Source organism: Planococcus sp. PAMC 21323, assembly GCF_000785555.1.
Lineage (GTDB): Bacteria > Bacillota > Bacilli > Bacillales_A > Planococcaceae > Planococcus.
The window spans coordinates 634,387-1,095,759 of sequence record NZ_CP009129.1; the positions used below are offsets into that span (position 1 = coordinate 634,387).

430 protein-coding genes, 40 tRNA genes, 9 rRNA genes, 1 other RNA gene, 1 pseudogene, 8 riboswitches and 2 other annotated features (2 of these 491 cut by a window edge) are annotated in these 461,373 nt (G+C 39.7%); of the genes and pseudogenes, 353 read left to right on the plus strand and 128 right to left on the minus strand.

The features are described from left to right. The 3 genes from efeB to PLANO_RS03235 form a co-directional block, all read left to right on the plus strand. Positions 1 to 698, plus strand: partial view of an iron uptake transporter deferrochelatase/peroxidase subunit gene (gene efeB, locus PLANO_RS03225; protein WP_038702952.1) — the 3' portion only. Its footprint begins 577 nt before the window's first position; the window shows 698 of its 1,275 coding nt (coding positions 578–1,275); the start codon falls outside the window, past its left edge; the stop codon is at positions 696 to 698. Further along, positions 673 to 2,427, plus strand: a complete 1,755-nt coding sequence (locus tag PLANO_RS03230; protein ID WP_038702954.1) for an FTR1 family iron permease — start codon at positions 673 to 675, stop codon at positions 2,425 to 2,427. The genes efeB and PLANO_RS03230 overlap by 26 nt, the downstream gene beginning before the upstream one ends. A 130-nt stretch (positions 2,428 to 2,557) precedes the next feature. Continuing rightward, complete coding sequence (locus PLANO_RS03235) at positions 2,558 to 2,977, plus strand: YybH family protein (RefSeq protein ID WP_038702956.1); 420 nt, start codon at positions 2,558 to 2,560, stop codon at positions 2,975 to 2,977. A 56-nt stretch (positions 2,978 to 3,033) separates the two neighbouring features. Here the strand turns inward: PLANO_RS03235 and PLANO_RS03240 are convergent, their stop codons facing one another. From PLANO_RS03240 to PLANO_RS03265, 6 genes are all read right to left on the minus strand, one after another. Next, positions 3,034 to 3,423, minus strand: a complete 390-nt coding sequence (locus tag PLANO_RS03240; RefSeq protein WP_038702958.1) for a hypothetical protein — start codon at positions 3,421 to 3,423, stop codon at positions 3,034 to 3,036. Between the two features lie 129 nt (positions 3,424 to 3,552). Beyond that, positions 3,553 to 4,701: a DUF4878 domain-containing protein gene (locus tag PLANO_RS15665; protein ID WP_052124278.1), complete on the minus strand. Its 1,149-nt coding sequence runs from the start codon at positions 4,699 to 4,701 to the stop codon at positions 3,553 to 3,555. A gap of 173 nt (positions 4,702 to 4,874) precedes the next feature. After that, on the minus strand, positions 4,875 to 5,585 hold the full coding sequence (locus PLANO_RS03250) for a hypothetical protein (protein ID WP_038702960.1): 711 nt from the start codon (positions 5,583 to 5,585) through the stop codon (positions 4,875 to 4,877). A gap of 1 nt (position 5,586) precedes the next feature. Then, entirely contained in the window at positions 5,587 to 6,459 is an 873-nt protein-coding gene (locus PLANO_RS03255; protein WP_038702962.1) for an ATP-binding cassette domain-containing protein, read from the minus strand. Next, the gene (locus tag PLANO_RS03260; protein ID WP_038702964.1) at positions 6,459 to 6,833 is read right to left on the minus strand and encodes a GntR family transcriptional regulator; all 375 of its coding nucleotides are present in this window, start codon (positions 6,831 to 6,833) and stop codon (positions 6,459 to 6,461) included. The genes PLANO_RS03255 and PLANO_RS03260 overlap by 1 nt, the downstream gene beginning before the upstream one ends. Before the next feature lie 188 nt (positions 6,834 to 7,021). Beyond that, a complete protein-coding gene (locus tag PLANO_RS03265) occupies positions 7,022 to 8,515 on the minus strand; it encodes an MDR family MFS transporter (RefSeq protein ID WP_038702966.1) in 1,494 nt (497 codons plus the stop codon). Positions 8,516 to 8,996: 481 nt separating this feature from the next. On the opposite strand from PLANO_RS03265, the gene PLANO_RS03270 reads away from it, so the two are divergent. From PLANO_RS03270 to PLANO_RS03290, 5 genes are all read left to right on the plus strand, one after another. Beyond that, positions 8,997 to 10,205 (plus strand): acyl-CoA dehydrogenase family protein, encoded by a 1,209-nt coding sequence (locus tag PLANO_RS03270; RefSeq protein WP_038702968.1) that lies wholly within the window; start codon positions 8,997 to 8,999, stop codon positions 10,203 to 10,205. 214 nt (positions 10,206 to 10,419) lie between these two features. Next, positions 10,420 to 11,136 (plus strand): PspA/IM30 family protein, encoded by a 717-nt coding sequence (locus PLANO_RS03275; protein ID WP_038702970.1) that lies wholly within the window; start codon positions 10,420 to 10,422, stop codon positions 11,134 to 11,136. Between the two features lie 47 nt (positions 11,137 to 11,183). Beyond that, entirely contained in the window at positions 11,184 to 12,212 is a 1,029-nt protein-coding gene (locus tag PLANO_RS03280; RefSeq protein WP_038702972.1) for a TFIIB-type zinc ribbon-containing protein, read from the plus strand. Then, positions 12,209 to 12,988, plus strand: coding sequence for a TPM domain-containing protein (locus tag PLANO_RS03285; RefSeq protein ID WP_038702974.1), 780 nt, complete (start codon positions 12,209 to 12,211; stop codon positions 12,986 to 12,988). The genes PLANO_RS03280 and PLANO_RS03285 overlap by 4 nt, the downstream gene beginning before the upstream one ends. 33 nt (positions 12,989 to 13,021) lie before the next feature. Beyond that, on the plus strand, positions 13,022 to 14,017 hold the full coding sequence (locus tag PLANO_RS03290) for an SPFH domain-containing protein (RefSeq protein ID WP_038705359.1): 996 nt from the start codon (positions 13,022 to 13,024) through the stop codon (positions 14,015 to 14,017). Positions 14,018 to 14,104: 87 nt separating this feature from the next. On the opposite strand, the gene PLANO_RS03295 is transcribed toward PLANO_RS03290, so the two are convergent. The 5 genes from PLANO_RS03295 to PLANO_RS15670 form a co-directional block, all read right to left on the minus strand. After that, positions 14,105 to 15,283 carry a DUF2812 domain-containing protein gene (locus tag PLANO_RS03295; protein ID WP_038702976.1) on the minus strand — a complete coding sequence of 393 codons (1,179 nt, stop codon included), beginning with the start codon at positions 15,281 to 15,283 and terminating at the stop codon, positions 14,105 to 14,107. Next, positions 15,280 to 15,609 carry a PadR family transcriptional regulator gene (locus PLANO_RS03300; protein ID WP_038702978.1) on the minus strand — a complete coding sequence of 110 codons (330 nt, stop codon included), beginning with the start codon at positions 15,607 to 15,609 and terminating at the stop codon, positions 15,280 to 15,282. The genes PLANO_RS03295 and PLANO_RS03300 overlap by 4 nt, the downstream gene beginning before the upstream one ends. Before the next feature lie 355 nt (positions 15,610 to 15,964). Next, a complete protein-coding gene (locus PLANO_RS03305; protein WP_052124279.1) occupies positions 15,965 to 17,329 on the minus strand; it encodes a YjiH family protein in 1,365 nt (454 codons plus the stop codon). Beyond that, complete coding sequence (locus tag PLANO_RS03310; protein WP_038702980.1) at positions 17,326 to 18,657, minus strand: sigma 54-interacting transcriptional regulator; 1,332 nt, start codon at positions 18,655 to 18,657, stop codon at positions 17,326 to 17,328. Before PLANO_RS03310 ends, PLANO_RS03305 begins: the two co-directional genes overlap by 4 nt. Before the next feature lie 359 nt (positions 18,658 to 19,016). Further along, the gene (locus tag PLANO_RS15670; protein WP_052124280.1) at positions 19,017 to 20,096 is read right to left on the minus strand and encodes an S-layer homology domain-containing protein; all 1,080 of its coding nucleotides are present in this window, start codon (positions 20,094 to 20,096) and stop codon (positions 19,017 to 19,019) included. A 396-nt stretch (positions 20,097 to 20,492) separates the two neighbouring features. On the opposite strand from PLANO_RS15670, the gene gdhA reads away from it, so the two are divergent. The 3 genes from gdhA (at position 20,493) to PLANO_RS03330 (ending at position 23,499) form a co-directional block, all read left to right on the plus strand. Next, positions 20,493 to 21,848 carry an NADP-specific glutamate dehydrogenase gene (gene gdhA / locus PLANO_RS03320; protein WP_038705362.1) on the plus strand — a complete coding sequence of 452 codons (1,356 nt, stop codon included), beginning with the start codon at positions 20,493 to 20,495 and terminating at the stop codon, positions 21,846 to 21,848. A 118-nt stretch (positions 21,849 to 21,966) separates the two neighbouring features. After that, positions 21,967 to 22,926, plus strand: coding sequence for an Abi family protein (locus tag PLANO_RS03325; protein WP_038702982.1), 960 nt, complete (start codon positions 21,967 to 21,969; stop codon positions 22,924 to 22,926). A gap of 33 nt (positions 22,927 to 22,959) precedes the next feature. Next, on the plus strand, positions 22,960 to 23,499 hold the full coding sequence (locus tag PLANO_RS03330; protein WP_038702984.1) for a DUF1697 domain-containing protein: 540 nt from the start codon (positions 22,960 to 22,962) through the stop codon (positions 23,497 to 23,499). Between the two features lie 36 nt (positions 23,500 to 23,535). Here PLANO_RS03330 and mug read toward each other — a convergent pair whose 3' ends face one another. Continuing rightward, a complete protein-coding gene (gene mug, locus PLANO_RS03335; RefSeq protein WP_038702986.1) occupies positions 23,536 to 24,042 on the minus strand; it encodes a G/U mismatch-specific DNA glycosylase in 507 nt (168 codons plus the stop codon). A gap of 15 nt (positions 24,043 to 24,057) precedes the next feature. After that, complete coding sequence (locus PLANO_RS03340) at positions 24,058 to 24,264, minus strand: TM2 domain-containing protein (RefSeq protein ID WP_038702988.1); 207 nt, start codon at positions 24,262 to 24,264, stop codon at positions 24,058 to 24,060. Positions 24,265 to 24,758: 494 nt separating this feature from the next. Between PLANO_RS03340 and PLANO_RS03345 the strand changes: the two genes are divergently transcribed. Continuing rightward, positions 24,759 to 26,372 (plus strand): glycoside hydrolase family 13 protein, encoded by a 1,614-nt coding sequence (locus PLANO_RS03345; RefSeq protein ID WP_038702990.1) that lies wholly within the window; start codon positions 24,759 to 24,761, stop codon positions 26,370 to 26,372. Positions 26,373 to 27,256: 884 nt separating this feature from the next. After that, positions 27,257 to 27,359: riboswitch (purine riboswitch) on the plus strand. Between the two features lie 146 nt (positions 27,360 to 27,505). After that, on the plus strand, positions 27,506 to 28,384 hold the full coding sequence (locus tag PLANO_RS03350) for a 5'-methylthioadenosine/S-adenosylhomocysteine nucleosidase (protein ID WP_442956648.1): 879 nt from the start codon (positions 27,506 to 27,508) through the stop codon (positions 28,382 to 28,384). A 58-nt stretch (positions 28,385 to 28,442) separates the two neighbouring features. On the opposite strand, the gene PLANO_RS03355 is transcribed toward PLANO_RS03350, so the two are convergent. Next, positions 28,443 to 28,928 (minus strand): BsuPI-related putative proteinase inhibitor, encoded by a 486-nt coding sequence (locus PLANO_RS03355; RefSeq protein ID WP_038702992.1) that lies wholly within the window; start codon positions 28,926 to 28,928, stop codon positions 28,443 to 28,445. Between the two features lie 200 nt (positions 28,929 to 29,128). On the opposite strand from PLANO_RS03355, the gene PLANO_RS03360 reads away from it, so the two are divergent. Further along, a complete protein-coding gene (locus PLANO_RS03360) occupies positions 29,129 to 30,343 on the plus strand; it encodes an aminotransferase-like domain-containing protein (protein ID WP_038702994.1) in 1,215 nt (404 codons plus the stop codon). A 252-nt stretch (positions 30,344 to 30,595) separates the two neighbouring features. Then, entirely contained in the window at positions 30,596 to 32,152 is a 1,557-nt protein-coding gene (locus PLANO_RS03365; RefSeq protein WP_038702996.1) for a class I adenylate-forming enzyme family protein, read from the plus strand. Between the two features lie 61 nt (positions 32,153 to 32,213). On the opposite strand, the gene PLANO_RS03370 is transcribed toward PLANO_RS03365, so the two are convergent. Beyond that, positions 32,214 to 33,101 (minus strand): fructose bisphosphate aldolase, encoded by an 888-nt coding sequence (locus tag PLANO_RS03370; RefSeq protein WP_038702998.1) that lies wholly within the window; start codon positions 33,099 to 33,101, stop codon positions 32,214 to 32,216. A 174-nt stretch (positions 33,102 to 33,275) separates the two neighbouring features. After that, positions 33,276 to 34,748 carry a protein adenylyltransferase SelO gene (locus tag PLANO_RS03375; protein WP_038703000.1) on the minus strand — a complete coding sequence of 491 codons (1,473 nt, stop codon included), beginning with the start codon at positions 34,746 to 34,748 and terminating at the stop codon, positions 33,276 to 33,278. 198 nt (positions 34,749 to 34,946) lie between these two features. Here PLANO_RS03375 and PLANO_RS03380 point away from each other — a divergent pair, with 198 nt between their 5' ends. Further along, positions 34,947 to 36,068 (plus strand): NADH-dependent flavin oxidoreductase, encoded by a 1,122-nt coding sequence (locus PLANO_RS03380; protein WP_038703002.1) that lies wholly within the window; start codon positions 34,947 to 34,949, stop codon positions 36,066 to 36,068. A 52-nt stretch (positions 36,069 to 36,120) separates the two neighbouring features. On the opposite strand, the gene PLANO_RS03385 is transcribed toward PLANO_RS03380, so the two are convergent. Beyond that, positions 36,121 to 37,014 (minus strand): oxidoreductase, encoded by an 894-nt coding sequence (locus tag PLANO_RS03385; RefSeq protein ID WP_038703004.1) that lies wholly within the window; start codon positions 37,012 to 37,014, stop codon positions 36,121 to 36,123. Positions 37,015 to 37,216: 202 nt separating this feature from the next. Between PLANO_RS03385 and PLANO_RS03390 the strand changes: the two genes are divergently transcribed. Further along, entirely contained in the window at positions 37,217 to 37,693 is a 477-nt protein-coding gene (locus PLANO_RS03390) for an NUDIX hydrolase (protein WP_038703006.1), read from the plus strand. A gap of 74 nt (positions 37,694 to 37,767) precedes the next feature. Here PLANO_RS03390 and PLANO_RS03395 read toward each other — a convergent pair whose 3' ends face one another. Then, a complete protein-coding gene (locus PLANO_RS03395; RefSeq protein WP_038703008.1) occupies positions 37,768 to 38,658 on the minus strand; it encodes an oxidoreductase in 891 nt (296 codons plus the stop codon). Positions 38,659 to 38,809: 151 nt separating this feature from the next. On the opposite strand from PLANO_RS03395, the gene PLANO_RS03400 reads away from it, so the two are divergent. Next, a complete protein-coding gene (locus tag PLANO_RS03400; RefSeq protein WP_038703010.1) occupies positions 38,810 to 39,559 on the plus strand; it encodes a phosphatase PAP2 family protein in 750 nt (249 codons plus the stop codon). Positions 39,560 to 39,631: 72 nt separating this feature from the next. On the opposite strand, the gene PLANO_RS03405 is transcribed toward PLANO_RS03400, so the two are convergent. Both PLANO_RS03405 and PLANO_RS03410 read right to left on the minus strand, forming a co-directional pair. Continuing rightward, positions 39,632 to 40,135, minus strand: coding sequence for a TlpA family protein disulfide reductase (locus PLANO_RS03405; RefSeq protein WP_038703012.1), 504 nt, complete (start codon positions 40,133 to 40,135; stop codon positions 39,632 to 39,634). A gap of 524 nt (positions 40,136 to 40,659) precedes the next feature. Beyond that, positions 40,660 to 42,156 (minus strand): annotated as a pseudogene (locus PLANO_RS03410) (LTA synthase family protein); the annotation flags it as partial. Positions 42,157 to 42,366: 210 nt separating this feature from the next. Here PLANO_RS03410 and PLANO_RS03415 point away from each other — a divergent pair. Both PLANO_RS03415 and nhaC read left to right on the plus strand, forming a co-directional pair. Continuing rightward, on the plus strand, positions 42,367 to 42,639 hold the full coding sequence (locus PLANO_RS03415; RefSeq protein WP_038703016.1) for a hypothetical protein: 273 nt from the start codon (positions 42,367 to 42,369) through the stop codon (positions 42,637 to 42,639). 171 nt (positions 42,640 to 42,810) lie between these two features. Further along, positions 42,811 to 44,268, plus strand: coding sequence for a Na+/H+ antiporter NhaC (gene nhaC, locus PLANO_RS03420; RefSeq protein ID WP_038703018.1), 1,458 nt, complete (start codon positions 42,811 to 42,813; stop codon positions 44,266 to 44,268). Positions 44,269 to 44,353: 85 nt separating this feature from the next. On the opposite strand, the gene PLANO_RS03425 is transcribed toward nhaC, so the two are convergent. After that, positions 44,354 to 45,217, minus strand: a complete 864-nt coding sequence (locus PLANO_RS03425; RefSeq protein WP_038703020.1) for an N-acetyltransferase — start codon at positions 45,215 to 45,217, stop codon at positions 44,354 to 44,356. Between the two features lie 197 nt (positions 45,218 to 45,414). Between PLANO_RS03425 and PLANO_RS03430 the strand changes: the two genes are divergently transcribed. From PLANO_RS03430 to PLANO_RS03445, 4 genes are all read left to right on the plus strand, one after another. Continuing rightward, positions 45,415 to 45,966: an MEDS domain-containing protein gene (locus PLANO_RS03430; RefSeq protein ID WP_038703022.1), complete on the plus strand. Its 552-nt coding sequence runs from the start codon at positions 45,415 to 45,417 to the stop codon at positions 45,964 to 45,966. Between the two features lie 200 nt (positions 45,967 to 46,166). Next, positions 46,167 to 47,498 (plus strand): aldehyde dehydrogenase family protein, encoded by a 1,332-nt coding sequence (locus tag PLANO_RS03435; protein ID WP_038703024.1) that lies wholly within the window; start codon positions 46,167 to 46,169, stop codon positions 47,496 to 47,498. 46 nt (positions 47,499 to 47,544) lie between these two features. Then, positions 47,545 to 47,985, plus strand: a complete 441-nt coding sequence (locus PLANO_RS03440; RefSeq protein ID WP_038703026.1) for a VOC family protein — start codon at positions 47,545 to 47,547, stop codon at positions 47,983 to 47,985. 288 nt (positions 47,986 to 48,273) lie between these two features. Next, positions 48,274 to 49,137 (plus strand): YitT family protein, encoded by an 864-nt coding sequence (locus PLANO_RS03445; RefSeq protein WP_038703028.1) that lies wholly within the window; start codon positions 48,274 to 48,276, stop codon positions 49,135 to 49,137. 33 nt (positions 49,138 to 49,170) lie between these two features. Here PLANO_RS03445 and PLANO_RS03450 read toward each other — a convergent pair whose 3' ends face one another. Then, positions 49,171 to 50,388, minus strand: a complete 1,218-nt coding sequence (locus PLANO_RS03450; RefSeq protein ID WP_038703030.1) for an EAL domain-containing protein — start codon at positions 50,386 to 50,388, stop codon at positions 49,171 to 49,173. A gap of 45 nt (positions 50,389 to 50,433) precedes the next feature. Beyond that, a complete protein-coding gene (locus PLANO_RS03455; RefSeq protein ID WP_038703032.1) occupies positions 50,434 to 50,811 on the minus strand; it encodes a YidH family protein in 378 nt (125 codons plus the stop codon). 306 nt (positions 50,812 to 51,117) lie between these two features. Between PLANO_RS03455 and PLANO_RS03460 the strand changes: the two genes are divergently transcribed. Then, positions 51,118 to 51,960, plus strand: a complete 843-nt coding sequence (locus tag PLANO_RS03460; RefSeq protein ID WP_052124359.1) for a glycerophosphodiester phosphodiesterase — start codon at positions 51,118 to 51,120, stop codon at positions 51,958 to 51,960. Between the two features lie 139 nt (positions 51,961 to 52,099). Here the strand turns inward: PLANO_RS03460 and PLANO_RS03465 are convergent, their stop codons facing one another. The 5 genes from PLANO_RS03465 to PLANO_RS03485 form a co-directional block, all read right to left on the minus strand. Beyond that, positions 52,100 to 53,239 carry a CapA family protein gene (locus PLANO_RS03465; protein WP_038703036.1) on the minus strand — a complete coding sequence of 380 codons (1,140 nt, stop codon included), beginning with the start codon at positions 53,237 to 53,239 and terminating at the stop codon, positions 52,100 to 52,102. A gap of 245 nt (positions 53,240 to 53,484) precedes the next feature. After that, complete coding sequence (locus PLANO_RS03470; protein ID WP_038703038.1) at positions 53,485 to 53,940, minus strand: GtrA family protein; 456 nt, start codon at positions 53,938 to 53,940, stop codon at positions 53,485 to 53,487. 33 nt (positions 53,941 to 53,973) lie between these two features. Next, entirely contained in the window at positions 53,974 to 55,113 is a 1,140-nt protein-coding gene (locus PLANO_RS03475) for a glycosyltransferase family 4 protein (protein ID WP_038703040.1), read from the minus strand. A 32-nt stretch (positions 55,114 to 55,145) separates the two neighbouring features. Then, positions 55,146 to 56,294, minus strand: a complete 1,149-nt coding sequence (locus PLANO_RS03480; protein WP_038703042.1) for an NAD-dependent epimerase/dehydratase family protein — start codon at positions 56,292 to 56,294, stop codon at positions 55,146 to 55,148. 106 nt (positions 56,295 to 56,400) lie between these two features. Continuing rightward, positions 56,401 to 57,138 (minus strand): hypothetical protein, encoded by a 738-nt coding sequence (locus tag PLANO_RS03485; protein WP_038703044.1) that lies wholly within the window; start codon positions 57,136 to 57,138, stop codon positions 56,401 to 56,403. A 160-nt stretch (positions 57,139 to 57,298) separates the two neighbouring features. On the opposite strand from PLANO_RS03485, the gene PLANO_RS03490 reads away from it, so the two are divergent. Further along, positions 57,299 to 59,332, plus strand: coding sequence for a Na+/H+ antiporter (locus PLANO_RS03490; protein WP_038703046.1), 2,034 nt, complete (start codon positions 57,299 to 57,301; stop codon positions 59,330 to 59,332). An 80-nt stretch (positions 59,333 to 59,412) separates the two neighbouring features. Here the strand turns inward: PLANO_RS03490 and PLANO_RS03495 are convergent, their stop codons facing one another. Next, positions 59,413 to 59,940, minus strand: a complete 528-nt coding sequence (locus PLANO_RS03495; protein ID WP_231554753.1) for a hypothetical protein — start codon at positions 59,938 to 59,940, stop codon at positions 59,413 to 59,415. A 214-nt stretch (positions 59,941 to 60,154) separates the two neighbouring features. Here PLANO_RS03495 and PLANO_RS03500 point away from each other — a divergent pair, with 214 nt between their 5' ends. Next, a complete protein-coding gene (locus tag PLANO_RS03500) occupies positions 60,155 to 61,411 on the plus strand; it encodes an MFS transporter (RefSeq protein WP_038705365.1) in 1,257 nt (418 codons plus the stop codon). A 56-nt stretch (positions 61,412 to 61,467) separates the two neighbouring features. Here the strand turns inward: PLANO_RS03500 and PLANO_RS03505 are convergent, their stop codons facing one another. Continuing rightward, positions 61,468 to 62,184 (minus strand): 3-ketoacyl-ACP reductase, encoded by a 717-nt coding sequence (locus PLANO_RS03505; protein ID WP_038703048.1) that lies wholly within the window; start codon positions 62,182 to 62,184, stop codon positions 61,468 to 61,470. A gap of 140 nt (positions 62,185 to 62,324) precedes the next feature. Beyond that, positions 62,325 to 63,245, minus strand: a complete 921-nt coding sequence (cysK, locus tag PLANO_RS03510) for a cysteine synthase A (RefSeq protein ID WP_038703050.1) — start codon at positions 63,243 to 63,245, stop codon at positions 62,325 to 62,327. A gap of 179 nt (positions 63,246 to 63,424) precedes the next feature. Here cysK and PLANO_RS03515 point away from each other — a divergent pair, with 179 nt between their 5' ends. Beyond that, positions 63,425 to 64,318: a sulfurtransferase gene (locus PLANO_RS03515; protein WP_038703052.1), complete on the plus strand. Its 894-nt coding sequence runs from the start codon at positions 63,425 to 63,427 to the stop codon at positions 64,316 to 64,318. 36 nt (positions 64,319 to 64,354) lie between these two features. Here the strand turns inward: PLANO_RS03515 and ade are convergent, their stop codons facing one another. Together ade and PLANO_RS03525 are read right to left on the minus strand one after the other, a co-directional pair. Next, positions 64,355 to 66,082: an adenine deaminase gene (ade, locus tag PLANO_RS03520; protein WP_038703054.1), complete on the minus strand. Its 1,728-nt coding sequence runs from the start codon at positions 66,080 to 66,082 to the stop codon at positions 64,355 to 64,357. 246 nt (positions 66,083 to 66,328) lie between these two features. Next, on the minus strand, positions 66,329 to 67,249 hold the full coding sequence (locus PLANO_RS03525) for a PhzF family phenazine biosynthesis protein (RefSeq protein WP_038703056.1): 921 nt from the start codon (positions 67,247 to 67,249) through the stop codon (positions 66,329 to 66,331). A gap of 144 nt (positions 67,250 to 67,393) precedes the next feature. Here PLANO_RS03525 and PLANO_RS03530 point away from each other — a divergent pair, with 144 nt between their 5' ends. From PLANO_RS03530 to PLANO_RS03540, 3 genes are all read left to right on the plus strand, one after another. Beyond that, positions 67,394 to 68,050 carry a potassium channel family protein gene (locus PLANO_RS03530; RefSeq protein WP_038703058.1) on the plus strand — a complete coding sequence of 219 codons (657 nt, stop codon included), beginning with the start codon at positions 67,394 to 67,396 and terminating at the stop codon, positions 68,048 to 68,050. Positions 68,051 to 68,174: 124 nt separating this feature from the next. After that, on the plus strand, positions 68,175 to 68,837 hold the full coding sequence (locus PLANO_RS03535; RefSeq protein ID WP_038703060.1) for a reverse transcriptase-like protein: 663 nt from the start codon (positions 68,175 to 68,177) through the stop codon (positions 68,835 to 68,837). A gap of 183 nt (positions 68,838 to 69,020) precedes the next feature. Then, on the plus strand, positions 69,021 to 69,848 hold the full coding sequence (locus PLANO_RS03540; RefSeq protein WP_038703062.1) for an undecaprenyl-diphosphate phosphatase: 828 nt from the start codon (positions 69,021 to 69,023) through the stop codon (positions 69,846 to 69,848). 78 nt (positions 69,849 to 69,926) lie between these two features. Here PLANO_RS03540 and PLANO_RS03545 read toward each other — a convergent pair whose 3' ends face one another. After that, positions 69,927 to 70,808 carry a LysR family transcriptional regulator gene (locus PLANO_RS03545; RefSeq protein WP_038703064.1) on the minus strand — a complete coding sequence of 294 codons (882 nt, stop codon included), beginning with the start codon at positions 70,806 to 70,808 and terminating at the stop codon, positions 69,927 to 69,929. Positions 70,809 to 70,998: 190 nt separating this feature from the next. Here PLANO_RS03545 and PLANO_RS03550 point away from each other — a divergent pair, with 190 nt between their 5' ends. After that, positions 70,999 to 72,318 (plus strand): GntP family permease, encoded by a 1,320-nt coding sequence (locus tag PLANO_RS03550; RefSeq protein ID WP_038703066.1) that lies wholly within the window; start codon positions 70,999 to 71,001, stop codon positions 72,316 to 72,318. Positions 72,319 to 72,340: 22 nt separating this feature from the next. Further along, entirely contained in the window at positions 72,341 to 73,117 is a 777-nt protein-coding gene (locus PLANO_RS03555; RefSeq protein ID WP_038703067.1) for a 3-hydroxybutyrate dehydrogenase, read from the plus strand. A 56-nt stretch (positions 73,118 to 73,173) separates the two neighbouring features. Here PLANO_RS03555 and PLANO_RS03560 read toward each other — a convergent pair whose 3' ends face one another. Together PLANO_RS03560 and PLANO_RS03565 are read right to left on the minus strand one after the other, a co-directional pair. Next, entirely contained in the window at positions 73,174 to 73,947 is a 774-nt protein-coding gene (locus tag PLANO_RS03560; protein ID WP_038703069.1) for an alpha/beta fold hydrolase, read from the minus strand. A gap of 113 nt (positions 73,948 to 74,060) precedes the next feature. Further along, positions 74,061 to 74,612 carry a TVP38/TMEM64 family protein gene (locus PLANO_RS03565; RefSeq protein WP_038703071.1) on the minus strand — a complete coding sequence of 184 codons (552 nt, stop codon included), beginning with the start codon at positions 74,610 to 74,612 and terminating at the stop codon, positions 74,061 to 74,063. 200 nt (positions 74,613 to 74,812) lie between these two features. Between PLANO_RS03565 and PLANO_RS03570 the strand changes: the two genes are divergently transcribed. From PLANO_RS03570 to PLANO_RS03585, 4 genes are all read left to right on the plus strand, one after another. Continuing rightward, positions 74,813 to 75,748, plus strand: coding sequence for a ketopantoate reductase family protein (locus PLANO_RS03570; protein ID WP_038703073.1), 936 nt, complete (start codon positions 74,813 to 74,815; stop codon positions 75,746 to 75,748). A gap of 68 nt (positions 75,749 to 75,816) precedes the next feature. Next, the gene (locus tag PLANO_RS03575; RefSeq protein WP_038703074.1) at positions 75,817 to 76,779 is read left to right on the plus strand and encodes a TRM11 family SAM-dependent methyltransferase; all 963 of its coding nucleotides are present in this window, start codon (positions 75,817 to 75,819) and stop codon (positions 76,777 to 76,779) included. Between the two features lie 198 nt (positions 76,780 to 76,977). Beyond that, positions 76,978 to 78,225: a cysteine desulfurase-like protein gene (locus PLANO_RS03580; RefSeq protein ID WP_038703076.1), complete on the plus strand. Its 1,248-nt coding sequence runs from the start codon at positions 76,978 to 76,980 to the stop codon at positions 78,223 to 78,225. Positions 78,226 to 78,342: 117 nt separating this feature from the next. After that, positions 78,343 to 78,816 (plus strand): HEAT repeat domain-containing protein, encoded by a 474-nt coding sequence (locus PLANO_RS03585; protein WP_038703078.1) that lies wholly within the window; start codon positions 78,343 to 78,345, stop codon positions 78,814 to 78,816. A gap of 41 nt (positions 78,817 to 78,857) precedes the next feature. Here PLANO_RS03585 and PLANO_RS03590 read toward each other — a convergent pair whose 3' ends face one another. Together PLANO_RS03590 and PLANO_RS03595 are read right to left on the minus strand one after the other, a co-directional pair. Further along, positions 78,858 to 79,439: a biotin transporter BioY gene (locus PLANO_RS03590; RefSeq protein ID WP_038703080.1), complete on the minus strand. Its 582-nt coding sequence runs from the start codon at positions 79,437 to 79,439 to the stop codon at positions 78,858 to 78,860. A gap of 153 nt (positions 79,440 to 79,592) precedes the next feature. Beyond that, the gene (locus PLANO_RS03595) at positions 79,593 to 80,870 is read right to left on the minus strand and encodes a glucose-6-phosphate isomerase (protein WP_038705366.1); all 1,278 of its coding nucleotides are present in this window, start codon (positions 80,868 to 80,870) and stop codon (positions 79,593 to 79,595) included. 222 nt (positions 80,871 to 81,092) lie between these two features. Here PLANO_RS03595 and PLANO_RS03600 point away from each other — a divergent pair, with 222 nt between their 5' ends. The 5 genes from PLANO_RS03600 to PLANO_RS03620 all read left to right on the plus strand — a co-directional run bounded on the left by PLANO_RS03600 (position 81,093) and on the right by PLANO_RS03620 (position 88,599). Then, positions 81,093 to 83,114, plus strand: coding sequence for a penicillin-binding transpeptidase domain-containing protein (locus PLANO_RS03600; protein WP_038703082.1), 2,022 nt, complete (start codon positions 81,093 to 81,095; stop codon positions 83,112 to 83,114). Between the two features lie 139 nt (positions 83,115 to 83,253). Continuing rightward, on the plus strand, positions 83,254 to 84,891 hold the full coding sequence (locus PLANO_RS03605) for a glycoside hydrolase family 13 protein (RefSeq protein WP_038703084.1): 1,638 nt from the start codon (positions 83,254 to 83,256) through the stop codon (positions 84,889 to 84,891). 268 nt (positions 84,892 to 85,159) lie between these two features. After that, complete coding sequence (locus PLANO_RS03610; protein ID WP_038703086.1) at positions 85,160 to 86,419, plus strand: S8 family peptidase; 1,260 nt, start codon at positions 85,160 to 85,162, stop codon at positions 86,417 to 86,419. 61 nt (positions 86,420 to 86,480) lie between these two features. Then, positions 86,481 to 87,758 (plus strand): helix-turn-helix domain-containing protein, encoded by a 1,278-nt coding sequence (locus PLANO_RS03615; protein WP_038703088.1) that lies wholly within the window; start codon positions 86,481 to 86,483, stop codon positions 87,756 to 87,758. A 172-nt stretch (positions 87,759 to 87,930) separates the two neighbouring features. After that, positions 87,931 to 88,599 carry a GNAT family N-acetyltransferase gene (locus PLANO_RS03620; RefSeq protein ID WP_038703090.1) on the plus strand — a complete coding sequence of 223 codons (669 nt, stop codon included), beginning with the start codon at positions 87,931 to 87,933 and terminating at the stop codon, positions 88,597 to 88,599. 51 nt (positions 88,600 to 88,650) lie between these two features. Here PLANO_RS03620 and PLANO_RS03625 read toward each other — a convergent pair whose 3' ends face one another. Continuing rightward, the gene (locus PLANO_RS03625) at positions 88,651 to 89,148 is read right to left on the minus strand and encodes a GNAT family N-acetyltransferase (RefSeq protein WP_038703092.1); all 498 of its coding nucleotides are present in this window, start codon (positions 89,146 to 89,148) and stop codon (positions 88,651 to 88,653) included. A 218-nt stretch (positions 89,149 to 89,366) separates the two neighbouring features. Here PLANO_RS03625 and ilvD point away from each other — a divergent pair, with 218 nt between their 5' ends. The 44 genes from ilvD (at position 89,367) to PLANO_RS03845 (ending at position 143,949) form a co-directional block, all read left to right on the plus strand. Next, the gene (ilvD, locus tag PLANO_RS03630; protein ID WP_038703094.1) at positions 89,367 to 91,055 is read left to right on the plus strand and encodes a dihydroxy-acid dehydratase; all 1,689 of its coding nucleotides are present in this window, start codon (positions 89,367 to 89,369) and stop codon (positions 91,053 to 91,055) included. A gap of 130 nt (positions 91,056 to 91,185) precedes the next feature. Further along, complete coding sequence (locus PLANO_RS03635; RefSeq protein WP_038705367.1) at positions 91,186 to 92,163, plus strand: TRAP transporter substrate-binding protein; 978 nt, start codon at positions 91,186 to 91,188, stop codon at positions 92,161 to 92,163. 63 nt (positions 92,164 to 92,226) lie between these two features. Continuing rightward, complete coding sequence (locus PLANO_RS03640; protein WP_038703096.1) at positions 92,227 to 92,697, plus strand: TRAP transporter small permease; 471 nt, start codon at positions 92,227 to 92,229, stop codon at positions 92,695 to 92,697. A gap of 2 nt (positions 92,698 to 92,699) precedes the next feature. Continuing rightward, complete coding sequence (locus tag PLANO_RS03645) at positions 92,700 to 93,968, plus strand: TRAP transporter large permease (protein WP_038703098.1); 1,269 nt, start codon at positions 92,700 to 92,702, stop codon at positions 93,966 to 93,968. A gap of 18 nt (positions 93,969 to 93,986) precedes the next feature. After that, a complete protein-coding gene (locus tag PLANO_RS03650; RefSeq protein ID WP_038703100.1) occupies positions 93,987 to 95,060 on the plus strand; it encodes a tartrate dehydrogenase in 1,074 nt (357 codons plus the stop codon). A gap of 11 nt (positions 95,061 to 95,071) precedes the next feature. Further along, a complete protein-coding gene (locus tag PLANO_RS03655) occupies positions 95,072 to 95,827 on the plus strand; it encodes an SDR family NAD(P)-dependent oxidoreductase (protein WP_038703102.1) in 756 nt (251 codons plus the stop codon). A 20-nt stretch (positions 95,828 to 95,847) separates the two neighbouring features. Continuing rightward, positions 95,848 to 97,290, plus strand: a complete 1,443-nt coding sequence (locus PLANO_RS03660; RefSeq protein WP_038703104.1) for an aldehyde dehydrogenase family protein — start codon at positions 95,848 to 95,850, stop codon at positions 97,288 to 97,290. 480 nt (positions 97,291 to 97,770) lie between these two features. Continuing rightward, entirely contained in the window at positions 97,771 to 99,240 is a 1,470-nt protein-coding gene (locus PLANO_RS03665) for a nicotinate phosphoribosyltransferase (protein WP_038703106.1), read from the plus strand. Between the two features lie 11 nt (positions 99,241 to 99,251). After that, on the plus strand, positions 99,252 to 100,079 hold the full coding sequence (gene nadE / locus PLANO_RS03670; protein WP_038703108.1) for an ammonia-dependent NAD(+) synthetase: 828 nt from the start codon (positions 99,252 to 99,254) through the stop codon (positions 100,077 to 100,079). A 165-nt stretch (positions 100,080 to 100,244) separates the two neighbouring features. Continuing rightward, positions 100,245 to 101,195, plus strand: a complete 951-nt coding sequence (locus PLANO_RS03675; RefSeq protein WP_038703110.1) for an AAA family ATPase — start codon at positions 100,245 to 100,247, stop codon at positions 101,193 to 101,195. Beyond that, a complete protein-coding gene (locus PLANO_RS03680; protein ID WP_038703112.1) occupies positions 101,192 to 102,406 on the plus strand; it encodes a DUF58 domain-containing protein in 1,215 nt (404 codons plus the stop codon). The genes PLANO_RS03675 and PLANO_RS03680 overlap by 4 nt, the downstream gene beginning before the upstream one ends. After that, on the plus strand, positions 102,403 to 104,583 hold the full coding sequence (locus PLANO_RS03685) for a DUF4129 domain-containing transglutaminase family protein (RefSeq protein WP_038703114.1): 2,181 nt from the start codon (positions 102,403 to 102,405) through the stop codon (positions 104,581 to 104,583). The genes PLANO_RS03680 and PLANO_RS03685 overlap by 4 nt, the downstream gene beginning before the upstream one ends. A 32-nt stretch (positions 104,584 to 104,615) precedes the next feature. Continuing rightward, positions 104,616 to 104,717, plus strand: a riboswitch (purine riboswitch). A 125-nt stretch (positions 104,718 to 104,842) separates the two neighbouring features. Further along, on the plus strand, positions 104,843 to 106,381 hold the full coding sequence (guaA, locus tag PLANO_RS03690; protein ID WP_038705368.1) for a glutamine-hydrolyzing GMP synthase: 1,539 nt from the start codon (positions 104,843 to 104,845) through the stop codon (positions 106,379 to 106,381). A 117-nt stretch (positions 106,382 to 106,498) separates the two neighbouring features. Beyond that, positions 106,499 to 106,600, plus strand: a riboswitch (purine riboswitch). Between the two features lie 114 nt (positions 106,601 to 106,714). Further along, positions 106,715 to 108,052 carry an NCS2 family permease gene (locus PLANO_RS03695; RefSeq protein WP_038703116.1) on the plus strand — a complete coding sequence of 446 codons (1,338 nt, stop codon included), beginning with the start codon at positions 106,715 to 106,717 and terminating at the stop codon, positions 108,050 to 108,052. Positions 108,053 to 108,599: 547 nt separating this feature from the next. Then, positions 108,600 to 110,149: ribosomal RNA gene (locus PLANO_RS03700) — 16S ribosomal RNA — on the plus strand. A 196-nt stretch (positions 110,150 to 110,345) separates the two neighbouring features. Then, positions 110,346 to 113,279: ribosomal RNA gene (locus tag PLANO_RS03705) — 23S ribosomal RNA — on the plus strand. 81 nt (positions 113,280 to 113,360) lie between these two features. Continuing rightward, a 5S ribosomal RNA gene (gene rrf, locus PLANO_RS03710) occupies positions 113,361 to 113,476 on the plus strand. Together the 16S, 23S and 5S rRNA genes form the textbook arrangement of a ribosomal RNA operon. Before the next feature lie 1,253 nt (positions 113,477 to 114,729). Next, the gene (locus PLANO_RS03715; RefSeq protein ID WP_038705369.1) at positions 114,730 to 115,251 is read left to right on the plus strand and encodes a DUF2179 domain-containing protein; all 522 of its coding nucleotides are present in this window, start codon (positions 114,730 to 114,732) and stop codon (positions 115,249 to 115,251) included. Then, entirely contained in the window at positions 115,248 to 115,436 is a 189-nt protein-coding gene (locus tag PLANO_RS03720; RefSeq protein ID WP_008432199.1) for an NETI motif-containing protein, read from the plus strand. Before PLANO_RS03715 ends, PLANO_RS03720 begins: the two co-directional genes overlap by 4 nt. Before the next feature lie 85 nt (positions 115,437 to 115,521). Continuing rightward, positions 115,522 to 115,622: riboswitch (purine riboswitch) on the plus strand. Between the two features lie 137 nt (positions 115,623 to 115,759). Continuing rightward, positions 115,760 to 116,248 carry a 5-(carboxyamino)imidazole ribonucleotide mutase gene (gene purE, locus PLANO_RS03725; protein ID WP_038703118.1) on the plus strand — a complete coding sequence of 163 codons (489 nt, stop codon included), beginning with the start codon at positions 115,760 to 115,762 and terminating at the stop codon, positions 116,246 to 116,248. After that, positions 116,245 to 117,369, plus strand: a complete 1,125-nt coding sequence (gene purK, locus PLANO_RS03730) for a 5-(carboxyamino)imidazole ribonucleotide synthase (RefSeq protein WP_038703120.1) — start codon at positions 116,245 to 116,247, stop codon at positions 117,367 to 117,369. The genes purE and purK overlap by 4 nt, the downstream gene beginning before the upstream one ends. 16 nt (positions 117,370 to 117,385) lie before the next feature. After that, positions 117,386 to 118,681 carry an adenylosuccinate lyase gene (gene purB, locus PLANO_RS03735; RefSeq protein WP_038703122.1) on the plus strand — a complete coding sequence of 432 codons (1,296 nt, stop codon included), beginning with the start codon at positions 117,386 to 117,388 and terminating at the stop codon, positions 118,679 to 118,681. 16 nt (positions 118,682 to 118,697) lie between these two features. Then, complete coding sequence (gene purC / locus PLANO_RS03740) at positions 118,698 to 119,414, plus strand: phosphoribosylaminoimidazolesuccinocarboxamide synthase (RefSeq protein WP_038703124.1); 717 nt, start codon at positions 118,698 to 118,700, stop codon at positions 119,412 to 119,414. After that, the gene (gene purS, locus PLANO_RS03745; RefSeq protein WP_008432191.1) at positions 119,411 to 119,665 is read left to right on the plus strand and encodes a phosphoribosylformylglycinamidine synthase subunit PurS; all 255 of its coding nucleotides are present in this window, start codon (positions 119,411 to 119,413) and stop codon (positions 119,663 to 119,665) included. Before purC ends, purS begins: the two co-directional genes overlap by 4 nt. After that, the gene (purQ, locus tag PLANO_RS03750) at positions 119,662 to 120,345 is read left to right on the plus strand and encodes a phosphoribosylformylglycinamidine synthase subunit PurQ (RefSeq protein ID WP_038703126.1); all 684 of its coding nucleotides are present in this window, start codon (positions 119,662 to 119,664) and stop codon (positions 120,343 to 120,345) included. The genes purS and purQ overlap by 4 nt, the downstream gene beginning before the upstream one ends. Beyond that, on the plus strand, positions 120,329 to 122,554 hold the full coding sequence (purL, locus tag PLANO_RS03755; protein WP_038703127.1) for a phosphoribosylformylglycinamidine synthase subunit PurL: 2,226 nt from the start codon (positions 120,329 to 120,331) through the stop codon (positions 122,552 to 122,554). Before purQ ends, purL begins: the two co-directional genes overlap by 17 nt. Beyond that, complete coding sequence (gene purF, locus PLANO_RS03760; protein WP_038705370.1) at positions 122,530 to 123,951, plus strand: amidophosphoribosyltransferase; 1,422 nt, start codon at positions 122,530 to 122,532, stop codon at positions 123,949 to 123,951. The genes purL and purF overlap by 25 nt, the downstream gene beginning before the upstream one ends. Before the next feature lie 12 nt (positions 123,952 to 123,963). Beyond that, positions 123,964 to 125,025: a phosphoribosylformylglycinamidine cyclo-ligase gene (gene purM / locus PLANO_RS03765; RefSeq protein ID WP_038703129.1), complete on the plus strand. Its 1,062-nt coding sequence runs from the start codon at positions 123,964 to 123,966 to the stop codon at positions 125,023 to 125,025. Beyond that, positions 125,015 to 125,587: a phosphoribosylglycinamide formyltransferase gene (purN, locus tag PLANO_RS03770; protein ID WP_038703131.1), complete on the plus strand. Its 573-nt coding sequence runs from the start codon at positions 125,015 to 125,017 to the stop codon at positions 125,585 to 125,587. The genes purM and purN overlap by 11 nt, the downstream gene beginning before the upstream one ends. 32 nt (positions 125,588 to 125,619) lie before the next feature. Further along, entirely contained in the window at positions 125,620 to 127,155 is a 1,536-nt protein-coding gene (purH, locus tag PLANO_RS03775; protein WP_038703133.1) for a bifunctional phosphoribosylaminoimidazolecarboxamide formyltransferase/IMP cyclohydrolase, read from the plus strand. A gap of 16 nt (positions 127,156 to 127,171) precedes the next feature. Then, positions 127,172 to 128,422 carry a phosphoribosylamine--glycine ligase gene (gene purD / locus PLANO_RS03780; protein WP_038703135.1) on the plus strand — a complete coding sequence of 417 codons (1,251 nt, stop codon included), beginning with the start codon at positions 127,172 to 127,174 and terminating at the stop codon, positions 128,420 to 128,422. 194 nt (positions 128,423 to 128,616) lie between these two features. Further along, complete coding sequence (locus tag PLANO_RS03785) at positions 128,617 to 129,210, plus strand: GNAT family N-acetyltransferase (RefSeq protein WP_038703137.1); 594 nt, start codon at positions 128,617 to 128,619, stop codon at positions 129,208 to 129,210. Between the two features lie 143 nt (positions 129,211 to 129,353). Continuing rightward, on the plus strand, positions 129,354 to 131,084 hold the full coding sequence (locus tag PLANO_RS03790; RefSeq protein ID WP_038703139.1) for an adenine deaminase C-terminal domain-containing protein: 1,731 nt from the start codon (positions 129,354 to 129,356) through the stop codon (positions 131,082 to 131,084). 5 nt (positions 131,085 to 131,089) lie between these two features. Continuing rightward, the gene (locus PLANO_RS03795; protein ID WP_038703141.1) at positions 131,090 to 132,121 is read left to right on the plus strand and encodes a DUF3048 domain-containing protein; all 1,032 of its coding nucleotides are present in this window, start codon (positions 131,090 to 131,092) and stop codon (positions 132,119 to 132,121) included. A gap of 32 nt (positions 132,122 to 132,153) precedes the next feature. Continuing rightward, entirely contained in the window at positions 132,154 to 132,474 is a 321-nt protein-coding gene (locus PLANO_RS03800; RefSeq protein ID WP_038703143.1) for a YerC/YecD family TrpR-related protein, read from the plus strand. A 76-nt stretch (positions 132,475 to 132,550) separates the two neighbouring features. Then, positions 132,551 to 133,243, plus strand: coding sequence for a heptaprenylglyceryl phosphate synthase (locus tag PLANO_RS03805; protein ID WP_038703145.1), 693 nt, complete (start codon positions 132,551 to 132,553; stop codon positions 133,241 to 133,243). A gap of 40 nt (positions 133,244 to 133,283) precedes the next feature. Continuing rightward, the gene (gene pcrA, locus PLANO_RS03810; protein WP_038703147.1) at positions 133,284 to 135,497 is read left to right on the plus strand and encodes a DNA helicase PcrA; all 2,214 of its coding nucleotides are present in this window, start codon (positions 133,284 to 133,286) and stop codon (positions 135,495 to 135,497) included. Positions 135,498 to 135,512: 15 nt separating this feature from the next. Next, on the plus strand, positions 135,513 to 137,519 hold the full coding sequence (gene ligA / locus PLANO_RS03815; RefSeq protein ID WP_038703149.1) for an NAD-dependent DNA ligase LigA: 2,007 nt from the start codon (positions 135,513 to 135,515) through the stop codon (positions 137,517 to 137,519). A 12-nt stretch (positions 137,520 to 137,531) separates the two neighbouring features. After that, positions 137,532 to 138,662: a CamS family sex pheromone protein gene (locus PLANO_RS03820; RefSeq protein ID WP_038703151.1), complete on the plus strand. Its 1,131-nt coding sequence runs from the start codon at positions 137,532 to 137,534 to the stop codon at positions 138,660 to 138,662. Positions 138,663 to 138,764: 102 nt separating this feature from the next. Further along, a complete protein-coding gene (gatC, locus tag PLANO_RS03825) occupies positions 138,765 to 139,055 on the plus strand; it encodes an Asp-tRNA(Asn)/Glu-tRNA(Gln) amidotransferase subunit GatC (RefSeq protein WP_038703153.1) in 291 nt (96 codons plus the stop codon). Positions 139,056 to 139,073: 18 nt separating this feature from the next. Beyond that, positions 139,074 to 140,543, plus strand: a complete 1,470-nt coding sequence (gene gatA / locus PLANO_RS03830; RefSeq protein ID WP_038703155.1) for an Asp-tRNA(Asn)/Glu-tRNA(Gln) amidotransferase subunit GatA — start codon at positions 139,074 to 139,076, stop codon at positions 140,541 to 140,543. After that, positions 140,540 to 141,970, plus strand: a complete 1,431-nt coding sequence (gatB, locus tag PLANO_RS03835; protein ID WP_038703157.1) for an Asp-tRNA(Asn)/Glu-tRNA(Gln) amidotransferase subunit GatB — start codon at positions 140,540 to 140,542, stop codon at positions 141,968 to 141,970. The genes gatA and gatB overlap by 4 nt, the downstream gene beginning before the upstream one ends. Positions 141,971 to 142,379: 409 nt before the next feature. Then, positions 142,380 to 142,949 (plus strand): thioredoxin family protein, encoded by a 570-nt coding sequence (locus PLANO_RS03840; RefSeq protein WP_038703159.1) that lies wholly within the window; start codon positions 142,380 to 142,382, stop codon positions 142,947 to 142,949. Between the two features lie 85 nt (positions 142,950 to 143,034). Then, entirely contained in the window at positions 143,035 to 143,949 is a 915-nt protein-coding gene (locus tag PLANO_RS03845; RefSeq protein ID WP_038703161.1) for a diacylglycerol kinase, read from the plus strand. Between the two features lie 47 nt (positions 143,950 to 143,996). Here the strand turns inward: PLANO_RS03845 and PLANO_RS03850 are convergent, their stop codons facing one another. Next, positions 143,997 to 144,425, minus strand: coding sequence for an NUDIX hydrolase (locus PLANO_RS03850; protein ID WP_038703162.1), 429 nt, complete (start codon positions 144,423 to 144,425; stop codon positions 143,997 to 143,999). Between the two features lie 201 nt (positions 144,426 to 144,626). On the opposite strand from PLANO_RS03850, the gene PLANO_RS03855 reads away from it, so the two are divergent. The 6 genes from PLANO_RS03855 (at position 144,627) to PLANO_RS03875 (ending at position 151,397) form a co-directional block, all read left to right on the plus strand. Further along, positions 144,627 to 145,973 carry a cytochrome ubiquinol oxidase subunit I gene (locus PLANO_RS03855; RefSeq protein WP_038703163.1) on the plus strand — a complete coding sequence of 449 codons (1,347 nt, stop codon included), beginning with the start codon at positions 144,627 to 144,629 and terminating at the stop codon, positions 145,971 to 145,973. After that, positions 145,970 to 146,998, plus strand: coding sequence for a cytochrome d ubiquinol oxidase subunit II (locus PLANO_RS03860; RefSeq protein ID WP_038703165.1), 1,029 nt, complete (start codon positions 145,970 to 145,972; stop codon positions 146,996 to 146,998). Before PLANO_RS03855 ends, PLANO_RS03860 begins: the two co-directional genes overlap by 4 nt. Positions 146,999 to 147,012: 14 nt before the next feature. Then, positions 147,013 to 147,123, plus strand: coding sequence for a cytochrome bd oxidase small subunit CydS family protein (cydS, locus tag PLANO_RS16270; RefSeq protein ID WP_442956642.1), 111 nt, complete (start codon positions 147,013 to 147,015; stop codon positions 147,121 to 147,123). Between the two features lie 72 nt (positions 147,124 to 147,195). Beyond that, the gene (gene rlmD, locus PLANO_RS03865) at positions 147,196 to 148,557 is read left to right on the plus strand and encodes a 23S rRNA (uracil(1939)-C(5))-methyltransferase RlmD (protein WP_038703167.1); all 1,362 of its coding nucleotides are present in this window, start codon (positions 147,196 to 147,198) and stop codon (positions 148,555 to 148,557) included. Positions 148,558 to 148,896: 339 nt separating this feature from the next. Then, entirely contained in the window at positions 148,897 to 150,069 is a 1,173-nt protein-coding gene (locus PLANO_RS03870; protein WP_038703169.1) for an amino acid deaminase/aldolase, read from the plus strand. After that, on the plus strand, positions 150,069 to 151,397 hold the full coding sequence (locus tag PLANO_RS03875; protein WP_442956649.1) for a D-arabinono-1,4-lactone oxidase: 1,329 nt from the start codon (positions 150,069 to 150,071) through the stop codon (positions 151,395 to 151,397). Before PLANO_RS03870 ends, PLANO_RS03875 begins: the two co-directional genes overlap by 1 nt. A 123-nt stretch (positions 151,398 to 151,520) precedes the next feature. On the opposite strand, the gene PLANO_RS03880 is transcribed toward PLANO_RS03875, so the two are convergent. After that, on the minus strand, positions 151,521 to 151,973 hold the full coding sequence (locus PLANO_RS03880) for an SRPBCC family protein (RefSeq protein ID WP_038703173.1): 453 nt from the start codon (positions 151,971 to 151,973) through the stop codon (positions 151,521 to 151,523). A 176-nt stretch (positions 151,974 to 152,149) separates the two neighbouring features. Here PLANO_RS03880 and PLANO_RS15790 point away from each other — a divergent pair, with 176 nt between their 5' ends. Beyond that, complete coding sequence (locus tag PLANO_RS15790; protein ID WP_081976624.1) at positions 152,150 to 152,314, plus strand: Fur-regulated basic protein FbpA; 165 nt, start codon at positions 152,150 to 152,152, stop codon at positions 152,312 to 152,314. Positions 152,315 to 152,566: 252 nt separating this feature from the next. Here PLANO_RS15790 and PLANO_RS03885 read toward each other — a convergent pair whose 3' ends face one another. Further along, positions 152,567 to 153,427 (minus strand): TetR/AcrR family transcriptional regulator, encoded by an 861-nt coding sequence (locus tag PLANO_RS03885; protein ID WP_038703175.1) that lies wholly within the window; start codon positions 153,425 to 153,427, stop codon positions 152,567 to 152,569. Between the two features lie 167 nt (positions 153,428 to 153,594). On the opposite strand from PLANO_RS03885, the gene PLANO_RS03890 reads away from it, so the two are divergent. From PLANO_RS03890 to PLANO_RS03905, 4 genes are all read left to right on the plus strand, one after another. Then, the gene (locus PLANO_RS03890) at positions 153,595 to 155,064 is read left to right on the plus strand and encodes an MDR family MFS transporter (RefSeq protein WP_038703177.1); all 1,470 of its coding nucleotides are present in this window, start codon (positions 153,595 to 153,597) and stop codon (positions 155,062 to 155,064) included. A gap of 106 nt (positions 155,065 to 155,170) precedes the next feature. Next, positions 155,171 to 156,331: a DEAD/DEAH box helicase gene (locus PLANO_RS03895; RefSeq protein ID WP_038703178.1), complete on the plus strand. Its 1,161-nt coding sequence runs from the start codon at positions 155,171 to 155,173 to the stop codon at positions 156,329 to 156,331. Further along, complete coding sequence (locus tag PLANO_RS03900) at positions 156,328 to 157,557, plus strand: aminopeptidase (protein WP_038703180.1); 1,230 nt, start codon at positions 156,328 to 156,330, stop codon at positions 157,555 to 157,557. The genes PLANO_RS03895 and PLANO_RS03900 overlap by 4 nt, the downstream gene beginning before the upstream one ends. A 12-nt stretch (positions 157,558 to 157,569) precedes the next feature. Continuing rightward, positions 157,570 to 158,481, plus strand: a complete 912-nt coding sequence (locus PLANO_RS03905) for an SGNH/GDSL hydrolase family protein (RefSeq protein ID WP_038703182.1) — start codon at positions 157,570 to 157,572, stop codon at positions 158,479 to 158,481. A gap of 63 nt (positions 158,482 to 158,544) precedes the next feature. Here the strand turns inward: PLANO_RS03905 and PLANO_RS16055 are convergent, their stop codons facing one another. Together PLANO_RS16055 and PLANO_RS03910 are read right to left on the minus strand one after the other, a co-directional pair. Beyond that, positions 158,545 to 158,691 (minus strand): hypothetical protein, encoded by a 147-nt coding sequence (locus PLANO_RS16055; protein WP_197053106.1) that lies wholly within the window; start codon positions 158,689 to 158,691, stop codon positions 158,545 to 158,547. A 61-nt stretch (positions 158,692 to 158,752) separates the two neighbouring features. Beyond that, on the minus strand, positions 158,753 to 159,829 hold the full coding sequence (locus PLANO_RS03910; protein WP_038703184.1) for a M20 family metallopeptidase: 1,077 nt from the start codon (positions 159,827 to 159,829) through the stop codon (positions 158,753 to 158,755). Between the two features lie 149 nt (positions 159,830 to 159,978). Next, positions 159,979 to 160,076, plus strand: a riboswitch (TPP riboswitch). Between the two features lie 96 nt (positions 160,077 to 160,172). On the opposite strand from PLANO_RS03910, the gene thiT reads away from it, so the two are divergent. Together thiT and map are read left to right on the plus strand one after the other, a co-directional pair. Beyond that, a complete protein-coding gene (gene thiT / locus PLANO_RS03915) occupies positions 160,173 to 160,748 on the plus strand; it encodes an energy-coupled thiamine transporter ThiT (RefSeq protein ID WP_038703186.1) in 576 nt (191 codons plus the stop codon). 129 nt (positions 160,749 to 160,877) lie between these two features. Continuing rightward, on the plus strand, positions 160,878 to 161,630 hold the full coding sequence (gene map, locus PLANO_RS03920; RefSeq protein ID WP_038703188.1) for a type I methionyl aminopeptidase: 753 nt from the start codon (positions 160,878 to 160,880) through the stop codon (positions 161,628 to 161,630). A gap of 66 nt (positions 161,631 to 161,696) precedes the next feature. On the opposite strand, the gene PLANO_RS03925 is transcribed toward map, so the two are convergent. Continuing rightward, positions 161,697 to 162,425, minus strand: a complete 729-nt coding sequence (locus PLANO_RS03925; RefSeq protein WP_038703190.1) for a V-type ATP synthase subunit I domain-containing protein — start codon at positions 162,423 to 162,425, stop codon at positions 161,697 to 161,699. Between the two features lie 193 nt (positions 162,426 to 162,618). Between PLANO_RS03925 and PLANO_RS03930 the strand changes: the two genes are divergently transcribed. The 3 genes from PLANO_RS03930 to PLANO_RS03940 all read left to right on the plus strand — a co-directional run bounded on the left by PLANO_RS03930 (position 162,619) and on the right by PLANO_RS03940 (position 165,538). Beyond that, a complete protein-coding gene (locus tag PLANO_RS03930; protein WP_038703192.1) occupies positions 162,619 to 164,418 on the plus strand; it encodes a M3 family oligoendopeptidase in 1,800 nt (599 codons plus the stop codon). 1 nt (position 164,419) lies between these two features. Continuing rightward, positions 164,420 to 164,968, plus strand: coding sequence for a GNAT family N-acetyltransferase (locus tag PLANO_RS03935; protein ID WP_038703194.1), 549 nt, complete (start codon positions 164,420 to 164,422; stop codon positions 164,966 to 164,968). 87 nt (positions 164,969 to 165,055) lie between these two features. After that, on the plus strand, positions 165,056 to 165,538 hold the full coding sequence (locus PLANO_RS03940; protein WP_038703196.1) for a DinB family protein: 483 nt from the start codon (positions 165,056 to 165,058) through the stop codon (positions 165,536 to 165,538). Positions 165,539 to 165,545: 7 nt separating this feature from the next. Here the strand turns inward: PLANO_RS03940 and PLANO_RS03945 are convergent, their stop codons facing one another. The 4 genes from PLANO_RS03945 to PLANO_RS03955 form a co-directional block, all read right to left on the minus strand. Continuing rightward, positions 165,546 to 166,112, minus strand: coding sequence for a beta-class carbonic anhydrase (locus tag PLANO_RS03945; protein ID WP_038703198.1), 567 nt, complete (start codon positions 166,110 to 166,112; stop codon positions 165,546 to 165,548). A gap of 218 nt (positions 166,113 to 166,330) precedes the next feature. Beyond that, positions 166,331 to 167,338, minus strand: coding sequence for a rod-share determining protein MreBH (gene mreBH / locus PLANO_RS03950; protein WP_038703200.1), 1,008 nt, complete (start codon positions 167,336 to 167,338; stop codon positions 166,331 to 166,333). Between the two features lie 167 nt (positions 167,339 to 167,505). After that, positions 167,506 to 167,646, minus strand: coding sequence for a hypothetical protein (locus PLANO_RS16060; protein ID WP_197053107.1), 141 nt, complete (start codon positions 167,644 to 167,646; stop codon positions 167,506 to 167,508). Positions 167,647 to 167,731: 85 nt separating this feature from the next. Next, the gene (locus tag PLANO_RS03955) at positions 167,732 to 168,964 is read right to left on the minus strand and encodes an aminopeptidase (RefSeq protein ID WP_038703202.1); all 1,233 of its coding nucleotides are present in this window, start codon (positions 168,962 to 168,964) and stop codon (positions 167,732 to 167,734) included. Between the two features lie 149 nt (positions 168,965 to 169,113). Here PLANO_RS03955 and PLANO_RS03960 point away from each other — a divergent pair, with 149 nt between their 5' ends. The 3 genes from PLANO_RS03960 (at position 169,114) to PLANO_RS03970 (ending at position 172,587) form a co-directional block, all read left to right on the plus strand. After that, positions 169,114 to 170,208: a carbohydrate kinase gene (locus PLANO_RS03960; RefSeq protein WP_038703211.1), complete on the plus strand. Its 1,095-nt coding sequence runs from the start codon at positions 169,114 to 169,116 to the stop codon at positions 170,206 to 170,208. Then, on the plus strand, positions 170,205 to 171,116 hold the full coding sequence (locus tag PLANO_RS03965; protein ID WP_038703221.1) for a pseudouridine-5'-phosphate glycosidase: 912 nt from the start codon (positions 170,205 to 170,207) through the stop codon (positions 171,114 to 171,116). The genes PLANO_RS03960 and PLANO_RS03965 overlap by 4 nt, the downstream gene beginning before the upstream one ends. A gap of 484 nt (positions 171,117 to 171,600) precedes the next feature. Continuing rightward, positions 171,601 to 172,587: a class I SAM-dependent methyltransferase gene (locus tag PLANO_RS03970; protein ID WP_038703229.1), complete on the plus strand. Its 987-nt coding sequence runs from the start codon at positions 171,601 to 171,603 to the stop codon at positions 172,585 to 172,587. An 85-nt stretch (positions 172,588 to 172,672) separates the two neighbouring features. On the opposite strand, the gene PLANO_RS03975 is transcribed toward PLANO_RS03970, so the two are convergent. Together PLANO_RS03975 and PLANO_RS03980 are read right to left on the minus strand one after the other, a co-directional pair. After that, a complete protein-coding gene (locus PLANO_RS03975) occupies positions 172,673 to 172,894 on the minus strand; it encodes a DUF1128 domain-containing protein (protein ID WP_038703230.1) in 222 nt (73 codons plus the stop codon). A 58-nt stretch (positions 172,895 to 172,952) separates the two neighbouring features. Then, entirely contained in the window at positions 172,953 to 174,314 is a 1,362-nt protein-coding gene (locus PLANO_RS03980) for an alanine/glycine:cation symporter family protein (protein ID WP_038703231.1), read from the minus strand. Positions 174,315 to 174,491: 177 nt separating this feature from the next. Between PLANO_RS03980 and PLANO_RS03985 the strand changes: the two genes are divergently transcribed. Then, a complete protein-coding gene (locus tag PLANO_RS03985) occupies positions 174,492 to 174,953 on the plus strand; it encodes a YtxH domain-containing protein (protein WP_038703232.1) in 462 nt (153 codons plus the stop codon). A 13-nt stretch (positions 174,954 to 174,966) separates the two neighbouring features. Next, on the plus strand, positions 174,967 to 175,866 hold the full coding sequence (locus PLANO_RS03990) for a YihY/virulence factor BrkB family protein (RefSeq protein ID WP_038703233.1): 900 nt from the start codon (positions 174,967 to 174,969) through the stop codon (positions 175,864 to 175,866). 27 nt (positions 175,867 to 175,893) lie between these two features. Here the strand turns inward: PLANO_RS03990 and PLANO_RS03995 are convergent, their stop codons facing one another. From PLANO_RS03995 to PLANO_RS04005, 3 genes are all read right to left on the minus strand, one after another. After that, positions 175,894 to 177,762, minus strand: coding sequence for a heavy metal translocating P-type ATPase (locus tag PLANO_RS03995; RefSeq protein ID WP_038703234.1), 1,869 nt, complete (start codon positions 177,760 to 177,762; stop codon positions 175,894 to 175,896). Between the two features lie 188 nt (positions 177,763 to 177,950). Then, a complete protein-coding gene (locus tag PLANO_RS04000) occupies positions 177,951 to 178,145 on the minus strand; it encodes an SE1561 family protein (protein WP_038703235.1) in 195 nt (64 codons plus the stop codon). Positions 178,146 to 178,478: 333 nt separating this feature from the next. Then, the gene (locus PLANO_RS04005; protein ID WP_038703236.1) at positions 178,479 to 178,859 is read right to left on the minus strand and encodes an OsmC family protein; all 381 of its coding nucleotides are present in this window, start codon (positions 178,857 to 178,859) and stop codon (positions 178,479 to 178,481) included. 77 nt (positions 178,860 to 178,936) lie between these two features. Here PLANO_RS04005 and PLANO_RS04010 point away from each other — a divergent pair, with 77 nt between their 5' ends. Beyond that, positions 178,937 to 180,112 (plus strand): MFS transporter, encoded by a 1,176-nt coding sequence (locus PLANO_RS04010; protein ID WP_038703237.1) that lies wholly within the window; start codon positions 178,937 to 178,939, stop codon positions 180,110 to 180,112. A gap of 46 nt (positions 180,113 to 180,158) precedes the next feature. Here PLANO_RS04010 and rlmD (PLANO_RS04015) read toward each other — a convergent pair whose 3' ends face one another. Next, positions 180,159 to 181,523, minus strand: a complete 1,365-nt coding sequence (gene rlmD / locus PLANO_RS04015) for a 23S rRNA (uracil(1939)-C(5))-methyltransferase RlmD (protein WP_038703238.1) — start codon at positions 181,521 to 181,523, stop codon at positions 180,159 to 180,161. Positions 181,524 to 181,564: 41 nt separating this feature from the next. Then, a complete protein-coding gene (locus tag PLANO_RS04020; protein WP_038703239.1) occupies positions 181,565 to 182,467 on the minus strand; it encodes a TIGR01777 family oxidoreductase in 903 nt (300 codons plus the stop codon). 108 nt (positions 182,468 to 182,575) lie between these two features. Here PLANO_RS04020 and recX point away from each other — a divergent pair, with 108 nt between their 5' ends. Genes recX through PLANO_RS04035 form a run of 3 tightly spaced genes read left to right on the plus strand, consistent with a single transcriptional unit; the run spans position 182,576 to position 183,963 of the window. After that, complete coding sequence (gene recX, locus PLANO_RS04025; RefSeq protein WP_038703240.1) at positions 182,576 to 183,382, plus strand: recombination regulator RecX; 807 nt, start codon at positions 182,576 to 182,578, stop codon at positions 183,380 to 183,382. Beyond that, entirely contained in the window at positions 183,375 to 183,707 is a 333-nt protein-coding gene (locus PLANO_RS04030) for a YfhH family protein (protein WP_038703241.1), read from the plus strand. The genes recX and PLANO_RS04030 overlap by 8 nt, the downstream gene beginning before the upstream one ends. Before the next feature lie 4 nt (positions 183,708 to 183,711). Further along, on the plus strand, positions 183,712 to 183,963 hold the full coding sequence (locus PLANO_RS04035; protein ID WP_038703242.1) for a YfhJ family protein: 252 nt from the start codon (positions 183,712 to 183,714) through the stop codon (positions 183,961 to 183,963). 46 nt (positions 183,964 to 184,009) lie between these two features. Here PLANO_RS04035 and PLANO_RS04040 read toward each other — a convergent pair whose 3' ends face one another. Next, positions 184,010 to 184,990 carry a metal-dependent hydrolase gene (locus tag PLANO_RS04040; RefSeq protein ID WP_038703243.1) on the minus strand — a complete coding sequence of 327 codons (981 nt, stop codon included), beginning with the start codon at positions 184,988 to 184,990 and terminating at the stop codon, positions 184,010 to 184,012. Between the two features lie 129 nt (positions 184,991 to 185,119). Here PLANO_RS04040 and mutY point away from each other — a divergent pair, with 129 nt between their 5' ends. The 9 genes from mutY (at position 185,120) to nikC (ending at position 195,156) form a co-directional block, all read left to right on the plus strand. Further along, positions 185,120 to 186,184 carry an A/G-specific adenine glycosylase gene (gene mutY, locus PLANO_RS04045; protein WP_269429599.1) on the plus strand — a complete coding sequence of 355 codons (1,065 nt, stop codon included), beginning with the start codon at positions 185,120 to 185,122 and terminating at the stop codon, positions 186,182 to 186,184. A 2-nt stretch (positions 186,185 to 186,186) separates the two neighbouring features. After that, positions 186,187 to 186,933, plus strand: coding sequence for an enoyl-[acyl-carrier-protein] reductase FabL (gene fabL / locus PLANO_RS04050; RefSeq protein ID WP_038705371.1), 747 nt, complete (start codon positions 186,187 to 186,189; stop codon positions 186,931 to 186,933). A 102-nt stretch (positions 186,934 to 187,035) separates the two neighbouring features. Further along, on the plus strand, positions 187,036 to 187,563 hold the full coding sequence (ntdP, locus tag PLANO_RS04055) for a nucleoside tri-diphosphate phosphatase (RefSeq protein ID WP_038703245.1): 528 nt from the start codon (positions 187,036 to 187,038) through the stop codon (positions 187,561 to 187,563). A 77-nt stretch (positions 187,564 to 187,640) separates the two neighbouring features. Further along, positions 187,641 to 189,386 carry an ABC transporter ATP-binding protein gene (locus PLANO_RS04060; protein ID WP_038703246.1) on the plus strand — a complete coding sequence of 582 codons (1,746 nt, stop codon included), beginning with the start codon at positions 187,641 to 187,643 and terminating at the stop codon, positions 189,384 to 189,386. Positions 189,387 to 189,540: 154 nt separating this feature from the next. Further along, a complete protein-coding gene (locus PLANO_RS04065) occupies positions 189,541 to 190,560 on the plus strand; it encodes an ABC transporter ATP-binding protein (protein ID WP_038703247.1) in 1,020 nt (339 codons plus the stop codon). Continuing rightward, positions 190,535 to 191,518: an ABC transporter ATP-binding protein gene (locus tag PLANO_RS04070; RefSeq protein WP_038703248.1), complete on the plus strand. Its 984-nt coding sequence runs from the start codon at positions 190,535 to 190,537 to the stop codon at positions 191,516 to 191,518. Before PLANO_RS04065 ends, PLANO_RS04070 begins: the two co-directional genes overlap by 26 nt. A 29-nt stretch (positions 191,519 to 191,547) precedes the next feature. After that, on the plus strand, positions 191,548 to 193,161 hold the full coding sequence (locus PLANO_RS04075; protein WP_038703249.1) for an ABC transporter substrate-binding protein: 1,614 nt from the start codon (positions 191,548 to 191,550) through the stop codon (positions 193,159 to 193,161). Positions 193,162 to 193,246: 85 nt separating this feature from the next. Then, positions 193,247 to 194,251 (plus strand): ABC transporter permease, encoded by a 1,005-nt coding sequence (locus PLANO_RS04080; protein WP_038703250.1) that lies wholly within the window; start codon positions 193,247 to 193,249, stop codon positions 194,249 to 194,251. A 17-nt stretch (positions 194,252 to 194,268) separates the two neighbouring features. Further along, the gene (gene nikC / locus PLANO_RS04085) at positions 194,269 to 195,156 is read left to right on the plus strand and encodes a nickel transporter permease (protein WP_038703251.1); all 888 of its coding nucleotides are present in this window, start codon (positions 194,269 to 194,271) and stop codon (positions 195,154 to 195,156) included. A gap of 31 nt (positions 195,157 to 195,187) precedes the next feature. Here nikC and PLANO_RS04090 read toward each other — a convergent pair whose 3' ends face one another. Next, the gene (locus PLANO_RS04090) at positions 195,188 to 196,273 is read right to left on the minus strand and encodes an FUSC family protein (protein WP_038703252.1); all 1,086 of its coding nucleotides are present in this window, start codon (positions 196,271 to 196,273) and stop codon (positions 195,188 to 195,190) included. 39 nt (positions 196,274 to 196,312) lie between these two features. Next, on the minus strand, positions 196,313 to 197,599 hold the full coding sequence (locus PLANO_RS04095) for a glutamate-1-semialdehyde 2,1-aminomutase (protein ID WP_038703253.1): 1,287 nt from the start codon (positions 197,597 to 197,599) through the stop codon (positions 196,313 to 196,315). Positions 197,600 to 197,723: 124 nt separating this feature from the next. Here PLANO_RS04095 and bcp point away from each other — a divergent pair, with 124 nt between their 5' ends. The 4 genes from bcp (at position 197,724) to perR (ending at position 200,273) form a co-directional block, all read left to right on the plus strand. After that, a complete protein-coding gene (bcp, locus tag PLANO_RS04100; protein WP_038703254.1) occupies positions 197,724 to 198,200 on the plus strand; it encodes a thioredoxin-dependent thiol peroxidase in 477 nt (158 codons plus the stop codon). Between the two features lie 13 nt (positions 198,201 to 198,213). Further along, positions 198,214 to 199,155 carry a D-2-hydroxyacid dehydrogenase gene (locus tag PLANO_RS04105; RefSeq protein WP_038703255.1) on the plus strand — a complete coding sequence of 314 codons (942 nt, stop codon included), beginning with the start codon at positions 198,214 to 198,216 and terminating at the stop codon, positions 199,153 to 199,155. A gap of 2 nt (positions 199,156 to 199,157) precedes the next feature. Then, on the plus strand, positions 199,158 to 199,709 hold the full coding sequence (locus PLANO_RS04110) for a cob(I)yrinic acid a,c-diamide adenosyltransferase (RefSeq protein ID WP_038703256.1): 552 nt from the start codon (positions 199,158 to 199,160) through the stop codon (positions 199,707 to 199,709). Between the two features lie 120 nt (positions 199,710 to 199,829). Continuing rightward, complete coding sequence (gene perR / locus PLANO_RS04115) at positions 199,830 to 200,273, plus strand: peroxide-responsive transcriptional repressor PerR (RefSeq protein ID WP_038703257.1); 444 nt, start codon at positions 199,830 to 199,832, stop codon at positions 200,271 to 200,273. Positions 200,274 to 200,324: 51 nt separating this feature from the next. On the opposite strand, the gene PLANO_RS04120 is transcribed toward perR, so the two are convergent. Continuing rightward, entirely contained in the window at positions 200,325 to 200,675 is a 351-nt protein-coding gene (locus PLANO_RS04120; RefSeq protein ID WP_038703258.1) for a YgzB family protein, read from the minus strand. Positions 200,676 to 200,937: 262 nt separating this feature from the next. On the opposite strand from PLANO_RS04120, the gene PLANO_RS04125 reads away from it, so the two are divergent. The 22 genes from PLANO_RS04125 to PLANO_RS04230 all read left to right on the plus strand — a co-directional run bounded on the left by PLANO_RS04125 (position 200,938) and on the right by PLANO_RS04230 (position 210,593). Then, a complete protein-coding gene (locus PLANO_RS04125) occupies positions 200,938 to 201,804 on the plus strand; it encodes a nucleotidyltransferase-like protein (RefSeq protein WP_038703259.1) in 867 nt (288 codons plus the stop codon). 526 nt (positions 201,805 to 202,330) lie between these two features. After that, positions 202,331 to 203,880 (plus strand): 16S ribosomal RNA (locus PLANO_RS04130). 196 nt (positions 203,881 to 204,076) lie between these two features. Further along, a 23S ribosomal RNA gene (locus PLANO_RS04135) occupies positions 204,077 to 207,010 on the plus strand. A gap of 137 nt (positions 207,011 to 207,147) precedes the next feature. Beyond that, positions 207,148 to 207,263 (plus strand): 5S ribosomal RNA (gene rrf / locus PLANO_RS04140). A gap of 11 nt (positions 207,264 to 207,274) precedes the next feature. After that, positions 207,275 to 207,349: transfer RNA gene (locus tag PLANO_RS04145), tRNA-Asn, on the plus strand. A 5-nt stretch (positions 207,350 to 207,354) separates the two neighbouring features. Next, positions 207,355 to 207,444 (plus strand) — tRNA-Ser (locus PLANO_RS04150). A 27-nt stretch (positions 207,445 to 207,471) separates the two neighbouring features. Further along, positions 207,472 to 207,546: transfer RNA gene (locus PLANO_RS04155), tRNA-Glu, on the plus strand. Between the two features lie 7 nt (positions 207,547 to 207,553). Next, a tRNA-Val gene (locus tag PLANO_RS04160) sits at positions 207,554 to 207,629 on the plus strand. Positions 207,630 to 207,674: 45 nt separating this feature from the next. Next, positions 207,675 to 207,751, plus strand: a tRNA-Met gene (locus tag PLANO_RS04165). A gap of 3 nt (positions 207,752 to 207,754) precedes the next feature. After that, positions 207,755 to 207,830, plus strand: a tRNA-Asp gene (locus PLANO_RS04170). A 17-nt stretch (positions 207,831 to 207,847) separates the two neighbouring features. Continuing rightward, a tRNA-Phe gene (locus PLANO_RS04175) sits at positions 207,848 to 207,923 on the plus strand. A 17-nt stretch (positions 207,924 to 207,940) separates the two neighbouring features. Further along, positions 207,941 to 208,016, plus strand: a tRNA-Thr gene (locus PLANO_RS04180). A gap of 3 nt (positions 208,017 to 208,019) precedes the next feature. After that, positions 208,020 to 208,103, plus strand: a tRNA-Tyr gene (locus PLANO_RS04185). Between the two features lie 6 nt (positions 208,104 to 208,109). Continuing rightward, positions 208,110 to 208,183, plus strand: a tRNA-Trp gene (locus tag PLANO_RS04190). 20 nt (positions 208,184 to 208,203) lie between these two features. Further along, positions 208,204 to 208,279, plus strand: a tRNA-His gene (locus tag PLANO_RS04195). A gap of 41 nt (positions 208,280 to 208,320) precedes the next feature. Beyond that, positions 208,321 to 208,396: transfer RNA gene (locus PLANO_RS04200), tRNA-His, on the plus strand. A gap of 11 nt (positions 208,397 to 208,407) precedes the next feature. Further along, positions 208,408 to 208,479: transfer RNA gene (locus tag PLANO_RS04205), tRNA-Gln, on the plus strand. A 7-nt stretch (positions 208,480 to 208,486) separates the two neighbouring features. Continuing rightward, positions 208,487 to 208,561, plus strand: a tRNA-Gly gene (locus tag PLANO_RS04210). A 6-nt stretch (positions 208,562 to 208,567) separates the two neighbouring features. Beyond that, positions 208,568 to 208,641: transfer RNA gene (locus PLANO_RS04215), tRNA-Cys, on the plus strand. 9 nt (positions 208,642 to 208,650) lie between these two features. Continuing rightward, positions 208,651 to 208,734, plus strand: a tRNA-Leu gene (locus tag PLANO_RS04220). A gap of 370 nt (positions 208,735 to 209,104) precedes the next feature. Beyond that, positions 209,105 to 209,188 (plus strand) — tRNA-Leu (locus PLANO_RS04225). Between the two features lie 352 nt (positions 209,189 to 209,540). Continuing rightward, the gene (locus PLANO_RS04230) at positions 209,541 to 210,593 is read left to right on the plus strand and encodes a C45 family autoproteolytic acyltransferase/hydrolase (RefSeq protein WP_038703260.1); all 1,053 of its coding nucleotides are present in this window, start codon (positions 209,541 to 209,543) and stop codon (positions 210,591 to 210,593) included. A gap of 39 nt (positions 210,594 to 210,632) precedes the next feature. On the opposite strand, the gene PLANO_RS04235 is transcribed toward PLANO_RS04230, so the two are convergent. Beyond that, on the minus strand, positions 210,633 to 211,676 hold the full coding sequence (locus PLANO_RS04235) for a C45 family autoproteolytic acyltransferase/hydrolase (protein WP_038703261.1): 1,044 nt from the start codon (positions 211,674 to 211,676) through the stop codon (positions 210,633 to 210,635). Positions 211,677 to 211,850: 174 nt separating this feature from the next. Then, the gene (locus tag PLANO_RS04240) at positions 211,851 to 212,513 is read right to left on the minus strand and encodes a B3/B4 domain-containing protein (protein WP_038703262.1); all 663 of its coding nucleotides are present in this window, start codon (positions 212,511 to 212,513) and stop codon (positions 211,851 to 211,853) included. Positions 212,514 to 212,577: 64 nt separating this feature from the next. Between PLANO_RS04240 and queG the strand changes: the two genes are divergently transcribed. From queG to PLANO_RS04255, 3 genes are all read left to right on the plus strand, one after another. Beyond that, entirely contained in the window at positions 212,578 to 213,723 is a 1,146-nt protein-coding gene (queG, locus tag PLANO_RS04245) for a tRNA epoxyqueuosine(34) reductase QueG (protein ID WP_038703263.1), read from the plus strand. Between the two features lie 9 nt (positions 213,724 to 213,732). Further along, positions 213,733 to 214,206, plus strand: coding sequence for a tRNA (uridine(34)/cytosine(34)/5-carboxymethylaminomethyluridine(34)-2'-O)-methyltransferase TrmL (gene trmL, locus PLANO_RS04250; protein WP_038705372.1), 474 nt, complete (start codon positions 213,733 to 213,735; stop codon positions 214,204 to 214,206). A gap of 310 nt (positions 214,207 to 214,516) precedes the next feature. After that, positions 214,517 to 214,819 carry a hypothetical protein gene (locus PLANO_RS04255; RefSeq protein ID WP_081976626.1) on the plus strand — a complete coding sequence of 101 codons (303 nt, stop codon included), beginning with the start codon at positions 214,517 to 214,519 and terminating at the stop codon, positions 214,817 to 214,819. Positions 214,820 to 214,860: 41 nt separating this feature from the next. Here PLANO_RS04255 and PLANO_RS04260 read toward each other — a convergent pair whose 3' ends face one another. Beyond that, positions 214,861 to 216,162, minus strand: coding sequence for an NCS2 family permease (locus tag PLANO_RS04260; protein WP_038703264.1), 1,302 nt, complete (start codon positions 216,160 to 216,162; stop codon positions 214,861 to 214,863). A 151-nt stretch (positions 216,163 to 216,313) separates the two neighbouring features. On the opposite strand from PLANO_RS04260, the gene PLANO_RS04265 reads away from it, so the two are divergent. Next, the gene (locus PLANO_RS04265) at positions 216,314 to 217,144 is read left to right on the plus strand and encodes an aldo/keto reductase (RefSeq protein WP_038703265.1); all 831 of its coding nucleotides are present in this window, start codon (positions 216,314 to 216,316) and stop codon (positions 217,142 to 217,144) included. 71 nt (positions 217,145 to 217,215) lie between these two features. On the opposite strand, the gene PLANO_RS04270 is transcribed toward PLANO_RS04265, so the two are convergent. Genes PLANO_RS04270 through PLANO_RS04280 form a run of 3 tightly spaced genes read right to left on the minus strand, consistent with a single transcriptional unit; the run spans position 217,216 to position 219,014 of the window. Next, positions 217,216 to 218,061, minus strand: a complete 846-nt coding sequence (locus PLANO_RS04270) for an RluA family pseudouridine synthase (protein WP_038703266.1) — start codon at positions 218,059 to 218,061, stop codon at positions 217,216 to 217,218. A gap of 54 nt (positions 218,062 to 218,115) precedes the next feature. Continuing rightward, positions 218,116 to 218,586 carry a thioredoxin family protein gene (locus PLANO_RS04275; protein ID WP_038703267.1) on the minus strand — a complete coding sequence of 157 codons (471 nt, stop codon included), beginning with the start codon at positions 218,584 to 218,586 and terminating at the stop codon, positions 218,116 to 218,118. 2 nt (positions 218,587 to 218,588) lie between these two features. Beyond that, positions 218,589 to 219,014: a disulfide oxidoreductase gene (locus PLANO_RS04280; protein WP_038703268.1), complete on the minus strand. Its 426-nt coding sequence runs from the start codon at positions 219,012 to 219,014 to the stop codon at positions 218,589 to 218,591. 132 nt (positions 219,015 to 219,146) lie between these two features. On the opposite strand from PLANO_RS04280, the gene PLANO_RS04285 reads away from it, so the two are divergent. From PLANO_RS04285 to PLANO_RS04300, 4 genes are all read left to right on the plus strand, one after another. After that, entirely contained in the window at positions 219,147 to 220,691 is a 1,545-nt protein-coding gene (locus PLANO_RS04285) for a carbon-nitrogen hydrolase family protein (RefSeq protein ID WP_008495983.1), read from the plus strand. Between the two features lie 200 nt (positions 220,692 to 220,891). Next, a complete protein-coding gene (locus tag PLANO_RS04290) occupies positions 220,892 to 222,592 on the plus strand; it encodes a phospho-sugar mutase (protein ID WP_038703269.1) in 1,701 nt (566 codons plus the stop codon). Positions 222,593 to 223,070: 478 nt separating this feature from the next. After that, on the plus strand, positions 223,071 to 224,120 hold the full coding sequence (locus tag PLANO_RS04295; RefSeq protein WP_231554773.1) for a GAF domain-containing sensor histidine kinase: 1,050 nt from the start codon (positions 223,071 to 223,073) through the stop codon (positions 224,118 to 224,120). A gap of 16 nt (positions 224,121 to 224,136) precedes the next feature. After that, complete coding sequence (locus tag PLANO_RS04300) at positions 224,137 to 224,778, plus strand: response regulator (protein ID WP_038703271.1); 642 nt, start codon at positions 224,137 to 224,139, stop codon at positions 224,776 to 224,778. Positions 224,779 to 224,813: 35 nt separating this feature from the next. On the opposite strand, the gene rsgA is transcribed toward PLANO_RS04300, so the two are convergent. After that, on the minus strand, positions 224,814 to 225,869 hold the full coding sequence (rsgA, locus tag PLANO_RS04305) for a ribosome small subunit-dependent GTPase A (protein ID WP_038703272.1): 1,056 nt from the start codon (positions 225,867 to 225,869) through the stop codon (positions 224,814 to 224,816). A gap of 344 nt (positions 225,870 to 226,213) precedes the next feature. Between rsgA and PLANO_RS04310 the strand changes: the two genes are divergently transcribed. From PLANO_RS04310 to PLANO_RS04320, 3 genes are all read left to right on the plus strand, one after another. Next, positions 226,214 to 227,281, plus strand: a complete 1,068-nt coding sequence (locus PLANO_RS04310) for a phosphotransferase family protein (RefSeq protein WP_038703273.1) — start codon at positions 226,214 to 226,216, stop codon at positions 227,279 to 227,281. Between the two features lie 194 nt (positions 227,282 to 227,475). Next, on the plus strand, positions 227,476 to 228,774 hold the full coding sequence (locus tag PLANO_RS04315; protein ID WP_038703274.1) for a DUF2254 domain-containing protein: 1,299 nt from the start codon (positions 227,476 to 227,478) through the stop codon (positions 228,772 to 228,774). Positions 228,775 to 228,809: 35 nt separating this feature from the next. Beyond that, positions 228,810 to 229,862 carry a mechanosensitive ion channel family protein gene (locus PLANO_RS04320; protein WP_038703275.1) on the plus strand — a complete coding sequence of 351 codons (1,053 nt, stop codon included), beginning with the start codon at positions 228,810 to 228,812 and terminating at the stop codon, positions 229,860 to 229,862. Positions 229,863 to 229,906: 44 nt separating this feature from the next. Here PLANO_RS04320 and PLANO_RS04325 read toward each other — a convergent pair whose 3' ends face one another. Then, a complete protein-coding gene (locus PLANO_RS04325; protein ID WP_038703276.1) occupies positions 229,907 to 230,794 on the minus strand; it encodes a cation diffusion facilitator family transporter in 888 nt (295 codons plus the stop codon). A 333-nt stretch (positions 230,795 to 231,127) separates the two neighbouring features. On the opposite strand from PLANO_RS04325, the gene chrA reads away from it, so the two are divergent. From chrA to kynB, 3 genes are read left to right on the plus strand one after another with little or no spacing between them, the layout of a single operon-like run. Then, positions 231,128 to 232,300 carry a chromate efflux transporter gene (gene chrA / locus PLANO_RS04330; protein WP_038703277.1) on the plus strand — a complete coding sequence of 391 codons (1,173 nt, stop codon included), beginning with the start codon at positions 231,128 to 231,130 and terminating at the stop codon, positions 232,298 to 232,300. An 18-nt stretch (positions 232,301 to 232,318) separates the two neighbouring features. Next, on the plus strand, positions 232,319 to 233,569 hold the full coding sequence (gene kynU / locus PLANO_RS04335) for a kynureninase (RefSeq protein WP_038703278.1): 1,251 nt from the start codon (positions 232,319 to 232,321) through the stop codon (positions 233,567 to 233,569). Further along, positions 233,570 to 234,193: an arylformamidase gene (kynB, locus tag PLANO_RS04340; RefSeq protein WP_231554754.1), complete on the plus strand. Its 624-nt coding sequence runs from the start codon at positions 233,570 to 233,572 to the stop codon at positions 234,191 to 234,193. It abuts the gene before it with no gap. A gap of 67 nt (positions 234,194 to 234,260) precedes the next feature. On the opposite strand, the gene PLANO_RS04345 is transcribed toward kynB, so the two are convergent. Both PLANO_RS04345 and PLANO_RS04350 read right to left on the minus strand, forming a co-directional pair. After that, entirely contained in the window at positions 234,261 to 234,704 is a 444-nt protein-coding gene (locus PLANO_RS04345) for an arsenate-mycothiol transferase ArsC (RefSeq protein ID WP_038703279.1), read from the minus strand. A 167-nt stretch (positions 234,705 to 234,871) separates the two neighbouring features. Continuing rightward, positions 234,872 to 235,390 (minus strand): universal stress protein, encoded by a 519-nt coding sequence (locus PLANO_RS04350; RefSeq protein WP_038703280.1) that lies wholly within the window; start codon positions 235,388 to 235,390, stop codon positions 234,872 to 234,874. Positions 235,391 to 235,800: 410 nt separating this feature from the next. Between PLANO_RS04350 and PLANO_RS04355 the strand changes: the two genes are divergently transcribed. Both PLANO_RS04355 and PLANO_RS04360 read left to right on the plus strand, forming a co-directional pair. Then, positions 235,801 to 237,537 carry an ABC transporter ATP-binding protein gene (locus PLANO_RS04355; RefSeq protein ID WP_038703281.1) on the plus strand — a complete coding sequence of 579 codons (1,737 nt, stop codon included), beginning with the start codon at positions 235,801 to 235,803 and terminating at the stop codon, positions 237,535 to 237,537. A 2-nt stretch (positions 237,538 to 237,539) separates the two neighbouring features. After that, on the plus strand, positions 237,540 to 239,294 hold the full coding sequence (locus PLANO_RS04360; protein WP_038703282.1) for an ABC transporter ATP-binding protein: 1,755 nt from the start codon (positions 237,540 to 237,542) through the stop codon (positions 239,292 to 239,294). 106 nt (positions 239,295 to 239,400) lie between these two features. Here the strand turns inward: PLANO_RS04360 and PLANO_RS04365 are convergent, their stop codons facing one another. Next, on the minus strand, positions 239,401 to 239,604 hold the full coding sequence (locus PLANO_RS04365; RefSeq protein WP_038703283.1) for a YheE family protein: 204 nt from the start codon (positions 239,602 to 239,604) through the stop codon (positions 239,401 to 239,403). 81 nt (positions 239,605 to 239,685) lie between these two features. On the opposite strand from PLANO_RS04365, the gene PLANO_RS04370 reads away from it, so the two are divergent. From PLANO_RS04370 to PLANO_RS04380, 3 genes are all read left to right on the plus strand, one after another. Then, positions 239,686 to 240,828: a DUF445 domain-containing protein gene (locus PLANO_RS04370; protein WP_052124282.1), complete on the plus strand. Its 1,143-nt coding sequence runs from the start codon at positions 239,686 to 239,688 to the stop codon at positions 240,826 to 240,828. A 21-nt stretch (positions 240,829 to 240,849) separates the two neighbouring features. Next, a complete protein-coding gene (locus PLANO_RS04375) occupies positions 240,850 to 241,197 on the plus strand; it encodes a YlbF family regulator (protein WP_038703284.1) in 348 nt (115 codons plus the stop codon). An 89-nt stretch (positions 241,198 to 241,286) separates the two neighbouring features. Further along, complete coding sequence (locus tag PLANO_RS04380) at positions 241,287 to 242,066, plus strand: enoyl-CoA hydratase (protein ID WP_038703285.1); 780 nt, start codon at positions 241,287 to 241,289, stop codon at positions 242,064 to 242,066. Between the two features lie 38 nt (positions 242,067 to 242,104). Here the strand turns inward: PLANO_RS04380 and PLANO_RS04385 are convergent, their stop codons facing one another. Beyond that, a complete protein-coding gene (locus PLANO_RS04385; protein ID WP_038703286.1) occupies positions 242,105 to 242,290 on the minus strand; it encodes a YhzD family protein in 186 nt (61 codons plus the stop codon). A 124-nt stretch (positions 242,291 to 242,414) separates the two neighbouring features. On the opposite strand from PLANO_RS04385, the gene PLANO_RS04390 reads away from it, so the two are divergent. From PLANO_RS04390 to yhaM, 5 genes are all read left to right on the plus strand, one after another. After that, a complete protein-coding gene (locus tag PLANO_RS04390; protein WP_038703287.1) occupies positions 242,415 to 243,314 on the plus strand; it encodes an ABC transporter ATP-binding protein in 900 nt (299 codons plus the stop codon). Beyond that, on the plus strand, positions 243,307 to 244,557 hold the full coding sequence (locus PLANO_RS04395; RefSeq protein WP_038703288.1) for an ABC transporter permease: 1,251 nt from the start codon (positions 243,307 to 243,309) through the stop codon (positions 244,555 to 244,557). The genes PLANO_RS04390 and PLANO_RS04395 overlap by 8 nt, the downstream gene beginning before the upstream one ends. Before the next feature lie 116 nt (positions 244,558 to 244,673). Next, the gene (locus tag PLANO_RS04400; protein ID WP_038703289.1) at positions 244,674 to 245,891 is read left to right on the plus strand and encodes a metallophosphoesterase family protein; all 1,218 of its coding nucleotides are present in this window, start codon (positions 244,674 to 244,676) and stop codon (positions 245,889 to 245,891) included. A 4-nt stretch (positions 245,892 to 245,895) separates the two neighbouring features. Next, positions 245,896 to 248,736 (plus strand): ATP-binding protein, encoded by a 2,841-nt coding sequence (locus tag PLANO_RS04405; protein WP_038703290.1) that lies wholly within the window; start codon positions 245,896 to 245,898, stop codon positions 248,734 to 248,736. Next, on the plus strand, positions 248,733 to 249,671 hold the full coding sequence (yhaM, locus tag PLANO_RS04410; RefSeq protein ID WP_038703291.1) for a 3'-5' exoribonuclease YhaM: 939 nt from the start codon (positions 248,733 to 248,735) through the stop codon (positions 249,669 to 249,671). The genes PLANO_RS04405 and yhaM overlap by 4 nt, the downstream gene beginning before the upstream one ends. Positions 249,672 to 249,780: 109 nt before the next feature. Here the strand turns inward: yhaM and PLANO_RS04415 are convergent, their stop codons facing one another. The 7 genes from PLANO_RS04415 to PLANO_RS04445 all read right to left on the minus strand — a co-directional run bounded on the left by PLANO_RS04415 (position 249,781) and on the right by PLANO_RS04445 (position 254,054). Beyond that, entirely contained in the window at positions 249,781 to 250,671 is an 891-nt protein-coding gene (locus PLANO_RS04415; protein ID WP_038703292.1) for a peptidylprolyl isomerase, read from the minus strand. Positions 250,672 to 250,777: 106 nt separating this feature from the next. After that, positions 250,778 to 250,963 carry a hypothetical protein gene (locus PLANO_RS04420; protein WP_006828367.1) on the minus strand — a complete coding sequence of 62 codons (186 nt, stop codon included), beginning with the start codon at positions 250,961 to 250,963 and terminating at the stop codon, positions 250,778 to 250,780. Between the two features lie 61 nt (positions 250,964 to 251,024). Continuing rightward, positions 251,025 to 251,570, minus strand: coding sequence for a DUF3267 domain-containing protein (locus PLANO_RS04425; protein ID WP_038703293.1), 546 nt, complete (start codon positions 251,568 to 251,570; stop codon positions 251,025 to 251,027). 100 nt (positions 251,571 to 251,670) lie between these two features. After that, positions 251,671 to 252,234 carry an HTH-type transcriptional regulator Hpr gene (locus PLANO_RS04430; RefSeq protein ID WP_081976627.1) on the minus strand — a complete coding sequence of 188 codons (564 nt, stop codon included), beginning with the start codon at positions 252,232 to 252,234 and terminating at the stop codon, positions 251,671 to 251,673. Between the two features lie 207 nt (positions 252,235 to 252,441). Continuing rightward, the gene (locus PLANO_RS04435; RefSeq protein ID WP_038703294.1) at positions 252,442 to 252,861 is read right to left on the minus strand and encodes a YtxH domain-containing protein; all 420 of its coding nucleotides are present in this window, start codon (positions 252,859 to 252,861) and stop codon (positions 252,442 to 252,444) included. A 125-nt stretch (positions 252,862 to 252,986) separates the two neighbouring features. Beyond that, complete coding sequence (locus PLANO_RS04440) at positions 252,987 to 253,517, minus strand: tryptophan transporter (protein ID WP_038703295.1); 531 nt, start codon at positions 253,515 to 253,517, stop codon at positions 252,987 to 252,989. 105 nt (positions 253,518 to 253,622) lie between these two features. Continuing rightward, positions 253,623 to 254,054, minus strand: a complete 432-nt coding sequence (locus PLANO_RS04445; protein WP_038703296.1) for an HIT family protein — start codon at positions 254,052 to 254,054, stop codon at positions 253,623 to 253,625. Positions 254,055 to 254,163: 109 nt separating this feature from the next. On the opposite strand from PLANO_RS04445, the gene PLANO_RS04450 reads away from it, so the two are divergent. Together PLANO_RS04450 and PLANO_RS04455 are read left to right on the plus strand one after the other, a co-directional pair. Next, positions 254,164 to 254,913: an ABC transporter ATP-binding protein gene (locus tag PLANO_RS04450; protein WP_038703297.1), complete on the plus strand. Its 750-nt coding sequence runs from the start codon at positions 254,164 to 254,166 to the stop codon at positions 254,911 to 254,913. After that, positions 254,897 to 256,099 (plus strand): ABC transporter permease, encoded by a 1,203-nt coding sequence (locus tag PLANO_RS04455; protein WP_038703298.1) that lies wholly within the window; start codon positions 254,897 to 254,899, stop codon positions 256,097 to 256,099. The genes PLANO_RS04450 and PLANO_RS04455 overlap by 17 nt, the downstream gene beginning before the upstream one ends. 39 nt (positions 256,100 to 256,138) lie before the next feature. Here PLANO_RS04455 and PLANO_RS04460 read toward each other — a convergent pair whose 3' ends face one another. The 3 genes from PLANO_RS04460 to PLANO_RS04470 form a co-directional block, all read right to left on the minus strand. Further along, complete coding sequence (locus tag PLANO_RS04460; RefSeq protein ID WP_038703299.1) at positions 256,139 to 257,311, minus strand: M20 metallopeptidase family protein; 1,173 nt, start codon at positions 257,309 to 257,311, stop codon at positions 256,139 to 256,141. Between the two features lie 149 nt (positions 257,312 to 257,460). After that, the gene (locus tag PLANO_RS04465) at positions 257,461 to 258,456 is read right to left on the minus strand and encodes a sodium:calcium antiporter (protein WP_038703300.1); all 996 of its coding nucleotides are present in this window, start codon (positions 258,454 to 258,456) and stop codon (positions 257,461 to 257,463) included. 53 nt (positions 258,457 to 258,509) lie between these two features. Further along, on the minus strand, positions 258,510 to 259,022 hold the full coding sequence (locus PLANO_RS04470; RefSeq protein ID WP_038703301.1) for an antibiotic biosynthesis monooxygenase family protein: 513 nt from the start codon (positions 259,020 to 259,022) through the stop codon (positions 258,510 to 258,512). A gap of 210 nt (positions 259,023 to 259,232) precedes the next feature. Here PLANO_RS04470 and hemE point away from each other — a divergent pair, with 210 nt between their 5' ends. The 3 genes from hemE to PLANO_RS04485 are packed head-to-tail and all read left to right on the plus strand — an operon-like array spanning position 259,233 to position 261,749. Beyond that, positions 259,233 to 260,279 carry a uroporphyrinogen decarboxylase gene (gene hemE, locus PLANO_RS04475; RefSeq protein ID WP_038703302.1) on the plus strand — a complete coding sequence of 349 codons (1,047 nt, stop codon included), beginning with the start codon at positions 259,233 to 259,235 and terminating at the stop codon, positions 260,277 to 260,279. A gap of 40 nt (positions 260,280 to 260,319) precedes the next feature. Further along, positions 260,320 to 261,234 carry a ferrochelatase gene (hemH, locus tag PLANO_RS04480; protein ID WP_038705377.1) on the plus strand — a complete coding sequence of 305 codons (915 nt, stop codon included), beginning with the start codon at positions 260,320 to 260,322 and terminating at the stop codon, positions 261,232 to 261,234. Positions 261,235 to 261,278: 44 nt separating this feature from the next. Beyond that, positions 261,279 to 261,749 carry a FixH family protein gene (locus PLANO_RS04485; RefSeq protein ID WP_038703303.1) on the plus strand — a complete coding sequence of 157 codons (471 nt, stop codon included), beginning with the start codon at positions 261,279 to 261,281 and terminating at the stop codon, positions 261,747 to 261,749. 191 nt (positions 261,750 to 261,940) lie between these two features. Here PLANO_RS04485 and yhfH read toward each other — a convergent pair whose 3' ends face one another. After that, positions 261,941 to 262,066, minus strand: coding sequence for a protein YhfH (yhfH, locus tag PLANO_RS15800; protein WP_008430608.1), 126 nt, complete (start codon positions 262,064 to 262,066; stop codon positions 261,941 to 261,943). 143 nt (positions 262,067 to 262,209) lie between these two features. Between yhfH and PLANO_RS04490 the strand changes: the two genes are divergently transcribed. From PLANO_RS04490 to PLANO_RS04520, 7 genes are all read left to right on the plus strand, one after another. Continuing rightward, the gene (locus PLANO_RS04490; protein ID WP_038703304.1) at positions 262,210 to 263,202 is read left to right on the plus strand and encodes a lipoate--protein ligase; all 993 of its coding nucleotides are present in this window, start codon (positions 262,210 to 262,212) and stop codon (positions 263,200 to 263,202) included. A gap of 43 nt (positions 263,203 to 263,245) precedes the next feature. Continuing rightward, entirely contained in the window at positions 263,246 to 263,980 is a 735-nt protein-coding gene (locus PLANO_RS04495) for a response regulator transcription factor (RefSeq protein WP_197053108.1), read from the plus strand. Further along, entirely contained in the window at positions 263,980 to 265,008 is a 1,029-nt protein-coding gene (locus PLANO_RS04500) for a sensor histidine kinase (RefSeq protein WP_038703306.1), read from the plus strand. Before PLANO_RS04495 ends, PLANO_RS04500 begins: the two co-directional genes overlap by 1 nt. Next, positions 264,986 to 265,759, plus strand: coding sequence for an ABC transporter ATP-binding protein (locus tag PLANO_RS04505; protein WP_038703307.1), 774 nt, complete (start codon positions 264,986 to 264,988; stop codon positions 265,757 to 265,759). The genes PLANO_RS04500 and PLANO_RS04505 overlap by 23 nt, the downstream gene beginning before the upstream one ends. Beyond that, positions 265,731 to 267,668 carry an ABC transporter permease gene (locus PLANO_RS04510; RefSeq protein ID WP_038703308.1) on the plus strand — a complete coding sequence of 646 codons (1,938 nt, stop codon included), beginning with the start codon at positions 265,731 to 265,733 and terminating at the stop codon, positions 267,666 to 267,668. The genes PLANO_RS04505 and PLANO_RS04510 overlap by 29 nt, the downstream gene beginning before the upstream one ends. Before the next feature lie 97 nt (positions 267,669 to 267,765). Further along, on the plus strand, positions 267,766 to 269,319 hold the full coding sequence (locus tag PLANO_RS04515; RefSeq protein ID WP_038703309.1) for a fatty acid--CoA ligase family protein: 1,554 nt from the start codon (positions 267,766 to 267,768) through the stop codon (positions 269,317 to 269,319). A 257-nt stretch (positions 269,320 to 269,576) separates the two neighbouring features. Continuing rightward, positions 269,577 to 271,247, plus strand: coding sequence for a S9 family peptidase (locus PLANO_RS04520; protein ID WP_231554755.1), 1,671 nt, complete (start codon positions 269,577 to 269,579; stop codon positions 271,245 to 271,247). A 33-nt stretch (positions 271,248 to 271,280) separates the two neighbouring features. Here the strand turns inward: PLANO_RS04520 and PLANO_RS04525 are convergent, their stop codons facing one another. After that, positions 271,281 to 272,057, minus strand: a complete 777-nt coding sequence (locus PLANO_RS04525; RefSeq protein WP_038703310.1) for an enoyl-CoA hydratase-related protein — start codon at positions 272,055 to 272,057, stop codon at positions 271,281 to 271,283. 101 nt (positions 272,058 to 272,158) lie between these two features. Here PLANO_RS04525 and PLANO_RS04530 point away from each other — a divergent pair, with 101 nt between their 5' ends. Then, on the plus strand, positions 272,159 to 273,775 hold the full coding sequence (locus PLANO_RS04530) for an ABC1 kinase family protein (RefSeq protein ID WP_038703311.1): 1,617 nt from the start codon (positions 272,159 to 272,161) through the stop codon (positions 273,773 to 273,775). Between the two features lie 154 nt (positions 273,776 to 273,929). Here PLANO_RS04530 and PLANO_RS04535 read toward each other — a convergent pair whose 3' ends face one another. Next, entirely contained in the window at positions 273,930 to 274,484 is a 555-nt protein-coding gene (locus tag PLANO_RS04535; protein ID WP_038703312.1) for a competence protein ComK, read from the minus strand. Between the two features lie 177 nt (positions 274,485 to 274,661). Between PLANO_RS04535 and PLANO_RS04540 the strand changes: the two genes are divergently transcribed. The 4 genes from PLANO_RS04540 to PLANO_RS04555 all read left to right on the plus strand — a co-directional run bounded on the left by PLANO_RS04540 (position 274,662) and on the right by PLANO_RS04555 (position 281,274). Continuing rightward, the gene (locus PLANO_RS04540; RefSeq protein WP_038703313.1) at positions 274,662 to 274,904 is read left to right on the plus strand and encodes an IDEAL domain-containing protein; all 243 of its coding nucleotides are present in this window, start codon (positions 274,662 to 274,664) and stop codon (positions 274,902 to 274,904) included. 225 nt (positions 274,905 to 275,129) lie between these two features. Further along, positions 275,130 to 277,112 (plus strand): excinuclease ABC subunit UvrB, encoded by a 1,983-nt coding sequence (gene uvrB / locus PLANO_RS04545; protein WP_038703315.1) that lies wholly within the window; start codon positions 275,130 to 275,132, stop codon positions 277,110 to 277,112. A gap of 6 nt (positions 277,113 to 277,118) precedes the next feature. Next, on the plus strand, positions 277,119 to 280,001 hold the full coding sequence (gene uvrA, locus PLANO_RS04550; protein ID WP_038703316.1) for an excinuclease ABC subunit UvrA: 2,883 nt from the start codon (positions 277,119 to 277,121) through the stop codon (positions 279,999 to 280,001). A 100-nt stretch (positions 280,002 to 280,101) separates the two neighbouring features. After that, the gene (locus PLANO_RS04555; RefSeq protein ID WP_038703317.1) at positions 280,102 to 281,274 is read left to right on the plus strand and encodes a DUF4097 family beta strand repeat-containing protein; all 1,173 of its coding nucleotides are present in this window, start codon (positions 280,102 to 280,104) and stop codon (positions 281,272 to 281,274) included. Between the two features lie 61 nt (positions 281,275 to 281,335). On the opposite strand, the gene PLANO_RS04560 is transcribed toward PLANO_RS04555, so the two are convergent. From PLANO_RS04560 to PLANO_RS04570, 3 genes are all read right to left on the minus strand, one after another. Then, complete coding sequence (locus PLANO_RS04560; protein ID WP_038703318.1) at positions 281,336 to 281,761, minus strand: DUF1801 domain-containing protein; 426 nt, start codon at positions 281,759 to 281,761, stop codon at positions 281,336 to 281,338. 31 nt (positions 281,762 to 281,792) lie between these two features. Beyond that, complete coding sequence (locus PLANO_RS04565; RefSeq protein WP_038703319.1) at positions 281,793 to 283,739, minus strand: elongation factor G; 1,947 nt, start codon at positions 283,737 to 283,739, stop codon at positions 281,793 to 281,795. Between the two features lie 98 nt (positions 283,740 to 283,837). Then, entirely contained in the window at positions 283,838 to 284,386 is a 549-nt protein-coding gene (locus tag PLANO_RS04570) for an N-acetylmuramoyl-L-alanine amidase family protein (RefSeq protein WP_038703320.1), read from the minus strand. A gap of 167 nt (positions 284,387 to 284,553) precedes the next feature. Between PLANO_RS04570 and hprK the strand changes: the two genes are divergently transcribed. From hprK to PLANO_RS04670, 20 genes are all read left to right on the plus strand, one after another. Then, entirely contained in the window at positions 284,554 to 285,480 is a 927-nt protein-coding gene (gene hprK / locus PLANO_RS04575; protein WP_038703321.1) for an HPr(Ser) kinase/phosphatase, read from the plus strand. A 21-nt stretch (positions 285,481 to 285,501) separates the two neighbouring features. Next, complete coding sequence (gene lgt, locus PLANO_RS04580; RefSeq protein ID WP_038703322.1) at positions 285,502 to 286,314, plus strand: prolipoprotein diacylglyceryl transferase; 813 nt, start codon at positions 285,502 to 285,504, stop codon at positions 286,312 to 286,314. 19 nt (positions 286,315 to 286,333) lie between these two features. Continuing rightward, a complete protein-coding gene (locus PLANO_RS04585; protein WP_038703323.1) occupies positions 286,334 to 287,269 on the plus strand; it encodes a nucleoside recognition domain-containing protein in 936 nt (311 codons plus the stop codon). Further along, complete coding sequence (gene ppaX, locus PLANO_RS04590; RefSeq protein ID WP_038703324.1) at positions 287,266 to 287,922, plus strand: pyrophosphatase PpaX; 657 nt, start codon at positions 287,266 to 287,268, stop codon at positions 287,920 to 287,922. Before PLANO_RS04585 ends, ppaX begins: the two co-directional genes overlap by 4 nt. After that, positions 287,919 to 288,431 (plus strand): acyltransferase, encoded by a 513-nt coding sequence (locus PLANO_RS04595; RefSeq protein WP_038703325.1) that lies wholly within the window; start codon positions 287,919 to 287,921, stop codon positions 288,429 to 288,431. The genes ppaX and PLANO_RS04595 overlap by 4 nt, the downstream gene beginning before the upstream one ends. Before the next feature lie 130 nt (positions 288,432 to 288,561). Beyond that, positions 288,562 to 289,719 carry an ATP phosphoribosyltransferase regulatory subunit gene (gene hisZ, locus PLANO_RS04600; RefSeq protein WP_038703326.1) on the plus strand — a complete coding sequence of 386 codons (1,158 nt, stop codon included), beginning with the start codon at positions 288,562 to 288,564 and terminating at the stop codon, positions 289,717 to 289,719. Beyond that, positions 289,719 to 290,345 carry an ATP phosphoribosyltransferase gene (gene hisG / locus PLANO_RS04605; RefSeq protein ID WP_038703327.1) on the plus strand — a complete coding sequence of 209 codons (627 nt, stop codon included), beginning with the start codon at positions 289,719 to 289,721 and terminating at the stop codon, positions 290,343 to 290,345. Before hisZ ends, hisG begins: the two co-directional genes overlap by 1 nt. Further along, on the plus strand, positions 290,342 to 291,625 hold the full coding sequence (hisD, locus tag PLANO_RS04610; RefSeq protein ID WP_038703329.1) for a histidinol dehydrogenase: 1,284 nt from the start codon (positions 290,342 to 290,344) through the stop codon (positions 291,623 to 291,625). The genes hisG and hisD overlap by 4 nt, the downstream gene beginning before the upstream one ends. After that, on the plus strand, positions 291,622 to 292,209 hold the full coding sequence (hisB, locus tag PLANO_RS04615) for an imidazoleglycerol-phosphate dehydratase HisB (protein ID WP_038703330.1): 588 nt from the start codon (positions 291,622 to 291,624) through the stop codon (positions 292,207 to 292,209). Before hisD ends, hisB begins: the two co-directional genes overlap by 4 nt. Next, positions 292,206 to 292,835, plus strand: a complete 630-nt coding sequence (gene hisH / locus PLANO_RS04620; protein ID WP_038703331.1) for an imidazole glycerol phosphate synthase subunit HisH — start codon at positions 292,206 to 292,208, stop codon at positions 292,833 to 292,835. Before hisB ends, hisH begins: the two co-directional genes overlap by 4 nt. Continuing rightward, a complete protein-coding gene (gene hisA, locus PLANO_RS04625; protein WP_038703332.1) occupies positions 292,828 to 293,556 on the plus strand; it encodes a 1-(5-phosphoribosyl)-5-[(5-phosphoribosylamino)methylideneamino]imidazole-4-carboxamide isomerase in 729 nt (242 codons plus the stop codon). The genes hisH and hisA overlap by 8 nt, the downstream gene beginning before the upstream one ends. After that, positions 293,550 to 294,302: an imidazole glycerol phosphate synthase subunit HisF gene (hisF, locus tag PLANO_RS04630; RefSeq protein ID WP_038703333.1), complete on the plus strand. Its 753-nt coding sequence runs from the start codon at positions 293,550 to 293,552 to the stop codon at positions 294,300 to 294,302. Before hisA ends, hisF begins: the two co-directional genes overlap by 7 nt. After that, positions 294,299 to 294,922 carry a bifunctional phosphoribosyl-AMP cyclohydrolase/phosphoribosyl-ATP diphosphatase HisIE gene (gene hisIE / locus PLANO_RS04635; RefSeq protein ID WP_038703334.1) on the plus strand — a complete coding sequence of 208 codons (624 nt, stop codon included), beginning with the start codon at positions 294,299 to 294,301 and terminating at the stop codon, positions 294,920 to 294,922. The genes hisF and hisIE overlap by 4 nt, the downstream gene beginning before the upstream one ends. An 85-nt stretch (positions 294,923 to 295,007) precedes the next feature. After that, entirely contained in the window at positions 295,008 to 296,531 is a 1,524-nt protein-coding gene (locus PLANO_RS04640) for a tetratricopeptide repeat protein (protein WP_038703335.1), read from the plus strand. Between the two features lie 70 nt (positions 296,532 to 296,601). Further along, positions 296,602 to 297,564, plus strand: coding sequence for a thioredoxin-disulfide reductase (gene trxB / locus PLANO_RS04645; protein ID WP_038703336.1), 963 nt, complete (start codon positions 296,602 to 296,604; stop codon positions 297,562 to 297,564). 202 nt (positions 297,565 to 297,766) lie between these two features. Beyond that, a complete protein-coding gene (locus PLANO_RS04650) occupies positions 297,767 to 298,252 on the plus strand; it encodes an 8-oxo-dGTP diphosphatase (RefSeq protein WP_038703337.1) in 486 nt (161 codons plus the stop codon). Continuing rightward, complete coding sequence (gene rapZ / locus PLANO_RS04655) at positions 298,245 to 299,126, plus strand: RNase adapter RapZ (protein WP_038703338.1); 882 nt, start codon at positions 298,245 to 298,247, stop codon at positions 299,124 to 299,126. The genes PLANO_RS04650 and rapZ overlap by 8 nt, the downstream gene beginning before the upstream one ends. 4 nt (positions 299,127 to 299,130) lie before the next feature. Beyond that, a complete protein-coding gene (locus tag PLANO_RS04660) occupies positions 299,131 to 300,126 on the plus strand; it encodes a gluconeogenesis factor YvcK family protein (protein WP_038703339.1) in 996 nt (331 codons plus the stop codon). A 23-nt stretch (positions 300,127 to 300,149) separates the two neighbouring features. Next, positions 300,150 to 301,100: a DNA-binding protein WhiA gene (gene whiA / locus PLANO_RS04665; protein ID WP_038703340.1), complete on the plus strand. Its 951-nt coding sequence runs from the start codon at positions 300,150 to 300,152 to the stop codon at positions 301,098 to 301,100. Between the two features lie 53 nt (positions 301,101 to 301,153). Next, positions 301,154 to 301,411, plus strand: coding sequence for an HPr family phosphocarrier protein (locus tag PLANO_RS04670; RefSeq protein WP_038703341.1), 258 nt, complete (start codon positions 301,154 to 301,156; stop codon positions 301,409 to 301,411). A gap of 70 nt (positions 301,412 to 301,481) precedes the next feature. Here PLANO_RS04670 and clpP read toward each other — a convergent pair whose 3' ends face one another. Then, entirely contained in the window at positions 301,482 to 302,093 is a 612-nt protein-coding gene (gene clpP / locus PLANO_RS04675; RefSeq protein ID WP_008429555.1) for an ATP-dependent Clp endopeptidase proteolytic subunit ClpP, read from the minus strand. A 172-nt stretch (positions 302,094 to 302,265) separates the two neighbouring features. On the opposite strand from clpP, the gene PLANO_RS04680 reads away from it, so the two are divergent. The 18 genes from PLANO_RS04680 to PLANO_RS04760 all read left to right on the plus strand — a co-directional run bounded on the left by PLANO_RS04680 (position 302,266) and on the right by PLANO_RS04760 (position 319,210). Then, positions 302,266 to 302,337: transfer RNA gene (locus PLANO_RS04680), tRNA-Arg, on the plus strand. Positions 302,338 to 302,480: 143 nt separating this feature from the next. Next, positions 302,481 to 302,711: a glutaredoxin family protein gene (locus PLANO_RS04685; protein WP_038703342.1), complete on the plus strand. Its 231-nt coding sequence runs from the start codon at positions 302,481 to 302,483 to the stop codon at positions 302,709 to 302,711. Between the two features lie 107 nt (positions 302,712 to 302,818). Then, entirely contained in the window at positions 302,819 to 303,862 is a 1,044-nt protein-coding gene (locus PLANO_RS04690; protein WP_038703343.1) for a sugar-binding transcriptional regulator, read from the plus strand. Continuing rightward, on the plus strand, positions 303,863 to 304,870 hold the full coding sequence (gene gap / locus PLANO_RS04695) for a type I glyceraldehyde-3-phosphate dehydrogenase (protein ID WP_038703344.1): 1,008 nt from the start codon (positions 303,863 to 303,865) through the stop codon (positions 304,868 to 304,870). A gap of 111 nt (positions 304,871 to 304,981) precedes the next feature. Then, the gene (locus tag PLANO_RS04700; protein ID WP_038703345.1) at positions 304,982 to 306,166 is read left to right on the plus strand and encodes a phosphoglycerate kinase; all 1,185 of its coding nucleotides are present in this window, start codon (positions 304,982 to 304,984) and stop codon (positions 306,164 to 306,166) included. A 24-nt stretch (positions 306,167 to 306,190) separates the two neighbouring features. Further along, positions 306,191 to 306,952: a triose-phosphate isomerase gene (tpiA, locus tag PLANO_RS04705; RefSeq protein ID WP_038703346.1), complete on the plus strand. Its 762-nt coding sequence runs from the start codon at positions 306,191 to 306,193 to the stop codon at positions 306,950 to 306,952. Continuing rightward, positions 306,945 to 308,480 (plus strand): 2,3-bisphosphoglycerate-independent phosphoglycerate mutase, encoded by a 1,536-nt coding sequence (gene gpmI / locus PLANO_RS04710; protein WP_038703347.1) that lies wholly within the window; start codon positions 306,945 to 306,947, stop codon positions 308,478 to 308,480. Before tpiA ends, gpmI begins: the two co-directional genes overlap by 8 nt. 15 nt (positions 308,481 to 308,495) lie before the next feature. Then, positions 308,496 to 309,791 carry a phosphopyruvate hydratase gene (eno, locus tag PLANO_RS04715; RefSeq protein WP_038703348.1) on the plus strand — a complete coding sequence of 432 codons (1,296 nt, stop codon included), beginning with the start codon at positions 308,496 to 308,498 and terminating at the stop codon, positions 309,789 to 309,791. Between the two features lie 192 nt (positions 309,792 to 309,983). Beyond that, positions 309,984 to 310,211: a preprotein translocase subunit SecG gene (secG, locus tag PLANO_RS04720; protein ID WP_008429540.1), complete on the plus strand. Its 228-nt coding sequence runs from the start codon at positions 309,984 to 309,986 to the stop codon at positions 310,209 to 310,211. Between the two features lie 71 nt (positions 310,212 to 310,282). After that, positions 310,283 to 311,029: an alpha/beta hydrolase gene (locus PLANO_RS04725; RefSeq protein ID WP_038703349.1), complete on the plus strand. Its 747-nt coding sequence runs from the start codon at positions 310,283 to 310,285 to the stop codon at positions 311,027 to 311,029. A gap of 24 nt (positions 311,030 to 311,053) precedes the next feature. Further along, positions 311,054 to 313,378, plus strand: coding sequence for a ribonuclease R (rnr, locus tag PLANO_RS04730; RefSeq protein ID WP_038703350.1), 2,325 nt, complete (start codon positions 311,054 to 311,056; stop codon positions 313,376 to 313,378). Between the two features lie 48 nt (positions 313,379 to 313,426). Further along, a complete protein-coding gene (gene smpB, locus PLANO_RS04735; protein ID WP_008429534.1) occupies positions 313,427 to 313,891 on the plus strand; it encodes an SsrA-binding protein SmpB in 465 nt (154 codons plus the stop codon). An 84-nt stretch (positions 313,892 to 313,975) separates the two neighbouring features. Then, positions 313,976 to 314,329: a transfer-messenger RNA gene (gene ssrA, locus PLANO_RS15805) on the plus strand. 149 nt (positions 314,330 to 314,478) lie between these two features. Next, positions 314,479 to 314,604: a hypothetical protein gene (locus tag PLANO_RS16230; RefSeq protein WP_269429589.1), complete on the plus strand. Its 126-nt coding sequence runs from the start codon at positions 314,479 to 314,481 to the stop codon at positions 314,602 to 314,604. A gap of 81 nt (positions 314,605 to 314,685) precedes the next feature. Further along, positions 314,686 to 314,835 carry a hypothetical protein gene (locus PLANO_RS16065; RefSeq protein WP_038703351.1) on the plus strand — a complete coding sequence of 50 codons (150 nt, stop codon included), beginning with the start codon at positions 314,686 to 314,688 and terminating at the stop codon, positions 314,833 to 314,835. Positions 314,836 to 315,652: 817 nt separating this feature from the next. Beyond that, positions 315,653 to 316,414, plus strand: coding sequence for a SurA N-terminal domain-containing protein (locus PLANO_RS04750; RefSeq protein ID WP_038703353.1), 762 nt, complete (start codon positions 315,653 to 315,655; stop codon positions 316,412 to 316,414). A gap of 320 nt (positions 316,415 to 316,734) precedes the next feature. Beyond that, positions 316,735 to 318,231, plus strand: coding sequence for a glycine betaine uptake BCCT transporter (locus PLANO_RS04755; protein ID WP_038703354.1), 1,497 nt, complete (start codon positions 316,735 to 316,737; stop codon positions 318,229 to 318,231). Positions 318,232 to 318,310: 79 nt separating this feature from the next. Further along, entirely contained in the window at positions 318,311 to 319,210 is a 900-nt protein-coding gene (locus PLANO_RS04760) for a 5'-3' exonuclease (RefSeq protein ID WP_038703355.1), read from the plus strand. Here PLANO_RS04760 and PLANO_RS04765 read toward each other — a convergent pair. The 3 genes from PLANO_RS04765 to PLANO_RS04775 form a co-directional block, all read right to left on the minus strand. Further along, positions 319,188 to 319,703 (minus strand): cysteine peptidase family C39 domain-containing protein, encoded by a 516-nt coding sequence (locus tag PLANO_RS04765; RefSeq protein WP_038703356.1) that lies wholly within the window; start codon positions 319,701 to 319,703, stop codon positions 319,188 to 319,190. The two genes, PLANO_RS04760 and PLANO_RS04765, sit on opposite strands and share 23 nt — an antisense overlap. Before the next feature lie 32 nt (positions 319,704 to 319,735). Next, on the minus strand, positions 319,736 to 320,200 hold the full coding sequence (locus PLANO_RS04770) for an STAS domain-containing protein (protein WP_038703357.1): 465 nt from the start codon (positions 320,198 to 320,200) through the stop codon (positions 319,736 to 319,738). A 115-nt stretch (positions 320,201 to 320,315) separates the two neighbouring features. Further along, positions 320,316 to 320,636, minus strand: a complete 321-nt coding sequence (locus tag PLANO_RS04775) for a thioredoxin family protein (RefSeq protein WP_038703358.1) — start codon at positions 320,634 to 320,636, stop codon at positions 320,316 to 320,318. Between the two features lie 211 nt (positions 320,637 to 320,847). Here PLANO_RS04775 and PLANO_RS04780 point away from each other — a divergent pair, with 211 nt between their 5' ends. The 29 genes from PLANO_RS04780 (at position 320,848) to PLANO_RS04910 (ending at position 349,229) form a co-directional block, all read left to right on the plus strand. After that, positions 320,848 to 323,232, plus strand: coding sequence for a 3-hydroxyacyl-CoA dehydrogenase/enoyl-CoA hydratase family protein (locus PLANO_RS04780; RefSeq protein ID WP_038703359.1), 2,385 nt, complete (start codon positions 320,848 to 320,850; stop codon positions 323,230 to 323,232). Between the two features lie 27 nt (positions 323,233 to 323,259). Next, positions 323,260 to 324,435, plus strand: a complete 1,176-nt coding sequence (locus PLANO_RS04785) for an acetyl-CoA C-acetyltransferase (RefSeq protein ID WP_038703360.1) — start codon at positions 323,260 to 323,262, stop codon at positions 324,433 to 324,435. Positions 324,436 to 324,806: 371 nt separating this feature from the next. Beyond that, positions 324,807 to 326,588, plus strand: a complete 1,782-nt coding sequence (locus PLANO_RS04790) for an acyl-CoA dehydrogenase family protein (RefSeq protein ID WP_038703361.1) — start codon at positions 324,807 to 324,809, stop codon at positions 326,586 to 326,588. A 106-nt stretch (positions 326,589 to 326,694) separates the two neighbouring features. Next, the gene (locus tag PLANO_RS04795; RefSeq protein ID WP_038703362.1) at positions 326,695 to 327,048 is read left to right on the plus strand and encodes an arsenate reductase family protein; all 354 of its coding nucleotides are present in this window, start codon (positions 326,695 to 326,697) and stop codon (positions 327,046 to 327,048) included. An 80-nt stretch (positions 327,049 to 327,128) separates the two neighbouring features. Next, positions 327,129 to 327,509: a glycine cleavage system protein GcvH gene (gene gcvH, locus PLANO_RS04800; protein WP_038703363.1), complete on the plus strand. Its 381-nt coding sequence runs from the start codon at positions 327,129 to 327,131 to the stop codon at positions 327,507 to 327,509. A gap of 196 nt (positions 327,510 to 327,705) precedes the next feature. After that, positions 327,706 to 328,041, plus strand: a complete 336-nt coding sequence (locus PLANO_RS04805) for a toprim domain-containing protein (protein ID WP_038703364.1) — start codon at positions 327,706 to 327,708, stop codon at positions 328,039 to 328,041. 5 nt (positions 328,042 to 328,046) lie between these two features. Beyond that, complete coding sequence (locus tag PLANO_RS04810) at positions 328,047 to 328,373, plus strand: thioredoxin family protein (RefSeq protein WP_038703365.1); 327 nt, start codon at positions 328,047 to 328,049, stop codon at positions 328,371 to 328,373. Between the two features lie 69 nt (positions 328,374 to 328,442). Next, positions 328,443 to 328,547, plus strand: a riboswitch (SAM riboswitch). An 87-nt stretch (positions 328,548 to 328,634) separates the two neighbouring features. After that, positions 328,635 to 329,660 (plus strand): methionine ABC transporter ATP-binding protein, encoded by a 1,026-nt coding sequence (locus PLANO_RS04815; protein ID WP_038703366.1) that lies wholly within the window; start codon positions 328,635 to 328,637, stop codon positions 329,658 to 329,660. Further along, positions 329,653 to 330,321, plus strand: a complete 669-nt coding sequence (locus PLANO_RS04820) for a methionine ABC transporter permease (RefSeq protein WP_038703367.1) — start codon at positions 329,653 to 329,655, stop codon at positions 330,319 to 330,321. The genes PLANO_RS04815 and PLANO_RS04820 overlap by 8 nt, the downstream gene beginning before the upstream one ends. Positions 330,322 to 330,369: 48 nt before the next feature. Beyond that, positions 330,370 to 331,182, plus strand: coding sequence for a MetQ/NlpA family ABC transporter substrate-binding protein (locus PLANO_RS04825; RefSeq protein ID WP_038703368.1), 813 nt, complete (start codon positions 330,370 to 330,372; stop codon positions 331,180 to 331,182). A gap of 154 nt (positions 331,183 to 331,336) precedes the next feature. Continuing rightward, the gene (locus PLANO_RS04830) at positions 331,337 to 332,509 is read left to right on the plus strand and encodes a dicarboxylate/amino acid:cation symporter (protein ID WP_038703369.1); all 1,173 of its coding nucleotides are present in this window, start codon (positions 331,337 to 331,339) and stop codon (positions 332,507 to 332,509) included. 98 nt (positions 332,510 to 332,607) lie between these two features. Further along, positions 332,608 to 333,132 (plus strand): hypothetical protein, encoded by a 525-nt coding sequence (locus PLANO_RS04835; protein ID WP_038703370.1) that lies wholly within the window; start codon positions 332,608 to 332,610, stop codon positions 333,130 to 333,132. Between the two features lie 203 nt (positions 333,133 to 333,335). After that, positions 333,336 to 333,491: a YuzK family famiily protein gene (locus PLANO_RS16070; protein ID WP_197053110.1), complete on the plus strand. Its 156-nt coding sequence runs from the start codon at positions 333,336 to 333,338 to the stop codon at positions 333,489 to 333,491. 272 nt (positions 333,492 to 333,763) lie between these two features. After that, positions 333,764 to 334,546, plus strand: a complete 783-nt coding sequence (sufC, locus tag PLANO_RS04840) for a Fe-S cluster assembly ATPase SufC (RefSeq protein ID WP_331429111.1) — start codon at positions 333,764 to 333,766, stop codon at positions 334,544 to 334,546. A gap of 18 nt (positions 334,547 to 334,564) precedes the next feature. Beyond that, positions 334,565 to 335,869 carry a Fe-S cluster assembly protein SufD gene (sufD, locus tag PLANO_RS04845; RefSeq protein ID WP_038703371.1) on the plus strand — a complete coding sequence of 435 codons (1,305 nt, stop codon included), beginning with the start codon at positions 334,565 to 334,567 and terminating at the stop codon, positions 335,867 to 335,869. Then, positions 335,869 to 337,098 carry a cysteine desulfurase gene (locus tag PLANO_RS04850; protein ID WP_008497707.1) on the plus strand — a complete coding sequence of 410 codons (1,230 nt, stop codon included), beginning with the start codon at positions 335,869 to 335,871 and terminating at the stop codon, positions 337,096 to 337,098. Before sufD ends, PLANO_RS04850 begins: the two co-directional genes overlap by 1 nt. Then, entirely contained in the window at positions 337,088 to 337,528 is a 441-nt protein-coding gene (sufU, locus tag PLANO_RS04855; protein ID WP_038703372.1) for a Fe-S cluster assembly sulfur transfer protein SufU, read from the plus strand. Before PLANO_RS04850 ends, sufU begins: the two co-directional genes overlap by 11 nt. A gap of 20 nt (positions 337,529 to 337,548) precedes the next feature. Beyond that, entirely contained in the window at positions 337,549 to 338,946 is a 1,398-nt protein-coding gene (gene sufB / locus PLANO_RS04860; protein ID WP_038703373.1) for a Fe-S cluster assembly protein SufB, read from the plus strand. Between the two features lie 156 nt (positions 338,947 to 339,102). Next, the gene (locus PLANO_RS04865) at positions 339,103 to 339,288 is read left to right on the plus strand and encodes a hypothetical protein (protein ID WP_038703374.1); all 186 of its coding nucleotides are present in this window, start codon (positions 339,103 to 339,105) and stop codon (positions 339,286 to 339,288) included. A gap of 354 nt (positions 339,289 to 339,642) precedes the next feature. Continuing rightward, positions 339,643 to 340,503: a DUF72 domain-containing protein gene (locus PLANO_RS04870; RefSeq protein WP_038703375.1), complete on the plus strand. Its 861-nt coding sequence runs from the start codon at positions 339,643 to 339,645 to the stop codon at positions 340,501 to 340,503. Continuing rightward, positions 340,503 to 341,330 carry a sulfite exporter TauE/SafE family protein gene (locus PLANO_RS04875; protein WP_038703376.1) on the plus strand — a complete coding sequence of 276 codons (828 nt, stop codon included), beginning with the start codon at positions 340,503 to 340,505 and terminating at the stop codon, positions 341,328 to 341,330. Before PLANO_RS04870 ends, PLANO_RS04875 begins: the two co-directional genes overlap by 1 nt. A 12-nt stretch (positions 341,331 to 341,342) precedes the next feature. Next, on the plus strand, positions 341,343 to 342,686 hold the full coding sequence (locus PLANO_RS04880) for a bifunctional metallophosphatase/5'-nucleotidase (RefSeq protein ID WP_038703377.1): 1,344 nt from the start codon (positions 341,343 to 341,345) through the stop codon (positions 342,684 to 342,686). A 71-nt stretch (positions 342,687 to 342,757) separates the two neighbouring features. Beyond that, positions 342,758 to 342,939: riboswitch (Lysine riboswitch) on the plus strand. Between the two features lie 107 nt (positions 342,940 to 343,046). Further along, on the plus strand, positions 343,047 to 344,624 hold the full coding sequence (locus PLANO_RS04885; RefSeq protein WP_038703378.1) for a Na+/H+ antiporter NhaC family protein: 1,578 nt from the start codon (positions 343,047 to 343,049) through the stop codon (positions 344,622 to 344,624). Positions 344,625 to 344,815: 191 nt separating this feature from the next. After that, positions 344,816 to 346,336 carry a sodium-dependent transporter gene (locus PLANO_RS04890; protein ID WP_038703379.1) on the plus strand — a complete coding sequence of 507 codons (1,521 nt, stop codon included), beginning with the start codon at positions 344,816 to 344,818 and terminating at the stop codon, positions 346,334 to 346,336. A 15-nt stretch (positions 346,337 to 346,351) separates the two neighbouring features. Beyond that, positions 346,352 to 346,483, plus strand: coding sequence for a methionine/alanine import family NSS transporter small subunit (locus PLANO_RS15945; RefSeq protein WP_156108885.1), 132 nt, complete (start codon positions 346,352 to 346,354; stop codon positions 346,481 to 346,483). A 142-nt stretch (positions 346,484 to 346,625) separates the two neighbouring features. After that, positions 346,626 to 347,549, plus strand: coding sequence for a lipoyl synthase (gene lipA / locus PLANO_RS04895; RefSeq protein ID WP_038703380.1), 924 nt, complete (start codon positions 346,626 to 346,628; stop codon positions 347,547 to 347,549). A gap of 14 nt (positions 347,550 to 347,563) precedes the next feature. Further along, complete coding sequence (locus PLANO_RS04900) at positions 347,564 to 347,926, plus strand: YutD family protein (protein WP_038703382.1); 363 nt, start codon at positions 347,564 to 347,566, stop codon at positions 347,924 to 347,926. A gap of 84 nt (positions 347,927 to 348,010) precedes the next feature. Then, the gene (locus tag PLANO_RS04905; protein WP_038703383.1) at positions 348,011 to 348,466 is read left to right on the plus strand and encodes a DUF86 domain-containing protein; all 456 of its coding nucleotides are present in this window, start codon (positions 348,011 to 348,013) and stop codon (positions 348,464 to 348,466) included. Beyond that, a complete protein-coding gene (locus tag PLANO_RS04910) occupies positions 348,456 to 349,229 on the plus strand; it encodes a TIGR01457 family HAD-type hydrolase (protein ID WP_038703384.1) in 774 nt (257 codons plus the stop codon). Before PLANO_RS04905 ends, PLANO_RS04910 begins: the two co-directional genes overlap by 11 nt. 109 nt (positions 349,230 to 349,338) lie before the next feature. On the opposite strand, the gene PLANO_RS04915 is transcribed toward PLANO_RS04910, so the two are convergent. Next, positions 349,339 to 349,575: a YuzB family protein gene (locus PLANO_RS04915; protein ID WP_038703385.1), complete on the minus strand. Its 237-nt coding sequence runs from the start codon at positions 349,573 to 349,575 to the stop codon at positions 349,339 to 349,341. Positions 349,576 to 349,727: 152 nt separating this feature from the next. Between PLANO_RS04915 and PLANO_RS04920 the strand changes: the two genes are divergently transcribed. Next, a complete protein-coding gene (locus PLANO_RS04920) occupies positions 349,728 to 350,795 on the plus strand; it encodes an NAD(P)/FAD-dependent oxidoreductase (RefSeq protein ID WP_038703386.1) in 1,068 nt (355 codons plus the stop codon). Between the two features lie 125 nt (positions 350,796 to 350,920). Here the strand turns inward: PLANO_RS04920 and PLANO_RS04925 are convergent, their stop codons facing one another. After that, positions 350,921 to 351,247: a YuzD family protein gene (locus PLANO_RS04925; protein ID WP_038703387.1), complete on the minus strand. Its 327-nt coding sequence runs from the start codon at positions 351,245 to 351,247 to the stop codon at positions 350,921 to 350,923. A gap of 82 nt (positions 351,248 to 351,329) precedes the next feature. Here PLANO_RS04925 and PLANO_RS04930 point away from each other — a divergent pair, with 82 nt between their 5' ends. From PLANO_RS04930 to PLANO_RS04950, 6 genes are all read left to right on the plus strand, one after another. Further along, complete coding sequence (locus PLANO_RS04930) at positions 351,330 to 351,566, plus strand: NifU family protein (RefSeq protein ID WP_008429467.1); 237 nt, start codon at positions 351,330 to 351,332, stop codon at positions 351,564 to 351,566. Positions 351,567 to 351,711: 145 nt separating this feature from the next. Beyond that, positions 351,712 to 352,074, plus strand: a complete 363-nt coding sequence (locus PLANO_RS04935) for a HesB/IscA family protein (protein WP_038703388.1) — start codon at positions 351,712 to 351,714, stop codon at positions 352,072 to 352,074. 176 nt (positions 352,075 to 352,250) lie between these two features. Beyond that, positions 352,251 to 353,465 (plus strand): NAD(P)/FAD-dependent oxidoreductase, encoded by a 1,215-nt coding sequence (locus PLANO_RS04940; protein WP_038705379.1) that lies wholly within the window; start codon positions 352,251 to 352,253, stop codon positions 353,463 to 353,465. Positions 353,466 to 353,557: 92 nt separating this feature from the next. Next, a complete protein-coding gene (locus PLANO_RS04945; RefSeq protein ID WP_038703389.1) occupies positions 353,558 to 354,055 on the plus strand; it encodes an NUDIX domain-containing protein in 498 nt (165 codons plus the stop codon). 141 nt (positions 354,056 to 354,196) lie between these two features. Beyond that, complete coding sequence (locus PLANO_RS16075) at positions 354,197 to 354,322, plus strand: YuiA family protein (protein WP_197053111.1); 126 nt, start codon at positions 354,197 to 354,199, stop codon at positions 354,320 to 354,322. Positions 354,323 to 354,505: 183 nt separating this feature from the next. Continuing rightward, entirely contained in the window at positions 354,506 to 354,835 is a 330-nt protein-coding gene (locus PLANO_RS04950; protein WP_008429461.1) for a YuiB family protein, read from the plus strand. A gap of 54 nt (positions 354,836 to 354,889) precedes the next feature. Here the strand turns inward: PLANO_RS04950 and PLANO_RS04955 are convergent, their stop codons facing one another. Beyond that, entirely contained in the window at positions 354,890 to 355,366 is a 477-nt protein-coding gene (locus tag PLANO_RS04955; protein ID WP_038703390.1) for a divergent PAP2 family protein, read from the minus strand. A gap of 150 nt (positions 355,367 to 355,516) precedes the next feature. Between PLANO_RS04955 and PLANO_RS04960 the strand changes: the two genes are divergently transcribed. Beyond that, on the plus strand, positions 355,517 to 357,010 hold the full coding sequence (locus PLANO_RS04960) for a leucyl aminopeptidase (RefSeq protein WP_038703391.1): 1,494 nt from the start codon (positions 355,517 to 355,519) through the stop codon (positions 357,008 to 357,010). Between the two features lie 54 nt (positions 357,011 to 357,064). Here the strand turns inward: PLANO_RS04960 and mnhG are convergent, their stop codons facing one another. The 8 genes from mnhG to PLANO_RS05000 all read right to left on the minus strand — a co-directional run bounded on the left by mnhG (position 357,065) and on the right by PLANO_RS05000 (position 364,310). Then, entirely contained in the window at positions 357,065 to 357,412 is a 348-nt protein-coding gene (mnhG, locus tag PLANO_RS04965) for a monovalent cation/H(+) antiporter subunit G (RefSeq protein ID WP_038703392.1), read from the minus strand. 19 nt (positions 357,413 to 357,431) lie between these two features. After that, complete coding sequence (locus PLANO_RS04970) at positions 357,432 to 357,713, minus strand: Na(+)/H(+) antiporter subunit F1 (RefSeq protein WP_038703393.1); 282 nt, start codon at positions 357,711 to 357,713, stop codon at positions 357,432 to 357,434. Continuing rightward, a complete protein-coding gene (locus PLANO_RS04975; protein WP_038703394.1) occupies positions 357,710 to 358,189 on the minus strand; it encodes a Na+/H+ antiporter subunit E in 480 nt (159 codons plus the stop codon). Before PLANO_RS04975 ends, PLANO_RS04970 begins: the two co-directional genes overlap by 4 nt. Positions 358,190 to 358,196: 7 nt before the next feature. Further along, on the minus strand, positions 358,197 to 359,678 hold the full coding sequence (locus PLANO_RS04980) for a Na+/H+ antiporter subunit D (RefSeq protein WP_038703395.1): 1,482 nt from the start codon (positions 359,676 to 359,678) through the stop codon (positions 358,197 to 358,199). Then, the gene (locus tag PLANO_RS04985; RefSeq protein WP_038703397.1) at positions 359,671 to 360,018 is read right to left on the minus strand and encodes a Na(+)/H(+) antiporter subunit C; all 348 of its coding nucleotides are present in this window, start codon (positions 360,016 to 360,018) and stop codon (positions 359,671 to 359,673) included. The genes PLANO_RS04980 and PLANO_RS04985 overlap by 8 nt, the downstream gene beginning before the upstream one ends. Beyond that, positions 360,018 to 360,440 (minus strand): Na(+)/H(+) antiporter subunit B, encoded by a 423-nt coding sequence (locus PLANO_RS04990; RefSeq protein ID WP_038703398.1) that lies wholly within the window; start codon positions 360,438 to 360,440, stop codon positions 360,018 to 360,020. Before PLANO_RS04990 ends, PLANO_RS04985 begins: the two co-directional genes overlap by 1 nt. Further along, on the minus strand, positions 360,427 to 362,841 hold the full coding sequence (locus PLANO_RS04995) for a Na+/H+ antiporter subunit A (RefSeq protein ID WP_038703399.1): 2,415 nt from the start codon (positions 362,839 to 362,841) through the stop codon (positions 360,427 to 360,429). Before PLANO_RS04995 ends, PLANO_RS04990 begins: the two co-directional genes overlap by 14 nt. 236 nt (positions 362,842 to 363,077) lie before the next feature. Then, positions 363,078 to 364,310 (minus strand): MFS transporter, encoded by a 1,233-nt coding sequence (locus PLANO_RS05000; RefSeq protein WP_038703400.1) that lies wholly within the window; start codon positions 364,308 to 364,310, stop codon positions 363,078 to 363,080. A 172-nt stretch (positions 364,311 to 364,482) separates the two neighbouring features. On the opposite strand from PLANO_RS05000, the gene PLANO_RS05005 reads away from it, so the two are divergent. Next, positions 364,483 to 365,181: a peptidylprolyl isomerase gene (locus tag PLANO_RS05005; RefSeq protein ID WP_038703401.1), complete on the plus strand. Its 699-nt coding sequence runs from the start codon at positions 364,483 to 364,485 to the stop codon at positions 365,179 to 365,181. 91 nt (positions 365,182 to 365,272) lie between these two features. Beyond that, positions 365,273 to 365,533 carry a DUF1871 family protein gene (locus PLANO_RS05010; protein ID WP_038703402.1) on the plus strand — a complete coding sequence of 87 codons (261 nt, stop codon included), beginning with the start codon at positions 365,273 to 365,275 and terminating at the stop codon, positions 365,531 to 365,533. A gap of 56 nt (positions 365,534 to 365,589) precedes the next feature. On the opposite strand, the gene PLANO_RS05015 is transcribed toward PLANO_RS05010, so the two are convergent. After that, positions 365,590 to 365,793, minus strand: coding sequence for a helix-turn-helix domain-containing protein (locus PLANO_RS05015; RefSeq protein WP_008497679.1), 204 nt, complete (start codon positions 365,791 to 365,793; stop codon positions 365,590 to 365,592). Between the two features lie 106 nt (positions 365,794 to 365,899). Next, positions 365,900 to 367,234: a sodium-dependent transporter gene (locus tag PLANO_RS05020; protein ID WP_038703403.1), complete on the minus strand. Its 1,335-nt coding sequence runs from the start codon at positions 367,232 to 367,234 to the stop codon at positions 365,900 to 365,902. A gap of 120 nt (positions 367,235 to 367,354) precedes the next feature. Between PLANO_RS05020 and PLANO_RS05025 the strand changes: the two genes are divergently transcribed. Together PLANO_RS05025 and yugI are read left to right on the plus strand one after the other, a co-directional pair. Next, positions 367,355 to 369,988 (plus strand): hypothetical protein, encoded by a 2,634-nt coding sequence (locus PLANO_RS05025; protein ID WP_231554774.1) that lies wholly within the window; start codon positions 367,355 to 367,357, stop codon positions 369,986 to 369,988. 86 nt (positions 369,989 to 370,074) lie between these two features. After that, positions 370,075 to 370,449: a S1 domain-containing post-transcriptional regulator GSP13 gene (yugI, locus tag PLANO_RS05030; protein ID WP_038703405.1), complete on the plus strand. Its 375-nt coding sequence runs from the start codon at positions 370,075 to 370,077 to the stop codon at positions 370,447 to 370,449. 25 nt (positions 370,450 to 370,474) lie between these two features. Here the strand turns inward: yugI and PLANO_RS05035 are convergent, their stop codons facing one another. Next, on the minus strand, positions 370,475 to 371,788 hold the full coding sequence (locus PLANO_RS05035; RefSeq protein WP_038703406.1) for a sigma-54-dependent Fis family transcriptional regulator: 1,314 nt from the start codon (positions 371,786 to 371,788) through the stop codon (positions 370,475 to 370,477). A gap of 139 nt (positions 371,789 to 371,927) precedes the next feature. Between PLANO_RS05035 and pruA the strand changes: the two genes are divergently transcribed. The 4 genes from pruA (at position 371,928) to PLANO_RS05055 (ending at position 377,341) form a co-directional block, all read left to right on the plus strand. After that, positions 371,928 to 373,472 carry an L-glutamate gamma-semialdehyde dehydrogenase gene (gene pruA, locus PLANO_RS05040; protein WP_038703407.1) on the plus strand — a complete coding sequence of 515 codons (1,545 nt, stop codon included), beginning with the start codon at positions 371,928 to 371,930 and terminating at the stop codon, positions 373,470 to 373,472. 76 nt (positions 373,473 to 373,548) lie between these two features. Continuing rightward, positions 373,549 to 374,742, plus strand: a complete 1,194-nt coding sequence (locus tag PLANO_RS05045; RefSeq protein ID WP_038703408.1) for an ornithine--oxo-acid transaminase — start codon at positions 373,549 to 373,551, stop codon at positions 374,740 to 374,742. Positions 374,743 to 374,823: 81 nt separating this feature from the next. Beyond that, positions 374,824 to 376,068 (plus strand): Glu/Leu/Phe/Val family dehydrogenase, encoded by a 1,245-nt coding sequence (locus PLANO_RS05050; RefSeq protein ID WP_038703409.1) that lies wholly within the window; start codon positions 374,824 to 374,826, stop codon positions 376,066 to 376,068. A 109-nt stretch (positions 376,069 to 376,177) separates the two neighbouring features. Further along, entirely contained in the window at positions 376,178 to 377,341 is a 1,164-nt protein-coding gene (locus PLANO_RS05055; protein ID WP_038703410.1) for an iron-containing alcohol dehydrogenase, read from the plus strand. A gap of 37 nt (positions 377,342 to 377,378) precedes the next feature. Here PLANO_RS05055 and PLANO_RS05060 read toward each other — a convergent pair whose 3' ends face one another. Both PLANO_RS05060 and PLANO_RS05065 read right to left on the minus strand, forming a co-directional pair. Beyond that, positions 377,379 to 378,365 carry a cation diffusion facilitator family transporter gene (locus PLANO_RS05060; protein WP_038703411.1) on the minus strand — a complete coding sequence of 329 codons (987 nt, stop codon included), beginning with the start codon at positions 378,363 to 378,365 and terminating at the stop codon, positions 377,379 to 377,381. Between the two features lie 15 nt (positions 378,366 to 378,380). After that, positions 378,381 to 379,109 carry an MgtC/SapB family protein gene (locus PLANO_RS05065; RefSeq protein ID WP_038703412.1) on the minus strand — a complete coding sequence of 243 codons (729 nt, stop codon included), beginning with the start codon at positions 379,107 to 379,109 and terminating at the stop codon, positions 378,381 to 378,383. Positions 379,110 to 379,215: 106 nt separating this feature from the next. On the opposite strand from PLANO_RS05065, the gene PLANO_RS05070 reads away from it, so the two are divergent. The 26 genes from PLANO_RS05070 to PLANO_RS05195 all read left to right on the plus strand — a co-directional run bounded on the left by PLANO_RS05070 (position 379,216) and on the right by PLANO_RS05195 (position 387,412). Beyond that, on the plus strand, positions 379,216 to 380,118 hold the full coding sequence (locus PLANO_RS05070; protein WP_038703413.1) for a DMT family transporter: 903 nt from the start codon (positions 379,216 to 379,218) through the stop codon (positions 380,116 to 380,118). A gap of 288 nt (positions 380,119 to 380,406) precedes the next feature. Continuing rightward, positions 380,407 to 381,956, plus strand: a 16S ribosomal RNA gene (locus PLANO_RS05075). A 122-nt stretch (positions 381,957 to 382,078) separates the two neighbouring features. Further along, a tRNA-Ile gene (locus tag PLANO_RS05080) sits at positions 382,079 to 382,155 on the plus strand. 8 nt (positions 382,156 to 382,163) lie between these two features. Next, a tRNA-Ala gene (locus tag PLANO_RS05085) sits at positions 382,164 to 382,239 on the plus strand. 120 nt (positions 382,240 to 382,359) lie between these two features. Then, positions 382,360 to 385,293 (plus strand): 23S ribosomal RNA (locus tag PLANO_RS05090). Positions 385,294 to 385,431: 138 nt separating this feature from the next. Then, positions 385,432 to 385,547 (plus strand): 5S ribosomal RNA (gene rrf, locus PLANO_RS05095). Positions 385,548 to 385,557: 10 nt separating this feature from the next. Further along, positions 385,558 to 385,633: transfer RNA gene (locus PLANO_RS05100), tRNA-Val, on the plus strand. A gap of 7 nt (positions 385,634 to 385,640) precedes the next feature. Further along, positions 385,641 to 385,716: transfer RNA gene (locus PLANO_RS05105), tRNA-Thr, on the plus strand. A gap of 7 nt (positions 385,717 to 385,723) precedes the next feature. Beyond that, a tRNA-Lys gene (locus PLANO_RS05110) sits at positions 385,724 to 385,799 on the plus strand. A 26-nt stretch (positions 385,800 to 385,825) separates the two neighbouring features. Further along, positions 385,826 to 385,910 (plus strand) — tRNA-Leu (locus tag PLANO_RS05115). A gap of 6 nt (positions 385,911 to 385,916) precedes the next feature. Continuing rightward, a tRNA-Gly gene (locus PLANO_RS05120) sits at positions 385,917 to 385,991 on the plus strand. Between the two features lie 27 nt (positions 385,992 to 386,018). Beyond that, positions 386,019 to 386,107 (plus strand) — tRNA-Leu (locus PLANO_RS05125). Positions 386,108 to 386,126: 19 nt separating this feature from the next. Beyond that, positions 386,127 to 386,203: transfer RNA gene (locus PLANO_RS05130), tRNA-Arg, on the plus strand. Positions 386,204 to 386,232: 29 nt separating this feature from the next. Continuing rightward, positions 386,233 to 386,309: transfer RNA gene (locus tag PLANO_RS05135), tRNA-Pro, on the plus strand. A 6-nt stretch (positions 386,310 to 386,315) separates the two neighbouring features. Further along, positions 386,316 to 386,391: transfer RNA gene (locus tag PLANO_RS05140), tRNA-Ala, on the plus strand. A gap of 21 nt (positions 386,392 to 386,412) precedes the next feature. Then, positions 386,413 to 386,486: transfer RNA gene (locus tag PLANO_RS05145), tRNA-Met, on the plus strand. An 8-nt stretch (positions 386,487 to 386,494) separates the two neighbouring features. Continuing rightward, positions 386,495 to 386,571: transfer RNA gene (locus tag PLANO_RS05150), tRNA-Ile, on the plus strand. Positions 386,572 to 386,586: 15 nt separating this feature from the next. Continuing rightward, a tRNA-Ser gene (locus PLANO_RS05155) sits at positions 386,587 to 386,679 on the plus strand. Between the two features lie 64 nt (positions 386,680 to 386,743). After that, positions 386,744 to 386,820 (plus strand) — tRNA-Met (locus PLANO_RS05160). A gap of 3 nt (positions 386,821 to 386,823) precedes the next feature. After that, positions 386,824 to 386,899 (plus strand) — tRNA-Asp (locus tag PLANO_RS05165). A 17-nt stretch (positions 386,900 to 386,916) separates the two neighbouring features. Next, a tRNA-Phe gene (locus PLANO_RS05170) sits at positions 386,917 to 386,992 on the plus strand. Between the two features lie 6 nt (positions 386,993 to 386,998). Beyond that, positions 386,999 to 387,072 (plus strand) — tRNA-Gly (locus PLANO_RS05175). 14 nt (positions 387,073 to 387,086) lie between these two features. Next, positions 387,087 to 387,163 (plus strand) — tRNA-Ile (locus PLANO_RS05180). Position 387,164: 1 nt separating this feature from the next. Next, positions 387,165 to 387,239: transfer RNA gene (locus PLANO_RS05185), tRNA-Asn, on the plus strand. A gap of 4 nt (positions 387,240 to 387,243) precedes the next feature. Beyond that, a tRNA-Ser gene (locus tag PLANO_RS05190) sits at positions 387,244 to 387,334 on the plus strand. 6 nt (positions 387,335 to 387,340) lie between these two features. After that, positions 387,341 to 387,412 (plus strand) — tRNA-Glu (locus PLANO_RS05195). A gap of 13 nt (positions 387,413 to 387,425) precedes the next feature. On the opposite strand, the gene PLANO_RS05200 is transcribed toward PLANO_RS05195, so the two are convergent. Both PLANO_RS05200 and PLANO_RS05205 read right to left on the minus strand, forming a co-directional pair. Then, entirely contained in the window at positions 387,426 to 388,391 is a 966-nt protein-coding gene (locus PLANO_RS05200; protein ID WP_038703414.1) for a DMT family transporter, read from the minus strand. A gap of 125 nt (positions 388,392 to 388,516) precedes the next feature. After that, positions 388,517 to 389,428 carry a 1,4-dihydroxy-2-naphthoate polyprenyltransferase gene (locus PLANO_RS05205; RefSeq protein ID WP_038703415.1) on the minus strand — a complete coding sequence of 304 codons (912 nt, stop codon included), beginning with the start codon at positions 389,426 to 389,428 and terminating at the stop codon, positions 388,517 to 388,519. Positions 389,429 to 389,599: 171 nt separating this feature from the next. On the opposite strand from PLANO_RS05205, the gene PLANO_RS05210 reads away from it, so the two are divergent. From PLANO_RS05210 to PLANO_RS05240, 7 genes are all read left to right on the plus strand, one after another. Beyond that, positions 389,600 to 390,991, plus strand: a complete 1,392-nt coding sequence (locus PLANO_RS05210; RefSeq protein ID WP_038703416.1) for an isochorismate synthase — start codon at positions 389,600 to 389,602, stop codon at positions 390,989 to 390,991. Next, positions 390,978 to 392,678, plus strand: a complete 1,701-nt coding sequence (gene menD / locus PLANO_RS05215; protein ID WP_038703417.1) for a 2-succinyl-5-enolpyruvyl-6-hydroxy-3-cyclohexene-1-carboxylic-acid synthase — start codon at positions 390,978 to 390,980, stop codon at positions 392,676 to 392,678. The genes PLANO_RS05210 and menD overlap by 14 nt, the downstream gene beginning before the upstream one ends. Continuing rightward, positions 392,675 to 393,502: a 2-succinyl-6-hydroxy-2,4-cyclohexadiene-1-carboxylate synthase gene (gene menH / locus PLANO_RS05220; protein WP_038703418.1), complete on the plus strand. Its 828-nt coding sequence runs from the start codon at positions 392,675 to 392,677 to the stop codon at positions 393,500 to 393,502. The genes menD and menH overlap by 4 nt, the downstream gene beginning before the upstream one ends. Beyond that, positions 393,499 to 394,317, plus strand: a complete 819-nt coding sequence (menB, locus tag PLANO_RS05225; protein WP_038703419.1) for a 1,4-dihydroxy-2-naphthoyl-CoA synthase — start codon at positions 393,499 to 393,501, stop codon at positions 394,315 to 394,317. The genes menH and menB overlap by 4 nt, the downstream gene beginning before the upstream one ends. 62 nt (positions 394,318 to 394,379) lie before the next feature. After that, the gene (locus tag PLANO_RS05230) at positions 394,380 to 395,804 is read left to right on the plus strand and encodes an o-succinylbenzoate--CoA ligase (protein WP_038703420.1); all 1,425 of its coding nucleotides are present in this window, start codon (positions 394,380 to 394,382) and stop codon (positions 395,802 to 395,804) included. After that, positions 395,795 to 396,865 carry an o-succinylbenzoate synthase gene (gene menC, locus PLANO_RS05235; protein WP_038703421.1) on the plus strand — a complete coding sequence of 357 codons (1,071 nt, stop codon included), beginning with the start codon at positions 395,795 to 395,797 and terminating at the stop codon, positions 396,863 to 396,865. Before PLANO_RS05230 ends, menC begins: the two co-directional genes overlap by 10 nt. A gap of 92 nt (positions 396,866 to 396,957) precedes the next feature. Next, positions 396,958 to 397,626, plus strand: a complete 669-nt coding sequence (locus PLANO_RS05240) for an MOSC domain-containing protein (RefSeq protein WP_038703422.1) — start codon at positions 396,958 to 396,960, stop codon at positions 397,624 to 397,626. 103 nt (positions 397,627 to 397,729) lie between these two features. Here PLANO_RS05240 and PLANO_RS05245 read toward each other — a convergent pair whose 3' ends face one another. After that, on the minus strand, positions 397,730 to 398,719 hold the full coding sequence (locus PLANO_RS05245; protein ID WP_038703423.1) for a metal ABC transporter solute-binding protein, Zn/Mn family: 990 nt from the start codon (positions 398,717 to 398,719) through the stop codon (positions 397,730 to 397,732). Between the two features lie 86 nt (positions 398,720 to 398,805). Then, the gene (gene yidD, locus PLANO_RS05250; RefSeq protein WP_038703424.1) at positions 398,806 to 399,036 is read right to left on the minus strand and encodes a membrane protein insertion efficiency factor YidD; all 231 of its coding nucleotides are present in this window, start codon (positions 399,034 to 399,036) and stop codon (positions 398,806 to 398,808) included. Positions 399,037 to 399,143: 107 nt separating this feature from the next. Here yidD and PLANO_RS05255 point away from each other — a divergent pair, with 107 nt between their 5' ends. The 3 genes from PLANO_RS05255 to PLANO_RS05265 all read left to right on the plus strand — a co-directional run bounded on the left by PLANO_RS05255 (position 399,144) and on the right by PLANO_RS05265 (position 400,875). Further along, the gene (locus tag PLANO_RS05255; protein ID WP_038703425.1) at positions 399,144 to 399,590 is read left to right on the plus strand and encodes a Dps family protein; all 447 of its coding nucleotides are present in this window, start codon (positions 399,144 to 399,146) and stop codon (positions 399,588 to 399,590) included. A 66-nt stretch (positions 399,591 to 399,656) separates the two neighbouring features. Continuing rightward, positions 399,657 to 400,115: an RNA deprotection pyrophosphohydrolase gene (gene ytkD, locus PLANO_RS05260; protein ID WP_038703426.1), complete on the plus strand. Its 459-nt coding sequence runs from the start codon at positions 399,657 to 399,659 to the stop codon at positions 400,113 to 400,115. Further along, on the plus strand, positions 400,096 to 400,875 hold the full coding sequence (locus PLANO_RS05265; protein WP_038703427.1) for an alpha/beta hydrolase family protein: 780 nt from the start codon (positions 400,096 to 400,098) through the stop codon (positions 400,873 to 400,875). The genes ytkD and PLANO_RS05265 overlap by 20 nt, the downstream gene beginning before the upstream one ends. 52 nt (positions 400,876 to 400,927) lie before the next feature. Here PLANO_RS05265 and pckA read toward each other — a convergent pair whose 3' ends face one another. After that, entirely contained in the window at positions 400,928 to 402,517 is a 1,590-nt protein-coding gene (pckA, locus tag PLANO_RS05270; protein ID WP_038703428.1) for a phosphoenolpyruvate carboxykinase (ATP), read from the minus strand. A 272-nt stretch (positions 402,518 to 402,789) separates the two neighbouring features. Continuing rightward, positions 402,790 to 402,901, plus strand: a riboswitch (SAM riboswitch). Positions 402,902 to 403,103: 202 nt separating this feature from the next. On the opposite strand from pckA, the gene metK reads away from it, so the two are divergent. Beyond that, complete coding sequence (gene metK, locus PLANO_RS05275; RefSeq protein ID WP_038703429.1) at positions 403,104 to 404,300, plus strand: methionine adenosyltransferase; 1,197 nt, start codon at positions 403,104 to 403,106, stop codon at positions 404,298 to 404,300. Between the two features lie 55 nt (positions 404,301 to 404,355). Here metK and PLANO_RS05280 read toward each other — a convergent pair whose 3' ends face one another. Then, entirely contained in the window at positions 404,356 to 404,874 is a 519-nt protein-coding gene (locus PLANO_RS05280) for a gamma carbonic anhydrase (protein ID WP_038703430.1), read from the minus strand. A 113-nt stretch (positions 404,875 to 404,987) separates the two neighbouring features. Between PLANO_RS05280 and PLANO_RS05285 the strand changes: the two genes are divergently transcribed. From PLANO_RS05285 to PLANO_RS05345, 10 genes are all read left to right on the plus strand, one after another. Continuing rightward, a complete protein-coding gene (locus PLANO_RS05285; RefSeq protein WP_038703431.1) occupies positions 404,988 to 405,794 on the plus strand; it encodes an alpha/beta hydrolase in 807 nt (268 codons plus the stop codon). A gap of 32 nt (positions 405,795 to 405,826) precedes the next feature. Next, positions 405,827 to 406,834, plus strand: a complete 1,008-nt coding sequence (locus PLANO_RS05290) for an LLM class flavin-dependent oxidoreductase (protein ID WP_038703432.1) — start codon at positions 405,827 to 405,829, stop codon at positions 406,832 to 406,834. A 321-nt stretch (positions 406,835 to 407,155) separates the two neighbouring features. Further along, positions 407,156 to 408,196, plus strand: a complete 1,041-nt coding sequence (locus PLANO_RS05295; protein ID WP_038705380.1) for a M14 family zinc carboxypeptidase — start codon at positions 407,156 to 407,158, stop codon at positions 408,194 to 408,196. 1,309 nt (positions 408,197 to 409,505) lie between these two features. Continuing rightward, a complete protein-coding gene (locus PLANO_RS05310) occupies positions 409,506 to 410,012 on the plus strand; it encodes a DUF3916 domain-containing protein (RefSeq protein ID WP_038703434.1) in 507 nt (168 codons plus the stop codon). A 491-nt stretch (positions 410,013 to 410,503) separates the two neighbouring features. Then, a complete protein-coding gene (locus tag PLANO_RS05315; RefSeq protein ID WP_038703435.1) occupies positions 410,504 to 411,073 on the plus strand; it encodes a helix-turn-helix transcriptional regulator in 570 nt (189 codons plus the stop codon). Between the two features lie 765 nt (positions 411,074 to 411,838). Continuing rightward, on the plus strand, positions 411,839 to 412,057 hold the full coding sequence (locus PLANO_RS05325) for a hypothetical protein (RefSeq protein ID WP_038703437.1): 219 nt from the start codon (positions 411,839 to 411,841) through the stop codon (positions 412,055 to 412,057). 77 nt (positions 412,058 to 412,134) lie between these two features. Beyond that, the gene (locus PLANO_RS05330) at positions 412,135 to 412,599 is read left to right on the plus strand and encodes a hypothetical protein (RefSeq protein WP_038703438.1); all 465 of its coding nucleotides are present in this window, start codon (positions 412,135 to 412,137) and stop codon (positions 412,597 to 412,599) included. A 333-nt stretch (positions 412,600 to 412,932) separates the two neighbouring features. Then, a complete protein-coding gene (locus tag PLANO_RS05335; protein WP_038703439.1) occupies positions 412,933 to 413,391 on the plus strand; it encodes a hypothetical protein in 459 nt (152 codons plus the stop codon). Between the two features lie 271 nt (positions 413,392 to 413,662). Further along, positions 413,663 to 413,881, plus strand: a binding site (T-box leader). A 53-nt stretch (positions 413,882 to 413,934) separates the two neighbouring features. After that, positions 413,935 to 414,393, plus strand: a complete 459-nt coding sequence (locus PLANO_RS05340) for an HIT family protein (protein WP_081976629.1) — start codon at positions 413,935 to 413,937, stop codon at positions 414,391 to 414,393. Next, positions 414,386 to 415,201: a PP2C family serine/threonine-protein phosphatase gene (locus PLANO_RS05345; protein ID WP_038703440.1), complete on the plus strand. Its 816-nt coding sequence runs from the start codon at positions 414,386 to 414,388 to the stop codon at positions 415,199 to 415,201. The genes PLANO_RS05340 and PLANO_RS05345 overlap by 8 nt, the downstream gene beginning before the upstream one ends. Before the next feature lie 161 nt (positions 415,202 to 415,362). Here PLANO_RS05345 and PLANO_RS05350 read toward each other — a convergent pair whose 3' ends face one another. Then, positions 415,363 to 415,848: a hypothetical protein gene (locus PLANO_RS05350; RefSeq protein WP_038703441.1), complete on the minus strand. Its 486-nt coding sequence runs from the start codon at positions 415,846 to 415,848 to the stop codon at positions 415,363 to 415,365. Between the two features lie 550 nt (positions 415,849 to 416,398). Between PLANO_RS05350 and PLANO_RS05355 the strand changes: the two genes are divergently transcribed. Both PLANO_RS05355 and PLANO_RS05360 read left to right on the plus strand, forming a co-directional pair. Continuing rightward, positions 416,399 to 417,313: an ABC transporter ATP-binding protein gene (locus tag PLANO_RS05355; RefSeq protein WP_038703442.1), complete on the plus strand. Its 915-nt coding sequence runs from the start codon at positions 416,399 to 416,401 to the stop codon at positions 417,311 to 417,313. A 12-nt stretch (positions 417,314 to 417,325) separates the two neighbouring features. Then, positions 417,326 to 418,096 carry an ABC transporter permease gene (locus tag PLANO_RS05360; protein ID WP_038703443.1) on the plus strand — a complete coding sequence of 257 codons (771 nt, stop codon included), beginning with the start codon at positions 417,326 to 417,328 and terminating at the stop codon, positions 418,094 to 418,096. Positions 418,097 to 418,433: 337 nt separating this feature from the next. Here the strand turns inward: PLANO_RS05360 and PLANO_RS05365 are convergent, their stop codons facing one another. The 3 genes from PLANO_RS05365 to PLANO_RS05375 form a co-directional block, all read right to left on the minus strand. Further along, entirely contained in the window at positions 418,434 to 418,631 is a 198-nt protein-coding gene (locus PLANO_RS05365; RefSeq protein WP_038703444.1) for a hypothetical protein, read from the minus strand. A 498-nt stretch (positions 418,632 to 419,129) separates the two neighbouring features. Then, positions 419,130 to 419,930 (minus strand): GNAT family N-acetyltransferase, encoded by an 801-nt coding sequence (locus PLANO_RS05370; RefSeq protein ID WP_038703445.1) that lies wholly within the window; start codon positions 419,928 to 419,930, stop codon positions 419,130 to 419,132. Between the two features lie 121 nt (positions 419,931 to 420,051). Continuing rightward, positions 420,052 to 420,489 (minus strand): plastocyanin/azurin family copper-binding protein, encoded by a 438-nt coding sequence (locus PLANO_RS05375; RefSeq protein WP_038703446.1) that lies wholly within the window; start codon positions 420,487 to 420,489, stop codon positions 420,052 to 420,054. Positions 420,490 to 420,764: 275 nt separating this feature from the next. Between PLANO_RS05375 and PLANO_RS05380 the strand changes: the two genes are divergently transcribed. From PLANO_RS05380 to PLANO_RS05390, 3 genes are all read left to right on the plus strand, one after another. Further along, a complete protein-coding gene (locus PLANO_RS05380) occupies positions 420,765 to 422,126 on the plus strand; it encodes a hypothetical protein (RefSeq protein ID WP_038703447.1) in 1,362 nt (453 codons plus the stop codon). A 169-nt stretch (positions 422,127 to 422,295) separates the two neighbouring features. Continuing rightward, entirely contained in the window at positions 422,296 to 422,517 is a 222-nt protein-coding gene (locus PLANO_RS05385) for a hypothetical protein (RefSeq protein WP_038703448.1), read from the plus strand. A gap of 241 nt (positions 422,518 to 422,758) precedes the next feature. Then, complete coding sequence (locus tag PLANO_RS05390; RefSeq protein ID WP_038703449.1) at positions 422,759 to 422,965, plus strand: hypothetical protein; 207 nt, start codon at positions 422,759 to 422,761, stop codon at positions 422,963 to 422,965. An 854-nt stretch (positions 422,966 to 423,819) separates the two neighbouring features. On the opposite strand, the gene PLANO_RS05395 is transcribed toward PLANO_RS05390, so the two are convergent. Together PLANO_RS05395 and PLANO_RS05400 are read right to left on the minus strand one after the other, a co-directional pair. Further along, positions 423,820 to 424,248, minus strand: a complete 429-nt coding sequence (locus PLANO_RS05395) for a DUF4181 domain-containing protein (protein ID WP_038703450.1) — start codon at positions 424,246 to 424,248, stop codon at positions 423,820 to 423,822. Between the two features lie 153 nt (positions 424,249 to 424,401). Continuing rightward, a complete protein-coding gene (locus PLANO_RS05400; protein ID WP_081976630.1) occupies positions 424,402 to 424,668 on the minus strand; it encodes a SunI/YnzG family protein in 267 nt (88 codons plus the stop codon). A 532-nt stretch (positions 424,669 to 425,200) separates the two neighbouring features. Here PLANO_RS05400 and PLANO_RS05405 point away from each other — a divergent pair. From PLANO_RS05405 to PLANO_RS05435, 7 genes are all read left to right on the plus strand, one after another. Beyond that, the gene (locus PLANO_RS05405; RefSeq protein WP_038703452.1) at positions 425,201 to 425,671 is read left to right on the plus strand and encodes a peptide-methionine (S)-S-oxide reductase; all 471 of its coding nucleotides are present in this window, start codon (positions 425,201 to 425,203) and stop codon (positions 425,669 to 425,671) included. Between the two features lie 155 nt (positions 425,672 to 425,826). Further along, positions 425,827 to 426,030: a helix-turn-helix transcriptional regulator gene (locus tag PLANO_RS05410; RefSeq protein ID WP_038703453.1), complete on the plus strand. Its 204-nt coding sequence runs from the start codon at positions 425,827 to 425,829 to the stop codon at positions 426,028 to 426,030. Positions 426,031 to 426,032: 2 nt separating this feature from the next. Beyond that, entirely contained in the window at positions 426,033 to 426,335 is a 303-nt protein-coding gene (locus PLANO_RS05415) for a hypothetical protein (protein ID WP_038703454.1), read from the plus strand. A gap of 361 nt (positions 426,336 to 426,696) precedes the next feature. Further along, complete coding sequence (locus tag PLANO_RS05420) at positions 426,697 to 428,136, plus strand: murein hydrolase activator EnvC family protein (RefSeq protein WP_038703455.1); 1,440 nt, start codon at positions 426,697 to 426,699, stop codon at positions 428,134 to 428,136. Positions 428,137 to 428,349: 213 nt separating this feature from the next. After that, a complete protein-coding gene (locus PLANO_RS05425; protein WP_038703456.1) occupies positions 428,350 to 429,015 on the plus strand; it encodes a haloacid dehalogenase type II in 666 nt (221 codons plus the stop codon). A 41-nt stretch (positions 429,016 to 429,056) separates the two neighbouring features. Beyond that, on the plus strand, positions 429,057 to 429,560 hold the full coding sequence (locus PLANO_RS05430; RefSeq protein WP_038703457.1) for a peroxiredoxin family protein: 504 nt from the start codon (positions 429,057 to 429,059) through the stop codon (positions 429,558 to 429,560). A 180-nt stretch (positions 429,561 to 429,740) separates the two neighbouring features. Further along, a complete protein-coding gene (locus tag PLANO_RS05435) occupies positions 429,741 to 431,015 on the plus strand; it encodes an MFS transporter (RefSeq protein ID WP_038703458.1) in 1,275 nt (424 codons plus the stop codon). Positions 431,016 to 431,057: 42 nt separating this feature from the next. Here PLANO_RS05435 and PLANO_RS05440 read toward each other — a convergent pair whose 3' ends face one another. Both PLANO_RS05440 and PLANO_RS05445 read right to left on the minus strand, forming a co-directional pair. After that, a complete protein-coding gene (locus PLANO_RS05440; RefSeq protein WP_038703460.1) occupies positions 431,058 to 431,621 on the minus strand; it encodes a tRNA 5-(aminomethyl)-2-thiouridylate-methyltransferase MnmM in 564 nt (187 codons plus the stop codon). After that, positions 431,618 to 432,571 carry a tRNA modification radical SAM protein MnmL/YtqA gene (locus PLANO_RS05445; RefSeq protein ID WP_038703461.1) on the minus strand — a complete coding sequence of 318 codons (954 nt, stop codon included), beginning with the start codon at positions 432,569 to 432,571 and terminating at the stop codon, positions 431,618 to 431,620. The genes PLANO_RS05440 and PLANO_RS05445 overlap by 4 nt, the downstream gene beginning before the upstream one ends. A gap of 174 nt (positions 432,572 to 432,745) precedes the next feature. On the opposite strand from PLANO_RS05445, the gene PLANO_RS05450 reads away from it, so the two are divergent. The 3 genes from PLANO_RS05450 to leuS all read left to right on the plus strand — a co-directional run bounded on the left by PLANO_RS05450 (position 432,746) and on the right by leuS (position 436,815). Beyond that, positions 432,746 to 433,438 (plus strand): CoA transferase subunit A, encoded by a 693-nt coding sequence (locus PLANO_RS05450; protein WP_038703462.1) that lies wholly within the window; start codon positions 432,746 to 432,748, stop codon positions 433,436 to 433,438. An 18-nt stretch (positions 433,439 to 433,456) separates the two neighbouring features. Continuing rightward, entirely contained in the window at positions 433,457 to 434,110 is a 654-nt protein-coding gene (locus PLANO_RS05455; RefSeq protein ID WP_038703463.1) for a 3-oxoacid CoA-transferase subunit B, read from the plus strand. A 44-nt stretch (positions 434,111 to 434,154) separates the two neighbouring features. Next, positions 434,155 to 434,360, plus strand: a binding site (T-box leader). 43 nt (positions 434,361 to 434,403) lie between these two features. Beyond that, the gene (leuS, locus tag PLANO_RS05460) at positions 434,404 to 436,815 is read left to right on the plus strand and encodes a leucine--tRNA ligase (protein WP_038703464.1); all 2,412 of its coding nucleotides are present in this window, start codon (positions 434,404 to 434,406) and stop codon (positions 436,813 to 436,815) included. Between the two features lie 141 nt (positions 436,816 to 436,956). Here the strand turns inward: leuS and PLANO_RS05465 are convergent, their stop codons facing one another. Beyond that, positions 436,957 to 438,240 carry a BaiN/RdsA family NAD(P)/FAD-dependent oxidoreductase gene (locus tag PLANO_RS05465; protein WP_038703465.1) on the minus strand — a complete coding sequence of 428 codons (1,284 nt, stop codon included), beginning with the start codon at positions 438,238 to 438,240 and terminating at the stop codon, positions 436,957 to 436,959. A gap of 129 nt (positions 438,241 to 438,369) precedes the next feature. Between PLANO_RS05465 and PLANO_RS05470 the strand changes: the two genes are divergently transcribed. Together PLANO_RS05470 and PLANO_RS05475 are read left to right on the plus strand one after the other, a co-directional pair. Beyond that, a complete protein-coding gene (locus tag PLANO_RS05470) occupies positions 438,370 to 439,974 on the plus strand; it encodes a putative polysaccharide biosynthesis protein (RefSeq protein WP_038703466.1) in 1,605 nt (534 codons plus the stop codon). Between the two features lie 10 nt (positions 439,975 to 439,984). Next, the gene (locus PLANO_RS05475) at positions 439,985 to 440,698 is read left to right on the plus strand and encodes a pseudouridine synthase (protein ID WP_038703467.1); all 714 of its coding nucleotides are present in this window, start codon (positions 439,985 to 439,987) and stop codon (positions 440,696 to 440,698) included. A 39-nt stretch (positions 440,699 to 440,737) separates the two neighbouring features. Here the strand turns inward: PLANO_RS05475 and PLANO_RS05480 are convergent, their stop codons facing one another. Beyond that, on the minus strand, positions 440,738 to 440,959 hold the full coding sequence (locus PLANO_RS05480; RefSeq protein ID WP_008497225.1) for a DeoR family transcriptional regulator: 222 nt from the start codon (positions 440,957 to 440,959) through the stop codon (positions 440,738 to 440,740). Between the two features lie 295 nt (positions 440,960 to 441,254). Here PLANO_RS05480 and pepV point away from each other — a divergent pair, with 295 nt between their 5' ends. The 6 genes from pepV (at position 441,255) to PLANO_RS05510 (ending at position 446,599) form a co-directional block, all read left to right on the plus strand. Further along, positions 441,255 to 442,628 carry a dipeptidase PepV gene (gene pepV, locus PLANO_RS05485; RefSeq protein WP_038703468.1) on the plus strand — a complete coding sequence of 458 codons (1,374 nt, stop codon included), beginning with the start codon at positions 441,255 to 441,257 and terminating at the stop codon, positions 442,626 to 442,628. A 17-nt stretch (positions 442,629 to 442,645) separates the two neighbouring features. Further along, the gene (gene dat / locus PLANO_RS05490) at positions 442,646 to 443,494 is read left to right on the plus strand and encodes a D-amino-acid transaminase (protein WP_038705383.1); all 849 of its coding nucleotides are present in this window, start codon (positions 442,646 to 442,648) and stop codon (positions 443,492 to 443,494) included. A gap of 84 nt (positions 443,495 to 443,578) precedes the next feature. Beyond that, complete coding sequence (gene thpR, locus PLANO_RS05495; RefSeq protein WP_038703469.1) at positions 443,579 to 444,142, plus strand: RNA 2',3'-cyclic phosphodiesterase; 564 nt, start codon at positions 443,579 to 443,581, stop codon at positions 444,140 to 444,142. After that, positions 444,139 to 445,047, plus strand: a complete 909-nt coding sequence (locus tag PLANO_RS05500) for a diacylglycerol/lipid kinase family protein (RefSeq protein ID WP_038703470.1) — start codon at positions 444,139 to 444,141, stop codon at positions 445,045 to 445,047. The genes thpR and PLANO_RS05500 overlap by 4 nt, the downstream gene beginning before the upstream one ends. Positions 445,048 to 445,071: 24 nt before the next feature. After that, positions 445,072 to 445,713 (plus strand): tRNA (guanosine(46)-N7)-methyltransferase TrmB, encoded by a 642-nt coding sequence (gene trmB, locus PLANO_RS05505; RefSeq protein ID WP_038703471.1) that lies wholly within the window; start codon positions 445,072 to 445,074, stop codon positions 445,711 to 445,713. 31 nt (positions 445,714 to 445,744) lie between these two features. Then, on the plus strand, positions 445,745 to 446,599 hold the full coding sequence (locus PLANO_RS05510) for a YtnP family quorum-quenching lactonase (RefSeq protein WP_038703472.1): 855 nt from the start codon (positions 445,745 to 445,747) through the stop codon (positions 446,597 to 446,599). 25 nt (positions 446,600 to 446,624) lie between these two features. Here the strand turns inward: PLANO_RS05510 and PLANO_RS05515 are convergent, their stop codons facing one another. Continuing rightward, positions 446,625 to 446,939 carry a PepSY domain-containing protein gene (locus PLANO_RS05515; RefSeq protein WP_038703473.1) on the minus strand — a complete coding sequence of 105 codons (315 nt, stop codon included), beginning with the start codon at positions 446,937 to 446,939 and terminating at the stop codon, positions 446,625 to 446,627. Positions 446,940 to 447,105: 166 nt separating this feature from the next. Here PLANO_RS05515 and PLANO_RS05520 point away from each other — a divergent pair, with 166 nt between their 5' ends. From PLANO_RS05520 to ccpA, 13 genes are all read left to right on the plus strand, one after another. Then, a complete protein-coding gene (locus PLANO_RS05520; RefSeq protein WP_038703474.1) occupies positions 447,106 to 448,179 on the plus strand; it encodes a M42 family metallopeptidase in 1,074 nt (357 codons plus the stop codon). Between the two features lie 42 nt (positions 448,180 to 448,221). Then, the gene (locus PLANO_RS05525; protein ID WP_038703475.1) at positions 448,222 to 448,740 is read left to right on the plus strand and encodes a DUF84 family protein; all 519 of its coding nucleotides are present in this window, start codon (positions 448,222 to 448,224) and stop codon (positions 448,738 to 448,740) included. Between the two features lie 59 nt (positions 448,741 to 448,799). Further along, a complete protein-coding gene (locus PLANO_RS05530) occupies positions 448,800 to 449,315 on the plus strand; it encodes a hypothetical protein (RefSeq protein WP_038703476.1) in 516 nt (171 codons plus the stop codon). A gap of 12 nt (positions 449,316 to 449,327) precedes the next feature. Then, positions 449,328 to 449,645 carry a thioredoxin family protein gene (locus PLANO_RS05535; protein WP_038703477.1) on the plus strand — a complete coding sequence of 106 codons (318 nt, stop codon included), beginning with the start codon at positions 449,328 to 449,330 and terminating at the stop codon, positions 449,643 to 449,645. A gap of 64 nt (positions 449,646 to 449,709) precedes the next feature. Further along, the gene (locus PLANO_RS05540) at positions 449,710 to 450,525 is read left to right on the plus strand and encodes a DUF1444 family protein (RefSeq protein WP_038703478.1); all 816 of its coding nucleotides are present in this window, start codon (positions 449,710 to 449,712) and stop codon (positions 450,523 to 450,525) included. After that, a complete protein-coding gene (gene ytpR, locus PLANO_RS05545) occupies positions 450,522 to 451,133 on the plus strand; it encodes a YtpR family tRNA-binding protein (protein WP_038703479.1) in 612 nt (203 codons plus the stop codon). The genes PLANO_RS05540 and ytpR overlap by 4 nt, the downstream gene beginning before the upstream one ends. Positions 451,134 to 451,139: 6 nt before the next feature. Continuing rightward, positions 451,140 to 453,773 (plus strand): DNA translocase FtsK, encoded by a 2,634-nt coding sequence (locus PLANO_RS05550; RefSeq protein ID WP_052124284.1) that lies wholly within the window; start codon positions 451,140 to 451,142, stop codon positions 453,771 to 453,773. 220 nt (positions 453,774 to 453,993) lie between these two features. Next, positions 453,994 to 455,307 carry a UDP-N-acetylmuramate--L-alanine ligase gene (gene murC / locus PLANO_RS05555; protein ID WP_038703480.1) on the plus strand — a complete coding sequence of 438 codons (1,314 nt, stop codon included), beginning with the start codon at positions 453,994 to 453,996 and terminating at the stop codon, positions 455,305 to 455,307. Positions 455,308 to 455,446: 139 nt separating this feature from the next. Continuing rightward, the gene (locus PLANO_RS05560) at positions 455,447 to 455,938 is read left to right on the plus strand and encodes a DUF948 domain-containing protein (protein ID WP_038703481.1); all 492 of its coding nucleotides are present in this window, start codon (positions 455,447 to 455,449) and stop codon (positions 455,936 to 455,938) included. Positions 455,939 to 455,972: 34 nt separating this feature from the next. Beyond that, on the plus strand, positions 455,973 to 456,707 hold the full coding sequence (locus PLANO_RS05565) for a YtxH domain-containing protein (RefSeq protein ID WP_038703482.1): 735 nt from the start codon (positions 455,973 to 455,975) through the stop codon (positions 456,705 to 456,707). 16 nt (positions 456,708 to 456,723) lie between these two features. After that, positions 456,724 to 457,053 (plus strand): bacillithiol system redox-active protein YtxJ, encoded by a 330-nt coding sequence (gene ytxJ, locus PLANO_RS05570; protein ID WP_038703483.1) that lies wholly within the window; start codon positions 456,724 to 456,726, stop codon positions 457,051 to 457,053. Positions 457,054 to 457,223: 170 nt separating this feature from the next. Then, the gene (locus PLANO_RS05575; protein ID WP_038703484.1) at positions 457,224 to 458,309 is read left to right on the plus strand and encodes a bifunctional 3-deoxy-7-phosphoheptulonate synthase/chorismate mutase; all 1,086 of its coding nucleotides are present in this window, start codon (positions 457,224 to 457,226) and stop codon (positions 458,307 to 458,309) included. 100 nt (positions 458,310 to 458,409) lie between these two features. Then, positions 458,410 to 459,408, plus strand: coding sequence for a catabolite control protein A (gene ccpA, locus PLANO_RS05580; RefSeq protein WP_038703485.1), 999 nt, complete (start codon positions 458,410 to 458,412; stop codon positions 459,406 to 459,408). Positions 459,409 to 459,512: 104 nt separating this feature from the next. On the opposite strand, the gene PLANO_RS05585 is transcribed toward ccpA, so the two are convergent. The 3 genes in view from PLANO_RS05585 to PLANO_RS05595 are tightly spaced (at most 23 nt apart) and all read right to left on the minus strand, a layout consistent with a single transcriptional unit that may run on beyond the window. Then, positions 459,513 to 460,664: an acetoin utilization protein AcuC gene (locus PLANO_RS05585; protein ID WP_038703486.1), complete on the minus strand. Its 1,152-nt coding sequence runs from the start codon at positions 460,662 to 460,664 to the stop codon at positions 459,513 to 459,515. Continuing rightward, positions 460,661 to 461,305: an acetoin utilization AcuB family protein gene (locus tag PLANO_RS05590; RefSeq protein WP_038703487.1), complete on the minus strand. Its 645-nt coding sequence runs from the start codon at positions 461,303 to 461,305 to the stop codon at positions 460,661 to 460,663. Before PLANO_RS05590 ends, PLANO_RS05585 begins: the two co-directional genes overlap by 4 nt. Before the next feature lie 23 nt (positions 461,306 to 461,328). Beyond that, positions 461,329 to 461,373, minus strand: the end of a protein-coding gene (locus tag PLANO_RS05595; protein ID WP_038703488.1) for a GNAT family N-acetyltransferase. Its footprint extends 588 nt past the window's final position; only the last 45 of its 633 coding nucleotides appear in the window; its start codon lies off the right edge, out of view — the gene reads right to left on this strand; the stop codon is at positions 461,329 to 461,331.

Below are 461,373 nucleotides of genomic sequence, written 5' to 3' on the forward strand. Positions count from 1 at the left end.
TTGCTTTTCATGCGGTGCGCAATTTAGTACGTGCAGCATCAGGGAAAGTGTCATTAAAGTGGACACAAACAGGATTTACATCGACGCCTAAAGTAAAAGATAAAAAAGAAACACCTCGAAATTTATTTGCTTTTAAAGACGGAACAGTTAATCCAGACACAAAAAGTGCTTCAGACATGAAAGAAGTTGTTTGGGTGCAACCAGATGAGTCGAAAAGCTGGATGACCAATGGAACGTATTTAGTTGTCCGTAAAATTCAAATGCACTTAGAAACATGGGATCGCACTTCACTACAAGGACAAGAAGCAACTTTTGGTAGACATCGTGACAGCGGCGCACCAATCGGCAAGAAAAATGAATTTGATGAGGTAGATTTGGAGTCGAGAGATGCGACGGGTAATCCTCACATTCCAGTTGATTCACATATTGCCTTAGCACGAAAAGTAAAAGATCAGATTATGAGAAGAGGATTTTCTTATTCAAGCGGCTTGGTCGATGAAACAGGTTCATATGATGCCGGTTTATTATTTATTTCGTTCCAAAAAGATCCACAGCAATTTATCAATATCCAAAATGCAATGGGCCGTGTTGATAAGCTAAACGAATACATTACCCACCGAGGTAGCGGCGTTTTTGCTTGCTTCCCAGGGGTTCAAAAAGGGAGCTATATAGGTGAGAAACTTTTTAACACATATTAAAATTTTACTTCTTGTGCTCAGCTTATTAGTAGTACCTGCTCATACCTTCGCTTCTACTGAACAATCTTTTGGCTCTTTCTATGTATCAATTACAGATGCTATTATGAGCACACAAAATGGTAATGACTCTAATGCCGTAGATGCGATTGAAGAGTTTCAAACAGAATGGCAACAACTCAATGTTACGGAAGGGACAGAATCAGAAGCAGTTACAGAAGCTCTAAAAAATGCTTCTGACGCACCGTCTAGTAATGAGCGTTTAGCTGCTTTAACCGTATTATCAAAAGCACTGACTGCTTATGAAAAAGCCGAGAACCCTGTGGATGAAGAAGCAGGGCGTAAAGAATTTTTGCAAGCGATGGAACCTTTTGTTGCTGATTTGAAAGAGGCAGTTGAGACTGGCGATCAACAGGAAATTCAAGAAGCCTATTCTATTTTCCTTGCAGGTTGGGGGAAAAACGAGCGCGTTGTCCAAGCACAAAGTATCGCAGCGTATGGTCAAATCGAAACGCAAATGTCGTTTATGCGAATCGCTTTAGCAAATGACGATTTTGACGTTACCGCATTTAGTGAACAAACTACAGCAGTCGAACAAACCATTCAAGACTTTGGTTCAGGAAATATAAAAGAAGCTAAAACAACAAACGACTACTCGCTTGCGACCTTAGTAGGTTTGTTGGATGACAGCGAAAATGCAATTCAAAAAGAAAAATACACACAAGCCGGGGACACGTTGAAAAAGTTCATCACCATTTGGCCATCAGTTGAGGGAGATGTGCGAACAAAAAATGCGAGCTTGTACAGCGAAATTGAAGCAGAGTTACCGCTTCTTGTAAGTGAGTTAACACGTGAAAATGTCAAAGCAGATGCTGTTAGCGAAAAACTAGAATCATTCAAACAACAAATTAATTTTATTCAACAAGATACTGAATATAGCTTTTGGGACTCTGCGTTGATTTTACTGCGTGAAGGATTGGAAGCCTTGCTGATTATTTCAGCATTAGTTGCATTTTTGAAAAAAGCTGGGCAACAACATATGCAGCATTATATTTACGGAGGCGCAGCAGCAGGAATTGGCGTTAGCATCATCGCTGCGATTTTAATGTCGACATGGTTTCAATCGGGAACGATTGATGCGAGTCGTGAAGTGTTGGAAGGTTACGTAGGTCTTCTAGCTGCAGCCATGATGCTTGGAGTCGGTGTATGGCTACATAGTAAATCAACCGTCACCGCATGGAATCAATACATTTCAAAACAAATGAACCAGGCGTTATCCAATCAAAGTGTATGGGCAATGGCGTTACTTAGCTTCTTAACAGTATTTAGAGAAGGCGCAGAAACTGTTGTTTTCTATATGGGAATTGCACCAAAAATGTCGACAGCCGATTTTAGTTTAGGAATCGCTTTAGCTTTACTAATTCTCGTCGTAGCGGCCTTCTTTTTTGCTAAAGTGAGCAAAAAACTGCCTATGCATTACTTCTTTGGTGTCGCAACGGTATTTATCTATTTGCTAGCGTTTAAAATCATCGGGGCAAGTATTCACACTTTGCAATTAACCAATGTGTTGCCAACGCATATTATTGCGGATTTACCGGTCATTAACGTTATTGGGTTTTACCCATCAGTGGAAACTTTAAGTGCGCAATTCTTCTTATTAGTTCTTATAGCGGCCACGATCATTTATAAAAAGAAGCAATCTAGTACTAGTCATGTGGTAGTAGAAGGTTAAATACAAATGGAATTCCTTTGGGGATTCCATTTTTTATATTCTTTCACGTTTTTAGCTGGATTAAATTGGGTACTAATTTGTAATGAGTAAATCGATGTATGGAAGAGAATTAAACAAGAGGAGGAGTCTTATGTTCAGGTCTGCTCAAGATGTGCTTACAAATTACCAGAAAGCTGTTTATGAAAAAGATGTAGATAAATTTCTTTTGAGCTATGCAGAAGAGATTCATATCTTTGATTGCTGGGGAAAATGGGAATATAACGGAATAGCTGCATGGAAAAAAGTCGTAGTTGAATGGTTTAGTGGATTAGAAGAAGAAATGCTGCTGAAAGTCGAATTTTATGATGATTTTGTAGAAGAAAGCGGAGATCTAGCGTTTGCGCACAGTGCGGTTAGCTACACTGCCGTAGATATGACGGGGAAAGAGGTAAGAAGTATGAAAAATCGTTTCACGTTTGTTATGAAAAAAAAACAAGACTCATGGAAAATTATTCATGAACATTCATCACTACCTATAAATCCGGAAAATGAACAAGCGATTTTCGGTTGATTTTCAAGAAGAAAACCCACTAAAGAAAAAGCTATTCTTCAGTGGGTTTTTGCTTGTTATTCTTTTTCAGTTAAGAACGTAATAATCAAGAACATCAGGAACGCCAGCAATAGTATGCTGCCGCCTACGATGAAAAAGACTGTTACAAAAGTTTCATTCCAATTGAATGGATTTAAGTTATATATCCACATGCCACTAGTTAAAGTAAGAGCACCTACCATCGCAAGTATACTATGTATAGCGACTAGCTTTTTGAAGCGGATTGTATAAACACGGTAGAATATGCCCCAGGCAAACACCGAAAGCCAGCCTACAAGCAAAATATGTGCGTGCACTGGGCGTAACCCATAATCCATTTCGCCAGCCATTTTAGAACCTAGAAACGTACCAAACAATCCAAAAACGGCTGAAAACTGTATTAAACGAAGACTCCATTTTTTCTCCATAGTAAAACCTCCAACTTATATTTTCGGGTCGTGACAATACGAGAAAGCTTTTATTGTAGCTACCTACAATTATATCATTGATCATTGCTCTAGTTTTATGAACAATTGACAAATTAATGGTTTTTTTACTTACTTTGTAACATCGAATTCAATAATTTGTTCATCTGAGAGTGTTTCATAACTATTAATATCTCTAGACTCACTTAATACAACTCGGATTTTCTCTACTTTAGAAGGATCGGTTTTAATTACAACGCCAACCTCACCATCTTTGCTAACAGGACCATAGTAATCACTATCTTGAGCTTCATCGTAATCTATAAAATCTTTCCAATCATAGGCGATGTCAAACTTCTCTTGTTTACCTTCTGCGAATAAAACAACTTCATTTATGCCAGTAAAAGCAACATCTTGTTCGATCGTATTTTCTGCGGTAAACTTAATGTAAAAATAATAAAACTCATCATCTATTGGTTCGTCTGTATACATATTGTTAATATCGAATTGTTGATCTTCTGATACATTTATTGCCTTTTTAAACGACAATTCTTCCAATGTTATATTTATTGGATTTGCATCATACGTTTTATTCTCGGCGATAATTGAAACGACTTCAAAAGTTTGTTCCGGTTGTTCTACTGACGTTTCCTCGTTTGTAACCTCGGTATCTTCTTCACCAAACAAATCTTCTAATTGTGAGATGTTAGCGAAAAGTGCTTCTTCTAAATTTTCGTCGTTAACTATTTTAAATAGGCCATCTTCATCTTTTTCTAAGTTGAACTCAACTGTTCTAGTGACAAGGTCAGCGTCTTCAGCTGTAATATACTTTAGCATAATTTTTTCAGCCATTTCTTCAAGTGCTTTCTCAGTTTCAGGAGTTTCTTCTTCAAATGCATTCGCAAATGCTAGTGGCATAATTTCAGCCATAGTACTCGTCATTACAAGCCCCATATCAAGTGACGTGATTTCAGCTTTTACTACAGCTTTGTCTTCATCAACAGAAACTTCTTCGGGTTTCTTAAATTCATATTTCTTAGAAATGCTTTTAATCATCTTTATTGCAAGTTCTTCTTCTTTTTCGCTAATGTCTTCTTGAACGGTGCTTAGGCTATCGGTTCCACCTTGAACAAACTCTCCTGCTTTTTCGAAGTTATTGTTTTGTATTGCCGATAAAAAATCATCAACTGTCGAGCTTGGATTTTCAGCTCCACAGGCAGATAAAAAGGCCAAAATTATTGCACTGAACAATAACGGGGCTAATATATTTTTGTTAGTCATATGTATTACTTCCTCTCAGCGTAATTAATTGCAAATACAATAAATGTTATCACTTACTGGCTTATATTGTAAGAGTCAATAAAAAGAAAGTTAGTTAATGTAAATTTTATTGAAAGAAAGAAAAAAAAAGACTCTCCCAAGTCCAATTGGACAATAGAAAAGTCATAATGGATTTACAATTTTATCGTAATTCTTTTCGTTAATAATCTTATCAGCAGCAGCAACAAAGCGATCAATACTAATGATCCACCAACTGCTTGAACAATGCTAGAACCAATAGAGTTATGGAGAATCCACGGCACGACAGAACTGTTTATCCAGAAAAAGCTATTCAGACTTAACGCAGCAATTGCTATTGCGACAAAACCAAATCCAATCACCCAACCAAAGCGGTAATAACCAACGCCGATTAACCAACCAACTAAATAATAAGTGGTAACGTTCAAGAAAAACGTAAATGTGGCTAACAACCATCCAGATGATAAATCGAATACAGTGTCTGTGTTGGTATTGATAGGCAAGGCCGCAAAACTAGAAATCACGTGTTCAATACCAGTAATCGCTAGGGAAATGAGGGTGACCGCCAGAGCTAACGCAAAGACTGATAAAACTGTTCCGATATAAAGGTCTTTGCGAGTAATGCCTTGTTGAACAAACTGACCCATAAACCCATAGGCTGAAATAATTCCACAAACTAACAAGAAAATAGCGACAGAATAACTGGAGAAAACGAAGAATTGTTGAATGCGTGAATCGTTTATTGACACAATTACCAATCCTATTATATGAGCAATTGTAACAAAAGAGAAAAACCACAAACTCCATTTTAACTGTTCCGTAAAGAGGTCGACTGCTACTTTTGGGTAAAGTTTAACTGGTTTCATGTTAATGCGCCCCCTCTGTTAAGTGAATAAACAGATCTTGCAACGATACGGTGCCAACTTCTAAACCTTGTGCTAGTGCTGAAAGTCGATCTTCTTCACTTAAAGTACCGTAAGTCATTACCGATTTAGTACCACCAAGTTTTTGCTCATTTAAGAGTTTCATCCCGGATACAAAAAGATCGACTTGGTCTGCCGCACCTGTGATTGAAACACCTTGAGCAGAAATACTTTCGTAATCATTATCCAATAGCAAACGACCTTCATGGATAATGACGACATTGTCAAAAAGATAATCCATTTCTGAAACGAGATGAGTCGAAAGAATAAAAGTACGAGGGTGCACTGCTTGATCTGCTAAAAGTTCTTCGTAAAAAATGACGCGTGTTGGGGCATCCATGCCAAGGTAAACTTCATCGAAAATGGTAAGGGGGGTGCGACTTGCCAGTCCAATAACAACGTTTAATGCGGCTTGCATACCTTTAGACAACTTATTTATTGGCTTATCTAATGGTAGCTTAAAGCGGTTTAGTAAACGATAGGCATAGTCCTTGTCAAAATTCGGGCGATAGCGCTCTGAAAACTTCAACATCACTGGGATATTTTCGTATTCTTCTTCATAGTTTTTCGTATAGATAAAAGAAACTTGTTGCATTTTATCTGCGTTTTCGAAGACAGCTTCGCCGTCGACTTCTACTTGTCCATGTGTCGGTTCACGGAATGCTGCTAGTAAGGATAGAAGGACTGTTTTGCCGGCTCCATTGCGTCCAATAAGCCCGTATATTTTACCAGTTTCAAATGTTAGCGAAATATCTTTTAACGCTTCTGATTTTCGGAACTTTACTGTGACATTTCTCAATTTACCTTCGGCAGCCATCAAACTTCACGTCCTTTCGTGTTTTTTATCAGTCTAATGATTTCAGTTTGTGTAATACCAAGCTTAATTGCTTCTTGAACAAGAGCTTTAACGTAATTATCAACAAATGCCTCTTTCCGTAGGACCATTAAAGTTTGTTTAGCACCTTGTGCGACAAACATGCCAATGCCTCTTTTCTTAAACAAAATACCTTCATCTACCAACTGGTTAATCCCTTTGGAAACGGTAGCATGATTGATTTTATAAAAGCTGACAAGTTGATTGGTGGAGGGGGCTTGATCGCCTTCTTTTAATTGATCATTGACAATTTGATCTTCAATTAATTCGCGAACTTGTAAAAAAATCGGCTTACTTGAGTCAAATGCATTACTCACTAAAAACACCTCCTTACATTATAAAAGCGGTATGGTTATATACTATTGTATATAACCATACCGCTCTAAAGGTCTATTGTCAAATTATTATTATAATTTTCAGAAAAATAACAGATCTCATAAAATGAATGATTAACTTCATGAGGTTAGAAAAGAAAAAAATTAATGACAAGAAAAAAAGAAATATACTATTCAATCTTATCCGCAAGCTTTTCTTTGCTCATCCAAAATGCCGTTAAAAGTGCAAAAAAAGCAGGAATGATAGCCCAAAAGAAAGTGCTTGATATTGAAGAAGATAAAGCAGCTATCAATTGATCTGTAATTTCGGTAGGAATGTTTGCACGTCCTTCAGGAGAAAGTAGCGCGCGCGAGTCTCCTGAGAACTGAGATGCCTCAGCACCAAAGCTTTCCGTTAACTTACGCGTGAACAACTGACTTTGAATAATTCCAAAAACCGTAATGCCGATTGTCATACCAAAAGTACGCAAGAAGCTGACTGTAGAAGTTGCTGCTCCACGCTTTCGAATAGAAAATGGATGTATTGCGGCTGAAGGGATGACCGAGAACGATGCACCAATACCGAGTCCGACGAGAATCATAAATACGATAACCATAAATTTAGACGTATCAACAGACAATGTTGCGAGTAAAATCATTCCAACTGTTAATAAAGCGAGAGTTGGAATCAGGAACGATCGATAGTTAAACTTAGTCATTAAAGCGCCACCGATTGAAGCACTGACAACTGACCCAACCATCATTGGAAGTAGAACAAATCCGGCATTCGTCGCGTTGCCACCTTGAACACCTTGAATATAGAAAGGAATATAAACAGAAGCCGTAATAAATGCGGCTCCGCTAAAAATCGAAATGAGTCCGCTTGTTGCAAATAGCCGTTCTTTAAACATACTAAAGTCGATGACAGGCTCTGCCGCACGACGCTCAGCAATGATAAAGACGATTGTAAGCACTGCAAAGCTAGCGAATAAGCTAAAGCTTTGAGGAGATACCCAAGCAAACTCTTTGCCACCGAGTTCAACTGCGAACATCAGAGAGACTACCGCACCAACTAAAGTAAACGCACCAAGCCAGTCGATTTTTTGCTTAGTATGTTCGAGAGATTCTTTGTAGAAAAATGCAACCATGATAAAAGCAATTAGACCGAGTGGGATATTAATATAAAAAACCCAATTCCAATTAATATATTCTGTAATATATGCGCCAAGTAATGGTCCAAAGACACTCGAAATCCCAAATACCGCACCAAACATGCCACTCATTTTACCTCGGTGCTTTAAGGGCACAACATCAAACATGATAGTAAAAGCAATTGGCATTAACGCACCGCCACCGATGCCTTGAATGGCGCGGTAAAGGATTAGTTCATTGATCGTGTCGGCAGTACCACAGAGAACCGAACCAAACATGAAAACGATCAAACCAAAAATGAAAAACCGCTTACGTCCGTACATATCAGACAGTTTACCAAAAATTGGCATCCCTGCCATTTGCGCTACTAAATAAGCAGAGGTTACCCAGACAAATTTATCTACTCCTCCAAGCTCTCCAACAATTGATGGAAGAGCTGTCGTGACAATTGTATTGTCCATTGCCGCTACTAAAATTGCCAGTAGCAATCCGCCAATGACTACTTTCATATTGCTTTCTCTTTTGTTATACATCATATTTCGCCCCTCGCTCTTTTAAACTGATGAAAAGATATACATAGCATAATCCTTTCTGTATTCGAAACACAAATTCGAATAGCAAAAAAGTGAAAAGCAAAGTTTCGATGAAAATGTCGATGAATTAGAGGTAACGTAAAATCATTGATAGCATTTATCGAGGAATAATGAATGATTCAATAAAAAAACTATTCAGACTAGTTCGTTATTTTCGTTTACAAATACTGTTTTCTGTATTACAGTGACAATAAGAAGGGACCAGAAGTGAAGACTTTTATTCCACACGACTAGTTCTAAATGTTGGATAGCTATGCTGCCTAGTCTGGCAAAGTTTTCTTTTTGAATTTTTGCCGTAGATAAAAGCCAGTTCACCCAGACAAGCAGTTTTGCTGTTGTCTGTTTGAACTGGCTTTTTTGCACGATGTTTGTATGAATCGGGAAAAACTAACTAGTAATCATAAAAAAGGGGCGATGGATCATGGATTTTTCATTTACCGAAGAGCAAGAGATGTTGCGGCATACAACACGTGGATTTGTGGACAAAGAAATACTACCGTTTATCGAAGAATGGGATCGTACCGGTAAATCAGATCCTGCTATTTACAAGAAACTCGCAGACTTAGGTTTGATGGGTGTTTGCATACCTGAAGAATATGGTGGCGGTGGCATGGATTATAATTCGCTGGCAATTGTTTGTGAAGAACTTGAACGCGGGGACACAGCATTTCGCACAGCGGTTTCAGTTCATACGGGCTTGAACAGCTTGACCATTCTGCAATGGGGGACAGAAGAACAAAAGCAGCGATATTTAATCCCACAAGCAAAAGGAGAGAAAGTCGGAGCTTTTGGGTTGACCGAACCAAGCGCTGGGTCAGATGTAGTAGCGATGAAATCGACGGCTTTAAAACAAGGCGATCATTATTTACTAAACGGACAGAAGACGTGGATTTCACTATGTGATGTGGCAGATCATTTTATCGTATTTGCTTATACTGGAGACCAAGCAGAAAAGCACAAGGCGATTTCTGCATTTATTGTCGAGCGTACATGGAATGGATTTTCTTCTAAAGCGATTAAAGGCAAACACGGAATTCGTGCAGGCAATACCGGTGAACTATTTTTTGAAGATGTCAAAATACCGAAAGAAAACTTGTTAGGAAAAGAAGGCGAAGGATTTAAAATTGCGATGGCTGCTCTTGATAATGGACGATTTACCGTGGCAGCTGGGGCGGTAGGGCAAATCATGGCATGCTTAGAAGCGAGTGTCAGTTACTGCCGACAACGCCAAACATTCGGCCAAGAGATTGGGCGTCATCAATTGGTACAACAAATGATTGCCAACATGGAAGCTGGCTTTCAAATGAGTCGCCTACTTGTTTATCGTGCAGGAGAGCTAAAGAATAAAGGAAAGCGCAATACACGAGAAACTTCTTTGGCGAAATGGCAAGCTTGTGATTTTGCTTATAAAGCTGCAGATGATGCTTTCCAAATTCACGGAGCCTATGGCTATTCAGACGAATATCCAGTAAGCCGCTACTTACGTAACTCGAAAGCTCCGGTGATTTATGAAGGCACGCGTGAAATTCATACGATTATGCAAGCAGAATATGTTTTAGGATATAAAGAAGATAAAGCTTTATCACACACATTGCCAGCTTGGGAACAGCAAAGCGGTATAAGTGAATAATTCAATTTAAAATTACCCGAATCTTCTATTTTTATAGAGTACTATAGAAACAATGGTTTATACTAAAAGAGAGAGATTTTTTTATATTGCAAATGCAACAGCGAACAATGTGAACGGATTGAGAGATTAGTTTTTATAGGTAAAGGGTAATCTTTCAGTAGGTAAGAGAAACTGCTTAGTTGTAACAAAAAACCACAAAAAGAGGAGAATGAAGATGGAAATTTTAAAACGATTTAAAGATATTATGACGAGCAATATTCATGCGCTATTAGACAAAGCTGAAGATCCGGAAAAAATGATCGATCAATATTTGCGTGATTTGAATAGCGACTTAGGCAAGGTGAAATCAGAAACAGCTGCGATTATGGCGGCTGAAAAACGAGAACGCCGTGAACTGAGTGAAGTTGAAAAAGAAATTGACGACATGCAGCGCTATGCTGTAAAAGCATTAGAAGCAGGAAATGAAGAAGATGCTCGTAAGTTTTTGCAACGTAAAGCGGAGCTTTCTGAAAAATTAACAGATAAAAAGACGGCTGTAGAACTAGCAGCTGCCAATACGCAACAAATGCGCCAAATGCATGACAAGCTAGAATCGGATATCGGCGAACTAGAATCTCGTCGCTCTGAACTAAAAGGTAAAGCTGCTGTAGCAAAAACACAAAAACGAATGAACGATTTTGCTTCGTCAGTCGATGGAGCAGGTGAGCGAATTTCTGCTTTTGACAAAATGGAACAAAAAATCAACCAAGAGCTTGATAGAGCAAATGCAATGTCGGAACTAAATAAAAGTTCAGGAACTGATATTAAAGATTTGGCATCAAAATATGATGGTGACGCATCTGTTGATAATGAGCTAGAGTCGCTAAAAGCTGGCATCAATGTAGACGATGAATTAGCAGCATTAAAAACTCAATTAGGCAAAGACAAATGAGAATAGGTAGACAATATATTCTTGTGAGCTAAAGGGGGACGGATAGAATGGTCACTCAATATAAATGTCCAAACTGTGGCTCGGATATGGCATACGATAGCGAATCAGGCCATCTTTCCTGTCCGAACTGTGGCAGACAAGATGACATCGAAACATTTCCGGAAACGAATATTATTCGGAAGTTCGACCCAGGTGAAGCAAAAGAATACCATTGTGAAAACTGCGGAGCGGTTATTTTAACAGAAGCAGAAACCACAGCCACCCATTGCAGTTTTTGTGGTGCACCGGTGTTATTAGCAGATCGATTAACAGGAGACTTAGCTCCTGCTAAAGTGATTCCTTTTACCGTCAGTAAAGAAGAAGCTGTTGCTGCTTTTAAAAAGTGGACGAAAAATGGCAGATTAACGCCAAGAGGATTTACAAGTGGCGACCGCATAAAAAAAATGACGGGGATGTATGTGCCATTTTGGTTATATGATATTGAAGGAAAAGCTGATGTCGCAGCACTTGCAACGAGAGTACGTAGTTATACGACAGGCGATACGATTTACACAGAGACCGATTTTTATGATGTGCGCCGGGAGTTAGATCTCAGTTATTTAAAAGTGCCAGCTGATGCATCGGAAAAAATGGACGATGACTTAATGGATAAACTCGAGCCTTATAATTACGAGGAACTTAAAGATTTTAAAATGCCTTATTTAGCAGGGTATCTTGCGGAAAAATATGATTATGATGACGAACAAATATTTTCACGAGTCGAATCAAAAATCGTTCCTTATATCGATTCGTATATAGGCAGTACCATTTCAGGCTATTCAACTGTTAGCTATACCAACAAACAAATTCATACCAATAAAAAAAATGTCTACTATACGTTATTTCCTGTATGGATGGTTTATTACGACTTTGACAATAAAGAACATACTTTTGCGATGAATGGTCAAACGGGTAAAGTGGTAGGCAAGCCACCGATTAGCGCGTTTAAAGTGGCTGCCTGGTTTACCGGAATTGCAGCTTCCACATTTGCAGTAGTAAAAGCCATTTCGTTTGCTGTGGGAGGTGTTTTTTGGTGAGCACGTTTAAAGCAAAAGGATTGCAGATAATTTGTTTATTGCTTTTATTTATTGGAATAAGTGGCATGACTGTATTTGCTGCAGCCGATCAGCACATATACGATGATGCCAATTTATTGAGCAAAGCAGAAATAGTTGAATTAGAAGCGGTCGCGACAGAATATAGTCAGAAACAAGATGTAGATTTTTTGTTTTTAACTTCTGCTGATGAACAGTCAACAGACATCATTACATACATGAGTGATTTTTTTGATGACTGGGCAGTCGAAAACAACCAAGAAAATGCGGTTTTGCTGACGATGAATATTGCTACGCGCGATGTTTACTTAGCTGGTTTTGGAACAGCGGAAACAACACTAGATAACAAACGTGTCGATTTGGTACTCGATCGAATTATTTCGGAAATGCAAAATGGTGATTATGCAGATGCTTTCCGTGAAACGGTAACGACATCAAGCCGTTATATGGAGTTTAAGCCAGGTGTTAATCCGGAAAACATCTTTTTAAAAACATGGTTTCAAGTAGGAATTGCGTTACTACTAGGGGGAGCCGTTGTCAGTTTCATGCTCTACAATTCAGCTGGACGTGTCACGACAACAGCTAGCACTTATTTTGATGGCAATAATACGAGAGTGACAGAAACAAGAGACCAATTCCGGAATAAAACCGTCTCACGTCGTAAAGTTCCTAAAAGCAATAGTGGAGGTGGCGGCTTTGGTGGTGGTGGAAGTACCGGAGGCGGGCGATCATTTAGTGGCGGTGGACGCAAGTTTTAAGTGTGGATTGAACTAGAGGAAGGAATGAACAAAATGGGCTTTTTCGGCAATCAATTTTCAGATGTAGTGGAATGGGAAGAATTCAGAGAAGATATGATTTTCTGGAAATGGACCAATAACGAAGTGAAAAAAGGCAGTAAGCTTATTATTCGTCCAGGACAAGATGCTATCTTTATTAATAATGGTAAAGTTGAAGGGATTTTTGAAGATGAAGGTGAGTACGATATTGAATCAGAAATCGTGCCATTCCTATCGACGTTAAAAGGTTTCCGTTTTGGCTTTAATAGTGGCATGCGTGTTGAGGTTTTGTTTGTGAATACCAAAGAATTTACTGTCAGATGGGGGACGCAAAATCCAATCAATATCCCATCACCACAGCTTCCAGGGGGCATGCCAATTCGTGCAAACGGTACATTCCAATTTAAAGTTAGCGATTATATTGGGTTGATCGATAAAATTGCGGGCGTCCGAAGTAGTTATTTAGTGGAAGATGTGAAAATCCGGATTACGGCAATTTTGGATCAACTGTTAATGAGATGGATTAGTAAAGAAGGCAAGGACATGTTCAATTTGCAAGCGAATGCACGAGAAATTGGACAAGGCATTCAAGATGATTTAAATATGCAGTTAATGGACGATGGCATGAAAGTAACAGGCTTCCAAGTGATGAGTTTTAACTATCCGAAGGAAATTCAAGACATGATCAACAAAAGTGCGTCACACGGAATGGTTGGTGACGTTTCGAAATACCAACAAATTTCTGTGGCAGATGCTATGGGCAAGTCATCTGGGTCGAATACGGCATCTGATATGGCGGGTATGATGATGGGCATGAACATCGCGAAAGAAATGATGGACGACAAAAAAGAATCAGGTCCCAACAAACAGCAAAGCACAGCTACGAACACAAATGATTCCAACACTGGTTCAACAAGTGGTGATCAAACGGTACCGAAATTCTGTCCAAACTGCGGGCAAAAAAATGAAGGTTCGAAATTCTGTCCGAATTGTGGGCAGAAATTAGCATAACTAGAAAACAAAACCGCTAGAGGATGGAAATCCTGTAGCGGTTTTTCTATCTAGACTAGTTTAAGTGATAAGAAATTTGCCATTTTTTTATACAGAAACTTGTTTTTTCAAACGCATATAATACGTCCATAGTTTGACTAATAAGGACCCATAAATAGTGATGCAGAGTATAAATGCAAAAGTTCCCCATGATAGCCATTGAGACAACTCTGTTTTTTGATTAAAGCTATTAAATAGGAAATAAAGGTACAAAAGTGTAAAAGGTAAAAAGAAGGTAGTATACGTAAGGACCATCTTTTTAGCCTGGTTGATTCGAGTGGAATTATCGCTATATAATTGCGGTCGCCCTTGATCTTGTGTATATTCTTGACTCCAAATGGTCCACTTTTCTAAGTTCGAAATGGAGTTAAAGCAATTAGACCAGCCAGCTTCTTGATGAATGTTAAAATAACTTGCAGGTGGTTGGCGTTGGTAATCGACTTTATAAGCTATGCGACGCGGCTTGCCTTTAGAAAAGTGAAAAATCATGCCGATTGGATTGACACGCACTAAGTTGAATCCACGTTGTTCCATAGACTCAAGCCAGGTTTCCAATTTATCAGGAGAATACATCCAAGCGAATCGAATTTTAGTTACTCGGCGACCTGAATGTTTCAGTTCTCGTTTTCTTTGTTTTTCGACACTCGTGTTCGTTTGAATAGGCTCTACAACTAGTGGTTCACTCATTTTTTTATTTGTTTTTGTAATTTTGATAATAGAGTAAATGCCTAGTATAACCAATCCAATGACTATTGCAAAAAATAAATACGTCAAAATCCAATATGGGCTTTCTTCTACAACAACAGCTTCACCCATGAATAGATAGGAAAAAGCTAAAGAAATGGGAGCTGCGAGTACAGCCAATAAATAAAATAAAAGTCCATAGAAAAGATACGTAATCCTTTGGTTGTGTTTAATAACTCCATCTCTAGTGGGGAATTTTTTTATGGACTCTATAGATTGACTGTTTGTCGAAACTTGCCATTTTCCAGCTAGTGCAGCCATTTCCCAACCGTCGTTTAGCAAAGTTGAAGAAAGTGTAGGTGATTTAAATTTGTCATAAGCAATTTGATAAAAACGCAATTCCGCATCACCTTCATTAAAATAAAAGCAGCGCGTCCATCGATCTAATTTCTCAAAGATATGGCCATCTTTTGCCATTTGTGAGAGCCACGTTTCAGTTTTTTCAACGTCATAGCTCCAGAAAGGTCTATATATTTTAATCATTGGAAATCCTCCTCAAAAGCTAAAGCGTTTTGATGTAACTCTTTAAGTCTTTGAATTTCTCGATTCATTAATTGTTTGCCAGTATCGGTGATTTCGTAAACCGTTTTTCGATATTCGTCCGCGAATACCACAATGACACCATCTTTTTGCATTTTTGTTAAAGTGCCATAAACAGTACCTGATCCAAGAACAAGTCGTCCTGCTGTAAGGTCTTCAACATGTTTAATAATCCCATAGCCATGACGCGGTGTTGTTAAAGATAACAAGATATAAAAAGCGGTCTCTGTCATAGGCACATATTTTTTTAGCATTTTTTGAATATCCATTTATAGAGCCTCTCTTCTATATGTCACACCTCGACTATATCACATCGTGACATATTGTGTATAGTTTAACTTTTTCTAAAGTAGACGGAATATTCAAATTTATATTTTGACATTCTATTAAAAGAGAGTATGATGAAGATAAAAGAAGGAGGAATTACTATGGAAGCCACCTTTGGTTTTGTGCCTATGCTTGTCATCTCGGCCATCATGATTGTGCTCATCATGTCCTATTTCTTCTTCCACCACTGGGCAAAATGAGTACAAAAAAGTAAATCCGCATGTCGACATGCGGATTTTTTTATGCGCTAAAATACAAAAAATCCACCTCCATTACGTGGGAGGTGGATTTTCTCGTTTATACAAATAGATGAGCAAACAATACAAGAATTGGTAAGGTGATGATTGTACGTAAAACGAAGATTACTGCAAGTTCCCAGAACTTCACAGGAATGTTTGAACGCAAGATTAAAATGCCGATTTCAGACATATAAATAATTTGCGTCAATGACACTCCAGCTAGAACAAAGCGAGTTAATTCACTTTCAATTCCACCACCAAGTACTGCTGGTAAGAACATATCTGCAAAACCAACTAAGAAAGTAGGTGCCGCCTCAGCTGCTTCAGGCAATCCGAACATTGTCAGTGCCGGAATTAATGGATAAGAAATAATTTTGAAAAGTGGAGTGTATTCAGCCACGATCAAAGCGATTGTACCTAGAGCAAAAACAAGCGGGATTAACGCTAGCCAAATATCGAGTACTGTTTCGACTCCCATTTTAGCAAGCTTTTTCGGGCTTGCCGCACTGCTTGCTTTGCGACGAGCTTCATCAAATCCCCATTGAAATAGAGAAGCACCTTCAGGAATAGTGTCATCGACTTGCTTTCCAACTGGAGCGTAGTAGTCATCTTTCTTCCGAGATAGCGGGGGAATGCGTGGCATAATAATCGCTGCCACTAAACAAGCGACGGATACGGCTAAGTAAAACGGGAAGAACAAATGACCAATGCCGACAACATTTGCAACGACTAAACTAAACGCAACAGAGGCAATCGAGAACGTCGTTGCAATAACAGAAGCTTCACGTCCAGAATAGTTACCTTCATCGTATTGTTTCATCGTTACCAAAACTCCAACGGGCGCTGCGCCCATCCAAGAAGCCATCGCATCGATCGAAGAACGTCCAGGTAAAGTAAAGACAGGACGCATGAATTTGTTTAATAAAGTTCCGACAAATTCCATTAAGCCAAATTCTACGAGTAATGGCAGTAGAATCCCAGCAAATAAGAACCAAGTTAACAATACAGGTGCTAAGTCATACAGCACAACCCCACCTGTGGCTCTTGACGAAATGATTTCAGGACCCATTTCGTAATACGCCATAAATCCAAAAGTAAATGCCAATACACGAACAACTAGACCTAAAGGTCCGTTAATAAAAGTACTGCTTAAGAAGGGAGAGTTTTGAACAAACTCAGGCTTTGTGATTGTAGCCAGTACGCTAGCCAGTGCTGAAAAGCCGAGTAAGATAACAATAAATCCAGGAATAACATCACCAAATGTAGATAATAAGAAGGAGGCCAAAATGCCGACACCAATTGTTATTTGCCCATCATAAGAAATCGGACATAAGAAAAGTAATGCGCCGATAATGGAAGGAATTAAAAACTTCCACGTATCGATGGATTCAATCGTCTTTTTTTCGCTTTGTAACATGGTCATATAATTTCCCCCCCAATAGGTGTGTTTGTATATTTCTTTAGTTTGCGGACAACGGATGGTTGGCTAATCCCTAGAATATGCGCCATTTCAGTTGTTGTTCGGTAGCGCTTTTGTGCATTCAGCACTACTTTCTTCTCAACCGATTCCAAAATATGAGGAAGTGTTTGACCTTGAAGTTCAAAGCCGATGCGTTCATCTGAATCAGGTTGGTAAGTGATGGGAAGGTCATCGAGTGTGATGAGTACTGACTCATTTTCGATATAGCTACGTTCTAATACATTACGTAATTCACGAAAATTACCTTTCCAAGGCAACTGCAATAAGTGGAAATACAAATCATCGGTAATTGATTTTTGTTGGGTATATTTTTGATTTAGCTCTTCTATTACACGACTGATCGTTTGGTCTAAATCTTCGGGTCGTTCTCTTAACGGGAATAATTCTATAGAAGCCAAATGTAAAAAATAAAACAAATCTTCACGAAATTTACCGGCAGTAACAGCTTCTTCAATTGAGGTCGTACTAATAGCAAGTACACGCGCAGTATGTGGTTGTTGCAAAATCTTATACAGTATTGCTTGTGAAGCAAGTGACAATTGTTCAATTTCATTAAGTACCAGTGTTCCTCCTGCGGCTAAGTTTATATAACCTTCATCACCAAGCCCTGTAAAGCTGATTTCAAACACCGATTCAGGAATTGCGCTGCAATTGACTTCGATAAAAGCAGCATTTTTCCGACTGCTCTGTGAGTGAATAAATTTAGCTAACGCCGTTTTTCCGGTACCAGGTTCTCCACAGATTACAACAGGAACTTCGAGCTGCGACATCTTACTAGCTATTTGAAGTGCACGGCTTGATGAAGGACTTTCCATAACACATCCCTCAACATGAAGTTGCTGATTGCGGAGGTGAGCAAGCTCTCCTTTTACTTTAGACATTTCTGCTTCTAGATTTACTAGGTACTCTTTCATGACCATCAACTGAGACATGTCGTAAGAATAACTAACAACAAAGTCCACTTCACCGCTATCGTTGAAAAGAGGAATCCCTGTAATCAATGCTTTTTTTCCAGAAGGCGTATTTTGTCTAATGACCACTTTTTTCTTTTGTTTTAATACGAGAGGCGTGATAGCAGGAGAAAAGATTCCTGCCGCTTCTAAATCGTAAACAGATTTTCCAAGTAATTCTTCAGCCGTTACACCGTATGCATCGCCACTGCATTTAGAGGCTTTGATGATGCGACCTTCTCGTGTAGTCACGATAATGTCTTCATCATACGTTTCGATAATTTCTTCGTTGGTATTGGGAAGCAGAAATAAATTGTTCATTACTGTCCTCCTTTATTCATTATTGTATAGACTATACATTATTGAATAATCGAATTACAAGAGTTTTTTTTATTAATTTTGAATAACTTCATGTAATAATAGGCTTTTTTAGGAATCCTTGAATATCCAAACGAGTTTTAATTAATTCTATAATTTAATTCTTATAAGTGAATAAGTATTTTTATAAACTATATATAATAAGAGCTGCATGATAAAGTGATTAATAGAAGTAATTTTCTGAAAACTAAAATATGACATGATACATAATTGGTGTATATAATTACAAAACAATAAATAAGCTGTCACCTAAAGATCAGAGAACCTGACTTTAGGTGACAGCTTGTTTTTTATAAACAATTTTATTCGACAGCGACCAATTCTTTTGTAACGGTACCATCTAAGTTTACTGATTTTACTTCCCCATAACCTTCTACCATATAATAAACATGACCTTTTTCAGAAAATTGGGGGTTGGCGGCAACTGTAACTTCTACGGCATTAGTAAATGTCTTAAACGGTGTGTGTACCGTTACGTTCGTTTTCGTGATGACACGAGGAGCTGAATACTCAGTATCCGTATACCAGGCTTGTCCAATTTTAATTGGATAAATTAATTCTGTGTACGCCTCTGAATAGGGCATACCAAATATATAGCTTTCATGTGTTTCGAATTCTAATGTATCAGTTAATAAAGATCTATCTTCTTTATAGATGCTCCAAACAAAGCCCATCTCTAACCCGTAGCGCGATGGTACGTAATTATAGACATGCCGCTCTGCTCCATATTCCGTATCATAACTATAAGATTTTGTTTTGTCTCTTAAATAAGAGTTTGAAATGGTTGCTCGGTTTTTAAACTTAGCTTCAAGACCGCGTGCTAGAAATGCAGAAAACTGCCCCCGCGTTACCTTTACATTTGGACGAAACGTTTTATTTGGATAACCGATGGTAATATTAGCCGCTAGTATTTGTTGGATGGGCTCGAAAACGGCCATGTCAGGTGAGATATCTGTAAAGCTGACATCTGCACGGAAGGGGACAACGAACAAACGAGACAAAATAAACGCCATTTCAGCTCTAGTGATTGTGTTGTTTGGGCGATAAGTGCCGTCCGGATAGCCATTGATTAACTTGGCTTTTGCTGCGGCTGCAATATACCCGCTTGCTTTGTGAGAAGAAGGTACATCTGAAAAAATGGTATTCTGTTGCTTGCCATCAAATCCTTTTAGACGACCGATCATCATAACTACTTCGGCGCGTGTTACTCCTGAGTCTGGATGCATCGTGCCATCGGGATAGCCATTTAATACATTACGTTCGATGAGATAATTGATTTCGTCGTAAAACATATGAGACTTTGGTAAATCAGAAGCTGCGGCAACAGGAAATGCTAATGACAAAGTTAACAAGAAACAAAGTAGAACAATAAGCTTTCTCACTGTGTTCACTCCTCAAATTCGATTTCACCGTCTTTAGCAACGAAGGTTTTCTTAATTTGAGTGACAATAGCGATTTGCTTTACTGCACATATACCCAAAATGTAAAAAAAGTAACAATAAAAGTTTCATGAAATTTCCAGAAACATTACCTTACTTTACAAATAAATATTCACAACAAAAAGTAGCGTAATATTGTTTTACTGACGATGATAACGTTTTCTTCTAGCAAAAAGTAGATTGAAGTTAAATGATAAAACATAGTTATGTTGAAAATTGATTTGCGCTAATGAAAAACTCTTTGTATAATAAAATCTAATTATTAATTTTAATGAATAAATATTCATTTTTATAAGAGAGGATTGAATGTTTTTGACATTTACACAGCAGACTAATCCAATGAAAAAGCAATCGTCTTATGAATACATACATGACATACATAAAAAAGTTAGAAATCGAAATCCAGGAGAAGCAGAGTTCTTGCAAGCAACTTGGGAAGTGTTTGATTCGTTACAACCGGTATTTGAACAACACCCAGAGTATGTAGAACAAGGAATACTCGAACGTATTTCTGAACCAGAGCGATTTATTGAATTTCGCGTAACGTGGGAAGATGATGCTGGGAATGTCCATGTTAATCGCGGATACCGTGTACAGTTTAATAGTACACTTGGACCGTTTAAAGGTGGGTTAAGGTTTCATCCTAGCTTGACTGCGAGTGTTGTGAAGTTTCTTGGCTTTGAACAAATCTTCAAGAATGCTTTAACCGGCTTGCCAATTGGTGGGGGAAAAGGTGGATCTGACTTTGACCCTAAAGGAAAGTCAGACCGTGAAATTATGCGTTTTTGCCAAAGTTTTATGACAGAACTTAGCCGTCATATTGGTCCGGATATAGACGTTCCAGCAGGAGATATAGGAGTCGGTAAACGAGAAATCGGCTATATGTTTGGCCAATATAAACGTCTTAGGAATGCATCAGAAGCTGGCGTTTTTACAGGGAAAAATCCAGAGAATGGTGGTAGCCTCATTCGTAAGGAAGCCACAGGATACGGCACCGTCTATTTTGTTGAAGAAATGCTGAAAGATCGAGGACATTCCTTTACAGACAGTAAAGTTATTGTTTCTGGATCTGGAAATGTGTCGATTTACGCAATGGAAAAAGCGATTGAGTTTGGTACAACAGTTGTTGCGTGTAGCGACTCGGAAGGATTTATTTACGACCCAGGTGGTATTGATGTGGAAACCGTCAAACAATTAAAAGAAGTAGAAAGAAAACGGATTTACCATTATCTTGAACATCACCCAAATGCTCAATACGGTAATGATAAATCAGAAATCTGGACGATTCCGTGTGACATTGCTTTGCCATGTGCAACACAGAATGAAATTAATAGAGAAAGAGCAGAAGCTATGGTGGAAAACTCAGTTAAAGCTGTTGGGGAAGGCGCAAATATGCCGTGCACTGAAGAAGCGGTACGCGTATTAACGAATAATGGCGTTTTGTTTGCTCCAGCGAAAGCGGCAAATGCAGGCGGTGTAGCTGTTTCGGCGATGGAGATGTCTCAAAACAGCATGCGGTACTCCTGGTCAGCTGAAGAAGTAGATGAAAAATTATTGCAGGTTATGAAAAACATTTACAAAACATGTACAGAAACTGCCGCGCAATATGGTTCTCCAGGCAATCTTGTAATTGGAGCTAATATTGCAGGGTTTAAAAAAGTGGCAGATGCAATGATGAGTCACGGACTAAACTAATTGATGGCTAGCAAAACCATTCCCTTTTTAATAAGTGGGAATGGTTTTTTTATGCCTGTAGGTATTTATTTAAAGTGCTCATTGACTTACAGTTAGTAATAAGAAGAATGAGCAAAGGATGAGAGACGTGAAAGATTTTGCTACTCACGATGAGCAACTAGAAATACTCGAAAAGCGTGGACTAATAGTGGCAGACAAAGCTGCTGCAAGACGGATTTTATCGCGTGAGAATTATTATGCTTTGATCGATGGTTACAAAGAGCCTTTTCTTGAGCATGATGTAAAACTTAATCCGTACGGGTTAGAACGCTATCAAGAAGGAACAGATTTTAGTCATATTTGTGCATTGCATCGTTTTGATCGGGATTTAAGGATGTTATTACTGAACGAACTGCTAAAGTTTGAAAAAAATATGAAATCAAAATTAGCTTATCGATTTTCTGAAAAGTTTAAAAGAGCAGGGAGCTTTCTAGAGACAAACAATTTCAGTGTGGACAGCCAACATCATCATGAGCGAGATCGTATTATTTCAACGCTCGCCAACTTAATCAAAAGTCATAAAAAGCGCGATAAAGTAAGGTACCCGGCCATTCGTGAATTTTATGATAAACATAAAGATGTCCCGCTTTGGGTACTGGTCAATTTTTTATCGCTTGGGCAAATCACTCATTTTTATACAGTTATCGACGAAGGACTACGTGATCAAATCGCTCGTGATTTTGCTGAAGAATATAGCGAGCAATATGGGTTGATGACTTTAAAGGCGAGTGAGTTAGACGCTATTTTGCGCATTGTTTTCCCGTATCGCAATAAATCGGCGCATGAAGAAGTGCTATACCGTTATCACCTGACGCACCCAGTCGAGTTAGAAACATTAGAAGAGCGATTAGAGATGAACAAAGGAAGCTTGAGTGAAGCGACTGTTTTTTCATTACTATCTCTAGTAAAACTAACTTTAACAAAAGCTGACTATGATCAATTTTCATTAACATTAATGCAGCTAATTAAGAGGTTAGAAATGTCCATTCAAAAAAGAGCATTTACGAAAATTATGAAAGATGCCGGATTTAGTAGCTGACAAGAAATCCTACTTAACAGGAAGGTGATGTTAATGAAGTATGTAGCATTGTTGCGTGGTATTAATGTAGGCGGGAAAAATAAAGTTGAAATGAAAAAATTGACACTAGCATTCGAAGAGGCGGGCATGACGAGTGTCACGACGTACATCAATTCAGGAAATGTCGTTTTTGTCTCAACAAATGATTATAAAGAAACGATAGCAGCGACTTTAGAACGAGTGATTTTCAGCCATTTCGATTTGCAGATCCATGTATTAGTTTATAGTTCGGACGAGTTTTTAAAGATTGCACAATCAGTGCCGGAAAGTTGGTCAAATGATCAAGCCATGAAAAGCGATGTCTTGTTTTTATGGCAAGATGTTGACGATGAAACGATAGTAAATCGCCTGCCTATCAAACTCGATATTGACCGCGTAATATACGTACCTGGTGCAATTCTTTGGTCGGTTGATAAAGACATGGTTGTAAAGAGCGGGATAGGGAAACTCGTAGGAACTGCTCTTTATCGGCGGATGACAGTTCGTAATGTAAATACAGTTAGAAAAATCTCGGCGCTATTGAAAAGTCTATAAAAAATCCCGGTCTCTTTTCAACAGAGATCGGGATTTTTAACGATAATTAACCAAGCCACTATAAATTTCGACAATGTCATGTAATTTCATGCGCACTAAACCACTCGACGAGGGTGCGACATATTCAATGACACCTGGGACAACCGATTCTTTTTGAACACCCCATGAAACAGTTTTTCTTTTACTGAATTGCTGATAAACTCCTTTGCCAACAAAACAAACAGTTTTTGGATGAAACTGCATGATTTTTTCTTTTAGCAATTCGGCACCTTCAGCATATTCGTCTGTGGAAATTTCCGCCGCTTCTTTAGTTGGTCTGGCAACGATATTCGTTAAACCAAATCCTAGCTTCAGTAGTTCGCTGTTTTCTTCAGGGCGGTATTTCCGTGAAGTCAATCCAGCTTCATAGAGAATTTTCCAAAATCGGTTGTTTGGATTAGCATAATGAAAGCCGGTTTCAGAAGACCGGATGCTCGGATTAAATCCGACAAATAAGATGTTTAAATTTTTTTGCAGATGATCAGGAATCGGTTCTAGCTGCAATATAGAAAGCCTCCTTTAGCGTCTGCCGTGCTTTTGTTGAAAGTCTTTATCAGATTGCAGAAGGTACAAAATCCCTTCGATTAATCCAATAACTGCGGGAATCCCTGTCCAAAAGAACAGTAAGTAAAGAATGCCCATTCCCGGTTTACCTAAATAAAATTTATGTGCACCAAAGTCACCAAGAAAAATACCGAGTAACCCAGCTGCTAATTTGCTTTTCACTGTTCATCATCCTTTCGTTTCTATAATAGTCTATTCCCTATTTAACAAATTATAATGATGCAAGTAAAGATTATTTTCTCCCTACCAGGATACCCATTATTATACAAGTATCACTAAAATTTAACAATGTAAAATTATGGATAGGGTATTTTGTCATAGATATTCACATAATAGGAATGAAAACCTTATTATAAATAAACTTAAATTTTTTTTATATTTTTGGTTTTATTGTTGATCTAGCGGTTATACTGAAAGATATTTAAACGGAAGTAGGTGACCACCCCATCTAAAATCCATACAATTTTCGATTTTTTGACTTGGTATTTTTTTGCGAATTCTGCTACACTATCAACTTGAAATTAATTTTCTGAAAAAATGATGCTGGATGATGGAATAGATAAAAGTTGAAATAGACACTCGAAGTTTTTCAGATTTAATTTGCTGAGATGCGGTTGGATTTGAAGGGGATATGAGGTCTTTGTGAGGGATGAGTTATGAGTAAGAAATGGTGGAAAGAAGCAGTTGCCTACCAAGTGTATCCGAGAAGCTTTAAGGATTCGAATAATGATGGTGTGGGCGATATAAATGGCGTAACAAGCAAACTGGATTATTTAAAAGATCTAGGAATTGACGTAATTTGGATTTGTCCAATGTATAAATCGCCTAATGATGATAACGGATACGACATAAGCGATTATCAAGACATCATGGATGAATTCGGCACAATGGAAGATTTTGATCGTTTGCTAGAAGAAGTTCATGCTCGGGGGATGAAGCTGATTATCGATTTGGTAATCAATCATACGAGTGATGAGCACCCGTGGTTCATGGAGTCACGCGCTTCAAAAGATAATGACAAACGCGATTGGTATATATGGAGTGATGAGCCGACTAACTGGGAAAGTATTTTTGGTGGTCCGGCATGGGAATACGATCAAGCAACAAGGCAGTATTACTTGCATTTATTTTCTAAAAAACAGCCAGACTTGAATTGGGAAAACCCAGAAGTGAGGCAAGCATTATACGATATGGTCAATTGGTGGTTAGACAAAGGTATCGATGGATTCCGCGTTGATGCCATTAGCCACATAAAAAAAGAGTTGAGTGATGTGGAAGATCCTGAGCAAAATTTATATGTTCCAGCTTGGGAGAAGATGATGAATGTTAAAGGGATTCAGCCGTTGCTTGCGGAACTGCGTGATGAAACGTTTGCAAAACACGATATCATGACAGTAGGCGAGGCAAATGGTGTTCAAGCACATGATATCAAAGATTGGATTTCAGAAGATGATGGGAAATTCGATATGGTGTTTCAGTTTGAAAGCATGGGGCTATGGGATACAGATTCGACAACTGGAATCGATGTTCCAAAGTTAAAAGAAGTATTGACCAAATGGCAAAAAGCTGTCGAAGGTCATGGCTGGAATGCGCTATTCATCGAAAATCACGACAAACCACGAATTGTGTCTTCGTGGGGAAATGATCAACAATATTGGCGAGAAAGCGCGACTGCAATCGCCTGTATGTACTTTTTCATGCAAGGTACACCGTTTATTTATCAAGGTCAGGAAATCGGGATGACCAACGCGCCGTTTGATGAATTGACGCATTACAAAGATATTCAAACGCATAATCTCTACCATTACAACCGTTCCGAAGGGATGGAACATGACGCCGTGATGACCATCATCAAAGCACAGAGTCGTGACCATTCACGAACGCCGATGCAATGGGACGCCAGCCCGAACGCAGGGTTCTCGGATGCGGATCCGTGGCTACGCACTAACCCGAATTACGAAGAAATTAATGTAGCAGCGCAGCTTCGCGATCCGCATTCGATTCTCTGGTTTTATCGGAAGATGATTTGGCTCCGCAAACAGCATGATGTTCTCGTCTACGGGAACTATGAGCTGCAAGACGTGGATCACGAATCAATTTATGCTTATACTCGTACGAATGAAGAAAAAACAATTTTGGTTATTACCAATTTGACAGAGTACGCATGTTACTGGGATGAACCGGAATCTGCAAACTGTTTGTTGCATAATTATCAGCAACTTGATCCAAAACAATTACTTCCATTTGAAGCACGCGTATATGAATTGTGAATTTGAAAAACCCCTTGTGCTCTTGAGCGCAAGGGGTTTTTTTGTGCGAGTGAGCTTTATTTTGTAATTTGCAAACAAACGAGCGGATTGCGCAAACAAACTCTCGGGTTCCGCAAACAAAGCCTCGCATCCCGCAAACAAACGTCACGATGCTGCAAACAAACTCTTTTATCCCGCAAACAAAATCTAATTTGCTGAATAAATCCTTATGTAACTTAAAAAGAAGCGCTCAAAACTATGTCTTCCAGCTTAAAGAACATGAATAATGAAATTGAAATCTCCTTGAGCTCGAGAGCGCAAGGAGATTCCCGTACGTAAAGAGCTTAATTTTACGTTTTGCAAACAAATATCGCTATCGCGCAAACAAACTACTGGATCCTGCAAATAAACCCAGTTATCGCGCAAACAACCGTCTTGATTCCGCAAACAAACTCCATCATCCCGCAATCAAACTAGAAATCCAAATGTTGAATCCTTATGTAGTGCAAAAAAACTGATTTAAAGAGCATTCTCCACTTCAAAACATCAAAAAAACCCATCTTGCCCGAAGGCAAGATGGGTTTCGATAGTTTGCGGCGTTCCAAGCCACGTTCCACAACGTGTTCCTAAAAGGAGTGCTTGTCCGTCTTACGCAAACGAGCTCATCGCGTAGTTAACAATAAAGTATTTGTTGGGATAAGTCAACTTGTGGAATTCGAGATACTCCCACGTGGAAATTCTGAATCAAGGAATCAAATAAGAAAAATCACAAATAGAATGAATTCCGTTAGTAAAACACTGGTAAATACCAATAAAAACCTTTAAAGACGAACTATTATTTGGAAAATATTATTTAATGTTCGTAAAAATGTTGACCGACATTCTTCTATTTGTTATAGTTACCAAGTGATAAACATTATATCGCTCGTATAAATTCGGTAATATGGTCCGAATGTTTCTACCAGGTTCCCTTTAAAGAACCGGACTACGAGCTAGAGTTTTGATTGCTTGGCGTGTGTAGACTCTCCGACTCAATTTATGCTTTGGCTCCAAAGGTCCGACCGGTAGAAGCCGATCCTGGATCTTTTTTTGATCCAATTACCGAATAGAGCATACACCTAGGAGGAATTCACATGACAAAAATGAAAACAGCTATTAGCAAACAAATGCTAGTATCCATCATGGCGATGGTTTTATTGGTCGTATTGGCAGGATGCAGTTCTACAACTGAGTCAAGCGAAACAAACAAAGAAAAAGAAGAAACGAAACGTCCTATTCTCATTCAAGGTCCAATGCCGATCGAAGCTGAGAAATTCGCAGAGCGTTTGGAGAATGTTGAAATCGAAGAATCAGGATCTACATATGAATTTTATATCGGTACAGTAAATGATTATCCTGTTATTGTTTCAAAAACAGGTAAAGGTATGGAAAACACAGCAGCTGCAACAGCGATTGCGATTGAAAAATACAATCCGGCTGCCATCATCAACCAAGGTACATCAGGTGGACATGATCCAGAGTTGAATGTTTTTGATATCGTCATTGGTGAACGCACAGTTAATATCGGTTCGATGAAGACAGGCGACCGTGCAAAAGGAGAAGGCATTGAAGCAACAGAATGGAAGCCGATGGACGTTATGGCTTCTGAAGGAAGTGCCGGAGAAGATCCAAATGCTGAGAAGGCGCGTTACTATGATGCAGATCCAGATCTTTTAGCTGCAGCTATTAATGTGAAAGATAGCTACACACAAGGTAAAGTGGTTGAAGGTACCATTGGATCCGCAGACGTATGGAATAATGAAGTCGACCGCATCAATTGGTTCCATGAAAACTTCGAAACTTCTGTTGAAGAAATGGAATCAGCATCATCTGCAATGATTTCAAAAGCATACGATGTACCGTTCTTAGCAATCCGTATTTTATCAAACAATAAAACAAACGACGGCAAATATAACCCAGACACAGCCGCTGCAAATCAAGAATACGTTTACGAAGTCGTACAAGAATACATTAGGTTTTTAGAAAGTAAATAAAAATAGTGTCCAAATGAAAAAGCATTCTCACTCTGATTAGTAGAGAGAATGCTTTTTCCTATTTCACAATATGATCAATTGTCACTTTATCCATCTTGCCTTGTCTTGGTGTTAACCAAGCAGCAAGTTCATAAGTGGCAGGTTCGAGGTCAAGTGGTGGAATTTCCAAGTCGTAACTTAGTTTATCTCCGCTATCAATAGTTTCTTCACCTAAAGCTTGTGCAAATACACTGACAGACGAAAAAAGGAAAACTACTTCGCCGCTGTCATTTGTTAATGAAAAGTCGAAGCGTTGGCTACTCGTAAATTCGAAAGTTTGCGTTTCACCGGTTTCATTTACTAAACTATAGCGATAAGTATTGTCGTTAATTTGTTCGATTGCCGGTTTCATCTCTGCAACTTCCTCACCATTTGTTTCGGTTTCTTCAATTGTGGGTTTTTCAGAATCGTTATCGGTTTCGTCACTTTTCTCGGTTCCACAAGCTGCTAAAAATAAGACAGCAAATAAAATCAAAAATGCTCCGAGCCAGTTAAATCTTTTCATGATGCTTCCTCCTAATCGATTTAGAAACAAGAAACTTGCTTTCTCATAAGAACGTTGAGGTACCTGAAAAGTTACACGACTAATTAAGAATCGACTGAATATTTTAATGGCCGCCTACACATTAAGACGCTCACACTGTAGAATAGGGATTATGAGATTTCGCATTATTCTATTAGCTGGATGAAAGGGGAACGAAATACATGAAAACAGACTTCCATTTTTCTAAAGAAATTGAAAGAGCTTTTAAAAACGACCCACCTGGTCAGTGGATGTCTCCAATGCCAGCAGGATGCTTGCGTCTTAGTTCGGGATATCCAGCGCCATCGCTTGTTCCTTCTGAAGAAATTAAACAAGCGGTTGCTCGCTTACTAGATGAGGAGCGAGACTTACCACTACATTACATAGGTAGTCCGAGAGTTCCGCAATTAAAAGAGTTTCTTCAAAATCGAATGGCGCAACGCGATGTAGAAACGGCAAACGATGAATTGCTTGTCACGTCTGGTGCTTGTCAGGCAATTGATTTGATTGCGCGTATTCTTCTAGACGATAAAGCAGTTGTTGCTGTCGAATCACCGACTTATATGGAAGCATTGGAAATTTTCCAAAACTATACAGAGCATTACATTACCATTCCAATCGATGAAAACGGATTGCAAACTGAAGTATTAGCAGAAATGTTAGCCGAGCGTAAAGATAAAGGCTTACCCATTCCGCGATTGCTTTATACCATTCCGACCTACCAAAATCCGACAGGTACAACTTTGTCACTCGCACGCAGACAGCATGTGATGGAACTAGCAGAGCAATATGACTTTCTTGTTTTAGAAGATGACGCTTATGGAGAGTTAGGTTTTGGTGAAAGGCCACGACTATTAAAAGCGATGGACACTCAAAACCGTGTAATTTATGTAGGTTCATTATCGAAAGTTGTAGCGCCAGGCATGCGCATCGGTTGGGTAGTAGCGGACAAACGATTAATTGCGCCGTTAAGTTGGTTTAAAAAAGATTTAGATCATCCGTTTGACCAAGCGACGATGGCTTCATTTCTTGAAGCAACTGATTTTGACGAGCATTTGGAAAAGTTAACAACTGTATATGAGTCTAAATGTGCCACAATGTTATCGGCTTTAGAAGAATTTTTGCCACCTTCTGTTTCGTGGTTTGTGCCAAAAGGCGGTTACTTTGTGTGGGTTCAAATTCCGGATGTTGATACTTCAAAAATGCTGCAGGAGGCATTTGCTGCAGGTGTAGCTTTTGTTCCAGGAAAATACTTTTTCTTAAATCAGCAAGAAGGTCTACAGTATTTAAGATTGTCATTTAGTTATGCAAGTCATGAAGAAATTGTTAAAGGTGTGGAGTTGTTAGGAAGAGTAGTAGGGACACATATCGTATCAACAGCTAAAAATGTAGAGTAATATACTAGCTATTCTAAAGCACGTTAAAACAACCAAACTCGTCAATCTATTGATGAATTTGGTTGTTTTTTATTTTTTCAATATAAGAATAAAAGAATATAAGAATTGACTATATTTTCAGAATACTGTAAAGTTAATACTACTATTTGAGAAAATCCGGAGATTTCTAACGGGCGCTCAAGAGCTAGAAGTTTCCAAGACAGGAGGAACTGCTATAGGAAGAACGAGACATTTAGAGAAGGAGGAATTTAAATGAATATAACAGCAGCACTCAGACAAAATGCTAAACGCTTTCCAGACAAGGTGGCCATTTCTTGTGATGGAAGAACTTACTCATACCAAATACTAAACGAAGAAATCAATCGAATGGCGAATGGACTAGTAGAAACTGGCTTACAAAAAGGTGATAAGGTTTCGCTATTTATGAAAAACTCGGATTATAATGTTCTAGCATTTTTTGCGGTTTTAAAAGCTGGCGGTGTTGCCGTGCCTGTTAATTACCGGTTAAATGCAGAGGAAAGTGGATACATTTTCGGACAATCCGAAAGTAGATTTATTTTTTGTGATGCCGAATTTGAGGGTATAATTATAGAAGGAAAGGGACGAGCAACCTCACTTCAACAAGTAATTGTCCATCCTACTCCTGTAAATAACGATTATCTGAGTTGGGAAAGTGTATTAAGCGACAGTGCATTAGAACCGTCGGTCGAAGTATTAAATACCGATAATGCTGAAATTCTTTATACATCTGGCACTACTGGAAAACCAAAAGGTGCGTTGTTTGATCATCAGCGTCTTGCAAATGTCAGTGCGTCGTTTGTTTTTGGTGTCGGACTAGATGCTGAGGACCGTATTCTTCATGCAGTGCCACTGTTTCACTCGGTTCAATTAAACCTTTATTTATTCACTGGTATTTTGCTTGGAACGTCCAACATCATCTTATCTGAATTTGATCCTGAACATGTAATCCAGGCAATTGAAGAATTCCAAGTATCTGTGTTCTTTGGCTTACCAGATATGTACGAAGCTTTATTGCTTGCACCTAATGCAGAAACAGCTAACTTGTCTTCTGTCACCAAATGTATGTATGGGGCAGATCCCATCGATCCGGAACTTGTCAAAAAAGCAATGGATTTTTTCGGTCACCAGCAATTTTATAATTTATGTTTGCTAACTGAAGGTGGACCAGGAGGAGTCTTTTTACTACCAGAACAGCATGAAGCTAAATTGGGATCAGGTGGAAAGCCGATGTATTTCATGGAAGTGCGGGTAGTGGATGATGACTTTAAAGATGTTCAACCCGGTTTGATTGGTGAATTTGTTATAAAAGGCAATACCGTGATGAAGGAATATTACAACAAACCGCAGGAAACAGAAGAAGCTTTCCATGACGGATGGTTATTGACTGGAGATTTAGCGACAATTGACGAAGATGGGTTTATCTCGCTCGTTGATCGTAAAGCAGACCGCATCATTTCAGCTGGAGAAAATATTTTTTCGATTGAAGTAGAACAGGTCACGGCAAATCATCCTCAAGTGGCAGAAGCAGCAACTGTTGGTTTACCAGAAGAAGAGTGGGGAGAGATTGTGGGTGTCATCATTGTGCCTGAAGAGGGAGAAACGATCGAAGAAGATCAATTAATGGATTACTACTTGGAGCATCTTCCTGGATATAAAATTCCTAAGAAATATAAGATTGTTGAGTTGTTACCGAAAAATGCTTCAGGAAAGATTATGAAATACAAACTACGGGAGCTGCATATTAGTGAATTTGAATGGTTCCGAAAAGTTCCGGAGAGCCGATATTAACTTTACAGCTCTATTAAAATGCCCCGCAGCCAATAAAAGGCTACGGGGCATTTTTGTGTGTTTAAGTTATTGAAGCTTCGTAGATGTCTTTAATAGAGTTTTCTAGCATTGCGTTAAATTCTTCGTCTGTTTGATTGGCATTAACGCCTTCAGATAGAGCACGCGAGAAGCTAGCGATTAGCCCATTATTAGCTGCTAATTTTTGATTGGCGTCATCACGTTTGTAACCACCAGACAAGGCAACTACGCGAACAACGCGTGGATGATCAATCATTTCTTTGTAGTAATTATCTTCTGTCGGAATCGTAATTTTGATCATTACGTTTTGATCTTCGTTTAATGAGTCCAAATGCTTGAGCATTTCCTCTTTAAGAATTTTTTCGGACTGTTCTTTGTCTTTACTGTTAATATCCACTTCGGGTTCTAGAATTGGCACTAAACCAGCAGCAAGAATTTGTTTGCCAACTTCAAATTGTTGCTCTACTACTTTTTTAATCCCATCAGCATTTGCTTCTTTAATAACAGAACGCATTTTTGTGCCGAAAATATTGCGTTCGTTGGCACGTTTTAATAAGTCGTCTAAGTTAGGCATTGGTTTCATCACTTGAACACCATTTTCTTCATCTGCAAGTCCTTTGTCGACTTTCAAGAATGGTGCAACGCCTTTTTTCTCCCATAAATAATCAGGTGTATACTGACCTTCTACTTTACGGTCCATTGTTTGTTCAAAAAGAATTGCGCCAACAATTGAATCGGAATTGAAAGAAGGAGCAGTCATAACACGTGTCCGCATTTCGTGGATTAAGTCATACATTTCTTCTTCTGAAGAATATTGATTTTCTGATACGCCATAAAGTGCTAAAGCTTTTGGTGTACTTCCGCCACTTTGGTCAAGTGCCGCAATAAAACCTTTTCCATTTTTCACAAAGTCCATTTGTTCCTGATTCATCATCCCAACTCCTTAAATAAATTTTGTAAGTCAATTGGTCTATTAAAAATTTACTGTAAAGAAACTCTTTCACTGAATATTGTAACAATAATTAGAAGAAACTACAAAAAATTATTAATCCAACCTTACTTCAGGTTTTCCCTGAATAAAAACGACTAAACGTATTTACTCCAATCAAGTCCCGCAGAATGTTTGATAAGGACCGCTCGTTGGCTCTGGAGGTGATGTGTAAGCTTCTTGTTCTGGTAAATGAGCATACGGATTAGCTAATGCTTCCAACAGCTTGTGCAACGGTCTGTAATCTCCTTTGAATTCTGCTGCTTCTAATGCTCTTTCAACTCGGTGATTGCGAGGGATAATTGCTGGGTTATTATCACGCATTAGTTGCTGACTTTGGTTTATGTTCTCCTCTTGTCGTTCGAGACGTGTTTGCCATGAGCTATGCCAAGCTTTGAAATCCTCTGTGTTGAATAGTTTGTTGCCTTCAAGCTTATCGAAAGTTAATGCACGGAATGTATTGGTATAGTCGGCATTATTGCTATGCATTAGGTTTAGCAATTCTTCTACTAATGCTAAATCTTTTTCTTCTGTATTAAAAATACCTAGTTTTTTGCGCATGCCAGACAGCCAATTGCTTTCAAATAGCGCAATGTATTTACTTAGCTCAGCTTGTGCGATACTAACAGCTTCTTCAGGTGTGTCGTGCAGTAGTGGCAAGAGACTTTCACCAAAACGAGCCAAGTTCCAACCGGCAATCATCGGTTGATTGCCATAAGCATAACGACCTTGTGCATCGATTGAACTGAAAACAGTTTTCGGATCGAAATTGTCCATAAATGCACAAGGGCCGTAATCAATGGTTTCACCGCTTATGGCCATGTTGTCAGTATTCATCACGCCGTGAACAAAGCCAACCAATTGCCATTTAGCTATCAATGCCGCCTGACGCTGAATGACTTCTTGGAACAATTTTAAATAGCGATTGTCACCTTCTTGAATATGTGGGAAATGTCGTTGTACTGTATAATCCGCAAGAGCTTTTAAATCTTCTTTTTCACCAAAGCGTGCGGCGTATTGAAACGTGCCAACACGGATATGGCTGTCAGCAATGCGTGTCATGATGGCTCCAGGAAGAGGAGTTTCACGCCGAACCATTTCACCGGTTTCCACAACTGCTAAACTACGAGTAGTTGGAATGCCAAGTCCGTGCATGGCTTCGCTAATCAAATATTCGCGTAGCATCGGTCTCAGTGCTGCACGACCATCGCCGCCTCTCGAATAAGGCGTCCGACCAGAACCTTTCAACTGAATGTCTACACGATTACCAGCAGGTGTTCGTTGTTCACCAATTAATAAAGCGCGTCCATCACCAAGCATGGTGAAATTGCCAAATTGATGACCGGCATAAGCTTGAGCAAGGGGAATGCTTCCTTCTGGAACTTCATTTCCAGCAAGAATCGCTACACCTTTTTTGCTCGTTAACTCATCTGGATCTAAACCAATTTTAGTTGCCAGTACTTTATTGAAAATAACCAGTTTGGGTGCCGGTACAGGATTGACCGAAAACCTGCTATAAAAAATTTCAGGCAGAAGTGAATAACTATCCTCGAGCTGCCATCCAATACGAGTTTGTTCTTTTTTATTCATGATAAATTCTCCTTTACCAATAGGATATGTATTCATTATACCTTCTTAAATCTGCAAACATGCATCTGCTGTTTGAGTGGTGTGTATAGAGTCGTAACCGAAAGCCTTTATATTTTTAGCCAAAACTAGAATTTCTCTAAAAGATAAGCATGCTCATAGCTTTAGATGGGTAAAGAACTAGATAAGGGGGGAATCGAAATGACAATTACAACACAATATATATTTGAACCATTTACTTTTACCTCGGGATTAACTGTGAAAAACCGAGTTTTGATGGCGCCTATGACGACCTCATCTTCTGATTCTAATGGGGACGTCTCGGATGCTGAGTTATTATACTATAAGCGACGCGCCGAGAGCGGCCTAGGGGCAGTTATCACAGCGTGTGCACATGTCGAACCACTCGGAATTGGTTTTCCAGGACCTTTTGGTGCAGACAGTGATGAGCGTATCGACAGTCTGAATCGTTTGGCGACAACTATTCAAGAAGGCGGTGCTAAAGCAATTTTACAGCTTTACCATGCTGGTCGTATGTCGAATGAAAAATTATTAAAAGGTGAACAGCCAGTTTCTGCAAGCTCAGTTCCCGCGTTGCGACCTGATGCAGAAACACCACGTGAAATGAAACAAGAAGAAATCGAAGCAACAATAAAAGCGTTCGGGGAAGCAACAAGGCGTGCAATTCAGGCTGGATTTGATGGAGTGGAAATTCACGGTGCCAATACCTACTTGATTCAGCAGTTTTTCTCCCCGCACTCCAATACGCGTACCGATCAATGGGGAGGCGATGTTGATGGGCGAATGGCATTTCCACTCGCTGTCATCGAGTCGATCCAAGAAGCTGTGACAAAGCATGCTGATAAACCTTTTGTGGTAGGTTATCGTATTAGCCCAGAAGAGCGAGAAGTGCCAGGAATTACGATGGACGACACGTTGAATTTCTTAACTGCCATCGCTGACCAAGGCATCGATTATGTTCATGTTTCTGTCGGACGGTTTTTTGGTGGATCTATCCGTGAAGAAGACAGTCGGTCCCGTGTAGAAATCATTCAACAACATATTGGTAATCGTGTCCCAGTCATCGGTGTGGGTGGATTGCAAACCTTAAGTGACGTTAAAGAAGCGTTAGCCGTCACGCCGTTAGTATCACTTGGCCACGCATTAATTATGGATCCAGACTGGCTTTCAAAAGTTCAAAAAAGCCGTGATAAAGAAATTTACCAAGCTATCTATATAAGCAAAAGAGACCAATTAGAGATTCCGGAAAAACTTTGGAATATGGTTACTAATGCACCCGGGTGGTTCCGAGTAGAAGAATAAACTAAAAAAAGCGATTTTTGGTTTATTTCCAAAAATCGCTTTTTAATGTTACTCAATGCTCGCTATTAAAGGGAAACGAAATGCCAGTTAATTGTTCGGATACAGTCCAAAGTTTACGAGAAATTTCAGAATCGGTTGCTTTACTATGTGGCGTTCCTAATGCAGGATATCCTTTTCGTTGAAATTGACCAAGTGGTCCAATGTATTCCCCACCTGTTAAACCAGGTTCAGTTGCAGCGTAAATACTCGACAAGGCACCCATATGAGGTGGTTGAAGAAACAAATTAGCGAGACTTTTTAGAACAGCTGGAATTTCTCGATTGCCAAGCTTTAAGATATTTGTAGCAGAAACGCCTGGGTGGCATGCAACACTTATTGTTTGGAACCCATGTTTTTTAAAACGTTTGTCTAGTTCTAATGCAAAATACAAATTAGCTAATTTACTTTGATTATAGAATTTTTTGGCTTGATAGCCTGTAGCTCCGTCAAGATTACTGAAATCAATTGAACCACGGCTATGGGCACGGCTACTAACGGTCACAATTCGTGAGTCAGGAGTTTTTTCAAGCAATGGCAGAAGTAGAGCAGTCAATGCAAAATGGCCAAGATGATTGCTGCCAAATTGCAATTCAAAGCCATCTACAGTTTTTCCAAAAGGTGGTGCCATAATCCCTGCATTATTGATCAACAAGTCGAGTGTATCGAACGATTTTCTAAACTGTTCCACAAACGACCGAATGCTATCTAAACTGGCAAGGTCGAGCGACATCACAATGATTTCGGCCGACCCATGTAGTTTCAGTAACTCTTTACGCGCTATGTGTCCCTTTTCGGTATTACGAACAGCAAGGATGACTCTTGTCTCCATTCCTATAAGACCTTTCGCCGTTTCAAATCCGAGCCCGCTATTACTACCCGTAATAACAGCAGTTTTTCCTGTAAGCATCTAATCACGTCCTTTACTTCTATTTTCCGATTTCCGATTACCGGGCATGACTGTCTTTCATTTTATCGGGTCTTTGAGTGTTTTGGAAATCATAATTTGGCAATCGATTAGAACGGGCGTTAAAATAGAGGAGAGAAATACATATAAAGAAAAAAGAGCACACTGGCGATTATCAAAGCTATTCAAAAAAGGGGCGTTGGGTATGGGCTATGTAGAAGAGTTACGAAAAGTTGTTGGGCACAGCCCGTTAATATTAGTAGGTGCAGTGGTAGTTCTAGTTGACCCAGATGGACGATTGTTACTAGAGGAACGAAAATTTCCAGAAGGTTTATGGGGGCTTCCTGGTGGGTTAATGGAACTGGGAGAATCAACTGAAGATACAGCTAAAAGGGAAGTATTAGAAGAGACAGGACTTACCGTGAGTGAACTAAGACTGATCAATGTATATTCAGGACCCAACCATTTCGTGGTGGCTAAAAACGGAGACGAATATTATGTCGTGACAACTGCTTACTATTCAGACGTCTACAGCGGCGAGTTAACTGTCGATCATGAAGAATCTTTGAGCTTTAAATTTTTTTCTCCAGAAAGGTTACCTGCCAAATTAGTCGGCAGTCATTGTACTGTGATTAAAGAATTTCTAGAGCTTCAGTGTTCTGCAGAAGTATCTAGCAAGTAATAGGCGTTTTAAATTCAAGACAAAAAGACACGATCATCTTAATAAATGATCGTGTCTTTTTGTTTGTAGAACTATTAAGCAAAATCGAATTTTACGCCGGTAAGCTTTTCAGAAACGTCCCAAAGCTTTTCAGATACTTCTTGATCCCGAGCAGATGCATGAGGGGTATCGAGTGCAGGATAGCCTTTTCTTCGTCCTTTGCCGTCTGGCCCGATGTATTCGCCACCTTTAAGTTGCAAATCTGTCGCTGCATAAACCGTCGACAAAGCACCCAGTGCGGGCGGTTGTAAAATCGAATGCATGAACGATTTCAAAAATTGCGGTGCGTCTCGCTTTCCAATTTTAAAAATATTGGTCGCAGAAATCCCTGGATGACAAGCAACGCTCAAGATTGGGATGTCGTGTTCTTTAAAGCGTTTATCCAATTCTTGTGCAAATAATAAATTGGCAAGCTTGCTTTGACCATAAAATTTCATCGCTTTATAGCCTTTAGAACCGTCCAGATTGTCAAAATCTATACGTGCGCCTCTATGGGCTAGACTGCTAAGAGAAACTACACGAGAATGCGGTGTTTTTTTCAGCATGGGCAGCAATAGCCCAGTCAAGGCGAAATGACCAAGGTGATTACTCCCAAATTGCAGTTCAAATCCATCCTCTGTTTTCGAATAAGGAGGACCCAAGACACCTGCATTATTAATCAATAAGCTGAGTGAATCATATTGGTTTTGAAAATTTTGCGCGAATAGGCGAACACTTGCAAGGTTTGCTAAATCTAGCTCCATCACAGACACTTGTGCTTCTGAATCGCTTTCGAGAATTACGTCACGAGCGGATTGACCTTTTTCAATATTGCGTACAGCCATCACGATATGTGTACCGAGACTAGCAAGGACTTTTGCAGCTTCTAGGCCGATGCCGCTATTCGCCCCTGTAATAATAGCTATCTTTCCATTTAGATGTTCCAACCTATCAGCTCCTGAATAATCGACTTAATACTTACTTAAAAGTACCATGCCTTTCGCTAGGTAACAAATAGGAGAGTTAGAAAAATTTCCTTTACATATTTTTATCGATTAAGGGTAAAGGTAATTATCAATTAGAATCGGGAGCGATAAGATGGAAAAAAATGAAAAATTAGCAGGCTTGGCCTTTTTGCTATTACTTGGCGGACTCGGCCTTGCTTCGCTATTTATTGTGTTATTTGCAGAATTGGCTGAGGAAGTTATGGAAAAAGAAGTAGAGTTTTTTGATGACTTTGTCATCAACTTTGTTCAAGCAAGTTCGAGTTCGACGATGGATACAATCATGTTCTTTTTAACTGAAATGGGATCTGTATGGTTTTTAACCTTATCGTCCATTATTGTTTTACTGGTATTAGGAGTAAAAATGAAAGATAAATGGGGCGTATTATTTTTTATTATTGCCATAGGTGGGGGTTCTCTTTTAACCTTGTTGCTGAAGCATTTATACCTCCGAGATCGTCCAAGCATTAACGAGGCAATCGATGCAGTCGGCTACAGTTTTCCGAGCGGTCATTCAATGGGCTCGTTAATTTTTTATGGCTTTGTGATTTATCTTGTTATTCGAACACGTCAGCGACCTTGGATTCAAATGACCGCGGTTAGTGTATTGAGTTTGCTTATTATTGCAATTGGTACAAGTCGGATTTACTTGGGAGCACATTTTCCAAGTGATGTGTTGGCAGGCTATATCGCAGGTCTTATCTGGTTGATGCTTAGCTTAATTGCATTAGAATGGATTCAGTGGCACAGCAAAAGTCCAGTGCCACCTGTTCAAGCACTACGTCATTTACTTGGGCCCTTATACAAATCCGTCCTTACAAAGATCCCTTTTTTCTCAAAATAAAATAGTGGAGTTATCTAAAGAAACCGCATGTATTAGCTAAGAGGCTAGCTACATGCGGTTTTTACTGTTTAGTTATTGAATTGTTTCAAAGGTATTTTTGATTTCTTCGTTACCAAAGTGACCCGTCTGATTCTTTACAAGCGTGCCATCTGATGCGATATAAACGGATGTTGGATAGCCGATGACACCGTATTCATCAAAAAATGTACCGCCTTCATCTAATAAGACTGTAATATTTTCAGCATTGGGAAAACCTTTAAACCATTTAGTAAAGGCATCGCTACTTTTTTCTGCATTAGAGCTAGGCGATACAATCGTTAACACTGTGAAGTCATTTTCTTCACCGGCTAATGTATTCAATTCTTTCATGCCACTCAAACAAATTGAGCACCAAGAAGCCCAAAATTTCACATATACTTTTTGTCCTGCATAATCCGTAAGATTTTGCTGATTTCCTTCTAAATCTACCAATTCAAAAGGTGGCGCTACATTTTTTACGTTTTCTTCAGAGTGGGCGCATCCGCCTAATACAAAAAGGAAAGTCATTAGTATACTAATTTTTACCCACGCTTTCATCGCAATCATCCTTTACTGTGAGCGAGCTTAGTAAATCTTTGTAGCTCTATCATATAGTGAAAATTCAATAAAAGACATTCGATTAACTCCACAAAAACCCTCTTCTGATGAAGAGGGTTCACTTAATAGACATAAGTATACTAAATCATAAGCTTCTAGCTCACAATAACTAGAATAGCTACAATTCTTCAAACCTACTTGCTCGCGTTGATTTTTTTCCAAGCATTTTTTCGTATGATTAGATCCGATATATAAAGTTGTTCAGTAGCCGTATCAATAAATCTGTCGCATTGTTCAATCGCAAGCTTTTGCCCAGAATCAATCTCAAAACAACTGCCGTTTCCAGCGGGTTGAGTTAAATCAGGCTCGAAATACATCTCTTCGTATCTAAACGTACCATCGCGAAATACAGTCAAATTGCTGTCTTCGTTTAGTAAAGAATTTCCCAGCATATGAGAAGGGGTAATGCCAACAATATCGAGAATTGTAGGTGCGATATCAATTTGTCCACCTACGCTATTGACTGTTTCTCCTTCTTTTAGATTAGGTGGTTTGATAAAGAGGGGCACTTGACGATCGAGTTCAAATAATTCCATTTCAGTTTCTGCCCCTAAATACTGAGCCATTTCACTATCAGCTTGAGTTAGTCCACTATCGTGATCGCCATAAAAAATAATTAACGAATCATCCCACATCTCTTTTTGTTTTAATTGTTCAATCATAGTCCCAACTGCGCCATCCACATAATGAACAGTTTCGTAATAACCCTTTAATAACGGATCTTCATAGCCGCTCAAATCCAGCTCCTCAAATTTATCAGGAATGGTATAAGGCGTGTGGCTCGATAAGGCTACCATAAATGCAAAATAAGGCTCTTTTAATTGCTCGGTAAGTTCAACAGATGTCGTTAGGAAATCTTCGTCGTTTACAGCCATACCAATCTCTGGTCCCTCAGGAAAGTCTGGTCGACTAAAAAAATGATTAAAGCCGATATTTTCGTAAACTGCGTCACGATTCCAAAAGTCCTTTTTGAATGCGTGCATAGCAGCAGTATCGTAACCAGCATTTTTCAATAGTTCTGGTAAAGCATTAAATTCATTTTCTGCGGCGTATCGTGTATAAACAGATCCTGACTTTAGTGGGTAAAGTGATGTCAGTGTAATAAATTCTGCGTCAGAAGTGCGACCTTCATGTGTTTGATGATAAAACGAAGGGAAAAATTGCGCTTCTTTTTTCAACGCATTTAAATGAGGTGTCAATTCTTGCCCATTTACTTGGTGATCGATTACAGAGGTTTGGAACGACTCCAATTGGACCACAATAATATTCGGTTTTTTTGAATCGGACACGGTGGATGGTGTGTCTGGTACCACTTTCCGGATTTGTGCCTCTTCTTCTTTAGTTAAATCACTTTCTTTGAAAAAAGAACCAATACCCTGAGCAAAATCTAATCCATGATAGCCCCAAAATCCAAGCTGATAATATTCTCGCATATTTGAAATTGGCTCACCAATAAGCCATTCTTCATCGTTGCTGTAACTAATAGCTAGCGGAATGACAACAAATGCAAGCCCTAATACAAAGCCAGCACCTGCAAAAACACGTTTGTTTTTTTGCGTAATGGTATCTTCTTTATGGCGAGCAGAAAAAAGCAACAATGAGAAGAAAAGCAAATCGGCAAAAAAGAGGAAGTCTTTCGCTTCAATTAAGGTTAGAAATCCACCACCAACATCACTCATTTGCGTAATATCGGAAATGAGTACGATAGATAGTAAATCAGTAAAATAGCGATAATACCATAGGTCCGAGACCAATAAGGTGCTATGCAAAAATAACAATGCAAGCAAGATCCAATTCCGCTTTTTTCTATTCAATAATAAAGTCCAACTAGATAAGACCACAATAGAAGCGAGATTTAGAACGAAAAAGCTAAAAGAGAAATGGGTTCCAGCATATATGCTGAATAATAATATTTTTGATATGGATAGGATTAGATAAATCCAATACTCCAGAAACTTCATTAGACACCTCCAAATAATATTTTCCGCGTTATATATAACTTAAGGTTAGATAAAACAGAGTCATACTTTTTAATACCACTCGGAAGAAGACTAGAAACATTGTTAAGTAGAGAAGCTCATAATATTTGCCGTTTAAATATGTGATGGCTTAGGGTACTTATTAATTAGAGAGAAGTTAGAAGTAAGATTCTTTAAGAGGGAGTGTTAGTTATGGAAATATCTAAAAAAACCTCAAGTAATAACACATCAGAAAATAAGGCATGCAAACACCCAATCTTATCTATTGGTCAAAATTTCACAATAGATTTTGGGAAACAACAATCACTTTATGGGAATTGGCAAGTAGTGGAAAATGACAAAGCTCCGTTTTATACGTGTTACCGGGTATTAGAGAATGGTCAATTATCTAGAAGAAGATCGGCCGACAATCGTCGCCAGTTTTTTGAAGCTGAAATTTATTATGCTATGACTAAAAAAGAGTAAACCGAAGAAGGAAATAAAGTAAAACAGCCGCTCAGTTAAACTGGGCGGTTGTTTTTGATAAGAAAAAACTAGTTGTATTAAAAATAGATAAACCACCAAAAAATAGATAGATAATTTCAAATCTTGCTGTAATATAAAAGTATTACAAAAGAAGGTTAGGTGATACATAGCATGAAAGAAAAAAAGCAAGATATCGAAATACCGTTTGGTTTAGCACTCCTTCCATTAGTTGTTATGATCGCCGTTATGGCACTCACAATTATTGTGTTTGAAGGAAGCCCTCACGTACCGTTAGCGATCGGAGCAATTGTTGCTGGAATTATTGCTTGGCGCATGGGGTATAAATGGGAAACTATAGAAGAAGGTGCTTACAAAGGAATTCGTCTAGCGCTTCCCGCGATTCTCATTATAATTGTAGTTGGGATGATAATTGCTTCATGGATTGGCGGCGGTATCATTGCAACAATGATTTATTACGGCCTACAAATTATTACGCCTTCTTTATTTTTAATGACCATTTGTATTATTTGTGGAATTGTTGCACTTGCAATCGGTAGCTCATGGTCTACGATGGGCACAATTGGTGTTGCAGGTATGGGGATTGGGATTAGTATGGGGATTCCGGCTGCAATGGTTGCAGGAGCGGTTATCTCTGGATCGTATTTTGGCGACAAAATGTCACCTCTATCAGATACAACTAATTTAGCTGCAGGTATTACGAGTACGAACTTATTCGAACATATTAAACATATGCTATACACGACAGTACCAGGATTAATGATTGCATTAGTGGTTTACTTTTTCCTAGGTCGTCAATTTGCTGGATCGGCGATTGATAAAGGAAATATTGAAGGAATCCTATCATCACTCGACAGTAACTTTTTAATTTCTCCTTGGTTATTATTAGTACCCGCAATCATTATCGTATTAGTAGCATTTAAAGTACCAGCGTTACCAGCTTTGTTGATCGGTGTTTTCCTTGGGTTTATGTGCCAAATATTCGTTCAAGGAGGTAATGTTGGAGCAGCAGTTAACACGCTTCACGATGGCTTTGCTATTACTTCTGGTAATGATATGGTTGACGATTTATTCAATCGTGGTGGCATCGCTTCTATGATGTTTACAGTTTCCTTAACAATTTTCGCAATGGTTCTTGGTGGAATATTAGAACATACAGGAATGTTGAGAGCGATTGTTAACCAGATTTTGAAAGTAGCGAAATCGGCAGGTAGTTTAATCGCAGCGACAATTGTATCTGCTTTTTTCACAAATGCAACCGCTTCCGAACAGTATATTTCGATCCTGATTCCAGGCAGAATGTATGCAAGAGCTTATCAAGACAAAGGACTGCATTCGAAAAATCTTTCACGTGCACTTGAAGATGGAGGAACGTTAACGTCTCCATTCGTACCATGGAATACATGTGGTGTGTTTATTTTTGCAACTTTAGCCGTACATCCATTTGCATATGCGCCCTATGCGGTATTAAATTATGCTGTCCCGGTTATCGGCATTGTGATGGGGTTAGTTGGCTATAAAGTTCAATTTTTAACAAAAGATGAAGTTGAAGAATTAAAAGTAAAAGAGCAAAGAATGAACAGTGAAAACGGATTGACTGAGGGCGTTTAAATTTTCTTCATTCGATGGTTACAAACAAAGCGAGCCGTCTCTTTGAAATACAAAAGAGAGGGCTCGCTTTATTGTGTAAACTATATTATTCTATCGGCTGTCCCGTGCCGTATAAAAGCCACGGTGAAGGCAACTCAAAAGGATGGTTGTTTGGTAATGAATGCACTTGCGAAGGGCTCAAGTCTATCCAAATAAAAGGGGGCGTATTTACTTTTATGCTTAACTCCTGCTGTGCCATTGAAATTGTTTCCCACAATCCAGCCTGTTTTAATAGATCATCCCATGGATATACCACATGTAAGTAATATTCACGCTTATAATCTTGTTTTGTAATTAGTATACGATCTTGCTGGGGATTCTCAAAAATAGACCATTGAACAAGCTTTTCTTCAGGAAATAATTTTTCAGAAGCAGGAAACGCGTAATAGCATTCATAAGGAAAAACAGCACCTGTTTGGATATATAGTTTCTTTATCCACGCTTTCTTTTTTGATAAATCGTTTACTTTTCTCCATAGCTTTCCGTCACTCTCCAGTATAGAAGTATCGCTTGAAATTGCACTATATAGTGTGGAGATAGCTGTGAGTCCAAGTTTATCCATAACGCGCCGCGCCGATATGTTGTTTTGTTGCGTGTTTGCACCGATCCACTGAATAGTAGAAAGTGTTGAAATTTGCTTCATAATATACCTCATTAGTTGTGTTGAAAGGTTGTTACCACGATAACGCAAGTCACTACGCATTCTTCCGAGCATGACGTATTGTTCTGCAAAAATCGTGTAGCCTCCAATGCTTGCAAGGTGCTCGTCAATAAATAAACCATACATGCGGCTAGAGCCACTTGATATTCGATCATATACTCGAAGAATATAGTCATTCTCGATCCCGGTGTGCATTTTTTCTAAATATTGAAGATCATTAGATCGTAATTGACGTATCGAAACCTCCATAAAAACACTCCTTATTTCGGATGAATTAGCTATTTATATTATATACAAGAATATTGTATTCGGTATGCTAAGTGTTGTCATGTATAATGAAGGAAGGGTTTCCATTATCTTTTACTACAAAATGTGTGTATAGTAGATAGAGTGAAAAAGACGTTATTTACGGTAATTAACGCGTTAGTTTAAAGGGGATAAATAATTTGGAAAAACATATTATGGGTATTCGTGATAAACTATCTAAGGGTGACCACGTATTTTATTATGCAGAAGACAATGATCGCTATATTGCTAATGCTGTTTCATATATTAAGGATGGTATAGAGCAGGGTGATCAAGTACTATTCGTGGAAAATGAACGATCTTATCCTAAAATAGTGGAACAACTTGAAATGCTTTTTACTAAAGAACAGTTAAAGAACTTTCATTATATAAATAATTTTACGTTTTACTGGCGGAATGGAAATTTTCATCCACCGACCATTTTAGAGTATTTCTCTACATTGATTGATCCATTTTTAGAGGAAGAAATGAGCTTCCGAACTTGGGGGCATATAGAATGGCGAGGCGATGTCGAAATCTCCAAGAGTATTGAGGAGTACGAATCTGCTGTGGAACAATTAGTTCCCGAAATGAATGTGATTTCAGTATGCGCTTATGATGCGGCTCGATTATCAAATCCACTTAAAGAATTATTATTAAACTGCCATAGTTTGTTCATGACGGACGATACAATCACACCACTTGTGAAATAACTTGATATCATTAGACAAAAACTACCCATAAAAAATTATGGGTAGTTTTTTTGTGTCGAATGTTCAAGTTGAAATAAGTTTGTTATTTTGTCAGAATATTGACAATTGTTTTGTTTGGGGATTATATTTAATGATAAGATTAGTTGAATTTAAGAATTGAATAGAAAAAAGTTGCTGTTTCAAAAGGGGGAAAGACCGAAATGTCCCAACTTAGAAACTATCATTTCGGCTCGATCATTGAAGGCAAAGAACTAGATAAACAAGAGCATAAAGAAATCGCAATCCACAATCCATACAATGCTGAAGTGATTGGGAAAATTTTATACGCTAACTCTCAAGATGTAGAAAGCGCAGTTACGAGTGCACATCGCGTTTATACGAAAACGATGAAGAAAATGCCGATACAAAGGCGGACTGAAATTCTACGGAAAACGGCGGACTTACTCGAAAGTGAAACAGAACAATTTGCACGTCTGTTAACTTTAGAAGGAGGCAGGCCTATTAAAGTTAGTCGGCTAGATGTAGCCCATGCTGCTCAAGTGCTACGCTTTGCATCACTCGCAACAAAATCAATTTATGGAGAGCGAAGTTCAATAAACCAAGTGGCTGGAAAAAATCACTTCGGTATAGTAAAACGGGTATCACTGGGTGTAATAGCTATCAGTGTACCTGTTAACTATCCACTAGCATTATTTCTATATAAACTAGCGCCGGCAATTGCAGCAGGTAACACGATTGTCTTGAATCCAACTGAGTCAACGGCCTTTTCAACAGGGTTACTTTATCGCCTGTTTGAAAAAGCAGGTATGCCAAAAGGAGTTATTAACATAGTCATAGGTCCCCATCAAAGTTTACTAGGAAATTTAATAAACCATCCAAAAGTAAAACTTTTGATAGCTACTAAAAGTTGGGGGAGAAAGAAACATCATCAAACCGAGAAAAAATTATTAGAGTTCAAAACGAAGAATCCTACAATTATCTTTAATGAAGCTGATTTGGAGTTTGCGATTACCACAATTGTGAATGAGGGGTTACTTCATACAGACCTCTCGATTATGTCTGCTCAGCATGTTTTCGTGCAAAAAGGAGTTTATGAAAAGTTTTTGGGAGAGCTCATAAAAAAAGTACAAGCACTTAAAGTCGGAGATCCATTAGATGACACTATAGATATTGGACCAATGAGAACGATAGCAGCTGCAGAAAAAGCAAATGCGTGGGTAGAAAATATGATTGATAATGGAGCTAATGTATTGATTGGCGGTGGCCATCACCATTCAATGATGGAACCGACGATAATTATTGATGTAGAAGCAGACAAGACAGAAAATCATGTCATTTCACTTGCCCCAATTATTCATATTATACCTTTTCAAACAAAACAAGACGTACTTTCTTATATGAATGAGCCCGAATCTCTTTTGCATGCAGGTGTTTTTACAAGAAATAGCAAAAGAACGACACGTAAAGAAGAAGTCAATTTAGCCATCAAAGAAATGACCGCAGTAAAAATGATTGGCAATAATCTCTTATAAAGGATTAACTCGACGCTTGAAAATCTATTTTTAAAGGAGAATGATCATGATTAAAAAGTTATTTCCTTATTTAAACTTTGAAGGAACTGGCAGAGAAGCGGCCCATTTTTATACGGAAGTGTTAAGTGGAAAGTTAGTAGGCATGATGACGTTCGGTGATGCAAATGATGGGGATATGGAAGGCATGCCAGATAGCGCAAAAGATTTGGTCATGAATGCTCAAATTGATTTAAAAAATGGAGACATGTTGATGATTTCGGATGTCGTACCCGGTCTTGGTATGCCAGAATTTAAACAAGGAAACAATATAACCGTTACCTTGTTTTTTGATAATGTTGAAGAAGGACGAACTGTTTTCAATAAATTGGCTGAAGAGGGTAACATCGTAATGGAGTTACAGGAAACTTTTTGGACACCATTATATGGAAGCCTAACCGATAAATTTGGCATCGACTGGCAAATTTCAGTCGAAGTTGAACAAAACTAAAACGAAACATCAAATCTTAACCCTAGTAATAAAAGTACTTTTAAACTGAATTTCAAACAGTCTATGAACAAAAGAAGAAAGGCTTGCATTCTACGACTGAAAGCCACTATAATATAAAACATTGATTCACTATAAAAAGAACAATTTATTTGAGGTTTCGTAGTTTTTGTTGAAGAGAAAATTACAGCATAATAAATAGTCTTAAGGTGACGTGCAAATGCACGCCCTTTTTTTGTGGGATGAACAAAATAGCTTGGCTGAGGATTGTCTCAGGATTGGAGTTTAGTTATGAATAAATGGATGAGATTAGTAATTATTTTTATTTCCTCAATCGTTCTTGGGGTTGCGTTTAATATGTTCTTGCTACCGCATGAAATATTGGCAGGCGGTGTAACTGGTATTGCGATGATGCTCGGTTTAGTAACACCTTTAAATGCAGGGGTGTGGATGATTGTTTTAAATATCCCGATTCTCGTTGTGGGATGGATGAAACTCGGAAAGAATTTTATAGCGAATAGCTTGTTTTCGGTCGTTGTTACATCGATTTCAATGTTGTATATTCCTGTAGTGAAAATAACAGAGGATGCACTACTCTCTACTGTATTTGGTGGTGTTATTGCCGGAGCAGCCATGGGCGTTATTATTCGCTATTATAGTTCAACAGGTGGGTTTGATGTTATAGGATTATTGTTATCAATGAAACGTGATATCCCATTGGGTGCGCTTGTCTTTATTCTGAATAGTGCAGTCGTTTTTGTTTCTGGTTTCGTTTTCTCATGGGAACTGGCTATGTATACGATGGCTTCAATTTACATTTCAGGGCTCGTTATTGATCGTGTGCATACACGTCATATTAAGCTAAGCTTGATGGTTGTTACAACGCAAGGCGATGCTGTTAAAAAAGAGTTGCTTGATAATTTATACCGAGGCATTACTGTAGTTGATGGTGAAGGTGCTTATTCAGCGACCAAAGTAAAAGTATTATATAGCGTAATTGGTCGTCACGAGTTGGCATTTGTTCGCCCGCTCATCAAAAATATTGATCCAAACGCATTTGTTAGCATTAGTGAGACGATGGAAGTTATGGGGAATTTCCGGAAAGACGATAACTTCATGAAAAATCCAATGTTAAAAAACTCTTCAGTTTCCTAAACTGAAGAGTTTTTTTGCACCTATAGGAACTGATTATTGAAACAATAAGTAATCAGCTTCTGAAATAAAATCGTTGCTAATATCGATAAACAAATAAAATTCATCGGACAATGGGAAACTAAAAGTACGAATCATTTTAGTCGTTTCAATATCAGAGTATACATCTGATAAAATTCCTTTATGCCATGTTTTCATTTGCATGACGTTTTCCAAAAAGTACGGTCGGAACGCCCAGTAGGAGCCAATATGATCTGATTCCAAAACCCAATGGTCTTGCCGCTTTTGGTAATTTGAAGACACTTGCTGTCCATCGCTATTGCAAACGTATAACCGGAAGCTTTCTTTATCAAATGGTTCAGCTAAGGACTCAATGAATTGGTCAGCAGTATCAGCCCCTTGCCATTTAGAAAGGCGCTTTTTCACTTTTTCTTCTAAGCTGACTGTGAAGGCGTATCGTTGTTGGATCATAGACTTCTCACGCTGAACAAAAGCCGTGATTTTTTCTCTAACAGCTAACGGATTGAAACTTTCGGCTGGAAGTTCAAAAGCTGGTTTTGCTAAATAAAAGCCTTGGTAATAATGACCGCCATTTTTCCATGCGAAATACAATTGATAGCTATCTTCAATATTTTCATAAGAAAGTTTTGCACCAATCCGTCGTGCTAATACGGTTAAGGTTTGAACAACGTCTTGGAATGCCTCAGGTTTGGCATTTCGAACGAGACTTGTATCCACTTTTAATATATGAGGACGAAGTTGGCGGATACGGTCAATGTTAGAGCTCTTTGCTCCGACATGGTCAACAGCAATCTGAATTCCATAGGTTTTGTAGTACATTAATAAATGATGGAGCCTATCAAAATCTTCATCGAAATCGTGTTCGGTGATTTCTAAAACAATCCGATTCATAGAAAACCCTTTTTTTTCGTATTTCTGTAATGTTTCTAAAAAATCTTCACCACTATTAATCAATAATTGTTTAGCGTTTCGGTTGATAAATAACAGCCTATCATTACCAGAATCGAGCAATTGACAAATAGCGAGCTCTAAAAGATGCTGATCGACAACCACTTTGTATTCATCAGGTACGTCGCTGTCATGAAAAAAATTACCCAAACTAATCCATTCATTTTGAAAATGGAAGCGTCCCAAAACTTCGTAGCCAATTACGGTATGTTTGACTGCGCTAACAATAGGTTGAAAAGCCGGCTTAACATCAGATAAATTTTCAAGAATATCTAGTGGATCCATAATGATTGCTCCTTTGCTGCAAATCTATCGAATCTGCGAAAAAGATTACATGATCATAAAAAAGTAAATGACGACCATCATAATCATGATAGCCAACATAGAGGAAATTAAGGTGATATGCATATTCGATGGAGTAAATGTTTCGTTTATAAGTTGCTGCCGTTTCTTTTTATAGTTTTGTGTCGCTGAAAAAATAACAATGAGACCGAAAATACAGGCGAATATACCGAGGGCAATGGTGAACGTATCCACAAACGTATTGCGCGTAACACCCATAGTGAAATGCAAACTAGTTGCGAGAAAGCCAACGCCGACGATCGAAATGACGGTGCGAATCCATGCCAAATATGTGCGTTCATTGGCAAGATGTTGTTGAGTATAGGTTAATTGGTTTTTTTCTTTTTTATAGGATTGGCGTGACATTCCAGTTTCTCCTCCAATAAGTATAAGCTTTTTAATTTTAACGCGTTGGATTTGAGAAAAATGATATATTTCTAGTATAAATGAAGCAATAATAAAAAGGAATTTAGAATAAGCTAGAAGTCTATTAGCTTATCAGATAGAGCTTTATAATCGAACCTAATAAAGTCACTATAAAAGTACTATTATGTTGATATGAAATCTACCAGCTGTTTTGTTTAAGTGGACATAATTTATGAAGAAGATAAATTAAATGGGTAAAAGGGGATGAAGTAGTTGAAGAAAATTACGTTAAGTTTACTGGTTTTTATGATGTTCAGTTTAGTTGTCTTGGGGAACTCAAAAGTGGTGCGTGGGAAATTGAAAGATAGGGATAGTAAATCTAATCGTTTGTGGAATATTGCACATCGTGGAGCATCTGGACATGCACCTGAACATACAATGCCGGCTTATCGATTAGGTAAAGAAATGAATGGCGATTTTATAGAAATTGATTTGCAAATGACAAAAGACGGAGTTTTAATCGTAATGCACGACGAAAAAATAGATCGAACTACTAACGGCTCAGGTTACGTGAAAGATCTGACACTCGCGGAGATCAAAAAATTAGATGCCGGCTCTTGGTTTAACCGAGCGTATCCTGAAAAAGCACAATCACTGTATGAAGGGTTGCAGGTACTAACTCTCGAAGAAGTGATTGAAACATTTGGCCAAGGTTCCCACTATTACATTGAAACCAAAGCGCCGGAAATTTATCCAGGTATGGAGAAGGAACTCGTAAGGTTATTGAAAAAGCATAAGTTGACTAATCAAAATGCTAAAGTGGTCATACAGTCTTTTAGTCAAGACAGCTTACTAAAAATGAACAAACTAGCCCCAGAAATCCCATTAGTTCAACTGATTTCTTATTCAAAACCAGCAGTAATAACGCATGATGAACTAGATAAGATTAAAGATTATGCTATTGGTGTAGGAATAAACTATAGGAAAATAGACAGGAATTTCGTCGAGCAAGTGCAAAGTCATGGACTATTAATCCATCTTTACACTGTCAATAAACGTGCGGATATGGAACGCTTAATCGAGTGGGGCGTCAATGGGATGTTCACCAATTATCCGGATGTTTTGGAAATGGTCTTAAAAAATCAGTAATAATAGAGATGAATAAGTTATCTGTATAGTAAATTTGTATATCAATATCAGCTGTTTAATGGGAGTATCAATTACCAAAATTACTCGAATCAATAATCTTGGACAAGTAAAACGCACAGAGCGAATAGCTCTGTGCGCTTTATTCGATAAACTCTAGGTCTTTAATCCATGTAGATAAGTGGGCTTTTGTGGCAGAATTTAAATTTTTATCGATATTTTTCAACAAGTCCATGTCGTAGTTTTTGTCATTAGAGCTTTTGACAAAAGTTGTTGTAAAGGCGGGATTTCGCAAAGTAATGTTGCTAGAGTCAGCTGTCACACTTTTCACAATATCAAGATGCAAAATGGCACCAATTTGTCGGTCTAATCCGTCTTGGCCCGATAAAAAGTTACCAAGCGAATATACTGCAAAAACTTTTCTTCCGTCTGTAGTTTCAATCCATTCAGGTGGCTGCAAAACGTGAGGATGGTGCCCTAAAATAATATCAGCACCATTTTCAGCAGAAAAATGAGCCAATTCCATTTGTTCAGCATTCGGCATGTGTTCATATTCTTGACCAAAATGCAGACTTAAAACGACCACATCAGATACTTCTCTCGCACGTTTTAAATCTTGTTGGATAATTAAAGGATCGATACGGTTCACCAAGTAATCCATTCCGACAGGCGTTGGAATTCCATTTGTACCGTACGTATAAGATAGAAAAGAAAACGTAATATTGTTACGTGTTACTAATGTAACTTCTGCTCGATCATCGCTCGATAACGCTGCGCCGGTATGCACCATGCCAATTTGATGCCAGTACTGAATCGCATTTTCGATAGCCAGTATTCCTCGATCTAGCGTGTGGTTATTTGCCAGTGTGACAACATCTACACCAGAATTTTTTAACGCAGCGCCTATTTCGTACGGACTGTTAAAGGCAGGATAAGTAGAAAGTCCGATTTCACTTCCCCCAACCACACTCTCAGAATTGGCGATGGTTAAATCAGCCTGTTCGAGAAAAGGCGTAACTTTCTCGAGCATAGGATTGAAGTCATAGCTATTTTCTTTTTTAGCATCTAAGTAAACACGTTCATGAATTAGAATATCTCCAACAGCAGATAGCGAAGCGGTATATTCTAATTTCAGCTTTGCAGGACTAGGGGAGATTGGAGAATTTCGGTCTTCAAAAACTATTGGCGAATTTTCGTCGGCGTTAGTAGCAATTGAGCATCCAACAAGAGGAAGGGTTGCAGCAACTAATAATAGAAAATGACCTAATTTGTTAAAGTTCACTTGTCTCACTCCAAAAATTTAGTAAGATCTTGAACACTTCCTATATGTAAAAGTCGCTTTAGTTTTGTTCATCTATTTGAACGGAGTTTCTATCTTTGCGGCAATTGAAATAAGAGTTGGGTTTCTCATGGATCTTCATCTATAGATTACTACTTTTGAAGTCGTTAATCTATAGAGTAAGCGTTAATTTCAATCGTTCCTCAACTTAAAAAACTCATCGGCTAAGCTGGATGAGTTTTTTTGTACTAAAAGTTAGTATTCCGAGAGTTTCTTTCTTTAAAAACAAAGTATTTAATCATGAAAAAGCTAGCGATAAAAGAGGCAAACATCGCCAGAGTTTTTGCAAGATTAAGGCGAGACCAATTAGACATATCGATAAATTGTAACAACAAGTTGGAACTTAAAAATACGCCATTATTAATTAGTAAGCTAAATAGACCTTGCAGGACAAAAAAGAGTATTTCTTTTCGACTGCCTTTAGCAGAACGGCGAAAGGTAATTCTAGAATTCCAGTAATAACTATTGCTAATCGCCAAGCAATAGGCAATCGTATTAATCAGCGCTAAAGTTCCGCTCTGGTTAGTCGGGTATAAAAGTAACAATAAATTGAGCGAACCGATATCTACTGCCGCATTGGAAATTCCGATTATGGTAAATTGAAGTGGCTGAATAGCTGCTTTTCGTTTTGGGCTATTCTCCATCACAACACTCTATTCTCCGGCATTTCGGTTTTTTTAATCGATAGTTTGAAAAGAATCCATTGTATTGGTTTCGGTAACTTGTTCATACACATCGCGAATTTGTTCTGCTACAGCAGCCCAACCGAGATCTGCAATATCTAATAAAGCTTGTTGAGCTAGTTGTTGACGAAAATCAATATCTTCTAGTTGTAGAATAGTTTGCTTAAAGCTTTCTGGATCTTTTGAGTCGTATAAAAGACCATTTTTGCGATCTATCACTTGTTCTTTTGTAGGACCACTTTCAGCTGCAACTACAGGTAATCCAGAAGCCATTGCTTCCATAATTACTAACCCTAATGTTTCTGTAGTTGAAGGGAAGACAAAGACATCTGCAGAGGCAAAAGCTGAAGCCAATTCATCATCATGAATAAATCCAGTGAACACGGTTTGTGTTTTATTGAAATAAGTTTCAAGTTCTTTCCGGTGGGGACCATCACCGATAATAGCCAAGCAAAACTGATTTGAAGTTAGTAAGACATCACGAATTTTTTCGATTTCTTTTTCTGCAGCTAAACGTCCAACGTAGAGTAACAGAATTTTGTTGTTTTCCCCATTAGTTAGGCGAGAGCGCATGTCCGCTCTAGCATGTTTAGGGTGGAATTTTTCAGTATCAACACCACGTTTCCAAACATGCAATCGCTCAAACCCTTTTTCTTTTAATTCTCTTAATACAGTTTGAGATGTGCATAGATTAAGGTCTGCTGAATTATGCATTTTTTTTATAAACCACCACATAATCCAATCTAATTTACCAAGTTTGTAATATGCCATGTATTGTGGAATATTGGTGTGGTAAGAAGCCACCATAGGAATTGCTAGTTTTTTGGCATAAGAGATACCAGAATAGCCAACAACAGCGGGATTAACTATATGGACGACATCGGGATTAAAATCGATCATATATTTTTTAACGAGTCGATTTGGAAAAGCAAATTTTTTAGATCGATAAAAAGGAAAAGCGAATGCAGGAATCCCTTTGACAAGGGCGCCATCAAAAATTTTGACACCCAAATCGGGCGCAATGATTTGAATTTCATGACCGTCTCTATGCAACCACTGAATGCAAGCTGTTAATCTCGTCACAATCCCGTCAGTTGAAGGCAGAAAAGTTTCAGTGACAATTAGAATTTTCATTGAAACTGCTCCTTCCTGCGAAAGTAGATCTTCTACTTCCACTTAACAGTAGGTAAAACATTTTCTTTAATCACACGATTTTTGTGGACGAGGGCGAGTTTTAATACTTCACGTATAACATCGTCCGTTAGTAAATGAGGTTCTAACCCCAAATCTAATAAATTAGTATTCACCGCTTCATAAAAATGCTCTTCTACTTCTACTCGAGGATTTTCCAAATGACTAATGCCGACAGTGAGACCTTCTCTAGCCGCTACTTTTTGTACCATTTGTGCCAATTCGAGTACTGAGAAATCCTCAGTAAATTGGTTAAATACACGAAACTCACCTGGTTCGGCTGGGTTTTCAGCAGCAATCTCAATGCACCTCACCGTATCTTCTATATTTAAAAATCCACGAGTTTGTCCACCTTTTCCATAAACCGTTAAATCATGCTCGATAGCTGCTTGTATAATAAAACGATTCAAAGCTGTTCCAAAAATTGAGTCATAATCAAGTCGATTTGCCAACATGGGATCTAATTGAGTTTCTTTTGTTGAAAGTCCATAAACGATTCCTTGATTTAAATCTGTTGCACGAATTCCCCAAATTCTACAGGCGAACATAATATTATGGCTGTCATGCACTTTAGAAAGGTGGTAGTAAGAACCCGGTTGTTTAGGGAAAGGTAAACGATCTTTGCGACCTTTGTGTTCGATTTCGATATAACCTTCTTCTATCGGAATGTTCGGTGTACCATATTCACCCATTGTTCCAAGCTTGATCAAATGACAGTCGGGGACGATATCTTTTATGCCATACAACACGTTGAGCGTGCCGACCACATTATTAACTTGCGTGAAAACAGCGTGATCCCGATCAATCATAGAGTAGGGCGCAGATCGTTGTTCGGCAAAATGAACAAAGGCTTCAGGTTGTTCTAGTTCAAGAACCTTTTTTAAAAACTTGAAGTCTTGTAAATCACCCTCATATGTACGTAGTTCTTTTCCGGTCAGTTCTCTCCATTTAGCTACGCGTTCTTCAAGAGAAGCAATTGGCGTGAGTGAATTTGAAGTGAGTTCTTTATCCATCTCTCTTCTAATCATATTGTCAATAATGGTAACATCATGTCCTTTTTGGGATAAATGCAAAGCAGTTGGCCAACCACAAAACCCGTCTCCTCCAGCAATAATAATCCTCATAAAAAATCCCCCCATCCTAGATTTTTTCTGAATATTGAATATATATCTTTTGTACCACTTTATCGTACAAAATAAACCTTGAGCAACTACCAGCTAATCGCCGAGCTCAAAGAATAAATTGAAGTAGTATGGTGATAAAGATTAGTCCGGCAATAAAAGAGGGATAGCTACTATTTTTTTCAGATGGCAATTCATCATTTAAAATATTTAAGATAATGCCTCCTGTAAGAAAAGCAGAGAAAAAGGCAATATTCAAATCAGTAGTGTCTGTTAAATGATAAAGTAACCAACCAATTAATACAGAAATCGCTAATACCCAGCGGCCAATACTGGTATACAGGTCTTCGTGTGTTAAATGCAATACGCGATTATTGGCAATAAAGTGAAATGAAAAGACCACAAAATAAATAATGTAATCAGGGATTTTTTCACCACTCAAATCAACGAGCAAATAGCCAATCAATATGTTATATAAAGCAAATCCGAAAATTTCAAGAGCAAAGACAGATTTACTTGGTTGGGAAATGTTATCTTCTTTTTCATTTTTAGCTTTTGACTTTTCGTTTAGTTGATTAATACCATAAAAAAATGCGATACCGGCAAGCGTTAACAAATAAGTAGAATAATCTAAGTGTTCAATCCATGTTGGCAATTGGGCTTTTTCAGTTACTTCTTGGTAATGCGTCAGTTCCGGAACTAGATGCAGAAAGACATATGCGATTGACCCACCAGAGACAAACGACATTAATCGATCTTTTGGCTTTCGATCTAAAAATTTTATGTAGTTGGTAGCAATATGAACAAGCATGAATGCAATAACTATTACTAAGCCTAAGTAAAACATGACATCCCCCCTTTAACGACTTAAAAATGTATACCCGAATCTTCTAAGTCCATTCAGAGCATAAAAAACTTTTAAATATTAAGTAGATAAATAGCGTAGCCTGTATTGTGATTTGGGTATACATAACTAATTCATCTTTAAAGCAGAATGGAGATCCGCTATGGACTTATTGCTTACAATTTTTTTATTGTTGATTTGTTTGTTGATATCAAACGTTGTCAGTCACTATACGCCTTTTATTCCAACTGCTTTAATCCAAGTAGCTCTTGGAGTGATTTTGGTGCTCATGTACGAAGACTTTTCATTTGATATTGAAACGGAATGGTTTTTACTGCTGTTTATTGCGCCGTTATTGTTCAATGACGGCAGTCGTTTTCCAAGAGAAGAACTGTGGAGGATGAAAGGACCGATTTTGGGCAATGCAATCATACTCGTATTGCTGACTACAGTCGTTGGAGGCTATTATATTCATTGGCTGATAGAAGAAATACCACTTGCGGCAGCATTTGCGTTAGCAGCTATTCTGTCACCAACAGACCCAGTAGCAGTTAATGGCATTGCACAGCGAATTCGTATTCCACAAAAAGTATTGAGTCTTGTTAGAGGTGAGTCGCTGATTAATGATGCATCAGGACTTGTTGCATTTAATTATGCAGTGGCTGCTGTTGTCACAGGCTATTTTTCATTATCGGAAGCTATATTCGATTTTTCCTATAAATTTTTGATTGGTGGAATTTTGGGTCTTACGCTTGGATTATTAATCATTAGCATTCGTTTAGTTTTACGGAAGCAAGGAATTAATGACGTTACATTTCATACATTACTGCAAATTATGACTCCATTTTTAATTTTTATCGTAACTGAAGAGCTTCTTCACGCATCAGGGGTAATCGCGGTAGTTGTGGCAGGGATTGTACATTCATTAGTAAGAGAACAAACAGAAACGTTAATCGCGGAAGAACAAGTGTTAACTGAAAATATCTGGACGATTATTCTCTTTATCCTAAATGGAGTAGTCTTTTTACTATTGGGATTAAGCATACCGACTTCGATGAGCGGTGTGCTCGAAAATTTGGAGATTAACTTATGGTTGCTGTTGCTTTACGTTTTAGCAGTTGGCCTGATGATTCTTGGCATTCGCTTTATCTGGGCTTATTTATTTTCTCTGTATGAATATCATTATGGAAAAATGAAAAGTGCAGCCAAGCCAAGTTTGAAATTGACTTTGTATATCAGCTTAACGGGGGTACGAGGGACCGTTACAATGGTTGGGGTATTATCTTTGCCATTTTTATTGGAAAACGGAGAGGCATTTCCAAACCGTGCACTTCTCTTATTCTTGGCAGCTGGGACGATTCTTTTTACGTTAATAGTTGCAACTATTTTCTTGCCTTTACTTAGTAAAGGTCAAATGGCAGGTAGTGAGACTACTGAAAAAATGGATCTGAACGAAGCCCAGCGGCGTATTTTGTTGGCGTCAATACGAAAGATAAAAGCTGAAATCACAGAAGAAAACGAAGCTGTCGCCTACGAGTTAATCGAAGAATACGAATTGCATTTTCGTTATATTCAAACAGAAGAAGTTACAAAAGCTCAAGCGAATAAAAAATATCAACGCAAAATACGAGAACTTCGCTTGAAAGCCTTAAAGCTTGAACGTAAGTATGTGCAAAAACAATACCGCAATAAAAAAATGAAAGAAGAAGTATATGATGCATTTGAAAAGTCATTAAACCGTCGGGAAGAAGTGGTCGCTGATAATGCACGTTCGACTATGTTGTATTTACAAGGTAAACTTATTCGAGCGTGGAGGCGTTTTAGAGGTCAAAATTCTCGCGAAGAAGAGACGCGTTTGGTCGAATTTCAAGAAGGGTTACAACTTCAATTAGAAGCGTTACAAGAAGCGCTTTCTGGATTGGAAGCACATGCTAAAAAGTATGAACCGAAAGAAATCATAGACGCAGTCATCTCAGATTACAAACAAATGACCAGTCGTTTAAAGAAACCAGAAGCATTGTACGATGAAAAATACGAATTGCAAAAAGAAGAGTTGCGGGTAGTTGTTATGGATATGGGGCGCTCTGTCATTTATAAAATGTATGTAGCAGGAGAAATTACGAGAGAGCAGGCAAAAGAACTGAGACGCTATATTCATAATGTTGAAAGTGTCACGCTTTACGAAACTAATGAGTAAGAAAATAAAAGAGGTATTGGTATCATTAAAAAAACAGCGCAAGTACTTAGCGCTGTTTTTTGTCATGAACTTCGTAATCGTCACTCACTTAAAACGGGATGTTCTTCATAATCATAAACAAGATCAGGTAAAACAGAAGGTTCGATATTTTTCCAAATCAATTGATCACGCGTGGCATTATCTATTGTGAAAGACATGACGCTTTTATCTTCTACATCTTTTTTGGTATTTAAAACTGGATAAATCCAAGATAACGAGATGTCATCGAGTTGGTTGATTTCTGAGGTGGCTGCCAGAATATGGATGGAATCTTGCCACATCGTTTGCTTTGTAGAAATCATGGTGAATTTTTTATCCGCATTTAAAGAAATTTCCACATCCCACCCTGATGAATCTTGAGAAAGAACGACATCAGATACACGAGCTTTACGGTTGATATTACTAGTTGCGCCAGCTTGCTCGTTGATGATTGTGGTGATTTCATCTTTTAAGTTTATTGCTTCTGGCGATTCAGGCTTTATTAGCGAACCACCAATTATGATGAGAATAACGGCTATTATAAGAGATAAGAAAACAAAATGTCTCCATTTGGTTGCTTTAGCTATCATTTGTAACACTCCGTTTCCATTGTTGTGATTTTTAGTATAAAGGAAAAGAAAGTCATTTTGAAAAAACTCATCCAATTTTGATGAACTTATTTGATAATACGAACATGAAAATTTTCTGAAACACACTATCTAAGATGTGCAAAAACGGTATACTGAAAAAAAGAGTCGGAGTAGTCCATCGAAAATAGGGGGGAATTCATTGAAACAAGAGAAAATGATGAAAAGCTATATCGACTCGCCTGACAAATTAAAAAAACTGTATCGTCGAACTTTATGGGTTGTTGCACTTGCTCAAATCTTCGCTGGGGTTGGGCTAACAGCTGGAGTAACAGTCGCTGCTCTTCTTGCTTCAGACATGCTTGGAACAGACCGATACGCGGGTGTACCAGTGGTTTTTTTCACGATAGGCTCGGCAGGGGCAGCACTTATCATTGGCAGACTTTCTCAACGGTTTAGTCGACGGATAGGTTTAGCATCAGGATTTCTAACGGGTGCATTTGGTGCGTTAGGAGTTGTTGTTGCTGCGTTATCGAATAATATCTTTTTACTGTTTATATCTTTAGTGATTTATGGTGCAGGGATGGCCACAAATTTACAAGCGCGCTATGCAGGGACAGACTTAGCTACAGTTAAGCAACGTGGTACTGCGATTAGCGTAGCATTGGTATCATTAACCTTAGGTGCGTTTGCCGGACCGAATTTAGTTGGGGTTATGGGCAGCTTTGCAGAATCTATTAATATTCCGTCTTTGGCCGGTCCTTTTATTTTGGCTGCGGCAGCATTTAGTCTAGCAGGATTCGTTATTTTAATTTTATTAAGACCAGATCCACTTCAAGTTTCCAAAGCTTTAGCAGCACATTTACAAACGCTTGAAGAAAGTTCGGAAGTGGTGGAAAAAGACGATTCTGCTATCGATAGAAAGGGTGTTATCCTTGGCGCAACCGTAATGGTATTAACACAGTTAATCATGGTAGCGATTATGACGATGACGCCAATTCATATGGGGCATTATGGTCACGACCTTGGAGACATTGGATTAGTCATCAGCATACATGTAGTTGCCATGTACTTGCCCTCAATTGTCACAGGAATACTTGTGGATAAGCTGGGTCGAATTTTTATGACAGCCGCCGCCGGGGTCACATTTATGGCAGCAGGTTTAGTTGCGGCATTGGGACCAAGTGAATCGATAATAGGTTTAATGTTCGCACTAGGTTTACTAGGGCTTGGGTGGAATTTTGGATTTATTAGCGGTACGACATTGGTGGTGGATTCAACCGATCCAACTACGCGCGCAAAAACGCAAGGAACAGTCGATGTATTAATCGCTTTAGCTGGTGCTACAGGCGGGGGACTTTCCGGCATGATTATGGCACAGTCTAGTTTTGCTGCCATGTCTTTAGGTGGTGGATTTCTTGCACTTGCATTAATTCCTGTTGTCCTCTGGTCGACTAAAAAGACGATAGTTTAGTCAAATAAAAAAGTGCGCAGTTCATTTTGAACTACGCACTTTTTCTGTATCGGATATTACGGGTTTGTAGACCAAAGCCCAGCTGATTTCAATAACACACGAGGGTGAAGTTTTAATTGAGCCACCATCATTTCAGCTAAATCTTCTGGCTGCATTACTTTATCAGGATTGCCATCAGTTAAGTTTTCGCCTATCGCTAAGTCAGTTGCAACTGTACTTGGTGTTAAAGCACTAACACGGATATTGTGTTTTCTCACTTCTAGCATTAACGATTCTGTTAATCCCATAAGACCAAATTTCGAAGCGCTATAAGCGCTTGTTACGGGTGCACCTTTTTGTCCAGCAGTTGATGAAATATTGATAATATCACCTGATTGACGCTCGATCATTTGCGGCAATACAGCGCGTGTTACATAATACACACCCATCAAGTTAGTATCGATAATTGCTTTGAATTCTTCAGGTGATAAATCAAGGAAGTTACCGAATTTCCCAATGCCTGCATTATTGATCAAAATATCAATCGATCCAAGTTCAGTCAAAACGTGTTCAACTGCAGCATTTACTGAATCTTGATCGGCAACATCAGCCACTGCAAAAACAGTTTTCACGCTGTATTGCGCGAGTTCTGCTGCAACTTTCTCTAGGTTTTCAGCAGTGCGTCCTACAAGTCCAACGTTTATACCTTCTGCTGCAAAAGCAATAGCTGTAGCGCGGCCAATCCCTCGTCCTGCTCCTGTAATTAACGCATTTTTACCTGTTAAGTTTTGCATATAGATAGCTCCTTTTTATATGAAATCAATTTCCTATACTAGTGTAGCAAAGTCTAGTTGGAAATCCTAAATAGAGAACTCAGGAATAAATTTGAAACAAGAAAACAGCAGGAGAGACGCCTGCTGTTCGTGATTATCTTTTATTCGTCAAATAAATTCATACTTAAGTAACGTTCTCCAGTATCAGGTGCGATGCATAATACTTTTTTGCCACTACCAAGGCGTTTTGCTATTTCGATCGCTGCGTAAATGGTTGCGCCTGCAGATGGACCGACAAAAATACCTTCTTCGCGAGCAACGCGTTTAAAAATATCAATCGCATCTTCATCTTGGATAGCCATAATTTCATCGTATATTTTAGTATTTAAGATGCTCGGAATAAATCCAGGGCTTGTTCCCACTAATTTATGTTTACCCGGTTTACCGCCAGACAAGACAGGTGATCCTTTAGGTTCCACAACTGCGATATAAAGTTCCGGCAAATGCTCTTTTAATGTTTCACCGGTACCTGTAATGGTACCGCCAGTTCCAGCTGATGCCACAAATGCATCTAATTTACCGTTCATTTGCTCTAAAATTTCGAGCGCAGTTGTCGTCCGGTGAATATCTGGATTGGCTTTGTTCTCGAATTGTTGAGGGATAAAGCTGTTTGGGATTTCCTTCTGCAACTCAAGCGCTTTACTAATAGCACCAGGCATTTTAGCATCACTCGGTGTTAACACAACTTCAGAACCAAATGCTTTTAATAAGTTAATACGTTCTTTTGTTGCGTTATCTGGCAACACGAGGATTGAGCGATAACCTTTTGCTGCCGCGACCATGGCGAGACCAATCCCGGTATTGCCACTCGTCGGTTCAATAATGGTTGCACCTGGTTGAAGCAAGCCATCTTCTTCAGCCATCTTGATCATATTAAAAGCAGCGCGGTCTTTAACACTTTTAGATGGATTGAACATTTCGAGCTTGACATACACATCAGCTGCGCCTTCTGGTACAATGCGTTGCAATTTTACAACCGGTGTATCGCCAATCAATTCAATAATATTATTATATGGTTTCATGTAGAAAACAACCTTTCTTAACTTAGGGAATTTGTCATTTACTTATCTTGATTTTATTGAAAACATTCTACTAGCTAAAGTTTTCAATTGACGAGATGAACCTCAAACTTTATTGTACTAGTATAACGCATATTTGTTAATCATATTGGTTTTGTCGGCTTAAAAAAGGAGGGTGCCAGTTGGAACAAATTCCATTAATCGTCACCACGCAGTGGCTTGAACAACGATTAGGTGATCCGAAGTTATGCATTATTGATGCTACTGTATTTATGGAGCTATCCGAAAAAGGAGGACCACCTGCAGTTTGGTCAGGAAAAGCTTCATATGAAGAAGGACATATAGCAGGTGCGATCCACATCGATGTGTTAAAGGATTTATCAGATCCACAATCTGCGCTGCCTTTTACAGTACCATCGCGTGATTATTTTATTCACAAAATGACTCTACTTGGTATAGGTGACGATATGCATATCGTTATATACGACCAAGGAGCTTTAGTAGGGAATCCAGTGACAGCATCTTATTGGGCATCGCGATTAGCCTGGCAAATGCACTACGAAGGTTTTGAAAACATTGCAATTCTAGAAGGTGGTTTACCAAAATGGAAAAAAGAAAATCGTCCGTTGTCCATTGTGCCGGGAAGTTATGCACAAACGAGCTTTACAGGTCAACGCCGTTCAGAATTGCTTGCTACTAAAGAAGACGTGAAGCGAGCAATGGATGATGACAACACCATTCTTATAAATAGCTTATCGTCAGAAGATTATCGAGGCGAAAGTGGAGCATATGTGAGAAAAGGACATATTCCGAGCAGTCACAATGTGTTTTTCGGTATTCATGCAGATCAGCAGTCAAACGAAGTACACGACGATGATGTATTACGCCAGCAGTTTGAAAAAGTAGATGCTTTAAATCCAACTAAAAAAGTGATCACGTATTGCGGTGGTGGACTTGCTGCAACGTGGACCGCTTTAATGTTAAATAAGCTTGGTCAAAAAAATGTGGCCGTATATGATGGTTCGTTGAACGAATGGGTGAGTGATCCGACTTGTCCACTTGTGACCGAAAGCTAAAAACCGCAATGCCTCAAAAGGCATTGCGGTTTTTCATTACTCTTTATCGACAGCAATTTTGATATGCTGGAAAGTTGCTACATCAAACAATCCACAGTCGGTTAATTTTAAATGAGGGATTACGGGTAAAGACAAAAAAGACAGTGTTAAAAAGGCATTAAAATGAGTAGGTGCTCCAATTCGCAAAAGACTTTCATCAACTTTTTTTAACTGACGATAAACATCTTCGAAGGACTCTTCGGACATTAATCCGGCAATGGCTAAAGAAAGAGTTGTTAAAACTTTTCCATTTTGTACAACTACTAGTCCACCATTAATTTGCTGAACTGCTTCAACTGCCATTTTAATATCTTTATCGGTTGTGCCAACAGCAATAATATTATGCGAATCATGTGCAACTGTAGTAGCAATCGCTCCATTTTTCAACCCAAGACCTTGAACAATGCCTAAACCAATATTGCCAGTAGCCCGGTGTCGTTCAATCACAGCAATTTTTAAAAAATCTTTTTCTATATTGGAAACAAACGCGCCGTCAGCTTGGGGAACTTCTAAAATCAAATGCTCCGTAATGAGATTATTAGGATTGATGCCGATCACATGGGCTTTTCTGCTATTACCCATCGGAATCTGAAAACTAGTAGGAGTTAATTTTGCGATACGAACCGTATCTTGGACGGCTAATGAATCACTCTTTCCTTGAATAGAGCCGACGTATTTGCCGTTTTCAGCTACTAACTGGCCGCTTTTATAAACGGATGAAATGATAAAATCCTCGAGACTATCCAGCATTAAAAAATCGGCATCGTAGCCGGGAGCAATAGCCCCTTTTTGTCGCAAGCCAAAGCATTGTGCCGCATTGAGACTAGCCATAGAAATAGCGGTAATCGGAGAAATACCTTGTTTAATAGCAGTGCGAACATTAAAGTCTATGCTACCTTCTTCAATTAAATCATCTAAGTGTTTGTCGTCGGTACAAAACAAACAGCGATGAGCATTTTGTTCTGTTACTCCTTCTAGCAAAGTTTCCAAATTTTTAGCAACAGAACCTTCACGAAGCATGACATACATACCGCGCTCGAGGCGTATCATCATTTCTTCTTTCGTCACGCATTCGTGGTCGGTTAAGATTCCGGCAGTGCCGTAAACATTAATATCAAGTTCGGTAAGCCCCGCAGCATGTCCGTCAATTTGTTGACTCAACATCAACTTATCGAGCATTGTTTCATCTGCTCGCATAACGGCTGGAAAATCCATAACTTCTGCTAATCCAAGAACATTTTTGTGTTGTAAAAAAGGCTCTAAATCTTTAGCTGAAAGTTTTGCCCCTGCATTTTCAAATGAAGTAGAGGGAACACAAGACGGCAACATAAATTTGATGTCGAGTAAGGTTGATTCAGCATCTTCTAACATAAATTCGAGCCCTATTGTTCCGCTGACATTTGCAATTTCATGTGGGTCTGTGATGACAGTCGTGACGCCATGTGGCAGGACAACTTTTGAAAACTGTTGAGGGGTGACCATGGAAGATTCGATGTGAACATGTGCATCAATCAAGCCTGGAGAAATATATTTTCCAGTTGCATCAATTTCTTGAACCCCTTTGTAATTACCAATACCGACGATGGTACCATCGCTTACTGCCACATCTCCTGTAGTTAGCGTCTTTGTAAACACATTGATAATCGTGGCATTGCGAATTACCAAATCGACTTTTCTTTTTTGATTGGCAGCATCGATTCGATTTTTTAGCTGAGTTTTATTCACAGTTTTCATAGCTCCTTTAAATAAATTTAAGGCGATTTGTTTAGAAAAACTGAATCCAAATAGTTATATAATTGTCGAACTAAGTATGGATTTCATTCTACAGGAGATAGGTGCCTAGCTCTAGCATTATGATGGGGTGTACTAAGAAAGAAGTTATTCAAGGGGGAGTCTATTGAAACATGAAAAACCACTAGCAGCTTTAGAGTATAAACGTGAAGATGCTAGTAGTAACTTATTCTATATAATTTATGGAACATAAAGCTCTCCTTGACCTACAACTATAGCGTTGCCACCGATTTTAACTTCTTCGTATTGTTGGTTGTTCTTATCGATCATAATTTCGATAAAACTTGGCCTTCCCATTTCAAAACCTTGTTCGCTACGGATAATATAATGACCATCTATTTTTTTAGCAATAGCCCCATGTTCGACTAAAAATGCACCTAGAGGGCCGCCAGCAGCACCGGTCGCTGGATCTTCAGAAATGCCCATAGCGGGGGCGAACATTCGACAGTGAACAGTTGAGTCGTCATGTTCGGTTTCTGTTGAAAATGCGAATATATGCTGGCGGTCTGGATCGTGACTAAAGTGACGTTCCCAGACATCTGTGCGGAAATTGATTTCTCGCATAGCGGCAATTGAGCGGAGAGGAACAAATAAAAATGGCAAACCAGAAGAAACGGTCTGAATCGGAAATCTTGAATCTAATTCACTTTTTGGTAACGATAGCAAATCTGCCACTAGCGCTTGACGAGTCATTATTTCGCCGAACACAGGAAGAGGTTGAATCATTTTAACTTTGGTGATTTTTTCTTTGTTTAGATGCACCGCTACAGAAATATCCCCGTACTCTTCTTCAAAGGTCCATTCATTTACTCCATCTGAGGTAGGGAACATTCTTAGATGAGCCATGACAAAGGCTGTTCCAATTGTCGGATGACCCGCAATCGGTAATTCTACTTGAGGCGTGAAAATCCGGAGGTTGATTTGATTTTGTGGCTTATTAGGCGAGCAGATAAATGCAGTCTCTGATAAATTCAGTTCATTGGCGATCTGTTGCATGGTTCTTGTGGTCAATCCTGTTCCATCATGAAAAACCGCTAACTGATTGCCGCCAAAAGATTGAGTGGTAAAAACATCAACTAAAGTGTATTTTAAAGTTTTCATCATTACCCTCCTTTATCTGAAAAATTAGTTTACTTAGCTTCTTTGTAACAGTTAGACGGCCAAAAGTCCACTAGCTTTAATTGCAATCAATCCATTTTGAGAATAAAGTAGGGGTATGAAACTAAACAGAAAAGAGGAAAGCATGTGAAAAAACAAATTGTGGTCATTGGGTTAGGCCGTTTTGGCAGCAGTGTTTGTAAGGAACTGCATAGCCTCGGTCACGAAATTATGGCCATCGATACCAATCCAGATAAAGTGGACGCCTTAAGAAAATATGCTGCTCATACAGTCATTGCAGATGCAACAGATGAAAATCAGCTGAAATCCTTGGGTGTCCGAAATTTCGAACATGCAATTGTAGCTATTGGAGATAATCTGCAAGCGAGTGTTTTGTGTACATTAATGTTAAAAGAGCTTGGTTTGCCAAAAGTCTGGGTAAAAGCGCGGGATCTTCAACATGAAAAAATCCTTCATAAAGTTGGAGCGGACCGTGTGATTCAACCGGAAAAAGAAATGGGCATTCGCATTGCCCATCATGTTGATTCTGATAAGATTGTCGATTATATTGATCTTTCTCATGATTACAGTATTATCGAGTTAGTTGCTTCTGGCAAAATGGCAAATAAAACATTGATAGATATGAATATTCGAAAAAACTTTAATTGTATAGTCTTAGCTATTAAAAAGCAGGAAGAAGTCAACATTGCACCTGCCATTGATGACATGGTCGCACAGGATGACGTGCTAATTATAATGGGCCATAAAGATGACTTGAAGCGCTTAGAAGAAAAAAACTTGTAAAAAAGGTCTGCTAACTCTAGAGTTAGCAGACCTTTTAGGTGCGACTGTCGTTTAGTAAAAAAACTAAGCGGGAATAATAGAAATAAGAAATAAAGAGCGTTTATAAAAGATAGGGGGACGATAGATGAAGTTCCGAATCGAATGGATGTATGGAGTTCCTAAAGGAATAGAAACCGTTTTTTTATCAGAAGAAATGACAGCAGAAGAAGTTGTTCAAATAGCAGAAGATTTAGAGCGAACAGGGAGAGTTAAAAAGATTCAATTTGAAGATCAATTTGATAGCAGTTGGACTTTAAAAGAAGTAAAAGCTTATTTAAAGGAAATCGAAACAGAACCTCATAATATAAAAGTTTATTTTGATGGAGGCTACGAACTTTCCTCAGGAAATGCAGGTCTAGGCTGTGTAATTTATTATAAACAAAACGGTAAATCGTATAGACGCAGAACAAATGCAAAGCTGGATGAGTTAAGTTCAAATAATGAAGCAGAATATGCTGCTCTTTATTTTTGTCTTCAAGAGTTAGAGGAGCTTGAAGTAAGGCGACAGTTAATTTCTTTTGTTGGGGACTCGCGAATTGTCATCAATAGGATGGAAGGCGAGTGGCCAGTTATCGAGGATAAGTTAGGACCATGGATACAGCGAATAAAAGAAAAGGTAAAAGAGCTGGGCCTTCAAGAGGCGTATCAATTAACTCCACGTAAAGAAAATGCAGAAGCTGATAAATTAGCTACACAAGCATTAAAAGGCATATCAATTGCGTCAACAACTGAATTATTAAAAGAATAATCAAAGTAACGCTGCATTGTCCTGGGGTTGATACATTGCAGCGTTTTGCTGTAATAATGGCACGAAACCTTTCTATAGCCAAAACGTTCTATAGTAGTTGAACATAAGCAGAGTGATTATAAAAGAGCGTAGAGGGAGAGTCATAGAGAACTTATTTTATTATAGAAAGCAGGAGTAAGATTCATGGAATGGTTTGATTTATTTAAAGCATTAATATTAGGATTTGTAGAAGGCATGACGGAATTTGCACCTGTTTCTTCCACAGGTCATTTAATCATTGTGGATGATATGTGGTTGAAATCGCAGGAGTTTTTAGGGAAATACCCTGCAAATACATTTAAAATCGTAATTCAGCTCGGTTCAATACTAGCGGTTGTCGTCGTATTTTGGAAACGGCTATTTAGTTTAGTTGGCCTTTATAAAATGGAGGGGCAACAAGAAAGTACACGATTTAATTTATTGCATGTGATTATTGGTATGTTGCCTGCGGTCGTTTTAGGATTTACTTTTAAAGATTTGATCGACAACCATTTGTTTGGTGTAGAAACAGTAATTTATGCATTGGTTGCAGGTGCAATTTTAATGATTGTTGCCGACAAGTTTGGGCCAAAAAAGCCGACTGTAAATTCATTAGATGACATTACTTATTTTCAAGCATTGAAAATAGGATTCGTGCAATGTCTTTCGCTATGGCCAGGTTTTTCTCGTTCTGGTGCCACCATTTCAGGAGGCGTATTGTTTGGGTTAAACCATAGGGTAGCTGCCGACTTTACATTTATTATGGCCGTCCCGATTATGTTTGGCGCGAGCTTAGTATCGGTATTGAAGAATTGGGATACTTTATCGATGGACTATTTATCCTTTTATATCGTCGGCTTTTTATCGGCTTTTGTTTTTGCGCTAATATCTATCCGTTTCTTCTTGAAATTGATTGGACGTATTAAACTAATGCCATTTGCAATTTACCGACTTGTGTTAGCGGCTATTTTAGCTATCATTGTTTTTCGGTAACTATAATTTAAACTTAGAACTGCATAGTTGGACTTTATCCACAGCTTGAGAGCTTCCTTATGGGAGCTCTTTTTTATGTCATACTTTAGGCAATTTTTCCACTAAGGAAATAAATTCGCGCGAAACGTATGGTACATAACGATTTTTCGCCATAATAATCCCCAGTCTCCAAGGAAACGTATGGCTCAAGGAAATCATTTTAAAAGGACCATCTTTTACGCGGTCGCAAATCAATTTTGGCATTAATGTAACGCCTAAGTTTTTTTCGACCATGCCGACGATGAAATCCCATTGCGAACTTTCATACGCAATTTTTGGCGTGAACCCTTCACTTACACAAAACTCGATTGTTCGGCTGTTTAACGTAAATTCTTTACTGAGCAGTAAAAATGGATCATCTTTAAATTCAATCAAATCAATTGTGTCATGATGGGAAAGTGGATGGGATTCGTGTACTAATAATTTTATTTCTTGATCAACGAATGGGACTACATCGAATTTCTCTTTATCCACAGGAAGCATTACAAATCCTAAATCAACATCTCCTTCAGCTACTTTTCGTTCGACAGTTTTGGCACCATCTTCTGCCAAGATGATGGAGACTTCTGGATAAGCACGTTGAAATTCGGCGATGATGGTCGGAAAGAATAAGGTGCTAATGACCGGAGGCAGCCCAATCTTTATTTTCCCCTTATTTAAATTCATTACATCGTAAAGAGACGTCGATAAGTCATCAATACTATGAATGATTTTTTGCGCTTGTTCATACACGACTGCACCAGCATCAGTTAATCCAATTTGACGTGAAGAACGATCAAACAAGACAACTTCCATTTCATCTTCTAAATTTCGTACCATCTTGCTTAAAGTGGGTTGTGTCACGTGAAGTGCAAGAGAAGCTTTTGTAAAACTTTTGTGTTTAGCAACTGCTACAAAGTAAGTTAGTTGTCGAATGTCCATTGTGAACCTCTTTCTTTCTATAACTATTTGTTATAGAACTTATAGTTATTATTCATTTTACCTATTCTTTTTGTGGTTGTACAATAATGAAAGCAAACAGGACTAAATATTTAGAAAATTTGGCGGCTTTTCTAAAAGAAGAAGTAAGCGTTTTCAAATTTGCCGTTAAAGAAAAAAAGGGGGATTTTAAATGTTGAGTATGATTGGAATGGTTGGGGGACTTGTTCTTTTAATCGTCTTTACGATGAGAGGCATGAACTTATTAATTGCGGGTCCGATATCTGCATTATTTGTAGCACTTTTTAGTGGTTTGCCATTATTTCCACAATTGGTTGGAGAAGGCGAAGCGAACTTATTAACAAATTATATGACAAGTTTTTCTGGATTTATAACTGCTTGGTTCCCGATGTTCTTACTAGGAGCAATTTTTGGGAAAGTAATGGAAGACAGTGGGGCAGCGGATAGCGTCTCAAGATGGCTAGTTGGGAAATTTGGTTTATCAAAAGCTGTACTTGCAATTGTTATCGCCTGTGCTGTTTTAACGTACGGCGGAGTTAGCTTATTCGTTGTCGCATTCTCGGTTTTCCCAATGGCACTTAGCTTGTTCAAACAAGCAGATTTGCCGCGTCGTTTTATCCCAGCAGCTTTAGCTCTTGGGTCGGTAACATTCACAATGACGTCTGCTGGTTCACCTGAAATCCAAAACTGGATTCCAATTGAATACTTAAAAACTAGCCCGTATGCAGGCTGGGAAGTCAGCATTTTAGTAGCTGTCTTTATGGCTGTATTTGGTTACTGGTGGCTGAAACGAATGATTCAAAAAGCAGTTAACAAAGGAGAACGTTTTGAAGCTCGTTCAACAGATCCTGTAATAGAAGATCGTAAGCTTCCAAACCCAATCATGGGCTTGATCCCGTTAGTAGTTGTCCTTGGAATTTCGTTTGTTTTCCACGATTCGTTGAAAACATCTGCATTGATCATCGCCTTATTAGGTGGAGTTCTAACAACATACTTTTTGAACCGCCAATATTTCACGAACTTAGGAAAAGCTTTATCTGATGGAACAATTGGTGCTTTGATCGCTATCGGTAACACGGCTGCTGTCGTTGGCTTTGGTGGCGTTGCGAAATCTGTACCAGCTTTCCAAGTAGCAGTAGATGCGATGACTAGCATTCCGGGTAGTCCTTTAATTGGTGGCGCTATTGCTGTCAGCGTTATTGCCGGATTAACTGGATCGGCTTCAGGAGGACAAGTTATTGCCTTGCCACTTCTTGCACCGCACTATATCGATATGGGTGTAAACACAGAAGCGCTTCACCGTACAATTGCTATTTCGTCTGGGGCACTAGATTCATTGCCGCATAATGGTTATGTCGTAACAACAATTCGTGGGATTTGTGGAGAAACGCATAAAGCTGCCTATGGTGCTGTCGGTGCTGTAACCGTCATTGTGCCATTACTTGGACTAGCAATTGCCATTATCCTGTTTTCATTAGGACTTGGAATTTAACAAAAGCTTTGGAGGGAATAAAATGGTAGACAATAAAGTCGTTTTAATAACAGGAGCTGCTAGCGGAATTGGTTATGAAATTAGTAGTGATTTTGCAAAAGCTGGAGCGAAAATTGTGTTATCAGATATTGATGAAGAAGCTGTCGTAAAAGCAGCTGAGACATTAACATCACAAGGATTAGATTGCATCGGCATCAAATGTGATGTGACAAAAGAGGAAGATATTAAAAATGTTATTGAACAAACAGTTGCTCATTATGGATCACTGGATGTTCTTATCAATAATGCAGGCATGCAATACATCTCACCGCTTGAAGAATTTCCAACAGAGAAGTATGAGTTGTTAATTCGCATTATGTTAATTGCACCGTTTATCGCGAGCAAGCATGCATTTCCAATCATGAAAAAGCAAGGGTCAGGCCGAATTATCAATATGGCGTCGATCAATGGTCTTGTTGGATTTGCTGGGAAAGCCGCATACAACAGTGCAAAACATGGGGTAATCGGTTTAACAAAAGTAGCAGCACTTGAAGGCGCAGAACACGGCATTACCGTTAATGCGATGTGTCCAGGTTATGTAGACACGCCACTTGTTCAAAATCAGATGAATGATTTGGCGAAGACACGCAATGTACCGATTGAAAAAGTTTTTGAAGAAGTGTTATACCCATTAATTCCTCAAAAACGCTTGTTGGCTGTAAAAGAAATCTCGGATTACACAATGTTCTTAGCAAGTGACAAAGCATCAGGAGTCACAGGACAAGCTGTCGTTCTAGATGGTGGCTATACAGCTCAATAAAAATAAACCCGTCCAGCGTTTGTGCTGGACGGGTTTTTCGTTATCACTTTACAAAACTAGTCAAGAAAGTTTTCAGTAACTCCGAGAAATAAACGATCTTGTTCTACATTAGGAGCATGACCAGAACGTTTAAATTCCATGAAAGTCGCGTCTGGAATAGCCACTGCTGTTTCGCGCCCTTTTTCAGAAGGGTTCAAACCGTCATGCTTTCCGCTAACGACTAATGTTTCTGCTGTAATAGTAGAAAGTTGTGAGCGAAAGTCGAATATCTCTATAGCGTCTCCAGCGATTCCTTGCTCTTTTATAGTTAATAAACGACTGTTTTCTGCTGTTTTTTTATTCCATTCACGAATCTTATTTTGGTTATGGTATATATAGCGAGTAGAAGCATTCATTTTTTCGGAAATGCTCAAGCCATCAAATTTTTCAGGATATCGATCAAAAAGTTCGGCTAATGACGCCTTTTCACTATAAGATTTGGTAGCAACTAATACGAGCTTGTTTACTTTCGTAGCAGCTTGTATGGCCACTCCCTGTGCGATATAACTGCCCATAGAAACACCAAGAATATCCACAGTATCTAAAGTTAAATGGGAAATCAGCGCTAGTGCGTCTTCTATATGATCTTGTAACGTATATTGAGCTGGGCGGCTAGAATTTCCATGACCTCTAGAGTCTATCGCGATGACACGGCGAGTTTTTTTAAAAAATTCCATTTCGCGATAAAACATGGCAGAATTACTCGTCAATCCGTGAAGCAATAGAAGAGGCTGTCCTTCTCCACTATCTTCGTAATATAAATCGATCTCATTGCGTGTGAATACCGGCATGGTCATCCTCCTTTATAAATAAACTCTTGTAATGGGTATACCCTAAGCATAAATAAAAATGACTGGTTAGCAAAATTAAAAGCACAACAGCAAGTTGTGCTTACTAACTCATATTAATTGGAATCTGGTCGAGAGTTCTGGAATTTTTCAATAAAGCTAAAAACAACTGCCAACAATAAAAACATGCTCAGAGTGAGGTACCACGGTAATTCTGAAATTGCCCGTCCAAAAGCAGTGTAGAGAACTGCTGGAGCAATTAATCCCAATGCAGAAATAACCATATATTCTTTAAGTGATTTTGTCATTTCCATTAAATACAAAGACAATAAATGAAAATGTACAAAAGGCATGATACGTAAAATCATCACTTGGGCAACTGATAAGGTGCGATCTGGAAAGATTTTGTCTTTTAGTCGTGACATTTTCGCTTGAAACTTCGGGAATTTATTGACCAATATGTATGATACCCAACTCATCAAGGTCAAACCAATAAATGATAAAAACGCGCCTTCAAAAAATCCGAAAAGATACCCGCCAGCAATACAAACAGCAATAACTGGCAAGAACAACAAAGGACGCAACAAATGCAATAATATAAATAAAAATGGTGCTAACCAGCCGACGTTGTCCATGAATACTTCGAGGGATTGATCGAATTGATCCATACGATCCCGACCTCTCTATAGTTACTTTCTAATTAGGAAGGATAAGCTAAAATATGGGGAAAAGCAAGAAGTTTTTCAGTATGGTATATTCAGGAAAGAAGTAGTGGGTAAGTGACATTCACCTCAAACAAGGATTTCTATTGTGCTATATTCAGTGTGAAATTAGGAAGTAAAGAATATTAATGGAGAAGAGGGATTTGATGAAAATATTAATTATCGGAGCAGGCGCAATGGGCAGTTTGTTTGCTGGGCGTCTAAAAGCGCAAACGCCTGAAGTCTTTCAATATAACAGGAATAATCCACACGTTGATCAAATCAACCAAAGCGGATTAACGATCATTGAACGTGACAACACAAAAACAATCGTTCCCTTAAAAGTGATCCAACAGGTTTCAGACACCTCTTATGATGTCGTGTTAGTTATGTTAAAGACTCATGCGACCCACAAAGTATTAATGCAACTAAAAGACTCATTTTCTCCGCAAACGCTGTTCGTGACAATGCAAAACGGTCTTGGAAATTTGGAGACGATTGCAGATGTTTTCCCAAATAACTCAATTGTTGCTGGAACACTAGGCTGTGGCGCCAGCGTAGAAGCCGCTGGACAAATTCTTCACCGCGGCTTTGGCACAAACTTTATCGGTCAGTCTACTGACAAAGTGACGCAGGAAAAGTTAATCAAATTTGTTGAATTACTAAATCAATCCGGATTGGAAACAGAAGTAGCCGAAGATGTTCAAACGATTATTTGGAATAAATTATTCGTCAATGTTGCTTATAATTCGTTAACGGCACTGACACGTTTGCGAAATGGCGATATTTTAAATACAAAAGATGGTCAAAGTTTATTGAGAAATATTGTAACTGAGGCGATCGCAATCGCTAAAGCAGAAGGAGTTATCGTCGATTCAGAAAAAATGATCGCAACATGCACCCAAATGGGGCAAGAACAGTTTCCTACCAATAAATCTTCGATGTTAATGGATGTTTTACATAAACGAAAAACAGAAATCGACACAATTAATGGCGCAGTAGCAAAGCTTGGGGAAAAACATAACATCCCAACGCCTTATAATGACTTGATTACTGGAATCATAAAAGTCATCGAAGCAAACTATGATATGCAAGTCGAGTAGCAAAGCGTTAAATCTGCTATACTTATGGGATATTGTCCTGATAGATGGGCAGATAAGGACGGGATGAATTGAATCGATTAACTGCAACAGGTGACTATATTTATACATACGCCTATACAAACGACGAAAAAGCGTTATGCCAAATGGAAATGCGCGCATTTTTTGGCAACGACACCAATGAGAAAATTATCAAGAGTAAAGTGGAGATAGACCCAAGCCGTAGTCCATTTATAAAAGAGCAGATTAAAGTGCTTTTTGAAGGCGATACATTACAAGAAATACTTGAGCAATCTGCGAAAGTAGATATGGCAAAAGACACGTTCAAAGTCATTTTTTTGAAAATCAATGGTTTGTCTGAACAAGATCAAGTTGATTATTCTGGAAAGCGTGATGTCGAACGGCAAATTGGATCAGCGATTACTGGCGAAGCAGACGTTCATCAACCGGATGTGACGTTTGGATTGATTCCTTTTGAAGGTCGCTGGTATTTCGGGCGCTATTCACAAAATGAACCCATATGGTTTCAACATATGAAAAAACCGAGAGAATATTCAACCGCTCTTAGCACGCGTGTAGCTCGTGCAGTTGCCAATATTGCGGTGCCAAATCCGCAAGGGATTAAAGTGATTGATCCGTGTTGTGGTATTGGTACTGTGTTAGTCGAAGCCTTATCTATGGGCATAGATATTGTCGGTCGCGACATCAATCCACTCGTTGTCGAAGGTTCGCGTGAAAATATTGCGCATTTTGGATTGACTGGCACGGTTGAAGTGGGGCCGATTGCTGAAGTGCAATCGACTTACGATGTCGCCATTATTGACATGCCTTATAATTTATACACACATGCTACTCCAGCAGACCAATTGGGTATTTTAAAAGCTGCTTATCCAGTTACAGAAAAATTAGTGGTCGTTACAATCGAAACGATGGACCAGATGATTGAAGAAGCTGGATTTGTTATTATAGATCGCAGCATCGCTAAAAAAGGAATGTTTTTGCGTGAAATTGTGTTGTGTCAAAAAGCTGTTTAAACGTCGCGATGAGCGGCGTTTTTTGTTTGAAATCGGGTTTGGCAAGTATTTGTCATGAATCGGACAGTATTTTAAGTGAAACGGACAGTATTTCAGCCAAGTCGGACAGTATCCCACAAAATCATTAAACAATAAAGGAGATTCTATCAAAAAATTGAATACGATAATAGTACCCTACCCAAAAAGGAGCTGCACATGATGAAGTCTACTGAAACTACTTTTCCAATTACCCAAGTTCGAGATCAATTTCCAGCTTTAACTAGAACCTATAAAGATAAAACGGTCGCTTATTTTGATGGTCCAGGAGGATCACAAGTTGTAGGTACCGCAATAGAAGCCATTGCTGACTATATGAAAAAAGGTGGCGCCAATCTTCACGGGGCATTCCCGTCTAGTTGGGAAACGGAGAAAGTCATTTCAGAAGCTAGATCCGCAGTCGCTGACTTTTTAAACGTCCAAGCAAACGAAGTCGCGTTTGGTGCCAATATGACCACATTGACGATTGCCATCGCCAATGCACTCGGAAAAACTTTCAATCCGGGTGACGAAATTGTCGTTACTGAAATGGACCACCGTGCTAATGTTGATCCGTGGATCATGATGGCAGAAGACCGTGGATTAACCGTTCGCTGGGTTAAAGTTGATACTGAGACAAAAACATTAGATTTAACAGAACTAGACCAACTCATCAATGACAAAACGAAAGTTGTAGCAATTGGCATGGCCTCTAACGCCATTGGGACCATCGTCGATCTCAAACCATTCGCAGAACGAGCAAAAAAAGTAGGCGCGCTACTCGTAGCGGATGCAGTTCATGCTGCACCGCATTTACCAATGGATCGCGATCAAATGCAGATTGATATTTTATTGTGCTCAGCATACAAGTTCTTTGGACCGCATATCGGCATTGCCGCAATTAAAGAAGAAATCTTTAAGGATCTGGAGCCTTATAAGCTGACCACTTCGCCAAGCTATTATCCTGATAAGCTAGAGACTGGCACGCAAAATCACGAAGGCATTGCCGGTATTCTTCCAGCTATTGAATTTTTTGCACAGTTTGGCGAAGGGGAAACAAGAAGAGCGCGCATTGTAAGTGGCATCAAAGAAATTGAAAGTCATGAAAACTATTTGGCCAATCGACTTCGTGAAGGGTTGTCAGCAATTGAAAGTGTTCATGTCACGCAGGCTGCAGCCGATGTTCCGAAAACACCAACTATTGCTTTCCAGGTAACTGGCATTACTCCTGCAGAAATTTGTAGAAGATTAGCTGAAGAACAAAGTATATTTGTTGCAGCAGGGCATTTCTACGCATCAACACTAGGGGATGTGCTAGGTGTGAACGGTAATGGCGGCTGGGTTCGTGCAGGTCTTGCGCCGTATAGTACAAAAGAGGAAGTCGATCGCTTAATCAACGCAATAAAATCACTTGCTGAAACTGTAGTATGAATAATCGACTTTTTTCCTTTTGCGCGAGTTGGTGTTATACTGAAAGGAACTTGTTCCGCCAACGGAGAGCATTACGTTATTTCCCATAAAGGGACATAAACAAAGGAGAATGAAATTTTGACACAAACGAACAGTAACTCTGATAACACACCGACAAACTTACCACCGAATTACGACGAATTGAAAAAAGCTGCAAACCGACAGGCTAATTGGAAAGAACGTTTGGCTGCGGTTGAAGAACTTGGCAACTGGAAAAGCGAGCCAACAATCGATTTGTTGACACACCGCATGAACCACGATTCGGTTTATCAAGTGCAAGAAGCTGCCTACGAGAAACTAAAAGACTTTGGCGAAAACGTTCATATGCCAGAACGTAAAAAATTCGATTTGATCAAAGATACTTCTAAAGTACTTGTGCGCATCAAAAAAAGTTTGCCAGTAGGGCACACTTACGAAGAATTCAAAGAAAAATTGCAGAAAATGCGTAGCGATATTTACGATACGTACAAAGGCGACAAAGGCGAAGATTTCGAGAGATGGTTAGAAGAGCAATGGAAAGCAGCTCCTTTTAAACAACCACGCCGTAGATAATAAATTCAAAACCCGGATGCCATTATGGCATCCGGGTTTTTTTAGAGATATTTTTGAATAATAGGTTTTAAACGGAAACCGAACAATCCAGCAAGTACGGCTAGGATCAAATCTTTTGGAAGTGGTACAGCCATCCACGCCCAAGCCATTTTGTACGTAAAGCCTTCAGGTGCAGCAAACCACAATTTGTAGGCTGCATACATCCAGTTGGTACCAAACAGGTAATTGACGGCCATTCCGATTAATGCTGCAATAACAAATCCTTTTTTAGAAGGCAATTTTTCTACAATTAGTCCAACTACATAAGCGACTAGAATAAAGGATAAGATAAATCCGAAAGTCGGACTAATTATTGTATCCATACCACCAGAAAATTTTGCGAAAACAGGAACGCCAGCAAGTCCAATTAATGCATAGACAATCATGGAAATGGCACCTTTGCGACTGCCGAGAAGGATGCCTGCTAAAATAGCAAAGAACGTTTGAAGTGTGATCGGTACACCACCAATTATTAAATACGAAGCAATGTTTGCACCAATTGCCATTAAAGCGGCAAACAAGGCAATATGTACTAATTGCAAGGTGCGAGAATGATTTGTGGATCTAACGGTAGTCGTGGTCATGCTGTTTTATTCCCCCTACTTTTCTGAATAAATTAAGTATAATGAGAGAATAAATTTAAGTCAACTTATATTTAATTTAGGTTAACACAACCAAAAGAGAACACTAAAAATAAGAAAAGCTGACCTTTCGAGAAGGTCAGCTTTTCTTTAAAGTTAAAATCCAGGTTTGTTTAACAATTTGAAGACATTGTTTTTATAATCTTCAACCCCTGGTTGGTCAAATGGGTTGATGTCCAGCAGATAAGCACTATACGCACATGAAATCATGTAGAAATACAATAAGTGACCCAATTGGAATTCACCAAGTTTTGGAATTGTCAAACTTAGTTGAGGAACGCCACCATCCAAGTGCGCACTTGAAGTTCCTTTATGAGCGACATGGTTGAATTCTTGTAAAGAAAGTCCAGCCAGATAGTTTAGTTCATCGCCATCATTTTCAGCTTCGAAAACGGTTAAGTCTTCGTTTGCTTCTTGGACTAAAAGGAAAGTTTCAAACAAATTGCGTTTGCCATCTTGAATATACTGTCCCATCGAATGCAAATCGGTTGTGAAAGAAACAGATGCAGGGAAAATACCTTTACCTTCTTTACCTTCACTTTCGCCGAACAATTGCTTCCACCATTCTTGAACAAATGATAGCTTTGGTTCGAATGTCGCCATTACTTCAGTTGTGAAACCTTCAACATATAGTTGATGGCGTATAGCAGCGTATTGAACAGCCACGTTTTCATCAAAGTTCGTATTATTATAAAGCTTTTCAGCATCTAGAGCACCAGCAAGCAAATCTTTTATCGAATAGCCTGCTGCTGCAATCGGCACCAGTCCAACTGCTGTGAATACCGAGTAGCGTCCACCAACGTCTGCGGGAACAACAAAACGCTCATAACCATTTTCTTCAGCTAATGTCAGTAAGGCACCTTTTTCAGCATCTGTTGTGACGATAATTCGTTCTGTCGCTTCTTGACCATAGCGTTTTTCCATATAGTCTTTTAAGAAACGGAAAGCGAGAGCAGGTTCAGTCGTTTTGCCTGATTTTGAAATAACGTTTACCATTACACGTTTGCCTTCTAGATGGGCAAGCAATTGTTTTAAATATTCGCCACTAACTTGGTGACCAGCGAAAACGACTTCTAACCCAGATTCTTTTTTAAAGTAAGGATCAAGTGATGACAAAACAGCTTTAGCGCCTAAATAAGATCCGCCAATTCCAATAACAACCAAGACATCTGCTTTTTCGCGAATTTGAGTTGCAGTTTTTTCAACTTTTTCGACAAATAATTGATCAAGCGTACTTGGCCAATCCAACCATCCAAGAAAGTCTGAGCCTTTTCCTTGTTTGTTGTAAAGGTTTTCGTGAATTTGTTTTAATTGTGTTCTTTTTTCAAGTGTTAAAACGGAACCGATTGATTGTGAATATGTAATTTCAATCATAATTAGCCTCCTGTCATTTATTATTCAGTTTACCATATAAAAACTGGAAGTTGCGTAATTATCAAAAGCAAAACTAGGCAAATTGTAATTGATCATGATAAATTGAAGTATCGGTTAAACTCACTTTGCGGCTTAACAAATCAATTTTTATCGTAAAGTGCTTACTCTTTCAACTTATAGCTATTTATTGGTAAAATAAAGAAAACAATTGGGGGTTATGTTGTGGGTAAAAAAATAACAATTATTCTAGCAATGGCTTTCCTGATCTTATTGGCAGGCTGTCAACCAAGTCCAACGCCTGAAGATCGGCTTAAAGCATACATAGAACATTGGAACAATGAAGAATTCACGGAAATGTATAGCGCTTATTTAAATAAAGGAACGAAAGGTGCATATGCAACAGAGGATTTTGTCGAACGGCAACAAAAGTATTACGAAGACTTAGCGATTAAAAACGTTGAAGTGAGTTATACAAAGCCGTCTGAAGAAACAGAGTGGGATCCTGAAAAGCCAGCCGATTTCCCTGTTCAAATTAAAATGGATACACTTGCAGGACCAGTTGCGTTTGAGAAAACGATGACTTTGTTGTTTGAATCACAAGATGAAACGGAAGACTGGTTTGTTGAATGGGATCCTTCATATATATTTGAACAATTAGAAAAAGACGATGAAGTTAGAGTTTCGACAACAACTGCAGAACGTGGGGAAATTTTTGATCGAAACCAAAAACCTATAGCTATAAACGGTACAGGTTACAACATTGGTGTAGTTCCTGAAAGTTTTACTGATGAGACTAATAAAGAAGAACTGGCAGAAGTTCTCGGAATTACTGTTGAATTTATTGACGAAAAAATGAACCAAAGCTGGGTTCAAGAGGATCAATTTGTTCCAATTTCCAAAGCTGCTAAAAATGATAAGGAATTGCTAGATAAAGTAAAAACTATACCTGGTGCAACTTATCAAGAAACGGCTATGCGCGAATATCCTTACGAAGAAGCTCTTGGTCATTTGAGCGGTTATATTGGCCCGATTACTGCTGAGAAGTTAGAAGAACTTAAAGACCAAGGATATAAGTCGACGGATTTTATCGGACGAAGAGGACTTGAGTTAACGTTAGAAGAACGTCTACATGGCAAGAATGGCATAAAGCTATTTATCCAAAAGCAAGGTGACAATGGAGAACAAATAACAATTACTGAAACGCCTGCTGAAAATGGAGAAACTGTTGTTTTAACAATCGATGCAGAATTGCAAAAATCTGCGTATGAAGCGATGCAAGGCGAAGCAGGAACAAGTGCTGCAGTTGATCCAGAAACAGGGGAAACGTTAGTTTTAGTTAGTTCGCCAGCCTATAATCCAAACGAATACATGTTGGGAATTAGCGGAGATCGCTTTAAAGAATTAAACGAAGATCCATTAAATCCGCTATTTAATCGTTTCGGTGCAGCTTATGCTCCAGGTTCAACAATTAAGCCCATAACTGCAGCAATTGGATTAGAAGCGGACACATTGAATCCAACAGAAGGCCTCCAAATTGACGGGGCTACATGGCAAAAAGATAGTTCTTGGGGAGATTATCGTGTTAGTCGTTTACACCCCGAAGCGCCAAACCCAATCGATTTGAATAAAGCATTGGTTTATTCGGACAATATATATTTTGCACAACAAGCGCTCAAAATGGGGAATGAGACATTTGTTTCGGGATTGAAAAACTTTGGATTTGGAGAAGACATTCCATTTGCATTAGCACTGCAATCATCTCAAATTTCCAATGAAGGAACAATCGGCTCAGAAGGGCAATTGGCCGACTCTTCATTTGGTCAAGGACAGATGCTAACAAATATTCTGCATCTGGCTACGATGTATGAGCCGTTCTTAACAGATGGCACGATGTACAAGCCATTATTGTTTATCGATGAAGAAAAAAGCCAAGTTTGGAAAGACGGATTACTAAGTGCAGAAAATGCCAAAGTTCTCCGTGACGGAATGCGTAATGTCGTTGTAGATGGTTATGCACAATCCGCTAACAGTAAAACAGTAAAAATTGCAGGGAAAACAGGTACAGCTGAACTAAAAGGGAAAATAGGTGAAGAAGGACAAGAAAATGGTTTCTTTGTAGCCTATGACTCAGAAAGTCCAGATTTTATTCTAGCAATGATGATCGAGTCGATTGAAGATAATGGCGGCAGTGATTACGTCGCTGGATTTGCAGCAAAAGTGTTTGAAGAATATAAAGCTAGATAAAAATCTAAAGAGCCACTCGCAACTATTAGTTGTGGGTGGCTTTTATGTTGCAGGAATTTCCCTGAAAATATTGAATAGAAAGAATAACAGATAGAAAATATGTTCGTCACTAGTTAATTTCATTGAATGGAAGAGGGAGATAAATTTGAAGGAAACCTGGTGGAAAGAAGCAGTAGTTTATCAAATTTACCCGAGAAGTTTTAATGATTCAAACGATGATGGCATTGGCGACTTAAATGGCATAACGGAGAAACTAGATTATTTGAATGAACTAGGCATTACCATCGTATGGGTTTGTCCAATGTATAAATCGCCAAATGTCGACAATGGTTACGATGTCAGTGATTACCAAGAAATAATGGAAGAAATGGGATCGATGGTAGACTTCGATAGACTTTTAGAAGAGCTACATATAAGAGGCATGAGACTCATTATTGATCTCGTTTTAAATCACACGAGTGATCAACATCCGTGGTTTTTAGAATCCAAGTCTTCTAAAGACAACCCAAAGCGTGACTGGTATGTTTGGCGTGATGAACAAACGAATTGGGAAAGTATTTTCGGTGGACCGGCATGGACATTTGATCCAAAAACCGAACAATATTATTTGCATATCTACACCAAAAACCAAGTCGATTTAAATTGGGAAAACGAAGACATGCGAGAATCGATCTATAAAATGATTCGGTGGTGGATAGCTAAAGGAGTTGACGGTTTCCGAGTAGATGCCATCAATCACTTAAAAAAAGATTATCGCAATATGCCAAATCCGCAAAATTTACCTTATGTACCTGCGTGGGAAAAGTTTACAGAAGTAGATGGTCTACAGGACATGCTAACAGAGTTAAGGGATAAAGCATTTAAAGATAATAATATTGTCACAATCGGTGAAGCCAATAGTGTGAAATCATACAATATGGAAAAGTGGATTAGTGAACATGATGGTAAATTTAATATGATATTCCATTTAGAAGCACATAAGCCTGTAGATAGGAACGGAGTAGACAATGATTTGGATGTCGAGGGGTTAAAAGAAGTTCTAAATCGCTGGCAACAAGCGACGCACGGCATTGCATGGAATTCTCTTTATATTGAAAACCATGACCGGCCAAGGACAGTATCCATTTGGGGGAATGACCAAAAATATTGGTATGAAAGTGCCACGGCATTAGGGTGTATGTATTTCTTTATGCAAGGTACTCCGTTTATTTATCAAGGCCAAGAAATCGGAATGACCAATGCTCCTTTTGACGACATTGACATGTACCACGATATCGAAACAAAAAACATTTATCGCTATAAGCAAAATGAAGGTGTACCGCACGAAGAAGTTATGCATGTGATCAAAAAAATAAGCCGTGACCATGCTCGTACACCCATGCAATGGAGCAACCAGGACTTCGCCGGATTTTCTAAAGCTACACCATGGCTTGGAGTAAATCCAAACTATCAATGGCTAAATGTGGAGGCTCAGAAAGAAGATCCGAACTCTATTTGGTCGTTTTATAAAAAGATGATTCACTTGCGCCAAAACTGGAAAGTGCTAGTTTATGGTACTACCGAACTGGCAGACTCAGGGTGCCCTTATGTATATGCCTATGTGCGTGAAGATCAATATACAAAAATGCTCGTTGCTTCGAATTTAAGTGAAAAAGCGTGTGCCTGGAATAGCCCGTATGATGCCGAACTTTTGTTAAGTAATTACGAAGAGCGAGCGAAAGGCATATTGCAACCGTATGAAGCTTGCGTATATTTCTTGAAAAAAGAGATTTACTAACCTTATAAGTCGTTATTCCAATTATATAAATGGAATGACGGCTTTTTTATATGAAGAAAACTCCAGTTTTAGGTATAAGTAATTAGTCCAAAAGTCTCTCTATACATATTCATGCTTAAGGCACGAGAAAATTTCCCAATTACGAAAAACTGAAACTTCTGCTAACTTTAGATGTGTGGCAGAGTCCTAAGTCGGACAAATGCGAAAGCACGGGACGCCGTAGCTTGAGCCAGTTGCCATAAAACATATTGGAAAAGGGGATTGAACGATGAAAAAATCGGCAAAATTCATTACAGCGGCAATGTTGACAGCTACTATGCTTATACCGGCAATGGGCGTCAGCGCAAACGGGGATTCCGTTGAAAAAGCGAATGGCAATGAGAAGTTTCGTGTATTGGTTGACTCAGCAAATCAAAAAGAATTGAAAAATGCTAAAAACCAATATGGTGTTCATTGGGATTTTGAAAACGAAGGGTTCACCACCAATATGAATAAAAAGCAATTTGAAGCACTACAGAAAAATAAAAATATAACGGTTGAAAAAGTTCCGGAATATAGCATCGATGAAACTTCGGCAGAACCACTAGCTCAATACTCAACTATGGCAGCTTCTCAATCTACGCCATGGGGGATCAAAGCCATCTATAATAATTCAAATCTTACACAAACATCTGGTGGAGCGGGTATTAACATTGCTGTACTTGATACAGGAGTTAATGTAAATCATGCAGATTTAGCAAATAACGTTGAACAATGTAAAGACTTTACATTAACTAGTAGTATCACGAATGGTACATGTACCGATCGTCAAGGTCACGGTACGCATGTTGCAGGATCTGCACTAGCGAATGGTAACGGCGGTTTATACGGCGTAGCGCCACAGTCAGACTTGTGGGCTTATAAAGTATTAGGAGACGACGGCTCTGGGTCTTCTGATGATATTGCAACAGCTATCCGTCACGTTGCAGATCAAGCAAGTGCATTAAATACAAAAGTAGTCATCAATATGTCGCTAGGATCTTCTACAGAAAGTAGCTTGATCACCAGTGCGGTTGACTACGCGTATAACAAGGGCGTATTAGTAATTGCAGCAGCAGGTAACTCAGGTCCTTATCAAGGTTCTATTGGTTTCCCAGGAGCTTTAAAAAATGCAGTGGCAGTCGCAGCACTTGAAAATGTTATTCAAAATGGCACATATCGCGTAGCTGATTTTTCTTCACGCGGTTATAGCTTTTATGATGGGGATTATTCTATTGGTAAATACGATGTTGAAATTTCAGCGCCAGGTGCAGCCGTTTACTCTGCATGGTATACAGGGGGGTATGCGACACTAAGTGGAACATCAATGGCTTCACCGCATGCAGCAGGTCTCGCAGCTAAAGTTTGGGCAGCAAATCCAAATGCAACAAACGTACAAGTAAGAGCTGATTTACAGAATCGTGCAAAGTCATACGATATTCTTTCAGGTTATGGAGCAGGATATGGTGATGATTATGCATCAGGTTTCGGTTTTTCACGTGTTCAATAAAGAGAGACTTTATCATTAGTAAGTGCAGCAACCCTGTCAAAAATGTCAGGGTTGTTTTTTTATGATATATTTTATTTATTCTGTTAAAAAGGGTGAAATTATGAATGTCGGCTCGATTATCAAATATTACCGGACAAAAAATGGGCTAACGCAGTCGCAATTGGCGGAAGGCATTTGTTCAATTTCACATTTAAGCAAAACCGAATCAAATGCTTATAGTCCCCATGAGTCCACCATTGAAGCACTTTTGTTAAAAATGGGTGTTCAATTGAACAAAGAGGTGGAAAAACATAAACAGCTCGAACGAACAATTGGGAAATTTATCGATTGTTCTCTTCATTATGATTTAGAAACGATGAGAAAAATTTATAAACAGTTGGAAAATGAAAACGATTATATTCAATCTACCGACTTGGTCAACCAATACGAGCTTTATAAATATCGCTATTATATTTACGATAATAATTTGACCAAAGCAGAGCAACAGAAAAAGTTATTAGAGCGGATGAAAGCATCATTTTTAGCCCCAGAGCATTGGGTACATCAATTTTTTCAAGCCCTTTATTACGTTATGGCGGGAGACAATACAAAAGCTTTTGAAATACTGAACAAAATGGATATAGGAATTCAAAGTATTCCACAAAAGTTTGAAGGGGAATTTTATTATCAAAAGGCTCGAATATTGGTACTTGCGGATCGTTATGAACTATCTGCACATTTTGCTGAATTGGCGGTTCAATCTTTCCAACTACACCATAACTACATCCGGTTACTCCACGCACAAATGCTTTTAGCAATTAGTTATACACGTAGAAATTTACTTGTCCAGGCTGAAAGCCTCTATGAAGTGCTGATTCGCAATACTCATCTAACCAATCAAACAGCGTTACACAAACAAACACTGTACAATTACACAGAACTATTAAGAATAAAAAATGCACATGGTGAAGCTTTAGAAATTCTTCAATCTTTAAGAGAAAATATCGAGCAGAATACGTATTTTTATAAAGCTGTTTTAACGAGTTTATTAGAATCCATGATGGAAACAGGTCAAGATCCTACTGTTTACATAAAAGAGTTAAAAGTGATTAGCAACAAACCAGAAGATAAATTTTTTCATATTTATGCCAATTACTTTGAAAAAAGGAATTTTTCCCAACCAGACCTTATGGCCTATTGTGAAGATATAATGTTCCAATTTTTCAGAAAAAATGGTTATATTAAAGAAACAAGAAATGTTGCAGCTGAACTTGCGCGTCATTACAGCAAACAGCAGCAGTGGGAAAAAGCTTATTATTATCAATCTTTCTGGAATGAGAATGGTGGTGAGTTGAATTGATGAACAAAAAGTTTCTATTCTTATCTATTATGTACACAGGATTATTGTCTGCAGTTGTACTAAGCGGGCCAAATGTTTTACCACCACTATAGATAAATCGAAAGCTGCTTATTAGTAAGCAGCTTTTTTCATTGTCTCCAATCACGTATGATAAAGAAAAAGGGGGAGACCTATGTATAAGAAAAAACAATATGTGTTTAATGACAACAAATCGGTGTTAGTGGAGATCCGTCAGTACACAAAATCCGATTTTCCAGCATTGATGGCCATTCAAAAAGAAAGCTTTCCTCCCCCATTTCCTGTGGAGCTTTTATGGAATTCAGAACAGCTGACAAACCATACAGAGTTGTTTCCTAAAGGTGCGATATGTATCGAGGTCGAAGGAGAGATGGCAGGATCCATTACAACTTTGTTAACAGACTTCGATCCGGAGCAACCAAAACATACATGGGAAGATGTAACGGACAATGGTTATATTCGAAACCACAACCCAGAGGGAAAAACATTGTATATTGTCGACATCTGCATTCGCCCTAAATACCGTTCGTTAAAACTTGGACAGCTATTAATGCAGGCGATGTATGAGCGTGTAGTACATGATAAATTAGACCGGGTACTCGGTGGTGGAAGAATGCCGAGGTTTCATGAGTTTTCTAATCGACTCACCGCAGAACAATACGCAGAACAAGTGGTAAAAGGCGAAATAAAAGACCCAGTCATTTCTTTTCTACTACGCTGTGGCAGAACACCCGTATGCGTAGTGGAAAATTATTTAGAGGATATCGAGTCTGAAGGGCACGCATTGTTAATGGAGTGGAAAAATCCTTTTCAAAATACGTAATGGTTTAAATAAAAAAACAAGTCGCAATTGCTGCGGCTTGTTTTTTTCTATTTATATATCAAAACGAAAAGCTTTAACAGTAAATTCATCATTTAACGGTTTAAAGTCGAGTGAAGTAATGCGCTGAAACCCCATTTTTTCATAAAGTTCGATCGCGTGTTGCATAAAACACCCTGTATATAAGCCAATTGATTTTTGTTTGCGAATTTTGGAGAGGTCGATGCAATGTTCAACAAGCGCTTTACCAACTCCGCGGGATCGATACTCAGGTGTAACTGCTAATAAACGAATTTCAGGAAATTTAGTGGTCGCTTTATCATCGGCATATGAACGCGAATTAGCAGGGAATAACATAACGCTCCCAACGATTTCCCAACCAATTTCAGCAACAAACACTTCTACGGCAGGTTGCAGATTATTAGCAGCCAAATTGGATTTTAGTTGTCCCCAATTTTTCGGAGACAGCTCTTCTTGAAAAGCTTGGTAAGCGGCAAGTCGTTGCTCTTTCAATAAATGAACTTCGTCTCTCTTAGCTTCCCGAATCAACAAAACCTCATCTCCTTAAACTCGAAATGTTATTCTAAACAAACTAATTATAAAGAAATATATTGCATATAACAAGGAAGAAAATGGTGGATATTATATGTAAGCGTATACATATGTAAATTATTTGACGATTAAAAAAATAATAAAATATTATTCTTTTATTCATTGAATTCTGATAAATGTGCTCTATAATAAATAGAAAAGAAAGGATAGGATTAATTATGAAAAAAGATTTGCGCATCAACAGTAAAGTTTTTAGTGAAGGACCCATGAGAGCGCCTAACCGGGCAATGCTTCGTTCAGTAGGAGTGACAGACGAAGACTTTAAAAAACCAATGATTGGTGTTGCTAGCACATGGAGTGAAGTAACACCTTGTAATATACATATTGATGACTTAGCAATCAGTGCAAAAAAAGGTGCTAGAGAAGCTGGGGGCGTCCCGTTTATTTTTAATACAATTACTGTTTCTGATGGAATTTCAATGGGCACAGAAGGCATGAAGTATTCACTTTCAAGCCGAGATGTAATCGCAGACTCAATTGAAACAGTTGTAGGAGCAGAAAGTTTGGACGGGTTAGTTGCAATTGGAGGGTGTGATAAAAATATCCCAGGTTGTTTAATTGCTATTGCAAACTCTGAAGTTCCAGCTGTCTTTGTTTACGGAGGAACAATCGCTCCAGGTCGCCACAATAATAAAGATATTGATATTGTTTCTGTATTTGAAGGTGTTGGCCAACATAATAATGGCGATATCGATGATAGTACGCTACGCAATATCGAGTGTGGCGCATGTCCAGGAGCTGGTTCATGTGGCGGAATGTATACAGCCAACACAATGGCTTCAGCTGCAGAAGCGATGGGAATGAGTTTGCCGGGAAGTTCTTCTAACCCTGCGGTATCAGCCGAGAAACTAGCAGATTGTGAAAAAGCGGGAGCAGCTGTACATAATTTACTTGAATTAGATATTTATCCAAAAGACATTATGACAAAAGAAGCGTTTGAAAATGCGATTACGGTAGTCATGGCGCTAGGTGGATCGACGAATGCAATTCTTCACTTATTAGCGATTGCTCACGCTGCAGAAGTAGATTTAACAATCGATGACTTTAATCGCTTGCAAAAAACAGTGCCGCATTTAGCTGATTTAAAACCAAGTGGTAAATATGTTATGCAAGATCTGCACCGAGTTGGTGGGGTTCAAGCTGTTATGAAAATGTTGCTAGAAGCAGGTTATTTGCATGGAGACTGTATGACGGTTACTGGGAAAACAGTGGCGGAAAATCTGAACGAAGCTCCAGCATTGCAAGAAGGTCAACAAGTGATCATGCCTTTCGATAATCCGAAACGTAAAGATGGGCCACTTATTGTCTTAAAAGGAAACCTATCACCAAGCGGCGCTGTCGCTAAAGTGTCTGGTGTGAAAGTAAAACGTCATACAGGTCCGGCTCGTGTTTATAACAATGAAAAAGAAGCAACAGATGCTGTAATGGCCAACGAAATTAATGAAGGTGATGTATTAGTTATTCGTTATGTAGGACCAAAAGGCGGTCCGGGAATGCCGGAAATGTTGTCGGTATCTGCGATTTTAGTCGGTAAAGGTATGGATGCATCGGTTGCATTATTAACAGATGGACGTTTTTCTGGCGGAACTCATGGCTTAGTTGTTGGCCATATCGCACCAGAAGCACAAGTGGGCGGACCGATTGCCTTGCTTGAAGAAGGAGATATCGTGACGATCGATTCCGAGTTACAAGAAATTTCTATGGATGTATCTGAAGTTGAGTTAGAAGAACGCCGCAAACGTTGGGTTGCCCCACCGCTTCACAAAAAGGGGGTGCTCGGGAAATATGCGCATAATGTTTCTTGTTCATCAAAAGGAGCCGTTACTGATTATTTAAACCGTTCATAAAAAGAGAGAAACGAAAACTGACTCTGATGGTCAGTTGACTTTCATTAAACCGAAAGTCAACTGAGATGTTGGAGCATGATAAAAGGGGGAAATAACATTGGTAAATAAAAAATTTGGATTTGTTTCAATAATGATGGCAAGTGCACTAGCGCTAACGGCATGTGGCAGTTCGGATAGTGAATCGTCAGGTGGAGATTCGGACGAAAAATTTGTGCTACAAGCAGGACATTCATTGCCTGATGACCATCCCTACCATATAGCCTTACAAGAAATGGCAGATGCTGTTGAGGAACGGACAGATGGACAGGTCACAATTGAAATTTTTGCAAATAGTGAAATTGGTGCCGAGCGCGAATTAACTGAAGGCATGGGACTTGGAACAGTCGATTTAGTCGTCTCATCAACTGCTCCAGTTACGAACTTTGTACCAGAATTAGGTGTTCTTGATGTTCCATTCTTATTCCAAGACCGCGAATCAGCAGTAGAAGTTTTAGAGGGTGATATTGGTGATGATTTATTCGCTAAAATGGAAGAAAACGGGATCATCGGTTTGTCTTGGGGAGAAAATGGATACCGCCATATTACCAATGCAATCCGTCCAATCGAAACACCTGAAGATTTAAAAGGCTTGAAAATTAGAACGCAAGAAAATGAAATTCATTTAGCTGCTTTTGAAGCATTAGGAGCACAACCAACTCCAATGGCTTGGACTGAAGCAATTACTGCTTTGCAACAAGGTGTAGTTGATGCACAGGAAAATCCAGCAATCGTTGCTGACCAATTTAGTCTATATGACGCAAACCAAAAATACATGAGTTTAACAGGACACGTTTATTCTGTAGCCATTTATATGCTTAGCCAAAAAACATATGATGAATTGCCAGAAGAACTGCGCGATATCGTTGTAGAAGAAGGACAAAAAGCAGGCGCAAAAGAACGTGAATTGATCGTTGAAATGGAGAAAGAATCACTTCAAACATTAAAAGATCAAGGGATGGAAATTATCGAAGATATCGATACAGCTCCTTTCCAGGAAGCGGTTCTACCTGTTTATGACACAATCGAGTACCAAGATCTATTAAACGAAATTTTAGACGCACAGAAATAAAATAATACGTTAATTCAAAAAAGAGAGAATCTATTCTCTCTTTTTTATATCGGGGGCAAGAACATGAATAAATGGATCGGCTATATGAACTTCGGTATTAAGCATGTATTAAATCTTATTATGGCATTGCTTGTGACTGTGGTTTTTCTTCAAGTGATTTTCCGCTTCGTTTTGAATTCACCTTTAGCCTGGACGGAAGAGTTGGCGCGGTATAGTTTGATTTGGCTGACGTTTTTAGGAGCTGCTTATGCAATGTCTTCAAAAGCGCATATCGGGATGGAGTTTTTTGTGAAATTGTTTGCGGTTCCTGTACGCAAGGCACTCTATAGCGTTGCGACATTTGCAAGTCTTCTTTTTTTCTTGTTGATGGTGATCGAAGGCTATGATCTTGCGATGCAAGGAATGGCTCAAACTTCTCCAGTTTTACGGATTCCGATGGGCGTCATTTATATGGTAATTCCCGTGAGCGGAGTAATTTTAATTATCAATATGGCCTCGCAATTTTCCAAAGACTTTAAAAGCGGGGGTGTCTAAACATGGCATTGGTATTGTTTCTTCTATTGATGGCTTTATTCTTGATTAATGTACCGATTGCTGTCGGACTTGGGCTTGCTTCAACGCTCGTTTTCTTTATCGATGGCAATGTTTCATTAATTGTTATTATTCAACGAATGTTTAACTCAGTAGATTCATTTCCACTTATGGCGATTCCTTTTTTTATCTTGGCAGGCAAGCTGATGGAAAGTGGTGGGATTTCCCGCCGACTCATTCACTTGGCAAATGTCATTTTCGGTCGTGTTAAAGGCGGACTTGGAATTGTATCAATCGTCGCTTGTGCTTTTTTTGCAGCGATTTCGGGTTCAGCAGCTGCAACAACTGCTGCTGTAGGGGCTTTAATGATTCCAGCTATGGTGAATAAAGGCTACGATAAAAGCTTTGCGACAGCTATTCAAGCGGCTGGTGGTACTATCGGAATTATGATTCCACCGAGTGTTCCGTTAGTCCTTTATGGAGTAGCGGCAGGAGTTTCTGTTAGTGATTTGTTTATCGCAGGAATTGTGCCTGGGTTGTTTGTTATGGTATCGCTTATTTTACTGGTTTATCTGATTTCCTTGAAAGAAGGCTATGGTGGTGGCGAGAAATTTGGCATGAAAGATTTCTTAAAAGCCTTTCTTGATTCGTTTTTAGCATTGATGATGCCAGTAATTATATTGGGTGGAATTTATGGAGGTATTTTCACTCCAACTGAAGCCGCGGTTGTCGCAGTCGTGTATGGATTGTTTGTCGGTATTTTCATTTACCGTGAGATCAAACTAGCAGACTTAGCAAAAATTTTCTCTTCTTCTGTTGTCGTCACTTCAGTGATTATGTTCATTATTGCTGGTGCATCTGTATTTGGATATTACTTAACACGTCAACGAATTCCAGCAGAATTGACTGAATTGATGCTTAGTGTGACGGATAATTGGATTATAGCGTTGTTAATTCTCAATTTATTATTGTTAATTTGTGGCGTATTCCTTGAGACTTCAGCAGCGATCATTATTTTGACGCCGATTCTCGTGCCAATTGCTAATGCTCTTGGAATAGATTTAGTGCATTTCGGCATTATTATGATTGTTAACTTGGGGATCGGGTTTATCACACCTCCAGTTGGAGTCAATTTATTTGTGGCTGCAAATATTGCGGGAACTAAATTTGAAAGTCTATTAAAAGCGATCATTCCATTTGTTTTGATCATGATTGTCGATGTGTTGATTATTTCGTTTATTCCAGCCATTTCACTATTCTTAATTGGCGATTAGTTTATTGGAGGAGAGTTTATGACAGCTTATAAAATAGCGGTCCTACCCGGAGATGGGATAGGACCCGATGTGACGAACGAAGCAGTAAAAGTTTTGGAAGCAATAAAGAAGCAAGACCCGACATTCGACATAGAGTTTCAACAATTTGAATGGGGCAGTGAATACTATTTAACTCACGGCCAAATAATGCCTGATGATGGCTTAGATCAATTAAAGAACTTTGACGCTATTTTATTTGGAGCAGTAGGTGACAAACGTGTACCAGATGAAGTAACAATTTGGGAACTGATAATGCCGATCCGCAAAAACTTCCAACAATACGTTAATATGCGGCCGATTAAGCGATTGGCGGGTATAGAGTCTCCGTTGAAAAACGAGCAACCTATCGATTTCATGGTATTCCGTGAAAATGCTGAAGGCGAGTATTCGAATATAGGTGGTCGTTTGTATCAGCAACATTCGCAAGAAATGGCGATTCAAAATACCGTTATTACAAAGCAAGGCGTTGAGCGAATTGCTAAATATGCGTTCGAATACGCGAAGAAAAATAACAAATCAAAAGTAACAAGTGCGACAAAATCCAATGCGATTATTCATTCGATGAAGTTGTGGGACGAAGTCGTAGAGTTGGTCGCGAAAGATTATGGGGATATTAGACTTGAAAGTAATTTCATCGATGCTTTGGCTGCCTATTTTGTGTTACGTCCTGAATCGTTCGAAGTCGTGATTGCTTCTAATTTGTTTGGCGATATTTTAACAGACCTTGGAGCTGCTTTAGTTGGGGGGCTGGGCGTTTCACCATCAGGAAATATTAACCCTGAAGGCGATTTCCCTTCTATGTTTGAAGCAATTCATGGATCAGCCCCAGATATTGCAGGGAAAGGAATCGCGAATCCAATTGCTCAAATTTGGTCAGCTGCCTTAATGCTAAGTCATTTAGGTCGTGAAGATCTTTCAAATGCTATTGTTGAAGCAATTGAACAAGTGATCCAAGAAGGAAAAGTGTTAACACCAGACCTAGGTGGCACTTCAACTACAGAGGAAGTAGGAACGGCTATTGCTGAAAAAGTTTTGAATTTGGTGAAAAACTAGGAGGAGAATAGATGGAGTACGGACAAAAAGTTGCAATTGTGACAGGTGCAAGCGGGGGAATGGGTAAAGAGGTTGTTGAGCAATTTTTGAAACAAGGATCGAAAGTAGGCGCAATCGATCTTCATATCGATAATCTACATGACTTACAAAGGCAATATCCAGACCAGCTATTAGTTCTTAAAGGTAATTTGACTGAGGAACAAAGTGTAGAAGATGCGATTAAAAAAACGGCAGACAAGTTTGGTCGCATTGATGTATTAGCAAATGTCGCTGGAATTGCCCAAGCGGCAACAGATATTGAAAACGTATCACTAAAAGATTGGGAGCGTATTATGGCCATCAATTCTACAGCGGTATTTTTAACATCACGCGCAGCTGTACCTTATATGAAACTACAAAATAGTGGATCGATAATCAATATAGCTTCTGTTTCTGTTGATCGTCCGCGCCCGGGTTTGAATGCATATGTCGCTTCAAAAGGAGCGACGATTTCATTGACAAAAGCCTTGGCTATTGAATTGGCTCCTTATAATATACGAGTAAATGCGATTAATCCAGGCCCTGCAGATACGAAAATGTTGGGTGAATTCACAGCCTCAGGAGGCAACGAAGGCGAAACGAAAGAACAGGTATTCCGAAAAAGCGTACCTTTAGGCGAATTGATCACACCAGAAGCTATTGCCAATTGTATTTTGTACCTCAGCTCAGATTTAGCGGAAATGATGACTGGAAGCGTAGTGAATGTTGACGGAGGACGCGGAATTTAATGGGGGAGTGAAATAGACCAGTGAAAAAACAACAAATGTATGTAAATGGAAAATGGCTGGATAGTGTTGAAAGAGAACGACTGGATACCAAAAATCCTGCAACTGGAGAAGTGTTGGCAGAAGTTCCAAGAGGAAAAAAAGAAGATGTAGATGCGGCTGTAAAATCGGCTCGTTTAACATTTGAGTCAGAAGAATGGCAGTCGTTCCCTCCAATTGAACGAGGAAGGATTTTACATAAAGTAGCTACAGCATTACGCGCTGATTCTGAAGAAATCGCGTTGTTAGAAACGCTTGATACAGGGAAACCGTTGACGCAAGCCCGCAAAGATGTCGAGGCATCTGCCTTGTATTTTGAATATTATGCAGGCATGGCCGATAAAATATTCGGTGAAACAATACCTGTGCAACCGGGGATTCTGGATTACACTTTACGTGAACCAGTTGGTGTAACGGCCCACATTGTGCCGTGGAATTATCCATTACAAATCATTTCACGTTCAACAGCAGCTGCAATTGCGACGGGCAACACAGTAGTTGCAAAACCAGCAGAAGACACGCCACTTACAGCGATTAAGTTGGCGGAAATTTTTGATGCGACTCATTTGCCAAAAGGTGTTTTTAATTTGGTAACGGGCTATGGTTTTGAAGCAGGTGCTGCTCTATCTGAACACCCAGATGTTGACCATATTACGTTCACGGGCTCGGTTCAAACTGGCTCTGCTGTCATGATGGGTGCTGCGAAAAACGTTAAGCCAGTAACATTAGAGCTTGGCGGGAAATCGCCAAATATTGTCTTTGAAGATTGCGACCAAGAAGAAGCGGCTGATTGGGTTGTCCGTTCGATTATTCAAAACGCTGGACAAACTTGTTCAGCGGGATCTCGCCTATTGGTTCAGCAGTCTATAAAAGAAGAGTTTTTGAAAAAAGTAGTCGCGAAAATGGAAGAGGTTCGAATTGGAAAAGGTGTAGACGATTTGGATTTAGGTCCAATCTTAAATGAAAAACAATTTGCACGCATTCTCGAATTCATGGATGTGGCACGAAATGAAGGTGCAAAGTTTTTAACAGGTGGTGTGCGCCAAGAAACGGCGGGACTCGAAAATGGTTATTTTTTCAAACCAACCGTTATTGATGGACTTGCACCAAGCAGTTACGTAGCGCAAGAGGAAATTTTTGCGCCAGTCGTTGCAGCTTTTGTGTTTGAAACCGAGCAACAAGCGATTGAATTGGCTAACGGAACAGAGTATGGACTGGTAGCAGGTATTTGGACAAAAGACGGGGCACGTGCACACCGAGTGGCTAGTAAAATTCGTGCCGGTCAAATTTTCATCAATAATTATGGTGCCGGTGGTGGCGTGCAAATGCCGTTCGGAGGATTTAAGAAAAGTGGATTTGGACGTGAAAAAGGTCTTGAAGCATTGCGCAACTACACTGCTTTAAAGAACGTCGCATTAAAATATTAACGAATTGGAAAAGGGATGCCCTCGATTTGAGGACATCCCTTTGTTTGTTTAAGGTAACTATAATTTGTTTTGACTCAATTTTTCAACCCATATTACTGGGGAATCATTTCCATTGAAAGTATTACTTTCAGTACCGCGGTCATTGTTCCACTGGGTGCTTTCTAACCTAAGCAACGTAAACCCTACCTTCTTTTACGTCCTTGCGATCCTCAAATCGCTCCAGTGTGAATAAGTATTCTCAAAAACATTATCGTAGAATGCCAGATTATCAAAATTTACCAGTTACCTTTGTGTTAACTAAGCTATCATCTCACATCTTCTCGCCACTGTCAACAGATTTAATCATTAAATAAAATAGTGTGAAAGATTCTATTCAAATATAAAAAAAAGTCTTCATTATAAAATTGTCTTTTATTTTGGTCTTACTAATATTGGTGTATAATTGGAGCCATTACTGATAGTGGAAGAAGGAGACTTTTTATGGATAAGCATTATGCGGATGACAGTTTGGCACTACATACCGATTTATATCAAATCAATATGTCGGAGGCTTATTGGGCAGATGGGATGCACGAACGGAAAGCAGTTTTTGAATTGTTTTTCCGTAAATTACCTTTCGGCAATGGCTATGCTTTGTTTGCAGGATTGGAACGTATTTTGGACTACTTGAAAAACTTTAAATTTACGGAGAGTGATTTAGCTTATCTTCAAGAAGAGCTTGGTTATAAGCAAGATTTCATCGATTATTTGCGAACTGTCCGATTTACGGGAGATGTTTATTCAGTTGTAGAAGGTGAGCTTGTTTTTCAAAATGAAGCGTTAATTCGTGTAGAAGCCCCGCTCGTGGAAGCTCAATTGATTGAAACTGCACTATTGAACATCGTTAATTACCAAACCTTGATCGCGACGAAAGCTAGTCGAATTAAGCAAATTGTTAAAGATGAGCGAGTTATGGAATTTGGAACACGACGTGCTCAAGAAATGGACGCAGCCATTTGGGGCTCACGCGCTGCTTATATAGGTGGACTAGAAGCAACGAGTAATGCGCGTGCCGGTAAAAAATTCGGCATTCCTGTAGCTGGCACGCATGCCCATTCAATGGTGCAAGCTTATAAAAATGAATATGACGCATTTCACGCCTATGCAAAACGCCATAAAAACTGTGTCTTTTTAGTAGATACATACGATACATTAAAATCCGGAGTGCCGATTGCAATCCAAGTGGCGCAAGAATTAGGCGACAAAATCAATTTCCAAGGAATTCGACTGGATAGTGGAGATATTGCCTTCTTATCAAAAGAAGCGCGAAAAATGTTGGATGCTGCAGGCTTCACAGATGTAGAAATAGTGGTTTCTAATGATTTAGATGAATACACGATTTTAAACTTAAAAGCGCAAGGTGCACGAGTCGATGCGTGGGGCATTGGTACAAAGCTCATTACAGCTTACGATCAACCTGCATTAGGCGCAGTATATAAATTAGTAGCAATTGAAAACGACAAAGGTGAACTAGAAGATACCATTAAAATTTCGGGGAATGCGGAAAAAGTCACGACACCAGGACTGAAAAATGTTTACCGAATTATCGATAAGGAAAATGGTAAATCAGAAGGTGATTATATTGCCATGCATGATGAAGAGCCTGCTTCGCAAGAACGTTTGAAAATGTTCCACCCAGTCCATACCTTTGTATCGAAATTTGTTACAAATTTTGAAGCGATTAATATCCATCAGAAAGTTGTTGATAAAGGCCAAGTTATTTATGAAAACCCAAGTGTTCAGGAAATGCAAAGTTATGCAATTCAAAACATGGGCTTATTATGGGAGGAATACAAACGCTCTATGAATCCAGAAGAATACCCAGTCGATTTGAGTCAAAAATGTTGGGATAACAAAATGCGCAATATCCAAGAAGTGCGCGACGCCATTCACGAGTTTACTGGAGAATAAGGAGGGATTTAATGTCTACTCTGCAACAGCAAGTTATTGAAGAGTTGAAAGTACAACCTACAATTGATCCTAAAGAAGAAATTGAACGGACAATCCAATTTTTAAAAGAGTATTTAAAACATCACTCTTTCTTAAAAGGATATGTTCTAGGAATCTCAGGTGGTCAAGATTCCACTTTGCTTGGTAAATTAACACAAATGGCAATCGATCAATTAAATGAAGAGTCGGGAAATAATGATTACGGATTTTATGCAGTGCGTTTACCATATGGTGTTCAATTTGATGAGCATGATGCTAAAGATGCTTTGGAATTTATCCAACCAACTAAGCTATACACAATTAACATAAAAGAAGCAGTTGATGCGAGCAAGCGTGCGCTAAAAGAAGCGGGCATCGAATTAACTGATTTTGCAAAAGGGAACGAAAAAGCACGTGAACGAATGAAGGCTCAATATTCAGTTGCAGCAATGCATAGTGCAGCTGTTCTCGGTACTGATCACGCGGCAGAAGCAATCACTGGTTTTTATACAAAATTCGGTGACGGTGCAGCTGACTTAACCCCATTATTCCGGTTAAATAAGCGCCAAGGAAGAGCGATGTTAAAAGAACTTGGCAGCCCGGAACATCTTTATTTGAAAATACCTACAGCAGATTTAGAGGAAGAAAAGCCTGCACTTCCGGATGAAGTAGCGTTGGGTGTCACTTATGATGTGATCGATGATTATTTAGAAGGTAAGAAAATTCCAGCAGACGCAAAGGAAAAGTTAGAAGGGCATTATTTAAGAACGCAGCATAAGCGTCATTTACCTATTACGGTGTTTGATGATTTTTGGAAATAAAACTACTAAAAGCAGGGAACCTTAAAGGATTCCTGCTTTTTTATTTTAAAAGGCTATTGGAAAAATCTTCTTGTGTAGTTGAGTTATGTCCGGCTTTTCGTTATGATTACGATAAGATTGTGATAATTCAAAACACTTCTTGCTTTATATTGGAGGAACTTATAAATGAATGCAAAAGAGCAGTTGGAAAAAATTATAGATAATATTGAAAAAGTTATTATAGGAAAACGTGATATTGCAGAGTTGAGTATTGTTGCCATGCTGTCTCATGGTCATGTTTTATTGGAAGATGTTCCGGGTGTGGGTAAAACAATGCTCGTCCGCGCTTTAGCTAAATCTGTGGGAGCTGATTTTAAACGGATCCAATTTACACCTGACTTATTGCCGTCAGATGTTATCGGTGTGTCTATATACAACCCGAAGGACATGGAATTTCATTTTCGACCGGGTCCAATTATGGGCAATATTATTTTAGCAGATGAAATAAACCGGACCTCACCGAAAACACAATCATCTCTATTAGAAGCAATGGAAGAAGCTTCTGTCACAATTGACGGCGTAACCATGCAAATTCCGAAACCATTCTTTGTTATGGCCACACAAAACCCAATTGAATACGAAGGTACTTATCCTTTACCAGAAGCCCAACTTGACCGTTTTTTATTGAAGATTAAAATGGGCTATCCGACATCAAAAGAAGAAATGGAAGTATTAAGCCGTGCGCAAGTCGCTGCTCCGATTGAAGACTTAACTCCAGTCATATCTCTTGAAGAGCTTTTAAACTTACAAAATCAAGTTAGAACAATTAAAGTCGACGAAACTATCCGCAGTTATATCGTCGATTTGTCTCGTCAAACTCGTCAAGATGCCTATGTATACCTGGGAGTAAGTCCCCGTGGTTCGATTGCATTGATGAAAGCATCGCAAGCGTATGCTTTATTAAAAGGTCGAGATTATGTAACACCGGACGATGTTCAATATTTGGCGAAATTTGTATTTGGACACCGGATTATGTTGCGGTCAGAGGCGAGGTATGATGGCATCACGGCAGAAGAAATTACAGAACGCATATTAGCGAAAACACATGTACCTGTAAAAAGGCTTGTTGGTAAATGAACCGGTTTAAAAAAAACACAGCGTTATGGGGGCGTCTCGCATTTGTGCTTTTCCTTCTTTTTTTAACTTTTTCATTTGCCATGTTCCAAGGAGGGTTTGTTAGCTGGTTTATTTTTTATATGTCTTTACCATTTATCTTGTATTCTGTCCTATTGGCATTTTATCCTTTGCGAAAAATCGAGGTCTCTCGAGAAATTCATACGGCGCAAGTGCGAAAAGGCGGGAGTTATTCAGCGACCATTACGATTTGCCGGAAAAATTTTTTCCCGCTCCTCTATACCGTTATAAGAGAACAAACCCATTCTCCAGCGTTAAACAAAATCTTAGCAACCCAACGTCCGAAAATGATTGTACCAGGATTTCGGAAATCTTATTCTTGGACTTATAGCATTGAAGATATGCCAAGAGGGGAGCATGTGTTAGAAGGTGTCTTTTTAGAACTGTCAGATTTTTTTGGGTGGGTTAAAAAAAGTAGGCTCATGCCAGTATCTCAAACGATTTTAGTTTATCCAAATACAGTGGAAATGGCGTATCGACCAATCGAGTCGCGTTACGATCATGGATCGATGGCAGCTCCTTTTACATTAGTGAAAGACACGACTATGGCGAGTGGGATTCGTGATTATCAGCCAGGAGACCGAGTTTCATGGATTCATTGGAAGTCTTATGCTAGAACGCAAACCTTGCGAACAAAAGAGTTTGAAGATCGCCAGTCGCAAGATCTTTTTTTACTAGACGATCGAAATGCTTCGGCAAAATTCGAATTGCAGGTTGAATTAGTCGCTTCTATATTGCAATCGATTGTTCGTGCAAATTCTAGTCTAGCTTATTTATCCGTTGGTCAAAGTCGTAATTATTTTCCGGTTATCCAAACGGAAGAGCATTTACAACGAGTCATGTATCATTTAGCAAAAGTGCAAGGAGATTTGGAAAAGCCAGTTGACCAAGCAGTAGGACGCGAGCTTCAACGAGTAAATGCGTCAACTTTATTGTATGTAACGAGTCAACTTTCTTTAGAGATGGTGCAGTCCATTCAGAAAAATGCTAAAAATTTAAGTAGTTGCCTATGTTTAGTTGTTATGAGAAAAGACGAAAGCTTACGTGACGAAGACGAAAAAGTGCATCAGTTTGCACGCTCAAAAGGGTTTATCGTTAACTGTGTAAATCCTGAGAGCTTTGCAACAGTGTTTACAGAGGTGATCCGGCAATGACTTCCATTAGAAAGAATAAGTTTTTCATGGCGATTTTGTATGTTTTAGTTTTCTTCATGTTAGCCGAATGGTTAACGCCAGTTATTGTTTTGACTGAAACTGGTCATCAAGCCTGGTTTTTAATTTTTATTGCGGTTGGATTATTGATGACTTTTCTCAAAGTGCCTTGGTGGTTTTCGGGGCCGATAAAAATTTTATACATGTTATGGTTTGTGGTTTATGTATATACCGGTAGTGTTTTTTTTACTGGAGAAGCCATTTCGTTTCTCCAAGCTGATTTTAGTGCAAACTTCTCAGCGTTAATTAGCCAAAATTGGGAACAAACCACCGATGCTTTTCGCACAATCTTATTTTTCATACTATTGTGGATGGCCATTTACTTGATCCATTACTGGGTTAGTTTCCGCTCGAGTATTTTCTTGTTTTATGTTTTAACTGTTGTTTTTATCGCAGTATTAGATACATTTAGTCCGTATTCAGGAGAAGCTGCTATCATCCGAATAATGATTATCGGTCTTTTGCTCGCAGGTCTATTGTATTTGGTCCGGTGGATGGAAGGGCATCAAATTTCAGAGAACGCGGATAAAATAGCTTTGTTTACGGTGCCTCTTATTTTAGGGATTGCTGTTTCAACGGCGTTCGCGTTGTATTTACCGAAGTCAGAGCCGATTTGGCCAGATCCCGTGCCATTCATCACTTCTTTCTCGGGGCAAGGTGGGTCTGGGAGTGGTGGAAATGTAGGAAGAATAGGTTATGGAGTCGACGATTCACGCCTAGGAGGTTCATTTATTGGTGACGACACGCGGGTCTTTCGCGCGGAAATATCTGATGGCCAATACTGGAAGGTTGAATCAAAAGATACTTACACGACAAAAGGCTGGGAACTGACTGAGGATATAGTTGAGTCAGCTATTTACAGCAACGATGAAACTGTGGACACGGAGTTTATTCCAGGAGAAGAAGTGGAAACGACGTTCGTGTCGATGGAACAACAATTTCCTTTTGTTTTATATCCATATGGAACAGAATCTTTCTCGATGGAAGAATCTCCAGATTATCAATACAGTTCAGCAGATCAACGTTTTGAAACTTACCAAAATGGAGAGAAACTCGAAGCCGAAGAGTATGGAGTAACTTTCGCAGAACCTAGTTTCAGTTTGAAAAAGTTGCGTGAAACAAGCAAAGAAGATTTAGCGGAACTACCTACTGAGTTTGATCGCTATGTACAATTGCCGGACGAACTCCCCCAAAGAGTTCGCGACTTAGCTATAGAAATAACCGCAAATAGTGAGACAGTTTATGATCAAACATTGGCGATTGAGAGGTATTTCAATACTTCTGGATTTACCTATAGTCAGACGGATATTCCAGTTCCAAAAGAAGGAGAAGATTACGTAGATCAGTTTTTATTTGATACGAAAAGAGGGTATTGTGATAATTTTTCGACTTCAATGGTTGTGTTGTTACGCTCTCTAGATATCCCGGCTCGTTGGGTTAAGGGGTTTGCCGAAGGAGAACTAATCGACACCAATGGAGAAACTGATATATACGAAGTAACAAATAACAATGCGCATTCGTGGGTTGAAGCTTATATGCCAGGCGTAGGTTGGATGTTGTTTGAACCGACAATTGGTTTTACAGGTTCATCAGCTATTGATTTTGATTTGGAACTAGATCCCGCGGATCCTGAACAACCCGATCCTGAAGCACTTCCAGAGACTCAAGAGCCTGAAAGTGTAGATGAAGAAGAGGTTGTGATGCCTTCACAATCTGATTTTTGGAACAGATTGACTGATTTTGTTTCTATCAACCGGTGGAAGTTCATATGGGGAATTGTCGTTATAGCTATTGTTTCAGCTATTCTGTTCAAAATTCGATATAGATGGATGCCAAAATTACTTATTTCTTATTATCGATTACGTGGTCATGAATCGGTTCAGTTTGAAAAAGCCTATTTGCAGTTATTGAAGCAACTAGAATTATACGGTATCAATCGTAAGCCTGGTCAAACGCTGAAATCATACGCAGTATACATCGATTCATTTTTTGGAACACAAGAAATGTCTGAGTTGACACGTGCATATGAACAAATGATTTATGGTGGAGATGCAGAATCCGTTGGTTGGCATGAGTTGAAGGAAAGTTGGGAAAACTTAATCAATAGGACAAGTGGTTGATTTTGCGGCTTCTAAAATGTACAATTGATTAAATTATAAATTACAGTTGCCCTCATATATGTCCGGTAATATGGATCGGATGTCTCTACCAAGTCCCCGGAAATGACTTGACTATGAAGGTGGATGACGCACGCTTTTTGACGTGTGCATTCGCCTTTTTGATGTAGAGCAAAAGAACGCGAGGTCCATTTTTCGCGTTCTTTTATTATTTTGAGGCCTGAATCGAATAGAAGAGGTGAAGGTTTTGCCAGTTAGTCCAATGTTAAAAGAGCAGAAAAAAATCGTCGTTCTGGATTTCGGAAGTCAATACAATCAGTTGATCACGCGTCGCATTCGCGAAATCGGTGTATACAGTGAGCTTCACCCGCACACAATCACTGCTGAAGAAATCAAAGAAATGAACGCTACAGGAATTATCTTTTCTGGAGGTCCTAACTCTGTTTACGATGAAAATGCATTTTCAATCGATGATGCTATTTTCGAAATGGGCTTACCGATTTTAGGGATTTGCTATGGCATGCAGTTAATGGCATTGCACTTAAAAGGGAAAGTAGAAAAAGCACAAAACCGTGAGTACGGTAAAGCGGAATTGAAGCTAACGAAAGAAAGCAAAATCTTTAAAGACCTTCCGGAAGAGCAAATCGTTTGGATGAGTCATGGAGATTTAGTTACAGCTGCGCCTCCAGGGTTCGATGTAATCGGAACAAGCGCAAGCTGCCCGATTGCTTCGATGTCAGATGAAAGTCGTGGATTTTATGGCGTTCAATTCCACCCGGAAGTACGTCACTCGATTTATGGAAATGATTTGTTGCGCAAATTCGTTTACGATGTTTGTGGCATGCAAGATGACTGGTCAATGGAAAACTACATTGAATTAGAAATTGAAAAAATTCGTGAAGAAGTTGGCGATAAAAAAGTACTTTGCGCACTTAGTGGTGGGGTAGATTCTTCAGTTGTTGCTGTATTGATTCATAAAGCAATCGGCGATCAATTGACTTGTATGTTTGTTGACCACGGTCTTCTTCGTAAAGGAGAAGCAGAAAGCGTGATGAAGACTTTTGCTGACGGATTCAATATGAACGTTATCAAAATCGATGCACGCGAACGTTTCATGAGCAAACTTGAGGGTGTTACAGATCCGGAGAAAAAACGCAAAATCATTGGTAACGAATTTATTTACGTATTCGATGACGAAGCTTCGAAATTAGAAGGTATGGACTTCCTTGCACAAGGAACACTTTACACAGATATTATCGAAAGCGGAACAACGACAGCTCAAACGATTAAATCTCACCACAATGTAGGTGGATTACCGGATGACATGCAGTTTAAGTTGATCGAACCGTTAAATACATTATTTAAAGATGAAGTACGCGTTCTTGGAACGGAACTTGGCATGCCAGAAGAAATTGTTTGGCGTCAACCGTTCCCAGGTCCAGGTCTTGGTATCCGTATCATGGGAGCTGTAACTGAAGAGAAATTGGAAATTGTCCGTGAATCTGATTGGATCCTGCGTGATGAGATCAAAAAAGCAGGTCTCGATCGTGACATTTGGCAATACTTCACGGTGTTACCGGATGTACGCAGTGTAGGCGTAATGGGCGATGCTCGTACGTACGACTATGCGATCGGTATTCGTGCTGTAACGTCAATTGATGGCATGACATCTGACTGGGCACGTATCCCTTGGGATGTTCTAGAAAAAATCAGCGTACGTTTAGTTAATGAAGTTGATCATATTAACCGTGTTCTGTATGATATTACGAGCAAGCCACCAGCAACGATTGAGTGGGAATAATTGTGAAATGCCGACTAAACTAGTCGGCATTTTCCTTTTTCACGAACTTTTTTCATTTTTATATAATAAATGTTCGTGTTTGGTATTGTTATATCTCAGAAATCATGATATATTACGATAGAAATTAAATAAGCTTGTCGTATAATGTCGGGGATATGGCCCGAAAGTTTCTACCGAGTTACCGTAAATAACTCGACTACGATTTTAATCCGCTCCTAATGGAGTAGGGTGCCTTTCAGTTTAAGTGAAGGGATAAATCGAACGCATACGGCAAACTGCTGTGTGCGTTTTTCTTTTGTAGAAATTATACGCAGGCAATTCGGAGGAATCAGCATGAAAAAGTATTTTCAGTTTGAAGAACTAGGAACCAATTATCGCCGCGAATTTATTGGTGGATTAACAACGTTTCTTGCGATGGCATATATTCTTGTCGTCAACCCGTTAACATTAACGCTACAATCAGTACCGGATCTTCCGGATTCCATGCGCATGGATTATGGCGCTGTCTTTATGGCTACAGCATTAGCAGCTGCAATCGGGTGTTTAGTGATGGGGATTCTCGCGAAGTATCCAATTGCTCTTGCTCCTGGTATGGGCTTAAACGCATTCTTCGCGTATACGGTCATTCTGACTTACGGAATTCCTTGGCAAACTGCATTAACAGGCGTTTTATTTTCAGGACTTATTTTTATTCTTCTTACTTTAACTGGTCTTCGTGAACTAATTATCAATGCCATTCCTGCTGAATTAAAATACGCAGTTGGAGCAGGGATTGGTCTATTCATTACGTTTATCGGATTGCAAAATGCGAATATTATTGTCGACAATCCAGCTACTTTAGTTGGATTGGGAGATCTTTCGAATAGCTCAGCGTTGTTGGCGATCTTTGGATTAATTATCACTGTAATCTTTATGGCCCGTGGTATCCAAGGAGGAATATTCTTTGGGATCTTAATCGCGGCAGTAGTCGGAATGCTTTTCGGTGTTGTGAACTTGCCAAGTGCAATTATTGACTTAAACGTTCCGAGTATGGCGCCAACTTTTGGTGTAGCACTTGAACCAATCTTCAATGATTTTGGATCATTGATAAATATTCAGTTTCTCGTTGTCGTTTTAACATTTTTATTTGTGGATTTCTTCGATACAGCTGGAACATTAGTAGCTGTTGCAAACCAAGCAGGATTGATGAAAGACAATAAACTACCAAGAGCAAGCAAAGCGTTGCTAGCCGATTCGATTGCGACAGTCAGCGGAGCGATCTTCGGAACGTCAACGACGACTTCGTATATTGAATCTACTGCAGGAGTTGCAGCGGGAGCGCGTTCAGGATTCGCAGCCGTAGTAACGGGAATACTATTTCTTCTATCTATATTCTTTTACCCGCTGCTTGAAGTCATTACAAGTGCAGTAACTGCTCCGGCATTGATTATCGTAGGTGTCTTAATGGTCTCGGCGTTAGGGAAAATAGACTGGACGAAATTTGAAGTCGCAGTTCCTGCATTCCTAACAATGATTGCTATGCCTCTCGGTTATAGTATCGCAACAGGAATTGCGATTGGATTTATCTTCTATCCAATCACGATGCTCGTATCAGGGAAAGGAAAACAGATTCATCCGATCATGTATGGCTTGTTTGTAATTTTTGTTCTGTATTTCTTTTTCTTAGTGTGAGTGAACGAGTCCGCCAATTTATTTGGCGGATTTTTTCTTTGGAGAAAAGTAAAAAAAGAAAACTGTATCTTATAGAAGAAACTTGAATTTACTAAAAGAGTAAGTTAGAAAAGAAAATGAATTTGAGTTTAAGAGATAGGGTAGGGAGAATAGAGCTAAGACTTTGTCATTGAGGAATTTCAAACACTGACCAACAAAGGAAGGGTTATAAAGTAAAGGAGAACTCTTCAATGTAAAGAGTAGATTTCCTTTCTAATTTGTAACGCAAATGTAATCTAAATAATTAGAATAATCTGTTATAATGATGTTATCAAAAATACTTTATTAAAGTGTTGACTCTCTATATAAGAGCGTGGTATATTAATTGAGTCGCCAATGAGTGCGACAAAATGAACCTTGAAAACTGAACAGCAAAACGTCAACAAATAGCAACGGCCGCGCAAAACGGCCCGCGCAAAACTTACTGATCAGCATTACGCAGATCAAAGCGAATCGTGCGTCTTCGGACGGCGATACGCCAGCAGTATTGAGCAATCAACACTACTCTATAATGGAGAGTTTGATCCTGGCTCAGGACGAACGCTGGCGGCGTGCCTAATACATGCAAGTCGAGCGGAACATTGGGAGCTTGCTCCCATTGTTTAGCGGCGGACGGGTGAGTAACACGTGGGCAACCTGCCCTGCAGATCGGGATAACTCCGGGAAACCGGTGCTAATACCGAATAGTTTGCGGCCTCTCCTGAGGCTGCACGGAAAGACGGTTTCGGCTGTCACTGCAGGATGGGCCCGCGGCGCATTAGCTAGTTGGTGGGGTAATGGCCTACCAAGGCGACGATGCGTAGCCGACCTGAGAGGGTGATCGGCCACACTGGGACTGAGACACGGCCCAGACTCCTACGGGAGGCAGCAGTAGGGAATCTTCCGCAATGGACGAAAGTCTGACGGAGCAACGCCGCGTGAGTGACGAAGGTTTTCGGATCGTAAAACTCTGTTGTGAGGGAAGAACAAGTACCAACTAACTACTGGTACCTTGACGGTACCTCACCAGAAAGCCACGGCTAACTACGTGCCAGCAGCCGCGGTAATACGTAGGTGGCAAGCGTTGTCCGGAATTATTGGGCGTAAAGCGCGCGCAGGCGGTTCTTTAAGTCTGATGTGAAAGCCCACGGCTCAACCGTGGAGGGTCATTGGAAACTGGAGAACTTGAGTGCAGAAGAGGAAAGTGGAATTCCATGTGTAGCGGTGAAATGCGTAGAGATGTGGAGGAACACCAGTGGCGAAGGCGACTTTCTGGTCTGTAACTGACGCTGAGGCGCGAAAGCGTGGGGAGCAAACAGGATTAGATACCCTGGTAGTCCACGCCGTAAACGATGAGTGCTAAGTGTTAGGGGGTTTCCGCCCCTTAGTGCTGCAGCTAACGCATTAAGCACTCCGCCTGGGGAGTACGGCCGCAAGGCTGAAACTCAAAGGAATTGACGGGGGCCCGCACAAGCGGTGGAGCATGTGGTTTAATTCGAAGCAACGCGAAGAACCTTACCAGGTCTTGACATCCCACTGCCCGGTGTAGAGATACACTTTTCCCTTCGGGGACAGTGGTGACAGGTGGTGCATGGTTGTCGTCAGCTCGTGTCGTGAGATGTTGGGTTAAGTCCCGCAACGAGCGCAACCCTTGATCTTAGTTGCCAGCATTTAGTTGGGCACTCTAAGGTGACTGCCGGTGACAAACCGGAGGAAGGTGGGGATGACGTCAAATCATCATGCCCCTTATGACCTGGGCTACACACGTGCTACAATGGACGGTACAAAGGGTTGCCAACCCGCGAGGGGGAGCCAATCCCATAAAACCGTTCTCAGTTCGGATTGTAGGCTGCAACTCGCCTGCATGAAGCCGGAATCGCTAGTAATCGTGGATCAGCATGCCACGGTGAATACGTTCCCGGGCCTTGTACACACCGCCCGTCACACCACGAGAGTTTGTAACACCCGAAGTCGGTGAGGTAACCCTTGTGGAGCCAGCCGCCGAAGGTGGGACAGATGATTGGGGTGAAGTCGTAACAAGGTAGCCGTATCGGAAGGTGCGGCTGGATCACCTCCTTTCTAAGGATAAATTCGGAACCGAGTTTTCTCGGGGTTGACGTTTTGCGTTCAGTTTTGAAGGTTCACCTTCAGGCGGCAACGCCTTTTTTTGTGACTTTCAACCTTGTTCTTTGAAAACTGGATAAAACGACATTGAAACAAATGCAAGAAATTCAAGTACGCGTGACCATTGGTCACAACTTTTTAATTAACCATTGGTTAAGTTAGAAAGGGCGCACGGTGGATGCCTTGGCACTAGGAGCCGAAGAAGGACGGCACTAACACCGATATGCTTCGGGGAGCTGTAAGTGAGCGATGATCCGGAGATTTCCGAATGGGGGAACCCACTACCTTTAATCGGGTAGTATCCATGTGTGAATCTATAGCACATGAGAAGGCAGACCCAGGGAACTGAAACATCTAAGTACCTGGAGGAAGAGAAAGCAAATGCGATTCCCTGAGTAGCGGCGAGCGAAACGGGATCAGCCCAAACCAAGAGGCTTGCCTCTTGGGGTTGTAGGACACTCTATACGGAGTTACAAAAGGTAGGATTAGGCGAAGCGACCTGGAACGGTCCGCCACAGCGGGTAACAGCCCCGTAGCCGAAAACCCTACCCCTCCAGAGTGGATCCTGAGTACGGCGGAACACGTGAAATTCCGTCGGAATCTGGGAGGACCATCTCCCAAGGCTAAATACTTCCTAGTGACCGATAGTGAACCAGTACCGTGAGGGAAAGGTGAAAAGCACCCCGGAAGGGGAGTGAAATAGATCCTGAAACCGTGTGCCTACAAGTAGTCAAAGCCCGTTAATGGGTGATGGCGTGCCTTTTGTAGAATGAACCGGCGAGTTACGATTACATGCAAGGTTAAGCTGAGAAGGCGGAGCCGCAGCGAAAGCGAGTCTGAATAGGGCGCCAGAGTATGTAGTTGTAGACCCGAAACCAGGTGATCTACCCATGTCCAGGGTGAAGGTAAGGTAACACTTACTGGAGGCCCGAACCCACGCACGTTGAAAAGTGCGGGGATGAGGTGTGGGTAGCGGAGAAATTCCAATCGAACCTGGAGATAGCTGGTTCTCTCCGAAATAGCTTTAGGGCTAGCCTCAAGATAGAGAATCCTGGAGGTAGAGCACTGTTTGGACTAGGGGCCCATCCCGGGTTACCGAATTCAGACAAACTCCGAATGCCAGTGATTTATGCTTGGGAGTCAGACTGCGAGTGATAAGATCCGTAGTCAAGAGGGAAACAGCCCAGACCACCAGCTAAGGTCCCCAAATATCCGTTAAGTGGAAAAGGATGTGGCGTTGCTTAGACAACCAGGATGTTGGCTTAGAAGCAGCCATCATTTAAAGAGTGCGTAATAGCTCACTGGTCGAGTGACACTGCGCCGAAAATGTACCGGGGCTAAACGGATTACCGAAGCTGTGGATGGATCTCGTAAGAGATCCGTGGTAGGAGAGCGTTCTAAGGGCGTAGAAGTCAGACCGGAAGGACTGGTGGAGCGCTTAGAAGTGAGAATGCCGGTATGAGTAACGAAAGACGGGTGAGAATCCCGTCCACCGAATGCCTAAGGTTTCCTGAGGAAGGCTCGTCCGCTCAGGGTTAGTCGGGACCTAAGTCGAGGCCGATAGGCGTAGACGATGGACAACAGGTTGATATTCCTGTACCACCTCCCCGCCGTTTGAGCAATGGGGGGACGCAGAAGGATAAGGAGAGCGTGCCGTTGGTTGTGCACGTCCAAGCAGTGAGGCGTGGAATGAGGCAAATCCCATTCCTGATACGTTGAGCTGTGATGGCAAGAGGGTTTACCCTTAGAGTCCCTGATTTCACACTGCCAAGAAAAGCCTCTAGCGAGGCGGGAGGTGCCCGTACCGCAAACCGACACAGGTAGGCGAGAAGAGAATTCTAAGGTGAGCGAGTGAACTCTCGTTAAGGAACTCGGCAAAATGACCCCGTAACTTCGGGAGAAGGGGTGCTCTGGTAGGGTGAATAGCCCGAGAGAGCCGCAGTGAATAGGCCCAGGCGACTGTTTAGCAAAAACACAGGTCTCTGCAAAACCGTAAGGTGACGTATAGGGGCTGACGCCTGCCCGGTGCTGGAAGGTTAAGAGGAGTGCTTAGCGCAAGCGAAGGTGCGAATTGAAGCCCCAGTAAACGGCGGCCGTAACTATAACGGTCCTAAGGTAGCGAAATTCCTTGTCGGGTAAGTTCCGACCCGCACGAAAGGCGTAACGATCTGGGCACTGTCTCAACGAGAGACTCGGTGAAATTATAGTACCTGTGAAGATGCAGGTTACCCGCGACAGGACGGAAAGACCCCGTGGAGCTTTACTGTAGCCTGATATTGAATTTTGGTGCAACTTGTACAGGATAGGTAGGAGCCTGAGATTCCGGAGCGCCAGCTTCGGAGGAGGCGTCAGTGGGATACTACCCTGGTTGTATTGAAATTCTAACCCACAAGCCTGATCGGCTTGGGAGACAGTGTCAGGCGGGCAGTTTGACTGGGGCGGTCGCCTCCTAAAGAGTAACGGAGGCGCCCAAAGGTTCCCTCAGAATGGTTGGAAATCATTCGTAGAGTGTAAAGGCAGAAGGGAGCTTGACTGCGAGACGTACATGTCGAGCAGGGTCGAAAGACGGGCTTAGTGATCCGGTGGTTCCGCATGGAAGGGCCATCGCTCAACGGATAAAAGCTACCCCGGGGATAACAGGCTTATCTCCCCCAAGAGTCCACATCGACGGGGAGGTTTGGCACCTCGATGTCGGCTCATCGCATCCTGGGGCTGTAGTCGGTCCCAAGGGTTGGGCTGTTCGCCCATTAAAGCGGTACGCGAGCTGGGTTCAGAACGTCGTGAGACAGTTCGGTCCCTATCCGTCGCGGGCGCAGGAAATTTGAGAGGAGCTGTCCTTAGTACGAGAGGACCGGGATGGACACACCGCTGGTGTACCAGTTGTTCTGCCAAGGGCATCGCTGGGTAGCTATGTGTGGCCGGGATAAGTGCTGAAAGCATCTAAGCACGAAGCCCCCCTCAAGATGAGATTTCCCATTGCGCAAGCAAGTAAGATCCCTCAAAGACGATGAGGTAGATAGGTTCGAGGTGGAAGCGTGGCGACACGTGCAGCTGACGAATACTAATCGATCGAGGACTTAACCAACAAATTGTAGGCGAAGCTTTTGCGTCACTGTTTCCAATGTCGTTTATCCAGTTTTGAGTGAACAAGCACTCAACCAAATAGTCCAGTGATGATGGCAAAGAGGCCACACCCGTTTCCATCCCGAACACGGCAGTTAAGCTCTTTTGCGCTGATGGTAGTTGGGGGTTTCCCCCTGTGAGAGTAAGACGTCGCTGGGCAATTCAAGAAAGTCGTTACCGATTCCGGTAACGGCTTTTTTTGTATTTTTGCTTGTCAATACAGGCTAGACAAGTCGACTCTATCCAGGGGAACTAAAAAAGGCTCAATAGGTATAAGGTAATTCAGCAACTTCCGAGGGATATGATTTCGTTTGTCAGCCACCGTGTAAATAAATGTTTGATCTACTTGGTTGAAATCCAGACTCTTTACCAAGCCGTCTTTTCGAAGAAGCCCTTTAAAATTTGCATTCAAGGCGCATTGAGAAGGTGTTCCAGGATCCCCAAAGTAAATTGAGCCGTCGTGCTAGTTGCACTGCGGCTTTCAGATGAGGAGTTCCTTCTTACAATCAAACATGATAGATCTCTTAAGACGCCTTAAAACCACTTGTTCAGGGTAGCTTCAATATCGCTGACCCTGCACCTTTAGGTTTCAAAGCGATGATCGCCTTTCTTAACTTTTCGACCAGCCGGATTACAATACTTTTCTTAAGAGCTTCCAAAATGATCTCGCCATTGACATGGCTAAACTCTTTTCAGAAAAGGATGCTCGGGTACCCTCTCGACGATATGTCGTTTTAACATCGGCTTTCTGTGTCGTTCTTATTGGCCATTGGTTTTTCATAAGAAGGTTGGCTGTATCAAAGGCCCACCTTGTAAACATGCGATAGAGAGTATTGTTGGAACAAGTGGTAGGTGTCTCTTCGTGGACGGTCATGACTTCAATTGTAAAGCCCTCATCACCTTGTCTTAAATACAGGTCATTTGTTTCTGAGGCAAGCTGATTGTTTGGCGCTCATAACGCTTCTTATTTATTGTATTGCATGCAAAAGTAGAAGGCAGCACCCATACAGAAAGTAGGTGCGATTACAAATTGGCTGTCGTAAACGCTTCGGACGTTCCGCGATTCTAGTCAGGAATTTATTTTGAAGGAGTAGATTTCTGACGTGACCAGTTCACGCACATTATGATAAGAGGTAATCTTTCGTGATCAATCTTCTGTTTTCTTGAATCGAAAATACATGTGTGTGTACTATAAATGCCTTTTTAGCTTAATTTAAAAATCGGCGAACGTGATTATCTATAACCAAAATTCCATGAAATTTCAGAAATTCATAGAATGCATAAACTTCCTATATTTGATAAGCTTTATCAAACTTTTCTCTCTTGCTTTATCAAGGTTTTTACCCTAGTATGAAAATTAATTCCTATTAGACGTTAAAGAGGTGTAAAAGTTGGATGTAAACCCGTGGGTTATGGTGTTAATAATTTTTTCGATCAATATCGTATATGTAACTTTTTTTACAATACGGATGATCATGACCTTAAAAGGGTATCGCTATTTAGCAGCTGGTGTCAGCATGATCGAAGTAGTTATTTATATAGTAGGACTTGGATTAGTTCTTGATAACTTGGATCAGCTGCAAAATCTTATTGCCTATGCTTTAGGTTATGGTTCGGGTGTTGTTATTGGTTCGAAAATTGAAGAAAAAATGGCACTTGGCTACATTACAGTTAATGTTATTACAAGTGAAGCGGGAGAATACCTTCCGAACATGCTTCGGGAAAAAGGATATGGTGTCACGGATTGGAAAGCAAATGGTCGCGATGGTGGTCGTCAGTCGATGCAAATTTTAACACCGCGAAAAATGGAGTTAAAACTGTATAAAGCCATCCAAGAAATTGATCCGAAAGCATTTATCATTGCCTATGAAGCCAAAACGATTCATGGTGGATTCTGGGTAAAAACAGTAAAAAGGGGCAATTTATATAAATGAGTAAAAACACAGTTTGGTTTGAAGTTGAAGAACATGAAACAATTTCAGAATGCCTAGATAGAATGAAAGCTGAAGGATATGCAGTAGTAGGTCGAAGAGAAGAGCCGTTGTTTAAAGAAGTGGATGGTCAACCTGTACCTATAAGGCAAATCGTCCAGTTTAAAGGAGATAAACTAAAGGAATAACAATATATCCCTTTTAAAAGCGAACGATTAAATAATTGTATAACTTAATGTTCGACTTTATCATTGACGTAGTTTAATCGTCTTGTTATGATAAGTGAGGATACCCCATATATGCAGAGGAATTGGCTTCTGCGTTTCTACCAGGACACCGTAAATGTCCGGACTATGCGGGAAAGCAACTTATTGGTCGTAAAGCGAAGGATGTGCTTTTTATGCCATCATTTAAAAATTCGTATCATTTACAGTCCTTAAGTAAACTGCTTTTCACGTAAAGTGAGCAGTTTATTTAAGGGCTTTTTATTTTTTAAAAGGAGAGTGTATCGATGAATCCGCGAATTGGCATCATCATGGGAAGTACGAGTGATTGGGAAACAATGAAGCATGCGTGTGACGTATTAGATGAACTAGGATTGAGTTACGAGAAAAAAGTGGTTTCCGCTCATCGAACACCAGATTTAATGTTTAGCTATGCCGAACAAGCACGTGAGCGTGGATTGCATGTGATTATTGCAGGAGCTGGCGGCGCAGCGCATTTGCCGGGTATGGTAGCAGCGAAAACAACTTTACCGGTTATCGGCGTTCCTGTTCAGTCTAAAGCGTTAAATGGCTTGGATTCCTTATTATCAATCGTTCAGATGCCTGGAGGAGTTCCAGTGGCGACTGTCGCTATCGGCAAAGCTGGAGCTGTAAATGCAGGATTATTGGCAGCTCAAATACTGGGAACAGTGGATGAACATGCAGCACAAGCCTTGCAAGAAAGAAGAGATCGTACAACAGCTGCGGTGTTAGAGAGTTCGGAGGATTTGATATGACAACAACCATTTTACCTGGACAAACGATTGGTATTATTGGCGGAGGTCAATTGGGACGCATGATGGCTCTTGCTGCAAAAGAAGCTGGTTTCAAAATAGCAGTTCTCGATCCGGCTATGGATTCACCAACGGGTCAAGTGGCAGATATACAAATCGTTGCACCGTTTAACGATCAACATGCATTAGAAGAGTTAGCTGAAGTGAGTGACGTCATCACCTATGAGTTTGAGAATATAGATGTTGAAGGATTATCGAAACTAGCAGAAATCGCTTATGTCCCACAAGGATCTGAATTGATTCGCGTGACGCAAGACCGGATTTTTGAAAAACAAGCAATTTCTGAAGCGAAAGTTGTCGTTGCGGATTACATTACTGCTTCTACATTTGAAGAATTAAAAGAAAAAAGCAATCAATTGTCATTTCCATTCGTTGTGAAAACGGCGCGTGGCGGTTATGACGGCAAAGGTCAACAAACGGTTTCTTCTATTGAAGAACTTTCCTTAGCTGAAGGGTTATTCACAAATGGAGCATGTGTAGCAGAAGCGTTTGTTGAATTCACGAAAGAGATTTCAGTTATCATTCAGCGTAACGTGCACGGCGAAACGGCTATTTTACCGATTGGTGAAAATATTCATAAAGACCATATATTGCATCAAACGATTGTTCCTGCGAGAGTTGATAACAAAACGATGGAACTGGCACAGCAAGCAGCTGAGAAAATTGCGGCTCACTTGAACATAGTGGGTACGTTAGCGGTTGAAATGTTCGTCTTGGAAAACGGTGAGATTATTGTTAATGAATTGGCACCACGTCCTCATAACTCCGGACATTATTCAATCGAAGCGACAAACATTTCACAATTTCATCAGCATATCCGTGCTATTTGTGGCTGGCCGCTTAGACAGCCGATCCTTTGGTCTCAAGCGGTAATGGTTAATGTCTTAGGAGAACATGTCGCACCACTTGCTTCAAAAATCGCACAATTTCCGAATTGGTCGATTCATTTGTACGGAAAAGACGAAGCAAAGCAGAAACGGAAGATGGGACATGTTACGATATTAACGGAAGACTTAGAGGCAACTTTAGGTGAAATAGATAGATCTGGCATTTGGCCAGAATAATTGGAGGAACTAATTTATGATCGCACGTTACACAAGACCCGAAATGGGCGCAATTTGGACAGAAGAAAACAAATACAATGCATGGCTAGAAGTTGAAATTTTAGCATGTGAAGCTTGGGCAGAAATCGGCGATATTCCAAAAGAAGACGTAGCAAAAATCCGTAAAGACGCTTCATTTTCTGTAGATCGCATTTTGGAAATTGAAGAAGAAACACGTCATGATGTCGTAGCTTTTACACGAGCTGTATCTGAAACGCTTGGCGAAGAACGCAAATGGGTTCATTACGGCTTAACTTCGACAGACGTAGTTGATACAGCATTGTCTTATTTGCTAAAACAAGCAAACGTGATTATCCGTAAAGATTTAACAAACTTTATCGAAATTCTTGCAAATAAAGCAAAAGAACATAAAATGACCGTTATGATGGGGCGTACACATGGTGTGCATGCAGAGCCAACAACTTTTGGTTTGAAACTAGCATTATGGCACGAAGAAATGAAACGTAATTTAGAGCGTTTCGAAGCAGCAGCAGCTTCAATTGAAACAGGCAAAATGTCTGGTGCAGTTGGAACGTACGCTAATATTGATCCATTTGTTGAAGCCTATGTTTGCAAAGAGCTAGGCCTTGCAGCTTCACCTATTTCAACACAAACATTACAACGTGATCGTCATGCTCAGTATTTAAGCGTTCTGGCATTGATTGGTTCGTCTATCGAGAAATTCGCAACAGAAATTCGCGGATTGCAAAAATCAGAAACACGCGAAGTAGAAGAGTTTTTCGCGAAAGGTCAAAAAGGTTCTTCTGCAATGCCTCATAAACGTAACCCGATTGGTTCTGAAAACATGACGGGTCTTGCGCGTTTAATCCGTGGTTATATGCTAACAGCTTACGAAAACGTTTCTTTATGGCATGAACGCGACATTTCGCATTCATCAGCAGAGCGTGTGATTTTACCAGATGCAACGATTGCGCTTAATTACATGTTAAATCGTTTTGGTAATATCGTGAAAAACTTAACGGTGTTCCCTGAAAACATGAAACGCAATATGGATTCAACACTCGGATTAATTTATTCGCAGCGTGTGTTGTTGGCTTTGATCGACAAAGGAATGGCTCGTGAAGCAGCATACGATACGGTTCAGCCATGTGCGATGGAAGCTTGGGAAAACCAAACGCATTTCCGCAAAATTGTAGAAGCGAATGAAACGATTACAGCTAAACTATCTAAAGAAGAGTTGGACGATTGCTTTGATTACAATCACCATTTGCAACAAGTAGACATGATTTTCAACCGACTTGGATTAAACTAAACGGGGGCTTCTGAAAATGGAAAAAGGTCAGCTATTGTACGAAGGTAAAGCAAAACGCCTGTATGCAACGGATGAACAGGGAATTTTGTGGGTGGAATATAAAGATTCAGCAACGGCTTTCAACGGTGAAAAGAAAGAAGAAATTACCGGCAAAGGCATTTTGAACAATAAAATCACGTCACTAATTTTCACGAAATTGCAGGAAGCAGGCATTGCGTCTCATTTCGTTAAGCAATTGTCTGATCATGAACAATTGGTGCAGAGTGTAAGCATCATTCCATTGGAAGTAGTGGTCCGGAACATCACAGCCGGCAGCATGGCCAAACGCCTTGGTATTGAAGAAGGCGTGGCCATTAGCCGCCCGGTCGTGGAGTTTTACTTGAAAGACGATGAATTAGGCGACCCCTTAATAACAGATGAGCATGTTGATATGCTAAAGCTGGCAACTGCAGAAGAAGTAGCGGTGCTCAAGCAAAAAGCGCGTGAAATTAATAAAGTCTTAATCGGCTTTTTTAAAGAAATTGGTGTGGATCTTGTTGATTTTAAAATTGAATTTGGCCGTGATACTGATGGTCAAATTTTATTAGCAGATGAAATTTCGCCGGACACTTGCCGGCTTTGGGATATGGAAACAAAACAAAAACTCGATAAAGACGTATTCCGCCGAAATCTTGGGAATTTAACAGAAGCGTACGAACTCATTTTAACTCGTCTAGGAGGACAACACTCATGAAAAAAGTAAAAGTATACGTAACATTACGTGAAAGTGTATTGGACCCACAGGGTTCTGCAGTTATGGGCTCTCTTCATAAAATGGGCTATGGTGAAGTGGCAGACGTACGAATTGGTAAATACCTAGAATTGGTTATTGAAGACAGCGAACGCGATGTGGATTCATTGGTAAATGAATTATGTCATCGACTTTTAGCTAATACTGTAATTGAGGATTACCGTTACGAAATTGAGGAGGTTGTCTCGCAATGAAATTCGCAGTAATTGTTTTCCCAGGTTCGAATTGTGATTTGGACATGTACCATGCGGTTAAAGATGAGCTAGGTGAAGAAGCAGAGTACGTATGGCATGACTCAAAAGATTTGAGCAGCTATGACGGGATCTTACTTCCAGGTGGATTTTCATACGGCGATTACTTGCGCTGCGGCGCAATCGCCCAATTCTCTGGAGTCATGGACGAAGTAAGAAAAGCAGCCGAGGCAGGAAAACCGGTTCTTGGAATCTGTAATGGTTTCCAAATATTAACCGAAGCGGGGCTTTTGCCAGGTGTTCTTTTACGAAACAAGAACTTGAAGTTCATGTGCCGTACTGTTGGATTGAAAGTAGAAAACAACAATACATTGTTCACAAACGAATATGAACAAGGCCAAGAAATCCAAATTCCAATCGCTCATGGAGAAGGCAATTATTATTGTGATGATGCGACATACGATCACCTTAAAGAAAACAACCAAATCGTCTTTACGTATGCAGATGATTTTAACGGTAGCCGAAACAACATTGCAGGAATCATTAACGAACGCGGAAACGTGCTAGGCATGATGCCGCATCCTGAACGTGCAGTATCAGAATTAATCGGCGGCAAAGATGGCTTGTCTTTATTTAGATCAATCGTTAAACAGTGGAGGGAATCACATGTCAGTCATGCTTGAACCAAATGCTGCTCAAATAAAAGAACAAAAAGTATATCAACAAATGGGCTTATCAGATGCGGAATTTGAAATGGTTGAAAAGATTTTAGGAAGATTGCCAAACTACACGGAAACAGGCTTGTTTTCGGTTATGTGGTCTGAGCATTGTTCGTATAAAAACTCGAAACCTGTCCTTGCAAAATTCCCAACTAAAGGAGAACGTGTTCTTCAAGGACCTGGTGAAGGTGCTGGAATTGTAGACATCGGTGACGGACAAGCGGTCGTTTTCAAAATGGAATCGCATAACCACCCATCTGCAATTGAACCTTATCAAGGAGCGGCTACTGGAGTTGGTGGAATTATCCGTGACGTCTTTTCAATGGGCGCACGTCCAATTGCATTGCTTAACTCATTACGCTTTGGTGAATTAAAAACACCACGTGTGAAATACTTGTTTGAAGAAGTCGTTGCTGGAATTGCTGGATACGGAAACTGTATCGGAATCCCAACAGTTGGTGGAGAAATTCAATTTGATGAATGTTATGACGGCAATCCATTAGTTAACGCGATGTGTGTTGGCTTAATCAATCACGAAGACATCCAAAAAGGAATTGCAAAAGGTACAGGCAACCCGGTTATGTACGTCGGCGCCAAAACAGGACGCGACGGTATTCACGGAGCTACTTTTGCTTCTGAAGAACTAACAGATGGCTCGGATAAAAATCGTCCTGCTGTTCAAGTTGGTGATCCATTTATGGAGAAACTTCTACTTGAAGCTTGTTTAGAATTGATCAAGTCCGATGCGTTAATCGGAATTCAAGATATGGGTGCTGCTGGACTGACTTCTTCTTCAGCGGAGATGGCTTCTAAAGCAGGATCTGGTATTGAAATGGATTTGGATCACATTCCACAGCGTGAGACAGGCATGACAGCATACGAAATGATGCTTTCTGAATCTCAAGAACGTATGTTAATCGTCGTTAAAGCTGGTCGTGAGCATGAAATCGTTGAGTTGTTCGAAAAGTACGGTTTAGATGCGGTTACAGTTGGTACGGTAACAGATGATTCGACATTACGTTTAAAACATAAAGGTGAAATTGTTGCAGAAGTTCCAGTTGATGCTCTTGCAGAAGATGCGCCGGTTTACCACAAGCCTTCAGCTGTACCTGCTTACTTTACAGAGTTCCAACAAATGGACAATGTAGAGCCAAAAGTAACTGATTTCAATAAAACTTTAACAGCTTTATTGAAACAACCGACGATTGCTTCTAAAGAGTGGGTTTATGATCAATACGACCACCAAGTGCGTACAAGCACAGTAGTAAGCCCAGGATCGGACGCTGCAGTTGTTCGTGTTCGCGGTACAAACAAAGGCTTAGCAATGACGACGGACTGTAACTCTCGCTATATTTACTTAGATCCAGAAGTGGGCGGTAAAATTGCGGTAGCAGAAGCAGCTCGTAACGTTGTGGTATCAGGTGCGAAACCACTTGCCATCACGGATTGCTTAAACTTTGGTAACCCTGAAAAACCAGAAATCTTCTGGCAGTTAGAAAAAGCAGCAGACGGTATGTCTGAAGCATGTACAATCTTAGATTCTCCAGTTATTGGCGGAAACGTCTCGTTATACAATGAAACAAACGGAACTGCTATTTACCCAACACCAACAATTGGCATGGTCGGTCTTGTAGAAGACCTTGCACATGTCACAACACAAGACGTTAAAAAACAAGGTGACATTGTTTACTTGATCGGTGAAAGCTTTACAGAATTTGGTGGCAGTGAATTGCAGAAGATGGTTGAAGGACGTATTTTTGGTAAAGCACCAGCAATCGATTTAACAGTCGAAGCAAACCGTCAAAAAGAAATTTTATCAGCGATTCAACAAGGTCTTGTTGCATCCGCGCATGACGTTGCTGAAGGTGGCGTTGCTGTCGCATTAGCTGAAAAAACCTTTGGTAATGGACTGGGCATGGAAGTTACGTTGTCTGGATCTGCAACAACTGCATTGTTCAGTGAATCACAATCACGTTTTGTTGTGACGGTTAGCCCAGAAAATGCAGAACAATTCGAGAAAGTCGTATCAGATGCTAAGAAAATCGGCCAAGTCACGGGAGACAAATTTGTAATCAACGGTGAAGACGGTACGACTTGGATTAATGAATCAGTCGCAACGCTTCGCTCAGCTTGGAAAGGAGCTATCCCATGCTTGCTGAAATCAGAAGCTTAAATGAAGAATGTGGTGTCTTTGGAATATGGGGACATCCGAATGCGACGCAATTGACGTATTACGGATTGCATGCTTTACAACACCGGGGTCAAGAAGGTGCTGGAATTGTTTCAACTGATGGAGAAGGCCTACGTCCGTTAAAAGGTGAAGGTATGGTCAGTGAAGTATTCACGCCTGAAAAAATAGAGAAAATAGCAGGACATGCCGCAATTGGGCATGTTCGCTATGCAACAGCAGGGGGCAGCGGCATTGAAAATGTTCAGCCTCTCCTCTTTAATTCAACTACAGGTAGCTTGGCAATTTCACATAACGGCAATTTAGTTAATGCCACACAATTAAAAGGGCATTTAGAGCGTCAAGGAAGTATCTTCCAAACAACTTCAGATACAGAAGTATTGGCTCACCTGATTAAACGAAGTGGCTATGCGACGTTTGAAGAAAAAGCGAAAAATGCATTATCGTTATTAAAAGGTGCTTTTGCTTGTGTGATTTTGACGGAAGAAGCGATGTATATTGCGTTAGATCCAAACGGTTTGCGTCCATTATCACTTGGTAAATTGGGCGATGCGTGGGTGACGGCCTCTGAAACCTGTGCGTTTGATATTGTTGGAGCAGAATTTGTTCGATCAGTTGAGCCGGGCGAATTTTTAATCATTACGAAAGATGGTATGCGTGCAGAACGCTTTGCTTATCCAGAAGAGCGTTCAATATGTACGATGGAATATGTATACTTTTCTCGTCCCGATTCGGATATTGATGGTATCAACGTTCACGCTGCGAGAAAACGTCTAGGCGTGCAATTAGCAAAAGAAGTACAAATAGAAGCGGACGTTGTCACAGGTGTTCCGGATTCTAGTATTTCAGCTGCCATTGGCTACTCGGAACAAAGTGGCATTCCATATGAGCTCGGCATGATTAAAAACCGTTATGTCGGACGTACGTTTATCCAACCTTCACAAGATTTGCGCGAACAAGGGGTCAAGATGAAACTTTCGCCAGTGCGTCAAGTCGTGAAAGGTAAGCGTGTCATTATGGTGGATGACTCGATTGTCCGTGGTACAACTTCACGACGCATTGTTAACTTGCTGAAAGAAGCAGGCGCGACAGAAGTACATGTGGTCATTAGTTCACCGCCAATCAAAAACCCATGTTTTTATGGTATTGATATTAGTACAGCAGGTGAGCTCATCGCTGCTAACAATACAATAGAGGAAATGCGCGAAATTATTGGTGCAGATTCCTTAACATTCTTATCAGTTGACGGTATGGTTCAAAATATTGGACGTACAGATCCTGGATCAAAATGTGGACATTGCTTAGCTTGTTTTACAGGAGAATACCCGACCAATATTTATCCCGATACCGTATTGCCGCACGAAAAAGAAAAAGTGAAATAAGGGGGAACCGGTGTGTCAAAAGCATATGAAAAAGCAGGCGTTAATATCGAAGCTGGCTATGAAGCAGTAAACCGCATGAAATCGCATGTAGAACGTACAGCGCGTAAAGGAATGCTCGGTGCGTTTGGTGGATTTGGTGGCATGTTCGATTTGTCTGAGTTGAATTTGAAAGAACCGGTTCTTGTGTCTGGAACAGATGGCGTTGGGACAAAATTAAAGCTTGCGTTCATGGCAGATCGTCACGATACAATCGGCATCGACTGCGTAGCGATGTGTGTCAATGATATCGTTGCACAAGGTGCAGAGCCATTGTTTTTCTTAGATTATATTGCGGTAGGTAAAGCAATTCCTGAGAAAATTGAACAAATTGTTAAAGGTGTAGCAGATGGCTGTGTGCAATCGGGTGCGGCACTTATTGGCGGAGAAACGGCAGAAATGCCAGGACTTTATGAAGAAGATGAATACGATATTGCTGGATTTGCGGTTGGAGCTGCGGAGAAATCCAAAATTGTAACTGGCGAAAAAATCGCAGCAGGAGATGTGTTAATCGGACTTGCATCTAGCGGTATTCATTCAAATGGCTATTCGCTTGTGCGTCAAATTGTCTTTGAACAAAATCAATTTACGCTAGAGCAAAAAGTGGAAGGCTATGAGGCATTAGGTCCTATTGGTGATGCTTTACTAACCCCGACAAAAATTTACGCAAAAGCAGTAGCTGCGATTGGCAATGAAATTGAAATTCACGGCATGGCACATGTGACTGGTGGCGGATTTATCGAGAACATTCCTAGGATGATGCCAGAAGGCTTAGGCGCAGAAATTTCACTTGGTAGCTGGACCGTACTAGACATTTTCAAAATGTTGAAAGAAAAAGGTGAGTTGGCAGACCGCGACTTGTATTCTGTATTCAATATGGGAATTGGTTTTGTTCTAGCTGTAGCTCCTGAAGATGCTGAAAAAGTATTGGAAACCGCTAAAGCGAATGGTGAACAAGCTTTTCAAATTGGCCGTGTTTCAAGCACGCAGGGTGTTCAATTCCTAGGTCAACAGGATGGCACATTGAATGAAAACTAAAACAAAGATTGCTGTTTTTGCATCTGGCAATGGCTCTAATTTTCAAGCCATTGCAGACGCAATTGCGGCTGGTAATTTAGAGGCTGAACTCATGCTTGTTGTAACCGATAAGCCAAAAGCATTTGTATTAGAACGTGCGAAAAAAGCAGGCGTAGCCTCTTTTTCCTTTATTCCTTCTGAATACGATTCAAAACAATCTTACGAAGAGATGTTGAAGGGAAAACTGCAAGCACTTGGAGTGGAATGGGTTGTTCTTGCAGGATATATGCGCTTGATTGGTCCGGTTTTACTTGAAGCGTATGAAAATCGCATTGTGAACATCCACCCCTCTGTTTTGCCAGCATTTCCGGGCAAAGATGCGATTGGTCAAACTCTCGCAGCAGGAGCAGAAAGCGCTGGCGTCACAGTGCATTATGTGGATGCTGGAATGGATACAGGCAACATCATTGCCCAACAATCTTTTCCGGTACTAGGTCGTGGACGCGAAGAAGTCGAGCAACAGATCCATCAGATTGAACATGAATTATACCCTGCAACATTGCAGCAATTATTCGACCGATAAACTGTCGGTCTTAATCTTTAGGAGGACTATTTGTGAAAAAAAGAGCATTACTCAGCGTATCGGATAAATCAGGGATTTTGGAATTTGCACAGGAATTGGAAAAAATGGGCTATGAACTGTTATCGACAGGCGGCACTAAAAAATTTCTTGAAGAAAACGGCGTAGCCATTACAGCCGTAGACGAAGTTACGAAATTTCCAGAAATTTTAGGTGGACGTGTAAAAACTTTGCATCCGCTTGTACACGGTGGACTATTGGCTAAACATGATGATGCCGAACATCAAAGTCAAATGGCTGAAAACGGCATTTCCCCAATTGATATTGTCTGTGTGAATTTATATCCGTTCCGCGAAACCATCGCAAAATCAGATGTGACAGTTGATGACGCAATCGAAAATATCGATATTGGTGGACCAACGATGTTGCGTTCTGCAGCAAAAAACCACGCATACGTAACGGTTATCGTGGATGCAGCTGATTATGCTGGAGTATTGAGTGAGTTACAAAACGAACAGTCTACAACACCTGAAACAAGACGTCGCTTAGCAGCGAAAGTTTTCCGTCATACAGCCGCTTATGATTCATATATCTCTAATTACTTGACTGACTTGACTGGAGAAGAATATCCGGATCAATTGACACTTACTTATGAATTGTCTCAAACACTTCGTTACGGAGAAAATCCACATCAAAAAGCTGCTTTTTATCGTAGCCCACTTGGCTCAAGTTTCTCAATTGCCAACGCACATCAAGTGCACGGCAAGGAATTGTCTTATAACAATATCCAAGATGCTAATGCAGCACTTCAAATCATTAAAGAATTTAAAATGCCAGCAGCAGTTGCGGTTAAACACATGAATCCGTGTGGTGTCGGAACAGGCGAAACGATCGCAGCTGCGTTTGGTAAAGCATATGAAGCCGATTCGACATCTATTTTTGGTGGCATTGTGGCCTTGAATCGAGAAGTAGATGCAGACACAGCCAAGCAATTAGCAACGATTTTCTTAGAAATTATTATTGCGCCTTCTTTCTCACAAGAAGCAATTGAATTGCTGACACAAAAGAAAAATATCCGTCTATTAACAATTCCATTCGACAGCAAAATTAACGACAAATGGAACACGGTAACAGTAGAAGGTGGATTATTAATTCAACAACCAGATGTTTTTGGCTACGAAGATGCGGATATTCAAGTAGCTACAGATCGTCAACCGACAGCAGCAGAACTTGAAGCGTTGAAACTGGGCTGGAATGTTGTAAAACACGTTAAATCTAATGCTATTGTTGTGTGTAATTCGGAAATGACTTTAGGCATCGGTGCGGGTCAAATGAACCGTGTTGGCTCTGCTAAAATTGCGTTAGATCAAGCAGGCGAAGCTGCAGAAGGCGCGGTTATGGCGTCAGATGCGTTCTTCCCGATGAATGATACGGTAGAAGCAGCTGCGAAAGCAGGCATAAAAGCGATTATTCAACCAGGTGGTTCGAAAAAAGATCAAGATTCGATCGATAAAGCGAACGAATACGGAATTGCTATGGTCTTTACTGGCGTCCGTCATTTCAAACATTAATCGAGGTGAAACAAGGATGAAGGTATTGGTCATAGGAAGAGGTGGGCGAGAACACGCCATCGTGCGTCAGTTCTCGAAGTCTGCTTCGGTCACGAAAGTTTATGCAGCTCCAGGAAATGATGGAATGCTTGAGGATGCTGAAGTAGTTGCAATCGATGAAATGGATTTTGCTGGTCTTGCAGAATTTGCAAAGCAACAACAAATTGATTTCAGCTTTGTAGGACCTGAACAACCTTTATCACAAGGAATCGTCGATTTCTTTGAAGCTGAAGGGTTGCGTATTTTTGGTCCGTCTAAAGCGGCAGCGCAAATCGAAGGCAGTAAAGCTTTTGCAAAAGAGTTGATGAAAAAGTATGATATTCCAACTTCAGGTTATGAGACCTTTACAGAAACTGCACCAGCTATTGAATTTATCCGTCAACACGGGGCACCGATTGTGATTAAAGCAGATGGACTTGCAGCTGGAAAAGGTGTCGTTGTGGCAATGACGGAAGAGGAAGCCATAGCTGCCATCAATGACATGTTAGAAGGACAAAAGTTCGGAGAATCCGGTTCAAAAGTGGTCATTGAAGAATTTTTAGACGGCGAAGAGTTTTCGTTTATGTCATTTGTTCATAGCGGTCAAATTTATCCAATGGTCATTTCGCAAGATCATAAACGTGCTTATGACGGAGATCGTGGTCCGAATACAGGGGGGATGGGTGCATATTCGCCTGTTCCACAAATTTCACAAGCGATAGTTGATCAAACTTTTGCAGAAATCGTAGAACCTGCAGTCCGTGCAATGGCTTCAGAAAAGACACCGTTTAATGGCATTCTCTACACCGGGGTTATTTTAACAAAAAAAGGTCCAAAAGTAATTGAGTTTAATGCGCGTTTTGGCGATCCTGAAACTCAAGTTGTTTTGCCACGTATGAAATCAGATTTCGGATTGTTTATGGATTCTATTTTAAATGGTCAGCCGGCTAAGCTGGAATGGAATGATCAAGCCGTACTTGGCGTAGTTGTGGCAGCTGATAATTATCCAGAGACTGTTGAAAAAGGAGCTCCTTTACCAGATTTAACAAAGCTTTCTGAAGTGGAAATTACGCATGCAGGAACCAAAAAAACTGCGAGTGGATATGCAGGAAATGGCGGGCGAGTTTTACTGGTTTCAGCAAGTGGAACAACGATTGAAACGGCACAAGAAACGGTTTATAAGCAATTAAACAGCTTATCATGGGACGGCTTTTTCTATCGCTCCGATATCGGATGGCGTGCAAAGTAATTTTACCTATGATATACTCATTAATGACACAAATTCGACAAGAAGCTGTGTCATTTTTGTTTTGTCTGCCCTAAAGACAAAAACAAAATATGAGGATTTACAACAACCCACGGTTACCTCTATTTAAACTCCAGAATGTAAACCCATTACGACCTCAGAAAAAATATGCAATGAAAATTGAAAGGGGATTAATTATGAATTGGTATGAAAAACTAAATCAGTATTTTCCAGTTGAAGAAATGAAGTCGAAAGAACATATGGATACCTTATTAAAAGAAAAAGGCAGCGTTTACTACAAAGATGAAGGTCCTTACCACGTGTTAATGTATGCAGAGTTTCCACATTTTACATTTGTTGATTACTTATTTGTTTCAAAAGAATCGCGCGGCATGGGTCTTGGTAGAAAGACTTTGCAAATGTTAAAAGATAAAAACAAGCCGATTATCCTTGAAGTAGAACCGGTAAATTACGAAGATACAGATACAGAAAAACGTTTACGATTTTATGCACGTGAAGGATTTGAACATGCTTCATCAATCGGCTATTGCCGTCGTTCACTTGCAACTGGCGAAGAAAACTCGATGGAAATTTTGTACTGGACGCCAAGTGGTGAATCAGAAGAACAGATTTTCGAAGGCATGCAGAAAATGTATGAAGATATTCATACGTACAAAGACGAACAGTTTTACGGAGAATCATATGATTCGGTATCTGACGTTCTAACTTTCCAAGAAGAAGAAAAGAAAGACGTGTTGAAACCATTTAGCGATCCTGTTAATAATGACTGATTGATTTAACCCACGCATTTGCGTGGGTTTTTTGTGTCTAAATTAATTAGAATGTTCTTATTTTTAAAGTGAAAATCTATGTTCGAGTTGATAATTATGCTAGTATATTAAGTATCGAACTAGTAGAAAGCAGGTGCCGGCATATGGTAAATCCGTTATGGAAAAATACAGAGATTCGAAATCAGTTGAAAATCGTAACAAAAGAAATTGCGCCGGATCTCGTTTTAACTAATGCAACTTATCTTCATGGGATTTTTAAAAAATGGGTAACAGGAAATATATGGATAGCAAATGATCGTATTGTTTATGCTGGAAAAGAAATGCCGAAAATTGATGCTGCGACTGAAGTCTCTGATATGACAGGTAAATACATTGTTCCTGGCTACATAGAACCTCATGTTCATCCGACCCAATTATATAATCCTCAAAGCTTTGCGGATTATGCGGCTCAAGGTGGAACGACAATGTTCTTGTCCGACAATCTAACATTTTTTTTATCGCTTGAAAATAAGAAAGCGTTTTCATTATTAGATGAATTGGCCGAATTGCCGTTTAGTTTTTATTGGTGGACGCGCTTTGATTCGCAGACAGAGTTGAACAATGAAGATCAATTATTCACTTCGACTTCAGTAGGTGAGTGGCTGGATCGTCAAGACGTCTTACTTGGAGGCGAATTGACAGGTTGGCCGAAGTTAATGGCTGGCGATGACCAAATGCTGTATTGGATTCAAAAAGCGAAAATGGGCTTGAAGAAAATCGAAGGACATTTCCCAGGAGCATCGGAAAAAACACTGGCTCGTATGCGACTTCTTGGAGCGGATGGCGACCACGAATCCATGACTGTGGATGAAGTGGAAATGCGGTTGCTTCATGGTTATGGTGTGACGCTTCGACATTCTTCGATTCGCCCAGATCTTCCGAATTTATTAAAGGGAATCGTAGAGCGTGAGTTAAATGTCTTTGATAAGCTAATGATGACGACAGATGGTTCAACACCGGCTTTCCATTTAGAAGGTGTGATGGATTGGTGTATTCAAATTGCGCTTGATGCAGGGGTTCCAGCTATTGATGCATACATGATGGCTTCTTATAACGTGGCTCGCTATTATAACGTAACGAGTTTGCATGGGTTGATCGCGACAGGTCGTTATGCGAATTTAAATATTTTGGATGCGATTGAAAATCCAATGCCTTCCGGTGTTATTTCGAAAGGCGTTTGGTTGAAGAAAGATGGTAAGAAAGTCCGCTCATTACCTGATGTGGATTGGTCCATCTTACCAGATCTTGATATCGACTATGAATTGACAGATGATGATTTCCAATTTTCGATGCCATTTGGTATTGAAATGATTAATGATGTAATTACTAAACCATATACAGTAAGTATCGATACACATGATGCCAATTTGTCAAAATCGCATGATGAAAGCTTTTTAATGCTCATCGACAAAAATGGCAAGTGGCGTGTGAATACATTGATCAAAGGGTTTGCGCCGGGACTTGATGGTTTTGCTTCTTCTTATACAAGTACAGGCGATATTATCCTTATCGGGAAAAACCGTGAAGATATGTGGCTAGCTTTCAATGAAATGAAACGTTTAAATGGCGGCATCATCCTTGCGGAAAATGGTGAAATCATACAAACTCTCCCACTGCCCTACGGAGGCGTAATGTCTGACTTGCCGATGGACCAATTGATTGTACAAGAACAAGCACTGAAAAAAGCATTGCATGAACGCGGTTATAAGCACGGGGATGCGGTGTATACGTTGTTATTTTTACAAGCCACTCATTTACCTTATGTTCGTGTTACTCAAAAAGGAATTTACGACGTTATGAATAAAAAAATATTGTTTCCAGCGTTTATGAGGTAGTCGATATGAAAAATTGGCTAATCATCTTTGTTCTATTACTTGTTATGGTGGCTGTTGTCGGAGGTTTTTGGTTGATGAAGAAAGACGATTCTGCTTCTACACCGGACATGCCACCAGAGCAGCAGGTAGTAGAAGAGACGACACCATTTACTGGTGAATTGATGGATTTAACGACAATGGGTAGACCTGTAATGGCGATCGTTAATAATCACCCAGATGCCCGTCCACAAACGGGATTAGCCGAGGCAGATATCGTTTTTGAAATGATTGCCGAATTTAATATCACACGATTTGTTGCATTGTATCAAAGCGAATTCCCTAATAAGGTCGGTCCAATACGCAGTGCTCGCGATTATTTTGTTGAGCTTGCCACAGCCTATGACGCTTTTTTTGTGGCTCATGGTTATAGTCCAGACGCTAAGGAAATGCTCGATTCTGGAAAGGTTGATCACGTCAACGGCATTCAGCATGACGGCACTCTGTTTCAGCGTTCTTTTGACCGAGTGGCCCCGCACAATTCTTATATCACCATGTCTAATATCGAAAAAGCTATGAATGATATCGGAGCTTTCACAGAATATAGAGGGCAATCACCTTATTATTTCTATGACTCGTCAGAAAATGATAAACTTGAAGAACAGGCTCTTTCGATAAAAGTGGCGTATGGGACAAATAAGCTGTTTTTAAATGCCTATACTTATGATAGCCAGTCAAAGCTTTACAGTCGTGCGTCTGGTGGAGTGCCAACCGTAGACAAAGAAACTAGTGAAACCATAACGGTCTCAAACGTTTTAGTTTTCGAAGCACAACATGAGACAATCGATTCCAAAGGGCGTCAGTCCATAGATTTATCTAGTGGCGGAGCGGCTCTGTTATTTCAAGCGGGTGGGGTTCGTGAAATAGAATGGAAGTCGATTAATGGAATGTTAGTTCCGTTTCAGGATGGAGAAGTGGTAAAATTGATGCCAGGGAAAACTTGGATTCATATTGTCCCTGCTACTCCAGGAATCGAGCAATCCGTTAGCTATACATCATGATGATTGTTGCAATGAAAGGATGAGGAAGCTGCATGCAAGTTGATAAAATTAGAGGCCATCAAACAGACCAGTTAATCCAAGCAGTTTTGGCCTTAAAAGATAAGGAAGAAGCCTATCGTTTCTTCGATGATTTATGCACCATTAGTGAAATCCAATCGATGTCTCAGCGATTAGAAGTGGCACATATGCTTCGTATGAAAAAAACATACGAAAAAATAAAAAATGAAACAGGTGCCAGTACGGCTACGATTTCTCGTGTGCGCCGGTGCTTGAACTATGGCAATGATGCTTATGATGGCATGTTAGAGCGCCTTTATCCAGATGAAAAACCTTTTGAATTGCCAAAAGACTGAACAGAGAACCGACTCTGTTCGGTTTTTTTGTTATACTAAATAGATGATAATTGAGATGAAGTTAGGTGATATAGAGATGGATTTCAAAACATGGCAACATGTCTTTAAATTAGATCCAGCAAAAGAAATCAGGGATGAACATTTGGAACGAATTTGTAAATCCGGGACTGATGCCATCTTGATTGGGGGCAGTGATAATGTCACACTCGACAATGTCCTCTATTTAGCTGAACGTGTACAGCGTTATCAGCTGCCTATGGTGTTAGAAGTTTCCACGATCGATTCTGTAGCTCTGGGTTTTGACTATTATTTTATCCCGACAGTTTTAAACAGTAACAATCCACTGTGGGTAAAAGGACTTCATCATCAAGCCATTCGTGAATATGGAGAGTTTTTAGACTGGGATGAATTAGTTCCAGAAGGTTATTGTATTTTGAATGCCGATTGTAAAGCTGCAAAATTAACTGAAGCAAAAACAGATTTGAAGGCAGAAGATGTGTTAGCCTATGCGCGTTTAGCAGAACATTTCTTTCGTTTGCCTATTTTTTATATGGAGTATAGTGGCGTGTTCGGGGATATGGGACTCGTTAAAAAAGTAAAAAGCGTTCTGACGGAAACCCGCTTGTTTTATGGTGGAGGTATCAACTCGGCGGATACGGCGAGAAAAGCATTAACTTTTGCAGATACCATAGTTGTTGGCAATATTATTTATGAAAATATCGAGAAAGCGATTGAAACCGTAGAGGCAGTTGCGGAAACGGCTGGTTAATCGTTATACTAATAAGAACGAATGTTCGAGGTGGTGCACAATGGAATTAATAACAAAAAACTTATTAAACGGGATGAACCCGGAACAAGCGGAAGCAGTCAAAACGACTGAGGGCCCGTTACTTATTATGGCAGGTGCAGGATCAGGTAAAACGCGTGTGCTGACACACCGGATTGCTTATTTGGTGCTGGAAAAACAAGTATACCCATCAAATATTTTAGCCATTACATTTACCAATAAAGCTGCACGTGAAATGCGTAACCGAATAGATGGATTATTAGGTCACGGCACAGGACAGCGTATGTGGGCATCTACATTCCACTCAATGTGTGTGCGTATTTTAAGACGGGATATTGACAAATTAGGCATGTCTAAAAACTTCTCGATTTTGGATACAACGGATCAATTAACGGTTATTAAAAATGTCTTGAAACAACAAAACTTAGATCCTAAAAAATATGAACCAAGAACGATGTTAAACGCGATCTCATCATCTAAAAACGAATGTATTGATGCTGCTCAATTTGCAGCAGACATGAATCAATTTAATCCGTACGAGAAAACAGTCTCGGACGTTTATACAGCTTACGAGAAGCGTTTAAAGAAAAACCAATCACTTGATTTTGATGACTTAATCATGACGACCTTGAATTTATTCAACACCGTTCCTGAAGTTTTAGAGTATTATCAAAACAAATTCCATTATATTCACGTAGATGAATATCAAGATACGAACAATGCTCAATATCAACTGGTACAGAAATTAGCGAGCAAGTTTAAAAATATTTGTGTAGTTGGCGATTCGGATCAGTCGATTTATCGCTGGCGCGGGGCAGATATTACGAATATCTTGTCATTTGAGAAAGATTATCCAAATGCGAAAGTCATTATGCTCGAACAAAACTATCGTTCGACAAAACGAATATTGCAGGCAGCTAACGATGTGATTCAGAAAAATACAAGTCGCTATCCAAAAGAATTGCGTACTGACAATGATGAGGGTGCGGCCATTACTTTGCATAAAGCCGGAGATGAACGTCAAGAAGCACAGTTTGTGGTTCAAACGATTCAAAAACTAATGGATGAGGAAAACTATAAAACTTCAGATTTTGCGATTCTTTACCGCACGAATGCACAATCGCGAATCATGGAGGAAATGTTCGTTAAATCGAATATGTCTTACACGATTGTTGGTGGTACAAAATTCTATGATCGGAAAGAAATTAAAGACTTATTGGCATATTTGCGTTTGATTGCTAATAACGACGATGATTTGTCTTTAGCCCGTGTCATTAATGAACCAAAGCGTGGAATTGGCGCGACTTCTTTTGAGAAAATGGCGCGTTTTGCAATTGAGCAAGACCGAACCATTATGGACGCGTTACAAGAAGCTGATTTTATGGGATTAACACCAAAAACAGCGCAAACGGCTTTAGAATTCCGCAACATGATGGCAAGCTTTACTCAAATGCAAGAGTATTTGTCAGTTACGGAATTGGTTGAAGAAGTGCTGAAAAAGTCAGGCTACCGTCAAATGTTGCAAAACGATAAAACCATTGAAGGCGAAAGTCGTCTAGAAAATTTGGATGAATTCTTGTCAGTTACAAAAGCTTTCGAAAAGCAGAGCGATGATAAGTCATTAGTCGCTTTCTTGACTGATTTGGCATTGATTTCGGATATCGATTCTTTAGATGACGAAGAAGATGCAGATGGCCCAATTATTTTAATGACAATGCACGCAGCAAAAGGCTTGGAATTTCCTGTTGTCTTCATCATTGGGTTAGAAGAAAACGTCTTCCCGCATTCACGATCGAATAATGATGACGAAGAGTTAGAGGAAGAACGTCGTCTTGCTTATGTTGGAATCACGCGAGCAGAACAGCGTTTGTATTTGACGCATGCGTCTTCACGCACATTGTTCGGGAAAAGTAATTTCAATATGCCATCTCGGTTTATTTCGGAGATTTCAGAAGACCTGATTGAACAAACCCGCGCTCACCACCGTGCGGGTGCTGCAACAAGTTATCGACAGGTACCAAAACGTCCAGCCGTAACACGTCCTAGCTATAATCAGTCGGGCAGTGAAAAATTAGGTTGGAAAACAGGCGATAAAGCGGCGCACAAAAAATGGGGGACTGGAACGGTTGTTAGCGTTAAAGGCGAAGGCGAACAAACGGAACTTGATATTGCGTTCCCGAGCCCGGTAGGTATTAAACGGTTATTGGCTAAATTTGCGCCGATTGAAAAAGTATAATCGGGAGGAAACTAGATGGATCGTATAAAAGCGGAACAACGTGTAAATGAATTAAATGAAATGCTTCGGAACTATGGTCATGCTTATTACGTACTCGATAAGCCAGCTGTTCCGGATGCGATATATGATCAATTGCTCAATGAATTAATCGACTTAGAAACACTTTACCCTGATTTGGTTTTTCCAGATTCACCAACTCAACGTGTAGGGGGATCCCCACTTTCAACTGTTGACAAAGTTACGCATGAACGTCCAATGCTCAGTTTATCCAATGTTTTTGGCGAAGAAGATTTGCGCGAGTTTGATAAACGTGTGCGAGGCGGTGCAGGTGACAAAGTCGAATATGTTTGTGAGCTGAAAATTGATGGATTAGCTGTTTCTCTTTTATATGAGGATGGTAAGTTTGTTAAAGGCGCAACACGCGGAGATGGTCGCGTTGGAGAAGATATCACAGTCAATTTAAGAACGATCCGTGCAATTCCATTAAAGCTTAAAGACGCTGTGACGCTTGAAGTACGTGGAGAGGTATTCATGCCTAAAAGCTCGTTCCACGCGTTAAATGAGCAGCGAGGGGAGCAAGGCGAAGAGTTATTTGCTAACCCGCGTAATGCAGCAGCAGGATCACTTCGTCAATTAGATCCGAAAATTGCAGCAAGTCGTAATTTGGATGTTTTTATATATGGAATTGGTGGCGATGGAGAAACCTATAATTTATCATATCATGATGAGTCGCTCCATTATCTAGCAGAACTTGGATTTAAAACGAATACACAACGACAAGTTTGTACGACGGTTGAAGAAGTATTGGCCTATATCGAAAAATGGACTGAAAAAAGAAACGACTTGCCGTATGAAATTGATGGCATCGTCATTAAAGTCAATCAGTTTTTGTATCAACAAGAACTAGGGTTTACAGCGAAAAGTCCGAAATGGGCAACCGCTTATAAATTTCCAGCTGAAGAAGTAATGACGACTGTACGAGATATTGAATTGAGTGTTGGGCGAACCGGAGTTGTCACACCGACTGCGATACTCGACCCCGTGTCAGTTGCAGGAACTACAGTACAAAGGGCTTCTTTGCACAACGAAGACTTGATCAAAGAAAAAGATATTCGTATTGGAGACAAAGTCATTATTCGAAAAGCAGGAGATATTATTCCGGAAGTCGTTTCGGTCATACTCGACCAACGCACAGGAGAAGAGCTAGCTTTTGAGATGCCGACTCATTGTCCTGCGTGTGATAGCGAATTGGTGCGAATCGAAGGTGAAGTGGCTCTTCGTTGTGTTAATCCGCAATGTCCCGCTCAAATTACAGAAGGACTCATTCACTTTGTATCACGTAATGCGATGAATATCGATGGACTTGGTGAAAAAGTGATTGAGCAATTGTACCGAGAAGGTTTGGTCCACGACATTTCAGATATTTACAAACTAACAAAAGAACAATTATTAGAATTAGATCGCATGGGGGAAAAGTCAGCTTCAAATTTAGTTGCAGCAATTGATGCATCCAGAAACAATTCAATGGAGAAATTATTGTTTGGTCTTGGTATTCGTCATGTAGGTGAGAGAGGTGCCCGTATTTTATCTGAGTATTTTGGAACACTGGAACAGCTAATCGCTGCATCAAAAGAAGAATTAGTCGAAATACATGAAATTGGCGATAAAATGGCGGATTCGATTGTGATGTATTTTGATAATGAAGAAGTTCGTGCATTAGTGGAACGTTTACGTAAAGCAGACGTCAATTTATCGTATACGGGCACACGAGTACGCATTGAAGAAGGCGCAAATGCGTTTGCAGGTAAGAAAATTGTCTTAACAGGTAAACTAGAACAAATGACTCGTCAAGAAGCCAGTGCTCAAATTGAAGCGCTTGGTGGAAAACTAACAGGCAGTGTCAGCAAAAAAACGGACTTGTTAATTGCTGGTGAAGAAGCAGGCTCTAAACTCGATAAAGCGCGTGAGCTCAAAGTAGAAATTTGGGACGAACAACGTCTCGTTGAGGAATTGAATAAATAAGGGGATTTTAACATGAAACGCATATGGTGGATTCCAATCAGTTTGCTGTTGTTATCGGGCTGTGTTCCTTCGAAAACAGATGAGAAAACAGAAGTGGTCAATGAAAAAGAAGAAGTAGAGACGGCGATTATCCCGAGCATGCAATTGGATGATCAGTTTTACCGTACACTTTTGCCATATAAAGCTAGCGCAACAAGAGGAAAAATCGTCAACCGCCTAAACTCCCGGTATGATATTGCTGAAACAGAAAATGGTTTACTCCGTTTGTCACAAAAACAATTTTCACCGGATGATTATTATTTCCAAGAAGGACAAAAAATTACCGATGAAGACGTAACTTCTTGGTTAAGAAGCAAGAGTGCGGATAATCCAGCTGGATTGAATCTTGCAGATGAGCGCACAAAAGAGCAAAAAGAAGCAGGAGAGCTTCCCCCCGCCGAAATATTAGCTCATGTGATTGAGCAAAATTATTTAGTGAAAACAGATGAAGATACAATCCGTCTAGGTGGTATCTCGATAGGACTTGCATTAAACTCAACATACTCTGGTAGCGAAAACGGCATTTCCTACGAAGAAGAAATACCACAGGCGCAAATTGAAAAAGAAGGCAAACGGATGGCGGACGAGATTGTCAAACGCTTGCGTGAAAAAGAAGGTTTAGCCGATGTGCCGATCGTTGTAGGGCTTTTTAAACAAAATGCAGGTAGTTCGATGGTTCCAGGCACTTACTTCTCATCAGGTGCTGCACCAGGTGGGAAAAATGCCGTTGCGAGCTGGAATCAGGTAAACGAAGATTACGTACTATTCCCTACGTCTGGCAGCAATGATAGTTATCGAGATATCGATACGGCATTTCGGAATTTCAAACAAGATGTTGAAATTTACTTTTCAAATTACACCAGTGTAATCGGTACTGGCTTTTATCAAGAAAATGAATTAAAAGAGTTGAAAGTTGAAATTCCAATTCAATTTTATGGAGTATCCGAAGTGATTGGTTTTACTCAATATGTAACCGGTTTGGTTATGGAACATTTTCCTGAAAGTGTATTAATCGAAGTGAGTGTCACCTCAACCAATGGTCCAGAAGCATTAATTTTGAAAAAACCTGGAGAAACTGACCCCTTTGTTCACATTTATGAATAATCTCGACTGAAAACAGGGATAGCCATGCGGCTGTCCCTATTCATTTTTTTAGAAAAATGGTATGATATAGCGTATGTTTACTGAATCCGGAGGTGTAGAAAAATGGCGAAAATAACAAAAGAAGAAGTAATTGAAGTCGCTCATTTGGCGAGACTCGCAATTACTGATGAAGAAGCAATACATTTTGCAGACCAATTAGAAGCAATTACGAACGCAATGGAATTGTTAAGTGAATTGGATACGGACAATGTTGAACCGACGACGCATGTATTGCAGATGGTCAACGTATTGCGCGAAGATAAATCCATCCCTGGATTAGATCGTGACTTGGTTATGAAAAACGTAAAAGAACATGAAGGTGGACAAGTAAAAGTCCCAACAATTTTAGAATAGTCGAAAGGAGGAAACAAAATGTCATTTGTAGAAAAAACAGCTGCACAATTGCAAGAAATGATACATACAAAAGAAACGACAATTGTGGAGATGACCGAAAAAGCATTCGATCGCATTGAAGCGCTTGAGCCGAAAGTCGATGCATTTCTTGCGTTAAATAAAGAGCGCGCAACACAACAGGCTGTAGAAATGGATAGCGTGCCTTTTGCTGAGCGTGGACCATTATTTGGTTTGCCAATCGGAGTAAAAGACAATATCGTAACAGAAGGACTAGAAACAACAGCTTCTAGTCGTATTTTAGAAGGATTCAATCCTATCTATAATGCAACGGTTGTAGATAAATTAAAAGAAGCCGGAATGATAACAGTCGGCAAATTAAATATGGATGAATTTGCAATGGGTTCTTCTAACGAAAACTCGTATTACAAAAAAACAAAAAATCCGTGGAATCTTGAAACTGTTCCTGGTGGTTCTTCAGGTGGATCTGCTGCTGCAGTCGCTTCAGGACAAGTACCATTTTCGTTAGGCTCAGATACGGGTGGCTCTATTCGTCAACCGGCTGCTTTTTGTGGTGTAGTTGGCATGAAGCCTACTTACGGACGTATTTCGCGTTTTGGTTTGATTGCTTATGCTTCGTCGTTAGACCAAATCGGTCCAATTACAAGAACGGTAAAAGACAACGCACTCTTGTTAAATGCAATTTCAGGATATGACGACAAAGATTCAACTTCTGCTAACGTTGAAGTTCCGGATTTTACAGCGGCATTGACAGGCGACATTACAGGATTACGCATCGGTGTTCCAAAAGAGTATTTTGCTGAAGGTGTTGGCGAAGCAGCAAAACAAGCTGTTCAAGATGCTTTAAAAGTATTAGAAGAGCGAGGCGCAATTTGTGAAGAAATTTCACTTCCTCATTCAAAATACGCATTAGCAACTTATTATATTCTCGCTTCTTCTGAAGCATCTTCAAACTTGTCCCGTTTTGACGGTATTCGCTATGGCTACCGTACTGAAAAAGCAGGAAACCTTTTGGAATTTTACATGAACACGCGCTCTGAAGGATTTGGCGATGAAGTCAAACGCCGCATCATGCTAGGAACGTATGCACTAAGCTCAGGTTATTACGATGCTTACTACAAAAAAGCACAAAAAGTTCGTACGTTGATTAAAAAGGATTTTGATGACGCATTTGAAAAATACGATGTCATCATTGGTCCAACAACGCCAACACCTGCATTTAAAATTGGTGAAATCATTGATGACCCATTAACGATGTATGCGAATGATATTTTAACAATTCCAGTTAACTTGGCAGGCGTACCAGCTATTTCGATTCCTTGTGGATTTGAAAACGGTTTGCCACTAGGCTTGCAAATTATCGGAAAACATTTTGATGAAGAAACGGTTTATCGTGTTGCAGACGTTTATGAAAGAGCAACAGATTTCCATAAAAAAACTCCTCAAACATGGGAGGGAGCAGCACAATGAACTTTGAAACAATTATTGGACTTGAAGTCCACGTCGAATTAAAAACAGAATCGAAAATGTTTTCTCCAGCACCGGCTCACTTTGGTGCTGAACCAAACACTAACACAAACGTAATCGATCTTGGTTACCCGGGCGTACTGCCAGTCGTCAACAAAACAGCAGTAGACTGGGCAATGAGAGCGGCGCTTGCATTAAACTGTGAAATTACGCGTCACACGAAATTTGATCGTAAAAACTATTTTTATCCAGATAACCCGAAAGCTTATCAAATTTCACAATTTGATCAGCCGATTGGTGAGCATGGTTGGATTGAAATCGAAGTAAAAGGCGAGAAAAAACGCATCGGCATCACACGTCTTCACATGGAAGAAGACGCTGGGAAATTGACCCATACAGACAAAGGCTATTCACTAGTCGATTATAACCGCCAAGGAACACCATTGATCGAAATCGTTTCGGAACCAGATATCCGTACTGCAGATGAAGCGTACGCGTATTTGGAAAAAATCAAAGCGATTATCCAATATACCGGCGTTTCTGATGTTCGTATGGAAGAGGGGTCGTTACGTTGCGACGCCAACATTTCGCTTCGTCCGTTTGGCCAAGAACAATTCGGTACAAAGACAGAATTGAAAAACTTAAACTCGTTCAACTTTGTTCGTAAAGGGATTGAACACGAACAAGTTCGTCAAGAACAAGTGTTATTGTCTGGTGGAATTATCGAACAAGAAACACGTCGTTACGACGAGTCAACAGGTAAAACATTGTTGATGCGTGTCAAAGAAGGATCTGACGATTATCGTTACTTCCCAGAGCCAGACTTAGTAGACATCGTCATTGATGATGCATGGCTTGAACGTGTTCGCTCTGAAATTCCAGAGTTACCGGATGCACGAAAAGCGCGTTATGTATCAGAGCTTGGCTTGTCTTCGTATGATGCAATGGTGTTAACATTGGCAAAACCAATTTCTGATTTCTTCGAAGCAACAGTTACTGCTGGTGCTGATGCAAAACTTGCATCTAACTGGTTGATGGGCGAGGTTTCGGCTTATTTAAATGCAGAGCAAAAAGAGCTTTCAGATACGGCGTTAACTCCTGAAGGTTTGGCAGGCATGATCAAACTGATTTCAGACGGTACAATTTCGTCTAAAATCGCAAAAAAAGTCTTTAAAGAATTGATTGAAAAAGGCGGCGACGCGAACGATATTGTCAAAGCTAAAGGACTTGTTCAAATCTCAGATGAAAACACATTGCGTGAATTTGTCACAGCAGCTCTTGATAATAATCCACAATCGATTGAAGACTATAAAAACGGTAAAGATCGTGCAATTGGTTTCCTTGTTGGGCAAATCATGAAGCAAACAAAAGGGCAAGCAAATCCGCCATTGCTTAATAAAATTCTTCTTGAAGAAATTGCAAAACGATAAATTCTAATTGAATGGTATACAAGGGTGGTCCAATATGGGCCATCTTTTTTTATGAGCTATGCCCAAAGCGGTGTTGGAGAGTGATTGGAGTCTATATCTTATAGTTTTAGGAGTTAAGGTTTAAACAGTGAATTAATGGAACTAAATTTGAGGAGAGAACGTCATTTAAGTGAACGATAGGGTTATCTTCTATCAATGGTGATATTGCTGTAATGGCAATATCTGCATCTCAGCCTTGAAGACTTTGCTACATAACAGTAAACTGGTATTAAAGAAGAATTTAGGTCAAAAGCATGTGCTTTGTTATTCAGTGACTGTACCTCTATAGCTAATTTTAAATAGAGCAACTTCTGCTTTTCAGAAAGAACTTAAACTTCGTGGCAAAGTAGGAAAAGGGAGGCGTGATGGTATGATGACGGAGCAGCAATACTTTGAAAAAGGCATTAGTTTGGATAGCTATATGGCTCAAATGGAGTCGAATCAACATAAGTCTTATAGCATCTATGAAAAGTTTGAGCTACCGAAAGATCCGGAATTCCTAGCTTTACTAAAAGATAAAAAGCCACACGTATTAGTAATCACTGAAGACTGGAGCGGTGATGCAATGATGAACAATGCAATTTTGCGGAAAATTGCAGATGCAGCTGATATAGCTGTTCATTGCATATATCGTGATGATAATTTGGAATTGATGGATCGTTATTTAACGAATGATGAACGCTCAATTCCGAAATACATTGTGCTTTCTGAAAGTGGACATGTTATTGGAGAGTGGGGACCTAGAGCTCTAAAAGTTCAGGAATTTGTTGATCAGAAGAAATCAGTTCTTCCTGAAAAAGAAAATCCGCAATTCAACTTGCATGAGAAAACGGTTACTGGTGAAATTTTGGATGGTTTTGTTTATAATGATGATTTTTGGCATGTGGTTTATGAAGAATTACGTCAAGTCTTCCACACAGCATTAGCATCAAGCAAATGAACGCGTTATCGAGAAATCTATGAGTATTTGAAGCAAGAAATGTGTTAAAGTCATTTTTACAGAAAGTCCAGAAAGGCTGAATCCTATGAAACGTGCACGTATAATTTATAATCCAACTTCTGGTCGCGAGTTATTTCGCAAGCATTTGCCAGAAGTCTTAGAGAAAATGGAGAAAGCAGGATATGAGACTTCTTGCCACGCCACAACATCTGAAGGTGATGCTATTCAAGCTGCTGCTCATGCAGTAGAGCGCGAGTTTGATTTAGTAATAGCTGTTGGTGGAGACGGGACATTAAATGAAGTTGTTTCAGGGATCGCTCCTTTTGAAAATCGTCCAAAAGTCGGCTTGATTCCAATGGGAACAACGAATGATTTTGCCCGTGCTGTTCACATTCCGCGTGACATTACAAAAGCTGTGGATATCATTCTTAAAGGCGATTCGATCCCTGTAGATATAGGTTTAATGAATGATGACCGATATTTTATCAACATTGCTGGGGGCGGTAGACTTACAGAGTTGACTTATGAAGTACCCAGTAAATTAAAAACAGTTCTTGGACAAATGGCCTATTATTTAAAAGGGATTGAGATGTTGCCTTCAATTCGATCTTCGCGTGTGCGTATTGAATACGACGGACAAGTGTTTGAGGATAGTGCGATGATGTTTTTAATTGGTTTAACCAATTCTGTCGGCGGATTTGAAAAGCTAGCGCCTGATGCTAGTATTAATGATGGGAAGTTTACATTGTTAATTTTAAAAGAGCTTAATATGGCCGAATTTATTCGCGTCGCTTCATTAGCATTACGTGGTGAACATTTATCAGATCCTCATGTGATTTATGCCAAGGCAAGTGAGATTAAAGTAACGACAAATGAACGAGTGTTGTTGAATTTAGACGGAGAATACGGTGGCGTGTTACCGGCTACATTTAAAAACTTGGCTAATCATATTGAAATGTACGTCCCAATAGATTCATTAAACGAAAAAGACCGAAAATAAAAAGTTGGAAACCAGAGAAAACTCCGGTTTCCAACTTTTTTATTTGTTTAAAGCAACTCGATTGCTTTATCTTGTTCTGCAGCAAGTTGTGGCAAGTTATTGAGTGATTCCCAGCGGAACAGTAAAGTCATGCCGTTATCCCGACCATGACTTTTAATCACGTGTTCAAATTGTTCGACGGGTTCACCCGTATATTCAAATTGAAAGATATTTCGTTCGTACGCTTTGTCCTTGTAGTCAGGATAATACGTGTACTTATGAATTTTCCCTACGAAGTCAAGTACGTCACGTGGTAAACCTGTTTCTTCTTTTACTTCTCTATATAATGCATCGATTAGCAGTTCGCCATCTTCAATCGACCCACCTGGTACTTGTAGGCCAACTTCTGGTTCTCCTTTGTATTCAAATACAAGCAACTCGCGATTTTCTTCATCGCCTCTTGTGATGTAAGCAAATACTTTCCGTTTCGTTCTCATGAGGCATCACCCTTTTTTATTTGTTATATCTAGAATACTAAATATTGAGAAAAATTTCAATTCTTTTTGTTTATGTTTGTCACAGCTTATTCATAGATTGCGAGTAAAGTAAGGCTTGAGAAGCGTTTTGAAAAGTCGGTTTGATGTACAATAGGACTATGGAAACAATGAATCTATTACTTATAAAAGGAGACGAGTAGAGTGGAATTTCAAGATCCAGCTTTTCTGAGTCGTATTCTAACGCTATTAACTTTATCGTTCCATATTCTTTACGCAACGATAGGCGTAGGGGTCCCGCTAATGATAATGATTGCTCAATGGGTAGGAATTAAGAAACAAGACGAACATTATATCTTAATGGCCCGGCGTTGGGCGAGAGGATTTGTCATTACGGTTGCAGTGGGAGTTGTGACAGGAACTGCAATTGGATTGCAATTATCACTCCTATGGCCGAACTTTATGCAATTGGCAGGGAACGTCATCGCATTGCCGTTGTTTATGGAAGTTTTTGCATTTTTCTTTGAAGCTATTTTTCTCGGTATTTATTTGTATACGTGGGATCGTTTTGAAGATCAACGAAAGCATTTCTTATTCCTTATACCAGTTGCACTTGGTGCAGCAGCATCATCAGTATTTATCACAATCGTCAATGCGTTTATGAACCAACCACAAGGATTTGAAATATTAGACGGTGAAATGGTTAATATCAGTCCTTTGCTGGCTATGTTTAGTCCAGCTGTACCAACAAAAGTGGCCCACGTTATGGCTACGGCATTTATGACTAGTGCATTTGTGTTGGCCTCGATCGCTGCGGTTCGTATGTTGCGTGGCTCAAACCATATTTATCATAAAAAAGCATTGTTCTTAACGATGAAACTAGGACTTGTATTCGCTATTGCTACAGCATTAATTGGTGACTTTTCTGGTAAATATTTAGCAGAATATCAGCCGGAAAAATTGGCGGCTGCAGAATGGCATTTTGAAACAGAAGAAGAGGCCGGTTTGATTCTTTTCGGAATTCTAGATGGGGAAGAGCCAAAGTATGCGATTAAAATTCCTTATGCGTTAAGTATTCTGGCTCATAATGACCCTTTTTCAGAAGTAACTGGGCTTAACGAATTTCCAGAAGATGAAAGACCACCACTATGGATTCATTATCTTTTCGATACGATGGTAATGATTGGCATGTGGCTAGCGTTCTTCTCCTTTGTGTACGTTGTGGCTGTGTGGCGCAATTGGACATTTATCCGCACAAAATGGTTCCAGTGGCTACTCATTGCAGGAGGGCCTTTAGCACTTATCGCAATAGAAGCGGGATGGTGGTTTACAGAAGTAGGTCGTCAGCCTTGGGTACTTAGAGGATACATGACAGTTGATCAAGCAGCGACATCAAGTGGTCAAGTTGATTTAATGATCATCTTATTTGCGGGACTGTATATTATTCTAGGTATTGGTACGGCTGTTGTCTTGACGAGAATGTACAAACGCAACCCAGTTGAACAAGAATTAGCAGAACGAGAAAATGGCAAAGGCGGTGAAAAGGAATGACTTTAGAAATTATTGGGATTTCTGTTTTATGGTTGTTTCTGTTTCTATATGTCATAGTGGCGTCAATTGATTTTGGCGCTGGTTTTTTTAATGCCTACAGCTCTTTTGTTGGAAAGCAACATATTCTAACAGGTGTAATTCAGCGATACTTGTCACCAGTTTGGGAAGTTACTAACGTATTTTTTGTGTTCTTCTTTGTTGGGGTGATCGGATTTTTCCCGCAGACTGCTTTTTACTACGGGACAACCTTATTGGTTCCGGCGAGTATTGCGTTAATCCTGTTGGCGATTCGAGGTTCTTATTACGCGTTTGCGACATATGGAGCTAAAATCAATCACAGAGGCTATATTTATATGTACGGCTTGTCGGGATTGTTACTTCCAGCTGCGTTGTCACCAGTGTTGGCGATGTCTGAAGGGGGCTTTATCAAACTCAATAATGAACAACCATACTTGGATTATTGGGCATTGTTTACGAGTCCATTAATGTGGAGTATCGTTGTCTTGAGTTTAACGGCAGTGCTTTATATTTCAGCAGTATTCTTAACATGGTATTCTTCAAAAGCTGGCGATGTTAAAGCTACCGATTTGATGCGCAAATATGCGCTCGTCTGGGCAGCACCGGCAATGATTACTGCGACCGGTATTATTTACGAATTACGTGGTCATAACCCAGAACATTATGCTCGTATTCTTGATTTGTGGTGGGTATTTGCAGTATCGTTCTTATTGTTTGCCGGAACGGTTTATCTTATTTGGAAAAAGCGTCATTACGGTTGGGCTTTCATTTTATTGGTAGGGCAGTTTTTCACCGCTTTCTTCGCGTATGGAGCTTCTCATTACCCGTACTTGTTGTATCCGTATTTGACAATTTATGATAGTTTTACAAATGAAGCCATGGCAATCGCATTGATTATTGCCTTTATCGCAGGTCTATTCCTGTTATTGCCATCACTTTATTTATTGTTCCGTCTGTTCTTGTTCGATAAAGATTATGTCGAAGGTAAATCGGATTACCACGCATAAAGGAGGCGCTATTCATGCAGGATTTCATGATATTTTATGCACCTTTTCTGGTGTTAATAGGAGCTATTATTTTTGGATTTTGGTTTTCGTTAAAAGACGGCCCCGTTACAAAAGATCGGGACTAACGACGCGTGCAGGCTTTTGCCTGCCGCGTTTTTTTGTTGTATGATAGGTAAATGTGAAATGGAGTGAGCGTTTTGAAACCAGTAACTAAAAATGACCGAATTTCGGTTTATGTAGAAGATTTAACACACGACGGAGCGGGAGTAGCAAAAGTAGAAGGTTATCCACTATTTATACCAGGTGCATTGCCTGGTGAAGATGTTGTGGTTCATGTGTTAAAAACCTTAAAATCATACGGCTTTGCAAAGCTTATCGAAATACAAAAAGCTTCTCCGTTTCGTGTGACAGCTCCTTGTCCGGTGTTTGATACATGTGGAGGTTGTCAGATTCAACACCTGTCTTACGAAGGGCAAATGACCTTTAAACAGAAACTAGTACGCGATGCGATTACACGGATTGGTAAATTACCAGAGGTACCCGTGCATCCGGTTAAAGGGATGGAAGATCCTTGGCGTTATCGCAATAAATCTCAAATTCCATTTGGTACACAAGATGGCAAAGTGGTCGCTGGATTTTATCAGCCACGTTCACACGATATTGCAGACACCAACACGTGTTTAATTCAAACGCCTGAAGCAGATGCGATTATGGTTGCGTTGAAAAAGAACTTGATGGAGATAGGCATTGAACCATACGAAGAAGCGACGCATCGTGGCATGCTTCGTCATGTGGTTGTACGTAAAGCCCAAGCGACTGGAGAAATTATGGTTGTTTTAGTGACCAAGAAAAAGAAATTTCCACAAGCGCAACGTGCAATTGAATTGATTCAAACTACTGTTCCAGAAGTAACATCGATTGTTCAAAACATTAATCATGAAAAGACCAATGTTATCTTTGGCGATGAAACCTTAACTCTTTGGGGCAAAAATGTAATTGAAGATCGAATTGGAGATGTACGTTTTGAAATTTCAGCCCGTTCGTTTTATCAAATCAACCCGATACAAACAGAAGTGTTATATGGACAAGCGCTAGCGTATGCACAATTAACAGGTGAAGAAACTGTGATCGATGCGTATTGCGGCATCGGAACCATTTCGTTATTCCTTGCACAACAAGCTAAGTTTGTTATGGGGGTAGAAATTGTCCCGCAAGCCATCGAAGATGCTAAACGCAACGCTGAACTAAATGGGTTAACAAATACTTTGTTTGAAGCAGGGCCTGCTGAGCAAGTGATTCCGCGTTGGTATAAAGAAGGTAAGAAAGCGGATGTCTTAGTCGTGGACCCCCCTCGTAAAGGCTGTGATGAGCAGTTATTACACACCATATTAAAACAACGTCCAACACGTGTTGTTTACGTGTCGTGTAATCCGGCAACACTTGCGCGTGATTTACGAATATTAGAAGACGGTGGTTATCGCACGAAAGAAGTGCAGCCTGTTGATATGTTCCCGCAATCGACGCATTGTGAAGCAGTAGCATGGCTAGAGTTAGAATAGGGTAGTAGCAATGATTTTTCGGGATGTTAGTTAAATAGGAAATGTGTTTTATATTCCCTCGAACGAATGGTTCGGGGGATTTTTTTGTCTCTTTTTCAAAAAAACAGACCTTGAAACGCCTACTAAACTTTTTTACCTCTACCGCTCTTTATTGCTAAGGTCACTCTGTGAAGAAAGTGACTCATTGTAGTGCTTGCCAAGTCTTTAGGTTTTACTAAAGGAAAATCGGATTAGTTGTCGAACTTACCATATATAGAAAGCCATTCGCATGATTATAGGATGGATAGGGCTTTCGAAAGCCTAGAATGATGAGCAACGAAAGAGAGGTGAAGGCGCGCGATGCATTCCAACAAAATACCAGAAGAAATTTCATTGCCTGCTTTGCTGTTGGACCTGCCTGCTTTTGAAGAGAACTGTAGACAAATCGCATATGATGGGAATGGCAAAAAGATAAGGATCGCGACAAAATCTATTCGGTCTGTAGAGGTTATTAAAAGAATTTTAGCTTCCAACTCTGTGTTCCAAGGAGTCATGTGCTACTGTCCGGAGGAAGCTATTTTTCTTGCGGAAAAAGGATTGGATGATATTTTAATCGCATATCCTTGTTGGGACAAAAAGGCATTAACTACTATTTCTATGCTGAATTCTAAGGGAAAACATATTATTTGCATGGTAGATGCGCCTGAGCATGTTGACCTTCTCAACCATATTGCTGAGAAAACAAAAGGGAAATTCTACCTTTGTATTGATGTTGACATGAGCACAACTTTTTTGAAATTGCATTTTGGTGTAAGAAGATCACCACTTAAAGATTCTGCTGCAGTAGTCAAGCTTGCTAGGGAAATTAAACCATCACAGTACATAGAGCTAATTGGCATAATGGGCTATGAGGCTCAAATAGCAGGGGTAGGAGATAAGGTCCCGTCTCAACAAATGAAAAATAGAGTCATAGACTTTCTTAAAAAGAAATCAATTAAGGAAATAGAAGAGCGACGAAACCAAGTTGTTCATGCGCTCCGACAAGAGGGTTTTTCACTGCCACTAGTGAATGGAGGTGGTACTGGAAGTCTTCAATCAACGACCAAAGAAGATGCAGTTACAGAGGTTACAGTAGGATCTGGATTTTATTCACCAAAGCTATTTGATTATTACAATGGCTTTTTATACAAGCCAGCATTATTTTATGCGGTACCTGTTGTTCGAAAGCCTGCTCCTCATATATACACGTGTCTCGGTGGGGGATATGTGTCATCGGGTCCAACGGGTAAGGATAAAGTACCGCAGCCAGTGTTTCCAGAAGGTGGGAAGTTGCTTGCTTCAGAAGGAGCGGGTGAGGTTCAAACACCGGTTTATTATGAAAATGAAACTTTGGAAATTGGAGATGCTATTATCTTTCGTGCTGCAAAAGCAGCAGAAATTTGTGAGCGCTTTCAAGAGATTGTCTGTATATCAGACCAGCAAGTAGTTGGTCGTTATCAAACTTATCGGGGAGAAGGAGTATGTTTTATATGATGAAAGTGGGTAAAGGAAAGACTTGGAGAAATTGGGCACATACAAGTGAAAGTACTCCTGAGAATATATTTTACCCAAGCTCAATTGAAGAAATTTGCAAGCTTGTTAAAGAAGCTTCAAAACAACAGAAGACAATAAAAGTAGTAGGTGCAGGACATTCATTTACAAGCTTAGTCCAGACGAGTGAGTGGCTTGTTTCTCTTGATCAATTTAGCGGGATCGAAACCGTAAATAAAGAAGAGTGTTATGCTACAGTACTTGGTGGGACAAGGTTGTTTCAAATTGGTGAAGCGTTAGGGAAACTTGGGTATGCACAGGAAAATTTAGGGGATGTGAATGTACAAAGCATTGCAGGAGCTATTTCTACAGGTACCCATGGCACGGGGTTAGCATTTGGTAACATTTCAACTCAAGTGTTGGAGATTGTACTCGTAACTGGAACGGGTGAAATTCTAACAATCTCAGAAAAAAATAATCCTACATACTTTAAGGCATGTCTTGTTTCACTCGGAAGTCTTGGGATTATCGTAAAAGTTACTATAAAAATTATTCCTTCTCCAGTCTATGAATACAAAAGTCAAAAAATCGCATATCCCCAATTAGCACAGCAACTTGAACAACTCATAAAGTCAAACCGTCATTTTGAATTTTATTTATTCCCTTACTCAGATGTCGTACAAGTGAAGACTATGAATACTGTTGAACAAAAAGCGCAGAGAATGGAGTTTCATCATTTCAAAAGTCTAGTACTGGAAAACTATTTATTTTTTATCATCTCAGAAACATGTAGAATACTTCCAAAGAGTAGCCGCTTTTTAAGCAGGATGTCTGCAAAAGGTGTGAGCACCACGACTAAAAGGGCGAACAGTTATCAATTATTTGCGACGCCGAGATTAGTTCGATTTAGGGAGATGGAATACTGCATACCACTAGAAAATTTAAAACCTGCCTTGGAGAAAATACGAGAGTGTATTGTAACAAAAAAACATAAGGTTCATTTTCCTATCGAATGTAGGACAGTGAAGGCAGATGATATTTGGATTAGCCCTTCCTATCAGAGAGATTCTGCCTATATTGCTTTCCATATGTACAAAGGGATGCCTTATAAGGAATACTTTCATGATATGGAATCAATTATGCAACAATTTGACGGCAGACCCCATTGGGCGAAAATGCATACTCGAACTACAGAAGATCTGTTAACTCTTTATCCAAAGCTATCAGATTTCCTTGCGGTTAGAGAAGAACTTGATCCGGAGAAGATATTTATGAATGATTATTTAAATGAATTATTTGAAGGTGAAAGAATTAGTCTTCCGTTAGGCTAAAATTGTTATGTTTGCAGTCGACGCATTGCGGAGCTATTATATGGTTGAAATTGGTGTGAGCTTAGCTCAAATATAAGAAAAGTTATCTGCTTTGAGCAGTCAACTTTTTTCTTATTAAGAGTGTTAATTCGCTTCGCAATAATTCTTAATATCTTGAAGGTCTATTTCAAGTGCTTTTCTCATTGATTTCTTCATAAAAATACTGAAAATGCCACTCATAATTTTGGCCATTAAAGTGATAGACTGACCTTCAAATGACATTTCAAGAGTAACGACGTCATTATTTTTTTCAGTAATAGCTAAACGAGATATATAAACGGCACCATGACTTTCGGCTCTCGTTTGATAATAATGAACCTCCTTACTGTCAGTAATCCACATGATTTCTTGTGCTTCTTTACCAAACATTTTCCGAGTTTCTCTCCATTTTAAACCGACAAAATCTCCTTCAGCTGGATGTAGAATTTCAATGTTAATAATTCCGCTAATCACATTAGCTGAGTTTTCAATATCTGTAATGACTTGCCATACTTTTTCTTTGGTACTGTTAATGTCTATTTGTGTAGAAACTTTCATATTTATGCCCCCGTGTGTTTTATTAGGTAATTCTTCTTAAGTGAAATTGTATCTTACCTAGCTTTACATATCTACGCAGTGTTTTTTATTTAGGAAAGAACGTTAATCTACAATGTAGGTTTTAAAAGGATTAATAAGAGGTAAAGACAAGGGAATACTTCAAGAAGGAGAGAACGATGAACATGGAACAAGTACCCGAGTCAAAATTCACTGATAAACGTGAAATTATCATCCAAGGGTTGGTCGACCAAAATATTTTCAAGATTAATGGCAGACAATTATATGAAACTTCACTTTATGAATTATTGAAAACCTATACAGAAACAAACCAAGCCGGCTGATGCTGGCTTTTTTTAATGACTAATTTTAATTGTAGGAGAACAGGCACGTATGACAAAAAAACGATCACTATCGAAAGATGCGATTAGATGAAATGACAATTTCCGAAATGCAACAAGAAATGTTGAATGGCAACCGGTGCCATTTGGTAATGGGCAAACGGGTAAATCTTTTAGTATTCCATTATTTATCATAAATGCAAAAAAGGGCTGCCCCTAAAAGTCGTTTTCATGACTTTTGGGACAGTCCCTTTTTTATTTCATAATAACTACATGCTTCCACAATTGTTCAACTAGTACGGACAATTCAGATTCAATCATTTTATCATTTGCTAACGTAGTCAAGACACTTTCAATTAATGATTTTCTTGGGTGATCTGCGACGATTTCTGTTGATAAAAAATAAACCAGTTGTTGTGTGCCTGGATAACGCTTTAGCTTTTCAGTATAAGTTTTAAGCAGAGGAGAAAGCTCTTCGATACTGACAGCATCAGCTGATGTTGGAGCCGGCAATTTTACATTCTTGAGAAAGCTATCTTTTGCAGCGATTTGAAGAGCAACACTTGCTTGTAAACGACGAATGACAAAAGCAGACAGCTTTTCAGCAGGCAATTCTTCCGAAGAAGAAAGTCGCCATAAATGAATCAATTGTTGCACATACCCATGAATAAAAGCAGCATTTTCTAAAGCGTAAGGTGCAGCTTCTTCACCGAAAACATCAATAATTCGTGAAGAAATCCATTCCATTTCCAATGTGTATTGTTTAACAGAAAAGGCTTTAAGGTCGGGATCTTGTGAATAGAAAATGCTTTCATAAAGAGCAAAAAGATTTTTTTCGAGATTGAGTTTAATACGTATATACAATTGCTTAGCTAAAATATCAGGATCATTCGTCGGCACTCCAACGGCGACTGCTAAACGTTGTTGACGTATTTCACTCCCAATCGATTCCATAATAGCCATCAAACATTCTGATTTAGAACTGAAATAATTATAGAAAGTTCCTTTAGAGACACCAGCCTCATCAAGTATGTCTTGAATAGAGGTAGGATTATAGCCTTTATTAATGAAAAGATCATAAGCAGCGGTCAAAATTTGTTGTTTTTTTGGATTCATATACATCACCTTTATACCATTAGTTTATTTCAAGATACTCTATAAAAGCTTTAATATCAAGGTTTTTTAATTTATAGAACATTAAACTTGAAAAAATTATACAACCAGTATAGAATAATCAAATGAAGAAATAGAAAATGTGTAACATTTACGGAGGAAACAATAAAATGACAGAACAGAAAAAAACCCCTTATGGCATTATCGCTATTTTATTTACAGGAGCATTCGTAGCGATTTTTAATCAGACCTTATTAAACATTGCGCTTCCTGAAATTATGATTGATTTAAATATTGATGCCTCCACGGCACAATGGCTTGTTACCGGCTATATGTTGATCAACGGAATCTTGATCCCGGCCAGTGCCTTTTTTATCCAACGGTATTCCAACCGTTCGATTTTTATCGTTGCGATGTCATTATTTGCAGTCGGTACGTTATTCGCTGCAATTGCGCCAGTATTTAGCGTATTGTTAATAGGCAGAATGATTCAAGCATCTGGTGCAGCATTGATGATGCCATTATTAATGAACGTCATGCTTGCTGCGTTTCCCGTTGAAAAACGAGGATCTGCCATGGGTGTATTCGGATTAGTTATGGTGGTTGCTCCAGCAATTGGTCCAACACTTTCTGGATTTATCGTTGAACATTATTCGTGGCGTGTACTTTTCTGGATTGTTTTACCGATTGCATTGATTCCACTCTTGTTAGGTATTTTCAAACTGAAAAACTTAACTTTCCAAGACAGAAATATTTCGCTTGATAAAGCTTCGCTTGTTCTTTCTAGTTTAGGATTTGGCGGTGTATTATATGGCTTTAGTTCAGCAGGAACTTTAGGTTGGAGTAGTTCAACAGTAATTGTTACGATCACTGTTGGTGTGGTATCCCTTATTGTATTCGGTCTTCGTCAGTTAAAATTAGACGAACCTTTATTAGAAATTCGAATTTATAAATACCCAATGTTCGCTTTGTCTTCTGCAATTTCGATCGCATTGTCCATGTCTATGTTCTCGGCTATGATTTTAATGCCGATTTATGTTCAGACTATTAAAGGGATATCACCAGTTGACTCTGGACTACTTATGTTACCCGGAGCATTGATCATGGGCTTTATGTCTCCCGTTACAGGTCGATTATTTGATCGATTCGGTGCAAAAGTATTAGCAATTCCTGGACTCACAATTGTTGTGGTAACAACTTATATGTTTAGCCAATTAAGCCTAGATACTAGTTACTTTAATATTATGATGATTTATACATTACGGATGTTCGGAATTTCAATGGTTATGATGCCGGTTATGACAAATGGTTTAAATACATTGCCGATTAAAGCTTATCCACATGGAACAGCAATTAATAACACATTACAACAAGTAGCAGGGGCTGTTGGGTCTGCGTTTTTAATAACCATTATGAACACACGAACATCAGCAACAGCAAAAGACTTAGCAGCAAACGGAATAGCACCGGAAGATATTACAAACTTAGCGATGCTCGATGGCATTAACTTTTCGTTTTTCGTTTCAACATTTATTGCGCTTGTGTCTTTAGTTCTTGCATTATTTATAAAAAAACCAGTTAGACCGGTAACTGAAGCAGAAAAAGAAATCGTTTATAGACGAAAAGAAGTAACCGAATAATTGTTCGAGCCAGTCCATTTATGGGCTGGCTTTTGTTTGTTCATAAAAGGCGATAGAACCGCAATTATGGTACAATTAAAGCATTGAAAAAAAGGTGGAATCGTAAATGACTTTTATAAAAGAACTAAGTCCGATATGGCAAGAGAAATGGGGAAATGCTGGATTTGAAGCGGCAATGCCGATTCAAGATCAGATGATTCCGGAAATGTTAGCAGGCAACGATATTGTAGCAGAATCTCCAACAGGTTCGGGTAAAACCTTGGCATATGTATTGCCAATTCTTGAACGTGTTAATCCAGAAAAACCCGCGATTCAAGCCATGATCGTAGCACCATCACAAGAATTATCGATGCAAATTGTTAATGTCTTACGTGAATGGACAGAAGGAACGGCTGTTACTGTTACACAATTGATTGGCGGAGCAAACATGCAACGTCAATTAGAAAAGCTAAAGAAAAAGCCAACAATTGTCGTTGGTACACCAGGCCGCCTAAACGAACTGGTAAAATCTAAAAAACTAAAAATGCACGAAATTCGCATGATGGTATTGGATGAAGGCGACCAGTTAATGGCGCGTGAGCACCGTAACATTATGAAAGACTTGATCGAAAAAACACAAAACGACCGTCAATTGGTTTTAGTTTCAGCAACAATTACAGAAGAAATCGAACTCGTTGCAGAGCGATTAATGCAACATCCGACACGTCTTAAAGTAACGGCTGAAGATTTGCCGATGTTTGGTAAAGTGACGCACTCGTTTATTAAAGTAGACGAGCGTGACAAGACAGAAGCATTGCGTAGCATTTCACATATTCCTGGCATGAAAGCTTTGGCGTTTGTAAACAACATAGACCAATTGCTGATGAAAGAAAACAAATTAAAATTCCGTGACGCAAAAATTGTCACTTTGCATTCCGAAATGAAAAAAGACGAACGTAAAAAAGCATTAGATGCTTTCCGTAAAGGAGAAGTAGCGGTATTAATCGCAACCGAAGTAGCAGCTCGTGGATTAGATATTGACTCAGTTACACATGTTGTCCATGTAGATGTTCCGCAAACAATTGAGCAATATTTGCATCGTTCAGGCAGAACAGGAAGAGCAGGAGCAGACGGTGAAGTGTTGACTTTATTAGCCTATGCTGATGAACGTCATTACAAAAAATTCACGAAAGAATTGCCATCTAAACCTGTTCAAAAAATAATTCATGGTGGAAAATTAATCGAAGGCTCGAGCAAAACGATTGCTGCAAAGGGGAATAAACGATGAATTTTCAAGAAAAGCTTGATCAATATGCTGAGCTAACAGTTTATGTAGGATTAAATGTTCAAAAAGGACAGTTTGTTGTCATAAATACAACGACAGATACACTCGAATTCACACGACTTGTTGTCAAAAAAGCATACGAAGCGGGTGCAAAGCGTGTTCAAGTAAACTACGAAGATCCAGTTCTGACGCGCACACATTTTGAATTAGCACCAGAAGATGCTTTTAAAGATTTTCCACAATGGTCTGTTGTTCAACGAGATGAAGTTATTAACACAGGTGGTTCATTCCTATGGATTGACGCAGAAGATCCAGATTTACTAACCGGGATTCCTGCGAAGCGTTTAGCTGACTGGCAAAAAACTGCTGGAAAAGCATTAGAACGTTATCGTCAAGCGGTGGGGACAGATAAAATAGCTTGGTCGATTGTAGCAATTCCATCACCAAAATGGGCACAAAAAGTATTCCCAGGATTACCTGCAGATCAACAAATGGAAGCTTTATGGCAGGCGATTTTTAAAACTGTAAGAATTGGTGAAGGCAATGCCGTGGAAGCATGGAAAAATCATATTGCGTTCTTGGAAAAACGTGCTGCTCAATTAAATGATAAGCGTTTTGTGAAATTACAATATAGTGCTCCTGGAACGGATTTAACGATTGAACTTCCAGACAAGCATATTTGGATGACAGGTGCGTCAAAAACACCTCAAGGCAATCCATTTATCGCAAATATGCCAACAGAAGAAGTTTATACTGTGCCTTTAAAACATGGTGTAGATGGGACTGTTCGTAACACCAAGCCTTTAGTCTATCAAGGCAATGTTATTGATAACTTTACGCTGACTTTTGAAAAAGGGAAAATAGTTAATGCACATGCAGAAACGGGACAAGAACTTCTTAACGAAATGATTAGTGCAGATGAAGGAGCGGCGTATTTAGGCGAAGTGGCATTAGTGCCGCATCATTCACCGATTTCCGATTCAAATATATTATTTTACAATACGTTATTTGATGAAAATGCCTCGAATCATTTAGCAATTGGCGACTCTTACCCAACCTGTTATGAAGGTGCTCATGATTTAGAGCGCAATCAATTAGCGGCAATTGGATTAAATACGTCAATTGTTCATGAAGACTTTATGATCGGCAGTAGCAGCATGGATATAGATGGCGTTAAGGCAGACGGTTCAAAAGAGCCTATTTTCCGAAACGGAAACTGGGCATTCTAAGAGGTGATAGCAATGAAGAAGTATTGGATTTCAGCTTTAACTGGATTGCTTCTTCTTAGCGGAACAGTTCAGGCAAAAGCTATGATAAATGCTCCTATAAATTACGTGGCAATCGGCGATTCTTTAGCAGCCGGACAAACGCCCACGCGAGAAATAGACAGTGGTTACACAGATTTAATCTCGCAAGAACTTATGCGTAATCAGTCGGTTGCATTCTATTCCAAGAATCTTGCATTTCCAGGTTTCACAACAACTGATGTGCTAGCCAGCATCAAAACAGATGAGTCAGCGAAAATGTTAGCAACTGCAAATCTTATTACCATATCAGCAGGCGCAAATGACTTATTGCGCTTAGTACAAAATGATCCGACGCAAGGGTCTTTGTCTTTCCAGCAACGTCAAGTAGATTTTGCTCTTAATGAGGCACGAAAGAATATGGAATCTATCTTAACAGAGCTTTCAGAGCAATCGCCAAATGCCGCTGTTTATGTAATGGGATATTATTTTGCTTATCCACATGTCCGTGAGACGCAGAAAAATGGAACGGGCAAGCAACTGGATCGACTAAATGAAATCTTAAAGCAAACAGCTGAAAAAGCAGGAGCTGTTTTTGTTTCGGTAGATGAATCTTTCGGTGATGATGCTGAAAGCAAAATCCCGAACCCTGCTGATGTTCATCCGAATCTAATTGGTTATCAGACGATGGCAAATGCATTCTTCAACGAATACCAAGAGGCATGGAGCGTAGAGGATTTTGAGTTACCACCGCCAAATCCATTGTCTTTTGAAGAAATTATGGAAGCAGAAGACCAAGAAAGTCCAGAGAGTCAAGAGAGTCGTGATGCTGAAAAAACAGCACAAAGGCCATCAGATCGAAGTGAAAATAATTATTTGGCATTGAGAGAAATGTTGCCTTATAGTTAACAACCTCAATTTAACTTTAAACATGAAAAAGCGGTCCGGTAAACATACCGGACCGCTTTAATATTAGCGTTTTTTACTACGAGTAGTAGATTGTGTTGACGTAGTTTGCGTTGTTTTGCCTTGTTTTCTTTTGTTTAATACTTTACGAATTATCGGATATGCGATAGGTCCGTATTTAATAGCGGATTTTAATAATCTTCCTAGAGCCATTTAAATCTCTCCATTCATAAGCTTGATATTCTTTAGTTCCCCAAATGTAGTAGAAGCAAACCTATTTAGTATTTTGTGCGTGAGATAGCAAAATATTTTTATAAGCATGAACACTTGAAATCAATACATACTCAGCATTGCCATGCCAGTCATCTCCTGTTGGACCAAATTCAATCGCTCCTTTTCCACCATTTATCGCAGCATAATAACGTGTATCAGCAGCCCCATGCTGACCAAATAAAATTGCTTCTTGATCGGTTGTTGAGAAAATTGCTTTTTGTAAGCTTTGAATATATGGATTTTCTTTTGGTGTTGTTAATGCAGGCGTAGAACCCGAAGCTTTGTATTCCATATCTACTCCAACTGTGTCGGCCACACCGGCTAATTGGCGGACAATTTCATCTTTATCTTGTCCTGGCATAAAGCGAATGTCATATGACATTTCACAAATTGCAGGGACTACATTGTAACGATCACCTGCGTTTATAATAGGTAAGTTTACAGAAGGTTGATCATAGTATTCAGTTGACTCTTTTCGGAAAGGTAAGTCCGCAATCCCTTGATGAAATTTCATAGCGGATTCAATGGCATTAATACCTTCCCAAGGCCGGCTACCATGAGCAGGTTGCCCTTTAAAAGTCATGTCCATTCGCAGAATACCTTTAGATTGCAAACCAATTTTTAATCCAGTTGGTTCTCCACAAATAACAAAATCACCATGGTAGCCTTGTTCAACTAACCATTTTGAAGTGTTTCGTCCACCAATTTCTTCGTCTGTCACGATATGTAATTGTACGTTACACGTTAATTTTGAACCATCGAGTTCGACAAAAGCTTGCATCATTGCGGCGACACCAGCTTTCATATCAGCAGAGCCTCGTCCATATAAACGATCCTGTTCTTCTACCGGTAAAAATTGATCTTCGTTACCCGGCACAACATCCACATGTCCATTCCATACAATTGTTTCAGTGCCTTGACCTTTAGCTGCGGTCAACATTAGATACCCATTGTTGTCATGTATGGTAACATCTGCACCTTTATCTTTTAGCCAGTCTGCACAAAATTGCAGAGCCTCGTTTGCGCCTTCTTTCGTATCGCTTTGAATTTTAATCAGATTTTTTAATAGTTCAATCATTATTTAATCGGCAGACCTAAAACCCGGCTGCCTTCACCACCTTTCGACTTTTGTTTCTAATCCTTACTTTACCCTACGAATGCATGTTAAAACAGCCTTGCTAAAAAGTAGCTGCTTGTGTACAATACAAATGAAAGTCAACTATTTGTATACACCACAAGGGGAGCTTTAGCTGAGAGTGAACATCCGTTCTTACCCTTTGAACCTGTAAGTTAACACTTGCGCAGGGATGTGGATAGAAACCGGCCCTTACAACGGCGCCAGGCTCTGTCCTGGCGTCGTTTTTAATATGGTTTTATTCACGGCCCTTCTGGTGATGTGCACAACACATAAGGAGGAAGTCATGAGAAACAAAAAAGTATTATTAATGATGGAAATCGCAATTTTTGCAGCTCTTGGATTTGTTTTAGATTTTATATCGTTCAAGATGCCACAAGGTGGTTCAGTTAGTTTAGTAATGATTCCAATTGTCTTAATCGCTTTTAGAAGAGGAGTTGGAGCAGGTGTTTTAACTGGCCTATTGGTCGGCTTACTACAAATTGTTTCTGGCTTTATCTCAGTAACTCCTTTATCGTTTGGTTTTGTTGTTATGCAAGTGATATTAGATTATCTATTAGCATACGGCGTAGTAGGACTAGCTGGCGTTATGCGTGCAAAATATTTGCACCATGCGGAATCGAAACAAACAAGAAAGATGCTTATCGCTATTGTGTCGGGTGTTCTCATAGCATCGGTATTGCGTTATATCGTACATGTAGTCACAGGAATACTGTTCTTCGGCATGTTTGCTGAAGGCAATGTGGTGATTTACTCTGCTGTTTACAATGCCACGTATATGATTCCTGTATTTTTACTTGCAGCCTTTGTGTGTTCAGCGCTTTTTGCAGCTGCTCCGAAATTGGTGAATGCAGAAGCTTAATAAGGAAAGGCTGTCTTCGGGCAGTCTTTTTTCTATTTATCGCAAGAAGAAATCCAAACAGGACGGAAGCCTCTGTTTTAATTTTGTGGTATAATTCTTGAATAGAAAAGCTTGAAAGAAGGGTATTTAATGATTGCAACTACTGAAAAAGATATTGAAATGTTAAAAAAAGCTGGCCAAATGGTCGCTGAAATTCGAGAAAAGATGAAAGCTGCAACAAAGGCTGGAGTCACTACAAAAGAAATTGATGAATTGGGCGGTAAATTATTTGCAGAACTTGGTGGCGTATCTGGACCGAAATCAGAATATGATTTTCCGGGATATACATGCATCAGCGTCAATGAAGAAGTGGCTCACGGCATTCCAGGGAATCGTGTAATCCGAGACGGAGATATCGTGAATATTGATGTTTCTGGTTCATACGAAGGATACTTTTCCGATACAGGAATTTCGTTTGTAGTCGGTGAAGGTCATGACGAGAAAGAAAAAATTTGTGCCGCAGCAGCATCTGCTTTTGATCGTGCAATGACGAAAGTTAAAGCAGGAGCAAAACTTAACCAAATTGGTAAAGCAGTTGAACGCGAAGCAAAAGAGCAAGGCTTGTTCGTGATCAAGAACTTGACGGGACATGGCATTGGTAAATCGCTTCACGAGGCCCCTCAGCATATTCTAAATTATTACGATGCCTGGGAAACAACGATATTAAAAGAAGGCATGGTACTAGCAGTAGAGCCTTTTATCTCTCAAAAATCAGAACATATTATTGAGTCAGGTGATGGCTGGACATTTATTACACCAGATCAATCGTTAGTTGCACAAATCGAGCATACCGTTCTTGTCACAAAAGGTGAGCCGATTTTGCTAACAAAATTGGACAACTAACCCATTTTATTACACCAATTAAAAAACCTGCGAACAACTCGATTATACGAGCTTGTCCGCAGGTTTTTAATTCATTAATGTTCGTTTTTTTATGAGCAAAATACCTGTTAAAATTACACCACTTAAAAAAAGAGAAGCAGTTGTTACTAACATTTCATCAGTTCCATGTTTGATAGCAATTCCGATAAATGCCCAAATAAAGACTAAAGCAAAAGGAATGTCCATATGATGAAAGCGAATATGCAAAGCAAGTGCGGTGGCGACAGTTAACATAATGACTGTCCATAATTGATCACTCAAACCCCAGCCACTCCAATTATAATAAGTTAAAACGAAACTGATATTGGCAATAGTTGCTACGCTGATCCATCCTAAATTAATCGAAATTGGTAGGCGCTCAGTTAACGATTTTTCTGAATTTCCATATTGTAAATATAGGAAGATCAAGGCAATTAAATAGCCTAGCATTGCAATGATTGATGAGGCAAAAAACTCGTAATGCCACAATAGTAGCCAACTGATATTAAAGACACAACTTAATGTGAACATCAGGGCAGTGGTATATGAAGGAGATTGTCCCTTACGTAAGCGCACCCAGAATGCAATGATCCAAACAGCTAACAAAAGATAGATGATGCCCCAAATTGAAAATACATAACCGGCAGGCGTAAACAGGACCGAAAGTCGATTAGACAGTTCGCCTGTAGTTTGGCCATTTAATGGCAAGGTGTTTGCTAAAGTATTCATAACAACTACAGCAATAAATGCAATTGTCATAAGTAAAACACGGATCATACAAAATCCCTCCCTTACTCAAGTATACCTGTCGCTGTTTCAATCAACAATTAACCTTTTCCAAATAAATTCCTAAAAATGTCGATAAGGTGAAGTGTAGCAAATTTAAAGGGAACAATATTCCAGTTTCTGAATGAGAAATGATATACTTATAAGTGTTTTTAGAAAATTTGGTTTACCAGGGGGCATTACAATGACAGTGAAATATCCAGAAACATGGGATTTAGATACACTATTTCCAGGGGGCAGTGAATCTAAAGAATTGCGGTTACATATGAACCAAGCAAAAACGATGCTTACTGAGTTTGAAAAATTAGTGCAAAGCTTTAGCGTACCTACTGCAAAGGAAGATGCTCAAAAAGTTTTTGATTTGCTAGAAAAATTAAGCGAAGTGATGAGGCATCTAAGTCAATCGGGTGCATTTATCGGGTGTTTAATGGCGCAGAATACACAAGATAAAAAAGCTGGAATTCTAGAAAGTGAAGCGGCTTCTTTATCAGCTCGTTTTCAGAATTCTTTTCAAAAAATCCAGCAAGATTTAACAAAGACTGAAGACGAAGTATGGACACAGTTAGTAAATGAAGAATTGCTGCGAAAATTTACATTTGTATTGAATGAGTGGCGAGAAGAGGCTAAACAGCTACTTTCTGAAAAAGAGGAAAGTTTGATTACATCGTTAAGTACTGATGGGTATCATGGATGGGGCCAATTATACGATATGCTGGTTGGCGAAATTAATGTCACAGTAACTGTGGATGGAAAGACAAAATCATTATCGGTTGGACAAGCGAATAATTTAAGCTCTCATAAAGATCCAGCTGTTCGCCAAGAATCTTATGAAAAACTAGAAGAAGCTTGGACGGAAAAAGAAGAATTTTTTGCAAAAACGCTAAATTCTATTGGAGGATTCCGACTCGAAATTTACAAAAAGCGCGGATGGGTAAATGTTTTACAAGAACCCTTGCATATAAACCGTATGAAGCAAGAAACATTAGATGCTATGTGGGGAGCAATCAGCAAAAATAAACAACCATTTGTCGATTATTTAGCTAAAAAAGCTGAGTTGCTTGGCAAAGATGGTTTGGACTGGTATGACGTAGATGCTCCAGTAACCGAAAGTACTCAGCAACTTTCCTACCAAGAAGGAGCAGAATTTATCTTAAAGCAATTTGGTAAGTTTGGTCCTGAATTAGAGTATTTTGCAAAACAAGCGTTTGAAAAAGGGTGGATTGAAGCGGAAGATCGTCCAAACAAACGACCAGGTGGTTTTTGCACAGGTTTGCCATTAAGTGAAGAGTCGCGTATTTTTATGACTTATAGCGGATCTATGTCGAACGTGGCTACGTTAGCACACGAACTCGGTCACGCTTTCCATTCTTATGCACTACGACCTGTACATTCGTTAAATCGTTCGTATGCCATGAACGTAGCAGAAACAGCTTCTACATTTGCGGAAATGATCGTTGCAGATGCCGCAGTGAAAAATGCGCAGTCTAAGGAAGAAAAAATCGCTTTACTAGAAGACAAAGTTCAGAGAAGCGTGGCATTCTTTATGAATATCCATTCTCGTTTCCTATTTGAAACACGATTTTATGAAGAACGGAAAAAAGGTGTTGTTCCTGCAGCTCGACTAAATGAATTGATGGAACAAGCTCAAGAAGAAGGATTTGCCGGAGGGTTAGCTTCAACACACCCACATTTCTGGGCATCTAAACTTCATTTTTATATAACTCAAGTACCATTTTATAACTTCCCTTATACGTTTGGATACTTATTCTCGTTAAGTGTGTATGCTAAAGCTTTAGAAGCAGAAAGCAGCTTTGAAGAAAAGTATATGGCTTTGCTTCGTGATACAGCAGTCATGTCTGCGGAAGATTTAGCGATGAAACATTTAGGCGAAGATATTACACAACAGGCCTTTTGGGAAAAAGGAATCGCTTTGTGTGTTCAAGATGCCGAAGAATTCATTTCACTAACATCTGCTGAGTCTTGAGATGAACTTGCTTTTTGAAGGACAGACTTGTTACCTGCGTAGCCTAACTGTAGAAGATGCAGAAGACATGGTGCAATTGCTGTTACGCAATCGAGAATATTGGTCAGTTTATGAACCGAGTCACCGCGATAGCTATTTTACACCAGCCGTTCAACGAGAAAAAATTCGAGAGTCGATTTATCAAGCGAGAGAAAATCGGGAATATAGCGTAGGGATTTTTGAACATAATACAAAAAAACTAATTGGTCATATTTCGGTTTATAGTGTCAAACGGATGCCTTTTTTAAGCGCTTTAGTTGGCTATTCAATCGATGAGGCATATGTTGGCAAAGGGATAGCTACTGAAGCTGTTAAACTAATGGCCATATTTGGTTTTGAACAATTGCGTCTTCACCGAATCGAGGCATATGTCTCACCAGACAATCTCGGTTCGATTCGAGTTTTGGAGAAAACTGGATTTCATCAAGAGGGTATGTTAAAACAGTTTCTTTATATTAATGGTGAATGGAAAGACCATTACTATTACGCGATGATGGAACAAGAGTTTTGAAAGGGTAAGGCCACCTATAAAAAATGGTGGAATGACTTGCATCGCTGGTTTGAAACGTGAATAACAAGCTGAGGAGGTGGGATGACGATGAATAAAGACAAATTATTCTCATATCACAAATGGGCGTCACAGGCATGCCTAGAACACGTTCAAACGTTGGGAGAAGAGTATTATATAAAAGAAGGAGCTAATTCTTTTTCTTCTATTCAAGAAACGACCGAACATGTACTAGGGGTAGAGAAATTGTGGTTACTACGAATGTCTGGAGTGGCAAATCCTACATTTGAACATTTTGATGTAGAAACTAATGAAAAAGCAAAACAAGCCTTTATGTTCCTACATGCTAACATGGACGAGTTTTTTGCTTCTTTAACAGAGTCAGAGTGGCAAGAAACACTTCACTATAAAAATATGCGTGGCGATGCGTTTTCTACAACTAGAGAAGAAATGCTATTTACAATTGTCAATCATGCAAGCTATCACAGAGGACAGGTTACATCTTTGCTCCGACAATTCGGCAAAGAGGGAATCGCACTTGACTATATTTATTATCAAAAAGAAAACCGCTGAGAATTTCTCAGCGGTTTTCGTTGCCATCGACGACAACATCTAATTTCCCTGTTGTTGGGTCAATGACTAGTCCATGAACAGGAACGTTTTTATCTAATAGTGGGTGATGGCGAACCATGTTAACACTATGGGCAACACTTTCCGTCACATCATCAAATCCGCGAAGCCAACCTTCTAAATCTACTCCTGAATACTCCATCATTTCTATAGTTTGTGGATCGATTCCTCGAGATACCATCTTATCCAGAATTTCATTTGGTTTAATCGCAGACATGCCACAGTCGTGGTGTCCGATAATATAAATTTCATCTGCATTTAGTTCATATACAGCTACAATCAGGCTGCGCATAATGCCACCGAATGGATGGTTAATAACAGCTCCGGCACTTTTAACAATTTTCACATCGCCGTTTTTGAAATTCATTGCTTTTGGTAGCATTTCAAAAAGTCGTGTATCCATGCAAGTTAAAATAACAACTTTTTTATCTGGAAATTTAGTCGTCATATATTGTTCGTACCGTTTTTCTTTCACGAACTCTTCATTGTACTCCAAAATTTGATCTAATAAAGCCATTAGTTGTCCCCCTTATCGATTGTTACTCTTTTATTTTAATCTAAATTTCTAAGAAATACGAATTGGAGCGGGTATTATTTTAAAAATCAATAATATAGTCATCTTTAGCAATTATGATTTCTAATATCTTGCTTATAAAAAGGGGGATAGGGGGAATGAGCGAATAAAAAAGACAAAAGAAAACCCGTTAAAATGGTTTTTCTTTTGTCTTTTATTGCTTAATGTGACATTTTTTCTAATTGTTTAATCATTCCGAGTGATAACCCAGTTCCAATAGCGACAGATTCTAAAGGATTTGGTGCAATGTGGACAGGCACTGAAATTTCTTTTGATAGCCATTCTTGCATTCCTTTTAATAAGGCGCCGCCGCCGGAAATAACTACGCCTTGGTCAACCATATCGCCTGACAATTCAGCTGGACAGTTTTCCAATGTCGCACGAATGCATTCGAGAATGGCAGATAATGATTCTTTAAGTGCATCTTGGGTTTCAAGAGAACTTAAAGTGACGGTTTTAGGTAAACCTGTCAAAATATCGCGGCCACGTATGTCCATCTGTTCAACTTCATGTGAAATGGGTGCATAGCCAATTTCTTTTTTAATATTCTCAGCGGTACGTTCACCGATTAACACATTGTAATGTTTACGAACATAATGGATAATGTCTTCGTCCATACGATCGCCAGCCACTTTGACAGTATTTGATGACACTACGCCACCAAAAGAGATAATGCCGACTTCTGTGGTGCCTCCGCCAATATCAACAATGACACTTGCGATGGGTTCACTGATCGGTAAATTTGCGCCAATGGCAGCTGCTACAGTTTCTTCTATCAAGTGAACAGTTTTAGCGCCACTTTTTTTGACCGCATCATGAATTTCACGGCGTTCTACCTTAGTAGCTCCGGAAGGGGTACAAACCATGACGGTAGGTTTACGAAAAGCACTACCCAATTGTTTAGAAGCTCTTTGCATAATAATTGTCAATAATTCTCTAGTTACATCGAAGTCTGCAATGACGCCATCTTTTAAAGGACGGACAATAAGAATAGAATCAGGGGTTTTTCCAAGCATGGCTTTTGCTTCATTACCGATGGCTAAAACCGATCTCGTTTTTGTATCCAGTGCAACCATTGAAGGTTCATTTATGATAATGCCTTTTTCTTTTGTGTAAACTAATATATTTGCAGTTCCTAAATCGATCCCAATAGCTGTTGCAGAAAACATATATAAATACCTCCTATAAATAAACACCGTGTCTTGTTGGGATTTTACCATTACACAACAGCAAACGAAAGAGTCCAAGGAACTTAAAGTAACTTAACGTAAAAAAATCTGATTAAACAATAGTCAATATAAAAACCGGCTTCAATAAAGAAGCCGGTTTTTATCGCTTAGTATTTTTTTTCAGGAATAGGATCTACATGCTCAGAATCGTGTGAGTGAAGCTCTTTCCCAAGAAAGTGAAGAAGCGTAAAGAAAAACAAGAAAATGACGACCATAAAGCCAAGAACAACAGTGATATCATAAAACATAATGATAACTCCTCTCTAAACTGTAATTATCAATACTAAGTATACCCGATTTCAATGGAAAAAATAAGTGTCGAATTATCGATACTTAAAAAGCCCAGTTGCCACCACGGAAAATTGGTTCACGCGAACCATCTTCTAATATCCCATCAATGTCCATTTGAGAAGAACCAACCATGAAATCAACATGTGTGATGCTTTGGTTTAAGCCGTTTTCCAATAATTCTTCTTGTGACATTGTTTTACCGCCTTCGAGGCAAAATGCATATGCACTACCGATAGCGAAATGATTTGAAGCGTTTTCATCGAATAATGTATTATAAAATAAAATATTCGAATCTGAAATTGGTGACTGGTGAGGCACTAACGCAACTTCTCCTAAGAAGTGTGAACCTTCATCGGTCGCAATTAGTTGTTTCAGAACTTCTTCGCCTTGAGCAGCGGTTGCATCAACAATCTTGCCGTCTTTAAATGTAATTTTAAAGTCGTCAATAATATTACCACCATAGCTTAAAGGCTTAGTGCTTGAAACATAGCCGTTAACCCCCGGTTTGTATGGAACAGTAAAAACTTCTTCAGTTGGCATGTTGGCCATGAAAGAATCGCCTTTTTCATTAACCGATCCAGCACCACACCATAGATGGCCTTTCGGAAGTTCTACTTCTAAATCTGTTTTAGGTGATGTGTAATGAAGCTTTGCATACTTTTTACCGTTCAAATAATCGACTTTTGTATGCAGTAAGCGGTTATGCTCTGACCACGCCTCGATCGGTTGGTCAAGATCTGCACGAACAGCTTTAAAAATTGCATTCCAAAGTGCTTCAACTTGTTGTTCTTTTGGCAACTCAGGGAATACTTTAGCTGCCCAATCTTCTGAAGGGGCTGCAAGGACGGTCCAGCTAATTTTATCGGATTGCACGTATTGACGATACTTGCTCAATGCCTGTCCAGTGGCTTTTTGCGAAGCAGCAATTCGTTTTGAATCAATTCCCGACAATAAATCAGGGCTTTGAGACACCACACTAATAAATGCTGCACCTTGTTCTGCTAGTTGCTCACGTTCTTGCACTTTCCAAGCAGGATATTGAGAAAATGAATCTTCTGGAGCCAGTTCAAAACGCAGACGTGAAATCGTATCATCTACCCAGTCCACGTAGACTTGTTTCGCACCAGTTTCATACGCTTTTTTAGTAAGTAAACGAACGAGTGGTGCAGAATCGATAGCGGCAGCAATATATAATTGCTGACCTGGTTGAATATTTACCCCCACTTTTATAGCTAGTTCAGCATAGCGAGTTAATTTCTCATTAAAAGACGTCAAATAAATCTCTCCTCTCATCTCTTCTATAGTAGCAATATTCAGTTACAGCCTGCAATCATTTCTATCTGTCTTTCGAATTAAATATTTTCCTTGCATTTTACGTTATAAAAGTTTATAGTTAAACAAAAGTTTAAAGTGGAGGTGTTGAAATGAATCAGAAAGAAGTGGAAGTTCTGGAATTGATCCGTCGAAATCCTTATCTGTCCCAACAGGAAATGGCGGAACGGTTAAATATGTCCAGGCCTTCGCTTGCCAACTTCATCTCAAATTTAATGCGGCAAGGCAAAATTTTGGGGCGCGCATACGTACTGCCAGAAGAAAAAACAGTTATTTGTATCGGCGGGGCAAACGTCGATAGGAAATTCCTTATGGAACAGACAGCGCAAATGGGTACTTCAAATCCGGCATCCGTATCAGGAAGTGTTGGTGGGGTTGCACGAAATGTTGCTGAAAACTTAGGTCGCCTCGGAAATTCTGTTAAGTTATTGTCTATTGTTGGCAATGATCCAGAATGGACTTTGATTGAAGAAGCATCAAAATCGTTTATGTCTACAGAACTCACTAAAGCGGTCGAAGGTCTTTCAACTGGAACCTATACAGCCATTTTAGAACCTGATGGCGAAATGATACTGGCAATGGCAGATATGAAAATTTATGATTCCATGACTCCTGCTTATTTATCGAAAAATGACAGTGCTTTGTTATCTGCTGCTTTTCTTGTGATTGATTTAAACTGCCCTCATGAAACGGTAGAGTATGTGCGCAAATTAGCTTTGGCTAACAAAATACCGCTAGCGGTAATTCCTGTTTCTGCTCCAAAGATGGATCATTTGAGTAATGATTTATCAGGTATCAGTTGGCTGATTTTAAATCGGGATGAAGCAAGCAAATATTTGAAAATGTCTATTGAATCAACAGAGGATTGGCATCAAGCCGTTCAACGACTTGTAAAACAAGGAGCGGAATCAGTTGTTATTACGGGTGGGAAAGACGGTGCAATTGCCGGGAATGCCACGGGCACTAAACATTACGATTCGATACAAATTGACCACGTAGCCGATGTCACAGGAGCTGGAGATGCATTTTCCAGCGCTATAGTCCATAGCCTATTAGACAATCAAGATTTAGACGTGGCTATTCGCGCAGGCATGGTGAATGCAGCAAAAACATTAGAAAGCAATTTGACCGTACGTCAAGAACTGACAGCGGTACAACTACAAAAAGAACTGGAGGAATTACAATGAACACAATGATTTCTTATTCAACTGAAGTACAACAAGCATTAGAGGGCAAAAAACCAATCGTAGCACTGGAGTCAACTATTATTTCTCATGGTATGCCTTACCCACAAAACGTAGAAACTGCTCGTATCGTAGAGCAAATTATCCGTGATAATGGTGCAGTACCTGCAACAATCGCCATTATGGATGGCAAAATTAAAATTGGTTTGTCTGAAGAAGAACTAGAATTACTGGGTAACACACCGGGTGTTTCTAAAGTATCAAGAAGAGATATTGGCCAAGTAATCGCAACTAAACAAATCGGAGCTACAACTGTAGCAGCAACCATGATTTGTGCAGAACTTGCAGGCATTCGCGTTTTTGCTACAGGTGGAATTGGCGGAGTACACAGAGGCGCAGAAACAACGATGGATATTTCGGCAGATTTAGAAGAACTATCAAACACTGGAGTCGCTGTTGTATGTGCGGGAGCAAAATCAATTTTGGATATCGGTTTAACTATGGAATATCTTGAGACGAAAGGTGTACCAGTGATCGGCTATCAAACAGATGTAATGCCAGCATTCTACACACGTTCAAGTAAGTTTGATTTAACTTTCCGTACAGACGACACGAATGAATTGGCAAAAGTGCTGAAAGCAAAATGGGATTTAGGAATTAACGGCGGAGCAGTAATTGCTAACCCAATTCCAGCGGAGCATGCGTTAGAAGAGTCTTTCATTAATGGAATTATTGACCAAGCAATGAAGGAAGCAAATGAAAATGGTATTGCAGGTAAAGAAGTCACACCTTTCCTTTTAGGAAAAGTAAAAGAACTTACTGAAGGAACAAGCTTGGTTGCCAATATTGAGTTAGTGAAGCATAACGCAAAAGTTGGTGCAGAACTAGCTGTAGCTTATAACAAACTTTAAATAGTTTATGAAAAGAAGTCCATTTATGGGCTTCTTTTTTTTGTTATGTAGGCTTTTGGGGGTTTTCGGTATCTTGACTTTAGGGTAAAGAGAAAAAGGGGGATGATGCAGATGAAGACAGATGCATTCATTGGCACGGAGGAATTGGCGTATTAACGTTAGCATTGAAATTGGTGCAGCGTAGAGTTGATGTGATGCTTGCCGAACGGATGGCTATTAAAACCCCTACTTGTAAAGAAGAGCTCCTTCAACCAAAGAGTATGTAAATAGTTAATGGTCTCGGTCTATACGAGCAAGTATGCAATCGGTCCAACAAAATTAAAGTATTAGATATGCTTGAGCTTTCTAGCTCGTTGCAAGTAAAAGATCAATCAATCATGAATTATAATGTACTACCAGGCATAAAAGAATTACCCCAAGTGCGAAAAGAATTAAAGTATTTTACAGCACAAGAAGATTATCCACGGAAAACGGAGGGACTCTAATGATAGATGTGATGAAAATGTTTAAAGCAAGAATGTATATGAAACGAAACGAACCATTTTTATTTAGTTGGCATGCATATGTAGGGTACGAACTAGATTTGTTTAAAGCCTTTGATCGACCTATGACAAAGTTTGATGTTGCAGATGCATTACAGCTCGACAAAGACCTATTAAATCAATGGGTCACTGTTGGTGTATCAATTGGTCATTTAAAAGAAATGGACAGAAGTCGCTATAAAACTTGGAATGCATGGAAATTGCCAAAACCTAAAGGTGATAACTCATCAGGCGTGTTATTAAAGGAAATGATGGAATTACATATTCCAACATTGTTAAGCTATCCAGACATGATGCGTAAGCAAAACCGTCTTCACTACGATGAAGAAAAGCATGCACCAACGGTAGCGGAAACAAGCCGATTACTTGAGGTGCTGGCATTGCCTAAAATGGCAAAACGCTTAAAGGATACACAAGCTGAAGCGGTGCTAGATATTGGGTGTGGAGAAGGGGGCTATATTAAAAAGTTAGCTGAACGATTCCCAAATACGCATTTTACTGGAATTGAAATTAGTCCTTCTGTAACAAAAGTCGCTAAAAAACTGACAAAAAACAATAGTAATATCACGATTGAAAATGCAGATCTTTGGAAATACAAACCTGATCAACCACAAGACATGGTCATGATGAATAATGTCATCCACTATATCGACCTCAAAAAAAGACAAGAGCTGTTTAATGAATTGGCTAGTTGGTTAAAAACAAAAGGGAAGTTATCAATCATCACTCCTATTGCGGGAGACACGGATAGTCCGCCTTTTGCAAATGTTTTTAATAGTTTTTTCTCATCATTTGATAATTTGTACCGGTTACCTGAACGTGAAGAGTTAGCAGAATGGGGAGACCGCGCAGGACTAGAGTTACTAAACATCCAAACTGTCATAAAAGAAGGCGGCTGGTACGTCGTTCATTATGAAAAGAAAAGCTGAAACGACCGTTTTGCTGTGACAAGCATAAGGCGGTATACAAAAATATCCCCTGAAGGCTCAGAGCCTTTAGGGGATATTTGATGTGTTATTTGCGCAATGAACCAAGTTCAGTAGCGATTGCTTGCATTTCACTTGTACTAAATTTTTCGCGAGTTGCAACCATTTTGTATAAGTCATGTAAGTCCTCATATTGAGAAGCGTTGAAATGTTCAGCTTTCATTGCATCAACATTGACCATACGCAATTTTGCTTTTATTTCTTCAATCATAAAGCTGACATTTTCTGGAGAAGGTGTAGATAAGTCCATGATAAGTTCCTGCCTTTCAGGTGGGTATACTTTATCATTTCATTATTCAAATGCAATGTCAATTGCCAGCCTGTTTTGCTTCTTTTTCTTCTTTGATTTTTGCAATAATGCGTTTTGTTTCTAGAACAATGACACCTGATAAACCGAGTAGTCCGATTAAGTTAGGGAACGCCATTAATCCATTCATTACATCAGAGAAAGTCCATACAACATCAAGTGAAACCGTTGCACCCACGAATACCATCGCTACGAAAGCAACGCGGTACACAATGAGCAATGCGGGGCTCTTGAATAAATACTGGAAACATTTTTCTCCGTAATAAGACCATCCGATAATAGTAGAAGATGCGAAGAAAATTAAACCAATTGCTACAACAAGTGGACCAGCACCACCTAAAAATTGTTCAAAAGCAGCTGTTGTTAAGGCAGCTCCTTCAAGTGATTCATCTTTATAAAGACCAGACATTACGATCGTGACACCTGTAATTGAACAGATGATGATTGTATCAAATAGAACTTGTGTCATAGAAACTAACGCCTGACGTCCAGGTAAATCAGTGATTGCAGCCGCAGCCGCGATTGGCGCAGATCCAAGTCCAGCTTCGTTGGAGAATACGCCTCGTGCGACACCGTAGCGAATAGCGGCACCAATAGCACCACCGACTGCAGCTTCACCTGTAAATGCAGCACTAAAGATTGTGCCAAACGCAGCTGGAATCAATTCCATATTCAGAATCATAATAATAATTCCAGCGATGATGTAGAATAATGCCATGAAAGGAACGAAGAACGCAGTAACACGTCCGATACTCTTAATTCCGCCAAGTAAAACAAGGGCAGTGAAAATTGTTAGGATAATTCCAGTAATCCATGTAGGTACACTAAATGTATCACGAACAACAGATGCAACTGAGTTTGACTGCGTCCCGTTACCAATACCAAAAGCAGCGATGGCACCAAAGATAGCAAACAATACCGCTAACCATTTTTGTTTTAGACCATGTTCAAGGTAGTACATAGGTCCGCCAGCCATTTGGCCTTTAGCATCAACTACACGATACTTAACAGCGAGAACAGCCTCCCCGTATTTAGTAGCCATCCCGAAGAATGCAGAAAACCACATCCAGAAAATAGCACCTGGTCCACCAAGAATAACGGCTGTTGCGACACCGACAATATTACCAGTACCGACTGTTGCAGCCATCGCCGTTGAAAGTGCTTGGAAATGACTAATATCTCCTTTAGAGGTTGTGTCTGTATTTTTAGTGAAAACTAATTTTAATGCATAAGGCAATAAACGAATCTGTAGGAGACCAAGACGAACGGTTAAGAAAATTCCTGTTCCTACTAATAAAATCAATAAAGGTGGTCCCCATACAAAACCGCTTATCGTACCCAATAATTCTTCGACCTGTGCCATTATTTCTCCCCCTTTTATCGCTCCTTTTCTATCAATAAAACCTCCCGTAAACATAATATTCCGAAACTTCTTTCAGATAGTCAAGCTATTTTTATAAAAAAAGTGTTTAGTTGTCTATCGATTAGGGAAAATTCCTAACAGATGTGAAATTATTTATAAAATTGGGAGGAATTTAGAATGAGTCAAAACAAATTGATGACAGGATTATTAGTAGGAGCAGCGGTGGGAGTAATCGTCTCACTATTTGATCGCAATACAAGAAGTGATGTTATAGAGAAATCTAAAAAAGCGTCAGATAATGCAAAATACTACGCTTCAAATAGAGAGGAATTAGTGCAAGCTTTCCAGCATCAGGCTGAAAGAGCGCAAAATTTATATTCTCGTATTTCTGAAGATGCATCATATGTTGGAAGTAAAGTTAATGAATTAAAAGAAATGTCTCCACAAGTGAAAGAAATGGCTCTTGAAACAAAAGAGGCGTTTATGGATACAAAAGAAGCAGTTGTCGAAACGAAAGATGATGTTGTTTCAGCAGTAAAAGAAGATAACCCATCTCCAAATACCTCTTTAGGAGATAACGAAACAAATAGTTCAAACAATCAATTTGGCGGGAATACAAATTCAGAAAATCGGTTATAGGAAGTTTAGACCGATGAAGAACGCACATCAGCAACCAACTGATAGCGAAAAACGCGCTTATTCAACTACTTATGATGTAACGAAAGGCAGCGGGTTTATAAAAGAATTGATTCAGCGGATTAAAGACGTCGACGTGCCAGGGCTTGGAGCACAGTTGGCGTTTTTTTTCCTCTTATCAATTTTTCCGCTGCTAATTTTCTTAGTAACTTTACTGCCGTACTTAACTTTGTCCCGTGGTGAGATTTTCAGCTTTCTTGAAGAAATAATACCGGGAACAATTTATATATTAATTGAAAGCACAGTGACAGAAGTTTTAACGACACAAAATACAGGCTTGTTATCTTTTGGTGTGTTAGCTACTATTTGGTCGGCTAGTCTCGGGATGAACGCATTGATTAAATCATTGAATCTTGCCTATAATGTTAAAGAAAACCGTCCAATTTTATTGGCCAGAATAATGTCGATTATCTTAACCTTTTTGCTGATTTTTATTTTGATTGTGGCATTGGCATTGCCAATTTTTGGAGAACAACTTGGCAGATTGATATTTTCTTTTTTAGGATTAGAAGAAGGATTTTTATCGGTTTGGGATTCTGTACGCTTTACTATACCGGCAATTGTCATTTTTGTGGCATGCGCGATTATTTATTGGTTGGCTCCAAATGTAAAGCTTAATATATTAAGTGTACTGGTAGGGGCAGCATTTGCAGCAACTGGCTGGTTGTTGAGTTCTTATTTGTTTTCAATTTATGTTAAAAATTTCGGGAGCTTTTCAGCAACCTACGGCAGTATTGGAGGCATTATTGTGTTAATGCTTTGGTTATACGTTTCAGCGATGATTTTAATCATTGGTGGTCAGATCAATGCAGTCATGAAAGAGCGACGGCATTTATTAAAGAAAAAAGCGACGTGAATTGTTATTAATTCACGTCGCTTTTTCTTATACGTTGCGGTTTAACATGCGTAAACCGTTTAAAATAACTAAAATCGTACTGCCTTCATGGCCAATGACACCGAGTGGAAGTGTAATGGCTTGAAAAAAGTTTGAGATGATCAACAAGACAATAACAGCAACTGAAAAAAAGATATTTTGTTTAACGATTCGCTGCATTTTTTTAGAAAGACGAATCGCGTATGCGATGCGAGACAAATCATTTTTCATCAAAATGATATCAGCAGTCTCTAATGCGATATCATTTCCTTGTCCCATCGCAATTCCAGTAGTTGCAGTTGCGAGTGCGGGGGCATCATTTATACCGTCTCCTGTCATAGCAACGTACTCATACTTTTTCGTAAGTTTTTTCAATTCGTCGACTTTATCGGCAGGTAAACATTCTGCGATATAGTCATCTACACCGGTTTCTTTAGCTATGACTGCTGCGGTTTTGCGATTATCGCCTGTCAGCATGATGCAGTATATGCCTACATTTTTTAGGTCATCAATTATCGCTTTTGTATTGTCTCGAACTGTATCTTTTAATGCCATGGCGGCGAGTATTCCTTCACTATCTAGAACAAATGTTACAGTCTTTCCTTGATTAGCTAGCTTTTCCAATAAGTTGTCTTCAAAATCCTCTGCTAGCGATTCGCCGACAAACTTTGGTTTCCCTACCAAAAATTCTTCTTTGTTAATGATTGCTTTCAACCCATTGCCTGGCACGTCTTTAATCATCAGGTTAGGCACTGGGATTATTCCTTTAGAAACAATAAAGTCATTAATTGCTTTTGCTAGAGGATGATTTGACTGCGATTCGATTCCCGCAATTCGTGCCATAGCTAGTTGTGGATCGGCACCTTCGCGAATGACAAAGTCAGTAACTTCGGGTTTACCCCGTGTCAATGTTCCGGTTTTATCAAAAGCAATGGCTTGGACCATGCTTAGATTTTCTAAATGTATGCCACCTTTAAAAATAATTCCGTTTTTTGCACCGTTCGAAATAGCTGCGAGGGTGGCAGGCATAATTGAAGCGACAAGAGCACAAGGAGATGATACGACTAGCAAAACAATAGCTCGGTAGAACGTTGTATTCCAATCCCAGCCAAATAAATAATGAGGTAAAAATAACATAAGAATAAAAATGAAAATAACAACTTTTACATAACGTCCTTCGAACCGTTCGATAAATTGCTGAGAAGGTGATTTTTCGCTTTGTGCAGATTGAACCATGTCGATAATTTTTTGGAATAAGGTTTCAGTGCTAGGTTTAGTCATTTCCATAGTGATGGTACCAGATAAGTTAACCGTACCTGCAAAAAGCTCGTCTTCTTTATATTTGGAAACAGGAAGTGCCTCACCGCTAATCGCCGATTCGTCCACTGCGGTTTGACCTTTTTGCAAGATTCCATCTACAGGAACTCGTTCTCCTGGCTTTACAACAATAGAATCTCCAGTATTCAGCTCACCTAAAGAGACAAGAGCTGTTTGATTATCTTTTACGACCCATGCAGTTTCTGGTTGGATTTTCATCAAAGACGTAATTTCATTTTTACTTTTGTTCATCGTGTATGTTTCGAGTGCGCCACTTAAAGAAAAAATGAAAATTAAAATAGCGCCTTCAGTCCAATAGCCAATAATAGAAGATCCAACAGCAGCTAAAATCATTAACATTTCGACATTTAACTGTTTATCTTCGATGGTTTTCAATATGCCGTATTTGGCTTTGGCATAGCCGCCAATTCCAAAAGCCAGAATATAAATAATGGCTGAAACAGTAGCTTGCTGCTGTAGTTCAAGAGTGAAAGCGATGATGATCAATATTCCTGATAATATGGAGGCAATTAATTCGATATGCATTTTAATAAATGACATGATAGCAACCTCGCTTTCTAGAATCCGATTTAATCAGTGGAGATAAATAAAGAAGGAGTATGTGGGTAAGGGAAATTAAGAATCTATTTATTCTGTATTTTATCATATTGCTTTAAAACAATAGCGTAAGAAAGCCTAGGTTACCAATCAAAAGAAAAATCCGCTCCCAAAGAGAGCGGATTTACACATTATTGATCTTCAGAAGGACGGCTTTGAAATTGTTTCATCTTATCGTCTAAATCATCAACCATTGCGATTAAGCGATCAATATCTTCTAGCTCTGTGTTTTCAGGCTCAATCGTATCTAATACTTCTAAAAACATACTTAAGCGTTGTTTCATATAAGAAACTTGCTGTTCTTTATTCGTAATGGAATTTCCCATGTGATCCACCTCATTTCGCAAGTTAATCGTAACGGAAAACAGAGATAATTTCAATAAACTATGGGTATAACGAATTATTTTACTAGTTTTACTATTTTGAATATTTACTTAATGACTAGTCTATGTTAAGTTAAAGTTAATTAAAAGAGAGGGGAGGCCGAAGGAAATCAGCGAAACCACATCACAGTATCAGGAAATTCGAAGGAGGCGGTTCGCACATTTCATCGGTACTTTAACCGAGAATGATTTTATGAAAAATAAGTTAACCGTATATAAAATGTAAAAGGCTCATCCTCAATCTGATACAGATAGGGAATGAGCCTTTTATGATGTTTAACGAATTTCGTAGGTTTCAACAACTTCAATCGAATCTTGAACAGATTGAACCATCGAGCAATTTTTGCGCGTTAGCTCTAAAATACGAGGCATTTTTTCATCTTTAATATCGCCCGTTATAATAAAATGCAAATGTACTTTTTCTACTCGGCCAGCTTTCTCGTCATTACGGACAACTTCTTTAACTTCAATTTGAATATCCTCAAAAGACATTCTCATTTTGTCAAACACTTTTCTCATTACGCCACCACTGCAAATTGCGAGTGAAGACACCAATAATTGATAAGGTCTAAAACCGTGTTCTTCATTGCTAGAGATTTGAAGATCTCCAAAAGGCAAATGCCCAGTAAATCCATTTTCATTCATCGAAAAATTCATCTTGTAACGCCTCCTTATGATAGAATTGTATCTGAAATCTTCTCAAATACAAAAGAACAAGCTCATAAGGAGGCACCATGAAGTCTTATTTACAAAGTGCCCGTGGAAGATTTTGGATTTTGGTCGCCATCGTCTCCATTTCTGGGTTTTCGCAAGGCATGTTATTGCCGTTAATAGCGGTTATTTTTGAACAAGATGGTGTTTCGTCCGCTTTAAATGGATTAAGCGCTACAGGATTATATGTTGGTACACTATTGATTGCGCCTTTTATGGAACCGCAATTGCGACGGTTTGGGTATAAACCCCTCATTTTAGTAGGAGGGGGAATGGTCATCCTATCCCTTTTTCTTTTTACGTTATGGAAATCCGTATTATTTTGGTTTTTGTTGCGAATATTAATTGGCGTTGGAGATCAAGCGCTTCATTTTTCGACACAAACCTGGATTACGAGTACATCACCTCAACACCGCTTAGGACGTAATATTGCGATTTACGGAATGTCTTTTAGCATTGGATTTGGCGCAGGACCTTTGTTTGTCCCAATGGTAGAAGTATTCGAGGCTTTGCCATTTATCGTATCTGGAATCCTTTGTTTATTGGCATGGTCTTTAGTATTTTTAGTGAAAAATGATTTTCCTGAAGTAACTGGAGGATCTATGACGGCGCGTGGAACAATAGGGCGCTTTAAAGCAGCCATCCTCGTTGCCTGGGTCGCATTTTTACCACCATTAGCTTATGGCTTTTTAGAAGCTTCACTTAATGCTATTTATCCCGTATATGCTCTTCGGCAGTCTATTGAAGTTGGAATGGTTTCGATTATGTTAGCCGCTTTTTCAGCAGGAGCGATTGTTACGCAATTACCACTTGGAAATTTGAGTGATCGAATCGGTCGAAAAAAAGTACTGTTATTAGCATTGACCGGCGGAGCGCTAGTTTTTGCAACAGCTAGCTTTTATGAATCGAATGCTTGGTTAACTGTTGGATTTTTTGCAGTAGCGGGCATGTTTGTTGGTTCAACATTTTCATTGGGTATATCTTATATGGCAGATTTGATGCCAAAAGAGTTATTGCCGACAGGGAACTTGTTATGTGGAATCGGATTTAGTATTGGCAGCTTAGCAGGACCTACTATGGGTGGATTGTTTGTTCAATTCTCAGGAGGATTAAGTTTTCTGTTGCTCATTGCCGGTATTTTATTAATAATTACACTACCGATTGCCCTGAAAAATCCAGTTAAAACGAATAGTGCTTAACAAAAAAGCTGATGTCTAGAGGTTTACCTCTAGGCATCAGCTTTTCTTATTTCAGTACTAATTTCGTAACCGATTCTACTTGTGCAGTTTGTGGGAACATATCGACCGGTTGAATATATTCAATACGGTAAATTTTCGTTAATTGTTGCAAGTCTTTCGCTAAAGTAGAAGGGTTACAAGAAGTATAAACAAAACGTTTTGGTTTTACTTTTAATATAGTTTGCAAAAGTGAATCTGCTAAACCTGTACGCGGCGGATCTACGGTTAAGACATCTGGAACAAATCCTTCGTTACTCCAGAGCTCCAACCATTTCTCGGCTGTACCTGTAACATATTTTGCCGTATAGCCTTGTGCTTTTGCATTGGCTTTAGCATCAACAACACTTTCGTGTAAAACGTCCATTCCACGAACTTCTTTAGCACTGTCCGCTAGCCAAAGTCCAATCGTTCCAACGCCACAATAAGCATCGACAACCGTTTCTTGTCCAGTTAGTTCAGCAGCGCGTTTGATTTCATCATATAGTTTGACGGTTTGAGTCGGATTCAGTTGGAAAAAGGCACGTGCTGACAAATCAAATGCCAATTCACCCAGCTCTTCATGAATCGTGTCTTTGCCGAATAATGTGATTGTTTCATCTCCAAAAATCAAAGAAGTTTTTTCTTTATTGACATTCTGAACGATCGATACTAAGTTCGTATCGATTTTTTGCAGACGTTCCAATAACAATTCTTTTTGAGGAATTTTCGAACGTGTTGTCACTAAGACCAGCTGGATTTCACCAGTATTGACACCGGTGCGTACGACAATAGTACGGATAATGCCTTTCATCGTCTTGCCATCGTATATTGGCATTTTCAATTCTTCCAAAATACGTTTAACGGCATTTGTTATAACCGTTGTATCGGGATGTTGAACGATACATTCATCAATATCTAAAAGTTGATGAGAGCCTTCTGCAAACAATCCGGCGATAACTTTCGTACCTTTGAGACGTGTCTGGAATTGACTCTTATTACGATAACGCCAAGGATCTTCCATACCAATTGTGTCTTCAACTTGTACCGTTGTTCCTTTTAAATATCGTTCCAATGCTTGTACGACTAGATCACGCTTTTCAACAAGCTGCTGGTCATATGTCATATGTTGCAATTGACATCCACCACAAGCTTCGTAAATTGGGCAAGGTGGAGTTTGGCGGTGGGGTGATTTTTTACGAATGTTGATAATGCGTGCTTGAGCAAAATTTCGTTTGACTACCGTTACTTGCGCAGTTATTTCTTCTCCTGGTAATGCTCCAGGCACGAATACGACATTGCGTTTAAAATAGCCAATGCCTTCTCCATTGATCCCGAGTCGTTTAATCGTCATCGGAATTTTTTGACCTTCTTCAATAATAGGTTTATCGTTCATGGATCTCACATCCTTCAGTTAATCATCTCCCCATTATAGTCTTATTTATAGATATCAGCCAGTGCTGATCGTAAATTGGGAAACTTGAATTGGAAACCATGTTGTTCAAGGACAGTTGGTAAAACACGCTGACCCTCGAGAACCAATTGACTTTTATCTCCCAAAGCTGCCTTCATAGCAAAAGAAGGAACTGGAATCCAATGTGGTCGACCAAGTGTATGGGCAATTTCTTTGCCAAACTCTTTCATTTGTTTCGGGTGTGGAGCCGTTACATTAAAGGCACCGGTCAATTGCTCGTTGTCTAACGCAAAAACTAATGCGCGTGCCACGTCTTTAATGTGAATCCACGACAGCCATTGTTTGCCAGAGCCGACAGTGCCGCCAGCAAACATTTTATAAGGTAACGCCATTAAAGGTAAAGCACCTGCATCTTTTCCAAGAATAATACCAAAACGGCCACAAGCTACTCGTAATCCATCTTCTTCTGCACGGTGAGCTAAAATTTCCCAATCACGAACAGTTTGGGCTAAGAAATCTGAACCAAGATCAGCAGAAGATTCTGTATAAGTAACCGTCTGAGAAGGTGGGTAAATACCGACAGCGCTAGCGTTTACTAAAGTTTTAGGTTTTTTCTCTAACTTATGAATAATACGCAGCAATTCATTTGTTGCGTCCATACGACTTGAGTAAATCAACTTTTTTTGTTCTTCACTCCAACGACCATCGTTTATAGAAGCTCCAGCTAAATTAATAAAAGCATCCACACCAGCTAATTGCTTTTCGGGTTGGGCGTCTTCAGCTAACCATTTTACGTATGTAATATTGTGATCGGCCGAGTCTTTGGCTTTTCTTGTTAAAATATATACTTCATCGCCTCTAGCGATTAACAATCGAATCAGTTCTTTTCCTACAAATCCAGTACCACCTGTGATTGCTATTTTCATTTCTATCGCCTCCAGTTTCTTTCTTATTAGCATACCCTTTTAGGTGTCATGCTATGCAATTGTTTGACTGAAAGGTGTATAATATAACAAGAAGAGAGGTGCCAGTAGATGCCGATTATTTCAAAAATCACACAGGGAAAGAAAAACCCTGAAAGGTATAATGTCTTTTTTGAAGATAAATATGCTTTTAGCGTGGATGAAGCGGTGCTTATCCGGTATCAGCTCACAAAAGGAAAAGAGCTAGACCAATGGACGATCGAAGAAGTTAATTTCGAAGATGAAGTCCGAAAAGCATATAACAAAGCGCTTTACTATCTCGGATTCCGGATGAGAAGTGAAGGCGAAGTACGTCAAAAGCTAAAAGAAAAAGAATACGGTGACGCCGTAATAGATGAAGCCATCAAAAAATTGTATACACATAATTTTTTAGATGACCAGCAATTTTCAGAAGCTCTGATGCGAACACAAATTAAATCAGGTAAAAAAGGTCCGCGTGCGATCCAGCAAGATATGCAAAAGAGAGGAATTGACAAACAGATGCAAAAAGATGTTTTGGATTCCTATTCAGAAGAAGAACAATTAGAAGTTGCTAAAGGTCTCGCTGAAAAAATTGCGCTTAAAGAAAAAACGAAAACTCCGAGTCAAATCAATCAAAAAATCAGCGATACATTGATGAGAAAAGGCTATAATTATGCACTGATTAAATTAGCAATCGAAGATTTAGATCTTGAGAAAGACGAAGATCAATGGTCCGATATGGTAACAGAGCAAGGGGATAAATTGTGGCGTAAACATAGTTCTAAACTGACAGGCTACGATTTAAAGTCCAAAGTAAAACAAGGACTTTATCAAAAAGGTTTTCCGAGTGAAGTAATCAGTGATTATTTAGAGAAAAAGGAGCTTGAAGATGACTGAACAAAAGCCATATAGTGACATGACAGAGCACGAACTCCACGGGGAAATTGCCCGGTTAAGAGAAAAAGCGAGAAAAGCTGAACAACTTGGTATCATCAATGAATTTGCGGTGCTGGAGCGAAAAGCAACTATGGCAGCATCCTACTTACTAGATCCTGCTGATTTCAAACCAGGGGAAGTATATCGCATTGAAGGAGACCCGAATGTCTATTTCCAAATTGATTATTTAAAAGGTCGATTTGCTTGGGGATACCGAATGGGTGGAGAAAAACATACGGAAGCGTTGCCGATTTCGATGCTGCGCCCGTTGAAAGAAGGGAAATAAACATATGAAAGAAATTCTTGAGCAACTAACGATTGAGTTATTAGAAAAAAATCCAAATCTCTCTGAAGAAAAAGCACGTACGTGGATTGAACTTTTGGCATCTGACTTTGAATCCTCTTATGCAAAAGCAGGATATGATTATCAAGGTACAGCAGTAGTTGAAAAAGTAATGCGTCAGTGGATCGATAGCTACGGAGACAAAATCCATGAATTTGCTGGGACTAATCCGAAATACGCACACTTACTAAAAGACTAATTGATATTGGGAAAACAAAAAACGCGCACCCTGGGGTGTGCGTTTTCTAGTTATGACTATAGTCTAGTTTTTTTCTTAGTTTGTCTTCACTGAAAATCCATCCAGTATAAGAATTGATGATATTGCAATCTTTGTCTAAGTGGGCAACAGCAACAAATGGATAATAGTCATTACTGCGATACCGGAGATCAATTAATCGAACTTCAAAAATGTTACCGTACTCATTGATTTCCCAGCGATATAATGGAGAAAATGAAATAAACGCGGAGATATTTTTATCTTTCATAGCTGCTTGGATCAAATTGTTTTCAGGCATTTCTTTTTTCATGAACTTATCATAAATGTTAATCGTTCGTCCATATGCTCGTCCTACATAATGGTGGCGATCTGTATCAGCAGCAATGCGCCAGTGTAGAAAGCGCATTGTTGGGGCCACGAAAACTTTAGTAGCACCTGGAATGGTATTCAGCACAGCGCGTTTGATAGCTGCCTGTAGCGCAAAACGCGCAATATAGTAGAAGAATAACGTAATATAAAGAATGGTCATTGTCCATACCGGATTTGCGCCGAAAGCCCAGATAATCAGAGCCAGTATATGTGCGCCAAAGATGATCGGATCGAATGTATTTATGACACCGAGAGCAATCCACCGATTAGAAATCGGCCTCAGTGCTTGGGTACCATATGAATTGAAGATGTCGACAAAGACATGCATAAATACGGCTAGAAAAGACCACAACCATAAATGCAGTAAATTGGCTTCAGGGAAAAAAGAGTATAATCCACCTGCAATTAATAATGGCCATAATAACACAGCGGGAATAGAATGAGTCGCACCTCTATGATGCCGAATATAAACAGCGTTGTCCCGCAATTTTAAAACGGTATCAACATCTGGAGCTAAAGAACCGATAATTACACCTGAAACAACAGCGGTCATGGTGACGGGATGGCTAGCGACAGCCGGGTCGGCCATTGCAAATCCGCCAAGGGCAATGCCCATGACAATGTGCGTACCTGTATCCATTGTCTTATCCCCTTTCTTAGAAGTTAATCTTTATATAGAATTGAATAGATTTGTTAAAATAAACGTATTCCTCATTTTAATATACCCGAAATGGAACTGGAATAATCAACATGAACGGAGGTTGCAACCATTACACTTAATAAAAACCAATTTCAAAATGACTTGATCAATTGGTTTGCAGCAGAGAAAAGAGATTTGCCTTGGAGACGTACAGCAGATCCTTATCAAATCTGGATTTCAGAAATTATGTTGCAGCAAACTCGAGTTGATACGGTTATTCCTTATTATAAACGCTTTGTCGAAAAATTTCCCACATTGAATGACTTAGCAGAAGCTGACGAACAAGTTCTACTAAAGCAGTGGGAAGGACTTGGTTATTATTCTCGTGCGCGAAATTTACAGGCAGGAGTCAAAGAGGTAGCTGAAAATTATGGAGGAATCGTTCCCAATAACCGAAAAGAAATCTCTTCGTTAAAAGGTGTGGGTCCATATACAGCCGGAGCGGTCTTAAGTATTGCTTATGGCATTCCAGAACATGCAGTAGATGGCAACGTGATGCGTGTGTTGTCGCGTATTTTATTGATAGAAGAGGATATTGCCAAACCAAAAACGCGCAAAATTTTTGAAGAAGCAGTAACTGAGATTATTAGCCACGAAGATCCATCTTCATTCAATCAAGGATTGATGGAGTTAGGCGCGTTAATTTGTACGCCAACCTCACCCAAATGTTTGTTATGTCCTGTACGTGAACATTGTGCTGCATTTCACGAAGGTAAACAAAATAAATTACCTATTAAAACAAAAGCTAAAAAAACAAAATTACTGCAATATGCAATGGTGGCCATACGTAATAACGATCGATTGCTAATGGAACAACGACCTAGTACCGGACTGCTCGCCAATATGTGGCAATTTCCGATGCTTGAAACAATAGCAGATGTGTTGCCTCTAGAAATTGAAGAGCAGCTGTCGGAAAGCTTACAAGGCGTTGTTGACAAAGTTGAAAAAATTACTTCTTTCAAACATGTCTTTTCTCATTTAACATGGAACGTGGATGGCTTTATAGCCGAGAGTGAAAATATTGTTGTGCCTGCTCATATGAAATGGGTAACAGCGGAAGAGTTAGAGTTATTGCCAATTGCTGGACCTGTTCAAAAGATGAAAACAGCTTTACAACAAAGAGGAGATGTTTGATGATGACAGAACAAAAAGTGGCATTAGTAACAGGAAGTAGTAAAGGACTTGGCAAGGCACTTGCCATCGCGCTTGCAGACCAAGGATACGATATTGTTGTCAACTACGCACGCAGTAAAACAGCTGCACTTGATACTGTAAAAGAAATCGAAGCTCGAGGCCAAAAAGCATTATTAGTCCGAGCGAACGTTGGAGATGTTGAAAAACTACGCGGCATGTTCGAGACGATTAAAGAAGAATTTGGTCGTCTAGATGTTTTTGTTTCTAATGCAGCATCTGGTGTATTGCGCCCGATTATGGAATTAGAAGAATCGCATTGGGATTGGACGATGAATATTAATGCCAAAGCCATGCTTTTCGGAGCTCAAGAAGCTGCGAAATTAATGGATAAAGGCGGTAAAATAATTGGTATTAGTTCATTAGGTTCAATTCGTTATTTGGAAAACTACACAACAATCGGTGTTTCAAAAGCAGCGGTAGAATCGATTACCCGTTATTTAGCTGTAGAAATGGCGCCGCTCGGAATTGCTGTGAATACAGTGTCTGGTGGAGCGCTTGATACAGATGCATTAAAACATTTCCCAAACCGCGACGATTTACTAGAAGACGCTCGCGTCAATACGCCAGCTGGTCGTATGGTAGAAGTAGACGACATGGTAAAAGCGGCATTGTTCTTGATTTCTTCTGATTCGGATATGATCCGCGGCCAGACTATAATTGTAGACGGTGGACGTTCGGTCGTTATGTAATCCTTTGGTCCTTATGCCTTATTGCTGTATGTTTTCAGAATTGATTGATATAATACGGAAATAGCAGATAAATAAGGCTTAGACAAAAAGGTGGGGTAGTACATGGCGATTCCTGCGGAGGGTGAAACAATCCAAATCCACAGTTACAAACACAACGGTCGCATCCACCGTGTCTGGCAGGAAACAACTGTACTGAAAGGTACGAATAATATTGTAATTGGTGCAAATGAACGGACGCTAGTGACAGAATCCGATGGACGAACTTGGTTAACGCGTGAACCATCAATATGTTATTTTCACGCAGAGCATTGGTTTAACATCATCTGCATGCTCCGAGAAGACGGGGTTTATTATTACTGTAATGTTAGTTCTCCATTCGTATATAATAATGGCTCGTTAAAGTACATCGATTATGACTTGGACGTAAAAGTGTTTCCAGACATGTCGTACACGTTATTGGATGAAGACGAATACGAAGACCACAAGCGGCAAATGGGATATCCTGAAGTGATTGATCAAATACTTCACCGAAATGTAGAAAAACTGATCGGCTGGATTAAGCAGCGCAAAGGCCCGTTTGCCCAAGACTTTATCGAAGTATGGACGAACCGCTATGAATTTCATAGGTAAAACCGGATTCGTGATCAAAATGAAAACCTGTTGCTTGCCGACAGGTTTTTCGTTTTGTATAGAAAGGAGTGAGAAGTTTGAGTAGTATGAAACGCTATATGCAATTTGTCAAACCGTATTATTGGCAAATTGCATTGACAATTGTCATTGGCATATTCAAGTTCGCAATCCCGCTATTCATCCCACTGCTTATCAAAATTGTCATTGATGATATTATTGGAGCGGATGCGCTGTCTAATGCAGAAAAGTTAAGGCAGTTGTATTTATGGCTAGGTGGAACCGCAATTGTTTTCTTCTTATTGAGACCACCAATTGAATATTTCCGCCAATATTATGCACAATATGTTAGCAACAAAATCCTTTACGATATTCGTGGCTATTTATATGGTCATTTGCAACGTTTGAGTTTACGTTATTATGCAAACACGCGAGCGGGCGAAATCATTTCTCGTATGATCAATGACGTCGAGCAAACAAAAAACTTTGTCATGATCGGTTTAATGAACGTCTGGTTAGATCTTGCGACAATCATCATTGCCATTATTATTATGTTGACGATGGATGTTTCATTAACTGTAGTGGCGTTGCTAGCGTTTCCGTTTTATGCGTTTAGTGTGAAATACTTTTTTGGTCGTCTACGTGATTTAACGCGAGCACGGTCACAAGCTTTAGCAAATGTTCAAAGTTACTTGCATGAGCGCGTACAAGGCATGAGCATTATTAAAAGTTTCGCGTTAGAAAAACATGAACAGAAAATTTTTAACGATACTAATGATCAATTTTTGGAAAAGGCGATTGATCACACAAAATGGAATGCTAAAGCATTTGCAGTAGTTAATACCATAACGGATGTTGCCCCGTTAATGGTGATTGGCTACGCGGGTTACCAAGTTATTCAAGGAGATTTAACCCTTGGTACCATGGTGGCGTTTATCGCTTATATTGAGCGGCTCTATAGTCCACTGCGTCGTTTAGTCAATTCTTCAACAACTTTGGTTCAATCATTAGCTTCGATGGACCGTGTTTTTGAGTTAATAGATGAAGACTATGACGTAACCGATAAAGAAAAAGCACATGATTTAAAAGTCGTGGATGGTAAATTGGAATTTCGCGATGTTTCTTTTCATTACAATGATGGAGGAACTGAAGTGCTGTCGAATTTAAATTTCACTGTAAAGCCTGGAGAAACAGTCGCTTTTGTTGGCATGAGCGGCGGCGGAAAGTCGACAATCGTGTCGCTAATCCCACGATTTTATGATGTAACGAGTGGCGCCATTTATATGGACGACCATGATTTGCGCGACGTGACCACTCATACATTGCGTGACCAAATTGGTTTAGTATTACAAGATTCGATTCTCTTTAGCGACTCAGTAAAAGCAAACATCCTTATGGGGAAACCAGGCGCGACTGATGAAGAAGTAGTAGCGGCCGCAAAAGCTGCTAATGCAGATGAGTTTATCTCGCAATTGCCTGAAGGCTATGACACAAAAGTTGGCGAGCGCGGTGTTAAATTATCAGGAGGACAAAAGCAACGTGTAGCAATTGCACGTGTGTTCTTGAAAAATCCACCGATTCTAATTTTGGACGAAGCTACTTCAGCGCTTGATCTTGAAAGTGAAGCATTAATACAAGATTCGTTGGAACGATTAGCGCATGACCGGACTACTTTAATTGTGGCCCATCGTCTTTCAACAATTACGCATGCAGACCAAATTCTTGTAATCGATCACGGTAAACTTGCTGAAAAAGGAACACATAATGACCTAATGAAGCAGCAAGGTGTGTACCATAATTTATTCCAAGTGCAGCATTTTAATTAAACTAGTTAAGAGCCTCCAGGTTTTCTGGAGGCTCTTTTTAAATGTAAGGGTTACCATTTTATACTAAGAAGGTATTGCATTAATAATAATATTACGTATAATTGAAAGAAGGAGAATGTTCTGAATAATTTTTTTGTGTAAAAGGGGGAGCATCATGACTGAGCGTAAAACCATCTTAGACGTTAAAGGTTTACAAACATCCTTTTTCACAGATGATGGAGAGATACCAGCAGTAGATAATGTAAATTTTCACATACGAGAAGGAGAAGTGCTTGGCATTGTCGGTGAATCGGGATGCGGTAAAAGTGTAACTTCACTTTCAATAATGGGACTTGTTCCAAGTCCTCCTGGAAAAATTACAAGTGGAGAAATTTTATTTCAGGATAAAGATTTAACAAAATTATCTGAGAAAAAAATGCGGGAAATCAGAGGTAATGATATCGCAATGATTTTCCAAGAGCCGATGACTTCGTTAAATCCATTGTTCACAATTGGCAATCAGCTTCGCGAAGCTATTAAAATTCACAAAAAAGATTGGTCGAAAGAACAAGTTCAAGAACGCGCGATTGAAATGATGAAACTAGTTGGCCTGCCAAGACCGGAAGGCTTAATGAAAGAATATCCACACCAATTATCAGGCGGAATGCGCCAACGTGTCATGATTGCGATGGCTTTGTTGTGTGACCCGAAAGTGTTGATTGCAGACGAACCAACCACAGCACTTGACGTTACCATACAGTCTCAAATTTTAAAACTGATAAAAAATCTTAACGAACGATTAAATACGGCCGTATTATTGATTACTCACGATTTAGGAGTAGTAGCTGAAACTTGTGAGCGAGTAGTTGTGATGTATTCAGGAAAAGTAGTTGAAGAAGGTCCTGTTCATACAATCTTCAACGATCCACAACATCCTTATACAAAAGGCTTGCTCGAGTCAGTTCCTGATATGCGTTTTAAAAAAGAACGACTTTATTCGATTCCTGGAAACGTTCCTAAACCAGGATCGATTAAAACAGGGTGCAAGTTCGCGGCGCGCTGCGAATTTGCGTTTGATCGCTGTCTAACTGAAAGCCCGGAGCTGTATCAAACGGCGGAAGATCATCAAACCCGCTGTTTCCTATTTGATCCGAAGGAGGTACAGTCGCATGACAGAACCGTTGTTGAAAGTTGAAGGGTTAAAAAAATATTTTCCGATTAAGTCTGGGATTTTAGGTAAAGTAAGCAATCATGTTAAAGCAGTAGATGACGTATCCTTCACAGTTCAAGAAGGTGAGACACTAGGTATTGTTGGTGAATCGGGCTGTGGGAAATCCACAACAGGTCGTATGTTAATGCGACTTTTAGAACCGACTGAAGGGGTTGTGACTTTCGACGGTCAAGAATTAACGAGTTTATCAAATAGCGATATGCGGAAAGCGCGTCGTGATATTCAAATGGTTTTTCAAGACCCATATGCGTCATTAAATCCGCGTCATACGATTGAGAAAATTTTAATGGAACCGCTAAATGTTCATAATATAGGCGATCCAAAAGACCGCAAAAAGAAAGTACATGAGTTTTTAGAGATTGTGGGATTGAGTAGTTATCATGCAAAACGCTATCCACATCAATTTAGTGGTGGTCAGCGTCAGCGTATTGGTATTGCGCGTGCATTAATGACTAACCCAAAACTAATTATTGCAGATGAGCCTGTTTCAGCACTTGATGTATCTATTCAGGCACAAGTACTGAATTTGATGCAAGATTTGCAAAAAGAGTTGAAACTTACTTATATATTTATTGCCCATGACTTAGGGGTGGTTCGACACATAAGCGATCGTGTGGGTGTTATGTATCTTGGACAAATGGCAGAACTTGCTAACACAGAGGATTTGTACGAAAAACCACTACATCCGTATACGCAAGCCTTATTGGCTGCAGTTCCGGTACCGGACCCAGACTTTGTTCGGGAAGAAGTGATTATCACGGGTGATGTTCCAAGCCCAGCAAATCCACCAAGTGGTTGCAGGTTCCATACACGCTGTCCATTTAAAATGGACATTTGTTCAGAAGTTGTACCTGTTTTTGCAGAAGTTGAGGTAGGTCATTCTGTTGCCTGTCATCTTTACGAAGAGTCCAGGCCGCAATGATAATAAATAGAAAAAATGGAGGGGTTAATTTGGGGAAGAAAAAGTTCTTAACGTGGTCATTATTATTGCTTTTATTAGTATCAACAGCACTTTTTGGCTGTAGTTCTGACGACAGCTCAGACGAAGACGGAGGTAGTGACGGAGGATCCACTGAAGAGAAAACATTGATCTTTGGACGTGGAGGCGACTCTGTTTCTCTTGATCCAATTTCGATTACAGATGGAGAATCATTTAAAGTAACTAAAAACATTTTTGATACTTTAGTAAACTTTGGTGAACAAGATACAGAAATCGAAGCTGGATTGGCGTCTGAATGGACACCATCTGAAGATGGATTAACGTATACGTTCAAATTGCAGGAAGGCGTTAAGTTCCACGATGGCGCTGATTTTAATGCAGAAGCTGTAGTGAAAAACTTTGAACGCTGGGCAGCTGGAGACGGCGAGAAATTCCCTTACTATGGTTCGATGTTCGGTGGTTACGGAGATGAAGAAGGACATGTAATTGATTCTGTTGAAGCAACAGGCGATTACGAAGTTGTCTTTACATTAAACCGTCCACAAGCACCATTCCTTAAAAACTTAGCTATGAGTCCGTTCGCGATTGCTTCACCAACAGCAGTTGAAGAAGCTGGAGACTCTTTCGGAGATAACCCAGTGGGAACAGGTCCATTTAAGTTTGTTGAATGGAAACGTAACGATACGATTACAATTGAAAAATTTGATGATTACTGGGTGGAAGGCGAGCCGAAATTGGATCAAGTCGTATTCCGCGCAATTCCAGATAACTCAGCTCGTTTAAATGCTTTATTATCAGGAGAAATTGATTTGGCAGACGGGATTACACCATCTGATGCAGGAACAATCGAAGGCGATGATAACCTTCAATTGTTTGAACGTCCATCTATGAACGTTGGCTACCTTGGAATGACTGTAACGCGTGAACCATTTGATGATCCTAAAGTTCGTCAAGCAGTAAACCATGCAATCGACAAACAAGCGATTGTAGATGCATTTTTCGAAGGACGCGCAGAAGTAGCGAAAAACCCAATTCCGCCAGTAATTAGCGGATATAACGATAGCATTGAAGGTTACGAATACAGCCCTGAAAAAGCTAAAGAGTTGTTAGAAGAAGCAGGTCTTAAAGACGGCTTTGATATGGAACTTTACGCAATGCCAGTTCCACGTCCATATATGCCAGATGGCCAAAAAGTTGCAGAAGCAATTCAGAAAAACTTAGCTGATGTTGGCATTAACGCTAAGATTGTATCATTTGAATGGGCAACGTATTTAGAAAAAGCTGCAAACGGAGAAGCTGATGCATTCTTACTTGGATGGACTGGCGATAACGGCGATGCAGATAACTTCCTATACGCTTTGCTTGATCAAGATAATGTCGGCACAAACAACTACACGTACTATAAAAACCAAGAATTGCATGATCTTTTGATCAAAGCTCAATCAGAAGTTGATGAAGATGCAAGAAACGAATTATACATGCAAGCTCAAGAAATCATCCATGAAGATGCTCCTTGGGTTCCACTTGCACACTCTACACCGCTATTAGCTGGTGGGAAAAACGTAATGAATTTCAAAGCACATCCAACAGGTTCTGACAAATTGGCTTCAGTAGATTTGGAGTAGGCAATTCACGGGAGGGAGTCGGGATGATTTCCTCCCCCTTTTTTTTACTGCTATACATATTGCAAGAGATGGAGAGGTGAAGAAGATGCTTCACTATATTGGAAGAAGACTTTTACAGTTAATCCCAGTTTTACTTGGTATGACATTTATCGTCTTTATGATCATCCGTGCCATTCCTGGCGATCCTGCACAAGTTATTCTTGGTCAGCAAGCATCCGAAGAAGCAATAAAAGCATTACGAACAAATCTAGGATTAGATAATCCTTGGTATATTCAGTATTTTGACTACCTAAAAGGATTGATTACTGGCGATTTAGGAGAATCACTTCGTACACGTACTCCTGTAGTAGATGAAGTATGGCCATATTTGGCTGCTACGATTGAACTCTCTTTATTCGCTATTATTATTGCGGTAGTAATCGGAATTAATGCAGGTATTATTTCAGCTTGGTTCCAAAATTCTTGGTTTGACTACTTGGCTATGATCATTGCATTGATTGGGGTATCGATGCCAATCTTCTGGCTTGGGTTAATGAACCAATGGATTTTCTCTATTGAACTTGGGATTTTACCGACTACTGGTCGAGAAAATGTCCGAGATCCTGTCGATGTCATAACTGGTTTCTATGTACTAGATACATTGATAGCAGGGGATTTTAACCAATTATCTACTGTACTTAAACACCTCGTTTTACCAGGAACAGCTTTAGCGACAATTCCGATGGCCATTATTGCAAGAATGACTCGTTCAAGCATGCTAGAAGTTATGCGTTCTGATTTTGTTCGAACAGCTCGCTCGAAAGGTTTATCGATGTTTTGGGTTGTATACAAACATGCGCTCAAAAATGCAATTATTCCAGTGCTAACGATTATCGGACTTCAGATGGGGCTTCTGCTAGGTGGTGCCATTTTGACAGAAACCATTTTCGGATGGCCAGGAATCGGACGTTATATCTATGAAGCAATTGGTTTCCGTGATTATCCGGTTATTCAGTCAGGTATCCTAATTGTCGCGTTTATATTTGTTATGATTAATTTAGTTGTCGATTTGCTATACGGTTTGGTCGATCCACGCATCAAATATGATTAGGAAGGAGGAGACGTATTATGGCTGAAACAGTAAACAATCAAGAAAAAGAAGAGTTGCAGAAAGTCGCTGGTCCTTGGAAAGAGGCTTGGCGAGGTTTCCGCAAAAGTAAAGTAGCGGTTGTTGGTATGGGTATTGTTATCTTCTTTATTTTGTTAGCAATTTTCGGACCACTCATTACATTACAAGGCATTAATGAACAAAATCTGTCTCAACGGCTTATGCCTCCTTCTTCTACTCATTGGATGGGTACAGATGACTTTGGTCGAGATATTTTATCGCGCGTTGTATATGGTGCTCGAATTTCTTTATGGGTTGGTTTTTTAGCAGTTATTGGATCTGTTGTTGTAGGGAGTATTTTAGGGATTTTAGCCGGTTATTACGGACGTTGGGTAGACACAATTATTTCACGTATCTTTGATATCATGCTAGCTTTTCCAAGTATTTTGCTAGCAATCGCGGTTGTATCGGTTCTAGGACCTTCTTTACGAAATGCGTTAATTGCCATTGCCATCATCAACGTACCTAACTTTGGTCGTTTAATTCGCTCGAAAGTGTTGAGTATTAAAGAAGATGAATACATTATGTCAGCAAAAGCAATTGGTATGAAAGACAATCGTATTCTTGTTTCTCATATTCTACCGAACTCTATGGCACCAGTAATTGTTCAAGGAACATTGGCTATTGCGACAGCAATTATTGAAGCTGCGGCACTTGGATTTTTAGGATTAGGTGCTCAAGCTCCGTCTCCAGAATGGGGCAAAATGTTAGCAGACTCGCGTTCGTATTTAACAAATGCACCATGGACCATGATTTTTCCAGGGGTAGCGATCATGTTGACAGTACTCGGCTTTAACTTAATGGGTGACGGTTTACGTGACGCATTAGATCCACGAATGAAATCATAAAAAAAGTGTGAGGCATTTGCCTCACACTTTTTTATATGGAATTTTCAAGTTCTGTGTCTACTTCTTCTGAATGGTAATTCAAATAAGCAATGATGAGTAAGTCCAAATGTTCTAGTTGCTCTTCATAATCTAAAATAGCCGATAATACGTGCATTAAATGATAAACTGAAAATTCGCCTTCATTTTCTTCATGTGCCAAATTAATCTCTTTTACAAAAATCGTCATCACTTCGTTACGTCTCATAACAGCGTCTGTACCAGAACCTTCGCTATGTTCGGGGCGCAATTTGCCAACATATTTCATATAAAGTTGCTCGTGGTAACTTGCTAAACTTTCCAATCTCTCTTGAACCATCATATGAAAGTGTTGAGGAAGTTCCATCAACTCATTTTCGAAACGGTTCAAGCGTCTTAATACCTCTAAACTTTTCTTCGATGTCGCAATCATTTGACGGTAAAGTACCAGTTTACGTGCTTTCGCATATTGTTGCTTTTTCGTGTAGCTGCGTTCTTCTTTATAAAACGAGTACCATTGATCAACTTTTACTAGGTTTTCTGTTAATTTATCAATATCTTCTTTTACCGAGACATGATCAGATGCATGTCGAATGGAAACGCGAATCCAACGAATCACTTCTTCGCTAACAGAATGGATGGATTTGAACAAACGAGTTTCATATTTAGGTGGAAGAAATATCATATTCACGATAAATGCAGAAATTATCCCAAGCATAACGGTGGAAATTCTCAATGACGCAAAAGTTAAAAAGTTTGTAGAATGAGAGTCCATGATGATAATAATCGTTACTAAAGTTAATGGAACAGTATTTTCTAGCTTTAGCTTCAACATGACGATAATTGCTAATATTGCTGCGGCTCCAATGGTTAAATAATTGCTGCCGAGCGTTAACACAAAAACAATCGCTATGGTAGCACCGATCAAATTTCCATAAATTTGATCAAGTAACGTTAAATAAGAGCGGTAAATAGATGGCTGGATAGCGAAAATCGCCGCTACCCCTGCAAAAACAGGGGAAGGCAAATCCAATAAGTTGGCCAGATACAAGGCCATTGAAATGGCCACGCCAGTTTTAAAGATACGTGCACCTAATTTCATGTACTTAGGGACTCCTTCCTCAAAAACGATTTACGTTAATTATAACTGTTTAAACGCCTTACGTACCGCTTGAATAGAAAATTCTATATCTTCTTCTGTATGTTCCGTCGTTAAAAACCAAGCTTCGTATTTTGATGGCGCTAAATTGATGCCTTGAGCGAGCATCAATTTAAAGAAGCGACCAAAAATTTCACCATTTGATTCTTCTGCTTGCTCGTAGTTTTCTACTATTGTATCAGTAAAGTAAATAGTCAATGCACCTTTTAATCGGTTGACAGTGATTGTAATATCAAATTCTTTAGCCGCTGCCAAAATCCCTTTTTCTAGTTTTTCTCCGAGTTTATCCATTTTTTCATAAACGCCTTCTTGACCCAGAACTTCTAAACAAGCGATTCCAGCTTGTATGGAAGCGGGATTTCCAGCCATGGTACCAGCTTGATAAGCAGGGCCTAAAGGAGCTACTGTTTCCATTATTTCTTTTTTACCACCATAAGCTCCAATTGGTAACCCACCACCAATGATTTTACCAAGAGCGGTAAGGTCAGGTGTCAACCCAAGCATATCTTGAGCGCCACCATAATGGAAACGGAAAGCGGTAATAACTTCATCATAAACAATGAGTGCCCCTTTTTCATGGGCAATGCGATGAACTTCCTTCAAGTATCCTTCTTTTGGTTCAACAATTCCGAAGTTACCAACAATGGGTTCAACCAAAAGACAAGCAATTTCTTCTCCCCAATGATCCATTGCTTCTGAAAAAGCATCTATGTCATTAAATGGAACGGTGATCACTTCTTCAGCGATAGATTTTGGGACACCTGCTGAGTCAGGGGTACCGAGTGTCGCAGGACCAGATCCAGCAGCAACAAGCACCAAATCTGAATGGCCGTGATAGCAACCTGCAAACTTCATAATTTTAGTTCGTCCCGTATAGGCACGCGATACGCGAATTGTGGTCATAACTGCTTCTGTGCCACTGTTTACAAAGCGAACTCGATCCATGTTTGGCATTGCTTTTTTTAGCATTTTAGCGAAAGTAATTTCATGTCGTGTGGGTGTGCCGTAAAGCAGGCCAGTTTCTGCTGCATATGTAATTGCTTTTGTTATATGTGGATGGGCGTGACCTGTAATGATTGGCCCGTACGCTGCTAAATAGTCTATGTATTTATTGCCGTCAACATCCCAAAAGTAAGCGCCTTTACCTCGTTCCATAGCGATAGGGGATCCGCCACCTACTGCTTTAAACGATCTTGATGGACTATTAACACCACCGACGATGTGTTGTAATGCTTCTTTGTGTAACTCTTCTGATGTCGAATGATTCATTAGATGATTGCCTCCTATTGATTAAACTCTTCTTTATTGTAGACAACCTTGTTCTGAAACGCCAAAGAAATTGAAACTAAGCTCAGTGTTCGGTACGATAGAAGAAAGAAAAGGAGTGGGTAAGATGACGGTAGTAGAAGGCATGCAAGCGCCAACATTTTCACTGAAAAATGAAATAGGAGAAATTGTTTCACTGAATGATTTCACAGGCGATAAATACGTAGTTCTTTACTTTTATCCGAAAGATATGACTCCAGGTTGTACGACACAAGCATGTGATTTTAGAGATGCCGAAGCTGACTTCTCTAAACTAAATGCGGTAATTTTAGGCGTAAGTGCAGATTCAGAAGACCGACATACTAAATTTATCGAAAAACATGGATTGCCATTTTCACTTTTAGTAGATGAAAACCACCAAATGTCTGAAGACTATGGCGTCTGGGTAGAGAAGAATATGTATGGCAAAAAATTCATGGGCATTGAGCGTTCTACTTTTTTAATCGACCCTACAGGTACTGTTGCCAAAGTGTGGCGGAAAGTAAAAGTACCAAATCATATTCAGGATGTTTTAGAAACTTTAAAAACAATTAGAAAGCAGTAAGAGGGGGGCAATTATGGAAGTTTTATTTACATTTGTTCCAAGAGAAGATCAACAACAAAGAATTCAAGAAGAATTTCCAGAAGTCGATTTTCATTTCCTTTATCGAGATAAGACTCGATTATCAACGGCAGACATTATCGTTACTTATGGAGAAGATTTGACCGCGGAAGATATTGGAACAGCTGAAAAAGTAAAGTGGATTATGGTTGCTAGTGCGGGGATTGAAAAGCTACCGCATCAAGCGATTGAGTCACGTGGCATTACCGTATCGAATGTTAAAGGAATTCATAAAACACCAATGGCGGAGTCTGCATTAGCACATTTATTGGCTATTAAGCGATCGCTACCAGTAATTTACGAAAATCAACATAAACAACAATGGGTAAGGAAAATAAGCTCTTCAGAGTTAAGTGGGACGACAGCACTGATTCTCGGACCAGGAGCAATTGGATCGGAAATCGGTCGATTGCTACAAGCATTTGGTGTTCAGACGATTGGTTGTAATCGCTCTGGCAGACAAGCTCCAAATATGGATGAAATGATTTCTTTCGAAAAGGTTCTTGATAAGTTACCAGAGGCAGATTACGTAATCTCTGTTTTGCCAAGTACAGATGAAACGAAAGAACTTTTAAAAGAAGAGCACTTCAAGGCTATGAAGGACACAGCGATCTTTATGAACTTCGGTAGAGGTGATTTAGTCACAGACGCAACTTTAGTAAATGCTCTACAACAAAATGAAATTGCGTATGCCGTTTTAGATGTGTTCGAACAGGAACCGCTTCCTGCAGATCACCCATACTGGTTAATGGACAATGTAATTGTCTCACCACATATTTCTAGCAAATCAGGAAAATATGTAGACCGTACACTCGACATATTTATACCGAATTTGGAAAAATGGCTTATTGATCAATCTGTTCCAACCAATCTAGTTGATATGGAAAAGGGGTATTGAGCATGAAGATTTACACTAAAACTGGCGATAAAGGCACGACTTCACTCGTCTACGGAACTCGTGTAGCAAAAAATGATGTAGTAGTAGAGGCGTATGGAACGTGTGACGAAGCAAATACATTAATTGGTTTAGCAATTGGACATCTTTATGCGGAGTTTTTCCAGGAGAAAGAAGAGCTTCTGAAAGTCTTTCACGAAATTCAGACCACGTTATTCCATGTAGGAGCTGAACTTGCTACACCTAAAGATAAAGAAGTGAAATGGAAACTGACGGAACAAGATATTTCAAAGCTTGAACAATGGATTGATCACTATGACGATGCAGTTCCAACGCTGAGTAATTTCATTTTGCCTGGAGGACATCCGGCTGGGGCGACATTCCATGTGGCGAGAACTGTAGTTAGACGAGCTGAGCGTACAGTGCTGTCTATTGGAAACGATGTTTCGCCAAATGTTTTAGCATATTTAAACCGATTGTCGGATTTTTTGTTCGTCGCAGCTCGCCTCGTCAATCAGCGGCTTGGTCGAGTAGAGAGAGGTTTGCACGATAATTAAAGTGGAAATGCGTGACAACCGGCGGTAATATAGTGATTTCTTGACATCTGACTCTTTTATTAGGTACACTGTTTATAACAATTACAATGTAAGAATATCTATGAAGTGAGGTGCACGGCGATGTCTGAAGTACAATTAAAAGACGCGCTTGATGCTTTGAAGTCAACAGGTGTAAGAATCACACCCCAACGTCACGCGATTTTGGAGTATATGATTCATTCTACAAATCACCCAACAGCGGATGACATTTATCGCGCGCTTGAAAAAACGTTTCCTAATATGAGTGTCGCAACTGTTTATAATAACTTACGTGTGTTCAGAAAAGCAGGATTGGTGAAAGAATTAACTTATGGAGATTCTTCAAGCCGTTTCGATTTTGTTACACATGACCATTATCATATTATCTGCAATGATTGCGGTAAAATTGTTGATTTCCATTACCCAGGACTCGATGAAGTGGAACATTTGGCTTCCCATGTCACTGGATTTGAAGTTGATTACCATCGACTTGAAATTTACGGGACATGTCAGGACTGCTTAAGCAATACGGCGAAAGCTCAATAGAATTTTCAAAAAAAAATAAGCTTACTGCTTTTAGGCAGTAAGCTTATTTTTTTATTGTGAGCTTTTTTTATTGTAGTCTTGGTCAAACTCTTTACCTTCAAGAGAGCGATCCATTGTTAAAGGCTCGTTGCAGTGCATGCATATATCAACACGACCGAGCATTTTTGTATGTTTTCCACAATTCGGACATTCTACTGGTACGGTTTTCATGGATAACAAGCCAATCCAAGCATAAACACCTGTACTTCCGATAATTGCGAGTACACCAAGCAACATTAGAATCACCATTATAACGGGCTGATTTCTGAAATAGATACCAACATACATAATTACGATCCCAATAAAGATTAATGCCAACGCAAACGTCCGAATGCGATTGATTTTATTTTTATAAGGTTTCATGGTTTATTTCCTCCTTGCATCCATCATACTATATCATAAATACCCTTAAAAAGTGATATCGGTTTTAAAATGAAGGAATCCGCAGTAAATATGTCGAAATAGAGAAAAGCGGAAGTTAGTTTGATTAGCATAGAAGTTTGAGCTAAAGAGGACGGGGAATCCCGGCAAACAAATGGGAAATGAAAACAAGCTGGAGTTTACAGCTAGGCATACCTCTTAATCCTAAGAAGGAATGCGGTAGAGACAGCAAGGAGTGAGAATGGTGGAACAAATACTACGCCCTATTTATCAAGAACGCGCCAGTCAGGAAAGTACACTTGGAGTGATTTTAGTAGAAAAAAGAGAGAAAGTTAGTCAAATAACGGATACTTTTGATTCGATTTTATTGATTATCACGAAAGAAAATGAAACACCAGTGTTTACAAAGCATTACACGTATATGGATAGAAAAGCTGCTATGCATATTGTTACGGAAAAGCAATTACATAAATGGTTGTTGCTTGGCACAAATCGGAAAATTGTCGACTGGCTTTTTTATGGCCGTGTAATTTACGACCGAAACGAATTTATGGAAAAGCTAAAGACCGAACTCAAAGACTATCCTTTCTATGGTCGGAAAATTAAAATGGGTATGGAATTCGCTAAGTTGATTCGACGCTATATGGAAGGAAAATCATTTTTTGAAGAAAAAAACTATATGGATGCCTATCATCATATGGTAGAGTCATTGCATCATTTAGCTCGGTTAGCAGTACTCGAAAACGGACTACCTCCAGAAGTAACCGTGTGGTCTCAAGTAAAGCAGATGGAGCCAGCGATATATAAACTATACGAAGAGTTAATATCGAGTGATGAACCGATTGATAAACGTTTGGAATTATTATTTTTGGCAAGTGAATTTTATATTCATTCACGGACAAAAGATGGAGCTCTTCACATAAGAGAAGTTATGGAAAAACAAAGTAGTTGGACCATCCAAGAATTACACGAACAGGAAGAGTTAAAAAACTATTCTTCTGATCTGGAGGTTTTCATCGAGTTTCTTGTAGAAAAAGACCTCATATCTATTAATGGCGTTACGACCAAGAGTGAAGGCGTCTTTCATCGATACTATTATGTTAAAAATTAAACACGACGTAAATGATGGAAAGAAGCATTATATAGAAGAATTTGATTTAACAGTGAGTCTTTTCAATGAATAGATTTTAAAAAACGTGAAGAGCTGTTGCCAAAAGTCGGCTTATAAGACTTTTGGCAACAGCTTATTATCTGTGTAAATGCTAGAAAAGACGTTGAAGGATAATGATTTCAAAGCTTGTTAAATTAGGTGGTAAAGTTTTTAAGAACTTTTTCGCTTTAATCGTTGACATCTATGAGGGGGGTGTATTATGATAATACATGTCGCTAAGGGGAATTAAGTTTTTTACAATAATAAAAAAGCTTGACTCTTTCATCGAACGATGATAACTTAGAGAAGTTGCTTTTACAGAACGCATACTGAACCTTGAAAACTGAACAGCAAAACGTCAACAAACAGCAACGGTCGCGCAAAACGGCCCGCGCAAAACTTACTGATCAGCATTACGCAGATCAAAGCGAATCGTGCGTCTTCGGACGGCGATACGCCAGCAGTATTGAGCAATCAACACTACTCTATAATGGAGAGTTTGATCCTGGCTCAGGACGAACGCTGGCGGCGTGCCTAATACATGCAAGTCGAGCGGAACATTGGGAGCTTGCTCCCATTGTTTAGCGGCGGACGGGTGAGTAACACGTGGGCAACCTGCCCTGCAGATCGGGATAACTCCGGGAAACCGGTGCTAATACCGAATAGTTTGCGGCCTCTCCTGAGGCTGCACGGAAAGACGGTTTCGGCTGTCACTGCAGGATGGGCCCGCGGCGCATTAGCTAGTTGGTGGGGTAATGGCCTACCAAGGCGACGATGCGTAGCCGACCTGAGAGGGTGATCGGCCACACTGGGACTGAGACACGGCCCAGACTCCTACGGGAGGCAGCAGTAGGGAATCTTCCGCAATGGACGAAAGTCTGACGGAGCAACGCCGCGTGAGTGACGAAGGTTTTCGGATCGTAAAACTCTGTTGTGAGGGAAGAACAAGTACCAACTAACTACTGGTACCTTGACGGTACCTCACCAGAAAGCCACGGCTAACTACGTGCCAGCAGCCGCGGTAATACGTAGGTGGCAAGCGTTGTCCGGAATTATTGGGCGTAAAGCGCGCGCAGGCGGTTCTTTAAGTCTGATGTGAAAGCCCACGGCTCAACCGTGGAGGGTCATTGGAAACTGGAGAACTTGAGTGCAGAAGAGGAAAGTGGAATTCCATGTGTAGCGGTGAAATGCGTAGAGATGTGGAGGAACACCAGTGGCGAAGGCGACTTTCTGGTCTGTAACTGACGCTGAGGCGCGAAAGCGTGGGGAGCAAACAGGATTAGATACCCTGGTAGTCCACGCCGTAAACGATGAGTGCTAAGTGTTAGGGGGTTTCCGCCCCTTAGTGCTGCAGCTAACGCATTAAGCACTCCGCCTGGGGAGTACGGCCGCAAGGCTGAAACTCAAAGGAATTGACGGGGGCCCGCACAAGCGGTGGAGCATGTGGTTTAATTCGAAGCAACGCGAAGAACCTTACCAGGTCTTGACATCCCACTGCCCGGTGTAGAGATACACTTTTCCCTTCGGGGACAGTGGTGACAGGTGGTGCATGGTTGTCGTCAGCTCGTGTCGTGAGATGTTGGGTTAAGTCCCGCAACGAGCGCAACCCTTGATCTTAGTTGCCAGCATTTAGTTGGGCACTCTAAGGTGACTGCCGGTGACAAACCGGAGGAAGGTGGGGATGACGTCAAATCATCATGCCCCTTATGACCTGGGCTACACACGTGCTACAATGGACGGTACAAAGGGTTGCCAACCCGCGAGGGGGAGCCAATCCCATAAAACCGTTCTCAGTTCGGATTGTAGGCTGCAACTCGCCTGCATGAAGCCGGAATCGCTAGTAATCGTGGATCAGCATGCCACGGTGAATACGTTCCCGGGCCTTGTACACACCGCCCGTCACACCACGAGAGTTTGTAACACCCGAAGTCGGTGAGGTAACCCTTGTGGAGCCAGCCGCCGAAGGTGGGACAGATGATTGGGGTGAAGTCGTAACAAGGTAGCCGTATCGGAAGGTGCGGCTGGATCACCTCCTTTCTAAGGATAAATTCGGAACCGAGTTTTCTCGGGGTTGACGTTTTGCGTTCAGTTTTGAAGGTTCACCTTCAGGCGGCAACGCCTTTTTTTGTGACTTTCAACCTTGTTCTTTGAAAACTGGATAAAACGACATTGAAACAAATGCAAGAAATTCAAGTACGCGTGACCATTGGTCACAACTTTTTAATTAACCATTGGTTAAGTTAGAAAGGGCGCACGGTGGATGCCTTGGCACTAGGAGCCGAAGAAGGACGGCACTAACACCGATATGCTTCGGGGAGCTGTAAGTGAGCGATGATCCGGAGATTTCCGAATGGGGGAACCCACTACCTTTAATCGGGTAGTATCCATGTGTGAATCTATAGCACATGAGAAGGCAGACCCAGGGAACTGAAACATCTAAGTACCTGGAGGAAGAGAAAGCAAATGCGATTCCCTGAGTAGCGGCGAGCGAAACGGGATCAGCCCAAACCAAGAGGCTTGCCTCTTGGGGTTGTAGGACACTCTATACGGAGTTACAAAAGGTAGGATTAGGCGAAGCGACCTGGAACGGTCCGCCACAGCGGGTAACAGCCCCGTAGCCGAAAACCCTACCCCTCCAGAGTGGATCCTGAGTACGGCGGAACACGTGAAATTCCGTCGGAATCTGGGAGGACCATCTCCCAAGGCTAAATACTTCCTAGTGACCGATAGTGAACCAGTACCGTGAGGGAAAGGTGAAAAGCACCCCGGAAGGGGAGTGAAATAGATCCTGAAACCGTGTGCCTACAAGTAGTCAAAGCCCGTTAATGGGTGATGGCGTGCCTTTTGTAGAATGAACCGGCGAGTTACGATTACATGCAAGGTTAAGCTGAGAAGGCGGAGCCGCAGCGAAAGCGAGTCTGAATAGGGCGACAGAGTATGTAGTTGTAGACCCGAAACCAGGTGATCTACCCATGTCCAGGGTGAAGGTAAGGTAACACTTACTGGAGGCCCGAACCCACGCACGTTGAAAAGTGCGGGGATGAGGTGTGGGTAGCGGAGAAATTCCAATCGAACCTGGAGATAGCTGGTTCTCTCCGAAATAGCTTTAGGGCTAGCCTCAAGATAGAGAATCCTGGAGGTAGAGCACTGTTTGGACTAGGGGCCCATCCCGGGTTACCGAATTCAGACAAACTCCGAATGCCAGTGATTTATGCTTGGGAGTCAGACTGCGAGTGATAAGATCCGTAGTCAAGAGGGAAACAGCCCAGACCACCAGCTAAGGTCCCCAAATATCCGTTAAGTGGAAAAGGATGTGGCGTTGCTTAGACAACCAGGATGTTGGCTTAGAAGCAGCCATCATTTAAAGAGTGCGTAATAGCTCACTGGTCGAGTGACACTGCGCCGAAAATGTACCGGGGCTAAACGGATTACCGAAGCTGTGGATGGATCTCGTAAGAGATCCGTGGTAGGAGAGCGTTCTAAGGGCGTAGAAGTCAGACCGGAAGGACTGGTGGAGCGCTTAGAAGTGAGAATGCCGGTATGAGTAACGAAAGACGGGTGAGAATCCCGTCCACCGAATGCCTAAGGTTTCCTGAGGAAGGCTCGTCCGCTCAGGGTTAGTCGGGACCTAAGTCGAGGCCGATAGGCGTAGACGATGGACAACAGGTTGATATTCCTGTACCACCTCCCCGCCGTTTGAGCAATGGGGGGACGCAGAAGGATAAGGAGAGCGTGCCGTTGGTTGTGCACGTCCAAGCAGTGAGGCGTGGAATGAGGCAAATCCCATTCCTGATACGTTGAGCTGTGATGGCAAGAGGGTTTACCCTTAGAGTCCCTGATTTCACACTGCCAAGAAAAGCCTCTAGCGAGGCGGGAGGTGCCCGTACCGCAAACCGACACAGGTAGGCGAGAAGAGAATTCTAAGGTGAGCGAGTGAACTCTCGTTAAGGAACTCGGCAAAATGACCCCGTAACTTCGGGAGAAGGGGTGCTCTGGTAGGGTGAATAGCCCGAGAGAGCCGCAGTGAATAGGCCCAGGCGACTGTTTAGCAAAAACACAGGTCTCTGCAAAACCGTAAGGTGACGTATAGGGGCTGACGCCTGCCCGGTGCTGGAAGGTTAAGAGGAGTGCTTAGCGCAAGCGAAGGTGCGAATTGAAGCCCCAGTAAACGGCGGCCGTAACTATAACGGTCCTAAGGTAGCGAAATTCCTTGTCGGGTAAGTTCCGACCCGCACGAAAGGCGTAACGATCTGGGCACTGTCTCAACGAGAGACTCGGTGAAATTATAGTACCTGTGAAGATGCAGGTTACCCGCGACAGGACGGAAAGACCCCGTGGAGCTTTACTGTAGCCTGATATTGAATTTTGGTGCAACTTGTACAGGATAGGTAGGAGCCTGAGATTCCGGAGCGCCAGCTTCGGAGGAGGCGTCAGTGGGATACTACCCTGGTTGTATTGAAATTCTAACCCACAAGCCTGATCGGCTTGGGAGACAGTGTCAGGCGGGCAGTTTGACTGGGGCGGTCGCCTCCTAAAGAGTAACGGAGGCGCCCAAAGGTTCCCTCAGAATGGTTGGAAATCATTCGTAGAGTGTAAAGGCAGAAGGGAGCTTGACTGCGAGACGTACATGTCGAGCAGGGTCGAAAGACGGGCTTAGTGATCCGGTGGTTCCGCATGGAAGGGCCATCGCTCAACGGATAAAAGCTACCCCGGGGATAACAGGCTTATCTCCCCCAAGAGTCCACATCGACGGGGAGGTTTGGCACCTCGATGTCGGCTCATCGCATCCTGGGGCTGTAGTCGGTCCCAAGGGTTGGGCTGTTCGCCCATTAAAGCGGTACGCGAGCTGGGTTCAGAACGTCGTGAGACAGTTCGGTCCCTATCCGTCGCGGGCGCAGGAAATTTGAGAGGAGCTGTCCTTAGTACGAGAGGACCGGGATGGACACACCGCTGGTGTACCAGTTGTTCTGCCAAGGGCATCGCTGGGTAGCTATGTGTGGCCGGGATAAGTGCTGAAAGCATCTAAGCACGAAGCCCCCCTCAAGATGAGATTTCCCATTGCGCAAGCAAGTAAGATCCCTCAAAGACGATGAGGTAGATAGGTTCGAGGTGGAAGCGTGGCGACACGTGCAGCTGACGAATACTAATCGATCGAGGACTTAACCAACAAATTGTAGGCGAAAATCTTGCACGTTCCAATGTCGTTTATCCAGTTTTGAAAGAATAAGAAAAAGTTTTTGAAAAAAAGCTTGAAAATGCCTGTGATATTGGTATAATAAATCTTGTCTTTCAAAATAAATTCAGTCTGGTAATGATGGCAAAGAGGCCACACCCGTTCCCATCCCGAACACGGTAGTTAAGCTCTTTTGCGCCGATGGTAGTTGGGGGTTTCCCCCTGTGAGAGTAGGACGTTGCCAGGCTGATCAATTATTCCGAAGTAGCTCAGTGGTAGAGCACCGCACTGTTAATGCGATGGTCGTAGGTTCGAGTCCTACCTTCGGAGCCAATTATGGAGAGCTGTCCGAGTGGCCGAAGGAGCATGATTGGAAATCATGTAGGCGGGCAACCGTCTCAAGGGTTCGAATCCCTTGCTCTCCGCCAGAAGATCGTTTTCAAAAATATAAGTACGGCCCCTTGGTCAAGCGGTTAAGACACCGCCCTTTCACGGCGGTAACACGGGTTCGAATCCCGTAGGGGTCACCAATTACATGGAGGATTAGCTCAGCTGGGAGAGCATCTGCCTTACAAGCAGAGGGTCGGCGGTTCGATCCCGTCATCCTCCACCATTTCTTAAATACGTAAGTATTGTGAAGTATATGAAATAACATTATCGCGGGGTGGAGCAGTTCGGTAGCTCGTTGGGCTCATAACCCAAAGGTCGCAGGTTCAAATCCTGCCCCCGCAACCAAATGGTCCCGTGGTGTAGCGGTTAACATGCCTGCCTGTCACGCAGGAGATCGCCGGTTCGATCCCGGTCGGGACCGCCATTTTAATTTTTAAAAGTGGGTCAGTAGCTCAGTCGGTAGAGCATTAGATTGAAGCTCTAAGTGTCGGCGGTTCGATTCCGTCCTGACCCACCATTTTTATTAATATTTATGCCGGAGTAGCTCAGTTGGTAGAGCAACTGACTTGTAATCAGTAGGTCGAGGGTTCGACTCCTTTCTCCGGCACCACTAGGTGGGGTAGCGAAGTGGCTAAACGCGGCGGACTGTAAATCCGCTCCTTCGGGTTCGGCAGTTCGAATCTGCCCCCCACCACCAGTTTTTAGGGGCATAGTTTAACGGTAGAACAGAGGTCTCCAACACCTCCGATGTGGGTTCGATTCCTACTGCCCCTGCCAATTTTAAAATTTATATGATGGCGGTCGTGGCGAAGTGGTTAACGCACCGGATTGTGATTCCGGCACTCGGGGGTTCAATTCCCCTCGTCCGCCCCATGTTTTAATTTAATTAAGTAAACTTATAAAATAGTAAAGTGGCGGTCGTGGCGAAGTGGTTAACGCACCGGATTGTGATTCCGGCACTCGGGGGTTCAATTCCCCTCGTCCGCCCCATCTTTTATTAATGGGGTATAGCCAAGCGGTAAGGCAACGGGTTTTGATCCCGTCATGCCCTGGTTCGAATCCAGGTACCCCAGCTTTATTGCGGAAGTAGTTCAGTGGTAGAACGCCACCTTGCCAAGGTGGAGGTCGCGAGTTCGAACCTCGTCTTCCGCTCCATTATTTGGCGGCATAGCCAAGTGGTAAGGCATGGGTCTGCAACACCCTTATCACCGGTTCGAGTCCGGTTGCCGCCTCCATAATAATTTGCCGGCGTGGCGGAATTGGCAGACGCGCGGGACTCAAAATCCCGTTCCTTCACGGGAGTGTCGGTTCGACCCCGACCGCCGGTATCATGAAAGAACCTGCCTGTTCTTTCCAAAACCTCTTAACTGTGAGTATTCATAGTTAAGAGGTTTTTTGTTGTATTGTCATTTATAAAGTCGAGATTAGATCACTATTGATGAAATTAGTTTCAATATGACCGATGGATAATAGAAGGGTAGTGGATTACGATGGCCATTCTTTAAAGAACATTGTTATGAGAAACGTCTTTTTGTTTAAGAGAGAATGTCTCGAACCTGCTGCGAGTTTTGCTCTTAATGTCTATTATGCTATCTCAATCTTATACTTTGCCATTTGAAACTATTTAATACATCAAGAAAGTATTGGCGAGAAAAGTAGGGTGTGCTATAATAAATCTTGTCCGCTAAATCAATACTTGCCGGCGTGGCGGAATTGGCAGACGCGCGGGACTCAAAATCCCGTTCCTTCACGGGAGTGTCGGTTCGACCCCGACCGCCGGTATAATGCAAGTAAAGAATAAAAGTCCTGACTTAATTGTTAGGGCTTTTTTCTTTTTGTTGATAAAGTTATATGATTTCTACATTAACTGCAAAACTAAGAAAAACTCCAAATAGAACGGCAACAGGCCGTGAATAACTAATCTAGAAAAACTGATTTCTATCAAGATGGTTATACCGGGAATGGGGATAATGGGAAGATGTCATAGCCAAGATAATTTCCAATTATTAAAAAGACTGCCATCCATACTTTACTATTCTTAACACATTCCACGCTCGCTTTGACTTTTGAAAGTTTAAGTGAAATTGTGTATGCTGAACTACAATAGATAATTTTCAGTAAAAAGGAGTATTCGATGAGGAAAATCCATAGTGATATTTTAGAATTTAGAGGAAGCCATTATGATTTTGGAGTTAGGCAAGGGGAACTTTTAAAAGACAGCGTGATATTAGAAAATCGGAGAAAGCAGTGGAAAGCAAAAAGGCCGAGGTTTGAAATAAGTGTGCAAGAAACAGAAGAGGTTTTTCGTGAGTTTGCACCAAGAATATGGGATGAACTACTTGGATTGCAAAAAAGTCTTGATTTACCGATGGAAGAAGTGATTCGTGACTTTGGTGGTTACCGTATTGATGCAATGCCATCGGGTTGTTCGATTGTGACTGGGAAAGATTTTATGGTTAGGAATTATGACTTTCACCCGCAAACTTATGAAGGACGCTTTAGTTTGTTCCAACCGACTGATGGGGGTTATGCCATAATCGGACCTACGTCACGGATTATTGGACGAATGGATGGGATGAATGAGAAAGGCTTGGCTATGGGATATAATTTTACACATCGGAAAAAGCCAGGAGATGGCTTTGTTTGTTATTTAATTGGACGTATTATTTTAGAAACGTGTGCTACGGTAAATGAAGCTGTAGAACTTCTGAAAAAAATACCTCATCGTGGATCGTTTAGTTATATTGTGACGGATACTAGTGGCGAAACACGTATTGTCGAAGCAAGCCCACGGGCAGTGGATATTCGTATAGCTAATATTTGTACCAATCATTTCGAAATTCAACAGCTCGAAAATCGCAATTACTTGAAAGACTCGTTTGATCGATTAGAAGCGGTTCAAACTCAAGAACAACAAACAAAAGATGTTGGTAGTGCTTTTCGTTTATTTAATGATACGGACAAAGGTGTATTTTCAACTCTTTATAAAAGTTGGGCTGGAACGATTCATACCTCTGCTTATTTACCAAAAGAAAAAAAGATCTGGTTTGCATTAGGTGGAAATCAACAGCCGGTTATTTTAGATTTTGATAAGTGGTTACAAGGAGAAAATTTGGCTATTCAATCGATACATGGAGCGGTAGATACAGATATTGGTTTTGCACATGTGGATAAACAGTTTGTATAGAATAAAAACAAGAGCCAGCAATTTGCTGACTCTTGTTTTTTATAGTTCGGCCATATGAACAAATGGCAGATGGGTATCTATTTTTCCGTTAATTCGTTTTGCATATAAGCGCTCGCCTTGCAGCCATTTCTCAAAATCTAGCATGAGCGGTAAGCGATCTGGTCCGATAGCAAATCCAACTTTTAAGCTGTGCTGGAAGTAAGAAGCGGTATGAAGAGTGCCTGAAGCTGTACTGTATTTTTTTGAAAAGACCCCTTTGTCAGAGTCATTTAACAGGCGGAAAGCATTATAAGCATCGATTTTTTTATGTTGCTGCAACATCATCTGTTCTCTTCTTCTAGAATCATCAGTTTGGTAGCGGTTTTCTTCAACTAGTAACTCAAAATGGTTGGTGGAAATAGCAGATTCACGCACGACGACAGAACGTGGCGATGCTTCGACTACAACTGATTTTCCTGTACGGTCTAATAGGACATAACTAAAAGAGCGGCGGTGAGGGAGTTCTTCTAGCAATGCTACTGCGTCGTCAATGGTAGCGCAGTTTTCTAATATCAAACGGCCGATCATATTGCAGATGAACCCATCTTCTGAGTTGCGGCGGTTAATGAAATTATAGCCCATGACCAGGCCTTTTTCATTCATCCCATCGGTACGTCCGGTAATTTGCATAGTAGGTCCAATGGTCGCAAATCCTCCATCAGTTGGTTGATACAATGCAAGTCGACCCTCATAGCCTTGAGGTGAACTATCGTAATTGCGTACCATAAATTCGGACTCGGTATAAATTGAGCAGCCGCTCCGTGTATATTCCAAATAATAGCCTCCGAATTCTCGAATCGCCTCATGCATCGACCAGTCAAGAGCGTCTGCTAAGCCGGTGATTTCTTCCCATACTCGGGGGGCTAATGTGACTAATATATTTTTGGCACGTTGTTCGTCTATAATCAAATGGCGGTTAGAAGCTTGTCGTTGTTTTTGGCGATTGGGTAGAATCAATGATTCTTTTAATAATTCTCCTTGCATCCGACCAAAATCGTAATGGCTTCCACGAAACTGGACAATATCACTGTGTACTCGTTTCATGTATGGACCCCTCTTTTACTAATTAATGTAAGAAGAGTTTACTGCATTTTTGAGTAAATAGAAAAGAATATGCCTAAACGGCAAAGTCATTGAAGTTATACATAAGAGTTCTTGGGAAAATAGCATAAAAAGACGAATGCTTATATGTAAGCACCCGTCTTTTTGTTGAGTAAATTAAACTACATAAATCTCAGCGTCTCCGCCGTTAATGCCGGTAAACATATTTGAAGCAGCGGTTAGCAGCTGCAAAGCTGTATCTTTTTCCATAGAAGGACGCAGATAAAAAATATGTACTGCATTTTTTGTCTGTTCTGTAACAGCCGTCCGTTTAGAATCGACATAAGGGCTACCGAACGCACCTTCATCGTCTTTGGATACGAGAATGCCAGTCAATGTATTGGTGCGGTTATTTAAGCCCTCAAAGCGGTCTGTGCTAGTTCCAACCGTGATTTCAATATCACCTGAAATTTTATCAGCATCGTAAAGACCTAGTGGGATTTCGTATTGTAGCGACAAAAAACTATTCATGTCGACAGCAGAATCGACGACTGATAAATAATTTTGCTTTTTAATACGACGATATAATGCTTCAGCAGATGGTCGGTAACGGCTAGGGTCGGCACCTAATGCTTTCCAAATTAGTTGCCATTCGAGCAGTCCAGGAAAATCTGTGAATTCTTTATCTTCCAACTCAAAAAATAATTGTTCCTGAAAAAGTTGCAAACGGCCTTTTAACATTTGAGGTGAATCGGAAACGGTGATATTGTTATAATGAATGACACCAATTTTAAAATCGCCTAGAATTTCGTTTATTTGAGGATCGATTGTCAGCTTCATTGCAATCTTCCTTTCATTAGGGGTTTTTATTATCGTATCATAGAATTGAGTGAGGGGTTACGACATGAATCTTGATCAATTTCAAAAAGAGCTTGTTGCGTATGCCTCGGATATCGGAATTGATAAAATCGGTTTTGCCTCAGCAGAACCTTTTTATAGCTTGAAGCATCAATTGATTCGTCAGCAACAATTAAATTATCAGTCTGGATTTGAAGAGTCAGACGTGGAAAAACGTACGCGACCGGAATTACTATTGAACGAAGCAGTTAGTATTATTGCAATCGCGATCGCCTATCCATCCCGAATGAAGGATGCACCGCAAGGAGTCAAAGGTGCACGGAGAGGAATTTTCTCCCGGTCTTCTTGGGGGAAAGACTATCATGCGGCACTGAGAGAGCGTTTAACGCTATTAGAAGCATTTATCGCTTCACGTTACCCAGAAGCACGAATGCGATCAATGGTGGACACAGGTGAGCTTTCTGACCGTGCAGTAGCAGAACGTGCAGGAATTGGCTGGAGTGCCAAAAACACCAATATTATCACGCCAGAATTTGGTTCATACGTATATCTTGGTGAAATGATTACCAATATTCCATTTCGATTTGATGAGCCAATGGAAGATCAATGCGGCGATTGTCGTCTTTGTATCGATAGCTGTCCAACAGGTGCTATAGTTGAAGCGGGTCAATTAAACGCTCAGCGCTGCATTTCGTTTTTAACGCAAACGAAAGGATTTTTACCAGATGAATTTCGTGGCAAAATCGGCAACCGATTGTATGGCTGCGATACGTGTCAGACGGTTTGTCCAAAAAACAAGCGTAAAGCCAATCAAATTCATGCAGAGTTTGAGCCAGATCCAGAAATTGCGAAACCCTTATTGCTGCCATTGTTAACAATCTCTAATCGTGAGTTTAAAGATAAGTTTGGTTATGTGTCCGGATCGTGGCGAGGCAAAAAACCGATTCAGCGAAATGCTATTTTGGCGTTAGCACATTTTAAAGAAACAGCTGCTATACCTGTTTTGATTCAATTGCTCGACAGTGATGAGAGACCCGTTATTCGAGGAACTGCAGCATGGGCAATTGGCAAAATCGGAACATCCGAAGGGTTAGTTGCTTTACAACAAGCAGAGGAAAATGAAAAAGATAGAGAAGTACAAGAAGAAATTCAAAAAGGATTGGCATTTTTTGCTGAAAGATCGAAAGGATAAGTGACAGATTTGGCTATTCATATTGTGTTGTACCAACCGCTAATACCAGCGAATACAGGAAATATCGCGCGTTCATGCGCAGGGACAGGTGTAAAGTTACATTTAATACGTCCACTAGGTTTTTCAACAGACGATAAAATGTTGAAACGTGCCGGACTTGATTATTGGGAGCATGTCGATATTCATTATTACGATGGATTGCAGGAGTTGTTTGATCGTTACAAAGACGGAGCATTTTATTATATTACGAAATTTGGTGCAAAAACACATACGTCTTATGATTATTCTGATAGAGAAAAAGACCATTTCTTTGTTTTTGGACAAGAAACAAAAGGATTGCCTAAAGAATTGATTGAACAAAACCCAGATCATTGTTTACGTATTCCGATGAATGACAATATCCGTTCGCTCAATTTATCAAATACGGCATCCATTTTAATGTATGAAGCGTTACGCCAACAAGATTACCCTGGCTTAGAATAAAAAAAAGGACAGCGAATTTCGCTGTCCTTTTACACTATTCTCTTTCGTTTGTTCCAGGCTTGTCATCGTATCCAGCAGTAAAAATAGCTACTAAGAACGAAACACAAATACCTAAAATAAGGATTAAGTTCATAAGTATGACCTCCTTGAAATGTGCATCTTTGTTTAGTATAGCTTACAAGCGGGAAAAATGAAATATACAACATGGATTGAAATGTGGATAATTTCTGACGGTCTGTTAAAAATGAAACTTATTTCGTATTCAATCGTATAAAGAAGACAACAACAGTTATAGAAGGGATGAAATAATATGAAAATGAAAATTTCTGTCGCATTGCTTTGGTTTACAGGTTTAGCTGAAGCATTTCTAGCGATTCCATTAATAGGCGGGGGCTTTGTCATTAGTACAGGCTATACAGCTTTAGGCGTGATGTTTGTACTTCATGCCATTACTTTATTCTTTTGCTTCCGCGAATATTCACCAAAAGCAGGTTCAATTCTTGGAGTCATTACAAGTACAATTGCATGGATACCAGGCGTAGGTTGGGTATTCCATTTGATTACGGCAGCAGTGTTATTGCTGTCAGCAACATTTACTAGAAACAGAGTATAACCAAAAAAACCGCCAAATGGCGGTTTTTTTATGTCTACTAATCAATGAGGAGCAATCAATAGTTGAATGGTAAACAAAATGGCAAAGATATAAAGAATAGGATGCACTGATTTTCCTTGTCCTTTGAAAACTTTCATCAACGGATAAGATATAAATCCGAAAGCGATGCCCGTTGCAATACTCGATGTTAAAGGCATCGCAAGGACAATCAGAAATGCAGGAAACGCTTCGTCGAATTTTTCCCATTCAATGTGTTTAACAGAGTCGATCATTAAACTACCAACAATGATTAAAGCGGGTGCTGTGATAGCGGCGACACTTGATAAAGAGCCAACTAAAGGTCCGAAAAATGCTGCGACAATAAACAATATAGCGACTGTTAAACTTGTCAAACCTGTGCGCCCACCAGCTGCAACACCTGCAGAAGATTCAACATAAGCAGAAGTTGGGCTTGTACCAACCATTGCACCAGCTGTAGCTGCGATTGAATCGGCTAACAAAGCTTGGCGCATTCTTGGCATTTTATTGTCTTTCATGAGACCTGCTTGCTTAGCAACTCCGATCATCGTACCTGTGGTGTCAAATAACGTAACGAGTAGAAATGAGAAAACGACACCGTATAGGCCGAACTCAATAACTAATTGAATGGCCTCTACAGGATTCCAAATAAGGATTCCTTCCGGTAAAGAAGGAAGCTTTATTAATCCAGCATCAAATTTTAATTGACCTGTAAAAAAGGCAACTATTCCGGTAATAATCATGCCGTAAAAAATACCGCCGTGAATATTTAAGGACATAAAGATTACGGTAATTAGTAAGCCGAGTAGTGTTAATGCGACTAACGGGGACGTTAAATCACCTAATCCAACCAAGTTAGCATCATTAGCAACTATTAAACCGCTCAGTCTCATACCGATAAAAGCGATAAATAGACCAATTCCTGCTGTGATTGCATGTTTTAAGTTTTCAGGAATGGCTTGGATTAACACTTTTCTTAAAGAAGTTAACGACAATAGGATGAAAATGAGGCCCGCAACAAAAACTGCTGCAAAGGCAGTTACATAGTCGATTGCACCACCTGAACCGAGTACCATTGAAGTGAAATAAGCATTTAAACCCATACCAGGTGCAATGGCGATAGGGTAATTGGCAGCTAACGCCATCCATAAAGTTCCGATTACAGCGGCGATAATCGTTGCTAAAAAAACTTGATCAAATGGTACGCCCGCTGCACCTAAAATGACAGGATTGACGATGACGATATAAGCCATCGTCAGAAAAGTCGTCATACCAGCAGTGATTTCCGTCTTTATCGTAGTATTATTTTCTTTTAAATGAAACATATGTAGCTCCTCCTAAAACACGAACAATTTTAAACAACATGATATATATTATTCGTTCTATTCAAAGAGTGCAAGAACTTCCAACGAAATCCTAAAAGTCGAATTAATCTAATATTATTTGTACAATAGAAAGGAGAAAGGATGATGATGAATGGACCTAACAATCAATTCAACAAAACAATTACATAATGGAGTCGAAATGCCGCGCTTTGGATTAGGTGTCTACAAAATGACTGACAAAGAAGCCGCAGTAGAAGCGATGATTGCAGCTATCGGAGAAGGTTATAAAGCAATTGATACCGCGACAATTTACGATAACGAAGCCGAAGTAGGAGAGGCCGTTCGAAATTCTGGTGTAGAGCGCGAAGACTTATTTATCACGTCAAAAGTTTGGAATACCGATCAAGGTTATGACGAAACATTGAGAGCATTTGAAGCATCATTAAAGCGTCTTGACTTTGATTATTTAGACCTTTATTTGACACATTGGGCAATCGAAGGGAAGTATGTCGATACGTATCGCGCGATACAACGACTTTATGATGAAAAACTAGTTCGTTCAATCGGAGTCTCAAATCACCATGAGCATCATCTAGAGAAAATTTTAGCAACGGCTAATACAAAACCAATGGTCAATCAAATTGAGTTGCATCCACAATTAACGCAAGTTCCGTTACGTAATTTTTGTGAGGAAAATGACATTGCTATTACTTCATGGTCACCACTTGCAAGAGGTCGTCTATTAGAAGACCCAGTGATATCAGAAATTGCCAAACAACACAATAAATCAATTGCACAAGTGATTATTCGTTGGCATTTACAAAGTGGTTTAATTGTTATTCCAAAATCTGTAAAACCTTCACGTATTCAAGAAAATGCGCACGTATTTGATTTTTCATTATCGCAAGAAGAAATGAAAATGATTGATGAGTTAAACCAAGATTGGCGAAGCGGAACAAATCCGGATGACATTAAGGTATAAAAGATAAGCTACTTAGGTAGCTGAAATCAAAAAGAACGAAGAAAAGGAAATCCTTTTCTTCGTTCTTTTTATTATCTTGCAGTATCTTCAACCACTACTTTTTCATTAGTGAACGGGTGGATGAATGACATACGGAATGCATGTAAGTGATAGGCACCATCTTGTGTAGGCGGTCCATCGTATAATGTGTCTCCAACAATCGGGTGTCCGATATGAGAAAGATGTGTACGAATTTGGTGAGTGCGACCTGTTTCAAGTGTTAAGTGAAGCAAAGATTTGCCTTCCATTAACTTTAACACGCGGTAATGCGTGACAGCGCTTTGGCCCGTTTGTGAAACCATGCGACGTGTCGGGTGATGACGATCGCGGCCAATTGCAAAATCAATTGTGCCAGATTTATTATGAACTTTACCTTTAACGACAGCTTCATAATCACGAACCAATTGTTTTTGTTCTAACATGCGATCCAATACATTTTTTGCAACAGGGTGTTTAGCAACCATCAATAAACCAGAAGTTCCTTGATCTAAGCGGTGTACATGCTCGCCATATGATCCACCATTGCGGATAATGTGGCCAAGAACGGCATTGATAAACGTATCTGTTTGGCCGACTTCGTTCGGGTGTGTCGCCATACCTTTTGGTTTACGAGCCACGATAAAATGATCGTCTTCAAAAAGTACCGGTAGCTCGACATCGTGTTTAGGTTCGTAAGGTGAATCTGCGGGTGGCAAGTCAAATTGCAAGACAGTTCCTTTTGGCAATGGTTCTTTCCAAATGACTTCTTGGAATTTGTCATTTTTTACGCTTTTGGCCATACGCATTTGGTGAACTACTTTTTTTCCAAGGCCCCATTCAGTTCTTAGTAATTCTTCTACGGTCATACCTTCGTCTTTAATTTCGTAACTCCACGTCATTCGGTTTCCTCCAAAAAAAAGGATCATGCGCAAGGCACATGATCCTTTTGTCAGTTATTTTTTAACTACATCATTGAAAAATAGTTCAATATTTTCTTTCGGCTGTGCGCCGACCCAACGCGAAACTTCTTTACCATCTTCATAATGAACCAAAGTTGGCGTTGCTTCAATCTGGTATGGTGCAGCTTCTTCTTCATACTCTAACAGATTATACTGCAAAACGTCTACATCCATGTCTTCTGCCACTGGCATTAAAATAGGCGTCGTTTGCTGGCAATAGCTACATAATGGGCTGTAAAAATACACAGTTGTCGGCTCGCCGCTTGCAATTTCTTTTTCTAAGTCCGCTGGTAAGACAATGTTTTGATAATTCTCGTCATCTAGTTGATCAATAGTTGCTTGGTTCAAATCTTCTGTATCATAAGGATTATTCGCCAATTTTTCATCGTTTGCTTGGTTAGTTAATAAAATAATTCCGACGAAAACGATTACGACGATTCCAGCGATGATTAATAATTTCTTCATTTTTACTTTTCCTCCTTAAGGGTTTTCAATAAATAAATGCTCATTCCTGCGATTAAAATAAATGCGGTAAGCGCTAGTAAAGGAATGGTAATAAAGCCGAAGACATTGATGTATTCTCCAGTGCACGGAACAAGTCCGCAAGAAGGTGCAGCATCTGCTAAAAAATCGAGCTTTTGCAAGCTATAGTGGTAAATGGAAATTCCGCCACCAATAACTGAAAAAACCAATGCAGTCGTTGCAATTCGAACATTTTTCTGTACAAAAGCGATACCTAGAACAATAACTAGTGGATACATGAAAATACGTTGAATCCAGCAAAGTTCACATGGAGCATAATCGCGAATTTCAGAAAAATAAAGTGAACCTGCCGTAGCAACGAGCGCTACAATCCACATGGACAGCAAAATATTTTCCTGGCGTTTGGTCATTTTGTAGTCCCTCTTTTCAAAAATTGTTTCCATAGAATTATAATTGTAATCAAGAGACATGTAAAATAATATCAACCTGAGCGACTATCCGATATAATAAAGTATGAAACTTTTGTGAAGGAGAGCTGTGCTGTGTCAGAACAATTTGATCTATCCCATTTTGAAAAAAGCATGATCATTCGTGAAATGACTTATGCCGATATAAACCCCATCTTGGAAATGCAGCGATTATGCTTTCCCGGTATGGATCCATGGAAAGAAGAACAATTAAGAAGCCATTTAGGCGTCTTTCCACAAGGTCAGCTCGTAGCTGAGTTAGATGGAACAGTTATTGGTTCATGTTCGAGTTTGCTTATTAACTTTGATGAATACGATGACCGCCATACATGGGACGATGTGACAGATGCTGGTTACATAACAAATCACAATCCCGATGGTTACAATATGTACGGAATTGAAGTAATGGTGCATCCAGAATATCGCCGGATGAAAGTCGGACAGCGTTTATACGAAGCCCGTAAAGAGCTAGCGCGCGAGTTAAACTTAAAATCGATTATTATTGGTGGGCGCATTCCAAATTATCATAAACATGCAGATGAAATGTCTCCACGTGAATATGTAGATTCTGTTTCCCGGCATAAGATTTACGATCCTGTTTTAACCTTCCAATTAATGAATAACTTCCAATTGATGCGCATTAACCCGAACTATTTACAGGACGATGTAGCATCAGGCAAATATGCGACCTTAATGGAATGGAACAACGTTGATTACAAACCGATTTCCAAGCGTCACTTTAAAACGAGTTTGCCGGTTCGTATTTGTGTCGTGCAGTATTTAATGCGTGCGATTACGTCATTCGATGACTTAGCTAACCAGGTAGAATATTTTGTAGATGTTGCATCAGATGCACATTCAGACTTTGTTGTATTCCCTGAAATTTTTACTACGCAGTTAATGTCGTTCTTAAACGAGCCATCACCAAGTCAAGCTGTTCGTAAACTAACAGAGTATACACCACAATATATCGAGTTGTTTACTGACTTAGCAGTTCGCTATAATATCAATATTATCGGCGGTTCTCATTTTGTTAAAGAAGAAGACGATGAAATTTACAACATTGCTTATTTATTCCGTCGCGACGGTTCGATTGACAAGCAATACAAAATTCATATTACGCCAAACGAACGTAAATGGTGGGGCATTTCTGCAGGAGATTCGGTTCGCGTATTCGATACAGATTGCGGGAAAATCGCCATTCAAATTTGCTATGATATTGAATTCCCAGAACTAGCACGCATTGCGACAGATATGGGCGCCAACATTATTTTTACGCCATTCTGTACAGAAGATCGTCAAGGCTATTTACGTGTTCGTTATTGTGCACAAGCACGTGCTGTGGAAAATCAAATTTACACAGTCATTTCTGGTACGGTCGGAAACTTGCCACAAACTGAAAATATGGATATTCAATATGCTCAGTCCGGTATTTTTGCACCATCAGATTTTGAATTTGCACGTGATGGCATTGTTGGGGAAACCAATCCAAATCTGGAAATGGTGTTAATTGGCGATGTCGATTTAGAAATCTTGCGTCGTCAACGTCAAAACGGTACGGTTAAGCAATTAAAAGACCGTCGCCATGATGTTTATCGTGTAGAATACAAAAAGGACTAAAACATCCGCTCCCAGAAATGGGAGCGGTTTTTCTGTGGGAAATTTGATAAACTAGAGTTTATCTTAAAAAAGCACTTTTACACCTTAATCGAGCCGTTTACCGTCCGGTTTATGAAGGAAAGTACATGCTTTATGTAGAATGTTAGTAATAAGCCAGAAAGATTAGTCCAACGACTAACAATATGAATGGAGGAATAGTTATGTCATGGAAAGAACGTATTCAACGTTGGTTAGACCATACATCTCTTGATGAAGAAACACGTCAATCTTTGAATGTTTTAAAAGAAGATGAAAAAACAGCAGAAGATGCCTTTTATCAAGACTTAGTTTTCGGTACTGGAGGAATGCGTGGTGAAATTGGACCTGGTACAAACCGAATGAATGTTTATACGGTCCGAAAAGCTTCGCAAGGAATCGCTGATTACATAAAAGAAAATGGAGAACTGGCAATGTCTCGCGGGATGGTTATTGCTTATGACAGTCGCCGTATGTCTCCAGAGTTTGCAGAAGAAGCAGCACGAACCTTTGCAGTAAATGGCATTCACACGTATTTATATAGTGGGCCTCGAACAACGCCACAGTTGTCGTTTAGTGTTCGTTATTTAAATGCATTTATGGGAATTGTTATTACCGCAAGTCACAATCCACCGGAATACAATGGCTATAAAGTATACGGTGAAGATGGTGCTCAATTAAATCTTGAAGATGCAGATCGTGTTATTGACTATGTAGGCCGTGTTGAAGATGAATTATCTATTGTGAACAATCAATTCGACAATTCATTACTTGTTCGAATTGATGAAAAATTAGATGAAGCCTATCTTAGCAATGCATTAACAGTGCAAGAACATTCAGCAAGTCCGATTCAAGCCGTCTTTACACCACTTCATGGTGCATCGGGTGCAACGGTCAAACGCCTACTCGACAAAGCAGGTTATGACCAAATTACTTATGTAACAGAACAAATGCAACCAGATGGAGAATTCCCAACGGTCACTTCTCCAAATCCCGAAGAAGGTTCTGCCTTTGAATTAGCCAAAGAATATGGCAAGAAATCAGGAGCAGACTTGCTGATTGCAGTTGATCCGGATGGAGACCGCGTTGGAATTGCTGTTTGGAGTGGTAGCCATTATGAATTATTGAGTGGAAACCAAACTGGCGCTATTTTAATCGAGTACTTATTAAGCCAAAAACAACAAAAAGGTACACTTCCTGAAAACGGTCGTATTTTTAAAACCATCGTTACGTCGGAATTTGGTCGCGTCGTCGCAGAGTCTTACGGCGTAAGTTCTGAGGATGTTTTAACCGGCTTTAAATTTATTGGGGAAAAATTAAAACATAATGATGAGAATCCAAAATTCAAGTTTTTATTCGGCTATGAAGAAAGTTACGGCTATTTGATCCGTGATTTCGCACGGGATAAAGACGCAGTACAATCCGTGTTACTGCTTGTTGAAGCTGCAGCGTTTTACAAAAAGCAAGGTAAAAATCTGCATGACGTCTTAATCGAATTGTATAATAAATTCGGATGGTACCGTGAATCACTCGTATCTATTACAAAAAAAGGCATCGATGGAGCACGCGAAATTTCCGCATTGCTTGAAAACTTGCGTAAACAGCCAGTAGAAGCAATTGCTGGAATTCCAGTTGTTTCTATAGAAGATTATGAAACACAAAACCGCAGCTTTGTTGCGTTAGGCACTAATGAAAAAATCGAATTACCTCAATCTAACGTAATCAAGTATTTCTTAGAAGATGGCTCGTGGGTTTGTGTACGTCCAAGTGGTACGGAACCGAAAGTAAAATATTATTTCGGTATTACTGCCGAAACGCAACAAGAAAGCGATGAAAAAATGGAGTTGCTGAAAGAATCATTTGTCGAAGAAGTCAATAATCGTTAAAGAGCAAAGCCCCCTCATAAAGGGGGCTTTTGTTTTCTTGTTTACATCGTTATCACCAGTCTGTCTTGTGCCCATCGAATCGATCCGGCTGCTTGCGCTTTTCTATGTCTAGACTCTAGCGCCCAGCTCTTTGGGTCATAAGTCAGTCCGACTGTGCGGCAAAAGACGCCGCTTCGCCGGTCTGCCTTATGCCCGGCAGAGCTACACGGGCGCTACCGATTTTCTTTGTCCAGGCTCCAGCAGCCAGATTCTAGGGTCATAAGCCACTCTGGCTGTGTGGCAAAGAACGCCACTTCGCCAGTGCGTCTTATGCCCGTCGAATCTACATGGCTGCTTGCGCTTTTCTAAGACAAAAGTACGAGTGAGCTTTTTTGTGGTAACGTGTATGGTTAAATTAGGTTGAGTGAGGTGAACAGTTGTGGAAGAACCTTCTAATGTAACGTTATTAAAAGAAATTGCAGAATTATTGAACGAAGAAATGGATATGTCTCGTATGCTTGATGGGGCTATACGAAAATTACTAAGTGGCTCTACTTTTGAAACGGCTTGGATTTTCTTTATTAATGAAAAAGGAAAACATCAATTGGTGGCGCATGCAAATTTGCCAACAGCGTTGGAAGATAATGATTGTCGACATTTGCAAAAAGGTGGGTGCTGGTGCGTCAAACGTTACCATGACGGTGATCTTGAAAAGGCATCCAATATTATCGCGTGCCAACGAATTGAAAATGCTATGCCAGAAAATACACGTCCTGAAGGCAATATCACACATCATGCGACAGTACCTTTACAATCAGGTGAAGAAAAGTTCGGGCTATTGAATATTGCAGCACCAGATACCATCGGTTTTTCAAAAGATGAACTGGCTTTATTGGAGTCGGTCGCTTTTCAAATCGGTTCGGCGATCAAGCGAATTGGTTTAACTAAGCAAGAACAAGAATTGGCACTAGTAAAAGAGCGCAACCGACTAGCGAGAGATCTTCATGACTCGGTCAATCAATTGCTGTTTTCTGTAACCTTGACTGCACGTGGCGGAGTTGAGATGTCTGAAGATGTGGCTGTTCAAAGTACGTTTCGTGATATTCAACATTTAACGCAGGAAGCTTTAAATGAAATGAGGGCATTGATTTGGCAGTTGCGTCCAAAAGGACTTGAAAGTGGCTTGCTTGAGGCGATTAAAGGATACGGAGAAATGCTTGGGATAACAGTAGAAACAAAAGTGACGGGAGTAATTCAATTGCCTTCTCGTATTGAAGAAACCCTATTTCGTATTGCACAAGAGTCTTTAAACAATGTTCGCAAACATGCAGGTGTCAACAAAGTTGAGTTGTATTTATCAGTGACAGCAACCGATGTATTATTGGTTTTAAAAGATGAAGGTCGGGGATTTGCATTTGATCTTAGTATAAATTTGCCTTCTATCGGAATTCAAAGTATACAAGACCGAGCAAAAGCAGAAGGTGGTACAGCTGATTGGTCGAGTGAAATTGGCAAAGGAACAGAAATTTTAGTGCGGATTCCGTATTGATAGAGAGGTGTAGATCATGGTGAAAGTGTTAATTGCAGACGACCATCACGTCGTCAGAAGAGGGTTGCTGTTCTTTTTAAAAACACAAAAAGATATTGAAGTAGTAGGAGAAGCGGTAAATGGGAAAGAAGCTGTGGAAATGGCAGCGACTCTTCAGCCAGATATTGTGTTAATGGATTTGGTAATGCCTGTTATGGATGGTATCGAAGCTACACGAATGATCAAAAACCAATTTCCGCATATAATTGTGTTGATGTTGACTAGTTTTTCTGATCAAGACCACGTAGTGCCAGCAATAGAAGCAGGCGCAGCAGGTTACCAATTAAAAGACATCGAGCCCGATGAGTTGGTGGCCTCTTTACGCAGCTTGATGCGTGGCGAAAACACGCTTCATCCGAAAGCTTCATCAGAACTTCTAAAAGCTCCAACTGAACCAGCTCCACATACCATTAATCAGCTGACTCCACGAGAACAAGAAGTACTAGCTGAATTGACAAAAGGTAAAAGTAACCGTGAGATCGCATCTGCATTGTTTGTAACGGAAAAAACAGTGAAGACCCATATTTCCAACATCTTTATCAAATTAGCTGTACAAGACCGGACGCAAGCAGCATTGTATGCAGTAAAACACGGACTCACAGAAGTGGGGCGCAATTAAAAAGAGTGCAACGGAATTTTCCGTCGCACTCTTTTTTAACGTTTTTTCACAGGACGTTTACGGTAATCTTTGGTTAATTGCTTCCATTTATTTCGTTCTGCTTTTTGGGCAGCGGCATCGCTTTTTCGTTCGATATGAGCGAGTTCTCGTTTGAGTTTTAAATAACTTTGGTAACGTGCTGTGTCTAATTCTCCATCTCGGAGGGCTTCTTGAACGCGACAGTCTGGTTCATCATGGTGAGAACAATCGCGAAAACGACATGAAAGAGCCAACTCTACTACATCATTAAAACCGACCTCTACTCCTTCTGAGTAATCACCAAGCTGAAATTCACGCATTCCCGGTGTATCAATCATCAATCCGCCTTCAGGCAGTAAAATCAATTCACGATGAGTAGTCGTATGACGGCCTTTGCTGTCATCTTCTCTTATAGTTTGTACCATCATCTTGTTACTGCCAGACAAAGCATTGATTAGTGATGACTTTCCAACACCAGAAGAACCCAATAAAGCACCTGTTTTTGAACCGGACAAATGATTTTGTAACTCGTTAATTCCTTCTTTCGTAACGGCAGACACTGCAACAACTGGAACTCCAAAAGCGACGCTTTCCACTTGTTGCATAAACGGCTCCATCTCTAGGCATTGATCTTTTTTAGTTAAGACAATGATCGGGTTAGCACCTGAATCCCATGCTGCCAATAAATAACGTTCCAAACGGCGAATATTAAAATCGTCGTTTAGCGACATGACCAGAAAGACCAAGTCAACGTTGACTGCAATCAATTGGATATCTGCTGTTTCGCCCGCTCCTTTTCTAGAAAACTGTGAAGTGCGAGGGAGGACTTGGTGGATAATGCCTTTTTCTTCACCGGGCATTTGTTCAACTACGACCCAATCGCCAACACAAGGAAATTCGATTCCACTATGCTGATGTCTGTATTTTCCTGATAACGAACAAAGCCATTCGCCGTGATTTGTTACGACACGGTATATATTTTTATGTTCAAGTGTGACACGGCCTGGCGTACTAAAAGTTGTTATTTTTTCTTGCCACCTAGAATTCCAGCCATATTGTTCAATTTTCGTCAATGTTATTTCCTCCTAATTATGCAAAATAAAAAACCACGGATGTGCGCAATTCGCAGTCCATGGTCTCCAGGCATAATGGAAGAAGCGTATCGTTAACGATACACAGAAGGAGACACTATAAACTGGAATTGCGTATTCAAAAATAAAATAGCCATAATGCCTCACCTCTTTCGTCAAGTTAAGTTAACGATAAATCAGTTTCCATTTTTCGTCAAGATAAAAATTAGATAATTACAAAATATTTTACTTCAACTTGCATTCAATAAATGACAACGCTAACATTAAGTAACTACTCTAACTAGATAAAAGTGGCAATACCTACTGATATTAGAAGAGGTGAAACAATGGAGAAACACCAAAATGGGATTATTTCAGTAAGAGCAGGAGAAGAACTCAATAAACAACGTCTTGAGCAATTTTTACGCCAGGAAATAAATGGGTTACCAAAAGAACAGCTCGTAGTTCGCCAATTTGGAACAGGACATTCAAATTTAACGTACGCATTACAAATAGGGGATTGGGATGCCGTTCTAAGAAGACCGCCACTTGGACCTGTTGCACCTAGAGCACATGATATGGAACGTGAATACAAAATTTTATCTGCTTTGCATCCGCTTTTTAACACAGCTCCAAAACCTTTTGTTTTTTCTGACGATCTATCAATTGTTGGAAGTCCTTTTTTTGTGATGGAGAGGCGATATGGTTTTGTATTGGATAGCGATTTTCCTGAAGGAGTAAACCCAACTCCAGAGTTAGGACGCAAAATTTCAGAGAAAATGGTCGAATTGCTAGTTGAACTCCATTCACTCGACTATCAAAAAACTGATTTAGCAGATATGGCAAAACCACAAGGCTTTATGCAGCGACAAGTTGAAGGGTGGATTGGTCGCTATGAACGTGCGCAAACAGATCAACTTACAGGAGTAAAACAATTAATGGAATGGCTGCAAGGCAATATCCCAATATCACAAGAACCAGCAATCATACATTATGATTTTAAATTGAATAATGCCTTGTTTTCAGCAGATTTTTCAGAAATAACTGGGCTGTTTGATTGGGAAATGACCACAGTTGGGGATCCATTAGCAGACTTAGGAGCGGCTATGAGTTATTGGATTCAGTCTGATGATCCAAAGCTTTTAAAAGAGGGCTTAGGGAAGGCACCCGTTACAGTAATGGATGGCTTTTACAGTCGGGAAGAATTTATCGCAAGTTACAGTGAAAAAAGTGGACGAGATGTATCGGATATGAATTTCTATTTAACGTTTGCTTATTTCAAGTTGGCGGTAATTGTTCAGCAAATTTATTATCGTTATAAAAAAGGACAGACACAAGATCCAAGATTCGCACATTTTGATCAATATGTAGCGAGTTTGATGGCACATGCATTATCTACTGCACTAAAAGGATGATGTATATGTGTAACTACTGTGATTACAAAGACACAAGAAAACTGTCGTTATAATAATATTCCATTATCATATATAAATTGTATTCCTAGATTAAATGTGTAAAAAGTACCACTTAACAACCGGGTTTTAGTTTGTTGAGTGGTCTTTGAGGGAAAAGAACGACATAGATGTTGACAAGGAGGGGGAACAAATAAATGCAAAAACTAACAATATGGCTGAAAGAAAAACTATGGATTACTCCGGCAATTTACATCGCGATTTCCATCTTACTATCAATAGCTTTTTACTATGTCGATCTACTATATATGGGAAAATTAAAGGCATTTATCCCATCAATTTTTCTAACAAATGTTGATTTAGCTAAAACCATCATGGGAAGTTTATCAGGTGCTTTGTTAACGATGACCATCTTTACTTTTTCAACAATTCTTGTTGTACTGACGATGTACTCATCTCAATTTTCACCAAGAACATTGAAGAATTTTGTGCATGATAAGGTTATTTGGCGGGTATTAGGGATTTTTCTTAGTGGTTTTATTTACAATACTTTATCATTGCTATTTATGAGAGAAGACTTGTATAAAACGGACGTGATTACACCGTTTGTTGGGATTGTAATCGCTTTTTTCTGTCTATCTACTTTTGCCTATTTTATCCATTATATTGCAACAAATGTTCAAGTTGGGCAATTAGTTAACCAGTTGATTGCAGATGCAGAAAAAGCTATTTCTAGACTAAAGAACTTGCAAGAAGAAGAAGAAGCGACTACAGAAGAAACTGCTTGGCATCCTATTGGTATTAAAGAAACGCATCGAGCTGAACAAGAAGGCTATGTTCACTATATTTCATTTGATCGATTAGTGGATTATGCGAAAGAACAGGAACTAAAAATTGAAATTCTTGTAAATCCTGGTGACTATATTTATGAAGGAAAGGAAATTTTCCATATTCATAAAGTTGGTGAAGCAGAACTAGCCGTTGGTAAATTTTACTCGCTGGGAAATTCTAGAACTTCAGAGCAGGATTTGGATTTTGCTATTCAAAAAATGGTCGAAGTAGCGCTTCGTGCGATATCTCCAGGAATTAACGATCCAAATACAGCAAACGATATCATTATCCGGTTAGGGCGGCTGCTCGGTCAATTGGGCTGTTTGAAAACGGGCACGATTTTGTTAGGAGACAAACATGTACTGTATCGTTTTCCTTCATATAGAAAAGCGTTGTATAAAACGTTTTATCAGTTATCCCATTATGGGAAAGAAGATATTTCAGTTTTAATCTCTATTTTAGAATCACTAAAAGTTGCAGCAGAAGTAGTTCCTAAGCGGCACTATATAGAGCTTTGGGAAATTCACAGTTACGTTTTAGAAGGTGTAGATGTTCCAGGGTTAAAAGCATTTGATCAAGAAGCGCTTCAAGAAAAAATTGATTTATTGGCGTTGGCCACAGACCAACATTCGTATAATTTGCGCTTAGTAGAAGGAGATGCCTAGCTTCTTGAGCTACTTAGCTGAAAAGGAGGTATTCTATGCAGGATAATCAGTTGTTTGAAGGGGTTGGTTTTCTAAAGGAAATATCCGTTTCAGATTTTTTGCTGTTTTTTGTTTATTTGGCCATCATATTTGTTGTGAAGTTTATAGTTTTAATGCTGTTGAGAAAGCTGATATCTTCAAAAGATTTCAAAACGCGCATTTATCCGGTAATTGAGGATATTTCAAATTGGCTTGTGCTTTATGGGAGCATACTATTCTTTGTGTTTTATTTTTCTAAAGAAAAGTGGTTAACTTTTGCTTTTTACGAAACAGAAGGCGTGGAAATATCCGTATTGCTTATTATTGTCGCCGTGTTGATTGTGACTTTTGCAAGCCGTATCACAAAAGCACTTACTCGTTATGTCATGCCTTTTGTTTACGAGCAATTTGATGTTGATATTGGAATGAGCTATACCATCAATCGGTTATTGTATTATTTGGTCATGTTTCTGGCTTTGGCTATCAGTTTTACAACAGTCGGGTTAGATTTAACAGCACTAGGTGTTGTTTTTAGTGTTCTTGGTATCGGTATCGGATTTGGTGTCCGCAATATCGCCGCCAACTTTGTATCAGGGATTATCATCTTATTTGAGCGGCCGATGGAAGTTGGTGAAATGGTAGAAATCGATGGGAAAATCGGACGCATCACGAAAATTAAATTAAGATCGACGGTGATTGAGACATTGAAAGAAGGGACACTCGTTGTGCCGAATCAATATTTTATCGAGCAGATCGTTAGAAATCGTTCAAGCGCTCAATTGTATGCAAGAGTCATGGTTAGTGTACAATATGGCAGTGATACGAAGAAAATTGAAAGACTTTTAAACGAATCAGCGTTAAAGACAATAAGTTTAATGGAAGAAATTCCAGAGAAAAATGTAGAAGTTCAATTTATTGATTTTCGAAATTCAGCCTTAGATTTTCAAGTGGAGGTACAAGTTGTCGATGTAGAAATGAAAGAAAATCTTGAAAGCCGCATTCGTCATGCTATTGCGGAAGCTTTTGTCCAAAATAATGTGAAATTAGCTGAAGAAACCTTGGAGAAATAGCAAAAGGCGATGGTAGTTACCATCGCCTTTTGCTATTTTATTTATTACTCTGGACTATCAGTATACGAGGAGTCTGGTTCAATGTGGACGAGAATTACGCAGCTCGGCTTTACCTTTTGTATTTTCTTCTCGATTTCTTCGGTAATCCAATGACTTTCAACTACGTTTAAATTGGGTGCAACGCTAACTGTTAAATCAATAAACATAACATTGCCATGATTGCGTCCTTTAAAATCGCGCAACGTAATAACTCCAGGAACTTTACGAACTAGAACAGATAAAGTTTCGACTTCGTCTTCGTCAAAGCCATCTGTTAAAGTCATAACAGATTCTTTGAAAATATCCAATGCAGTTTTAATAATGATCAAGCCTATTATAAAAGCTGTAACAACATCTAGTATGGGTGCACCAAAGATTGCACCAATAATCCCAATACCAGCACCTACACTAACGAGCGCATCGGAACGATTATCGTAGGCAGCGGCACGGACAGCTGAACTTTTGATCTCTTTACTAAGTTTCAAATTATAACGATAAACAGCGTACATAATAATTGCAGAGAAAAAAGAAACCCAAGCAGTAATTAGTGAAGGCGTTTCAGCAACGGGTTCAAAAATTGAACGAAATGCATTTGTTATCACCTGTAAGCCAATGACGGCCATAATGAAAGAAGCTAAAAGTGAGGCGATAGTTTCGGCACGCAAATGACCATAATGATGATTTTCATCAGGAGGCTTTTGGGAAATTTTTAGTCCAACTAAAACGGCAATAGATGCGAGAATATCAGTCAAGTTATTAAATCCATCCGCCTTTAACGCTTCAGAAGAGCCCCCAAAACCAAAGGCTAACTTTATTGAACTGAGAAAAATATAGGCACCAATGCTGATCCAAGCACCTTTTTCCCCTTTGCGTAAGTTTGTATACAGGTCCATAATGTTTCCCACCTCCAAGTCGCTGAAACAAAGTGAAACGACCCTCTCATGAGGGTCGTTTCACTAATATTATTTATAGTTAAGTTATTGAAATATCAAATTTAAAATAGCAAACCTCATACATAATGCATAAAATCTGGATATATATTCGGTAGATAAAATGATCCAATAGATTTAAAATTGCTCTTTTATTAGTATCAATCTCTTTTAGAGTGTTGTCAACAATGAAGAAGTTTTCGAAGTATTCGTATTAAATTTTACACAATTTTAATGTTGAAACATATAAGTGAAAGGTTATGCTTATAGGTAATGAGTTTTATAAAGGAGAGGGCTATGACTAAAAAAAGTAATTATATCGAAATTTTAAAGGCTTCTACAAAACTAGGTTTGACGTCTTTTGGAGGACCGGCTGCCCATATTGGGTATTTTAGAGATGAATACGTAACAAAAAGAAAGTGGCTAGATGATAAAGCTTACGCAGATATTGTAGCGCTATGCCAATTTCTTCCGGGACCGGCGAGTTCTCAAGTTGGGATTTCGATTGGCATGTTACGTGGTGGCATAGTCGGCGGTTTTTTATCTTGGTTTGGTTTTACGATGCCGTCTGTTATTTTGCTATTATTATTCGCACTTATTGTTACTAATGGTAATTTTGATAGTGGTTGGATTCAAGGATTAAAAATTGTTGCAGTTGCAGTTGTGGCACATGCTTTGTTGGGGATGGGAAAAAGTTTAGCACCGGATCGTCAGCGTATTGCGATAGCAGTAGGAGCTGCAATCTTAATTTTATTAATACCTACGACTTGGGGTCAAATTGGGGTAATTATCTTATCCGGTATTCTTGGCTATTTGATTTATCGAAAAGAAGATGCACCTAAACCTGTAAACTTAGTACTAAGTTTTGGCAAAAAAACAGGAATGGCCGCTTGGGCAGTTTTTGCTACGTTGTTAATTGGGCTGCCACTTGTGCGTCCATTTATAGAGTCTACGTCTTTTGCTATTTTTGACGTGTTTTATCGAGTAGGTTCAATTGTTTTCGGCGGTGGGCATGTTGTGTTACCGATGTTAGAGAGAGAAATCGTGCCTAACTGGATGACTGCAGATAGCTTTATCGCAGGTTATGGAGCGGCTCAAGCTGTTCCTGGTCCATTATTTACTTTAGCTGGATATCTAGGTCAATTAATGAATGGTGGATGGGGCGTACTTATTGCTGTCGTTGCAATGTTTTTACCATCCTTTTTATTAATTATAGGTACGCTGCCTTTTTGGAGCATCATTCGTACAAAGTCTGGGGTCCAAGCAGCATTAAAAGGAGTTAATGCAAGTGTCGTTGGAATATTACTAGCAGCCTTATACGACCCTGTTTTTACGTCGGGAATTCGTGGACCTGTCGATTTTGCAATTGCGATAACTGCCTTTACAATGTTAGTCTATTTTAAACTAGCTCCTTGGCTTGTTGTGTTAATGACGACGATTCTTGGCGCATTCGCTTATGCGGTTTTATAACTAAGGGGGATGGATTGAATGACGAGTAAACAATTGGATCAACAAGATGTGCTGGCAAAATACAAACAAGAGTTTTTTGTGGAAAAAGAGACCGTTTATATGGACGGAAATTCTCTTGGGTTAATGTCTAAACGGTCTGAAGCAAAACTACATAGCTTAATGGACAGTTGGAAAACTTTTGGGATAGATGGTTGGACTGAAGGAGAACATCCGTGGTTTACATTAGCAGAAGAAATGAGCGCTCGAATTGCTCCGATAGTAGGTGCTAGGGCGCATGAAGTGATGGTGACAGGATCGATTACTTCTAACATCCATCAAATGCTATCCACATTATTTCAACCGACGTCTGATCGTTTTTCAATTCTTGTCGATGAGTTGAATTTTCCATCAGATATTTATGCGGTAGAAAGTCATCTTCGCCTGCGCGGATTAGAACCAGCTAAAGCAATGAAAAAAATTGCTAGTCGTGATGGTTATACACTTGAATTAGAAGATATTATTGAACAATTAACTGACGACGTAGCTGTATTATTATTGCCATCAGTTTTGTATAGAAGTGGTCAACTCTTACAAATTAAAGACATTACCGAGGCTGCGCATCAAAAAGGCATTTTGGTCGGTTTTGACTTAGCGCACTCGATTGGTGCCATGCCACATCAACTGCACGATGACGGAGTGGATTTTGCCGTATGGTGTCATTATAAGTACATGAATTCAGGTCCAGGAGGAACAGGCGGACTGTATATTCATGAACGTCATCATAATTTGCTGCCAGGCAATGCTGGTTGGTTTGGTTCTGATAAATCACGTCAATTTGATATGGATCATGAATTCTCGAAAGCACCAGGAGCAGGAGCTTATCAAATCGGTACGCCACATATTTTTAGTATGGCACCTTTACTTGGAAGTTTAGAATTATTCGAGGAAGCGGGAATTAGCGCTGTTCGTCAAAAATCGCTTCAACTGACATCGCTATTACGACAATTGGTTGCTAAACAAATTCCAGAGTTAAATGATGTAACGCCGATAGATGATAAAAGTCGGGGCGGACATATTGCATTTGCACACCCAGAAGCTGCACGGATTTGTAAAGCGTTAAAAGAAGCAAAAATTGTTCCGGATTTTCGAGCTCCCAATATTATTCGACTAGCGCCAATTGCTTTTTATACATCTTTTAGCGACGTAGAAAAAGTTGCCAACACGCTTCAAGAGATCATGGAAAATGAAACGTATAAAAACTTTAGCAATGAACGAAATGTGGTGGCATAAGTGAATCACAAGACCATTATCGATATTTCGATGGAGTTAAACAGTTATACACCTGAATGGCCAGGAGATACTCCGTTCGACTACGAACTATCTGTGACAATAGAGCAAAGTGGATCAGTTAATATTGGGAAGCTGCAAACTAGCACACATATAGGTACGCATATCGATGCTCCTTTTCATTATAATGATCAAGGACTTAAGACGCACGAGCTACCGCTAGATGTTTACTTAACTCAAGCGCAAGTAATGGATGTTAGCGGTTTAGAAAAAATTGAGATTCTGAATTTAAAACCGCTCGAAAAGAATGTTGAAGCCGTGTTACTGAAAACAGTTTCTTGGCAAGATCGCAACAAATTCCCTGAGAAATGGCCTGTTTTTGATGAGTCGATTGCTAAATGGATGACTGATAATGGAATCAGATTGCTCGGGGTAGACGTGCCATCTGTTGATCCTGAAACAAGTAAAGAGTTGCCAATGCACCAAGCGATGAATCAATACCAACGATTTATATTAGAAGGTATCGTATTGGATGATGTCTCAGAAGGCGTTTACCAATTAGTGGCATTGCCGTTAAAGATAAAAGATGGAGAAGGTAGTCCAGTACGGGCAATTCTTTATAAGTGAAAATACCTAGTCTAGTAAATATTTTCAAAGACAAATAAAACCTTCACCTGTTTTTCAGGTGAAGGTTTTATACGTAGTCTGCACGGAAGTAAGGTTCCATGTCCTTGATATTCATAGCAATTTCATCGCAAATTTCTTGATAAAGCGCCCATTGTTCCGTACTATCATTAGTTCGTAATTCTGGATTACGGATATTCCAACGCAGTAATTTTTGGCTTGGCAAGTCTGATGGAATATCGCCATCTTCTAATTCACCGTCATGTAACGCGATGATTAAATCTGCATCGCCTACCTCCTGCGGATTATACGAGCGTGCTTCAACTGTAGGTAAATCCAAAATAATTTCTTTCATTATCTCCAAAGGCATCTCGTTGAAATCGGATTGAGAATCCTGCGTCCAAGCGGCACTACGTATCTCCCAATCAGGAAGCATTAGTCGATTAGCCCAAATTTCAGCCATCAATCCACGATGTTGATGTGATGAGATAAAGTATACTGTTTGTCTTGACATGGGAAATCCCTTCTTCCTATAATCAAACCGTTTCTTCTATTAGTAATGTTTACCCACTGTCAACAAAATAAAACTAGTAAATTTGTGACGGAATTGTGAATTTCGCTCATTGTGTGTAAAATCCGGAGATGCAGACTTCAGTACACTAGTCTGCAACTCCGGATTTTTTATTTCACTACTAATATTGAGCACGAAGAATCTTGAATTAGTTTTTTACTAACAGATCCAATAAAGAATTTTTGCAAACCTGATTTACCACTATTGCCGATAATCAGTAAATCGATATTTTGTTCTTCGATAAAAGCTGTAATCGTTTTGGCTGCATGTCCTTCTAAAGCAAGTACAGAAGCTTTTGAGTTATGAGTATCGAGCTGTCTTTGGATGGATTGCTGAACATGCTTCGAATATTCGGCTGCTGCACCGTCGTAGTTTTTTTCGTGAGAAATCTTTTCATCCCCAATTCCGTAAGGCATATACTGTGCATAATTGCTATCGACATTTGCTGATACAATAGGGGCTGAAGCACTGCCTGCATCCATATATCCAACACTTTCCCGATAATCTTCGTTAACATAAATAACTGAAAGTTTGGCATCTGGTAAAACTTTTGTTAGTTCAATTGCTTTATCAAAAGCCATTCTGCTGCCATCAGATCCATCATAAGCCATTGCGATATTTGTAAACATCCCTTTCACCTCATCTAAAATACTATTAGTTATAAATTACCCTCCAAGCCTAAAATAAAACCTCTGTTATTCTTTAAGAGAAATATTTTCAAAAAATGTTGACAATTCAAAATAGTTTTTGATATTCTAATATTAACTAATAAATGGGAATGGAGGTAATGATGATGGAAAAAATGGGAATGAACATTCAAACCAATTTTATATCAACATCAGACCTTCCTATATTTTTTCTCTGACTTTATTTCGAGAATAGAAATATTCAGGACAAGTCTGTAAAATTGTCCTGTTTTCATGAGCGTGCGCCCATAAACTAGGCGCGCGTTTTTTTTTATGTTTATTCTAAAAAATAAAGTCGATAGAAAAACTAACTAGGAAATAAAGTTTAGGGAAGTAGAAAGCAGGTGGAAGCAATGTTTGACGTATTATGGAAATTAAAATGGTTTTTTAAAGAAAATTGGATTCGTTATGCGACGGCAGTAGTTTTATTATTTGTTGCAAATATTTTAGAAATTATTCCGCCTTGGCTTATTGGTAAGGCGATCGATTCAATTGCGCAAGGACAATTAACTTCGTCTTTAATGTGGCAGTATATAATCGTTCTTGGTATTGCACTTGTACTAGCATATTTGATCAACTTTGTTTGGCAATATCAGTTGTTTGGAGGCGCGTATGTAATCGAACGTCAACTTCGTTCTAGTTTGATGGGGCAATTTTTAAAAATGTCTCCAACTTTTTACGAGAAAAACCGGACAGGCGATCTGATGGCGCGTTCAACTAATGACTTAAAGGCCATTTCAGAAACAGCTGGATTTGGTATTTTAACGTTAATCGATTCTACCTTGTATATGGCAACAATCATCGTAGCAATGGGAGTGCTTGTTTCGTGGGAATTGACTTTCTTTGCGATGTTGCCATTGCCCATACTAGCAATTATTGTTCAAGTGTTAGGTAGGAAAATTCATATGCGTTATATGGAAGCACAAGAAGCATTCGGCGATTTAAATGATAGCGTATTAGAATCAGTGGGCGGCGTACGAGTCATCCGAGCTTATGTTCAAGAGCGAGCCTCAGAAAGAAATTTTGCAGAAATGACTGATGATGTTTTCGAAAAAAACATGGCAGTAGAACGAATAGATGCACTTTTTGCACCAGTAACTAAAGTACTGACATCGCTCAGTTACATGATTGGACTTGGCTATGGTGCATTTTTAGTTGCGGACGGCAAAATGACATTAGGCGATTTAGTCGCTTTCAATGTATATTTGGGCATGATTGTTTGGCCAATGTTTGCTATCGGTGAAATGATTAATATTTTGCAGCGCGGCAATGCATCAATAGATCGCGTCAATAAAACTTTAGATTACCCTGAAGATGTGACAGATCCAGAAAAGCCAATCGTGTCTGGGCAACTTGAGAAAATTGGCTTTAAAGACTTTAACTTTACTTATCCACAATCGAGTTCAATCAATCTTCAAGGGATCAACTTGTCTATGAACAGTGGTCAAACCTTAGGTGTTGTCGGGAAGACCGGTAGCGGGAAAACTACCTTCATTAAGCAATTAATGAGAGAGTACCCAGCTGGTGACGGCTCAATTTTAATAAACGGTATTGAGTTAAAAAAATTAACAAAAGATCAATTACGCAGTTGGATTGGTTATGTACCACAAGACCATGTATTGTTTTCAAGGACAATTCGGGAAAATATTTTATTTGGTAAATCTACTGCTAGTGAAGAAGAGTTAATCGAAGCGCTACGTTTGTCTTATTTTGAAAAAGACTTAGCATTGTTACCAAGTGGGCTTGAAACGCTTGTTGGTGAAAAAGGAGTGGCACTTTCAGGTGGTCAAAAGCAGCGGATTTCGATTGCGCGCGCATTGATTAAAAATCCAGAAATTTTGATCTTAGATGATTCGTTATCAGCAGTCGATGCAAAAACTGAGGCGAAGATTATTGAAAACATCCAAGCAGAACGTGCTGGAAAAACAACAATTATTACAACGCATCGATTGTCAGCGGTCAAACATGCTGATTGGATTGTTGTGTTGGACGACGGCAAAATTATAGAAGAAGGAACTCATGATGGTTTGCTAGAGAAAAACGGGTGGTATAACGAACAATTCCTCCGTCAGCAAATCGAGGAGGTGTAAGCATGGGAACAGGAAAACGATTGCTAGAATACGCATTAAATTTTAAAAAAGTATTAATAACCGGGTTAATCATGTTAGCTATCGCGGTGGCTGCCGATTTAGCAGCTCCGTTAATAGCTAAAGAAATTATTGACAATCATATAGCGATATCGGGAAATGCAGTAGACTTTGAACCGATTGCTTATTTATTAACTTTGTTTTTCATATTGGCCATCATTACAGCAATTTTTCGCTATTGGCAGTCTGTTTTTTTGCAGCGAGGAGCCAATGGCATTATTCGCAAAATGCGAAACGACGTTTACGAACATACACAAACTTTGCCAATACGTTATTTCGATAATTTACCAGCAGGCAAAGTGGTTGCACGCATTACGAATGATACTGAAGCAATCCGAGATTTGTTTGTAACTGTACTATCGCAGTTTGCCACTAGCTTTATGTATATGGGTGGAATTTTTATCGCGCTGTTTTATCTCGACTGGAAAATGGCTGCAATGACACTTGTGCTGATTCCACTGTTATACATTTGGATGTTGGTTTACCGAAAGTATGCAGCTCGCTACAACCACATTGTTCGTGAAAAAGTCAGTGAAATGAATGCCATGATAAATGAGTCGATTCAAGGAATGACGATTATTCAAGCATTCCGACGTGAACGCAAAATGAAGGATGAGTTTGAACAACTAAATGATGAGCATTATAAATACCAGAAAAAATTGCTCATACTCGAAGGCGCAGCTTCTTACAATTTGGTTGGTGTACTACGTTCGATGACATTTATTCTTTTTGTTTGGTATTTTGGGAGTGCATCGATATCAGGAGGTACGGTTGTTACAGTTGGTGTGCTGTATGCGTTTGTTGACTATATTATTCGTTTGTTTAATCCAATTAGCGGGATCGTCAATCAGTTTGGACGATTAGAGCAAGCACTAGTAGCAGCAGAAAGAGTATTTAACTTGCTAGATCAACAAGGAGAACCTGTCGTTGATCAAAAAATAACGCGCTATCAAGGCAATGTGAGTTTTGAGAAAGTGTGGTTTGCTTATAAAGAAAAAGAATATGTGTTAAAAGACATTTCCTTTACAGCAAAACAAGGAGAAACAGTAGCATTGGTTGGTCATACGGGATCAGGAAAAAGTTCGATTATGAACTTGCTATTTCGCTTTTACGACGTAACAAAAGGCAATATTACGATTGATGGTGTGAATGTTAACGACATGCCGAGACAATCGGTTAGGGAGCATATGGGAATTGTTTTACAAGATCCTTATTTATTTAGCGGGACCATCGAATCCAATATCACGTTGGGTGATGAGCGAATTACGAGGGAAATGGTAATCGACGCCTTGTCTGCCGTCGGTGGCGAGCGTGTACTAAACCATTTACCAAAAGGAATAGATGAGCCGGTAGTGGAAAAAGGCAGCACATTATCTTCTGGGCAGCGTCAATTGGTATCATTTGCACGAGCATTGGCGTTTGACCCGGCAATTTTAATATTGGATGAAGCCACATCGAATATTGATACGGAAACAGAAGAGATTATCCAACACGCAATGAACGTATTGAAAAAAGGAAGAACAACGTTTATTATTGCACACCGTCTATCGACGATAAAAAATGCCGATCGTATTCTTGTGATGGAAAAAGGGGAAATCGCTGAGGCAGGTAGTCACGAAGAATTGATGAAGCTTGGCGGTACCTATTATCAAATGTATAAAATTCAATCAGGAATGTCTATTACCCAATCTATTGGGTAATAGGGCATTCTTTTTTTATGGGTGAAAGAAGCTATCACTGTTAAATTCAGCTAGCCTTCCTTATAATTAAAAGAGCGGAAAAAAAGCACTGGAACATTCCAGCGCTTTAATCGTATACATGGTAGAGCATGAGCTCATGTATCATTGTTTTAATGGTTTCTTCGTCTTGAGGAGTCTTAGACTTCCAAACGATGCTGCCATCGGGATGGTATTCTCCTGCGATGCGTTCGTTTTTATAAAAGAAGGAAATATCCCACCCTGGTAGTTGATCATTTTCAAACATCGGCTTAAATTTAAAATGCTGAAGCATGTAAATCCTCCTTTGCGTTCTTCTTATCATTATAGGGGATTACAAGGAATAGACAAAGCAGAAAAGAAAAGAGTGACTAAAGTGAATATACTAGTAACGTTAATTTTTATGGCAATCGTTGGTGCGCTAATTGGTGGAGTAACCAATCACTTGGCGATTAAAATGCTCTTTTGGCCTTATGAGCCTAAATACATTGGGCAATGGCGAGTGCCGTTGACACCTGGACTTATACCAAAGCGACGTGACGAATTATCGCGACAACTTGGTAGGACCGTAGTTGAGCATTTATTAACACCAGAAACATTTAAAAAGCGATTTTTCAATCAGGAAATGCGGTCGAAATCCGAAAAATGGATTAACCGTCAGCTAAATAAGCATTTGTTTGATTCACCAAAAACATTTAATGATTGGCTGCAAGCAGCAGGTCAAATTGGAATGGACGAAAAAATTGAAGCTAAACTAGATGAACTTGTGGAACTTCAAAAAGAGTCTTTGCAAAACTATATCGCCGGTAAAACGATCCGTGAATTGATGCCAGACAATTGGAAAGCCGAAGCGGAGACGAAATTGTTTGAAGGTGTTCAATATGCATTAGATCAAGGAATTGGTTATTTTGAATCCTCACACGGTAGAGAAACAATCAAATCATTGCTGGATGAGTTTTTAGAATCACGTGGTCGTTTTGGTCATATGCTGCACTCCTTGCTCGGCGAATCAAAACCTTTGGTCGACCGTATTCAACCAGAAATCATTAAGTTTCTTAACTCTCCCAAAACCTTTGAACTAGTGGGAACGCTAGCGTATAGTGAATGGGATAAAGTTCAAGACCGCAGAGTCGATGAACTGTTAAAAGAGTTTGATTTTGAAACAGCAATTGGTTCAGTAAAACAATATGTTCGTGAAAAAGCGGCGATTTCTACGCGTTTAAACACAACACTTGCAGAGACTTGGCCTGGAGGGTTAGAATGGACAAGTGTCAATATTACGCCACTTGTCATAGACTTTGTCTTCGAACAAGGTGAGCATAAACTGGAAGAAACCATATTGAAGATCGATATGGAAGGTATGGTAAAAGAGCAAGTCGATTCTCTGCCGCTCAGCCGCCTAGAAGAACTGGTGCTTGGGATTTCACGGAGAGAATTTAAAATGATTACCGTATTGGGCGCATTTCTCGGAGGCTTTATTGGCGTCTTCCAAGGAATTATCGTCATGATACTAAACTAACATTAGAGGAGATGGATGAACATGACAGTAAACATTTATGACGACATTAACAAATTGGAAAGCACATTCCGTTCAACAGACGAGTTTAAGAAATTAGAGGAAGCTGTTGCACAAGTAACTGCGGACCAAGAAGCAAACGAATTGTTCAAGACTTTCCGTGATTTGCAAATCACGCTTCAGCAAAAACAAACACAAGGTGAAGAAATTACTGAAGAAGAAATGATGAATGCTCAAAGCACAGCACAAGAAGCTCAACAAAACGAAAAGATTTTAGCAATGTTAGAAGCTGAAATGGGCTTGAGCCAAATGATCGAAGAAGTAAACCGTGTCTTGATCAAACCTGTACAATCTTTATACGAAAGCATGTAATTTTACAAAAATAAAGGAATAATAAAGAGAGATGCCGAATACGTTAAAGATGAATTACAATTCATTTTTACGAAGGGGTGTCTCTTTTTATGTATGAAACAATCGAATTAACTAAGCGAGGGCGAATTGGCGAGTTGCTTTTAAATCGTCCAAACTCAATGAATGCCATGAATGGAAAAATGATGAAAGAGTTGGCAGATTGCTTTGAGTCGCTACAGCAAGATAGTACGATACAAGTGCTAATCATTAGAGGCGAAGGAAGAGCATTTTCAGCGGGTGGGGACATTAAAGAAATGATGGATCCGGAAAACCCAATGGACATTGATTTGGTGATGAAGGATGTTAGTCGTTTGGCAAAAGCGTTGTACACATTGCCTCAAATTACGATTGCTGTCATTCATGGCGCATCAGCAGGCCTTGCTTTTAGCATGGCATTAGCATGCGATCATGTAATAGCTGAAGAAAATAGCAAATTAGCGATGAACTTTATCGGCATCGGTTTAGTGCCGGATGGCGGAGGACATTTCTTTATGAAAGAGCGTGTAGGAGTACCAAAAGCAAAACAAATCATTTGGGCTGGTCAAACTTTAAAAGCACACGATGCACTTTCAAAAGGCTTGATCGAAGAGGTAACAGCTGAAGGACGTGGACTAGAGCATGCTGAAATATATGCTGCAGTCACCATTGCGTCGCCACTAAAAGCTAAACTCGCAACTAAACATATTCTTCATCAAACAAAAGTTGATGAACTCGTGCAAGTATTAGAAATGGAAGCCGCTGCACAATCTGCAATGAGAAAATCAGCAGATCATTTAGAAGGTATTCAAGCTTTTGTCGAAAAAAGAAAGCCTGACTTTAAAGGGCAATAAAAAGCATGGCGGGAGTTTTCCGCCATGCTTTTGACTGTCTATGAATGAAAAAGTAGAAGTTTGCCAGCAGGTGATGCTAAACGGTGAGTGAGGTTAATCATTTCTTTTTCTTCTAGCATCGCCTGTCCCTTATCGCGTGCTTCTTCATCTGTTTCAGCGGTAAATGTTTCGTCCAATAGCTGTTTACCTGTCTTTTCAAATACAGTCAGTTTGTAAGTTCTCAAATTGAGTCAATCCTTTCTGAATGGATATTCATTTCAAGTATAAAGGGTTTCTTTTAAAAAGTCCTGTCATTTTGAAACATTTAAACAGATGTTTCGTAGTAGTAGAAAGAAAGGGGCGAATGAAATGGCTTTGCATGTTGAACAAGTAACAAAAAGATTTGGTGATTTCACAGCAGTGGACAATCTTTCGCTGTCGATTGAAGAAGGGGGAATGCACGGGTTTCTTGGAGCAAACGGAGCTGGGAAAACGACTACATTTCGAATGATTTTAGGTTTATTAGACCCGACAGAAGGTTCAGTCCGTTGGAAAGGAAAGCCCATTACATATGCAAGTAGTCCAGAAATAGGTTACTTACCAGAAGAACGAGGACTTTATCCGAAAATGAAAGTCGAAGAGCAATTGGTTTATTTAGCACAATTGCGAAAAATGTCTAAAGGAGATGCGAAACGTGAAGCGGCCGCTTGGCTAGAGCGTTTTGAAGTGCCTCATTACGGACAGAAAAAAGTAGAAGAGTTATCAAAAGGCAATCAACAAAAAATACAATTGATTGCATCGCTTTTACATAAGCCATCTTTATTAATACTTGATGAACCATTTTCGGGACTAGATCCAGTCAACGTTGAAATGTTAAAGGAAGCTATTCTAGACTTTCAAAAGCAAGGAGCAACCATTGTTTTTTCTAGCCACCGTATGGATCACGTAGAAGAATTATGTGATGACATGAGCATTTTGGACCGTGGAAAAGTAGTGGTTGGTGGATCGATAAAAGATGTGAAACGCTCTTTTGGTAAACAAAATGTTCGTATAAATATGGACGCAGATCTTAGTCATTTAAGTGGAATTACAGGAGTTGATACCTTTACGAAAACAAAAGATGGCGCTGTTTTTCAGATAAGTGATGAACAGGTTGCACAACTATTATTGACTAGGGCAATGAAACTCGGGACACTTCGTCACTTTGCAGTAGAAGAACCTTCATTAGAAGAAATTTTCATCGCAAAGGTAGGGAGACGACATGCATAGTTTTTGGATTATTTTTAAGCAAGCGTTTATAACTAAGGCCAGAACAAAATCATTTCTTATTACAACGAGTATTGTTGTCGCCGCCTTTTTCTTACTAGCAAATATTTCGAATATCATCGCAATTTTTGATGGAGATGAAAATGAAGAAAACACCTTGCATGTAGTTAGTGAAAATCCCGCGTTGCTGGAAAATTTACAAGCGCAATTAGCATTGACGAATAGTGAAATAGAAGCTGTGCCAACATATTTAACAGAAGCAGAATTACAAAAAAGTATTACAGAAGGCTCTATTGATGATTATTTAGTGTTAATGCTGGACGAACAATTAACCGCTCGCTACGTATCCGAATCTGCCAATGAAATGGGCGGAGGGGCTGAAATTGAAAATGCTGTCCAAGCAATACATACAGCTATTACTGCCGAATCACTCGGACTAGATGACAACCAGGTGGTGCAGTTATTTAAGCCCGTTGAATTTGAACGGCAAGCTATTTCCGAATCTTCTAAATCACAAGAAGAGCTGAGTCAGGCAAGAGGGCTTGTATATGTATTGATTATGTTAATTTATGTCGCGGTAATTTATTATCCGAACATGATCGCCATGGAAGTAGCAACGGAAAAATCATCTCGCGTTATGGAAATTTTAATATCAAGTGTGTCACCTGTTAAGCATATGTTTGCTAAAATTGCAGGCATCGGCAGTCTAGGTATTTTGCAGATGATGATTTTCGGAATGGCGGGTTATTTTGCCATTCAATCAGCCGGTACGGATTTGACTGAAGGGGTATTTAGCGTCATGGGTTTTTCTGAAGTGAAAATTAGTACATTCTTGTTTGCGATACTCTTTTTCTTACTCGGTTATTTCCTCTATGCGGTACTCGCGGCATTGCTCGGATCGTTGGTAAGTCGCACAGAAGATGTGCAGCAACTCATGTTACCTATGATGATTTTAATTATTATTGGATCATTGATCGCTTTCTCAGGAATATCCGTGCCAGAAGCTAGTTACGTCACCATTTCATCCTACATTCCGTTTTTTGCCCCATTAGTGATGTTTTTGCGGGTAGGCATGCTCGATTTGCCATTATGGGAGCCGCTATTGTCAATTGGGATTATGCTCGTGACCATTGGTATTCTGGGCTGGTTCGGTGCAAGGGTTTACCGTGGAGGCGTATTAATGTACGGTTCTTCACAATCATTAAAAGATATTCGTAAAGCCATTCATTTAGGCAATAAAAAATAAAAAAATTCGTTCGAACTATTCAACTGTTTGCAGGAAACTTTCTGCAAACAGTTTTTTAAAAGGCACGCTCATGGTAAAATAGGAACAAATATTCGGTAGTTAGAAGGGGATTATTTATGGAGTCGATTCGATTTATCCACACAGCAGATTTGCATTTGGGAAGCCCTTTTATCGGTATGAAGGATTTGCAAAAAGAGCAATGGAAAAAATTAAAAGATAGCACATTAGCAGCATTTGATCGATTGATTCAATATGCTTTAAAAACCAATCCGGATTTTGTCTGTATTGTGGGCGATATTTATGATGGAGAAGATCGTAATATTCGGGCTCAAGCTCGTTTTCAAAAAGGAATGGAACAACTCGCAGAGAGAAATATTCCCGTCGTTATATGCTTCGGCAACCATGATCATTTGAGCGGTAATTGGACGCGCTTTGAACTTCCGAAAAACGTGCATGTGTTTGATAAAGCGGTTTCTCAGTTCACTCTAAATACAACTGCGGGTCCAGTTATTTTTACTGGCTTTAGTTATGGTAAGCGTCATGTGAGCGAATCCATGGTAGAACATTATCCAGTCGCACAAAAACTAGAATGCTATCACGTCGGCCTTCTTCATGGCAGTCTTGAAGGAGACGCGACACACGCTGTTTATGCGCCTTTTAAAAAAGAACAGCTAGTTAGCAAGCAATATGATTATTGGGCGTTAGGGCATATCCACAAGCGTCAAGAGCTCTCTTTAGAGCCAGCCATGGTTTACCCTGGAAACATTCAAGGGCGCCATCGGAAAGAATCCGGTGAAAAAGGCTTTTACGAAGTTACATTATCAAAAGAAGCGACACATTTGGATTTTGTTCCGACTTCTGTTGTTCAATTCGATCAAGTTGCGATCTCTGGTCAAGGCGTTGTTCATATGAACGAATTGATTGAGCTTTGTCAAAAACAACTAAACTTATTGAGTGACACTGCTGGAGCGATGATTATTGAATTGGTATTCACAGAATTAGACCAAGATAGTTTCGCGCTACTTGCTGAAATTCCAGAAAGTGAATTATTGGAGATGCTTCGGGAGTCCTTAGAGGATTTAGATTCATTTGTTTGGATACAAGGGGTGCATTTGCAGCAAATCGAGCAAGATGCTGAGCTCTCTCCGTTAGGTGTAACATTGATCGATACAATGGAAAGCTGGAGAACAGACGATTGGAAAGTAGTGCTTCAGGATTTGTATCGACATCCAAAAAGTAGCCGTTTTTTAGAAGCAGTAGAAGAGCAAACGATTCAAGAGCTTCAACTAGCAGCTGCCCAAAAAATCCGGCGCACGATGCAGGAGGGAGAGTGATGGCATGAAAATCGAAAAATTAGTAATCTATGGATTTGGAAAGCATGAAAATCGTACCATCGAATTAGGAAAACAAATGATTTTGTTTTATGGACCGAATGAAGCTGGAAAAACGACAGTTCAGCAATTTATTATTCAAGTTCTTTTTGGGTTTCCAGCACGCAATCAAACGCAATTGCGCTATGAGCCAAAAAATGGTGGTAAATATGGTGGTCAAATTTATTTAACTGACCCGCAATACGGTAAGCTAGTCATTGAGCGGATACAAGGAAAGTCGGCTGGGGATGTGACGGTGACTTTTGAAGACGGGCGAAGAGGTGGCGAAGCTGAGCTAAAGCAAATCGTGCGAAATTACGACCGGGCTTCTTTTGAAGCGGTTTTTTCGTTTTCGATACATGAATTGCAAGGACTTGATCAGCTTAGTGAAACTGAACTGAGTCGTACGCTGCTTGCTTCAGGGACAACGGGGATTGATGCATTAACACATTTAGAAAGTCAGCTAGAAAAGCAAATGGCTGAACTGTTTAAAAAAAGCGGACGCAAGCCGCAATTAAATGCTTTGGCAGAAGAACTTCGTGAAATGGAAGTTCGGCTAAAAGACTATAGGCAACGCGCCGAACTTTATAGTCCATCAATCGAGCGTTTACAGGCTATTGAGAAACGCTTACAGGCTATTGAAGAAAAAGAAATACAAATGGACCAGCGGCTGAAAGAAATCAGTAAATGGCAACAAGCCGCTCCATTACTAGCAAATCAATCGACATTGATTGAGCAATTAAACAAATTGGCAATCACCCAATTTCCTGCAGAAGGCAGACGACAGATGGACCGTTTAGAAGACAAGCTGACACAAAGCAAAGCAGATATGGATTATTTGACGAAGCAGCTTGATCGTTTAACAGATCCTGCCCGTGTGGATTCTATGGATTTTATTGAAAATTTATTGAATCGTGAATCTGATTGGCATCAATTAAACGTTCAATTGCTGCAGAAACAAAATGAAGCAATCGAGTTAACTGAAGAATGTGAAGAATTATTATCACTTCTCGGACTTACTGAACAACAAGCGATGGATATAGATGTTTCGTTAAGCCAAGAAGAGCAGCTAGCAGAGCGCTTAAAAGAGTTAGATATAGAAGAAGAAAATCAACGGTTTAATCAGCGAAGTTTACAAGAAGAAAAAGATAATCTGTTACGTGCAGAACAAAATCTAGCTAACTTTCTAGCGCAGGAACCAACCGAGAAAGAACGATTGGCTGCAGAAGAGTGGCTGAAAGCTTCCGCTCAGCTAGCAGAAGCAAAAGCCGCATCTACCTTTCAAAAAGGTAGTTCAGATCAAGACCGACTTGTTAAATTCGCGTTAGTAGGTATTGGATTAACCGTTGCAGCTTACGGCTTTATGCAATCTGCTATTTTACTTATTGTAGTTGGATTAGTAGCAATGGGCGCAGGTCTATGGATTTTCATGAAAACGACAAAATCCAGTGAGTTGTCAAACGATTATTCTGAGGTTCTAAAAAAATATGAGGGCAAAGAACCAGAGTATGAAAGGATAGTAAAAAAAGTTGCGGAGTTTGACTTGCAACTAGATGTACTAATGAACAATATTGAGACAAGCAAAAAGAATATAGCTAGATACTCATCCATCAAGTCAAGTTCTCAAGCTGAAAAAGCGTATCAGCAACTTTTACTTGAAATTGGTTTAAGCCCAACTGTTCGACGTACGATGGCAATGGAGCTTTTTGAGAAGTTGCGCAAAGTTCATGCATCTTCTTCACGTCTAGTACGCATTAATGACGAAATAGAGCAAATCAAATCTCGACAGCAAGAGTGGGTAGACAAAGCACAACAAGCATGTAAAAAAGAAATCGCAAATGAAGGTTTGATTGCTTCATTGCGTTCAGAGCTATCGAATCGAAAGCAACAACAAGAACACTGGCACAAAGTAAAAAATGAACAATCTAATTTGCAAGAAAAATATGAGCAGCTGGTAGCATTCCAAAATCAACTTGAAAAAGAACAACAAACTTTAATGAAATATGCTCAGGCGGAAGAAGTTTTTGATTTTTACCGGTTGGCTGATGAGTGGGACAAAAAGCAGGAAATGGAACGAGCACTCGAATTGACACAAGAACAATTACACGCGATTGGGAACGTGGAACTCCGTCCAACCTGGGAGCCTGAAGATGCACAGCAAGCGATCGAACAAATTCAAGTAGAGTTAAACCAGTTAAAAGCGGAGCGAAATGAGCTGTTGAAAGAACAAGCAGACAAGCAGCAATTAACACAAATGTTAGTGACTGATACTTCGTATGAAGAAGAGCTGCAACAATTTGAAGAAAAAAAAGCAAGTTTTGTTAATTTAGCGAAACAGTGGTCAGTCAACAAAGCGGTTGTCGAGGCAATCAACCAAACAATGAATGAACTTAAAGAGAAAAAGCTTCCTACTGTATTGGCCAACGCCCAACGTTATTTTACTAAATTAACAAATGGTGCTTACCATGGACTGAATATGAATCAAGTAGGTTATTTTGAAGCGAAGCGCCACGATGGCACTTATTTCCCGATTTCGGAACTAAGTCAAGCGACAAAAGAACAAGCCTATTTGGCTTTAAGATTGTCGTTAGCCGTTTCAATGAAAAAAAGTCATCCGTTTCCAATCATTATGGACGATGCTTTTGTTCATTTTGATCGCAGTCGGTTGCAGCAAATGATAAACTTAGTGAAAGAGTTGCAGGTAGAGCATCAATTTATTTACTTTACATGCCACGAAGATATGCAACAGGCTTGGCCAAATGTACAAATCATTCAATTGGCTAATACCGAAAGGAGCGTTCATTCATGACCAAAGAAATTACACAGTACGCAGTTGGAGAAACGGTCGATGTTTTCTTGCTGATCAAGCAATCAGTTAAAGGAGTCACAACTACTGGAAATCCATTTATCTCGCTCGTGTTACAAGATAAGAGTGGAGATATTGAAGCGAAGTTATGGGATACAAAAGATGAGCAGGAAAAAATATTCGCTGCAGAAACCATTGTCCGTGTTGGTGGAGAAATTCACAACTACCGTGGGAAAAACCAATTGCGTATAAAAAGCATTCGCCCAGCAAAACCAGAAGAAAATCAATCAATCTCTGATTTGTTGCCTTCTTCCGAAAAATCAGCAGATGAATTGCTTGAAGAAGTTATGAAGTATTTGTTTGAAATGGAAAACCCTCAAATTCAGCGAATCACTCGCTTTATGCTAAAAAAATACCAACAACAATTTTTAACGTATCCAGCAGCAACACGTAATCACCATGATTATGTGTCAGGACTAGCAGATCACGTTGTATCAATGCTGAAATTAGGAAAGGCCTTAACTGAGATTTATCCAGGGCTTAACAAAGATTTATTATTTGCAGGAATCATCTTACACGATATCGGAAAAGTCATCGAACTTTCTGGACCTATCGCCACAACTTATACGGTTGAAGGCAATTTAATAGGACATATCTCGATTATGGTTACGGAAGTTGCAAAAGCAGCTGAAGAGCTAGAGATTGAAGGGGAAGAAGTCATGCTCTTACAACATATTATCCTTTCACATCATGGCAAAGAAGAGTGGGGCAGCCCGAAAAAGCCAATGCTCAAAGAAGCCGAAATGCTGCATTACATCGATAACATAGATGCCAAGATGATGATGTTGGACCGTGTACTTGGCAAAACAAAAGAAGGCGAGTTCTCGGAACGCGTTTTTGCTTTAGACAATCGTTCATTTTATAAACCAAAAATTTAATAAGGATTTAACGAAAAAGCCGAGAAGAATAGACTATTCTTCTTGGCTTTTTCACATGAAAAAACCGCCTCAACAAGTTATGAAAATAACTATTGAGACGGATATTTTTTTATTCAGCTGGAACTTTTGGTGTTTCTGGATTTAAAATATCATCCAATGCACCTTCAAGATCTTTGTCTTTAATTTCAACATTGGCTTCTTTCATCAAATCAGCAACTTTTGGAAGTAAAGTAGTTTGATCTGCTTTTGAAAGTGCGATTTCTGTGCGTAGCTCTTCTTTTTGATCTTCTAGAGCAGGCTGGTCTTCAATTTGACGTTTCTCAAGAACTTGAATGATATGAAAGCCGTATTCTGAAGCGATAGGCTCACTAATCTCATCGACTTCAAGTCCGTAAGCTGCTTCTTCAAACTCAGGAACCATTGCTCCTGGTCCGAACCAATCAACATTACCGCCGTTTGCAGCAGAACCTGTATCTGTTGAGTTTTCTTCAGCTAGTTTCGCGAAATCGCCGCCTTCATCTAATTGCTTTTTAAGTGACGTAGCAGTTTCTTCATCAGCTACAAGAATGTGACGAGCATTTAACTCAGTACCTTGACGGTCATAGTAATCCTGTATTTCTTGATCAGATACTTCTATACCTTCAGTTAAAGCTTTTTCTTGCAACAAGTTTAAGCGAATTACTTTTTTGTAGCTTTCTTCTGTTTGATTGTTTTGAGTAAGAAACTGATCAAACTCTTCGCCAAGTTCTTCTTTGTTGCTGTCGTATTCAGCGTCTACTTCTTTGTCTGTGACTTCATACTTGTCAGCAAGCACCTTTTCAATTAGTAAAATTTGAATCGCTTGTTCGCCAATTGATGTTTTCATTTCTTCATAAAGTTCATTTTTTGTAATATCGCCAACATCAGAAGTGACGATAGCTTTTTCGTCACCGCTGTCGCTACAAGCCGATAAAGTTAGTACAGATGCTGCTAAAGTAAATGTTAAAAAGGATTTTTTCATTAGATTCGCTCCCAACTTTCTATGTATGTGCAGTAGTTACTATACTATAAATATAATGTAATGTGCAAAGTTCCTAAAAAAATACACTTGCCAGAAGGCAAGTGATTTAAGGTGTAAATTCTACGCCTACATACAACGATACCAGTAGTATTGTAATTAATATGTTAATTGTCCGGAATATTTTTTGGTGATTTTCTTCCGGAATTTCTCTAGAAGTGACTAATGCCAATGTCATCCGGTTAATCTGAAAAAGATAAAACACGGAGAACATAACGATAAACGCGATAATCATGAATTTCCTCCCCTCTAACTTTACTTCCTAGTATAACAAAAAAGGGAAGAAAAAGCAGATATCAGCTCATCACTGGTGGCACAAGAATTTCAAATCCGGTTTCTGTTTCTTCTATTAACGCGTATTTAGGCGAACGCGCTAGGTTCCGAAGATAGATGATGTCGGTTAAGCATAGTGCGCAATGATATGCCAGCAGCATAGCAAAATAATGGCTGAAAGCTGGAAACGTAAGACTTAATGTCACTAGAGCAGTATTTAATACGAAGAACGGTGTAGCTAGTGACAATAGAAAACGAATTTTTGGAACCGGTTCATTGATATGAAGTGAGATAGAAGGACAGACCTTCATTTGTTTACGAATAATAAATTTTAGTGATTTATGACAACCGATTAACGGTAAAAAATGCAATAGCTTATGAACTGGGTAGATTCCGAGTAAGGCTAAGATAAAAAATAGAAAATACTGATCGGATAAGGGAGTGGCATAAATGATTGTAAGCCCGATATAGGCAGTCATAAACACAGCGATTCCAAAAAGTGCAGAAATCATAAAAAGCCGGTCAAATCCATATTGTTTTTTTAAGTTAATTGTTTTCCAGCAGTGCATATGTGCATCCCCTAATACTAAATTCATTTTTGATTCGCTACATACAATACAATGAATTATAAGGAAATGCAACCATAATTTTTTATTTACAAAATACTTATTATTGCTGGTTTTTTTGATGCGTAATTACTTGGTTTTCTTCAGTGAATTTACTCTCAATATTTTTAAAAGAAGCTTCGAAAATTTCCATGAAATCTTCTCCATAAATGTTTCGAATAACAGCCATAACATCCATAAATTCTGGGAATTTCCCGTACAATTCGCGTAGAGGCAGGGAACCATCAATAACAGAGTGAGGGGTTTCATGATAGTTCTCAATCATTTCTTGCATTAAAGCTTCTCCTTTTTCTGTTAGCTGTACATAAGTATTTCGTTTATCTGTATCGCGTTTTGAAAAAGAAAGCAGTTCACGTTCTTCTAATTTTTTGGAGAAGTTAAAAGCTGTTGAAACATGCATTACACCAAATTTTGCCACATCTGAAATTGAAGCTCCTTTTAAATGATAGGAGATCCAAAGAATGTGGTGCTCGTTAATATTCAAATCATAAGGTTTTATCCACATTTGCCAGTCTTTTTCTACCGCTTTCCAAAGTGCTTTTGATAATTGACCGATGCGTTGACTAAACAGCATGGCTTCTTTCATCGAATATTCTTTCTCGTTCACACAGGCACCAACTTTCCTCCAAAATCTTTTCTTTATTATAGCAGTAAAGCAAACGTAATTAAAGTAAGAATAGTAAAATAATTTACAACATAAAGATTTTATGGAAGAGAGCAGGAGAGTTCTATGTTGAGATACTTACAAACAACTGATATGGTGCTTTTCTTGAGAAGATAGGATGAAAAAAATAGCCACCCGAAGGTAGCTGTTTTATGCGCTTTCTGTATCGTCGTCCACTTTTTCTGATTTTGGTTTATTATCGGATTTTGACTGCTTGTCTTTGCTGATCGTGTTTTGCAAGTCTTCGATGGCATTTTGAATTGCCATAATTTCAAGTTGCAAATGTTCTTTGGCAGGACCAGTACTCTCTGTCCAAGTTTCTAGCGAAGCTTTTAAACCTTCAACTGCTTCAGGTAATTGCGACTTAGCTTCTTCTGTTAAATGAGTGATGGATTCTTTTAAGCTATTTACTTTGTCTTTTAGTTCAGTTAAATAATCTTTCCATTCTGATGATGCGGTTTTCACACTAGAGCGAAAATCCTCTCCTGATTGTGGTGCAGAAAATAATGCTGCTGCAGCTCCCATAGCTAATCCAGTTGTAAGTCCTAAGAAAAATCTTGATGCTTTCATACGTGAAACGCCCCTTTCTTTCTATGTACTTCTTTTCCTCTATTATACCTAATTCAAACATATTAATGAATGGCTATTCAATAAAAAATGCTTTCTCCTATTAAAAACAGGAGAAAGCATTTGTCTTATGCAGCTGGTGATGCGGCAGTATCGAATTTTGAACGTTTGACTAACGTAATCACAATTGGGTAAATAAAAGCAAAAGCAACTCCGTTTAGTAATACGGCAGGCAATACTACAGTAACCAGTAATAATGTAAAAGGAATATTAGCGCCAATGACAAATATTGCTGCTGAAAGGAAAATCGCGCCAGATAATAAAGTGCCAATTGCTACAAGACCAATCGTGACCGGTAGCTTAGTAACAAATTTCTTTAACATCATCACTAATGCAAGAAAAACGAAGGCAGTGATAAACTTATCAATAATATTCGGGAAAAATCCTCCAGGGAATGTTGAGAATAGTCCTGATAAAACACCCGTTGTCACTGCTAATAAAAAGACATTTTTTACATTTGGAAATAAAAGAATGCCAACAAACATCATGGTTAACATAAAGTCTGGTTTCATTCCACCATTGATGCCTGGAATTATTACATATAGTGTGGCTCCGACGCTGACTAACAACGCCATTAAAACTAGATTTTTCGTATTCATTTTCTCATCTCTCCTCAGCTCTACGCTATTTTCTTTTTCCCGATCGTGTCCTCATGACCGCCGGCGAAAAACTTATTCTGATTCTATCTTGTCTGCTAAAGAAAATCAAGCATCTGCGTTTAGTTTTATTTTTACGCTTTCCGCAAGTTCTTGAATGCGTTCGGATGTAAACTCTTTTTCTTTCGTCATCCATTTTGCGCCGAAGCCATCAGTTTGACCATAGCGCGGAATAAAGTGCAAGTGGAAGTGGAATACACTTTGTCCTGCTTTAGCACCGTTATTATTTAGTAAATTCATGCCTTCAGGTTGAAATGTTTCGTTAATCGCTTTTGCAATTTTAGGGGCCACTGCAAATAAATTACCTGCTTCTTCTGGTGTCATGTCATAGACGAACTCACGATGTGATTTAGGAATGAGTAAAGTGTGCCCCTTTGATAAAGGCATAATATCCATAAAGGCGAAGACATGTTCATCTTCGTAAATCTTTACGCTTGGAATCTCACCTGCAATGATTTTGCAGAAAATACAATTAGTCATTCGTATCATCCTTTCCATTTTTTCCATTTTAACATATTTGCCATATCAAAAAAGAATTCAACAGCTAGTTTTGATACAATAGTTTAGTAGAAAGAAAGAGGTGTAATAAATGGCTATTTTGGAAGTGGACGCATTAACAGGTGGGTATACACGAAAGCCTGTTTTGCAAGAAGTGACATTTTCGATTGGTAAAGGTGAGCTCGTTGGATTGATTGGCTTGAATGGTGCGGGAAAAAGTACTACGATTAAACACATTATTGGATTGATGCAACCAAAGTCAGGACAAATCCGTTTGAATGGAAAAACTTTTGAAGAAGATATGGATAGCTATCGTTCTTCGTTCTCCTATATTCCAGAAACACCGGTATTATATGAAGAACTTACTTTACGAGAGCACCTTGAACTCACTGCGATGGCTTACAACATAGATCCGAAACAGTTTGAAAAACGTTCTGCAGAACTATTAAAAGAATTTCGGATGGAAAAGCGTTTAAAATGGTTTCCATCGCATTTCTCTAAAGGGATGCGTCAAAAAGTGATGATCATGAGTGCATTTTTAGTAAATCCAGCGCTTTACATTATCGATGAACCTTTTGTTGGCCTTGATCCACTAGGGATTAAATCTTTATTAGACCAAATGGAGCAACAAAAGAAAAAAGGCGCTTCAGTATTAATGTCGACGCATATTTTGTCTACAGCTGAACGCTATTGCGACCGAATCATTTTGCTTCATAATGGACGTGTTCGAGCAAGTGGAACGATGGCTGATTTACGACAGGCGTTTAATATGCCTAATGCTTCACTAGATGATTTGTATATTGCAATGACCGAGGATGAGTTAAATGAAGAATTTGCATGATATTTGGTCAAAAAGACTTCATAAATACACTGTTGAAGTACAAAACTATTTAAAGTTTATTGTTACAGGTCATATTGCAGTTGTTATGCTATTTGCTTTAGGTGCAGCAGGATTTGCTTATAGTGAATGGATTCAAGACGTTCCACCGGCATTTCCTGGAGCGTTTATATTAGCAGTGATTTTCGGCTTTTTATTGGCGCTCAGTCCGCCATCTACTTTATTAAAAGAAGCGGACATGGTGTATTTTTTACCGTTGGAAAGTAAGTTGGATGACTTTTTAAAACCGGCTTTAAAATGGTCATTTTTGTCCCAATTGTATTTGCCGGTAATTGTCTTTGTTGTTTCATTGCCAATGGTTAATGCATTATATGGCTTATCGTCATCGTTCTTAATCGGCTTTCCGATTTTGTTGTTATTAATCAAATGGTGGAACGTTCAGACCGAATTTGCTTTTCGTAAACAAGGGGCAGGGGAGCAAGTCTGGCTTGATCGACTTGTGCGTTTTCTATTAGTTGGATTGTTTGTTTATTTTTATATAGAAAATTTATTAGTAGTCGCAGTCCTTATCTTGTTTGTCATCATTTTTTATGGGAAATGGATAACACGTAAAGCAGTAGGGAAGCCGTTTGCTTATGAACATTTTATTGGATTAGAAGAAAATCGCATGTTGCGTTTTTATCAATTCGCAAATTACTTTACAGATGTGCCCCACTTAAAAGGGAAAATAAAAGCGAGAACTTGGTTGAATTGGGTTTATGGATGGATCCAACCAGGTCCGAAAAATGCTCATTTGTATCTCGTGTGCAGAACCTTTATCCGCTCAGATGAGTTGTTTTATTTATGGGTGAGGTTAACTGTAATTATCATGGTAGGTGCTTGGTTTATTCCGTTTCAAATCGGAGTTGCCTTGTTTGCAGGAGCTTTAGCATTCGCAACAGCGATTCAAATTTGGCAAGGACTAACTCATACGCAGCATTTCCGAATGGATAATTTATTTCCGCTGACACAATTCAGCAGGCAAGGAGCGGTTTGGAAGCTAATTATTGGTCTGCAATCGCTACAAAGTTTAGCAGTGGCTGGAGTTCTCGTCATATTGGGTGAACCTGTTACAGCATTGCTGACATTTGTCATTATTTTAGCCGTTTCATTTGTTACAGTTACTGTTTTGAAAAATAAAAAGAAATAAACAAAGCCCGACATCTAAAATAGATGTTGGGCTTTGTTTTTATTCTTTATTAAAATGGATGGCCGCTGAACCTAGAGTTTTAGCTGCTATCAACATGGCTTCTTCTTTAAAATCAAATTTCGGGTGATGGTGAGGGTACACGTCACCTTCAGGCATTGCGCCTGTAAAGAAGAAAGATCCTGGAATTTCCTCGAGGTAATAAGCAAAATCTTCTCCCCCCATTTGAGGTGGGCAGTCATAAACTTCGGTAACTCCTGGCACTGTAGCTGCAACGTCTTTAACAAACAAAGTTTCGTTTTCATGATTAATTACAGCAGAGTAACCACGCTTGTAATTAAATTCGTAGGCACTGTTATTTGCTAAACTAATGCCTTTAATCACACGCTCCATCTCAGTTTCCATTAAGCTCCGAACATCTTCTTTAAACGTCCGAACAGTTCCCGATAAAACGGCTTGGTCAGCAATAATATTGAATGGGTTTTGTGCAACAAATGAACCTATAGATAAAACAGCGGACTCTAAAGGATCTGCACGTCTAGATACTAAGGTTTGAAGAGTAGAGACAATTTGAGAGCCTATTACAACAGCATCAATCGTTTCATGCGGACTAGCGCCGTGACCTCCCCGGCCTTGTACTTTTAGCGTAAAGCTATCTGCAGCTGCCATTAGAGGACCGACACGAGTATCTATTCGACCAAATGGTGTCATAGACCAAAGGTGGGTACCGAAAATGGCATCAACTCCGTCTAACACTCCTGCTTCTATCATCGATTTTGCGCCACCAGGTACGAGTTCTTCAGCGTGTTGATGAATCAATACATAAGTTCCTTCCAATTCATCACGCATATCAAAAAGTGTTTTACCCAGAACTAAAAGTGTCGCTGTGTGGCCATCATGCCCGCAAGCGTGCATGACCCCATCAACCGTAGAACGATAAGATACACTTTCTTTTTGATCGTGGATTGGCAAGGCATCAAAATCGGCACGCAACGCTACGGTTTTTCCGGGTTTGGCTCCAGTAATCCTAGCCACAACACCATTCCCACCAACATTGGCTTTTACATCAATGCCTAATTTTTCATAGTAAGAAAGAATGTAGCGAGCTGTTTTGGTTTCGTGAAAAGATGGCTCAGGATGCATGTGTAAATGGCGACGAATTTCGACCATCTCTGGGTATGCAGTATCTAAAGCTGCGTATAATTTAGTAATCATTGTATAAAACTCCTTTTTTTATTTAAGCATATCACAAAATATTTTGAATATGCGGAAGGGTGCATATTAATAAATTTTTTATGTAGTTTATGTGAACATAGAAAAAGACACGGATATTCTGAAAATCAGAATATCCGTGTCTATTTTTATTAATAAGTAAAGTTTAAGTAAGATGCTGCAAAGTACACGATAAGAATAATCACTGACGGTATTGCATAAGATAATGTAGAGGTACTTCCTTTTCGATAAAGTGAAAACAAAGCCAATAGCGACATTATCAACACACCAACAGCGATAATCATATTTGCACCGGAAACATCCAACATAATAGGGCCTGCAGTGTAGACAGGATCAGATAATGCAAGAATGATCATATTGAAAATATTGCTCCCGAGAATTGCACCAACAGCCATATTGACATTATTCAAACGTAATGCAATAAAAACAGAAATAGCTTCTGGCAGGGAAGTTGCGGCTGCAATTAAGAAACTACCGATAAAACTTGATCCGATACCAGTTATAATTGCAATTTGGTCACCTGTAATCGATAAGGCTGTCCCCGCTGCTAAAATGACTAACGCGGCGATAATAAAACGAACAATTGCGGCTTTAGGTGATAAAGAAGCACTTGGATTTTCAGGTTCTTCTTCTGATTCTACAATCGCTTCTGCTTCAGGATCTAATGAAGGAAGTTTGTTGATAACTATCATCCCGATAATATAGGTAACAGCAATTAACAACGCATCCAACCCTACGCCAAAGATTTGCATATCTAGACGTAGCCAAAGAGCCATAACGACAAGAACAGTCAACAAAATTCCGAGCAAGGCGGTATAAATATTATTACGTGAAGCTCTGTTTAAAATTTGACGTCTTCTAAGTAAAAAATCAAATCCAGCAAGAATAAACAGATTAAATAGATTCGACCCGACCATGTTCCCAACAGCGATGTCCGCATTGCCAATGGCTGCTGCTGAGAAACTAGTTGATACTTCAGGGAGTGAAGTCGCACCCGCCAATAATAGCGTACCAACCATCATGCCGCCCATTGCAGTTTTAGAACTAATTACGTCAGCGTATTGAGATAGCTTAATAGATGCAACCACAGTAAGTGCAGCTGCTAAAATAAAAATAACAAAAACCAATTATTTTTCCTCCTTAACTAACCAAAAACCCCTCAATATGGGGGGCGAGGTGATCATTCTTCTTCAGGTTTAGCTCGGTAAGTACTGACATAAGAGACACCAGAGAAAATATTTGGTCGTTGTGCACTCGTATCAGTTTCTGGTTTAGCAGAATGAGCTTTTGCAAATGCTTGTGATTCTTTCCATTTCTCATAAAAAGCTGGAGATTCCCATTCAGTTAATACAATATACGTATCTGAATCAAGTGGTCTCAAAACACGGAAAGCAATATATCCAGGTTCATTTTCAATCGCACCCGCTCTATTTTTAAAACGGTGTTCGAAAACTGGACGACCTTCGTCTGAAACAGGGATATTGTTTAAAACAAAAAACCCTTTTTCTTTAAATTCACCGGTACCATCAACAACTTCATAGCTACGAGGTGTTTGGAAAATCGTTTTGCCTTCTGTTTCATGAAGCATTAAAGTAGTGCCTTCGCCTTGCATGACCACCATATTCTCTTGTGGGTGCTTGTCACGCATTTTTTTCATAAAATCATATGTTCCTGTAGTCATGTAAAAATTCATTAAAACCCCTCCTAAATAAATATATATACTATTATATACTTCCCTATTGAAACTTACATGAAACAGGTTTGTCGAACAAGTGAAATGATAAGAGTCAAATTTATGACAAATGCGCTTGGAATCTATACAATATAGTACGGAACGTCTATAGTATAGACGGATATAGATAGACAAAAAAGTAGAATAGCACATCGAAGGGATGAAATATTCATGACATTTAATGATACTTATCTTCGCGCAGCCCGTGGAGAAAAAACAGATCACGTACCCGTTTGGTATATGAGACAAGCTGGACGTTCGCAGCCCGAATACCGCAAAATCAAAGAAAAATATTCGTTAGAAGAAATCACGCATCAACCTGAACTTTGCGCATACGTAACTAAACTTCCGGTAGACCAATACAATAATGATGCTGCTATTCTTTATAAAGATATTGTGACGCCTTTGCCAGCAATTGGTGTTGACGTGAAAATCAAATCAGGAATCGGTCCTGTTATCGACAACCCAATTCGGACGATGGCAGATATCGAACGTTTAGGAGAAATTAACCCAGAACAAGATGTTGATTATGTTCTTGAAACTATTCGTATTTTGACGCAAGAACAACTAAATGTGCCGTTAATCGGATTTTCTGGCGCGCCTTTCACATTGGCGAGTTATATGATCGAAGGTGGCCCATCTAAGAGTTATAACAAAACAAAAGCGATGATGGTGTCAGAACCAGCTATGTGGTTTGCGTTAATGGATAAATTAGCGGATACAATTATTCCTTACGTAAAAGCTCAAATTAAAGCTGGTGCGAAAGCAATCCAGATTTTTGATTCATGGGTTGGCGCATTAAACGTTGAAGACTACCGTATTTTCATCAAACCGGTAATGGATCGTATTTTTGCTGAATTGCGTACAGAAAATGTGCCCTTGACGATTTTTGGAGTGGGTGCAAGTCACTTAGCGAAAGAATGGCATGAACTTCCTGTAGATGTTGTTGGACTCGATTGGCGCTTGCCGATTTCTGAAGCGCGTTCAATGGGCTTAACAAAAGCATTGCAAGGGAATTTTGATCCGGCTTATTTATTGGCTGACTGGTCAGTAATTGAAGAGCGTGCTAAAAAGATTTTAGATATGGGCATGCAAAATGATGGCTACATCTTTAACCTTGGTCACGGTGTATTCCCTGAAGTTAATCCAGATACATTAAAACGTTTAACTTCATTTGTTCACGAATACAGTGCTGCACATAAAAGTAATTTGAAATAAGGACAAAACTTATATAGAGGTGATTAGGTTGAAGAAGAAAATGGGATTATTAGTAATGGCATATGGAACGCCATACTCAGAAGATGATATTGAACGTTACTACACACATATCCGCCGTGGCCGTAAACCGAGCGAAGAAAGTCTGGAAGACTTGAAGAGCCGTTATAAAGCAATTGGTGGTATTTCGCCACTTGCTAAAATCACATTGGACCAAGCAAATGGCTTATGCGATCGGTTAAACAACGTTCAAGATGACATTGAATTCAAAATGTATCTAGGTTTAAAGCACATTGAACCATTTGTAGAAGATGGCGTAGAAGAAATGAAAAAAGACGGCATTACAGAAGCCGTTTCAATCGTTTTGGCGCCCCATTTTTCGACATTCTCAGTAAAATCGTATAATGGCCGTGCAGCAGAAGCCGCCGAAAAAGCGGGCATCTCGTTAACCTCTGTTGAAAGCTGGTACAAAGAACCAAAATTCATCCAATATTGGACGGAAAAAGTAAACGAAACATTTGATGGGATGTCAGAAGAAGAACGAGCGAAAGCTTGTTTGATCGTATCTGCGCATTCTTTACCAGAAAAAATTATTGCAAATGGCGATCCATACCCAGATCAATTAAAAGAAACAGCTCAAATGATCCAACAAGCTACAGGCGTTAAAAACGTGGAAATCGGTTGGCAAAGTGCAGGACAAACGGGCGAGCCTTGGATTGGACCAGACGTTCAAGATTTAACTCGTGATTTGTTCGAACAAAAAGGTTATACATCATTTGTCTACACGCCAGTTGGATTTGTAACAGATCATTTAGAAGTTCTTTTTGATAACGATTATGAGTGCAAAGTTGTCTGCGATGACATTGGCGCAAATTATTATCGCCCAGAAATGCCAAACGTACAGCCATTATTTATCGACGCACTAACGGATGTAGTTTTGCGTGAATTAGCTAAATAAGGATAGTAAACAGATAGCTGTTTTAAAACAAAGGAGAACTGGTTATGAAAAAGTTTGCATGGCTTGGATTACCCTTACTTTTACTTGCTGCGTGTGGATCTGGAGAAGTTGAATCTTCGGGTACCGGTCCTCAAGTAGAAGAAGTAATGGTGACGTTTAACACGGATACTCAAGCAGAGCCGGCCCAAGATATCGTCCTATCCGTCACAGTGACACAAGGCGATGAAGCTGTAGAAGACGCAGATGAAGTTGTGTATGAGGTGTGGCAATCAGGTGATCGCACCAATAGCGAGATGATACCAGCAGCGCACACGGAAAATGGTATTTATGAGGCACAGACGAACTTTGACGAAGAAGGTTTGTATTATATGCAAGCACATACGACAGCGCGTTCGTTGCACGTAATGCCTAAACAAGAAATAACTGTTGGCGATCCAGATCCAGCCTCAATTATTGCTGATGACAGTGATGATGCACAAGGTATGGATAAAATGGAAGACCATTCTGGACATTAACCCAAAAAAAGACATCGCTTTTGCGGTGTTTTTTTGTTGCAGAAATTTTTGAGATTAGCGTTTCTCGGATGGCTTGCTGTTATGGTACAGTAAGTGAAATTGTTTGCTCGGAGAACTCTAAACAAAAGAACATAAAAAACGAAGCTACACTAGAAAGCGTAGCTTCGTTTAAACATTAAATTAGGCTGATTTTATAAATTATTGCAGGAATCACATTGAGTACCATAACATTCATGCTGCTCTTCCATCTTTTCTCCACATGACGCGCACTGTTTCGGGGGCAAGTTCTTGAAAAATTCAACTACGTTTTCAATCATAACTTCCATCTCCTTTTGTTATAGTACTGTTGGTGTTTAAAATAGTGTATTATAACAGTTGAGATTCGTCAACCCTTAATAGTGAATTAATTTAAATAATCCGTTAAACTAGTAACATGAACTTAGCCTAAAGGAGAGAGATTATGTATTTTGTAGATAACAAAGGCATCACAGATCCACGAATTAACTTAGCGATTGAAGAATATTTGTTGAAAAGTATGGATGTAGAAAAAGATCCATTTCTTCTGTTTTATATTAATGAACCTTCAATCATCATCGGAAAAAACCAAAATACTGCTGAAGAAATCAATACCGATTATGTAGATTCTAATGGCATCCATGTAGTTCGACGTTTGTCTGGTGGAGGAGCGGTTTATCATGATTTAGGTAATTTAAATTACAGCTTTATCACGGTTGATGATGGAGAGAGCTTCCGTAACTTCCGTAAATTCACTGAACCTGTTGTGCAAGGGCTACAAAGTCTTGGTGTAAATGCGGAACTTTCTGGACGCAATGATTTAATGGCAGAAGGCCGGAAGATTTCAGGTAATGCACAATTTTCAACAAGAGGGCGCATGTTTAGTCATGGCACTTTAATGTTTGATACAGAAATAGATGCAGTAGTCTCTGCTTTAAAAGTAAGTAAAGAGAAAATTGAGTCAAAAGGCATCAAGTCGATTCGCAGCCGCGTTGCAAATATTTCTGAATTTTTGAAAGAACCAATGAGTGTTGAAGAGTTTCGAATGGCTATTTTACATTCAATCTTTGAAGGCCAAGAAAATGTTCAGTACTATGAGTTAACTGACCAAGACTGGAAAAACATTCACGAGTTGTCAAACGAACGCTATGGCAATTGGGATTGGAATTATGGAAAATCTCCTAAATTTAATATTAAACATTCTCATCGCTTTCCGGTTGGCGGCATTGATGTTCGCTTACAAGTTGAGAAAGGCATTGTTCAAGACACTCATATTTATGGGGACTTTTTCGGTGTCGGAGACATATCAGAAGTCGAGCAAGCGATTGCTGGATCTAAATACGAACGTGCTTCTTTAGAGGAAGCAATTGCTGGAATTGATATACCTAAACTTCTGGGTGGTATCACAACAGAAGAGTTTTTAAAATTAATTTATTAAGAACTTCTGAAGAGCCTGCATTTATGCAGGCTCTTTTGTTAAAATGGAAAGAAAAAGGAAAGGGGGAATCATTGTGGCTGTTCAACGGATCTTGATTGTAGAAGATGATTTGAAAATAGCGGAATTGTTAGCTGAAACCTTAAGGAAATACCATTACGAAGTAGAGACCGCAAAAGATTTTGATCAAATCATCGAAGAATTCGAAGCTTTTGATCCCCACTTAATTTTACTCGATATTAATTTGCCATCCTATGATGGCTATTATTGGTGCCGTCAACTTAGGCAGCAAACTACTTGTCCGATTATTTTCATCTCAGCTCGGTCAGGTGAAATGGATCAAGTTTTTGCTTTAGAAAATGGTGGGGATGATTTTATCACGAAACCTTTCCATTATGAAATCGTCCTTGCAAAAATAAGAAGTCATTTAAGAAGAGCATATGGCGAATATGCGCCAAAACAAGAAGAGCGGTCTATTAGGGCTGGTCGTATTATTTTGTACATGGAACGAATGGAATTGCATATAAAAAAAGAAGTTATTCCATTGCAAAAAAAAGAATGCACAATTTTGGAGCTATTGCTAAGCTGCTATCCTAAAGTAGTATCACGTGAGCAATTGCTAGAGGAGCTATGGGATGATCAAGCCTTTGTAGATGAAAACACCCTAAACGTCAACATGACACGAGTTCGGAAAAAATTATCCGATTATGGTGTGTTGTCTGTTATTGAAACGGTAAGAGGAGCCGGATATCGCCTTTTACTTCATGAGGAGGAATCCTAATGCTGCGATTATTTATGAAAGAACATGCAGCATTTATCGTTTTTCAAGTTGTACTCGTTGCATTTATTATGTTGTTGTACTGGTTGGATGGCTTTCGAAATGTGGATACAGCAATCTACTCATTCGTTATAAGCACAGTGTTAGTCATTACTTTTTTAACAGCTCGCTTTGCTAGACGCTATCACTATTACCAGCGTATTTTGTCAGCCCCCCAAAACTTAGAACATATGCTACAACGTGAAGGCAAGTCACCAGAACTAGTTCAAAACGAAATTTATTTGCAAAAATTATATCGTTTATATCAGCATGAAGTGCAAACTTTATATGCATCTCAAAATCGGCATTTACAGTTTATGAATCAATGGGTTCATCAAATGAAAACACCTATTTCGGTCATGCATTTATTGCTTCAAGAAGAAAAAGAACTGGATAAAAATAGCGTTCGTGAAGAAATGGAGCGCTTAAAAGCCGGATTAGATACGGTATTAATGAATGCACGTCTAGATACTTTAGAGCAGGACATGCAGATTGAACAAATTAATTTGCGTTCTTTAGTCAGTGAAGTCGCAACAGAAAACAAACGATTGTTTATTTCGAAGCGTGTTTATCCAGAAATTTCAATCAGCGAAGATCATATTGTTGCAACCGATCAGAAATGGCTGAAATTTATTGTCGGTCAATTTTTAACAAACGCTGTAAAATACACCTTTGAACCAAATAAGAAAGTTTTTATGACTGCTGAGTGTTCAAACGGGAATACATTGCTGTCAATTCGTGATGAAGGAATTGGGATATCATCTTCTGACTTGCCTCGTGTCATTAAACCCTTTTTCACTGGTGAAAACGGGCGGAAAGTTGGAGAATCAACAGGTATGGGCTTGTATTTAGCTAAAGAAATTTGTAGTAAATTAGGACACGAACTAACGATTTCTTCCGTTCAAGGAGAAGGTACGACTGTATCTGTTTTATTCTTTAATCAAGATTTCGTAACACAGGAGGATCATGATGACAGTAGTGAAAATCGATGAAGTAACAAAAGTTTATGAAGGAAAAGTGACGCACCGGGCAGTTAACCAGCTAAGTTTTACTGTGGAAAAAGGAGAATTTCTCGCAGTGATGGGTCCATCCGGTAGTGGCAAAACTACTTTACTTAATTTGATTTCAACAATCGACTCACTCACTTCTGGCGAGATATTGGTAGATGGCGTTAATCCGCATTTACTGGACAAAAACGAGCTAGCCTTATTTCGAAGACGAGAAATGGGCTTTGTTTTTCAGGACTTTAATTTACTTCAAATGTTAACTGTCGAAGAAAACTTAGTGCTGCCGTTGACGCTCGATTATTTTGCTGTTGATGAGATGGCAAAGCGCGTACTGGTAATTGCCGAACGTTTAGGACTGACGTCGCTTCTTCATAAAAAACCAAACGAAATTTCGGGAGGAGAAGCTCAACGGACAGCTATAGGACGTGCCCTAATTCATCAGCCAGCGATCATTTTAGCTGATGAACCTACAGGAAATTTAGATTCTAAATCTTCAAGAGACGTACTTGAAATTTTATCGCATGCTTCTAAGAAAGACGAAACAACCATCATCATGGTAACTCACGATCCGATTGCAGCGAGCTATTGTGATCGTGTTCTTTTTATAAAAGATGGTGAATTTTTTAATGAAATCTATGGTGATGAACGGCGACAGACTTTTTATCAACGAATTTTAAATGTCCTGTCGTTGTTAGGAGGATCCGTTAATGACGTTTCGACAACTCGCTTACCATAATGTTTTCCGCAATCGAAGAAATTACGCAGCGTTCTTTTTAGCCAGTGTTTTTTCAGTTATGGTATTTTTTGTGTGCTCTATGTTCATTTTTCATCCGTTATTTGAACAAGATGCGTTGCAGCTATTAGCTGTTCGGGGCATGATGATAGCTGAAGTGGTTTTGTACATTTTCACCTTGTTTTTCTTGTTTTATTCGATGAGTGCATTTTTGCAAGCTCGTTCGAAAGAATTTGGTGTACTTATGCATTTAGGAATGACAAAAAAACAATTAAACAAATTGATTTTTTTTGAAATGCTTATAATTGGTACGGTTTCTACGACAACAGGAACGGTATTTGGCTTTGCTTTTTCTAAATTCTTTTTCATGATTGGCAGGGAAATTATGGAACTCGATACGTTACCACTCTATGTATCTTGGGAACCCTTCTTGCTAACAATCGTTGCGTTTGCTAGTTTGTTTATCATTATCTCTTTTGTTAGTGTCGGATTTATTCGTACAAAGCGAGTGATTGATTTACTACAAGGCTTTTGGAAAGTAGAAGAAGAAACAAAGTCGTCTACAATGCTGTCCATTATGGGGATTATCTTTTTAACAGTCGCTTATACATTTGCTGTCAATGTTTCAGATGAAACCGTATATTATATTGTGTTTATCGTTCCACCCCTGGCTACATTTGGGACTTATTTGTTTTTTACACATACCCTTACTTTTTTACTGAACTTATGTAAACGGAAAAAAAGAGTGTATTGGAAGAAAACACGATTAGTTTCATTGGCCGAAGCATCAGTAAAGTTAAAAGATAGTGCACAAATGTTTTTTATCGTTACTATTGTGTCAACACTTGCATTTTTAACAGTCGGAACTTTAGCATCTTTCATGTCATATACAGGTGATTTTCGAGAATCTAATCCGCTCGGACTTATTTATATTTCATTTGATGAAAACGAACAAGAAGCCGAACATATTGAGCGGCTCACGAGTCAATTAACAAGCGAACAATTATCTTATGACTTAGTAGAATTGACTGTAAAGCGACAAACTTCTGAAGCAACTGGAAACGACGTCGATATTTTGGCTTTATCAGAGTTTAATCGGTTGGCTACGGCTCTTGATTTTGAACCGGCTCAATTAGCACAAGGAGAAGGGATGTTTGTACCTTTTTCATTAGATTCAGTGAAGGCGCTCGAAGATGTAAGTGTGGATACATCGTTCATTGAAAGCGAGATACCTTTATCGATTCGATCAACTTATCCGCACGTTGTCTTTCCAATTCATACTTTAAATCTTAATACAATTATTGTAAGTGATGAAGATTATGCGGAAATTAGCCAACCGCTCCTTGGGTATGAAATTGGAAGCTCAGATTTCATTTATTATGCGTTTGATATACTCAATTGGACCGAAACAATGAATATTGGCGATCGCTTAACAGAAACCATGTATGAAGCAACAGAAGAAACTGATTTTAATGGAGTCAATTATTATTTTGAAAATCCAGGTGCAGATTACCGCTGGTTTAAATCATCATTTGCCTTGCTATTGTTTATCGGGGTTATGGTAGCAGCAGTTTTCTTACTAGCAGCCGGAAGCTTTATTTACTTTAAATTATATACAGGTCTGGAAAGAGACCGGAAGCAATACAAATTACTTACGCGCATGGGGATGACAGAGAAAGAGTTAGGTAAGATCGTCAACCGTCAACTTATTCCTCAGTTTTTTTTACCGTGGGTAATTGCTCTTTTGCATAGTGCCTTTGCTTTTATTTCGCTACAAGTTGTGTGGGATGAATTTGCTGAGCTATCAATACTCGGTGAAATGGCCATTGTGCTTGGTGGTTTTACCATCGCACAAATTTTATATTTTTACTTGATACGTTGGCGCTATGTCGCACACTTACAGGCACCGTAATCTAACGGTGCCTGTTGTATTGTCTGAAGATTTATTTTATAATGAAAATAGATTAAAATATGAATGAGTATTCATTCAATGCGAAAGAGGGATGAAGATGAGTTTAATGACAAGCGTGCATGAAATTGCAAAAAAAAATCCTGGAAAAGCAGCATATAGCTTTATGGGACAAGATACAAGCTATGGAGAATTTGATCACAAAGTCGCGCTTTTTGCAGGAGCATTAAAAGAGTTGGGCGTCGAAAAAGGGGATCATGTTGCATTTCTCTTGGGCAATACACCACATTTTTTAATCTCACTATATGCAACAATGCGATTAGGCGCTACAGCCGTTCCAGTTAATCCTATTTATACGCCTGATGAAATCGCTTACATCGTTAATAACAGTGATGCTAAAGTTGTTGTTGCACTTGACATGCTGCTTCCATTAATTGAGAAAGCGCATGGAGCATTACCAGCAGTAGCATCTTATGTCATCTGTGAAACCGATCCTGCAACATCTGAAAAAATGGCCCAACTACCTAAAGAAGTTCAAGCCAAAGTCCATTCATTTACTAATTTACTAACGCATGCTACTGCAAATAGCGGTTTCGCAAAAGTTGAAGCCGACGATACAGCGGTTATCTTATATACATCAGGTACAACTGGAAAACCTAAAGGTGCAATGTTGACGCATCAAAATCTCTATTCCAATGCACGAGATGTTGGTGAATACCTTCAAATCGGTGAATCCGATCGCGTAGTAGCCACTTTACCAGTATTCCATGTATTTGCATTGACAGTCGTTGTAAACGCTCCTTTATTACAAGGAGCTACTATTATATTAGTGCCGCGCTTTAATCCGAAAGAAGTATTTGATGCGATTAAAGCAAACCAAGCAACAGTATTTGCAGGCGTACCAACGATGTTCAACTTTATGAATCAATTGCCAGACCTTGACCCGGCTGATTTTGCTACAGTCCGTCTGGCGGTTTCTGGTGGCTCTGCAATGCCAGTTGCTTTGCTTCATAGCTTTGAAAAAAAGTTCGATGTTCGCATTTCAGAAGGCTATGGTTTGTCAGAAGCTTCTCCTGTTACATGCTTTAACCCAATCGACCGAGAACGAAAAGCCGGTTCAATTGGAACTTCGATCGTTAATGTGGAGAACAAAGTTGTCAATGAATTAGGCGAAGAAGTAGCTGTAAATGAAGTAGGAGAATTGATAGTTCGTGGACCCAATGTAATGAGTGGGTATTACAAAATGCCAGAAGAAACAGCCGCAGCTATTCGCGATGGCTGGTTATACACTGGAGATTTAGCACGTGTTGACGAAGAAGGCTATTTCTACATTGTTGATCGTAAAAAAGATATGATTATTGTCGGCGGGTATAATGTATATCCGCGAGAAGTTGAAGAAGTATTGTTTGCACATCCAGCTGTTCTTGAAGCAGCAGTAGTTGGACTGCCAGATCCGGATTTTGGTGAAGAGGTCAATGCTTATGTGGTATTAAAAGATCCAACAGCGTCAATTGAAGACATAAAGAATTATTGTATTGAGCATTTAGCAAAATACAAAGTACCAAGACAGTTTGAAATTCTTGAAGAATTGCCAAAGAATACGACAGGTAAAATTTTACGTCGTTCGTTGAAAGATCAGGCGAGACAAAAATAAGCCAAACGTATACTTTTAATTTCTAAAGCGATGCGAACTAGCATCGCTTTTTTTGTGTAAAGTAAATTTCTGTTGAGTTTGCCAAACTAGCTAATAAACATAGAACAAGTAAAAACTCGCGTAAGCAATACATAGCGGGAGAAAAGCTCGGAACCCAATATCAAAATACACTAGTGTTCCTTTGTGTCTTTTACTAGAAGTATTTATTATAGTAAAGGAGTAGATAAGAGAAGTCGGATATAGGGAGGCATAAAGTGGTGAAGAAAATAGTAAACATTCAAGACATCTCGAAATTGGTATCAATAACTGATCTTGAACTATCACCAGATAGCAATGATATAGTTTTTGTCTCTACTACAATAGACGAGAAAGAAAATGTATATAAGGATATCCTTTATCATATTGACCTAAAGACCCGTGAGCATCATCAATGGACTTATGGGAAGGGGAGAATCAGTTCACCCAAATGGTCAGCAGATAGCTCTGCTGTTGCGTATTTAGCCGAACAAAATGGCAATAACCAATTGTTTGTTTTATCGGTAGCGGAGAAACAAGTAATTCCAGTAACTCATTCGGATACGAGCATAGAACGATTTGAATGGTCGCCTTGCGGAACAAAGATTTGGATTAGCGGCATACTAGAAAAAGAACTAACATCAACATCACTTTATCAACAAATTGGCTTTTTAAATATGGAAACGAAAAAAATAGAACAAGTATTAGTAGGGGATTTTCAGTATCGTTTAGAAGCTATATCGCATAATGGGAAAAAAATAGTTTATGGCATAACTCAAGAAAAAAATCACGAATTTGTAGCTGGCCAGCCACTTTATATTTATGACATTGAAACAAAAGAACAAACAATGATTACAGAAAATCAAGGTCATTTTAATGGTGTGGCTTTTTCACAAGATGATTCTAAAATCGCGTATATAGGCAATATGCGACAACACGGTGATGCTACTCATAAGGAACTATATATTGCAGATTTACAAACTCAAACAAACTTTTGTTTAACAGAAGGGTTAGATGTGCCTGTGGGGGATTACGCAGTTGGAGATTTTCAAAATACAACTTCAATGGTTCCTGTCTGGACAAAAGACGATCATTTGTATTTTCAAGTTTCGACTATGGGAGACGTGCGTCTATACTTTGCCTCTCTTGATGGCATGATTTTTCCGGCATCTCCTGAAATGGAGCATGTAATTGACTATGATGTTTCATATGATGGGGAATTTGCGATTCTTGCCATCAGTAATTTAACTAAACCAGTAGAGCTGTATCGGTTGGAAATTACTACAGGAGAAGTTGAACAATTGACGACGTTTAACCAGACATATGTTGAAAGCACCGTATTGCTTGAAGGACAACCGACTATTACGATGGGGGCAATGGAGTCAGTGCATAGTTGGTTGGTCGCTCCTATCAATATTCAAGAAGGTGAAAAATATCCGTTAATCGTCAAAGTTCACGAGGATATGCATGGGATGTTCGCCAATACTTTTTCTCACGAACTGCAATTACTAACGGCTCAAGGTTATGGTGTTCTTGCCATTAATCCAAGCGGAAGTCATGGCTATAACCAGGAGTTTGCGAAAGCAGGAAGCGAATTTGCTTATAAAGATATGATGACCGCAGTTGCTGAGGTGGTAGAAACAATTGAGTGGATTGATGATAGGCGATTAGCAGTGATAGGCGACAGTTATGCAGGTCTATTAACGAAGTTGCTATTTCTGGATACGAAAAAAGGGGATCGACCTATAAATGAACAGACAGACCAATTCGCTTTAAAGCTGGAAAGCATGGAGGAAGATACAAAATTTGTCCGTCTTACAGAAGCGTCTTTGAATCATTTAAATGTCCACAAACCAAGTTACTGGGTAGATCGGTTAGAACAAAAATTGAATTGGTTGGAAGAATACGTATAAAAAAAGAGCAGCTGAACAGCTGCTCTTTTCTAATTATTTTCCTTTAAACACAGGTTTTCTTTTTTCACCAAAAGCGGTTAGGGCTTCAATTCTGTCTTCAGTGGGTATAGTGATTTCATAAGCCTTTCGCTCGATTTGAAGGCCAGTTTGTAAATCGGTGTTCATGCCATTCTTAATTGCAAATTTGGCTTGTTGAAGTGCGATTGGTCCATTAGCAAGAATAGCATCTGCAAAATCACCAGTCACATCAACTAGTTTATCGCGCGTAGCAACTCGCGTTAACAATCCGTAATCCAGTGCTTCAACAGATTTTAAGCGGCGCGCAGTCAATATTAACTCTAAGGCTTTTGTTTCACCAATCAAACGAGGCAAACGTTGAGTACCGCCAGCTCCAGGGATAATTCCTAAACTAGTTTCAGTCAGTCCTAGAAGTGTATCATCTGTTGCAATTCGGAAATCACAAGCAAGTGCCAGTTCCATACCTCCGCCAAATGCGAAACCATTAATCATGGCGATAGTAGGTTGTGGCAAATTCTCGATGGTGGAGAACACTTCTCCAATTTTGTAGATATTGCGCTTTACATGTTGTTCAGTTAGATTTTTACGTTCTTTCAAGTCCGCACCCACACTGAATGCTTTTTCCCCTGCACCAGTGAAAACAACAACACGGATATCTGGATTGATGCGGATTGCCTCTACAACCTGACCTAGCTCGAGTAACATGTCATAATTAAAAGCATTCATTGATTCGGGTCGATTTAACGTAATAAAAGCTAAATTGTTTCGTTGTTCATAATGAATTGTGTCCATTTCCATCCCCCTTGTTTCGTTCCATCCATTAAAAACATATCACTTTTTGGACTATTTCGCCATCAGACTCTATAATGAACTCCATGGGAGGGACTGCATTTATGAATCAAATAACATTTATACGTATCTTCCGGATTGTCTGGTTGGCAGTCAAATTCTTTTTACAAATAACGATTTTCCAAAAGCGCAATCGTGGCAAATGGACTCCGTTAGTTGAAAAAAGATGGAATGAGATGATTACAAAGCAAGCAAAAGAGTATAAGAACCTCGCATTAAAGCTTGGTGGACTTATGATTAAACTGGGGCAGTTTCTCTCAACGCGTGCGGATATTATGCCGCCATCGTTTCTTGAAGAATTAGAAGGTTTAATAGATCGTGTACCTTCTGTTCCAAGGCAGGATATTGTCTCGGTACTTGAGCAAGAATGGAATACAACTCATACGGATTACTTGGAACATTTATCGGAATCCGCCGTCGCTTCTGCTTCGATTGGTGAAGTTTATAAAGGCGTATTGAAAAATGGATTGGAAGTTGCTGTTAAAGTTCAACGACCAGGAACTGATCGAATATTACGCGCCGACTTTAAAGCCATCCGTATTGTGATATGGTTAGCTGAAAAGTTCACACCATTTGGAAAACAAATCGACTTTAAGCAGTTATATGTGGAAATGACAGAAACAATTGGCAATGAACTTAATTTTTTAAAAGAACTTCAAAATGGCCGCTCTTTTTCTGATCGCTTTGATGCGATGGAAGGAGTACGGATTCCGATGTATTTCGATGAATTCACAACACGTCGAGTATTGGTAATGGAATGGATCGAAGGAGCACGTATAACAGATCTAGCTTTTATCGAAAAAAATGAATTAGATCGTCATGAAATATCCGAACGATTGTTTATTTTGTTTTTAGAACAAATTTTGTACGGTGGTCAATTCCATGCAGACCCTCATGGGGGGAATATTTTACTTGAACCCAACGGCGGTATTGTATTGATTGATTTCGGAATGATTGGCACGATTTCGAAAAAAGATTCTCAATCTGTATTACGTGCAGCAGAAGGGATTATTTTCAAAAATTACGAGCAAGTTCTCGATTCATTGGAAGAGCTGCGCTTTTTATTGCCGCAGGCAGATCGCGCGATCTTAGAAGATGCCATATCTAGACTTGTATCAGCATACGAAACAAACGAGTTGTCACAGATGGACAGTTTTGTTGTGGAACGTTTACTTGACGATATTCAAGACATTGTCCGTACACAACCGGTTCAATTACCAGCTGAATTTGCTTTTTTTGGACGAGCAGCTTCGATTTTTGTAGGGGTCTTGCACATCTTAGATCCTAATGTAGATTTAATGGCTTTGGCTCGACCACGAATTCTCGAATGGGCTTCGTCACAAAAAGAAGGTAAAGGCATGTTTGGTAAAGAAGACATCCTACGCTGGGTATTAAATGGAACCGGTCCATTGCGGGTATTCCCTCAGAAAGTGATCAATTATTTAGAAGAACCAGAACGTCTACGCCGATATATCGAGAATCGTGACGGTAAAGAGCGCGAATACCGACGTGATTTACAATCACGCATGTTTGCTGGAGTATTTACGATTTTATCATTTGTCGGAATTTCCGTATCGGTATGGTTCTGGAATGAGCCTTATATGTGGGTTTCTTCTGTATTCTTCGTAGGCTCGCTATGGGCTTACCGTTCGATTAAATAAAGTGTAAATATCCTGGACTGGGTGTATAAGCTAAATAATAAGAATAACTGTAGCACTATAAATAACTTATAAACACTAACAAAAGAGCTGCCGATTAAAGTATTTTACTTTAATCGGCAGCTCTTTAAATTGGATCTTGAAAGTAGTGAAATGCCTACTCAAGAGGTTGCTGTTTACGCGGAGGAAATGTCCGTGTAGTCACATAAGCCATCGGGCGGTTATGAACACGCTGCGCTTTTTTGAAAAAACGACGAAGGGAACCCGCAAAAGAATGCTGGTTTCGTAAAGCGATAGGCGATACATCTAAATAAACGGTTTCGTTATTGCCTAAATAAATAATACTTCCTTTACCGCTACTGTCACTTTCGATAAGATCAATAGCGTCATAATTAAACCAAACGCATTCTTTGTTTTTAGGAGAGTGTGTCGGAAAGAATATGAGTGGGTTGCCGTAATACTCGCCTATTATAATGGGGGGCTTATGTTTCACACCAACAGCTTTTTGGGCGTAAAGTGTGGCACTTTCCAATGAAGCTCGGTAAAAGCGGCAGGAAGTGGTAACCGTTTTATATACAGCATCTTCAACCACAAACTCATTGCGGTCTTCAATCACACGCATCCAGGTGCGGTGGCCGTCTGTATAGGGTAAAAGGGCATACGTATTTGTACAAATCGTATACGAAGACGGTCTGTGATTCTTTTTACTCATGAAGAATAACCCCCTAAATTTACTTTACATATCCTATTATAATAAAAAATGGAAATTTGGCAATGTAAATTAGATTGAAAATAAAATTTTTTCTATTTAGTTGTAATTTTCAAAAAAGTCTTGATTTTTATTATTCCTTTCATGTATACTAATGAAAAGCATTCGGGGTGAAGAAGAATGGAAAACTATTATTCTTATGCTGATTTCATGAAAGCAATGGCTCAAACAAAAAAAATTACGGAAGCAGAAAAGCTGCTAAATGATATCTATTTAGATCTGTTCTTAAAGCATGTTCACCGTTCTCAACAAGTAGAACAGCTGCTGACACTGATTGACGAGGCTTTAGACAACCATGATCAAAAAGCATTCACTAAATATACTACTCAATTACAAATTTTAAATCACGAAGAAACAGAATAAACAGCTAACAAAATATGGGTAGAAAAAAGAGAACTAGACCACATCTAGTTCTCTTTTTTCTGTGCTCCTTATATAGAATGAACTTCATTTAACTTGCAATTACAAGTTTTAAATCTGATTATTTATTTTTTAATTTGCGTTAAAACATATGTTCGCTTTTTGTTAGGGATTTTTTAGGGCATATGTTAAAGTAGAAGTATTGAAAGAACGGGAGGATGCCTCATTATGAAACAAGAATTTAATCTTCAAGCCCCATATGAACCCGCGGGCGATCAACCACAAGCCATTACTGAATTGACCCAAGGCATCATTAACGGCAAGCGTTGCCAAACATTATTGGGGGCAACTGGTACAGGAAAAACGTATACAATGTCAAACGTCATTCAGCAAGTGAAAAAGCCAACACTTGTTATGGCTCATAATAAAACTTTAGCTGGGCAGCTTTACAGTGAATTTAAGGAGTTTTTTCCGGACAATGCTGTGGAGTATTTCGTCAGTTATTACGATTATTATCAACCTGAGGCATACGTTCCTCAATCCGATACATTTATCGAAAAAGATGCGAGTATCAATGACGAAATTGATAAACTTCGCCATTCTGCAACCAGTTCGCTATTTGAACGTGATGATGTAATAGTCATTGCTTCGGTTTCTTGCATATATGGACTTGGTTCTCCTAAAGAATACCGCGAGTTAGTCGTTTCGTTACGTAAAGGAATGGAAATTGAGCGAAATCAGTTGCTAAGAAAATTAGTTGATGTTCAATACGAACGTAACGATATCAACTTCATACGAGGAACATTCCGAGTTAGAGGTGATGTGGTAGAAATTTTTCCAGCGTCACGCGACGAAAGATGCTTACGCGTAGAATTTTTTGGTGATGAAATTGATCGTATTCGTGAAGTAGATGCACTGACTGGTGAAATTATTGGCGAACGCGATCATGTTGCCATATTTCCAGCATCTCACTTTGTTACACGCGAAGATAAAATGGTCAAAGCCATTGAAAATATTGAAGTAGAGTTAGAAGAGCGATTAAAAGAGATGCGTGCAGAAGATAAATTATTAGAAGCACAACGACTTGAGCAGCGAACGCGTTACGATTTAGAAATGATGAGGGAAATGGGCTTTTGTTCAGGTATCGAAAACTACTCGCGCCATTTGACACTTCGACCTGCAGGAGCACAGCCCTATACATTAATCGATTACTTTCCAGATGACTTTTTGCTAGTTGTAGATGAAAGTCATGTAACCTTGCCGCAAGTGCGCGGAATGTTTAATGGTGACCAAGCACGTAAAAAAGTATTAGTGGATCATGGATTCCGTTTACCTTCAGCGATGGATAACCGACCATTAACGTTTACCGAATTTGAGGAACATATTAGTCAAGCGGTATTCGTATCAGCAACTCCGGGACCCTATGAATTAGAACACACACCTGAGATGGTAGAACAAATTATTCGACCGACTGGATTACTTGACCCGACAATCGAAATTCGACCGATTGAAGGTCAAATTGATGACTTGATGGACGAAATTCGTCAACGTGCGGAAGTCAATGAGCGTGTACTAGTTACCACATTGACCAAAAAGATGTCGGAAGATTTAACGGCTTATTTAAAAGATGCGGGCATTAAAGTAAATTACTTACACTCGGAGATAAAAACACTCGAAAGAATTGAAATTATTCGCGAGTTACGTATGGGTGTTTATGATGTACTTATTGGGATTAACCTATTACGTGAAGGATTAGATATTCCGGAAGTTTCATTAGTGACCATATTAGATGCTGATAAAGAAGGCTTCTTGCGTTCTGAACGTTCATTAATACAAACAATGGGTCGTGCAGCAAGAAACTCAAATGGTCGTGTCATTATGTATGCTGATCGAATAACGGATTCAATGCAAAAAGCGATGGATGAAACAACTCGACGCCGTACCATTCAAGCGGAATACAATGAAAAACATGGTATAACGCCAATTACGATACAGAAGAAAATTCGTGACGTTATTCGTGCAACAAACGCAGCAGAAGAGTCAGAAGAATATATTTCAAAAGCAGTATCAGGCAAAAAGCTCAAAAAAGAAGAGCGCGTAAAACTGATCAGTTTATTGGAGACAGAAATGAAAGAAGCAGCAAAAGCACTCGATTTCGAACGAGCTGCAGAATTGCGTGATACGGTGCTTGAATTGAAAGCGGAAGGATGATGCAACATGAAGAAACAGGAAATACGTATACAAGGTGCACGCGCACATAACTTGAAAAACATCGATGTTGTCATTCCGCGTGACAAGCTTGTTGTCATGACTGGTTTGTCAGGATCTGGTAAGTCCTCATTAGCATTTGATACGATTTATGCAGAAGGTCAAAGACGATATGTAGAATCTTTGTCTGCTTATGCACGCCAGTTTTTGGGGCAAATGGACAAGCCTGACGTTGATTTAATAGAAGGTTTGTCACCAGCTATTTCAATAGATCAGAAAACTACAAGTAAAAACCCACGATCTACAGTAGCGACAGTAACAGAAATTTACGATTATATGCGTTTAATGTTTGCGCGCGTAGGAAAGCCAATTTGTCCAAATCACGGCATAGAGATTTCTTCGCAAACCATTGAACAAATGGTAGATCGTATTGTGGAGTATCCTGAGCGGACTAAAATGCAAATTTTAGCTCCAATTGTTTCTGGACGTAAAGGAACACATGTGAAGTTGCTTGAAGACATTAAAAAGCAAGGTTATGTACGTGTCCGTGTAGATGGTGAGTTAATTGATTTAGATGACGATATTACCTTAGATAAAAACAAAAAGCATAATATCGAAGTAGTTATTGACCGGATTATTATTAAAGAAGGTATTGCTCCGCGCTTAAGTGATTCTCTAGAATCTGCTCTTCGCTTAGCAGATGGGCGAGTATTAGTAGATGTAATGGAACAAGAAGAGTTATTGTTTAGCGAACATCATGCTTGTCCAATTTGTGGGTTTTCCATTGGCGAATTAGAACCGAGAATGTTTTCATTCAACTCACCTTTTGGTGCCTGCCCAGACTGTGACGGTTTAGGGATGAAGCTTGAAGTTGATCCAGAACTCGTTATTCCAGATTGGAACGTGTCCTTAAATAAAGGCGCAATTGTTCCATGGCAACCGACCAGTTCACAATATTACCCACAATTATTAAAAGCAGTTTGTCAACATTATAAAATTGATATGGATATACCAGTTAGTGAGTTGCCTGAAGAACATATCAATGTCATTATGCGCGGATCTGGAAATGACAAAATTCGCTTCCGATATGAAAATGATTATGGCCAAATTCGAGATAACCATATTCAATTTGAAGGAGTCCTTTCTAACGTAGATCGACGCTACCGTGAAACTTCATCTGACTATATTCGTGAACAAATGGAAAAATACATGGGGCAACAAGCATGTCCGAGCTGTGAAGGATATCGCTTAAAACCCGAATCTCTATCAGTTAAAGTAAACAATTTGCACATCGGTACAGTAGCAGAATTTTCTATTGTAGAAGCATATGCATTTTTTGATGAACTCCAATTATCGGAAAAAGATATGCAAATCGCAAAATTGATTTTACGTGAAATTCAAGAACGGATCGGTTTCCTTATCAATGTCGGATTAGATTACCTAACGTTAAATCGAGCTTCAGGAACTTTATCAGGTGGAGAAGCACAGCGAATTCGTTTAGCAACTCAAATTGGTTCTAGGTTGACCGGTGTATTATATATTCTAGATGAACCTTCCATAGGATTGCATCAACGTGATAATGACCGATTAATTGAGACGCTTAAAAGCATGCGTGATATCGGAAATACATTAATTGTCGTCGAACATGATGAAGACACAATGTTAGCGGCTGATTATTTAATCGATGTTGGACCGGGAGCAGGCGTACATGGCGGCGAAATAATTGCTGCAGGGACACCTGACAAAGTGATGAAAAACAAAAAGTCGTTAACTGGACAATATTTAAGCGGCAAGAAGTTTATTCCATTACCGGCCGAGCGAAGAACGCCAAGTGACCGGAAAATATCAATTCGTGGAGCAAACCAAAATAACTTGAAAAAAGTAGATGTCGACATTCCATTAGGGCTGTTTACAGCCGTTACAGGCGTATCAGGTTCAGGAAAGAGCACGCTAATCAATGAAATTCTTTACAAGACTTTGGCGCACCGTCTAAATCGAGCGAAAGCAAAACCTGGTCAATTCGATACTATTGAAGGAACTGAAGAGCTGGAAAAAGTTATTGAAATCGATCAGTCACCAATTGGGCGGACACCGCGATCAAACCCAGCAACGTATACAGGCGTTTTTGATGATGTCCGAGATGTCTATGCCACAACAAACGAAGCAAAAGTTCGTGGCTATAAAAAAGGGCGTTTTAGTTTCAACGTCAAGGGTGGTCGCTGTGAAGCTTGTCGCGGAGATGGTATTATAAAAATAGAAATGCATTTCCTTCCGGATGTTTATGTGCCTTGTGAAATATGCCATGGCAAACGTTATAACCGGGAAACATTGGAAGTGAAATATAAAAACAAAAGTATTGCTGATGTATTAGCTATGACGGTAGAAGATGCATTATCATTTTTCGAAAACATTCCAAAAATCAACCGCAAATTACAAACTATTGTTGATGTTGGATTGGGTTATATTACGATGGGGCAACCTGCTACAACTTTATCGGGAGGAGAAGCTCAACGCGTCAAGTTGGCTTCAGAGCTTCATAAGCGTTCAAACGGCAAATCCTTCTACATTTTAGACGAACCAACGACTGGTTTACATGCTGACGATATCTCGCGTCTCTTACTCGTGTTGCAGCGTCTCGTAGAAAATGGCGACACAGTACTAACCATCGAACACAATTTAGACGTCATAAAAACAGCTGATTATATTATTGATTTAGGTCCTGAAGGCGGAGATAAAGGTGGAACTATTTTGGCGACGGGCACTCCTGAGGATATCGCAGCTGTTGAAAATTCCTATACTGGCAAGTATTTAAAACCAATTCTTGAACGGGACCGGGCACGAATGGAATCTCTAGTTAAAGGTGCAAGTCGAAAGAAAAAAGTAGCAAAATGAAACTTTTTCAGCTAATTAACGTATAAAGTAAAAGAACCTATCTGTTTGGTCAGATAAGCTCTTGCTTATCGATATTCAGAAAAAGAGGAGGCCGCAATACATGCAAAGCGAAAAAGAACGTATTTTAGACATGGTTGAGAACGGTACGATTTCAGCACGTGAAGCAGTTGAGTTGTTGCGAGCAATTGATGGCAACAGTTCATCTTCAAACGAGCCAAATTACGGCCGTAACAATCAAAGAGACAAACAAAGCAAGCGTGGATTTTTCAGACCGGAGGACATTGTTAAAAAAGTGTCTCAAGATTTTTCGAAAAATGTATCTAAAAATGTATCAAAGAATGTTTCGCGAGATATTAATGATTTTGGCAATCGAATGATGGAGTTTATGCAAACTTCTGTAGGTAAATTAAAAACGATGGAGTTCGACTCACCGTTTGGTGAAGCTGTTCAATTTAATCATACTTTCACAGATGAAATGACAGACTTGAATACCATTATTGCAGATATCGCGAATGGTCAATTAGAGATTTTCCCAGCTCAAGATGGGCTAATACGTGCAGAATGTAGCGTTAAAGCATACCGCTCAGAATCTGCAGCACAAGCCAAAGAAGACTTCTTAGATAAATTTGTTTTTATCGCGGATGATCATAAATTACGGATTATTAGCGATTTGAAAACAACACAAGTAAATGTAGTGCTATATGTACCTGAGACGATGTACGAACACATTACAGCCCGTTTGTTTAATGGTGGATTCACAATGAAACGATTAAATGCCGAATTAGTAAAAGTCAAAACAGCAAATGGCAAAATTGATTTGAAAAATGTAGAGTTTGCTGATGCTGAATTGGAAACTGCTAATGGTGCAATTCATGTCAATGAAACTAAAGGTAAAGTATTAGAAGCCGAAACATTAAATGGGCGTATTTACATCGATGGCGATATCCAGACGGTTGTTGCAAAATCGTTAAACGGCAATATTGTTGCTACAACAAGATGCAAAGATGCGCGTAAACTTGAAACTAAAACTTTAGCAGGAAATGTGGAAATTTACATTCCAGCACATTTGCCATTAAAAGGTGAGGTTTCTTCTAACCTTGGCAAAATGGATGTTTTGCTTTCAGATATCGATGCTACGCATGAGCAAGGGCAATTTATGCAAAAGTCGATTCGTTTCTCAAAACAAGGAACAGAACCGGCAGCAGCTCCATTATTAGTTTATGGCGAAACCAAAACAGGTTCCGTTTTACTTCGCTACTTAACAATCGAATAAATAATAGAAAGCCGACACAAGTTACTTGTGTCGGCTTTTCTTATGGGCTGCATGACAGAGATTAGTTTTTCTCTGGGTATAAATCCTGTAAAAATCCAATGGATTGTTTAATTAATTGTTGGAGAACTTCAAGGTCAATATCTTCTGTTTTATTAATATAAACACAGGATTTTCCGCTAGTATGTTTGCCGAATTTTTCGAGTAAGGAACCGCGATTTTCGTCGCCGGTCGCAAAATATAAACTGATCTTTGCTTTCCTTGGAGAAAATCCAACAAGCGGGGCATCGCCTTCATGGCCCGTTTTATAAACATAATGGTAAGAGCCAAAGCCGATAATGCTAGGCCCCCACATCTTCGCGGGATATCCACTCGTTTGTTCAAACAGTTCTACAAGTTTATAAGCATCGTGCCGTTTTTTTGGCTGTTCAATTGATTCAATAAATTCAATAACATCTGCATCGGATTCTTTTGTTTTGAGTTCGTACATATTCAATCCCTCTTTTCATTCAGCTATGATTTTACAAACAATGCATTGCTTTTTCTGCCTCGTCCCATGGAACTTTGTATCCTTGACCTTTAGCGCAAAAAATAGAAGTCGAGGTGTAGAGGGGATCAGCATTTTTATCGTAGTTTATTTTAGCAATTACCTGTTCTTCATTATGGCATAGATCGTACCCATCAAATAACAAACGGAGTGAACCTTTACCGTGAGTCCATGCTGCGAATTCGGTACTGTAATTCATAAATGTCGCAACAGGCGCGCGACCTTCAATAGTTGTCTTTCCATCACTAGTTTCAGGTGTTTCGAAACTGCCATAAGCTTGTTGAATATCGGATAACACTTTTCCTATTTGATCCAAATCCACTTTAATTTTAAATCGGTACATGGGTTCAAGCAATCGATTTTGAGCTTGTTCTAATCCTTGGCGAAGGGCACGGAAAGTGGCTTCTCTAAAATCTCCGCCCGATGTGTGCTGATTATGTCCACGTCCTGTTAGTAAGGTTACGTTAACATCCGTTAATGGCGAGCCAGTTAATAAGCCGTGATGATTGCGCTCAGTTAAGTGATGGAGGATCAAGTTTTGATTGCCGACAGATAAAGCATCGGCATGGCAGTTGTTTGCAACTTGAAAGCCACTGCCACGTAAACCAGGCTCTATTCGTACATGAACTTCTGCGTAATGACGTAACGGTTCGAAATGGCCATAGCCCATAACAAAGTTATCAATTGTTTCTTTATAAAGAATCTCCGGTTCGCCAAATTGAATGCGATGACCAAAGCGTTCTAGAACGACTTGTTCTAAAACTTCTAATTGAATAATGCCCATTACTTGGATTTGGATTTTTTGGAAATGTTCATCCCAATATACCGACAGCGAAGGGTCTTCTGCACCAAGTAATTGAAAACTCTTTAGTATTTCTTTTACATGAACCGTTGAGTCAAAGAGTACAGTTGATTTTAAAGTGGGAAAAACTTCTGATTGGGTATTATCAGAATACACGCCAATAGTGTCCCCAATGGAAGCTTCAGATAATCCAGCAATCGCAAATAATTCTCCTGCAACAGCTTGTTCAACAGATTGGAATTTCTTGCCGTTATACATCCGAATTTGAGATACTTTTTCTTCTAAACGTTTTGGGCCGTATATTAGTTTATCTCGAACTTGGAGTGTTCCACTGAATGCTTTTAAAAAGCATATTCTGTTACCATTTTCGTCATGCCTAATTTTATAAATCCGAGCTCCGAATGCCTTATCTTTTTGATAAGCGCTGACTGTCAATAAATCGAGTTGATGCAAAAACTCTAAAATGCCGGTATCTTGCAAAGCAGAACCATTGGCACAAGGGAAAATAAGATTTGCCCCAATCATATATTGTAAGCGTTCAAGCCAAAGTGATTCGTCGTATCCAGAATCTAAATACAGTGTTAATAACTCCTCATCTCGTTCTGCAATAAATTCGATTAAGGATTCACTCATCTGTCCATTTTGAAAATCAAGCGTAACATCACAAGTATTTTGTGAAAAATTCGTTTGGATTTCTTTTAACACTTGCCTAGAATTTGCTCCTTCACGATCGGTTTTATTAATGAAGAAAAATACGGGAACTTTATACTTTTGAAGAAGTTCCCAAACCGTTTCTGTGTGACCTTCAATACCATCGACAGCGCTGATAATCATAATGGCGTAATCCATTACTTGAATCGAACGCTCCATTTCAGGCGAAAAATCAACATGTCCCGGGGTATCAATTAGAAAATAAGTTGAATCATTAAAAGAAAAAGATGCTTGATCTGCAAAAATCGTGATACCGCGACTTTTTTCTATCGTGTGACTATCAAGAAAAGCGCTTTGGTGATCGACGCGCCCACGCTCACGAATACTTTTTGTATGATATAACAGTTGTTCAGAAAATGTGGTTTTACCAGCATCAACATGTGCTAGTATTCCAATGGTTTTGTTCATAACGTCACCTCTTAACTTTAGTTTATCAGAATTTAAATTCAACCATAAGAAAAACGCGATAGCCTTAGAGGCCATCGCGTTTTGCAATAGGTGAGACTTTAAGACTGGTTTGCAAAGCAGACAATACCAAAACAAATTCCTTGTGCGCAGCGTTTTCGGTAAGCGGATGACTTAAGCAATTCTACTTCTTGTTTATGCGTCATAAATCCACATTCTACAAGTATAGCCGGCATATGCGTATCTCGTAGAACAGCAAAGTCTGCTCTTTTAATACCGCGGTCTTTTCGCTTTGTAATAAGTAGTAAGGATTGTTGAACAGCAGATGCTAATTGTTGAGAAGCTAACTGTGGTTTAGAGTAAATAAACGTCTCTATGCCATTTGCTTCGTTAAACGCCCGACCCATAGCGTTTGCATGAATCGATACGAATAAATCAACTTTCAAGCGATTTGCCAATTGTGTCCGTTCATACAAAGGAACATCTAAATCAGTTTGATGACTAAAAACCACAGTATGTCCATCCAAAAGCAATAATTTTTTCACTTCTTCTGCTACAGCGGCATTAAAATAGAATTCTTTCAATTTGCCATCAGGCGAGCGCTTTCCAGGTGTGTTTGGACCGTGCCCGGCATCAATTAATATTTTCATTCTGAATCTCCTCCTTTTGCCATTTATATAGTTAGAAGAAAGAAGGAAGGGGACAAAAATCTTCAAATATATTTTATCCATGGTAAAATGAAAGCAAACCGCATGCTTTAGTAGCTATTTCTACAAAAATTCGAAACAAATGTGCGGATAGGAAGCGAGGGGCTTAAATGGGACAAGTAACGACGAAACAAGTTATGAAAATGTTTGACTTAGATTTAATCAGTGGAGAAGAAGGCATCGGCCGTCATATTCCCATTAGTGATATTTCAAGACCTGGCTTGGAAATGGCAGGTTATTTTACGCATTATCCGGCTAATCGTGTACAATTGCTCGGCAAAACAGAGCTTTCTTTTTTTGCGATGTTGACTCCAAAAGAGCGCTCAGATCGGATGATGAAACTTTGTACAGACGATACGCCAGCAATCATTGTTTCGCATGGCGTTCCTGTTCCTGAAGAATTGATTGCTGCTTCAAGCAATCGGCATGTGCCAGTTATGACGACACCAATGTCAACAACACGTTTTTCAAGTTTATTGACTAACTTCTTAGAAAGTAAATTAGCACCGACTACAGCTATTCATGGTGTATTAGTTGATATTTATGGTGTGGGAGTTTTAATCACAGGTAAAAGTGGTGTAGGTAAAAGTGAGACAGCACTCGAGCTTGTTAAAAAAGGTCATCGTTTAGTAGCTGATGATTGTGTTGAAATTCACCAAGAAGGTGAAAATACATTAGTCGGATCTGCACCTAAACTAATCGAGCACTTGCTTGAAATCCGAGGGGTCGGCATCATTGATATTATGACGTTATTTGGTGCAAGCGCAGTGCGTACATTTAAACGAATTTCATTGGTTATTGATTTAGAAGTATGGGATCAAGATAAAACATACGATCGTCTCGGATTAGAAGAAGAAACGATGAAAATTATTGATACGCAATTGACAAAGCTGACAATCCCGGTTCGTCCAGGTCGAAATTTATCCGTAATTATTGAAGTAGCTGCAATGAACTATCGACTAAAAAGAATGGGTGTCAATGCGGCAGAAGAATTTTCGAATCGTCTTAATGACGTTATTTCACAAGATACAAATTAAGCGAATGGGAAGGTGCACAAAATGTTTTCATTATTAGCTTCAATTGACCCAATCGCTTTTTCACTCGGACCGATTACAGTTCGTTGGTATGGCGTTATCATCGCAGCTGGAATCGTTATTGCCTTTTTAGTAGGACAACGTGAGATGGTTAAACGGGGACTTCATGTCGAATTTTTAACAGATTTATTAATATGGGCGGTACCGCTTGCGATAGTCGGTGCGCGGATTTACTATGTGGCTTTTGAGTGGGATTCTTATAAAAATAATCCCGCAGAAATCATTGCAATTTGGAATGGTGGAATCGCTATTCATGGTGCTTTGATTGCCTCGGTAATTGTGGCTTATCTGTTTACGAAAAAACGGAACACTTCATTTTTAAAAGTAGCAGATATTTTAGCTCCAAGTATTTTAATCGGACAAGCGATTGGCCGTTGGGGTAATTTTATCAACCAAGAGGCTCATGGCGGAGAAGTAACACGTGCGTTTTTAGAAAATTTATTTATTCCTGATTGGATTATCAATCATATGTACATAGATGGAGCTTATTACCACCCAACTTTTTTGTATGAATCTATGTGGAGTTTAGTCGGCATTATCATTTTACTTTTACTACGGAAAGTTAATTTAGTACGTGGCGAAATGTTTTTCTTCTATATGATTTGGTATTCTGTAGGTCGCTTCTTCATTGAAGCGATGAGAACAGATAGTTTGTATGTAGTGGGCGAACTTCGCGCTGCACAACTTGTATCTGTAATAGCAATTGTCATTGGTTTAGGGTTAATTGTTTATCGTCGCGTAGCCATTAAAAATCCACCTCATTACAAAGATAAATAATAAAGAAAAGAGCGATCAGATGACGACATTGAAAAATGGATTGAAGGCAGGGTTGAAAACGACTTGGTCATTAGGGAAAATCATTTTCCCTATTACTTTGCTCGTGACCATGCTTCAATATACACCGGTCTTGCCTTTTATTATTGATTTAATCGCACCGATTATGGGCTTGTTCGGCTTAAGTGGCGATGCTGCAATTCCATTGGTTCTTGGAAACGCGCTTAATTTGTATGCCGGAATCGCCGGAATTTTGTCATTAGAATTGACGGTCAAAGAAGTGTTTATTTTGGCCGTTATGTTATCCTTTTCACATAATATCTTTATCGAAACAGGTGTGGCATTAAAGGTCGGTGTTAAGTTGTGGGTCGTGCTAGTTGTTCGTTTCGGATTAGCTGCACTATCTGGTATCATCATCAACTTGTTCTGGCAAGGTGGGGGAGAAGTAGCTAAATACGGTTTTGCTCCTGAAATTTCTGCTGCTCCTGAAAGTTGGATGGGAATTTTGTTAATCGGTCTTGAGAAAGCATCGTTCGGTGTTTTGCAATTAGCGATGATTGTCATCCCATTAATGATTATGATTCAGATTTTAAAAGACAAAAAATACCTTCAAAAGATATCTGATACGTTAGGACCTTTAACTCGACTATTAGGCGTTCAGAAAAATGCTTCATTAACTTTAGCTTCCGGACTTGTCTTTGGACTAGCGATGGGGGCAGGTGTAATGATTCAAGCTGTACAAGAAGATGGTGTAAGCAAAAAAGACGCAACTTTGGTGTTTATTTTCCTAGTCGCTTGTCACGCTGTTGTTGAAGATACGTTGATCTTTATCCCGTTAGGAATCCCGATATGGCCATTGCTCGCAATACGTGTGGTTACCGCGCTAGGGCTGACTATTTTTGTTTCTTATATGTGGCGTAAAGCAGAAGCAAAACAAAAGGAAGTGTTATCTACATGACAGAGAAAAAAATCAATACCTTATTATTCGATTTTGACGGGACATTAATAGATACAAATGAACTGATTATCCAATCATTCTTGGCAGTACTAGACAAACATTATCCAGGCCGCTTTAACCGAGAAGATGCCCTACATTTTATCGGCCCCTCATTAAAGCAAACATTTGAATCAATTGATCCTAGTCGCGTGGAAGAGCTAATAGCTGAGTATCGTGTTTTTAATCGTGCCATGCACGATGAATTAGTTGAAGAATATGACGGGGTAGTAGAGACGCTACGTCTTTTGAAAGCGCAAGGCTTGAAAATGGCGATTGTTTCGACAAAAATAAGCCAGACGATTCTTCACGGACTTGCGTTAATGGACGTTGCTGATGTATTTGATGTAATAGTAGGTTTGGATCATGTAACGAATCCGAAACCACATCCAGAGCCTTTACAGCTGGCTTTGACACAATTAAGTTCATCCCCTGAAGAAGCATTGATGATTGGTGATAATTCTCACGACATTGAAGGCGGGAAAAATGCAGGAGTTCGGACGGCAGGAGTGGCTTGGGCTGCAAAAGGCGAAGACTACTTAGCAAGTTTTAAGCCAGATTATATGCTGAAACATATAAGTGATTTACTTACATTGACGAAAGAGGCAGTAAAATGAGAAGAACACAACGCCATTTTGTCGAAGGTCCAAATTCACTTTGGCACATTTACAAAACGGTGCCGTTCTTGAAAGTTGCGAAAAATTTTTTGGTCATTCAAACGGCTAGATATACGCCGTTTTTGCCAATGAAAAATTGGCTGTATAAAACTTTTTTGAAAATGAAAATCGGCAAACATTCTTCTTTTGCCTTAATGGTCATGCCAGATGTTATGTTTCCTGAAAAAATCACAGTTGGAGAAAACTCAGTAATTGGTTACAATACGACGATTCTTGCACATGAATATTTAATAGATGAATACCGGCTCGGCGATGTGGTCATCGGAGACCGCGTCATGATCGGTGCAAATACCACGATTTTGCCCGGCATTACGATTGGAAACGACGCAATTGTTTCCGCTGCCACGCTCGTCCATAAAGATGTGCCAGCTGGAGCTTTTGTCGGTGGAAATCCGATGAGCGTTATCTTTACAGCTGAACAAATGGCAGAGCGACAAGCAAAATCCTGAAAGCACCTAGTGTTTTCAGGATTTTTTTCGAGTATATCTCTTGACGATAGACGGAAATATGAGATAAAATAGTTTTACTTCACCACATTAGCGAGATAAAGTAAAATAACCAATATTAGGGAGTTTTATGATGACTATACAAATGTTTGAAAAACCATTAGGCATGAGAGATGATTTTCCATTTATCGCAAAAAAGAAAGCAGAGCTCCGTACAAGTGGAACCAATATTATTCAGCAAGCAGGTTATGACTTACTACAGACTCCAACATTAGAATATTACGAAACGATTGGTAAAATTTCAGCAATCGCAGACAATGCATTGTTTAAACTATTAGACAGCCAAGGAGAAACGCTAGTTTTAAGACCAGATATGACTTCACCCATCGCACGGGTTGCAGCATCTAAATTATTAAAAGAAAAGATGCCTGTAAGACTAGGGTATTATTCAAATGTTTTTCGCGCTCAAAAACGAGAAGGCGGGCGACCGGCTGAATTCGAACAAATGGGCGTAGAATTGATCGGGGATGATTCACTTTATGCTGATGCAGAAGTGATTATTCTGGCAGGTAATATCTTAAAAAGCTTGAACATAGAGTCGAATCGATTCGTAATCGGTCACACTCAATTATTGCAGTTGATTCTTGAAGATTTCGGATTAAGCCAAGAGCAGATTGAACAAGTACGTGGCGCATTTGTTTCAAAAAATAGCGTTGGATTTGAAACCTTAGCAAAAGAATTACCTATTGAATCATCAAGAATGGAGTCGTTTATTGGCTTGATTTCAACGACAACTGTCGAAGAATGGCAGCAATGGGTTGACCCACATAACGCAAAACAAACGGCATTGTATGCAGAAATGAAAAAACTAAAGAAAATATTAGCAGACAGTGGATTATCAGAAGCAATTACTTATGATTTGTCGTTCAGCAGCCACATGACGTATTATACCGGAGTTGTATTTGAAGTATATGCTGCCGGTAGTGGATTTCCGCTTGGTAATGGTGGACGTTATGATGGATTGATGAAACAATTCGGACTCGAAGTCGGGGCAACTGGATTTGGATTACGTGTTGATAGACTGTTAGAAATCATGCCGCCTGTTTCAGAAAAAGAAGAACATACATTGGTCTTGTTTGATGAACAGCATGAAGACCAAGCGTTTGAAGAAGCGCAAAATCTGCGCGAACGTGGCATTCGTGTCACATTGCAATTTGCACCAGCGGTCAAGGCCACTGATGAATTTAGCAAACATTTCAGCAAGGTTCTACGATTGGAAGGTGCTAAGTAATGGATGCATTAACAATAGCAATGCCTAAAGGAAGAATATTTGAAGAAGCTTATGAATTATTAGTAAAAGCTGGCTATGATTTGCCAAAAGAACTTGATGATTCACGGAAGTTGATCGTCGAAGCGCCCAATGAAAATATCCGATTTATTCTTTCGAAACCAATGGATGTTCCGGTTTATGTAGAACATGGTGTCGCAGATATCGGCATCGCGGGTAAAGACGTTATGCTAGAACTTGAATGTGATGTCTATGAATTGCTTGACCTTGGCATTAGCCGTTGCTATATCGCGACTGCAGGTATGCCTGATACGCTAATGAATAAAGTATCTCCTCGCGTTGCCACAAAATACCCGAAAGTAGCATCTCAATACTATCGTGGCAAAGGCGAACAAGTGGAAATTATTGACTTGAATGGTTCGATCGAACTTGCGCCAATGATCGGTTTAGCTGATCGAATTGTAGATATCGTTTCTACAGGCAAAACCTTAAGTGAAAATGGCTTAGTTGAATATGAAAAAATCGTCGATATTACATCGCGTTTAATTGCGAATCCCGTTAGTTATCGGTTAAAGCAAAAACGCATTACAGATCTAGTAGAAAGACTGAGAAAGCAGGCAATTTTATGAAAGTGACTCGTCTTTCTTCAGGAATCTCTATTAGAAGAACCATAGCAGAAGGCACCGAACAACAAGTAACTGCGGTTAGAACGATTATTCAAGAAGTGAGAGATTACGGGGACAAAGCGATGTTCCGTTTCACAGAAAAATGGGATGGCGCAAAATTAACTTCTTTACGCGTTACAAAAGAAGAAATTGCGCGAGCGGTAGAACGTTTTGACTCTCAATTGTTAGCTGACTTATCTGAAGCTGCGGCAAATATTCGTAACTACCATGAAAGTCAGCAACAACAAGGTTATCGACTAGATAACGAAGATGGCTCGTATGTTGCACAGCGTGTGACGGCAATTGAGTCAGCTGGACTATACGTACCAGGCGGCACGGCTGCTTATCCTTCATCTGTGTTGATGAATGTTATTCCGGCACAAGTAGCTGGGGTTTCACGTATTGTTTTAATCTCGCCACCGAGTAAAGACGGAACATTGTCTGATGGAGTTCTCGTAGCAGCTCATATTCTCGGGATTAAGGAAGTCTATAAGTCTGGCGGTGCACAAGCCATTGCGGCATTAGCTTATGGAACTGAATCGATTGCACCGGTTGATAAAATTACGGGACCCGGCAATATTTTCGTTGCGCTTGCTAAGCGAGAAGTTAATGGAGATGTAGCCATTGATATGATTGCTGGCCCGAGTGAAATTGCAATAATTGCAGATGACACAGCTTATGCTGATGAAGTGGCAGCAGACTTATTGTCACAAGCAGAACATGATCCACTGGCAAGTGCTGTATTATTGACTACCAGTGAAAAATTAGCAGCAGCTGTTTCCAAACAAGTTGAACAGCAGCTTGCAACATTGCCTCGTGAAGCTATTGCAAGCCCAGCAATTGAAAATCACAGCATGATTTATATTGGTGACACCATGGAGGAATTGATTAGAGCTTCAGATCAATTAGCTCCTGAACATTTAGAGATTATGACAGAAGATGCTGAAGCGATTGCAGAGAAAATTCGCCATGCGGGTGCGATTTTTATCGGTCGTTATTCGTCCGAACCGATTGGTGATTATTTTGCCGGCACCAATCACGTATTGCCAACAAACAGCACGGCACGCTTTTCAAGTGCATTATCGGTCTATGACTTTATCAAACGAACAAGTATTATTCGCTATAGCGAAAAAGCATGGCAAAATAATAAAGAAAAAATCGCTCGCTTGGCACGTCTTGAAGGATTAGAGGGACATGCGCGTGCAGTTGAATCACGGTCGTGGGAAAAGGGGAATGAGCAATGAGAAAAGCTGAAATTAAACGAAATACCAATGAAACTAAGATTGCTGTTAAGTTTTCATTAGATGGAGAAGGCAAATCGGTTATTGATACAGGCGTACCGTTCATGGATCATATGTTAGATTTGTTTATTAAGCACGGTTTGTTTGATGGGGACATACAAGCAGACGGGGATACTCATATCGACGACCACCACACGACAGAAGATATTGGCATAGTTTTAGGGCAAGCTGTAAAAGAAGCGCTTGGTGATAAAAAAGGCATACGTCGATACGGCAATGCATTTGTACCTATGGATGATGCGTTAGCGCAAGTTGTTATCGATTGTTCAAACCGTCCGCACCTCGAACTTCGCAGCCAGCCGTTGAGTGAAAAAGTAGGATCATTTGATACTGAACTCGTCGAGGAATTTCTATGGAAATTCGCACTCGAATCACGTATGAATGTTCACGTAATTGTCCACTACGGCAAAAACACACATCACATTATCGAAGCGATATTCAAAGCATTAGCACGTGCGCTTGATGAAGCAACAACAATCGACCCGAGAGTAAAAGGTGTACCGTCAACAAAGGGGTTGCTAACATGATCATTGGTATCATCGATTATGGCATGGGTAATTTGTTTAGCGTCGAGCAGGCATTGAAAAAGCTGGAATGCACTGTGATTGTCTCAGATGATCCGGTTGTTTTAGGAAGAGCAGAAGGAATCTTGCTCCCTGGAGTAGGAGCTTTTCCAGACGCTATGGAATTATTAAATCAAAAAGGATTATCGGAATTTATCCAATCATTGCCTGCGAAAAATATTCCGCTTCTTGGAATTTGTCTTGGTATGCAATTGTTGTATGAAGATAGCTCTGAAGTAAAACCAACAAAAGGCTTAGGCTTACTCGATGGGCAAATCCGTCGTTTTGAAAAAGGTACTTACCGAATCCCACATATGGGTTGGAATCGTCTTGAGTTTTCGCACATTCCTTATTGGTTAGATGACGTATTAAGCGATACACATGTGTATTTTGTTCATTCATTTTTAGCTGTGAATACAAATGAACAAGAAGTTTTAGCAACGGCGAGCTATGGCGAACTGGATGTACCAGGAGTAGTCGGTTCTGGGCTAATTACAGGCATGCAATTCCATCCGGAAAAATCCGGCGATTTTGGTCATTATTTATTAGAACAATGGATTGCAAACGTTAGGAGGAACTCGAATGACTAATTTCCAAATTTACCCCGCGATTGATTTGCGGAATGGTAAATGTGTCCGGTTGTTTCAAGGGGATTATGCACAAGAAACCATCTATGGAGATTCGCCAGTTGATATGGCGAAAAAATTTGTCGATGCTGGGGCACAGTGGATACATATGGTCGATTTGGACGGAGCAAAAGATGGTGTTCGTATAAACGACCAAGTGGTAATTGAAGCTGCAAAACTGAGTGCAAAAGTTCAAGTAGGCGGGGGCATTCGAACGCGTGAAGATATTGAACATTATTTGTCTAATGGTGTAGCACGTGTCATTATTGGCAGTCTCGCGATTCGTAATCCAGAACTTGCGGTGTCGTTTATCGAAGAATTTGGAGCTGAACAAATTGTCATCGGCATAGACGCTAAAAATGGCATGGCAGCAACAGAAGGTTGGATTGAAACATCAGGGCAAGCAGCAACAGAAGTAGCGGATTATTTTGCTGCTAAGGGAGCAAAGCATTTTATTTACACCGATATTGCTACGGATGGAACACTTGCTGGACCAAATATTGAAGCAAACCGTACTTTAGCTAAATCTGATCGTGCACAAGTTATTGTCTCAGGTGGCATTGGGTCACTGGAAGATGTGAAAAACGTTAAAAAAGCATCTGAAAAAAGCAATATTGCAGGTGTTATTATCGGCAAAGCTTTGTATGAAAACCGCTTTACACTGGAGGAGGCATTGTCATGCTGACAAAACGCATTATTCCATGTTTAGATGTAAAAGAAGGGCGTGTCGTTAAGGGCGTTAGCTTTGTGGAGTTACGTGATGCAGGAGATCCGGTTGAACTGGCTCGATTTTACGATAAACAAGGCGCGGACGAACTGGTCTTTTTGGACATTTCAGCGTCTCATGAAGGAAAAGAAACCATGATCGAAGTGGTGAAAATCGTCGCAACGGAATTATCAATTCCATTTACTGTAGGTGGTGGAATTCGCAGTTTAGAGGATATGAAACGTTTATTGCGTGCTGGCGCTGATAAAGTATCGTTAAACACGGCGGCACTCGATCGCCCCGAACTCATCAAAGAAGGGGCCGATTTTTTTGGATCTCAATGTATCGTTGTAGCAATCGACGCTAAGAAAAATGGTGATAACTGGGATGTATACACACACGGGGGGCGCAACAAAACCGAATGGTCAGCTGTTGAATGGGCAAAAAAATGTGTTGAACTTGGCGCAGGTGAATTGCTGCTAACAAGTATGGACAAAGACGGGTCTAAAGATGGGTTTGATCTGGAATTGACCCGAGCTGTACGCGAAGCGGTAGAAGTACCGGTTATTGCTAGCGGTGGAGCAGGAAATAAAGAACATTTTGACGAAGTATTTAAAAGAGTAGACGCTGACGCAGCATTAGCTGCTTCGATTTTTCATTATAAAGAAACGAGTGTTGCCGAAGTAAAAGATTATTTACGGAAAGAGGGAGTGAATGTCCGATGACTACGATTCAATATGACCAGAACGGGCTAATTCCCGTCATTATTCAACATGCTATAACAAAAGAAGTATTAACACTCGCTTATGCAAATGAAGAAGCTGTCCAAAAAACGATGGCTACCAATGAAACGTGGCTTTATTCAAGAAGCCGCAGTGAGTTATGGAACAAAGGCGCGACGAGTGGCAATACACAAAAAGTAACAGCCATTCAATTAGATTGCGATGGCGATTCATTAATTTATGAAGTGGTTCCAAACGGACCAGCTTGTCACACAGGAAAAAACAGCTGCTTTTTTGAAACGATTCACGGTGAATCGAACGAGTCATCAGGAGATATGATTGCGCAATTAGCAGCATTGATCGAAACACGTGAAACTGAAATGCCTGAAGGTGCTTATACAACGTATTTATTTAATGAAGGCGTTGATAAAATTTGTAAAAAAGTAGGAGAAGAAGCAGCGGAAGTGATCATCGCTGCTAAAAATCGCGATGCTGAAGAATTATCAATGGAAGCTGCCGATTTGTTGTACCATCTTTTGGTGTTACTGCAGGAACAAAAAGTAAGCTTTAACCAAGTTGTGGATGTATTGAAAGAGCGACATACAACGAAAATGGACAAGTAAATAATAGGAGAATATGCTATAATTACAGCATATTTGAGTTTGGAGACGATTTTAATCGTCTCTTTTACTTTTTCGGAGGCATATTTTGGAGAATAAAAAAAGAAACGATAAGAACATACTGTCTTTTCTACCGACAGGCGAATTTTATTATAGAAAAGCGATGAAAGAACTTCAGCGTGAAAACTATCCTAAAGCTCATAAGTATTTACGACGTGCTACTGAGCTGAGTCCGAGAGATTCGAATATATTGACGCAATACGGCATTGTGTTGATGGAGATGCACGAATTCGAACAAGCTACGGATGTCCTTCATGCTGCTCATGAATTGGATGCGAAAGATCCAAACATTTTATTTTTCCTTGCTGAAGTCCATGCACATATGGGCTTGTTTTGGGATGCGCAAAACTATGCCAAACAATACTTAGTTTTTGAAACAAAAGGTGAATATGCAGCTGAAGCATTGAGCATTATTGATTTTGCAGAACAAGAAGAGTGGCAATCTTTTGATGAAGATGGGGAAACGCAAGGGAGCGAATCCCATTATCAACAAGAAAAAGCACGGCGCATGATGGAACAGGGTGATTTTAAAAGCGCTATTGAACTACTTGAAAAATTGATCGAAGAAAAACCTGATTTTTGGGGTGCCTGCAATAATTTAGCGTTAGCATACTTTTATATCGGGGAAGCTGAAATGGCTAAAGCCTTGCTTCATGATGTTTTGAGAAGAAATACAGGCAATTTGCATGCTCTTTGTAATTTAGCCGTGTTTCATTATTACGAAAAGAATGCAGAATTAGATGATATTCTCGAACTTCTGAAAAAAATTCAACCGTATGTATTTGAACAACGATATAAATTAGGTGCAACATTTGCGCTAGTAGGGAAATACAAAGAAGCATACCGGTGGTTAAAGAGTTTGCAAAAACGTGGATTTGAAGGTGATGCAGCATTTTATTTTTGGTTGTCGCATGCAGCTTATCATTCAGGACATGAAGAAGCATCAAGACAAGCATGGGACCAGTTGAAGAAAATGGATCCGGATAAAGATGGCTACGCACCGTGGAACGAGCATTCATCTATGCCGCATGCAGATGCGCTTGAACACGACCGAGATTATTTGGTAAAAAAGCTAGATCATACGAAAAAAAGTGAACGTCTCTTTGGTTTATTTTTATTAGGAAAATCAGCTCATAAGCAAGAAATCATTTCTCATCCGAACTGGTTAGCGTCCGACCAACCATCTGTTCTTGAAACCTTTGTTTTAGGTTACGCACTTGGACATCCTTTTAAAAAAGAAATACCGGCGGAACAGGCATTTATGCGTGCAATGGAAGTCGCGGAGCTGCTATATGGAATAGACGAAATGGTAACCGAGAAGCGAGTAGAAGTTTTCAATTTGTGGTTCTTATTGCTTGAAAAAGCATTTGATGAAAATTATACATTCAAAAATCCAAGCGCTTTAGCGGCAGCTGTCGAATTTATGGTGAAATCAGCCAATCATGTAAAAATAACTAAAAAACAATTGGCAGACGACTTTGGAATCTCAGTCTCTACATTAACCAAGTATGTAAACGACATGTCAACCTACTTACCTAATACGGAGCTGTAGGCATAAAAGTTGAAGCTTTAGCTGGAATCTTATACGATTTAGCTACTGAAGAAATAGGAGGCCTATTAATATGACTGAAACAACTAAAATTTATGATGTAATAATTATTGGAGCAGGACCAGCAGGCATGACTGCCGCTGTTTATACTTCTCGTTCAAACTTGACTACTTTAATGCTCGAGCGTGGTATTCCTGGAGGTCAAATGGCCAACACAGAAGAAATCGAAAACTATCCAGGATTTGAACACATTTTGGGTCCAGATATTTCAACGAAAATGTTTGACCATGCAAAAAAATTCGGTGCTGAATATGCATACGGAGATGTAACTGAGATTATTGATGGAGAAGAATTTAAAACTCTAAAAGCTGGATCTAAAGAATATAAAGCGCGTGCGATTATTGTTACAACGGGTGCTGAATACAAAAAAATGGGTATCCCGGGTGAAACAGAATTAGGTGGCCGTGGAGTCAGCTATTGCGCCGTATGTGATGGTGCTTTCTTTAAACAAAAAGAATTGGTTGTTGTCGGCGGTGGAGACTCAGCAGTTGAAGAAGGAGTTTACTTGACTCGTTTTGCAAGCAAAGTAACAATTGTTCACAGACGTGATGAGCTACGTGCACAAAAAATTCTTCAAGATCGCGCTTTTGCCAATGATAAAATCGATTTTATTTGGAACACTACGGTTAAGGAAGTCCACGATGATGGCAATGGCAAAGTAGGTGCAGTGACATTAGTGTCTACTGAAGACGGTTCTGAAAAAGAATTTAAAACAGACGGTGTCTTTATATATATCGGCATGCTTCCTTTAACAAAGCCATTTGCTGAGTTAGGAATTTTAAATGCTGAAGGATATATTTTAACCAACGAAAAAATGGAAACTTCTGTACCAGGAATTTATGCTGCAGGCGATGTTCGTGAAAAAACATTGCGCCAAGTAGTTACTGCGACAGGTGATGGTAGTATTGCCGCACAAGCAGCTCAACATTATATTGAAGAACTAGTAGAAAAAATAAGCATGAAAACGGAAGCTTAATTGTTTCTTAATCGTTTTGTAACGCACTTGTCATAGTGTCTCTATATAATAAGAAGAGTAAATTGACCCCCTTTTTAAAAGAATATTTGATAGGCCATCTTTCGAGAAAATCGAAAGATGGCCTTTTTTTTCATTCCTTTGCACGACACGCCAGGATAGATGTATAATGAAGAGAGTTTACAATAGATGCGGAGTGTCGAATGTGCAGCGAATCGCGAATTTACTAGTTATTAAAAATGGGCAAGTATTATTATTAAAAAAACCACGACGTGATTGGTACGTAGCGCCGGGCGGTAAAATGGAGTCTGGCGAATCGATTTTCGAGGCGGCAGTTCGTGAGTTTACAGAAGAAACCAATGCAACGCCTATCGGTACACATTTAAAAGGCGTTTACACAATGATGATTCAAGAACAAGAAAAAACAGTGGACGAGTGGATGTTGTTTACATTTGCCGCGAATCACTTAACAGGGGAACTATTTAAAGAAACGGCGGAAGGTATATTAGAATGGCATCCAGTAGAAGCGTTGGCAACTTTGCCTATGGCAGAAGGCGACCGGACGAACTTGCAATTTGCTGCTAATCAGCAAGGGGTTCAGTACGGAACATTTTATTACACCCCGGAATTTCAATTGATTAAAGAGAACATCCAATCATCAAATGAAGAGGTGAATCATCTTAATGAATAATCATATAGAAGAAACCGAGTTAATCATTATTACAGGAATGTCGGGTGCAGGAAAAACAGTGGCTATTCAAAGTTTCGAAGATTTAGGGTTCTTTACAATCGATAACTTACCCCCCACATTATTACCTACTTTTCTTAAGCTGATGAGAGATTCTGGGAAATCGGTAAAGCGTGTAGCCGCAGTAATGGATTTGCGCGGTGGGGACTTTTTCGATAGTTTAGTCGATGCAATTGATGATTTGTCGAAAGAACCAAAAGTTTCTATCACCATTTTATTCTTAGATGCTGAAAATGAATCATTGGTGAGTCGTTACAAAGAGTCAAGAAGGTCTCATCCATTGTCACCTGGCGGACTCGTATTAGGCGGTATAAAAAAAGAACGCGATATGTTAAGCGATCTTCAAGGACGAGCACAACATATATACAATACAACCAACATGACGCCTCGTCAGTTAAAAGAACGAATCACCTCTGATTTTTCAACAAAGACAAGCAATGTCTTTACCGTAAATGTAGTTTCTTTTGGATTTAAACATGGCATGCCAATCGACGCTGATTTGGTGTTTGACGTTCGCTTTTTGCCAAATCCTTATTACATTGAAGAGTTAAAACCATTAACAGGACTTGATAATCGAGTGTCGAGTTACGTACTAAAATGGCAAGAAACTCAGACACTTATTGAAAAGCTGACAGATTTATTGCAATTTATGATTCCACAATATAAACGTGAGGGAAAAGCACAACTTGTTATCGCATTTGGTTGTACAGGAGGTCAGCATCGTTCGGTTACGTTGGCTGAATACTACGGTAAACTCCTCGCGGAAAATAATAAAGTTATTGTTACGCATAGAGATGTAAAAATCAGAAAGGAATGAGCGCATGGAACGTAACCAGCACCGGAAAAGAGTCGTCATTTTAGGCGGTGGAACCGGACTTTCTACTTTATTGCGGGGATTAAAATTATACCCGTTAGATTTGACGGCTATCGTTACAGTTGCTGACGATGGTGGGAGTTCAGGACGTTTGCGTGACGATTTAGATATTCCTCCACCAGGAGATATCCGAAACGTTATGGCAGCATTATCAGACACGGAACCATTAGTTGCTGAAATGTTCCAATACCGCTTTAAGCATTCTTTAGATCTTGAAGGACATTCGTTGGGGAATTTAATGCTGGCAGCTTTGACCGACATTACAGGAGATTTCTCGCATGCAGTTCAAGAAATGAGTCGCGTATTAAGTGTCAATGGTACCGTTTTACCAGCAGCTAACCAAATTGTTACGTTGAGTGCAGAATTAGAAGATGGCACGATTATTGAAGGGGAATCTAAAATACCTGCTTATTTACAGCCAATCAAACGGGTTTTTATCGAACCTTATGATGTGAAAGCATTACCAGCAACTATCGCAGCGATTGAAAATGCAGATGTCATTGTTGTTGGCCCTGGTTCTTTATATACTAGTATTTTGCCTAATTTATTAGTGAAAGATATAAAAAAGGCGATAATTGCTGCGAAAGCAAAAAAAATTTACATTTGCAATTTAATGACGCAAGCTGGTGAAACTTATAAATATACGGCATCTGATCATGTGAAAGCATTGTATGATCATGTAGGAGAAAGTTTCCTAGACGCCATTTTGCTTGATAAAGTACAAATGCCAGAAACCGTTGCTGAACGTTATGAAAAAGAACAAGCCTGGCCAGTTGAGTATGACGAAGAGCGCTTGAAGAGAATGGGTCTTGAAGTTTATCGAAAAGACATTGCCAATATTTCTGGTGAAACGGTACGTCACGAACCGACAAAAGTCGCAGAATGGCTATTTGAATATGCTGATGGCCATGCCAGTGAAGATTCGAAGCAGCTCTATTTTTAATGCTTTGAAAGGGGGAACGAATTTTGTCTTTTGCATCCGAAACAAAGAAAGAAATGACACAAATAGAAATCGATGATTGTTGCGGTAAGTCTGAACTATCTGCAATGATCCGGATGAATGGCACGTTATCGTTTTCCAACAGGCAATTGAGCCTGGATATCCAAACGGAGAACGCCGCAATTGCACGCCGTATCTACACCTTATTAAAACGTTTTTACAAAGCCTACCCTGTAGAGTTACTTGTCAGAAAGAAAATGCGTTTGAAAAAAAACAATATCTACATTTGCCGTATCCGTGAAGGAGCTAAGCAAATTCTTGAAGACTTAGAAATTTTAACTGAAGGATTTCAGTTTCAGCATCAAATTGTTAAAAGTTTAATCGAAAAGGATTGTTGCAAACGATCTTATTTGAGAGGCGCATTTTTGGCAGGTGGGTCTGTTAACAATCCTGAAACTTCTTCTTATCATTTAGAAATCTACTCACTCTACAAAGACCATGCAGACTCTTTAGTTGAGTTGATGAATAAATTTCGCTTAAACAGTAAAACGATTGAACGAAAAAAAGGCTTTGTCACTTATTTGAAAGAAGCCGAAAAAATTGCTGACTTTTTAAGTATCACAGGTGCACATTCTGCTCTCTTGAAATTTGAAGATGTTCGAATTATTCGGGACATGCGCAATAGTGTCAATCGGTTAGTCAATTGTGAAACCGCAAACTTGAATAAGACCATCGATGCTGCTTTGCGCCAAGTAGAAAATATTCGTTTTATTGATCAGGCAATTGGAATCGACCAACTGCCTGAAAGATTACGTGAAATTGCTCGACTTCGTGTAGAGTATCAAGATGTAACATTGAAAGAGCTAGGCGAGATGGTCTCTGGTGGAACAGTGAGTAAATCAGGTGTCAATCACCGGCTCCGAAAAATTGATGAAATTGCAACATCATTGAGAAATGGAGAAATGATCGGCCGCTAACGATTGGCTGTTCTTTCATATAGAAGCTAGTTAAGTTATAGAGGAGGATCAGTATGGTTGAAAAACAGGTGAAAGTGATGCTGAAAACAGGTCTTCAAGCAAGGCAAGCTGCTTTATTCGTGCAAGAAGCGAATCGTTATAGTGCAGATATTTACTTAGAAAAAGACAAAAAAAAAGTTAATGCGAAAAGTATCATGGGCGTCATGAGTTTAGCAATCAGTAAAGGAATTGATGTCATCGTTTCTGCTGATGGGTTAGATGAGGAAAAAGCAGTTGAATCTTTAGCGCAAATTATGGAACAAGAAGTGTAAGCTTTAAAAGCTATTGGATAAAAGCTACTCCAAACATAAAAAAATCACAGCCGTGAAGGCTGTGATTTTTTTACATATCTTTTTTGTGATTTTCAGGTAATTTGCTGCGTGTGATTACTTGGTCAATTAAACCATATTCAAGCGCACGTTCAGCTGTCATAAAGTTATCGCGGTCTGTGTCTTTTGCGATTACATCAATTGGTTGACCAGTACGTTCAGAAAGAATTTGGTTTAACTTCTCACGAAGATGTAGAATGCGTTTTGCAGCAATTTCGATTTCAGTAGCTTGTCCCTGTGCTCCACCAAGTGGTTGGTGAATCATCACTTCAGCATTTGGGAGCGCAAGACGTTTGCCTTTTGTTCCGGCTGCAAGAAGGAAAGCTCCCATTGAAGCTGCCATACCGATACAGATTGTTTGAACATCTGGACGGATAAATTGCATCGTATCATAAATTGCCATACCAGCTGTGATACTACCACCCGGGCTGTTAATATAGATTGAAATATCCTTATCTGGATCTTCTGCTTCTAAGAATAGAAGCTGTGCAACAATTGAGTTTGCAACATTATCGTCAATCGCGCTACCCAGCATAATGACGCGGTCTTTTAGCAAACGTGAGTAAATATCATAAGCACGTTCGCCTCGGCTAGTTTGTTCAATTACTGTAGGAATTAAGTTCATAAAATAGTTCCTCCTCGATTAAGTGATTTGCAAACAATGCTGAAAGTTCTCCCAGCTGTACTATTATCATACACATCATGGTCAATGAAGGTCAAATCTAACGAATTAAAAATAGCGGCTTGATTAAGTTATAATATTTTCGTATAATAGAAAAGTCGCAAATAGCGAAAACGCCCTCGTAGTGTAATGGATCACACGTAAGATTCCGGTTCTTGAAATGGAGGTTCGATTCCTTCCGAGGGCATTCTAAATTTAAATGACTCTGCATACCTTATATGGTGCGCAGAGTCATTTTTGTTTAAAAGAAAATATGTCGAGTAATGCGTATACTTATAGTAGAAGTACAAAGGATAGCCCATATAGTGAAAAGTTAAGAGGTGAGAAAATATGTTTACTTTATATACACGTGCGAACTGTCCGCTTTGTGATGAAGCAAAGCTAATGATACAACTTGTCAATGAAGATATTCCGATACCTTATAAAGAAATAGATATCGAGAGTGATGATGCTTTACACGAAAAATATGCATTAATGATTCCCGTATTAGAAAAAGACGGAGAAATAATAGTATATGGCAATATTGGTTATATAGATTTGGTAGAAGCGTTAGAAAATTAACGCTTCTTTTTATTTGCAATTAAAAGAAAGATTAGGTAGAATGAATTTAGTGGGACAGAAAAATAATTAGTGGGACTATTATCGTCCAGCTAGAACGGAGTGAATTTATGGATGCATTATCTGTAGCTCAGCAAAAGCTGTTGCCAGAAATGTCCGAACTCCTTAAAAAACGTTATCAAATTTTACAAATAATTAGTTTAGAACAACCAATTGGCAGACGAACCTTATGTGAAGTTGCCGGAGGAACAGAACGTGAAATCAGAAAAGAAACAGATTTATTGAGAAATCAGCAATTGATCGAGATGAAGACGGCAGGTATGAAAGTTACTTCGCAAGGATTAGAAGTACTAGATAGGCTAAAAGTTTTTATTCGTGAAATATCTGGACTGACAGACATGGAAGTGCAATTGCAATCGACTTTAGGAATCTCAAAAGTTATCATCTTGCCTCAAAATTCTGACGAGATTCCAGCTGTGAAATCCCACATAGGTAAAGAAGCAGCCAAGTTACTTGAAACAGTATTTGGTCGCTATAAAAAAATTGCTGTAACTGGTGGCAGCACAATGGCCGCCATTTCAAAAGAATTATCGGTCGGTAAATCTGATCGAGCGCTTCAATTTATCGCAGCACGTGGTGGACTTGGAGAAGATGTTTTGCATCAAGCCAATACCATTGCAGCAGCATTTGCAGAAAAAACAGGCGGTTCTTTTAAAACACTCTATTTACCGGATCACTTAAGCGCAGAGGCTTTTGAGATGATGATGAAAGAGCCAGTTATTAAAGAAATGATGGACTTGTATGATCAAACAAATGTTGTTGTTCATGGAATCGGCGACGCAGAAGAGATGGCGGTTCGCCGGCACTCTTCATTAGAAGAAGTTGAAAAGATTCGTTCAGGCGGAGCGGTGAGTGAGGCTTTCGGCTATTATTTCGATAAAGACGGAAAAATTGTTTATCGCATCCGTACAGCGGGCATTCAATTAAAGCAGGTACAAAAAGCGAAAATGGTTTTAGCAGTTGCAGGTGGCGAATCTAAAGCAAGAGCGATTTTGTCGTATGCTAAAAATGCAGCCAGTCCGACAGTGTTGATCACAGACGAGGGTGCTGCACGAAAAATTATTGAACTTACTAAAAAATTGGAGGAATTATAAATGACTTTAAAATTAGCAATTAACGGATTTGGACGTATTGGACGTATTGTGTTTCGTGAAGCTTTAACAAATGACGAAGTAGAAGTAGTAGCAGTAAACGATTTAACAGACGCAAAAATGCTTGCACATCTTCTGAAATACGATTCTGTACACGGAATTTTAGATGCTGAAGTTTCAGTTGACGGCGAAAACATCGTTGTTAACGGCAAAACAATCCGCGTATTTTCTGAAAAAGATCCAGCGAACCTTCCTTGGGGCGAGCACGGCATAGACATCGTTGTTGAATCTACTGGATTCTTCACAGATTCTGCATCTGCTTCTAAACACATCGAAGCTGGCGCGAAAAAAGTAATCGTATCGGCTCCAGGTAAAAATGGCATGAAGACGCTTGTTATGGGTGTAAACCATGAAACTTATGACCCGAAAGAGCATAACGTTATTTCTAACGCTTCATGTACAACAAACGGTCTTGCAGGAATGGCAAAAGTATTGAACGAACGTTTCGGCATCAAACACGCAATGATGACGACAATCCATTCTTACACAAATGATCAAATTCTTTTAGACTCTCCGCATAGCGATTTCCGTCGTGCGCGTGCAGCTGCAGAATCAATGATTCCGACAACAACTGGTGCAGCTTTAGCAGTTGCAAAAGTATTGCCAGAGTTAGAAGGCAAAATTGATGGAATGGCAATCCGCGTTCCAACACCAAACGTTTCGTTAATCGATTTAGTTGCTCATCTTGAAAAAGACGTAACTGTTGAAGAAGTAAACAATGCATTAAAAGAAGCATCAGAAAACGAACTAAAAGGCTTCATGGAGTACAGTGAACTACCGCTTGTATCTAGAGATTATAACGGTAACACGGCTTCAGCGACGATCGATGGTCTTTCAACAATGATGGTTGGCGATAACATGGTTAAAGTTCTTTCTTGGTACGATAACGAATCTGGTTACTCAGGACGTTGTATCGACCTTGCGCTTCATATGTACAAAACGGGCTTGTAATCCCGAAATTATAGCTTAATTACCAATGAACCTCTATAATAAAAGAGGGTAAAAGGGGCGGGGAACTTACCCCGTCCCTTATTTTTTTGAATACAAATAGGAGGTATTTTCATGCAGCAGAAAATGACCATGAAAGATTTGGATTTAAAAGGGAAACGTGTATTTTGCCGTGTAGATTTTAACGTACCGATGTCAGAAGGCAAAGTAACGGACGATACAAGAATCCGTGCAGCTGTGCCAACGATCGAATACTTAATCGAACAAGGTGCAAAAGTAATTTTAGCTAGCCATTTAGGTCGTCCAAAAGGCGAGGTCAATGAAGAAATGAGACTTGCTGCAACAGGCGTTCGTTTAGGCGAATTGTTACATAAAGAAGTGAAAAGCCTGGACGAATCAATTGGTGAAAAAGTCGAACAAGAAATTTCATCGATGCAAGAAGGCGACATTGTCTTGCTAGAAAATGTTCGTTTCCATGCAGGCGAAGAAAAAAATGACGAAGAACTTTCAAAAGCATTTGCATCGCTAGCAGATGTTTTCGTTAATGACGCATTTGGTGCAGCTCACCGTGCTCATGCTTCGACAGCAGGCATTGCGAGTCATTTACCGTCCGTGTCAGGCTTATTGCTCGAAAAAGAGTTGGATGTTTTAGGCAAAGCGCTATCTCAGCCTGATCGTCCGTTTACGGCAATTATCGGTGGCGCGAAAGTAAAAGACAAAATTGGTGTCATTGATCATTTGTTAGACAAAGTGGATAATTTAATCATTGGCGGAGGGTTATCATATACGTTTATCAAAGCGCAAGGCTATGAAATCGGGAACTCTCTTGTTGAAGAAGACAAATTAGACTTGGCGAACTCGTTTATCGAAAAAGCAAAACAAAAAGGCGTTAAGTTTTATTTGCCAGTAGATGCAACAGTCGCTAATGAATTTTCTAAAGACGCTGAAACGAAAAGTGTGAAAATTACTGAAATTCCAGCTGACTGGATGGGCTTAGATATTGGACCTGAAACGGCAGCGATATACGCGGATGTTATTAAAAATTCGAAATTGATTATTTGGAATGGGCCAATGGGCGTTTTTGAAATGCCAGCATTCGAAAATGGAACAAAATCTGTTGCACAAGCAATGGCTGAAACTTCAGGTTATACAGTTATCGGTGGAGGAGATTCCGCAGCAGCTGTTGAAAAATTCGATGTAGCTGAGAAAATGGACCATATCTCTACAGGCGGTGGCGCTTCACTAGAGTTTATGGAAGGCAAGGATTTACCTGGAGTTAGTGCATTAACCGATAAATAAGATCAATTGAAAAGGAGTGCTTTTATGAGAAAACCAATTATTGCAGGAAACTGGAAAATGTATAAAACAGCAGCGGAGGCAAAACAATTTGTCGAAGAAGTAAACGGCTTAGTGCCAAGTTCGGAAAAACTGGATGCCGTTATTTGCGCACCAGCATTATTCTTGTCACAACTTGTTATTTCTTCAGAAGATAGCGCACTTCAAATTGGCGCCCAAACCATGTCTGAACAAGACGAGGGTGCTTTTACAGGCGAAATCAGCCCCGTTCAATTAACGGATATTGGTGTTAAATACGTTATTATTGGTCACTCAGAACGCCGTCAATATTTCAATGAAACGGACGAATCGGTAAATCTGAAAGTTAAAGCTGCTTTTGCTCACGGTTTAGTTCCAATCTTATGTGTTGGTGAAACACTTGAGCACCGTGAAAATGGTGAAACTGGATCGATCGTTGAAGCTCAAGTAGAAAAAGGCATCTCTGGATTATCTGAAGAGCAAATTACGCAATTAGTCATTGCTTACGAGCCTATTTGGGCAATTGGTACAGGTAAAACAGCTACTGCTGAAGATGCAAATGAAGTTTGTGGAATTGTCCGCAAAAAAGTTGCTTCATTATATCAAGCTGAAACAGCTGACAAAATGCGCATCCAATACGGCGGTAGTGTTAAACCTGCAAATGTTGATGAATTGATGGGTATGGAGCATATTGATGGAGCATTAGTTGGCGGAGCTAGCTTAGAAGTCGAATCATTTGTTAAGTTGTTGGAGGCTGGTTCAAATGCGTAAAACCGAACATCCAGCGGCGCTCATCATTTTAGATGGATTTGGTTGTCGTGAAGAAACTTTCGGTAATGCAGTTGCACAAGCAAAAAAACCAAATTTCGATCGACTATGGGAAAAGTACCCTCACGGCATGCTGACAGCTTCAGGTGAAGCTGTCGGATTGCCGGATGGTCAAATGGGCAACTCAGAAGTGGGTCATTTGAATATTGGTGCTGGACGCGTAGTTTATCAAAATCTAACGCGCATTAACAAGGCGATTCGAGAAGGCGATTTCTTCGAAAATCCTGCATTTCTTGAAGCAATTTCAAATGCCAAAAATGGTGGGAAAGCACTTCATATTTTAGGGTTATTATCAGATGGTGGCGTACACAGTCATTACTCACATCTTTTCGCTTTATTGAAACTTGCAAAACAACAGGGATTAACAGAAGTATATGTACATGGATTTCTTGACGGTCGAGACGTAGGACCAAAATCTGCACTTGCATATGTCGAGGAAACAGAAAAACAAATGAAAGAAATTGGTGTCGGGAAATTTGCTTCTATTAGTGGACGATATTACGCAATGGACCGTGACAAGCGCTGGGAACGTGTAGAATTAGCGTATCGAGTGTTAGTTGATGGAGTTGGCAAAACTGCAGACTCGGCAAAAGCAGGCATTATGTCTTCATATGAAGAAGACGATGTTGTAGATGAGTTTGTTTTACCATTTGCGATTGAAGAAGATGGTAAACCAGTTGCAACAATCGATTCTGGAGATTCGTTAGTGTTTTTTAACTTCCGTCCAGATCGTTCGATTCAAATGACATCAGCGTTAATTCGAGAAGATTTTGATGGATTTTCATTAAGCAATAAACACCCAAAAAACTTGAGTTATATTACATTTACTTCTTATAGCGAAGAGTTACCAACGCGTGTTGCATTCAATACATTAAACCTAGAAAACACAATAGGTGAAGTTTTATCTACGAATGGCTTAACTCAGCTACGCATCGCAGAAACTGAAAAATACCCGCATGTTACATTCTTTATGAGTGGCGGTCGTGAAGAAGTCTTTCCTGGAGAAGATCGAATTTTGGTCGCTTCTCCGAAAGTCGCAACTTACGACTTACAGCCAGAAATGAGTGCTTATGAAGTAACCGATCGTTTGGTAGAACAAATTGAAGCTGGCGCACACGATGCGATCATCTTGAATTTTGCAAATCCAGATATGGTTGGTCACAGTGGCATGCTCGAACCAACGATCCGTGCGATCGAAGTAGTAGACGAATGTCTAGGACGTATCGTAGATGCATTGCACGCTCAAGGCGGCTCAGCACTTATTACTGCTGACCACGGCAATGCGGATGAAGTTCGTACTCTAGAAGGGTTACCAATGACTGCACATACGACCAATCAAGTACCTGTAATTTTGACGAAATCAGGTCAAGAACTTCGCGAAGGCGGTATTCTTGCCGACTTAGCACCGACCATTTTAAAAATGCTAGACGTTAAACAACCGGTTGAAATGACCGGAAAACCATTATACTAAAGGGAGCTGTTTTAATTGCCAATTATTACACACATTCAAGCACGCGAAATTTTAGATTCACGAGGAAACCCAACAATCGAAGTTGAAGTGTTCACGGAAAGCGGCGCTTTTGGTCGCGCAATCGTACCTTCAGGAGCCTCTACAGGCGAACATGAAGCAGTAGAACTACGTGATGGCGATAAGAGCCGCTACCTTGGTAAAGGTGTCTTAAAAGCAGTAGAAAACGTTGACGTTGAAATTGCTGAAGCTTTAGAAGAAAAATATTCAGTGCTTGATCAAGTATCAATCGATAAAGCAATGATCGAATTAGATGGAACTGAAAACAAAGGACGTTTAGGAGCTAACGCAATTCTTGGTGTTTCTCTAGCAGTTGCACACGCAGCAGCAAACTACTTGGATATGCCTTTATACCAATACTTAGGCGGATTTAACGCTAAACAATTACCAGTTCCAATGATGAACATTTTAAATGGTGGCGAACACGCTGATAACAACGTGGACATCCAAGAGTTCATGGTAATGCCAGTTGGTGCAAAATCGTTCCGTGAAGCGGTTCAAATGGGCGCAGAGATTTTCCATAACTTAAAAGCCGTACTAAAAGAAAAAGGCTATAACACTTCTGTTGGGGATGAAGGCGGATTTGCTCCAAACTTAGGATCTAACGAAGAAGCATTAACAACAATTATGGAAGCAATCGAAAAAGCTGGATACAAACCAGGTTCTGACATCTTGCTTGCAATGGATGTTGCGTCTTCTGAAATCTACGATAAAGAAAAAGGCGTTTACAACTTGCCAGGCGATAACACAGTGAAAACATCTGCTGAAATGGTTGACTGGTACGAAGAGCTTTGCAACAAATACCCAATCATTTCAATTGAAGATGGCTTAGATGAAAACGACTGGGCTGGACACAAATTGCTAACTGAACGTATTGGCGACCGTGTACAACTAGTAGGAGATGATTTATTCGTAACAAACACGAAGAAATTATCACAAGGAATTGAAGAAGGCGTTTCTAACTCAATCTTGATCAAAGTAAACCAAATCGGTACATTGACTGAAACATTTGATGCAATCGAAATGGCAAAACGTGCTGGCTACACAGCAGTTATCAGTCATCGTTCTGGTGAGTCTGAAGATGTAACTATTGCAGACATTGCAGTTGCAACAAACGCTGGACAAATCAAAACAGGTGCACCGTCTCGTACAGACCGCGTTGCGAAATATAACCAATTATTACGTATTGAAGATCAATTGTTCGAAACTGGTCAATACCTTGGGCTTAAAACTTTCTATAACTTGAAAAAATAATACGGTATTAGTAGATGTTGATATGGAGTAAAATTGCTCTGCTAATTTACTCCATATCCTAACTTGTTTATAAGATATAGATTTAATGAAATAGAAGGCATTTGCCTTCTATTTTCTATTGCTATTGTCACCGGTCACAATTTTTGGTAAACTTAATTTTGTTGTGAACGTTCGTTTCAGGAGGTGGAATTTATGCATACGTTGTTAATGACATTACTCGTCATCGTATCGCTCGCATTAATCGTAGTCGTTTTGTTACAATCTGGTAAAAGTGCAGGTCTTTCAGGAGCCATCTCCGGTGGAGCAGAGCAACTTTTCGGTAAGCAAAAAGCTCGTGGCTTGGACTTAGTCTTACACCGAGTAACGATTGTACTTGCTGCCTTATTCTTTATTCTGGCTATTGCCGTAACGAAAGTTTAATGTAGATGATTAAATCGCCTGACCATACATGGTTAGGCGTTTTCTTTTAGTATTAGAATGGAGGAGTTTTCATGCGAGTTTCGCAACCAAAACCATTTTTCTTTAAAAAAGGCCCACGGGCAGTAATACTTTTACATGGATTCACAGGAAATTCAGCAGATGTTCGGATGTTGGGACGTTTTCTTGAAACAAATGGATATACAAGTATAGCGCCACATTATGCGGGGCATGGAGTGGCACCAGAAGAGCTGGTTGATACAGGCCCAGTTGATTGGTGGAAAGACGTAGAGCAAGCATATGACACGTTAATAGAAGAAGGTTACACTGAAATTGCGGTAGCTGGTCTGTCGCTAGGCGGCGTATTTAGCTTAAAATTAGGGTATACAAAGCCTATCAAGGGAATTGTTTCAATGTGTGCACCGATGAATATGAAATCCACAGATTTAATGTATCAAGGTGTATTGAAATATGCGCGTGATTATAAGAACTATGAAGGAAAAAGCGATGAGCTTATCGAAAAAGAATTAGAGGCTTTTCAAGAAAAACCGATGGAATCATTAGCTGATTTGCGTGACTTAGTTGCAGACGTAAAAGAGCACGTGGATCATATCTATGCGCCTTTGTTCGTTGTTCAAGGTAGACTAGATACAGTTATTGATCTAGATTCGGCTAATATCATTTATGACAACTCGGAATCGACCGATAAACAAATCAAATGGTATGAAAATTCAGGGCATGTTATTACACTTGATAAAGAAAAAAAGCAATTGCACGAAGACATATTCACATTTCTAGAATCATTAGATTGGAGTGTGTGAGCTGTCATAAAGGAGGAGTTAGATTTGGGGAATCCCGAAAAATCATTAGAACAGCGCTTAATCGCTTTTATGCGTGAAGAGGCTTATAAGCCGCTAACTGTACAAGAAATAGAAGAACAATTCGGTTTTGAAGATGCAGATGAGTTTACAGAATTAGTGAAGACATTAGTGAGATTAGAAGAATCAGGTACTCTAATCCGTTCAAGATCAAACCGTTATGGAGTACCAGAACGAATGAATTTAATGCGCGGAAAATTCATTGGACATCCAAAAGGCTTTGGATTTGTTGCACCTGAAGAAGCAGGATTAGACGATGTATTTATCCCACCAACCGAAGTTAATAGCGCAATCAATGGAGATACCGTGTTAATCCGTATTTCTGAAGGGTCTTCAGGTGATCGTCGTGAAGGTGCCATTATCCGGATTATTGAACGCGGAACGACTAAAGCAGTTGGAACGTTCCAAGAAAATAAAGGCTTTGGATTTGTCGTAACAGATGACAAAAAAATGAACATGGACATCTTTATCGCAAAAGACGATACGTTAGGCGCTGTAGATGGACATAAAGTTGTTGTAGAGATTACAGGATGGCCAGAAGGTAGAATGTCTGCGACAGGTATGGTAACGCAAATTCTTGGACACAAAAATGATCCAGGTGTCGATATCCTTTCTATTATCCATAAGTATGGGATTGAAACAGAGTTTCCACCAGATGTTCTAGACCAAGCAAATAATGTGCCGGACGAAATCGATCCAGCAGATTTAAACGACCGTCGCGATTTACGCAACGAACAAATTGTGACGATCGATGGAGCTGACGCTAAAGATTTAGATGATGCGGTACAAGTCGTAAAGTACGAAGATGGTTCATACAAACTAGGCGTACACATTGCTGACGTTAGTCATTATATGACTGAAGGATCTGCAATGGATCGTGAAGCATATGACCGTGCGACAAGTATTTATTTGACAGATCGTGTAATTCCGATGATTCCACATCGTTTGTCGAACGGGATTTGTTCATTAAATCCACAAGTAGACCGTTTAACACTATCATGTGAAATGATTTTCAATGACCAAGGTGAAGTGCAATCACATGATATTTTCCAAAGTGTCATTAACACATCAGCTCGTATGACATATACGGACGTATATGAAATTTTAGAGCAAGACAATCAAGAACTAAAAGAGCAATATCGTGAACTCGTGCCGATGTTCGAATTGATGAAAGAATTAGCAGAAGTGCTTCGCACAAAACGGATGCGTCGTGGAGCTATTGATTTTGACTTTAAAGAGTCAAAAGTATTAGTCGACGAAAATGGTTACCCAGTAGACGTGGTCATTCGTGAACGTACAGTTGCTGAACGATTAATCGAGGAATTTATGCTAGCAGCCAATGAAACGGTAGCCGAGCGTTTTCACAACATGGAAGTACCAGCAATTTACCGAATTCACGAAGATCCAAAACCAGAAAAATTACAACGCTTTTTTGAATTTGTAACGAACTTTGGAATTGTCGTAAAAGGATCTGGCACTAAGATTCACCCGCGAGCTTTGCAAGAAATCGTTGAATCGATTGCTGGAACACCAGAAGAACCTGTTGTTTCCACAATGATGTTACGTTCAATGCAACAAGCGAAATACTCAGCAGAGAGTTTAGGTCATTTTGGCTTATCAACTGAGTTTTATACGCATTTTACATCACCGATTCGTCGCTATCCCGATTTAATCGTGCATCGCTTGATTCGCACCTATTTAATCGAAAAAGACTTATCGAAGAAAACAATTGCTTATTGGGATGCCAATATGGATGATATTGCAACGCATACATCAGAACGAGAACGCCGTGCAGTAGAAGCCGAGCGCGATACGGATGCGTTGAAGAAATCTCAATACATGGCTGATAAAATCGGCGAACAATTCACAGGAATTATATCTTCAGTGACGAATTTCGGTTTGTTTATTGAGCTGCCGAATACGATTGAAGGTTTGGTTCACGTGTCTAATATGACAGATGATTATTATCGCTTTGACGATCGTAGCATGATGATGATTGGAGAGCGAACAAATCGTCAATTCCGCATTGGTGACGAGATTGAAATTAAAGTCATCGGTGTCAAACCAGAAGAATCATCGATTGATTTTGAAATTGTTGGCATGGTGCAAACACCTCGCAGAACGAGAAAAGATCAGCCGAAAGTAATTCGTGCCAATAAAAAAGATGGCGCTGGAAAACCAGGACGTGATGGGAAAAAACCAGAAAGCGGCGGACCTACACGTAAACCAAAAAACAAAAAGAAAAAGTTTTACGAAAATGTAGCAAAACAAGGACGTAATAAGAAAAAATAATAAAGCGGCTCTGGAGCCGCTTTTTGAATCTAGTTGAGGTGAAACCACATGGCCAAAGGAGAAGGCAAAGTAATTGCCCAAAACAAGAAAGCCGGTTTCGATTTCTTTATTGAAGAAACAATCGAAGCGGGTATCGTCTTGCAGGGAACCGAGATTAAGTCAGCACGAAACGGTAAAGTTCAATTAAAAGATTCGTTTGTTCGAATTCGTAACGGCGAAGCTTGGATTTCAAATATGCACATCAGTCCTTATGACCAAGGCAACCAGTTTAACCACGACCCAACACGGTCGCGCAAATTGTTGCTCCACAAAAAGCAAATTGCGAATTTGCTGGCACATTCAAAAGTGCAAGGATCCGCGATTATTCCACTGAAAATGTATTTGAAAGACGGCTTTGCGAAAGTCTTGCTCGGTGTTGGTAAGGGGAAGAAAAACTACGACAAACGAGAAGATTTGAAGAAAAAAGACGCAAAACGAGAAATTGACCGTGCGATGAAAGAACGTAACCGCTAAGACTTGATGTCTGACCATTGGTACTTTATAATAGGTTTATAGCACATGAAGCTGTTTATACATCTTCCGTGTCTCTTTTAATGAGGGGACGTTACGGATTCGACAGGGATGATCTGGGCTTGAGTTGCGCGTCGGAGGGTCGTCTTCGTCACAAACGCATTTATAACAACTGGCAAAACAAACCAAAACCTAGCATTCGCAGCGTAAGCTCGGATCTGCTTTATCTATCCATCGCCCATGTGGCTGGGTAAAGCTCAACTTTAGTGGGATACACCGTTTGCTACCATCTGAGGCAACCGGGAGAGATTCTCAGATTAGTGCCCAGGACGCCTGCTTATCGGCAGAATGGCGCATGAAACCTTAATAGATGAGCTACACGCGTAGATGCTTAAGTAGCGGAGTTTCTGGACGCGGGTTCGACTCCCGCCGTCTCCATAGTGAGATAGCTGCTAAAGGCAGTGGTATTAAGTTTTAAGAAGTTAGGGATAGTAATGGGGAGTTAAACTAAGGTGAAAACTCCCTATTAAATTCCCTCGTGAATTCGTTTCAAATGACCTTCTAATTTAGTTGAATTAGGAGGTTTTTGTATGGGTAGAAAACATGGTGTTTTCTCCATTTCATCAGAAGAAGTTGATATTTTTACAAAGAAGAATAAAAACGAGAGAACCGATACTATTATTTTCTCTTTATACGTAAGGTTAGCAAGAATCTAATAAGGCTTACTTTAGTGAAATAAGGTATATTATATTTGTTGAATAGATTTTCTTTAGAGACAAGAAAAGTGGGTGGAAAAAGTGGGGAAATTCGGATTGGATAGCAAAGGACAGGTAGCTGTGACAAAGTATCATGAAAAACACAAGCCTGCCAAATTTGATAAAAAGCAACAACTTGAAAAAATACGTGCTGAGTATTTGAAAAAAAAGCAAAAACAAACAGATAAATAATATGAATGAAAATATAGGAAGACTAAAATCTCCTTATGTTTTTCTTATTCGAAACATATTTTTCAATCGAGGACAAATGTTGTTGACGCTTGATTTGTCTAGAAACTGACGGTTCTTTTTTAATTTTGAATAAGTTTGTTGATAGGTAATACTCCCTGGTAAGTAAAACAGTGAAATAAATAAGTATGGAAATGCCTGAAATCTTTGTGGCTGTAAATCTCATTTGTTGAGGAATGAAAATTTCCTAAGTAAGCTTCACGTGTAGACGCTTAAGTAGCGGAGTTTCTAGACGAGGGTTCGACTCCCACCATCTCCATAGTGAGATAAGAAACGCCAAAACCTTTACTGGTTTTGGCGTTTTTTGGTGTGTATAAGACCTTTTGATGTGCTTGTAGCCATAGATTTTAGCATTTATCGAACCTTTGTTGAACCTAAACGTCCTATTACCGTATGACTTTAAAAGAGGTGACAGTATGGGCTTTTGGTATTTCTTGATGTTGTTAATAGGATTGGGTTTAACGATCACTGGACTATTCATAAAAAAGCGATTTCGACCATCATTTCGAATCGTATTAGCCCTTATAGGTATGCTTTTTATAGCACTTTCCCTATTCATGTTTTCACTAGGAAGCGCTGAAATTATTGCGGATTTATTTAATTTAAATAGATCTTAGATTTTTAAAAAGTAAAATTACAAAAATGAAAAGTTCAATATTGACCGTAGAAAAGCAAATACAGACACCAAAATGGTTATTGTTTCTACAGCTGGACAGTTTGTGCTACAATTACCGACATTATGTTTGAAGGGAGAATACCCATGATTAAAAAATGGTTTTTAACAATCGTACTTGGAGGATCCATGGTAGCTCTAGCTGCTTGTGGTGATGATACAGCTAAAGACACTAAAGATGAAGAAACACCACAAGAAGAGGTAGCAGCAGATCAGGAAAATGGTGAACAACCAGAAATACCTGAGCCAGATTTAAAAGACATTCCTGAAGTTGTCGCAGAAGTAAATGGTGAAGAAATTGCAAAAGAGGATTTTGAGTCTGTTTATACAGGACAATTTCAACAAATGGCGATGCAAGCGCAAATGACTGGGCAAGAAGTAGATCAAGCTCAGCTGAAAGGTCAAGTTGCTGAAAGTTTAGTTGCGCAAGAATTACTTGTTCAAGAAACTGAAAGCCAAAAACTAACGGCATCGGAAGAACAAACCAATACCGCACTAGAAGAGTTAGCGCAACAAAATGGCTTGACGTCTTCTGATGAACTTCTAGCGGCGCTTAAAGAGCAAGGGCTGTCTGAAGAAGAAGTTATGAAACAAGTAGAAACACAAGTGAAAATCGAACAGTTGATTGCCTCAGAAACTGGCGAAATTAAATTGACTGATGAAGAGCTACAAACTTATTATGATGAAGCTAAAGCTCAGCAAGAAGAAGCGGGCGGCGAAGAAATTCCAGCTTTTGAAGATGTAAAACCGCAAATTGAAGAAGAATTGAAAACGCAAAAAGAAAGCGAAGCTACACAAGCGTTAATCGCTAAACTTCGTGAAAACGCAGAAGTTACAATTAACTTATAGAAAAAAACCAGATTCCTTGTGAATCTGGTTTTTTTTTTTTTTATTAGGGCAGAATGAGGAAAATAGATGTTTTCAGGTTTTTATAACACATTTTTTCAGAGGTTTATAGCCATTTGTCAATCAGTGGGTTTGACAGGACCGGAAATTTTCCGTATCCTTTAGACTTGTGATAAAGAGAAACTTCAATCAGCGGGGGCTCTTCATCCTCCGCTGATTTTTAGTTGATCAGTTCGGACTTTGACGTTTAGTGGACTGCTATTTAAATGAATAGGGTTTGCTGTCTGTTAAAGCGGAAAAAAAAGAAAGAGGAGAGAGACTATATGAAAAAAGTAACCAATGTTTTTTGGATTGTACTTGCGCTTGTATTATTAGCCATTGGCTTCGGCGCTTTTGCACCAGATAGCTTTGCAGAAGTTACAGGGAATATAGAATCATTCCTGACAACTTCGTTCGGATGGTATTATTTGTTAATCGTTTCCATCATCGTTCTATTCTGTTTGTTTTTCCTTATCAGTCCGATGGGGCAAATCAAATTGGGGAAAGACTCGGATAAGCCAGAGTTTTCGTTTGGAACATGGATTGCCATGTTGTTTTCAGCAGGTATGGGGATTGGTTTAGTATTTTGGGGAGCTGCAGAACCGTTATCGCATTTTGCGATTAATCCGGCAACAGCTGAACCTGGGAGCGCTGAGGCTATGCGTGAGTCAATGCGTTTCAGCTTTTTCCACTGGGGAATTCATGCATGGGCTATATATGCCGTCGTGGCATTAGCACTAGCATATTCTCAGTTCCGAAAAGGGGAACCTGGATTGATCTCTGCTACGTTAAAGCCGATATTTGGAGATAAGATGAAAGGTCCTTGGGGCGCGTTTGTAGACATTATCGCTGTTTTTGCAACAGTGGTGGGTGTTGCAACAACTCTAGGCTTTGGCGCTATTCAAATTAACGGTGGACTTGCGTATTTGTTTGACGGAATACAGGAAGATAGCTTTGTTGTTCAATTGATCATTATTGCAATTGTAACAGTATTGTTTATGATTTCTGCGTGGAGTGGGTTAAGTAAAGGGATTAAGTACCTTTCTAATGCCAATATGGTGCTAGCCATCGCTTTACTAGGAGCAGTAATTATTCTTGGTCCAACTTTATTAATCATGAATATGTTCACTGATACAATCGGTACTTATTTCCAAAATCTTGTTCAAATGAGTTTCCGTGCAGCACCAATTGATGGCGAAAACCGTTCATGGATTGATGGCTGGACGATCTTCTATTGGGCTTGGTGGATTTCATGGTCTCCGTTTGTTGGTATTTTCATTGCACGTGTTTCGAGAGGAAGAACAATCCGTCAGTTTCTATTAGGCGTTTTGATGATTCCGGCATTCGTAAGTTTCCTTTGGTTTGCGGCCTTCGGTACAACGGCAATTGATGTTCAACAAAGTGGTGTAGATTTAACGGGATTATTGACAGAGCAAACATTGTTTGCAGTTTTTAATGAGTTGCCATTTGGTGTATTGCTTTCAGTTATAGCAGTATTCCTAATCACAACCTTCTTTGTGACTTCTGCCGATTCCGCGACATTTGTTCTCGGAATGCAAACAACAGGTGGTTCACTGTATCCACAAAATACAGTGAAATTGACATGGGGAGTTGCGCAATCAGCGATTGCTGTTATCCTATTGTCTACGGGTGGACTTAATACATTGCAGACAGTATTAATTATTGTGGCATTTCCATTCTCTATCATCATTTTATTGATGATGGCATCCTTCTACAAGGCAGTAACAATAGAATACAAAGCTATCAAACGTAAACGTTAAAACCGCCGCTTCGGCGGTTTTTTCATTACATAAGCGTTATAATGGAATGTAAGCAATTAAAAGATGGAGGATTTTTAATATGGAAAAACCACATGTATTATTAATCGATGGAATGGCGTTATTGTTCCGCTCGTTTTTCGCTACGTCGGCTGTAAATCAGTATTTTAGAACAACCGAAGGGTTAGCCACAAATGGTGTGCAAGGATTTACTCGCCACGTATTAGCGGCTAAAACAATGATGAAGCCAACGCATATGGCAGTATGTTGGGATATGGGATCTAAAACGTTCCGAACGGATTTATTTGATGGCTATAAAGCAAATCGTCCAGCACCTCCAGAAGACATGGTGCATCAGTTTGATTGGGCGCAAGAAGTTTCCGAGCAACTAGGCTGGAAAAATTACGGCGAAGCGGGGATTGAAGCAGATGACTTTATCGGCTCATTTACCAAGCAATGGCAGGGCCAAGTAGACTTTACCATCATCACTGGAGACAAGGATATGCTGCAACTATTGTCGCCTTCTGTCAAAATAGCGTTTATGAAAAAAGGCTTTCATGTTTACGATGTCTATACCGAAGAGAGATTTATTGAAGAGTATGGCATTCAACCTTCGCAATTTGCTGATGTTAAAGCGTTTATGGGCGACCCGAGCGATGGCTATCCTGGGGTTAAGGGGATTGGACCGAAGACTGCACTTCAGCTGATTCAAACTTACAGCTCGACTGATGGTGTATTAGAAGCCATCGACGAATTAAAACCAGCACAAAAAAAGAAAATTGATGAGCATAAAGAAATGTTGTTGCTATCAAAAAAACTGGCTGTCATCAAGTGTGACATCCAGTTGAACGTGTCATTAGAGGAAATTTCTGTTCCTAACTACACGAAAGACCATATTCAATTATGTCGCGACCAACAATTAACATTACTCGCTAAACAGCTTGAGAAAAATATTGGTGTTACAACCGATCCGTGGGCATGATTTTAACAAAAGTTAACACTTTCCGATTTTCTTGATAAGAAACCGTCCGCATTTTGCTGGGGCGGTTTTTTTGTCCGTTATCATGAATATAAAGAATGAGATCATTTGCCTGTTGTTCAAAGCCGATTAATGGCACCCAATGATAGCTATATACTGGTTTTGAGAACCAGTGAAACGTGAAATAGCGGTCAAACTTCATCGCAAGTGGACGACCCGCTAGCAATTCTTTTTTGACTTCTTCCAAGTTGTTTACTTTTTTCACTTCATAGCGTATACCGGTAATTTTCTTGAAATTCCTCATCAATCTCCAAGTAAACAAACCAATAGGTGTCGAACCAAGTAGTCGGTAAAGCTGATTGACACCAATTTCAAGCTTTTCATGATGTTGCAATATAGCCGCGATTGTTACAGGACCACATGCAGATGGACGAAATTTCTTTAAGATTTTTTCGTTGTGTTGGGAAAGGCCTTGAAAAGCGATTAATTTTTTCATGAACTAGACCTCCACATCATCATTTTATGAGATTACATTTTGGATGCCAATTTTTTATTTTCACTTAGGACATGTTCAAGTGCTACTTTGAAGGTCGTATAAACTTCTAACTCAACTTGAATGCCTGCATGGACAATTTCACGTACAAACAAGGGATTAAACCCAACATAAATCGCGCGCAAGCCCATTAGCCCAAGTGCGGAATTTAATTGGCTTAATTCGCTTGCTAAACCATTATAGTCAAACTCCATCAAGTCATCAGTTGTCACTCCTGTAAAGTCAAAAATAACCCGTTCAGTATCCCGATGTTTTTCTGCATACTCTAAAACTGCCGTACGAATCAAGTCGAAACGGTCCGTAAAAATAAAACCTGCGATGGGTACTAAAATCGTTTTGGGCACCACCGATGGAATAATTGGAGCGGACATATTTTTTATCAGCTTTTTAAAATAAACCAGCTGTTCTTGTAATTGTTTAATTTCTTGTTGTGGATCCATTCCTAAACCTCCGAAATTTGTAATATGGGTTATTCATTTAGTTGCTCATACTATAACATTTTTTTAAAAAATTGGTGCATCTTACATTATAGCGAAAAAAAGAGTAGGCGGGAGCCTACTCTTTTTGATCGTTTAAAAAGTTTGTAACTGATTCTGGTGATTTCGCGTTTGCGCTATGAAGGTGAGCTGTTTTTTCTCCACCTTTGAAAATCAGCAAACTCGGAATTCCCATTACATCGTATTTTTCAGCAATGTCTGGAAGTTCGTCGCGATTAACATCCAACCATTGGTATTGGTTATATTCTTCGACGATTGGATCAATAAACATGTCCATTCTTCTGCAGTCTGGGCACCAGCCGGCTTGGAACTTTACAATTACCGGTTGTTCGCCGTTAATCGCTTCGTTGAATTGTTCAGTTGTAGTAAGTGATTTCATTTAGGTAGCCTCCTTATAGGTTCTCTTTCAGTTTAGCGTGCTTTCAATAAATCGCAAATAATTTGTCTTTGAAAAATTTAGGGAAGTTTAGCGATTAAATATTGCGAAAATAAGAAAAATAACTTACACTTAAAGACATAGGAAAACGTTCTATTTTTTTTAACCTAAAAATGAATGAGTGTTCATTCAAAAAATCAAGGAGGGTTTGCTAGTGGCTTACCAAATTAGAAAAGCAGCTGTACTCGGTTCAGGCGTAATGGGTTCAGGAATTGCAGCGCATCTTGCAAATATAGGAATTCCAGTTGTGTTACTTGATATTGTTCCGCGTGAATTGTCGAAAGAAGAACAAGCAAAAGGATTAACGCTTGAAGACAAAGCGGTACGTAATCGCATGGCAACGGGTTCAATCCAAAAACTACTTAAACAAAAACCAGCACCATTAACAGCTAAAAAGAATCTTCAATTGATCACACCAGGAAATTTAGAAGATGATTTGGAAAAACTAAAAGATGTTGATTGGATTATAGAAGTAATCGTTGAAAACTTAGAAGTAAAGAAATCTTTATATGAAAAAATTGATAATGTGCGAAAAGAAGGAACAATCGTTTCTTCAAACACATCAGGCATTAGCATTAATGCAATGGTCGAAGGGCGCTCAGAAGATTTTGGAAAACATTTCTTAGGAACGCATTTCTTTAATCCACCGCGTTACTTAAAATTGCTAGAAATCATTCCAGCAAATACAACAGCTCCTGAAGTATTAGAGTTTATGACGAAATTTGGTGAAGATCAGTTAGGAAAAGGAGTAGTTGTCGCAAAAGACACACCCAACTTTATTGCTAATCGAATTGGAACTTACGGTTTGCTTGTCACGTTACGCGAAATGATGGCGCGCGGTTATTCAATTGGCGAAGTAGACTCTGTAACTGGACCATTAATCGGTCGTCCAAAATCAGCTACGTTCAGAACTTTAGATGTTGTGGGTCTAGATACGTTTATGCATGTTTCTAAAAATGTTTATGATCAAACTACAGGCGAAGAACAGCAAGTGTTTGACGCACCAGAATTTATGAAGAAAATGGTGGAAAACGGTTGGCTTGGGGCAAAGTCAGGACAAGGTTTCTTCTTGAAAAAAGATAAAGAAATTTTAGAGCTAGATCCAGAAACTTTGGAATACCGTCCAGCTGGAAAATTGAAAACGCCTTCACAAGAAATGGCAAAACAACAAAAAGGTCTTGTAGCTAAAATGCAAACACTCGTTTATGCAGAAGATCGCACGGGCGAATTGCTGTGGAGCATACTTTCTCCAACATTACGTTATTCAGCTGAATTGACTGGAGAAATTGCAGACGATATCGTCGCGATCGATAATGCCATGAAATGGGGCTTCGGTTGGCAGCAAGGACCATTTGAAACTTGGGATGCGATTGGAGTCAAAAAATCAGTAGAAAAAATGACACAAGAAGGTCATTCGGTTCCAGCGTTCGTACAAGCTCTAATAGATAGTGGAAACGAAACCTTCTACAAAGAAGAAAACGGGGACCTTCATTTCTTTGATGGCACAAATTATAAGTCCGTACCGGTTAATGAAAAAGTTATCGATTTAAAACGATATAAGAAAAAGCATGGCGTCATCAAATCCAATTCAGGTGCTAGTTTAATTGACTTAGGCGACGGTATTGCGTTACTAGAATTCCATTCACGCTCCAATGCGATTGGCTTAGACATCATGCAAATGATCAATTACGCAGTCGACGAAGTTGAGAAAAACTTTAAAGGACTTGTTATTGGAAACCAAGGCAAAAACTTCTGTGTTGGTGCAAACCTAGGCATGATCTTAATGGAAGCACAAGATGACAATATTTTTGAACTTGACTTTACGATTAAAACCTTCCAAAACGCGATGATGAAATTAAAATACAGCAATAAACCAGTTGTAGCAGCACCATTTGGTATGGCTCTAGGTGGCGGTGCAGAAGTAACATTGCCAGCAGCACATATTCAAGCTTCTATGGAAACCTATATGGGACTCGTCGAAGTAGGCGTTGGGTTAATTCCTGGCGGCGGTGGAAACAAAGAGCTTTACATGAAACAGTTGAAAGGTTTACCGAACGGCGTAACAATTGATTACTTAAATATCGCGACGAAAGTATTCGAATCAATCGCGATGGCTAAAGTGTCTACTTCAGCAGAAGAAGCACGTGAAAACAACTTCTTAAACTTCGTAGATGGTATCAGCGTTAATAGCGACCATCTACTACACGATGCTAAACTAGCAGCTCTTTCATTATATGAAAATGGTTACCAAGCACCGTTACGCGAAAAAGTACCAGTTCCAGGTGAACCTGGCTATGCAACGCTACTTTTAGGTGCAGAAGGCATGTTCATTTCTGGTTATATTAGCGAACATGACTTGAAAATTGCTAAAAAACTAGCATTTGTTCTAGCGGGCGGCAAAGTTCCATACGGCACAAAAGTAGATGAGCAATATTTGCTCGACCTTGAGCGCCAAGCGTTCTTAAGCTTAGTAGCAGAACCAAAAACCCAGCAACGTATGCAACATATGCTAGTTAAAGGGAAACCATTACGTAATTAATCGTTGATCATAAAGGAGGAACTATACATGCGTGAAGCAGTAATTGTGGCCAGTGCTCGAACACCGGTCGGAAAAGCGACAAAAGGTTCTTTAGTGACTGTGCGACCAGATGATTTTGGTGCATTAGTTGTAAGAGAAGCATTACAGCGAGCTGGCGGTTATGATGGGCCAATCGATGATTTAATTATGGGATGCGCGATGCCAGAAGCAGAACAAGGCATGAATATCGCACGTAATATCGGAGCACTTGCAGGATTGCCAGACACAGTGCCGGCTGTTACTGTAAACCGTTTCTGTTCTTCAGGCCTTCAAACAATCGCTTATGCAGCAGAACGAATTATGGTTGGGTCAGCCGATGCAATTATCGCAGGCGGCGTAGAGTCTATGAGCATGGTCCCAATGATGGGCAACGTCATTCGTCCAAACTCCAAACTCGCTGAAACAGCTCCTCAGTATTATATGAGCATGGGTCATACAGCCGAACAAGTTGCGACAAAATACGGCGTCAGCCGTGAAGACCAAGATGCATTTGCAGTTCGCTCTCATGAAAAAGCGGCAGCAGCCATTGCAGCTGGAAACTTTGATGATGAAATCGTTCCTGTAGAAGTAACAAAACGATATGTCGATGAAAACAATAAATACCAAGAAAAAACATCGATGTTCACAATGGACGAAGGCGTTCGTCACAGCACCAATTCGGACGGTCTTGGTAAATTGCGTCCAGCTTTCTCAGCGCGGGGATCGGTAACGGCAGGGAACTCATCGCAAACATCTGATGGTGCTGGAGCATTGCTTGTTATGGACCGTGAAAAAGCTGAAGCACTTGGACTAAAGCCAATCGCTAAATTCCGTTCATTCGCAACAGGTGGTGTACCACCAGAAATTATGGGAATCGGACCGATTGTCGCAATTCCAAAAGCATTAAAATTAGCTGGACTCACGATTGATGACATTGATGTATGGGAATTAAACGAAGCATTTGCTTCTCAATCACTAGGTGTTATACGTGAGCTTGGTCTGGATATCGACAAAGTAAACTTTAACGGCGGTGCAATCGCACTTGGTCACCCACTGGGTGCAACAGGTTCCATTTTAACCATTCGCATGATGAGTGAACTAAAACGCCAAGGCAAACAATTTGGTGTCGTAACCATGTGTATCGGCGGGGGAATGGGCGCAGCAGGCGTCTTTGAAATGCTATAGAGATTAGTAAAGTAAGAAATCGCTTCAGGCGGACGCTTTCCGCGGGCGAAGCGCTGAGCCTCCTCGTCGCAAGCTCCTGCGGGGTCTCATCACTCCGCTTTCCCGCTGGAGTCGCCGCCTTACGCTCTTTCTTCATGGTTAACTATTTGAAAATAAGATGAATGATATAAGCCATTCACTAAGATGTGAAGCAAATCAACGGAGACTCCCGCGGGATAGCGAAGTGTCGAAATCCACTCGGGCGTATAGCCCGAGTTAGTTCGGCGCAAGCCCGCAGGAAAGCGTAGTTGGTTTGCGTAACATCTGAGTAAAAAACAGCTCAACCTAAAATACAATCTATATAAGCAAGTAAAAACTAGGAGGAATTCAACATGGAACAAGAAAAAACATTGATCAAAGGCGGAAGCTTTTTAATCGAAGATGCAGATTTATCGCGTGTGTTCACGCCGGAAGATTTTACTGAAGAGCAAAAAATGATCGCCAAATCAACAGAAGACTATGTGAACACAGAAGTAATGCCGGTCATTGAAAACTTAGAAAACCATGAATTTGAACATTCAGTTCGTTTGTTAAAAACGGCTGGTGAGCTTGGTCTTTTAGGTGCTGATGTTCCTGAACAATACGGCGGCCTTGGTTTAGATAAAGTCGCTTCTGCATTAATTGCTGAAAAAATGTCCAAAGCGGGTGGTTTCTCAATTACACACGGAGCACACGTTGGTATCGGGTCACTTCCAATTGTTTTATTCGGTAACGAAGAACAAAAACAAAGTTATTTGCCGCGTTTAGCTACAGGAGAAATGATCGCAGCTTACGCATTAACAGAGCCAAGTTCAGGGTCTGACGCGTTAGGTGCTAAAACGGTAGCAAAACTAAATGAAGCAGGCACGCATTATGTATTAAATGGTGAAAAGCAGTGGATCACGAATGCTGGATTTGCAGATGTTTTCATTGTCTATGCAAAAATTGACGGAGACAAATTCTCTGCCTTTATTGTTGAACGTGAATTCCCAGGTGTTTCTGTTGGACCAGAAGAAAAGAAAATGGGGATCAAGTCATCTTCAACTCGTACATTGATTCTTGAAGATGCGGAAGTTCCTGTAGAAAATTTATTAGGCGAAGCAGGACGTGGCCATATTATTGCGTTTAACATTTTGAATATTGGTCGTTATAAATTAGGGGTAGGCACAATTGGTGCATCGAAACGTGCGATGGAATTAACGATTCCGTATACAAACCAGCGTCAGCAGTTTAAAACACCGATTTCATCGTTTAACTTAACACGCGAAAAGTTAGCGACGATGGCTTCTAAGTTATACGCAGTGGAAAGTTCAGTTTATCGTACAGTTGGATTATTCGAAGATCGTATGAGCGGGTTTACGGATGAGCAGCATGCAGATGGCAAATTAGTAGCTGATTCAATCGCTGAATTTGCGGTAGAATGTTCGCTGAACAAATTCTTCGGTACGGAAACATTGGATTATATCGTAGATGAAGGTGTTCAATTACACGGCGGTTATGGCTTTATGCAAGAGTATGAAATCGAGCGTATTTACCGCGATTCTCGTATTAACCGTATTTTTGAAGGAACAAATGAAATCAATCGATTGCTTGTACCAGGTACATTATTGCGTAAAGCAATGAAAGGCGAATTGCCATTACTCGAACACGCTCAAAAGCTACAAGAAGAGCTATTAATGATGATGCCTGAAGAAGTAGGAACAGAAGCGTTAGATCAAGAAAAATACTTGGTGAAAAACGCCAAGAAAATTGCATTGTTAGCTGCTGGTTTAGCTGCACAAACATATGGCACAAAACTAGAAGCAGAACAAGAAGTGCTTGTGAACATTGCTGACATCGTTAGCAACGTCTTTGCGATGGAATCAGTCGTGTTGCGAACAGAAAAAGCAATTGCTGCTTCTGGTGAAGAAAAAGCGAAGCAAAAACTTTTATACACACAAATTTATTGCCAAGAAGCATTTGATCAAATCGAACGTGATGCAAAAGAGACATTGATTGCGGCTATCGAAGGAGATAACCAGCGCATGATGTTATCTGCTTTACGCAAATTAACACGTTCAACACCTTATAACGTGATTGCGAAAAAACGTGAAGCAGCAGTTAAGTTAATCGACGTTGAAAAATACGTCGTTTAAGATAATGCAAGATAAGGCAATCCCATTAAAAAATGGGATTGCCTATTTTTATACATCGACCAGTTTACTTCTTTTTGGTAAGCTTAGAAAAAAGGGAGGTTCTAACTTGATCACTTATTACGCATATCCAAAATGCATGACTTGCCGCAAAGCAAAAAGCTGGCTTGAGAAAAATGAGATAGAATACAACGAAATACATATTTCAGAAAATCCGCCAACGAAAGAACAACTTGCAGAAATTCATAAGGCTAGCGGTTTAGAACTAAAGAAATTCTTTAATACAAGTGGGTTGGTTTATCGCTCGCTCAGTTTAAAAGACAAATTATCAACGATGAGCGAAGATGAGCAGCTAGAGCTACTTGCTTCTAATGGCATGTTAATCAAACGACCACTCGCATGGGACGGCGAAAATGCGCTACTTGGCTTTAAAGAAGCAGAATATCAAAATACGTGGCTATAAGCTCGTAGTGGCAACTTGTATTTCGTTGCTGTTTATGTCAAACTAAATTTGAGTGAACTACATAATTTGGAGGGGTCAAGATGAGCACACCGGCAGAACTTCGTTATTCAAAAGAACATGAATGGGTTAAAATCGAAGATGGCAATGCACGTATCGGCATTACTCATTTCGCACAAGCTGAATTGGGAGATATCGTTTTTGTTGAACTTCCGCAAGTTGGAGACGAACTGAAAAAAGATCAACCTTTCGGTAGCGTGGAATCCGTTAAAACGGTTTCGGAATTATATGCACCAATTAGTGGTAAAGTAATCGAGGTTAACTCTGAGCTTGAAGATAGCCCAGAATTTGTTAACGAATCGCCATACGAGCAGGCTTGGATGGTTGTAATCGAAGCCCCTTCTGAAGCAGAAGTTAATGACTTAATGACTGCTGACCAATACAAAGAAATGACTAACGAGTAAGTCTCGTAAAGCGCCAGCATTTTGGCGCTTTTTTTATTAGGGTTTTGGTTGCTGAGCTTGAAAATGGACTAGAGACGCTATCATTGGTATTTTAAAGTAGACAAGTTGATTAATGAGTTTTTTTAGTCGCTTAGCCGCAGGATCATCAATTTGAAATGACTACTTATCATATTCTAGGTTTGATGAGGTGAGAGTTATGAAAGTGATTGTAGTTGAGGGGAAAAGCGATAAGTTGAGAATAGCCCCGCTCATTGCAGAACCCGTGACGATTCTTTGCACAAATGGTACAGTTAGTGCAACAAGGCTTGAAGAACTATTACAACCCTACGAAGGTCAGGATATGATTATATTAGTGGATGCAGATTCTTCCGGTGATAAGCTGCGAAAGCTAGTAAAACGCGAATTTCCTGAAGCAAACCATTTTTATATTGATCGTCGCTATAAAGAAGTTGCCACAACACCGCTTAGGATTTTGAAGGATGTACTCATCACAGCAAATATCCAAGTTAATAAGCTATTAATAGAGGGATGAAGAAGATGAAAGAATGGACACACAAAGAATGGATCAAAGAAAAAAATACACAGAACGTAACGGCCTATTATTTATATACGCCTATGTGCGGTACGTGCCAAGTAGCTTCTAAGATGTTATCAGTCATCTCAGAGTTATTGCCAGACTTACCGATGGGCAAAGCAAACTTGAATTATGTTCAAGAAATTGCAGACCTTTATGAAGTGGAAAGTGTGCCATGTTTGCTAATTACAGAAGGTGGCAAGCTAAAAGAAAAAGTTTATGCTTTCCACTCGGTACCATTTTTATACAATAAGTTAAAAGCGGTTGACGAATACAGCCGGTCGTGTTAAATTAGTTTTCTGATAAGAAAGCAATCGAGCTTATTACAGGTTTTATTTGCTAAATAATTTCATATCGAACTCTTATTAAGAGCGGTGGAGGGAAGTGCCCTATGAAGCCCGGCAACCGTCATGAAAATGAAATGGTGCCAAGTCACTCAGAGCAAAAGCTTTGAAAGATGAGAGATTGGTTTCCGTATACTATACGTTTGCCCTTCTGCTCATTTATGCGCAGAAGGGCTTTTTATTTTAAAATGCAGGGGAGTTAGAAGAATGATTGAATTGAAAAAAGTAACAAAGAAGTTCGATACAGGCAAAGCCATTCTTACAGCCGTTGAAGAAGTCGATTTATCCATTTCGGATGGAGAAATTTTTGGCATTATCGGATATAGCGGAGCAGGAAAAAGTACGTTAATCCGACTACTAAATGGGTTGGAAAAACCAACTTCAGGAACTGTTGAAATTAACGGTCAAATGATTACATCAATCAAAGGTGGAGAATTGCGTAAAGCCCGCCAAAAAGTCAGTATGATATTCCAACATTTCAATTTGCTTTGGTCTCGTACTGTAAAAGATAACATTGAATTTCCTCTAGAGATTGCTGGTGTGGCAAAATCACAACGAGGAAAACGCGTACAAGAACTCATCGAGCTAGTCGGATTAGCGGGTCGTGAAAATGCTTATCCGTCTGAATTGTCAGGTGGACAAAAACAACGCGTTGGTATTGCCCGAGCGTTAGCAAATGATCCAGAAGTATTGTTATGCGATGAAGCGACGTCAGCACTTGATCCAGAAACGACAGACGCTATTTTAGATTTACTCGTGGACATTAATAAACGTTTAGGGTTAACCATCGTGTTGATCACTCACGAAATGCATGTCATTCGGAAAATTTGTCATCGCGTAGCTGTGATGGAAGGTGGTCGAGTGGTTGAATTAGGAGATGTCTTAAACGTTTTTCAATCACCACAAGCAGAAATTACAAAGCGCTTTGTTGCACAAGTAGCCGATAGTGGAGATTCACAAGAAACCATTAAAAACTTGCGCGAATTATACCCTACAGGTGAATTAGTGAAATTGGTCTTTCTTGGTGAACAAACTGAAAAGCCTGTGCTAACAAAATTGATTCGCAGTCATTCAGTAGAAGTAAATATTGTTCAAGGAAATATTTCACATACACAGCGAGGAGCTTACGGAACATTGATACTGCAGTTGAAAGGTTCGTCAACAGAAATTGAAGAAGCAATAGCATTTCTTCGTGCAGAAGATATTCAAGCGGAGGTGATGCAAAATGATTGAGTCTTTATTTCCAAACGTCGATTGGAACAGCATGTGGGAAGCAACTCTTGAAACACTTTATATGACGGCATTATCAACATTATTTACGTTTATCATTGGACTAGCACTCGGGATTGTTTTATTTTTAACTGCACCTAAACAATTATGGGCAAACAAAGTAGTCAATTGGTTAACTGGTGCATTCGTCAACATCTTCCGTTCGATTCCATTTATCATTTTAATCATTCTGTTGATTCCATTAACATTATTCCTGATGGGAACTATACGAGGGCCGAATGCAGCGTTACCAGCATTGATTATTGGTTCAGCCCCATTTTATGCGCGAATGGTATTGATCGCGTTAAAAGAAATTGATAAAGGCGTTATTGAAGCAGCTCGTTCAATGGGCGCAACGACAGGTACCATCATTTGGAAAGTTTTATTACCCGAATCAAAACCGGCACTGATTTCTGGCATTACAGTTACGGCTATCGCACTAGTTGGCTACACGGCCATGGCGGGAATTATCGGTGCAGGCGGTCTTGGAACTCTAGCCTTCCTAGACGGATTCCAACGTAGCCGCGAAGACGTTACATTAATGGCAACGATCTTGATATTAGTGATTGTTTTTATCATTCAATACATTGGTGATTTAGTCACAATCAAAGCTGACAAACGGTAAAAACGGATTTTCCGTTCTATAAATAACACACTAAAAGGAGAGATCGAGATGAAGAAATTTGTAGTAGGAACAGCGTTAACAGCATTGGTATTAGCCGGATGCGGAAATGGTGGAGCTAGCGAAGAAGAATCGAAGACATTGCGCGTAGGAGCTTCTAACGTGCCACACGCTGAAATTTTAGAACAAGCAAAACCAATTCTTGAAGAACAAGGAATCGAGCTAGAAATTGAAACGTATCAAGATTATATCTTGCCGAATAAGGATTTAGAGTCTGGTGAAATTGACGCGAACTATTTCCAAACGGTGCCCTACTTAGCGTCTCAAGTAGCTGATAATGGTTATGAGTTTGAAAATGCTGGAGGGATTCACATCGAGCCAATCGGTGTTTATTCACAAGAATATGCTTCTCTTGATGAACTACCACAAGATGGAACCATCTTGATGAGCAACTCGGTATCAGATCATGGTCGTATTTTATCGATGCTTGAGGCAGAAGGCTTAATCACATTAGCAGAAGGTGTAGAGAAAACAGCTGCCGAAGTAAGTGATATTGTCGAAAATCCAAAAAATTTACAGTTTGAGGCAGACTACGAAGCAGCATTACTTGTTCAATTGTATGAATCTGGTGAAGGTGATGCTGTCCTAATCAACTCGAACTATGCAATTGATGCTGGCATCAGCCCATTAGAAGATTCAATTGCAATTGAATCTTCGGATTCGCCATATGCAAACATTATTACTGTGCGTGCTGGTGATGAAGATAACGAAAATGTGAAAGCATTAGTGGAAGTGTTAACATCCCAGGAAATCCAAGATTTTATTTTGGAAGAATGGGGCGGTTCAGTAGTACCAGTAGATTAATAACGAGTAAGGCATCCGAAAGGGTGCTTTTTTTATTTTGTCAAAACAATAAAAATATTTCGTGTTTTCTTATAAACCTTACAATTCAAAGATGTCTGTGCTATTTTTGAATAATAAAAAAAGAAACAAATGTTCATATGAGGGGGACAGGTGGATGAAGGTCAATTTTGGTTTATTGCCACGTATAGTTGTGGCGATCGTTTTAGGAGTACTTGTTGGTTTAGTTGCACCAGAATGGCTAGTGCGTGTTTTTGCAACATTCACATCAATTTTTGGTAATTTCTTAAACTTTGTTGTGCCGCTAATTATTCTTGGGTTTATTGCTCCAGGAATTGCGAAATTAGGAAAAGGTTCTGGTAAATTACTAGGACTCGCAACGGGTATTGCTTACGCATCGACTATTACAGCTGGTGTTTTAGCATTTTTTGTGGCAACAACTGTATTGCCTAATTTTATGAAGCAAGGTTCACTAAGCAATTTGGAAGATCCTGAACATGCATTAGCGTCTTCGTTTATTGCACTTGAAATGACACCTGTTTTTGGTGTTATGGCTGCTTTGATTTTGGCATTTTTATTAGGTATTGGTATGGCATCAACAGGAAGCAAAACAATGGTATCGTTTTTCGATGAGTTCCAAGCAATTATCGAAAAAACGATTTCATACATCATTATTCCACTATTACCGTTCCATATTTTCGGAATATTTGCCAATATGGCCTATGGTGGAGCTGTGTTTGAAATCTTGTCGTTATTTGGGATTGTCTTCATAATGATCATAATTCTTCATTGGACAATGTTAACGCTACAATATTCTGCAGCAGGTGCTTTAAAAGGTAGAAATCCATTTTCGATTTTAAAAACAATGATGCCTGCTTATTTCACAGCATTAGGAACACAGTCTTCTGCAGCTACAATTCCAGTTACTTTGCGTCAAGCTCGTAAATCTGGAGCGAACGAACGTGTAACTGACTTTACAGTGCCATTGTTTGCAACAATTCATTTATCAGGGAGTACAATTACATTGGTTTCTTGTGCGATCGGTGTTGTTCTATTAACAGGTGGAGTGCCATCATTTGGCAGCTTCTTCCCATTTATTCTAATGCTTGGCGTTACGATGATTGCGGCACCAGGAGTTCCAGGAGGAGCTGTAATGGCAGCAATCGGCTTACTACAAAGTATGCTCGGATTTGACGAAACAATGGTAGCGTTAATGATCGCACTTTATTTAGCACAAGATAGCTTTGGTACTGCTGCGAACGTTACAGGAGACGGTGCATTAGCGCATATTGTTGATCGGTTCACAAACGGCCGTAAAAGTTTAAATTAATCAATAAAGTCTGTCGATTCCGACTATTCCCAAATGCTATTCTATTGGTAATTATTGTGTTATTATAACGTTGATATTACATAATAGGGGGAACCATCATGAAGAAATTATGGGCAATCGGATTAACTGCAACGTTCTTATTAACGGCCTGTGCTGAAGAAGAGTCAACTGAACCAAAAGAAACTACTAGCACTGAAAAATCTGATGACACTTCAGAAGTTAAAAAAGAAATGATGAAATTCTACATGTCTATTCCAAACACAATCAATGCTGTAGATGCAGATTTAAATACGTTTGAAATAAATCAAGCAGAAGAATCTTTACCAGAAGGTGAGGAACTGCAAGCAATGAAAGATGCAGCAATTGCGTCTAGTAATGAAGCAGTAAAAGCAGTCGACTCATTAGAAATTCCAGAAACTTTAAAAGATCAAGAAGAAAAAATCTCTTCAGCATTCACAGCAATGCGTGAATCATATGATTTGAAAGCTGAAGAGTTAACAAAAGAAACGCCTTCTTTTGAAGCAGCAAATGAAAAATTCAATGAAGCAGATACTCAATTAAATGAATTATTAGAAGAACAAGGTCTAGCTGCTTCTAGTATTTATAACGAAGTATCACAATAATAGTTAATCCTTTGACGGACAAGCGTCAAAGGATTTTTTTATTGAGTAGATATAAGACAATAGTTCTATTTTCTGATTAATTAGACTATTTAGGTGTTTATTTAATATTGAATGGGGTATACTTACCAATGTAAATCTTTAAAACCCAAGATTGAAAGGAATGGTTCATTATTGAATCGAACGGAATAGACAAGACGGAGAAAATGGAACAGGCATTTAGAAATGCACATGGTTTCGGAATTGATGAGTATCAAAATGACACAGATAAAATTCTTGAAGTAGAACAGCGCCGTGAACAAGATTATCAGCTAGGTCAAAAAGTAGCCAGCCAGATCGAACGGCAAGTTCATAGAGATTAAATTTAGCATATAACAGTGTAAAGCCAGCATCATTAGATGCTGGCTTTTTTATTGATAGAAATTCTCAATTACCATTCTTTTATTGAAAAAATATTAGCATGACAGTTATCATGCCTATCTTTTGTAAATAAGTGAGAAATCCAGTATTCTAAATTGATTTTCCTTTGTTTTATAAGTAGTTTAATGATTTGCTAGTAATGTGAATATGGGTTAAGATTAGAATGATACTAATTAAGGATGGTTCGCCATCCCAATATTAACTTTATGGAGGTATATACATGTCAACTTTGGTCATTAAAGATTTACACGTTAAAATCGAAGACAAAGAGATTTTAAAGGGTGTAGACTTAACAATTAATACAGGTGAAATTCACGCAATCATGGGACCTAACGGGACTGGTAAATCTACATTAGCATCAGCTATTATGGGTCACCCAAAATATGAAGTAACTCAAGGAACAATTACACTTGACGGTGAAGATGTTCTTGAAATGGAAGTTGACGAACGCGCTCGCGCAGGTCTTTTCCTTGGTATGCAATACCCAAGTGAAATTTCTGGCGTAACAAACGCTGACTTTATGCGTTCTGCAATGAATGCACGTCGCGAAGAAGGCGATGAAGTTTCATTAATGAAATTTATCCGTGAACTAGACAGCAAAATGGAAGTTCTTGATATGGAACAGGAAATGGCGCAACGTTACTTAAACGAAGGTTTCTCGGGTGGGGAAAAGAAACGTAATGAAATTTTACAACTTATGATGATCAAACCAAAAATTGCTGTTCTAGATGAAATTGACTCTGGACTTGATATCGATGCGCTAAAAGTAGTTTCTGAAGGTATTAATCAAATGAGAAGCGAAAACTTTGGCTGCTTAATCATTACGCATTACCAACGTCTACTAAACTACATTACGCCTGATCACGTTCACGTAATGATGCAAGGTCGCGTTGTTAAATCAGGTGGAGAAGAACTTTCTCACAAACTAGAAGCTGAAGGTTACGACTGGATCAAAGCTGAACTTGGTATTGAAGACGAGACTGTAGGACAAGCATAATTGAAGGGAGAGACTAGCATGACGGTTGAAACAAATTTAAAAATGACCGAGCAGGACGTGCGCTCCTTTTCAGAAATGAATGGTGAACCTTCGTGGTTTACTGAGCTTCGTCTTCGTTCGTTTGGTGAAGCGCAAAGCTTGCCATTACCAAAACCAGATAAAACGAAAATTCTTAGCTGGAATTTCACTGACTTTCCAGTTCATACAGTAGAAAGTTCAACTTTCAATTCTATTGAGGATTTAACAGAAGATGTTAAAGCTATCGTAGATTTAGAACAAAAAAACCTTTATATCCAACATAATAATACGCCTGCATTTTCACGCATTTCTGAAGATCTTGCAGCACAAGGTGTTATTTTGACGGATATTTTTACAGCTCTACGTGAACATGGCGATTTAGTCAAAAAATACTTTATGACTAATGGCGTGAAAACAGATGAGCATAAATTGACGGCGTTAAACGCTGCATTGATGAACGGTGGAGCATTCCTTTACGTGCCAAAAAACGTCGTTGTAGAAGAGCCCGTACAAGTGGTCTTTTATCATGACGATGCAGAAGCTTCATTGTTTAACCACGTAATCGTTGTTGCAGATACAAGCAGTAAAGTAACTTATGTGGAAAACTATTATTCTACAGTTCCACATGCAAATGGCTTGGCTAACATCGTTTCAGAAGTTTTTGCTGAAGATAACGCTCAAATTACGTACGGTGCGGTAGATACGCTAGCAGAAGGGTTTATTACGTATGTAAACCGCCGTGGTATTGTTGCACGTGATGCACGCATTGAATGGGCTTTAGGCATGATGAATGATAGCGATACAATTTCTGAAAACACAACACACTTGATCGGCGATAATTCTTTCGGTGATACGAAAAGTGTTGTAGTTGGACGTGGGTCGCAAAAACAAAACTTTACAACTCAAGTTGTTCATTGGGGTAAAGATTCAGAAGGATTTATTTTGAAGCATGGTGTTATGAAAGATTCAGCTTCTTCAATCTTTAACGGCATTGGTAAAATTGAACACGGTGCAACAAGATCTAACGCAGTACAGGAATCACGTGTATTGATGTTAAGTGAAAAAGCACGTGGCGATGCAAACCCAATTCTTTTAATCGATGAAGATGATGTAACAGCAGGACATGCGGCATCAGTTGGTCGTGTAGATCCACTTCAATTGTATTATTTGATGAGCCGCGGTATTACAAAACAGGAAGCTGAACGTCTTGTTATTCACGGTTTCTTGGCACCAGTAGTTCGAGTGTTGCCAATCGAAGGCGTTAAAAAGCAATTGACGGAGGTTATCGAAAGGAAAGTCCGCTAATGATCAACAAAGAGATAAAAAGCTATTTTCCAATACTCAACCAAGAAATAAATGGTCATCCACTGGTTTACTTGGACAGTGCCGCTACTTCACAAAAGCCGGTTCAAGTCATTGAGGCCTTAAAATCTTATTATGAATTAGATAATGCCAACGTACACCGAGGTGTTCATACACTTGGGAATCGTGCTACTGAACATTATGAAGGTGCACGTGAAAAAGTTCGGAAATTCATTAACGCTAATTCGATGGAAGAAATTATTTTCTTACGAGGAACGACAACCGCTATGAATCTTATTGCGCAAAGCTACGGCAGAGCCAATGTTCAAGAAGGCGATGAGATTGTCATTACCTATATGGAACATCATTCTAATATTATTCCATGGCAACAATTAGCGAAAGAACGTGGAGCCATTTTAAAATATGTTGAGCTTGAAAAAGACGGCACGATTTCGTTAGAGCAAGTCCGCGCAGTCGTGACGGAGCGAACAAAAATCGTCTCAATGGTTTATGTCTCGAATGTTCTTGGTACGATGAATCCAGTAAAAGAAGTTGCACAAATTGCGCATGAAAATGGAGCAGTTATGGTGGTTGATGGTGCTCAAGCAGCGCCACATCTGAAAATAGATGTTCAGCAATTGGATTGTGATTTCTTTGCATTTTCTGGTCACAAAATGTGTGGACCAACTGGTATCGGCGTTCTTTACGGCAAAAAAGAGTTATTGAATAATATGGAACCTGTAGAATTTGGTGGAGAAATGATCGATTTCGTTGGTTTATACGATTCGACATGGAAAGAACTGCCTTGGAAATTTGAAGGCGGTACACCAATTATTGCAGGTGCAGTTGGTTTAGGTGCAGCTATAGATTTTCTTAACGAGATTGGGTTAGATGAAATTGAGAAGCATGAACATCAAATGGCTGCTTACGCAATGGAAAAAATGAACTTGATCGAAGGATTAGATATATATGGACCAACCGACCCACAAAAACGTGCGGGTATTGTGACGTTCAATTTGAACGACGTTCATCCGCATGATGTCGCTACTGTCTTAGACATGAGCGGAATCGCGGTTCGTGCAGGTCATCACTGTGCGCAACCTTTAATGAAATGGCTGGAAGTTTCAGCTACAGCACGCGCTAGCTTCTATTTATACAATAACGAGTCAGATGTTGACCGTTTAGTAGAAGGGCTGCGTTCGGCAAAGGAGTATTTCAACGATGTCTTCTAATAACTTAGACCAATTATACCGACGCGTTATTATGGATCATTACAAAACGCCCCGCAATAAAGGGACGATTGAAAATGATAGTGTTAGTATTGAGATGAACAATCCGACCTGTGGAGATCGCATCCAACTGACTTTGCAGGTCGAAGACGGCATAGTCAAAGATGCGAAGTTTGACGGTGAAGGATGTTCGATTTCAATGGCTTCTGCTTCGATGATGACGCAAGCTGTCAAAGGGCAGAAAATTGATACGGCATTAAAACTTTCCGGTATCTTTTCAGATATGATGCTTGGTAAAGAGTACGATGATTCGATTGATCTTGGTGATATTGAAGCTTTACAAGGCGTCTCTCAATTTCCAGCCCGTATAAAGTGTGCGACTTTGGCTTGGAAAGCTATGGAAAAAGGCGTGCAAAACGAAGAAAAATCGTAACATAGAACGGAGGAACGACGATGGCGAAAAAAATGCCGGAAATCGGTGATTATAAATATGGGTTCCACGACAAAGATGTTTCAGTATTTAGATCTAAAAGAGGTCTGACTGAAGATATCGTAAGAGAAATTTCGAAGATCAAAGAAGAACCAGAATGGATGCTCAAATCTCGTCTAAAAGCATTGAAATTGTTTTATTCAATGCCAATGCCACAATGGGGCGGCGATTTAGGTTCACTAAACTTTGATGAGATTACGTATTACGTAAAACCATCTGAAGCGAGCCAAACTTCATGGGATGAAGTGCCTGAAGAAATCAAACGTACCTTTGATAAATTAGGAATTCCAGAAGCAGAGCAAAAATATTTAGCGGGTGTATCAGCTCAATATGAGTCTGAAGTTGTTTACCACAACATGAAAGTTGAATTAGAAGACATGGGTATCGTCTTTAAAGATACGGGTTCTGCACTTCGTGAGAACGAAGATCTTTTCAAAGAATACTGGCAGTCAGTAATTCCAGCGGCAGACAATAAGTTCGCTGCGTTGAACACGGCAGTTTGGTCTGGTGGATCGTTTATTTATGTGCCAAAAGGCATTAAAGTAGAATCACCACTTCAAGCTTACTTCCGTATCAACTCGGAAAACATGGGCCAATTTGAACGTACATTGATTATTGTGGATGAAGGCGCAAGCGTTCATTACGTAGAAGGTTGTACAGCTCCTGTTTACACAACGAACTCACTTCACTCAGCTGTTGTTGAGATCATCGTGAAAAAAGATGCTTATTGCCGTTATACAACGATTCAAAACTGGGCAAACAACGTCTTTAACCTTGTAACGAAACGTGCATTTGTGTACGAAAACGGGACAATGGAATGGATTGATGGCAACATCGGTTCGAAATTGACGATGAAGTACCCGGCTGTTTACTTGAAAGGCGAAGGCGCACGTGGCATGACATTGTCAATCGCAATCGCTGGTAAAGGTCAGCATCAGGATGCTGGAGCAAAAATGGTTCACTTGGCTCCAAATACGTCTTCTTCAATTGTTTCGAAATCAATTTCAAAACAAGGCGGGAAAGTAACGTATCGCGGAATCGTTCATTTTGGACGCAAAGCAGATGGCGCACGTTCAAACATTGAATGTGACACATTAATCATGGATAACCAATCTACTTCTGATACAATTCCATACAACGAAATCTTAAACGATAACGTTTCACTGGAACACGAAGCAAAAGTTTCAAAAGTGTCTGAAGAGCAATTGTTCTACTTGATGAGCCGTGGTGTTTCTGAGCAAGAAGCAACAGAAATGATCGTAATGGGCTTTATCGAACCATTTACAAAAGAACTTCCAATGGAATATGCGGTAGAAATGAACCGTTTAATCAAGTTCGAAATGGAAGGCTCGATCGGTTAATAAATTTACATGTAACCCTTGGTGTGATCGTTTTCACGCCAAGGGTTATTTTTTATGCATAGCTTTAAATACGCAATTAATCAATTATTATAGTTTGAATTATTGTTTAATGGGTATAAGAAGAGAGTAGATAATTTTATAGGAGGAATGTTGAATATGAGTCAAAAATTCGATGCATTAAAAGAAAAGTTGAGTAATGCTGACTTAAGCGAAGCAAAAGAAGTATTGGCACAAGCAAAAGAGGCTTATGATGATGGACAAATTGATGAAACTGAAAAGAAAGAATTGATGGATTCTGCAAAATCCGTAATTACGAAAAAAGGGATAGGCGGGCTATTCTAAGTTTAAAAATTTAAGTGGTCTATTACGAATAAGCTTTGGCGTGTTTTATTACGCCAAAGCTTATTTTTTATGGGTTCAATGGGCTCTATAATAATTTTAGAAAGTACAATTGTTTCTGTAAGTTGTTTATAGTCTAGTTAAAGAAGTGTCACTAATCCATGTGTTAGCATACAACTAAAAAATAGGTGATCCCGCAGTCGTTTCTTTTTAAATAACAGGAAGACAATGTACCAAGAAATAGTACTCAAATTACTCATTTTAGATAAGCTCTTAGAAGGTAAAAGTCTCTTTAAAATAAGACGTTCTATTTGTTCTATGTTATCATAAAATAATAACGAAAATGGGGGCGGGACTATGATTTATGTAGGTTTGACGGGTTGGGGAGATCATCCGGATGTCTATAGCCCGAGCTCAAAGAAAACAGATAAATTAAGTGATTATAGTGCTCATTTTCCAATTGTTGAATTGGATTCTTCCTTTTATGCGGTTCAACCAGAACGGAATATTCGTAAGTGGATTGCGGAAACACCTGAACAATTTCAATTTGTCGTAAAAGCTTATCAAGGCATGACCGGTCATCTGCGTGGTGAAAACCCATTTGAGTCACGTGATGCCATGTTTGAAGCATTTAGTAAATCTGTACAACCTCTAAAAGAGGAAGGCAAACTAGCTATGGTGTTACTACAATTTCCACCATGGTTTGATTGTCAAAAAGAAAATGTTGAACAGCTTCGGGAAATTATCGATCGTCTTAAAGAATTTGATTTGGCAATCGAATTTCGCCATCAGTCTTGGTATGCTAATGCGATGAGTGCAAAAACGGTAGATTTTCTTCGGGACAATAATCTTATTCACTCGGTTTGTGATGAACCACAAGCAGGTGAAGGGTCTATTCCGCTTGTACCAATAGCTACTAGGAATGATAAAGTGTTACTGCGTATTCATGGTCGTAACGTCCACGGCTGGGTAAATCCTGGGGGTGGGCAAAACTGGCGAGAAGTTCGTTATTTGTATGATTACAATAACGAAGAGCTTGAGGAAATTAGTGCGGTCGTAGAGTCATTAACTAAGACTACTGAAAATGTTTATGTCGTTTTTAATAATAACTCAGGGGGACATGCAGCAGGTGATGCCAAGCAGTTCCAAAAGATGAATGGTTTAACATTTGATGGGTTATCACCAAAGCAAATGGATTTATTTGAAGGAGGATTTTAATGGTTTTCATCGTTATGGCAGTTGTTGGAGTACTATCCGGCATACTGGGTGCCCTAATTGGATTGGGTGGGGGCGTTATATTGGTGCCTGCTCTACTATTTATGGGGACTAGCTTTGCATTTTTCCCTGAACTTTCACCACAAAAAATCGTTGGACTGTCGGTTATCATGATGATTTTTACAGGACTTTCTTCAACCTTAGCCTATATGAAAGTTCGAACAGTCGATTACAAAAGTGGATTTATTTTCTTTGCAGGAAGTGCACCGGGGACAATTGTCGGTGCTTTTATTAATAAAAATTTAGATTTGCCATCTTTCAATTTATATTTTGGCATTCTTCTAGTTTTCCTGTCAATACTCCTACTGTTACGCGATCGTCTCAAAGCCGTTCGGTGGTTTGTGGACAATGGTCGCAAAACAACATTTATAGACAAACAAAATAAAGAGTACATTTACGGTTACCCGATTTGGTTTGCATTGTTATTAACATTTTTTGTAGGAGTTGCATCTGGATTGTTTGGAATCGGTGGCGGTTCTATTGTTGTACCGGCAATGATTCTGTTGTTTTTATTTCCTCCTCATGTTGCTGTTGGGACGTCAATGCTAATGGTTTTTCTATCAGCACTTGTCAATTCGGTTACACATATCTCATTAGGGAACGTTCCTTGGATATACACACTCGCAGTTGTGCCAGGTGCTTATATCGGTGCAAAAGTTGGTGCAGCGTTAAACAAACGTCTCAATTCAGAAGTATTAGTAACTATTCTACGAATTGTGCTTCTCGTGCTTGGGCTACGTTCAATTTACGAAGGAATATTCAGCAGTTAAAGAGGTGTTTTCATGAGTGAAACGATTCATATTTATCATACAAATGATTTGCATAGTCATTTTACAAATTGGCCGCGTATAAAGTCATTTTTAGCAGAACGAAAAAGATGGCACGAAGAAGAAGGCGATGTTTGTCTTGTTTTGGATATTGGCGACCATGTTGATCGCTCTCATCCTTATACAGAAGGTACAGCTGGTAAAGGCAATGTTCAATTGCTAAACGAAGCAAATTACGATGCGGTCACAATCGGTAATAACGAAGGTATAACGTTGTCGAAAGATGAGTTGGATGATTTGTATGTTCAGGCTAAGTTTGATGTTGTGGTTTCAAATCTATTTGATTTGCAAGGCAACCGACCAAAATGGGCAAAACCATACAAAATTATTCAAACAGCAAGTGGGACACGTATAGGTTTGATTGGTGCTACTGCTGAATTTACTCCGTTTTACCGCAAACTGGGATGGCAAATCACCGACGCGAAAAGAGCCATCATTCAATCGGTAGAAGAAATTAAAGACAAAACCGATTTGATTGTTTGTTTGTCTCATTTAGGCATTAAAGAGGATGAGTTATTGGCAGAACTTTGCCCGCAAATTAATATTATTTTAGGTGCGCATACTCATCATGTTTTTCATGATGGAAAATGGCAAGGTAATACATTACTTGGCGCTGCTGGGAAATTCGGATTTTTTGTTGGTCATATTACAGTAGAGAAGGATTTCAAAAAAACTTCTGCTCGATTAGTTGAAGTATCCAGACTATGCGAAGTTCAAGAAAAGTTCGATGAACATCTCATTGAACAAGGAAGAATTCAAATGAATGAACTTGTATTTCGGAGTGATAAAGAGTTGAAAGCAGAATGGTTCAAGGATTCAGAGCTTGCAACTTTATTTGGTGAAGCGATGATTGAATTTACAGGTGCTGATTGTGCACTATTCAATGCGGGAATATTTATGGAAGACTTACACGAAGGAGAAATGACACGTTATAACTTTCACAAGATGTTGCCACATCCCATCAATCCATGTGTCGTCGAGCTAAGTGGTGCAGAGCTAAAAGAAATTTATTTGCAATCCTTGAATTCTGAATGGCCTCAACTTGAGTTAAAAGGAATGGGATTCCGAGGAGCGGTGTTTGGCAAAATGATTCATTTAAATATGGAGCTTATTGATCGCCGTTTATATATAGGGGACCGAAGAGTTGTACATGATCAAATTTATCAGTTGGTTACATTAGACATGCTGACATTCGGCTATTTTTTCCCGAGTTTGAAAAGAGCTAGGAAAACATATTATATGCCAGAATTTCTACGTGACGTGTTTGGTCAATATTTTCGTAGTAAAGCATTAAAGTAGTAGAGGCGGTTAGAATAAACATTCAGTTGATATTAGCGTGAATTTGGGCTATGCTTAAAAGGAAAGTTATAATGGTGGGTAGAGGCTGCAAAACTGATCAGTAGGGTGCGCGAGTTTGACCGCGTTGAACGTATCTGAAAGGAAGTTTTGCCGAAATTTACTTCTTATGGTCATAAGAAGTAGGTTGGGGGCATTCTGAAAAAGAATGTCACTGTCATTTAAGCAATTGCTTAAATGGAGGGCTACAGGGTTGTTTGATGTTTTACCGCACAGACGAATTGTAGAAAGCTGACTTTATCCAACTGGAGAGGTCAGCTTTTTTTTCTCAATTTCACCCATCAAAAATAAGGAGGAGTTAATATGGAGAATACGATTTTTTCGATTTTGCCACCGATTATTGCAATTGTAATGGTCTTACTAACACGTCGCGTCCTTTTATCGTTAGGCGCAGGGATTGTGGCAGCAGCTATTATTCTTACATGGTTTGCACCACTAGAAGCCTTACAGGAACTTTTCACATCATTCGCAATTATTTTTTGGGATGGCGGATTTAACGCCTATAACGTCTTTATCCTTTTGTTTCTCTTACTGTTAGGTGTAATTACGGCATTTGTTAGTCTCTCAGGAGGCAGTCATGCTTTCGCTGAATGGGCATCAACTCACATTAAATCTCGCCGTGGTGCAAAAGTATTAACAGTTGTTCTTGGCATGGTCATCTTTATCGATGATTATTTCAACGCATTGGCTGTTGGACAAGTAGCGCGTCCGATTACGGACAAATACAAAGTTTCACGTGCCAAGCTGGCTTACTTTATCGATTCGACTGCAGCACCTGTCTGTGTGGTGTCACCCGTATCAAGTTGGGGAGCAGCGATTATCGGTATCATTGCAACGATTTTAGCAGGTCAAACTTTCGTGGAATATTCTGCACTTGAGGCATTTCTTTGGATGGCACCAATGAACTTTTATGTAGTCGCTTCTCTTGCTATCGTCTTTTTCGTCGCAGTTCGCGATGTTGATTTTGGTGAAATGAAAAAACACGAAGTACTAGCTATTTCTAAAGGACAGCTTTTCGATCCTGAAAAAACAATTCCGGGCGAAATGAAAGAGGAATTTCCGACTCATTCACATGGTCATGTGAGAGATTTGTTACTTCCTATTTTGCTGTTGATCGTCGGAACGGTAGTTGCGATGATTTGGACGGGCTACCAAAATGCTGGCCAAGTGGTTGATATTTGGTTGATTTTTGAAAATACAGATGTGCCGGCTTCACTATTGGTAGGCGGACTTCTTGGAGCATTAACCTCTATAATTCTTTATTCGCTTCAAATGAAAGTTAATAAAACAGCCAACTTGGGTTGGATTGGCAAAGGAATTTGGGCTGGAATCAAGTCCATGATGGGAGCAGTATTAATCCTGGTATTCGCTTGGTCATTAACTTCCTTGATCGGTTCATTAGAAACAGGAACATACTTAGCTGGTGTCGTTTCTGACGGCAATGTCCCTACAGCGATTTTGCCAGTTCTGTTATTTGTTTTAGCAGGAGTTATGGCTTTTTCTACTGGAACGTCATGGGGCTCTTTTGGTATACTTTTACCGATTGCTGGAACAATTATGATCGAAGCAGAGCCTGCGCTATTATTGCCAGCACTATCTGCAGTTTTAGCAGGAGCAGTATTCGGTGATCATTGTTCACCGATTTCTGATACGACTATCTTGTCTTCAACAGGAGCAGGAAGTAATCATATGGACCATGTCTTAACCCAAATACCTTACGCATTAACTGCTGCTGGTATCGCTGCAATCGGGTACATTGTCATAGGTTTCACTGGTTCTTTGTTACTGTCATTAGGTGCTGTACTAATCGTTCTAGCAGTACTGTTTGTAGTATGGTCCCAACGGACAACTATTATTGAAAAACAGCAAAATAATTTATAGAAGTAAGGCAGAGGAGCTTATCCTCTGCCTTTTTACTTTTGCTACAATAGTTTTTTTCAATTAAATTTCGAAATCATCTTTACATTAAAGCGCTCTCTCGGTATACTAATTTTAGATTAGTAAATAATCTGAAAACAAACAAAATTCCTATTTTTATGTAAAAAGAATGGGAATACTAAGGGGGAAGAGAGATGGAACGTTCGCAATGGGGTACACGTGCCGGTTTTATCATGGCAGCCGTCGGCTCTGCAGTAGGTTTAGGTAACATTTGGCGTTTTCCATATGTTGCGTATGAAAATGGTGGGGGTGCCTTTTTTATACCATACCTATTTGCATTATTGACTGCCGGTATACCAATATTAATTTTAGAATTCACGATCGGCCATAAGTATAGAGGGTCAGCACCGTTATCATTTTTCCGAATGGGCGGTAGAAAATTAGAGTGGCTTGGTTGGTGGGCAGTGTTTGTGTCCTTTGTTATATCCGTGTACTATGCCGTTATTATTGCTTGGGCAATGCGCTATACTATTTTTTCTTTCAATCAGGCATGGGGTACAGATACACAAGACTTCTTATTCAATGAATTTTTACAACTTACAGTTAGTCCAGGGCAAACAGGTGGGATTGTCTGGGGTGTGTTTATTCCTTTAGTTCTTGTTTGGGCGATTACACTCGGGATTTTACTTGCCGGTGTTAAAAAAGGAATTGAAATGGCTAACCGAATTTTCATCCCAACGTTAGTTATTATTTTCTTAGCAGTGGTAATTCGAGCAATTACACTAGATGGTGCTTTGATTGGATTGGAAGCGTTTTTCCAACCTGATTTTACTGCCATTATGAATCCATCGGTTTGGGTCGCAGCTTATGGACATATCTTCTTTAGTTTATCTGTAGCATTTGCGATCATGATCACTTATTCATCGTATTTACCGAAGAAATCAGATATCACGAATAATGCATTTATTACAGGGTTTGCTAACTCAAGCTTTGAATTACTTGCAGGTATCGGAATTTTCGCAGCACTTGGATTTATGGCGACACAACAAGGAGTTCCAGTTTCTGAAGTAGCTTCAGCGGGTGTCGGCTTAGCATTTGTTGTATTCCCACAAATCATTAATGAGTTCCCAAGTTTTAATGGATTGTTTGGATTCCTATTCTTCCTATCGTTAACACTTGCTGGATTGACATCATTAATGTCAATTACAGAAACGTATGTTGCTGGATTCACTGAGAAATTCGGAATTTCACGCAGAAAAGCTGTTGTATTTGGTGGCGGACTTGCGGCTCTAATTTCAATTTTATTCGCAACTCAAGGTGGATTATTCTTCCTAGATCTTGCAGATTACTTTATCAACCAATTTGGTGTTGCTGCAGTCGGTTTAGTGGAAGTTGTGTTAGTTGTTTGGGTATTCCGCAAAGCAGACTTACTTAAAGCTCATGCAAACGAAATTTCAGATATTCATCTGGGTGCATGGTGGAAAGTCAGCCTCGGAATTATCACGCCAATTGTCTTAGGCTATATGATGTTTGGGTTACTGAAAATGAACATTTTACAAGAGTTTGATACGGAAACAGGTAACTATGAAGGATATTCTAACATGTTTACTTTATCAGGCGGCGTAGCAGTAGCTTCGGCTGCAATAGTATTCGGTATCCTATTCTCTATTGCAAAATGGCATAAAAATCAAGGTGAATATGACGAGCGTAGTTAAAAGGGGGAGTAGCATATGTCAACAAGTTCAATCGTAGTTATGATTATTGGTATGGTTTTAGTTTGGGGAGGTTTAGCTGCCAGTATTTTTCACGCAGTTAATACCGGCAAAAAGAAACGTAATTCAAGCGCTACAAATAACCTATAAAATAAAAGCCCGGAAACGAAAAGTTTCCGGGCTTTTCTATGGATTTGGAGCACGATGGCAACTTGTGAGGAACAGAGCTTTATGATACATTTGGAATTGAATTAGATTCCTATTCAAATCAGATAGACAGGGGAAGATGTGCATGTCAGAAAAAAAAGAACATCTTAGAAAGCCTGATTGGTTAAAAATTAAATTAAACACCAATGAAAACTATACAGATTTAAAGAAAATGATGCGAGAAAACAACTTAAATACGGTTTGTGAAGAAGCAAAATGTCCAAATATCCATGAATGCTGGGGAACGCGAAGAACGGCAACTTTTATGATTTTAGGAGCAATTTGTACAAGAGCTTGCCGTTTCTGCGCAGTCAAAACAGGATTGCCAAATGAGTTAGATCTACAGGAACCAGAACGTGTAGCAGCATCTGTAAAAATGATGAACTTAAAACATGCAGTCATCACAGCAGTTGCACGAGACGATTTAAAAGACGGTGGTTCAACAGTTTTTGCTGAAACAATTCGAGCGATCAAACGTGCTAATCCATTTACAACAATCGAAGTTTTGCCGTCTGATATGGGTGGAGTCTATGAAAACCTTGAACGACTAATGGATGCTAAACCAGATATTTTAAACCATAATATCGAAACTGTACGTCGACTTACACCGAGAGTTCGTGCACGTGCTAAATACGATCGATCACTTGAGCTGTTAAAGCGTTCAAAAGAAATGCATCCGGAAATTCCAACAAAATCTTCGTTAATGATTGGCTTGGGAGAAACGAAAGAAGAAATTATTGAAGTAATGGATGATTTGCGCGCGAACGATGTCGATATCATGACAATCGGTCAGTATTTACAGCCGACAAAAAAACATTTAAGTGTACAAAAATACTATTCGCCAAAAGAATTCAAGGAACTCTGGGAAATTGCGATGACCAAAGGGTTTTCTCATTGCCAAGCAGGTCCGTTGGTTCGAAGCAGCTATCATGCGGATGAGCAAGTCAATGCAGCTGCTAAAGAGCGTCAGCGTCTCGGCGATATACAAACAGCTGCTATAAACAGCTAATGGATGGTGAAAATATGATTACATTGGATCAATGGCAATATGATATACTAATTGACCACCGAGAAGGCTTTAAAGAAGAAGCAATAACTACTCGTTACAGCGAAATTTTATCGAAATATGATTATATATTAGGTGACTGGGGCTATGGACAATTACGGTTAAAAGGATTTTTTGAAGACATAAATCACAAGGCGACTTATGATACGAAAATAAGTACGCTGCAGGACTACCTTTACGAATACTGCAATTTTGGCTGTGCCTATTTTGTTATAAAAAAAGTTGGAAAAGCAACTCCTCCAATTGAAGAAGCAGAACAAGAAGTAAAAGAAGTACAAGAATTAGAACCAGAAGTACAAACTCTCGAAGCAGACGTTTAATCTGCTAGAGGGTTTTTTTTATGCATTATGATATGATAAAGAGAGAAATAGAAGATTTTCAAACGCCTATTGGAGGGTATTTTTATGTATTTTATTGACCGAAGCAAAATCACTGAAACGATTCAGTATATGAATTCTTTATTGGAGTTTTATGAGGCACAACAGCAGTGGACATCTATTGGAGACAAACTTGCTTTAGAGCGCGTAGGCGCAAATATTATCGAAGCGATTATCGATGTAGGAAATTCAATGATAGATGGCTTTATTATGCGCGACCCGGGAAGTTACGATGACATTATTGATATTTTAGTGGATGAAAAAGTAATTACTAAAGAGATGGACCTGCCATTAAAAAAAGTAATTGCTTTGCGGAAAATGTTAGTACGTGAATTTATGAAGGTAGATCAGCAAGCTGTTGTGAATGCGTTGGATGAAAACATCGAATCATTAAAAGCGTTTGGTCCAAAAGTAGAACATTATTTAGTTCACGAGCTTGGCCCAGTTTCAGCATTTATACCGGAGATAAAAGATGGAAACTAGAAAAAGGTATAGAGCATATTGCCTGGATTTAGACGGAACGATTTACCGCGGATCAGAAGTAGTTGAAGAGGCAGCGGAATTTGTTGAACGGTTACAGCAACAAGAAATCGAACCTTTTTACATTACAAACAATGCATCGATGACACAACAACAACTAAAAGATAAACTGGCTGGGTTTGGTATTATAGCTAAAAAAGAGCAGATTATGTCTTCGGCAATTGCAGCTGCAAAATATATCAAACGTTGGTATCCTGGCAAGACAGTGTACATGATAGGTTCAGATGGTTTAGACCAAGCATTGCATCAAGAAGGACTTGAGCGAGTACAAGAGGATGCGGATATTGTATTAATAGGACTTGATAAAAGCCTAACATATGATAAGTTAGCAACTGCTTGTTTAGAGCTTCGAAAAGGAGCTGTCTTTCTATCTACTAATAAAGATTTAGCCTTTCCGTCCGAAAAAGGATTTTTACCAGGTAATGGAGCAATTACGCGTCTTGTATCGGCTTCGACTGGAATCGAGCCCGTTTTTATCGGCAAACCAGAAATTCATATGTTGGAAGCCATTCAGCATGAGTCTAGATTTGAGAAAAACGATATGGTTATGATTGGAGACAACTACGATACCGATATTCAAGCGGGAATTCGTTTTGGAATAGATACGATTCATGTTAATACAGGAGTTAGCAGTAAGGCTCTAGTAGCTGAAAAAGAGCAATTACCAACCCACATGATTGAAAATCTGGGTCATTGGAAAATTTGAAGACAAAAAAGCCCAGCAAAGCGACATATAGTCATTTTGCTGGGCTGCAATGCATGTTGAGAATACACAATCCGAATGTATTTTTCTTTTTATGAAAACCGATGAAGGGTTAAAATAATGGATTTTCATCTATGAATTCATAGACTTTTTTAGTCAATTCATCTGGAGAATCGGCTTCCACAATTTCGCCATTGACCAAGGCATATAAAGACTCGGAACATTTTGTGCAATAGCTTAAACAGCCGTATTCCAAAACATCGAGATTAGGATCTCGTTCGAGTTTTTCAAAAGAACCTTGCGCGCCATTCACAATATTACTAATACAAAATTCTACAATTGGTTTCATTCTAAGTCACCTCACTACAACGAAATCCTACCTTTTTTAGCTGCTGGAGTCAATTAATTGATTTCTAGTGAAAGCATTGTGAAAGTTATCACAATCAGCTATACTCATATGTGAGAAATTGATCAGACAGACGAACTTTAAAGGAGATTTTTATGCGAAAACTAGTCTTACTTGGAGGCGGATATGGCAACATGCGAATATTGCTTCGTTTATTGCCGACCAGCTTACCGCAAGATACCGAAATTATTCTTATTGACCGTACTCCTTTCCACAGCATGAAGACAGAGTTTTATGCTTTAGCAGCTGGTACAGAGTCAGATCATGAAGTACGTGTACCGTTTCCTGAGCATGAGCGTTTAACGCTTGTAAACGGTGAAATAGTAGAAATCGGTCTTCAAGAAAAATGCATTTTCATGGAAAATGGCGACCGTATTGCATACGATGATTTAGTTATTGGCTTGGGTTGTGAAGATAAATACCATAACGTACCTGGAGCTGATGAATTTACGTACAGCATTCAAACAATCGGTAAATCGCGTGCAACTTACCAAGCATTGCTTGGCTTGCCTGCAGGCGCAGTAGTAGGTGTAGTAGGAGCAGGTTTGAGTGGAATTGAGTTGGCGAGTGAATTGCGTGAAAGCCGAAAAGACTTAAACATTAAATTATTTGACCGTAGCCCTCGAATTTTACGTGATTTTCCTGAACGTCTAAGTAATTTTGTGAAAAATTGGTTTGAAAATCATAATGTTGACGTAGTATCAAATTCAAATATTACACAAGTTGAACCAAAAATGCTCCACAATCATGAAGAAACAATTCCAGTAGATGCAGTTGTTTGGACTGCCGGTATTCAGCCTGTTAAACCAGTTCGTGATTTAGGCCTTGAATGTGATGGGACTGGACGTGTAGTAATCAACCAGTATCATCAATTACCAACTGATGAGCATGTTTATGTTGTAGGCGATTGTGCTGCTTTACCTATGGCTCCTTCAGCACAATTAGCAGAGGAACAAGCAGAACAAATCGTTAAAGTATTAAAAGCAATTTGGAAAGATGAACCCTTACCAGAAACAATGCCTGAAATTAAGTTGAAAGGCTTCCTTGGTTCTTTAGGTAAAAAACAAGGATTTGCTTATTTAGCAGATCGCACAGTGACGGGTCGCATTGCTCGCTTGATGAAGTCAGGTGTTTTGTGGATGTATAAATGGCATAACGGCTAATAGAAAAGCTCGTAGACTGTAGGTAAACTCGATTTGTTTGAGTTGTCTATGGTCTTTTTCTTTGAGGCAGATCTGCATAGAAAAAGGTTTCGGAATACGTTCATTCCAAAACCTTTACTACTTTTTTATTCAACTACAGAAAACCCATGCTTTTCAAGTTCGCGATAAACAGGTTTCAACTGTACATAACCTTCGCCAACAACTTCCCCTTCAACTAAAACTAAAGGATAGAAAAATTCATCGTCCATAATGCGTTGGGCATAGTCTTTTTGATGATCGAGTTTAATCGGTTTCTCAATGTCGATATAGGTAATTGAAAATGGTTGATCTTTGTATTTTCTTGAGATAGCGGCTTCTAGCCACTCGTAAGTATCAATTGACGAAGGTGCATTGACACAACTTGCGCAAATAACATCGGTTCCGTAGACTTCAATAGATAATTCCTTCTTCATAGTTTGGACCCCCTGTGAATTCATTAGTGGCTTTTTCCTTCTAATCACATTATAATGATTATAATGAAAGGAGTCGATATAAATGACTGAAGCTTTGCTAGAAGATCAAGTAATGGAAGTCTTAGATAAATTACGTCCATTCCTTTTACGTGACGGGGGAGACTGTGAACTTGTTGATATAGAGGATGGTATCGTAAAACTTCGTTTACTCGGCGCATGCGGTAGCTGCCCAAGTTCGACCATCACATTAAAAGCAGGAATTGAACGCGCGTTAGTGGAAGAAGTTCCTGGAATCGTAGAAGTAGAACAAGTATTTTAAAGCCAAGGGACCTTTTTAGGTCTCTTTTTCTTTATAAGTAAATAACGGCAGTGATTCTTACTTTTATAAAACTTTGGTTTAAGGTTAACGACTTGAACAATGATAGAAATGATTGCTATGATAGAGCTAGAGGAAGGTGATCAAATTGACAGAAGTAGTAGAAATTACAGAAGCAGCCTCATTCCAGATTAAAGAAATGATGCGTCACAACGAAGAAGAAGATTCCTATTTACGCGTTGCCGTTAAAGGTGGCGGATGTAGTGGATTGACATATGGTATGGGGTTTGAAAAAGATAAAACAGATGAGGACGATCGGTACGAACAATTTGGCATTCCGATTTTAATTGCCAAAGAAGATGCTCCGATTCTTCAAGGTACTGTAGTCGATTATAAACAGTCTCTAATGGGTGGCGGATTCACGATAGAAAATCCAAATGCCATTGCATCTTGTGGCTGTGGAACTTCATTCCGGACTGCTAAAAAAGAAGGTACTCCTGAGAATTGTTAGAAGTCGGTCACAAACCGGCTTTTTTCTTGTGGATAAGTCTATGTTAAACATATTATTGAGTTGAAATCATTGAGTAATAGGTCTAATATAGAAGATAGATGTTTATCGGTGCGCCAAGGTTTTATTGCTTTGACGATATTCGATTAAAAAATGACTTGAAGGTGGTTGCGATTGTGTTGAAAAGACCGTCAATATTAGTATTAGGTGCAGGTTACGGTGGATTAACTACTGTAGTAAACTTGCAAAAAGTTCTGGGCACAGATGCTGCAGACATTACATTAATTAACAAAAACGAATATCATTACGAAAGCACATGGCTTCACGAAGCTGCTGCAGGGACATTACTTCCTGAGCAAGTGCGTTACGACATTAAAGATGTAATCGATAGTGTCAAAGTTAAATTTGTACAGGCGACTGTTGAGGCAATTGACGTAGTCGGTAAAAAAGTTTCAACAGATAATGGCGAATTTACATATGATTATATTGTCATTGCACTTGGCTTCGAAGGTGAAACTTTCGGAATTGAAGGTCTTGATAAATATGCATTGTCAATTGCTAACGTAAAAGCTGCACGTTATATCCGTGACCATATTGAATTCCAATTTGCTACATGGTCTGCAGAGCCAGTTAAGGATGATAGCCGTTTAACAATTATCGTTGGAGGCGCTGGATTTACAGGAATTGAATTTCTTGGTGAATTGGCTAACCGCGTACCTGAACTTTGTAAAGAGTACGATGTGCCACGCGAAAAAGTTCGTGTTGTCTGTGTAGAAGCTGCACCAATGGTATTACCTGGATTTGATCCAGAACTAGTAAACTATGCAGTAGGTCACTTAGAGTCTAAAGGTATTGAGTTCTCAATTGGCACGCCAGTTGTAGAAGCGACTATAGAAGGCGTTAAAATCAAAAAAGGCGAAGATGAATTTGAATTCATCAAAGCTGGTACAGTTGTATGGGCTGCAGGTATTCGTGGCAACAAACTAATTGAAGCTACGCCTATTGAAAACATGCGCGCTCGCGTTAAAGTTGAAAAAGATCTGCGTGCTCCAGGTTATGATGATGTATTCATCATTGGTGACTGTGCGTTGATGATCAACCCAGAAACAAATCGTCCATTTCCACCAACTGCTCAGATAGCTATGCAGCAAGGGGAAGTTGTAGCGAAAAACTTAAAAGCGTTAATGAGCAATGATACAACAGTTGAATTTGTTCCAGATCTTAAGGGAACAGTTTGTTCACTTGGGGATGACGATGCAATTGGTGTAGTATTCGGCAAAAAAGTTACAGGCAAACGAGCTTCATTCATGAAGAAAATGATTGATAACCGTGCGCTATTCATGATTGGCGGACCAATGCTTGTGGTGAAAAAAGGTAAATTTAACGTTCTATAAGCTAGAAGATCAAAAGCTCCCTTTGAGGGGAGCTTTTTTTGTAGTTTAGGGAGCATCTTTATAGATTACTTTTAATAGAAAGAGGGATGCTTGTGGCAACGAATAAACGTGGCAATGTGTGGCTTGGAGCAGCCGGACTGGTAGTAAACTCAAAAGGAGAATGGCTCGTTGTAAAAAAGAGATATGGTGGATTGCATGGGAAATGGTCATTGCCAGCTGGGTTTGTGCAAGGCAATGAAACAATTGACCATGCTGCTTTGAGAGAAGTAAAAGAAGAAACTGGAATTGACTGTGAGATGGTCGAACTGATCGGATTCCGTTCTGGAGTTCTTCAAGAAAAAATTAGCGATAATATGGCCGTTTTCTTATTAAAAGCGATAAACGAGGAGCAACCCGTCATCGCACAACTAGCTGAGTTGTATTCAGCTGATTGGCTATCTCCAACCGAATTAGCAACAGGAGGAGAAGCTTCTGTAATGCTTGTTGAAATGGCTTCTTATTCATTAGAAAAAGGATTAACACCTATCAACCATGTAGACCCTGGAAAAGTTTTTGGTTATTCAGACTACAAATTGTTTTTCAGAAAATAGCTGTAAAACAAATAAAATTAAAATTAATTCGAAAAAATTGTAATGATAGCGTTTACATAAAGGCTTTATCTATTGCACTCCGGATAAAGTCGTGCTATATTATCAGAATATTACAAACAAGAATAGAAGGAGGTGTTTCAGATGACAAACTTTAAAAAGGTTAAAAATGTCAACAATTGCCCATATTGTTCAGGACAAGGCTATTTTCAATTACGACTGGGTGGTTCAGAAACGTGCTCCTGCTGTTCGGGTTCAGGGAAAAAATAATTGGTTTGACGATGGCGAACGGGAATAAAGATTCCGTTCGCTATTTTGTTTGGGGAAATTTTGCAAATGACTTGTCTTCTGCCATTTACGATAAGTGACAAAGCGATGAACTCTGTCTCGTTGGATTGAAAGCCTTTGTTTTTTCGGTTAAACTGATGAAAGGAATAACGGAGGTTAGAATTTATGAACAGTTCATTTACGATTGTGCAATTGATTATTTCGATGTTGCTTTTTTATGTTATGTTCTTCGGAATTGGCTTTTTATTAAATATGTTACTTCGGATGACTTGGCTAATGGCTGTCGTTTATCCGGTAGTCATCTTATTAGTTGTAGATGATGTAGGCGTTTTTGATTATTTCACCAATCCTGGTGAATCTTTCGCTATGCTTGGAGATACGATTACGTCTATGACAGGCAGTGACATTGCTGTCTTGCTTGCTGGTTGGGCAGGCGCGATCACGTCAGGATTTGTCATGAAAATTTTACGCAAAATGGGATATCAAATGTTTTAAAAAAATCGCCGATCCGGTTATCCGGATCGGCGATTTTTTGCATTAAAATGATGATTATATAACAATGCCGTAAATAATAAAGGAAAGGGCAATGCCTGTTAAAGCACCCATGAATACTTCGCTTGGTTTATGACCGAGCAAGGTTTTAAGTTCTTGAATTTTTTCCTCTTCTTTCTTTTGTGGCCATTTTCTGGTTTCTTCCATAAAAATGTAGATGTCCTGACGCATTTTATTGATCGTCAATGCTTGTTGCCCAGCTTGAAAACGAACACCAGTGGCGTCGTACATTGTGATAACTGCAAACATGGTTGAAACCGCAAAGATCGTAGAAGATACGCCATGTTCAAAAGCTACGGCTGTAGTTAGAGAGGTAACTGCAGCTGAATGGGAACTTGGCATACCTCCTGTCGAAGAAAAAAGTTTCCAGTCAAGTTCTCGCGTTACAGCATATTGAATCGGAATTTTGATAAATTGAGCAAAAACAATTGCAAATAGCGCAATCATAAGAGGCAGGTTTGAGAAAATTTCCATCTGGTGTCACAGCCTTTCTATCTAAATATGTTCTATCAGTATATCATAGACGAGAAAAATCCAGTCCCGTTTTTTTCCTTCGTCACACGAACTACTCGGATAACGGATTAAATGCTACACTGAAAGAGAACGTATAAAAGGAGGAGTTTTATGCAAATCGAATTACAACAACATTCACAGGACAATAGAGCAGAAATCCTCGTCGTCGGCTTAAGTCGTCATCCTGAGAACTGCAAAGGATGGGACGAATTCGCGAAACGATTTGATGGCAAATTAGAAAGTTGGACAAAACAAGATTTGTCATATGATTTAAAATCGTTGATTACGTATCCTACACTTTCAGGAGCAATTCCAAGAGTGTTGTTTATTGGTTTAAACAACCGCAAAAAATTGACGGAAGAAGATCTTCGTTCATGCTTTGGATTAGTTGGCAAAGAATTAGCAAAGAAAAAAATTAAACATGCAGCAATTTATATGGAGTCTTTTGAAAACGATTCGATTGAACGTGAAGATGTTGCTTATTTAGCTTCAGAAGCGATTACAATGGGCGGCTATAGCTTTGATGATTACAAAACAACATCTAATGAAACGCAAGTGAAATTAGAAACCTTAACTTTCTTAGCAACAGAAGTAGAAGAAGATGTGGAAGCAGCAGCTACAGTAGGTGCGATTTTTGGCCAATCTGTTAATGATGCTCGGACACTGGTTAATATGCCTGCGAATATTTTAACAGCGACTGCTATGGGCGAGTACGCAAGAGAACTGGGCGAAACGTATGGTTTCGAAACAGATATTTTAGGAAAAGCAGAACTTGAAGAACTCGGTATGGGAGCGATTCTTGCTGTCAACCAAGGTTCAATTGAAGAACCACGCCTTATTGTCTTAAAATATAAAGCGACAGAAGGCTTTGAAGACCCGCTAGCGCTTGTTGGTAAAGGGATAACCTTTGATACTGGCGGTTACTCAATCAAGCCTAAAGACGGCATTGTAGGGATGAAAGGCGATATGGGTGGTGCTGCAGCAGTTCTTGGTGCAATGAAAATCATTGGTGAACTACAGCCAAAACAAAACGTCATCGCGGTTATTGCTTCAACAGACAATATGATTTCTGGTAATGCTTTTAAACCGGATGATGTGATAACCTCGATGAGTGGTAAAACGATTGAAATATTAAATACCGATGCTGAAGGTCGTTTAGTATTAGCGGATTCTGTTAGCTATGCGAAACAGCTAGGTGCAACGAAAATCGTTGATGTTGCGACTTTAACAGGTGGAGTGATCGTGGCATTAGGGAAAGACAAAACAGGTGCCTTAACAAATGACGAAGCCTTTTTTGAAACTTTCTTAGAAGCATCTATGGAAAGTGGCGAATTTGTTTGGCGCTTGCCGTTAACAGAAAGCGACAAAAAACGTATTCGCACAAGTAATGTAGCGGATTTAAACAATTCACCAGGACGTGATGGCCATATGATTTTTGGTGGTGGATTTGTAGGAGAATTTGCAGGGGACACGCCGTGGATTCATTTGGATATTGCGGGAACTTCAGATGCAGATAGCGCACATGACCTTGGACCAAAAGGTGGAACAGGCGCAATGGTACGGACGCTCGCTATGCTAGTTGAAAAAATGGCAGATGAGCAATAAACACCCAAAATAAAATAGCCAGCGAAAAGTATTTTACTTTTCGCTGGCTATTTTTTATTCTTCAGGTGTTTTATTAGTTAACAATTCATCTTTTTTATGTTTGATTGCGACTTTCATATCATCACGCACTGTTTCATCAGCGACACTGATGCCGGACATATATGCAGCACGTCCAATCAAATGTCCACCTACAGGAGCAGTAATAAACAAAAACGCAATCGCAATAATTAATTGTGTATTGAATATACCTTCTATCAACCAAAAATGAATAAAGGCGGCAAGTAATACACATAGTACGCCGAGCGTAGAGCTCTTAGAAGCCGCGTGTGTACGTGTATAAACATCTGGTAGGCGTATTAGCCCAAGAGCCGTAACTAAGCTAAATAGGACCCCTGTGCTCATTAAAACGATGATTACAATATTAATTATGGTCGTTTCGATCGAAAATCTCTCCTCTCTCAAGGAATTTCGCAAATGCGGTAGTTCCGATAAAGGATAAGATGCTCAACAACAAGATGACTTCTAAAAAGAATTCTGTCTCGATGATTAAAGACAATAAAGCAATAATCGAAACAAGAGCAATTCCGATGGCATCAAGTGCTACAACACGGTCAGCAATTGTTGGCCCTTTAACAAGTCGGAAAAGAAGTCCAGTAAAGCCTATGCTAACAAGAATTAGCGAAACCCAGTAAAATGTCATCATGGGCGGCTCACCTCCAAAATAGCACGTTCGAATGTATCTTTAATGGAATTGACGGCTTCTTCAATATCATCAAAGTCGAGTGCATGAATGTAAAGTCTTTTTTGGTCATCAGAAATGCCAACGACCAATGTACCTGGAGTTAGCGTGATCAACGCAGACAAGAGTGTAATCTCCCAGTCTTCTTTTAACTCGGTTTCTAATTCGAAAATAGCTGGCTTTAAATTCATCTTAGGTTTAATCACGATAAACAAAACCTGCATACTCGACTTGAATAGTTCTTTAAGAAACAATAAAAACAGCGAGATTACTGCCCAAGCTCGTGATGTATAGAGCCGGTACGAAAAGAACCGACGCATTAAAATAATGATACCAAGGCCAACGAGAAAGCCAATCGCGAATCCAGACGGACTAAAGGAAACGGTCATGAACATCCAGACAAAGGCCAAGAAGAAATTCAATAAAATTTGTAAAGCCATATGTCACTTACTCCTTTAAGACCGCATCAATATAGATGGATGGATTCAGCAGCACTTCACCCGCACCTGAGATGAGGGGCATGAAGAGTTCCGCGCCGACCCCGAATACCACTGTCATGGCAACAAGGATGACCGTTGGAATAAACATTTGATTGAAAGTTGATTTTTTTAAAGGGATTGTTTCAACTGGTTGTCCCCAAAAAGCATAGATAAAGATCCGCACAGAACTTAGTAACACGATTAAGCTAGTAGCTAAGATGACTATACTTCCCCAAAATTGAGGGCCTTCAAATCCGCCTTGAATAATAAGCAGTTTTCCCGGGAACCCACTTAGCGGGGGAATACCCGCTAAACCAAAGGCAGTCAATAGATAAACCCAGCCTAGAACCGGATATGTTTTAATCAATCCGCCCATTTTGCGAAGGTCTGTTGTACCAAACAATACGGCAATAATCCCAACAAGGAAGAATAAAGCAGCTTTGATCATCATGTCATGTATCAAATACATAATAGATCCATCAATACCCGGTTGATTTAATTGGGCAACCCCAAATAAAATAACTCCGACTGCGATAATAATATTATAAATGATAATTTTTTTAACATCAAAGTATGCGAGAGCACCAACACATCCAGCAAAAATGGTTAGAATGGCGATAATCCCTAGCAATTCATGAGTAAATCCAACATTCATCGTAAAGAACAATGTGTATGTACGCATAATCGCATAAACGCCGACTTTTGTCAGTAATGCGCCAAACAGTGCAAGTATCGGAATGGGTGGTGCATAATATGACCCTGGCAACCAGAAATACAAAGGGAAAATGGCAGCTTTAAAACCGAAAACCACAAGGAACATAACGGCAATAACTGTTAAAATGCCCGTTTCTTCAATTTGTGGAATCTTTACTGCCAAATCCGCCATGTTTAATGTGCCCGTAACCGAGTAAAGAAAAGCGACTGCAGCAACAAACAAAGCAGATGAAATAATATTCACTAGCAAGTACTTGATAGATTCACGTAACTGCGGCTTTTCGCCACCGTGGACAATCAATGTGTAAGAAGCCATTAACAGCACTTCGACAAAAACAAACAAGTTGAAAATATCACCTGTTGTAAAAGCACCGTTCACACCTACCATTAAAAAGAGCACAGCAGGATAGTAATAAGATTGTTCACGTTTCAAGCCAATAGTTGGGATGCTATAAAAAATAACCAACAATACGAGAATGGACGCTGTGACAACGAGTAAAGCAGAAAGTGGATCGGACACCATCGAAATACCAAAAGGTGCTGGCCAACTGCCAAGCGTTACCGCTTGAACACCATCTGTATTCACTTTTGCTAAAAGTACAAGAGCAGAAAGTAAAGCGGTTCCAGCACCCACAGCAGCTAAGGTACGCTGAAGTTTTATGTTTTTCGGGAACATCATCAGGATAGCAGCGAAAAATAAAGGAATGATAATCGGAAATAACAGTAAATTACTCATAGTCTTCAGTACCTCTCAGCAAATTCATATTGTCGGTACCAAGCTCCTGATAAGACCGGTAGGCGAGCACTAAGAAAAATGATGTTACAGCAAATGAAATGACGATTGCGGTCAGTATCAAAGCTTGGGGAAGTGGGTCTGCGTAATCGCCGACGCTCACTCCGGGAGAGACAACAGGCGGCGAATTTCCACTGAGTCCACCCATTGTTAATAGTAATAGGTGAGCGCCGTGGCTCAATAACCCTGTCCCGATAATAATACGGATTAAACTTTTTGAAAGCATTAAGTATACAGCTGCCATAAAAAGAAACCCAATAGCCACTGACATAATTATTTCCATTATTCATCCTCTCCAATCGTTTGAATAATGGTCATCGTAACTCCAACAACAACCAAGTAAACTCCTGCGTCAAACAGCATTGCTGAGTGCAGGGAAGTTTTACCGAAAAGCGGTAAATCAAAATAACCAAAAGCGTGTGTGAAAAAAGGAACATCAAAGATAATTGCCCCGGACGCTGTAGCAAGAGCTATCAACAAACCAATGGCCGTCATCGTCACGTAATTAATAGGCAATATTTTTTTCACCGTTGCAATATCAAAAGATAGCATCAACAGCACAATAGCGCTAGTAGTCAATAGCCCGCCGACAAAGCCACCACCGGGCGTATAATGTCCTGCAAAAAATATGTGGACAGCGAACATCAAAATGATGAAGGTCACTACTTTTGTGGCCGTTTGTAGCATTACATCATTTGTTCTCATGCTGATCCTCCTTTTTCGTCAATCGTAGTTTAATCATCGTGATGATGCCGATTCCTGCAATACCTAATACCGCAATTTCAAACAATGTATCAAATCCACGATAATCAACTAAAATCACGTTGACGATATTTCCGCCACCTGCTTCTTTATAAACCGTTTCTTTATAGAATTCGGAAATAGAAGGCATGGCTTTTTGTGATAGAGAAGACAATGCAATCAAAGTTACTGTCACCCCAACACCAATTGCAACCATTGCATTTCCGAAACGGAAGCGCATCCGTTCTTCTTTCCGACTGATCTGTGGCAAATGGTAAAACGCCAGTAAAAACAAGGCAACAGAAATTGTTTCAATAACAAGTTGTGTTAAAGCCAAATCAGGAGCTCGGAAAATAACAAAGAATAAGGCTACTGAATAACCAACGGCACCAAGTGCAATGATTCCTGTAAGTCTAGACTTAGAGAACAAAATCGTAAATGTTGAACCGATTAAAGCGATTAAAATCACAGCTTCATATAGCCCAACAGGGGCAAGGTTCGTGAAATCAATAGCAAATGCATCTGTTAAGAATAGGGTTCCAAGTAGAATGAACGTGACAAAACTAAACATATACACCAAATACGAACGAATAAAACCGGTCATGTAAATTCTTGAGAAACGGTTTGCACCAGTATCACTCAAAAACACCATATTATCATAGAGCGCATTCAATGAGAGGGCGTCGGGGAAGAGCTCATAGCTCTTCTGCCATTTACGCAGCGTCCAGAACATCAGGAAACCGATAGCAAAAATACCGAGCGTCATAAAGAACTCTGTATTAAGTCCATGCCAAGCTGAAACGTGTATTTTAATATCTTCTGGTGAACTATACAAGAAAGGCTGCATAGCCAAAACGGCTGGTTTGACGAGCCAGTCACCGATTAAGTTCGGGATAAAGAAAATCACGACCACTAGAAGGGCCAAAAACACGGGCGAAATGAGCATACCAATAGGTGCTTCGTGAGCAGGTTTTGGCAATTGGTCTGGTTTATGTTCGCCGGCAAATGTGTGGAACACAAAGTAGAAGCTATAAATAAAGGTGAAAACAGAGCCAAGCCATGCTACAACGGGGAATAAGATACCCCAAACATCCATAGAGAATAAATCAAATTCAGTCAACGATAGCATCGCGGTTAAAAACATTTCCTTACTTAAGAATCCACCAAATGGAGGTAATCCTGCCATTGAAAATGCGCCAATCATAGCAACTGTGAAACTGATCGGCATTAAGCTCATCAGTCCACCAAGTTTACGAATATCTCTTGTACCGGTTTCATGATCGACGATACCCGCAATCATAAACAAGCTGCCTTTAAATACGGCGTGGTTGATTAAATGGAAAATTGCTGCAAACCCAGCATACTTAAAGGTTGTTTCTGCAATATTGTCGATATGATACCCAGCAGCCGAGGCTCCAAGTAAAGACATAATCAAGCCCAATTGCGAAACGGTTGAAAATGCCAGAATTCCTTTTAAGTCTTTTTGTTTTAAAGCGAAAAATGAACCCCAGAACATCGTTAATAATCCGACACCTGCAACTAACCACATCCACGTCCCGGATATCGCAAAGATAGGTGTTAGTCGTGCAACTAAGTACAAGCCGGCTTTAACCATTGTCGCAGAGTGCAAATAGGCACTAACAGGAGTAGGCGCTTCCATCGCATCCGGAAGCCAAATATAAAACGGAAACTGTGCAGATTTAGTAAATGCACCGAACAACACCAATACGAGTGCCCATATAAAGAATTCGTGCGACACAAGCTCGGTCGCTTGCGGTATTAATTCACGTATCGAATAGGTACCACCCATAATGCTTAGTAACACAAATCCCCCAAGCATCATCAATCCACCAAAAACGGTAATCATCATTGATTTCAATGCACCAAAACGGGAGCGGTCACGTGTGTACCAATAACCGATTAACAAGAATGAAGAAATCGATGTTAATTCCCAAAACAGATAAAGCGTAATTAAATGATCACTTTGAACAATGCCGAGCATTGCCGTCATAAACATCAATAAGTAAACGTAAAAATTATGTAATTGTTCACGGTGTTTATCCAAATAGAAAATAGAGTAAAGCACCACTAAAGCGCCGATGCCTGTAATCAGCAAAGTGAACAAGAGGCTCAATCCATCGATATACGCGATAAATGCGATATCAAGTGAGGGGATCCATTGAAATTCAGACACTAAATTGCCGCCTTCGATTGTTGTAGGAAGCAATGAGACGTAGTACATGAATAAAACAACAGGAACCACTAGTACAAACCAGCCTGTATGGATCTTTCCGACTTTCTTAAATAACAGCGGAACAAACAAGGCTGCCAACAAAGGTAAAAAGATTAAAAACACAAATGACAAATGAATCCTCCTTCCAGCATAAACGTGATGAGTTTCTAATTAGAAATTATAACGCAAATCGAGTGGGTTTGCACCGCTCATCAATTAATACACCTAGATTCATTGTACTTTTTATGAACTTTAGAAATAGGAAGAAACCCGATTATTTTTTTTTCGAATTTCGATAAAAAGCATTAAAAAACAGTAGACAATTCGAGTTAGCCGAAGTGTCTACTGAAAATATCATGAACTATTTTTTAGGTGTTTTTTAATTCTTGCTCAAGCAATACATCTTCAAAATCTTGCTGTGGTTTGGCAAGCGTCGTCCGAAGAAAGACAAAAGCAAAGATAAATAAAATACTCGTTACAATAAAGACAGACGAAATGCCGATAAAGCCACTAACAATACCACCGAAAACGGGACCGATGATGTTCCCTAGAAAACGGAAGCTTGTATTATAGCCCATAATTTCACCTTGAATTTCAATTGGCGCTTCCCGGCGCATTAATGCAGTGGTCGTTGGAATCATGCCGCCAACTGCTATACCAAAGAATAAGCGCAGAACAATTAATTGCCATAGATCTGTGACGAAAGCTTGTGGAATGATAAAGATAAAAGCCAATAACAGTAATAAGCCAAGTACTTTTTCATAGCCAATTGAATCACCTAAACGTCCCCAACGCCGGGCGAATAGTAAATTCCCTACACCAGTAGCGCTAAACGTAACCCCTGCGAGAAACGCTACTTGAGCGCTGCCGGCTGTAAGTTCGGCAACATACAGCGACAGTAGAGGTTGTATGCTAAAGTTCCCAATTTGAATTAATGCTGTGATGATCATAACGTTCAGCATGAGCCGATGATTTAAAATACCAGTTATAATCGTTTTCGGGGCGTAGACATGAGCACCTTTTACTTTAACGCGTTTAATCTCGTGCAAGCCGAATACAACAAACAAAGCAGCAATCGTAATAATGGTTGCAGTAATTATAAATGTGTATTTAAATCCGAAGGCATCGGCCATTAAACCACCGAGTACTGGTCCAAATAATGTCCCAGAAACACTGCCCATTTGAAGTGTGCCAAGTGTTTTTCCTGCGGTTTCTTTAGAAGTTTGAGAGCTGACAAAAGCTAATGAGGTAGGGATAAATCCAGTAACCAACCCCATAAACAAGCGAATCATAAACAATTCAGTAACGGATTCAGCTGTCCCCATTAAAAAAATACTGATGGCAATACCAAAGCCGTTAATAATTAAAATGGGTTTGAACCCATATTTATCCGCAATACGTCCCCAAACAGGAGACATGATTAAGGCTGCAACAAAAGTTACCCCAAATACTAGACCAGACCAGCGCTGCACATACTCATCCGAGAAATTGCCGAGTGATTCTATATAAAGGGATAGGAATGGCATAATCATCGTCGTACTACCGGCAACAAGAAAGTTAGTGAACATGATGATAAAGAAATTCTTTTTCTGTGTATCCATACGGAACCCTTCTTTCTGAAAGGAGCATTTGTTCTTATTATATAATACTTCGTCACACGAAGAAAGTAATGAAAACTATTGGTTTATTCAGATAGTTAATGGTCAAAAAGCAGACATATAGAGCTTGAAAAAGCTTTATCTATCTATGCTAAAATAAAAATGGGGTGAAAAGATGAAAAAAATAATAATCATACCAGTTTTAATGGCATTCGTACTGAGTGCCTGTTCAAACGAACCAGAAAAAACACAAGTGGAAACAACAACTGAAACTAGTCCGGTTCAAGTTGAAGTTGAAGGCTATCCACAACTTTCGACAGAAGTTGCTGAAAACGAAGCATTAGTCGAACTCAATACATCGGTGGGAATGATGAAAATCAAACTATTTCCAGAGATCGCACCAAAGACAGTTGAAAACTTTCTGACTCTTGCTGAAGAAGGCTATTACGATGGTTTGACTTTCCACCGAGTTATCGAAAACTTTATGTTACAAACAGGAGATCCTACCGGTACAGGTGGTGGGGGTGAAAGTATTTACGGTGCACCATTTGAAGATGAATTTAACGATCATCTCGTTAATATTCGAGGAGCTTTATCTATGGCCAATGCTGGACCTGGAACAAATGGCAGTCAATTTTTCATTGTCCAAGCCCCTGAGGTGACAGAGGATATGTTTAAAAAAGAGTACCCACAAGAACTTCAAGATGCTTATTTGGAACTAGGAGGTACGCCTTGGCTTGACGGAGGGCATACTGTTTTCGGTCAAGTAATTGAAGGGTTAGATGTGGTCGATGCGATTGCCACAGTTGAAACCGTAAGTGATAAGCCAGTAGACGACATCGTTATCGAATCGATCGATATACTTCAGCAATAACAAAACCGTTGTTTCGAAGCACTTGCAGCTTTTCTTTTTTCGGTTATGTGCTATTATAGCCCTAACGATAGAGAAATGTTAGGTGAAACCGATGGGTATGAATGAAATGAACAGAAAAGCTGTTGACATCATGAAGTATTGGGATCCATTTGCTATAGGTTCGGAATCATATGGACAAGAAATTGGCAATGTAATTACAGAGTTGCAAGTTGTTGATCATCCATCAGAGCTTGCAAAAGCCATCCAAAGGAGCTATGAAAGTTCATTTGGAAAGTGGATTCCTTTAGAGCAATGTGTAGACATTTCCTACAAATTAATCGCGATTAAGTTCGAAGCAAAACACATCATTTAAAACAAAAAGAGCGTCCGGCATATTTGCCGGACGCTCTTTTTTATGGATTTCTAAAATTATAAGCCGTCTACTAAATTTGAAGCAGGTACTTCTAATGCATTTGAAAGAATCATGATATTTTGGGTTGATGGAACTTCTTCACCACTTTCAAAGGCTTGAAGTCTAGCAATCCCAATACGTGTTTTTAATGCCAGTTCGTCTAGTGACAAGTTGCGTTCTTCGCGAAGCGCTTTTAATTGTGCGTGTAACTCTTTTTTCATATTTATGCACTCCTTCTCATATGGAACTTTCTTCTATAATACAATACTATCATGTAAAGAAACATTAAGGTAGGTTTAAGTTATGGCGGTTTTTAGACTATTTAGATTAAAAAATAGCGATTAAGCCACGGATAAACACGACGATGATAGCGGCTGGTGCAACGTAACGCACGAGTACACGCCAAATGTCGACCCAAATTTTTTGTTGAGACAATTCATTATGCACATCTTCTTTTGTTAACACATAGCCTGCGAAAATCGCAGTAAACAATGCACCGAGTGGTAAGCCGATTCTACTTGTTAATGTGTCCATTAGATCGAAGAATGTCATCCCGAAGAAAACTTCTTGTGGCATAACACCGAAAGACAATGCACTTGGAATTCCGACGATGAAAATCATTAAGCCAAAAATGATGGCAATCCGGCGACGACGATCATATTTACTTTTAACACCAATTGAAACTGCAATTTCCAACATAGAAATCGAAGAAGTTAAAGTTGCAAATAGTAATAAAATAAAGAAGATAATCATTAAAAATTGCCCCATAAACAATTGGTCAAAAATAGCGGGTAAAATGATAAATACCAATCCAGGGCCTTGGTCAGGTGTATAACCTAAAGCAAACACTGCTGGGAAAATGATCAACCCTGCCATTATTGAAATAACAATGTTTAAAGACACTACACTAACGGATGAGCGTGTTAAGTTTTCTGATTTTGATAAATAAGAAGCGTAAGTTATCATCCCTGCAACACCCACACTTAGCGAGAAGAACGCTTGACCAAGTGCAACTAATGCAGTTTCAAAATTAAAGAAAGACCAGTCAGGAACAAACATAAAACGTACGCCTTCCATTGCGCCATCAAGCGTTAATGAACGAACCATTAACACAACGAAGAAAATGAGTAACGCAGGCATCATGATTTTGCTTGCACGTTCAATCCCGCCTTTAATGCCTCCTGCTACAATCCAAACAGTTAAGCCCATGAAGGCAGCTTGAGCGATTAGCACTTCCCACGGATTTGTAATGATTCCACCAAACAAGTCGGCAAATTCACTATCTTCTAATCCAGACAGCTGAAACAGGATGGAGCGACCCAAGTAAGACAATACCCAACCGCCAACAACACTGTAAAAAGACAAAATTAGAAATGAAAAGAAAAATCCAGACCAGCCAATTAAATACCACGGTTTGCCGGGTGCTTGTTTTTTAAGTCCACTAACCGCATCTGCTTGACCTCTACGACCAATTACAAATTCAGCAAGTAAAACGGGCAAGCCGATTAGTACTGTACTAAGTATAAACAGTAAGATAAAGACACTGCCGCCATTCGCACCGGTTTCATATGGAAATTTCCAAATTGCTCCTAAGCCGATGGCGCTTCCTGCTGCCGCTAATATAAAGCCAAACTTAGAACTCCATTGGTCACGTGTTTTCAAAATTATCACTCCTATTTCGTATAGATTTCCTCATTTTACACGAGCTGCACTAAAAAAAGTAGCAGTTTTTTGAAACGTCCTTCTTTAAGAATCGTAGTATGAAGTATTATCTTGAAAAAAATGATTATTCAGACGACAGGGAGTGGAACGATGTCTCTAACGGCAAGTGACTACACTAAAGCTCAAAAAGGAAATGAGGAAGCATTCGACAAATGGGTTGAGGATAAGCTGCCGGACTTGGGACGATTTGCCTTTCAATTAGGTATTCCTTTAAAAAACTTACCTGAATTTCAGCAACTAATTTTACAACAATTTCAAAAAGAACTCGATAAAACTGAAGAAAACCAAGCAAAAGTAAGGCTTTATCAAATCGTAATAGAACAGCTATACAAACATGATTTCGATGATGAAAACAGTGAACAAGCTAATATTTTAAGTTTTCAAGAAGACAATGAATTGCATTTAGAGTTGCAAAATCTAGAAAAAGACCAACAAATATCTATAGTACTCATTCATTTTCATAGTTACTCGTTAGCAACTATTTGTCGCATCACAGAAAAAACAGAACAACAAATAGAAGAGTTGATAAATACAGGGACGCAATCCATTCAAGAAACACTAAAGTTAGACCAAGTGCAATTAAAGCAACGATTTTCAATGCTGGAGAAATCCTATCTACGCCTTGTTCTACCTTTGCCGCTTGAGCAAGAAATTCATAATTTAACAGAAAAAGTGGTTTCTGAAAAACTAAAGTCCAGTCCTGTTCCACAATCTACCCGAAAAAAAACAAGCTTTATACTAGGAGCTGCATGTATTTTTTTAGCCACTGTTGTCGGAGCAAGCTTTGCCATGAACGACCAATCAACGGAAACTAAGGAATCGGCAGAACAACAAGAAATGGAAACCATTACGGATGAAAAAATCGAAGAATGGCGCAATCAGTATGAAGACATAAAAAGAACATCGCCCAAACGGTTAGGAATTACAGAAGAGCAATATAAAAAGTTTGATTATGTAAAAAAAGCAGATAAAGAAATGGCACTCGTTTTTAGCGAGAAAGCAATAGAGTCGTTAAAAGACAATCCGATTGAAATGGAATCGAAAGTTAACCGTCTGTTTAGACAAATTGAAACACCACAAGGAATGGTCAAATCTTTATCTAGTCACAATATGTTGTCTTCTGAAACAGAAGACTTTTTATTGCAATATACCTCGAAAACAGGCGAGCTACGAGACTTTGTGGACAAACTATTGATAAAATACCAATCTGAATTAGATGGAATAGAAGACATGGAACAATTATCTACAGAAAAGCTAATGGCTCAATCTCATAATTATCCTGAAGAGTTGCAGTTAGTTGTAAGAGCTCTACCTGAATACAATCAAATGATCATCGTTCATTCTAACAAGGAACGGTTCAGAGCGATACGAAGCGTTGACCTGCTTTATGGCCAACAACTGATTAACAGCGATCCTTACGCTTCTCAGTATTTAAGTTGGTTGGGAGGAGACCCTTTTTTAGACGATAGTGGGTTTTTATGGAGCTTGGAACAAATCACAGAACAGCTTTTATCGATGGAGCAAGCTTTGTTACAGGAAGAGACAGATACTTCCTTATACGATGGAATAGATATTGCTTATCAGCAGATTTTTTGGCAACTGGTTAAAGGTACTGAAAATACGGCGATATTTGACAAAAATGGCACAGTCAAATTAGAGTACCAAAACGCTTGGAACCGCATCGCTACGTCCAATCCAATGGCTTATATCATGTTACCCATCTTAGATGAAATGGAAGCTAGTGGTTGGACTACTTCAAAATCCTATGAGCAATTGGAATTTCATCATCTATCAGATGCAGTAGATATGGAAAAGTCAGGAGAACTTGCCGCTAAATTACCCAATGGTGATTTAATGATTGAAGATGCATTAGTGGATATGAAAGATTTCGATTATAGCCGAATAAAGGATTTATACAACTCGTTTAAAACAAGTCATGATTTGCAATTATTAGCAGGGGTACCACCTTTGGATGTGCTGTTTATGTATCATTATGCCAATGAAATCGAGGACTCAGAGACACAATGGTATTTGTTAGCAGATAGTCCATTAAAGCCGGCTCTCAAAGTTTATCAACAACAGTGGAGACAAATTCCTAAAATTACCGAAAAAGCAAGATGGGTCGAATTGTCTGCTGAATCAACTAAGCAACGTATAAAAGAAAAAATTTATATTTATCCTCAAGTCAATATGGACGAATTTGAGGAACAACTGGATTTGATGTTAGTTTCGGAAAAAGACCATATTTGGCAAATCGACTACAGACATTATGAAAGTCATGATTTGCTTGAAGGAGATCAGAAATTTAAACAGCAAGTTGAGTCTTTGTACAATGCGTTTGCTGTAAGTCACGAAAAACGATATATAGAAAATGCAAAACCGAGTGAAATAGCGGGACTCTTTTTTAAAGCTATTGAAGAAGAAGATGTTCCAACTATGAAACAATTAGTGCCAGGACTTGACATAGCAGACGAAGAATTTCTGGCTTTTTCTGAGATGTACAACCTCCTTCCACTTTCCGAATTGGTAGAACTAACATTTAAGTCACATTTTACGCCTTTTGTTTCTTCAGGGTATGATGGATCTATAGAAACTAAATATAAAATGGGGACTTCTGAAAGTACACACGAACAGTATTTCTATATGGACAAAATGGAAAAAGGGTGGCGAATGAGAAATATATATAAATACTAGTTTTACTCTCAGCCCATAGTTGTGCTATAATATACAGATGCCAACAGGTGTATAGGATAATTAGATATGACTAGGAGCGGGTAAACATGACAAAAACATACCAAACAGGCGATACGGTTTCAGGAAAAGTTACAGGAATCCAGCCATACGGCGCATTCGTAGCTTTAGATGACCAAACTCAAGGATTGGTTCACATTTCAGAAATCACTCACGGTTACGTGAAAGAAGTTAGTGAATATTTGGAAGTAGGACAAGAAGTTGACGTGAAAGTATTGGAAGTTGATTCGAAATCTAAAAAAATCAGCTTATCAATCCGCGCACTTCAAGAGCAGCCAGTAGCAGCTCAAAAAACTGAAAAACCAAAACAATCTCTTCAGTCACACGTGAACGAAAGTGATTCTGAAGGATTCAACTCTTTGAAAGAAAAAATGCAAGAGTGGATCAAACGTTCTGGACAGTAAGAAAGTAAAAAACGAAGCGTAGACATTATGTCTGCGCTTCGTTTTTTTTGATTTTCCGTAAACGGTATTGAAGATTTTGACGGCTCATACCAAGAGCAGCTGCAGCTTTCGTTACATTGCCATTATGCAAATCCATCGCCTTTTGTAAGTAATACATTTCAGCTTCAAACAAATATTCCTCCAGTGGCAATAACTCCGTAGTAGACTGAACGATAAAATCTTCAGGTTTTTGCGTACCGTTATCATGACTCTTTAACTTAAAGTGATGGGGCAACATATCTGCCGTTACAATTTCCTGCGTAGTCAACATAGAAGTGACTTCATCAAGCAATAACTCAAGTTCTTTTAAATTTCCTGGCCAATCGTAGTCATGCAATAATTCCGTTACTTCAGCATCAAGTCCATGAACGACGGATCCTACTTTCATGCGATGGCGGGAAAAGTAATCCTCTACAAACGGTAAAATATCTTCTTTGCGCGATCTCAATGGTTCAACTTTAATCGTCATTGCCGCAAAGAAATAATACAAATCTTTTAGTAGTTTGTTTGATGCGATCAATTCGACCGGGTCTTCACCTACACTGGCGATAAAATACGTATTTCCACGCGAACGTTCCTCGGCCATTGTCAATAATTGCTCCTGCAAAGCCAAAGGTAACAAATCAATTCTTTCACAGTAAATCGTTCCATCGCCCATTTGCTTAATATCTTCTCCTAATTTGTCAATGATGGTGCCGTCTGTTCCGTGGCAGTAGAGTGTATACATATGTCTAATAGAAGATTGTGCCCAGTGAATAGCCTCAGCAATTAATTCTTTACCAGTTCCTGATTCACCAACTAATAAGACCGGTAGTTTTGCAGTTGCAGCTTTTTCAGCAGTATCGATAACTTTTTTCATGCTTTTTGAAACAGCGGATATTGCAGAAAAGGTGATCGGTTCATCGTATTTTTTTAACGGTTGGTAAATTACTCTTTCAAGTGTAGTAACATCTCTAGATAATTCAATTGCACCAATTAACGCACCTTTTTCCACTACAGGGTAGGTATCATTGATCGTAGTTATTTCCTGACCTTTGCGGTTCCAATAAGTTTGTTTAACGCTAAAAACAGGTGTACCACTTTGCAACACTTGTAGTAAAGTACTCTCGTGTTGGTCAAAACGAAACATTTCAAGCAATGAACGGTCGGCAAGTTCCTCAAAATCAAAGCCTTCAATTTCACGCATTTTATTATTGTATAAAATCGTTTTTCCTTTTGTATCGATGGCGTGAATCCCAATAGCCACGTGCTCTCCAGCAAATTTATAAAACGGTGATAAATCGATATCTTCCGGTTTCAAAACACTCACTCCAAAATTATTTTGACTTTTTAAACGAAAACACTTGAATTATGCAACAATCTTTTGCATTATTATAAGTGGAAACAGTTTAAAAGTGCAAATTTTTTTTGCGCTCACATAAAACTCAAGGAGGATTTACATGATTCCCTACAAACACGAACCATTCACAGATTTTTCAATTGAGAAGAATCGCACAGATTATCTAGAGGGCTTGAAAACAGTTGAAGCTTATTTAGGACAAGATTATCCGTTAATTATTGGTGGAGAACGAATCACTACTGAAGATAAAATTATTTCTTTCAACCCAGCTAACAAAGAGGAATTGATCGGACGAGTTTCAAAATCAAATAAAGAATTAGCTGAACAAGCAATGCAAGCAGCTGATGAAGCTTTTAAAACATGGAAAAAAGTAAAACCTGAAATTCGCGCAGATGTGTTAATGAGAGCAGCTGCGATTGTACGTCGTCGCAAACACGAATTCTCTGCACTTTTAACAAAAGAAGCAGGTAAGCCTTGGAACGAAGCAGATGCAGATACAGCTGAAGCAATTGACTTCATGGAATACTATGCTCGTCAAATGCTACGTCTTAAAGACGGTATGCATGTAGAAAGCCGTCCGGGCGAAGATAACCGTTACGACTATATTCCATTGGGAGTAGGCGTTGTTATCTCACCTTGGAACTTTGCTTTCGCAATCATGGCTGGAACAGCTGTTGCAGCGATGGTAGCAGGTAACACAGTGCTATTAAAACCAGCATCGACAACTCCAGTTGTTGCTTATAAGTTTATCGAAGTTCTTGAAGAAGCGGGAATGCCTGCAGGCGTTGTTAACTTTATTCCTGGACCAGGAGCTGAAGTGGGCGACTACTTAGTCGATCACCCGAACACTCGCTTTATCTCATTTACAGGTTCAAAAGAAGTAGGTCTTCGCATTGCAGAACGTTCTTCTAAAGTAAACAAAGGACAAATCTGGATGAAACGCTTGATCGCTGAAATGGGCGGTAAAAACACGATGGTCATCGATAAAGACGGAGACCTTGAGCTTGCAGCACAATCAATTGTGAAATCTGCTTTCGGCTTTAGTGGACAAAAATGTTCGGCTGGATCACGTGCAGTTATCGTTGAAGATGTGTACGATACAGTACTTGAACGCGTTATCGAATTGACAAAAGAATTGACAATCGGTGACCCTACTGATCAATCAAACTACATGGGGCCAGTTATTGATGGCAACTCGTACGATAAAATCATGAGCTATATCGAAATTGGTAAACAAGAAGGACGTCTTGTAGCTGGTGGAGACGGAGACAATTCTAAAGGTTTCTTCGTAAACCCAACTGTCTTCGCTGACCTTGACCCACAAGCTCGTATTATGCAGGAAGAAATCTTTGGTCCAGTTGTAGGATTGATGAAAGCTAAAGATTTTGACCATGCACTAGAAATTGCGAACAATACAGAATACGGTTTAACTGGCGGAGTTATCACTAACAACCGTGCTAACCTTGAAAAAGCGCGTGAAGAGTTCCATGTTGGTAACTTATACTTCAACCGCGGCTGCACAGGCGCGATCGTTGGATATCAGTCATTCGGTGGATTCAATATGTCTGGAACTGACTCAAAAGCAGGCGGCCCAGATTATATCGTTCTTCACATGCAAGCAAAAACTACTTCTGAAATGTATTAATCTATCACCAAATGGTATAATAATTCATTAAAAGGCGGACTAAGGTCTGCCTTTTTTTAAAAAAGGAGGAAATTACATGACACAAACACAAACTATTATTGAACAAACAGAAAAATTTGGTGCTAATAACTATCATCCACTTCCAATCGTTATCACAGAGGCAGAAGGTGTATGGGTAAAAGATCCAGAAGGCAATAAATTTATGGATATGTTGTCGGCTTATTCGGCTGTTAACCAAGGTCACCGTCACCCGAAAATTATTCAAGCATTAAAAGATCAAGCAGACCGCGTTACATTAACGTCACGGGCTTTCCATAACGACAAATTAGCTCCATGGTACCAATTAATTTGCGATATTTCAGGTAAAGAAATGGCGTTACCAATGAATACTGGTGCGGAAGCAGTTGAGACCGCTTTCAAAGCTGCGCGTCGTTGGGCTTATGATGTAAAAGGCGTTGCTGAAAATCAAGCAGAAGTTATTGCTTGCGACGGAAACTTCCACGGTCGTACGATGACAGCTGTTTCTTTATCATCAGATCCTGAATACCGTAGAGGCTTTGGACCAATGCTACCAGGCATTAACTTAATTCCTTTTGGAGATTTAGAAGCATTGAAAAATGCCATTACACCAAACACTGCTGCATTCTTAATCGAACCAATTCAAGGAGAAGCAGGAATTATTATGCCTCCTGAAGGATTCTTAAAAGCTGCAAGAGAACTTTGCCGCGAAAACAACGTACTATTTATTGCGGATGAAATTCAATGTGGCCTTGCACGTACAGGGAAAATGTTTGCTTGTGAATGGGAAGATGTAAACCCGGACATGTATATTTTAGGAAAAGCACTTGGCGGAGGAGTATTCCCGATTTCATGTGTGGTTGCTAATAAAGACATTCTTGGCGTATTCAACCCAGGATCACACGGTTCGACTTTCGGTGGGAACCCACTTGCATGTGCAGTGTCAGTTGCTTCATTAGAAGTTTTACTTGATGAAAAATTATCAGAACGCTCTCAAGAACTAGGTGAATATTTCATGGGCAAATTACGTGAAATCACACACCCTTCTGTAAAAGAAGTTAGAGGCCGTGGGTTATTTATCGGTATGGAATTAACAGAAGCAGCAAGACCGTATTGCGAACAGTTAAAAGAATTAGGTCTATTATGTAAAGAAACACATGATACAGTTATTCGTTTCGCTCCACCTTTGATTATCACAAAAGAAGAATTGGATTGGGCGATCGAACGCATCCAAAAAGTATTCGCTAATTAAGTTCTTCATGGTAAATAAATCTCCAAATGTGTTACACTAGTTGCTGAGTAAATACTAATTATAAAGAGGCGAATTAATACAATGGCTGAAAACTTGAACTTGTTGACGTCTACGCAGGATGTTATTAAAACTGCATTAGATAAGCTTGGATACGAAGAGGCGATGTACGAGCTTTTAAAAGAACCAATGAGAATGTTAGAAGTACGCATTCCGGTCCGTATGGATGATGGCAAAACAAAAGTCTTTACCGGATTCCGCGCACAACACAGTGATGCGGTTGGTCCGACAAAAGGTGGAGTTCGTTTCCACCCGGATGTAAATCGTGAAGAAGTAATTGCCTTATCAATGTGGATGACATTAAAATGTGGAATTGTAGAATTACCTTACGGCGGAGCAAAAGGTGGCATTATTTGTGACCCACGCGAAATGTCCATGCACGAGATTGAGAAATTGAGCCGTGGATATGTCCGCGCAATTAGTCAATTTGTTGGACCAAACAAAGATATTCCAGCACCAGATGTATTCACCAACTCACAAATCATGGCTTGGATGTACGATGAATACAGCAAAATTGATGAATTTAACTCACCTGGTTTTATTACAGGTAAGCCGATTGTTCTTGGTGGATCTCAAGGCCGTGACAAAGCAACTGCTCAAGGTGTAACCATTTGTATTAACGAAGCAGCAAAAAAACGTGGTTTGGATATGCAAGGTGCACGCGTTGTTATTCAAGGTTTTGGGAATGCAGGAAGTTTCCTTGCGAAATTCCTTCATGACGCAGGTGCGAAAGTAGTAGGGATTTCAGACGCATATGGTGCTCTTCATGACCCAGATGGTTTGGATATTGATTATTTACTAGATCGCCGTGACAGCTTTGGAACAGTTACTACATTGTTTGACAACACCATTACAAATAAAGAATTATTTGAATTGGATTGTGACATTTTAGTACCTGCAGCTATCGCTAATCAAATCACAAAAGAAAATGCTAACGACATTAAAGCTTCTATTGTAGTTGAGGCAGCTAACGGCCCAACAACTGCAGAAGCAACGAAAATGCTAACAGAGCGTGGTATTCTTTTGGTACCTGACGTTCTAGCAAGTTCTGGTGGAGTTACAGTTTCTTACTTTGAGTGGGTACAAAATAACCAAGGTTATTATTGGACACAAGAAGAAGTCGACGAAAAACTTAACAAGAAATTAATCGACGCATTTGAAAACGTATATAACGTGGCAACTACTCGTAATATTGATATGCGTTTAGCAGCATATATGGTCGGCGCTCGTAGAACTGCAGAAGCTTCACGCTTCCGTGGTTGGGTTTAAGACATAAAAAACCGCCTGGAATTTATTCCGGGCGGTTTTTCCGTCTCAATCTTTTGCAATTTACTTGGCATAACTTCATAATATGATTTGAATAGAGGAGGATGATTGGATGAACGCATTTTCATTTTACAACCCAGTAAAACTTATTTTTGGTCAGGGTCAGCTTAAAGCTGTGAAAGAAGAGTTGCCGAAATTTGGTAAGAAAGTATTGCTAGTATATGGTGGAGGCAGCGTTAAAAAAAGCGGTCTTTATGACGAAGTTATTCAAACTTTAGCTGAAGCTAATCTTGAAGTTTTTGAACTAGCAGGAGTCGAACCTAATCCACGTATTTCAACCGCTAAAAAAGGGATCGAAATTTGTAAAAAAGAAGGCATTGATATGCTGTTAGCAGTTGGTGGAGGTTCAGTTATTGACTGTACAAAACTTATCGCTTGTGGCGCGAAATACGACGGCGATGCATGGGACCTAGTTTCTCGTAAAGCACAGCCAGAAGAAGCCCTACCTTTTGGAACAGTATTAACTATTGCTGCAACAGGTTCAGAAATGAATGCAGGATCAGTTATTACAAATGAAGAAACTCAAGAGAAATATGGCTGGGGAAGCCCGTTATCATTTCCACAATTTTCAATACTAGATCCAACATATACGTTAACAGTACCGGAAAACCACACAGTTTACGGAATTGTGGATATGATGTCTCACATCTTTGAACAATATTTCAATGATGCAACGAGCACGCCAGTTCAAGACCGGATGTGTGAAGGTGTGTTGAAAGCAGTGATCGAAACAGCGCCGAAATTAATGGATGACCTTCAAAGCTATGAGCACCGCGAAACAATTATGTTCGCAGGTACTATGGCATTGAACAAATTCCTCGAAATGGGTTATAGAGGAGACTGGGGTTCACATAATATCGAACATGCAGTGTCTGCAGTTTACGACATCCCACATGCTGGCGGATTAGCAATTTTATTCCCGCAATGGATGCGTCATAATGTAAAAGTAAATCCAGCTCGTTTTGCTCAAATGGCAGTTCGCGTATTTGACGTAAATCCAGAAGGTAAGTCAGAAGAAGAAATCGCTTATGAAGGAATCGATCGCTTGTCAGCATTCTGGACTTCATTAGGCGCACCAACTCGTTTAGACTACTATGATATCGATGATTCAAAAATCGATTCAATGGTTGATAAAGCGATGGTCTATGGTGAGTTCGGTAACTTTGCAAAATTAAAAGGCGAAGACGTAAAAGAAATTTTACAAGCTTCACTATAAGAAAAAAGGCTCAGCGCTTAAGCGTTGAGCCTTTTGTTTATTTTGGATTAAGATTTTCTGGACGTTTACTTAAATGCTTCCAATGTGTTTCACCATCATCTGCATCAAGTGAAACGATAACGTCATCTACACTTGGTTGACTTAGAATTATTTCTGCTAAACGATCTTGTAAAGCATCAGCTTGAATCACAGTTAGTTGTGGATCGACTTCAATTTTAGTTTCCACATGAAGGAATTCTCCTTCTTTCACTACTTCTAACTCGCGGATGTCTCGAACATCGGGATGATCACTTAAGATGTGAGCGATGTGGTTGACCATTTGTTCATCTGTTTCACCGATTGCTCCACGTGCATTATCCATAAAGACTTTGCCGACAACATACAGCATCATAAGACCGATTGCGATAGACGCAGCACCTTCAACTTGTAGAAACCCTGTATAATGTGCAATCAATACAGCAACCAATGCTAAAACCCCACCTGCAGTAGCGACTAAATCTTCTAAGAACACTAATTTTGTAGCAGGTTTTGCTCGATTTAAATGGGCAAAGCTTGTTGTAAGAGGTGCCATTGCTCCACCTGTGACTCCTGCTTCATGCAGAATTTCTTTACCCGCTTTATATAGAACAAAAAATTCAAGAAGAATAGCGATAGATAATACCACGACACTTATAATGAATCCTTCAGCTTCTACTGGAGCGGATAATTGATGCCATCCTTCAATAATTGTTTCATAAGCCATGACTCCAACGATAAGTACCGCACCTAAGAGTACAATATTCAATAAGCGCCCAAAACCATTCGGGAACTTTTTTGTTGGTGCTTTCTTAGAAAGAGCTGAACCGATAAAAACAAAGTATTGGTTAGCCGCATCTCCGATCGAGTGCATTGTTTCAGCGAACATGGCAACGTTTCCGGTAAAAAAGAATGCTACACCTTTCATAATTGCGATAAATGTATTAATGATTGCTGCCGTCAATGACGGCTTATTGCCCTTTTTCAGTAAACCAAAAAACTCTTTCATAAAACTCCTCCTAAATTAAATTAGTTCAATTTCTACTTCCTTAACTTTTTCCATATCCGATAGTTCTTGATAAAGATCAATGGTATCTTTATCGTTTGAAACAGACATACGAATTGATAACTCATGAGAAGAAAAAGAGCTTTCCTTGTCTGAATGGGTAATGGACAAACTTTCTACAATAGAACCACCTGCTTTTAATTCATCTAACACCTCCCGAATAGCTGAACGTTCAGTAACCACTACTTTAATGTTTGCTTCGACCATTTTTAGCCGAGTTGGTCCGAATTTAAAAAGAAGTGGGGGTAACACTTCTATTGCAAAAAGAACAATAAGTACTGCTGTTACGGCTTCGATATAAAATCCTGCTGCAACAGCAATACCAATTCCACCTGCACCCCAAATCATAGCTGCGGTCGTTAACCCCGAAATAGAATCATTTCCGCGCTTTAAAATCACGCCAGCTCCTAAAAATCCAATACCTGAAACGATCTGTGAGGCTAGACGTAAAGGATCCATTGTAATATTAACATTATCATATTCACTGCCTTGTGCAATATAGGCAGATTCAATGGAGATAATTGTGATTAAACAACTAAATGTTGAAATAACGATACTGGTTTTTAATCCAACAGGTTTTCGTTTTAATTCTCTTTCTAAACCAATTACTAAACTCAATAGAGCAGCTATAAGAAGTTTAAAGAAAGTTTCTAATGAAGAAACTTCCAAAGCACTGAAAAACTCCATAAAGAAAACCTCCATTTATATTATCTTATATTGATTCTGGATGTAGAAAGTGGCAAACTAATTTAGTGGCTGTCGGTAAAGAAAGATTAGAAGAAGAGGTGTGGACATGGAAAAACCGGCTATTCATCCATATATCCCTATCATTATAGGGGTTTTCTCGGTAGCATTGTCAGCAATTTTTGTGAAGATGACAACTGCGGATTCTGGAGTAACAGCTTTTTACCGTATGTTATTCTCTGTATTAATCATGAGTCCGGTCTTCTTACTAAAATATACCCATGAAATCAAAAAGTTAAGCAAAAGAGATTGGATTTTTGCTTCGGTAGCTGGCGTATTTTTAGCATTTCATTTCATTCTATGGTTTGAATCGCTTAATTACACATCGGTAGCCAGTTCAACGGTGCTTGTGACATTGCAACCCTTATTCGCTTTTGCGGGTACGTATTTCTTTTTCAAAGAGAAACTCTCTATTAAAACGCTCCTGTCTGGTGCAATTGCAATATTGGGTAGTGTGTTAATTGGGTATGGCGATTTCAAAGTAAGTGGAAGTGCTCTTTATGGAGATTTATTGGCCTTAATTGCTTGTGCGTTAATTACAACTTATTTGTTATTTGGTCAAGATGTACGCAAGAGATTGTCGTTAGTTACATATACATTTGTAGTTTATAGCATCAGTACAATAACATTATTCTTCTATATTGTATTAAAAGGAGAGTCATTCGGACCTTATCCAACTTCGGAATGGATGTGGTTTTTATTATTGGCAATCATTCCAAACTTGTTAGGACACACTTTATTCAATTGGGCTTTAAAGTGGGTAAGTACGAACGTTATCTCGATCGCTATCCTTTTTGAACCCATAGGTGCTGCTATACTTGCCTATTTTATACTCGGGGAATACTTAACGGTATCTCAAATTGTTGGGGGAAGTGTAGTGTTAGCGGGGATTATGCTGTTTGTTACAGACTACAATAAAATTAAAAAGTACTTTTTAAAAATAAAGGCTTGATTTTTCGCGCGTGGCGGTTTATATTTATATATGTCCTTAAGACAACTCGGAAAAATATTTTGAAATAGTATTGACATCGAGATTGAAACAGGATATATTAATAAAGTCGCCAATGAGCGCGGCAAACAAATTGAACCTTGAAAACTGAACAGCAAAACGTCAACAAATAGCAACGGTCGCGCAAAACGGCCCGCGCAAAACTTACTGATCAGCCTTACGCAGATCAAAGCGAATCGTGCGTCTTCGGACGGCGATACGCCAGCAGTATTGAGCAATCAACACTACTCTATAATGGAGAGTTTGATCCTGGCTCAGGACGAACGCTGGCGGCGTGCCTAATACATGCAAGTCGAGCGGAACATTGGGAGCTTGCTCCCATTGTTTAGCGGCGGACGGGTGAGTAACACGTGGGCAACCTGCCCTGCAGATCGGGATAACTCCGGGAAACCGGTGCTAATACCGAATAGTTTGCGGCCTCTCCTGAGGCTGCACGGAAAGACGGTTTCGGCTGTCACTGCAGGATGGGCCCGCGGCGCATTAGCTAGTTGGTGGGGTAATGGCCTACCAAGGCGACGATGCGTAGCCGACCTGAGAGGGTGATCGGCCACACTGGGACTGAGACACGGCCCAGACTCCTACGGGAGGCAGCAGTAGGGAATCTTCCGCAATGGACGAAAGTCTGACGGAGCAACGCCGCGTGAGTGACGAAGGTTTTCGGATCGTAAAACTCTGTTGTGAGGGAAGAACAAGTACCAACTAACTACTGGTACCTTGACGGTACCTCACCAGAAAGCCACGGCTAACTACGTGCCAGCAGCCGCGGTAATACGTAGGTGGCAAGCGTTGTCCGGAATTATTGGGCGTAAAGCGCGCGCAGGCGGTTCTTTAAGTCTGATGTGAAAGCCCACGGCTCAACCGTGGAGGGTCATTGGAAACTGGAGAACTTGAGTGCAGAAGAGGAAAGTGGAATTCCATGTGTAGCGGTGAAATGCGTAGAGATGTGGAGGAACACCAGTGGCGAAGGCGACTTTCTGGTCTGTAACTGACGCTGAGGCGCGAAAGCGTGGGGAGCAAACAGGATTAGATACCCTGGTAGTCCACGCCGTAAACGATGAGTGCTAAGTGTTAGGGGGTTTCCGCCCCTTAGTGCTGCAGCTAACGCATTAAGCACTCCGCCTGGGGAGTACGGCCGCAAGGCTGAAACTCAAAGGAATTGACGGGGGCCCGCACAAGCGGTGGAGCATGTGGTTTAATTCGAAGCAACGCGAAGAACCTTACCAGGTCTTGACATCCCACTGCCCGGTGTAGAGATACACTTTTCCCTTCGGGGACAGTGGTGACAGGTGGTGCATGGTTGTCGTCAGCTCGTGTCGTGAGATGTTGGGTTAAGTCCCGCAACGAGCGCAACCCTTGATCTTAGTTGCCAGCATTCAGTTGGGCACTCTAAGGTGACTGCCGGTGACAAACCGGAGGAAGGTGGGGATGACGTCAAATCATCATGCCCCTTATGACCTGGGCTACACACGTGCTACAATGGACGGTACAAAGGGTTGCCAACCCGCGAGGGGGAGCCAATCCCATAAAACCGTTCTCAGTTCGGATTGTAGGCTGCAACTCGCCTGCATGAAGCCGGAATCGCTAGTAATCGTGGATCAGCATGCCACGGTGAATACGTTCCCGGGCCTTGTACACACCGCCCGTCACACCACGAGAGTTTGTAACACCCGAAGTCGGTGAGGTAACCCTTGTGGAGCCAGCCGCCGAAGGTGGGACAGATGATTGGGGTGAAGTCGTAACAAGGTAGCCGTATCGGAAGGTGCGGCTGGATCACCTCCTTTCTAAGGATAAATTCGGAACCGAGTTTTCTCGGGGTTGACGTTTTGCGTTCAGTTTTGAAGGTTCACCTTCAATGGCAACATTGAAAAAAATCTTCTTATCAGTAAGACAATTATACTCAAGAGGGCCTATAGCTCAGCTGGTTAGAGCGCACGCCTGATAAGCGTGAGGTCGATGGTTCGAGTCCATTTAGGCCCACCATTCTTCTTGGGGCCTTAGCTCAGCTGGGAGAGCGCCTGCCTTGCACGCAGGAGGTCAGCGGTTCGATCCCGCTAGGCTCCACCAATCATTTTGTACGCAGAAATGATGAACTTGTTCTTTGAAAACTGGATAAAACGACATTGAAACAAATGCAAGAAATTCAAGTACGCGTGACCATTGGTCACAACTTTTTAATTAACCATTGGTTAAGTTAGAAAGGGCGCACGGTGGATGCCTTGGCACTAGGAGCCGAAGAAGGACGGCACTAACACCGATATGCTTCGGGGAGCTGTAAGTGAGCGATGATCCGGAGATTTCCGAATGGGGGAACCCACTACCTTTAATCGGGTAGTATCCATGTGTGAATCTATAGCACATGAGAAGGCAGACCCAGGGAACTGAAACATCTAAGTACCTGGAGGAAGAGAAAGCAAATGCGATTCCCTGAGTAGCGGCGAGCGAAACGGGATCAGCCCAAACCAAGAGGCTTGCCTCTTGGGGTTGTAGGACACTCTATACGGAGTTACAAAAGGTAGGATTAGGCGAAGCGACCTGGAACGGTCCGCCACAGCGGGTAACAGCCCCGTAGCCGAAAACCCTACCCCTCCAGAGTGGATCCTGAGTACGGCGGAACACGTGAAATTCCGTCGGAATCTGGGAGGACCATCTCCCAAGGCTAAATACTTCCTAGTGACCGATAGTGAACCAGTACCGTGAGGGAAAGGTGAAAAGCACCCCGGAAGGGGAGTGAAATAGATCCTGAAACCGTGTGCCTACAAGTAGTCAAAGCCCGTTAATGGGTGATGGCGTGCCTTTTGTAGAATGAACCGGCGAGTTACGATTACATGCAAGGTTAAGCTGAGAAGGCGGAGCCGCAGCGAAAGCGAGTCTGAATAGGGCGCCAGAGTATGTAGTTGTAGACCCGAAACCAGGTGATCTACCCATGTCCAGGGTGAAGGTAAGGTAACACTTACTGGAGGCCCGAACCCACGCACGTTGAAAAGTGCGGGGATGAGGTGTGGGTAGCGGAGAAATTCCAATCGAACCTGGAGATAGCTGGTTCTCTCCGAAATAGCTTTAGGGCTAGCCTCAAGATAGAGAATCCTGGAGGTAGAGCACTGTTTGGACTAGGGGCCCATCCCGGGTTACCGAATTCAGACAAACTCCGAATGCCAGTGATTTATGCTTGGGAGTCAGACTGCGAGTGATAAGATCCGTAGTCAAGAGGGAAACAGCCCAGACCACCAGCTAAGGTCCCCAAATATCCGTTAAGTGGAAAAGGATGTGGCGTTGCTTAGACAACCAGGATGTTGGCTTAGAAGCAGCCATCATTTAAAGAGTGCGTAATAGCTCACTGGTCGAGTGACACTGCGCCGAAAATGTACCGGGGCTAAACGGATTACCGAAGCTGTGGATGGATCTCGTAAGAGATCCGTGGTAGGAGAGCGTTCTAAGGGCGTAGAAGTCAGACCGGAAGGACTGGTGGAGCGCTTAGAAGTGAGAATGCCGGTATGAGTAACGAAAGACGGGTGAGAATCCCGTCCACCGAATGCCTAAGGTTTCCTGAGGAAGGCTCGTCCGCTCAGGGTTAGTCGGGACCTAAGTCGAGGCCGATAGGCGTAGACGATGGACAACAGGTTGATATTCCTGTACCACCTCCCCGCCGTTTGAGCAATGGGGGGACGCAGAAGGATAAGGAGAGCGTGCCGTTGGTTGTGCACGTCCAAGCAGTGAGGCGTGGAATGAGGCAAATCCCATTCCTGATACGTTGAGCTGTGATGGCAAGAGGGTTTACCCTTAGAGTCCCTGATTTCACACTGCCAAGAAAAGCCTCTAGCGAGGCGGGAGGTGCCCGTACCGCAAACCGACACAGGTAGGCGAGAAGAGAATTCTAAGGTGAGCGAGTGAACTCTCGTTAAGGAACTCGGCAAAATGACCCCGTAACTTCGGGAGAAGGGGTGCTCTGGTAGGGTGAATAGCCCGAGAGAGCCGCAGTGAATAGGCCCAGGCGACTGTTTAGCAAAAACACAGGTCTCTGCAAAACCGTAAGGTGACGTATAGGGGCTGACGCCTGCCCGGTGCTGGAAGGTTAAGAGGAGTGCTTAGCGCAAGCGAAGGTGCGAATTGAAGCCCCAGTAAACGGCGGCCGTAACTATAACGGTCCTAAGGTAGCGAAATTCCTTGTCGGGTAAGTTCCGACCCGCACGAAAGGCGTAACGATCTGGGCACTGTCTCAACGAGAGACTCGGTGAAATTATAGTACCTGTGAAGATGCAGGTTACCCGCGACAGGACGGAAAGACCCCGTGGAGCTTTACTGTAGCCTGATATTGAATTTTGGTGCAACTTGTACAGGATAGGTAGGAGCCTGAGATTCCGGAGCGCCAGCTTCGGAGGAGGCGTCAGTGGGATACTACCCTGGTTGTATTGAAATTCTAACCCACAAGCCTGATCGGCTTGGGAGACAGTGTCAGGCGGGCAGTTTGACTGGGGCGGTCGCCTCCTAAAGAGTAACGGAGGCGCCCAAAGGTTCCCTCAGAATGGTTGGAAATCATTCGTAGAGTGTAAAGGCAGAAGGGAGCTTGACTGCGAGACGTACATGTCGAGCAGGGTCGAAAGACGGGCTTAGTGATCCGGTGGTTCCGCATGGAAGGGCCATCGCTCAACGGATAAAAGCTACCCCGGGGATAACAGGCTTATCTCCCCCAAGAGTCCACATCGACGGGGAGGTTTGGCACCTCGATGTCGGCTCATCGCATCCTGGGGCTGTAGTCGGTCCCAAGGGTTGGGCTGTTCGCCCATTAAAGCGGTACGCGAGCTGGGTTCAGAACGTCGTGAGACAGTTCGGTCCCTATCCGTCGCGGGCGCAGGAAATTTGAGAGGAGCTGTCCTTAGTACGAGAGGACCGGGATGGACACACCGCTGGTGTACCAGTTGTTCTGCCAAGGGCATCGCTGGGTAGCTATGTGTGGCCGGGATAAGTGCTGAAAGCATCTAAGCACGAAGCCCCCCTCAAGATGAGATTTCCCATTGCGCAAGCAAGTAAGATCCCTCAAAGACGATGAGGTAGATAGGTTCGAGGTGGAAGCGTGGCGACACGTGCAGCTGACGAATACTAATCGATCGAGGACTTAACCAACAAACTGTAGGCGAAGATCTTGCATGTTCCAATGTCGTTTATCCAGTTTTGAAAGAATAAGAAAAAGTTTTTGAAAAAAAGCTTGAATAAACCAGTGATATACTGGTATAATGAATCTTGTCTTTCAAAACCAAATAGTCCAGTGATGATGGCAAAGAGGCCACACCCGTTCCCATCCCGAACACGGCAGTTAAGCTCTTTTGCGCCGATGGTAGTTGGGGGTTTCCCCCTGTGAGAGTAGGACGTCGCTGGGCAATACATATCGGAGGATTAGCTCAGCTGGGAGAGCATCTGCCTTACAAGCAGAGGGTCGGCGGTTCGATCCCGTCATCCTCCACCATTTTTTTGCCGGAGTAGCTCAGTTGGTAGAGCAACTGACTTGTAATCAGTAGGTCGAGGGTTCGACTCCTTTCTCCGGCACCACTATTTCGAGCCATTAGCTCAGTTGGTAGAGCATCTGACTTTTAATCAGAGGGTCGAAGGTTCGAATCCTTCATGGCTCACCATTTTATTCTAAATTTAATAATGCCACGCGGGTGTGGCGGAACTGGCAGACGCACTAGACTTAGGATCTAGCGCCTTCGGGCGTGGGGGTTCGACTCCCTTCACCCGCACCATTTTTTGCGGAAGTAGTTCAGTGGTAGAACGCCACCTTGCCAAGGTGGAGGTCGCGAGTTCGAACCTCGTCTTCCGCTCCATATGATTTTCAACGTTACCGACCCTTAGCCGGGGTGGCGGAACTGGCAGACGCACAGGACTTAAAATCCTGCGGTAGGTGACTACCGTACCGGTTCGATTCCGGTCCTCGGCACCATTTACATCAATAGCATCATGCGCCCGTAGCTCAATTGGATAGAGTACTTGACTACGAATCAAGCGGTTAGAGGTTCGAGTCCTCTCGGGCGCACCATATTTTTTAAAAAACTCAGCACCTAAGTTCGGGAAGTAGCTCAGCTTGGTAGAGCACTTGGTTTGGGACCAAGGGGTCGCAGGTTCGAATCCTGTCTTCCCGACCAAACAATGGGGCCTTAGCTCAGCTGGGAGAGCGCCTGCCTTGCACGCAGGAGGTCAGCGGTTCGATCCCGCTAGGCTCCACCAACTCATTACATTAAAGATCCCGGCGGCGTAGCTCAGCTGGCTAGAGCGTACGGTTCATACCCGTGAGGTCGGGGGTTCGATCCCCTCTGCCGCCACTTTTTTAGGACCTTTAGCTCAGTTGGTTAGAGCAGACGGCTCATAACCGTCCGGTCGCAGGTTCGAGTCCTGCAAGGTCCACCATTTGTATTTTATCACGGAGGAATACCCAAGTTTGGCTGAAGGGATCGGTCTTGAAAACCGACAGGGGAGTCAAATCCCGCGGGGGTTCGAATCCCTCTTCCTCCTCCATTTTTTCTAAATGTGTGGACAATTATTTTTAAAAAATGTTGGATATTAGTACCTATATTATTGTCGCGGGGTGGAGCAGTTCGGTAGCTCGTTGGGCTCATAACCCAAAGGTCGCAGGTTCAAATCCTGCCCCCGCAACCAAATGGTCCCGTGGTGTAGCGGTTAACATGCCTGCCTGTCACGCAGGAGATCGCCGGTTCGATCCCGGTCGGGACCGCCATTTTTATTTAATGTAGTGGGTCAGTAGCTCAGTCGGTAGAGCATTAGATTGAAGCTCTAAGTGTCGGCGGTTCGATTCCGTCCTGACCCACCATTTTATGCGGGTGTAGTTTAGTGGTAAAACCTCAGCCTTCCAAGCTGATGATGGGGGTTCGATTCCCCCCACCCGCTCCATAATTATTACATATGGGCCTATAGCTCAGCTGGTTAGAGCGCACGCCTGATAAGCGTGAGGTCGATGGTTCGAGTCCATTTAGGCCCACCATTCCGAAGTAGCTCAGTGGTAGAGCACCGCACTGTTAATGCGATGGTCGTAGGTTCGAGTCCTACCTTCGGAGCCATACTGGGGAAGTACTCAAGTGGCTGAAGAGGCGCCCCTGCTAAGGGTGTAGGTCGGGCAACCGGCGCGAGGGTTCAAATCCCTCCTTCTCCGCCAGTATTTGGCCCCTTGGTCAAGCGGTTAAGACACCGCCCTTTCACGGCGGTAACACGGGTTCGAATCCCGTAGGGGTCATCATAAAAAAGAGTCATGCATTTAATTGCATGACTCTTTTTTTCGTTTTAGTTGAATTTTGACTATGAAGAACCATTCCAACCATCACAATCACAATCCCAATTAATGATAATCCTGAAGGTAACGCTATCGATAAGAAAAGAATTTCTCCAGCTAAAGCAAATAAAACTTCCATTGACTGAGTTGCTTCAACTACACCTAACTTCTGCATGTTTCCTCGAACAAGATCTGTAGCTTTGAAGAATAATACTGTGGCAATTACGCCCGAACTAATCGCAACAATTAAGGTTTGGAAGCTTTGTGAAGCAGATGGTCCGCCAACTGTAAGTAATCCATATAGCGACAATATAAACCAGAAGGGAAGACTTGCTAATGTCATTCCTAAAACTCTTTGATAGGCATCCAATCTACCGTCGCAAACTTCCATCATCTTTCTGTTACCGAGTGGGTAAGCGAATGCTGCCAGAAGAACAGGGACGAAACCAAGCCACAATGTGGCAGAAGAGACGATCGCGATATTTTCTAACTGCATGAGACTAACTCCCGCTAATATAATAAAAGAAATTAGTAGTCCTTTTACTGGAATTTTACCTCTTAGCTGAACTGCTCCTTCTTTAGTATGTATAGTGATGAGAAATAAGGGAGCAAGCAGTGTACCTGCAATGATCGTAATTTGCCAAGTGCCTGCGATTAACCACCCAGGAGAATAAGCTGCTGCAAAACAAAGAGGAGCATAAAATAATCCAAATCCTACAAAGCTCCATATGAGCCATGCTTTTTTGCTTTTGTTCATTTCTTGTAATAAAGGTTTTAAGTTTTTTCTGGATATAACGATTAATAGTAAGAAAGGAATCATGAAAAGATAACGTAAAGAAGCACTCCAAATCCAACTACCGCCACTAGCTTCCATTGTGGCATTTAATACAAATGTAAATGCGAAGAAAAATGCGGCAATGATACCAATTATAATGGGTTTCACTTAATATACTCCTTACTAAGTATTTTGAATTATTTATCAACTATAACGCATAAACGATAGTTCTACAAAACTTTATTTGGATACAAAAAAAGGGATTTCAGCTGAAATCCCTTTTGATATTCTAATTAAAGAAGATATTCAATTAGTAAACCAACACCAAGTAATAAAGCAAATAGTGTATTTGTTTTTCCTGTGTCTTGCATGGCGGGCATAACTTTTAACGGTGCTGTATGACGTTTGAAAATTTGAACCACTTTAATCGGTTTTATGATGCTAAGGAAAACGAGTAAAGTCCATGGGGTTAATGTTCCTGCAATAACAAGAACTATAATCCAGGCATAGGCTAAAACGAAAAATGCCATCAGTATGTTCACAGCAGTCGGTCTTTTGACTAAAATCGCAAGTGTTTTACGCCCACTTTCTTCATCTCCAACGATATCACGAATATTATTAGCTAGCATAATAGCTGCTACTAACAACGTACTTGGTATAGCTAAAAGAGAAGCTTCAAGTGTGATCATGCCGGTTTGGATATAAAAGGCGATAATAACAATTAAATAGCCCATGACTACGCCTGAAAAAAGTTCGCCAAATGGCGTATAAGCAATCGGGTAAGGACCACCTGTATAGAAGTAGCCAATTGCCATAGAAACTGCACCTACAACTAAAAGCCACCAGCTAGTTTGTGAACAAATGTAAATGCCGATAACTGCAGCAATACCATAAAAAACGAATGCTAAAGCTAAAACAGTTTTTGGTTTTACTCCATTTCGAACTATGGCACCGCCAATCCCGACAGAATTTTCATTGTCTAGACCTCTCGCAAAATCGTAATATTCATTGAACATATTGGTCGCTGCTTGGATCAATAAACTGGCAACAAGCATAGATAGGAATAAAATCCAATCGATCGGGGAATACTGTAAAGCAATCATCGTTCCAAGGAATACGGGAGCGAACGAAGCGGTTAGTGTATGCGGACGTGTTAATTGCCACCATACGCGCCATCCGCTATCTGCTTGTAGTGAATGTGTCATCTTAATCTCTCCTTTAATTCTTTCCACTCTTCATTGTACTTTAAAATAGTGTGGAATACAGCAAATGATGTGCTGATTTTAGCAGAAAAGAGTATGATAGAGGGTAGAGATTAAAAAGTGAAACAGTGAGTGGAATAAACTAGACTATTGTCTTAAAACGGAGGTAATCAGGTGAATTCAGAATCGTCTTCATCGACCCAGCAATTTGCGACAGACCAGTTTGAAGGCTATCGCTTTTACACTGAAACAATCGAAGTTACACATATGTCTGCATTAGCATTTTTTGAAGCTGGCGGAAACGACCACACAGGAAAACGCATGTATTGGAAAAATCGTGAAAAGACCTTTACACTCGTTGGAATTGGACATGCTCATGTCCTTTCTTCCAATGAGACAAATGGAAGGTTTGAAAATATAAAAAACGACTGGAAAAAATTATGTAGCCAAATCGTCAATGAAGAACGATCGGTTCATCCGGTCCTATTCGGAGGATTTTCGTTTGACCCATTAAATACTAAGCCGAGTGAGTGGAGAAGATTCCCTCAGGCTTATTTTGTAGTGCCAACTTTTCAGTTGATCTTAAAAGGTGATCAAGCTTTTGTGAGTATTCACTTGATCACGAAAAAACAAGATAGTTTTAAAGAGTTTGACGCGTTACGAAAAGAGCGAGATAAATTACTTCATGCTGCACAGGTTTCTGAAGTAGATAAATACGATAAACCAAATGTGATTGAACGGACTGAATTAAGAAAAGATGAATACTTAGAATCGATTCAACGGGTCACAGATATTATTAAAGCAAAAGAAGTCGAGAAAGTTGTGATTGCCCGCACAGTGAAACTTGGGTTTGAAAAGAAACTTTCTCCAACATCTGCACTATACCAAGTAGCCAATGAACAACCGGAAAGTTTCTTATTCGGTTTAGAAGCAGAAGAGCAGTTTTTCTTTGGAGCAACTCCAGAACGGCTTGTTAAAGTAGAAAATGAAAAAGCATTATCGACGTGTTTAGCAGGTTCAACGCCTCGTGGGAAAACCATCGAGAAAGATACTGAACTTGGTGAAATTCTGCTGCAAGATCCCAAAAATCGTGCGGAACATCAATATGTGGTGAGTATGATTAGCGATGTTTTTAAAGCAACCTGCAGTCAAACCATCGTACCGAAAACACCGAAATTGATGAAAATTAGAGATATCCAGCATTTGTACACACCGGTCGAAGGAGTGTTAAATGCTGGATCTACATTGTTTGACTTGGTCGAACTACTTCATCCAACACCTGCACTTGGCGGCGAACCGAAAATAGAAGCCTTAGAAATGATTCGCAAGCACGAAGCGATGAACCGTGGCTATTATGCGGCTCCAATTGGATGGATTGATACACAAGGAGACGGCGAATTTGCGGTTGCTATTCGTTCAGCATTATTGGATGAAGAAAAAGCGTATTTATATGCAGGTGGCGGAATTGTTGCAGACTCGACGCCAGAATCAGAGTATGACGAGACATGGGTTAAGTTTAGACCGATGCTCCGAGCATTGGGAGGTCAATTGAGTGACGAATCGTAAAGCATTAACCGAATATGTCTCAGCTTTTACGCATTCATTAGTCGAGCAAGGGGTTAAAGACGTTGTTATTAGTCCTGGATCTCGTTCGACACCACTTGCTTATGCTTGTATGAAACAAGGAGATTTAATAACTTACCGCCAAATTGATGAGCGCTCAGCCGCTTATTTTGCGCTAGGCTTAGCTAAAGCCTCTGGTAGACCTGTTATGTTATTATGCACGTCGGGAACAGCAGCGGCTAATTATTTTCCAGCTGTTGTTGAAGCATATTATGCACGTGTGCCTTTACTTGTTGTTACAGCAGATCGTCCACACGAACTGCGAGAAGTTGGTGCTCCACAAGCAATCAACCAAATTCATTTATTCGGTGCGCATGTTAAATGGGCTACGGATATGCCGATGCCAGAACCGGAAAATCAATTGGGGTTTTTAACACGGCATTTGCATCGTAGTGTTCAACATGCAATGACTAAACCCCGAGGACCGGTGCATATAAACGTACCGTTTCGTGAACCATTGCGTATAGATTTCGAGCAAACTTACGAAAGTCAGCAGGAAATTTCTCATTTTGGAGGAGAACTGTCTTTAAGTGTGGAAAGCCGCCTGTTTTTACAACAATTGCTAAAAAAAGAAAAAGGTTTGTTGATCGTTGGCGAACAAACACTAAAGATGCCGGATGAGTTTTGGGCGTTTATTGAGAAACTGGATTGGCCGGTGTTGGCGGATCCATTATCCAATATCCGTGCAAATGTACCACAATCGGCAAAATCGTTAATTATTGATTCCTACGATGCGTTGCTTAAAAGTGAGAAGTTTAAAGACGCGGTCAAGCCGGATGTAGTAATTCGTGTCGGACCGCAACCGGTTTCAAAACCTTTGAGCTTGTATTTAGCCGCAGTAAAACCAGAAACCTATGTAGTGTTTGATGAAAGTCCGATGTTACGTGATCCGCAATCTGTTGCGACACATCACATTCAAGCAGCTGAAAAAGGCTTATGGAATTTGCCGCTAGAAAGTAAATCAACGAATGCATATCGTGAAAAATGGGCGCAAGCATCCGAATTATACTGGCAAGTTGTTGAGCAGCATTGCCAGACGGAATTAGATGAAGGTGTATTAGCAAAAGTACTTTTCGATCGATTAGATCAAAGCGATTTAATTGTGGGGAGCAGTATGCCAATCCGTGATGTCGATACGTATTTCCAAACAACTGAGCGGGATATTATGCTTTATGCGAACCGCGGAGCGAATGGTATTGATGGAGTGGTTTCAACGGCATTTGGTGTACAAGCAGCAAGACAGCGTCCAGCTTATTTGTATATTGGCGATTTGTCGTTTTTGCATGATATGAACGGCTTGATTGCATCAAAAATGCAAGAGACGGATTTAACGATTGTGATAATGAATAACGATGGCGGTGGTATTTTCTCATATTTGCCACAGTCTCAAGAAGAACGTTATTTTGAAGAGTTATTTGGTACACCGACTGGATTGACGTTTAGCGATGCAGCGAAGATGTATGATGCACAATATTTATCTGCTGAAACAGTTGCCCAATTTGCTGCTGCGCTAGACGAGCCAAAAACAAATTTAGTGAAGATTATTGAAGTGTTCACTGATCGTGAAAACAATGTTACGACGCATCGTAAATTATGGAGCCGTTTTGACGAGGAGCTGGCTAAAGGATGAAGCTAGAAGTCGGCGGCGTTGTCTATTATGTTGAAGTAAGGAATCCAGAAAAACTGAAAACTTTGGTTTTTTTGCATGGTTTTACAGGGAGCACGAAAACGTGGCATTCGGTTATTGAAAACTGGACGGATGTAAAAGTTGTTTTAATCGATTTAATTGGTCACGGAGAGTCAGCTAGTCCAGAAGAGCTTGAAGCTTATTCGATGGAACGCCAGCTAGAAAGTTTAGATGCTTTGTTTAATCGATTAGCGTTGGACAACTTTACGCTTGTTGGTTATTCAATGGGCGGACGTACGGCACTCGCTTATGCTTGCCACTATCCAGAACGATTAACCGAGCTAGTGCTTGAAAGTGCATCGCCTGGACTTGAAAGTGAACAAGCAAGAAAAGAACGTCAAATCAATGATAAGCATCTTGCAGAGCGGATTGTGACAGGCGGACTAATTAATTTCGTTAATGCTTGGGAAAACATTGCGTTGTTTGCAAGTCAAAAAACATTGACTGAAGCAGTTCAAAAATCGGTACGTGAAGAACGGTTGGCGCAAAATCCACTAGGGCTTGCGAATAGTTTACTTGGTATGGGAACAGGTGCCCAACAGTCTTATTGGCAAGAGCTAGAGTGTTTGAATATACCGGTTTTATTGGTGACAGGACGGTTAGATCTAAAGTTTGAAGCAATTGCACAAAAAATGATGGAATGTTTGTCAAACGGTGTTCATAAAACAATTGATGCGGGTCATGCAATACATGTGGAAAAACCTGTTGAGTTTGCTACAATAGTAAGAGAGTATTTAAGTTTGAACTATCAAGGAGGAAAATCATGACACGCGAGTGGATTACAGAACGTACATATGAAGACATTAAATATGAAATTTTTAACGGCATTGCAAAAATTACGATTAACCGACCGGAAGTGCGCAACGCATTCCGACCGAAAACGGTTCACGAATTAATCGATGCATTTTCACGTGCACGTGATAACGCAGATGTAGGCGTTATTGTTTTAACTGGTGAAGGCGAAAAAGCTTTCTGTTCAGGTGGCGACCAATCTGTACGCGGACACGGTGGCTATGTTGGGGAAGATGAAATTCCACGTTTGAACGTATTAGATCTACAACGTTTAATCCGTGTTATTCCAAAACCAGTTGTCGCAATGGTAGCCGGTTATGCAATCGGCGGCGGACACGTCTTGCACGTTGTTTGTGATTTGACAATTGCAGCAGATAACGCACGCTTTGGTCAAACAGGACCACGTGTTGGTTCGTTTGACGCTGGATACGGTTCTGGTTATTTGGCTCGTATTATCGGTCATAAGAAAGCACGTGAAATTTGGTACCTATGCCGCCAGTACGATGCACAAGAAGCATTGGACATGGGCTTAGTCAATACAGTTGTCCCTCTTGAGCAATTAGAAGATGAGACGGTTCAATGGTGTCAGGAAATGCTTGAAATGAGCCCGACTGCACTTCGTTTTGTAAAAGCGGCGATGAATGCTGATACAGACGGTCTTGCTGGATTGCAGCAAATGGCTGGAGACGCAACATTATTGTATTACACAACGGACGAAGCAAAAGAAGGACGCGACGCGTTTAAAGAAAAACGCAAACCAGACTTTGGTCAATTCCCACGGTTCCCATGATTATTGAATAATTAAAAGCTGTCCTCTCTGGGGACAGCTTTTTTTGAAGAAAGGATTTTTTTATGACGTACCCGAATTGGTTGACTCAGCGAAGCTATTTGAGTGGCGATCGTATGGCATTGTCGTTTCAACATCAACAATGGACTTTTTCTGAAATAAATACAATTGCGCTGGCTTATGCAGGAAAACTGTCGGCGCTTGGCGTAAAAGAAAATTCACGTGTCGCGGTATTGGCTAAATCTACTCCAGAATTTGTTTTTGTCTTGTATGGCTGTATGCACCTAGGCTGTGAGATGGTCATGCTAAATGAACGTCTATCAAGCAATGAATTGGCTTATCAAATAGATGATGCGGAAGTAGCATTTATTTTCGTAGCTGATGTGCTGAAGGGAAAAGTAGACGATTCACGCGTCGTTTTATTTAGTGAAATAGAAGATACAAAACCAGTTCAATTTGACCCGCAGCAGCAATGGCCAAAAGATCGCACCCTTTCGATTATGTATACCTCAGGTACTACCGGGCATCCAAAAGGGGTTCGCCAAACAGCGGAAAATCATTTTTCAAGTGCCGTATCTTCTGCGCTCAATATTGGCATAGCCCCAGAAGATGTTTGGTTATGTGCTGTGCCTTTATTTCACATTAGTGGATTTTCGATCTTGATGAGGTCGTTGATATATGGCATGGGTGTGCGGTTATACGAGAAATTTGACGCAGAACGCAGCGCAGAAGAAATTTGCAACGGCAGCGTGACGCATATGTCAGTTGTTGGAGTGACGTTGGAACGTATTTTATCGAGTATGGAACAAGCTTCTATGCTAGCGTCTGATCGCTTTAAAGCAGTTCTTGCCGGAGGTGGACCAATTCCAGTTGCTTATATGAAACGTGCTGAAAAATGTAGAATTCCGGTGTTGCAAACATACGGTATGACGGAAACATCGTCACAAACAACAACCTTACAAGTGGCGGACGCAGAGCGGAAAATCGGATCTGCAGGCAAGCCATTATTTTTATATGAAGTCAAAACAGAAAAACAAGATGAAGTGGGCGAAATTCTCATTCGGGGTCCTCAAGTGACACCTGGCTATATTGGTGCTTTTGCCAAACGAAATGTACAACAAGATGGTTGGCTTCATACAGGAGATATCGGCTATTTAGATGACGAAGGATTTCTATTTGTGGTAGATCGCCGTTCAGATTTAATCGTTTCTGGTGGAGAAAATGTATATCCGGCTGAAATTGAAAAAGTCTTATCTGGTCATCCTGCTGTTCGAGAAGTTGGCGTTTGCGGGGCTCCGAGTGAAAAGTGGGGAGAAGTTCCAGTGGCATTTGCGGTATTGCAGCAAGAAGCAACAGTAGAAGAATTGCTTGCTTATTGCCGTGAACAGCTGGCGTCCTATAAAGTGCCAAAGCAATTGACGATTGTTGAGTCGTTGCCACGTAATGCTTCAAATAAGCTGTTGAGAAGAGAGCTGAGAGCATGGTTGTGATAATTAAAGAGATTGGCTTAAAGACAGTGAGAAGAGCGCTTAAAAACCCGTTTATATCAGTTTTACAACAAGTCAACGAGCGTGAAGTAATTATTGTGAGTGTGAAAGGTGAATCGGGGCATATTGGGTACGGGGAAGTTGTAGCTTTTGAAACGCCTTGGTATACAGAAGAAACCATTACGAGTTGTCGTTTTTTGCTAGAGCAAGTATTGGTGCCGCTGCTAATACATCAAACCATTTATCATCCACAACAAGTTTGGGCGCTGTTCGAATCTGTAAAAGGCAACCGAATGGCAAAAGCAGCAGTTGAAATGGCTGTATGGGACTTGTTTGCAAAACAACAACAGGAGCCGCTATGGAAGTATGTCGGAGGCATTTCGCAAGCAATTTCTGCTGGCGTTGTCGTTGCAGCAGATCCGTCTCAAATTCATGACCGAGTGGCACAGGCAAACAACGCAGGCTATAAACGAATCAAAATCAAAATTCATCCGGATACAAATCCATCTATGTTAAAGTCCATTGTTACGAACTATCCAGCGTTATTATTTTTCGCAGATGCCAATGGCAGTTTCAGCGAAAATAATTTTGAGCGCTTGAAAGAATTTGATGATGTGGGATTTACTCTTATTGAACAGCCTTTCGGAGAACGAGAGTGGAGTTTGCACGCGCGAGCAAAAAGAGAGCTCACGACACCACTTTGTTTAGACGAAAGCATTTCTAGTGTAGAAGATGTTCAACAAATGATCGACATGAAAGCCGGAGATATCGTCGTTTTAAAAATGAGTCGCCTTGGTGGTTGGACTGAAACCTTGAAAGTGGTGGAATTGTGCCGCAAACATTCAATTGGCATGTGGGTTGGGGGCATGATTGAGTTTGGTGTATCAAAAGCACATAATTTGGCGCTGGCGTCTTTGGCAGGTATCGATTACCCAGGTGATTTTTCAGCCTCTACTCATTTTTGGGAAAAAGATATAATCCAACCGGAAGTCATTGTTGAAAATGGAGAAATCCAGTTAAGTAATCAACTAGGTATTGGCTATTCGGTAAATTGTACAGAATAAAAAAATCTTCGATGAAAAGTTGGCTTTTGGGTGTATAATACAGAAAAGTAAATCGGAGCCGAGTGGCTAAAGGATTATAAGGCGGTGGATATATGATGAATTCACAAGAGGCGATCATCAAAAATTTTGCGATTGGCTTACCTGAGAAAATGTCTTACGGGAATGGCCAGGAAATGGAAACAGCTATCCGCAAAAAAACAGTGCAAGAAGCGTTTTTAACGAAAGACGGTTTTAATGGAGACGGTGTTGCTGATCTAAAGTATCACGGTGGACCTGACCGTGCCGTTTGTCTATATCCTTATGAACATTATGCTCTTTGGAACGATCAATTTGAAACAAAATTGCCACCATCCGCTTTCGGAGAAAACTTAACTGTGACAAATATGCTGGAGCGGGAAATTTGCATTGGCGATATTTTTCAAATAGGTGAAGCCATTGTTCAAGTGACACAAGGAAGAGTTCCTTGTAACACAATTGATAGACGACTCGAGATGAAGCCTTTGTTAAAGGCAATGGTGAAAACGGGTTACACCGGCTATCTTTGCCGAGTGTTAGAAGAAGGAATGGTTCGAGCTGATTCGGTCATTCGAAAGGTGTCAAAAAGTCCAACACAAGTGTCCGTTCTTTATGCGAATGAAATCAACTTCCACAAGCCTAAAGACATTGATGGGATTATGAAAGTGCTTGAAGCAGATGAGCTAGCAGATGAATGGCGCCAATTTTTGACAAAGCGATTGACTAAATTGACGTCAGGGAAGTAGTGCGAAAAGTGTTTAATGCATTCGAAATTGATATTTAACAGTCAAAAAGACGAAGAAACTGAGAATCGTTTCTTCGTCTTTTTATATTGGGAAATTATATCCGTTATTTCAAAATCGTTTCTAATACTTGAAGATTTTTCTCCATTAATGTGAAATAAGTTTCTTCGTTATCAATATTTTCTTGTGTTAAGACACCAAGATTGTGCATTTCGATAGCTTCTGCACCGACTTCTTTTTGGATAACTTTTGTTAAGTTAGACGATACATTTTGTTCGAATACAATATACTGTAAATCGTTTGCTTTGGCTAAATCGACAATTTCCGTCAATTCTTTTTGCGACGGCTCATTTTGACTGTTTAAGCCAGCAATTGCGATTTGTTTAATACCATATGGTTCTGAAAGATAACCAAAAGCAGCATGAGAAACAAAGAATGTATCTTTGCTAACACGTTCTGCTAAAGAGTCGAACGAACGATCTAAATTCTCCAATTGAACAATAAGTTCTGTATAATTACTTTCGTATACTTCCGCATTTTCAGGATCCGCTTGAACTAAAGAATCTTTAATCGATTCTACTAGTTTTTCACTTAGTACTGGGGACATCCAAACATGTGGGTCAGTTGAACCGTGATCATGATCATCGTGACTTTCAGCTTCTTCAGCATGTTCGTAAGCGACTATATCTTCTTCATGGGTATCTTCTTGATGACCTAATGCTGCCTCTAAATCTTCGTCACTAATGTTATCCGCAGTTGCTACGAATTCGACTTTTTCATTTTTTAACGTTTTTTTCGCATTATCGATAAATCCTTCTAGGCCAAGACCAATTGAGAACATCACATCTGCATCTGCGAGTTTGATCATATCTTGCTGCGTCGGTTCAAAGGTATGTTCATTCGCACCAGCTGGGTAAATTGATTGAACATCGACAAAGTCGCCGCCGATCTGTTCAGTAAAATAAGTTAGTGGATAAACTGTTGTATAAACTTGTAGCTTCGAGTCATCATTGTCGATGCTCTGTTTTTCTTCGCTTGTTTTTCCGCAAGCTGTTAATAATAAAAGTAAAGATAGCATTACTAGAATTTTTTTCATGTCGACCTCCAAAGTGTAATGATTACGTTTTAATGACTATTAAAATAATACAGCATGCTTTTTAAAAACACAAGAAAAACCACCAACTATTTTTTTGGTGGCCATTCTTCTGGAACAAAATCGATTCCACCTTTGTGGAAAGGGTGACAACTCAAAATTCGTTTTGCTGCTAAGTAACCACCTTTTAATGCACCGTGCTTTTCTACTGCTTCAATTCCATAATGAGAACAAGTAGGATAAAAGCGACAGCTGGGTGGAGATAACGGTGAAATAAATCGCTGATAAAAGCGAAATGTTTTTAATAATGCTGTTTTCAAAATCGTTCAGCTCTTTTCGTGAAATTACGTTATATGTTTATTGTAGGTGCAGGAGAGGTATAAATAAAGTATAAGAACTTAACAAATAAATTGGAGTGTGAGTAGAAATGTCGAATGAATTAAATCACGAATTAAACGTACAGGTAGCAACATGGTCTGTTGCTTACACAAAATTACATAATTTTCATTGGTATGTAAAAGGACCATCATTTTTTACTTTACACGTGAAATTTGAAGAATTATACAACGAAGCAACTTTACACATGGATGAAATTGCTGAGCGATTACTTGCGCTTGGTGGAAAGCCAGTGGCGACAATGAAAGAACAGTTAGAGCTTTCTGTAGTCGATGAAGCGAGCAGTAAAGAATCTGCAGAAGAAATGGTCGATGCTGTTGTAAGTGATTATGACAAAATCATGAAGTCCTTAAAAAAAGGGATGAAGTTAGCTGCAGACGCTGGTGATGATATGACAGAAGATATGTTTAATGCCATTCATCAAAACCTTGAAAAACATTCTTGGATGTTATCAGCATTTTTGGGTGAAAAGAAGTAAAATAAGAATATACAAACGTACACTGAGTTTTAGTGTACGTTTTTCTTATGGCATCGGGGTGAAGAAATGGACTATCAAGATCTGAACGGATATTCATGCGAACTATCATTTGAAAAAAAACGATTTCCTATTAACAGTAAACACGTTCTAGTAATCTGTTGCTATAAAGGCGACTGGGTTTTAACGCGACACAATCAACGTGGCCTAGAGTTTCCAGGTGGCAAAGTAGAAGTTGGTGAAAGTTTACAAGAGGCTGCCACAAGAGAAGTCTATGAAGAAACAGGAGCCCGGGTAAAGCAGTTGGAATGGTTGGCGGAATATGTTGTTTACACAGAAAAGCCTTTTTGCAAAACAGTTTTTATCGGGACAGTCGACCAAATAGACAGCATCCCACTTCTTGAGACAAAAGGCATTGTCTTACTAAAAGAGTTAAAACTTACAGATGAGTTTAGTTTTTTAATGAAAGATGATGGAATGGCAACGATCATAGAGAAGGTGAAACTACTTGGAAAATGGAACGATTGATACAAAAAAGCGCTATCCTTCTCCAAATCCTCACGTTCAATTGACAGAAATCGTCTATTGGTCAGAAGGTTTGAGAGTGAAAGGCATGCTAGCAGAACCAAAAATAAATGGAAGTTATAGTGGTATCTTATATTTAAGAGGTGGCATTCAGTCGATTGGAATGGTTCGTCCTGCGCGAATTGCTCAGTTTGCGGCTAAAGGTTTTGTTGTATTTGCTCCGTATTATCGAGGCAATCGAGGCGGTGAGGGTCGCGACGAATTTGCAGGCGAAGATCGGTGGGATGCAGTTCACGCAGTTGATGTGCTAAAAAAATTCAGTAATGATTATGTCCATTTGCTAGCATTTTCTAGAGGCGGCATTATGGCGTTATGGACAGCTATTTTGCGTAAAGATATTGCATCAGTTGTGACATGGGCAGGTGTCACGGACACAGTATTAACGTATAAAGAACGCCCCGACATGCGTCGTATGATGAAGCGGCTATACGGAGGAACTCCAAATACGGCTATCATTAATTTTGAAGACCGCAATCCATTACTACGAATTGAAGAAAATGCTGCGCTTATTTTGATCATCCACGGATTACAAGATGACAATGTCTCACCAGAGCAAGCCTATTTGTTAGAAAAGACGTTAAAGTTGAATGGTCAGCCACATGAAACTTGGTATTTCACTGATTACACCCACTTTTTTCCACCTGCGGCTAATCGACAAACAGTAATAGCGGTTTGCGAGTGGATGAGAGAGCAGGAAGCTTAGAAAAACAGAGAAAACCCGTTCGGATTTTTTCCGAACGGGCTTTCTTGAAATTTTATTTTTGAGTTGGGCCGCCTTGTACGCTAATTTCAGGTGCGACAGTGCCGAACTTTTTGAAGTTTTCTTGGAATTCTTGTGCCAATTCATTTGCTTTTTGGTCGTATGCTGCTTTGTCTGACCATGCATGGCGCGGGTTTAATACTTCAGTCGGAACTCCAGGTACTTCTGTAGGAATTTCAAAACCGAAGATTGCTTCTTTTTCAGTTGGTACATTGTTCAATTCGCCTTTGATTGCAGCGCGAACCATTGTACGCGTGTAAGAAAGTTTCATACGGCTACCGACTCCGTAAACGCCGCCAGTCCAGCCTGTGTTCACAAGGAAGACTTGTGCGCCATGCTCGTCGATTTTCTTGCCAAGCATTTCAGCATATACAGTTGCATGTAACGGCAAGAAAGGTGAACCAAAGCAAGTTGAGAACGTAGCTTCAGGTGAAGTAATTCCGCGTTCTGTTCCTGCTAGTTTTGAAGTATAACCACTTAGGAAATGGTACATCGCTTGTTCTTTTGTCAACTTACTGATTGGAGGCAATACGCCAAATGCATCAGCAGTTAAGAAGACAATCGTTTTTGGATGTCCTGCAACTGAAGGGTCTACAATATTATCAATTGCTTGCATTGGGTATGCTGCGCGTGTGTTTTCAGTTAATGAACCGTCGTTATAATCTGGAATCCGTGTTTCAGGATCTACTACAACGTTTTCAAGTACTGAACCAAAACGGATTGCGTCGTAAATTTGTGGTTCATTTTCACGAGACAAATTAATGGTTTTAGCATAGCAGCCACCTTCAATGTTAAAGACGCCGTTATCTGACCAGCCATGCTCGTCATCACCGATTAGCTTGCGATCGCCATCAGCTGATAAAGTCGTTTTACCTGTTCCCGATAGACCGAAGAATAAAGTAACATCGCCTTCTGGACCAACGTTTGCTGAACAGTGCATAGGAAGAATACCTTTTTCAGGAAGTAAGTAGTTCATAATAGAGAAGATCGATTTTTTCATTTCGCCAGCGTACTCAGTTCCGCCGATCAAAATAATGCCTTGTTCCATCGATACGATTATGAATGTTTCTGATGCTGTACCGTCAACTTCAGGGTCTGCCTGGAAAGTTGGAGCATAGACAACAGTGAATTCAGCATCGTGAGTTTCTAACTCTTCAGCCGACGGACGAATAAACAATTGGTGAGCAAATAGATTATGCCATGCGTATTCATTGATTGTTTGGATAGGCACACGTGATTCGTGGTCAGCTCCGGCAAATCCTTTGAAAACGTAAAGCGCATCTTTATCTTTCAAGTGGTTGATTACTTTAGCGTATAGTTTTTCAAATACTTCGCTAGAAATTGGACGGTTCACATTGCCCCAGTCGACTTTGTTTTTAGAGCTTTCTTCTTCCACCATGTATTTGTCTTTCGGTGAGCGGCCAGTATACTTGCCTGTTTCCGCTTTTACAGCGCCTTCCCGAGTTAATACCGCTTCCTTGCGGGATGTTGCTGCTTCCACTAATTGTGGCACTGATAATTGAACATGCACATTTTGGCCAGTTAAAAGTTCCTTCAAGTCGTTTGCAAAGTTCACTGAAGTCATATATATGTACCTTCCTTTTCTTTTATTCCCATAGTAATGGGGAGGATGTATATTCGTTCATTAGTATAACACATTAGGTTTATTAGTCTACACTAATCCATTATAGAAATTAAAAAAAGTGGAAGAGATTAACACTATATATAGAAAGAATATTTGTGCATTTTAATATGTTGTAGTGTTATAAGTATGAATCGCAAAGTCTGTCAATTTTTATTTGAATAAAATGTTGACATCGCAGTGCTATTTCCGTATGATGAAAAATTGAACGGATACTCTTATTCCGAGCTGGTGGAGGGGACAGGCCCTAAGAAACCCGGCAACCTGCTGCATTTGTAGCGTTGGTGCCAAACCTGAACAAGGTGAACAAGCCTTGGATGATAAGAGTGAAAGGTGCGTATGATGATTTTCCCTTTCCTCATAATGAATGAGTGGAGGGATTTTTTTATGAAATGCCCTTAATCCTCGTGTGCAAAGGCCACAAACGGCTTGAAGTTCAATCCAGATTTTCTGGAACGGACTTGACATGGGAAACGAGTACCGTATCAATTTCGAGAGCAATCTCGCAGGATATAAGGAGGAACATTTTTTGAAAAACCGTAGATTATTTACATCAGAATCAGTAACAGAAGGGCATCCAGATAAAATCTGTGACCAAATCTCAGATGCAATTTTAGATGCTATTTTAGCCGAGGATCCAAACGCACGTGTAGCGTGTGAAACGACTGTTACAACAGGACTTGTTTTAGTAGCAGGAGAAATTACGACAACTACTTATGTAGATATTCCAAAAGTTGTTAGACAAACAGTTAAAGAAATTGGATACACACGCGCTAAATATGGTTTTGACTCAGAAACAAGTGCTGTTCTTACAGCAATTGATGAGCAATCACCTGATATCGCTGCAGGAGTTAACGTAGCGCTTGAATCACGTGATGGTCAAATGACAGATAAAGAATTAGATGACATCGGAGCAGGCGACCAAGGGTTGATGTTCGGATACGCGAACAACGAAACCGAAGAATTAATGCCATTACCGATTTCATTGGCACATAAATTGGCTCGTCGGTTAGCTGAAGTACGCAAAGAGGAAATTCTTCCATACTTGCGTCCAGATGGCAAAACACAAGTAACAGTTGAATATGATGAAAACAATAAACCGCTTCGCGTGGATACAATTGTTATCTCAACTCAACATCACCCAGAAGTAACATTAGAGCAAATTCAACGCAATATTAAAGAATACGTAATTAACGAAGTTGTACCAGCAAAATGGATTGACGAAGATACGAAATACTTTATCAACCCAACTGGTCGTTTTGTTATCGGCGGACCTCAAGGAGATGCAGGTTTAACTGGACGCAAGATCATTGTTGATACTTACGGTGGTTACGCACGTCACGGTGGCGGCGCATTCTCAGGAAAAGACGCGACAAAAGTTGACCGTTCAGCTGCTTACGCGGCACGTTATGTAGCGAAAAACATTGTAGCAGCTGGCCTTGCAGATAAATGTGAAGTGCAATTAGCTTATGCAATTGGTGTAGCACATCCTGTATCTATCGCGTTTGATACGTTTGGAACTGGCATCGTTGATGAAGACAAATTAGATGATTTGGTACGCGCAAACTTTGACTTGCGTCCTGCTGGCATCATTAAAATGTTGGATCTACGTCGTCCAATATACAAACAAACTGCAGCGTATGGACATTTTGGCCGTACGGATGTTGATTTGCCGTGGGAACGTACTGACAAAGCAGCTATCTTAAAAGAACAAGCTGGCGTTTAAGCTAATAAAACGAAAAGGACGACTGGGCATCCCTGCCTAGTCGTCCTTTTTTTAGTTATTCCTCTTTTTGGAGCGATTTATAATAGGTAGCTTTTTCTGCATACTCACGGACAATGCGTTCCATGTCTTCCTTATCTTCTTCGCGAAGTTCACGGACGACTTTTGCAGGGCGTCCAAGCGCTAGCATGCCAGGAGGAATCACTTTTCCTGGCGGCACGAGACTACCTGCACCAACAAATGCGCCTTCTCCAATTTCAGCTCCGTCGAGAATAATAGAACCCATGCCGACTAACGCACCTTTCCGAATGATGCAGCTGTGAAGCGTTACTTGATGCCCGATTGTCACTTCATCTTCTAGAAGTAATGTTTTGCCTGGGCTTTGATGAAGCATGCACAAGTCTTGGATATTTACTTTATTGCCGATAATGGTTGGGGAAACATCACCACGGATAACGGTATTAAACCAAACGGATGAGTCAGCACCGATGGTTACATCGCCAGAAATTGTCGTATAGTCTGCAATAAAAGCAGATGTGTCGATTTGTGGAAATTTGTCTTTATATGGATAAATCATGGCAAAGCTCCTTTAAACAAGATAAGATATTCTATAATCGTATCAAAACAAAACGAAACGTCAAATAACAAAACGACATCAAGAGCTGATTGGCAAGGAAAGGAAGTTTGATTATGTGGAAATGGCAGGCTGAAGGTACAGCAAAAGCAGTAGTGGTGTTAATCCATAGCGCATATGAACAGCATATGCGCTATGCTTGGCAAATTGAAAAATGGCGTTCGGTCGGATTTCATGTATACACAGGGGATCTACCTGGACACGGCAAAAATGCGGGGGCGGATAATGTTCACCGCGAATCGTTTGAAGAATATGAACAAGCCGTTATGGAAATGCTGAAACTCGCGTCAGACAATGATTTACCAGTATTTGTGATTGCTCACGGGCTAGGTGCGACGATTGCGATGAATGTTTTGGGTCATCGTAAGTTTAATGTAGCCGGAGCCATTTTTACGTCTCCTTGGCTGCAGTTAAAAAAACTGCCACCAAAAGCTCCAAATGCATTTCCGGGTGTTGCCCAGTTAACAGGGCGCAGGAAAATAGATCATGGCATCGAATTGCGTCATTTAATGAGAGATCAATTTTCTGTTAGTCAGGAAAACGAGAGTAAGCAATATCATACCGTTATTACAGCGGGTTGGTATAAAGAATTGCAAAGTTATATGAAAGAAACTTCGGCAGCTATTGAGGTTTACCCACAAATTCCGACATGCTTGTATACGGCGGAACGGGATTTAATCACAGAAAAAGAAGCAGCTCGTCAATGGTTGCTAAAACAACAATTAACTGAGTTCTTTTATAAAGAGTGGAAATATTGCTATCATGATATTTTTCAAGAACCTGAAAAAGAAGAAGTCTTTTTGGCCACTCAAGGATTTATCCATACCGTATTGCGTTCGGTCGGCTACTTGATTGAAGAATAAAATGTCTTGTTTAGAAGGGAAGGAGAGACTTTATGGCGCTAAAGTATAGCGTATTAGACCAATCACCAATTTCAGAAGGCAGTACGCCGCAAGAAGCATTAAAACAAACCACTATACTTGCACAAAACGCTGAGAAATGGGGCTATACACGCTTTTGGGTGTCAGAACATCACGATGCACCTACTTTGGCTGGCTCGTCTCCTGAATTGCTAATTGCGCATTTAGGAGCTGTCACAACTACCATTCGTCTCGGTTCAGGTGGCGTAATGTTGCCACACTACGCTGCATTTAAAGTAGCTGAAAACTTCAAATTGCTCGAGGCCTTGTATCCCGGAAGAATTGATGCAGGGATGGGTCGCGCACCTGGTGGCATGCCACGTGCTTCATATGCGTTAAATGAAGGAAAGAAACGCGACACCAGTTTATTTCCTAAACAATTAGATGAACTCCGGATGTACTTGACCGATTCCATCCCTGAAGATCACCTTTATTATGGCATGAAAGCAACTCCTATGACGCCGAATCATCCGCCCATCTGGATGTTAGGGACAAGCAGAAGTTCAGCAGTTCTTGCCGCCGAAAAAGGACTGACCTATGTATTCGCTCATTTTATCAATGGAGAAGGCGGCCAATCCTTTACAAAAGAATACCGAAAACATTTTAAATCATATGATGGAAGTAAACCTTATGTTGGGTTTGCGATTTTCGCTGTCTGCCAAGAAACGCAAGAAAAAGCAGAATGGGTAGCTTCTTCTTTAGATTTATCACTGTCAATGGGAGCACAAGGAATGCCTTCACAAGGCACACCAGCTCCTGAAAAAGCACGAGCTTATCCATATTCGAAATTTGAAAAGCTATTAGTTGCTGAAAATCGTCGGCGCATGGTAGTAGGAACACCACAACATGTCGTAGACAAACTTGAAACATTAGCTTCAGAATATGAAGCAGACGAAGTCATGTTGGTTTCTGCAGCTTACGATTTTAAGGACAAACTCAAAACCTTCGAATTGATTGCGCAAGAAATGAAGAGACGTAGTTAAATTGAAATCGCTTTGTTCACGGATAGGATGCTACCACTTCTGTTAGAGGAAGTGGTTTTTTTATGTTAAGAAGAAAGGCATAGCGGTCAACGTGACTAATAGACTGTTAATTTAAAACGTACTAATTCCATTTAATCATTTTAAAAGCAATTAGAGGATTTTAAATAATAAAGAAGAAAGAACTTAGGGTGACGAAATACTTCTGAACGGAGGCTGGAGACGGAGCTGTATTAATTTTCTCGAAAATGTTTCTAAAAAAACTTTAGGAGTGGAATATGAATGAAGAAAATGAATATGACGAAAACAGCTAGCAATAAAACAATGCGCAAAACAATGATAACTTTAACTATCGCTGGAGCTATGGTTCTGGGTGCTTCGCCATTTATGTCTCCCGCAGTCGGAGCAGTTGGAAATGGCCCAAATTATGGTGGCAATGAAACCATCAACACATCTATACTGACCACATATGATGAAATGGCAGATTTTTTACAGACTCAAGAAGCCAAACAAAAAAATATGGAACTTGAAGTAATTGGACAAAGTATTAAAGGGCGTGATTTGTACTTAGTTAAATATGTGACGAATCCTGAAAACCCGACAATTCTTTTTCTGACTCAACAACACGGCAACGAACAGCTTACAACTGAAGGCACGCTTGAATTTATTAAACATCTTGGAACAGGCAAGATGAAAGGTGTAACAGATGGCGTCAATATTTTAATCGTACCTATGCTAAATCCTGATGGAGCTATGGGAGATGTGAATTTTTCATTAGATGATTACATAGCGAAAGGAGAGCGGAATCTCACACGCTATAACGCGGACGGCATCGACTTGAACCGCGATCACATTACCAAAATCCAACCTGAAACTAAAGCTTTCCACGAAAATGTGATGAGCAAGTATGATATTGATTACATGATTGATTTGCATCATCAAGGTACTCAAAGCGAGCGAGATGGAGAACTGGTTTCAGGTTCTATTTTGTACCCGACAACACCAAATGTTGACCCGGAAGTACTTCTAAAATCCAAACAGCTGGGAGCCGTGGTATTTGATGCCATCGATTCAAAAGGATGGGGACATTTAGGCAAGTATCGAGGTGGAAATGCAGAAACAATTAGTCGAAATGGTATTGCAGTCGAATATGGTATTTCAACCCTTTTATTCGAGATGCGTGGCATGTCAGATCATACTTACGAGTCGTATGTATTGGGACAAAAGAGCAATGGCTATTTAATTAAACAAACCATCACGACACTTGATGCTACAGTTCGCGCAATTGCAGATGACTCTATAGAAGACGCGGACATTTCGTTCTGGGATACACTATCTTACCAAGAAAATCGTACATCTGAATGAAGTTGGAATGTGGAATGAAAGAAGTAGTGTTTTACTTTAAGGTTAATATTATTTAGAGGTTAATAAGAATGGGTCCAAAAAAGCGTTCGTAAATGTATATGTAAAACGTGAACGTTCGTAAAGTGTTTCGCTACTTTTACGAACGTTCTTTTTTGTGTTTTTGTGCTGATTTTAGAGTGTTCGCAAATGTGTACTTTTACGAACGGTATTATTTGTACTACGTTGATTTAAGTTTCAGGTATTTATGCTTAAGAAGTAATGTTATAATTTAATTAACAAATTATTCATTTTTATCAATTTATATCTAGTTAAAAATAATGATATGCAAGGAGGAGAACTGATGGAGACGATATTTTTATTTTCTTTAATGATGATAATCCTAGCTATAGCAGTACTTAATACTTCCAAAGTTGAAAAGCTAGAAAAAAGAATAAAGCAACTTGAGGAAAAATAATGACTTTCAAGATTTTCGAACTCTTGAAAGTGTATTACTTTTTTTTAGTTTTATCACGATCTTTTAACCAAATTATCGAGTTGAGCATAAGTCATAATCAAAAAATCAACGAGCTGCAAACTAATCTAGACGATTTTAAAAAATCCCCGAAAATCCTGCGTAGGTTATTTGTTGGAAAGAATAGGATTTGAATGTAACTTATGTGCAGTTAAGTTACATTCAACATGAAATGGAGATGAATAAGAGTATGAAGAATATGGGATTAAAAATGATTTGGATAATACCTAATGTCTTACTTTATCTCTTAGCCATCGGGATTCTATGGTTTATTGTTATTAATGCCCAAGCCCTCCAAGAAATTAGTAGCTTGGGGATTTGGATATTTATTTTGCTCCTTCTTTTACTAGTAAACTTTTTCGGTTCTTATCGAATAGTGAGTTGGATAAAACAAGAGAAACTATAAATGTTTCTTTATATCGCACAAAGAAATCTGAATGTAACTTATTGTGAATTAAGTTACATTCAAAATATCTGTTGGAGGTAGAAAATGGGGAAGCTACTATCATGTATGTTTATAGGACTGTTAATCCTAACTACAGGAATTTATGTATCCACTTTTTTAACTACAACTTGGATTATAGTTGGCGTACTTCTTGCAGTACTGGGAGGAATATTAATGGGCAGTAGCTCTTTATTCTTGCCTAAGCGCGCTAAAAGATAAGTATTATAGAAATTATCTACTGAATCTGAATGTAACTTAATAGCAATTAAGTTACATTCAGATTCAATATAATTAGTTTCTATCGATCCCCATAATTTATTTATGCTTGATACTAAAAGTGAGGAGAATATTATATGCGCGAGAAAAAAATCCGGGGGATTAAACGGAAGACGGAGAATATGGTCAACCGGATCGAAGAAAATACACTGGAGTTTCCAACAGAATTTTACAATGGCTACTGGCATATGCACTTACCGGTCGGCCAAGGTTTTATCAGCTCAGATAAAACTCCTCGGAAGGCCAAACGATTGTGCATTCAAACATTAGTGGATCGCGCAGAATATCTAAAAGGGCTGCAGCCACATGATGAAGAAAAATATCGTGTTACTGTCTTTATTACCTTGCCTAGTTTATGGAATTCGCAAATTATCATCTTCAAAGGGGAAGATTATTTTAAAGATTTCTTTAACAGGGATAGCGATTATTATAAATGGATTCCTCTTTCAGATAACAGAAACATTCAAACTGACTGGGAGTTAGCCGTTCCTGACGATTTTGCCATATCTGGTTTTAAAGAAGTTATTGATGATGAGGATGGTTATTATGAAAGTGAAATTTGGTTTATAGAGGAAATTAAATAATGCGCTTTTGAATGTAACATAAGTCTAATTAAGTTGCATTCAAAACTGTGATTTAGTTGAAAAATATTAGTTAGAGGAGAGGTACTATTCTTAAAATAATTAGGATCATCCTACAAGTAGTCGGATTTGGGTTAGCAGCCTATGTTCTATGGAGTCAGGACTTTACATTAATGCCATATCTCATGCTGATTCTAGGTGTTTTGACGTTGGTAGCAGGTTTTGAAAGAATCCAGAGGGATCGAAAAGAGTTTTGGGGGTACATGCTTGTCGTTATATCCATGTTTTTTTTCTTTGTTTCAGCACAAGTATTCATAGTAAATGCCTAAAAATTTCCCTAGATGTGAATGTAACTTATTACTAATTAAGTTACATTCAAAACAGGAATACTTATGACAAAGAGTTTTGACATGGTAAAATCACTTAATTATAAAGAGTTTTGATAGCACCCCCCTCATTTTTTAACTACTCTCGAATTAGAAGGAGCGAGTAAAATGAACCTCAGCAAACAAATCAAAAAGTACCGAACGAGAGAACAGCTTTCCCAAGAAGAGTTAGCTGAGAAACTCTATATCTCTCGGCAAACCATTTCAAATTGGGAAAATGAACGAAGCTATCCAGACATACACAATTTATTGCTGATGAGTGTTCTTTTTAACGTATCCTTAGACGATTTAGTCAAAGGAGATGTAGAAATCATGAAAAACGAAATTCAAAATGCTCAACTGAACAAGTGGACAATCTCAATGGGCGTATTTGCATTGCTAGCAGCCCTATCAGCTGGCCCGGTGATCAGTCTATTTGGAACCAAAGGATTGCTGATTTCGGCAGTACTATTCCTACTTTCATTGTATTCCGCAAACAAAATTGAGGGGATCAAGAAAAAGCACCAGTTAAAGACCTATAAAGAAATCGTGGCTTTTCAAGAGGGACAAAAACTTACAGACGAAGAAAAAGACAAAAGTAGAGCGAATCACAAATATCAAAAGGCTTTGATAGTCATTTTATTTGGTCTTTTTTCGGGCATATTTACTTGGTTGAGTTTATCTTTTTTCAGTATTTGAATGTAACATAAGTGTAATTAAGTTATTCAAAACCCTGATTCTACTGGCTTCCCCAGAAAATCATTCCGAACTAATTTCATTAGAAAAAATGATACATTCAGAATGTTGTTTTGTAAGGTTTTCAAACTTGAATCTCAAAAGATATAGGTTTGCATATCGTAGCTTATCGGAAGTTTATAAAAGCAAACTGGAGAAGATGCCGGTCCTAAGCATCTTCTCCAGTTTGTTCATGTAGGTGTACTTTTACGAACGATATTATTTGTACTACGTTGATTTAAGTTTCATGTATTTATACTTAAGAAGTATTGTTAAAATTTAATTAACAAATTATTCATGTTTATCAATTTATATCTAGTTAAAAATAATGATATGCAAGGAGGAGAACTGATGGAGACGATATTTTTATTTTCTTTAATGATGATAATCCTAGCTATAGCAGTACTTAATACTTCCAAAGTTGAAAAGCTAGAAAAAAGAATAAAGCAACTTGAGGAAAAATAATGACTTTCAAGATTTTCGAACTCTTGAAAGTGTACTACTATTTTTTAGTTTTATCACGATCTTTTAACCAAATTATCGAGTTGAGCATGAGTCATAATCAAAAAATCACCGAGCTGCAAACTAAACTAGACGATTTTAAAAAATCCCCGAAAATCCTGCGTAGGTTTTTTGTTGGAAAGAATAGGATTTGAATGTAACTTATGTGCAGTTAAGTTACATTCAAAACAAGTGTGACAATCCAGTAAATATAACGGGAGGTCTACATTGAAAAAAATCTCAGAAAAACTGGTTTACTATTTAGTGACTTTTGTTATTTTCTTTTTACTTTTTAAATTTTTTGCGTGGCTTGAAAATGCATATATCCCTCTAAATACTCAAACTCAATTAATATCAGGCATTATTATTATTCCAGCCATTGTGATTCTTTCGTTTATTTTATCCAGTTTACTTTTTAGAAGCTTGAAAGAATCTAAGCAAATCTGAATGTAACTTATTGTGAATTAAGTTACATTCAGAAAGTAATAATTAACCCTCAATAAAATAAAGATTCGGAGGAAACAATGGATTCCATAGACAAAATCGTCGCAGAAGAAAATCTGAAAAAATTATTTATAGGCAGCCAGCTTGATGGAGTGAAGTTTGGAGTGGGTCCGGGAGCAGTGCTTGCTTATTTCGTTCATTATTCCAATCAGGAACCCGATTTATTATGGATAAACATCGAGGTAATGAAAATGACAGTCATTTCCAGTTCCGAGACGAGAGAGGGGTTCCAAGGTAAAGGAGTAAAAGAATTGAATGATGAAGAAGCTTTGAATTTATTAGTAGAAAATAGGAGAGAGAAAGTAATAAACGTTCAGTTAGGCAATGATTCTCCTCATCTTTTTATTACATTTGAATCCGGAAAAACACTCTGTATCAATGGGGACGATGACAATTATGAGTGTTGGCAGGCTGGAGACGGTTATGGATATACCGGAGAGAATTGGTTGCTAATTGCTGTGCCAGGAAATGACCTTTCATTTTAATATCTCCAATTAAGTTAAAGTATTTTTGCAGAAATTGATTTTGAATGTAACATAATACTAATTAAGTTACATTCACCCCTTTATTCTAGCGAAGTTTTAAGCATAAGAAGAAAAAGTGAATTTGCTAGAAAAATGATATATTGAAAAGGCCATTCAGTACGGTTATATAATTATAAATTAAAGAACTAACGAAGTGGTTTAGTTGAAAGAAGCATATAGATTCCAAATAGAAGTGTACATCAAATTAGAAAATTTTAAATGCATGATCAGTTTGAATGAGATAAGACGCAAAACAATCTACTTTTTTCATTTCAAAAGAAAGGAAATGTGAAAATGAAATATAATTTACATTTTACTATTCCGACATTTACTGAGGACTTGGATACCTTTCCAATCCCTGAAAATGAAAATTATGATTACTGGGTTCCTTTAATAAGCTATTTTATTAAGCAGTCAAATTTCATCGAAATCCATTGCTGGAATGACGAAAAAGATGTTATTAAGGAAACGACCTTGTTGTTCAAAGACTCTTTTGAAATAGTAAATGGAAGAGATGTTACTGTTATTACAGGAAGCAAAACGGATAATATATCAAACTACTTGTTGTACGAGAACCTAAAAGCAAACGGCAAATTAAAATGGTTTTCGATTTTTTTTATTAAAAACAGTACCCCCCTTTTTCACTCTGAGCATTGGGGAACCGAGTTTTTTGCTCCGAATCTCGGTGAGGAAAACATAGCATACATCAAATCACTCACGCCCACAGGTACAGATTTTCATCAATACAACTAAAAATAATTGCACTAAGCTGTTTCGTTCAATGAGATGCATAGTAGTTGCCTGCGAAAAGATTAAATTTCTTAAGGGGTTTCAATGCAATAGGATTTAAAGAAAGTTAAACCTGGTTCATTAATTTCATTACATTTGAAAATACTATTCATTTATTCGCTGCCTAGTTTACATATCATCAGTTATCGGAAGCTCTTAGGTAGAAGATTTCTTCAAAGATGATATTGACAGTCAATATTGGATTTAGTATGATAAGTAAAATAATTCCAATATTGCAAACGCATAGATCAGGATTACTAAGAAAATTTTATTGTTTAGAGAGCTGTTAATTGCTGAAATGCAGCCAATAAAATTTCCCAACTCGCCTGTGAGTGGTCAGACTGATAAGTAGGTCTGAACGGCTGACTCCCGTGATAAGTTTTTTAGAAGGTCTGTGAAAATACGGCAGGCTGAGAAGAGTGGTACCGCGCTAGGAAAACCTATCGCCTCTTTATGAGGTGATGGGTTTTTTTGTTTTCTAAAACTATGGTAAAGGGGAGAATTGGGATGACAGAAAAAGATTGTTTTATTTGTCAAAAGCACAATGAGAAGATCCAAACTGTCGGAGTAAAAATTTTCGAAGATGATTATTTATACGTTGGGCATATCGATAAAGCAAAAAAGGACAATTACTTGGGGCATATCATGATCGATTTGAAAAGGCATGTGGCTACGCTTGCAGAAATGAATCCAGCAGAAGCAAAGGCATTTGGAATGATGATGGCCAGAATTAGCAAGGTACTGATGGAGTCGGAAAAAGCCGAGCATGTCTATGCGCTGGTATCCGGCAATTCGGTCCCTCACCTTCATATGCATTTGGTTGCACGCTATCCGGGCACACCCGAAGAATTTTGGGGACCAATGGAAGTTTACGATTCACCGAATGCCCGGATGGGCGATAGCAGAGAAGTGATCGAACTTTGTAACAGAATCATAGCTTACATGGAGGTTAATCCGTATGAGTAATGTCCTTCATAAGAACGAATTCAGCTGGGTGGGGAGCCAATCTCATTATGTTGATGAGATTGATATCGGTCATATACAGAATGTAACAGTAGGGCGGTTCGGGGGCAATTCAACTGCGGGTCAATATAAGAACGAAGATGGATGTGTGGTTTGGACCAATGAAAAAGAAGACTGGGAATTTGCCGTTCTGTTAGATGCACATCAAACTGCTGAAAGTGCCGAATTAGTGATATCAGAAGTAAATTCATTAAAAGATGCAATTCAGAGCAATTTGACGTTGCCGATCAAACAAGCATTTGAACAAACAGCAGAGACGCTGCTAACTACATTTGACAGTACCCATTTCAAAGAAGCGTGTGGGAAAATACAAGGGGAAACAGCGGTTTTATGTGTGGTCCGGAAAGGGAAGTATCTCTGGTGGTTATCCATTGGAGATTGTCTTCTTTATCTGTTCCACCCAGATCTAAAAGCGTTGAATGAAACTCAACAAAATCACCGCAGCTTTTATGAATGGATTGGACGAGTGAATACATTTGACCTACCGGTTCCCTGTTACAGCGTCGGAACCAAAGAATTAAGGAAAGGGAAAAATCATATATTGTTGACCACTGATGGGCTTGTTGAATGCCCAGATGCCAACTTCTCGAACCCGAATGAAGTCGGGAAACCATTTGAAACCCTTTCGAATGAGCAAGGAGTACAAGCCTTGTTAGAAGAAATCAAAGAGAAAAATGTCCGTGATAGTACGACGATCTTATCTTGGTTCATAGACGTAGCCGCTGATTCAACTCGCCCAAGCAATGCGTAGTAAAGTAAAATTACTTAATTCATGTTTGTTATAAGTTTACATATGACACATTATCGGAAGTTACTTGTAATGAAAAGGAGAAAAGAGGCTGTACACAGCACATCTTTTCTCCTTTTTGTTTGTGAATTGTATTTTTACAAACAGTTGATATTCATCTTGAATTAATTTTTTGATTTTAAAGCTGTTAGGATCTGATAACCATCAGAAGGACGTCCAGCATAAGGTTTCGGTTTCCACCAATTAGGATAAGTTATAGGGATGCTTGTGAAAATAAATAAGATGAGATTAAAGTATATAATTCCATTTAAAAAATTTTTGGTTCCATAATGCGTTAGGTCAGCTGAAACGAGATAAGCAGCAATACATAGCAGCAAAGAGATAATTGGACCTCCTGCTGAAAACATAATACTTTTAAAGCTTGTGAAATCGCTTCTGTTTTTAACAAAACAAAAACCAAAGAATGCCCATTTGATATGAAAGTGCATTCTCCCAATTCGAAAATTTTCTTCGTTACTATCGTTTGCTGAGCCAAGATATACATGTGCTTTTTCTTTTGTAAATAGGATGACTCCTAAAGCATGCCCTACTTCATGCAATAGTATAGAAACGGGCACTCCTATTAAATAAAAAATAAAAAATGAAATCATTTTAATTCACCTCTGGAAATACTTACGTAATAAATCGTTGATAGTTTCAAACAACTTGGTTTACATATTCAGGATTATCGGAAGTAAAGAAGCTCAAGATAGAGCTTCTTTTTTGTCTATGAAAGTGTACTTTTACGAAAGATTTTATTTTCAAAATTATTTAGTCATTTTTCAACAGCCGCAACCTTTCTTGTTTCTCTCGTACTGCTTGGAAAGTCGAGTGCTTTATGACCAGATTTCAGGAATTTTATGATATTATAAATTGGCTGCTCGGAACGATTCAGGCGCACAGCGATGATTGAAACGTTCATATTTTGGTGGTAGTAGGATTCTATTATCACCGGTTCATTTGTGATCACTCTGATGTTTTTCTTTGGTCGGAAAACATAGTGTGAGGTACCACGAATGACTTTTTCAGTTGTCTAGCTTAATTTCACAACCGGCGCATTTAAAAATGTATACACAAAGCTTTACGAATATGAGGGAGTGGCATACTGGCAATTAGGTAGTTAATACAACTAATTAAAAAGATAGTTAGGAGATAAAGTGAATGACATATGCATTAGAAATAAACGACTTGAAAAAGGTCTATACTGGCGGCGTTGAGGCTTTGCGTGGCATCGATTTGAAAGTAGAAGAAGGAGACTTTTACGCTCTCTTAGGTCCCAACGGTGCTGGGAAATCTACGACCATCGGGATTGTGACCTCCCTTGTCAATAAGACATCAGGAAAAGTTAAAGTCTTCGGCTATGATATGGACACGCAGTTAATGCAGGCGAAGCTGCAGATTGGTTTGGTCCCCCAGGAGTTCAACTTCAGTCCTTTTGAAACGGTCCAACAGATTGTCGTAAACCAGGCAGGTTATTACGGCGTGTCAAGGAAGGAAGCATTAGAGCGCAGCGAAAAGTACTTGAAGCAGTCTGATTTATGGGAGAAGAAAAATGTTCAGGCACGAATGCTTTCCGGAGGGATGAAACGTCGATTAATGATCTCACGCGCTTTGATGCATGAACCGCGTCTACTTATTCTTGATGAGCCGACGGCGGGTGTGGACATTGAATTAAGACGAGAGATGTGGACGTTTCTGAAAGAGTTGAATGATAATGGTACGACGATAATTCTGACAACACATTATTTGGAAGAAGCGGAGATGTTGTGCCGCAATATTGGTATTATTCAAAAGGGGCAGCTGATTGAGGATACAAGCATGAAATCATTGCTTGCTAAGCTGCAGTTTGAAACAATTATTTTAGATATTGAATCTTCAGGACAAATGCCAGTGATTAAAGGCTATAAGAGTGAACTTATGGACGAAGGATCCCTTTCTGTGGAAGTAGGGCGTGATCAAGGAATCAACGAACTGTTTAACCAATTGACAGAACAAGGGATTAAAGTGTTGTCAATGCGTAACAAGTCTAATCGATTAGAAGAGTTATTTTTAAAACTTACAAAAGAAACTGTTTAGTGGAGGATTCACATGTTTAAACTATACTTAGTAGCATTAAAAGGTTTGGCGGTCAAAGAAACGAACCGTTATCTTAGAATTTGGATCCAAACATTGGTTCCGCCTGTTATTACAACTTCCTTATACTTTATCATCTTTGGGAATTTGATTGGCAAAAGGATTGGCGAAATGGAAGGATTCTCCTACATGGAGTTTATTGTCCCTGGATTGATTATGATGTCAGTCATTACCAGTTCCTACTCGAATGTATCGTCATCATTTTTCTCACAAAAGTTTCAAAAAAATATTGAAGAATTATTGGTCGCTCCCGTCCCGACTCATATTATTATTTGGGGATTTGTGATGGGAGGACTAGGAAGAAGTACTCTGGTAGGGGTATTGGTCACAATTATCTCGCTACTTTTTGTTCCGTTGCAAGTCCATTCTTGGAGTATTGTCATATTAACATTTTTAATGACGTCTATTTTGTTCTCTTTGGCTGGTCTGTTGAACGGCATTTTTGCAAAATCATTTGATGATGTGTCTATTGTTCCTACTTTTATTCTTCAACCATTAACTTACTTAGGTGGTGTATTCTTTGCCATCTCAATGTTGCCTCCGTTTTGGCAGATTGTATCAAAGTTCAATCCGATTGTTTATATGATTTCTGGATTTCGATTCGGGATCCTTGGTGTAATCGATGTACCGATTCTAGTCTCTATTCTCATTTCGATTATTTTTGTGGTTTTACTTTATGGACTCAATTGGTATCTGATTGAAAAAGGCCGTGGACTGAGAAGTTAATATCTATTGTACTTACTCAGTAAACCCTTAAAAGCTAGATAAATTCAAACCACCTTTTCACACGATGACTACTGATCAAACGACCTTGTCATTGTCTATAAAAGAACAGCAACTGGGTAGTGCTCATTAAATTTAGAGTTCAAATCTAATTTTGGGGGTGCACTACCATATCTTTACTCCTTTTTGTTCGTGAAACAGTACTTTAACGTACAGTTAGAGTGGTAGTTTTAATGTATTTAATGAGTGATTTACATTCAGTCTGAAATCAGTCTTTGTAGATTAGAGGTACACAAATTTGTCTGCTACTAATGCCGATGTTATTAATTTAATGAATACTTTACTCTTTTATTTCATCTAAACGTCGACGAAGTACTAGAGCCGAGACCGCTAATATAACAAAAGCTGTGGTTGAACAAGCAATAACAATCTTCAATGCATTTCCTATTGGAGGGTTGAATAATAGAGCAACCGAGAAGATTAAAACGGCACCCGTTATCCCCATACCTATAATCGAGAATGCCAAAATTCTATTCATCAGCTCACCTCTTTTATTTTTATCCTTATATTACCATAGGCTTGATTAAAATATGTATGTAGAGCAAAATCAGTTTATAAGAAAAAACCAACTTTATAAAGATAGTCTAGTTAACATATCTTGGATTATCAACAGGGAAGAAGCTCAATGACGAGTTTCTTTTTTTCTTTGTCTTTAGAAAATGCATGTCTCTCTGGAAGATTATTTTTTAATGACCAAATAGCATAGTATATTCAAAATCTTCATGCGGGGTGCTCAAATTCCCTGGATGGTAACTTACCTCTTGAGTTGAGTGGATCAGCAACTAACCTACTGCAGCTCGCTTTTCATATTCTGCATAATCACGTGGCTTTGATCTTTTTTCTTTATATCGATTTTATTCATCCATATGAGCTATACCTTCTTTTCCCAGTTTAATTTAAGAAAATCTACTTATTGATAAAGCGAACTAGCTAACTAAAATTTTGACAATGGCCGGTACCTATCGTTTAAATTATTTTAATGGGTTGATAATTTAGCGAGATAAATTTCATCGAACGCGGTATTTTCGATTATCAACGCTTTACGGCGAGTCCCTTCAGATTCGTAGCCATTTTTGTGTAAGAAAGATAGCGCGGGTGAATTGGTTTCTAGGATAATGACTTCAAGGCGGCGAATGCCTTTTTCTGCTGCCCACGATTCCGCTTTTTGGAGAAGGAAGGATCCAATTCCTTTGCGTTGAGAATCCTTTTTAACACCAAACCGCAAACTAGCGCGATGACTGGCGCGATGAGCTTGGTATCCTTCAATTATTAAATAGCCTACATGCTCTCCATTTAAGATCGCCAATAAAATGAGTGAATGCCCACTTTGGTTCCTCTCAATGATTTGTTTTCTTGTTGTTTGTGTAGATAATAATCGTTCATCCTTTTCATACAATAAAAAATCTGATTCGCCGTCAACTTTTTTCAGTAGGCTTGAAAGGGAACTTGCGTCACCGTAAGAGGCAGAACGAATCAATAAGATGTTTTCATTTGTTTTGATATTGTCTTTATCGTTCGTTGTTTCTACTCGAACGAAAACAATGTAGCGTTTAAGGTCAACGTGCTTAACGGCATACCCTGCAATAGTCCAGGCTAGATAATGCTTAGCTGGAGCTTTGGTTTTTTTCCACCAACTATAGCTCAAGTAGGCACTATTTGGAAGGTTTTGGCCCATTATTTTTTCGATTTCTGTAAATTGTAACGTAATGGTTGGATTTGTCGTTGATAAAAAATAATTTGCTAAAGGAATATATTTTTTTTCGATTTCCATATTCATTTGATTATTTCCTCCTTGCCGGTATTTCGTTCATTGCAGTAAAAATGAAGCAGCACAGACAACTTGAATCTTGTGCTTGTGCCTGTGCTGCTTAGATAAACTAACAAAACATTCATCGATTTTATTTGAGTGCCACATTGTGTTGAACTTGATCTTGATTCGTCCAAACAATGGTAGTTCCTGGTGCTACCGTGATAGATTCTTCACTAAACGCATAATCAGCAATATCCACTTCTAGTTGATCCATTGCTTCTGCACCTTCTTCTACGATTACCTTCATTTGCATGTCAGGATGTGGCTCACAGAAGATCGAAAATTCTCCAGCTTCGTTAAAAACAAAACTTGTCGTTTCACCTTTTGATAAGAGTTTTGAAGCCGTACCACTCATTGCTTCAGGTGCACTTTCTTGTGCCGGTTCTTCTTCTGGCTCTTCGGTCGCACTTTGCTGTTCTTCGGAAACGGGTTCTGCTGGTTCTTCGGTTACTGGTTGTTCTTGACTACAAGCGGCTAGTGATAATAAACCTGTCGCCAAAATAAAGTTGAATTTTTTGTTAATCATATTATTTCCTCCTTGTTTTAGGTTCTTGCATATATAACGCAAAAAGCTGAGAAATAGATTGGTTTTTTGAAAACCGAAGAGAAATTTCGTGTTTCTTCTATAAGAAGAGAGAATTAAATTGTCCTTCATTACTTTCCTTATCTAAAGAGTTTCTTTAAATTTAAAGTTAAAAGAGTTAAAAAAATTAATTATTTTATGGAAAAGTGATCTAAACAAAAACCCTTTGCGTTATGTCTGTATAACGAAAAAAAACAAAACAAAGGGAGCGATTTTAGATGAAATTAAACAAAGTACTTTTAGCCTTACCACTCAGCCTAGCATTATTGGTACCAACGGCGGCACTTGCCGACAGCCACGGAGGACATTCAACAGCGAGCGAAGCTTCAATGGAAATGGCCACAGCAACACCGGCTGGAGAACTACGCATCGCCCTTGATACGACGTTAACCGAGCATGCATTCCTTGCAATCGAAGCGATGCGTAAAGGCGTCGACGGCGCAGAAGATTTTGACCAAGCAGCAGGCGCGTTACTAGCGAACGCTGACGACTTATCAGCAGCAGTCGGATCGGTTTATGGCGAAGAAGGCGCAGCGCAATTTGACGAAGTATGGAAATCACATATCGGGTATTTCGTGGATTACGTAACAGCAACTGCTGAAGACAACCAAGAAGGCAAAGACCAAGCCCTAGCAGAACTGGAAAAATACAAAGTTGAACAATCTGAGTTTTTTGACACAGCAACAGGTGGCTTACTGCCAGCGGCAGCTGTTCAAGAAGGATTGGACATGCACGTTGATCAGTTGATCATGGCATTTGACGCATACGTAGCGGGTGATTTCGAAAAAGCTTACTCATTAGAGCGTGAAGGAATTCAACACATGAGCATGTTTGCAGAAAGCTTGTCTATTGCGATCACAACTCAATTCCCAGACAAATTTGAAAACACAAGTGCCGATACACCAGCGATCGACTTGCGTGCAACATTAAACCAAACGTTCACTGAACATGCAGGACTTGCGGTAATGGCAATGCAAGACGGCGCTGACGGCGCAGAAAGTTTTGACCAAGCAGCAGGTGCGTTACTAGCGAACGCTGACGACTTGTCGGCAGCAGTTGGTTCGGTATACGGCGAAGAAGCCGGTGCACAATTTGACGAAACATGGAAGTCACACATTGGCTACTTTGTGGATTACGTAACAGCAACAGGTGAAGGCAACAAAGAAGGCCAAGAACAAGCACGTGCAGAACTTGACCAATATATTGTGGACCAAGCCGCATTCTTAGATGCAGCAACAGAAGGACGCGTACCAGCCGATGCACTTGAAGAAGGCTTGACAGCACACGTTGGCCAACTCCTAGCCGCATTTGACTCATACGTAGCCGGCGATTTTGATGCAGCATACAGCTCGATTCGCGAAGCATACGCACATATGCAAATGCCAGCAGCTGGCTTGTCAGCAGCAATCGTAGATCAGTTCCCAGACCAATTTGGCGCAACTGAAATGCCATCTGAAATGCCAAAAACAGGCATGGGCGGAACAGCTGACGAAGGATCATTCCCAATCATGTGGGTACTAGTGGGCTTGATGCTTGCGACATTGACAACAGTTGTAGCAGTTCGTACACGCAAACAATAATTAGACAGATAACAAAAAAGCTAGCCTTTTTGGCTAGCTTTTTGTTATAGAAATTTTAGTTAGAGTATTGCAGTGTCACTGCCTACAATACTCACAAATTCATTATCCAACTGTTTTGAAAACGGCCACCAGGCTAGAATTATTCAGAACATATAGGAGGGATTCGATTATGGAATGTGAATTTTTGCTAGTGTACACCAATGGGGCTCAATTGATGAAAAAAGAATATGCCGAGGTATTTGAATACCAATTAGATACATTTTTAGTATATCAGGAATCGTTTAATGTAATGGAAGGACTCTCTTCTATAGAAGAGGAAATTTTATTTTTCGATGAAATGAAAGCTAGAATTTTATCGAAGGTCTTTGATGAGAGCTTACCCATGTTGTAAGAAAGTGCAGGGTGTTCTATGAACAATTTTAATTGTATGAAGGAGATTCATTTTTATCACTAGCTATCTGTGATATGAATTAATATAATCGATATACAGAAAAAAGTAAGGAAGTTTTTAGAAACTCTCGAATTGAGGGAGGTTGTATTATACGCTCGCATTTTTGTATATTGGGTTCTGATTGAAGGAATAGAAGAGATAGAGAGCATAACCAATTTTTCACTTTAGGGAGAAATGTAGAATGATGTTGAAGTACTACAAAAAACGTTATGAGATAATTATGCAGGGGACTTACCCAATAAATCGAAAAAAAATAATGTTAGACACCCTGACAAGTGACATCGAGCAGGCTTATGCAATTCCGATGCAAAAAGATCCTGCCTGGGAACAGAAAAATAAAGAGATATTTTCACTTTATTCTCAGGTTTCTGCCCACAAAGGCATGTAGAAAAAAGGCGTTTTTGGCATTGAAAAGAACGTCAAAAATTGAACTAGTTAAATACAGTCTATTATTCGAGAGAGAAGTATGTGACCTACAAGTAGCTATCAAAAAGAGGAAGCTGACAAAAAGGAGATATCATTACAAAATAAATGTAAATTACATATCTCGGATTATTGGAAGGGCAGAAGCTTTAATAGAGGCTTCTGCTTTTTGTTTGGATAAGTGTACATCCACGAACAGCTGCAGGGCTTTTGGTGGTGTCCCTACATCTAGTAATTCGTATATCAGTTACTCAAGAAAAAAGCTTACAAACAATTCAAAAGAAGAGATGAGAATTTTTCCGCACTGATATTTATCTTGGACTTCTGAAAATATTCTTTAATAAAATAGAAAGAACATATCGGCATATGCTGATATGTTCTGTTCATTCATATAATAATCTCTGAAAAATTCTTATTTAGAAAGGGTGAAAAGGATATGAAGAAGAAAGAAATACAAGATTATTTAAAGGTTACTTTATGGATATGCTCTTAACTATTTTGCTTTTCTCTTTTTTGCTAAAGTAACTACGAAGCGTATCAATAAGATTAGCGCAACAAAAAAAAGAAACGTGTAGATAACGTCGCCCCAATTTATCATTTCAGTAGGATTCATATTTAATCCCTCCTCATTAAATTTATTTCAATTCCTTTATACCAATTAACTTAAAAGCAGATTTCATTTATCTAGAAAATTTAGTGGTTCTAATGTTCATGCAAATGTAACATATTGTAAGTTTATCGACACTCAGTTCCAATCAAATAAAAAAGCGTTATTTAGAAGGTGTCAAAGTGGCATTCATATCCTAGTAAATGATCTAGTTAGAAAAAACCGAGAAAATCAGTCGTAAATAATAAGGTAAGAATCACGAGTATAAAAACCAATTGACTAATCGTGTAAATATAGGCATTGGGATTTTTGGCATATTTTCTTTCCATGAGTGCTCTTACTATCTCAGTTATAAAAACAAGCCCAAACAATAAAAACCATGGCTCCAAAAACAAGTAAGATTCATCTGGAAGCCTGGGTATATTAATGAAAAATCCTAATACCATTACAGCAATAAAGAAAATCCTGATACTCCAGTCGATTTTCTTGTGTTGATCATTTACGTGGTTATGAGAGAATGCTCTTGGTTTCTCAACTCCTAGCCACCTCCGCAAGAGAGCATTGAATACAGTCATCAACACGACAAAAACAGTCAGCAAGAGAAATAAATTTAACCAGAATGTTGCTTCACCTCCATACATGAGTTATCCTCCTCTATGATAAAGTTCCAAACTAGTTTTGAATGTAATCCAACGTACGGAAAAGTAATTTCCTCAAAAAAGGTAAGTTGCGAGAAATTGACAAGATAAAAATGAGTGCGCTTAAAAACGCCAACGATCTTAATGATCTACTAACTAAATTGAGTGGATATAGCCATTTAGTTTGTTTTGTATTGATACATAATTGGTTGTAAACAAAAGATATGTGCTGTCCTTTGTCGTAATCACAACTCTATCGGTTGTGCCATAAGGCATTCCAATTCGAATGGCTGTTTTTTCTTTTCCACCGTAAGTATCATCTGTAGAAATTGCTAAAATATCAGCTATTGGAATGGTTATCTTAGTGAATAGCCATCTAATCACGACATCAGAATTTACTTTTTTTACAAATACCTCAAACAAAAAAATCCCTCTTTTCTATTAATGAGCTTATTTTAATCTAGTAAGAAAATTTAAAGACTAGTTACATTAATTTAAACGTCTTGCAGCAAGCAACTCATAAATCCACTTACTTTAGTTTTTTGATATATTCGTATGAATTAGATTGAAGAAAATAAAAAAACGAACACAATCATACGCAGTACGATCTAAATAAAAGACGAATCAATTTTTTCTTTGGAAAGCTCTTTTTTTCCTCTATGGACGACAGACAATTATGAAGAGATGTAAAATCAAGTGATTTGTGAACTTTTCTCTTATCCCTAATACTTTACGTTCAATTTATAAAATAGTTTCAAAATATATCCAATGCCAGTTCTTTTCTTTATAAATGGAGAAGTATACTTTTACGAACACTGCTATTTCTAAGTTCCTAAGACTCATCGCACTCTGCTCACTTTCTATTTAGTGATTCAGTTTGATCTTTTCTTATCTAGTAGATAAACGAAGCCTAAGAACGAATGATATACTTTTATAAAATTAGGGGGGGCACCATATGGAAATCATATATATTGCGGGTGGATGTTTATGGGGAGTACAGGCTTTTATCAAAACTTTACCTGGAATAAAATCGACAGAAGCAGGACGCGCAAATGGAACAAGTCAAGCACTCGATGGGGACTATGATGGCTACGCAGAGTGTGTGAAAACAACATTTGATCCAGAAGCATTGTCGATTCGAGACTTGATGTCGTATTTATTTGAAATCATCGATCCTTATAGTTTAAATCGGCAAGGGCAGGATGTTGGTAAGAAATACAGAACAGGAGTATATAGTGAAAATCTAAAGCATTTAGAAGAGGTGAAAGCTTTTATTCATGAGAGGAGCGATCGTGACTGCATAGTGGTGGAAGTGTTGCCCCTTTCAAATTATGTAAAAAGTGCAAAAGAACATCAAGATAGACTAACAAGATGTCCAGATGATTATTGTCATATTCCAAAAGCGTTATTGAGTAAATACAAATAAAAAAAACAAGTTACATAAGCTGTTACGGAAAGTGAAGCTCCAGTGAGGGCTTCTTTTTTATTTCGTAAATATTAGTAGAAGTAAAGTGGGCTTTACATTCTGGTCGGAGTAAAGTATACTTTACGTAAAGTTAGCTTTACATGGAGGGGTAGAACATGGAGCATCGGATCAAAGAGTTAAGATCTTCATTTGGTTATACGCAAGAGCAGCTATCCGAAAAGCTGAGTGTTTCAAGACAAACAATCATTTCGATTGAGAATGGAAGATACAAGCCTTCATTGGAACTGGCATACAAAATAGCTAAACTATTTCAACTGACGATTGAAGATGTCTTTATATTTGAAAAGGAGAGTGAATAATCATGGAATGGGATCAACTATTAGGTCTATTGGGATTATTACTCGGGTTAACGGGAGGACTTTTCGGTTTGTGGTGGGGACGTAAAAAAGCTGCGGAAAATAGAGGACTGGATGAGCGGTACACAAGTATTACGACAAAAGCATTCGCCAATGCCTGGAAGATCACATTAGTAGCCATGTATATTGAGTTTATCTTTGTAATTTTAGGTTTGGAATTAGCAGCGGTAGAAGTATTAGGCACTTTGATGATTATTCATTTAGTTGGTTGGGCAATCTCTATGGTGTATTATAACTTCAAACTTTGAGTGTGTAGAGTAATAATTTAGTAGTATATACAAAGAAGAGCTACGTGGGTGTAGCTCTTCTTTAGATTCAGTTGATTCATAAGGAAAGAAAAATAAATATACAGCAACAAATTTAGCCATTATAATTAAAGTCTAAGCTATGTATTTAAAAATCGTACAATTCCAAAGATTTCAACTTCTAATATATTACAAAAATATTTCAAGATTAGAATAAATTGATATATTGCTGTAACAGAATAAAGATTACGAGCTGTTATACTGAGCGTATTGCATTAAATGAAGACATTTGTGATATTTCAACTTAACCTATAAAAATATACATAGATGAAACAATCGTAATTATTGAAAGGGGATAAAACACTTGATTTCGAAATGGCTAGTAACTAGTTTATCCTCTGTATTAGCTTTATCAATATTGATACCGACAGCTAACGCAGATACGTTAAATGAATTAGAACAGAAACAGCAACAAACAGAGCAACAAAAAAGTGAATTAACTTCCGATATTAGTGAAAAAGCGGGACAAATCAATCAAAACGTATCAAAGTTAGATCAACTAGCATCGAAAATTGAAGAGTTGAACACGCAAATTACTGGTACAGAAGCGAAAATCAGTGATGTTCAAGGAGAAATAGATAAAACTAAAGTAGAAATTGATGAGCTGAAAAAGTCAATTGAGGAGCTTGAACAAAAAATAGAAGAACGTGAAGAGTTGTTGAAAGAGCGGGCTCGTGCAATTCAGTTAAGCGGCGGTTCTGTAGACTACATAGATGTCTTACTTGGCGCAAACAGTTTCATCGATTTTATTGATCGTTTTTCTGCGGTGAATACGTTAATTGAAGCAGATAGAGAAATCATGCGTGAACAAGCGGCAGATAAAAAACTACTAGCTGAACAAAAAGAACAGGTAGAATCCAAGTTAGCTGAACAAGAATCACGACGCTTAGAATTGGTTGGACTAAAAGCCTCATTAAGCAGTAAAAAAACAGAACAAGCACAGGCTGTTCGAAACTTAGAAACAGAGCAAAAACGATTAGCTGCTGAAAAAGGTGAGTTAGAGTTTGAACATGCCGAAGTTCTTGAAGTTAGTGCAGATTTGGAAAAACAAATCATGAACGAACAAGCGCGCTTGGCTGAAATTGCAAGAAAAGAAGAAGAAGAACGTCAGCGGAAAATAGCTGCTGAAAAAGCGGCTGCAGAAGCTCGTGCTCAAGCAGCAGCAGCAGCTGCTAAAGCAGAAGCAGAAGAACAAGCTCGTGCACAAGCACAGGAAGAGGCACAAGCACAGGCTCAAGCTAAAAGTAGTAACAAAGCTAAATCTGTTAGCAAGCCTAAGGCACCTACGCCTGCTGTAACTCCACCTGTAAAAGTGGAAGTTGCACCTACACCAGCACCTAGTGCAATGTTTATCTGGCCAGCTTCTGGTCGATATTCGTCAGGTTTTGGTGGACGAGATATCGGTGACGGTGCAGAATCGCATCTTGGACAAGATATTGCAAATGTAACGGGTACGCCAATCTCTGCGGCAGCAACTGGTTATGTTTCTTTTGCTGGATACATGGGTGGCTATGGCAACGTAGTTATATTAACTCACTCCATTAATGGCCAAACGTATGCGACTGTTTATGCTCATATGAGTGCGATCAATGTTTCGTCTGGACAGGCCGTTTCACAAGGTCAAAATGTTGGACTTGTTGGTAGCACAGGACGTTCTACCGGACCACATCTTCATTTTGAAATTCATGTTGGTCCATGGAATGGTGCTCGCTCAAATGCAGTGAATCCGATGAATTTTTTCTAAAATAAATTTAATAAACGAACGATTAAACCCGATCGGGGGCACTTTTAAAGGTGCACCGGTACGGGTTTTTTATTTTTTGGGAAGAATACCTTGATAGTTTCAGATTAATCTGACTGGCTTTGGGTAAAGAAAGAAGAGACTCTATAGTCGATCAATCAAATGTATACACATGTATAGTCCATGTTCGCAATGTCAGTATAAGGAGGATATAGAGTGGACAATTCAATCAAAGCTTTTGTGTTCGATGTTTACGGAACTCTGTTCGACGTTACGGCGATAAAAAAAGAATGCGAAGAGTTATATCCCGGATATGGTGAAAAAATCAGTCAAACATGGAGATCCAAACAAGTTGAATACTTTATGCTCCGTCAATTAATGGGTAATTACGACACGCTTTTCTCTATTACGCATGCAGCTTTAAAGTACGCGCTCCATGAAAATGATTTGCAGGTAAGCGAGGAAAATGAACAGAAGTTATTAGATGCGTATTTACATTTACCGCTTTACTTAGAATCTAAAAGAGTTCTTACTCAGCTAAAAGATAAAAATTTAGTAGTGTTTTCAAACGGCTCTCACGACATGTTAGACCCTTTAGTTGAGAATGCTGGGTTAAACGATTTATTGAACCAAGTGCTCAGCATCGATGACATTAAACAATTCAAGCCAACACCAGCATCTTATCAATATGCATTAGAAAAGCTTGGTATTGAAAGCCATGAAGTTTTGTTTATGTCATCAAACGGTTGGGACGTTTCAGGTGCGAAAAGTTTTGGATTTCAAACAGCGTGGATCAATCGAAAAAATGCACCGGTAGAAGAGTTAGATCTAGAGCCGGATTATATATTTGACGATTTAAATGGATTGTTAAAGTGGAAATAAAGTCAAATTGATTGTGTTTTAAAATTAGGAGGAAACTAACTATGACAACATTACAACTCGGTGATAAAGCACCATTATTTGAACTACCATTAGCAGAAGGTGGAACGTATTCTCTTGAGAAAGATTTAACGGATCGTCCAGGATGGCGTTTTATCGTCTTTTTCAGAGGATCATGGTGTCCTGTCTGTAATCAAGATTTACAAGAAATTGAAGAAAGCCTTTCTTATTTTGAAGGAAAAGGCGTATACTTTACTGCTTTATCGACGGATACACAAGAAAATTCATTAGGGATGAAAAAAGAGCATAATTTTAGCTTTCCGCTCTTGTCTGACGTTACAAAAGATTTGTTAGACAAATACGGCGCTTACTATCACGGAGAAGATGCACTTTATGAGGACCACGGAATTCATGGTGAAGCTGCTCATTATTTACTCGATGAAAAAGGCCATATTCTGTATCAGCAGCAGCAAACGAGCCCTTATGGACGTCCAAGTGCAAAAGAACTGCGTAAAGTTGTACAGTATATCAAAAAGAATTTAAAATAATTGTTTAGAGCTATTCTTAAATGTCTCAAGAAGACCTTGCTTATTGATAAGCAAGGTCTTCTTTTATGCAAGCAAAAAATAGAAAGACGTGGAAATCGGACCGGAGTAATTGTAAAATAATAGAATGATGGAAAGAGTTTAACTGGCTCTTTTTTCTTTGAGGGGGCTAATAAGAAGAGTATGAAAGAAAAAAGGATTAATAGAAACAGCGTGATCCAAACGCCGTTTTATTATGGATGGATAATTGTTATTCTCGCAGGATTGTCTCACTTTTTTTCTGGACCTGGACAAACTTATTCAAACGCGATTTTCATTGATTATTACATAGAGGAATTTGGCTGGAGCCGCTCGACCGTGTCTGGTATTTATTCGTCAGCGACGTTACTTGCAGGATTTTTGCTGTTTATGGTCGGTCGTCTGATTGATAAAATTGGCGCGCGGAAAATGGCGATTGCCGTATCATTAATTTTAGCCGCAGCTAGTATTTTTAATAGTTTCGTCGTCAATTGGGTGATGCTGTTTATAGGGTTTTTCGCGATACGGTTGTTTGGTCAAGGGTCGATGACGCTCGTCCCAAATGCCTTAGTGCCACAATGGTTTATACAAAAGCGAGGTCGCGCACTTGGTTTAGCTGCGCTAGGTGGCATGATTGGATCGGCTGCATTTCCGTTGATCAATGTTTGGTTAATTGAAGCATATGGCTGGCGGGCGACGTGGCAAATTCTTGGTGCATCTATTGTTTTAATTTTTACACCTTTGGCATTTTTCTTTATCCGAAATCGTCCTGAAGATATTGGCTTACGTCCAGATAATGGACCTTCAGAAGGAGAAGAAGATCCACAAAAGCCTTTGTCTTCAGATATTAGTTGGACGGTAAAAGAAGCGAAAAAGACCCGTACTTTTTGGCTCTTGTTGTTTTGTGTAGTGGTGCCTGCTTTGGTTAATACGGGAATGACTTTCCATTTGGTGTCTATTTTTTCGATTCAATCTTTAGCACCTGAAACAGCAGCTACTGTCTTAAGTTTAATGGCGATTATCGGTTTTCCGGTAACGTTTCTAGCAGGTTACTTGCTAGATAAAATACGCGTACAGTGGATGTTAGCTTTTGTTTTTGCTGGGGAGATTGCATCTATTTTTTTACTAAAAGAAGCAGATATATTTTCAGGAGCTATTCTTTTTGCAATTGTTTGGGGCTTTATGTTGGGCATTGAACGGGTAACTCTTAGTGTGATTTGGCCAAATTATTTTGGTCGGCAATATCTTGGCAGCATTACCGGCATTTCGATGGCCTTTATGGTCGTTGGTTCTGCTTTAGGTCCGTTACCATTTGGTTTATTTTACGATTTTTTTGGTGGCTATAAAGAAGTGTTGTGGGCAATTATGATTTTCCCGCTCTTAGGTATTGTGGCAGCATTACTAGCAAATCCACCTGAAAAAGAAAAAGTGAAAAATTAAAGATAAAAACGCAGAAAAGAGATGTTCTCTTTTCTGCGTTTTTTATATGCGTTCCTGTTTCTTCTCAATTGCCAATAAAAATGGTGGAGAATGTTGTTGGTTGATAAATTCGTATTTTAGCACATCAAAGGTTTTTTGTGGTAACGAGGAAACAAATTTCATGACAGCATCACGTTCTTCGCTGCCACCTTCGTGTCCACTGTATACGACAACTAGTAACAGACCTTTTATTTTCAATAAATCTAAGCATTGTTCGAGAGCAGCGAGTGTACTTTTTGATTTCGTGATGATGCTGTGATCGCCTTTTGGTAAATAGCCAAGGTTAAAAATAGCTGCTGCTATGGGTTGTGACACATAGTCATTGATTTTGGCATGGCTATCGTGAATCAGTTCGACGTGGTCAAATTCTTGGACTCGCTGTCGAGTCGCGTTAATTGCTTCTTCTTGAATATCAAAAGCAAAAACCTTTCCGTTAGCCCCTGTTAAACCTGCGAGGAAGTGTGTGTCATGTCCGTTGCCGGCCGTGCCATCAATTACTACGTCTCCAGAATTGACTGCTTGTTCAAGCAAAGATTTTGTGAAAGGTAATACTCGTTGTATCGTCATGAAGTTACACTTCCCGTAGCTAATTTCCCTTGCCAGCTTCCACGTCGTGCGAGTTCTGCATCAATGCCGTTCAAGACATCCCATTTGTTCGCACTCCACATGGGCCCAATCATTAAATCTATCGGACCATCACCTGTAATGCGTTGCACCACCATTTCGGGTGGTAGCACTTCTAATTGATCGGCTACTAAATTAATATACTCTTGTTTTTCTAGAAACTCGACCATGCCTTTTTCGTATTGTTTGACCATAGGGGTGCCTTTTAATAAATGCAACAAGTGAATTTTAATGCCTTGAACATCTAGTTTTGCCACTTCACGAGCAGTTTCCATCATCATGTCTCGGTCTTCAAGTGGCAAACCGTTGATAATATGTGTACATACACGAATGCCACGTTTGCGTAATTTTGTCACGCCTTCAACATATGCTTCAAAATCATGCGCACGATTGACTAACAGAGCGGTCCGTTCATGAACGGTTTGCAACCCAAGTTCGACCCATAAATACGTACGTTCATTTAATTCGGCTAAGTAGTCCACAACATCGTCAGGCAAACAATCGGGGCGAGTCGCAATGCTTAAGCCGATAACATTTTCTTGCTCAAGTGCCGCTTCAAACTTTTCTTTAATCACGGGTAACGGCGCATGTGTATTAGTATAAGCCTGGAAGTACGCCATGTATTTAGCATCTTTCCATTTACGATGCATTTTTTCTTTGACTTTATCAAATTGCTCAGGAATCGAGTCAACACGATCTCCAGCAAAATCACCAGACCCTGCGACACTGCAAAATGTACAGCCACCGTGTGCCACTGTCCCGTCCCGGTTCGGACAATCAAATCCGGCATCTAACGCGATTTTCATCACCTTAAAACCAAAATGATCGCGCAAATGGCGATTCCATGTATAATAACGTTTTCCATCAGATGAAAAAGGAAACTCTTTATTCAATTGAAACAACTCCTCAACAGCTATTGTAGCATGACGATAAAACTAGGAACAATGCCTACTAAAGAGGCTATGTATTTTTATGAATATTGCGTTTAGAGCAATAGTTTGTTTAAATTGAAATGGAAGCGTTTTACTAATGAATTTAAGTGGATGAGTCAGAGGAGGCATAATGGAATGAAACCGATTTATAGTTCTGCAAAAGAAGCAGTCGAACAAATTCAAGACGGTGCCACAATTATGGTGGGCGGATTTGGGTTAGTAGGAATACCTGAACAGCTTATTTTAGCACTAGTTGATAAAGGGGTAACCGATCTGACCGTCATTTCCAATAACTGTGGTGTAGACGAATGGGGTCTTGGCCTGTTATTGAAAAACAAACAAATAAAAAAAATGATTGGTTCTTATGTAGGTGAAAACAAAGAGTTCGAACGCCAAGTGTTATCGGGCGAAATCGAAGTTGAATTGACACCACAAGGAACATTAGCTGAAAAAATGCGCGCAGGTGGAGCGGGAATTCCGGCTTTCTTTACACCAGCTGGCGTAGGGACAACAGTTGCAGAAGGCAAAGAAGTTCGTGAATTTGATGGTAAAGAATATGTACTAGAACACGCGTTACGCGCTGACTTTGCATTAATAAGAGCACATAAAGCCGATAAAATGGGTAATCTGGTGTATAACAAAACAGCACAAAACTTTAACCCGCTTGCAGCAGCAGCTGGAAAAATTACCATTGCAGAAGTAGAAGAGATTGTAGAAATTGGCGACATTAATCCAAATCACGTTCAAACGCCAAGCATTTATGTACAAGGATTGCTTCAAGCAGATCAAGAAAAGCGCATTGAACGTCTTACAACACGCACTGTTTAGGAAAGGGTGGAGAAAATCTTGGATAAACAATTAGTCAGAGAACGCATTGCAAAACGAGCTGAAAAAGAAATTAACGATGGCGATTACGTAAACTTAGGAATCGGAATGCCGACACTTGTAGCGAATTTCATCTCCGACAATAAAAGTGTCGTTCTTCAATCAGAAAATGGACTTTTAGGAATTGGACCATATCCAACAGAAGAAAATGTCGACCCAGATTTGATCAATGCAGGCAAAGAAACAGTTACAACAATCCCTGGTTCTGCTTTCTTCACGAGTGCTGAATCGTTCGCGATGATTCGCGGTGGTCATATTGATGTGGCAATTTTGGGTGGTATGGAAGTTGCTGAAAACGGCGACTTAGCGAACTGGATGATTCCAGGGAAAATGATTAAAGGCATGGGCGGCGCAATGGATTTAGTGCACGGTGCGAAAAAAGTAATTGTTATTATGGACCATGTATCAAAAGACGGTTCTGCCAAAATTAAAAAGCAATGTGATTTGCCGCTAACAGGTAAAGGCGTCGTCAATAAAATCATTACAGAACGTGCAGTAATTGAAGTGACAGACGCCGGATTGGTTTTGTCAGAAGTCTTTGATGGCTTTACGGTTCAAGATATAATCGATTCAACAGATGCACCGCTAAACACAGAAAACGTTAAAGTCTCATAGGCTATTGCCAAAAAACAGCGACTCGTCTAAAATAGAGACAATAGTTAATGACAGCGAAGAGGACTAGTAGTTTGTGTATTTTCCACAGAGAGCCGGCGTTTGGTGCAAGCCGGTAAAATGCGCAACCGAACTCACCTTGGAGTCAGTGTATGTGAAACTAAGTAAGATACACCGTTTTCCGCGTTAAGGAGTCAAGTTGAGCGAGCAGTCGCTAATTTGGGTGGTACCGCGGGAAAATCCCGTCCCTTATTTTTTGAGGGGCGGGATTTTTTTATTTTGAGGAGGAATCGGAAATGACATTCAATCACAAACTAGTCGAGAAAAAGTGGCAGAAATATTGGCAAGACAACAAAACCTTTAAACTGATAGACGACCCGTCTAAACCGAAGTTTTATGCATTGGATATGTTTCCGTATCCATCAGGTGCTGGACTTCACGTTGGACACCCAGAAGGCTATACAGCGACAGACATTTTAAGCCGTGTTAAACGTATGCAAGGTTATAACGTGTTACATCCAATGGGGTGGGACGCTTTTGGTCTACCTGCAGAGCAATATGCACTTGATACTGGAAATGATCCAGCAGAATTTACGGCTAAAAATATTGAAACGTTTAAGCGTCAAATTCAAGAACTTGGATTTTCATATGACTGGGACCGTGAAATTAGCACAACAGATCCGTCTTATTATAAATGGACGCAATGGATTTTTATCCAATTGTATAATAAAGGATTGGCTTATGTTGATGAGGTAGCGGTTAACTGGTGCCCAGCACTTGGAACTGTTTTGGCGAACGAAGAAGTAATCGATGGCAAATCAGAACGCGGTGGTCATCCGGTTGAACGTCGTCCTATGCGCCAATGGGTATTGCGTATTACAAATTATGCTGACCGTTTACTTGAAGATTTGGACGACTTGGATTGGCCTGAAAGCTTAAAAGACATGCAACGCAACTGGATCGGAAAATCAGAAGGTGCTGAATTAGAATTCCAAGTCGCAGACACAGAACATTCTTTCCGTGCGTTTACAACACGTCCAGACACGATTTTTGGCGCAACTTACGCGGTGCTTGCTCCTGAACATAAATTGGTAGCTGCGATTACTACAGCGGATCAAAAAGCTGCTGTTGAAAAATACATTGACGACGTTAAAACGAAAAGTGATTTGGAACGTACAGATTTGGCAAAAGACAAATCAGGTGTTTTCACAGGCGCATATGCAATAAATCCAGCAAGTGGTGAAAAAATGCCGGTTTGGATTGCTGATTATGTATTGGCAACTTATGGAACAGGCGCAATCATGGCCGTTCCAGCTCACGATGAGCGTGACTATGAATTTGCGAAGCAGTTTGATTTGCCGATTGTTGAAGTCGTATCAGGCGGTAATATTGAAGAAGAAGCTTATGCAGGAGACGGTGAATTGATCAATTCTGACTTCTTAAACGGATTGAACAAAAAAGAAGCAATTGAACGAGCGATTGACTGGCTAGTAGATAAAAAAGTGGGCGAAAAGAAAATTACGTACCGTTTGCGTGATTGGTTGTTTAGTCGTCAGCGTTACTGGGGCGAGCCAATCCCAATTATTCACTGGGAAGATGGCACAATGACGCCTGTCGAAGAAAAAGACTTGCCATTAATGTTGCCAGTAACGACAGATATTAAGCCAAGCGGAACAGGCGAATCACCTCTTGCCAATATTACGGATTGGGTAAATGTCGTTCATCCTGAAACAGGAATGAAAGGCCGCCGCGAAACCAATACGATGCCGCAATGGGCAGGAAGCTGCTGGTATTATTTGCGCTTTATCGATCCAACCAACGATGAAATGTTGGCAGACCCAGAATTATTGAAACGCTGGTTGCCAGTTGATGTTTATATCGGCGGTGCAGAGCATGCAGTACTTCACCTACTATATGCACGTTTCTGGCATAAAGTGCTTTACGATATCGGTGTGGTATCGACAAAAGAACCTTTCCAAAAGCTATTTAACCAAGGGATGATTCTGGGCGAAGGAAACGAGAAAATGTCGAAATCAAAAGGCAATGTCGTGAACCCCGACCAAATTATCGAAAGCCACGGTGCTGATACATTACGTATGTACGAAATGTTTATGGGACCACTTGAAGCATCCATTGCATGGTCAACTAATGGCTTAGATGGCTCGCGTCGATTCCTAGACCGTATTTGGCGCTTGTTGATGGACGAAGAGCAATTGAGTGCGAAAATTACGGATGCAAATGACGGTAAACTGGAAAAAGTCTATCACCAAACGGTTAAAAAAGTAACAGATGATTTTGAAGGGTTGCGCTTTAACACAGCTATTTCACAAATGATGGTCTTTATTAACGAAGGCTATAAAGTCGATTCTATTCCAAAAGAATACGTAGAAGGTTTTGTGAAACTATTGTCTCCAATTGCACCTCACGTAGCAGAAGAGCTATGGGAGAAGTTGGGTCACGAAGGTTCGGTTACTTATGAAAATTGGCCAAAATTTGATGAGTCGAAAATGATCGATGACGTTATTCAAGTTGTAGTTCAAGTAAATGGCAAAGTAAAAACAAAGCTAGCAATTGCAAAAGACAGCACAAAAGAAGAGTTGGAAACAGCAGCGCTTGCTGACGACAATGTTCAAAAAGCAACTGAAGGCAAAGAAGTTCGCAAAGTAATTGTTATTCCAGGGAAATTAGTCAACATCGTAGTAGGCTAAAAAAGTAGACATGAAAATGCAAAACCTTCCGGGAGCATTTCAAAAAAAGAGGCAAGCTGGGGAAATTTCCAGCTTGCCTCTTTTGCATTGTTAAGTTAAGTGAATAGCGCTTTAGTATTAGCTACCCCTTCACGCAAGAACTCAATTTTGTGATGCGACTTGATGTTCTTTCGCAAATCGAGCTGCGCTTTGTCCGGCTACGTTTCCTGTAACGAATGCAGACGTGATGTTGTATCCGCCTGTGTAGCCGTGAATATCTAAAATTTCACCGCAGAAATACAATCCAGGTTTCTTTTTCGATGCCATCGTTTTGGGTTCGATTTCTTTGATCGACACACCGCCACCCGTAACAAATGCTTTTTCAATCGATTGCGTACCGTTAACAAACATCGTAAACGCCGTTAACTGCTGAGCCATGGCGCGTACTTTATCACTTGGCACTTCTGCACCAGTCAGAAGTGGATCGATTTCTGCACGCGTCATGAGAAACAGCAACCAACGCTCTTGCGCTAAGCTTTTCCAAACGTTCTTCAACGATTTTTTTGGTTCGTCTTTCATCATTTTGTTTAGCAACTGAAAAGCAGATTCTGCATTTTCATCTGGTAAAGTATTAATCCGCATTTCCACCGGTTGACCGCCATTTTTCTTCATTTCTTTGACGACGTATTGGCTACAGCGTAAAACTGCTGGACCGCTCAGCCCAAAATGAGTGAATAGCATATCCATTTGATGCGTGACAAGTACTTTGCCCTTTTTGTTTAATACCGTTACTGCTGCATCACGTAATGCTAAACCTTGAAGCTCGCGGCCAACGATGAAAGGTTCTTTAGACAAGAGCGGCACTTCTGTTGGGTAAAGCTCTGTCACCAAGTGACCTGCTTTTTCTGCCCACGGATAACCGTCACCAGTAGAGCCAGTTTGTGGTACGGCTTTACCTCCAACGGCTACAACAATTGCTTTAGCCGTGTATTCTTCACCGGTATGAAGACGAACACCAGTCACTTTTTCGTCAGTCATCAATAATTTTTTAACAGGTGAATCCAGTAAAATGGTGACATTGAGTCGTTCCATTTCTTTAAACATGGCATCTGCTACATCTTGTGCGCGGTTTGAAACTGGAAACATGCGACCGTGGTCTTCTTCTTTTAACGCAACACCAAGTCCTTCAAAAAAGGAAATAATGTCTTCGTTATTGAATACAGAAAAAGGGCTATGAAGAAAACGGCCATTCCCTGGAATATGCTTTACAATTTCATCAAGTGGTAACCGATTCGTTACGTTGCAGCGCCCACCACCAGATATCAGTAGTTTTTTTCCTAACTTTTTTCCTTTTTCAATCAATAATACTTTTTGGCTATTCGAAGCTGCGGCAATAGATGCCATTAGGCCGGAGGAACCTCCGCCTACGATTATAACGTCATACATAATATAAGAACTCGCTTTCGTTTTCTTTTTAGTATACACGATGCAGCGAAACACGTTGAGTAATTTCATCTATAGGTGTAAACTATCGTGTAGATTGCTTTTTATTATGAACAAGTCAGGAAGTGTAAAATGTCGTCATTAGTTAAAGGTACAGCCATCTTAACATTAGGTTTATTTTTGTCGAAAATTCTTGGAGTTATTTATATCATTCCGTTTTATAGCATGGTAGGAGAAAAGAATATCGGGCTTTATCAATATGCGTATATCCCGTATAACTTGATGTTGGCGCTAGCTATTTCAGGCGCGCCAATTGCTTTCTCAAAATTTACCGCTAAATACAATTCTCTTGGAGATTATGAAACGGGGAGGAGATTATTAAAGTCAGGTCTATTGACGATGATGATCACCGGGTTTGTGTCGTTTCTTATGCTCTATATCTTCGCAGAACCACTTGCGCGCATTACCATATCTGAAGATGAACTTATTTATTCGGTAGGTGATGTTACAGAAGCTATTCGGTGGGTCAGTTTTGCATTAATTGTCGTGCCATTTATGAGTCTTTGGAGAGGGTTTTTCCAAGGCTATAACTACATGATGCCGACCGCTGTTTCTCAGTTGGTCGAACAAATTGTTCGCATCATTTTCCTTTTGGGCGGCGCATTTGCAGTTCTATACATTTTTGATGGAACGCCAAAAACAGCAATTCAATTTGCCGTATTGTCTGCAGCAGTCGGAGCTCTTGGTGGTATTGTCACTTTGGGGTATTTCTGGAAAAAGAAAAAGCCGGAATACAATCAGCTGTTAGCGAATTCGGTCGAATCGTATGATGTTAAATTACGTGATATGTACAAAGAGATTTTGATTTATGCCGTACCAGTTATATTCCTCGGTATTGCCAACCCGTTGTTCCAATTTGTCGACTTAATGACGTTTAACCGGGCGATGAGTTCTGGTGGGAATTTCTCGGAAATCGATCTTTTAGGTATTTTAAATTTAACTGCTCATAAACTTGTCATGATTCCAGTTATGCTTGCTACTGGTTTCTCAATGGCATTAATCCCGTTGATCACGAAACACTTTACACGCAGAGAATATCTTCAAGTATCACGGACATTAGATCAATCAATCCAGTTATTATTGTTCTTAACATTACCAGCGGTTATTGGGATGACAATGCTTTCTAATGAGTTATACCATGTCTTCTACGAAGTAAGTGATGTTGGATCTGAAATTTTGGCGCATTATTTGCCAGTGGCAATATTGTTTTCTGCTTTCCCAGTCACAGCATCTATATTACAAGGTATCAATAAACAGAAATGGATCATTATCAACTTATCTACTGGTCTTTTATTAAAAGCAGTACTAAATACACCGCTGATTGAACTTTTTGAAACAGATGGTGCGATTGCAGCAACTATCATCGGTTATGTTGTGGCTATTGGCATGAACATGGTGGTAATCGCTAAAACCATGAATTACCGTTCGCAAATGGTCGGAAGACGTGTCATTTTAATCGTTATATTAAACTTGATTATGGCGGGAGCAGTATTCTTAGCGATATCAGGATTAAATCTATTTATCGGCATGGACAATAAGTTCCTATCAATGATACGGATCATTCTAATTGGTGGTGTTGGCGCAGTTGTTTATGGCTATCTCGGTTTAAAAACGGGCTTAGCACAAAAATTAATGGGCTCGAAAATAACGAAAATCTCTCGAAAATTAGGCTTTTAGGAGTGACGCAATGCGTTTAGATAAATATCTTTCTAATATGGGTCATGGCTCAAGAAAAGAAGTTAAAATCTTATTAAAATCAAAAGCAGTTGAAGTAAATGGAGAAATTGTCCGAGACCCAAAAGTGCATGTTAATGAACATGATGATCACGTTTCGGTCGGAGGAGAAGTAGTTGCATATACAGAGTTTATTTATGTATTGATGAATAAACCTCAAGGTGTAATTTCAGCAACAGAAGATAAATACGATAAAACGGTGATCGATTTGCTTGGGGAAGATGAGCAGCATTTTGAACCGTTTCCAGTAGGGCGATTGGATAAAGACACTGAGGGTTTTCTACTTTTAACAAACGATGGCAAATTAGCACACGAATTACTATCGCCTAAAAAGCATGTGGATAAAACCTATTTTGCACATGTCGAAGGAGTAGTCACGGAAGAAGACGCAGAAGCCTTTAAAAAAGGGGTTATGCTTGATGATGGTTATGTGACGAAGCCTGCAAGTTTAACTATTTTAGAAAGTGCTGCTGTGTCTAAAATTAAACTGACGATTACGGAAGGCAAGTTCCATCAAGTTAAACGGATGTTCGAAAGTGTCGGCAAACACGTTGTCTATTTGAAACGCTTGTCGATGGGACCGTTAAGTCTTGATCCAGAATTAGAACTTGGTGAATATCGTCATTTGACGGATGAAGAACTAACTGGCTTAAAACAAAGAAAATGACCGCATAGCTGCGGTCATTTTCTTTGTTTAGGAAATCTGTTAGGACGTCATTTTCACTTTGCGTTGCGTCGTTGTCCATTTGCCTCGAGTTGGACTAGACACCAAGTCGTTAAAGGCTAACACATTCAAATCTCTTTGAATGGTGCGAGGAGTGATGCCGAATTCGTCGACAAGATCTTGCGTCGTTACAGTCCCATTCTCGAGAATGTACTTATACATATCTTTAATTCGAATGAGCATTCGATCGGTTGTGGGTTTCATAATAGAACCACTCCTTCATCTTTTTTCCCATTGGCAAAGACTAGCGGACGATGTGCTGAGGTTATACAGCAAGTATGATTGATGCCAAAGACAGCCCCTTTTCCTAAAAGATATGTCAATTTAACTAATCTGACAATTTGATTATAACGGAAAAACATCTCGAATTCTAGGATTTTAGCCGAATTTACGAAAAATTTACATATGAATAACAGAATTTTTTGTGTAAATTTACGACAAATTCTTTAATTTCCTGAAAAAAGGTGTACAATAGCCATAACAAAAAGGAGTGTGAAACATGGATTGGCAGTTAGAAGCTACAAAGCGTAAAGAGAAAATACTGAGTGAATTGCAAGAATTAATAGCGATTCCCAGCGTATTAAGTAATGACACAACGCCAACAGCTCCTTTTGGAAAAGAAGTTAAACAGGCATTGGATTGGTTTTTAGAAAAAGGAAGAACAGAAGGATATACTGTGAAAAATGTTGGGGATGTCGCAGGGCATCTTGAGATTGGACAAGGCGAAGAATTGCTTGGAATTTTAGGGCATGTGGACGTCGTGCCAGTTGGTGAAGGTTGGACTACAGCTCCTTTTGGTGGAGAAATTCATAACGGACGGCTTTACGGTCGTGGGGCTATCGATGATAAAGGACCGACGATTGCTGCATGGGCAGCACTAAATATGTTAAAAGATGCTGGTGTGGAATTCACAAAGCGCGTGCGTTTAATTATTGGTACCGATGAAGAAAGTGATTTCCGCTGTATGGATCGCTATTTTCAAACAGAAGAAATGCCAGCAATAGCCTTTACACCAGACGCAGATTTTCCAATCATCAATGCAGAAAAAGGGATTGCATCTTTGGTTTTTTCTACATTTTCAATGCACGAAGATGCGATTTTAGAATCTTTTATTGCTGGAAATCGAAGTAATATGGTGCCCGACAAAGCGACGGCTATATTAAACGGTCAATTAGCAGAATGGCAAGAGGATTTTAAGTCGTTTTGTAAAAAACATAATGTAACAGGTAAAGTCGAGCAGCATAACGGATCGACAGAATTAACGTTAAATGGAAAAGCGGCTCATGCCATGGAACCTGAAGATGGGATTAATGCCGGAATTTTACTAGCTGTATTTTTGAAAGATCGTTTAGAAGGTGATGGCCAAAAATTTGTGGAGTTTGTGGCAGACACGTTTTATCAAGATTCACGTGGTCATAAACTTGGTCTGGATTTTACAGATGAACAATCTGGAGATACAACATTTAACGCTGGAATTATTCGGTTTGAAAAAAAGAAAACGGCTATGATTACAGTTAGTATGAGGTACTCGATAAGTTATCCATTCAAAGAGAAAATCGATGCCTATCAGTTGAAGGATTTCGTACTGGACATTGCGTCTAATTCTCCTCCTCATTATGTGGATGAAAACGATCCATTCATCAAAACGCTACAAAGCGCATATGAAAAACAAACGGGCGAAAGAGCAAATTTGATCGCCATTGGCGGAGGTACTTATGCGCGCGTGCTAGACAAAGGTGTGGCTTTTGGAATGTTATTCCCTGGCGAACCCGATGTTGCGCACCAAGCAGATGAATTTGTCGACATCGACAATTTAATAAAAGCGACTGCTATCTATGCAGAAGCAATTTATCAATTAGCATGTAAAAAATGAGGAAAGAAGGAATGGATATGGATTTGATATTGCACAATGGAGAATTTATTCGGGAAGAAGATTTGGTGATTTCGAAAGAAGATCGGGGTTATCAATTTGGAGACGGGATTTACGAAGTTATTCGTGTATACGATGGCAATTTATTTACGGCTAAAGAACATATCGACCGTTTTTATGACAGTGCAGACAAAATCAAAATCGTCGTTCCTTATACAAAAGATGTTTTTCATAAAATGATGTATGATTTTGTTGAAGTTAACAATATTGAGAATGGACAAGTTTACGTACAAATCACAAGAGGTGCTGCAGAGCGTCAACATCAATTCCCAACGCAGGCAACGCCAGTGATTACTGGTAATACAAAATCAGTTGAACGTCCTGTTGCAAAATTAGATTCGGGTGTTACGGCCAAATTTATCGAAGATATTCGTTGGTTACGCTGCGACATTAAAAGTTTAAACTTGCTTGGAAACGTACTAGCTAAACAAGAAGCATACGAAGAAGGATATTTTGAAGCGATCTTGCATAGAGGTGAAACAGTGACAGAAGGTTGTTCATCGAATATGTATGGCATTAAAAATGGCATTCTATATACTCATCCTGCAAACAACCTTATTTTAAACGGCATTACAAGACGAGTGATTCTTGAGCTATGTGAAGAATTAAAAATTCCAGTAGTCGAAACACCATTTACAAAAACAGAAGCTCTTGAAATGGATGAATTCATCATGTCTTCAACAACTACGGAAGTGATGCCAATTGTCGCAATTGGCGATCATAAAATTGGTCAAGGTGTTCCAGGTGAACTCACACGTAAATTGCAGACTGCTTTTGAAGCACGTATTGAAGTAGGCGTAAAATCATAAAGTAGAAATAAAAGTGATTGGCTCCGGCCAATCACTATTTTTTTGCGTCTATTTGCATGGTAAACTAGAATCAGGTGATGCTAAATGAAACCACATTATTTTATCGGTATAAAAATACCGCAAGATATAGCCGAATGCTTGGCTAAAGAACGAGAAAGCTGGCACTTAAAAAGTCATAAAAGACAAACGCCTGCACAAGATATGCATATCACATTATTATTTATCGGAGAAGACGTTCATGATGAGATTAAACAGGTTGAAAAATTGCTAGGGACTATTAAGCAACAAGTTTTTACAGTAAATATTAATAGCATTAAAACGTTTGGTAATCCAACAACTCCTCGTATTATTTATGCTTCTCTTGAAACGAGTAGACAGTTAGAAGAGTTGCAACAGCAAGTACATAAATCCGTAGAAACTTTACAAATTAAGCCTGACCCGAAGAAATTTGTACCACATATCACGTTGGCGAGTAGATGGGCAGGTGGCGAACCAGCTGAACGTCAATTTTCAATCGCTCATATGCGATTTGATGTGACGGAGTTCTCATTGTTTCGAATTGCACCAAAAGAAACTCCACGGTATCAACATATCGCGAATTATACGTTAGAAAATACACCTACTAATTTTAAAGGCGAGTGTTTATGAAAATTGTATTTATTATTAATCCGACAGCTGGTAATGGCAGAGCGTTAAAACAATGGTTACGCTTTGAAAAAACCATCTCATTTCCGTACGAACGTATTTTAACGGAGTATCCAGGGCATGCCACGGTGATTACTACGACTTATAAAGATGACGGTCAAAGGGTTTTGTTAATCGGTTTCGGAGGTGACGGGACCTTGCGTGAAATTATAGTAGGTGCAGCCGGGGCGAACGAGTTAATTATTGGGTCTGTAGCAGCTGGTTCCGGAAATGATTTTGCAAGAGCTTACGGCACATTTAAAGAAGCGCACGAAATTGAAAAATTTCTGGAAACACCGTATTTTAAACGACATGACTTAGGTGAGTTTGCTAACGGACAACACTTTCAATTTGTTAGCAGTTCAGGAATTGGTTTTGACGCAGAAATCACAATCGCGGTAAATAAGTCGTCGCTTAAGAAAAAACTAAATCAGTTTGGACTTGGAAAAGTTGCTTATTATTTATACGTTATTAAGATTTTATTGAAGTTCGAAACATTCACGTTAACGGTTCAGAGGGGGGACGAATCCTTTGTGTATCAAGATGTTTGGTTAGCAACTGTTAGCAACCAACCTTATTTTGGCGGGGGGATGAAAATTTCTCCTTCATCATATACAGATGATGGGTTGCTTGAATTGACGGTGGTTCATGAAATATCGCGTTTGAAACTATTGCTCGTTTTTGGTACGGTATTCAGCGGAGCACATACGCGATTCAAAGAGGTTAGCCAAATGAGCAGCTCGGAATTTAGACTCTCTTCTAACAAATCGGTTTTTCGCCATGTGGATGGTGATGATGCCGGGGTAAGCCCTCAAAACGAAACAGTCGTTTATGCAGTTAGTCCACATGATTGGGCATCAATACATTAATGGAAAATAGAAAGAGGATGAAATATGAGATCACGTTTTAAACCATGGGCATCAGATTTAATCGATTCACATCCGGAGATTGTTATTCCGGACCCAGAAGCAAAAAAAGGCAAATGGCAAGAAGTTTTTGGCAACAAAAACCCGCTGCATATTGAAGCTGGAACAGGTAAAGGGCGCTTTATTACTGGAATGGCCAAAGCCAATCCAGACATCAACTATATTGGTATCGAACTATTTGACAGTGTAATTGTCACGGCTCTTGAAACGGTACTTGAAGAAGAGAATGGCATTCCAAACTTACGCCTTTTAAAAGTGAATGCGAAAAAAATCGCTGAGTATTTCGAAAAAGGGGAAGTTGATAGATTATACTTAAACTTTTCGGATCCATGGCCAAAAACGCGTCATGCTAAGCGCCGTTTGACGCATAAATCATTTTTGGAATTGTATCAAGCTGTTTTACCTGAAAAAGGTGAAATTCATTTTAAAACCGATAACCGGAAACTTTTTGAATATTCGCTTACGAGCATTTCGGAATATGGTATGTTATTAAAGGATGTCTCATTGGATCTTCACGAAAACGAACCTGAATGGAACATCATGACTGAATACGAAGAAAAGTTTTCGGGAAAAGGTCAGCCTATTTACCGATTAGAAGCACAGTTTTAAGTTAGTTGATTTTGACAAGGGGGAAAAGGGAATGCAGAATTTTCAATTTCACGAAATGAACTTAACTTGGCTTGATGGAGGAACTACATTTTTAGACGGTGGTACGATGTTTGGGGTAGTACCAAAAGTCATTTGGTCGAAACGGTATCCGGTCAATGAAAAAAATCAAATCGAATTGCCAACACATCCAATACTTGTTCAATTTGAAGGGCATAATATATTGATTGATAGCGGTCTTGGTGATGGCAAATTGACTGAGCGTCAATTGCGCAATTTAGGCGTCTCAGAACAATCACGTGTAGAGGAAAACCTAGCGGAGCTTGGCCTAAAACCTGAAGACATTGATACTGTATTAATGACTCATTTACATGGAGATCATGCTGCAGGTCTAACAAAGTGGCAAGGAGAAGAGTTGGTTTCGACTTTCCCAAATGCCAAAATTCATGTGTCAGCTGTTGAGTGGCATGAAATGCAAAACCCGAACATCCGGTCACGAAATACATACTGGAAAGAAAATTGGGAGCCAATTGTCGACCAAGTTGAAACCTTTGAAGGTGAAAAAAACTTGTTCGGTGCAATTACCATGATTCATACCGGTGGTCACTCAAATGGTCACAGTGTTGTTAAAATGACCAGTGGCGATGAAACGATTTTGCATATGGGCGATATTATGCCAACGCATGCCCATCAAAATCCATTATGGGTATTAGCCTTTGATGACTATCCAATGGATTCAATTTATGCTAAAGAAAAGTTGATGAAAGAAGCATTGGAAAATGGTTATTATTTCAGCTTTTACCACGATGCTTATTACCGCGTCTTAAAATGGAGCACAGATGGCAAAGAAATTATGGAATCGTTAGTTCGCAAAGAAAAGAATGTATAAAAAAAGAGCCCATGGGCTCTTTTTTCTATACTTGTTTAACTTCAATCACGGCGCCTGTAAAAGCGTCAGCTAAAAATTCGAATTGCTGAAGTTCGTCTTCTTTATGACGTGTAATCCCGCCTTTATAAACTTCAGTTGTTAATGCGTGTTGCTTATAAGGTTCAGTTTTCATGAAAATCCATGAACCATCAATCGGTCCTTCTTCTTTAAATGCAGATTTAACTTCTTTTAAAACATCATCTGCTGGATATAGTTTTTCTGAGCGACTATATAATTCTGTTACTAAATATGTTGCGGCGATTCCTGTAGCAAATCCAATAAGTAAATCACGATTTCTCACTAAAATCCCTCCTCTATATACTGAACAAATTGTACCATAAATATTTTGAAGGGCGAAATGATAGCCTGAAAGTCATTAGACTTGAAAAAAGAGAAGACTAAACTGGAAATTATCTGAATAAAGCTCTAAACTTAATAAAGGCAACTTATTTAGGGGGAACATTGATATGAATTCTGAAACACGTGAAATGTTTAAAACTTTGACAGAGTTACCGGGAGCACCGGGAAATGAACATGCGGTTCGTAAATTTATGCGTCAAGAACTAGAAAAGTATTCAGATCGTTTGATTCAAGATAATTTGGGGAGCGTTTTTGGGGTCAAAGATGGTCAAGAAGATGGCCCACGTATTATGGTAGCAGGACATATGGATGAAGTTGGATTTATGGTTACACAAATTACGGATAACGGCATGTTGCGTTTTCAGCCATTAGGCGGCTGGTGGAACCAAGTGATGTTGGCTACCCGTGTAGACGTTATCACAAGTGAAAAAACGATTCCTGGTGTTATTGGGTCTATTCCACCGCATTTATTAAGCGAAGAATTGCGCAGTAAACCTATGGAAATTAAAAATATGCTGATTGATATTGGAGCAGATAATAAAGACGATGCTCTAGCTCTAGGCATTCGCCCAGGTCAGCAAATTATCCCTTTTAGTCCATTTACACCAATGGCTAATGATAAAAAAATAATGGCAAAAGCTTGGGATAATCGATATGGCTGTGGTTTAGCGATAGAACTGTTAAAAGAGCTGAAAGATGAAAAGTTGCCAAATCAATTGTTTTCTGGAGCAACAGTAATGGAAGAAGTAGGTTTACGCGGTGCACAAACAGCGGCTACCATGATTCAGCCGGATCTATTCTTCGCATTAGATGCAAGTCCAGCAAACGATGCAACAGGTGACAAAAATGAATTTGGTCAGCTAGGGAATGGAACTTTATTGCGCATTTTAGATAGAAGCATGGTGACTCACCGAGGCATGCGTGAATTTATTCTCGACACAGCTGAAACACATCATATCCCTTATCAATATTTTGTTTCACAAGGCGGTACAGATGCAGGTCGCGTACATACAGCTAACGAAGGGATTCCGAGTTCAGTAATTGGAATTTGTTCTCGTTATATTCACACGTCAGCATCCATTATCCATACGGATGATTACGCAGCAGCGAAAGAATTGCTAACGAAATTAGTGAAAGCAACAGATCGCACTACACTAGAAACCATCAAACAAAATGTTTAAAAAAGTGCCTATGGGCTCTTTTTTTTGAAAGGAATCACCAAGATGAAAAAAATGCGTGCTGCAATAGCATCCAAAAATCCAGCGAAAATCAATGCTGTATCAAACGTACTTAAAACTATGGAATGGTCAGTCGATTTATCGGCTATAGATGCTGATTCGGAAGTGTCAGCACAGCCTTATTCGCAACAAGAAACAAGAGAAGGTGCTATAAATCGAGCGAAAAATGCATTAGCAGATTATGATTTTGCAATCGGTTTAGAAGGCGGCGTATATGAAATGGAAGGTACGTTGTACTTATGCAACTGGGGAGCGTTAGCAACACAAGAGGGACACGTATTTACCGCTGCTGGTGCTCAAATTCCACTGCCGAAAGAAATTGCTGATGGTCTTCGGAAAGGAACAGAGCTTGGACCGATTATGGACGAATATGCCAATGAAAGTGGAATTCGCAAACATAAAGGCGCAATCGGTATATTGACGAATGGATTAGTGAACCGAGGAGAAATGTTCGGCCACGTTGTGAAACTACTAATTGGACAATATCAACGACACAGCGATTAAGTTGCATGTCATTGTAAACACCTTTAAAATAAATAGCAGTAATGTCAGGGGGAATCAGTGTGCCTCGAGCTAGATGGATGGTGCCGCTACTTTTGCTAGTTGGTTTAATGACTGGCTGTAGCGCTACTTCAGAAAACCTGGTTATTCAAGGAATATCAAACGCAAAGGATGCGTTTGAAGAAGATCCAAAAACAGCTAATGAAACAATGGGGAAAACCCCTCTTTACGTACCTAATAGCTATGCTATTGAAGAACCGCAAGACGACTTTAATGGCTTGATAACCAAGGGTGGCGATTCTTTTTCTTTGTCTATTAATCCGAACGAAAAAGCGACGAGCACCCTGTTTTATGACCTGCAGAAAATAAACCCTAAACAGCAATGGCTTGTAGATGAAAAGTTTCGTCAAAATGGCCGGTTTGGGTTTGTGACAGTAACAAAAATTGCAGAAGATAAGTTGGAACTAGTGGCTGGAGCTGGTGGCGTTAAAATCGTGACCATTTCAACAGAAAACGACCTTCCTAAAAATATGGACTGGATGATGAAAACGGTTCGTTCAATCGAACTCGATGAATAGGAGATAGACCAAATGAGAAAATTACAATCAACTGAGGAATTCCATGCATTAACAAATGAATCTGCTACGATTTTTATGTTCACTGCAGGTTGGTGTCCAGATTGCCGTGTCATTGATCCAATCTTGCCTGAGGTTGAAGAAAAATTCTCAGCCTATAAGTTTGTATCGGTTGATCGTGATCAGTTTATTGATTTGTGCATCGAATTGGATATCTACGGTATTCCAAGTTTTCTAGCTTACGCGAATGGTCTAGAAACAGGTCGTTATGTGAGTAAAGACCGTAAAACACAAGCAGAAATCGAAGCGTTTATTTCGAATTTATCACAATAACAACAAAAACGGTTCGCCTAGCATAGGCTGAACCGTTTATTTATGAAAGTGAGGCAAACCAACGATGAAATCTACAGAACTTTTTAATATACTAAGAGAACGTATGCCAAGCCGCCAATTAGAGTGGAGGTTTGACCGAGAGAAAGATGTTGTAAACATTCAGCATAAGGAACTCGGCAAAGGAATGAGCATTTCCTTGCCGCAAGTGATTAATCGCTATGAAGCAAAAGGAAACTCAGCGATTCAAGAAATCGTCTATACGATTACCGAAACTTTTGAAGCTATGGAAAGAGAATCGAAAGGTGAAATGAAGTCGACAGATCATATTTATCCTGTTATTCGATCAACTTCTTTTCCAACAGAATCGAATGAAGGTCATAAGTTTATAACAGCTGAACATACTGCTGAAACACGAATATATTTTGCATTAGATGCTGGCACTACCTATCGCTTAATTGACGAAAATGTGGTAAATTCATTAAGTCTGACTAAAGAGCAAATCAAAGAAATAGCGAAATTTCAAGTAAAAAAATTAAAGACCGCCGTAAAAGAAGATCATGTTGCCGGAAATGTCTTTTATTTTCTAAACGAGAACGATGGTTATGACGCTTCAAGAATTTTGAACGAATCGTTTTTAAAAGAGATGAAAACAAAGATTACAGGTGACATGACCGTATCTGTACCTCATCAAGATGTATTGATCATTGGAGATATCCGAAATGAAACGGGATACGATGTGCTCGCACAAATGGCTATGCATTTCTTTACAAATGGCAAAGTGCCGATCACTTCCTTATCGTTCATTTATGAAAATGACGAACTAGAGCCGATTTTCATTATGGCAAAAAATAGACCTAACGAGGAGAACGATAAAAAATGAATATATTTTATAACAAAGAAGGAATTGGCGATGTATTGCTCGTTCAACTACAAACAGAAACTCCAGAAAAAATTAACCCAGAACAATTTGGGGATATTACGTTGATTAAAGACGCATCGGGAACGATTGCAGGATTTAACGTATTCAATGCTTCAAGCTATGCAGAATTAGCTGAAGGACAACAAGTAGAAGTTTCTGAAAAGCTTGTAACCTCTTTGCAAAACACATTAGCTAAAAACGGTGTTGATTTTACGTTAGAAGTCGATTTTTCAGCGAAATTTGTTGTTGGATTTGTGGAAGCAAAAGAAAAGCATCCAAATGCTGACAAATTAAATGTATGCCAAGTCGTTGTAGGAGATCAAGAAAAATTGCAGATCGTTTGCGGTGCTCCAAATGTTGAGCAGGGTCAAAAAGTTGTTGTAGCAAAAGTGGGGGCGGTTATGCCTTCTGGAATGGTTATTCGCGATGCGGAACTTCGGGGAGTGGCATCGTCTGGAATGATTTGTTCAGCAAAAGAGTTGGCTTTGCCAAATGCTCCTGAGGAAAAAGGCATTCTTGTCTTATCTGAAGAAGCAGAAATTGGCTCAGCTTTCGAAGTAAAGGCGTAAAGCAATATGAGCTGGATTAAAAACGTATGGAATCGCATGTTCACAGATACGGATGATGTCGAAGAAATTGACAAAGAAATCATCTATGAAGAGGCCCCGACCGAGAAAAAAGAAAAAGCACCATTTCGTTTTCCGCTTATTCCAGATGAAGAAATAGATGGGTTTACCTATGATACAAAACGTCCCGAGCCGCGTGCTAAAATGCCGATTTTTGATGAGCGAGAAAGAGAAAGTTACCGTAATGAAGTAGAAAGACCGGTTATGGGACCTAAAGAAGCGCCAAGTCGCTCATTACCGAAACCAAAACCAAAACGCAAAGCACCAGAACTGCCTATACAAAACGCTCGTCGTTTTGAACCAAGTCGTTCAGTTTCACCAGTTCATGGCTATAACGTTTCGCGACCTGAACCTATCCAAAAAAAGGTAGAGGAGCAGCGTGAAAGTAAACTAGATCGTGAGATGTATGACGAAGCTATTCAAGAAAAAGCAAGAGCTGGATTCCATAAACCAAGAATAAAGGTAGAGCCTGAAATCCGTTCTTCTTATGAAAAAGAGTCGGTTCAACAACCGAAGACAGAAGTTAAACGCGAATCACCAGCAACGAGCGTTGTATCGAATACAGTGGCATTTGTTATAGAAGCACGAGAGCGAGAAGAAAAAGCTTTATTATTAAAAGAAGAAGCTTTAGAAAGAGAAACAGAGCTACTCGAATCATCTCCAGAAATCGAGCCGGTTTCAAAAGGTGAAGAAGTAGAGGCAATTGTTGAAGTAGAATCCGAAGTGCAGCCAGAAGTGGAAATTGAACTAGTAACAGTAGATCAAGAAGCAAATACAGTTGCCGAGTTAACATCTGTAGAACAGCCAGAAACAGAAATTGAATTGTTTACAACAGAACAAGATTTAGAAGTGCAACCAGAGTTGGATGTAGAAGCGTATGCTGTTTCTGAAACAAAATCAGAAACAGAAGAAGTAGAAGAAACAATGGTTCAAGAAGTTAAGTTAGATACAAAAACGCAAGTTGCACCAAAGCGTGAAAAAACTGTGCCATTTAATGTGTTAATGCTTAAATCGGACAAAGAGTCTTTGAAAAACAAGGACAAGTCGCTTTCTGTAACAGAGCCAAATTATGAAAATCCTGTAGCACAGGTGATAGAAGCGGAAAAAAAAACGGCAAATTTAGTTGAACAAGTCGAACCTCAATCAGATTTAATAGAATCGGTTGAACCAAAAGCTTATCAATTGCCTTTGCCAGAATACTTAATGGCTCCAGAAAATGACCGGAAAGATGAAGAATGGATGGAAGAACAAGGAGAGCGATTAGTCGAAGCCTTGTCTCACTTCCAAGTTAAAGCAGAGATATTGAGTACAGTGCAAGGACCTGCAGTGACACAGTTTGAACTAAAAGTAGCACAAGGTGTAAAGGTTAGTAAGATACGTAATCTAGCCGATGATTTAAAATTAGCCTTGGCAGCTCGAGACATCCGCATTCAAGCGCCGATTCCTGGAAAGAGCTCTATCGGCATTGAAATTCCAAACCGCACAAGTCGTGCAGTCCGTATTTCTGAAATTATCGATAGTGCAGTTTTCGAAGAGTCGGAATCACCGCTTGAAGCTGCTCTTGGATTAGATCTAACAGGAAAACCTGTTACGCTAGATTTGCGAAAAATGCCACATGGCTTGATTGCAGGTGCGACTGGATCAGGTAAATCAGTTTGCATTAATTCAATCTTAGTCAGCCTATTGTACAAGTCATCACCTAGAGATTTGAAATTATTGTTGATTGATCCGAAAATGGTTGAATTAGCTCCATATAATCACATTCCGCATCTCGTTAGCCCGGTCATTACAGATGTTAAAGCTGCAACAGCTTCATTAAAATGGGCAGTTGAAGAAATGGAACGTCGCTATCAATTATTCGCACATAGCGAAGTCCGCGATATTAGCCGCTACAATAAACGGGTTAAAGAAAAAGGACATCATGCTCAGCATCTTCCATACATTTTAATTGTGATTGATGAGTTAGCTGACTTGATGATGATGTCGCCTTCAGATGTTGAGGATTCAATTTGTCGAATTGCTCAAAAAGCACGTGCTTGCGGAATTCACTTAGTTATCGCAACGCAAAGACCGTCTGTTGATGTTATTACCGGATTGATCAAATCGAATATTCCTACGCGTATTGCGTTCTCAGTATCTTCTCAAGTTGACAGTCGGACAATCCTAGATTCTCAAGGGGCAGAACGATTACTCGGAAAAGGGGATATGTTGTATCTCGGTAATGGCATGTCAGCACCTAGTCGTTTACAAGGAACTTTTGTGACAGATGAAGAAATTGAAAAAGTGATTGAACATGTGAGATTGCAAGGAAAGCCAGAGTACTTTTTTAAAGAAGAAGAACTGATCAAGCGAAGTGAATCACCTGCTGAACAGGATGATTTGTTTGAAGATGCTTGCCGCTTTATCATGAAGCAAGAAAGTGCTTCGACTTCTCTCTTGCAACGCAAATTCCATATTGGGTATAATCGTGCTGCTAGATTAATGGATTTAATCGAACAGCATGGCTTTATCTCTGAACAAAATGGCAGTAAAGCACGCACAGTTTTGATTACAGAGAATGAAATTGAAAGAGTCTTTAGCTAATTGTAAGTCGTCTGCTGGTTTAGTGCAGGCGACTTCGGTTTTCTATTAATGTTCTTCAATGATAGAGACTTATCTATTGTTCAAATGTATTGAATACTGAAGTATTTTTATAAAAAGTAAATTTATGATATAATCATGTACTATGTTTATCTTTACTAGCTATAGAAGTCGTTTGTCGATTTATGTAGACTAATTTTCAACTCCCACAGGAGGTCCATTTATGACAGTTTTACATTTTACTGGGATCAAAGGTTCCGGTATGAGCCCGCTTGCACAAATCATGCATGACATGGGTAAACAAGTACAAGGCTCAGATATAGAGCAACATTTTTTTACTGAAGACCGATTGCGTGAAAGAGGCATTACAATTTTGCCCTTTGATGCAAACAATATAGAAAAAGATATGACGATCATTGCAGGTAATGCATTTGGAGACGATCATCCAGAATTGGTTGAAGCACGTGAGCTAGGAGCGACTATTATTCGTTATCATGAATTTTTAGGTGATTTAATGAGACAATACGTTTCTGTCGCGATTACAGGCGCACATGGTAAAACTTCAACTACTGGTTTGATGGCTCATGTGTTAGCTGGATACAAGCCAGTCTCATATTTAATCGGAGACGGAACAGGCGTTGGCCAAGCAGACTCGCATTTTTTTGTAGCTGAAGCTTGCGAATACCGTCGTCATTTTTTAGCGTATCACCCTGATTACGCAATCATGACAAATATTGATTTTGATCACCCGGATTATTTTACTGGAGTCGATGATGTCTTTAAAGCTTTTGAAGAAATGGCTCAGCAAGTCAAAAAATGCATCATTGCTTGTGGCGATGATGAATATTTGCAAAGAATTCAAGCACCTGTACCTGTCGTTTATTACGGATTTGGTGAAGAAAACGACTTTCAAGCAAGAAATATTGTGAAATCTGTAGATGGAACTACTTTTGATGTGGTAATTCGCAACGAGTTTTTCCATACATTCAAGCTTCCAATGTTTGGAGATCATGCTATTTTAAATGCATTAGCTGTTATTTCACTTTGCCATTATGAAAGCATTCCAGCAGATATTATTCAACAGCAATTTGAAGATTTTGAAGGCGTAAAACGACGCTTTACACAAACTGCAATTGCTGACCGGATTTTAATTGACGACTATGCACACCATCCGACAGAAATTCGGGCGACTTTGCAATCTGCGCGTCAAAAATATCCTGACCGAGACTTGATTGCTATTTTCCAGCCGCATACATTTACACGAACTCAAACATTTTTACAAGAATTCGCTGATTGTTTGACTGAAGCAGACCATGTTTACCTTTGTGATATTTTCGGTTCTGCACGCGAAAAAGCCGGTACATTAAAAATTCAGGATTTAGCCGAAAAAATTGAAGAGAGCCGTATTTTACAAATAGAAGAAGTAGCTTCTTTAGCAGAGCATGGCAATGCCGTTTATCTGTTCATGGGAGCGGGAGACGTTACAAAATTCCAAGAAGCATTCGAAAATATATTGAATACAGGAGAAACAGTTTAACTTTCGAGTTAAACTGTTTTTTTCTGCAGGAATGAAACTGTTTTTGTCGAATAATAATAAAGACGGTGTTTAATCCAAACTGCTCAAGGGTAGAAGTAGAAAAGGATATAACATAATTTATTTTAAAGGAGGAAACAAGATGGATTGGCAGATTTTACTTTACATTGCCGCAATCGTAGCCGCAGTTGGATTTTTAATTTTATGCGTAGCGTTGGCAATGACATTAAATTCATTGAAAAACACATTAAAAGAGGTTTCAGGTACCGTATCAGGTCTTGAAAATCAATTGCAGGGGGTAACGTTGGAAACAACGAACTTATTGCATAAAACAAATGAACTTGCTGAAGACATTCAAGTAAAATCAGAAAAATTAAATGGAGTGGTAGATGCAGTAAAAGGTGTCGGCAACTCTGTTACTGATTTAAATTCAACTGTTCGTAGCATTACGTCACGTGTTGGCGTACAAGTAGAACAAAACGAGGATAAGATTGCTCAAGTAGTTCAATGGGGTAACGTCTTTATGGGCATTCGTGAGAAATGGAACGAGCGCAAAATTTATGAAGCTCGTACGAACGCAACTCACACACCTGCTCCAGAACAGAAAAAGTTACCACATAGCGGACAATACTAAGTTTAACTAAATAACAATATGGAGGGGAACATTAATGAGCAGAAATAAAGATCAATTTAATGGTAACGATTCACAAAATAATCAAGACTATTATTCACAAGGTGGTCAAAACAGTGGTAAAAATTATCAACAAAGCAATTATGTGCCTCAGTCTTACGGTGCATCTAATCGCTATGATGATCTTTACGATTACGAAGAATCATCTGGCGGTTCAAACTTCTTAGTTGGTATTTTAGTTGGGGGAGTTATTGGAGCAGCTGCTGCTTTATTCCTTGCACCTAAATCAGGTAAAGAATTCCAAGCGGATCTTAAAACGCAAGCAACAACACTTAAAGAAAAAGCATCACAACAAGCAGATTTTAGCGAAGATGGTTCTGGCTTTGCGCAGCAATTAAAAGAACAGTCTAGTAAAGTAGTTGAAAAAGTGAAAAATATGAAAGCTGGAAGTTCTCCAATGGATGATGGCACAGCTTCATCTGAAGGCGAGGAGTCAATTGACCTTCTTTCAACAGTTCAAAACACATCGACTCAATCTGAAACGAAAAGTTCTGAAGAATTCACATCAACTGCAAATGCCTTGAAGCAAGCAGTTGAAGAAGTCAAAGAAGAAAAAAAATCAGATTCGAGTTCGATGACAGCTGGCAACACGGGCAGCAATATGAACAGCAACACAGCAAATGCAAGCAAAGGTCCAAACACGACCAGCAGCAACAACAACAGCAATAAATCGTCAAATGGATCAAACAAAAACTACGACAAAAAGAATTAGTGTGGGAGCGGTTTAGATGAAAAACTTAATGCGTGTAGACAGCGTAGATAGTCTAAAACAGGCAATAGGAAGTAATCAGCATTACTGGCTATTTAAACATAGCAGTACGTGCCCGGTATCCGCTAAAGCGTGGAACGAATATAATGAATATGCCTCATTGCATCCGCATCAAACTTTCTTGTACTTAGTCGTACAGGAAGATCGCGAATTTTCTAAAGCGATTGAAGTAATTACAGATGTAGCGCATGAGTCACCACAATTATTTCATTTTACGAATCAAAAAGTGGATTGGCACGCTTCTCATAACAAGATAAAAAGTGAATTTATGAAAGATTTTATAGCTTAACAAAAAAGCCGAAGCCTTGATGCTTCGGCTTTTTTTCGCCAAAAACACTTTAGCGCGTTGAATCGCTAAAATAAATTCCGTGACTTTCCTGAATAGTTTGCTTATAATAGTCCTATCAAGTTAATATGCGTCACCTGATAAAGGTTATTCGCGAAAGGGGAAGTTATAGAATGAGTAATTTAGAGTTAGAGCAGCTAAGAGAAAAAGTGGACGCAGTCAACCTGCAGATTCTATCTCTTATTAATGAGAGAGCTTCCGTAATTCAAGACATCGGAAAAGCGAAAGAGAAACAAGGAGTTAATCGCTACGATCCGTTGCGCGAACGTCATATGTTGAATCTGTTAAAAGAAAACAATGCTGGACCATTAGATCAAAAAACAGTTGATCATATTTTCAAAGAAATCTTCAAGTCGGCATTAGACATGCAAGAAGAAGATATCCGCAAAGCATTACTTGTTTCACGTAAGAAAAAAGCAGAAGACACTGTTATTAACATTAACGGCGAACAAGTGGGCGCTGGGGATCCATCATTCATCTTCGGACCTTGCGCAGTAGAATCACAAGAGCAAGTGATGAAAGTAGCAGAAGCCATTGGCGGCAAAGGGTTGAAAATGATTCGTGGTGGAGCATACAAACCACGTACATCGCCTTATGATTTCCAAGGACTTGGATTAGAAGGCTTGAAGATGCTGAAAAAAGCAGCTGATCAGTATAATTTAGCTGTAGTTTCAGAAATCGTTACTCCTTCGCATTTAGAAGCTGCTCTTGATTATGTTGACGTTGTACAAGTCGGCGCACGTAATATGCAGAACTTCGAATTACTAAAAGCTGTAGGTTCAATTAACAAACCGGTTTTACTAAAACGTGGGATGTCAGCAACTGTGGATGAATTTATCCATGCAGCTGAATACATTATTGCTTCCGGAAATGAAAACATCATTTTATGTGAACGTGGAATTCGCACATACGAAAAAGCGACACGTAACACATTAGATATCTCGGCTGTGCCAATCTTGAAACAAGAAACGCATTTACCGGTATTCGTAGACGTTACTCACTCAACAGGTCGTCGTGATTTATTGCTACCAGCTGCTAAAGCGGCTATCGCAATTGGAGCGGATGGCGTAATGGCTGAAGTTCATCCAGATCCTGCAGTAGCATTATCTGATGCCCAACAGCAAATGGATATTGGCCAATTTGATGAATATTACGATGCATTGATGAAGTTCATGAAACAATACGAAATGAAAATGTAAATCAGAAAAGCCGGAGTTATTCCGGCTTTTCTTTTTTTAGTTGATATTCAGGAAGATTTTATCGTATGATTAATGAAAGAATGGAAAAGGAGGGCGCACAATGACCGTTACAATATACGATGTGGCAAGAGAAGCAAACGTTTCCATGGCTACTGTGTCACGTGTAGTGAATGCCAATCAAAACGTTAAGCCGGCTACTAGAAAGAAAGTATTAAAAGTAATTGAAGAATTAGGTTATCGTCCGAATGCTGTTGCTCGTGGACTTGCAAGTAAAAAGACAACGACGGTCGGCGTCATCATACCCGATATTTCCAATAGCATGTACGCTGAACTAGCCCGTGGAATTGAAGATATCGCGACCATGTATCGCTACAACATTATTTTATCCAATTCGGACCAAAACGAAAACAAAGAACTTCAGTTATTGGAAACCATGCTCGGAAAACAAGTTGATGGAATTGTCTTTATGAGTGATGTAATTTCTGCTGAACTTCTGAAAGAGATGGAACGTTCTCCGACACCAATCGTTTTAGCTGGATCTATTGATGAGTCAGCAGCGATTGCTTCTGTCAATATTGATTATTATGGCGCGGCTTATGAAGCTATGAAAAAATTGATTGACAATGGACATCAAAAGATTGCCTTTCTCATCGGACCGTTAACTTCGAAGATCAATAAAGACTATAAACTTAAAGCATATAAAGAAGCATTGGCAGATGCAGGTATCGACTACGATGAGAATCTTATCGTTGAGTGTAATAACTCGTATGACGAAGCTATGGAAGCTGTGCAAACCTTAGCTCCTTTTGAGCCAACTGCTTATTTTGTGAGCAATGATGAAATGTCGATCGGTGTTATTCATGCAGTAGAAGAGCAAGGCAAAAAAATCCCGTTGGAAGTAGAAGTCATTAGCTATGAAAATTCGAAATTAGCGCGTATGGCTCGTCCAATGTTGACTTCTGTTGCTTTCCCACTCTATGATATTGGAGCAGTTTCAATGCGCTTATTGACTAAATACATGAGCAACGAAGAAATCGAAGAAAAGCAAGTTATTCTTCCTTATCGAATTGAAGAAAGACAATCAACAAAAAACGACTAATCGTGCTGTTTTAAGTTTGAACATTAGAAAAAAGACACGCTGGCTGGATAATTTTATCCAAGCAAGGTGTCTTTTTTTGTGTTAACAGATAACAATCAAATCTGCTACTTATTACGAATCATATACAAAGCTTTGTTGAGCATCTGTAGATTTTTATCGGTAATTTCAGCTTTTCGTGGAATGGCTTTATACATATTCGGAGGATCTTCCCACGTCTCAATTAATTTTACAGGAGACTCTGGTTGCCATTTTTCTAGCCATGATGTGGGTAATTTTCCTGTTGGAAGAGGGAAGTTATTCATTTCCATCCAAACTAACGACCAAGCTCGTGGAACAACGCGCCATATATCATAGCCACCGCCACCAACGGCGATCCAACGGCCCTCACAATACTCATGAGCCAGTTCATGTGCGATCTTAGGTATTTCCTTGTAAATATCCATCGTGCCGTACAAGTGGGTTAGAGGATCAAGGTAATGTGCGTCCGCACCATTTTGCGTTAATATAACATCGGGTTTAAAAAATTCAAAGATCTCTTTCATAGAAGTTCGATAAATTTCAAGAAAAGAGTCATCTTCTGTAAAGGCATCGATGGGAAAGTTAAATGACGTGCCGTAGCCTTGGCCACTGCCTCGCTCATTAATGTTACCCGTTCCAGGGAAAAGATAACGACCGGTTTCATGAATAGAAACTGTACAAACATCAGGGTCGTCATAAAAACTCCATTGAACGCCATCGCCGTGATGTGCGTCGGTATCAATGTAAAGAACGCGAGCGTTATATTTGGTTTTCAAATAATTAATTGCCACTGAGCTATCGTTATAAATACAAAAGCCGGATGCTTTGCCTCTAAAGCCATGGTGAAGACCGCCCCCTAAATTTAATGCATGCTGAGCTTTACCTTCCATAACGTAATCGACAGCTGTCAGTGTGCCACCAACTAAACGCGCGCTCGCTTCATGCATATTTTCGAAAATAGGCGTATCGTCTGTTCCAATCCCATAACTTTCACCAGCTTCGGAAGATATCTCCCCACGACTAGCTTTTTTTACAATATCAATATAGCGCTGGTCGTGAGCTAATAATAATTCTTCATCTGTTGCAATACGTGCAGGAACAATAGAACCACTTGAAAGCGCGTTCATTTCTTTTAATAAATCAATCGTTAAAACGAGTCTTTTCTGGTTAAATGGATGTGTTTCAGAAAATTTATACCCCAATTGATCTTCTGAAAAGACGAATACTGCATGTTTCATTCGTTCACTTGTGGCGTGCTTGGCCATAAAACATCAAAGTTTTCTTTTCGAAGCTCTTTGATGATGGCCAGAGGATTCATCGTTTGAATTCGAAACACCAAAATCTTACTTTCTTTATTTACTCTGTCGGGGTATACAAGAACACTTAACACATTAACGTGTTGCTGATGAAATACTTTTGAAACTTCATATAAGACACCGGATCGGTCATCAACTCGAACTTCGATTTGTGAACCGGGTTGATGTGCTCCAGTTAGTTCAATAAAAGTATATAAAAGATCTGTCTCTGTAAGAAAACCTACGAGTTTTTCATTGCTCACAACAGGTATGCAGCCAATTTTATGCTCATAGAAAATCATTGCTACTTCTTCAACAAAGTCTAGTGGGTGGGCGATAACAGGATTAGCTGTCATAATTTCTGCCACTGTCTTTTTATATGGCTCCCCTTTAGGAGATACAGTAAATCGAGAGGGAACAGCTTCTTTTAAGTCGCGATCGGTAACAATGCCGACTACTTTTCCATTATCAACAATCGGTGCATGTCGAACGCGTTTGTCTTTAAACAAATCCATAACGTCTTGAACCGTTTGATCAGAACGTAATGTATATACATCGGTTTTCATAATTTCTTCGACTAACATAAAAGCACTCCTTTAAAATCAAATCAATACATATAACGATTCATAAACCGAAGTCGATCAAATTGCTG

Coding starts and splice junctions, on each gene's coding strand:
- PLANO_RS04275 (WP_038703267.1), bottom strand. CDS start 218,586: ATGAAGAAATTATTAATCATCGCTGGAATCGTCGTAATCGTTTTCGTC.
- purB (WP_038703122.1), top strand. CDS start 117,386: ATGATCGCACGTTACACAAGACCCGAAATGGGCGCAATTTGGACAGAA.
- PLANO_RS04405 (WP_038703290.1), top strand. CDS start 245,896: ATGAAAATCGAAAAATTAGTAATCTATGGATTTGGAAAGCATGAAAAT.
- trmB (WP_038703471.1), top strand. CDS start 445,072: ATGAGATCACGTTTTAAACCATGGGCATCAGATTTAATCGATTCACAT.
- PLANO_RS03495 (WP_231554753.1), bottom strand. CDS start 59,940: ATGATAGCTAAAGCAACCAAATGGAGACATTTTGTTTTCTTATCTCTT.
- PLANO_RS04065 (WP_038703247.1), top strand. CDS start 189,541: ATGACTGAGCGTAAAACCATCTTAGACGTTAAAGGTTTACAAACATCC.
- PLANO_RS05560 (WP_038703481.1), top strand. CDS start 455,447: ATGGATTGGCAGATTTTACTTTACATTGCCGCAATCGTAGCCGCAGTT.
- cysK (WP_038703050.1), bottom strand. CDS start 63,245: ATGAAACCATATAATAATATTATTGAATTGATTGGCGATACACCGGTT.
- PLANO_RS03995 (WP_038703234.1), bottom strand. CDS start 177,762: ATGTCATTTATTAAAATGCATATCGAATTAATTGCCTCCATATTATCA.
- PLANO_RS04515 (WP_038703309.1), top strand. CDS start 267,766: ATGAGTTTAATGACAAGCGTGCATGAAATTGCAAAAAAAAATCCTGGA.
- PLANO_RS04930 (WP_008429467.1), top strand. CDS start 351,330: ATGACTGAAGCTTTGCTAGAAGATCAAGTAATGGAAGTCTTAGATAAA.
- PLANO_RS04820 (WP_038703367.1), top strand. CDS start 329,653: ATGATTGAGTCTTTATTTCCAAACGTCGATTGGAACAGCATGTGGGAA.
- PLANO_RS03870 (WP_038703169.1), top strand. CDS start 148,897: ATGCATTCCAACAAAATACCAGAAGAAATTTCATTGCCTGCTTTGCTG.
- PLANO_RS05410 (WP_038703453.1), top strand. CDS start 425,827: ATGGAGCATCGGATCAAAGAGTTAAGATCTTCATTTGGTTATACGCAA.
- PLANO_RS03590 (WP_038703080.1), bottom strand. CDS start 79,439: ATGACCACGACTACCGTTAGATCCACAAATCATTCTCGCACCTTGCAA.
- PLANO_RS04500 (WP_038703306.1), top strand. CDS start 263,980: ATGCTGCGATTATTTATGAAAGAACATGCAGCATTTATCGTTTTTCAA.
- PLANO_RS05380 (WP_038703447.1), top strand. CDS start 420,765: ATGAAATTAAACAAAGTACTTTTAGCCTTACCACTCAGCCTAGCATTA.
- gatA (WP_038703155.1), top strand. CDS start 139,074: ATGTCATTTGTAGAAAAAACAGCTGCACAATTGCAAGAAATGATACAT.
- PLANO_RS04005 (WP_038703236.1), bottom strand. CDS start 178,859: ATGAATTTTTCGATGAATGAAAATGGATTTACTGGGCATTTGCCTTTT.
- PLANO_RS04435 (WP_038703294.1), bottom strand. CDS start 252,861: ATGAAAGCATCAAGATTTTTCTTAGGACTTACAACTGGATTAGCTATG.
- PLANO_RS03975 (WP_038703230.1), bottom strand. CDS start 172,894: ATGGACTTATCTACACCTTCTCCAGAAAATGTCAGCTTTATGATTGAA.
- PLANO_RS03455 (WP_038703032.1), bottom strand. CDS start 50,811: ATGTCACGCCAATCCTATAAAAAAGAAAAAAACCAATTAACCTATACT.
- PLANO_RS03300 (WP_038702978.1), bottom strand. CDS start 15,609: ATGGATATTCAAAAAATGCTAAAAAAATATGTGCCTATGACAGAGACC.
- PLANO_RS05330 (WP_038703438.1), top strand. CDS start 412,135: ATGGATTCCATAGACAAAATCGTCGCAGAAGAAAATCTGAAAAAATTA.
- PLANO_RS04555 (WP_038703317.1), top strand. CDS start 280,102: ATGCAAAGCGAAAAAGAACGTATTTTAGACATGGTTGAGAACGGTACG.
- PLANO_RS03790 (WP_038703139.1), top strand. CDS start 129,354: ATGGTAAATCCGTTATGGAAAAATACAGAGATTCGAAATCAGTTGAAA.
- PLANO_RS03800 (WP_038703143.1), top strand. CDS start 132,154: ATGCAAGTTGATAAAATTAGAGGCCATCAAACAGACCAGTTAATCCAA.
- PLANO_RS04785 (WP_038703360.1), top strand. CDS start 323,260: ATGCGTGAAGCAGTAATTGTGGCCAGTGCTCGAACACCGGTCGGAAAA.
- PLANO_RS04470 (WP_038703301.1), bottom strand. CDS start 259,022: ATGAATTTTTACATGACTACAGGAACATATGATTTTATGAAAAAAATG.
- murC (WP_038703480.1), top strand. CDS start 453,994: ATGACAGTTTTACATTTTACTGGGATCAAAGGTTCCGGTATGAGCCCG.
- PLANO_RS03610 (WP_038703086.1), top strand. CDS start 85,160: ATGAAAAAATCGGCAAAATTCATTACAGCGGCAATGTTGACAGCTACT.
- PLANO_RS03270 (WP_038702968.1), top strand. CDS start 8,997: ATGGATTTTTCATTTACCGAAGAGCAAGAGATGTTGCGGCATACAACA.
- PLANO_RS04300 (WP_038703271.1), top strand. CDS start 224,137: ATGGTGAAAGTGTTAATTGCAGACGACCATCACGTCGTCAGAAGAGGG.
- PLANO_RS03880 (WP_038703173.1), bottom strand. CDS start 151,973: ATGAAAGTTTCTACACAAATAGACATTAACAGTACCAAAGAAAAAGTA.
- mreBH (WP_038703200.1), bottom strand. CDS start 167,338: ATGTTTTCTGCAACAGCTATTGGGATCGATTTAGGAACTGCAAATATA.
- PLANO_RS04585 (WP_038703323.1), top strand. CDS start 286,334: ATGACGACATTGAAAAATGGATTGAAGGCAGGGTTGAAAACGACTTGG.
- PLANO_RS04360 (WP_038703282.1), top strand. CDS start 237,540: ATGGGAACAGGAAAACGATTGCTAGAATACGCATTAAATTTTAAAAAA.
- PLANO_RS04230 (WP_038703260.1), top strand. CDS start 209,541: ATGAGGAAAATCCATAGTGATATTTTAGAATTTAGAGGAAGCCATTAT.
- PLANO_RS04080 (WP_038703250.1), top strand. CDS start 193,247: ATGCTTCACTATATTGGAAGAAGACTTTTACAGTTAATCCCAGTTTTA.
- PLANO_RS04760 (WP_038703355.1), top strand. CDS start 318,311: ATGGAAAAACCACATGTATTATTAATCGATGGAATGGCGTTATTGTTC.
- PLANO_RS05540 (WP_038703478.1), top strand. CDS start 449,710: ATGAAATCTACAGAACTTTTTAATATACTAAGAGAACGTATGCCAAGC.
- PLANO_RS03275 (WP_038702970.1), top strand. CDS start 10,420: ATGGAAATTTTAAAACGATTTAAAGATATTATGACGAGCAATATTCAT.
- ppaX (WP_038703324.1), top strand. CDS start 287,266: ATGACAGAGAAAAAAATCAATACCTTATTATTCGATTTTGACGGGACA.
- PLANO_RS05405 (WP_038703452.1), top strand. CDS start 425,201: ATGGAAATCATATATATTGCGGGTGGATGTTTATGGGGAGTACAGGCT.
- bcp (WP_038703254.1), top strand. CDS start 197,724: ATGACGGTAGTAGAAGGCATGCAAGCGCCAACATTTTCACTGAAAAAT.
- PLANO_RS05315 (WP_038703435.1), top strand. CDS start 410,504: ATGAACCTCAGCAAACAAATCAAAAAGTACCGAACGAGAGAACAGCTT.
- PLANO_RS16075 (WP_197053111.1), top strand. CDS start 354,197: ATGACAAACTTTAAAAAGGTTAAAAATGTCAACAATTGCCCATATTGT.
- sufD (WP_038703371.1), top strand. CDS start 334,565: ATGACGGTTGAAACAAATTTAAAAATGACCGAGCAGGACGTGCGCTCC.
- PLANO_RS03910 (WP_038703184.1), bottom strand. CDS start 159,829: ATGATTGAACTATTAAAAAATCTGATTAAAATTCAAAGCGATACGAAA.
- PLANO_RS05280 (WP_038703430.1), bottom strand. CDS start 404,874: ATGATTTATCCATATAAAGACAAATTTCCACAAATCGACACATCTGCT.
- PLANO_RS04280 (WP_038703268.1), bottom strand. CDS start 219,014: ATGACCAAACGCCAGGAAAATATTTTGCTGTCCATGTGGATTGTAGCG.
- PLANO_RS03305 (WP_052124279.1), bottom strand. CDS start 17,329: ATGACCATGTTACAAAGCGAAAAAAAGACGATTGAATCCATCGATACG.
- yugI (WP_038703405.1), top strand. CDS start 370,075: ATGACAAAAACATACCAAACAGGCGATACGGTTTCAGGAAAAGTTACA.
- hisA (WP_038703332.1), top strand. CDS start 292,828: ATGACTAATTTCCAAATTTACCCCGCGATTGATTTGCGGAATGGTAAA.
- PLANO_RS03715 (WP_038705369.1), top strand. CDS start 114,730: ATGGTGTTAATAATTTTTTCGATCAATATCGTATATGTAACTTTTTTT.
- purS (WP_008432191.1), top strand. CDS start 119,411: ATGAAAAAAGTAAAAGTATACGTAACATTACGTGAAAGTGTATTGGAC.
- PLANO_RS05245 (WP_038703423.1), bottom strand. CDS start 398,719: ATGAAAAAAATTCTAGTAATGCTATCTTTACTTTTATTATTAACAGCT.
- PLANO_RS04395 (WP_038703288.1), top strand. CDS start 243,307: ATGCATAGTTTTTGGATTATTTTTAAGCAAGCGTTTATAACTAAGGCC.
- PLANO_RS04450 (WP_038703297.1), top strand. CDS start 254,164: ATGGCTATTTTGGAAGTGGACGCATTAACAGGTGGGTATACACGAAAG.
- PLANO_RS05385 (WP_038703448.1), top strand. CDS start 422,296: ATGGAATGTGAATTTTTGCTAGTGTACACCAATGGGGCTCAATTGATG.
- PLANO_RS05230 (WP_038703420.1), top strand. CDS start 394,380: ATGACGTACCCGAATTGGTTGACTCAGCGAAGCTATTTGAGTGGCGAT.
- PLANO_RS03380 (WP_038703002.1), top strand. CDS start 34,947: ATGACAATTACAACACAATATATATTTGAACCATTTACTTTTACCTCG.
- PLANO_RS04365 (WP_038703283.1), bottom strand. CDS start 239,604: ATGCTTCAGCATTTTAAATTTAAGCCGATGTTTGAAAATGATCAACTA.
- PLANO_RS03965 (WP_038703221.1), top strand. CDS start 170,205: ATGAACACAATGATTTCTTATTCAACTGAAGTACAACAAGCATTAGAG.
- chrA (WP_038703277.1), top strand. CDS start 231,128: ATGACTAAAAAAAGTAATTATATCGAAATTTTAAAGGCTTCTACAAAA.
- nhaC (WP_038703018.1), top strand. CDS start 42,811: ATGAAAGAAAAAAAGCAAGATATCGAAATACCGTTTGGTTTAGCACTC.
- PLANO_RS05345 (WP_038703440.1), top strand. CDS start 414,386: ATGAGTAATGTCCTTCATAAGAACGAATTCAGCTGGGTGGGGAGCCAA.
- PLANO_RS03685 (WP_038703114.1), top strand. CDS start 102,403: ATGACTTCCATTAGAAAGAATAAGTTTTTCATGGCGATTTTGTATGTT.
- PLANO_RS03540 (WP_038703062.1), top strand. CDS start 69,021: ATGGAATGGTTTGATTTATTTAAAGCATTAATATTAGGATTTGTAGAA.
- PLANO_RS05430 (WP_038703457.1), top strand. CDS start 429,057: ATGACAACATTACAACTCGGTGATAAAGCACCATTATTTGAACTACCA.
- PLANO_RS05355 (WP_038703442.1), top strand. CDS start 416,399: ATGACATATGCATTAGAAATAAACGACTTGAAAAAGGTCTATACTGGC.
- PLANO_RS05415 (WP_038703454.1), top strand. CDS start 426,033: ATGGAATGGGATCAACTATTAGGTCTATTGGGATTATTACTCGGGTTA.
- PLANO_RS04415 (WP_038703292.1), bottom strand. CDS start 250,671: ATGAAAAAATCCTTTTTAACATTTACTTTAGCAGCATCTGTACTAACT.
- PLANO_RS05255 (WP_038703425.1), top strand. CDS start 399,144: ATGTCGAATGAATTAAATCACGAATTAAACGTACAGGTAGCAACATGG.
- PLANO_RS03930 (WP_038703192.1), top strand. CDS start 162,619: ATGACAGTGAAATATCCAGAAACATGGGATTTAGATACACTATTTCCA.
- PLANO_RS03720 (WP_008432199.1), top strand. CDS start 115,248: ATGAGTAAAAACACAGTTTGGTTTGAAGTTGAAGAACATGAAACAATT.
- PLANO_RS03505 (WP_038703048.1), bottom strand. CDS start 62,184: ATGCAAAACTTAACAGGTAAAAATGCGTTAATTACAGGAGCAGGACGA.
- PLANO_RS04290 (WP_038703269.1), top strand. CDS start 220,892: ATGTCATGGAAAGAACGTATTCAACGTTGGTTAGACCATACATCTCTT.
- nikC (WP_038703251.1), top strand. CDS start 194,269: ATGGCTGAAACAGTAAACAATCAAGAAAAAGAAGAGTTGCAGAAAGTC.
- PLANO_RS04775 (WP_038703358.1), bottom strand. CDS start 320,636: ATGAAATCACTTACTACAACTGAACAATTCAACGAAGCGATTAACGGC.
- PLANO_RS03460 (WP_052124359.1), top strand. CDS start 51,118: ATGATGTTCAGTTTAGTTGTCTTGGGGAACTCAAAAGTGGTGCGTGGG.
- sufB (WP_038703373.1), top strand. CDS start 337,549: ATGGCGAAAAAAATGCCGGAAATCGGTGATTATAAATATGGGTTCCAC.
- PLANO_RS03545 (WP_038703064.1), bottom strand. CDS start 70,808: ATGGACATTCGACAACTAACTTACTTTGTAGCAGTTGCTAAACACAAA.
- menB (WP_038703419.1), top strand. CDS start 393,499: ATGACACGCGAGTGGATTACAGAACGTACATATGAAGACATTAAATAT.
- PLANO_RS03290 (WP_038705359.1), top strand. CDS start 13,022: ATGGGCTTTTTCGGCAATCAATTTTCAGATGTAGTGGAATGGGAAGAA.
- PLANO_RS04320 (WP_038703275.1), top strand. CDS start 228,810: ATGCAGGATAATCAGTTGTTTGAAGGGGTTGGTTTTCTAAAGGAAATA.
- PLANO_RS03310 (WP_038702980.1), bottom strand. CDS start 18,657: ATGAACAATTTATTTCTGCTTCCCAATACCAACGAAGAAATTATCGAA.
- PLANO_RS05065 (WP_038703412.1), bottom strand. CDS start 379,109: ATGGAGTTTTTCAGTGCTTTGGAAGTTTCTTCATTAGAAACTTTCTTT.
- PLANO_RS05585 (WP_038703486.1), bottom strand. CDS start 460,664: ATGAAACATGCAGTATTCGTCTTTTCAGAAGATCAATTGGGGTATAAA.
- purQ (WP_038703126.1), top strand. CDS start 119,662: ATGAAATTCGCAGTAATTGTTTTCCCAGGTTCGAATTGTGATTTGGAC.
- PLANO_RS04040 (WP_038703243.1), bottom strand. CDS start 184,990: ATGGATACAGGTACGCACATTGTCATGGGCATTGCCCTTGGCGGATTT.
- hisB (WP_038703330.1), top strand. CDS start 291,622: ATGAGAAAAGCTGAAATTAAACGAAATACCAATGAAACTAAGATTGCT.
- menH (WP_038703418.1), top strand. CDS start 392,675: ATGAAGCTAGAAGTCGGCGGCGTTGTCTATTATGTTGAAGTAAGGAAT.
- PLANO_RS04530 (WP_038703311.1), top strand. CDS start 272,159: ATGAATCAAATAACATTTATACGTATCTTCCGGATTGTCTGGTTGGCA.
- recX (WP_038703240.1), top strand. CDS start 182,576: ATGCCGATTATTTCAAAAATCACACAGGGAAAGAAAAACCCTGAAAGG.
- PLANO_RS16060 (WP_197053107.1), bottom strand. CDS start 167,646: ATGTTTTATGATATCACTGTTGTTCTTGGCTTTATGGTCGTCATTTTC.
- trxB (WP_038703336.1), top strand. CDS start 296,602: ATGACTGAAACAACTAAAATTTATGATGTAATAATTATTGGAGCAGGA.
- PLANO_RS03695 (WP_038703116.1), top strand. CDS start 106,715: ATGAAAAAGTATTTTCAGTTTGAAGAACTAGGAACCAATTATCGCCGC.
- lipA (WP_038703380.1), top strand. CDS start 346,626: ATGTCAGAAAAAAAAGAACATCTTAGAAAGCCTGATTGGTTAAAAATT.
- smpB (WP_008429534.1), top strand. CDS start 313,427: ATGGCCAAAGGAGAAGGCAAAGTAATTGCCCAAAACAAGAAAGCCGGT.
- ligA (WP_038703149.1), top strand. CDS start 135,513: ATGGATCGTATAAAAGCGGAACAACGTGTAAATGAATTAAATGAAATG.
- PLANO_RS03295 (WP_038702976.1), bottom strand. CDS start 15,283: ATGATTAAAATATATAGACCTTTCTGGAGCTATGACGTTGAAAAAACT.
- PLANO_RS04885 (WP_038703378.1), top strand. CDS start 343,047: ATGGAGAATACGATTTTTTCGATTTTGCCACCGATTATTGCAATTGTA.
- PLANO_RS03795 (WP_038703141.1), top strand. CDS start 131,090: ATGAAAAATTGGCTAATCATCTTTGTTCTATTACTTGTTATGGTGGCT.
- PLANO_RS04455 (WP_038703298.1), top strand. CDS start 254,897: ATGAAGAATTTGCATGATATTTGGTCAAAAAGACTTCATAAATACACT.
- PLANO_RS03595 (WP_038705366.1), bottom strand. CDS start 80,870: ATGATTGAAATTACATATTCACAATCAATCGGTTCCGTTTTAACACTT.
- PLANO_RS05360 (WP_038703443.1), top strand. CDS start 417,326: ATGTTTAAACTATACTTAGTAGCATTAAAAGGTTTGGCGGTCAAAGAA.
- PLANO_RS03385 (WP_038703004.1), bottom strand. CDS start 37,014: ATGCTTACAGGAAAAACTGCTGTTATTACGGGTAGTAATAGCGGGCTC.
- dat (WP_038705383.1), top strand. CDS start 442,646: ATGGATTTGATATTGCACAATGGAGAATTTATTCGGGAAGAAGATTTG.
- PLANO_RS03980 (WP_038703231.1), bottom strand. CDS start 174,314: ATGGCACAGGTCGAAGAATTATTGGGTACGATAAGCGGTTTTGTATGG.
- PLANO_RS05295 (WP_038705380.1), top strand. CDS start 407,156: ATGCGCAAAACAATGATAACTTTAACTATCGCTGGAGCTATGGTTCTG.
- PLANO_RS03845 (WP_038703161.1), top strand. CDS start 143,035: ATGAAACGTGCACGTATAATTTATAATCCAACTTCTGGTCGCGAGTTA.
- PLANO_RS04110 (WP_038703256.1), top strand. CDS start 199,158: ATGAAGATTTACACTAAAACTGGCGATAAAGGCACGACTTCACTCGTC.
- purD (WP_038703135.1), top strand. CDS start 127,172: ATGAAGGTATTGGTCATAGGAAGAGGTGGGCGAGAACACGCCATCGTG.
- PLANO_RS03570 (WP_038703073.1), top strand. CDS start 74,813: ATGAAAATATTAATTATCGGAGCAGGCGCAATGGGCAGTTTGTTTGCT.
- PLANO_RS04595 (WP_038703325.1), top strand. CDS start 287,919: ATGAGAAGAACACAACGCCATTTTGTCGAAGGTCCAAATTCACTTTGG.
- PLANO_RS04425 (WP_038703293.1), bottom strand. CDS start 251,570: ATGCACTGCTGGAAAACAATTAACTTAAAAAAACAATATGGATTTGAC.
- nadE (WP_038703108.1), top strand. CDS start 99,252: ATGTCTACTCTGCAACAGCAAGTTATTGAAGAGTTGAAAGTACAACCT.
- PLANO_RS03450 (WP_038703030.1), bottom strand. CDS start 50,388: ATGGATCCACTAGATATTCTTGAAAATTTATCTGATGTTAAGCCGGCT.
- thpR (WP_038703469.1), top strand. CDS start 443,579: ATGAAACCACATTATTTTATCGGTATAAAAATACCGCAAGATATAGCC.
- PLANO_RS03900 (WP_038703180.1), top strand. CDS start 156,328: ATGAATTTTCAAGAAAAGCTTGATCAATATGCTGAGCTAACAGTTTAT.
- PLANO_RS03860 (WP_038703165.1), top strand. CDS start 145,970: ATGACTTTAGAAATTATTGGGATTTCTGTTTTATGGTTGTTTCTGTTT.
- PLANO_RS05005 (WP_038703401.1), top strand. CDS start 364,483: ATGAAAAAAATAATAATCATACCAGTTTTAATGGCATTCGTACTGAGT.
- PLANO_RS03875 (WP_442956649.1), top strand. CDS start 150,069: ATGAAAGTGGGTAAAGGAAAGACTTGGAGAAATTGGGCACATACAAGT.
- pepV (WP_038703468.1), top strand. CDS start 441,255: ATGGATTGGCAGTTAGAAGCTACAAAGCGTAAAGAGAAAATACTGAGT.
- gap (WP_038703344.1), top strand. CDS start 303,863: ATGACTTTAAAATTAGCAATTAACGGATTTGGACGTATTGGACGTATT.
- PLANO_RS04835 (WP_038703370.1), top strand. CDS start 332,608: ATGAAGAAATTATGGGCAATCGGATTAACTGCAACGTTCTTATTAACG.
- PLANO_RS04560 (WP_038703318.1), bottom strand. CDS start 281,761: ATGTACGAACTCAAAACAAAAGAATCCGATGCAGATGTTATTGAATTT.
- PLANO_RS03665 (WP_038703106.1), top strand. CDS start 97,771: ATGGATAAGCATTATGCGGATGACAGTTTGGCACTACATACCGATTTA.
- PLANO_RS03905 (WP_038703182.1), top strand. CDS start 157,570: ATGAAGAAGTATTGGATTTCAGCTTTAACTGGATTGCTTCTTCTTAGC.
- PLANO_RS03560 (WP_038703069.1), bottom strand. CDS start 73,947: ATGCCGGTATTCACACGCAATGAGATCGATTTATATTACGAAGATAGT.
- PLANO_RS16055 (WP_197053106.1), bottom strand. CDS start 158,691: ATGGCTCTAGGAAGATTATTAAAATCCGCTATTAAATACGGACCTATC.
- PLANO_RS04915 (WP_038703385.1), bottom strand. CDS start 349,575: ATGAAACCAATTGTAGAATTTTGTATTAGTAATATTGTGAATGGCGCG.
- PLANO_RS04815 (WP_038703366.1), top strand. CDS start 328,635: ATGATTGAATTGAAAAAAGTAACAAAGAAGTTCGATACAGGCAAAGCC.
- PLANO_RS04295 (WP_231554773.1), top strand. CDS start 223,071: ATGGATATGTCTCGTATGCTTGATGGGGCTATACGAAAATTACTAAGT.
- PLANO_RS04095 (WP_038703253.1), bottom strand. CDS start 197,599: ATGAATCATTCGACATCAGAAGAGTTACACAAAGAAGCATTACAACAC.
- PLANO_RS15790 (WP_081976624.1), top strand. CDS start 152,150: ATGAACATGGAACAAGTACCCGAGTCAAAATTCACTGATAAACGTGAA.
- PLANO_RS04810 (WP_038703365.1), top strand. CDS start 328,047: ATGAAAGAATGGACACACAAAGAATGGATCAAAGAAAAAAATACACAG.
- gcvH (WP_038703363.1), top strand. CDS start 327,129: ATGAGCACACCGGCAGAACTTCGTTATTCAAAAGAACATGAATGGGTT.
- PLANO_RS03960 (WP_038703211.1), top strand. CDS start 169,114: ATGAATCAGAAAGAAGTGGAAGTTCTGGAATTGATCCGTCGAAATCCT.
- PLANO_RS04985 (WP_038703397.1), bottom strand. CDS start 360,018: ATGGAAATAATTATGTCAGTGGCTATTGGGTTTCTTTTTATGGCAGCT.
- PLANO_RS03480 (WP_038703042.1), bottom strand. CDS start 56,294: ATGAGGATTATTATTGCTGGAGGAGACGGGTTTTGTGGTTGGCCAACT.
- PLANO_RS04920 (WP_038703386.1), top strand. CDS start 349,728: ATGCGAAAACTAGTCTTACTTGGAGGCGGATATGGCAACATGCGAATA.
- PLANO_RS05000 (WP_038703400.1), bottom strand. CDS start 364,310: ATGGATACACAGAAAAAGAATTTCTTTATCATCATGTTCACTAACTTT.
- PLANO_RS04235 (WP_038703261.1), bottom strand. CDS start 211,676: ATGAAACGAGTACACAGTGATATTGTCCAGTTTCGTGGAAGCCATTAC.
- kynU (WP_038703278.1), top strand. CDS start 232,319: ATGACGAGTAAACAATTGGATCAACAAGATGTGCTGGCAAAATACAAA.
- PLANO_RS04420 (WP_006828367.1), bottom strand. CDS start 250,963: ATGATTATCGCGTTTATCGTTATGTTCTCCGTGTTTTATCTTTTTCAG.
- PLANO_RS04750 (WP_038703353.1), top strand. CDS start 315,653: ATGATTAAAAAATGGTTTTTAACAATCGTACTTGGAGGATCCATGGTA.
- PLANO_RS03425 (WP_038703020.1), bottom strand. CDS start 45,217: ATGGAGGTTTCGATACGTCAATTACGATCTAATGATCTTCAATATTTA.
- PLANO_RS04375 (WP_038703284.1), top strand. CDS start 240,850: ATGACAGTAAACATTTATGACGACATTAACAAATTGGAAAGCACATTC.
- PLANO_RS04270 (WP_038703266.1), bottom strand. CDS start 218,061: ATGACGTGGAGTTACGAAATTAAAGACGAAGGTATGACCGTAGAAGAA.
- PLANO_RS05375 (WP_038703446.1), bottom strand. CDS start 420,489: ATGATTAACAAAAAATTCAACTTTATTTTGGCGACAGGTTTATTATCA.
- PLANO_RS03985 (WP_038703232.1), top strand. CDS start 174,492: ATGAGTCAAAACAAATTGATGACAGGATTATTAGTAGGAGCAGCGGTG.
- PLANO_RS04850 (WP_008497707.1), top strand. CDS start 335,869: ATGATCAACAAAGAGATAAAAAGCTATTTTCCAATACTCAACCAAGAA.
- PLANO_RS04770 (WP_038703357.1), bottom strand. CDS start 320,200: ATGGATCCACAACAAGAAATTAAACAATTACAAGAACAGCTGGTTTAT.
- PLANO_RS04525 (WP_038703310.1), bottom strand. CDS start 272,057: ATGGACACAATTCATTATGAACAACGAAACAATTTAGCTTTTATTACG.
- hisZ (WP_038703326.1), top strand. CDS start 288,562: ATGACTATACAAATGTTTGAAAAACCATTAGGCATGAGAGATGATTTT.
- sufU (WP_038703372.1), top strand. CDS start 337,088: ATGTCTTCTAATAACTTAGACCAATTATACCGACGCGTTATTATGGAT.
- PLANO_RS03565 (WP_038703071.1), bottom strand. CDS start 74,612: ATGGATCAATTCGATCAATCCCTCGAAGTATTCATGGACAACGTCGGC.
- PLANO_RS05470 (WP_038703466.1), top strand. CDS start 438,370: ATGTCGTCATTAGTTAAAGGTACAGCCATCTTAACATTAGGTTTATTT.
- hisF (WP_038703333.1), top strand. CDS start 293,550: ATGCTGACAAAACGCATTATTCCATGTTTAGATGTAAAAGAAGGGCGT.
- PLANO_RS05450 (WP_038703462.1), top strand. CDS start 432,746: ATGAAACCGATTTATAGTTCTGCAAAAGAAGCAGTCGAACAAATTCAA.
- PLANO_RS04240 (WP_038703262.1), bottom strand. CDS start 212,513: ATGAAGCTGACAATCGATCCTCAAATAAACGAAATTCTAGGCGATTTT.
- rapZ (WP_038703338.1), top strand. CDS start 298,245: ATGAATAATCATATAGAAGAAACCGAGTTAATCATTATTACAGGAATG.
- fabL (WP_038705371.1), top strand. CDS start 186,187: ATGACAGAACAAAAAGTGGCATTAGTAACAGGAAGTAGTAAAGGACTT.
- PLANO_RS04020 (WP_038703239.1), bottom strand. CDS start 182,467: ATGAAAATAGCAATCACAGGTGGTACTGGATTTGTAGGAAAAGAACTG.
- gdhA (WP_038705362.1), top strand. CDS start 20,493: ATGAAAAAGCAATCGTCTTATGAATACATACATGACATACATAAAAAA.
- PLANO_RS05050 (WP_038703409.1), top strand. CDS start 374,824: ATGGCTGAAAACTTGAACTTGTTGACGTCTACGCAGGATGTTATTAAA.
- PLANO_RS04980 (WP_038703395.1), bottom strand. CDS start 359,678: ATGAGTAATTTACTGTTATTTCCGATTATCATTCCTTTATTTTTCGCT.
- PLANO_RS04445 (WP_038703296.1), bottom strand. CDS start 254,054: ATGACTAATTGTATTTTCTGCAAAATCATTGCAGGTGAGATTCCAAGC.
- PLANO_RS04660 (WP_038703339.1), top strand. CDS start 299,131: ATGGAACGTAACCAGCACCGGAAAAGAGTCGTCATTTTAGGCGGTGGA.
- rlmD (WP_038703238.1), bottom strand. CDS start 181,523: ATGAACGATAAACCTATTATTGAAGAAGGTCAAAAAATTCCGATGACG.
- PLANO_RS05465 (WP_038703465.1), bottom strand. CDS start 438,240: ATGTATGACGTTATAATCGTAGGCGGAGGTTCCTCCGGCCTAATGGCA.
- PLANO_RS03240 (WP_038702958.1), bottom strand. CDS start 3,423: ATGGAGAAAAAATGGAGTCTTCGTTTAATACAGTTTTCAGCCGTTTTT.
- hisD (WP_038703329.1), top strand. CDS start 290,342: ATGAAAGTGACTCGTCTTTCTTCAGGAATCTCTATTAGAAGAACCATA.
- purL (WP_038703127.1), top strand. CDS start 120,329: ATGTCAGTCATGCTTGAACCAAATGCTGCTCAAATAAAAGAACAAAAA.
- PLANO_RS03445 (WP_038703028.1), top strand. CDS start 48,274: ATGAATAAATGGATGAGATTAGTAATTATTTTTATTTCCTCAATCGTT.
- PLANO_RS03405 (WP_038703012.1), bottom strand. CDS start 40,135: ATGAAAGCGTGGGTAAAAATTAGTATACTAATGACTTTCCTTTTTGTA.
- PLANO_RS05500 (WP_038703470.1), top strand. CDS start 444,139: ATGAAAATTGTATTTATTATTAATCCGACAGCTGGTAATGGCAGAGCG.
- PLANO_RS05335 (WP_038703439.1), top strand. CDS start 412,933: ATGAAATATAATTTACATTTTACTATTCCGACATTTACTGAGGACTTG.
- PLANO_RS03645 (WP_038703098.1), top strand. CDS start 92,700: ATGGCATTGGTATTGTTTCTTCTATTGATGGCTTTATTCTTGATTAAT.
- PLANO_RS05285 (WP_038703431.1), top strand. CDS start 404,988: ATGTGGAAATGGCAGGCTGAAGGTACAGCAAAAGCAGTAGTGGTGTTA.
- PLANO_RS04975 (WP_038703394.1), bottom strand. CDS start 358,189: ATGGCTTTACAAATTTTATTGAATTTCTTCTTGGCCTTTGTCTGGATG.
- purE (WP_038703118.1), top strand. CDS start 115,760: ATGAATCCGCGAATTGGCATCATCATGGGAAGTACGAGTGATTGGGAA.
- PLANO_RS04010 (WP_038703237.1), top strand. CDS start 178,937: ATGAAGTCTTATTTACAAAGTGCCCGTGGAAGATTTTGGATTTTGGTC.
- PLANO_RS05535 (WP_038703477.1), top strand. CDS start 449,328: ATGAGAAAATTACAATCAACTGAGGAATTCCATGCATTAACAAATGAA.
- pruA (WP_038703407.1), top strand. CDS start 371,928: ATGATTCCCTACAAACACGAACCATTCACAGATTTTTCAATTGAGAAG.
- PLANO_RS04070 (WP_038703248.1), top strand. CDS start 190,535: ATGACAGAACCGTTGTTGAAAGTTGAAGGGTTAAAAAAATATTTTCCG.
- PLANO_RS05290 (WP_038703432.1), top strand. CDS start 405,827: ATGGCGCTAAAGTATAGCGTATTAGACCAATCACCAATTTCAGAAGGC.
- PLANO_RS15945 (WP_156108885.1), top strand. CDS start 346,352: ATGTCAACAAGTTCAATCGTAGTTATGATTATTGGTATGGTTTTAGTT.
- PLANO_RS04825 (WP_038703368.1), top strand. CDS start 330,370: ATGAAGAAATTTGTAGTAGGAACAGCGTTAACAGCATTGGTATTAGCC.
- yhfH (WP_008430608.1), bottom strand. CDS start 262,066: ATGATTGAAAACGTAGTTGAATTTTTCAAGAACTTGCCCCCGAAACAG.
- PLANO_RS03325 (WP_038702982.1), top strand. CDS start 21,967: ATGAGAGACGTGAAAGATTTTGCTACTCACGATGAGCAACTAGAAATA.
- gatC (WP_038703153.1), top strand. CDS start 138,765: ATGGCGAAAATAACAAAAGAAGAAGTAATTGAAGTCGCTCATTTGGCG.
- PLANO_RS04030 (WP_038703241.1), top strand. CDS start 183,375: ATGACTGAACAAAAGCCATATAGTGACATGACAGAGCACGAACTCCAC.
- PLANO_RS03935 (WP_038703194.1), top strand. CDS start 164,420: ATGAACTTGCTTTTTGAAGGACAGACTTGTTACCTGCGTAGCCTAACT.
- uvrB (WP_038703315.1), top strand. CDS start 275,130: ATGAAACAAGAATTTAATCTTCAAGCCCCATATGAACCCGCGGGCGAT.
- gpmI (WP_038703347.1), top strand. CDS start 306,945: ATGCGTAAAACCGAACATCCAGCGGCGCTCATCATTTTAGATGGATTT.
- PLANO_RS04540 (WP_038703313.1), top strand. CDS start 274,662: ATGGAAAACTATTATTCTTATGCTGATTTCATGAAAGCAATGGCTCAA.
- PLANO_RS03655 (WP_038703102.1), top strand. CDS start 95,072: ATGGAGTACGGACAAAAAGTTGCAATTGTGACAGGTGCAAGCGGGGGA.
- PLANO_RS04485 (WP_038703303.1), top strand. CDS start 261,279: ATGAAAAAGTTTGCATGGCTTGGATTACCCTTACTTTTACTTGCTGCG.
- PLANO_RS05310 (WP_038703434.1), top strand. CDS start 409,506: ATGCGCGAGAAAAAAATCCGGGGGATTAAACGGAAGACGGAGAATATG.
- PLANO_RS04890 (WP_038703379.1), top strand. CDS start 344,816: ATGGAACGTTCGCAATGGGGTACACGTGCCGGTTTTATCATGGCAGCC.
- PLANO_RS04870 (WP_038703375.1), top strand. CDS start 339,643: ATGATTTATGTAGGTTTGACGGGTTGGGGAGATCATCCGGATGTCTAT.
- PLANO_RS04565 (WP_038703319.1), bottom strand. CDS start 283,739: ATGAACAAAACCATTGGAATACTAGCACATGTTGATGCTGGTAAAACC.
- PLANO_RS03370 (WP_038702998.1), bottom strand. CDS start 33,101: ATGAATCAGGAACAAATGGACTTTGTGAAAAATGGAAAAGGTTTTATT.
- PLANO_RS03255 (WP_038702962.1), bottom strand. CDS start 6,459: ATGGCTGCCGAAGGTAAATTGAGAAATGTCACAGTAAAGTTCCGAAAA.
- pcrA (WP_038703147.1), top strand. CDS start 133,284: ATGGAATTAATAACAAAAAACTTATTAAACGGGATGAACCCGGAACAA.
- secG (WP_008429540.1), top strand. CDS start 309,984: ATGCATACGTTGTTAATGACATTACTCGTCATCGTATCGCTCGCATTA.
- PLANO_RS04035 (WP_038703242.1), top strand. CDS start 183,712: ATGAAAGAAATTCTTGAGCAACTAACGATTGAGTTATTAGAAAAAAAT.
- PLANO_RS05060 (WP_038703411.1), bottom strand. CDS start 378,365: ATGAAAGAGTTTTTTGGTTTACTGAAAAAGGGCAATAAGCCGTCATTG.
- thiT (WP_038703186.1), top strand. CDS start 160,173: ATGAGAAACAAAAAAGTATTATTAATGATGGAAATCGCAATTTTTGCA.
- PLANO_RS03355 (WP_038702992.1), bottom strand. CDS start 28,928: ATGAAAAGATTTAACTGGCTCGGAGCATTTTTGATTTTATTTGCTGTC.
- PLANO_RS05475 (WP_038703467.1), top strand. CDS start 439,985: ATGCGTTTAGATAAATATCTTTCTAATATGGGTCATGGCTCAAGAAAA.
- PLANO_RS16070 (WP_197053110.1), top strand. CDS start 333,336: ATGGAACAGGCATTTAGAAATGCACATGGTTTCGGAATTGATGAGTAT.
- PLANO_RS03635 (WP_038705367.1), top strand. CDS start 91,186: ATGATGGCAAGTGCACTAGCGCTAACGGCATGTGGCAGTTCGGATAGT.
- PLANO_RS03440 (WP_038703026.1), top strand. CDS start 47,545: ATGATTAAAAAGTTATTTCCTTATTTAAACTTTGAAGGAACTGGCAGA.
- PLANO_RS04960 (WP_038703391.1), top strand. CDS start 355,517: ATGCAAATCGAATTACAACAACATTCACAGGACAATAGAGCAGAAATC.
- PLANO_RS04265 (WP_038703265.1), top strand. CDS start 216,314: ATGGACCTAACAATCAATTCAACAAAACAATTACATAATGGAGTCGAA.
- ntdP (WP_038703245.1), top strand. CDS start 187,036: ATGGCGATTCCTGCGGAGGGTGAAACAATCCAAATCCACAGTTACAAA.
- PLANO_RS03250 (WP_038702960.1), bottom strand. CDS start 5,585: ATGAAACCAGTTAAACTTTACCCAAAAGTAGCAGTCGACCTCTTTACG.
- PLANO_RS04950 (WP_008429461.1), top strand. CDS start 354,506: ATGAACAGTTCATTTACGATTGTGCAATTGATTATTTCGATGTTGCTT.
- hisG (WP_038703327.1), top strand. CDS start 289,719: ATGGATGCATTAACAATAGCAATGCCTAAAGGAAGAATATTTGAAGAA.
- PLANO_RS03640 (WP_038703096.1), top strand. CDS start 92,227: ATGAATAAATGGATCGGCTATATGAACTTCGGTATTAAGCATGTATTA.
- PLANO_RS04900 (WP_038703382.1), top strand. CDS start 347,564: ATGATTACATTGGATCAATGGCAATATGATATACTAATTGACCACCGA.
- PLANO_RS05010 (WP_038703402.1), top strand. CDS start 365,273: ATGGGTATGAATGAAATGAACAGAAAAGCTGTTGACATCATGAAGTAT.
- PLANO_RS04685 (WP_038703342.1), top strand. CDS start 302,481: ATGTTTACTTTATATACACGTGCGAACTGTCCGCTTTGTGATGAAGCA.
- PLANO_RS05365 (WP_038703444.1), bottom strand. CDS start 418,631: ATGAATAGAATTTTGGCATTCTCGATTATAGGTATGGGGATAACGGGT.
- PLANO_RS03680 (WP_038703112.1), top strand. CDS start 101,192: ATGAACCGGTTTAAAAAAAACACAGCGTTATGGGGGCGTCTCGCATTT.
- PLANO_RS04310 (WP_038703273.1), top strand. CDS start 226,214: ATGGAGAAACACCAAAATGGGATTATTTCAGTAAGAGCAGGAGAAGAA.
- PLANO_RS05480 (WP_008497225.1), bottom strand. CDS start 440,959: ATGAAACCCACAACCGATCGAATGCTCATTCGAATTAAAGATATGTAT.
- hemH (WP_038705377.1), top strand. CDS start 260,320: ATGGGATTATTAGTAATGGCATATGGAACGCCATACTCAGAAGATGAT.
- gatB (WP_038703157.1), top strand. CDS start 140,540: ATGAACTTTGAAACAATTATTGGACTTGAAGTCCACGTCGAATTAAAA.
- PLANO_RS04510 (WP_038703308.1), top strand. CDS start 265,731: ATGACGTTTCGACAACTCGCTTACCATAATGTTTTCCGCAATCGAAGA.
- PLANO_RS03615 (WP_038703088.1), top strand. CDS start 86,481: ATGATATATTTTATTTATTCTGTTAAAAAGGGTGAAATTATGAATGTC.
- perR (WP_038703257.1), top strand. CDS start 199,830: ATGTCTGAAGTACAATTAAAAGACGCGCTTGATGCTTTGAAGTCAACA.
- PLANO_RS03525 (WP_038703056.1), bottom strand. CDS start 67,249: ATGAAAACTTTAAAATACACTTTAGTTGATGTTTTTACCACTCAATCT.
- menC (WP_038703421.1), top strand. CDS start 395,795: ATGGTTGTGATAATTAAAGAGATTGGCTTAAAGACAGTGAGAAGAGCG.
- PLANO_RS03415 (WP_038703016.1), top strand. CDS start 42,367: ATGGAAATATCTAAAAAAACCTCAAGTAATAACACATCAGAAAATAAG.
- ilvD (WP_038703094.1), top strand. CDS start 89,367: ATGAAAAAAGATTTGCGCATCAACAGTAAAGTTTTTAGTGAAGGACCC.
- PLANO_RS05055 (WP_038703410.1), top strand. CDS start 376,178: ATGAACGCATTTTCATTTTACAACCCAGTAAAACTTATTTTTGGTCAG.
- PLANO_RS03580 (WP_038703076.1), top strand. CDS start 76,978: ATGAAGTCTACTGAAACTACTTTTCCAATTACCCAAGTTCGAGATCAA.
- PLANO_RS04765 (WP_038703356.1), bottom strand. CDS start 319,703: ATGAAAAAATTAATCGCTTTTCAAGGCCTTTCCCAACACAACGAAAAA.
- PLANO_RS04700 (WP_038703345.1), top strand. CDS start 304,982: ATGCAGCAGAAAATGACCATGAAAGATTTGGATTTAAAAGGGAAACGT.
- PLANO_RS05015 (WP_008497679.1), bottom strand. CDS start 365,793: ATGAAAAAAGAGTTACACGCACAATTAAAAGCGCTTCGCGAAGAACGC.
- mnhG (WP_038703392.1), bottom strand. CDS start 357,412: ATGAGCACAGGGGTCCTATTTAGCTTAGTTACGGCTCTTGGGCTAATA.
- PLANO_RS04105 (WP_038703255.1), top strand. CDS start 198,214: ATGGAAGTTTTATTTACATTTGTTCCAAGAGAAGATCAACAACAAAGA.
- PLANO_RS04990 (WP_038703398.1), bottom strand. CDS start 360,440: ATGAGAACAAATGATGTAATGCTACAAACGGCCACAAAAGTAGTGACC.
- PLANO_RS03990 (WP_038703233.1), top strand. CDS start 174,967: ATGAAGAACGCACATCAGCAACCAACTGATAGCGAAAAACGCGCTTAT.
- guaA (WP_038705368.1), top strand. CDS start 104,843: ATGTTAAAAGAGCAGAAAAAAATCGTCGTTCTGGATTTCGGAAGTCAA.
- PLANO_RS05340 (WP_081976629.1), top strand. CDS start 413,935: ATGACAGAAAAAGATTGTTTTATTTGTCAAAAGCACAATGAGAAGATC.
- PLANO_RS04090 (WP_038703252.1), bottom strand. CDS start 196,273: ATGAAATTAGGTGCACGTATCTTTAAAACTGGCGTGGCCATTTCAATG.
- PLANO_RS04390 (WP_038703287.1), top strand. CDS start 242,415: ATGGCTTTGCATGTTGAACAAGTAACAAAAAGATTTGGTGATTTCACA.
- PLANO_RS05575 (WP_038703484.1), top strand. CDS start 457,224: ATGAGTAATTTAGAGTTAGAGCAGCTAAGAGAAAAAGTGGACGCAGTC.
- PLANO_RS03235 (WP_038702956.1), top strand. CDS start 2,558: ATGTTCAGGTCTGCTCAAGATGTGCTTACAAATTACCAGAAAGCTGTT.
- PLANO_RS05240 (WP_038703422.1), top strand. CDS start 396,958: ATGATGAATTCACAAGAGGCGATCATCAAAAATTTTGCGATTGGCTTA.
- PLANO_RS04535 (WP_038703312.1), bottom strand. CDS start 274,484: ATGAGTAAAAAGAATCACAGACCGTCTTCGTATACGATTTGTACAAAT.
- hisH (WP_038703331.1), top strand. CDS start 292,206: ATGATCATTGGTATCATCGATTATGGCATGGGTAATTTGTTTAGCGTC.
- PLANO_RS05390 (WP_038703449.1), top strand. CDS start 422,759: ATGATGTTGAAGTACTACAAAAAACGTTATGAGATAATTATGCAGGGG.
- PLANO_RS03970 (WP_038703229.1), top strand. CDS start 171,601: ATGATAGATGTGATGAAAATGTTTAAAGCAAGAATGTATATGAAACGA.
- PLANO_RS03550 (WP_038703066.1), top strand. CDS start 70,999: ATGTTGAGTATGATTGGAATGGTTGGGGGACTTGTTCTTTTAATCGTC.
- PLANO_RS04670 (WP_038703341.1), top strand. CDS start 301,154: ATGGTTGAAAAACAGGTGAAAGTGATGCTGAAAACAGGTCTTCAAGCA.
- PLANO_RS05025 (WP_231554774.1), top strand. CDS start 367,355: ATGATTATTCAGACGACAGGGAGTGGAACGATGTCTCTAACGGCAAGT.
- PLANO_RS04570 (WP_038703320.1), bottom strand. CDS start 284,386: ATGAAAATATTAATTGATGCCGGGCACGGTCCAAACACACCTGGAAAG.
- PLANO_RS03500 (WP_038705365.1), top strand. CDS start 60,155: ATGATGAAAAGCTATATCGACTCGCCTGACAAATTAAAAAAACTGTAT.
- PLANO_RS05350 (WP_038703441.1), bottom strand. CDS start 415,848: ATGATTTCATTTTTTATTTTTTATTTAATAGGAGTGCCCGTTTCTATA.
- PLANO_RS05045 (WP_038703408.1), top strand. CDS start 373,549: ATGACACAAACACAAACTATTATTGAACAAACAGAAAAATTTGGTGCT.
- PLANO_RS03470 (WP_038703038.1), bottom strand. CDS start 53,940: ATGGAGAATAGCCCAAAACGAAAAGCAGCTATTCAGCCACTTCAATTT.
- PLANO_RS03345 (WP_038702990.1), top strand. CDS start 24,759: ATGAGTAAGAAATGGTGGAAAGAAGCAGTTGCCTACCAAGTGTATCCG.
- PLANO_RS03885 (WP_038703175.1), bottom strand. CDS start 153,427: ATGAATCCAAAAAAACAACAAATTTTGACCGCTGCTTATGATCTTTTC.
- PLANO_RS16230 (WP_269429589.1), top strand. CDS start 314,479: ATGGGTAGAAAACATGGTGTTTTCTCCATTTCATCAGAAGAAGTTGAT.
- ccpA (WP_038703485.1), top strand. CDS start 458,410: ATGACCGTTACAATATACGATGTGGCAAGAGAAGCAAACGTTTCCATG.
- PLANO_RS03785 (WP_038703137.1), top strand. CDS start 128,617: ATGAATTGGTATGAAAAACTAAATCAGTATTTTCCAGTTGAAGAAATG.
- PLANO_RS03820 (WP_038703151.1), top strand. CDS start 137,532: ATGAAACGCATATGGTGGATTCCAATCAGTTTGCTGTTGTTATCGGGC.
- PLANO_RS04315 (WP_038703274.1), top strand. CDS start 227,476: ATGCAAAAACTAACAATATGGCTGAAAGAAAAACTATGGATTACTCCG.
- lgt (WP_038703322.1), top strand. CDS start 285,502: ATGTTTTCATTATTAGCTTCAATTGACCCAATCGCTTTTTCACTCGGA.
- queG (WP_038703263.1), top strand. CDS start 212,578: ATGAATCTTGATCAATTTCAAAAAGAGCTTGTTGCGTATGCCTCGGAT.
- PLANO_RS03435 (WP_038703024.1), top strand. CDS start 46,167: ATGTCCCAACTTAGAAACTATCATTTCGGCTCGATCATTGAAGGCAAA.
- PLANO_RS05395 (WP_038703450.1), bottom strand. CDS start 424,248: ATGTATGGAGGTGAAGCAACATTCTGGTTAAATTTATTTCTCTTGCTG.
- PLANO_RS03805 (WP_038703145.1), top strand. CDS start 132,551: ATGGATTTCAAAACATGGCAACATGTCTTTAAATTAGATCCAGCAAAA.
- hisIE (WP_038703334.1), top strand. CDS start 294,299: ATGACTACGATTCAATATGACCAGAACGGGCTAATTCCCGTCATTATT.
- PLANO_RS05510 (WP_038703472.1), top strand. CDS start 445,745: ATGCAGAATTTTCAATTTCACGAAATGAACTTAACTTGGCTTGATGGA.
- leuS (WP_038703464.1), top strand. CDS start 434,404: ATGACATTCAATCACAAACTAGTCGAGAAAAAGTGGCAGAAATATTGG.
- PLANO_RS05525 (WP_038703475.1), top strand. CDS start 448,222: ATGAAAAAAATGCGTGCTGCAATAGCATCCAAAAATCCAGCGAAAATC.
- PLANO_RS04490 (WP_038703304.1), top strand. CDS start 262,210: ATGTATTTTGTAGATAACAAAGGCATCACAGATCCACGAATTAACTTA.
- PLANO_RS04440 (WP_038703295.1), bottom strand. CDS start 253,517: ATGAATACGAAAAATCTAGTTTTAATGGCGTTGTTAGTCAGCGTCGGA.
- ytkD (WP_038703426.1), top strand. CDS start 399,657: ATGGACTATCAAGATCTGAACGGATATTCATGCGAACTATCATTTGAA.
- PLANO_RS03940 (WP_038703196.1), top strand. CDS start 165,056: ATGAATAAAGACAAATTATTCTCATATCACAAATGGGCGTCACAGGCA.
- cydS (WP_442956642.1), top strand. CDS start 147,013: ATGCAGGATTTCATGATATTTTATGCACCTTTTCTGGTGTTAATAGGA.
- PLANO_RS04865 (WP_038703374.1), top strand. CDS start 339,103: ATGAGTCAAAAATTCGATGCATTAAAAGAAAAGTTGAGTAATGCTGAC.
- PLANO_RS05440 (WP_038703460.1), bottom strand. CDS start 431,621: ATGACGATACAACGAGTATTACCTTTCACAAAATCTTTGCTTGAACAA.
- PLANO_RS03390 (WP_038703006.1), top strand. CDS start 37,217: ATGGGCTATGTAGAAGAGTTACGAAAAGTTGTTGGGCACAGCCCGTTA.
- PLANO_RS04955 (WP_038703390.1), bottom strand. CDS start 355,366: ATGGAAATTTTCTCAAACCTGCCTCTTATGATTGCGCTATTTGCAATT.
- PLANO_RS04905 (WP_038703383.1), top strand. CDS start 348,011: ATGTATTTTATTGACCGAAGCAAAATCACTGAAACGATTCAGTATATG.
- PLANO_RS03925 (WP_038703190.1), bottom strand. CDS start 162,425: ATGATCCGTGTTTTACTTATGACAATTGCATTTATTGCTGTAGTTGTT.
- PLANO_RS04755 (WP_038703354.1), top strand. CDS start 316,735: ATGAAAAAAGTAACCAATGTTTTTTGGATTGTACTTGCGCTTGTATTA.
- PLANO_RS03850 (WP_038703162.1), bottom strand. CDS start 144,425: ATGAGAACGAAACGGAAAGTATTTGCTTACATCACAAGAGGCGATGAA.
- PLANO_RS05590 (WP_038703487.1), bottom strand. CDS start 461,305: ATGTTAGTCGAAGAAATTATGAAAACCGATGTATATACATTACGTTCT.
- PLANO_RS04345 (WP_038703279.1), bottom strand. CDS start 234,704: ATGTCAAGACAAACAGTATACTTTATCTCATCACATCAACATCGTGGA.
- PLANO_RS04000 (WP_038703235.1), bottom strand. CDS start 178,145: ATGGGAAATTCCATTACGAATAAAGAACAGCAAGTTTCTTATATGAAA.
- PLANO_RS04910 (WP_038703384.1), top strand. CDS start 348,456: ATGGAAACTAGAAAAAGGTATAGAGCATATTGCCTGGATTTAGACGGA.
- hemE (WP_038703302.1), top strand. CDS start 259,233: ATGACATTTAATGATACTTATCTTCGCGCAGCCCGTGGAGAAAAAACA.
- PLANO_RS03375 (WP_038703000.1), bottom strand. CDS start 34,748: ATGAATAAAAAAGAACAAACTCGTATTGGATGGCAGCTCGAGGATAGT.
- PLANO_RS05550 (WP_052124284.1), top strand. CDS start 451,140: ATGAGCTGGATTAAAAACGTATGGAATCGCATGTTCACAGATACGGAT.
- PLANO_RS04350 (WP_038703280.1), bottom strand. CDS start 235,390: ATGTTTACAAATATCGCAATGGCTTATGATGGATCTGATGGCAGCAGA.
- PLANO_RS03360 (WP_038702994.1), top strand. CDS start 29,129: ATGAAAACAGACTTCCATTTTTCTAAAGAAATTGAAAGAGCTTTTAAA.
- PLANO_RS04400 (WP_038703289.1), top strand. CDS start 244,674: ATGGAGTCGATTCGATTTATCCACACAGCAGATTTGCATTTGGGAAGC.
- PLANO_RS03490 (WP_038703046.1), top strand. CDS start 57,299: ATGGACTTATTGCTTACAATTTTTTTATTGTTGATTTGTTTGTTGATA.
- tpiA (WP_038703346.1), top strand. CDS start 306,191: ATGAGAAAACCAATTATTGCAGGAAACTGGAAAATGTATAAAACAGCA.
- PLANO_RS04355 (WP_038703281.1), top strand. CDS start 235,801: ATGTTTGACGTATTATGGAAATTAAAATGGTTTTTTAAAGAAAATTGG.
- PLANO_RS04830 (WP_038703369.1), top strand. CDS start 331,337: ATGAAGGTCAATTTTGGTTTATTGCCACGTATAGTTGTGGCGATCGTT.
- PLANO_RS04925 (WP_038703387.1), bottom strand. CDS start 351,247: ATGAAGAAGGAATTATCTATTGAAGTCTACGGAACCGATGTTATTTGC.
- PLANO_RS04120 (WP_038703258.1), bottom strand. CDS start 200,675: ATGAAACCTTATAAAAATAAAATCAATCGCATTCGGACGTTTGCGTTG.
- PLANO_RS04725 (WP_038703349.1), top strand. CDS start 310,283: ATGCGAGTTTCGCAACCAAAACCATTTTTCTTTAAAAAAGGCCCACGG.
- ytxJ (WP_038703483.1), top strand. CDS start 456,724: ATGAAAAACTTAATGCGTGTAGACAGCGTAGATAGTCTAAAACAGGCA.
- PLANO_RS04880 (WP_038703377.1), top strand. CDS start 341,343: ATGAGTGAAACGATTCATATTTATCATACAAATGATTTGCATAGTCAT.
- uvrA (WP_038703316.1), top strand. CDS start 277,119: ATGAAGAAACAGGAAATACGTATACAAGGTGCACGCGCACATAACTTG.
- PLANO_RS03475 (WP_038703040.1), bottom strand. CDS start 55,113: ATGAAAATTCTAATTGTCACTGAAACTTTTCTGCCTTCAACTGACGGG.
- PLANO_RS05520 (WP_038703474.1), top strand. CDS start 447,106: ATGAATTCTGAAACACGTGAAATGTTTAAAACTTTGACAGAGTTACCG.
- PLANO_RS03895 (WP_038703178.1), top strand. CDS start 155,171: ATGACTTTTATAAAAGAACTAAGTCCGATATGGCAAGAGAAATGGGGA.
- PLANO_RS04875 (WP_038703376.1), top strand. CDS start 340,503: ATGGTTTTCATCGTTATGGCAGTTGTTGGAGTACTATCCGGCATACTG.
- PLANO_RS03265 (WP_038702966.1), bottom strand. CDS start 8,515: ATGTATAACAAAAGAGAAAGCAATATGAAAGTAGTCATTGGCGGATTG.
- PLANO_RS05370 (WP_038703445.1), bottom strand. CDS start 419,930: ATGAATATGGAAATCGAAAAAAAATATATTCCTTTAGCAAATTATTTT.
- PLANO_RS05070 (WP_038703413.1), top strand. CDS start 379,216: ATGGAAAAACCGGCTATTCATCCATATATCCCTATCATTATAGGGGTT.
- clpP (WP_008429555.1), bottom strand. CDS start 302,093: ATGAACTTAATTCCTACAGTAATTGAACAAACTAGCCGAGGCGAACGT.
- yhaM (WP_038703291.1), top strand. CDS start 248,733: ATGACCAAAGAAATTACACAGTACGCAGTTGGAGAAACGGTCGATGTT.
- PLANO_RS04805 (WP_038703364.1), top strand. CDS start 327,706: ATGAAAGTGATTGTAGTTGAGGGGAAAAGCGATAAGTTGAGAATAGCC.
- PLANO_RS04460 (WP_038703299.1), bottom strand. CDS start 257,311: ATGATTACTAAATTATACGCAGCTTTAGATACTGCATACCCAGAGATG.
- hprK (WP_038703321.1), top strand. CDS start 284,554: ATGGGACAAGTAACGACGAAACAAGTTATGAAAATGTTTGACTTAGAT.
- pckA (WP_038703428.1), bottom strand. CDS start 402,517: ATGACTTCAGTGAACTTTGCAAACGACTTGAAGGAACTTTTAACTGGC.
- PLANO_RS03535 (WP_038703060.1), top strand. CDS start 68,175: ATGAAGTTCCGAATCGAATGGATGTATGGAGTTCCTAAAGGAATAGAA.
- PLANO_RS03555 (WP_038703067.1), top strand. CDS start 72,341: ATGGTAGACAATAAAGTCGTTTTAATAACAGGAGCTGCTAGCGGAATT.
- PLANO_RS03365 (WP_038702996.1), top strand. CDS start 30,596: ATGAATATAACAGCAGCACTCAGACAAAATGCTAAACGCTTTCCAGAC.
- PLANO_RS04495 (WP_197053108.1), top strand. CDS start 263,246: ATGGAAAGAAAAAGGAAAGGGGGAATCATTGTGGCTGTTCAACGGATC.
- PLANO_RS03890 (WP_038703177.1), top strand. CDS start 153,595: ATGACAGAACAGAAAAAAACCCCTTATGGCATTATCGCTATTTTATTT.
- purF (WP_038705370.1), top strand. CDS start 122,530: ATGCTTGCTGAAATCAGAAGCTTAAATGAAGAATGTGGTGTCTTTGGA.
- PLANO_RS04325 (WP_038703276.1), bottom strand. CDS start 230,794: ATGGACCTGTATACAAACTTACGCAAAGGGGAAAAAGGTGCTTGGATC.
- purN (WP_038703131.1), top strand. CDS start 125,015: ATGAAAACTAAAACAAAGATTGCTGTTTTTGCATCTGGCAATGGCTCT.
- PLANO_RS03330 (WP_038702984.1), top strand. CDS start 22,960: ATGAAGTATGTAGCATTGTTGCGTGGTATTAATGTAGGCGGGAAAAAT.
- map (WP_038703188.1), top strand. CDS start 160,878: ATGATTGCAACTACTGAAAAAGATATTGAAATGTTAAAAAAAGCTGGC.
- PLANO_RS04505 (WP_038703307.1), top strand. CDS start 264,986: ATGACAGTAGTGAAAATCGATGAAGTAACAAAAGTTTATGAAGGAAAA.
- PLANO_RS03400 (WP_038703010.1), top strand. CDS start 38,810: ATGGAAAAAAATGAAAAATTAGCAGGCTTGGCCTTTTTGCTATTACTT.
- PLANO_RS04970 (WP_038703393.1), bottom strand. CDS start 357,713: ATGATGACATTTTACTGGGTTTCGCTAATTCTTGTTAGCATAGGCTTT.
- PLANO_RS04690 (WP_038703343.1), top strand. CDS start 302,819: ATGGATGCATTATCTGTAGCTCAGCAAAAGCTGTTGCCAGAAATGTCC.
- PLANO_RS15665 (WP_052124278.1), bottom strand. CDS start 4,701: ATGACTAACAAAAATATATTAGCCCCGTTATTGTTCAGTGCAATAATT.
- PLANO_RS03945 (WP_038703198.1), bottom strand. CDS start 166,112: ATGGCTTTATTAGATCAAATTTTGGAGTACAATGAAGAGTTCGTGAAA.
- PLANO_RS05205 (WP_038703415.1), bottom strand. CDS start 389,428: ATGACACATTCACTACAAGCAGATAGCGGATGGCGCGTATGGTGGCAA.
- purC (WP_038703124.1), top strand. CDS start 118,698: ATGGAAAAAGGTCAGCTATTGTACGAAGGTAAAGCAAAACGCCTGTAT.
- PLANO_RS03840 (WP_038703159.1), top strand. CDS start 142,380: ATGATGACGGAGCAGCAATACTTTGAAAAAGGCATTAGTTTGGATAGC.
- PLANO_RS05565 (WP_038703482.1), top strand. CDS start 455,973: ATGAGCAGAAATAAAGATCAATTTAATGGTAACGATTCACAAAATAAT.
- PLANO_RS04255 (WP_081976626.1), top strand. CDS start 214,517: ATGAAAATGAAAATTTCTGTCGCATTGCTTTGGTTTACAGGTTTAGCT.
- PLANO_RS03620 (WP_038703090.1), top strand. CDS start 87,931: ATGTATAAGAAAAAACAATATGTGTTTAATGACAACAAATCGGTGTTA.
- PLANO_RS03485 (WP_038703044.1), bottom strand. CDS start 57,138: ATGTTTTACTTAGGCTTAGTAATAGTTATTGCATTCATGCTTGTTCAT.
- ytpR (WP_038703479.1), top strand. CDS start 450,522: ATGAATATATTTTATAACAAAGAAGGAATTGGCGATGTATTGCTCGTT.
- PLANO_RS03280 (WP_038702972.1), top strand. CDS start 11,184: ATGGTCACTCAATATAAATGTCCAAACTGTGGCTCGGATATGGCATAC.
- PLANO_RS03675 (WP_038703110.1), top strand. CDS start 100,245: ATGAATGCAAAAGAGCAGTTGGAAAAAATTATAGATAATATTGAAAAA.
- purK (WP_038703120.1), top strand. CDS start 116,245: ATGACAACAACCATTTTACCTGGACAAACGATTGGTATTATTGGCGGA.
- PLANO_RS03650 (WP_038703100.1), top strand. CDS start 93,987: ATGACAGCTTATAAAATAGCGGTCCTACCCGGAGATGGGATAGGACCC.
- PLANO_RS05435 (WP_038703458.1), top strand. CDS start 429,741: ATGAAAGAAAAAAGGATTAATAGAAACAGCGTGATCCAAACGCCGTTT.
- PLANO_RS04790 (WP_038703361.1), top strand. CDS start 324,807: ATGGAACAAGAAAAAACATTGATCAAAGGCGGAAGCTTTTTAATCGAA.
- PLANO_RS04260 (WP_038703264.1), bottom strand. CDS start 216,162: ATGTTTCATTTAAAAGAAAATAATACTACGATAAAGACGGAAATCACT.
- PLANO_RS04380 (WP_038703285.1), top strand. CDS start 241,287: ATGTATGAAACAATCGAATTAACTAAGCGAGGGCGAATTGGCGAGTTG.